Here is a 450096-nt window from a genome sequence, read left to right as displayed (position 1 = left end):
ACAGCGCGCTTCAAATTGCGTAAATTACGTTTAACGCGTAAATCGCGCAATTTAGGATGAAACACCATGCGTGAAGTTCCCACCACAGAATTCACTCGCAACTTCGGCCGCTACCGTGAAATCGTGCAACGCGAGCCTGTCGCTGTCATGAGTCACGGGCGGCCGACCGGTTATTTCGTTTCGGCCGTCGAGTATGAAGATCTGCAGCGCTACAAGAATCTGGCCCAGAAATCATTTGCGACCAAGGATCTCCAACGCGAGGAAATCGAGGCTATCGCCAGTGGCCGCATGTCCTCGGAACACGACCATCTCAATGCCTTGATGGACGCCAAATAAGGCATGCCTCTTCCCGATCCACAGCTCGGCCTTGTGATCTCCTATGCCTATCTGTGGCATCATGAGCATCAAGCCGGACGGGAAGAGGGGCGCAAGGACCGTCCTTGCGTGATCGTGCTCGCCTCCGAACGAGACGCCGACGGTGTGATCGTGACAGTCGTGCCGATCACACATCTGCCGCCGGCGGACCCGTCTCTGGCGATCGAGTTGCCTCCAGCCGTCAAACGCCATCTCGGTCTGGACGGCGAGCGCCCGTGGGTGATGCTTGACGAAGGCAATCGCTTTGCATGGCCGGGCTACGATCTCCGCCCGGTGCCGCATACCGATCGCTACGACTACGGCATGCTACCTCCACGGCTGTTCTCATCGATGGTGGAGCGCTTCAAGATCATTTGGGAAGGCGGGCAAAGCCGTCGGATACCGCGTGACTGAGCAGTTTCGACAGCCAGGCCAGCGCCAGACTAACGCCGCCGGACATACAGAATATCCGGCAGGCCTTCCTCGTTGGTGGTGCCGTCGCCAAACGACTCGGCGCGGAAGCCGTGGCGCTCATAGAAGCGCCGCGCACCGGTGTTGGATTGGAAGCAATGGAGTTTTACGACCGGCAGCGCAGCGATCGCGTCGCTCAACAAGCAGCCGCCGATGCCTTGTCCTGTCCAGGCCGGGTCGAGATAGAGCTGGTCCACCCAATCGCCGCTGACGGCAATGAAGCCGACTATCTCCTTGCCGGTTTCGGCGACCGTCACCTGCTGCCGTGGCAGCACGATGTCGCGGATGAAGGCGAGATCCTCGGCCGGCGTGTGTATGACCGGCATCCAGGCGAACGTGCCAAGTGCTGCCCGCATGAGCTTTGCGATGGCAGCGGCGTCAGAATCGATGGCCGGGCGCATAGTGATTTTGGCGGGATCGCTCATAGACGTTTCTCAACGCAGGCTGGCGCTGCCCCTCATCCCCCCGCCGGCATGCCGGCCCTTCGCTATCGCTCCGGGCGCTCGTCGTCCGCTTCGCGGACCACTTCTCACCCCCGTGAACGGGGAGAAGGAAGAAGCGCCCCGGCCAAAGGCCGAGCCCGCGACTGCGGGCCGCCGGTCGTCCGGCGCCCTCGCGGAGGGCCCGCCGCGGGAGCGGCGATACGGCCCGTGAGCGTAAAAAGAACAGCCGTCAGGCCGCCTTCTTCTTCGGCTGGATCAGGCCGCGCTCGACCAAGAGCTCGGCGATCTGCACGGCGTTCAGCGCCGCGCCCTTGCGCAGATTGTCGGAGACGACCCACATCGACAGGCCGTTGTCGACGGTCGAATCCTCGCGGATGCGCGAGATGAAGGTGGCGTCCTCGCCGGCCGATTCCAGCGGCGTGATGTAGCCACCGTCCTCGCGCTTGTCCAGGACCTGGCAACCGGGAGCGTCACGCAGGATGTCGCGTGCCTCGTCGGCGGTGATCGGCTTCTCGAACTCGATGTTGACCGCTTCCGAATGGCCGATGAACACCGGCACGCGCACGCAGGTCGCCGTCAGCTTGATCTTGGGATCGAGCATCTTCTTGGTCTCGGCGACCATCTTCCACTCTTCCTTGGTGAAGCCGTCGTCGAGGAAGACGTCGATATGCGGAATGACGTTGAAGGCGATGCGCTTGGTGAACTTCTTGACGTCGACCTGGTCGGCGACGAACACCGCGCGGGTCTGCGTGAACAGCTCGTCCATGCCTTCCTTGCCGGCGCCCGATACCGACTGGTAGGTGGCGACGACGACGCGCTTGATGGTGGCGAAATCGTGCAGCGGCTTCAGCGCCACGACCAGCTGCGCCGTCGAGCAGTTCGGGTTGGCGATGATGTTCTTGCGCGTGAACAGCGAGATCGCGTCCGGATTCACTTCCGGCACGATCAGCGGCACGTCCTGGTCGTAGCGGAAGGCCGACGAATTATCGATGACGACGCAGCCCTGCTTGCCGATCTTCGGCGACCATTCCTTGGAGACATTGCCGCCGGCCGACATGATGCAGATGTCGGTGTCGGAAAAATCGTACTGGTCCAGCGTACGGACCTTCAGCGTGCGGTCGCCGAACGACACTTCCGTGCCCTGGCTGCGCCGCGACGCCAGCGCCACCACTTCGCTTACCGGAAAGCCGCGCTCTTCCAGTATGTTGAGCATTTCCCGGCCCACATTGCCCGTGGCGCCGACGACTGCAACCTTGAAACTCATAAAGATCTCCTGTCCCTCTCCGCTTGGTTTGTTGGAGAAAACCCGCCGGCCAATGCGGGTTCCGTCCCCCGGGCCGGACCCGGGAGAGGGTGGTTAGGCCAAGGGAATCACACCGTTTTGGTGGTGGTTTTTTTGGCCATGGTTTTGCTGGAACGAGGGGACGCGCCGACACGCCCGGCCCAATGGTTCGCATTGAGGCTGGGGGCATCGAATGCAAGAAGAGCCATCAAAAGGCCGCGCATCGAAAAACGATCCCGTTCGAAGCGGGCTTTTACGCGGTTTGCGGCAGGAGTCAATTGGCGGCGCGTCGCATGGCCCTCATGGCGCGCCCTGTACAAGAGCAGCGGCAGGAAGTACGAACGGCCAAGATTGTTTGGCTGGCACGGCGCCGGCCCCGGCCCGTGCTCCATGATGAGCGCAGACCCCTGAATTCCGAAAGAGCGAGATGTCCAACTTTGAAGGTATCGTCCCGGCGCTGGCACAGGCGCTGGAAAAACGCGGCTATTCCGAGCTGACGCCGGTGCAGAAGGCGGTGCTGGAACTCGGCCAGGCCGATGCATTGGTCTCGGCGCAGACCGGCTCCGGCAAGACCGTGGCCTTCGGCCTCGCCATGGCGCCGACGCTGCTCGACGGCGCGGAGCGCTTCGGCCAAGCGACAGCGCCGCTGGCGCTGGCGGTGGCGCCGACGCGCGAACTGGCGCTGCAGGTGACGCGCGAGCTGGAATGGCTCTACGAGCCGACCGGCGCCACGGTGGCGTCCTGCGTCGGCGGCATGGACATGCGCACCGAGCGGCGCGCGCTGGAACGCGGCGCCCATATCGTCGTCGGCACGCCCGGCCGCCTGCGCGACCACATCACCCGGAACTCGCTCGACATGACGGCGCTCAGGGCCGTGGTGCTCGACGAGGCCGACGAGATGCTCGATCTCGGTTTTCGCGAGGACCTCGAATTCATCCTCGACGCCGCCCCAGCCGAGCGCCGCACGCTGATGTTCTCGGCCACCGTGCCGCGCTCCATCGCCACGCTCGCCCAGGGCTACCAGCGCGATGCCGTGCGCATTTCCGCCGCCGGCGAGGAAAAGCAGCATCTCGACATCGAATACCGTGCGCTCAACGTCGCCCAGGCCGACCGCGAGAACGCCATCATCAACGTGCTGCGTTTCTATGAGGCGAAGAACGCGCTGGTGTTCTGCAACACGCGCGCCGCCGTCAACCACCTGACCGCGCGCTTCAACAACCGCAATTTCTCGGTCGTCGCCCTTTCGGGCGAGCTCAGCCAGAACGAGCGCAGCCATGCGCTGCAGGCAATGCGCGACGGCCGCGCCAAGGTCTGCATCGCCACCGATGTCGCGGCGCGCGGCATCGACCTGCCCAACCTCGAACTGGTGATCCACGCCGACCTGCCGACCAATCCCGAAACGTTGCTGCACCGCAGCGGCCGCACCGGCCGCGCCGGGCGCAAGGGCGTCAGCGCGCTGATCGTGCCGGGCAGCGCCCGCCGGCGCACCGAGCGGCTGCTGCAGAACGCCGGCCTCAAGGCGACATGGGCAAGCCCGCCCTCGGCCGATGACGTGATCCGCCGTGACGACGAGCGCATCCTGGCCGATCCGGCTTTCGACGAGCCGGTGAAGGATGACGAACGCGCCTTCATCGACGCGCTTCTCAGCCGACATGGCGCCGAACAGGTGGCGGCCGCCTTCGTGCGCCAGTGCCGCGCCAGCCGCTCGGCGCCCGAGGATCTCATGGACGTCGCGCCGTTCACGCCTTCGCGTGAACGGCCGGCGGGCGAAAAGTTCGCGCAGCGCGACGAAGCGCCGAGCCGCCGCGACGATTTCGGCGCCAGCGTCTGGTTCTCGCTGTCGGTCGGACGGAGGCAGAATGCCGAGCCGCGCTGGCTGATCCCGATGCTGTGCCGCACCGGCAGCATCTCGAAGCGCGAGATCGGCGCCATCAAGATGCAGCCGGAGGAGACCTTCGTGCAGATCGCCGAGGACTGGGCCGACCGTTTTCTCGCCGCCATCGGACCCGACCGCAAATTGCAGGGCAACATCGTCGTGAAGCGGCTCGACGGCACGCCGGACCTGTCGCGCGCCGGCTATCAGCCGCCGAGCCCCGACAAGAAGCCGCATCGCGGCAAGGCGCCATTCGACCCGAACGCGCCGAAGCGGAAGTTCGAGAAGCGGCCGCCGGCTTCCGTCGACCAGCGGCCGGCAGCCGCGCATGAGGCAAAGCCGTGGGCAAAAAAGCCGGGCAAGCCGAAATTCGACAATGCCGGCCCGCCGAAGCACAAGAAGCCGAAGAAGCGGCCTTCGTAACCCTTATGGACGCCGGGCAGCGCTGTCCCGCAGTCCGGCCTTGATGACCGCCCAGCTTGTGGCCGCCGGCGTCGGCCGATGGTTTTGGGCGATGCGCTCCGCCAATGAGGAGCGCCAGGCGTGATCCTCCGCCATCCTGCGGATCGCCGCGTACCAGCCGGCCTGGTCTTCGGAATCGATTGCCGGCATCAGCCCGCCGCTCGCCTCGATCAGCGACGGCGCCGTCGACACGATGACCGGAACGCCGAAATCGAGGCATTCCGAGGCGCCGTAGCCCCAGCCCTCTATATGCGAGGGAAAGACGCCGAAGGTGGCGCTGCGATAATATTGGATGAGCTGCTCGTCGCTGACCAGCCCGGTGAAAGTGACCGACTGGAGCAGCTCGGGATGCGCCTTGAGATAGGCGCGCAGCGGCTCGATCATCCAGCCCCAGCGCCCGGCGCAGACCAGCCTTGGCAGCTTGACGCCCTCTTCCCGCGCCTGCTGCCAGATCCGCGCCAGCAATATGTGGTTCTTGCGCACTTCGATGGTCGAGCAGTAGAGCACGAACGGCTCGCCGGCCTCGATGCGCGGGGTAGCGCCCATGCGCGATGCCGTCTCATGCAGGATCGACGGCATCGGAAAGCGGTACACCACCGGCGCGCCGATGCCGGCCTTGCGCATATATTCGCTCAGCGTCGCGCCGACCTCGTCGGAGGCGCAGAATGCCGGCGCACCGGCGCGCACAAGCTGCTCGAGATCGGAGCCGAAACGGCGCTCGCCGGCGCTCGAGCCGAGCAGGTCAGGGCGCAATGCCGGGATGATATCGTGGCACAGGAAGGCAAGCTTGCCGGCGCTGCCCGAAACGGCGGAGCGGTCTTCCTGGGTCAGGATGTGATGGCTGATCAGCACAAGGCCCGGCTCCGTCTCGACCGGCCGGGCCGGGGCATCTTCTCGCAAGCCGAAGCGGATCCGCGCCCGCTGGTACAGGCGATAGGCGCGGATCAACAGCCGCGTCGCCTGCCAGGCGATCCCCATGCCGCCATTGGTCACCGTCCTGGCCAGATGGCGGTCCGCGTCACGCTTGTCCCAGGGCTGTTGCCGCACCGCCTCGAAAGCCCGCGACAGCGCCGCGCGTCTCCCCGGCCACCGCTTGGCACGATGCGGTGAAATCCCGCCCGCCGCGACATGGTCCTGTTCGAAAGGCGCAAGCGGCCGGAACCGGCCTTCCCCGGGCCTGAACGCCACCACCTCCACGTCGGGGTCGGGATCCGCCAAGGCCGCGTTGACGAGAAAGCTCTCCACCCGCGGAATACCCGCCAGGCCCTTGCCGGGCGGCCAGAACATCAGCCCTGTGGCATCGACGGCCACTGCAGGGGCCAGCCTCGGCGGCCATGCGACCTGCCCATCCGCGGTCGCGGCGCTTGCATCGGATTGCTCGACTGTCATGGTCTGCTTTGGCGAAGACGGCTGCACGTGAAGCCTTATGCTCGATTTGCCGCTAAGATGGTAGCCATGTCGCACGGCCTTGCCGGCGGGCTCGGCCCTGTGTCACCTTGGCAGGGACGCGGCGACAAGGGGGGTTGGCGATGCGTGGCGAAGTGCTTCACTATGACGAGGACCAGGGTTTCGGCTTCATCACCGGGGCCGACGGCAACCGCTACACATTCACCCGCGAGAACCTTCGCCGGCAAACCGCGATGACAAAGGGCACGGCGGTCGAGTTCCAGCCGGGCGGCGGCCAGGCGCGTGATGTTTTCGCGATCGCCGCACAGGCGGCAGGCCCGGCTGCCGAAGCCGGCCTAAGCGCCGCACCGGCGCAAGGCAGCCCCGCACCGGCGGCCGGCGCAACGCAGGCGCAGCATTTCGGCAGGGCCGCCGAGCCGGCCGAGCCCACCGACCTCTGGAGCTATTTCTGGCGCGGCGTGACCCAAAACTATTTCAATTTCGCCGGCCGCGCCCGGCGCAAGGAATATTGGGGCTATTGCCTGTTCTGGACGATCGCGTTGCTGGTGATCATCGGCATCGGCGTTTTCGCCGATTTCGAGATAGGCAATTTCGACAGCGCCGAGCTGCCAGCGATGACGGTCGGGCTTTTCGGCCTTTTCCTGCTGGCCACCTTCCTGCCCAGCCTCGGCATGATCGTGCGCCGCCTGCACGACCTCGGCCTGACCGGCTGGCTCTGCCTGCTGATCCTGATTCCGACCTTCGGCAGCCTGATCATCCTGGTCTTCGCGCTGATCCCGACACAGGGCCGCGAAAACCAGTGGGGACCGGTGCCGGCGGGCGTCCGAATTTAAGGATACTCGCTAAAGACCCTAAGAAAACAATGAGTTGTCTACTGGCTGGCTATCCATGCCGTCAGGCGTCGGGTTTCAACACCTTCAGCGCATCGCCCGAAAGCCTGAGAAAAATCTTCTGGGCATGGCGTTCGGCGCCGAGCCGCGCGTAGAAGCGCAGCGCACCCTCGTTCCAGTCCTCGGTGGTCAGGTCGATGCGGCCGATGCCGTGGCTGCGGCAATGATCGGCGAGAAAATCGATCAGCGCCCGGCCGACGCCGGCGCCGCGGACCTTGTCACGCACGAACAGATCCTTGAGGAACAGCAGCCGCTCGAGGTCGATGCCCGGATGCGCGATCGCCACCGACGCCAATCCGCTGACCTCTTCCTCAACGAAGGCGAGCGCGAAATGTGGATAGGCCGGGCTTTCCTCGCCAAGCCATTTCCGAGCGGCGGACAAGGCCCGATCATGGTCGAGCGGTGGCTGCCGGTAATGTGCCGCCATGGCGCACAGCATGACCGCGAGTGCGGGAGCATCCGCGTCCGTTGCCCAGCGGACGTCGACCGGCATGGATCAGGCCAGGAACCTGGCGATGATCGCGTCGCCCATCTCGACCGTGCCGACCTCGGTCATCCCAGGCGAGAAGATGTCCTTGGTGCGCAGGCCCTGGTCGAGCACGGCGGCGATCGCGCCTTCGAGCCTGTCGGCTTCATCGACCATGCCGAAGGAATAGCGCAGGCACATGGCGAAGGAGGCGATCATGGCGATCGGGTTGGCGATGCCCTTGCCGGCAATATCGGGCGCCGAGCCGTGCACCGGCTCGTAGAGCGCCTTGCGCTTCTTGGTCTTGACATCGGGCGCGCCGAGCGAGGCCGACGGCAGCATGCCGATCGAGCCGGTCAGCATGGCGGCGATGTCGGACAGCATGTCGCCGAACAGATTGTCGGTGACGATGACGTCGAACTGCTTGGGCCAGCGCACCAGTTGCATGCCGCCGGCATCGGCCAGCATATGGTCGAGCTTGACGTCGGAATAGCGCGCCTTGTGGGTCTGGGTGACGACCTCGTTCCACAGGACGCCCGACTTCATGACGTTGCGCTTTTCCATGGAGGTGACGTGGTTCTTGCGGGTCCGCGCCAGCTCGAAGGCGACGCCCGAAATGCGCTCGATCTCGAACGTGTCATAGACCTGCGTGTCGATGCCGCGCTTCTGGCCGTTGCCGAGATCGATGATCTGCTTGGGCTCGCCGAAATAGACGCCGCCGGTCAATTCGCGCACGATGAGGATGTCGAGGCCTTCGACCACCTCCTGCTTGAGCGAGGAGGACGCCGCCAGCGCCGGATAGCAGATGGCCGGACGCAGATTGGCGAACAGCTCCATGTCCTTGCGCAGCCGCAGCAGGCCGGCCTCGGGGCGCACCTCATAAGGCACGGCATCCCATTTCGGCCCGCCGACCGCGCCGAACAGCACCGCGTCCGCCGCCATCGCCTTTGCCATGTCGGCATCGGAGATCGCCGCGCCATGCGCGTCGTAGGCGCAACCGCCAACCAGGCCCTCGTCGGTGACGAAACCGCTGGAGAGCTTCTCGTTCATGGCCGATATCAGCTTCTTGACCTCGGCCATGGCCTCGGGGCCGATGCCGTCGCCGGGGAGCAGGAAAAGATGCTTCGTTGCCATGGAAAAACCGTCCCAGAAAAGAATTTGAACCGGCGCTTTGCTAAACGCCAAGCGCTTGCAGCGCAAGCCTGCGGTTCAGGACCACGATCACCGATGTGAGAGAATGTTGACCAGCCGGCCCAGGGGATCGCGCACATAGAAGCGCCGCACGCCCCAGGGTTCGTCGGCCGGTCCGTATTCTATGGCGAAGCCGGCGGCCTTCATGCCTTCCAGCGCCGCCTCGACATCGTCGACCTCGATCGACAGGTCCGGCACCGGCGTGCCGGAGCCGCCTTGCGCCATGAAGGAGACCTGCACCTGCATCTGTTCGTTGGAACCGTAGGTGGCGATCCAGCCTTGATCCATCAGCAGATCGAGGCCAAGCACGTCCTGGTAGAAGCGTTTCGCCGCCGCCGCATCCTGCGTCGCGATATTGGCCACGATGCGCCGGACCTTCATGCTCTCAACGCCCCGGAGCCGAGCGCCGCAGCGCCGTGACTTCGATCTCGATCTTCATTTCCGGCTTGTTGAGCTGGCAGACGATCATCGTCGCCGCCGGCCTGATGTCGCCGAATGTCTCGCCGAGGATCGGGAAGACCACGTCCACGAAGGCCTGGTCGGTGATGTAGTAATGCGCCCGCACCACATCGGCCATCTCGAAGCCGCCGTCGGTCAGCGCCTTGCCGATCGTCGCCAGGCAATTGCGCGTCTGCGCCTCGACCGTCTCCGGCATCGTCATCGTCGCGTAGTCATAGCCGGTTGTCCCGGAGACGAAACACCAGTCGCCCTGCACCACCGCGCGCGAATAGCCGGCAGTCTTTTCGAAGGGCGAGCCGGTGGAGATCAGTTTGCGCATGGCAGGCCTCGTTGGGTTGTCGGCCTGCGTTTAGCAGGCGAGGCCGCGCCGGTCGTGGGCCAAGCCGAGCGGACCATTGTCACGAAGCGAAGCGCGCGGGCGCGGAGAACCCTAATTCCCCGACCCCTGCGCGGCGTCGAGCGCCTTTTTGATATCGTCCGGCCAAGTCTTAAGCGGCGGCCAGGCCGCCGGCTCGCCATTGTCGCCGCGCCGCGAGAAATAGACCGTGTGCTTGGCCGGGTCGACCGCCATGAAGCCGTCATTGCCGCCGCAATCATGCGGCACGCAGCCGGTGGCGTAGAACGCGCCGGACGCCGTCTTTTCCGTGCCGCCGCCGACCAGCAGGCTGGTCGCCATGTCGGGCATGGTGTCGCCGAGCAGCGCCTTGGCCGCCTTGTAGACAGCCTCGTTGTGGAAGGTGTCGATGATGTTGTCGTATTTCGCCGGATCGATGTCCTTCCAGTCGGTGCCGGATTCCGGCGTATAGGCGAGGTTGCCGGAAGTCGTCAGGCCTTCGGTCGGCGACCATTGCAGCGCCGCCTTTGTCTCGCCGGGCAGCAGATAGGGCACGAAATAGATGGCGCTGTCGGAGATCGCCGCCGGCGGCGCGCCGCATTCGTCCTGCTCGACCGTCGTGGTCTTGATCTCGCCGTCCTTCGGCTTCCAGACGATGACCTTGGCCGGGCCGCATTGATTGCCGCCGTCGCCGACATCGACCAGCGCGACATTGACGTCGCCGATCTTGACCACCTTGTCGAAGAACACATCGTAGTTGCTGGCCAGCTGCTTGCCGTCATAGGCAAGCACTTTCTCGCCATCCTGCTCCGGCTGGGTGATGGTCAATTGGCCGCCCTCGAACGCTATCGGCGCCTGCTTGTCATCGTCGGCGGGCGCCGCGTCGCTGGTGCTCGACTCTCCCTGTTCGGTCGCTGGCTGGTCGGCCGGCTTCTGGGCTGCTGCGGGTGTCTGTGTCTGCGCAAAGGCACTGGCTATGGGCACCAGCAACAAGGCCAGCCCGCAAACGCCGGCAAGAAGCGAACGTGCCATGACTGTCCCTCCCTTCAGTCGCCGCCAAACCCGGCCTGAAAGGGCCGGGCCTATATTCGGATGGTGCCGTTCAGGCCCAGGGGCGCTGTTCGGCGTTGCGCTTCTCGAACGAGGCGATGGCGCCGGCCTTTTCCATGGTCAGGCCGATATCGTCGAGGCCGTTGAGCATGCAGTGCCGCTTGAAATCGTCGAGGTCGAACTTGACCACGCCGCCATCGGGGCCACGGATTTCCTTGGCTTCGAGGTCGATCGACAAAGTGGCGTTGGAGCCGCGCGAGGCGTCATCCATCAGCTTCTCGAGGTCCTCGGGGCTGACGGTGATCGGCAGCACGCCATTCTTGAAGCAGTTGTTGTAGAAAATGTCGGCGAACGAGGTCGAGATGACGCAGCGTATGCCGAAATCGAGCAGCGCCCACGGCGCGTGCTCGCGGCTCGAGCCGCAGCCGAAATTGTCGCCGGCGACCAGGATCTGCGCCTTGCGGTAGGCCGGCTTGTTGAGCACGAAATCCGGGTTTTCCGAACCGTCGTCATTGTAGCGCATTTCGGCGAACAGGCCGGTGCCGAGGCCGGTGCGCTTGATCGTCTTGAGATAATCCTTCGGGATGATCATGTCGGTGTCGACATTGACGATCGGCATCGGAGCGGCGACGCCGGTGAGCTTGGTGAATTTTTCCATGGCTTTGGCCCGTGTTTTCGTTGCGGGGGATTTGCTGAAGCTCCGTTTACACAAAGCCGAGGGCAAATAAAAGGCAACTGTTCGTGCGCATTGGCACAACAGCCACCCCACAAAGCGGCTTCGAATTCGCTGGCCGATGGTGCAGTCTGCCGGCATGGCTGAAAATTCCCATGTCCTCTACGCAAGCGAACCCGCGCTCGATGTCGCAGAATTCCGCAAGGTGCTGTTGGAATCCGGCCTCGGCGAGACACGGCCCGTCGATGATCCCGCCAGGCTGCAGGCCATGCTGTCCGGCGCCAATCTGGTGCTGACCGCGCGCCTCGACATCGAAGGCAAGCCGCTGGTCGGCGTGGCCCGTGCGGTCACCGACTTTGCCTGGGTCTGCTACGTCTCCGAGCTCGCCGTGTCCCGATCGGCGCAAGGGCTCGGCATCGGCAAGGGCCTGATGGACGAGGCCCGGCGGCAGCTCGGACCCTCGGTCGCCATCAGCCTGATCTCCATGCCGGACGCCGTCGGCTTTTACGAACGCATCGGCATGAAACGCATGGCCGACGCCTTCTGGTTCTCCCGCAAGGGCTGACTTTTTTCCTCTTGGGGTCGGCATCCGGTCGTCAAAGGCGCGTGACTTGCTGCTTGACATGCAACCAAATGGTTGCATATTAAAGCCATGAGCATGGATGCCGTCTTTCGCGCCCTGGCCGACCCGACACGCCGGCAATTGCTGGACAGTCTCCATGCCCGGAACGGGCAGACGCTGAACGCGCTGTGCGCGGAGATGGACATGACGCGCCAGGCGGTGACCAAGCACCTGGCGATCCTGGAGGAAGCCAACCTCGTCACCACGCTCCGCAAGGGACGCGAAAAGGAGCACTACCTCAACCCGGTTCCGATCAACGAGATCGCCGAGCGCTGGATCGGCAAGTTCGAGCGCCATCGGCTGAATGCCTTGAGTGATCTGAAGAAACGCCTCGAAAGGGAAGACTGATGAGCAACAGCTTCGTTTACGTGACCTACATCCGCACCACGCCCGAAAAGCTCTGGGAGGCGCTGACCGACCCGGAGTTCAACCGGCAGTTCTTCCTCTGCTCCTACCAGGAGAGCGAGTGGAAGGTCGGCTCCAGCTGGAAACTGGTCTTCCCCGACGGCCGCGTCGCCGACTCGGGCGAGATCGTCGAGATCGACCCGCCGCGACGCCTGGTCATCAAATGGCGCAATGAATGGATGCCGGAGATCAGGGAAGACGGCTACACGCGCTGCACCTTCGCCATGGAACAGGACGGCGAGCTGATGAAGCTTGCCGTCACCCACGAGGCCGACGGTCCGCACCGGCTGATCCCCAATGTCAGCAAGGGCTGGCCGCTGGTGCTGGCCAGCCTCAAGAGCCTGCTCGAGACCGGCAAGGGTTTCGAGCGCCCGCCATCAAAGGGATGAAGGATCGTTTCGATATCGAAACAAACTTTGTCCGGAGGCATCCATGATACACTTTCCCAGGGTGCAAAGCATGACCAATGGCGAGACGATCATGGCATCCGCCGAGATCGAAGCGCCCGCTGAGCGCATTTTTCGCGCACTGGTCACGAGCGAGATAGAGCAATGGTGGGGATCCGCCGACACCTACCGCATGGCCGACTGGTCAGCCGATCTTCGTGTCGGCGGCCGTTGGACCGTCACTGTCCGCACAGCTGACGGCAACGACCTGCCGGCCGGCGGCGAATTCCTCGAGATCGAGGCACCGCGCCGGATCGTGCAGACGCGGGCCTATGGCTGGGATCACGCGACGCTTGGCCGGCGGCAAACCACGGTCGCCTGGCTGCTGCAGCCGATCACCGGGGGTACGCGTCTCACTATCTGCCATGGCGGTTTTGCTGGGCTCAGCGATGCGGCGGCTGAACATGCCGAGGGTTGGGGCCGGGTGCTGGCCTGGCTGCAGGCCTATGTCGAGGCTGGGAAGCGGGCGGCGGCTTAGGCGGCGGGTGCCGCCTTGACCCGCACCTCATCTGGTCCACATCCCATGCATGGAAAAGCGGGGATATTTCATAGGCACGGCCGGTTGGGGAATTCCAACCCGATACCAGCAAGATTTCCCGCAGCCCGGCTCACATCTCGAACGCTATGCCCAGCGCTTTCCGATCGTCGAGATCGACACGTCCTTCTACAAGCCGCATCGCCGCGAGACCTATGAACGCTGGGCAGGTTCCGTGCCGGAGCACTTCCGCTTTGCCGTCAAGACGCCCAAGGCAATGACCCATGAGCATCGTCTGGCGGATTGCGATGCGCTGGCCGAAATGTTTCTGCAGCAGGTCGATGGTCTTGGCGAAAAACTGAGCGTGCTTCTGGTGCAGCTGCCGCCGAGCTTGGCCTTCGAGCCGGACGTCGCCGGCGGTTTCTTCGACATGCTGAGCAAGCGGACAGGGGCGAGGCTGGCATGCGAACCGCGCCACCCGAGCTGGTTTGAAGCGGAGGCGGAAACGCTTCTGGCAAGCCGCAGGATCGCGCGCGTTGCCGCCGACCCCGCTCCGGTCCCGGCGGCGGCAGTGCCGGGCGCTTGGGCCGGCCTCGCCTATTTCCGCTGGCACGGCATGCCGCGCGTCTATTACTCGGAGTACGACGCCGAAAGCCTCGCCCGGATCGGCCGGCAGGTGCAAGCAACGGCCGCTTCGGGGGCCGAGGTCTGGGGAATTTTCGACAATACGGCTGCCGGACACGCACTCGGCAACGCGCTCAAGGTCGATGCGGTGATACCCCGAAGCGACGCGGCGCGGACCCTAGAATCCATGCGGCGGCGGCGATGTGTCGCGACGGATCAAAACTGTTAGGACAACGCGCGGGCGTTTCATTCTGCAGCGCTGACGCCCTTCGGCAGCGGTAACGGCATGGATTCCGGGGTCTCCGCGACGGACCTTCGCTCCTGCTCCGCCCTGGAATGACGAAGAAACTGGTAGCGCTTTGCGAATTCTGAGGGCCGTCCCAAACCGCTCAAATCACGTTCAATTCCCGGAACGCCCGTCCCTCGGCCACGCGTTCGTACCCGAACGCCGAGCAATCGATCGTCCGGTACCCGCCATGCACCAGAAGCTCCGCCAGCGCCTTGCCGACCGCCGGCGCCTGCTGCAGGCCATGGCCGGAAAAGCCGTTGGCGAACAGGAAATTGCCGACCTCTGGATGCGGGCCGATCACCGCGTTCTGGTCCAGCGTGTTGTAGTCATAGTGCCCGGCCCAGGCGCGGGTCGCCTTGATGGCCTCGAAAGCCGGGATGCGGGTCGCCAGCACTGGCCAGATCACCTCTTCGAACAGCGGCCAGTCGACGTCGAAATCGGCGGGATCGGCCGGACCGTCGCCCTCTTCCGGCTCGGCGCCGCCGGTGAGGTAGACCGAGCCTTCCGGGCGCACATAAATGCCGGAGGGGTCGACCAGCAGCGGCATGTCGGCATATTTCTCGCGCGCCTCGAAGACGAAGACGTTGCGCTTGCGCGGCTCGACCGGCAGCGCCAGCCCGGCAAGGGCGGCGACCTTGCCGGCATTCGGTCCGGCGGCGTTGACGACGATGCCGGCTTCCAGCGTCTGGCCATTGTCGAGGGAGACGCCGGTGACGCGATTGCCGTCGCGCGCGATGCCGGTGACGGAGGCGGCGATGAAATCGATCTTCTTGTCGCGCAGCGCCTTGCGGAAAAGCGTCAGCATCGCATGCGCGTCGAACCAGCCCTCGCCGCTCCGGCCATAGGCGCCGGCGGAAATGCCCTCGGTCGACAGCCAGGCGAAGCGCCGGGTCAGCTGTTCTGGATCCTCGAGCACGATGTCGGCGCCCTCGGCGACCTGCGCTTCATGGTTGGCCTTGAGAACGGGCAAGCCATTCTCGCCGGCCAGGATGAGATAGCCGCCCTCGCGAAAACCGATATCGGCATCGGTGCCGAATGTCTCCTTCAGCCGCCGGAACAGCTTCAGCGTGAACTGCGACAGGCGGATGTTTTCCGGAATGGAGAATTGCTGGCGGATCGAGGCCATGGACAGCGTCGTTGCCGCATGGGCGAATTGCGGATCGCGCTCGATCAGCGCGATGGAGCCGGAAAAGCCTTCCTCGCGCAGATAGTAGGCAATGGAGGACCCAACGATGGCCCCGCCGATGATGACGATGTCGTAGCGCATTTTTCAGCTCCGGCTTCCAGAGCATGATCCCGAAAAGTGGGTACCGGTTTTTCGGATAAGATCATGCTCAGCTTGATAAAGGCAAAGTGATCTCGAAGCGCGTGCCGCGCTCGGAGTCAACCAGCCGGATCATACCATCATGCGCTTTCAGGAGGGCCAGCACGATGCCGAGGCCCATGCCGGTGCCGCCGGCGGCGCGCCGCGTGGTGAAGAACGGCTCGAAGATGCGCGCCCGGTTGCTCGGCGAAATACCGGCGCCGTCGTCGCTGACCAGCACCGTCGCCTTGCCGCCGGCGCTTGCCGCGGTGATCGAAACCAGCGTCGCGCCGTGCCTGGCGGAATTGTCGATGAGATTGGCAAGCACGATCGCTGCGTTCTCGGCCGAGATGCGCAAGGCGAGATCACCGCCCGCCTCGACGCGGACCGCCAGCCTGGTGTCGACGGGCAGCAGCGCCAGCGAGGCAGCGATCGAGGTGGTTTCACCGCTGGGTGCAAGATTTTCGGCCTTCGCCAGGTCGAGCAGCCTGCACACCAGCAGATTGAGCCGCCCGGCATCGGTGACGATATTATCTGAGAAGCGCCGACGCTCCTCGTCGTCCATCGCGCTACCGGAATCGCGCAGCAATTCGGCTGCGCCCTGGATCGCCGTCAGCGGCGATTTCAGTTCGTGCGAGACATGGGTGGCGAAGGTCTGGATCGAATCCGATCGCGCCTGCAGCTTTTCCGCCATGTCGAGGAAGGCGGCGGACAGCTCGGCCATTTCGTAGGTGCCGTGATGGTCGAGCGGCCGGATCGCGTCGCGATCGCCGGCGGCGATACGCTGGGTGCGGTCGATCAGCGCATAGATCGGCCGGCTGACGGTACGCAGGAAGACGAGGCCGATGAGCAGCGTGCCGCCAAGGATGGCGATCGCTGCCAGGGTCACCTTGCCGCGCTCGCCATAGAGATGCTTGATGATGTTGTTGGGCGTCCGCGAGACATAGACCACGCCGGCGACATGGCCGTCGACGGCCACCGGCAGAGCGACGAAGACCCGCACCTTGGTGCCGCGGCTGACCGAATAGAGCGGCGGCGTCGGCTGGTCGGGGATGCGCAGCCGAAGCGCGCTGGCATAGCGGCCGGCAAGTGCGGTGCGCACCTCATCAACCCCGGCAAGCGACTGCCCGACCTCGTTGCGCCCGGCAATGACGACGCCTTGGGGATCGAGCAGCCGGAAGCCGGCGAGCGTGGTTTTCTGCGTCGCGTCGAGAATGCCTGACAGGTGCGTGCCGATCGCGGCGAAGGCCGGATCGGCGGCGGTAACGGGCATGGCCGCCGGCCGGGTCGGTAGTACATAGTCCGAAGCCAGATCGAGGCGCGGCTCGATCGGCCGGTATGGTCCGTCGGGATTGGCGGCCCGGCTGGCGCTGCCATTGGCCTGCGGCATCGGCGCGCCGAGTTTGTCCGGAGAAATGCCGGCGTCGCGCACCTCCTGTGCATAGATGGCGGCGATGGCCGCCCCTTGCGCGATCAGCTCCGCCTCGGTCTGGCGGATCAGCTGGTTCTCGTAGAGGCGGAAGAAGAAGAGGCCGACCAGCGGCAGCGCCATCACCAGGATCAGGATGGCTACGACGACCGTGGCGAGCCGTGGCCGCCATTTGCGGCCGATCCATTTGCTTGACGTCGTCAGCCGCATCGGCCGAGCCGGAAGCCGACGCCATGCACGGTCTCGATGGCGTCCAGGCAGCCCACCGCCGCCAGCTTGGCGCGGATGTTTCTGATGTGGCTGTCGACGGTGCGGTCGGCGACATGGATCTTGCCGGCATAGGCGTTTGCCATCACCGCGTCGCGGTCGAGCACATGCGCCGGCCGCGCCAGGAAACCTTTCAGGATAGAAAATTCGATCCCCGTCAGGGCAAGCGGCTGGCCGTCGAAGGATGCCCCGTGGCTGGCCGGCGCCAAAGTGAGCTTGCCATGCGAAAACTGCCGGTCGTCGGCCGGTTCGGGCGCCGCCGGGCGGGCGCGGCGCAGGATGACGTTGACGCGGGCGACCAGCTCGCGCGGACTGAACGGCTTCGTCACATAGTCGTCGCCACCCATTTCGAGCCCGAGGATGCGGTCGATCTCCTCGTCGCGCGCGGACAGGAACAGCACCGGCACGTCGGAGGTATGGCGCAGCCGCCGGCAGACCTCCAGCCCGTCCATCTCCGGCATGCCGATGTCGAGCACGACCAGATCCGGCGCCCGGCGTCCGATCTCCTGCAAGGCGGCGGCGCCATCGGCCACACCTAGCGTTTTCATGCCGGCCTTTTCCAGCGCGAAGCAGATCACCTCGCGGATATGCGGGTCATCGTCGGCGACGAGGATGTGATGCGGCATCGGTCAGCGGCCCGGCAAGGAAGGTTGGGAAGGCTGAGGAAGCACGAGCGACCCCTTGCTGTCGAGATAGGCAAGCAGGCGCCAGTCGCGAAAGCTCCAGGCGCGCCAGTTCTGTTGAACGGTGCGGTACCAGTCTTCGTCGCTGGCCCGCAATCCTTCGAGCTTGCGGACGGCGCCGGCGGCAGCCGTCTTGTCCTGATGGTCGAAGAAACGATCGAGCGCTGGAAACGCGCCCGGGCCGAGCGAGCGCAGATACCAGGCGTCGAGGGGGATGCCCTGGCCGGTCATTTCAAGGGAGTGGTCGACATTGTAATTGGCGATCAGCGCGGCGAAATTGATGAAACAGCAGGCATAAAGCGTCAGGGATAACGTCAGAGGATTGGCGGAGGAGAGCCATTCATTGGGTTTTTCGAGCGCGATGCGGGCGATGATCAGCGCCAGCCCTGCCGCCACCAGCCCCATCCAGACGAAAGCCGCGATGCGCCAATAGGTCAGCGCGTAGATGCCGACATAGAGGTCGAGCCGCAGGATCGACGAGATGACCAGCACGATGTTCTGCGCCACCCAGGCATAGACCAGCCGGCGGATGAGCGGATCGCCGGAGGTCTCGCTTCCCGGCCTGAGCGCCGCAAGCACGAAACCGGCGGCAAGCAGCGCGGTGACGATCAGCGGATAGGCGCCGCGATGCGCATAGGCGGCGTAGCTCAAGCCGTCGGGAAGGGCGACCCCGCCCCACAGATAAGTGGCGTCGAGCGCGGTCTGCAGCGCAAACAGCACGTTGAAGACAACAAGCGCGCGCAGGATGGCGGCCTTGCCGAACACGATGTCCTCGATGGCGTGGCGTTGCGGATTGGTCGCCGGTGGGGCTGCGGCAAGGGCATGGTTTGGCCGAGGGATGCGCCGCGAAAAACGCGGCAGGCGTGGCCGCAGGAAGGCCCAGACGCCGGCGAGCACGAACAGCCAGAAGGCGATCCGCGCCAGCTGAATCAGATCGAGCAGTTTTAGAAGATCGATCAGCGACAGCCAGTATTCAATGACCGGATTGGCGGCGCCGAACAGCGCCAGGAACACGGCGCCCAGTGTCAGCGGCATCACCCAGACGGCGACCGCCGCCAGCCGCACGCGCCGCCGGCCAAACCGGCGCGCCGTCCTGCGCCAGCGGATGAAGTCTCGGACAAAGCGGAACGGCGCCGCCAGCCCGAACAACGCGATCTGGCCGGCGATGCGCGCCAGGCTGTGCCGCAGCCGGCCGCTCAGCGACAGCGCGAAGACGACCAGCGCCGCAAGCGCGATCGAGACGGACAGAGGGCTGACATTTTCGGCCAGCGGCAGCAGCGCGACAAGCAAGGCGGCGGGCTTGAGCCAGACCCTGATGTCGCTGAAGGCCGCGGGGTGCACGGCCACGACCGCCGCCGCGATCAGGGTGGCGAACAGGAAGACCGTGATGCCGGCGGGCTGACCGTAGAACAGGAAATCCGCCAGCACGACCAGCAGCACGGCAACACCGAAGCGGCTGCAATAGCCTGGTGCGGCGGTGAAAAACGATGTCATGAGCTGATCTTCCTGATGGCATCTGGCCTGATCGTGCCCGGCCGCCATGGCGGCGGGCTCTTGCGGACAAAGGGAATGAGGATCGCCGCGGGGTTGGCGCGCGGCGGATCGACCAGCCACCAGCCTTCGCTGCGCAGGCGCCGGGGCAGGGACCAACGGGGTTTTGCTCGCTTGTGCATGCCGCCTGTTTGGCAGACCGGCAGGGAGATGGCAGGGCGGATCCGAGGAGCTTTTCGGCAGGTGCGTGCAGTTTTCGTGCAGGCAGCGCGCCATCCTGCGAACGCTGCCGCCGCCCCTCATCTGCCTGCCGGCAATCTTCTCCCCGTGAACAGGGAGAAGGGAGCTGGCCGCAACGCGGGCGCCCTTTCCGCAACGTTGGCGATTGGCGAAACCGGCGATGAGGGCGTCCTTCTCCCCGTCACTATACGGGGAGAAGATGCCGGCAGGCAGATGAGGGGCGGCGCTGATCTTGATGATTAGCCGACCTCACGCAAACTTCTAAAGCTAATACCCCAACGCTTGCCTCGACCCCCCTCACGCGGCATAGATCCAGCATGACAACCGAACCCTACCGCCCGCGCCGCTCGGTGCTCTATGTCCCGGCCTCCAACGACAAGGCGCTGGCCAAGATCGCGCAGCTGTCCTGCGATGCGATCATCATCGACCTCGAGGACGCCGTCGCTCCGGCCGACAAGATCGCCGCCCGCGAAAAGCTGCCCGCGATCTTCGCCAGCCGCCCGGCTGCCAACACTCCTGGCCGCCGCTGCGAGATGGTGGTGCGCGTCAATGCGCTGGCCAGCGAATGGGGCACCGGCGACCTCCTGGCCGTGGCGAGAGTCGAGCCCGACGGCATCCTGTTGTCCAAGGTCGCCACGCCACGCGACATCCTCGAAGTCGGCGACGTGCTGGACGACAATTTTGCCCCCGACAGCGTGAAACTCTGGGCGATGATCGAGACGCCCAAGGCGCTGCTCAACATCGGCGCCATTGCCGAACTGGGCCGCGATCCGGCCTCGCGCCTCAACTGTTTCGTAGCCGGAACGAATGACCTGGCCAAGGACACCGGTGTGCTGGCGACCCCCGACCGGCGCTACCTCGTGCCGTGGCTGATGCAGATGGTGCTGGCCGCGCGCGCCGGCGGCCTCGACATGCTCGATGGCGTCGCCAACGATTTCCGCGACCTCGACGCGTTTGCCCATGAGTGCGCGGAAGCGGCGGCCATGGGCTTCGACGGCAAGACATTGATCCATCCGGCCCAGGTCGACGCGGCGAACCGCGCCTTCGCGCCCTCACCGGAGGCGGTTGCCGAGGCGCTGATGGTGAAAGAGGCCTTTGCCCTTGCCGAGAATGCTGGCAAAGGCGTGATTTCGCTGAAAGGAAGAATGGTCGAGCGGCTGCATCTGGCGCAGGCCGAAAAATTGCTGGCGAAGGCAGCCGCCATCGGCGCATGATATCGGCCCATGCTCGCGGGCTATGGCACTTACGACAGGACTTGAGACAATGAAACTCTACCGCTTTCTGACCGCCCCCGACGACGCCAGCTTCTGCCACAAGGTGACGGCGGCGCTGAACAAGGGCTGGCACCTGTTCGGCTCGCCGACCTATGCCTATGACAAGAAGGCGAAAACCATGCGCTGTGGCCAGGCCGTGGTGAAGGACGTCGATGGCCAGGAATACGGGCCGGATACGAAGCTCAGCGACTGGTAGAGGCTAGCTGCCTTCCTCTCTTCGTCATTCCGCCGCCTCTTCGATCTTCTCCATATCATCGTCCGACAGGCCGAAATGGTGGCCGATCTCGTGGATCAGCACATGGGTGACTATGTCGCCCAGCGTCTCCTCGTTCTCGGCCCAGTAGTCGAGCATGGCGCGGCGGTAGAGCGTGATGCGGTTCGGGCCTTCGCCGGTCTGCGGGTTCCAGCGCTCGGCGATGCCGCGCCCCTCGAACAGGCCGAGCAGGTCGAACGGCGTCTCCAGCGACAGGTCGTCCATGATCTCGTCGGTCGGGAACTCGGCGATCTGGATGACGATCTCGCCGGTCAGCTTGCGAAAGTCCTCCGGCAGATGGGCGTAGGCCTCCAGCGCCAGGAACTCCATCTCCTCCATCGAGGGCGCGAGTTCGCCATGCCAGGTGCGGGTTTTGTAGATGCGGGCCATGCTTTGTCCTTTGACCCGGCATATAGGCTTTCGCACCGGTCGAGGCAAATGAAGCGGCCCATACGCCCATGCCGCACAGGGCCTGCAGGAATAAATTCCTTGTGACTCTGCTTGACTCTTCAGGTTGCCTCTGGAATCTATAGGAACATAACAGGAACAATTGTGAGTGGACACTGACCGTCATGGCGATATCAGCCGTGGCGCGGGAGACTGTTTTTGCCCTGCGCCGCCAGATCGCGAAGATCGAGGGAACGCTGCCAGAGCGCCTGCAGGCGCCGGCCGGCGCGCCGCTTGATGCCGACGCCAGCGCCGATGCCACACCCGGCAGCGCCGATCTCACGATCGTCCGGCGCGGCCTTGCCGCGGCCCTGCCGGATGCCTTCCTGCCGATCGGCATCGAGCGGCTCGATGACGCCTTGAGCGGCGGCCTGCCGAAAGCGGCGCTCAGCGAAATCCATGGCCTGGAAACCCGAGATGCCGGAGCCGTCGCCGGCTTCGCCCTCTCGCTCACCAGCCTGATCCTCAAACAGGCGCAAGGGCTGCCCATCCTATGGATCGGCACCACGGAAATCTTCCGCGAGGCGGGCTTTCCCTATGCAAGGGGACTGCAAGCCTCGTTCGGCATCGAGCCTGAGCAATTGCTGTTTTCCGAGGCGCCAAAGCTCGTCGACGCATTGTGGGTCGCCGAGGAAGCGGCACGGATGACGGCGCTCGCCGCCGTCATCCTGGAAATTCGCGGCAACCCGCAGCGGCTGGACCTGACCGCGACGCGCCGGCTGCATGCGAGGGCGCAAAGTGCCGGCCGCCCGGTATTCCTGCTGCGGCAGGCGGCCGAACCCGAACCGACGGCGGCGCCCGTCCGCCTCATCGTCTCCTCGGCGCCGGCCGTGCCGCGCGCCACGGTTGCCGGGCCGCTCGCCGGATCGATCGGCCGCCCGGCCTTCACCATCACCATCGGCAAGAGCCGCACGGCCCTGCCTGGACAATTCACACTGGAGTGGAACCCCGATGAACGCGTATTCGACGAAAGAAGGGGCCAACGGACAGAGAATCCTGTCCCTGTGGTTTCCCTATCTGGCGGCCGAAAGGATCCTGCGGCAGCGTCTGGGGCGATCCTGGCGTTCCCGGCCGTCGGATCACCCGGCGCCATCGCACCCGCCACTGGTGATCAGCCACCGCCAGGGCAACGCCCAGCGCATCTCAGCCCTCGACGAGCGGGCTGAGGCGCTGCACCTGAAGCGCGACATGGGCATTGCCGATGCGCGCGCCATGCATCCCTCGATCGACATCGTCGAGGCCGATCCGGAGGCCGACCGGCGCCTGCTCGAAGGCCTTGCCGACTGGTGCGACCGCTATACCCCGCTGGTGGCGCTGGACGGGGCGGACGGCCTGTTCCTCGACGTCACCGGCTGCACACATCTGTTCGGCGGCGAACGCGCCATGCTGGACGATATCCTGTGGCGCTTCTTGCACCAGGGGTTCGATGTCCGCGCCGGCCTTGCCCCGACGCCGGGGGCGGCCTGGGCGGCGGCCCGCTTTTGCGGCGACCGCATCGTTGTTTCAGGTGAGGAGGAAGCGCTGATGGCGCCTTTGCCGCTCGCGGCATTGCGCATCGCGCCGGAGACCCGCGCCAGCCTGGAAAGTGTCGGCCTGCGCACGGCGGGCGCCGTCATGGCCGCCCCGCGCGCGCCGCTTGCCCGCCGCTTCGGCGCCACCTTGCTGCTACGCCTCGACCAGGCGCTTGGCCGCCTCGACGAGGCGGTCTCGCCGCGCCTTCCCGTCGCGCCGCTTTCGGTCGAGCGGCATCTCGCCGAGCCCGTTACGCTCACCGAGGACATCGAGCGGCTGGTCGGCCTGCTGGCGACGACCTTGAAGAGCGATCTCGAGCGCCGCGGCGAGGGCGCCCGGACGCTGGCGCTGCTGCTCTTCCGCGTCGACGGCGCCGTCAGCCGCATCGCCTTGGGCACTTCGCGGCCGATGCGCGATCCCCGGCTGATCCAGAAGCTGTTCCATGAAAGGCTGGCGGCACTCGAGCAGGACATCGACGCCGGCTATGGCTTCGACCTGGTGCGGCTTTCGGTGCTGGCGGCCGCCGCCTTCGACATGGCGCAGGCCGATCTGACCGGCGAGGTGACCGATGACGGCGCCGACATCGCGCTGTTCGCCGACCGCATCCGCGCCCGGCTCGGCGAGGGCGCGGTGCTGCAGCCGGTCGCGGTCGAAAGCCATCTGCCGGAGCGCGCCGTCGCCATCGTCCCCTTCAGCGAAGCGCCGCGCCGGACCACGCCGCCGAAGAGACCGGACAGGGTGCAGGCGCCCAAAACCATCTTCCCGCCGGAACGGCCGATCCGCCTGTTTCGCGCCCCCGAGCCCATCGAGGTGCCGGCCACCGAAATGCCGGAGGGACCGCCGCTTAATTTCCGCTGGCGGCGCGCGCTCTACCGCGTCACCCGTGCCGAGGGTCCCGAACGCATCGCCGCCGAATGGTGGCGCGAGGCGCCGAGCGACGCGGCCGCATCGACGCGCGACTATTTCCGCATCGAGGATGCCGAAGGCCGCCGCTACTGGCTCTACCGGCAAGGCCTTTACGGCGGCTCGCAAGCCGCGCCGCGCTGGTTCATGCATGGGGTCTTCGCATGAACGCGCTGACCGTCATCCCCTATGCCGAGTTCGGCATCCAGTCGAATTTCTCCTTCCTGCGCGGTGCGTCCAAGCCGGAGGAGTTGGTGGTCGCGGCCAAGCTCATGGGTTTTTCGGCGATCGGTCTTGCCGACCGCAACACGGTGGCGGGCGTCGTGCGCGCCTGGCAGCAGGCCAAGGTCGAGAAACTTGTCTATCACCCCGGCTGCCGGCTGGTTTTTGCCGACGGCACGCCTGACATTCTCGCCTATCCCAGGGATCGAGCCGGCTGGGGGCATCTGTGCCGCATGCTCACCCAGGCCAATCTGCGCGAGGAGACCGAAAAGGGCGCGACGCTGGTCCAGCGCGGCGACCTGTTCGAATGGGGGGATCTGATGTCGCTGGCGGTCCTGCCCGACCTGGCGGCGGGCGCTGAAGACGGTCTTGCCGGGCTTGCCCAGCTCAAGGACCGCTTCGGCAGGGCCCTGCGGCTTGGCGTCTCACCCTGCTATGCCGGCAATGACCGTTTCCGCATCGAGCAGGCGGCGGCAATGTCCGAAATGACCGGCATCCCGCTGATGGCGACCAACGATGTCCTCTACCACACCGCCGAACGGCGCCCGCTGCAGGACGTGCTGACCGCGATCCGCCTCAACACGCCCGTCGCCGAGGTCGGGCTGGAACTGACCGCCAATGCCGAACGCCATCTGAAGCCGCCGCTGGAAATGGCCCGGCTGTTCCGCAGGCATCCGCGGGCACTGGCCGAGACGTTGCGGTTCGCCGAAGAGCTGACCTTCTCGCTCAGCGACCTCCAGTACAATTATCCCGACGAGCCGACGGAATCGGGTCTCGGGCCGCAGGCCGAGCTGGATAGGCTGGCGCGGGAGGGGGCGGCGCGGCGCTATCCCTCGGGCGTGCCCGCTTCGGTGATCAAGCGCATCGAGGAAGAGCTCGTTCTGATCGAGCGCCTCAACTATGCCCGTTACTTCCTGACCGTCTACGACATCGTCAAATTCGCCCGCAGCCAGGACATTCTCTGCCAGGGTCGTGGTTCGGCTGCCAATTCGGTGGTTTGCTTCTGCATTGGCATCACCGAAGTGGGACCCGAGAAAATCGATTCGCTTTTCGAGCGCTTCATTTCCGAGGAAAGGAACGAACCTCCAGACATCGACGTCGACTTCGAGCACGAAAAGCGCGAAACCGTCATCCAGTACATCTACGAGAAATACAGCTCCAAGCGAACCGCACTCGCCGCCGCCGTCATCAGCTATCGCGGCCGCTCGGCGCTGCGCGAAGTATCGAAGGCCATGGGCCTGTCGGAGGATGTCCGGGCATCGCTGTCCGGCTCGATCTGGGGCTGGTCGACCTCGGAACTCGGCGAGAAGGAAGCCCGCGCCGGCGGTCTCGACCGCACCGACCCGGTGTCGCAGCATGTGATGGAACGCGCCAATGAGATCATGGGCTTTCCCCGCCATCTCTCCCAGCATGTCGGCGGCTTCGTCATCACCAGGGACCGGCTCGACGAGATCGTGCCCATCGTCAAGACGGCGATGGACGAGCGCAAGATGGTCGAATGGGACAAGGACGATCTCGACGCGGTGAAGATCCTGAAAGTCGATGTGCTGGCGCTCGGCATGCTGACCTGCCTGCAGCGCGCCTTCACCTTGCTTACGGACCATTATCCGAGGGCACGGGATGACTATGGCCAACCCTATGTGCTGGCCACCTTGCCGCCGGAAGACAGGCGCGTCTACGACATGATCGGCCGCGCCGACACGCTCGGCGTCTTCCAGATCGAGTCTCGCGCCCAGATGTCGATGCTGCCAAGGCTCAAACCAAAGGATTTCTATGACCTCGTCATAGAGGTGGCGATCGTGCGGCCCGGCCCGATCCAGGGCGACATGGTCCACCCTTATCTGCGCCGCCGGCAAGGCAAGGAAAAGCCCGAATATCAAAAGCCGGAGCTGGAAGCGATCCTGAGCAAGACACTTGGTGTGCCCCTGTTTCAGGAACAGGCTATGAATATCGCTATCGTCGCCGGCGGTTTCAAACCGGGCGAGGCCGATGAACTGCGCCGCGCCATGGCCACCTTCAAGCGCACCGGCACCATCGGCAATTACCGCGACCGTATGATCAACGGCATGGTCGGCAAGGGCTACACCAGGGACTTCGCCGAGCGCTGCTTCAAGCAGATCGAGGGTTTTGGCGAATATGGCTTTCCCGAGAGCCACGCCGCCTCCTTCGCCTTGCTCGTCTATGCCTCCTGCTGGTTCAAGACCTTCTATCCCGACGTGTTCTGCGCCGCGATCCTGAATTCGCAGCCGATGGGGTTCTACCAGCCGGCCCAGCTGGTGCGCGACGCGCGCGATCATGGCGTCGACATCCGCGACGTCGACGTCAATTTCTCCGTCTGGGACTGCACCCTGGAAAAAGCGCCTTTCGATCCGGCCCGCATCCTGCCGCGCCATGCTGAGATGCGCGGCGTCATCGAGACGAGCCATGCGGTGCGGCTCGGCTTCCGGCAGATCAAGGGCCTGTCCGAAGAACGCATGGAGCAATTCGTCGCGCGACGCGGCTCAGGCTACTCGACCGTCCGGGATGTCTGGCTGCGTTCAGGCCTCGATGTCGGCGAGATCGAGCGCCTGGCCCAGGCCGACGCCTTCCGCTCGATCGGCCTCGACCGCCGTGCCGCACTGTGGGAGGTGCGGGCGCTGGGCGCCAGGAGTGCCGCCGAAAAGCTGCCGCTGTTCGACCAGCCGGCGCTGCGCCTGCGCGAACTGGAGCCGGAGACGAAGCTGCCGAAAATGCCGCTCGGCGAGCATGTCATCCACGACTACCGCTCGCTCGGCCTGTCGCTGAAGGCGCATCCGGTCGCCTTCCTGCGCGAACGGCTCGACCGTGCCGGCGTCACGCCCAATGCCAACCTGCCATCGGTGCGCGACGGCAGGCGGGTCTCCGTCGCCGGTCTGGTGCTGGTGCGCCAGCGTCCCGGCAAGGGCAATGCGATCTTCCTGACGCTGGAGGACGACAAGGCCGTCGCCAACGTCATCTTCTGGGAGCGGACCTTTACCCGCTTCCGCCCCATCGTCATGGGCGCGCGCTTCGTCAAGGTCAGCGGCAAATTGCAGTCGGAATCCGGTGTCATCCATATCGTCGCGGAAAAGATCGAGGACCTGACGCCCTGGCTGACCGTGCTTCTGGAGAAGGTCAGCGGGGCCGGGCAGGCGGAGGCCCAGCCGATGGCGAACGCCAGAGAGGCAGGCTCGGATCGCCCCAGCCGGCCCGAGATAGGGAAGGCGCCGGCAAGGCACGACCTCGCAACACTGTCGGAAGAGGCGGAAAGCGTCATGCCCAAGGGCCGCAATTTTCAGTAGGGCTGTCGCGCTTGGCGACCGTCAGCATTTGGCGGCGCGGCAGGGGTATATCGAGATTCAGGTCAGGCCGAGCCGAAAATGCCGAGAACCGGAGCGGAGCGTACTTTTCGTACGTGAGCACAGTTCTACTGGGACGCAGTAGAACGGGGAAGCGCAGGTATCACCCGTTTGCAGGCCGGCCTCACCTGAATATCGACATACCCTAAGGCCCACCCAGCCTCGGCGGCGCCAGCACATCCTCCGCCGACAGTGTCCGCGCCTCGGAAGGCAGCATGATCGGGATGCCGTCGCGCACCGGATAGGCGAGCTTGGCGACCCGCGAGATCAGCTCACCACGCTCCGGATCCCAGGCCAGCGGCCCCTTGGTCAGCGGGCAGGCCAAAAGCTCCAGCAGCTTCGGATCGACATCGATCTTCTTTCCGTCACGCCCATCCGCCGCCATCGTGCCCTCTCATTGAAGACTTGAACCAAAATCCTCATTCTCGCGCGCCAGCGCCATTTCGGTGATGGCGATCAGCGTCTCGGCCCGCGTCTTCAGGTCGGCGGCTTCAAGCAGCGCCTGTTTCTCGGCCGGCCCGTAGGGCGCCATCATCGACAGCGCGTTGACCAGCATGGCATTTTCGGCGCGGCTGACGCTTTCCCAGTCGGCCTCGAGATCATTGGCTTGAAGATAGGCGCGAAACGCCTTGAGCAGCGCCGGCCGGTCGATCTCGTTGGCCGCCGGATCGTCATCGAGATCGGCGAGGAAGGGCGCCGGCTTGGCCTGGCGAAACGGCGTCTTGACCGTCAGTTCATGGGCGATGCGGAAGCGGAACACGCCCTGCAGCGAAATCAGGTAACGGCCGTCGCCGGTCTCGGAGAAGGCAATGATGCGGCCGGCACAGCCGACATTGCAAAGCTCCGGCTCGCCATCCTCGCGCAGCGCGCCGTCGAGACGCGGCTGGATCACGCCGATCAGCCGCGAGCCGGCGACCGCTTCATCCACCATCTGCAGATAGCGCGGCTCGAAGATGTTGAGCGGCATGCGGCCGCCCGGCAGCAAAAGCGCCCCCTCGAGCGGAAAGATCGGGATCGTCGACGGCAGATCCTTGGCCAGCCGGTAATGCGCGTTTCCCGCTTGCACCACATTCCTCCGATCGACTTCTTGCGCCCGCCGCCGGGATCGTCGGCTAGGCCGAAGTCAGCTTCCTAATCTGGCGCGGCCGCCGCCGACCACAAGCCCGTGCGACGAAACAGCCTCCGGCTCAGGAAAACAGCAGCGCCGACAATTTGCGCCGCGCGGCCAGCGTCGCCTCGTCGGTCATGCCCCAGGCCTCGAAGAATTGCAGCAACTGCGCCCTCGCGCCATCCTCGTTCCAGCCGCGATCGGCCTTGATGATGGCCAGCAGATTGTCGGCTGCCGCCGTGCGTTCGCCCCTGGCGTTCTGGATCATGGCCAGGTCGAAACGCGCCTGATGGTCTTTCGGGTTTTCGGCCAGGCGGCGCTCGAACTCGGCCGGATTGCCCAGCTCCGCCGCTTGCGCGGCCAGCGCCATCTTGGCGCGCAAGGCGGCAAGAACTGGCGCGTCCTTCTTGGCCTCGGGTGCTGTTGCCAGCAAGGCCTCGGCGCCTTGCGTGTCGCCGGCCTCGAACAGCAGATCGCCCAGCCCGGCGATCGCCTCGATCGTCTCCGGCGCCTGCGCCAGGATGGCGTCGAAAATGTCGGCGGCGGTCTGCATGTCGCCGGCGTCGCGCGCTTCCGCTGCCGCTGCCAGCGCCTCGGCCACGGCCGCAGCACCATTGCCCTTGCCGCCGACCTTGGTGATGAATTCGTTGATCTGGCTCTCCGGGATGGCGCCCATGAAGCCGTCGACCGGCTGGCCGTCCTTGAAGGCGATGACCGCCGGAATGGACTGGATGCCGAGCTGGCCGGCGATCGAAGGATGATCGTCGATGTTCATCTTGACCAGCTTGACCTTGCCGCCGGCGGCCCGGACCGCCTTTTCCAGCTGCGGCGTCAGCTGCTTGCAGGGGCCGCACCACGGCGCCCAGAAATCCACCAGCACCGGCTGGCGGCGCGATTCCTGGATGACGTCGGCGGCGAAGGCCGCGGTCGTGGTGTCCTTTATGACATCGGCCGGGGGCGCGGCCGGCGCATCGCCAAGCGAGACCTTTGCCGGCGCGGGGGGCGCTGCGCCATACTGAACGGTGGTGGCATACTGGCCGCCGCTGCTGCCGAATGACCCGCCAAACGGCTTGTTGTCGCTCATCTCGTCACCCTTTCGGTCGCGCCGCCGGCCCGCGGGGTCGGCGCCATGTCGTTGGAAGTCGGTTTCGCCATGCATGTGGCGATCAAGCCGAGACTTTCAAGATAGCAGCATCGTGCCCGGTTGCCTCGACGAATCTGATGAGATCGGCAGCGGCGATCGATGTCGTCGCCTCATTGGTCAGCGGATGCGCGTTGATGACGGCATGCGCCATCAAATCCTCGTCGAGCACCAGCTTCACGCGCTTTGCCGTGTCGTTGATGACGCCGAAGACGGTGACGGCGCCCGGCGAGACGCCCAGAAGCTCCATCAGCATCTCCGGCTTGCCGAAGGAAACACGGCCGGCGGCGCCGATCAGCTGGTGGATCTGCTTCAGGTCGACGACCGCGTCCTCGCCGACAGTGACCAGGAAGAAATTGTCCTTCTTGTCCTTCAGGAACAGGTTCTTCGTGTGCCCGCCGGCGATTTCGCCGCGCAGCGCCTGCGAATCGGCCACCGTGTAGAGCGGCGCATGGCGTTTCGTCGAAACGGCGATGCCGAGTTCGGCGAGAAAGGCAAAAAGTTCGGCTTCGGTCTTCGGCATCGATCGTCTTCTTCGTCGTTTTCCCGCCTTGCCGTTTACGGCCAATGCGGTGGCCGACACAAGGCCATCGCGCAACGGCGTGGCGAAATCCGCGCGTTGCGGGCGGTTTGCCAGCATCGTTTGGCATGTTGCAAAAAGCCTGCGATTTCCCTGTTGCAATCGCCGCGCTCTTAAGCCATATAGGCCCGGCTTGCGGCCAAGACGCCGTGTGAGCGGGTGTAGCTCAGGGGTAGAGCACAACCTTGCCAAGGTTGGGGTCGAGCGTTCGAATCGCTTCACCCGCTCCAATTTCCTCCAGGGAAATCAAGCATCGAAAAGCCGCGGTTAGCCGCGGCTTTTTCGCGTTTTAGGGCGGTTGAGATCGCGGTTGCCTGAATGCACGGGCTACCGCGCAGTCCGTTCGTGGCTTCGACGCAGTTTGAAATCGCAGCGTCGAGCCGGTGTGCAGCGCCCTCCATGCAGAGCCGAGCAAGCGCCGGTCTTGTCATCAAAGAGCCAAGGTAAAGCAGTGAACGTTATTTATTTGATGCTTAACGCGATGACGCTATAAGGAATAGATGGCCGTTACCCCCGACGAAACAACACCATCACTGCAACCAATTAACTGGGATGCAATTTTTTCCGAAGTGAATTCCTGGCGTGGTGCTTGTATGCACCATTTTTCAATGGTCGAAGCAGCGGCGACCGAAACACTGCTTGCGTTGAGCGCCACGGCACAGGGCGGGATTGCAGTGCGCCTGCGACATCTGATCGGGCAAAGGTTCGAAGACTTGGCAGCGGCGATCAGCCCCGACGGTCCATTTGGTGAGGCGGGTCAGCGCGCCCTTACCGAACTTTCAAAGTATCGCGAAAAGCATGAGACCTTCCGCACCCTGCTATGTCACGGAATGTTCAAGGTGACGGTTGAGCATAACGGCCAATGGACTTTAATCATTCGATCGCTGTCGATCCGCTCGCGTCAGCCTGACCGCACCATACTGGTGTTAGAGCACTCTGAGGCCGAAGCCAGACTGGCAGCCCTAAAACATGACGGGCAAAAACTCGCGTCGATTCTTGGCCAGCTTCGTAAGGTCACAGCCATAATTTAAGTCTCATCCGGCCTGGAGACGATCGGCCTCATTTCGACCTCACCCCGCCTTGCGCAGCGATGCCTGGTGCACCAGCGATGTCCAGCTGTTGGTCGAGGCGAGGTGGCAGTAGAGCAGGCCGAGCGCGCCGGATTTTCTCAGGTCGAGGAAGGCCTCGTCGCTCAATTTGTTGAAGGCCGGCTCGTCGATCACCTGGAAGTCGGTGAGGTTGAGCACTTCGCCGCCTTCCAGCGTCACCTTGCTCTGGCGCGGCGCGAACAGGCCATGCGCGTCGATCTTGTCGATCATTTCGCGCGTGGCGCGGAAGTCGATCTGGAACTGGTTGCAGAAAGCGAGCGCCTGCTTCGTCGCCTCGGTCGGCTCGGTGCCGCTGAAGAACGGCGCGATCTTGTCTTCGCGCAACGGCGCCATGAGCTGGTCGATGACCCGTTCGCTGGCCCGGTCCACGCACAGCGTCAGCCGGCCTGCCGTGGTCGGATCCTCGGCAAGGATGAAGGGATAGCGGCGGACATAGGCGGGGATGTAATGCGGCGCGGTCCACCTTCCGTCGGCATCGACGAACAGGTTCTCGCCCTGGCGCACGCCGGTGATGATGACAGGTGATTTGGCCGGGCCGATGAAGACGATCGGGTAGGAGCGCATCGCCGCCGGCATTTCCGATGCTACCACCGGGATGGCATGCGCGGCTCGCGCGAAGGCAAAGTCGCCGCGCGCGGTCAGGCCAAGTGACGCGTGCCGCGCCGGGTTGAGCGCTTCGGGCCTGGAATAGAACAGCGGCATGGCATCCGCCTGCGCCGCCTCCGTCTTTGCCGCGATATCAGCCATGGTCCGTCCCTTTCTCCCGCCGGCTGATCGCGCCGGCTGTTCCGCATCAGACCCCAAGACTGGCATCTGCTCTTGTTGCGCTGATCTTGGTTGGGCCAAGACTCCGGCGCGGGAACAAAGTACTACAGTGTCCGTGGCGCGCATAAAAGCACGACGCTTGCGGTATTTTTGCGCTTTGCCCCGGCGAATTGTCTCGTCCAAAGCCCGGGGCTGCCGCCGGCCTATGGACAGCCTGCCGCGAAGCGGCGAGATTGCGCCGGCAAGGCAAGTGGAATGAGGCGGATGGCATGGCGTCGCTAGCGGATTTCGAACAGGGGCAGGAATTCACCGTGGAAGCCGGCGGCCAGTGGGTCTCGTTGGAACTGAGCGCGGTCAAACCTATTCCCGCCAGCCCGCGTCCGGGCGGCGGCTTTTCGCTGATGTTCCTGGGCCCGCGCGAAACGCCGCTGCCGCAGGCGACCTATCGCTTCACCGGCACAAGCGGGGTGCACGACATCTTCATCGTCCCGGTCGCCGCCGACGCGACCGGGCGGCTTTACGAGGCGGTGTTCAATTAGCACACGGTTCTGGGCGACATGCATGGAGGCCCTACCGGATTGTGACTGGGCCGAATGTGACAATCTTTACCGTCGGCGCTGCCCCTCACTGTCCTGCCGGACATCTCTCCCCGTAAACGGGGCGAGAGGATTTAGCTGCGACGCCGGCGCATTCTCGGCAACGCTTGTGATTGGCGAAACCGTTGATGACAGGCAGATGAGGGGCGGCGCCGCCCGTCGATCATGGAGTGCTCGCGCCAGGCGGCGAAGACATCATCAGATCGTAGACACCCTTGTCCTCGACCACCGTGAAGCCGAGCTCGACATAGAGGAGCCTGGCCGGATTGTTCTTCTCGACATGGATCGATGCTGATTTGCCGGCAAACCATGTCTCGTCGATCAGGTCGCGCAGCAGCGCCGAGCCGTATCCCTTGCGGCGATGCTCCGGCAGGAAAGCGATGTCGATGATGCGGTGCTGGCTCGGCCAGCGCTCGATATAGAGGCGGCCAATGTCCTGCCCGGCCCGCTCCACCACCAGCCAGTCGGCCTCGGGATAGTGTTTTCTGTAGTGCGCGTGCTGCGCCTGGAACTGCATGTCGAGGAAAGCGGCCTTCTGCGCCTCGCTCCAGTCCGTCACGGCGAGTTCTTCCAGGCGCGTCGAGGCATAGAGACGCGACAGGAACGGCAGATCCGCATCGGTCGAGGCACGAAAGGCGAGCCCGGCCTCGCGCGACCGGGACCAGACCGGAGAAACCTGTTCCAGGACGGGGTCAGCCATGCTGCCGGCGCGTCAGACTGGCGGCGTCAGGTCGCGCACCACGACGATCTGCTTGAGGTTGTTGTCGGTCAGCGACGTCTGAGCTTTCTGTATCAACTGGCCCTCGGCGGAATCGATGCGCACCACCGTCAGCCGCGACAGTTCGAAGAACGATGCGCCCGCCGGCATGCTCTGGAAGACAGGCGCGGGTCCGGACTGCCGCGGGCCGGCTTCCCTTGCTTTGGGGGCGGCCTTGGGCGCTGGCTTCTTTGCCTTGGAGGTCGATGCTTGTGACGCTGCTTTCTTGGCCATCGTGTCAGTCGCGCCCTGGCTTCAGGTTCTCGGCGGGAAGACGCCTTGCAGCGCAATGCAGAAATAGCAGGTCAGATAGGGCTGCATATTGTTGTGCGGCTGGTCGCCGCCGATCGGCCGCACCGCCTGATCGCTGAGCGGCGTCAAAGTGGCCGTCGCAGAATAGGACGTCCCGGGAGACGTACGCGCGAAGGATCGCGCCGGACCTGGCGCCGCCAGATTCGCGGGATTGATGTTCGCCATCAAGGTGTGCCCGTGCTGCGGCATCTCCGATATCAGCAACTGCACCGTCTCCGAACCACCTGTCTCGCCGAGATCGTGCAGCGAAAGCCCTGGTCCTTGCCCCGGATGCATCGGCGCGCTGCCTTGCAAATCGGGCAAGGCGAAGTTGGACTTGCCGTCGCCGCCGTAGGTGGTGCCCAGCAGCGAGAACAGCGCGGTGTTCTGCGACAGCGGCAACAACTGACCATCGCACCAGGCCCAGCCCTTAGGTGCGAAATTGAACGGAAAGATGCGGATTTCGGCGACGAACGGGTCAGCCATGGCGGTCCTCTTAGGTCGGCGACGGGAAGATCCCGAACAGCGAAATGATGAAATTGACGCAGAGATAGGGCTGGAAGTTCGTGTGCGGCTGGCTGCCGCCAGTTTGCCCGGCGGTTTGCGGGGACATCGGCGAAGCCGCCGGCGCCTCACGATAGATCTGCGACGCGCCGACCTGCCCGCTCATGTTGCCGGTGGGGGTGCTCGACGCGGCATTGTTCTGCGAAGCAAGGAAGGCATGCGTGTGCGAAGGGATCTGCTGGGCTGTAAGCGTGACTTCTTCCACGCCGCCGGTCTCGGCAAGAATGAAATCAGTGCTCTGATGAACCGGAAGGCGACCACGCAGATCAGGCAGCGCGAACGTGCTCTGGCCGTCGCCGCCATAGGTGGTGCCGATCAGGTTGAACAGGGTCTCGTTCTCCGAGATTGGCAGCAGCTGCCCTTCGCAGAACATCCAGCCGGCTATCGCAAAATTGCCGGCAAACATGCGAATTTCGCCAACGTAGGGTTGTGCCATGGTTGCTTTTCCTCAGTTCGGCGACGGGAAAATGCCCTGCAGGGCAATGCAGAAGCTCAGGGTCAGGAATGGCTGCATGTTGATATGCGGCTGGTTGCCGCCGACAAGGGCCAGCGTACTAGGGTCCATCGCCGTAGGATTGGCAGGCGCCGTATAGGTGTTGGCAACGGTTGCCAGCAAATTGCCGGTGGGCGCCGGCACGTCGGCGTTGGCGGTCGTGGCCTGCTCGACATGGCTATGAAACGGCAATTCCCCGATCAAAAGCGTGTGCGCCTGCTCGCCGCCGCGTTCACCCAGCGTGTGGCCACTGCCGACATGGATCGGCACGCGCCCGCGATAGTCGGGGAGCGCGAAATTCACCCGACCATCACCGCCGAAGGTGGTGCCCAGAAGCGAGAACAGCCCCTGGTTTTGGTTGATCGGCAGAAGCTGGCCGTTACACAACGCCCAGCCCTTCGGTGCAAAGACGAAAGACATGATTCTGATTTCGGAAAGAAATGGTTCCGACATCGCCGCCCCCTCATTGTTGGCACATACTAACCCACAATTATAAACTTACGCAACGTTAGAAGGCGCTCAAATAAAAGAATTTTTTTAACTTGGCTTTTATTAAAACTAGCCGGCTTCTGGTTGAAGCCAGCTCGAAAGCTTATGGCGCGACCACCGCCGGCAGTGCCGGCAAGCTGCCAACCAACGTTATCGGACCACTTCCGCCTGTCGTATCCACCACCGGTGAACCATTGTTGTCGTCGGCGATCACACCTTGGGCAGTGCCTGCGCCTGAACCGTTCGTCGAAAGGTTCAGGTGCGTGGCGGCGTTGAAATTGCTCAATGAAACATCGACCGCGTAGAGCGCGTTGTGCGTCAGCGTGTTCTTGCTGCCCGCACCTCCGGTGCCGGTGCCAATGACGACATTTGTCGTGCTCGTGTCGGTCGCGGTTGCGCCATTGTCGACAAGCAGCGCAGCAAACGGAAACGAGCTCGTCGGCGACGATACGGTGTTGCCGTAGATCGAGGCGTTCATCGTCGCGCTGCCATCATTGTTCTGCAGGTGGATACCGACGTTGCCGACACCGGTGATGGTGTTGTTCTGGATCAGGGTCGTCAGTGTCCCGGTGCCTGCCGAGCGAACGAAAATACCGTCGGAATTGGAATTCAGTTTCGAAGGTCCAATCGCGTTGCTGGCGATCGTGCCGGACATGGTGCCGTTGTCCTGGCCCTTGGCGACGAAGATGCCGACCGTGTCGAATGCATTGGCGCCGCCATCCGTCAGAATATTGTGCGAGATGTCAAAGGTCGTATGCGCGGCGGAGGCAAGGCCGCCGGAGCCGCTGCGGATATCGACCGCCGTGCCGCCGCCGGGAACGATCGCCTGGCCATTGTGGAATGTGTTGCTGCGTACGACGGCATCCATCGTCGCATTGTTATTGGCAAGGAACGCGATGAAGTCGGCGCGCGTGCCGGCGAAGGTGCTGTTGGTCAGTGTGTAGTTGGCGGTCGCGCTGTTGTAGACCTGCCCTCGGACATTGTCGTTTCCGGTCGCTCCAATGAGGCCGAATGTGATGTTGTCCATCGTCAGCCGGGTCAGCGTACCGCTGGTGTTGTAAAGGTCGATGTTTTCATCAAAGCCGCCGGAGATGCTGGAGTTGGTGATCGAGCTGGTCCCGAGCAGATTGTCGAAGCGGATCGAGCTTTCCTCACGGTCACCGGCATTGTTGGAGCCGTTGGTGCCGTTGATGGTCGTGCCGGTCATCGTGAAGTTGGTGACCGTGTTGCCGTAGACGGCGAAGTTCGTGAAGTCGTTCAGCTGCATGTTGGCCAGCGACACGTTCGACGTGTTGCGCAGGAAGATACCGGTGCCGTTGGTGCCGGACGCGGTCTGGCCACTGGCATCCGAGCCGGTCAGGATATCGGCGCCGGTCTTGTTCGAGATCGTGCCGCCGGAGCCGGCCGAGCCTGTTCCCGTCACCGTCAATCCGCCGCTCGATCCGGTGTTGTCAAGCACGATGCCGGCATTGCCACTCGAGCCGGTGGCCGAGATGCTCCGGAAGATCAGCCCCGTGGCACCGATCGTCGTGTTTGCGACGTTGAGCGCGGTGCCGGTCGTCGACGCAATGGTGTTGCCGGTGCCCTGCACCGTCACGGTGCCGCCGCCGGTGGCGTTGAAGCCGGTGGCGCTGGTGGTGTTGATCACTAGACCGCCGCCGGTGAAGTTGACCGTCGCGCCGGTGTTGCTCGTCAGGTTGACGGCGGTGTTGGCTCCGGTGGTCAGCGTTTTGCTGGTGCCCGAGAAATTGATCACCGCCGTGCCCGAATTGCCGCTGACATCGATGCCGTTGGCGGCAGCGCCAGTGGCGCTCAGATTGCCGCTGAAAGCAACGGTTCCGGCAGTGCGGCCACTGACCTGGACTATGTTGCCGGCCGTGGTCTTGGTCACCGACGCGGCGATGGTGACGGCGCCCGTGCCGCCATTGATGTCGACGCCGACGCCGGTCGGGTCGTTCGTCGCGCCGATCGAGCCGCCATTGACGTTGACCGCATTGGTGTTGTTGTCGATCCTGATCCCGGCCAGCGTCGTGTTGTCGATCGTCACCGTCGTGAAGGTCACCGCGCCATTGGCGCCGCTGAGCAGGATGCCGTTGCCGGCGGTCGCAGCGATCGTAGCCGACGTAAAGTTGAATGTTGCGCTGGAGCCGTTGATCTCGATGCCATCGCCGCCGCCGGACGTGCCGGCAACGGTGACTGCGCCGCCGTTGAATGTGCCGCCGCTGACATTGGTCAGGTTGATCGGATCGGCGGCGACCGAGGCGGTGGACTGCAGCGTGGCGAAGGTGACGCCGCTGCCGCCGACGGCCACGCCGTTCCAGTTCAGGATCTGACCCGATGACGTCTGGATGGTGTTGCTTGCGCCCGTGACATTGACCGTGCCGCCGCCGGTGGCGTTGAAGCCGGTGGCGGTGGTGGTGTCGATGTTGAGGCCGCCGCCGGTGAAGTTGACCGTCGCGCCCGTGTTGTTGCTCAGGTTGACGGCGGTGGTGGTTCCGGTGTTCAGCGCGCTGTTGGCGCCGGAGAAGGTGATCGTGCCGCCGGTGTTGTTGCTGACGTCGATGCCGTTGGCAGTGCCGACACTCTGGTCCGCGCTCAGGGTTCCGCTGAGCGTGACGATTCCACCGGTACGGCCGCTGATCTGAACGACGTTGTTGGCAACGGTTCCCTTCGACACCGACGCCGCGATGGTGACGTTGCCAGAGCCGCCATTGATGTCGATGCCGATACCCTGGACAGCGCCAAACCCGCCGATCAGACTTGTGTTGTCGCTGATCGTGACCGCGCCGGTGTTGTTGTCGATCCTGATGCCGCCGCCGGTGGCCGTGCCCGTCTGATCCGCGATCGTCACCTTGGCGAAGTTCACCGTTGCGCTGGTGCCGTTGAGGAAGATGCCGTTGGAGTTGGTGCCGCCTGGGACGCTGAGCGTGCCCCCATTGAAGGTGCCGCCGTCGACATTGGTCAAATTGACCGCATCGCCGCCGGTGACTTTGGTGTCCGCTGTCATCGTGTTGAAGGTTGCGCCGCTGGCGCCGACCGTCATGCCGTTCCAGACCAGGAGCTGGCCGCCCAAGGTCGTGTGGATCGTGTTGGTGCCGGTAACGTTGATCGTGCCGCCGCCCGTCGCGCCAAAGCCGAGGCCCGACGTGGTGGTGATTCCCAGACCGCCGGCGAAATTGACAGTGGCGCCGGTGTTGGTCGCCAGATTGACCGCTGTGTTGACGCCTGTGGAAAGCGTCATGGCGCCGTTGAAATTGAAGGTGCCGCCGGTGTTGCCATGGACATAGATGCCGTTGTCGTTGTTGCCCGTGGCGCTGAGCGCGCCCGACAACGTGACCGTGCCGCCGGTGACGCCGGAGATGTCGACGATCTTGCCGGCGGTGGTCTTGGTGACCGAGCCGCCATAGCTGACGGTCGGGGCGCCGCCGTTGAGCAGGAACGCGACGCCCGCTGCACCCGTGAGTGAGCCCGTGCCGAGGCCAACCGTGCCGCTGACGTTCGTCAGGCTGACATTGTTGGTGCCGCCGCCGGAGGATGTCGAGTCCAGCGCGATGGTGGCTGCGACGCCGGAGAGGCTGATCGCCTGACCGAGGGTCGAATTCACCGTCTCGGCGCCGCCAGTTGCGGTGATACCCATCGTGGCGCCGCCCGATCCGCCAATACCGATGCCGGTCGTGGTGTCGATGGTCAGGCCACCGGTGAAGCTGGTCGTGCCACCGTTCTGCGACAGACCGATGCCGCTCGTCGTGTCGATGTTGGCGAGGCCGGTGACGTTGAGCGTGCCGGAGGCGACATGGATGCCGCCACCGGCCGCGGCTGCGTTGTTCACCGTCACCGTGTTGAAATTAAAGGTGCCGGTGTTGGTGTTGATGGCGTCGATGCCGAAGCCCGTCGTGCTGGAAATGCTCGTCGCGCCGGTGACGGTGAAGGTGCCGGCAACGCCGTCGAAGATGATGCCGCTGGCGCCGCCGGTGGCGGTCACGCTGCTGAACGTCATGCCAACGGTCAGCGGATCGAGATACAAGGCCGTGCCGCCCGTGGTGTCGACGACGCCACCGGTGTTGTTCAGCGAGAAGGTCGTGCCGGCACCCTTGGTGTCGACCAGGACGCCCGTGCCGCCATTGTTGGCGACGTTGAGCGTGGTGAAGTTCAGCGTGCCAATCGAATTGACCAGGATCAGGCCTTCGCCCTGAACGCGTGCCCCCGTGGTGCCGACCGTCAGCGTGCCGCCAGCGGCGCCGCTGAAATGGACGTTGTCGAACAGGATGCCGCCGCCGGTGCCACCAAGCACCGTGTTGCCGGCAAACGAATTGACCAGGATGGAGTTCGTGGTCGCGGAGAGGTTTTCGCCATTGAGCGAGACCGCGGCACCGGCGCTGCTGCGCTGGAAAATGTTGCCGTCGATGCCGAGCTGCAGCATGTCGGCCGTGCCGCCCGTCGTGCCGAGGCTGAGTGCCGCGCCGCCGACAGAGGCGATGTCGTTGTCCCGCAGGACGAAACTGGAGGCGCCCGCCGCATTGACGGCAACGCCGGCGCCGCTGCCGAGATTGCGGACGATCAGGTTCTCGATGCCGCCGGTGAAGGTGCCTGTGCCGCTGGTGGCAAAGTTGATCACCGAGGTGGCGTTGTTGCTCTGCAGGATCGGGCGCAGCGTGTCGATGCCGCCCGGCGTCGCGATGATCGGCGAATTCTGCACCGTGGTGAAGTGGAACGCCGCGGATGCGCCGCCGCTGGTGTCGACGCCAAGCGTCGAGACGTCGACGGCCGCGTCGCCGCTCTTGAACGCGAGCAGCACCTGCCCGTCATCGAGGTTGAACGTGGTGCCGCTGAGGTCGATGGTTTCCTGGGCGCCGTTGACGTTCTGGTCGATCAGCACCACGACATTGGCGGTGGACGCCTGTGCTCCCAGATAGCTACCCGGATTGGCGAGGCTGCCATCGCCGGTGCCGCCCGCGGTGACGTAGTAGACGCTGATCGACGCCAGGTTCGCGGTATCGCCGGTGAAATTGACGTCGTTGAAATTGTAGTCGCCGTTGGTCGGCAAAGTGTCGGTGGCGTGGATGACCTGGCCGCCGGTGGTCGCGATCGACGATTCGGCCGGACCCTGGCCGTCGCCGAACACCAGCTTGGCGTTGGTGGCGCTGGAGAACTGCACGCCATAGCCGACATTGGCGATGGTCGAGGTCTGGCCGGCAGGGCCGGGGTTGTTGTTGACGGTGTCGCCGAGCTGGATCGTGCCGGTGCCGGTGGTGCCGGCCATGTCGATGCCGATCGTGCCGGCGAAGCTGCCGCCGTCGACGTCGAAATCGCCCGCCGTGATGTTGCTCGCACCGAGCGCGGCGCCGTTGAGGTCGAGCCCGACGGCGCTCGCGGCATTGAGCCCGATATTGATGCTGGTGAAATTCAGCGTCGAGCCGAGCGTGCCGGAGACATCGACGCCGCGCGAGGTGATGTTCTGCAGGTTGACCGCGCCGAGATTGAGCGTGCCGCCGCTGACATTGTTGAGCGATATGCCGGTCGCCGCGCCATTGCTCGAAATCGTATCGAAATTGATGCCGCCCGCGCCGACCGTGGCGCCGTCGAGCTTGAGCGCCGTGCCCGTGCCGGTGGTGATCGAGTTGCCTGTACCGCTGACGCTGACCGTGCCGGGGCTGAGGGTGCTGGCGGTGAAGCCGGCGCCGCTCGAGGTGGTGATGACGAGGCCGCCATTGGTGAAGTTGAGCGTACCCGTGCCCTGGCCCGCGCCGATGCTGGGGGCCTTGACGATGGCGTCGTTGGTGCCGCTGCTGGTGTTGAATATCTTCGACGTGCCGGAGAAGGTGACCGTTCCCTCGGACGATCCGTCGAACAGCACGCCGACGGCCGTGCCGGTATGATCGATCGTGCTCGAAATATTGTACACGCCCTCGGCGTTGCCGCTGAAGACGAAAGCCGCTGTCCCCGGCAGGGCTACTGCTGTCGTCGAAACGACCGAACCGCTCATGTTCAGATGGGTCCAGTCGCCGCCGCCGGCTTGCAGCACCGTGCCCGTATCGACCTTGATCGAGCCGTTGTAGTTCAGCGTACCGGAAACAAGGTTGTTGCCACCGGACAGGGTTATGGCCGAACCGGTGGTGCTTGTCGTCGCGCCGATGCTGGCGCTGCCGCCATTGCCGCCAACGTTGACGGTCCCGGTCTGGAGGACGGCAAGCGCAATGCCGATCTGGCTGCCATCGATGGTCAAGGTGGATCCGGCGACATTGGCGATGTTTACGGTGCCGACCTGACCGCCGATCTCGAAGCCTTCGTAGCTGACGTCCAGATCGGTCGTGCCGGTGAAATTGACCACGCCCGCGCCGCTCAGGCCGGCCAGCGAGGCACCGATGTAGCCGGTGTCCTTCAACCCGCCAATGTTGACGTCGCCGGCAAGATCGGCAGCCTGCAGCAACACGCCGGCGGCATTGTTGGTCGACGTCGCCGTGATGCTGTCGAAGGTCATGCCGCTGGCGCCGACATTGGTGCCGACAACCACGAGGCCGTCGGCGCCGGAGTTGACCTTGTTGCCGGTCCCGGAGACGGTGATGGTGGCAGGCGGGCCGGGCGGGAAATTGACGACATCCCCGATGGCTTCGAAGCCGGCGCCCGTCGTCGTCGTTATGTCGAGGCCGCCGCCGGTGAAGTTGATCGCGGAGTTCGTATTCGCGCTTGGGGTGCCCAACGGGAAGCCGCCGGGGAAGCCGATGTTGACGCCGTCGGTCGCGCCCGAGCTGATCACCTTGCTCGAGCCCGAGAAGGTGATCGTGGCCGAATCATTGCCGGCGATGAGGATGTTGCCGCCAGCCGTCGCGTTGCTGTCGGCGAGGTTGCCCGACAGCGTCACCGAGCCGCCGGTCATGCTCTGGATCGAAACCGCGGCGCCGGCGCCGTTGGTGGCGATCGTACCACCATAGGAAATCGTCGCGTTGCCGCCGCTGAGCGCGGTCGCCGAGCCGACATTGAACGACGTGCCCAACCCGGTATTGGTCAGCGTGCCGGTGCCGAAGCTCGCCGTGCCGCTGAGTTTCTGCAGGTCGATGCCGTTGCCGGAAGCGAATGTCGCGCTGGTCGAGGCGAAATTGATGCCGGCCGTGATGCGTCAAGCGCCACCGCTTGCGCATTCGTGGCGTTGATCGTGCCGGTCGTGACATTGACCGCGCCGCCGCCTGTTGCAGTGAACGCCGCCGCGCCGTTGGTGGTGATATCGACATCGGCGAAGGTGACGGTGGAGCCGGTGTTGTTGGTGAGCGAGACACCATTGCCGTTGACGGTCACCTTGTCGGTGAAATTGACCAGGCCGCCGGTGCGGCTATCGATGTTGACGCCACCGCCGGTCAGCGTCCCTGCCGTAGCGCTGTTCGGCAGGATGCCGCGCGTCAGCGTTATGTTGCCGGTGCCGGCAGTGACTTTGAGCAGCGTGCCGGCAACGTTGATATTGTTGTTGGCGATCGACAGGTTGGTGTCGAGGCTGGTGACATTGAACGCCAAGCTGCCGCTGGCGACATTGCTGACCGTGACGCCTTCGATGACGATACCACCGGCATTGTTGAAGCCGCCGGCATTCTGGTCGATGGTGAAGACCGAGCCGATGGCGCCGCTGAAATCAAAGGCGGTGTTGCGCACCTGATTGTTGCCGAGCAGATTCAGCAAGCCGCCCGTGCCGGTGACCACGCCCTCATTGCCGGTGACGTTGCCGCCGGTGGCGCCGAGATTGCCCTGGACATTGACCGGCTGGATGGTGCCGGAGACGAGGATGGAGCTGTTGTTGCCGAAGCCGGTGATCGACTGGCCCGAATCGAGCGTGAACGGCGTGCCGCTGAGATCGACGGTGCCGACGAAGGCGAAGGTCTGCGTGCCGGCCAGGGCATCGGCGGCGGCGACCGAGATCGTGTTCACCGACATGCTGAGCCCGTCCGTGCCGGCGGCGATGACGCCACCCGACTGCGAGACGAAGGTGACCACGCCGACCGCCGACGCCAGATTGGCGTTGCCGGTGAAGAACACGTCGTCGAAATCGTAGTTGCCGGATGCCGGATTGAGCCCGACCGTGTTGACGGTGTAGGCGCCAACGGCCGTGGCGCTGATGGTGGACTGCAGCCCGTCGGCCGAATTGCCGTCACCAAAGGTGAAGTTGGCATTGGCCGAGGTCGCGGTGGTGAGATCGTGCGCCAGTTCGACGCCGATGCCGAGATTGGTGATGCTGGAGCCGCGCTGGAAGGTGATGGTCTTGTTGCCCGTCGTCGACGACAGGTCGATGCCGCGCGAAGTGAGAATGCCGGTGCCGGTGATAGTTGTCACGCCGAAACCGGCCGTCGTGGAAGAACCCGTGAAGTCGATGCCGGTCTGGCCGGCGCCGGCGCTCATGGTCACGTTGGTCGCGCCGAAGGTGACATTGGCATTGGTGCCGCTGAAATTGATGCCGGCGGCGTTGGCGGCCGATCCCAGCGTCACGCTGGTCGTCCCGGCGAACGTTACCGAGCCGGCATTGCCTGATATGTCGATGCCGTTGCCGGCGGCACCCGACACGGTCACCGAACCGAAGCCGACGCTGCTGCCGCCGGCGGTGTTCGAGACCGACACGCCTGTCCCGGTCCCGGTCGAATTGACCGCGCCGCTGAAGGCCACCGAGCCGCCGGTGATGCCGTCGACCTTGACCGCCGTGCCCGGTGCGGTCGCCGAACTGGATATGGCCGCCGACACCGTGATCGCTGCGCTGCCGCCGGAGACGACGACGCCGTCGCCCGAGCCGCTGTTGGTGATGGTGCCGCCAATGCCGATCGTGCCGGTGTTGTTGGCCAGGCTGACATCGGCGCCGGCAATATTCGTGGTGACGAGATTGCCGACATTGACGGTCGCGGCGCTGTTCTGAACCAGGAAGCCGGCGCCGCCGCCCACCACGGTGTCGACCTTGGTCGTGCCGTTGAAGCTGTAGGTGCCGCTGACATTGTTGAGGCTGATGGCGACGCCGCTGATGCGATACAGGTCGACGCCGCCAAAGGTGACGTTACCGCCGCTGGTGTTGGAAATGGCGATGCCGGTCGAAACGCCGCCGCCCGAGCCGTCCACGGCAACGCTGGAGAAGTTCACCCCGGCCGCACCGATCGTCATGCCGGCGATCTGGATGCCCTTTTCATCCGGCCCGAGACCGGTCGCCACGGTATTGCTGGAGCCGGTCACCGTCAGCGTGCCGCCACCGACGGCGCTGAAGGCGAAGCCGCCATCGGCCGTCAGGTCGAGACCGCCATTGAAGTTGACCGTGCCGCCGGTGTTGCCGGTCAGGTCGATCGCATTGGCCGCACCGGTGCTGGCGGTGATCTTGCCGCCGAAGGTGGCGGTGCCGCCGGTCATGTTGGAAATTCTCACCGCGCTTGCAGCAGCGGTCTGGCTGATGGTGCCGTTATAGGTGACGTTGGGCGTGGAGTTGGTGATCGAGAAGGCGTTGCTGATCGTACCGGCGATGGAACTCCCGGTCCCGAACGTCATGGTTCCGCTCGAGCCGGCGACGATGCCGACGCCTGTGCCGCCGCCGGTGACGTCAAGATCGTCGAAGCTGGCGGTGCCGTCGAAATTGTTGGCGAACAGCCCGACATTGGTGGCGTTGGCGATCTTCGTGTTGCCGGTGAAATTGACCATCGCGCTCGAACCGACAAGCGCGATGCCGGTCTGGCTCGCATTCTGGACATTGAGACCGCCGACCGTCACCGTGCCGGTCACGCCGTCGAGGACGAGGCCTGTCGCGGCGCTGCTGACCGTCACGCCGTTGATCGTTGCGCCAGCGATGCCCGTTCCATCGATTGCGGTGGCGGAGCTGCTGACGGTGAGGTTGGCGACGAGGTTACCGTTGGCAAGATCGATGGCGTTGCCGGCCGAATTGTTGAGCGTCGCGCCGCCATTGCCGAAAGGATCGGCCTGGAACTGCGTGCCGGTGATGACATTGGTCCCGGTGACATTGGCGGGCGGCGCGCCAAGGCTCACCGAGGCGCCATTGGCGAAGGAAACGATCGACTGGCCATCGGCCAACGTAAAGCCGTCGGCATCCGTGTTGATGTTTCCGGCCCCGTTGTTGACCAGCACGAAGATCGTGTTGGCGGGAGCCGCCAGGGCGTCCGCCGCGGTGGCGTTGATCAGGTCGTTGACGCTGGAGCCGTCACCAGCGTTGGTGCTGGCGGCGCCGACGAAGACGACATTGGCGATGTCGAACAGCTGCGGGCCGTTCAGGACCGTGGTGTTGAAGGCATAGGTACCGCTACCTGGCGACAGGCCGCGCATGTCGAGCGACGCCGCCGTGCCGGTGATGACGGCGCCGCCGGCCGCGCCGAACGAGAATGTCGTGTTGGCGGTGGTGCCGGACGCGCCGTTGGTGCCCATCTGCACGCCGGTCCCGGCGGAAATGACGCCGCTGCCGATAGTCACCGAGCCGCCGCTGGTGCCGGAGAGGTCGATGCCGGTCGAGGTGCCGGTGCCGGCGACATCGAGCGTGGTCGCGGTGACGGTCGATGTTCCCGTGACGCGGAGCCCGCTCCTGCCGCCTACAAGCCCGGTGACGTCGACATCGGCGAAGTGGACCGTGCCGCCGTCTCCGACCCTGATTGCGCTGTTGGAGGCGCCCGGATTTGTGATCGTCGTCGTGCCGTGGAAGCTGATCGTGCCTGTGTTGTTCAACAGGCGGATGCCGTCGCGGGATGGCTGGGTGATGGTGACCGCGCCGCCGAAATCGACGGTGGCGGAGCTGTCTCCTATGAAGATGCCGTCAAAAAGCGTGTTGGAGGCCGTCGTCGTGCCGGTGACGGAGAAATTACCGCTGGTGTGGGACAGGCCGATGGCATTCTGTCCGCCGGTCTGGCTTACCGAGTCCAGCGTGACATCGAGTTCGGTACCGTTGCCAAGCCCGAGACTTTGGATCAGCACGCCCTGGAGGCCGTTGCCCGAAATCGTGCCGCCCGTTATCGTCAGTTTTGCGGCGCCGAGCGAGGTGACAAAGACGCCCTGGGCGCCATTGTCCTTGGCGTCGAGCGTCTCGAATCCATAGGTTCCGGCGCCGCCGACGAGCAGGCCTTGGCCGGTGTTGTTCGAGAGTGTCGTCGTGCCGGTGAAATTGTAGGTGCTGTCGCCACTGTCGATCTCGAGGCCGCTGCCGGTGTTGCCGCTCGAGTTCAGATTGTTGGCGGTGATGCTGTTGGTGCCGTCGAACAGCACGCCGTTCAAAGCCGCGCCCGTGACGTTCAGGCCGGAGATGGTGACCGCGCTGACGCCGCTGCCATGGATGCCGTTGGCGCCGCCGCCTGAAATGTTGAAGTCGAGCAGTGAGGTGTTGTTGGCCAGCGTCACGACATCGCCGGCGCCGGAATTGGTCAGCGTCGCCGCGCCGGCCGGGTCCGAGACGGTCACGCCATGCTGGACATTGTCGCCGGTGATATTGATCGGCACGCCGCCGAGCGAGAAAGAGCGGCCATTGCCGAAAGACGCCAGCGTCTGCCCGCTGCTGAGCGAGAAGCCACCCGAAGCATCGATGGGCGTGCCATCATTGACCAGCACGAAGATGGCGTCGCTGTCGGTGTTGGCGTTGGCCGTGGTGAACGAGGCGAGGTTCGACAGCGAGGAGCCGTCCATCAGGCCGGTCGCCGTCGAGCCGACGAAGATCACGTTCTGCGGGTCGAACAGCTGCGGGCCGCTGAAGCTGGTCGAGCCGAACGCGTAATGGCCGAGCGTCTGGTTGAGGCCGCGCGCGTCGAGCGAAGCGGTGCTGCCGGCGATCGAGCCGCCGCCAAAGCTGAATTCGGCATTGGCCGAATTGGCGAGCGACCCGGATATGCCGAAGCGAACGCCGGTATCGACGCCCGAAATGGAACCGCCATTGGTGATGATGATCGAGGCGCCGCCGGTGGTGCCGGCGAGATCGATGCCGATGGTGCCTGCGGCACCAGGCCCGGTTATGTTGAGCGACTGCGCGGTGAAATTGGTCTGGCTGCCGAAGAAGTCGAGACCCGTGCCGACGCCGAGGCCGGAAATGACGATGTTGCCGGCCACCACCGCCGCGTTGACGCCGGCAAACGACATGCCGTCGGCGCCGGGATTGGTGAGGTTGATGTCGCCGAAGCGGATCGTCGCCGGCGAATCGGAAATGGCGATCGCCGGTCCCGTCGTGTTGGAAATCGTCGTCGCGCCGTTGACGGTGAAGCTGCCCGAAACGTGGTCGAGCACCACGCCCGACGTGCCGCCGGTCTGGCTGATCGAATCCAGCACCACATGCGCGGTGATCGGGTCGATGAAGACGGCCATGCCGCCATTGCCGGAGATGGTGCCGCCGGTGGTGGTGAAGCTGCCGCCGCTCGACGTGCCCTGCACGGTTATGCCGCGATCAGTATTGTTCAGCGCATTGACGGTGGCGAAGGTGTAGGTGCCCTGGCCAGTGATATCCAGACCGTCGTCGAGATTGCCCGACAGCAATGTCGTGCCGGTGAAATTGTAGGTGCCGTTGTCTTCTATATGCAGGCCGTCGAGGCCATTGCCGGTCGCGGTGAAATTGGACGCGCTGACATTGGTCGAATTGCCCTTGAATTCGGCGCCGTTGCCGCCGGCGCCCGTCACCGTGACATTGGTCAGCGTCGTGCCGGCGGCGTTGTTGCCGAAGATGCCGTCGGCGCCGCCGGTGATGGTGATGCCGTTCAGCGTGTTGCCGGTGCCGAGCGTGATGACATTGTTGGCGACATTGGTGCCCTGGATCGTGCCGTCGCTGCCGCCCAGATTCAAGGTGGCGGTGCCGCCGTTGGCCAGTTTCGCGGTGACGCTTTCGCCGCCGCCGATCACGGTCTGGCCGTTGGCCAGCGTCACGCCGGCAGTCGTCAGATTGCCATTGCCGCCGAGCGCGACGACAAAACCGCCGGTGCCGGCCTTGGTGACCGCGTCGTCCAGCGTCGTCGGGTCGGCCTGCGTGCCGGCGCCCGCCAGGCCGCCATCGGCGAAATAGAACTTGCCGAACGCCGCATTGGTGGCGGCGTTGATGGCGACCCGCGTCGTCGTGCCGCCGTTGATCTCCTGCGACTGGATCCTGACGCCGATATCGCCGCGCACGCGTTCGTTGACGCGCTTGCGCAGGCCTTCGCTGACCGGATAGACCGGGTCCGTGCCGATGGCCGCGGTCGTGTCCGAGCCATGGCCGGGGTTGAACGGGATGTTCAGCCGCACGCTGCCGGCGAACTGGGTGTCGTCGCGATTGTCGTTGCGGACCTCGCCGGCAAAGACCAGTTCGGTGCCGCTGCCGAAGACATCGCCGATCGTGTATTCGAAACCGGCCTTGGCGCCGGTCACGCTGCCGTCATCGCCGTGCGGATCCTCGAAATGGTAGCCGCCAATGTCGAGCCGCAGCGAGTGCTTGTCGGGCAGGTTGACCGGAACCTGGGCGCCGATCTCGCCTTCGATACCCCAGGCCGCGTAGTCGCGGTGGTCGAGCACCAATATCTGTTCGATCAGCTGGTTGCTGACCATCGACAGGGTCGAGCTGGTCGAATGATCGGTCGAGTCGCCCTTGATGGGCACAAAGACGTTCACATGCGCGTCGAAATTCGGCGTGATCGCCTCGACGCCCAGCGTGCCGGCGGTGAACTGTGTGCCGCTGTAGTTCTCGAGGTTGATATAGGCGTAGCCGCCGAGCATCAGGTCCGGATTGACGATGCGGCGAATGCCGAGGCCGATGTCCTGGCCCGACGCATCCTTGAAATCGTGCTTGGCCCGGACATCGAGGAACAGCACCGATTCCGCCGTCTGCTTGATCGGTATGAAGCCTTCGAGCGCGGCGTTGCCGCCATTGTTGTCGGCGCCGACAATGGCGCGGATCTGCGGCTGCCAGAGCCCGTCGGGGTCGGCATGGGCAACCACGCCTGAAAGGCCGAGCGCCAGCGTCGTCAGCGCCGTCGTCTTCCACAGCTGTCTTGCAATTCGCAAGCGGCCATAGCCGGCGCGCACGTGGAAAGCCTCCCCACGCGCAACCACCCACCAACCTGCCGAGACGTCTCGGTAGTTCCCATCCCTGGCGAGTCCTTCTGGGACTACACGTCCCGCGTGTTAATTCTTACGTGAATTCTATTGTATAGCGAGCCCGGAATGTTGTGAGTGTTGTTGTCCGACCTCAAAGTTCTGTCCTGTGGCCATATTGCCACAGTAGATTTGCCGGCTTGCTTGGCCAGGGACTCGGCTTTCGGAACCGTCGCCCTTGTTGTATCAAGCCTTTTCCAGGAGAATACCTGCCGGGGCAAGGAAAACTGCGGGGCATGAAGAACATGGCAATTATTTTAGCGAAGTCTAATCTACTTCGCATGGTCGCGGCATCGGCTGCTCTGTGGCTGTTGTCGGCTTCTTCTGGCCCGGCGCTTGCGGAGGACACCCCCAAGGAGGCCCAAGCCAAACAGTCTCAACCCAAGGAGGCCGGACCCAAGCCGGCCGACGCCAATGCATTGGCGGTTAACTGTTCCAGCGACTCTGCGGCCGGCGACCTTCAGTGCCAGGTGTCGCAGAACCTCACCGAGGCCAAGACAGGCCAGCGCGTGTTGACCGTGACCGTGCGCCGCGACAGCGGCAATGGCAGCCTGGCCATGCTGCTCGCCTTGCCGCATGGGCTGTTCCTGCCGTCCGGCGTCAGCTATCAGGTCGACAGCGGCAAGAAAGTCACCGTCGCCATCCAGACCAGCGACCAGAACGGCGCCTATGCCGCGGTGCCGGTGGCGCCGGAACTGGCCAAGGCGATGAAGTCGGGGACGACGATGAACATCGGCATGGAATCGGTGACGCGCAAGCCGGTGACCATCCCGGTTTCCCTCAAAGGCTTCGGCGCCGCGGTGGCCAAGCTGGAATCGATCAAGTAGCGGGTAATGCCGTTCGCTGTCTTGCGACAGCCATAGGGCACACGCGCCCAACAATCCTAACCCGTGGCAGAGGCGGCCGATTGGCGAAGCTCGCGCCGCCCCTTGAAAGAGATGGGGTGGGTATCAAGTCCCACGGGGTCTTCGTGCCAGTCGCCTGCAGCACCAGCCAATGCGCGATCTGCCGGCCGCCGGATCTCCCATTCGGCGCTTGATTGTCCGCGCCCGCAATGCTCCGTTGCCGCCAGGCCATCCGGAGAAACCCATGACAGGCTTTGTCGACCGCCAGCACGCCGCGCAATTGATGGAACGCGCCGGCATTGCCGCGCTGGTGCTTTGCGCGCCGGAAGCCTTCCACTATGCCACCGGCGCATGGATCGGCCCGGCGGGACTGTTCCGGCGCGCCGGCGGCGGCTTTGTCGTCATCCCGGCCAGACAGGACCTGCCGATCGGCGTCGTCGTCGCCGACTTCAACGCGGCGCAGCTGCGGCTCGCCATGCCCGAGGCGGTCGTGCGTTCGCACCCGATCTGGATCGAATCCGCGCCAGTCGAGACAGCGCACGGGCTGCCCCTGGCCGAACGCATCGAGGCCGGCCTTGCCTTGCTTGGCCGCACGCCGGATTTCTCGCGGCCCGCCACCTTCGATCTCGCCGGTTCGCTGCGCCAGCTGCGGGTGCTGCTGGACGACTTCGGACTGGCGCGCGCAACGCTCGGCATCGACCTCGACTTTGTCCCGGCCGCCGATTTCGCTTCCATCCAGGCGCTGCTGCCGGATTGCCCCGTCGTCGACGGCTCGCCCGTGCTGGACAGGCTGCGGGCCATCAAATCACAGCGTGAGATCGACCTCTTGCAGCAAGGCATTTTCCTCTCGGAAGCCGGGCTGGAGCGGCTGCAGGTGGACGCGCTGGCCGGCATGCGCCAGGCCGATCTCATCGCGCTCTACCGCAAGGGCGTCACCGACGCGGCCGCCGGCCTGTCGCATACGGTCCTGACAGCCGAATATGTGACGCTGGGCGCCCGCGCCAAGGGCGCCGATGCCAGGGCCGAGGCCGGCGATCCCCTGAAATGCGACATGGTCTGCACGGTCGGTGGGTATGCCTCCGACATGTCGCGCAACTTCACCTTCGGACCGCCTTCCCCGGACCAGGCCGAGCTGCATGCGATCGCCGAGCGCGCCTTCGAGGACGGGCTGGCGGCATTGATCCCCGGCAACACGCTCGCTCATGTCCACCGTGTCACCGCCGGGAGCCTGGCGCGGCAAGGCCTGCCGTCCTACCGCCGCGGCCATTTTGGCCACAGCGTGGGGCAATCGGTATTCTCAGAGCAATGGCCGTTCATCGCCGCCGACAGCGATGTGGTGATCGAGGCCGGCATGGTGCTGGCCTTCGAAATCCCGCTCTATATCGATGGCCTTGCCAGCTTCAATCTGGAAGACCAGTTCCTGATCACGGCGGACGGGCCGAGGCCGATGAACCGGCTGCCGAGGCGGCTGGAGATGGTTGGGTAAATGGCATCTCGGCACCGAAACTGCGGCGCGCTGTTGGACTACGCGCCATAGGATGTGTTGAGATTCAGGTCAGGCCGCGCCGAAAGCGGTGGTTCCCGAGAACCGGAGCGGAGCGTACTTAAAGTACGTGAGGACCGGAAGCGCAGGGCACCGCCGCTTGCAGGCCGGCATCACCTGAATATCAGCACATCCTAACCACTCACCGCCGGCCGCCTGTCCCTCCACGGCATCTCCTGCTCCAGCTGCGCCGATGCCGCCAGCACGGTCGCCTCGTCGCCATAGCGGCCGACCAGCTGAACGCCGATCGGCACGCCGCCCTTCGACCATCCGAGCGGCAGCGTGATCGCCGGCTGGCCTGATATGTTGAAGGGGAAGGCGAAGACCGCATCCATCCATTTGGCGTTGTAGCGGTCGATGTCCGTCTCCGACATGTCGTAATAGCCGAACGGGCGCGGCAGCTGCGTCAGCGTCGGCGTGATGAAGAGGTCGTAGACGTTGAGATCGCCGACAATGWCGCGGCCGATCTGCCGGAGCTGCTCGACATCGGAGATGTGCCTGACGCCGCTGGTGGCGCGGCCGCGCGCGATGATCGCCCAGGTCACCGCCTCGACGTCGGCAGGCGTCACCGGCCGGCCGATCGCCGTTTCCAGATAGTCGAAGGTCGCCGCCGTCTGCACGCAGGTCATGTTGGTGTAGGTCGCCCACACGCCGTTGGCGTCCAGCGGCATGTCGTGCTCCTCGACATGGTGTCCCAGCCGCTCGAGCGCGGCCACCGTCGCCAGCACAGCCGCCTTCACCTCCGGATCGATGGCCGTGCCGTTGGGCGGCGTGACGGTGAAGCCGATGCGCAGCGTCTTCGGCGCGCGGGCCGACAGGCTGAGCCAGGAGGCATCGGGAACCGGCGGCGTATAGGGATCGCCCGGCAGCGCGCCGGCGACGGCATCGAGATAGGCCGCCGTGTCGCGCACCGTGCGCGAGCAGCAGAGAAAATAGGCGCCGCCATACCAATAGTCGCCGAACGGCGCGAGGCTGACGCGGCCGCGCGACGGTTTCAGGCCGACAATGCCGCAGCAGGAGGCGGGAATGCGGATCGAACCGGCGCCGTCGCTGGCTTCGGCGATCGGCACCATGCGTGAAGCGACGGCCGCCGCCGCGCCGCCGCTGGAGCCGCCCGGCGTGATGCCTTCCTTCCATGGATTCTTGGTCGTGCCGTAGAGTTTCGGCTCGGTCGTGATCGACCAGCCGTTTTCAGGCGCGTTCGACTTGCCGACCAGCACCAGCCCCGCCGCCTTCATGCGGCGAACCACTTCGGTGTCGGAGTCGGCGACGACGTCCTTCAGATAGAACGAAGAATTGGTGTTCGGCGCGCCCGTCCAGGACGAGGCCAGTTCCTTGAGCAGGAACGGCACGCCGGCAAAGGGCGCCGATCTGTCCACCGTCTGCGCCTGCGCGCGCGCCATGTCATAGAGGCGGTGGATCACCGCGTTCAGCGCCGGATTGAGCCGCTCCACCAGCGTGATTGCCGCCTCGACCAGTTCGGCCGGCGAAACCTGGCCGCCGCGCACCAGCGCGGCGAGGTCAAGTGCATCCGACTCGGCATAGGTTTTCAACAGACTGTCGGTGACGGCGGTCATGTATTGCTCCTTCTATGTCTGAGAGACTCACCCTCACCCAGCCTCCGCTTCGCTCGGCTGTCCTCTCCCCGAGGGGGAGAGGAGACTACGAGCGCTAGCGCTTCCCTCTTCTCCCCCACGGGGGTCCGGAGGACGGGCGAGGCCCGTGACTCGCCCCGGCACAGGTGGCCGCGTAGCGGCCGGATGAGGGGGCTGGCGCCAACGTCAGGCCAGCTCGACGGTGCGCCCCAGTTCGATGCTCTGTTCGGCGGCGAGCACGATGCGCAGGCTGTTGACCGCCGCGTCCATCTGCTCGGTCAGGTCGATGTCCTCGCGGATGGCGCGCAGGAAGAAGGCCTGCTCGCGGTCGCACAGCTCCTGGTGGCCGGGCTCGTCCTCCATGCTGACGATCTCGTCGGGTTTCGAAAAATTCTTGTCGCCGTCGACCGCCGCGTAATGGATCTTCAGCGCATCGGTCTTGGTGTGGCGGTCGATGTCGGCCGAGTTGGAAACCTCGGCGTCCGAGGCCGCGCTTGGCGCCTGGCCGGCGACGATCGACACCGCGCCCTTGGGGCCGACCACGTCCTTCACGAAATAGGCCGTCTCGCTCATCATCGGCCCCCAGCCGGCCTCGTACCAGCCGACCGAGCCGTCATCGAAGGTGACGTGCAGATGGCCGTAATTCTGCTTGTCGGCTTCCGCCCAGAGCTTGGCGCCGATGCCGTGCACCCGCACCGGTTTGGCGCCGGTCAGCTGGCACATGACATCGACATAGTGGACGCCGCAATCGACGATCGGGATCAGCGAATCGATCAGGTTCTTGTGCCAGTGCCAGGCGCTGCCGCTGCTCTGCTGGTTGAGGTTGAGCCGCATCACCAGCGGCTTGCCGAGCGTTTTGCCGACTTCGATGAACTTGATCCAGGAGGGGTGGACGCGCAGGATGTAGCCGAGCACCAGCTTACGGTTCTTGGCGCGCGCCGCCGCCACGACTTTCTCGGCGTCCTCGATGTTCGTGGCGAGCGGCTTTTCCATGAACACATGGCAATTGGCCGCGATCGCCTTCAGCGCATATTCGGCGTGCGTGTTCGGCCAGCTGTTGATCGACACCGCGTCCGGCTTCGTCTCCTTCAGCGCCAGGTCGAAATCCTCGTAGAGCGGATAGCCGGCTAGCTCCGCCGGGATCTTCTTGTTGCTCTTGATCGAGCGGCTCATGATGCCGACGATCTCAAACCCCTCGGAGCGGTGATAGGCGCTGGCATGCGACGCCCCCATATTGCCGAGACCCACCACCAGCACTTTTACCTTGTCGGCCACATCAGCCTCCCACATTCTTGATTGGATCTTGGGCGGCGATCGGTTGCCGCTGCCTGTATGTTTATTCGGGCAATCACGTCAGCTCGGCGCTGCCCCTCATTGCCCTGCCGGGCATTTCTCCCCGTATAGAGACGGGGAGAAAGACGCTGACATCGATGATTTCGCCAATTGCCAACGCCGCAGAAGATGCGCCGAGGTAGCGGTCATCTCCCTTCTCCCCGTCACTATACGGGGAGAAGGTGCCGGCAGGCGGATGAGGGGCAGCGCCAACCCCGACGATCGCAGGCCCTACTTCACCGCCGAATCGAACAGATGCGCCTTGATCTTCTCGACATCGAGCGCGGCGAAGCCTTCCGACAGTTTGACGCCGTCGGCATCGGCCTTGACCTTGGCCTTGTCGAAATCGTTGGCCGCCGGGATCAGATCGTTGGTGCAGACATCCTCGGCCTTCACCGGATTGGTGATCTGGCCGATCTTGTGGATCTCGTCGAAGAAGCCCTGCCAGCTCGCCATGTCGTGCGAGCCCCAGCCGCCGCGCTTGTCCATGTCGCCACGGAAGACGTTGATCTGCTGCAGGATCGAGGTGGTGCCGAGCTCCGGCCCGAGATTCTTGGCCAGTGTCGGGAACTGTTCGAACACAGCTTCGACCGCCGCGCGCGGATTCTGGTAGCCGAATTCGAGGCCCATCGCCCAGCCGCGCAGGTATTTTTCCAGGAACGCTTTCTTGTCGGCATCCTCGATATCGGCGGCGCGCACGACAAAGGTGTTGGCCGGCAGCTTGGAGTTCTTCACGCCGAGCCAGTATTCGAAGTCGAGGCCCTTGGCGATCCATTCGGCGCGCAACCCTTCCCATGAAAGGGCGGCATCGCCTTGGCCGCCGGCGAGCGCGGTGCCCCAGGTCGGCCAGCCGGCCTCGACATATTTCACCTTCTTGATGTCGACGCCTTGCGCGGCGAGCAGCGGATCGGTGATCGACTGCCAGGCGGCAGAGCCGAGCAGGATGGTCTTGCCTTCGAGCTTTTTCAGGTCGTTCGAGCCCTCGCCCTTGCGGAAGGCGATGCTGAACGTGTCGCGGGCGCCCATGTGGAACACCGACTTCAGCTTCATGCCGTTCTGGATCGCGAAGGAGAACACGCCGGGCGAGGGGAAGCCCATGTCCGCCTGGCCGACATCGACGAATTTCACCGTCGCCGTGCCGTCCGACGGTCCCGGCTGCATGTCGGTGTCGAGCCCGTCAAAATAGCCGGCCTTCTTCGCCGCCCAATAGGGATAGTCGTCGAGCACTTCGAGCGTGCCGCGCGGCGAGATCCAGGTGAATTTCTCATAGGCCGCCGCCCTGGCCTTGAGGCCGCTGGCGCCGAGCGCGGTTGCCGTCACCAGGCCGGCGCCGGTGACCTGCAGGAAATAGCGGCGGGAGATGCCCGCCTGGCGGATCGAATTGTCTTTGGTCATCGCTTTCCCCTTTTTGTTTGACGTCGGTCTGCCGCCCGCCTCCCGGGCGTCTTGCTTCAAGTCCTTGTTTTCAAGCCTCCCAGCTCGCCCATTTCTTGCCGATGAGGAAGAACAGCACGTAGATCAGGATGCCGAGCGTCGACAGGATCAGCACCACGGCGAAGAATTGCGGCATCTGGATCATCGACGAATAGGTGGTCAGCCGGTTGCCGAGACCGAAGCCGCCGCCGACCATCTCGGCGCCGACGGCGGTGAGCAGGCCGAAAATGGCGCCGATCATCAGCCCGACCAGGATCATCGGCAGCGCCATCGGCGCGCGGATCTTCCAGAAGATCTGCAAGGTGCTGGCGCCGTAGGAGCGGGCCAGCGCGATCTTGGCGCTGTCGACGCGGCGAAAACCGGTGGCGGCGTTGATCATCACCATCGGCCCGGCGGCCAGCGCCACCGCGATGATGCGCGGCGTGTAGCCGAAGCCGAAGCGCAGGATGAGCAACGGCACCAGCGCCAGCATCGGCGTGGTAACCAGCAGCAGGATGTAGGGCGCGACGATCTTCTCGGCGAAGGGGAACTGGGTGATGACGGCGGCCAGCACCAGCCCGACGACTGCGCCGATGGCAAAGCCGGACACCAGCTCGACCAGCGTGTAGCCGAGATGCGGCGCGATCAGCGGGAACTCGTCGAACAGCGCATAGGCGATCGAACTCGGCGGCGGCATGATGTAGAGCGGCACATGGAACAGCCGCAAGGCCAGTTCGATGCCGCCGATGATGACCACGGCCACGGCGATGATGGCCGCCACCTCCTTGCCCGACTTGATGCCGGGGCCGCTGGCGAAGGCCGACAGATTGGTCAGGCTGACCTCCTGGCCGTCGCCCGATTTGGATTTGGAGAATTCCGGGATGGCGTCGCTCACGGCCTGATCCTCACGATCTCGGCGCTGGCGCGCTCCTGTTCCGGCGCCTTCGGCCTGGCGCGCTCGCCGACAATGTCCATCTTGATCCGGTTGGTGAGGTCGAAGACTTCCTTGGTCGCCATGATCTCCAGCGAGCGCGGCCGCGCGAACGGCACGCGATATTCCTTGGCAACGCGGCCCGGCCGGGCGCTCAGCACCACCACGCGGTCCGACAGAAAGATCGCTTCCTCGATCGAGTGGGTGATGAAGACGATGGTGGTCTTGGTGTCGAGCCAGATCTCCTCGACCAGCCGGTTCATCTCCTCGCGGGTAAAGCTATCGAGCGCACCGAACGGCTCGTCCATCAACAGCACCGAGGGTTTCAGCGCCAGCGCCCGCACGATCGCGGCGCGCTGCTGCATGCCGCCTGAAAGCTCGCGCGGGAACTTGCCGCCGAAGCCGTCGAGGCCGACGCGGTTCAGAAGATGCGCGATCCAGGCGCGGTCCGGTTTCTCGCCCTTGATCTCGAAGGGAAAGCGGATGTTGGCGTCGAGATTGCGCCAGGGCAAAAGGTTGGCTTCCTGGAAGACGATGCCGATATCGGGATGCGGACCGGTGATCCCTAGGCCGTCGAGCCGGATTTCGCCGCTGGTCAGGCTGTGCAGACCCGACATCGACCACAGAAGCGTGGTCTTGCCGCAGCCGGACGGGCCGACGATCGAGACGATTTCATTGGCCCGGACATCGAGGCTGCAGCGGTCCAGCGCCAAGAGGTCACCGGACGCCGTGTGATAGATCTTGGTCGCTGCCTGCACGCCAAGCTTCGGCGTTGTTGTCTCGCCCGCGTTCATCCGCCCCTCGGAGATTGCGTGATGATCCGGTAGGTCATCCCTGCCAAAATCAGTCTGTAACTATCCTACTTTGCTGTCAAGCGCTCGACGTGGTAACCGTATCACGAAAATTCCACCTTTCGCTTAATACACTGTTTTTACAGAGTTATATCGACCTTGAAATGCTTGTTGCTTTCCTACATACTCCGAAAAGAAACGCGAGCTTGTCGCCGTGGCACGCAACGGTTGCAGCACGGCGGGGCGCATGGAACGACAGCGTGCAAACATGATAAGAGGTCAGGTCGAAAAGGCAGGGAAGACCGACTTCATGACCGACGCTGACAGCCAGCACGAGCCTGTTGCAACCCACGACACGGAGGGACGCGATGTCAGGCGCATCCCGGACATCATCTCGCTGGTCAAGGATTCCTACGCGGAGTTGAGCCCGGCGGAGCGCCGCGTCGCCGATGTCGTGCTCGACGATGTCAAATATGCCGTCGACGCCTCCAACGCGGCGATTGCCGAGCGCGCCGGCGTCAGCGAGCCGACCGTGACCCGCTTCTGCCGCGCCATCGGCTGCGAGGGCGTGCGCGATTTCAAGCTGAAGCTGGCGCAGAGCCTCGTCGTCGGCGCGCTCTATCTGGCCAAGCCGCCGGCGGTCAGCAACGACAATGGCATGCCGTTCTGGAACGCCGTCTTTGGCGAGGCGCGCCGGGCGTTGCAGGAGGCCGAACGCCAGCTCGATCCGGGTGAGCTGCAGAAGGCCGCCGAACTGATCGCCAAGGCGCGGCAAGTCACCGTCTTCGGCCTTGGCGGCAGTTCCTCGGCACTGGCGCAGGAGACGCAGTACCGGCTGTTTCGCTACGGCATCACGGTCAGCGCCCAGTGCGATCCGTATCTGATGCGCATGACCGCCTCGACGCTGAAGCCGGGCGACCTGGTGATCGCCATTTCGGCGACCGGGCGCACCCGCGAGGTCATCGAGGCCGTCGAACTTGCCAAGCACTACCGCGCCAACGCCATCGCCGTGACCGCGCCCGACACCGATCTGGCGCGGGCCTGCGACGTCAGGCTGACCGTGGCGGTGCCCGAATATCCCGACACGCTGAAGCCGACCGCCTCGCGCTATGCCTTCCTGGCGGCGATCGACCTTCTGGCCGTGGCCTCGGCCTACAAGCTCGACGGCTCGGCCCGCGAAACGGTGCGCCGCATCAAATACAACGCCCAGATCCACCGCACCGGCAAGGAGATGGAGCCGCTCGGGGATTAGTTCACTGCAGGAAGAGGGAAAAGAATGCTCGAAATGGCACCGACGAAACAGGCAACCGCGTGGCTCGACTCCCTGGCGCAGGCGCTCGCCGCCGGCGATGCGAACGCGGCAAGCAATTTGTTCGTCGACGACTGCTACTGGCGCGATCTTTTGACCTTCACCTGGAACGTCACGACCATGGAAGGCCGCGAGGCCATCGCCGAGATGCTCGAGGCAAAGCTGGCGGCGACCAGGCCAACCGCATGGCAGATCACCGGCGACGCAACCTCCGACGAGGGCACGATCGAAGCCTGGTTCACCTTCGAGACGGCGGTGGCGTCAGGCCAGGGCATCATGCGCCTGCGCGACGGCCGCTGCCGGACCTTGTTCACCGCGATGACCGATCTCAAAGGATTCGAAGAGCGCAAGGGTTTGGCGCGGCCGCTCGGCGTGCGCCACAAGGCCGACCCGGAGCGCGAGACCTGGTCGGAAGCGCGGGCGCGCGAGACGCGCGAACTCGGCGCTTCGGAGCAACCCTATTGCCTGGTCATCGGCGGCGGCCAGGGCGGCATCATGCTGGGCGCGCGGCTACGGCAGCTCGGCGTGCCGACCATCGTCATCGAGAAGAATGCGCGGCCCGGCGATTCCTGGCGCAACCGCTACCGCACGCTCGTGCTGCACGACCCGGTCTGGTACGACCATCTGCCCTACATTCCGTTCCCGGAAAACTGGCCTGTCTTCACGCCCAAGGACAAGATGGGCGACTGGCTGGAAATGTACACGCGCGTCATGGAGCTCAACTACTGGGTCGCCACCAAATGCCTCAGCGCTTCCTATGACGAGGCGCGGAAGGAATGGACTGTCGTGGTCGACCGCGTCGGCCGGCAGGTCACGCTGAAGCCGAAGCACGTCGTCTTCGCCACCGGCGCCTACGGCCCGCCGCGAAAGATCGACCTCGCCGGCGCCGGCGAATTCAAGGGCGAATTGCTGCATTCCAGCCAGTATGCGAGCGGCGACAAGTTCCGCGGCAAGAAGGTCGCCGTCATCGGCGCGGCCAGCTCGGGGCATGATGTCTGCGTCGACCTGTGGGAAAGCGGCGCCGACGTCACCATGATCCAGCGCTCGCCCACCACCGTGGTCAAATCGGACACGCTGATGGAGGTCGGCTTCGAGATCTTCTCGGAAAACGCGCTGGCACGCGGCATCACCACCGAGAAGGCCGACATGATCGTCGCCTCGACCCCTTTCGCGCTGGTGCCCAAGGGCCAGCGCGCACTCTACGAGGTGATCAAGGCGCGCGACGCGGCCTTCTATGAACGCTTGCGGGCCTCCGGCTTCGCCATCGATTTCGGCGACGACGAGACCGGGCTCTTGATGAAGGCCTACCGCACCGGCTCCGGCTACTACATCGATGTCGGCGCCTCGGACCTGATCATCGACGGCAAGATCGGCATCCGCAGCGGCGTCGCCATCAAGGCGCTGACGAAAAACGGCATCCTGTTCGAGGACGGCGGCGAGCTCGAAGCCGACGCCATCATCGCCTGCACCGGCTACCAGTCGATGAACGAGAACGTCGCGGCACTCGTCTCGCGCGAAGTGGCCGACAAGGTCGGCCCCTGCTGGGGCCTCGGCTCCGGCGTCAAGGGCGACCCCGGCCCCTGGCAAGGCGAGCTGCGCAACATGTGGAAGCCGACCGCGCAGGAAGCGCTGTGGTTCCACGGCGGCAATCTGGCGCTGTCGCGGTTTTATTCGATATATGTCGCGCTGCAGATCAAGGCGCGGATGGAAGGGATCGCGACGCCGGTTTACGGGAAGCCGAGCAACGCTGGCTGAGGTCGACCCCCACTCCGTCGAGCTTCGCTCGACACCTCTCCCCCGATCGACGGGGGAGAGGAAAGGTGCGAGCCTAACCGAGCTAGGCTCCCTTCCTCTCCCTCCGGAGGGGGGAGAGGTGGCGATGCGAAGCAGCGACGGAGTGGGGGAAGGCGGTTCCAAAATGTGCCGCCGCAAGACAGCTACAACCCCTGCCTACCGGGCATCTCCGCCTCGCCCGATAGACGCCTAATCACTCATGCCGGTGCCCGAAGTGCCGGGCCGCCACCTCGACATGCGTATGGGCGGCATGCGCCTCGAAACGCTCGGTCTCGCTGACATCGTTGACCGCCTCGTTCGGCCACCAGGTGCCGCCGATGACGATGCCTTCCGACACCAGCCGCTGATCGGCGACCAGCGCAGCACCCACCGCGTCGACGAAGGTGAAACGGCCCGGCCGCTGGCGAAGGACAGTGACATCGCCGACGGTGCCGACCGCCAGCGTGCCGAGGTCCGGCCTGGCGATCGCCCGCGCCGGCGCTTGCGTCGCCGCGCGCAGCACCTCGACCAGCGGCATGCCGAGCGCCATCAGCTTCGACATGCAGACCAGTATGTCGAAGGCCGGCCCGTCGACGCAGTAGAGATGCACGTCGCTCGAGATGACATCCGGCGCCAGCCCCTCGGCCAGCATGGCGCGCGCCACGTCGAAGTCGAACGAACCCATGCCATGGCCGAGATCGAAGATGACGCCGCGTTCGCGCGCCAGCCGCATGTCCGGCCGCACCGCGCCCGAGGCGAAGACCGGCGCGTTGGGAAACGGCCGGAAGCAATGGGTGAGGATGTCGCCGCGTCGCAGCCGCGGCAGCACTTCCGAGCGGCCGGGCGGCGGCTCGTCAATATGCGCCATCAGCGGCAGGCCGGCCTTGTCGGCGGCCTCCAGCGCCAGGTCCACCGGCGCGATGCCGCTGGTGCCGCCGGCATGCTTGCCGGAGCGGACCTTCACGCCGACGACGACATCGGCATGTTCGCGCGCGGCGGCGACCACCTCACGCGGCTCGCAAAGCCTGAGATCGCTGCACTCGCCGACCGACACCGACTGCGAGAAGCCGAAGATGCCGGCAAAGGAAATGTTGACATAGGCCAGGATGCGCACCCTGGACCGCTCCATGACGTGGCGGCGGAAGCCGAGGAAATTGCCGGCGCCCGCACTGCCCGCATCGATGAAGGTGGTGGTGCCGCTTTTGGCCGCGAGCCGGTCGGCATCGACGCCGAGCGAGGTGCCGCCCCAATAGACGTGGCTGTGCAGGTCGACCAGCCCGGGCGCGACGATGCAGCCGGTCGCGTCGACGACCTGCGCGGCGCGATCGGCCGGGATGTCGGCATCGATCGCGGCGACCCGGCCATTGGCGATGGCGACATCGCGCGGCGCATCGATGCCGGACGCCGGATCGATCAGCCGTCCGCCCTTCAGCAGGAGGTCGAATTGCATGAGGGGAACCTCCGCTTCGTTGCGCCTGTCAGACCGGCCGATAGGCGACGGCCTCGACCTCGATCTTGATGTCGATCATCAGCCGCGATTCGACCGTGGTGCGCGCCGGCGGATTTTTTGGGAAATGCCTGGCGTAAACCGCGTTGAAGGCGCCGAAATCGCGCGCGTCTTCCAGCCAGACGGTGGTTTTCACCACATCGTCCAGGGTGCAGCCGGCCAAGGCCAGCGCCGCTTTCACATTGGCGAGCACCTGCTCGGTCTGTTCCGTGATGCCGCCCTTGACCACGATGCCGTCGTTGCCGACCGGAACCTGGCCCGAGACATAGACGAAGTCGCCGGCCCGCACGGCGGGCGACAGCGGCACGTGGGATGTTCCAAAAGTCTGCTTGGGCACGGGATCGCCTCCTCTGATTTTGCGACAGGACACCAGGGCGGCATCCGCCTCGCCGCAGATTTAGCGCGATCGGGCCGGTCCCGATAGGGCCCTTGTTGGAAAGCAACATTCTTCGAAATTCATGTTGCTTTATTACAGGAGCGCTTGCATCGTGCGCGCCTGCCGGACGGCTTTCAAGCCGCGACGGACCGATGCCTGTGCGAGACTGGAGAGACCGAGAATGACCTTCGACAAGAACCCGTTTCCGTCAGGCGACGCCGACCGCCACGCGCTTTGGGAGATGCTGGTGCGGCGCGACATCGACGCCTTCATCGGCCAGGACTGGTCCATGGTCGAGAACGATTTCATCGCCGAGAGCTTCTTCGGCATGCATGCGCATTTCCTCGCCAATGCCGACGCCTGGCGGCTGCAATTCCCGAGGCTGGAGATTTATCGCGACGAGTGGCTGCGCCAGGCCAAGGAGACGGCGGCGACCAAATTCGCCGAGCCGCTGCGCGAGGCGCTGTTTCGCGTCACCAACCTGCGCGATATCGACGTCGACGGCGACCGCGCCGTGCTGCACAAGAAGTTCGACGGCACCATTGCCAAGGCGGATGGCAGCGTCGACCGGCTGAAATGGCAGACGCTGTATTTCTGCAGGAAGGTCGGCGGCAGCTGGAAGATCGCCGGCTTCGTCGGCTACATGCCCTATCCGCTGGGAAGCTAGTAGTGCTTGGGTGGGACGGGTTGTTGGTGGCGGAATTCCGTCTCTCGTTCGTCGGTTATCATTGACGTTCGGAATTAGCCGGGACGATCCCGACTTCGAGGAAAGCCGCCGCCAATCCCCCAGACGCTATCGCCCGACCAGCACCGCGGCGCGGCAGGCCGGATTGCCGTACCAGGCCATCCGGTCGAGCTCCGCCGCCCTGACCGGGAGATCGACGACGTCCATCGCCAGTTCGAGCCGGTCGGGCTCGATCCAGGGATCGTTGAGGAAATAGACGCCGTCGCCATGGCCGTGGACGAGCACCCAGTGCGGGCAGGTGTCGCCCATCATCGGCGCATGGTCGATCAGCACCAGCGCCGAGAAGCCGCGGTCGAGCGCCTGGCCGATCTCTTCGACGGCAAAGACGCGTGCCTCGATCGGCAATGACGCGGCTTCGGCCTCGCGCCTGAAGCCGGCCTGGACGAAGCTCATCAGCCCGCGCCTTTCCTGCGAACTGGCGCGGTCGAGGAAGATCGGTTCGGCGCTGCTCATGAAGATTTCGACCCGCAGCCCGCGCCGGTGCGCCGCCAGCGCCAGGCCGTAGGGGTCGCAGCCGCCCGGACCGCTCGGGCCGATGATGGTGGTCGCCTCGCGCCAGAGCTCGACCTCCAGCGCCCGGTCCGGCAGCAAGGCCGGATCGAGCCCGGCCATGGCCATGGCAAGCGCCGACGGCCCGCAGGTAAAACCCGCCGTCTGCGGCCAGGACGGCGGAACCTGCCCCTGCGGGCGGGCGGGCTCGATGCCGATCCAGCGCTGCAGGAAGCCGTCGTGGCGCTCCCACCGGCCGCCGATGCGCAACGCGGTATCCTCGTCGGCGCGCAGGCAGAGCACGTCTTGCGCGAGCGCCTCCATCTCCAGCGCCTCGAGCAGGCGCGCGCCGTCACCCGCGCTGATGTTCGCGGCAGTCCAGAACAGGGCGATGCGCATCATCGCCGCCGCCGGCCGGCGCTGGCCGACCACGATCGCCTCCGGGCGATCCTCGCTGCAATGCGCCACGCCGGTGACCCCGGCGATCTTGCGCAGCCCCGCCAGGCGATCGCCGATCTCGGCCGGCACCGCCGCAATCAGCTCGGCCCAGGCGGCCGCGTGTTCGGTGGTGAAGACCATCACGCGGACCCCTTCGCTTTCAGCCGAGACTGCAGGCTCCTGGAAGTGCGGCATGACCCGCAAATTAGCCCGACAATGGCCGATCAGTACAGCGTGACGAAGGCCGGGAACAGCAGGCCAGTCTCCCGGAAATACTCGATCAGCTCGATGGCCGGGAAGATGGCGAGGAAATAGAGCCCGTCAAAGAAGGTGCGCTTGAGCGCGCGCGTCGAAAACTGCAGCTGGTCGTCGTCGCGGTAGAGCAGCGGGTTCGGCCAGAAGCGAGGCGTCGCCTTGATATAGGCGGTGTAGGTCGGGCCGAACTTGCCAAGCAGATATTCGGCCTCCTTGCGCGCCGTGACACGGAAGATGAGAAAGCTGGCGACGCCAAGCACGGCCGCCGCCACCAGCGAGCCGTAGAGCAGACCGATGCCGACCGCGCCGACCGTCGAGAAGAAATAGAGCGGGTTCTGGCTCATCGAGAACGGTCCCGTCGAAACCAGCTCCTCGTTCTTCTTGCCGCCGACATAGAGGATGCTCCACAGCCGGCCGGCAACGCAAGCAAGCACCAGGCAGAAGCCCAGGAACTCGAGCGTCTCATGCCCGTTCGAGCCTTCGCTGAGCGCCGGCTTGGTGAGAAACAAAAGCAGCACCGCCAGCACTGCCGCCGCCCGCACGAAGATCAGCCGCTTGCGCTGCACGAAGGCCTGTGAAACCGGCTTGAGCGAGGCATAGGTCATTCGTGTTTCCTGGGGCACGGATTTGGGTTCGGAACTGGGGCGCGCCATTGATGGCGGATACAAGGCGGTCACTTCTATCAGCGCAGCGAGCGGCGTTCGTAAAGGCCTTTTGCGCCAATCCCGGTCTTCCTTACGAATTTGTATGCCCCGCGACAGGCTGCAGTGAAGTCGCGTCCTTAATGTCCGAATGCCGGCCCGCCATTTAGGTCGGCTTCAATTACGGCGGCCGGACCACCGGCATAGATAGGGAATGGTTTCATGAGGCGATTTTCACTTGCCATCGCAGCGGGGACCCTCGCTGTCTCGGCAGCGATTTCCACCGCTTACGCGGCACCCACGCCTTGTGAGGAAAGCTTGAAGGCCCTTCGTGCCGCTGAAGCGGCAGCCAAGCTCAATGACGCCGACAAGAACAAGGTCTCGGAGCTGGAGACCAAGGGGATCGAACGCTGCAATGCCGACGACGACAAGCGCGCCGACGACTTCTTCGCCCAGGCGATGAAAGTCATGGGCAAGTAATTCATGCCGTCCAAAGCACCCTCGGGCCTCATCCGAGGGTGTGCAGGGGGCGGATCGCACGATCCCCCTCGCGATGCGCTTTCCTCCCGCCGCAACCATCAACCTCAGGACTTCAGCCATGCTCCCAACCAACAAGCAGCCTGCCGTACAGAGCCTGAACAGGGTTCCGGAGGTTACGCTCGACTTCTGGCTGATCAAGCTGATGGCGGTCACCATGGGCGAGACGGCGGCCGACTATCTCGCCGTCAATCTCGGGCTCGGGCTGACCGTCACCTCGCTGATCATGGCCGGCGTGCTGATCGTCGCCCTTGGCCTGCAGTTCGCGCAGAAGCGCTACGTGCCCTGGGCCTACTGGCTGGCGGTGGTGCTGATCAGCGTCGTCGGCACCTTGATCACCGACAACCTCGTCGACACGTTCGGCGTGCGCCTGCAGACGACGACGATTGCCTTCTCGGTCGCGCTCGTGGCCACCTTCGCGGTCTGGTACGCCAGCGAAAGAACGCTGTCGATCCACACCATCTTCACCACCCGGCGCGAGATCTTCTACTGGCTGGCGATCCTGTTCACCTTCTCGCTCGGCACCGCCGCCGGCGATCTCGTCGCCGAGAGCTTCGAAATGGGCTATCTCACCTCGGGCCTCATGTTCGGCGGCGTCATCGCGCTGATCGCGCTTGCCTATTATCTCATCCACCTCGACGCCATCCTGGCCTTCTGGCTGGCCTACATCCTGACGCGGCCGCTCGGCGCCTCTTTCGGCGATCTTCTGTCGCAGCCGGTCGAATATGGCGGCCTCGGCTTCGGCACCACCTTCACCAGCCTGATCTTCCTGGCCTGCATCGCAGCACTTGTTCTCTACATGACACTGAAGAAAACCGCCGATGATGCCGACGAGATCCTGCTGGGATCGGATTAGGCTTCGTCGGTTGCCGGTCCATGCCATCCTAGGAACGGGGCCATGCCGGTGATAGCCTGTGCCCGATATCGGCAATCAACCGGGACAGCGATGCGGCTTCTTCTCGTCGAGGACGACCACAAGACAGCGGACTATATCGTCAGGGGACTGACCGAGGCCGGCCACGTCTGCGACCTCCTGCGCAACGGCCATGACGCGCTCTTCGCCGCCACCAGCGGCAGCTATGACGTGATCATCGCAGACCGCATGATCCCGGGTCTCGACGGCCTGTCGATGATCAAGGCGGTGCGCGCGGCCGGCGTGCGCACGCCGGCGATCTTCCTCACCTCGATCGGCGGCATCGACGACCGCGTCGAGGGCCTGGAGGCGGGCGGCGACGACTATCTGGTCAAGCCCTTCGCCTTTTCCGAGCTGCTTGCCCGCATCAATGCGCTCGGCCGCCGGCCGGCGGCGCAGGAGCAGAAGACGGTGCTGCGGGTCGCCGACCTCGAGATGGACCTCATCATGCGGCGCGTCACGCGTCACGGCCAGCCGATCGACCTGCAGCCGCGCGAATTCAGCCTGCTCGAGGTGCTGATGCGCGGCGAAGGCCGTGTCATCACCCGCACCATGCTTCTGGAGCGCGTCTGGGACTTTCATTTCGACCCCAAGACCAGCGTGGTCGAGACCCATATCAGCCGGCTGCGGGCCAAGGTCGACAAGCCGTTCGAGGCTCAGCTCATCCACACCATCCGCAACACCGGCTACAGCCTGCACGCGCCGCTTGCGCCATGATCGGCACCTGGTCTCGCCTGCTGCGCAGCACGCCGTTCCGGCTCGCCCTGACATTCGGCTTCCTGTTCATGCTGGCCTTCGTGCTGTCGGGCGCCATCGTCTACCAGATGATGAGCGCCGATCTTGCCGAACGGCTCGACGAGAACATCAAGGAAACCTATTCGGTCGTCGCCGCCACCTATGCCCCGAACGATCTGGAGGACCTTGTCGCCACGATCGAAAGCCATGCAAAGCTCAGCCCGAAGAAAGAACAGCTGTTTTCGCTGACCGACCCGGCCGGAAACCACCTGGCCGGCAATTTCACCGCCGCCGGGCTTCCCGACGGGTTCTCGGCGTTCGACGCCGTGTTGCCAGGCGTGCCTCCGGATACGGAGTATCGCGCCTTTTCCGGTTTGGTCGGCGGCAACAATCTGACGGTCGCCTTCAGTCTCTCCGAAACGGAGGAGTTGGAAACCGTGGCGATGATGAGCTTCGGCTGGGCAACCCTGATCATCACCGGCCTGGCGGTCGCCGGCGGCGCGCTGCTTGCCTCGCGTGTCCAGCGCCGTCTCGACGGCATTGCCGCCACCATGGTCGATGTCTCGCATGGCCGGCTCGATACCCGCATTCCGTTGACCGGCACGGGCGACGACATCGACATCGTCTCCAGCCAGATCAACGCGGCGCTCGATCGCCTGTCGGGCCTGGTTGACGGCATGAAGCAGGTCAGCGCCAACATCGCGCATGATCTGAAGACGCCGCTCAACCGGCTGCAGATGATCCTGGAGGGCGCCGCCGACAAGGCAACGCGGCATCAGGACGTCTCCGATGATCTGGCCGACGCGCGTGCGGAGGGTCACCAGATCAACGAGACCTTCGATGCGCTGTTGCGCATCGCCCAGATCGAGGCCGGCGCCCGCAAGGCGCGCTTCACCGATGTCGATCTCGGCGAAATCCTGCAAACCATCGCCGAGATCTACACCGACGTGGCCGAGGATGACGGCAAGGCGCTGTCGTCGGCCGAGCTTCATCGGGCCGCCGGCCACATCCACGGCGATCCGGAATTGCTGACACAGATGTTCGCCAATCTGGTCGAGAACGCGCTGCGCCATTGCCCGCCGGGCACATCAATCAAACTGTCGGTGGCACGCCAGGGCGACCGCGTGCTTGCCGGCGTCGCCGACAATGGACCGGGCATCCCCGCCGAGGAAGGAGAAAAAGTCTTCCAGCGGCTCTACCGGCTGGACCACAGCCGCTCGACGCCAGGCAGCGGCCTTGGGCTGAGCCTCGTCAGGGCCATCGCCGACTTGCACGGAGCATCGATTGCGTTGGAGGATTGTGAGCCGGGCCTGGCCGTAGTGGTGAGTTTTCCGCTGGCGACGGATTAGACTTATGCTGCGCTGGTCGACCCCCACTCCGTCTCGGCTTCGCCGAGACACCTCTCCCCCGATCGACGGGGTAGAGGAAGGGCGCCAAGCTTTTTGCCGTCAACGCTTTTCCAGCAAAGCTCCCTTCCTTTCCCTCCGGAGGGGGGAAAGGTGGCGCTGCGAAGCAGCGACGGATTGGGGGAACCACGTGGCAATCAAGCCTCGCGCCAATCAGTTACGCCTGTCACACAAGATGTGTGCATAGCGTAGATGGGAGTGGGGGGCGAGGAACTCAGGCCCTGAGACGTTACCGATCGATCCGCGTCGACAGGATGATCGACGAAGAGGTCCGCTCCACTCCGTCCATGGCGCCGATCTGGTCGAGCAGCGCGTCGAGGTCGCGGATCGACGGCGCGTCGACGATGACGATCATGTCGAAATTGCCGCTGACGGAATGCAGCGTCCGCACGGGAGGCAGCGCCTGCAGCGCCCGCACCACCTTGTCGGCGAGTTTGGGCGTGACGGTGAGCAGCACATGCGCCCTGACCAGCCCCTGCTCATAATCGGCGGAGAGCTTGACGCCGTACCCCGATATGATGCCGCGCTGCTCCAGCCGCTCGATCCGGCTCTGCACCGTGGTGCGCGACACGCCGAGCTGGCGCGCCAGTTCGGCCGTCGATGCGCGGGCGTTGGAGCGCAGCAGGGAAAGCAGGGCGTATTCGGCTTCGCTGAGCATTTCGACGAATCCTTTCGGCAGATCGACTAAAGATAAGGTTCATTCTGCAGGATTTCACGCTTCTTTTCGACAGGCAAGCTGCGATGATTCCGCCAATTCAAGAGCGATTCCAGCAAGTGCGGAGCGGTTTCCGTCCGGGAATTGCTTAAAGCAAATCGAAATTGGCAGGGGTATGTGACCATAAACAACATCGTTATCGTCGGCGCCGGCAAGATCGGCTCGACCATCGCCGGAATGCTCGCCGCGACCGGCGACTACCGCGTCACCCTCGTCGACCGCTCGGCGGCACAGCTTGCCGCGGCCGAAGTGCCGGCCGGCGTCGAGGCGCTCGAACTCGACATCGCGGCCGCCGGCGCCCTGGAAGCAGCCCTCGCCGGCAAGTTCGCGGTGCTGAGCGCCGCTCCCTTCCATCTCACCACGCGCATCGCTGAAGCGGCGGCCAGTGCGGGCGTGCATTATCTCGATCTCACCGAGGACGTCGTCTCGACCCGCCGCGTCAAGGAACTGGCGCGTTCGGGCAAGAGCGCCTTCATCCCGCAATGCGGGCTGGCGCCGGGCTTCATCTCGATCGTCGCCAACGACCTCGCCAGCCGTTTCGATTCGCTGGAAAGCGTGCGCATGCGCGTCGGCGCGCTGCCGCAATACCCCTCCAACGCGCTGAACTACAATCTGACCTGGAGCACCGACGGCGTCATCAACGAATATTGCGAGCCTTGCGAGGCGATCGTCGAGGGCGAGTTGATCGAAGTGCCGCCGCTGGAAGAGCGCGAGGAATTCTCGCTCGACGGCGTGACCTACGAGGCGTTCAACACCTCCGGCGGGCTCGGCACTCTGGCCGAGACGCTGAAGGGCAAGGTGCGCACGCTGAACTACCGCACCATCCGCTATCCCGGCCACGCCGCCATCATGAAGGCGCTGCTCAACGACCTCGGCCTGCGCCACCGCCGCGACGTGCTGAAGGACATCTTCGAAAGCGCGCTGCCGGCGACGCTGCAGGACGTGGTCATCGTCTTCGTCACCGTCTCCGGCCGCCGCAACGGCCGCCTGCTGCAGGAAACCTACGCCAACAAGATCTATTCGCAGCGCGTCGGCAACCAGGTCCGCAGCGCCATCCAGATCACAACGGCGTCCGGCATCTGCGCCGTGCTCGACATGCTGGCCGACGGCAGCCTGCCGACCACCGGTTTCGTCAAGCAGGAAGACATCGCTCTGGATGCATTCCTGGCCAATCGTTTTGGACGGGCCTATGCGCAGCACGAGATGGTAAGCCGGCTCGCGAGCTGATCTCTTCACCCTCCCCCTTGTGGGGAGGGTCGGCTCGCAATCGGAGCGAAGCGGAGATTGCGGGACGGGGTGGGGGTGAGCGCCGACGATCGGTCAAGACCCCCACCCCGCTCCGCTTCGCGGATCGACCCTCCCCACAAGGGGGAGGGTAAGCGCTCTAAATATGCAGCGCGTGCCCGAGCGCCTTCAGCGCCGCTTCCTGGAACCCCTCGCCTTGTGTCGGGTGCGCGTGGATGGTGCCGGCGATATCCTCCAGCCGCGCGCCCATCTCGAGCGCCAGGCCAAACGCCGCCGACAGTTCCGACACGCCCTGCCCGACCGCCTGGATGCCGAGCACCAGATGGTTGTCCGCGCGCGCCACGACGCGCACGAACCCGTCCTCGCCGAGCCTGGTCATCGCCCGCCCATTGGCGGCGAACGGGAACAGGCCGATCTTGATCTCGCCCTGAGCCTTGGCTTCCTCCGGCGACAGCCCTGCCGTCACCAGTTCCGGGTCGGTGAAGCAGACGGCGGGGATTGAGCGCTTGTCCCAGCTGCGCTTGTGGCCGGCGACGATTTCCGCGACCATTTCGCCTTGCGCCATGGCGCGATGCGCCAGCATCGGCTCGCCGGTGACGTCGCCGATGGCGAAGATGCCGCGCATCGAGGTGCGGCACTGGTCGTCGATGCGGATGAATTTGCCCGCCCTGTCGAGATCGATCTGCTCGAGACCCCAGCCTTCCGTCACCGGCTTGCGGCCGACCGTCACCAGGATCCTGTCGGCGGTAACCTTGGCATTCTTGCCGTCCGCCGTCTCGACCAGCAGCGCGTCGCCCTTGGTCGACAATCCCTTGGCTTTGGCCCCGGTCATCACTTCGATGCCGAGCGCGGCGAGCCGCTTGACCACCGGCCGGGTCAGCTCGGCGTCATACTGAGCCAGCACGCGCGGCAAGGCCTCGACCACCGTCACGTCAGCGCCCATTTTCGCGAAGGCCATGCCGAGTTCGAGCCCGATATAGCCGCCACCGACAACCGCAAGCTTCTTCGGCACTTCGCTCAACGCCAGCGCGTCCGTGGACGAGATCACAGGCCCGCCAAAGGGCAGGAACGGCAGTTCGACCGGCGCCGAGCCGGTGGCGATGACGATGGTCTCGGCCCGGATCACCTGGCTTCCGGTCTCGGTCTCCACCTCCACGGTCTTGCCGTCGCGGAACGTCGCCCAGCCATGCACGGTCTTTACGCCGGCCTTCTTCAACAGCCCGGCGACGCCGCTGTTGAGCCGGCTGACAATGCCGTCCTTCCAGGCGACGGTCTTGCCGAGGTCGAGCGCGGGTGCGGCGACCGAGATGCCAAGCGGGCTCTTGCCGCCGGACATATGCGACACCTTTTCGAACTCCTCCGCCGCATGGATCAGCGCCTTGGACGGGATGCAGCCGACATTGAGACAGGTGCCACCCGGCTTGCCGGCCTCGACGATGACGGTATCGACGCCGAGCTGGCCGGCACGGATGGCGCAGACATAACCACCCGGACCAGCGCCGATGACGAGCAGCTTGCAGGAGATTTCTTTCATCTTGGCACGCTCATTTTGGTGAAGGCCCCTCATCCGGCCGCTTCGCGGCCACCTTCTCCCCGGTGGGGAGAAGAGACTGGCGCCGGCGTCGACGACCTCCTCTCCCCTCGGGGAGGTCGGATTGCCCCGAATTGCTCTTGGCAAGTCGGTCTTGGCAATCCGGGTGAGGGGGACCTTGCGACCGTTCTCATCGCCTCAATCCACGAAGATCAGCGCCGGCGTTTCCAGCAGCGCCTTGATGCGCTGCACGAACACCGCCGCGTCCCAGCCGTCGATCACCCGGTGGTCGAAGCTCGACGACAGGTTCATCATCTTGCGCGGGATGAACTGGGTGCCGTCCCACACCGGCCGCACCATCATCTTGTTGACGCCGATGATCGCCACTTCCGGATGGTTGATGACCGGCGTGGTCGCAATGCCGCCCATGGCGCCGAGCGAGGTGATGGTGATGGTCGAGCCCGAGAGCTCGTCGCGCGTCGCCGTGCCGGACTTGGCCGCCTCGGCCAGCCTGTTGACCTCGGCGCCGCAATCCCAGATGTCGCGCGCCTCGGCATGCTTGACGACAGGCACCACCAGCCCGGACGGCGTCTGCGCGGCGATGCCGATATGGATGCCGCCATGCTGGTGGATGATGCCGGCCTCGTCGTCGAACAGCGAATTGAGCTGCGGCTGGTCCGCGATCGCCTTGACCATCGCTCGCATCAGGAACGGTAGCAGCGTCAGCTTCGGCCTCTCTCCGCCACCCTTGGCCTGACGCTTCTCCTTGTTGAGCGCTGCGCGCAACTCCTCGAGTGCCGTGACGTCGATCTCCTCGACATAGGTGATGTGCGGGATGCGCGACTTGGCCAGCGTCATCTTCTCGGCGATCTTGCGCCGCAAGCCGACCACCTTGATGTCCTCGACCGCATCGTTGCGGGCAAGACCCGAAGCCTTGGCCACCTGCGGTCCGCGCGCCAGGAACGCTTCGATGTCCTCATGGCCGATGCGCCCGGCCGGACCGCTTCCCGCGACTTGTCTCAGATCGATGCCGGCCTCTTTCGCCCGCAGCCGCACGGCCGGCGACGCCAGCGGCTTTTCACCCTCCGGGCGCGGCGCGCCTGAGATGGACCTCTGACCGGTGCTTTTCGCGACGGCCGGGGCGGGTTTCGCCTCCGGGGCGGCGGCCTTTGGCGGGGTCTTCGCGGTTGGCGCAACGGTCTCGGGCTTCGGTGTCGGGAGTTTCGGCGGCGGCTCGGCGGCGACCGCTTCAGCCTCGCCACTCTGCGGCTTCACATTGCCCTCGCCCGCCACTTTCAGCCGCACGATCGGTGAGCCGATCGCCACCGTGTCGCCGATCTCGGCGCCCAGCCACAGGATCTCGCCATCGACGGGCGACGGGATCTCGACCGTCGCCTTGTCGGTCATCACGGCGGCAAGCACCGTGTCCTCGCGCACAATGTCGCCGACCTTGACGTGCCATTCGACGAGTTCGGCCTCGGCGACGCCTTCGCCGACATCGGGAAGCTTGATGATGTGTTCGCCCATCTTAAGCTCCCATGGTTTCAATCAGCGCGCGGCCGACGCGGGCAGGCCCCGGGAAATAGTCCCATTCCTGCGCGTGCGGATAGGGCGTGTCCCAGCCGGCGACCCGCGCCACCGGCGCCTCCAGATGATAAAAACAGTTTTCCTGCACCAGCGCCGACAGCTCGGCGCCGAAGCCCGAGGTCAGCGTCGCCTCATGCACGACGACGCAGCGCCCGGTCTTCTTGACCGAAGCGACGATTGTGTCGAGGTCGAGCGGCAACAGCGTTCTGAGATCAATGATCTCGGCGTCGATGCCGGTCTCCTCGGCCGCGGCCTGGGCGACATAAACCATGGTGCCGTAGGCGAGCACGGTAACCGCCGCGCCCGCCCTGCGGATCGCCGCCTTGCCGAGCGGCACGGTGTAGTGGCCGTCGGCGACCTCGCCGAGCTCATGCTTCGACCACGGCGTCACCGGCCGGTCGTGATGGCCGTCGAAGGGGCCGTTGTAGAGCCGCTTCGGCTCAAGGAAGATCACCGGATCAGGATCCTCGATCGCCGCGATCAGTAGCCCCTTGGCATCGTGCGGATTGGACGGCACCACGGTCTTCAAGCCGGAGACGTGGGTGAACAACGCTTCCGGGCTCTGGCTGTGCGTTTGGCCGCCGAAAATGCCGCCGCCGGTCGGCATGCGGACCACGATCGGGCAGGTGAAATCGCCGTTCGAACGGTAGCGCAGGCGTGCCGCTTCCTGGGTCAGCTGGTCGTAGGCCGGATACATGTAGTCGGCAAACTGAATTTCCACGCACGGCTTCAGGCCATAGGCCGCCATGCCGATGGCCGAGCCGACAATGCCGGATTCATTGATCGGCGCGTCGAAGCAGCGGCTCTTGCCGTATTTGGCCTGCAGGCCCTGCGTGCAGCGGAAGACGCCGCCGAAGAAACCGACATCCTCGCCGAACACGACGACTTTCTCGTCGCGCCCCATCGACACATCCATGGCGTCGCGGATGGCCTCGATCATGGTCCGTCTTGGCATGGCTCAGACTCCCGCCTGCTGGCGCTGGCGCCTGAGATGCGGCGGCATCTCGGCATAGAGGCCCTCGAACATGTCGCGTGTCGACGGCTTGCCGCCGGCATGCAGCGTGCCGTGGCTTTCCGCCTCTTTCTGCGCCGCGATCACCGTGTCGAGGATTTCCGCCTCGGCCTGTGCGTGCCGCTCATCCGACCAGACGCCGAGCCCGATCAGATGGTTCTTCAGCCGCACGATCGGATCGCCGAGCGGCCAGGCGTCGGATTCGGTCTTCGGCCGGTAGGCGGACGGATCGTCCGAGCTCGAATGCGCACCGGCGCGGTAGGTGACATATTCGACCAGCGTCGGCCCGAGATTCTTCCGCGCCCGCTCGGCCGCCCATTTGGCGACAGCATGGACGGCGAGATAGTCGTTGCCGTCGACGCGCAGCGACGGGATGCCGAAGCCGAGGCCTCGCGCCGCGAAGGTGCCGGAGCCGCCGCGTGCTATGCCTTGGAATGTCGAGATCGCCCACTGGTTGTTGACGACATTGAGCACGACTGGCGCCTTGTAGGTGGAGGCGAACACCAGGGCGGAGTGGAAATCGGATTCCGCCGTGGAGCCGTCGCCGATCCAGGCCGCCGCGATCTTGGAATCGTTCGAGATCGCCGAGGCCATCGCCCAGCCGACCGCCTGGATATATTGCGTCGCCAGATTGCCGGAGATGGAGAAGAAGCCGTGCTCCTTCGACGAATACATGATCGGCAGCTGCCGGCCCTTCAGCGGATCGGCCTCGTTGGAATAGATCTGGTTCATCATCGTGACCATCGGATAGCCGTCGGCGATGAGCAGCCCTGCCTGGCGATAAGTCGGGAAATTCATGTCGCCCGGCGCGAGCGCCTTGCGGAAGGCGCAGCTCACCGCCTCTTCGCCAAGATGCTGCATGTAGAAGGAGGTCTTGCCCTGGCGCTGCGCCATCTGCATGCGCGCATCGAAGGTCCGCAGCGTCATCATGTGGCGCAGGCCTTCCAGCAATTCCTCGCTGGACAGCAGCCCGGCCCAAGGCCCGACGGCCTCGCCATCGCGGTTCAACACACGGATAATGGAGAAGGCCATGTCGCGGATGGTGCGCGGATCGACATCGATGTCGGGGCGCGGCACCGAGCCGGCCGCCGCGAGGGTCACGTTGGAGAAATCAGGCGTGCCGCCCGGCCGCACTTCCGGCTCCGGAACGTGGAAACGCAACATCCCAGCATCGGCCATGACCTTCGTCCTCCAATGTTGCCTGGCCCCAATATCCCTAGCCAAGGATATTTGCACATCCGCGCGTCCAGTGCGAATTCGTCGAAGGTCATCGGACCGGCCGCGCCGGCCGACCCGGCCTCCCGCGCATGAGGATGGAGATATGTCCGCGAAATTTCTTGTCGATGTTGAGGGGAAGCGCGCAATTTGGCGCAAGGTTGCGCTTGGGTTTCCGCCAGATAAGGCGATTCACTTGTCGGGCGCTGGGGTTGATGCTGCCAATCTCCCCACGAGGGGGAGATCGAACTCTGTTCACGCCGCCGCCTTGCCATGCTAACCACCCGCCATGGCACAGAAGAAAGCTTTCGAGGTCGATTCCTGGCTCGCGCGGCCTGACGCGCGCTTCTCCATCGTCCTGCTTTATGGTCCCGATCGCGGCCTCGTCTCCGAGCGTGCGAAGGCCTTTGCCGAAAAGACCGGCCTGCCGCTCGACGATCCCTTTTCCGTGGTCCGATTGGAAGGCTCGGAGGTCGACCGCGACGAGGGCCGGCTGCTCGACGAGGCCCGCACCGTGCCGATGTTTTCCGACCGGCGCCTGCTCTGGGTGCGCAATGCCACCGGCCAGAAGGCGCTGGCCGAGGACGTCAAGGCGCTGACGGCGGAGCCCGCGCGCGATGCCATCATCCTGATCGAGGCCGGCGACCTGAAGAAGGGCGTCGGCCTGCGCGCCGTGGTCGAGGGCGCCGACAGCGCCATGGCGCTGCCTTGCTATGCCGACGAGGCCCGCGACATTGACACCGTGATCGACGATGAGCTGCGCAAGGCCGGCATGTCGATGACGCTGGAGGCGAGGCAAGCGCTGCGCCGCAATCTCGGCGGCGACCGGCTGGCTTCGCGCGGCGAGATCGAAAAGCTCATCCTCTACGCCCACGGCCAGAAGGAGATCGGCCTGGAGGATGTCAGGGCGACGTCAGGCGACGTGTCCGGCGCCTCCTTCGACGATGCCGTCGACGCGCTGCTCGAAGGCAAGGTCGGCGATTTCGACACCGCCTTCACCCGCCATTGCCAGTCCGGCGGCCCGCCCTTCCTGGTGCTGTCCTCGGCGATGCGGCAGTTGCAGCAGATCCAGGTCATGCGCGGCCAGATGGACTCCGCCGGGCGCAATGCCGCATCGGTCGTCGCCGGTGCACGCCCGCCGGTTTTCTTCTCGCGGCGCAAGCTGGTGGAGAAGGCGCTGGAGCGCTGGAGCAGCGAAGCCCTCAGCCGCGCGCTGACCCGGCTGCAGACCGCGGTGCTGCAGACGCGGCGGCGGCCGGACCTTTCGGTCGCGCTGGCGCGTCAGGCGCTGCTCGGCATCGCGGTGGAAAGCGCGAGGCTGGGGCAGCGTTAGAGCGTTTCACCGTTTCCGAGACCTCGCGGTTTCGTCATCCACGGGCGGAGCAAGGAGCGCAGCGACCCGCGCAGACCAACGACTACTCGCCAGACCAGTTGATCGGGGCGTAATGTCCGTTCCGGCCTGAATTGTCCCAGCTCATGCCCTGGTCGCTGAATGTACTGCCTTGCGACCCCATCGCCAAAGCGAGCCAGTCGGGATTGATGGGATGGCCGGTGGCCGCCCACATCTGCCCGTCCTCGCGCATTGTCGGCAGCGGCTCGACCGCCATCCGCATGACGCCCGCAATCGCCGCCGACCGCTTCTTGCCGTCTACCCGGTAGTCTATCGGCACCTTCCTGGCGCCGAGGTTGGTGGCGATCATGGGCGCCAACACCGCCGGCGGCGCCAGTGAAGATGGCGCCCAGCGCCTCTGTCTGCCTGTCATCGGCCCGTTCGTCTATATAGGCGGCAGCCGTCCAATTGCCGTTTGCCATCGGACCCGGCGTGTGAGCGACCATGGCGACACTGAGCCCATCCAGTGGAACGTCGCCGTAATTGCCCTTGTCGATATGAAAGGCCAGACCGACGTCGCAAAAGCCTTTCGTAGGCTTCGATGTCAGCTGTGCCTGGGTGGACAGCAGGCAAGGACAGACGACATCGCAGCTGCAGTTTTCGAAGTAACTTCCGGACAATTGCCAACGGACTGCCATTTGCACCTCCCGCTTTACGTCAGGCGCGTCGGCATATCGCTTTGGCGAGGCGGTGCCATTTCTCGACACGGCAGGAATGGCAAGCAGCCCTCGCCGCGATGGGCCGGCACGCCAGGGCAAATTATTTAAGCCATATCTAATATAGGTTACGCCGTTGGCCGGGAGTGTCAAGCCGCGCTGGCGGCGGTGCATCTTTCCTTCTCCCCTTGTGGGAGAAGGTGGATCGGCGCGCAGCGGCGAGGTCGGATGAGGGGTGTTCCAGCGGAGTGAGGCGTTGGCTTTCCCTGGAACACCCCTCATCCGACCTCGCTTCGCGAGGCCACCTTCTCCCGCAAGGGGAGAAGGGAAGTCGAAGTTCGCCGGCTAACTACCGCTCCTGCTTCAATCTCCGGCACAGCTCGTCCAGCTGCTCCAGCGACCGGTAGGACACCCGCAACTCGCCGCCCTTGCCCTTGTGATCGATGGCCACGATCATGCCGAGCGTATCGGTCATCAGCTTTTCCAGCGCCAGCGTGTCGGTGTCCTTTTCCGGCGCGGCCTGCGGCTGCTTCGGCTTGGCCGGCGTGGGGCCGGCCGGCATCTGCGCCAGCGCTTCGGCCTGGCGCACCGAAAGTCCTTCCTCGACGATGCGCTTGGCAAGGCCGGCCGGATCCTCCGCCGTCACCAGCGTGCGGGCGTGACCGGCCGACAGCGCGCCGTCGACCAGCATGTCGCGGATCACGTCCGGCAGCTTCAAAAGTCGCAGCGTATTGGCGACGTGGCTGCGGCTCTTGCCGATGACATTGCCGAGATCGGCCTGGGTGTAGCCGTGCTCGTCGATCAGTTGCTGATAGCCCAGCGCTTCCTCGACCGCATTGAGATCGGTGCGCTGGACGTTCTCGATGATCGCCAGCTCGAGCGCGGTGCGGTCGTTGACCTCGCGGATGATGACCGGAATCTCGGTCAGCCCGGCGCGCTGCGCCGCCCGCCAGCGCCGTTCGCCGGCAATGATCTCGTAGCGCCCCGCCTGCGTCGGCGACGGCCGCGCCACCACCGGCTGCACCACGCCATGTTCGCGGATCGACTGAGCGAGGTCGGTCAGTTCGGCGTCGCCAAAGTGCCGGCGTGGGTTCTTCGGGTTGGGGCTCACGAACTCGATCGGCACCTTGCCGTCGGCGCTCATGCCGGGCTTTTCCGGTGCCGCCGGGCGGTCGATCTCGCCGATCAGTGCCGCCAGGCCACGCCCGAGTCTTTTCCTCGAAAGGTCTTCGCTCATGTCTGTTCCGAGTCTATTTGGATAATCGTCTTTTGATCGTTTCGGTATCGAATCGGCTGTTAAGCATGCACCCGATTTAATCAAGCGGCGCGCAATTTACGCTCGCGGCGGATCACTTCCGAGGCCAGTTGCAGATAGGCCTGGCTGCCCGAGCATTTCAGATCGTAAAGGATCGCCGGCTTGCCGTAGGATGGCGCCTCCGACACCCGCACATTGCGCGGAATGACGGTTTCGTAGACCTTGTCGCCCATATGCTGGCGCACATCCTGCACCACCTGGTTGGCCAGATTGTTGCGGCCGTCATACATGGTCAGCACGATGCCCTGGATGGTGAGGTCCGGATTGATCGACCGGCGCACCTGCTCGACGGTTTCCAGCAACTGGCTGAGACCTTCCAGCGCGAAGAACTCGCATTGCAGCGGCACCAGCACCGAATCGGCCGCCGCCATCGAATTGAGCGTCAGAAGGTTGAGCGAGGGCGGGCAGTCGATCAGCACATAGCCGAAGGGCGCTCCGCGCTCGGTCGCGGCCCGCAGCGCATTGCGCAGCTTGAGCACGCGGTCCGGCGCCGAGGCTATCTCCATCTCGATGCCGAGCAGATCGAGCGTCGACGGCACGATCGAAAGGCCGGGAACGGCGGTCGGAATGGCCGCGGCTTCCAGCTCCAATTCGCCGGTCAGCACGTCGTAGGACGAGACGGTGCGATCCTTGCGGTCGATGCCGAGGCCGGTGCTGGCATTGCCTTGCGGGTCGAGGTCGACGATCAGCACCTTTTCGCCGATCGCGGCCAAAGCGGTGGCCAGGTTGATGGCGGTGGTGGTCTTGCCGACACCGCCCTTCTGGTTGGCTACGGTGATGATTCGAGGGCCGTTTTTCATCATGGGTCTATGCCAGAAATTCATTTTGGGTCGCCAAATAGCCCGACAGGTCGAAGATCAGACGGGTCGCAGGTTAGACAGTTCCAGGATGACGCCGTAGGGGTCCGTCACACTGGGATGTTCTACCAGATCGAAGGCCCACCGGTTAACGCTTTCTTGCACTTCGGCGCGATAATCCCGGCCTTTGTGGAACAGCCCGCGCGCGCCTGATATCAGCCACGGCGACGACAGATCCAACAGGACCGAAAGCGAGGCCAGGGCCCGCGCCGTGACGATTTGCGGTTGCGAAACAAGCGCATGGCTGTCCTCGATCCGGCGCGCCACGACCCGCGCCGGCAGGTTGAACTGGCCGATCACCGTCTGCAGGAACGAAGCCTTTTTGCGATTGCTTTCCACCAGATCGATGCTGGCGCCGTCGCGCTCGGCAAGCAGGAAAGCCATCACCAGGCCCGGAAATCCGCCGCCCGAACCGATGTCGACCCAATGCGTGGCATTTGGCTCTATGCGCGCCAGCTGTGCGCTGTCGAGAATATGGCGCTGCCAGACATCGCCTGCGGTCGACTGCGCGACGAGATTGATGCTGCGATTCCATTTCTGGAACATGGCTTCGAACGCCACCAGGCGATCGAATGTTTCACGTGAAACCGGGCCGGCGGCGTCCTGCAGGCTCTTCCAGGTGAAAGAGCTCACGCAACAACCCTTTGTACGCTCTGCGGCCTCTGCGCACTCTCATGATGCCGGACATGCGCGACAATGATCGCCAGCGCCGCCGGCGTCATGCCTTCCATCCGCTGGGCGTCAGCAATGGAGCGCGGCCGCCGCGCCTGCATCTTCTGCTTCAATTCATTGGACAGGCCGGGCACGCGGGCGAAATCGACCGTCTCCGGGATCAATCGGCTCTCTTCGTGCCGGATCAGCGCGACATCGCTCTTCTGCCGGTCAAGATAGACCGAATATTTCGCCTCCGTTTCGAGCCGCTCGGCCGTTTTGGCGTCGATCACCGCAAATCTCGGCTCAATTCTCGCCAGCCAGGCGATGTCGACGTCGGGATAGGCCAGCAGCTCATAGGCGGAGCGGCGCACGCCGTCCCGATTGATCTCCAACCCATGCCGCGCCGCCTCGTTCGGGGTCATCGCCACCGATCTGGCCAAATCCCGCGCCGCATCGAGCCGCTGCATGACATCGCCATAGCGCTGCAGGCGCTGCGCCGAAGCAATCCCCAGCCTCCCGGCGAGCGGCGTCAGCCGTTCATCGGCATTGTCGGCGCGCAGTGACAGCCGGAATTCGGCGCGCGAGGTGAACATGCGATAGGGTTCGCTGATGCCACGGCTGGTCAGGTCATCGACCATCACGCCGATATAGGCCTCTGTGCGGCTGAGCACGACCTGCTCACCGCCAGCCGCCAGCCGCGCGGCATTGAGCCCGGCGAGCAGGCCCTGGCCGGCCGCCTCCTCATACCCGGTCGTGCCGTTGATCTGCCCGGCGAGAAAGAGGCCGCCGACCCGCTTCGTCTCCAGCGTCTGGTGCAGCTCGCGCGGATCGACGTGATCATATTCAATGGCATAGCCAGGCTGCAGCATCACTGCCCGCTCCAGCCCCGGAATGGTCTTCAGTATGTCGAGCTGCACATCCTGCGGTAGCGAGGTCGAAATTCCATTGGGATAGACGGTATCGTCGTCGAGCCCTTCCGGCTCCAGAAAGATCTGGTGGCCGTCGCGGTCGCCGAACTTGACGATCTTGTCCTCGATCGACGGGCAATAGCGCGGCCCGACGCCTTCGATCGAACCGGAATACATGGCGGAGCGGCCGAGATTGGCGCGGATCAGCTCGTGCGTCGCCGTTGTCGTGCGGGTAATGCCGCACTCGATCTGCGGTGTCTCGATACGGTCGGTCATCAAGGAGAACGGCACGGGATCCTCATCCGCGGCCTGGCTTTCCAGCGAAACCCAGTCGATGGTCCTTCCGTCCAGCCGCGGCGGCGTGCCGGTCTTCAGCCGGCCGAGCTTGAAGCCGGCGCGGTCCATCGTTGCCGACAGGCCAAGGCTCGCCTGCTCGTTCATACGGCCAGCCACGATCTTTTTCTCGCCAATATGAATGAGCCCGCGCAGGAAGGTGCCTGTCGTCAGCACCACGGCACCGCAGGCCAGCCTGCGGCCGCCGGCCAGGAGAACGGCAGCGATCCGTCCCTCGACGATCTCGAAATCCAGCACCTCGCCTTCGACCACGTCCAGATCGTTCTGCTGCCGAATCGCTTCTTGCATGGCAAGGCGATACAGCTTCCTGTCGGCCTGCGTGCGCGGCCCGCGCACCGCCGGCCCCTTGCGCCGATTGAGCAAACGAAACTGGATGCCAGCGGCATCCGCCACCCGCCCCATCAGCCCGTCCATGGCATCGATCTCACGGACCAGGTGCCCCTTGCCGAGCCCGCCGATCGCCGGATTGCACGACATCACCCCGATCGTGTCGAAGCGCAGCGTCACCAGCGCGGTTTTGGCGCCGGCGCGCGCGGCGGCACTGGCCGCCTCGCATCCTGCATGGCCGCCGCCCACCACAACCACATCATAGTGATCGGTCATTTCAAAACTTCCTGGATTCAAAAGATTGACGGACACATGTCCCCGCGGGGCCAAGCTGTCAAGAAAACTTCGCAGCAAGTTTCACGTGAAACACGGTGAGGCCCCGTTCGGCGGATGTTTCACGTGAGTCATGGCCGCTCCGATTGTTTCACGTGAGTCACGCCACGGAGTGCCGAGGCGTTCATCCACGGGCAGAGCAGCCACGAAGTAGCGCGGCGGATTCCCGAGGATGACCAGGGGTTGACGCCGCCACCAATCATCAACCGAGGACCCAAGCCTCTCCCACTCAAGTCATTGTTTCACGTGAATCATTTCCCGATGCAGAACTGCGAAAAGATCACATCGAGCATATCCTCGGCATCGATCGCACCCACGATCCGGCCCAGGCGATCCGCCGCCAGCCGCAACTCCTCCGCGCGCAGTTCATGGCCCGCAGTGCCATCGTCGGTGGCGCGAGCCAGATGGCGATTCGTCTCGCTGAGCAGTTCGACATGGCGCAGGCGCGACGGCAGGACATCGCCGACATCATCGGCCGCCTCCGCCGCGCGCCGGCCGATTTCTGCCATCAGCGCCTCAACACCGGTCCCGCTTACAACTGAAATGACGAGGTCGTAGCGATCGGCCGACTCCCGGCCCGCCCCTTCGTCCAGCAGGTCAAGCTTGGTGCCGACACGCAGCAGAGGTGCCGTGCTCGGCAACGGCCCGATGTCTCCGGGAGACAACATGTCTTCCAGCAGCAGCAAGAGATCAGCGCGATCAGCCTTGGCACGCGCCTTCTCGATGCCGATCGCCTCGACCTTGCCCGGCGCCTCGCGCAGCCCCGCCGTATCCGTCAGCCTGACGCGCAGGCCGCCGAGATCCAGCGTCACCTCGAGCAGGTCACGGGTCGTGCCCGGTTCATCCGTTACAATAGCTGCATCGCGCCGCGCCAAGGCGTTGAACAGACTCGACTTGCCGGCATTCGGCGCGCCAAGAATCACCACCTCGAAGCCGTCGCGGATGATTTCGGCGGCGTGAAATCCAGCGATGTGACGATCGATCTCGCCGATCATCGCGCCGACATCCGACCAGATCGTATCCGACACGGATCCCGGCACGTCGTCCTCATCGGCGAAGTCGATCTCGGCCTCGATCATTGCCCGCGCATGGATCAGCCGGCGACGCCAACCCATATACAGATCGCTCTGGACGCCCTCGGCATTGCGGATCGCGAAGCGCCGCTGCGCCTCGGTCTCGGCATTGACCAGATCAGCCAGCGCCTCGGTCTCGACCAGGTCGACCTTGCCGTTGAGAAAGGCGCGGCGCGTGAATTCGCCTGCTTCCGCGTGCCTGACGCCTTCAAAACCGGCGATGACCTCCAACATCCTGGCCACGACGGCGCGTCCGCCATGGACATGGAATTCCGCGACATCCTCACCGGTGAAGCTGGCCGGACCGGGAAAGAAGACAACCAGGCCGCTGTCGAGCACGGTTCCATCCGGCGCCCTGAGCTTGCGCAGAACCGCAGCTCGCTCCTTAACCATGCCGCCGGCGATCGTTTCGACGACGAATCGAGTCTGTGGGCCCGAAATACGCAGCACCGCGACACCGGCTGGAAGCCGGCCGCTCGACAGCGCAACGATTGAATCGCCTGAAATCATTTGCCCGCTCTGTTGAACCGCCCTAGCCTCGCGCCTTCAGGACAACCGAGTTGCCATTGTGACATTGCCCGCGCAAAACCTGCTTGCCGACGAAGCCAGCCCCTATCTGCAGCAGCACAGCGGCAATCCCGTCCATTGGCGGGCCTGGTCGCCGGCTTCGCTCGAAGAAGCAAGGACGCTCGATCGCCCGATCCTGCTCTCTGTCGGCTACGCCGCCTGCCACTGGTGCCATGTCATGGCGCATGAAAGCTTCGAGAATGACGGCGTCGCCGCCGTCATGAACCGTCTGTTCGTCAATATCAAGGTCGACCGCGAAGAGCGTCCCGACATCGACCAGATCTATATGGCCGCGCTCTCCTCGATGGGCGAGCAAGGCGGCTGGCCGCTGACCATGTTCCTGACGCCGGACGGCAAGCCATTCTGGGGCGGCACCTATTTTCCGCGTGAGGCGCGCTATGGCCGCCCGGGCTTCATTCAGGTGATGGAAGCGGTCGACAAGGCCTGGCGCGAGAAGCGCGACAGCCTGCACCAGAGCGCCGACGGCCTGACCAGCCATGTCGAGGCGCGTCTTTCCGGCACGCATGCCAAACAAAACCTCGACCGCGGCACGCTCACCGACCTCGCCGGCCGCATCGACGGCATGATCGACCGCGATCTCGGCGGCTTAAGCGGCGCGCCGAAATTCCCCAACGCGCCGTTCATGCTGACGCTGTGGCTGTCCTGGCTGCGCGACGGCAACACTTCCCACCGCGACGATGTGCTCGTCAGCCTTGAACGCATGCTGGGCGGCGGCATCTATGATCATATTGGCGGCGGGCTCAGCCGATACTCCACCGATGCCGAATGGCTGGTGCCGCATTTCGAGAAGATGCTCTACGACAATGCCGAGCTGATCCGCTTCTGCAATTGGGCTTTTGCGGCAAGCGGCAATGATTTGTTCCGGGTACGAATCGAAGAGACCATCGACTGGCTGCTGCGTGAAATGCGCGTCGCCGGCGGTGCCTTCGCCGCCAGCCTCGATGCCGACAGCGATGGCGAGGAGGGGCTGTTCTACACCTGGAGCAGGCAAGAGATCGAAACCGTTCTTGGTGACGATTCGCCATTGTTTTTCAAATACTTCACGCTTTCCAGCCCGCATGGCTGGGAGGGCAAGCCCGTCATCCATCAGACCCGCGCCCAGCAAGCCCAAGGCGTGGCAGATCGCGCGAAGCTCATCCCGCTCAAGGCCAGGCTTCTTGCGGCCCGTGAAGAGCGGGTGAGGCCAGGCCTCGACGCAAAAACCCTCACCGACTGGAACGGCCTGATGATCGCCGCACTCGCCGAGGCCGGCCGCTCGCTCAGCCGACCCGACTGGACCGAGGCCGCGGCGAAAGCCTTTGTCCATATCTCGGGAGCCAGCCGCGACGGCCGCTTGCCGCATTCCATGCTCGGCGCCAGAAAACTGTTCCCCGCTTTGTCGATCGACTATGCCGCCATGGCCAATGCCACGATCTCTTTGTTCGAGGCGTCGGGCGACTGGAGCTATGTCGATCAGGCCAAGCAATTCATCGAGCAGCTCGACCATTGGCACGCCGACGACGCCGGCACAGGCTACTACCTGACCGCCTCGGACAGCACCGACGTGCCGATCCGCATCAGGGGCGATGTCGACGAGGCCATCTCCTCAGCCACCAGCCAGATCATCCAGGCGCTAACGCGGCTTGCCTCCATCACCGGCGATCTCGAATTGCAGGAGAAAGCCTGGAAGATCGCCGAGCACGCGGCAGGCCGGGCGGCGCACCAAGCCTATGGCCAGGCCGGCATCGTCAACGCCTGCGCGCTCGCCATCGAGCCGCTGAAACTGGTCATCGTCGATGACCTGGAGGATCCAAAGCTCGTTCCGGTTGCGAATCGATGCCCCGACCCGCGTCGCGTCGACATTGTCGTCGCAATTGGTTCGGAAACGAATCGACCCTTGCTCCCCGGCGGGATTCTGCCGCCGGCCGACAGATCGGGTGCTTGGCTCTGCACCGGGCAGGTCTGTCTGCCGGTGGTGACGGATGCTGGGGAACTTGAAGGTCTATTGCTTCGTAGGTAGGCAACCAAGCCGACTGTTCCTGCCCCACCTGTCAAACGTTCGCGCTGCCCCTCACCTGCCTGCCGGCATCCTTTCCCCGTATAGTGACGGGGAGAGGGAAGCTGTTATCGAGGGTTTCGCCAATCGCCGGCGTCGTCGAAGAAAGACGCCCGCTCGGATACTGCCTCTTTCTCCCCGTCTTTATACGGGGAGAAATGCCCGGCAGGGCAATGAGGGGCGGCGCCGACTTATGCGATTTGCCGCAAGGGGGCCGCCGACCTAACCCAGGCAAAGAAAACCCCCATCCCGGTTTCCCGGAATGGAGCTCTATACAGATCCGGAAGCTTCGGACCGACCCTTACGTATTCATCGAATCGAAGAAATCCGCATTGGTCTTGGTCTGCTTGAGCTTGTCGATAAGGAACTCGATCGCATCGGTGGTTCCCATCGGCGCGAGAATCCGGCGCAGCACGAAGATCTTCTGCAGGTCCTGACGCGGCACCAGCAGGTCCTCCTTGCGGGTACCGGATTTGAGGATGTCCATGGCCGGATAGATGCGCTTGTCGGCGACCTTGCGGTCGAGCACGATTTCCGAATTGCCGGTGCCCTTGAACTCTTCGAAGATGACTTCGTCCATGCGGCTGCCGGTGTCGATCAGCGCGGTGGCGATGATGGTCAGCGAACCGCCTTCCTCGATGTTACGGGCCGCACCGAAGAAGCGCTTCGGCCGCTGCAGCGCGTTGGCGTCGACACCGCCGGTCAGCACCTTGCCGGATGACGGCACAACGGTGTTGTAGGCGCGGCCGAGGCGGGTGATGGAATCGAGCAGGATGACGACGTCGCGGCCATGTTCGACCAGGCGCTTGGCCTTTTCGATGACCATTTCGGCGACCTGGACGTGCCGCACCGCCGGTTCGTCGAAGGTCGAAGAGACGACTTCGCCCTTCACCGAGCGCTGCATGTCGGTCACTTCTTCCGGCCGCTCGTCGATCAGAAGCACGATCAGATAGCATTCCGGATGGTTGGTGGTGATGGAGTGGGCGATGTTCTGCAAAAGCACCGTCTTGCCGGTGCGCGGCTGCGCGACGATCAAAGCGCGCTGGCCTTTGCCGAGCGGCGCCACCAGGTCGATGACGCGCGGCGAGATGTCCTTGGAGGTCGGAACCTCCATTTCCATCTTCAGCCGCGAGGTCGGGTAAAGCGGCGTCAGATTGTCGAAATGGATCTTGTGGCGGATCTTCTCGGGATCGTCGAAATTGATGGTGTTGACCTTGAGCAGCGCGAAATAGCGCTCGCCCTCTTTAGGGCTGCGGATCGGCCCTTCGACCGTGTCGCCGGTCTTCAGCGAAAAACGCCGGATCTGCGACGGCGAAATATAGATGTCGTCGGGACCTGGCAGGTAATTGGCGTTGGCCGAGCGCAGGAAGCCGAACCCGTCCTGAAGCACTTCGACCACGCCATCGCCGATGATTTCGACGTCCTGGGCGGCCAGTTTCTTCAGGATCGCGAACATCAGCTCCTGCTTGCGCATGACGCTGGCGTTCTCCACCTCGAGCGATTCGGCATAAGCGATCAGCTCTGGCGGTTTCTTGTTCTTGAATTCGGTAAGTTTCATTTCTTGCATAGACGGACTCTGGGTGAGCTTTGGGAAAAAATATCGGCGGGATGCGACAAATGCCGGGCGCGGCCGAAAACAATGAGGGGCGGCGCATGACGGGAAGGAAGACCCGTCTTTTATCGTCGGTCGGGGGAAAGAGCAAGCCGCGTTTTAAAAGGCCTGATCGGCCTCAGAACGGCTTGACGACAACCAGGATCACGATGGCGATCATCAGCAATGTGGGGACCTCGTTGACGATCCGCCAGTGCCTCGCCGGCTTTTCGTTGCCATCTCTAGCGAATTTACGTACCGCGCCGGCCAGATAGCCATGAACGGCGGACATCAGCAGCACCAGGCCGATCTTGGCATGCAGCCAGCCGCCCTGGAATCCGAAGATTTTCCAGGCGAGCCACAGGCCGAACACCCAGGTGACGATCATCGCCGGATTGATGATGCCGCGCAGCAGGCGCCGCTCCATCACCTTGAAGGTCTCCGACTGCACCGAGCCCTTCTCGGCATCGACATGGTAGACGAACAGCCGCGGCAGATAGAGCATGCCGGCCATCCACGAGATGACGGCGAGGATATGGATCGCCTTTGCCCAGGGATAGAAGCTCTCCGGCGCGACGAAAAACAGAAGCGCCGTCGCCACGATCAGCACAACGATGCTGACGACCATGCGCATCATCGCCTGGCCCGTGCTGTTGGTGTTGCCAGTGTCCTTCGTGTTGTTTGACTGAGCCATCAGCGTGTCGCGCTCCTCACCTGCTTCACCATCGCCTCGACATGCGCGATCGGCGTCTCCGGCGTGATGCCATGGCCGAGATTGAAGATCAGCGGTCCGTCTCCCAGCGCTTGCAGGATCGTCTCGACGCCATCCGACAGCGCCTTGCCGCCAGCCACGAGGCGCAAGGGATCGAGATTGCCCTGGACCGCACCTGAGCGCTGCAAGTCCTTCGCCGCCGCCAGAGGCACCGTCCAGTCGATCCCCAGCCCCGTCACGCCGGTCTTCTGGCGATAGGTCCGGTAGCGCGCGCCGGCGCCCTTGGGAAAACCGATGATGGGAACATCGGGATGGACAGCCCTTACCTGCCTGACGATCTCGGCCACCGGCCAGACGCAGAACTGGTCGAACGACGCATCGTCGAGCACGCCGGACCAGGAATCGAAAATCTGCACCACATCCGCGCCGGCTTCTATCTGGCGGATCAGATAGGCCGCCGAATGATCGGCCAGCACTTTCAAGAGATGTTGGAACGCCGCCGGCTCGCGATAAGCGAACAGCCGTGCCGGTGCCTGGTCGGGCGTTCCATGGCCGGCAATCATGTAGGTCGCCACCGTCCACGGCGCGCCGCAGAAGCCGATCAGCGTGGTCTCGTCAGGCAGTTTTGTCCGCAACCGGCGAACCGTCTCGTAGACCGGTTCGAGATTCACGTGAAACACATCGCCTTCCAGAGCCATGATCTCGTCAACCGAGATCGGCGTCAAAAGCGGTCCTCTTCCCTCTTCGAAGCGCACGTCACGGCCAAGCGCATGCGGAACGACAAGGATGTCGGAGAACAGGATCGATGCGTCGAAGCCGAAGCGCTCGATCGGCTGCAGCGTCACTTCCACCGCAAGGTCTGGATCATAGCAGAGGTCGAGGAAGGAACCGGCGCGCCGGCGTGTTTCACGATACTCCGGCAGATAACGTCCAGCCTGGCGCATCATCCAGAGCGGAGGCGGAAAATGAGCCTCGCCCTTCAGGACGTCCAGCATGATCCGGCTTTTGGGCATCGAGCGCTTACCCTCTCCCAGCCTCCCTATAATCAAAGATTCTTATATCTAAGATTCTTCTGATTCTAAGAGTCTGTTGGTTGTGGTGGTTGTCACCTGTCCCGCTTCACCAGTCAAAAAGCCAGCAAGCATATTGTCGCGCGCTTCGTTCTCCCGGCTGCAGGGTTCTGGGGATAGTTTGGAATCCACCATCGGAGTCAACGTCTTAAGGAGCTACGGAAAAAGTCCGCCCTGTGGATGGCCGAAAGGCAAAAGAGACCGTCCCCAGACTTGTCCCCAGCCGGCCGGCGAAGCTGACAGAGGACCGAATTGTGGACAAACTGCCATCTGATACAGTCGCCTCCGACCGGCCGCTCTTTCTGTCCCGGTTTATCCACATCCGCCCACAGCCTGGAGGCATCCCCTGTGAACAAACCCCAGAGCTTCTTTCACCTGCACCTGATTTCCGACGCGACCGGCGAAACGCTGCTCGCCGCCGGCCGGGCGGCTTCGGCGCAATACAAGGACGCGCGGGCGATCGAGCACATCTACCCGCTCATCCGCACCGAAAAGCAGGTGGCCAAGGTGTTCGAGGACATAGAGGAGGAGCCGGGCATCATTCTCTATACGGTCGTCGACCAGAAGCTGGCGCGCGGCATCGACGAGCGCTGCGCGGCCATGGGCCTGCCTTGCGTATCGGTGCTGGAGCCGGTGCTCACCGTCTTCCAGTCGTATCTCGGCACGCCGGCCGGCCGGCGCGTCGGCGCCCAGCACGTTCTCGATGCCGAATATTTCCGCCGCATCGATGCGCTCAACTTCACCATGGACCATGATGACGGCCAGCTGCCGGCCAATATGGACGATGCCGATGTCGTGCTGATCGGCATTTCCAGGACGTCGAAGACGCCGACCAGCATCTACCTCGCCAACCGTGGCATCAAGACCGCCAACATCCCGATCGTGCTCGGCGTGCCGGTGCCGGAAAGCCTGGTCAGCGCCTCGAAGCCGTTGATCGTTGGGCTGATCGCCACCGCCGAGCGCATCTCGCATGTCCGCCAGAACCGCATCCTCGGCAACAGCAGCACCTACGTGCCGACCGACTATGTCGACCGCGCCGCCATCAACGAGGAGCTCGCCTATGCCCGCCAGATCTGCACCCGCCACGGCTGGCCGATGATCGACGTCAGCCGCCGCTCGATCGAGGAAACGGCGGCGGCGATCGTTGCCCTGCGGGGGAAGAACAGATAATTGAACGAGGAGTGCGTTTTCCGAGACTTCTTTGCGGAAACTCGGCGCCGCCCCTCACCTGCCTGCCGGCATCCTCTCCCCGTATAGGGACGGGGAGAGGGGCGCTGTCATAGAAGGTTTCGCCAATCACCAGCGTAGCCGAAAAAAAGCGCCCGCGCCGATGCTGCCCCTTTCTCCCCGTCTCCATACGGGGAGAAATGTCCGGCAGGTGAGGGGCGGCGCCAACGTTGCAGATTGAAACCCATACCGCGCCTGTGTCTGCGCCGAGTGCTAAAATGACCGAAAAAATCATCCTCGCCTCAGGCAGTCCGTTCCGCAAGGCGATGCTTCTCAATGCCGGGCTCGACGTCGAGGCGGTGCCGGCCGATGTCGACGAGCGCGCGCTCGAGGCGCCGTTGCAGGATAGCGGCGTTTCGCCGGAGGATGTCGCCTTGGTGCTGGCCGAGGCCAAGGCCACCGAGGTCAGCGAGCGCCGGCCCGGTGCGCTGGTGCTCGGCTGCGACCAGACGCTGTCGCTCGGCGACGAGGTGTTCCACAAGCCGGCCGACATGGAGGGCGCGCGCCGTCATCTCCTGGCGCTGTCGGGCAAGACCCATCAGCTCAACAGCGCCGCGGTGCTTGTGCGCGACGGCAAGGTGCTGTGGCGCCATGTCGGCATCGCCGGCATGACCATGCGCAAGCTCGACCCCGGCTTCATCGGCCGCCATCTCGCCCGCGTCGGCGCCAAGGCGCTGACCAGTGTCGGCGCCTACCAGATCGAGGGCGAAGGCATCCAGCTGTTCGAGAAGATCGAGGGCGACCATTTCACCATTGTCGGCCTGCCGCTTTTGCCGCTGCTGGCGGAACTGCGCACGCTGGGGGCCATCGATGGCTGAGGCAATGAAAAAGGCCTTCGTCACCGGGCATCCGATCAAGCATTCGCGCTCGCCGAAGATCCATGGCCACTGGCTGGCAAAACATGGCATCGACGGCAGCTACGAAGCGATCGACGTGGCGCAGCAGGATTTTGCCGCATTCATAGCGGCTTTGCCGGCAAACGGGTTTCGCGGCGGCAATGTCACCATCCCGCACAAGGAGGCCGCCTTCGCGCTGGCCCATCGCCGCGACCAGGCGGCCGAGGAGATCGGCGCCGTCAACACGCTTTGGTTTGAGGACGGTGTCCTGTGGGGCGGCAACACCGATGGTCACGGCTTTGCCGCCAATCTCGATGATTGCGCGCCGGGCTGGGCGAACACGGGACCCGCCGTCGTGCTCGGCGCCGGCGGCGCATCCCGCGCGGTCATCCAGGCGCTGAAGCAACGCGGCGTCGGCGATATCAGAATCGTCAACCGAACGCTCGCCCGGGCGCAGGAATTGCGCGATCGTTTCGGCGCCGGCGTCTCCGCGCACGGCACGGCGGCGACCGACGAATTGCTGGCCGACGCCGGCCTGCTGGTCAACACCACCGCGCTCGGCATGGTCGGCAATGAAGGCCTGGCTGCCGATCCGGCCTTGTTGCCGGACCACGCCATCGTCACCGACATCGTCTACGTGCCGCTTGAAACGCCACTGCTTGCCGCCGCGCGCGCCAGGGGGCTGAAGACGGTCGACGGGCTCGGCATGCTGCTCAACCAGGCCGTGCCCGGCTTCGAACACTGGTTCGGCATCAGGCCGCAGGTCACGGCGGAGCTCCGCGCACTCATCGTTGCCGATCTGGTGCCGAAACCATGATCGTGCTCGGTCTCACCGGCTCAATCGGCATGGGCAAGTCGACGACGGCAAAAATGTTCGCCGAGGCAGGCGTACCGGTCCACGATTCCGACGAGGCGGTGCATCGCCTCTATGCGGGCGCGGCGGCGCCTTTGGTCGAGGCCGCCTTTCCCGGCACCACGGTTGGCGGTGTGGTCGACCGGGCAAAGCTCGGCGCCCGCGTGCTTGGCGACGCCGCTGCGCTGAAGCGGCTGGAGGCGATCATCCACCCGCTGGTCCGCGCCGATGCCGACGCCTTCCTGGCCAGGCATCGTAACGCTGGCGAATCGATCGCCGTGCTCGACATTCCGCTGCTGTTCGAAACCGGCGGCCGTGGCCGCGTCGACAAGGTCGTCGTCGTCACAGCGCCCGCCGAAGTGCAGCGCCAGCGCGTGCTGGCGCGGCCCGGCATGAGCGAAGAAAAACTGGCGGCGATCCTGGCCAAGCAGGTGCCGGATGAGGAGAAGCGCCGGCTGGCGGATTTCGTTGTCGATACCAGCCAGGGGATGGACGCGGCGCGTGCCCAGGTCAAAGCCATCGTTGCGGAATTGGTCGGGTAGACAAGCTTGGCCCCGACATCGCTTTGGCGCTCGACTGACCGATCTCGGCAGCTCAAACCTGTGGCGATTGTGCTAGGTAACGCCGTTCCCCATTGCCATTTTGTTCCGCTGTCCCGATTCTGCCCCCTTAGGAGCGACTGATTCGATGCGCGAGATCATCTTCGACACGGAAACCACCGGCCTTGATTCGCGCGACGACCGCGTCATCGAGCTGGGCGGCGTCGAGCTGGTCAACCGGTTCCCGACCGGCAGGACGTTCCACCACTACATCAACCCGCAGGGCCGGGCGATCCATGAGGAGGCGCAGGCGGTGCACGGCATCAGCGCGGCCGACCTCGCGGGCAAGCCGACCTTCGCCGAGATTGCGCAGGAATGGCTCGACTTCACCGACGGCGCCAAGCTGGTCGCGCACAACGCCACGTTCGACATCGGCTTCCTCAATGTCGAATTCGGCCGGCTCGGCCATCCCGTCGTCGATCCCGGCCGCGTCGTCGACACGCTGGCGCTGGCGCGCCGCAAGCATCCGATGGGCCCGAATTCACTCGATGCACTCTGCCGGCGCTACGGCATCGACAACACCAAGCGCACCAAGCACGGCGCGCTGCTCGATTCCGAATTGCTGGCCGAGGTCTATATCGAGCTGATCGGCGGCAAGCAGGCCGCGCTCATCCTCGACAGCGCCACCGCGCCGGCACAGGGCGAGAATATCAGGCACATCGAGATCATCGTTGCCGAGCGCCCGAGGCCGCTGCTGCCGCGCCTGACCGAAGCCGAGCGCGCGGCGCACGCCGCCATGGTCGCCACGCTTGGTGAAAAGGCGCTGTGGCTGAAGGCCAATTCATCCGAAGCAAGCGCTGCGGCATCCTCATAAATACGGCCACTCGCCCTTTCCCAGCACTGCCACCGCAGCAATGATCCGCGCGAACGCCTGGGCGGCAGCGGGCACTGTGGTGCGGGCGCGCAAAAAACTGTGCACGAGACGGGGCTCCTCATGCCACCACGCCTTGCCGCCGGCCGCAACGATGCGGTCGCGGTAGGTTTGGCCATCCGACGACAGCGGGTCGCACTCGGCTGAGATGATCACCGTCGGCGGCAGGCCGGAAAAATCGACGTCGCGCAGCGGTGAGAAGGTCGGGTCGTCGGGCGATTGTCGCTTGGCCGAGCGGACGTCGCGGTAGAAGGCGATGTCGGCGACGGACAGCAGGGGCGCCTCGGCATGTTCGACATAGGAGCCGGCGCCCTCGTCGCCGCCGAGACCGGGATAGATCAGCACCTGGCCGACCGCCGTGCGGGCATGCCGGCGCGTCGCCTGCGCCACGGCCGCGGCAAGATTGCCGCCGGCGCTCTCGCCGCACAGCACCAGCGGCAGGCCCGATGTCACCGCCGCCCACGCGAAAGCGGCCATCGCATCGTCGAAAGCGGCGGGATGGACATGCTCGGGCGCCAGCCGGTAGTCGACCGACACCACGTCGAAGCCGGTGCCGGCGCAGATCTCGGCGCAGATGTCGTCATGGCTGTCGAGGTTACCCAGGATGAAACCGCCGCCGTGGAAATAGACCACCATGGCGCCCGGGGCCTTGCCGGTTAGCTGATAGTGGCGGATCGGAATGCCGTGACCAGACGCCGCGACCAGGCCGTCGCTGGCCCTGACCCCCGGCGGGCGGCCTCGGTGGAAGGCCCGGCACATGCGGTCATAGACTTCGCGCTGCTTGTCGATCGGCAGGCCGATGATTTCGGGCGGGTACCAGGCGTTGACGCTGTCTATATAGGCCCACAGCGCCGGGTCGAGCCGTGTTTCATATTTGCCGCGGCCGCTCATGTCGCTCTGCTGTCATAGATCGGCGTAGAGCGCCGCCGCGTTGTCGAAGGTGAAGCGCAGCGGCACCGAGCCCTCGACCTGCCAGGCGGTGACCGTCTCGCCGGCCAGCAGCCGGCAGGCGCCGTCCGTGTCGGTGACGGCGCCGCCATAGAGCCGGTTGGCGAGGTTGAGGATCCCGGTCTGGTGCATGGCCGCGCTGCCGCTGCCGCAGGCATCCTTGACCAGAAGCACGCGAAATCCCTTTGTCACGGCGTCCTTTACGGTGGCGTCGATACAGGCCTCGGTCCAGACGCCGGCGACGACAAGCCATTCAATGCCGGAGGCCTTCAGCCGATCGGCGGCCGGACCGGTGCGAAAGGCACTGGCCTCGGCCTTGATCAGCAGCGCCTCGCCCTTGGCCGGCGACACTTCATGGCAGATCTCGGTCAGCGGATCGCTCTTGTCGGAAAAGGCCGACTTGCCATCGGCACCGAGCGGATGAAAGGGCCGATCCTGCTTGTCGAGGTCGACGACATAGGCCCAGTGCTGGAGCGGCACATTGTTGGCGCGCGCCGCCGCCTGCAGGCGCTGGACGTTGGCGAGGATGCCGGCAAAGCCCTCGACCAGATAGCGCGGATCCTGCCGATGCTCTTCCTGGAGGTCGATGAAGATTGCGGCCACGGTGCCGCGTTTGATGGAGATGGGGCTTTTCATGCTGCGCCTTCTTCCATCTGCCGGCGGGACAGGGAGGGAACGAGGCGCTCGTTATGAGCGTTGGTTGCCAGCATCAAACCTGCTTCTCCAAAAACTCATCCTCATAGGGAAAGCGCGACAGGAGCTCCGTACCCGTTTCGGTGATCAGGATCTCGTCCTCCAGCTTGACGCCCTCGCGGCCGCCCTTCTCGCCGATATAGCTTTCCACGCTCACCACCATGCCTGGCACGATATGGCCGTCGCGGCCATAGGTCTCGTAATCCATGGCATGGGCGATGAAAGGCGTCTCGCCATGCATGCCGACGCCGTGCATGACCGAAGTGTAGCGCTGGTCGACGAAGCGGTCCGGAATTGTCCAGGCCTTCTCGGCAATCTCGCGAAACGCCATGCCAGGTTTGACGATCGAAATATTGTGCTGAACCTGGTCATGCGCCATGCGGTAGAGCGATTTCTGGTAATCGGTCGGCTTGCCCGGTCCGCAGCGGAAGGTGCGCGAAAAGTCGGAATAGTAGCCGTAGCAGCCGATCGTATCGGTATCGAGCGCCAGCAATTCGCCGGGCCGGATTTTTCGCCCGCTGGCCTCGTTGAACCACGGATTGGTGCGCTGGCCGGAGGTCAGCAGCCGGGTCTCGATGAACTCGCCGCCCTGGCGGATGACCTCGCCATACATGATGGCAAACAGCTCGTTTTCGGAGACGCCGGGCTTGATCGCCTCGCGCACCGCATATACGGCGGCCTCGGCGCCGGCCATCGACACCTGCAGGCATTTGACTTCCTCCGGCGTCTTCACCGCACGCACCGCCAGGATTTCGCCCTGGCAATCCTTGACCTCGCAGCCGCGCTTTTCCAAAGCCAGGGCCTGCAGATGGCTGCAGCGGTCGAGCCCGAGCTTCATCGATCCGCCGCCGTGCTGCTTCAAGAGTTCGGCGATCTCGTCGGCGAAGGGCCCGGCGGTTTCGTCGTCGCGGCCGGAGACCGACGACCAGACCAGCTTGGATGGCCGCGCCTCATCGATCGTGTCGAGCACCATCGAGACATGGTAGCTCTGCGGGTACTCGAACAGCACAATCGGGCCAACGGTCGGAATGAAGAAATAACGGGTCGAGTTGCGCAGGAAATAGCCGAACATGTTGCGCGAGCCGGTGGCGTAGCGCTGATTGTAGGGGTCGAACAAGACGACGCCGCCATAGCCGGCGTCACGCATCCAGGCCCGCAGCTTGGCCAGCCGGCCTTTGCGCAGCGCATCCGCATCGATGAAGGATGGCTCGGTGTCCGACAGCCACATGCCGCCAGCCGGATCAGCCGCCGCGGGGTGTCGCATGCGGTCCTGGAAGTCGACGTCTTCGGTGCTGTCGGGATCGAATACGACGATGCTCATTTGTGCCTGGCCTTGGTGGGTTGGGAGGTCCGACCATGGCGCAGGAGGGGCGGAGGCATTGTGCGGAAAACCGCGTGTGTTGTGCGGGATACCGCTGACGCCTCGGTTAACCGATCAACACATGATCGAAGGCGGTCGGGCCATTCATCGGTATTGTGGCGGCATTCCAACTCAGCGAATATATCCATGCCTATTGGAGCTCAAATCGTGCCAAGAAAAGAACCGGCGATAGACATGAATGCGCTACGGCTCAGCGCTAGGAAAGAAGTGGCGCGGAATTATTCGACTTCGCTCATGTCCAATACAAAATGGCGCACTTTGTTCAAAGCACTGGAAGCCTCTGACGTTGATATCAAGGGAATCGCAGTCAAGTTCGTTGGCGACAGCCATGAATGCTCACCAGTATTCCCTGGTCTATACCCACCCCACGCTTACGTGGATCTATGGCCTTTGAATGTCCACCCATTGGTCGAGATAGAGTGGATTGAATTCCGGCGGATTGTGGTGAAGACAAGACCAAACAATGTGCCCCCGGCGCTTCTTCCGCAAGACGTAGACGCTATTCGCACAGTGATCGAGGCCACCGGCAAACGCTTCCCTATTGAAGTTACCGAACAAGGTTTGCGCATCGTCGGCCACCTGAAGTAGCCACGGCTACTTTCCGCCGATCTTCGCCGTCGGGGGCGAGGCCTAATGTCGTCTCGCCAATTTCGGCGGATGGCCATGCTCTTCGCGAAACGCTCGGGCAAAGCTCGACATCGAGGCAAAGCCGCAGGCCAGCGCCACGTCGCGCACTGCGAGCGTCGAATGTGCCAGCAGGTCGGCGGCGCGCTTCAGCCTGAGCCGCCGGTAGTAGCCGTTGGGCGAGATGGCGAGTTCGGAGCGGAAGGAGCGTTCGAGCTTGTCGGAGGACACGCCGAGCCGCGCGGTCAGTTCCGCCATGCCGAGCCGCTCCTCGACCGCGTCCTCCATGATGGCGATGGCCGACAGCACCAGCTCGTTCTGCACACCGGTGCGCAGCCTGAGCGGCATCAGCTTGCGGTCGACGCTGGAGCGCAGCTGGCTGTGCACGAACCACTCGGCGACGCCGGCGGCAAGCTCGGCACCGTAATCGCGGGTGATGATCTCCAGCATCATGTCGAGGCTGCCGACACCGCCGGCCGATGTAAAACGCTTGCGGTCGATGACATAGAGATCGCGGCGCAGTTCGATCGTGGGAAAGGCCTCGGTGAAGGCAGCCTGGCTGGTCCAGTGCAAGGTGCAGGCATGGCCGTCGAGCAGGCCGGCCCGCGCCAGGAAGAACGCCGCATCCGCCACCGCGCCGATATGCGCGCCATTGCGCAGGCTGCGGCGGATCCAGCTCACGGCGTCCTCGGCGACGAGATGGTCAGCGTCGCCGCCCGAGCAGACGACGATGCGGTCGACCTTCGGCGCGTCCTCGGCATAGAACCCCGGCTGGATGACGACTCCATTCGAGGCCTCGACCGCGCCTTTCGTGCCGCCGACGATGATCCAGCGATAGCATTCCTTCTTCGCCAGGATGTTGGCGGCGCGCAGCGGCTCGATGACCGAGCTGAACGCCATCATCGGAAAGCCGGGGAACACCAGCACCGCGAAGGTCAGGGTCTCGGTGGGTTTTTCGGGTTCGCGCGTGGCCATGGCGGTAGATTTCGGGCGAATGGCGCGCGAGGTCAACCGGGGTGATGCCGATCGATAATCATGAGACGTCAGCGCCGCCCCTCATCCGCCTGCCGGCACCTTCTCCCCGTATAGAGACGGGGAGAAGGGATATTGCGCAACCTCGGCGCCTTTCCTGCAACGTGGGCAGTTGGCGAAATCATCGATGCCAGCATCTTTCTCCCCGTCTCTATACGGGGAGAAATGCCCGGCAGGGCAATGAGGGGCGGCGCTGACCTTTACGATTTGAGGGTCTAGCCCCCCAGCGCCTGCTCCAGATCCGCGATCAGATCATCGCCATCCTCGATCCCCGCCGACAGTCGCACCAGCGAATCCGATATCCCGATTTCTTCCCGCTTCTCCGCCGGGATCGACCCATGCGTCATCAGGGCCGGATGTTCGATCAGGCTCTCAACCCCGCCGAGGCTTTCGGCCAGCGTGAACAATTGCGTGCGTTCAAGGAAGCGTTTTGTCCCGGCAAGGTCGCGGTCGAGCACAACCGTGATCATGCCGCCAAAGGCGTGCATCTGCTGGACGGCGATGGCGTGCTGCGGATGGCTGGCGAGGCCGGGATAGATCACGCGGCGCACATCCCTGCGCGCTTCCAGCCACTGCGCGATCTTCAGCCCGTTGTCGGAATGACGCTCCATCCGGAGCGCCAGCGTCTTCAGGCCGCGCAGCGCCAGGAAACTGTCGAACGGGCCCGATATGGCGCCGATGGCGTTCTGCAGGAATTTCAGCTGGGCGGCCAGCTCCTTGTTGTCGCCGACCACGGCCACGCCGCCGACCATGTCGGAATGGCCGTTGAGATATTTGGTCGTCGAGTGCACGACGATGTCGATGCCGAGCTCCAGCGGCCGCTGGATATACGGACTGCAGAACGTGTTGTCGGCGACCGACAATATGCCCTTGCGCTTGGCCAGCGCGGCGACGCCTTCGAGGTCGACGATGCGCAGCAGCGGGTTGGTCGGCGTCTCGACCCAGAGCAGCTTCGTGTCCGGCCGGATCGCTGCTTCCACCGCGGCAAGGTCGGTGAAGTCGACGAAGGAGACCTGGAGACCCGCCGAGCGCTTGCGCACCCGCTCCATCAGCCGGAAGGAGCCGCCATAGATGTCGTCGGTGGCGACGATATGCGCGCCGGAATCAAGCAGTTCCAGCACCGTCGAGATCGCCGCCAGGCCCGACGCAAAGGCAAAGGCGGCTGTGCCGCTTTCCAGATCGGCGACCGCGCGCTCGAAGGCGAAGCGCGTCGGGTTCTGGCTGCGGGCATATTCGAACCCTTTGTGCACGCCGGGCGACTGCTGGCCGTAGGTCGAGGTGGCATAGATCGGCACCATCACCGCGCCGGTCAGCGGGTCATGGCTCTGGCCGCCATGGATGGTGCGCGTCGAGAAGGCCAGGCGGTTTTTGCCGGCCGGCGGGGTGTGTTTGGTCATCGTGCGCGCCTCAGATGGTTGATCAGGTCGATGCGGGTGATCAGGCCGACGAACTCGTCGCCGTCGAAGATGATGGCGACCTCGTTGCGGTCGAACACCGGCAGCAGTGCGTCCAGCGTCTGGCTGGCCTGCAGCGTGTGCAGATTGGAGGTCATCGCGGTGCGCACCGGGCCGTTGAACCGCTCCCAGCGCCCGTCATAGGGACCGTCGACCTTGGCGAGGATATCGCTCTCGTCGACGATGCCGATGAGTTTGCCATTGTCGAGCACCGGCAGCTGCGAAACATCGGAGCGGCGCATGCGGCCATAGGCGTTGAGCAGGCTTTCGTCCGGGCCGACATAGACCGTGTCGCCGGTGCGGTGCGAGCGCATGACGAGGTCGCGCAGGTCGCCATGCTGCTCGTGCTCGGCCAGCCCTTGCTCGGCCAGCCAGAAATCGTCGAACACCTTCGACAGGTATTTGTTGCCGCTGTCGCAGACGAAGGTGACGACGCGTTTGGCCGTCGTCTGCTCGCGGCAGTAGCGCAAGGCGGCCGACAACAGCGTACCCGAGGACGAGCCGGCCAAAATGCCCTCGCGCGACAGGAGATCGCGCACCGCCAGCATGCTTTGCTTGTCCGTGATGGAATAGGCCTTTTTCACCAGCGACAGATCGGCATTGGGCGGCACGAAATCCTCGCCTATGCCTTCCACCGTCCAGCTGCCGGCCTCTTCCATCTTGCCGGTCTTGATCAGCGGCGCCAGCACCGAGCCGACCGGATCGGCGAGCACCATTTCGGTCTTGGGCGACACTTCGGCGAAGTAGCGGCCAAGCCCGGTCAGCGTGCCGCCGGAGCCGACGCCGACGACCACCGCGTCGACATTGCCGTCGAGCTGCGAAAAGATTTCCGGGCCGGTCGTCGTCTCATGCGCCAGCGGGTTGGCCGGATTGGCGAACTGGTTGGCATAGAACGCGCCGGGCACTTCGGCCGCGATCTTCTCGGCCATGTCCTGGTAATATTCGGGGTGGCCCTTGCCGACATCGGAGCGCGTCATGCGCACCTCGGCGCCCAGTGCGCGCAGATGCTGGATCTTTTCGCGCGACATCTTGTCGGGCACCACCAGCACGATGCGGTAGCCCTTGGGAATGCCGACCTGGGCAAGGCCGAGGCCGGTATTGCCGGCGGTCGCCTCGACGATGGTGCCGCCGCGCTTGAGCTTGCCCTCTCTCTCGGCCGCCGCGATCATCGACAGCGCGATGCGGTCCTTGATCGAGCCGCCCGGATTCTGGCTTTCCAGCTTGATGAACAGCCGGCATTTTCCGGTGTCGAACTTGGTCAGCTCGACCACCGGCGTCTGGCCGATCAGGTCGAGAACCGATTTGTAGGGCGGCCGCAAGCGTGAGGATTGGCCATCCGGGCTGCCTGGCGCAGCTTTTCCGTGCTCGCTCATATCGAAGCTCCCTGATCAAGCAACCGGCTCGGGGGCAGAGCGGCAGCGTAGCCTCTTTTCCAGCCGTTTGTCGCGGGAAAGAAGATAGAACGTGCCAATCAGACGGCCAGACAAGGAATGAAATTCCCGGTTGCGGCCTGGTCGATGGGGCACGCCCCCTCTGGCCTGCCGGCCATCTCTCCACGAGGGGGGAGATGGGCTGCCCTGCGGCTTTCGCCAATAACCGACGTTGGAAGGCGCGCGGGGGTCCGAAGCTGCCGATCTCCCCACCTGTGGAGGAGATGGCTGGCAGGCCAGAGGGGGGCGCCGTAGAGCGCAGCCCGACCATAAATTCACCCCAGCAACTGCTTGCTCAGCCGCGCGCACTGGACGCGGATGTCGAGGATGGCGTCGATCTCGAAGAAGGTGCCGCGCGTCAGCGGGCCGACGGCGAGGATCTTGCGCGAGACCGTGCCGTCGCCGGCGATGATCTCGCAATTGGCCGAGACGTCGAGGCCGATGCGCATAGGGTCGGGCCGCGCGAGCCCGCGGTCGACCAGCGAGCGCACCACGCTGTTCGACGAGGTCGAAATGTCCCGCACGATCCCCGAGCAATCATAGATGCGGGCGACCTCAAAAGTCTCGACAAGCTGGCTGTGGCGCGACTGGACGTCGACGGCAAGTGTCTCGCCGGGTGTGATGCCGACGACGCGGCCGGCGACAAGCCGGATGCGGCCCGACTGCACGGCTTGCGTCACCTCTGCGTAGACTTCCGGCGCCATGCGATGGCGGTGGATGTCCCACCAGGCCTTGGTGTGCTCGACGAAGCGGCGCTTGGCGGAGGCCGGCCAGTTCTGCCAGATCTTCTGGTTGAACGGCCTGAGCCCGTCAACCACGTCGCGCCAGTCGACGCCGGCCTTCTGGTTCTCGCGGATCAGGTCGCGGAACCAGCCGACGAAATAGGACAGCTGGGTGCCGAGCGGAATGTCGGCGACGTCGAGCTTGATCGGATTGCCCTTGCGGTGCGGCGACGGCAGCAGGCCGCGCCGGGAAACGGCGATGATTTGTCCCGTATGGCCGCGCTGTTCCAGCGCCAGGAACGCGTCGACCATGCTGAGCCCGGTGCCCAGCACCAGAACGGGGCTTTCCGGATCGAGCGCGGTGTCGGCCTCCGAGCCCATGCGGATCGCATGGCCTTGCGCCGGCTGTTCGTCATGGCCGGTGGCGAGTATGGCCAGATGGGCGACGACGCTGGTGCCGTTGGCAAGCGCCACCTCGACGCCGGAGGCGGTCGGCGTGATCGACAGGCTCTCTTCGTGGATCAGGCGCAGCCGCCCGCTCGGCTGTTCGCGCGCTTCGAGCTCGTCGAGCAATTCGCCGAGATAGCGGGCATAGAGGCTGCGCGGCGCGTAGAAAGGTGTCTGTGGCGTCTGCTCCGGGTCGACCAGGCCACGCCCCTGCAGCCAGCGCCAGAAATTGCCGGGATCGTCGGCATAGGCGCTCATGCCGGCGGCGCTGACATTCAGCACATGCGCCGACAGCAGCGTCGAATAGGCGATGCCTTGGCCGAAATGCGGGCGCTTTTCGATCAGCGTGACGCGCAGATCCGGATTGGACGATTTCAGGAGATGCGCGGCCATCACGACGCCCGAGGCGCCGCCGCCGACAATGATGATGGAACTTGGGATGATCGAATTGGCACGCCCGCTCATGCGCGCCTCCGCAAAAGGCGAGGCGTCAGGCCTGGACCTTCGCGGCCAGGGGAAGGTCGTCGATCTCCCTCGCGACCGTAAGCTCGTCGAGGCCGATGTCGCGCATCTCGGCGAGGCTGCGCTGGTCGAGCACCTCGGCGATCGCCTGCCGGACCTCGAGCATCAGATGTCGGACTTGGCATGTCGCCTCGTTGCAGTCTTCACAGCGCTGATATTGGGTGCGGCTGGCGCAAGGAATTGGCGCCAGCGGCCCGTCGAGGACGCGCACGACATGGCCGACCTTGATCTCGTCGGCCGGCCGCGCCAGGCGGTAGCCGCCATCCTTGCCCTTGCGGCTCTGGACGAAACCGGCATTGCGCAATTCGCCCAGTATGGCGTCGAGGAATTTCTTCGGGATGTTGTTGCCGGTCGCGATGTCGTTGACGAAAGCCAGCTGCCCGGCCGGCATGTGCGCGAGGTGGACCAGCGCCTTGAGGCCGTACTTGCCTTTTTTGGTGAGCATTGACCGAACGTTTCTCTGTCCTGCGATGGCGTGAAGCCATCCGTTACGAAACGCCTGGCGAGCCTCCCCGCCGCGCCCAAGCATCCATGACACATAAATTCTAGTGACATGATGTACAAGCCGAGAAACGTTGAATTTGCTTCGTTTTCAAGCCGCAATAGCCATTTTGTCAGGCCTTTGTGCCAATAACAGCACAGGAATGCATCGCGACGGCGACAAGGCGACAAACGGTTCCGCGCGGGACAGCCCTGCCTTGCGCCAACTCCCGCGGCGCCGGGAGCCGGCGCATGCCGCGAGCGATCATGGTGGTGGGGTGCCCGCTCATCGTCGTCTCCAATCCCTCATGTCGATAAGGATACTATACTTAACCTCGAACACCCGGAATGGGTTGTCAATTCCGCAGCTGTTCGAGGCATGGATTTTCGTGGTGCTTGGCAAAAGCGAAAATTTTCGTTTCGTAGGGGATGGGCGCGGACGATTGTAGAATTGCCCGAGCCCTTCCCACCTTCGCCCTAGTATGACGAAATCGGGGGCTCGCGGACAGCCATTCCCCGTTCGGTTGTCATCGGGGATGATGACAGCGGTTGCAGCCGCCCTTTGCGCTCTGGTCCTCCGACACCGACAAGTTTTTTTCAACAAACCCGCCTTCGTTGGAAGGATTTAACTCTACAAGAACGATAGAATTAGCGGACTATCATAGGGCAATCCGGTTTTCTCTGTTTTCATGGAGCCTTTTGATGTCCACCATTTCGCGACGCATTCTCCTTCTGTCGTCGGCTGCCCTTGCTGGGGCCGCCTTTCTCAGCCCGGCTTTGGCCGAGGACCTGAAGATCACCATCGGCTACCAGACGGTGGTCGAGCCTTCCAAGGTGCCGCAGGCCGACGGCGTCTATGAAAAGGCGACCAAGGCCACGATCGACTGGCGCAAATTCGATTCCGGCGCCGATGTCATCGCCGCGGTCGCTTCCGGCTCGGTCGATATCGGCTATGTCGGGTCGAGCCCGCTGGCCGCGGCCGCCAGCCGCGAATTGCCGATCCAGACCATCTTCGTCGTCGGCCTGATCGGTCCGTCCGAGGCGCTGGTCGCCCGCAACGGCGCCGGCATCGAGAAGGTCGCCGACCTCGCCGGCAAGAAGGTCGCCGTGCCCTTCGTCTCGACCACGCATTACAGCCTGCTTGCCGCGCTGAAGCACGAGAATGTCGATCCGAAATCGGTGCAGATCCTCAATCTCAGGCCGCCGGAAATCGCCGCCGCCTTCGCGCGCGGCGACATCGATGCGGCTTACGTCTGGGATCCGGCGCTGGGCCAGATCAAGACATCAGGCAAGGTGGTGCTGGATTCCGCGCAGGTTGCCGCCTGGGGCGCGCCGACCTTCGACGCCTGGATCGTGCGCACCGATTTTGCCGAAAAGAACCCGGAAGCGGTGCGCGACTTCGTCAAGGTGACGGGCGCTGCCTATGCCGAGTACCTCGCCAAGCCCGACGCCTGGTCGGTGTCGTCGCCTGAGGCCGGCAAGATCGCCAAGCTTACCGGCGCCAAGCTGGAAGAGGTGCCGGAGCTCTTGAAGGGCTATGTCTTCCCGACGCTTGAAGAGCAGGCCTCCGACAAATTCCTCGGCGGCGGCACGGTCAAGGCGGTCGCTGCGGCCTCCGCCTTCCTCAAGGAGCAGGGCAAGGTCGACGCCGTGCTGCCGGACTATTCGAAATATGTGACATCGAAATACGTCACCGAGGCGCTGGCCTCGAACTGAGCGCCGGGCGTCACCTGAACGCGCGGGGATCTCCTTCCCTGACGCCGCGCGTGCCGCCTGCCCCGGAACCGCTGACGAGGCGCGGTTTCGGGGCGGGCGAGTTCAATGACCTTCCTGAGAGGCCCCATGCCGCATCTCGTGTTCGACAAGATCTCGATCCACTACGACGGCCAGCCGGCCCCCGCCGTCGAGCGCGTGTCGATCGACGTCGCCGGGCATGATTTCGTCGTGCTTGTCGGCCGTTCCGGCTGCGGCAAGACCTCGCTGCTCAACGTCGCCGCCGGCCTGGTCACGCCGGCGCGCGGCAGCGCCACGATCAACGGCCGGCCGATCACGGCACCCGGTTCCGACCGGGCTGTGGTGTTCCAGAACGATGCGCTGTTTCCCTGGCTGACCGCGCGCGAAAACGTTGCCTTCGCGCTGCGCCTGCGCGGTATCAGGCCGGCCGAGCGCGCGCGCCGTGCCGATGAATTGCTGAACCTGGTCAAGCTCGGCGACGCCGGCGACAAGCGCATCTGGGAACTGTCCGGCGGCATGCGCCAGCGCGTCGGCCTTGCCCGCGCGCTCGCCGCCGAGCCGCAATTCCTGCTGCTCGACGAGCCGCTCGGCGCGCTCGATGCGCTGACGCGCGAGCGCATGCAGACGACGCTGCTCGACCTCTGGACGGCAAGCCATGYCGGCGTGCTGATGGTCACGCACGGCATCGAGGAGGCGCTGGTGCTCGCCACCCGCATCGTCGTGCTGGCGCCAGGCCCGGGCCGCGTGGTGCGGACCTTCGAGCCCGGCTTCTCCAGGCGCTACGCCTCGGGCGAGGCCATCCGCGCGATCAAGGCCGACCCGGCCTTTGCCGCGGCGCGCGGCGAACTGACCGACGCCATCTTCGAGGGAGAGGCGGCATGACCATTTCCTCTTACACCGAGCGGCCCGGCTCCAGCACCGAAGAGACCGACGGCCTGTCGGTGCCGTGGTCGCGGCCGAGCCCGAAACGCCGGGGCGTTTCGGCGCGCATGATCAGCGCGGTCACCATACTGGTGGTGCTGGCGGCGTGGGCGCTGTCGGCCCGCCTGCAATTGGTGTCGCCGGTGTTCCTGCCCTCGCCGGTCGCGGTGTGGAACAAGTTCATCGTGGTTATCAGGGACGGCTTCGTCGACGCGACGCTGCTGCAGCACACTGTCGCCAGCCTTGGCCGCGTGTTTGCCGCGCTGGTGGCGGCGCTCCTCATCGGGGTGCCGGTGGGTCTTGCCATCGGCATCAGCACGGTCGGCCGCGGCATCTTCGATCCGCTGCTGGAATTCCTGCGGCCGATTCCGCCGCTCGCCTATCTGCCGCTCGTCGTCATCTGGTTCGGCATCGGCGAGCCGTCGAAGATCCTGGTGATCGCTATTGCCATGCTGGCGCCGGTGGCGCTGTCGACCGCGTCGGGCGTCCGTGGCGTCTCGCAGGAACGCATCAACGCCGCGCGTTCGCTCGGCGCGACCAGGCGCCAGGTGGTCCGCCACGTCATCCTGCCCAGCGCGCTGCCTTCGATCCTGACCGGGCTGCGCATCGCGCTCGGCGCCGGATGGTCGACGCTGGTCGCGGCCGAGCTGGTGGCGGCGACGCGCGGACTTGGCTTCATGATCCAGTCGGCGGCGCAGTTCCTTGTCACCGACGTGGTGATCATGGGCATTCTGGTGATCGCGGCCATCGCCTTCGTGCTCGAATTCACCATCCGCCGGATCGAGCGCGCGCTCGTCCCGTGGGCGGGGCGGGAATGATCAACCGCAAAGCGCAGGAGAATGACGATGACGACCCATTCCACCGCCGTGCTGTTCGCCCATTTCGGCGCCTGGCTGCTCGGCCTTGCATCCGACGACAAGGCGGCGAGGCAGGAGCGCTCGCCGGCGCCGGTGCAATTCCAGGCCGGCCGCGACCGCCTGCCGCCGCGCGACGAAAGCTTTTACTGGGCCTGGCAGTACTGGTCGCAGTGAAGTCAGTTGCGCAGCCGGTAGCCGGTCTTGAAGATCCAGGCGACGATGGCGATGCAGGCGGCCAGGAAGACCAGCGTCATGCCGAGGCTGACGCCGACCGAGACGTCCGCCTTGCCGTAAAAACTCCAGCGGAAGCCGCTGATCAGGTACACGACCGGGTTGAACAGCGTGATCGTCTTCCAGATGCCCGGCAGCATGTGGATCGAATAGAAGCTGCCGCCGAGGAAGGTGAGCGGCGTGACGATCAGGAGCGGCACCAGCTGCAGCTGCTCGAAGCTTTTCGCCCAGATGCCGATGATGAAGCCGAACAGGCTGAAGGTCACCGCCGTCAGCACCAGGAAGCCGACCATCCAGAACGGATGCAGGATGGTGAGCGGCACGAACAAAGAGGCGGTGGCGAGGATAATCAGGCCGAGGATGATCGACTTGGTGGCCGCGCCGCCGACATAGGCGATGACGATCTCGAGATAGGAGACCGGCGCCGACAGGAGCTCGTAGATCGAGCCGACGAATTTCGGAAAATAGATGGCGAAGGAGGCGTTGGAGATCGACTGCGTCAGCAGCGACAGCATGATCAGCCCCGGCACGATGAAGGCGCCGTAGCTGATGCCGTCGATCTCGGTGATGCGCGAGCCGATGGCCGAGCCGAAGACGACGAAGTACAGCGATGTCGAGATGACCGGCGAGACGATGCTCTGCAGCACGGTGCGGAAGGCACGCGCCATCTCCATCCGGTAGATCGCCCAGACTGCGCGCAGGTTCATGCGTCTTTCCTCACCAGATTGACGAAGATCTCCTCGAGCGAGCTGTTTTGCGTGTCGATGTCGCGGAACTGGATGCCTGACGCCTCGAGATCGCGGATCAGCGAGGCGACGCCCGGCCGCTCGGCCTGGTTGTCATAGGTGTAGGTGAGCTGCCCGCCGTCGGGCGACAGCTCCAGCGCATAGCGCGAGAAGGTTTCGGGAATGGCGGTCAGCGGATTGCGCAGCTCCATCACCAGCCGCTTGCGGCCGAGCTTGCGCATCAGCTCGGCCTTGTTCTCGACCAGGATGATTTCGCCGCGGTTGATGACGCCGACGCGGTCGGCCATCGCTTCGGCTTCCTCGATATAGTGGGTGGTGAGGATGATGGTGACGCCATCCTCACGCAGCCGGCGCACCATCTCCCACATGTCCTGGCGCAGCTCGACGTCGACACCCGCCGTCGGCTCGTCGAGGAACAGGATGCGCGGCTCATGCGACAGCGCCTTGGCGATCATCAGGCGCCGCTTCATGCCGCCCGACAGCGTGATCGCCTTGGCGTCCTTCTTGTCCCACAGCGACAGATCGCGCAGCACCTTCTCGACGAAGCCTGGATTGGCCGGATTGCCGAACAGGCCGCGGCTGTAGTTGACCGTCGCCCAGACGCTCTCGAAAGCATCGATGGTCAGTTCCTGCGGCACAAGGCCGATCAGGCTGCGCGCGGCGCGGTAATCCTTGCCGATGTCGTGGCCGTCCACCGTGACGGTGCCGGTCGAACGGTTGACGATGCCGCAGACGATCGAGATCAGCGTCGTCTTGCCGGCGCCGTTGGGCCCGAGCAGCGCGAAGATCTCGCCGCGCTCGATGTCGAGATTGACTTCCTTGAGCGCGGTGAAGCCGGTGGCGTAGGTCTTGGAGACCCCGGAAATGGACAGAATGGAGGGCATGGGCTGAAAACGGCTGCCTGAAAGAGGTCCCCTGATATAGGCCGAATGTCGTCGCATGCAACCGCAAGTCAATGGCGCTGCTGACAGTTCTGGACAGCCAGCGCGGGACGGCCATTGCCTTAGCCCAGCGTGAACACGGTGCGCCTTGTGCTGTCATCCCTGGCCCATGCCTGTTCGACATCCGCCAGCGGAACCGGGGTGGTGTCGATTTGAAGGCCGGCCGGCACCACGGCGCGCAGCAGATCGCCGGTGCAGGCGATGAAGCGGTTGAGGGGACGCTGCCGATGCCGCTGCCCATAAGGGCAATCGCGGATGAGCGCAGAACCGCGCTCGGCAAGGTGATATCGGACCCGCTGACGGCGCCGATCTGGACGAAGCGGATAGGCACGGCGTCGGCACCGGCCTTGGCGGCGGCGATCAGCAGGCGTTGCGCACTGCTGCCCCAGAGATAGTCGACGACGACATCCACGCCCTCCTTGAACTGCCGCTTGAAATTTTCCTCAAGAGCCGCCCTGTCCTCGATGAGCGGGATCATCACATCCGCGCCAAGCGCCGCGACCGCGTCGAGCGCGGCTGCGTTGCGGGCAGTGGCGATGATTTTCCTGGCGCCGAGATGCCGGGCGATCTGGACGGCGAGGCGACCCGCAGTGCCGGTGGCGCCGTTGACCAGCACGGTTTCGCCCGGCTTGAGCTTTGCCCGCTCGGTGAAGGCGGCCCAGGAAGACATGCCCGGATTGGCGATGGCGGCGGCGGTGATGTCGTCCAGCCCGTTCGGCAGCGCCACGCAATGCGCCTCGGGAACGACGGTCCGCTCCGCCATGCTGCCATTGGGCGCCCTGGGCAGCGCGAAATAGACCTTGCTGCCGTCCTTGAGCCGGCCGACGCCATCGATGCCGACGATGAAGGGAAACTGGCCGGCAGAACTGTAATGCGAACCCGAGGCCCGGCTCTTGACGACATGGCTGATGGCGGTGGCGGTCACCGTGACAAGATTTTCACCCGGTGCCGGCACGGGGTCCGGGAAATCGCCGTAGACCGGTGTCTGCCCGGCGCTCGAAACAATCGCGGCTTTCATGATGGTCTGCCTTTCTGCTTTCCGAATTATGTGTATAATGCACATATGAGGAGTCCCGGCATGCCGTCAACAAAAAACGTGCAAAATACACATATCTCCGATCAGCTGCGCCAGGTCCATGGAGCGGTGCTCGATATTGTCGGCCTGATGAACCGGCCGCAGCGCGATGAGCTGCTGATCAAGGCGGCCGGCATTCCGCTCGACCGGGCGCTGTTCCCGCTGCTTGTCGGCATAGAGCGTTTCGGGCCGATCGGCGTCGTCGAGATGGCCGACCGTGTCGGGCGCGACTACACGACCGTCAGCCGCCAGGTCGCCAAGCTCGAGAGCCTGGGCCTGGTGCAGCGCCAGGCCAGTGCCGCCGACCGGCGCGTGCGCGAGGCGGCGATCAGCCCGAAGGGCAAGGCGATGACCGATCTCGTCGACGCAGCGCGCGAGAAGATCGGCCGCGCCATATTCGAGACCTGGGATGCGCATGACATCGAAGAGCTGGTGCGCCTGATGCGCAAATTCGCGGATGCGCTAGGCGCAGTGCCGGAGACTGGCGCCTAAAGGCCGCCGCAACCGGTAAAATTGTCCTGTGGCGTTGAGCCTCGCGGCAGGACGCCGCTTTGACCAACTCGCATTACGGGCATACGCTGCCGCCAGCAAATAGCAGCCGGAGCCCGCCATGGACCCGCTCATACTGTCGCGCATCCAGTTCGGCGCGAATATTTCGTTTCATATTCTGTTTCCGACGATCACCATTGCACTTGGCTGGGTGCTGCTGTTCTTCAAGCTGCGCTACAACGCCACCAACGATTCCGCCTGGATGCGCGCCTATTTCACCTGGGTGAAGGTGTTCGCGCTGTCCTTCGCCATGGGCGTGGTCTCCGGCGTCACCATGAGCTTCCAGTTCGGCACCAACTGGCCGGGCTACATGGAAAAGGTCGGCAACATCGCCGGGCCGCTGCTGGCCTATGAGGTGCTGACCGCCTTCTTCCTCGAAGCGGCCTTCCTCGGCATCATGCTGTTCGGCTTCCGCCGCGTCTCCAACCGCGTCCACACGCTGGCGACGGTGCTGGTCGCCGGCGGCACGACCTTGTCGGCCTTCTGGATCATCGCGCTGAATTCCTGGATGCAGACGCCGGCCGGCTTCGAGATGATTGACGGCAAGGCGCATGCCGTCGACTGGTGGGCCATCGTCTTCAACCCGTCCATGCCTTACCGCCTCGTCCACATGCTGCTCGCCTCGGGTCTCACGGTGTCGTTCCTCGTCGCCGGCCTGTCGGCGCTGCGGTATCTCAACGGCGACCGCTCGGAATCGATGTGGAAGGCGCTGCGCACCGGTGTCTTCACCGCGGCGATCCTGATCCCCATCCAGATCTTTGCCGGCGACCAGCACGGGCTGAACACGCTGGAGCACCAGCCGCAGAAGATCGCCGCCATGGAGGCCAACTGGAACACCGGCCCCAACGTGCCGCTGGTGCTGTTCGCCCTGCCCGACGAGGCGGCCAAGGAGAACAAATTCGAGATCGCCATTCCCGACGGCGCCAGCCTGGTGCTGCGGCACTCGACAAGCGGCGTGGTGCCGGGCCTCGACGCCTATCCCGGCAACCATCCGCCGGTCTTCCCGGTGTTCTGGGGTTTCCGCATCATGGTCGGCACCGGGCTGTTGATGCTCGCCGTCTCCTGGTCGGCCGCCTTCTTCCTCAAGCGCCGGCACAGCCTGCCGAAGCCGCTCGCCATGCTGATGGTGCCGATGGCGCTGTCGGGCTGGCTGGCGACGCTGGCCGGCTGGTACACGACCGAGATCGGCCGCCAGCCCTGGCTGGTCACCGGCGTGCTGAAGACCGCCGACGCCGTCGGCCCGGTGGCCGGCAGCCATGTCGCGCTGACCTTGGCCGTCTATCTCATCCTCTACGTGCTGCTGCTGATCGCCTATCTCGGCGTGCTGGTGCATCTGGCGCTGAAGGCGGCCAAGGATGGTGATTCATCACCGCTGCCGGGGGTGATGAAAGCAGCCATGTCGCAGCCGGCGGCTGGGGAGTAAGAAAAATGAGCTTCGACTGGCCAACCGCTCTCCCCCTGATCTTCGCCGGACTGATGGGGCTCGCCATCCTGATCTATGTCATTCTCGACGGTTTCGACCTCGGCATCGGCATATTGTTCGCCGTGGCCGAGGACACAGAGCAGGACACGATGATCGCGGCCATCGGTCCGTTCTGGGACGCCAACGAGACCTGGCTGGTGCTGGCCGTCGGCCTGCTGCTGGTCGCCTTCCCGATGGCGCATGGCGTCATCCTCACCGCGCTCTACATTCCGGTCTTCGTGCTCCTGGTCGGGCTGATCCTGCGCGGCGTCGCCTTCGATTTCCGCGCCAAGGTGCCGAGCGGCAAGAAGCATCGCTGGAACCGCATCTTCTTCCTCGGCTCCGTCATCGCCTCGCTGGCGCAGGGCTATATGCTGGGCGTCTATGTGCTCGGCCTCGATGTCGGCCTGGGCGGCATGGCCTTCGGCGTGCTGGTGGCGTTCTGCCTGGCCGCCGCCTACGCGGCGATGGGCGCCGCCTGGGTGATCTACAAGACCGAGGGCGAATTGCAGAAGAAGGCCGTGCGCTGGCTGCGCACCGCGCTGGTGCTGACCGCGCTCGGCATGGCGGCGGTGTCGCTGGCGACACCTTTCGCCAGCCCGCGCATCTTCGACAAATGGTTCGTCTGGCCGCAGATGCTCTATCTCTCGCCGCTGCCGATCCTGTCGGCGCTCCTGTTCCTGTGGCTGTGGCGGCAGACCTTCCATCTGCCGAAGCCCGACGACCGCCATGCGCTGACGCCGTTCCTGACGCTGGCCGCCATCTTCGCGCTCGGCTTTGCCGGTCTTGCCTGGTCGTTCTACCCGTTCGTGGTGCCCGATAAATTGACCATCTGGCAGGCGGCATCGGCAACCGAAAGCCTGGCCATCATCCTGGCCGGCACCGTGGTGGTGCTGCCGATCATCATTTTCTACTCGTTCTACGCCTACCGGGTGTTCGGGGGGAAGGCGACGGATCTGACGTACGATTGAGGAGCGTCTTCTCCCCGTCGCTATACGGGGAGAAATGCCCGGCAGGGCAATGAGGGGCAGCGCAACCCTGTCAACCAGGGGACCGTTTGGTCCCATACCTCTCGATGCCGGCGCCGCCCCTCATCCGCCTGCCGGCACCTTCTCCCCGTATAGTGACGGGGAGAAGGCCGCAAACCTCAATTGCTGGCCGACAGCACCAGCACCGGCTTGTCGCTGTACAGCGCCGGGAACAGCTGCTTCAGGTTCGCCACCTTGGGCAGGTCGTTGTAGACGATGTAGGGATAGGTCGGGTTCAGCGTCAGGAAATCCTGGTGGTAGTTCTCGGCCGGATAGAAGGTCTTGCCGGTCTCGATCGTGGTGACGATCGGCGCCGGATAGAGCTTGGCCTTGTCGAGCTGCTCGATGTAGCTCTGCGCGATCTTCTTCTGCGCGTCGTTCTCGGCGAAGATGGTCGAGCGGTACTGGGTGCCGGAATCCGGGCCCTGGAAGTTCAGCTGCGTCGGATTGTGGGCGACCGAGAAATAGACCTGCAGCAGCTGGCCGTAGGTCACCTTCGACGGATCGTAGGTAATTTCCACGGATTCGGCGTGGCCGGTGCGGCCGGTGCCGACTGTCTCGTAGACGGCGTCATCCTTGGCGCCGCCGGTGTAGCCGGAAACGGCCTTGCTGACGCCCTTGACGTGCTGGAACACGCCCTGCACGCCCCAGAAGCAGCCGCCGGCGAAGATCGCCGTCTCGCTGCCCGGGGCGGCCTTTTCGTCCATTGCCGGCGGCGGGATCACCACCGCGTCCTCGGCCGAGCGCGCCGGCGTCTGCCAGAAGGCGGCCGCCGCCACCGCCGCAAAACCGAGCACGGCCATCGCGCCGCGGGTGAAGAACGGCCGTGTCTTTTCGATACCGGTCATGTTCTGATCTCCTGTTGTTGTTGCAATATATACGACGCAGGCCGGGAAGAGGTTCTCAATTTGCCGTGCGGCGGGGACTCCCCCTCATCCGGCCGCTTCGCGGCCACCTTCTCCCCAAGGGGAGAAGAGAAAGCTGGCGCCGGCGCTCGTAGTCTCCTCTCCCCCTTGGGGGTCCGAAGGACGGGCGAGACAAGCGGCTCGCCCCGCAACGGTCAGCCGAGCGAAGCGATGAGGGGCAGCCTACCTGGCTTACTGCGCCGGCTTCATCGCATCCGCGGCAGGCTTCATGGCGTCCGCCGCCGGCTTCATCGCATTGGTGGCCATCGGGTCGGCCGGCTTCATCGCGTCGGTCGCCGGCTTCATGGCATCCGCCGGTTTCATGGCGTCGGTGGCCATCGCATTGGCGGGCTTCATGGCGTTGGTCGCGTCGTCGGCACGGGCGCCGGCGACGAAAACGGCGGCCGAAAGCGCGAAGGCGAGCGCCGGCAAGGTCAGGTACTTGGTCATGATAGTCTCCTTGGGTTTTGGCGCGCGGAAGCGGGCCGGGTGATGCGTTGCCGCTCAAATGCGGCTCCGCGCGAAGGGAAAGAAAAATCAGTTGGTGGCGGCGGCGAGGATTGGTCCGCCGCCTGGCGTTTGCACCAGCACGGCGGTGCTCAAGCCGCCGGGGGCGGCGGGCAGCGCATAGGCGGTGGCGCCGCCGGTCCAGCTGCCGAGTTTTGTCAGCGCGTGCACGACATTGGCATGCGGCAAGGTGCGGCCGGTGTTTTCGCCGCGCGCCACCGGCACCTGCACGACGCCCTTGGTGTAGCGCACCAGCCAGACATCGGCCTTGCCGCCCGGTGCCGCACCGGCGCCGACCGCGACCTTGCCGCCTTCGAGCGACAGCGCGGGGCCGCCGGTCCTGCCGGTCGCGGAAATCAGATGCTCGATCTCGCCCGGTGCGGCGCCGACCACGTCGGCATGGCCGTTGACCACGACTTGCGGCGTGAACGGCCCGTCATGGCCGAGCGTCGGCTCGTAGGAAACCTGGCGCTGGGTGAACTCCTGCTTGCCAAAAGTGTCCTTCCAGCCGAGATAATCCCAGTAGGTGACGTTGAAGGACAGCGCCAGCACGCCGGGCTGATCCTTGACCTTGATGAGATTGGCGTTGGCCGGCGGGCAGGACGAGCAGCCCTGGCTGGTGAACAGCTCGACCACGCTGAGCGGCTGCGCGGCTGCGGCGCCAAGCGAGGCGGTGAGCGCCAGCGCCCCCAGGCTGGACAGGGCAAAGAACTTTCTTGCGGGGGATCTCGGCATAAGCGGGCTCCGTGGGGGACGGCGCTCAGACGCGCCGGTCATTCCCCCACTTCGCCGCCATTTGCCGCTTCGTTACAGCGCTCACCGGTTTGTGATCGTGGCCTACGCGCTTTGCCCGAAACGCCACAGCGAGGTGTAGTGCATGATCGGCCGCTCGAACCTTGCGCCCTCGGCGACAAATCGCTTTCCCGCATCCAGCATCGATTGGAACGTATCGAGTTGCCTGGCGTGCTCCAGCGTGTCCCAGACACTGGTGTTGATCAGCGACGATGTCGCCTCGTCGGCGCCGGCGTAAAAGCTGAGCAGCCCCGGCATGGCCTCGATGCCGGGCCGGAGCGCTGCTTCGGCCTCCAGCATCATCTCTCGCAACAGCGCGAACTTCGCGGCATCGCAGCGCAGAATGGATACGCGTGTCACGGGACCGGACATCGGAATTCTCTCCAGGGGCTGATGACGTTGAAGGCCGCCATGATAGGCGATCTCCCCCCTCGAGGGGGAGATGGCCGGCAGGCCAGAGGGGGTCGGTCCGGCTGGGCGCGGCCTTTTGCGGCATTTGAAGGTTGGCGTCCGGTCGTGCCGACCGCCTCTGTCGCCTTCGGCGACATCTCCCCCCCTCGAGGGGGGAGATTAGCAGCGCCCTACTGCGTCAGCGCCGTCAGCGAGGGCCGCTGGTTGAAGTCGCACTTGCCGGTGACGTTGTAGAAGAAGTCGGCATTGGACGGCGCCGCCGGCACCGTGGTTCCGCCGTCTTCCCAGGCCTGATAGCCCGTCTGCCCGCATGGCACGATGGAGAAGATGTCGACGGTCTGGCCGGTGGCGGTCTCGACCAGGCTGTTGGCGGTTGCTCCGCTGTAGAGCCGGTTGGACGTGTTCGGGTCGTTCGAATAGAGGTTCTGCGGGTTGCCCGACGGCACGTTCATCTGCAGATAGAGACCGCCCATCTGGCTGACGTCGATGGCCGCGCCGGCGCTGTTGGCCGGGTACATCGTATCGACGCAGTAATAGTTCGTGCCGTACGAATCCTGCTTGAGCGCCACTCCGTTGGGCGGGTTGTTGCCGACGGAGCAGACCTGTTTCTGCACCATGGTGGAGACGGTCTGGCCGCTTGAATTGGTGGTGAGGGTGCTGACGATGGTGGTGCCGTAGCCCTTGGGATCCTTGGTGTTGCCATAGGTATAGGCGATCGTCATCAGCGGCTTGGCCACCGTGGCGCCGAATTGCGTCCCGTAGAGCGTCATCGTCTTGCTCCACCAGCCCGAGACGCCGCTGACCTTGAACGTCGCCTGCACCAGGCCCGGCGCCTTGTGGACGCCCGACGTGACGGCGACCGGCACGGTGGCAATCCTGGCGATGGTCATGAAATCGGTCGGCATGGCGTAGCTTGCCGAGGTCTGCGCGGTGACGGTGCCGTCGGCGGCGACGTTGAAGTTCACCAGCGTCGTGGTGCCCTCGCCATTGTTGGCGGTGAAATTGTCCTGCAGCGCCTGCTGGCGGGCGGGCAGCGTCGTGGCAGGCGGCAGCGTGGTGATGGCCAGCGTCGCGGCATCCAGCGCTTCCTGCATGTTGGAGCGGGTCTGGACGGCATCGGTGTAGTCGACCGAGAAGCCCACGACGGTGATCAAGGGCACCAGGCTCAGGAAAAACAGCGGCATCATCGAGCCGCTGCGCGAACGGGCGAACCCGCCTGCAACTTTCAGCATTTTTCTACCCCCAGGGATATTAGTGATCGCGCAGATACCATGCGGCCAGCAAATCAAGGTCTAATGCGATCGATCAAAGTTTAATCATCCACGGCCGCCGGACCGGTATTTGGCGCGGCTCACCGCTTTGTGATCGATGGCGCCGCCCTTGCGCCGCAAGCCTTGCCGCCGCAGGCCACCCCTGCTAAAGCGCGCGGATGAGCACGCCCCTCGACCACATCAGAAATTTCTCCATCGTCGCCCATATCGACCATGGCAAATCCACGCTTGCCGACCGCCTGATCCAGCTGACCGGTGGGCTGGAGTTGCGCGACATGAAGGAACAGGTGCTGGACTCGATGGACATCGAGCGTGAGCGCGGCATCACCATCAAGGCGCAGACGGTGCGGCTGAAATACCGCGCCAACAATGGCGAGGACTATATCCTCAACCTCATCGACACGCCCGGACATGTCGACTTCGCCTATGAAGTGTCGCGCTCGCTGGCCGCATGCGAGGGTTCGCTGCTGGTAGTCGACGCTAGCCAGGGCGTCGAGGCGCAGACGCTCGCCAATGTCTACCAGGCCATCGACAACAACCACGAGATCGTCGTGGTGCTGAACAAGGTCGACCTGCCGGCCGCCGAGCCCGAGCGCATCCGCGAGCAGGTCGAGGAGGTGATCGGCATCGACGCGTCCGGCGCCGTGCTGATCTCGGCCAAGACCGGCCTTGGCATTCCAGACGTGCTGGAAGCCATCGTCCACCAATTGCCGCCGCCGCGCGAGGGCGACGCCACCGCGCCGCTGAAGGCCATGCTGGTCGACAGCTGGTACGACGCCTATCTCGGCGTCATCGTGCTGGTGCGCATCATCGACGGCGTGCTGAAAAAGGGCCAGACCATCCGCATGATGGGCACCGGCGCCAAATACCTGGTCGAGCGCACCGGTGTGTTCACGCCCGCCCGCATCAATGTCGACGAGCTTGGCCCCGGCGAGTTCGGCTTCTTCACCGGCTCGATCAAGGAAGTGGCCGACACCCGCGTCGGCGACACCATCACCGAGGACAAGCGCCCGACCGCGCAGGCCCTGCCCGGCTTCAAGCCGGCGCAGCCCGTGGTGTTCTGCGGCCTGTTCCCGGTCGACGCCGCCGATTTCGAGGATCTGCGCGCCGCCGTCGGCAAGCTGCGCCTCAACGACGCGTCCTTCTCCTATGAAATGGAAACCTCAGCGGCGCTCGGCTTCGGCTATCGCTGCGGCTTCCTCGGCCTGCTGCATCTCGAAATCATCCAGGAGCGGCTGGAGCGCGAGTTCAACCTCGACCTGATCGCCACCGCGCCGAGCGTGGTCTACCGGCTGCTGCTCAATGACGGCTCGGTGAAGGAGCTGCACAACCCGGCCGACATGCCCGACGTGGTGAAGATCTCGGCCATCGAGGAGCCGTGGATCCGCGCCACCATCCTGACCCCCGACGACTATCTCGGCGGCATCCTGAAGCTCTGCCAGGACCGGCGCGGCATCCAGGCCGACCTCTCCTATGTCGGCAAGCGCGCCATGCTGACCTACGACCTGCCGCTCAACGAAGTCGTCTTCGACTTCTATGACCGGCTGAAGTCGATCTCCAAGGGCTACGCCTCGTTCGACTATCACCTGACCGACTACCGCGAGGGCGACCTGGTGAAGATGTCGATCCTGGTCAATGAGGAGCCGGTCGACGCGCTCTCCATGCTGGTGCACCGCACGGCGGCGGAAAAGCGCGGCAGGCAGATGTGCGAGAAGCTGAAGGAGCTGATCCCGCACCACCTGTTCAAGATCCCGATCCAGGCCGCGATCGGCGGCAAGGTCATCGCCCGCGAAACCATCTCGGCGCTCCGCAAGGACGTGACCGCCAAGTGCTACGGCGGCGACGTCTCGCGCAAACGCAAGCTGCTGGACAAGCAGAAAGAAGGCAAGAAGCGGATGCGGCAGTTCGGCAAGGTGGATATCCCGCAGGAGGCGTTTATCCAGGCGCTGAAGATGGGGGATTGAGAAGCCGGTTGGCGCGCTGAGCGCGCTAAGTCATCGATCCGGTGGATCGATGGCAGGCTTCGAAAGCGGGGGAGCTGCCGGAGGCAGCGGGCCCCCCGCCAGCGCGGCGGTGGGGCTGCGCGGTTTGTTCGCCAGAGGTCGCGGCGATCCGTCTTCCGGTGAGCGGCATCAGCCATATTGCGTCAGAAGCAAGCGAGTGACTTGTTGAAAGGTTGTTAAAGATCTGACTGCGGTTGTAGCCGAAAGCCCTTTCGACCACGACACGGTGTCGAAATTCAGCGCTGACAAAACGAAAAAGTGGACTTCGAACAGATAAAAACCGATTCATAAACAATGGCTTACGCCATAAACCATTGATTCAAATAGATTTTCTCTCAATCCCTATTGAAACATACCGGGAACAATGCCATATTGGCGTCAGGCAGCCATGCGCCGGAACACCCCAAAGCAGTCGCGAGATTGCAGGCGAGAAATCGCAATTATGGGCCGGGGGCTGCCGCTTTTATTTCCAGATTTCTAGCATCTTCAGTTGCTGCTGATCCAAATTGCATTGGTCGTGATGCGGGACGATTTTTATTCCGTAGCTGAGATACTTTCTCTTACGGCTGTAAGTTACAGGCTTAAGCGTCTCGGCATAACGCGGTTCACAATTTCCATACCGATCAGGTTCGAAACCAGCGGCCATCGCGGAGGCAATTGCATCGGCAAGCTGAAGGCTCGCGCTCTTGCTATGATCGGCTGCTGTCACGGCATCAATGTCAATCACTGGCCAGTGTATACGAACGTCGCCCGACTTGTCGGCCTTCAAACGTTCAAGGTATTCGCGAAACTCTTCGTACTGCATCCCGCCCCGGCGGGAGAAAGTGATCGCCACTCGCCCATCGCCTTCAGGGGCTAGGGGACGGTGATCCCGACAGAGCCAAGACAAGCGCTCGATTAGATAGCGCGTCATGTAAAAATAAAGCTGGTTCTTTTCCTTATAGACTTCCTTTGGGATAGGCTCTTTCGCCGCCACGACGCTCAAGGCACGGAGAGGTTTGTCGGCTATCGTCTGGACAGTGGCAAGCTTCTGGCCATGATTCAACTTTGCGAAATGCAACGTGCGCGACTGACGCTCTGGCATCTTGTTTGAGATTTCGTCGCGCCATTTTACGGCGTCCAAGCTATGCGTTTTGCGAAACAAGCAAGCTGAAATGACTAACCATTTTGAGGGACCACCAGCGTTGCCGACCTGACGGAAAGGCTTATCGAGGCCGTCATCGCCAGATTCATCAATATATGCAACGTAGGTGTGCGTCATTTCGAAGTGCGCCTAATCCCCTGATCCCTGATTTGAGGGCGGGGTGCAACCGCTAATTCGCTTGGCGCAAAGTAACACAAACTGAACGATTCCTAATGTGCGTTGTGTTGCTTTTCACGAACCTGCTACCTCGACACCAACTCCCGCTTTCGGCTTCACTCCACCGCCCTTGCCCGAAATCCGCAACAGCGCCTCCGGTCTGCTGCCCTGCTGGCCGTTTCGAACTGATAGCGGATTGCCGACGCTACGCGCTTAGCACTGCCTTTCGGAAAAGAGGCCATTCTTTGAGAACAGCCTGCCATGAAGTATCCTCCCCCAGCTTGGGGATCACTCACATGCGCTCCACCTCAGACACCGTCGCCTCTCTCGGCCTCGCCATCGGTGGCGCGTTCGGCCTGGCCGGCACCTTCGTCGCCAGCGCCCCACTGCGCGAAACGCTGTGGACGATCGACGGCGTGGCGCTTGTCGTGGCCGCCGCGCTGCTCACCATGAAATACCAGCGGCTGGGCCATGATTGCGTCGCCGCAGGGTTCCTGACCTTCCTGGCCGGCGAGAGCCTGCTTTTGGCCGGCAATGCGGCGGGGTTGGAGGCCAGCGTGCCCTCCTATGTCGGCGGCATTTCGCTCTGGGCGGCGGGGCTGGTCCTGATCAGCGCGCCCAGCACGTTCGCGCTGTGGATGCGGCTCACCGCGCTGGCGGCCGCCGTGCTGTTTGTCGTGTCGGCCGGCATGATCCTGTGGGGCGCGCCCTTGCTGCCGATTTCGGCGCCGCTGCCGGCGGCGGGCTATCCGTTCCTGGTGCTGACTTTTATTGGGTGGATCTGGACGCTTTTGCGGCCGGCGCGATAACTGGTGCCCACGTCAGCGTCCGTCGAAGTCCGCGACAGGAAGATGAGCGTCAGCGCTGCCCCTCATTGCCCTGCCGGGCATTTCTCCCCGTAAACGGGGCGAAAGGGCTGTTGTCACCGCTTTCGCCAATCCCCAGCGTCGAAAGAAAGGCGCCGGCGTTGCCGCCAGCCCCTCTCGCCCCGTTTACGGGGAGTTGAGGAGTGGTCCGCGCAGCGGACGAAAAGCCAACTGCTTGGCTTTTCGAACGACGAACGCCGGCAGGACAGTGAGGGGCGGCGCTGACGGTGAAGGTGAGGCGGCAGGCTCGGAGTTGCTTGCCTTCTCCCGCAAGGGGAGAAGGCAGAAGCGCCGCGCCTCAGCTTTCAATCCAAACCTTCTCGAAATGCTGCTCCAGCGCCTGGTGCTGCTCGCACCCCTCGACGCCCTTGCGATAGGTCCGATACACCGAGCGCCAGTAGGGTTGGATGATGATGCCGGAATCGCGCAGATTCTTCTCGATGCCGGCCATGATCTCCTTGCGCGCCTTGGCGTCGGGCATGGCCAGCGCCTTGTCGAGGCGGTCGTCGAACTCCTTGCTGGCGTAGGCGCTTTCGTTCCAGGCGGCGCCGGACTTGTAGGCGAGGGCCAGCACCTGGACGCCGAGCGGGCGGCCGAGCCATTCGGTGCAGGAGAAGGGATATTTGCTCCAGTCGTTCCAGAAGGTGGCGGCGGGCAGCACGGTGCGCTTGATCTTGAGGCCGGCCTCGCGCATCTGCGCGGCAATCGCGTCGCCGGTGCTCTTCTGCCATTCGACGTCGACCGAGATCAGCTCATATTCATGGTCCGGTTTGCCGGAGGCGGCGAGCAGCTTCTTCGCCTCCCCGACGTCGCGTTTTGCCGGGCCGATATCGGCATATTCGGGGTGCATGGGACCGACATGGTGGTTGTCGGCGGGCTTGCCCCGGCCGCCGAGGCCGAGCGCCAGCACGGCTGAATTGTCGACGGCGAGCTGGGCGGCGCGGCGTAGCTTGATGTCGTCATAGGGCGCGTTGCCGACATTGAAGCGGGCGACGATGGTCGAGCCTGTGGCGATCTCGGAATTCTTCAGCCCCATCTTGTCGGTCTGCGAGACGGCGTCGGAGGCGGTTTCGTGGTCGGTGTCGATCTCGCCGGATTCGAAGGCCGACAGCATGGCGTTGGGGTCGGAGCCGTAATCGATCCACTGGATGCCATCGAGATAGAATTCGCCCTTCCACCAGGGCTTGTCCTTGCGCTTCACCTCCGCGCCGGTCTCGGCGTCCCATTTCACCAGCTCGCAGGGGCCGGTGGTGATGGCCAGCGCCTTCATGGGGTCGCCGTCGCCCTCATAGGAGCGGTGCATGATCAAAGCGGGATAGTCGGCCATGCCGGCGATCAGCGAAATGTCCGGTTTGGGCAGGTTCAGCTTGACGGTGAAGTCGTCGACCTTCTCGATGCCGCCATCGACCACCTTCTTGGTGTCGGCATTGACCAGCGCGCCCATGCGCGCGGCGACCGAATTGCCGGCGACGCCTGCCTCGCACCAGCGGGCGAGGTTGTGGACGACATCGTCGGCGTTGAAGGCGTCGCCATTCGACCAGGTGACGCCCTTGCGCACATAGAGCGTCAGCGTCCTGGCGTCGTCGCTCATCTCCCATTTTTCGAGCAGCCAGGGCTCGAAGGAAAAATCGGTGTTCCAGCGCACCAGATATTCGTTGCAGTGGCGGGCGACGTTGGACATTTCGACGCCGTCGAAGGTGCGCGGGTCCTTGAAACCCTTGACGTTCATGGCGACGCGGAGGATGCCGCCCTTCTTCGGCTCGGCGGCGCGGGCAGGCGTCGCGCTCAGGCCACCCAAGGCAAACGCCCCGGCGGCGCTTACGCCGAGGCCGGCCATGAAGGCAAAATATTCGCGGCGGTTGATGCCGCCGGTCTTGAAATCCGCGGCGACGGGCTTGGCCCGCGGATGCAGCTTGCGGTCGGTCAGCATGAATCTCATCGTCGTTCCCTCTTGTCGTTGGTGCATGCCGCCCAAAAGTGCGGGGTTTGGGACATGCACGGAATCAGACTCGTCCCGGCGAATCGCCGACGCGGGAGCGGCTGCGACCGCCGGGACGCTTCTGCCTGACGCGGCGATGATAGGGCGGGGTGACGTTGGGAAGTGTTCTGGAATCCGCAGGAGTTGTGCGACGCTCCGCAGAGACGTGGCCTGTGGGGCAATCCATTTCTGGTGGCTGCCGAGGTCCGCCCCCTGGCCTGCGGCTTCGCGTTTCACCAGCGGCTTCCCCCACTCCGTCTCGGCTTTGCCGAGCCACCTCTCCCCCCTCCGGAGGGAGAGGAAAGGCGCCAGGATTGGCGAACTCGCGCCCTTCCTCTCCCCCGTCGATCGGGGGAGAGGTGTCGAGCGAAGCTCGACGGAGTGGGGGTCGACCATGGCTCGACCGTTGTATTTCGATCGACCAGAACCGTTAGGTGGTGCAAATGGGTGCTGTCCCACCGGCGTTGCCAAGGGTCACCAAGGCAACAAAAAACCCGGCTCAAGGCCGGGTTTTTCGAGGCATTCCGTAGATATAGCTCAGCTCACCTGGACCTTCGACGCTGCCTGGTCCTCGGCGATCTTCTGCTGGAACATCTGCGCGAAGTCGATCGGGTCGAGCATCAGCGGCGGGAAGCCGCCATTGCGGGTGGCCTCGGCGATGATCTGGCGGGCAAAGGGGAACAACAGGCGCGGGCATTCGATGAACAGGATCGGCAGCATGTGCTCCTGCGGGAAGCCCGAAATGGCGAAGACGCCGCCATAGACCAGCTCCACATTGAACAGCACTTCCTGGTCGAAGGAGGCCTTGGCGTTCAGCGTCAAATTGACGTCGAACTGCTTGTCGGAGAGCGGGTTGGCGTTGACGTTGACGTTGATGGCGATGCCGGGGGCCTTGTCGCGGCCGCGCAGCGAGTTCGGCGCGCCGGGGCTTTCGAAGGACAGGTCCTTCACATACTGGGCGAGCACGTTGAGCGACGGCTGCGCCGCATTGCCGTTTCCGTTGGCTGCGCCGGTCGGCGCGTCATCATTGCTGGCCATGAGCCTTAAATCCTTTTCCCCTGGGCAGCGTTGCTGACCGAATTGAAATCGGGCGTTCGCTACCATGGTCGGCATGACAAGACAAGGTTTGCCGCCTTGGGGTTCGGGGGCAATCGCTGTGGGCTGTGTCTGCTGCGATTGGGTGTAGAGAAATCATCGTCGAGGTCGGCGCTGCCCCTCATTGCCCTGCCGGGCATTTCTCCCCGTAAACGGGGCGAAAGAAGCTGCCGCAACGTCGGCGCCCTTCCTGCAACGGTCGCGATTGGCGAAATCGGCGATGGCAGCCCCTTCGCCCCGTTTATGGGGAGAAGATGGCGGCAGCCAGATGAGGGGCAGCGCTAACGTTCGCGAACAGGGCAGAACAGCGACCTAATCGTCCTTCAACCGCCGCCACGGCGAATTATGATCCGGGCCGCGCTTGAAATCGTCCTCACGCGAATAGTCGCCGTCGTCGAGGTCGATGACCTTGTCGCGCGACCGGCGAAAACCGCCGGCCGAGAAATCCGTGGCCACCACGATGCGGCCCTTGAACCGGCGCCAGGCCAGGTCGCGCACCGGCGGCAGGAACAGCAGCAGGCCGATAATGTCGGTGATGAAGCCGGGGATGATCAGAAGGATCGCGGCGACCACGATCATGGCGCCGTGGGCGAGATGGCGGCTCGGATCATGGCCGGCGTCCATCTCGGCGCGCACCCGCGCCATGACGCCGAAACCCTGGTGCCGGAGCAACAGCACGCCGGCGATGCTGGAGGCCAGCACCAGGCCGACCGTCGCCAGCGCGCCGACCTCGCGGCCGACGATGACGAAACCGGCGATTTCCAGCAGCGGCAGGGCGAGGAGAAAAAGGGGAAGCAGCGAAATGCGCAAGTCTTGCCAACCTTCCGGTCGTTGGTCGTTTCGATTGTTTTGGCCTTGGCGGCAATCGCCGCTGGCACTGAGGCCGTTAGATAGGTATGCCTGCCTTTAATTTGAATGATTGCACCTTGCGTTCTATATGCTTTGAATGTTGAACGCTATGCGACCGCGGCCTGTTGGCCGGATGGTCCGGCCTAGAGGCAGGGATTGATTGGCGGAAGATATGGGCTTCTTCGACTTCGGCACGATTTTCTTCCTGATCGCGGCGGTGGTGATCTTCTTCCAGCTGCGCAACGTGCTGGGCCGTCGGACCGGTAGCGAGCGGCCGCCCTTCGACCCCTACACGGCGGCGCGCACCGACAAGGACGCCACGCAGAAGCCGGAAAATGTCGTTTCGCTGCCGCGCAAGCGGCAGCCGGGCGAGCCGGCGCCGGCCGACGCCTATACGGCCATCGACGCCTTCGCCAAGCCCGACACCGACCTCAACAAGGGCCTGCGCGCGATCAAGGACAATGACCCGTCCTTCGATCCGAAGGGTTTCATCGACGGCGCCAAGATGGCCTATGAGATGATCGTCATGGCCTATGCCGACGGCGACCGCAAAACGCTGAAGAACCTGTTGTCGCGCGAAGTGTTCGACGGTTTCGTCGCGGCAATCGGCGAGCGCGAGGCGAAGTCGGAAAAGATCCAGTCCTCCTTCGTCGGCATCGACAAGGCCGACATCGTCTCGGCCGAGATGAAGGGCGGCGAGGCGCATGTGACGCTGCGCATCATCAGCGAGCTGATTTCGGCGACGCGCGACAAGGCCGGCGCGGTGATCGACGGCGATCCGGAAACCGTGGCCGAGGTCAAGGATGTCTGGACCTTCGCCCGCGACACGCGCTCGCGCGATCCGAACTGGAAGCTCGTCGCCACCGAAGAAGAAGACTAGTCCCGGCAAACGCGGCGAGGCTCCGGTGTCGCTATCGCCTCTCTTTGTCGAAAAGTCCTTCGAGGATCTCCCCGGCTGGGGCGATGACGACCCCCTGCCGGCCTTCGAGGCGTTCCGCCGCTCCGCTTTCCATGTGCTGACAAAGCCCTATCGCAGCGGCGCGCTCGGCGTCGATTTCGGCGCCTTCGCCGCAGCCTATGCCGAGGCGCGCACCGCAGCACCCGCCAGCCGGGCGGAGGCGCGAACTTTCTTCGAGCGCCATTTTGTGCCGATGCTGGTGCGGCCCGAGAGTGGCGCCGGCCTCGTCACCGGCTTTTACGAGCCACAGGTCGAGGCCTCGCCGGTGCGGACCGGGCGCTTCACCGTGCCGCTCATGTCGCGGCCGGCCGATCTCGTCGATGTCGACGACGCCAACCGGCCGCAGGGCATGGATTCCTATCTCGCCTTCGCGCGCCGGACGGCGGATGGACTGGCCGAGTATTTCGACCGTGGCGCGATCGAGCGCGGCGCGCTGGCCGGCCAGGGGCTGGAGATCGCCTGGCTCGCCGAAAAGGTCGACGCCTTCTTCATCCATGTGCAAGGCGCCGCACGGCTCGCCATGACCGACGGCCGGCTGCGCCGCGTTACCTACGCCGCCAAGTCGGGCCAGCGTTTCACCGGACCCGGCAAAATCCTGAGCGAGCTCGGCGAGATCCCGCTGGCTGAGGTGACGATGCAGTCGATCCGCGCCTGGTTCAAGGCGCACCCCGGGCGCATCGACGAGATCCTGTGGCAGAACCGCTCCTACATCTTCTTCCGCGAGGCTGACGTCGAGGATGCAGCACTTGGCCCGATCGCCGCCGCCAAGGTGCCGCTGACACCGGGCCGCTCGGTGGCGGTCGACCGCCTGCTGCACACTTTCGGCACGCCCTTCTACATCGACGCGCCGACGCTGACCGCTTTCGACGCAAAACCGTTCCGCCGGCTGATGATCGCGCAGGACACCGGCTCGGCCATCACCGGGCCGGCGCGAGGCGACCTGTTCGCCGGCTCCGGCGACGCGGCCGGCGAGATCGCCGGCGTGGTGCGCAATACCGCTGATTTCTACGCGCTGGTGCCGCGCGCGCTGGCCGGAGGCGCAAGATGAGCAAGCGTCCGGACAGGCTGAGCGAGGACGACCGGGTGCTGTGGAACCTGGTGGCGCGCACGGCCAAGCCGCTGAAGGGCAAAACCTCCGTCGAGATTCCCGACATGGCCATCGAGGCCAAGCCGTCCGCGCCGCAGACGGCCCAGCCCGCCGCCAATTCGCCGGGCGCGGCAAAGCCGAAGGCGCAGCATGTCACGCACCGGCTGGAAGAGCCGACGCTGGACAAACTGTCGAAGGGCCGGCTGCCGATCGAGGGCCGCGTCGACCTGCATGGCATGACGCAGGACGAGGCCTATTCGCTGCTGTTCTCGTTCTTGCACCGGGCGCATGCCGGCGGCGTCCGCTATGTGCTTGTGATCACCGGCAAGGGGTCGTCCTCCGGCGGCGACGGTGTTTTGCGGCGCGCGGTTCCGGCCTGGCTGTCGACGCCGGCCTTCCGGCCGCTGGTCTCCAGCCACGACCATGCCGCCCGCAACCACGGCGGCGCGGGCGCGCTCTATATCCGGCTGCGGCGGGCACGCGCATGAGGGCGGGCGCCGTGAGTTCGTGCATATGACGCCGTTCGGCGAGAGGCTGCGGGCGCTCAGGCTCGAGCGCGGCGTCAGCCAGAAAGACATGGCGGCGACGATCGGCGTCAGCGCCGCCTATCTCTCGGCGCTCGAGCATGGCAGGCGCGGCGCGCCGACCTGGACGCTGATCCAGAAGATCATCGGCTATTTCAACGTCATCTGGGACGACGCCGAGGAGCTGGCGCGGCTGGCCGAAGCTTCGCACCCGCGTGTAAAACTCGATACGTCGGGCCTCAATCCCGCCGCCACCGAGCTCGCCAACCTCCTGGCCGAGAACATCGAGAAGCTTGACGAAGCGGAACTGCGCCGCATCACCGCCTCGATCCGCGCTGCACTCGGCCGGCTGAAGTAACAGGTTTTACCCGGATTTCGCGGAGGGTCTGCCGGAGCACAGAACAGTGCCCGCCGGCGAACCGCCAGCGGGCAGCTGTGGCTGGATCAAGGCTTGCCGGCCGTGCTGCCATTGGGGTTGCCGCCCTTGGTGCCCGGGCGGTCATGGTCGTGGCCATTGTTGCCGCCGCCCAGGCAGTCCGACGCGCCGGCGGTGCCGCAACAACGGCCGGCCCAAAGGTCATTGAGGTTGGTGTGCACGCAGCTGACCGTCTGGTCGGCCATCGCGGATCCGCCCAGGGCCGACACGGCGGCGAAGGCGAGAAGGGTGTTGCGCAGAAGAGCAGTCATTTGAAGTCTCCATGGTTGGGTTTCGTCGTTCACGGCTGTGTGTCGCCGGGTGGACGGAAATGGTTCACGGAGAGGTGGAGATTTTTTTGGGAGGGATGCGTGGAGGCCTACGAAAGGGGACTAGCCGGCAACGTCGGCGCCGCCCCTCATCCGCCTGCCGGCACCTTCTCCCCGTATAGAGACGGGGAGAAGGGAACAGCCGCGCCGTCGGCGCTTGTCTTGCGGCGTTGATGATTGGCGAAAGCGGTGATGACAGCATCTTTCTCCCCGTCACTATACGGCGAGAAATGCCCGGCAGGGCAATGAGGGGCAGCGCCAGCCTCGGCAGTTTGCTGAAGAGAACGTCAGAGGGACCGCGAAGGCGGCCCGCCCCTACTCCACCGACCCGACCAGCACCTGCTGGCCGCCGCGGATGGAGACCCAGCGGCCGGTGTTGTCGATCGCCTGGCGCTTGAGGAAGCGGTAACCGGTCTGGTCCCAGGCCTTGACCTTGTCGTTCAGATTGTCGAGCACGTAGTCGCCCTTGTCGGTGCGCACCGTCAGCACGGAATGGCCTTCGCCATCGGGCTTGCGCACCACGGTGATGAGCAGGTCGGAAAGCGATATGCCCATGCGGGACAGCCGGCGGCGCTTCTCCAGCACGTAGTCCTCGCAATCGCCGACGCCCTTGTCGGGATAGGCCCAGACCTCGTCCTTGCCGTAAATGTCCATGTCGCTCATCGGCTTGACGGCGGCGTTGACCCGGGCGGTGACGCCTGCGAGCTTGCTCATCAGGCCGTTGGTCATCCTGGCCGGTGCCAGGTTGCTCGGACGGATCGAGCATTCGCCGGGGTGCTGCTTGCAGAAATCGTAGTGGCCGATCGGCTGCGAGGTGATGCCCCCGGTCGCCATCGCTCCGGCAGCCATTGCCGGCCAGCTTCCCGTGGCTGCCAGACCGGCCGCAGCCACGCACAAACGCAGCCTTCTCGCCATTGTTGAGGAATTCATTGTCCCCGCTCACCCTGTTGTTAACGAAACGTTAAGGGCGATTGACAGTCCGTGTCAATTACGACGACGGACTGATTTGCGGCATGGTTACCCGCGGGCAGGCACAGCGTCTATTGTGCAACAGAATCGGCCGGCGGCCGATTTCTCGGACTTTGTTCCGGAATGGCCTACCGCTTGGCGGTGCGGACCAGTTTCGGCTTCACCGCGACGCGGGTCTGGCGGCCATAGCTGGTGATGAAGTCGACGATGCGAGGCACGATCTCGGAGCGGAAGCGCGAGCCGTTGAAGACGCCGTAATGGCCGACCGCCGGCTGCATGTAATGCGCCTTCTTGTCGGCCGGGATGTTGACGCACAGATCCTGCGCCGCCTTGGTCTGGCCGAGGCCCGATATGTCGTCGTTCTCGCCCTCGACCGTGAACAGGGCGACGTTGCGGATGGCCGATGTATCGATGCGGGTGCCGCGATGCGTCATCTCGCCCTTGGGCAAGGCATGGCGCACGAACACGGTGTCGACGGTCTGCAGGTAGAATTCCGCCGTCAGGTCCATGACCGCCAGATACTCGTCATAGAAGTCGCGGTGTTTTTCGGCATTGTCGCCGTCATGCTTCACAAGGTGCATGAAGAAGTCCTTGTGGGCGATGATGTGGCGGTCGAGATTCATGCTCATGAAGCCCGACAGCTGCAGGAAGCCCGGATAGACCTCGCGGCCGAAGCCCGGCACCGGCCAGGGCGCGCGCATGACGACATTGTCGCGGAACCAGTCGATGCCCTTTTCCTCGGCCAGCAGATTCACCGCGGTCGGGTTCCGGCGTGTGTCGATCGGCCCGCCCATCAGGGTCATGGTCGACGGCACGAAGGGATCGCCCTTAGCCTCCATCAGCGCCACCGCCGCCAGAACCGGCACGGAAGGCTGGCACACCGCCATCACATGGGTGTCGGGCCCGAGCGCATGGAACATCTCGATGATGTAGTCGATATAGTCGTCGAGATCGAAGCTGCCGTCGGCCAGCGGCACCATGCGGGCGTCGACCCAGTCGGTGATGTGGACATCGGCATAGGGCAGCATGGCTTCCACCGTGCCGCGCAGCAGCGTCGCATAGTGGCCCGACATCGGCGCCACGATCAAAAGCTTCGGATCCGCCTTGCGTCCGGCGGGAACGGCGCGCTCGAAGCGCACGAGATTGCAGAACGGCTTCGACCAGACGGTTTTTTCGGTGACCTCGACGCTCTTCCAGTCGACGACGGTCTTGTCGAGGCCGAAGACAGGCTTGCCGTAGCGGCGCGTGGTGCGTTCGAACAGTTCGGCGCCCGCCGCGACCGAACGGCCCCAGGGCGTGTGCGCAATCGGATTGAGCGGGTTGGAATAGAACATCCGCACCGCGTCGGCATAGAGCCGGGCCGGCTGCAGCGCCGCATGGTTCCATTCGTAGAGCTGGTAGAACATCGACAACCCCGCTGCTGCTGCGACCGAAGGGACGACGAGCAGCGCCGAGCCTCAAATGTCTCGTGGCGAAGTTAACAACTAATTGCTGCGATGCAATACGTCACGTGGCGTGACCAATGGTTCTTTCGTCCAAAGCGCCGGAAATCGGGCCTGAACGGCCGAGCCGGCTCAATGTGCAGTGCCGAAATGTGTAGGAAATGTGTCCGGCCCTGCTGCCGGACACCAGACATGATCCCGAAAAGTGGTTGCCGGTTTTTGCTTCGCTGACCTGCGGTTCGGAAGAGATCATGGTCCAGGGAAATGCAATCAGACACGCGCCATGCAGACCGAGGTATGGCCGGAACCGATGAAGCCGAGCTGGCCGGCGGCGCCCTTCGACAGGTCGAGCACGCGCCCCTTGATGAACGGGCCGCGATCGTTGATGCGCACGATGACGCTTTTGCCATTGTTCTTGTTGGTGACGCGCAATTTGGTGCCGAACGGCAGGGTGCGGTGGGCGGCGGTCATCGCCGACGGGTTCATGCGCTCGCCCGATGCGGTGCGCGAATGCAGCGCGTACCAGGAAGCACGGCCGCACTGGCCGGCGGCGGCGGTTGCCGAAGTGGCGGAAGCGCCGACCATCAGGCCAGCAGCGATCGTTACCGCGACAAGCGCGGTCTGATTTAGCGTCTTCATATTTGAGGGATGGCTCCGTTTTTGACAGACCCCAGCCGTTAGGTGCCAAATAAGGCAGGAAATGCGGCAATGATCTGTCAGTTCCGTGGCAAGGTCACACGTTTGGAGTCGGCGGGTAACAGTCTGTCAGGGATTTTCCGGCACGGTTTGATCCAGTTTCGATGATCTTCGGGCCGATTCCGAGAGTCGCTTTGACAAGATATCGGATTAATATCCAAGTAGAATTCGGCGTGATTGAGCCACTTCCTTTGGCTCTTTCATCACGCTCCTCACGCGCGAAACGATCGACTTGAAAAGCGAGATCCGTCAATGAGACTGACCAAAAATCTGCTGGCCTTGATTGTGCTGGCTGTCGGCGCGGTGTGGGCGCTGCAAGGCATCGGCGTGGTCGGCGGCAGCTTCATGACCGGCCAGTCGCAATGGCTCTATATCGGCCTCGTCGCCATGCTTGTCGGCCTGGCCGGGCTGGTATGGGCGAACCGGTAGGGGTGATGAGTGGCGCCAGACTGCGTTGCAGATGCCCGGCAGGGCAGAGGGGGGCGCTGTCCCGCCGACGTCTCGAGGTTCGCGCCGCGCCCCGACAACCCTAACCGAACAGCCGGTCCAGGATCATCCCCTCAAGCCGGGCGAGCTCGGTGGAGCCGCGCCGGCGCGGGCGGGCGACCGGCACTTCCAGGTCGAGCGCGATCCGGCCTTCGCTGATCACCACCACACGGTCGGCGAGCGCGACCGCTTCGGCGACATCATGGGTGACCAGCACGGCGGTGAATTTCTGGGCGAGCCAGATGCGTTCCAGCAATTGCTGCATCTCGATGCGGGTCAGCGCGTCGAGTGCGCCGAGCGGCTCATCGAGCGCCAGGATCTGCGGGTGGCCGACCAAAGCGCGGGCGAGCGCCACGCGCTGCTTCTGGCCGCCTGACAGCACCGAGGGCCATTCGCCGGCGCGATCGGCAAGGCCGACCTCGCCCAGAATGCCGAGCGCGCGTTGCCTTGCATCGGCGCCGGCAGCGATGCCGGTCAGCCCGACCTCGACATTTTTCACGACACTCGCCCCTGGCAGCAGGCGCGGCTCCTGGAACATGAAGCGGGTGCGGCTGTGGCCTTCTTCCTCGGCGCCCAGCGTCAGCGATCCCGATGTCGGCCGGTCGAGCCCAGCCAGCAGCCGGAGCAGCGTGCTCTTGCCGCAGCCGCTCTTGCCGATGACGGCGACGAACTGGCCGGCCGGCACGTCGAGGTCGATGCCGTCGAGCACGATCTTGTCGCCGAAGCGTTTTTCCACGCCCTTGAAGGCGAAGGCGCGGCGGCCTTCGACAGAAATCGCCGGGCGCGCCGGGGCAGGTGCTGCGACGAAGGAGCGGACGGAGGTCAGGCTGGCGGCTGGCATCGGAACCTCATCCGTTCTGGAAGGCGGGATGCCAGCCGAGCGACAGCCGCTCGAGCAGGCGGGCGAGGCTGTCGGCGAGCTTGCCGAGCAGCGCGTAGATCAGGATCGACAGCACGACGACATCGATCAGCAGGAATTCGCGCGCCTGCATGGCCATGTAGCCGAGGCCGGAACTGGCCGAGATGGTCTCGGCAACGATCAGCGTCAGCCACATGATGCCGAGCGCATAGCGCAGGCCGACGAAGATCGCCGGCAGCGCGCCGGGCAGAATGACGCGGAAGAACAGGGCGCGCCGGTCCATGCCGTAGACGCGGCCCATCTCGACCAGCTGCGGATCGACGCTCTGGATGCCGAGCAGCGTGTTGACGTAGATCGGAAAGAACACGCCGAGCGCCACCAGGAACAGTTTTGCTTCCTCGTCGATGCCGAACCACAGGATGACGAGCGGGATCAGCGCCAAGTGCGGGATGTTGCGGATCATCTGCAGCGTGGTGTCGGTCAGGCCGCGGCTGAGCCGCGACAGGCCGTTGGCGAGGCCGAGCGCGAAGCCGATCGAACCGCCCACTGCAAAGCCGGCAAGCGCGCGCGCCGTCGAAACGCCGATGTTGCGGATCAGCTCGCCCGACAGCGTCAGCCGCCAGAAGGCCTCGGCGACGGCACTCGGCGCCGGCAGCACATTGGCCGGCATGACGCCCGCGCGGCTGGCAATCTCCCAGCCGGCGATGACCAGCACCGGCAACACCCAGCCGATGGCGTTTGCGTGGAGGCGCGCCGAAAAGCTCATGAGGAGGCCTGCAGGCGGGTGGCACCATGGAAGCCGACCGAGAATTCGTTGGCGATGTCGCGATGCGCCCCCTGCCGGCTGGTACCGAGCCCGAGGCGCGGGAACAAAAGCTCGGCGACGCGGTAGGCTTCCTCGAGATGCGGATAGCCGGAGCCGATGATGGTGTCGATGCCGATCGCCTGGTATTCGCGGATGCGCCCGACGATCTGCTCCGGCGTGCCGACCAGGGCGGTGCCGGCGCCGCCGCGCACCAGGCCGACGCCGGCCCACAGATTGGGCGAGACGACGAGCCTGTCGCGGCGGCCGCCATGCAGTTCGGCCATGCGGCGCTGGCCGACCGAGTCCATCTGGGTGAGGAAGCGCGCCTGCGCGTTTTCGATCTGGGCGTCGGTGACATGGCTGATCAGCCGGTCGGCGGCGCGCCAGGCTTCGTCCTCGGTCTCGCGCACGATGAAATGCAGCCGGATGCCGAAACGCAGTTTCCGGCCGCGCAGCGCCGCCTTCCTGCGCGCCGAAGCCAGTTTTTCGGCCACCTGCGCCGGTGGTTCGCCCCAGGTCAAATACATGTCGACGAGGTCGGCGGCGAGTTCCTGCCCGGCATCGGACGAGCCGCCGAAATAGAGCGGCGGCCGTTCCTGGCTGGGCAAAAGGTCGAGGCGGCCATTCTCGACGCGATAATACTTGCCGTCGAAATTGACGCGCTCGCCCGACACCAGGCCGCGCCAGATGGTCAGGAATTCATGCGCCTGGGCATAGCGTTCGTCATGCGGCAGGAAGATCCCGTCGCCGGCGAGTTCTGTCGGGTTGCCGCCGACCACGACGTTGAGCAGCAGGCGGCCATTGCTCAGCCGGTCGAGTGCTGCGGTCTGGCGCGCGGCGAAGGTCGGCAGGGTCACGCCCGGCCGCAGCGCCACCAGGAATTTGAGTTTTTCGGTGAGCGTGGCGAGGCCTGTCGCGGTGATCCAGGAATCCTCGCAATTCTGTCCGGTCGGCAAAAGCACGCCGGGAAAGCCTAGCCGGTCGACGGCCTGGGCGATCTCCTTGAAGTAGCCGAATTCCGGCGGCCGCTGCTGTTGCTCCGAACCGAGATAGGAGCCGTCGCCATGCGTCGGGATGAACCAGTAGAAGTCGAGCGGGCTGGCGGGCGGGGTGATGTCTGGCACGAGCGGAACTCCCGGAGATACAGGCACAAACGGCAACGGCGCCGAACGTTTCCGCCCGGCGCCGCATGAGAGAAATCAGTTTCCCGGCGCGGTCCACACGGCGTCGGAGATGCGGACCGCCTTCGGGATCAGGCCGAGCTTGTAGAAACGGTCGGCGGTCACCTGCTGACTGGCGACGATTTCGTCGGTGATCGGAAAGATGCCGAACTTGGTGCGGTTGGCGGCGATGGTCTGGGCGTCGAGCGGCACACCGGTCACCTCGTGCAGCGCCTCGGCCACCTTGTCACGGTTCTGGTCCGCCCATTTCGCCGCTTCGCCGAGCGCTGATATGGCGGTGGTGATGATCTCGGGATGCGCCTTGGCGAAATCCTTGTTGGCGAGGAAATAGGTGTTGACCTTGAGCACCTCGCTGGAGCGGGCCAGCACGCGCGGCTGGTAGCGCGTTTCGGCAATGGCGAAGAACGGATCCCAGACCGCCCAGGCGTCGATCTGGTCGCTGGCGAAGGCGGCGGCGGCATCGGCGGGGCTGAGATAGACAGGCGTGATCTGATCGAAGGCAATGCCGGCCTTTTCCAGCGCGGCGACGAGCAGATTATGCGCGGACGTGCCCTTGCCGACGCCGATGCGCTTGCCCTTGAGGTCGGCGACTGACTGGACCGGCGAGGCCGGCTTGACGAAGATCGCTTCGCCGTCGCCATTGGACGGCAATGCCGCCGCATAGACGATGTTGGCGCCGGCCGACTGACCGAAGATCGGCGGCGCGTCGCCAGTCCAGCCGACGTCGATGGCGCCGACATTGAGGGCCTCGACCAGGGGTGGGCCGGCAGTGAATTCCACCCATTTGACGGCGACGCCCTTGTCGGCGAGCGCCTTCTCGATCACTTGCTGCTGCCGGGCGATCACCGGCAGGCCGGTCTTCCGATAGCCGATGTTGAGCTGCGTCAGCTCCTGCGCGGCGGCGCCGAACGACAGGGCGACGGTAGCGGCGAGCAGGCCGATGCCGAAAACGCGTCTCGTCAGATTGAACATGGTCCCTCTCCTTCGCTGCGGATCGGCGCCGGGAAAACGTCCTCGCCGGTTGGATGAGGGACAAGGCTAGGTAGTTCTATAAATTTAGTAGAGGAATGATTTTGCGAGTTGACGCTGTGGCGCGGAAATATCTTCCATGGCAACCCGGCATTCGTCATCCGCGCGAGGCAAGGAGCGAAGCGGCGCAGTGTAAAAGGTGACGAATAAAGGCTTTGGCCAGGACCGTGCGCCGGGGATTATATCGCTTTCACCAGCCGCAGCAGGCCCAGCATCTCGACATAGGTCCCCTTGCGGAAGGCGATGTAGACCGGCTCTTCCATGCCATGGAAGCGGCGCTTGAAGGCCGCCTGGCCCTGCAGGTTGAACCTGCGGCGGTTAACCCATGGCGAAGCGTAGGCGCGCTGGAAAGTGTCGCGCCAGAAATCGCTTTCGGCAAATCCGCTCGGGGTGATGTCGACCAGCGGCGACAGGCCGAGCGTGACCACCGAGATGCCTTCTTCGCGAAACCGGTCGACGGCGAATTTGGTCAGGCCGATCTCGGCATGCGGCGAGGCATCGATGTGCTTGCGCTTGAAGGCTGTGGTGTAGCCGATGACCTTGCCGTCGGCAAACAACGGATCGAAATCGAGCAGCGCGATCAGCTCGCCATCGGGACTGTGCAGGACGAAGCGGCGCATGTCGGTGCCGAGCTGATCGTAGAACGGCCGGTTGAGAAAGCCCATTTCCCAGCGCTTGACGATGCGGTCGCCGCGCCAGTTCTCCGACAGCCGGGCGATCTCATCGAGGAAGACCGTCCGCCTGTCTTCCTCGAACGAAAAGCCCTTCTTCAAGAGCCAGCGCTCGGAATAGCGCACGGTCTCGTTGCGCTTGCCGGAAAAGTCATGCTCGGGCAGGTCAAGGCGGGTGTCGATGCCCAGCCGGTTGACCTTGTAGCCGAGCCCGGCCAGCACGCGCGCGGTCTGCGCGCTGATCTGCACGAACCACGGGTCGCCGGCGGCCTCGACGAAGCGTCTGATATAGTCAGGCCGCCGCGCGGGTGCCGCCACCGGGTCTCCAAGCGCGAAATGATGTTTCATCTTGGTGCCGAAGGCGATGTAGCCGTCGGCGTCGCCAAAATAGGAAAGCTTGTGCTGCACGGCAGTCGAATAGGCGAGCGAGAAGTCGCCATGGCGACGGACAATTGCCAGGCGTTCGACATGCGTCAACGCCTGGCGCTCGACCTTGGGCGAGGCACCCTCGAGGATTTTGTCGAAGTAGATCCGCAAGGAGGGCATGGTCGAGATTCCGCGTGCCGTCTGTGGCGCGACGTGCCTTTCGGTACGCAGGACGCGCCATGGCGCCTTGATTTTCGCGGGAAGCCGAAATCGCTGCGGTTTCGAATTCCTGCGTCGGTAACGAGATCCGCCAGCCCCCGGAGCTCGAATCAATCACATTGCCGCGACCTGATTATCGCCGATGCCGCTGATATGCCATATAGGGCTGCATGGTTTCGGACAGAAGCGGGGATTCCGCTCCATCTCGTTGTTTTGGCAGCATCCGCGCGATGGAGTTGTTTGCGCCTGAAAGTGCCATGCTCCGGAACGCGACCGCGGCCCCGCGCAAGGCCTCGGCAATCGGCGCCGATCCGCTGTTTGGGTCTGCGCGCGATCAAACGGTTACAGCGTGCTGCGAGCGTGTCGGGATGCCGCAGGGGTGAAAGGGTTTTGAGAGTGAATGGCTGATACGACAACCAGACCGATGGTGGAGCAGGTGGCGGCGGTCGAGCCGGCGATCGTCATTGGCGCCGGCGCCGCCGGGCTGGCTGTCGCGCAGGCCCTGATCAAGGCCGGCGTGCCGGTGGCGATCCTGGAAAAGGAGAGCCGGCTGGCCGAGCCCTGGCATCGGCGCCACCAGCAACTGCATCTCAACACCCATCGCGATCTGTCGGCGCTGCCCGGCCTTTCCTTTCCCGGGGATACGCCGGCCTTTCCGCACCGCAACGTCGTTATCCGCCATATGAATGACTTCCGCCAGGCGAACCAGCTGCCGGTGGAGTTCGGCGTCGCCGTCGAGACCCTCGTGTTCCGGGGCGACCATTGGGCGGTGCGCACCAGCGCCGGCTCGCGCCTGGCGCGTCATGTCATCGTCGCCACCGGCCGCGACAAGGAACCCTTCACGCCGCAGTGGAAGGGCATGGAGGCCTTCGCGGGCCGGATCATCCATTCGGCGGATTTTGGCGACGCCAAGGCCTATGCCGGCAAGAAGGTGCTGGTCGTCGGCGCCGGCAATTCGGGCTTCGACGCCCTCAATCATCTGTCCGGGGTGGATGTGGCTTCTCTCTGGCTGTCGGCCCGCAATGGCCCCGCGCTTCTGCCCAAGCGCATCGGCCAGATCGCCGTGCACCGGCTTTCGCCGCTCATGGCGCGGCTGCCGCTGCGCGTCGCCGATGCGGCGATCGCCGCGACGCAGCGCCTGGTTTTCGGCGATCTCACCAAATTCGGCATGCCGCCCGCGCCGTCGGGCGGCGCCAGCCGCCTGACCTCGGACTACACCGCGATCGCCGCCGATGACGGCGCCGTCGACGCCATCAAATCGGGCAAGATCACCGTGGTGCCGGCGATACGGGAATTCACCCGCGACGGCGTGATCCTGGCCAATGGCAGCCTGATCGACCCCGACATCGTCATTGCCGCGACGGGCTACCGCACCGGGCTGGAGCGCATGGTCGGCAATCTCGGCGTGCTCGACAGCAAGGGCGTCCCGCTCTTCAACGGCGGCGAGGCCGATCCGAAACTGCCGGGCCTGTGGTTCACCGGCATGCGGCCGAGTATTCGCGGCTGCTTCGCCAATGCCGCCATATTGGGCAAGGCGATCGCCAGGCGGATCGCCGGTGCCGGCCGCCAGCAAGCTGGCGCCTCACGCTGATTTGATCGCAGATCCGCGCGAAAAGCATATGACCGCTTTTGACATCACGCCGATTTCGGCTCCAGCCGGCGGAAACCGACGGCGTCCGTCAGCATCTCCTCGTCGACCATGCCGGCATTGTGGAGCGCGAGCAGGTTGAGGGCGATCTCGCGCGCTTCCGGCGAATCGGGCCGTGCCTCGCGCCGCAGGCAGGCTTCGTCAAAGACGCGCTGCAGCCTGGCGATGTCGGCGGGCTTGAGCAGGCCGCGGTCATAGACTGACTTCGACATGGCGATGGTCTCCTGAGAACGACCTAGGGCGCCACCAGTAAATTGCCAATCTTTCCCGAGGCTTGAATGCAAGAAGAAGGGCTTCGCGATCACCGAAGCCCGTCCACGCATAGCCTCGCGGGATATCAGACCGCGATCTTGCCGCCGCCTTGCCTGGTGATGGCGACGACCGATGGCCGCACCGGCATTTCGGGCTTGAAGTCCGGCCAGCGCGTCGACGGATCCTCATAGTAGGACGGGCGGCCGAAACCTTCCCAATCCTCGCCGCCATCGCCCGGATGCTGGACGGCGACGAAAGCGGTTTGGTCGTCGGGCGCAAACAGTGGGCCGCACATTTCCGCGCCGATCGGCACGCGGAAGAACAGCTTTGAGGTCGCTCGCGCGGCCCCCTCCGTGTCGACCGCCCACAGGCCATCGGTGCGGCCCGTGGCCTTCGGACCCTGGCCGTCTGTGGCGACCCACAGGCGCCCGGCCGAATCGACCGCGCAATTGTCGGGCATGCCGAACCAGCCATTGGCCGTCGTCGCCGTCGAGAAGGTGGCGCCGACATCGGCAACCGAGGGATCGCCGCATTTCAAAAGCACCTCCCATTTGCCCTTTGCGGCGGTGAAATCACCGTCGGTCTCGGTGATCTCGATGATGTGACCGAAGGCATTTTCGGCGCGCGGGTTGGCGGCGTCGACCTGGTCGGCCTTGCGCTTCGAATTGTTGGTCAGCATGACATAGACCTTGCCGTTGACCCCGTTGGGCTGGATGTCCTCGGGCCGGTCCATCTTGGTGGCGCCGAGCAGATCGGCGGCGCGCCGCGTCTCGATCAGCACGTCGGCCTGGCTGCCAAAGCCGTTTTCCGCCGTCAGCGGCCCCTGGCCGAAGACGATCGGCAGCCAGTCCACCGTGCCGTCCTCGGCGAATTTGGCGACATGCAGCGTGCCGTCGTCGAGCAGGTCCTTGTTGGCGGCATGGTCGTTGGCGTTGAACGTGCCCTTGGTGACGAATTTGTAGACATAGTCGAAGCGCTCGTCGTCGCCGAGATAGAAGACGACGCGGCCGTCCTTGGCGACGATCGATTCGGCGCCTTCATGCTTGAAGCGGCCCATGGCGGTGCGCTTCCTCGGCGTCGAATTCGGATCGTTGACGTCGACCTCGACGATCCAGCCGAAGCGGTTGGGTTCGTTCGGCTCCTTGGCGAGATTGAACCGGTCGTAATGCGCGCCCCATTCATAGGCGCCTTCCGGAATGCCGAGCCGCTTGTAGTTGGCGGCTTCCTTGTGGCCTTCCGGCAGTTCGCCGGAGAAATAGCCGTGGATGTTCTCCTCGGCCATCACATAGGTGCCCCACGGCGTGACGCCGCCGGCGCAATTGTTGAAAGTGCCGAACACTTTTGTGCCGGACGGGTCGGCATTGGTCTTGACGCGATCATGGCCGGCGACCGGACCAGATAGCGCCATTTCGGTGGTCGAGGTGATGCGGCGGTTGTGCTTGCCGTCGCGCACCACTTGCCATTTGCCACCTTGCTTGCGGATCTCGACGATGGTGCCGCCATGCGCCGCCATCTCGACATCGACCTGCTCCTTCGAGAGCGGGGCGACCTCGGCCTTCTTCTTCCCGTCCTTCTCGACGATCGAAACGATGCCCGGGAACATCAAATGCGGGTTGGTGTATTCGTGGTTGACCACGAGCAGGCCGTGCTCGGCCGAGCCGTCGATCGCGATGTAGCCGACATAGTCATTGTTGTAGCCGAACTGCCTGGCCTGTGCCTCAGCCGACTGTTTCGTCGGATCGAACTCCGGCGAATCGGCAAACAGCGGATCGCCCCAGCGCAACAGCACGTCGGCGTCGTAGCCCGGCGCGACATGATGCCTGTCGTCGATGCCGGCCTGGAGCTCGTCGAATTTGAAGGCCGATCCTTCCGCGGCGCGGGCATCGTCGGCGGCGGTCAAGGCCAGCGGGCCGACGGTCGCGGCGATCGCCGAGACGGCGAGCGATCCCTTCAGGAACCCCCGGCGTGAGAATCGCGCGGCGATGATCTCGCCCATGGTGCGGTTGTCGGTGGGGTTGATGGCCGGACCGTCGTTTTCCTCGAGCAGGCTGGTGCGGAATCGGGTGTCGGAGGAGCGATGTTCGGTCATGAGGGGCCTCTGGCTTTGGAGTGGCTGGAGCTTTTGTCGCCCTTCGACCCCTACAGCCGGCTGATCACATTTTCGTGACATCATACCTGCCCCGACGCTCCGGGCGAGGCGGATGTCACCCGTGATGTCGGACTTTAGTCCAACCTTGCGCTTGCAAAGGTCCTGGAGGACAAACGCAACGGTCGGAGGTCGCTTCCGGCCAATACATCTTTCGGCGATGTTGCGGGTTGCAACGTTGGGGTGGGCGCGCCGGCTCAATCGACGGAGATCATGATGCACGGATCGATCACGGCCCGGTGTGGCCGGCTGACGCTCGTTTCGGCGGCTGCCCTGGCGCTGACCATCATTCCCTATCGAATTGCCCTGCACCACTCCAACCCCGGAATCGACGCCGCGTCGGCACAGGCCGCCAGTGGCGGCAATGGCGGTGGTAACGGTGGCGGCAATGGCGGTGGCAACGGCGGCGGTAACGGCGGTGGCAACGGCGGCGGTAATGGCGGTGGCAACGGCGGTAACAGCGGCGGCGGTAACAGCAGCAGCGGCGGCAACAGCAGCAGCAGTGGCGGTAGCGGCGGTAACAGCAGCGGTGGCAACAGCAGCAGCGGCGGTGGTAGCGGCGGTAACAGCAGCGGCGGCAATGGTGGTAACAGCGGCAACGGGAATGGAAACAGCGGCAATTCCGGAACGGATGGCAAAGGTGACAACTCGGCATCCGGCAAGGGTCAGAGCGACAATGGCGTCAGCCATGTCAACGTCTCGACCGGCGACAAGGTCGAGGTGAGCGGCAACAAGATCACCGTCACGCATCCCGACGGCATCACCGAAAAGATCGAGAACGGCCGTTTCAAGATGAAGGATGCGCTGGGTCGCACGATCATCGACCGCCGAGCCACGCCGGCCGACTTCAGCCGGCTAAAGGCCTTGTGAAACCGGCCAACAGGCAACGGCCGGTTTCACATGTCACCTCCGCCGCCCCCGGCGGAGGTGACATTTCCTTGTCCGGGCCTCGCGCGGTCCCGCAATGGCCTGGCTCTTTGTTTTGACGCAATTCCCCAGGGAAAGCGCTACGCGCTTTTCCCGGAAAAACCGCTTTCCTGGAGTTGCTCTAAGAGCGGCTTCTGTCCCGGTCGCGCAATTCGCGCATCATGAGCGCCGCTTCAGTGCGGTTTCGCACATTGAGTTTCGACAGCACCCCGGTCATGTGGTGCTTGACCGTCTTCTCCTGCAACTCCAGGCGCAAGGCGACCTCCTTGTTGGAGAGCCCTTCCGCCACCAGCCGCAGGATTTCCGTTTGCCGTTCGGTGAGTTGCCGCAACCGGTCCGTCACGCCGTTGGTGGCCTGCGGGGATTGGAGATCGGAAAGCAGCCGCGCCGACAGCGCCGGCGAAAGATAGCTCTCGCCGGCCGCCACATTGCGCAGGATGTCGGCGAGCGCGCGCGATCCGACACCCTTGAGGATATAGCCCTGCACGCCTGCGTTCAGCGCCGTGGTTACATCGGCATTGGTCTCCGAGACAGTCAGCATGACGATCCTCTGGGCGGGATGGTCGGCAAGGATGCTTGCAACCGCGGACAGGCCGCCGCCCGGCATCGAGATATCGAGCAGCAATATGTCAGGGCGCACCGTTGAGGCGATGCGTTCGGCATCTTGCGCTGTCGCGCCTTCGCCGACGATCTCGAAACCTCCGATCTCCGACAAGCTGCGCGTCACGCCTTCGCGAAACAGCGGATGATCGTCGACAATAGCGATACGGATAGCCCCAATCATGCTTGCTCCTCGACCGAAAGACTGATCACCAATCGTGTGCCTTGCGCTCCCGTCAAGGTCTCGAACTGGCCGCCAATGCTTTCGACCCGCTCCCTGAGACCGGCGAGCCCCAACCCGTCGACCCGCGCCGGGTCGAAACCCGGCCCGCCGTCCGACACTTCGACAAAAAGCCTGCCATTCTTCATCCCGGCCCGCACCGTCTGATCCTTGGCCCGCCCGTGGCGATAGGCATTGTTCAGCCCTTCCTGCACGAAACGATAGATGCTGATCTTCTCGGAAGCGCCGAGTTCAGGCAAATGCCTGGGCAGTGTGAGCGTCACCGACGTTCCCGTCCGGCGCTCATGTTCATCGACGGCCAGCCGCAATATGTCCGTTGCCGCGGCCGTTTCTATCTGCGGCAAGACGAGACCGGTGCAGATACCGCGTATTTCGCGCATCGCATCCTCCAGCGTCTTGCGGATCATCGCGACCTCGGTCGCGCGGTTTTCGCCCCAATTGCCGTCGCCGGAGAATACCGGGCTGTCCATGCGCAGCGCGGCCAGGGCCACGAGTTGCGCCGGTCCGTCATGCAGGTCGGCGCCGATCCGGCGCAGGTATCGTTCGTTGAGGGCGGTGGCCCGGCGGGACGCCCGTTGCACACGCTGCCGCAAGGCGCTGTTTTGCGTCACCAGCCCCTGCAACTCGGACACCTGGCGGCGCAGCGCTCCGCGCTGATCGTCGATGGTGCGGCTCGCGCGCAGCACGATGCTCGACAACAGCAGAAAGGCCGTCAAGGTGGTGCCGGCCACGATCAGCCAGCTCGACAGCAGGGCGGAGGCCAGCGTGGCTTTGAAATCGGTGGCGACCTCGAAGAATTCGGTGACGGCCACCACCTCGCCGGACCAGGGTTCGCGCACGGGGTTGTAGATCTCCAGCAACGGCACGCCGACGGTCCGCTCCTTGACTTCGTCTCCATCGAAAACATCGAATTGCGCGGTGACGTTGCCCTGGAAGGCGGACCGGAGACTGTCTGTCAGATCGAAGCGGCGGCCGATCAAGGTCGGGTCCTTGGCATAGAGCACGGTGCCGTCGGGGCGCCAGAGCCTGAACGAGACCAGGCGCTTGCCGAGCGCGCCCTGGCCGAGCGTCTCGTCGAGCGCCTGCTTGGCGGAATCGCTGAGCTCCTCGCTCTTGCGCAGGTCCGGCAGCAGCGGCGCGATCACGCTGTCGACATAGAGCGCCGTCGTGGCGGCCGAATTGCGGATGACGCCGTCCCGGATCTGCGACGTCACCCAGGCGCCCACCACCAGCATGACGGCCAGAAGGCCAAAGCCTCCGGCAACGAGGAATTGCAGGGCAAGGGAAAGCTCGCTCCAGCGCCGCGTCAAGTTATGCAGAATACGAATCATGAGCCCCTGACCGCCCCTCCATCGATCAGCTAGGCGATATCGGCACATTGAGCCTCAGTCTTGCCGTTGCCAAGACCTTCGTTAGAACGAGGTCGCTTGACGTCTCGAAGCGCTTGCGAAACAAGGTCCGCGGCACATGCGGCGGCAGCCGCTTCGAGGGGGATGGGACGTTGAGTTTTTCGGGACTGCTGCAGCTTGGCTTTTCGACGGTGATCTTCCTTCTGGCCGCAACCGCCGCCAAGCAATGGGGACTGGCGCCGAGCCTGGGCAAGATCCTGTTGACGCTGGCGCTCTATTCGCTGGGCAATCTGATCATGCTGCGGCTGATCCGCGAGTTCGGTATGTCGGTGTCGTTCAGCCTTTCGGCAGTCATCCAGCTGGTCTCGGTCAACGTCGTTGCACTGGTGTTCTTCGGCGAGCGCGTCAACGCGCTGCAGGCCACCGGCATCGTGCTGGCGATCGCCGCCGTGGCGCTGATCACGCTCGGACCCTATCTGCAAGGGCGCTGATCCAGATGAGGACTGCGATACCGTTGTGATGAAAGACACCGCAAACACCCTGCTCAACCGCATCGAATTCCCGGTCCTGCTGGCCGGCCTGGTCATCGCCGGCGGCCTGTGGGGCTTCGAGGAGCTGATGGAGGCGGCGCGGGCAACCGCGCCGCACGCCTTCGACACCGAAATCCTGCTTGCCTTCCGCCAGGCGGGCCAGCCCGGCATTCCCTTAGGCCCGCCATGGCTGGAAGGGGCGGTGCGCGACATCACCAGCCTCGGCAGCGCCAGCGTGCTGGTGCTGATCACGGCGGCGATGATCATCTATCTTCTGTTGATCCGCAGGCCGGGGACCGCGCTTCTCATCTTCGTCGCCGTGGCCGGCGGCCAGGTGCTGTCGAGCTTGCTCAAGGTCGGGGTCGACCGGCCGCGGCCCGAGCTCGTTTCGCATCTGGTCAGCGAGACGTCGCTTTCCTTCCCGAGCGGCCACGCCATGCTTTCGGCGGTGACCTACCTCACGCTCGGTTCTCTCGCCGCGCGCTTCCTGCATGGAAGGGCGACGAAGATCTACGTCTTGTCGCTGGCCGTGCTGACCACGGTGCTGGTCGGCGTCAGCCGCGTCTATCTCGGCGTCCACTGGCCGTCGGATGTGCTGGCCGGCTGGTGCGCCGGCTTCGCCTGGGCGATGCTGTGCTGGCTGGTGGCGCGCGCGTTGCAGCGCCGCAAGGTGGTGGGCGACGATGCCGATGGCGCCTGACTGCACTCCAGCCTTGCGCTCAGATCAATCTGTTGATGAGGTGTCCACCACAGCCTGCCAGGGCCAGAACCATCGACAGCAAGCACGCCGATGTCATCAAGGTCTTGAAAACAGTCAACCGCATTACCCCCTGCCCCAGATGGACGACACCCTAGCTCGCAATCCCCGGAAAGTATCGGAAAATGGACAACCGGGCATGAGGGTTACGCCTCAGACATTCATATTGATGCTTGAAACATCATGACGATGGTATTATACCTTACTCCTGCAGACTCAGACATGGGGTCCGACCAATGATCACTGCCGCACAGATGCGTGCCGCAAGGGCCTTGGCCGGCATCGACCAGAAAACGCTCGCTGAGCGCGCAGGCGTTTCGCTTCCAACCATCCAGCGCATGGAAGCGAGCGACGGCGTGGTTCGGGGCGTGGTCGATACGCTGATGAAGGTCATCCAGGCGCTCGACGAGGCCGGGGTGGAGTTGATCGGCGAGAACCAGGCCAGCGAGCGTGGCGGCAGGGGCGTACGCCTCAAACCCGCCGTGCCGCCAGATCCCAGGGCTGAGCCGGCATAAGTCGCGACGGCGACCGCCGACACTCCTGCCGACGATCCCGCCGCCCTCATGTGCGGAAGGCAGTCCATGGATCAGACACGGCAGGCAGCGCGTCAACCGACCCATAAGTCGGTCAACAAATCGACCCATCGGTCGGCCCAAAAGTCGGCAAAGCCGACATTTGCCGAACTGTTCACGCCGAAGCTGGTGACGGTCTGGCGCGAGGGCTACCACCTGCCGCAGTTCAAGGCCGACTTCATGGCCGGGCTGACCGTCGCCATCGTCGCGCTGCCGCTGTCGATGGCGATTGCGATCGCTTCGGGCGTGACGCCGGAGCGCGGCCTGTTCACCGCGATCGTCGGCGGTTTCATCGTCTCGGCGCTCGGCGGCAGCCGCTTCCAGATCGGCGGCCCGGCCGGCGCCTTCATCGTGCTGGTGGCTGCAACGGTGCAGCGCGAAGGTGTCGACGGCCTGCTCCTGGCGACGATTATGGCCGGCGTGTTCCTGCTTGCCATCGGCTATCTCAGGCTTGGCACCTACATCAAATTCATTCCCTACCCGGTGACGGTCGGCTTCACCGCCGGCATTGCCGTCATCATCTTCTCCGGCCAGATCGTCGAGCTGTTCGGGCTGAAGCTTAGCGGTCCGGAGCCCGGGCCGCTGCTTCCGAAACTGATGGCGATCGGGCAGGCGGCCGGCACGGTCAACATCTCGGCGACGCTGGTGGCGGTGCTGACCATTGCCACCATTGTCGCGGTCAAGCGCTGGCGACCGGGCTGGCCGGGCATGCTGATCGCCGTAGGGCTCGCCTCGCTGGTGGTGGCGCTGCTGGCACTGCCGGCGGAAACCATCGGCACGCGCTATGGCGGCATTCCGCGCAGCCTGCAATGGCCGGCGCTGCCGGCGCTCAGCCTGGGCAAGGCGGTCGCGGTGCTGCCGGACGCCATTGCCTTTGCCTTGCTCGGCGCCATCGAATCCTTGCTGTCTGCCGTCGTCGCCGACGGCATGACTGGACGGCGCCATCGTTCCAATTGCGAACTGGTGGCGCAAGGTTTCGCCAACATCGCTTCGGCGCTGTTCGGCGGCATTTGCACCACCGGCACCATAGCCCGCACCGCCACCAATGTGCGGGCCGGCGCGCATGGGCCGGTCTCGGGCATGCTGCATTCGCTGTTCCTGCTGGTCTTCATGCTGGTGGCGGCCCCGCTGGCCAGCTACATCCCGCTTGCCGCCCTTGCCGGCGTGCTGGCGGTGGTCTGCTGGAACATGTTCGAGAAGCAGGCCTTCGCGACGCTGCTGCGCGCATCGCGCGGCGATGCGCTGGTGCTGATGGCGACCTTCCTGATCGTCGTCTTCCGCGACCTGACCGAAGGCATCGTCGTCGGCTTCGCGCTGGGCTCGATCCTGTTCATCGACCGCATGGCCAAGTCCGTCGCGGTCGAGGCGGACCTGGTGCAGGACGACGTCGCCGACACCGTCAACGCCGCCGGCGCCTACGATGCCAGTGAGGCGAGCGACGYCGACACCATCGTCTACCGCATCTCCGGCGCCTTCTTCTTCGGCGCCGCCTCCACTGTCGGCAGCGTGCTCGACCGCATCGCCGACCAGCGCAAGAACTTTATCCTCGATTGTTCCGCCGTGCCGCTCTTCGATTCGACCGCCGCCAATGTCATCGAAAGCGCGGCCCACAAGGCCAGGCGCGCCGGGATCCGCTTCGTCATAGCGGGTGCGGCGCCGCAGATACGACGCATGCTGATCAACCACGGCGTCAAGCGCCCGCTGGTGACCTATGCCGCCTCGATCAGCGATGCGCGGGCGCAACTGGCGGGGACGCCGGCGCGTCCTGTCACGCACTAGGCTGTGTTGCGGCTCTGGTATCAGCCGCCCCGCAATTCTTCAGCGTGTGCCTTCGCCAGGTCCGCCATGCTGTCGAAGCGGAAATCCACGGTCGGCAGGTCGCCGGGGTTCATCGTGGCGCCGAAGCCCCGATCCGCATGCCGCCGATGGATCCAGCACGATGTCAGGCCGATGCGGTTGGCCGTAGCGTGATCGTGGAACATGCTTGCCGCGGTGTGCAGGATCTCTCGCTTCTCTATGCCGATTGTACCGAGCTTTTCGAGCATATAGTCGAAATTCCCCAGGGACGGCTTGTAGGAGCCGATATCTTCCGCCGTATAGATCGCGTCGAAATCCACGCCGAGCTTCCTGTTGCTGAACGAGAAGCTTTTGTTGTCGACGTTGGAAAGGATGATCAGCTTGTAGTGCTTTTTGAGGTACTGCAAGGCATCCGCGGAGTCGGCAAAAGCCGGCCAGTCCTTCACGCTTTCGCCATACGCCACACATTCCCCGGGCGTGACGATGACACCCCACTCCTCCGCAAGTCGCTTGTAAACGATCGCCAGAAGGTCGCGGTAGCGTTTCCCCGGCGTCCATTTCTGCTGGCTGGCTTCGTGCCGGGCGTGCGCCTCCAGAATGTCGTTCCGGCTCAAGCCGCGGGGGGCCCGTTCGGTCAGCGGCTTCAGCCCGTCGATCATGCCGGATTCACAATCGATCAAGGTGCCGTAGCAGTCAAAGGTCAGGGCTTTGAAATCTGTGAGCTTCATGGGTTTGCCTCCTTGATGTCCGTGAGCGAAGCGGCGGCGGCGTGGATCGCCATCAATCATCAGGTCGATTTCGCCTCGGGGATCAGCCGCTCTGCTGCCGGCTGAGCTGAAAGTTCTTCGACGCTGCGCTGCCCGACGAGGTGAACCAGACACCGAACAATGTCACCGCAAGGCCAACCAACATCGACTTTGAAAGCGGCTCGCCGAACATCGACCAGCCCCACAGCATCGTCACCGGTGGGCTGAGATAGATGACGCTGCTGACCTGCGAGGCGGTGTAGAGGCGCAGGCTTGCATAGTAGGCGCTGTAGCAGAAGAAAGTCGAAAACAGCACCAGCCAGGCGATGCCGAATCCGAACCGGGCATCGAGCGGCGGCATCAGCCCGCCATTCCATTTTGCGCAGGCGGCGAAAAGCATCGCTGCCGTCAGGCATTGAATGCACAGGCTCTGATGGATGGGCATATGGATCGTCCCCATCCGCTTCTGCATCAGGATGGCCAGCGCCAGAACCATCATGGAAGCGACCGTCAACAGATATGCCCAGGCCGGGGCCGTCCCGAGGCTCAGGCTGTCCACCGAGACGATGAGAACGCCCGTCACGCCCAGCGCCGTTCCGATCCATTGTCTCCCGGTCAACCGGTGTCCCAGAATCGGCTGCGACAAGGCCGCGATGGCGAGCGGCACAAGATCGGAAATCAGCGCGACAAGGCCGGTCGGCACGCGCTGGCCGATGGCAAGCGCGAATCCGCCGAGATAGAGGAACATCATCGCCACGCCGAAGACCATCTGCTGGACCAGGGCGCGGGCGCTTATGTGCGGTCCGATCAGGAGAGCAAACGGCAAGAGGATCAATCCGGACATCAGTGTCCGCCAGAACAGCACGAGCATGACATCGGCATTCTCGCTGGCGTAGCGGATGCCGACGAAGCCGGAACTCCAGCTGACGACCAGCGCCGTCGCCATCATTGGCCACACGAGGCGATGGGCTGTGGTGTGCGTCATGTCATCTCTTTGGTCAGCCGCCTGTGACCGCAAGCGGATCACGGCCGATTTTGGCGCGGACTATTGACGGCACCCACACGCCTTTGCACATGACAAATTTCGATATGATCATGAAGTTACCCGAAAACCAGCATACCAACTTGCCTAAGAGGCATGAGGGGATCAGAAATTGGCGCATCTGGTTGGTTTCGAGCGAGGATTGTCATGGCCGGAGTGATCAGCCGCCGCCTGGATGTCGACGCCTTGCGCGCACTGGTCGCGATCGAGAAGCATGGCGGTGTGACGCGCGCGGCCGAAGTACTCGGCCTGTCGCAGTCGGCCGTCAGCCATAAGATCAAGCGACTGGAAACGAGCCTCGACTGCGAAATCCTTACCCGGAAGGCCAACGCGCCGATGTTCACCACGGCCGGGCAGGATCTGCTGGGCTATGCCAGGCGCATTCTGGGCATCCATGACGAGGCGGTGCTCAGCCTGTCGAAAAGCACTTTGCAAGGCAAGATCGCGCTGGGAATGACCGAGGATACGACCTGTACGGACCTGTCGCGCATTCTTGGCCGTTTCCGCCGGCTCTACCCAGACGTGAGCGTGCGCACGCAGGTGCGCATGAGCCTCGTCTTGCAGGATCTGGTAAGCCAGGGAGCCCTCGATGCCGCCATCATCCAGGTTTTCCAGCACGAGGTCCGCCCGGCCGACATCCTGCTGTTCCGCGAGACGCTGCATTGGGTGAAATCGCGCGATCTGGTTCTGGCGACCGGCAAGCCGGTCCCGTTTCTGTCCTTCGATGAGAATTGCTTTTACCGGCGCTGGGGCATCGATGTCGGGCAGGATGAGGATACGGTGTTGGAAACCGTGTTCGAATGCTCCAGCGCGGCAGGAATCATTGCCGGCGTGACCGCCGGGCTCGGCGTCGCCCTCTTGAGCCAGCGCCACCTGCAGCCCGACATGGAGATCGTCGACGGCAAATTCCCCAAACCTCCGGACTTGGCCTATGTCATCCGGCGCGCACGCGCGCCCAGGAACCCCGCGCTCGAGACGTTGGTCAGGGAGATCGAGGTCGAGGTAAGGCGTTACGGGACGCTGCAAATCGCGGTCTGAGCGCGTCGCGCTGCGACTGTGGCGGGTCTTTTATTCCCGAAGCGATCTCGGACCGCTGACGAACGGGCTGCCCCTGACATAGAACCGCAGCAGCCGGTCGGCGTCCTTGGTGATGCCGATCCTGATGCTCTGCCCGATCTTGCCTGGTTCAAGATCATCCCTTGCGAGCCACAAAGGCCCTTTCCGGCAGAGATCGAGCCCATCGAGCGAACGATCGATGCGCAGCGCCGTAGCCAGCCGTCCCGGCCCGCGCGCCAGGTCGCGCAAGCGCTCGACGCCGCGATTGCGCCGCATGATTTCGATGCCTTCAAGCGGCTCCAGCGCCCGGATCAGCACCCCGGTTCCAACGCCTTCCGCCTCGCTCGAGACGTTGAGCATCATGGAGGTACCATAGGCGAGATAGACATAGGCGTGGCCGCGCTCGAGGAACAGCGAACGGTTGCGCGGGGTCATCCCCCTGAAACCATGCCCGGCGGCGTCGCCGACGACATAGGCCTCGGTCTCGACGATGCGGCCGCTGACCATGCCCTCGGGCAACGCCCGCACCACCAGCTTGCCGATCAGGAAGCGGGCGAGGGCGACTGTATCGTCGGGCAGCTCCGAGCGACTGAGCGGCATATGATCGTTGCTGTGGCTCACGGTATCCGTTCGACCCATTGCGCCCGCGACGGTCCCGGGTCGAACGGCTCGCTGAAATACTGCGTCTCGCGGGCCACCTTGCCGCCGACGAACTCCATGATGCTGACGGTGAAGGAGGGCCGCCCGTCATAGTTCAGGACATATTCGGTGACCCACAGATTCTCGGCGCCGGTGATCCGCCGCACCGCAAAACGCTTGCGGTTCGGCTGCGCGGCGCGGGACGACTGGATGTTGCGCCGCCCGCGGATGCGCTCGCCCGACTGCGGATAGTCGAGCACCGCATCGTCCCGGTAGATCTCATGCTCGGCCTCGAAGTCGCCGGCATCGGAAGCCGCCCAGTGGCGATCCAGAGCCGCAGGGATTTCCCCATCGTCCATGTCAAACCTCCTTGGATGGACCGTCGTAGCACGGTCCATCCACGGCTGTTAGCGAGGAGTGCGGATCGGCCCCAGGAGCGCTCTCAATCGAGCTTCAGCGCCGCGACCTCGCCTTCGTTCATCAGCGGCACGTAGAGGATCGACTTGCCGTCGGTGCCGATGTCGGCGCTGCCCGGCTTGAAATGCGCTATCGCTTCCGGCGCGCCGCCGGTTTTGTAGCGATAGAGCGTGCCGGTCATGTAGGCGGTGGCGTAGATGGTGTCGCCGATGACGATGACGCCGTCGAGATCGGCGAATGTCTGCGCGCCCGGCAGCGGCGAAATCGCCTTGCTGGCGAGATCGACGGCCAGCAGTCCGCCTGGCTCCGCCGTGCTGAAGTCGGGCTTGATGCCCTTGCCCCAGGAGGCGACGATCAGCCTGTCGCCATCGGCGAAGACGCCGTTGGGCGAGGCAAGCAGTGCGTCCTTGACGAACAGCTCCGGCCGGTCGCCGTCGATGCGGTAGATTGTGTCGGCCAGCATGTCGCTGACATAGACCTTGCCGGTGTGGTCCGAGGTCATGTCGTTGAGGAAGACGGCATTCGGCACCGCGATGCTGGCGATCAGCCTGCCGCTGGCCAGATCGACGACGCGGACCTTGGTGATGTCGGCCACATAGAGCTTGCCGCCCGATATCGCCATGCCCTTGGGCGCGTCCATGCCGTCGGTCCAGTGCTGGGTCACGGTCTTGCCGTCCAGCGACAGCACCGAGAGATAACCGTTGCCGTCGGCGGCGCCGGGATCGCCTGATATGTTGGAGACGATGATGCGATTGTTGGCGGCGTCGAACAGCGCCGATTCCGGCTGTTCGAGGCCCGTGGCGCGCCAGAGCTCGCCGGCCTGGGCGACGGGCGCGGCCGCCATGCTGATGGTGGCGGCGAAGGCTGAGAGGATGAGGCGGTTCATGGCTGTTCTCCTGTAATGACAGGCGAGAGCTAGGGTTTTCGATACTTTTCCGGAAGGCCGATTACCACTAGTATCGAATATCGATACGAAACTGCCGGCAAGAGGTGCATGCCATGAACGGTCTGATCTTCGAGGCGCTGAAGCGGACGCTGAAGGCCAAGGGCGTCACCTATCGCGAACTTGCCGAACGCATGGGCGTTTCCGAGCCGACGGTGAAGCGCATCTTTCACGAGAAGAACTGCAAGCTCGACCGGCTGGTGGAGATCTGCGCGGCCGCCGGCGTCGAACTGGAAAACGTGCTGGGCTCGATGAACCGCGGGCCGGGGCCGGCCAACCACATCGCGCCCGAGATCGAGCGCCGGCTCGCCGGCCGGCCGGCGCTGCTGTTCATCTTCGTCATGCTGTCGGAAAAATTCACGCCGGAAGGCATCATGCGCTCGCAAGGGCTGAGCGAGGCCTCGATGTTCCTCTATCTGCGCGACCTCGAGGAACTCGGCCTGATCGCGCTCGGCCGGGGTCTTTCGGCAAGATTGCTGGTCGAGACGCCGATCCAGTGGAATTTCGAAGGGCCGCTACGGCCGCTGTTCGAGATGACCAACAAGAATTTCATCGGCTGGGCCATCACCCATATCGACAAGGAGGCGACCTTCGTCAGCTTCTCCAGGCGGATGCGGCCGCAGACGGCGGAGATGGTGCGGCGCGAGGCCGAGGAACTGGCCGAGCGCGCCAAGCTGCTGGCCCATCACGACCAGCATACGACGCCCGAGGGCGGGCTCACCGGCTACAAATTCACGTTTGCCTTCGGCGCGACGCCGTTCCCCGCGATCATGCCTATCGGCCCGCACCCGCGCGATGCCGGGGCGACGATGAAGGATCAGCCGCCCCAGGCGAAAAAGCTACCATTGCCGGCTTAGCAATTGGTCAATAGTTCGCGCCGCCGCCGCAATCGCATTCCGCCTCGCTTGCCCTGTCGTTCCAGCCGCTACCGACATAGGAATAGCTCCTTCCGGATCGAAAGTGATGTCCGCCGCGCTCGACATGTTCCCACAGCGTGATGGTGCAGCCGCGTCCGACCTTGAACGACGACACCTTGTCGTTCCAGGAGGGTTCGTAGATGAAGCGATGAATGCCGTCCGAGATGCCGAATTCGGGCGGGTTCACCATCTTCATGTCATCGCGATGCCCCAGCGTCCAATGAGAGCCGCCGTAGTCGCGATCCGAGTAGATCGTGCATGTCCGGTTCGCGGCATTGGCCGCGCTCACCATGAGGCCGACCGTAATACCCGCAATGAGGATTCGCAATTTCGCCTGTTTCATATCCCTCTCCTGCTTGGCGATTTAGGAAGATGCGAGAATTGCCGCACGAAAAAGCCGCCATCGGTAACAAGCCCAGGTCGATCGGCAATTCAGATCAGTATATGACGTTGCAGTGTAAGTGATGCTGTCGAACGATCCGTCCATGCGACTGGACGGTGACAAGATTACAGCAGCTCTGCTTAAGCAACAAACGGGAATTTCATCTTCCGGTCGCCTGGCGCCTGGAATCGGCTGATGGGCGGGTTTCGAGGCAGGCGGCCGCTACTCGGCGGCCTTCGTCTCGGGGGCCTTATCGTCCCAGACCATCTGCCGGTAGTCGAAACCATATTCCAGCGTCGGCTTGACGATGCGGAAGAACGGCGACAGGTCGAAGTCGCGCGGCGTGTAGAGCGAGTGGTGGCGGATGTGCAGGATTTCCTTGCGCATATAGCTCGACTGCGCCGAAGCGCGGCCCGGCGCATGGGTGATCTCGGGCAGGATCGGGTAGTGGATCTGGCCATAGGCCTCGGCGATGAGCGAGGAGCAGATGGCGCGCGTCGGGTCGCCGGAGCCGAAGGCCAGCATGCGGCGGCGCCAGCGCACCGGCACCGGCGGTGTCGGCAGGAAATAGCGCAGCATGTCGAAAATGTTCTTGAGGTCGTATTTCAGGCCAAGCTTGCCGATCATGAAGGCGACGACATGATCGCGGTCCTCCGGGGTCAGCCCGCTCGCCCGGCAGATGCGGGTGTTGTAGGTGCGATAGCGCGACAGGGGCACCGCCACGCAGCCTTCGCCGAGCGTCACCTCGACCAGCCGCCGCCGCTCGGTTCCGTCCTCCGGTTCGGCCAGCGCGTCGCCGACATAGAAGGCCGCATGCGACCAGGTCGACTGGGTGAGGTACTTGATCGCCGCCGAAATCTTCTGGTTGCCCTCGACCAGCAGTATGTCGCCGGGCTCCAGCGTGCGGCGCAGCGTCTCGGCGTCCGACGGCGTGTAGGGCTCATAGCCGGAGGATTCTTCCTGCAGCCGGCCGGCGAGCCAGCGGCCAAGTCGGTCCAGAAGCGTGTCGCCGGGCTCGGTCATGGTGGAGTGTGACTAAAGCAATTCCAGGAAAAGTGTGAGCGTTTTCCGTCCGGAATTGCGTTGAGATAAAGCACGGGCCAGCGGGGAAGGGCCAGCGCGCCGCCGCCTGATCAGCCGGCGGAAGCACTCGCCTCGTCATGCGGCGGGCTGGCCAGGTCGTCGCGCACCTTGCGGGCCAGTTTGCGTGTCGAGCGCTTGGGGCTGTCGCCGAACAGCTCGGCTGCTTCGGCAAGACAGGATCTCCTCAGGCTCTTCTCCGAGCGTTTCAAGAGCTTGCCGAGAAGCTTCGTGTCCTCACGCGGCCCCAGAGGCTCATCGTCGGCCTCGAGCAGCGCGCGCATGACGAACAGGTCGTGCAGTTCGCCAAGCCGCTCGCCCAACTCATCGACGGCCTTGCGCCGCGCCTTGATCGGCGTCGGCCACAGCCTGCCCAGCAGCGACAGGTGCATGCCATGCGTCTTGGCCGCCTTGCGCAGATCGTGGAAATCATTGGCTTCACCGCGCGCGCCGGCCCTGTCGAGCGCCTTTTTGGCGCGCCGCAAGGTGACACGGGCGCCTTCGGCAAGCACGTCGGCCGCCTGTTCCGGCTGGTCGGGCAAGGCAAGGCTTTCGATCCGCTTCATGCCGTCTTCGCAGGCGGCGGTCGCCGCGCCGATCGTCGCTTCGAGGCCGGCGCCCTCATGCAGATCGTGCTGACGCGCGATCAGCCTGTCGCGCACGGCATCCAGCCCGCCATCGGCGCTCTCCTTGGCAAAAGCCGCCGCCAGCCGGTCGACGGTCTCGATCAGCGCCGTCGCCTCGCGCGGTCCGGCAAGCAGCGCCGCCACGTTGCGATAGCATTGGTTCTCTGTCGTACAGAATGTTTCGTCACCGGAATGAACCAGGCGCAGCAAGGCGCGAACGCTCTTCAGTCGCTTGCGGCATTTGTGCAGTCCCTGTTCCGGCCGGCTGCGTGCCGCATCCAGATGCTGCAGCGCCTTGCCGATTTCCTCGGCAAGGATGCGCCGGACCTCGCCGGTCAGCGGCAGGCGCGGGTCGATGCGAAAGCTCATGCGGCGATCTCCGGTATCCCCCCGAGGGCGAGCGACGCGTTGTAGAATTTCTGCTCGCCGGTCACTTCACGGCCGAGCCAGTCAGGCAGCATTTCGTCCGGCACATCTTCCGGAGTCTCGAGTTCGGCCACCACAAGTCCCGCGAGTGCGCCGCCGAAGACATCGACTTCATAGAGATAGCCGCGATGCCTAACATGGTGACGTGTCTTCTCGATGACACGTCCGATGGCGAAGTCCAGCATCTCCCGGGCATCCGCCAGTGGTATCGGATATTCGAACTCGTCGCGCTCGCGCACGCCGCTGCCGAATTTGAGCGTCAGCTTGGCGGAAGCGCCGTCGCTGATGCGGATGCGGACGGTTCGCCCCGGCGCCGTGGCGAGATAGAACTGGAGAATGCGGATATTCGACTCGGCCAGCTCCCGCCATACGGTGCTGGAGACCAGGAACTTGCGCTCGACTTCCTTGCCCATGGCCGCGCACTAAAGCGTCTGGCGCGGGCGATGGCAAGACGACTCCGAACACAAGTTGACTTTAATCAATCGATTGATTAAAGACCTGCCATGACCAGATTGCCCGACGCGAAAAATCCACGCCGCGAGACCTCTCCGGAGCTGACCCGTGCCGCACTCGTGCAGGCGGCGCTGAAACTGTTCGGCCGGCAGGGTTTCGACGGCACCTCGACCCGTGAGATCGCCGCCGAGGCGCAGGCCAATATCGGCTCGATCGCCTATCATTTCGGCGGCAAGGAAGGCCTCCGCGCCGCCGCCGCCGACTATATCGTCGAGACYATCCAGGCGGTTGCCGGTCAAGCACTGGGCGCCGGCAGCCAGGCGCCAGGCAGTGGCCAGGCCGCGCCGGCCAGGGATGCGGAGGCGGCGCGCGCGCAGCTTTTCGCCGCAATAGAGGGAATCGTCGGCTTTGTCGTGGTGCAGCCGCACGCCGGCGAAATCGTGCAGTTCTTGCTGCGCGAACTGCAGCAGCCCACCGCTGCGCTCGACCGCATCTATAACGGTGTGTTCGAGCCGACGCATCGCCGGCTGTGCCATCTCTGGGAGCAGGCGACCGGCGAGCCGGCCGAAAGCGAGCGGACCCGGCTCACCGTGTTCACGCTGGTCGGCCAAGTCGTCTATTTCCGCATCGGCCGCGAGGCGGTGAAGCGCCGCATGGGCTGGCACGACATCGGCGCCGCCGAGGCCGCCAAGGTCGTGGCGGTCACGACGGACAATCTCAGCGCCATCCTGGCCGCCCGAATGGGATCAAAACCCAAAATGGGATCAAAAGAATGAGTTTCCTCTGCTCCTTGCCGCTTGCCGCCCAGATCTTCGGGGCCTGTGCCCCCGCCGCGCCACTCGCCGTCGGCTATGTCGAGGGCGACTATGTGCTGCTGGCGCCCATCGAGGTGGCACAGGTCGATACGGTCACCGTCAAGCGCGGGGATCGCGTCACGCCGGGCACGCCCGTGGTGACGCTGGAAAGCGCCGACGCCAGGATCGCGGTGGCGCAAGCCGAAGCCGGTCTTGCGCAGGCTCAGGCGCAGCTTGCCGACCTGCAGGTCGGCAAGCGGCCGGAAGAGATCGCCGTGCTCAAGGCCGAGGTCGACATGGCGAGAGCCCAGGCGGCCGACGCCAAGCGCAAATACGACCGCGCCGCCGATCTGTTCAAGCGTGGCGCCGGCACGCAGGCCGACTATGACACCGCCTCGGCGACGCTGGAGACCGCCAACGCCCAGGTCGGCCAGGCCGAGGCCAATCTCGCCGTCGGCGGCCTGCCGGCGCGGCCCGAGACGATCAAGGCCGCCGACAATCAGGTCAAGCAGGCTCAGTCGACGCTCGAGCAGGCGCAGTGGCGATTGTCAAAACGGGTGCTTGCGGCACCCTCACCCGGCCGCGTCAACGACGTCATCCGCAATCCAGGCGACACCGCCGGCCCGACCGCGCCGGTCATCTCTATGCTGCCGAACGGCGCGGTGAAGCTCAGCGTCTACATACCGGAAGCCGCCTTCGCCTCGGTCAGGACCGGCAGCCTGCTCAGCGTTCATTGCGACGGCTGCGGCCCGAACGTGAGGGCGCGCGTGAGCTATGTCTCGCCCGATCCCGAATTCACCCCTCCGGTGATCTATTCGCTCGAGAACCGGCAGAAGCTGGTCTATCTCGTCGAGGCACGGCCGGAAGGCGATGCCGGCCCGCTGCAGCCCGGCCAGATCGTCGACGTCGATCTCGCGGAAACGGCAAAATGAACGCCATCGACGTTCATGGCCTGGTCAAGCGCTTCGGCGACAAGACCGTCGTCGACCATGTGACGATGTCGGTCGCCGAGGGCGAGATCGTCGGCTTCCTCGGCCCCAACGGCTCGGGCAAGACCACCACCATCCGCATCATGTGCGGGCTGCTGACGCCGGACGAGGGCGAGGGCACGGTGCTGGGTTTCAACATCCGCACGGAATCGCTCAGGATCAAGCGCGAAGTCGGCTACATGACGCAGAAATTCTCGTTCTACGAGGACCTGACCATCGGCGAGAATCTTCAATTCGTGGCGCGGCTCTACCAGCTGAAGCCGGTCGAAGACTATGTCGCAAAGACGCTGGACGAACTCGGCCTTACGTCGCGCCGCAACCAGCTGGCCGGTACGCTGTCCGGCGGCTGGAAGCAGCGGCTGGCGCTCGCCGCCTGCATCATGCACAAGCCGAAGCTGCTGCTGCTCGACGAGCCGACGGCCGGCGTCGACCCCAAGGCGCGGCGCGAATTCTGGGACGAGATCCATCGCCTCGCCAGCGGCGGGCTGACCGTGCTGGTCTCGACCCACTACATGGACGAGGCCGAGCGCTGCCACCGCATCAGCTACATCTCCTACGGCAAGATGCTGGCCACCGGCACCGTCGACGAGGTGGTCAGGAATGCCGGGCTGACGACCTTCGTGGTCCAGGGGCCGCTGCTGGCCAAGGTGGCGCAAGAGCTGCAGGGCCGCCCTGGCGTCGACCAGGTGGCGCCGTTCGGCGCCACGCTGCATGTCGTGGGGTCCGACAGGAAGAAGCTCGAAGCGGCCCTTGCCGGTGTCGAGAAGGAGCACAAGGGCGTGACGGTGGCGCCGGGCGAAACCAGCCTGGAGGATGTCTTCATCCAGTTCATGTCGGGGTCGAAGGACAACATGGCATGAACGGCGTCTTCTCCTTTGCCCGGCTTGGCGCGCTGCTGATCAAGGAATTCATCCAGATGCGGCGCGACCGCATCACCTTCGCCATGATGCTCGGCGTGCCGCTGCTGCAGCTGGTTCTGTTCGGCTTCGCCATCAACAACRATCCCAAGGGCTTGCCGACGGCGCTGGTGGCGATGAGCAACGACCAGTATACGCGCGCCATGGTCTCGGCGCTGCAGGTGACGGGCTACTATCATTTCGACCATGTCACCGAAAGCGCCGAAGAGGCGGAGTTCCTGATGGCGCGCGGCGACGTTTCCTTCGTCGTCACCATCCCGGCCGACTTCGCCAGGCGCGTCGAGCGCGGCGACAATCCGCAGATCCTGATCGAGGCCGACGCGACCGATCCGTCGGCGGCGAGCGGCGCGATTTCCACGCTGAGCACGGTGGCGAGCCAGGCGCTGCTGCGCGCGCAAGGCATGCAGGCGGCGGCCGCCGAGAATGCCAGGCAGCAGCTGCAGGTGGTGGTGCACCATCGCTACAATCCCGAAGGCATTTCGCAATACAACATCGTGCCCGGCCTGCTCGGCGTCATCCTGCAGATGACCATGGTGATGATGACGGCCATGGCGCTGACCCGCGAAACCGAGCGCGGCACGATGGAGAACCTGCTCGCCATGCCGTCCAGCCCGGCCGAGATCATGCTGGGCAAGGTGCTGCCCTTCCTTGTCGTCGGCGCGGTCCAGGTGGCGGTGGTGCTGGTGGCGGCCAAGCTGTTGTTCGACATCCCGTTCGTCGGCAGCCTGACGCTGCTGTTGTCGTCGGTGCTTGTCTTCGTGCTGTCGCTGGTGCTGCTCGGTTACACCATCTCGACCATGGCCCGCTCGCAGATGCAGGCCATGCAGCTCACCTTCTTTTTCTTCCTGCCGTCGCTGCTCTTGTCCGGCTTCATGTTCCCCTATCGCGGCATGCCGGGCTGGGCCCAGACGCTGGGCGAAATCTTCCCGCTGACGCATTTCCTGCGCATCACGCGCGCGGTCATGCTGAAGGGCGCCGACTTCCACGCCATCGCCACCGAGATCGGCTGGCTGGCCGTGTTCGTGCTGGTGTTCGCGGGAACCGCGCTTTTGCGGTTCAGGCGCACGCTGGACTGACCACGCGCAAGGAGGCTGCTGGTGATGCGACCTTCAGACGCCAGGATTGGGCGGGACAGCGATCAGGCGGCCGCCATGATTTCGGCATAGGTGCCGAAATCGACATTGCCGCCGGACAGCACCACGGCGACGCATTTGCCTGACAGATCGATCTCGCCCGAAGACAGCGCAGCCAGCGCCACGCATCCGCCCGGCTCGACCACCAGCTTGAGATAGGCCATGGCGTCGCGCATCGCCTGCGCCGTCGCCTTGTCGGAGACGGCGATGGCGCCGGCGAGGTTCTTGCGGTTGATCTCGAAGGTGATGGCGCCCGGCTCGGCGGTCAGGATCGCGTCGCAGATCGAACTGTAACCCGGTTCGTTCGAAACCCGGGCGCCGGCGACGAGCGAGCGGCGCGTGTCGTCGAAATGCTCGGGCTCGACCGCCCAGACCGCGGTGTCTGGCGAGGCATCCTTGACCGCGACCGAAATCCCGCTCGACAGGCCGCCGCCCCCGCAGGGTATGACGACAGCGTCGAGGTCGACGCCAAGCGCCCTGGCCTGCCGCATCAGTTCAAGGCCGATCGTGCCTTGCCCGGCAATGATGGCCGGATCGTCGAACGGCGGTACCAGCACCATGCCCTTGTCGGTATAGGGGCGAACCACGGTCATGCGGTCATCGCGAAAGCGGTCGAACGGCACCACCTCCGCGCCCATCTTGCGGACATTGCCGATCTTCATCGCCGGCGCATCCGCCGGCATGGCGATGACCGCCTTGACGCCGAACATGGCGGCGGAAGCGGCGACTCCTTGCGCATGATTGCCCGAGGAGAAGGCGACGACGCCACGGCTGCGCTCTTCCTCGCTCAGCGACGACAGCTTGTTGTAGGCGCCGCGGAACTTGAACGAGCCGGTGCGCTGCAGCGTCTCCGGCTTGAACAGGATGCGCCCGCCGAAGCGCTTGTTCAGCTCCGCCGATTCGAGCAGCGGGGTTTCGACGATCAGGCCGGAGAGGCGAGCCGCGGCGGCGTGGATGTCGGCGATGCCGGGAGGGGTGGTGGCGGTCATGCGAGGTCCAGTGGAAGAGGCATTCTCTTCTCATGATGCCCGCAAAGACACGCGGCGTACCATTGAAAAAATGTGACCGTGACAATGTTGGTGAGTCACTGCCAACGGCAGCGCTGCCCCTCACCTTGCCTGCCGGCATCCTCGCCCCGTATAGCGACGGGAAGAGGAGCGATGTTGTCGGCGGTTTCGCCAGCGAGTGAGCGTGGCAAAAGAGGCGGCGGCGCTGAAACAGCTTCTTTCTCCCCGCTTACGGGGGAGAAATGCCCGGGAGGGCAATGAGAGGCGGCGCTGAGATCGCCAGTTGGCCGCTTCCTGTCCACCAGGCCGTTTAGCCCAGGCCTAGCCAAGCAGCGTCCGCTGCCTCTTCGTCCCGCCAAGCTTGCGCCAATTGTTGAAGCGGTGCGTCGCGGCGGCGAACGAGATCTTCATCTGCTGGGCCACCGAATAGCGCGACTTGCCTTCGTCGAACAGGCGGTAGCAGCACTCGACCCCTTCCTCGGTCAGCTTGCCGTCCGGGGCCTTGTTGTGCGGGTTGGCGGGGTCGAATTTTTCGATCTGCTGCTCGACCAGGCCTTTCAGCCGCTGCAGATCGGCCTCGATGCTGGCGATGAGATCGAGGACGGGTTTCGGATCGAAATGCTGGGGGTGCGGTTTCGTCATGCGGGATCCTCACTCTTGTCTTAGGTTCAGCTATATAGGTTAATCTTCATCAATAATGAAGAGGTGGAGCCGCTTGCACTCTTCAACAATTCTTGAACCCGTGACCCTCAGCGCGATTGACCCGGAGCACGCCAAACCCTAGTTTAGAACAATTCTAAACTAGGGTGATTTTCTCATGCTTTCCCGTGTTTTCGGCTTCGGCCGCCGCCCCTTCGAATCGCTCTCCGAGCAGGAGATCCTGGCGCTGGCCATTTCATCCGAGGAAGATGACGGGCGCATCTACCGCGCCTATGCCGACGGGCTGGCGGAAAGCTTTCCGCAATCGGCAAAGGTGTTCGAGGCGATGGCCGAGGAAGAGGACGGCCATCGCGACTCCCTCATCGAGCTCTTCCGCAAGCGCTTCGGCGAGCGCATTCCGCTGATCCGGCGCGAACATGTGAGGGGCTATTATGAACGCAAGCCCGATTGGCTGGTGAGGCCGCTCGGCATCGAGCATGTCCGCCGCCAGGCCGAGGCGATGGAGCAGCAGGCCTACCGTTTCTATGTCGAAGCGGCCAAGCGCACCACGGATGCCTCGACCCGCAAACTGCTCGGCGACCTGGCGGCGGCCGAGCAGGGGCACGAGAACTCGGCGCACCAACTGGAGCAGAAGCATGTTCCGGGCGACGTCAAGGACGAAGAGGCCACCGCCGAACAGCGCCAGTTCATCCTCACCTATGTCCAGCCGGGCCTTGCCGGATTGATGGACGGTTCGGTGTCGACGCTGGCGCCGATCTTCGCCGCCGCCTTTGCCACGCACGACACCTGGCAGACGCTGCTGGTCGGCCTTGCCGCCTCGATAGGCGCCGGCATTTCAATGGGCTTCACCGAGGTCGCCTCCGACGACGGCAAATTGTCGGGCCGCGGCTCACCGGTCAAGCGCGGCCTGACCGTCGGCATCATGACGACGCTCGGCGGTCTCGGTCACGCGCTGCCCTATCTCATCCCGAGCTTCTGGACGGCGACGGCGGTGGCGGCGGTCGTGGTGTTCTTCGAACTGTGGGCCATCGCCTTCGTCCAGAACCGCTACATGCAAACCCCGTTCCTGCGCGCCGCCTTCCAGGTAGTTCTGGGCGGCGCGCTGGTGTTCGCCGCGGGCGTGCTGATCGGGAATGCCTGAGGGCTGGACTCCCCCTCATCCGGCCGCTTTGCGGCCACCTTCTCCCCTCTGGGGAGAAGAGATTGGCTCCAGCGCCGGTGATCTCCTCTCCCCTCGGGGAGAGGTCAGCCGAGCGAAGCGGAGGCTGGGTGAGGGGGACTGCACGGCCTACCCATTCACCGCCCGGCTGTCCGCCGGCGCCTCGTCCCGTTGCGTCAGCCCRTAATCGCGCACCACATGCGCGATGCGCAGTCGGTAGCCGGCAAAGATACCGCCCCGGCCGGCCTGCTGCGCCTGCCGGTGCTCTTCGGTGTTGCGCCAGGCCCTCACCGCTTCCTCGTCGCGCCAGAACGACAGCGACAGGATGCGTTTGGGGTCGGCCAGGCTCTGGAAGCGTTCGATCGAGATGAAGCCGTCAATGCCGTCGAGCAAGGGACGCAGATTGGCGGCGATGCCGAGATAGGCATCGCGTTTGCCTTCCGCCGGTTCGACCTCGAAGATGACGGCGATCACGGCAGCACCAGCCTGGCGTGTGGCCCGGAGACGTGTTTCAGGAACATGCGGTCCTCCTTGAGGATGAATCGTTCACGCTTGGCAAACTCATAGTTTGCCTTGCCGGCGGGATCGGCGGCAAGCCGGGCGCGATAGGCTTCATAGGCCGCCAGGCTCTCGATGTTGTAGGCGGCGTAAGCGGTCGTCGCCGAGCCTTCATGCGGGGCATAGTAGCCGATCAGATCGGCGCCGCAGCGCGGAATGGCCTGGCCCCAGTTGCGGGCATACTCCTCGAAGGCGGCCTTGCCGAACGGGTCGATCTCATAGCGGATGAAGCAGGTGATGGGCATGGTCGTCTCCTTGAGGGTCGTGGTTTCGCATCGATAGTTCGAGCGGCGTCGAAACGTTGTGCTGTGCGATCTGCTAGGCAATTCCCTTGCAGGTCATGCCTGCCAGAAGGACTTCGCGCATTCGCGGCGCACGTCTTCCGGCGTCAGGCCGATGTCGCGCAGCAGGTGGTCGTCGATCTCCGAGAGGTCGCGACGTTGCAAATGGCGGTCATACCGGCGGGCCGGCAGCCGCGAGCGGACCCAGACGATGAACGGGAACGATCGGCGGCCGGGCAACGGTGCGAGGGTGAAGGTGGTTCTTACGGTCATCGTCGTCTCCTTGATCTGCTCGGAGAATAATGGTTATCTGACGAGAATGCTTCGACAAGGATCGAACTATGCGTGAAGGACCCGACATTGCCCGTATCGCCAGCCTGGTCGGCGACCCGGCGCGCGCCAACATGCTGAACGCCCTGATGGGCGGCACGGCGCTGACGGCGAGCGAACTGGCGCTGGAGGCCGGCGTGTCGCTGCCCACCGCCTCCTCGCATCTGTCGAAACTGATGGAAGGCGGGCTGCTGACTTTGGCCAGCCAGGGTCGCCATCGCTACTACGGCCTCGCCGGCCCGCAAGTCGCGGGCATGATCGAGGCCATAACCGGTGTCGCGGAAGCTGTTGGCCCCAAGCGCGTGCGGCCGGGTCCGCGCGACGGCGCCATGCGCGTGGCCCGCGTCTGCTACGACCACCTCGCCGGCGAGCAGGCCGTGGCCATGCTCGACCGTCTGGTCGAGAAGGAGATATTGCTGCGTGACGACAGGGAGATCAGGCTCGGCCCGTCGGCGGCATCGCATTTTTCCGCCATCGGCATCGACGTCGACGCCAGGCCGCGCCGGCCGGTATGCCGCGCCTGCCTCGACTGGAGCGTGCGCCGCTCGCACCTCGCCGGCACGCTGGGCGCCGCCATCCTCGACAAGATCCTCGCCGAGAAATGGGCGCGCCGCGAGAAGGACAGCCGTGCGGTGGTGTTCTCGCCGCCGGGGAAACAGGCGTTTGAGAGAGTGTTTTTGGCTTGAGCGGGGCAGCTCACCCGCGCTTCAACACCTTCCCCTGCTTGAAAAAATCCTTCCACGGATCGGCTTGCGCCAGCTTCGCCAGCGTCGTCTTGTCACCGATCGGAAAGGCGTTCGGCGCCAGGCCGGCCTCGATCTCGGCCCAGGTCACCGGCATCGACACGGTGGCGCCCTTCTTGGCGCGCGACGAATAGGGCGCGACCGTGGTCGAGCCCCTGCCATTGCGCAGATAGTCGACGAAGATCTTGCCGGTGCGCGCCTTTTTCGACAGCGTCGCCGTGTAGCGATCGGGGGCACCTTGTTCCAACGCCTTGGCGAAATCATGGGCGAAGGTTTTCACCGCCTCCCAATCCGCCGACGGTTTCAGCGGCACCAGCACATGATAGCCCTTGCCGCCCGACGTCTTGACGAAATTCGGCAGGGACAGCTCATCGAGCTTGCCCCTGATATCGAGCGCCGCCTCGCGCACCGCTTTCACATCGACGCCTTCATCGGGATCGAGATCGAAGATGATCTGGTCGGGTTGCTCGAGCTTGTCGATCGTGCAGCCCCAGATGTGGATCTCGACCACGCCGTACTGGACGAGTGCGGCGACCCCATCGAAATCCCGCACGAACAGGATCTCCTCGCCATCGGTCGGGTCCTTCATCCGGGCAATCTTGTCGCTCATCCCGGCCGAGGCATGTTTCTGGAAGAAGCGCGGACCGCCGACGCCGTCCGGCGCACGCACCAGGCTGAGCGGCCGGTTGACCACGAACTGCTCCATGCGCGGCCAAACCTGCGCGTAGTGCTCGAGCAGCCCCTGCTTGGAGATCTTTTCCTCGGGCCACAGCAGCTTGTCGGGATGGGAAAGCTTAACCGTCGTCGTCATCGTCCCGGCGGATGTTCCGGCGCCGCTTGACGCCGGCTTGGCCTTGCCTGTCGCTGCCTTGGGCTTTTCCTGCACAATTTCCTCCGCCGGCTTGTCCTCGCGCAGTCCCTGGAACGAGGCATGGCGTACTATACGGTCCGATGTCCAGCTGCGGAACTCCACTTCGCCGACAAGCTCCGGCTTGACCCAGACCATGCCCTTGCCCTTCGGCACGGCCTTGTCGAAAGGCGATTCCTTGGCCGTCAGCGCATCGAGCTTCTTCTTCAGCTCCGTCGCGCCCTTCGCGGAGAAACCGGTACCGACGCGCCCGGCATACTGCAGTTTGCCGCCCTCGTAATAGCCGACCAGCAGCGAGCGCAGCCCGCGCCCGGTCTTGTCCGAGGGCAGATAGCCGCCAATGACGAATTCCTGCCGCGCCGTGCATTTCGACTTCACCCAGGTCGGGCCGCGCCCGCTGCGATAGGGTGCGTCGGCGCGTTTGGAAACGACGCCTTCCAGCCCCATGCGGCAGGCATGCTCCAGCATGATCTTGCCGGGCTCGGAAAAATGGTCGGAGAAACGCACCGCCGCGTTTTCCGGCTGCTTGCCAAGCAGTTCCTGCAAGGCCTGCTTGCGCTCGACCAGCGGCTCGCCGCGCAAATCCTTGCCGTCGAGGCGCATCAGATCGAACACATAATAGAGGAAGCGGTTCGTCCGCTTCGCCGACAAATCCTGCTGCAGCAGCGCAAAGGACGAGACGCCGCTGTCGGCCAGCACGACGATCTCGCCATCGATGATGGCATCGTTGCATTTCAACGCGGCGAGTTCGGCAACGATCTCGCCGTCGAATTTCTCCGTCCAGTCGAGGCCGGTGCGGGTCAAGAGCCGCACATCGGTACCGGCGATCTGCGCCTGCATGCGATAGCCGTCGAATTTGACCTCGTGCAGCCAGTCCTTGCCGGGCGGTGCGTCCCGTTCGAGCGTCGCAAGCTGCGGTTCGATGAAGTCGAGTTTCCGGGCCGTGGTCTTTGCCTTGCCGGCGGCAGGCTTGTTGGAGTGCCAGACTTCAGGCTTCTCGCCCTTGGCCGCCTTGCCCTCGCCGACCTCCTCGATCGTCAGGCCCGACTTCACCGATTCCGGCTTGTCCTTCAAAATGTCTTCGCCCGGGCGCGCCGCGGCATCGTCCGACTTGATCAGCAGCCAGTTGTCGCGCTTTTCACCCGCCCGCGGCTTCAACCGCACCAGATGCCAAAGCCCATGCAGCTTGTGGCCCTTGAGCTCGAAGCTGATATGGCCCTTCTTCATCGCCTTGGCCGGGTCGGTCTCGGGCAGCCATGTGCCCTCGTCCCAGACGATGACGGAACCGCCGCCATATTCGCCCTTGGGGATCGTGCCCTCGAACGGCGCATAGTCGATCGGGTGGTCCTCGACATGGACGGCCAGCCGCTTCTCATGCGGATCGAGGCTGGGTCCCCGTGTCACCGCCCAGCTCCAAAGCACGCCGCCATGTTCCAGGCGAAGGTCGTAATGCAGCCTGGTCGCCGCGTGCTTGTGGATGACGAAGATACCGCCCGCCTCGCCCTTCCCTGTGCGCGCCACCTTGCCCGCCGGCTCCGACGTCTTCTTGAAATCGCGCTTGGCGTGATATTGTTCGAGGCCGGCCATCGTTCCCTGTCCTCAGGCCGATTTGCGCTTGGGCGCGGCAGCTTTCGGCTTGGCGCGTTTGGGCGCCGGCTTGGCTTTCGCGGATGATGCGTTTGCAGAGCGGGAATCCCCGGAATCCGACGACGACAGGCTCTTCTTCAGCGCGTCGAACAGATTGACGACGTTGGAGGGTTTTGGCGCCGCCTTGGCCTTAGGCGCCTTGTGCCCGGCCTTCTTGGCACGGATCAGTTCGAGCAGCGCGTCCTCATACTTGTCGTCGAATTTCGACGGATCGAATTTCGCTTTCTTCTTGTCGATGATCAGTTCGGCCAGATCGGTCATCTCCTGGTCGGTCTTCACCGCCTTGATCTCGTCGAACACGCTGTCCGGCTGGCGCACCGTATTGTCGTAGCGCAGCGTCGTCAGCACCATGCCCTTGCCCAGCGGCTCAATCACCACGGGGCGTTCTCGGCTGTAGAGCACGATGCGCGCCAGCCCGGCCATCTTCTTGCCTGCCATGGCATCGCGGATGACGGCGAACGCCTCCTCCGACACCTTGTCGGCCGGCGCCACATAGTAGGGCGTGTCGAGATAGATCTGCTGGATCGAGGCCTTGTCGACGAAGCCGTCGAGGCTCATCGTGTGCGAGGATTCGATTTGCACCGCCTCGATCTCGTCCTCCTCGATATGGACGAAATCGCCGTCGTCCAATTCATAGCCCTTGATCTCGTCGCCCTCATCCAGGGGCTTGCCGGTTTCGGCATCGACATAGATGCGCTTCACCGTGTTGCCGGTCTTGCGGTTGAGGATGCGAAACGAGACCCTTTCGGTGTGGGTGACGACATTGGTCAGTTCGACCGCGCAGGTGACCAGCGACAGCTTCAGATAACCCTTCCAGGCAGGTCGCGGCGCCATGGCAATTTCCCTCTAAGCGATCAGATGAAAGTCAGAACGGCCAGAGCCCGCTCCAGTTCCGCCCGCGCGCGACATTACGCATGCCAGGCGCGCCCGAGCCATCGGGGCGGCACGAACGGAAATTTCGCCCGCCGGCCAGAAATTGAAACAGAACCGCGCGCGGGCGACATTCAAACGAAACATATGTGATGCAAAAGTCACACAAGCCGGAATGGCGACAAAAGGCACGGAAACACCCCGAATCAGCCGCATTCCGGCCACGAAGCAACGGGTTTTCGACCAGATATTAACATCGTGTTCACCGACTATTCACGCCTCGATGCTATCCTTCGCGCAATTCGGAAGGGACATCCGAAAATCGGGACAGGGACAGGGTAAATGAACTTCCTCACGCACCTCATCGGCTACGCCGCCGCCATCCGCGAATTCGTCGCGCCGACCTATCGGCCGGAGCGCTATTACATGCGCGGCCCCGGTCCGGCTTGCGCCCGCCGCGGCACCTCGCTGGGCGTGCACTGACCATGACCTTCGAGAGCCGCCACAACAGCCGCATCTGCAGGCCGGGCGCCAACAGCCGCGCCACCACCTATCGTTCCGAGCGCCCGGCTCTGAGCGACGGGCGGCGTGCGACAACGCCACGTCTTTGATCCCGCCTCCGGCTGGCCTAGTGTCTGCGGACACGAGCAGCCGAGGCCCGCGTGACCGACCTTCCCCAGTCAAGTCTGTCCCAATCAATTCCGGCCCAGCCAAATCGGCCAGGCCCGGCCCTCCCGCTGAACCGTCTCTCGATGCAAGCCATCCGCTGATCGTCTTCGACGGCGTCTGCGTGCTGTGCTCCGGCTTCGTGCGCATGGTGGTCAGGCTGGATCGTCAAGGCCGCTTCCGCTTCGCCACCGCGCAATCGCCCTTCGGCGAAGCGCTGTTCAGGAAGCATGGGCTGCGCACGGACTCCTACGAAACCAATCTCGTTCTCATCGATGGCGTCGCGTTCACGAAGCTCGAGAGCTTTGTCGCGGTGATGTCGGCACTCGGCTGGCCGTGGCGCGCGGCAAAGGCGCTGTTGCTGCTGCCGCGCCCGCTGCGTGACTGGCTTTATAGGCGTATCGCCGGGAACCGCTACGCCCTGTTCGGCCGGAAGGACAGCTGCGACATCCCGTCGGTCGAGCTGCGCGGGCTCCTGATCGGCTGAAGGCCAATGCTTGTCTCTCAAAAGCGGCCTCGGTTTTGGGAGGCGACATGCACAAACAGAGAGCCGGAAGCGTCGCATGAATCCGCTTCGATGCGGCGCGCTTTCGGGCGGCAGCGCATGAGCCCAAGCCTTGATCAGCACGGGTGCGGGCTCCGCGCTTGCGCCGCGCCCGATCAGGACCGAAAGTTTTTTCTTGCGCCCTGTCGAAATCGGTCGACGCTGCGCGACATACGTCTTGGCCCCGCAAGGACGCGGCCTTCGAATCACGGGAGAAGACCCATGCGATACATGCTGATGATCAACAATGACGAAGCCACAATGGCGGCCATGCCGGTCGAGAAGGCCCAGCAGATGAGCGCGGCCTACAGCGCCTATACCGACGCGTTGAAACAGTCCGGCGCGTGGCTGGCCGGCGAGCGGCTGCGCCCGACCCAGGCGACCACCTCTGTGCGCATTGCCGACGGCAAGACCAACGTGATCGACGGCCCCTATGCCGACACCAAGGAGCAGCTCGCCGGCTTCTATATGATCGAGGCGGCCGACATCGACACCGCCATCGAATGGGCGGCGCGCTGCCCTGCGGCCAGCACCGGCACGGTCGAACTGCGGCCGATCTGGGAAATGGCCGACTACATGCCCAAGAAATGACGACCTGCCAAGAAATGACCATGTGATGGACAGTCGCCCGGAGATCGCCCGGGCGGCCGCCGAGGCCGCCGCCCGGCAAAGCTATGGCAAGCTGGTCGCCTGGCTCGCGGCGCGCACGCGCGACGTGACCGCGGCCGAGGACGCGCTGGCGGACGCCTTTGCCGCGGCGCTCGAACGCTGGCCGAAATCGGGCGTGCCTGAGAAGCCGGAAGCCTGGCTGCTGGCCGTGGCGCGGCGCCGGCGGGTCGATGCGGTGCGCCGGCGGCTCACCCGGGAAGCTGCCCGCGATCATCTCAAGCTGATTGCCGAGGAGATGGAGGCGCGCATGACCGACGAAGAACTGCCCGACGAACGGCTGCGGCTGATGTTCGCTTGCGCGCATCCGGCGATCGAACCCGGCGTGCGGGCGCCGCTGATCCTGCAGACCGTGCTGGGCTTCGATGCCGCGACGATCGCTTCCGCCTTCCTGGTCTCGCCGGCAACGATGGGCCAGCGCCTCGTGCGCGCCAAGACGCGCATCCGCGAAGCCGGCATTCCGTTCCGTGTGCCGGAGCGGGCCGAACTTGGCGAGCGGCTGGGCGCGGTGCTGGAGGCGATCTACGCCGCCTTCGCCGAAGGCTGGTCCGATCCGGCCGGCACCGAGACGCAGCGCCGCAACCTCGCCACCGAAGGCATCTGGCTCGGCCGCCTCGTGGCGAGGCTGATGCCGCAAGAGCCGGAAGCGCTCGGCCTGCTTGCGCTGATGCTGTTTGCCGAGGCGCGCCGCACGGCCCGGCGCAGTGCCGAAGGCGACTTCGTGCCTCTGGCCGAACAGGACTGCGACCTGTGGGACCGCGCCCTGATCGACGAGGCGGAGGCGCTTCTGTCCCATGCCGCGTCGAGCGGCGTCGTCGGCCGTTACCAGCTCGAGGCGGCCGTCCAGTCCGCCCACGCGGCGCGGCGGCTGACCGGCCGCACCGACTGGCCGGCGATCCGCGCGCTTTACGACGCGCTGTTTTCGATCGCCGGATCGCCGGTGGTGGCGATCAATCGCGCGGTGGCGCTTGCCGAGACGGAGGGTGCCGTGGCGGGGCTGGCGGCGCTTTACGTGCTGGGCGACGACAAGCGGCTCAATGAGTATCAGCCCTATTGGGCGGCGCGCGCCGGTCTCCTGGCCAGGCTTGGCCAGGTGCCGCAGGCAACCGAGGCCTATGACAGGGCAATCGGCCTCGAACGCGACCCGGCGGTGCGCCGGTTCCTGCAGGGTAAGAGGGCGGCGCTGCGAAACTGACCGTCAGCCGGGCCACATCTCATGCGATGTGTTGAGCGTCTTCATCAGGGGATGCTCACGCAGCTTTGCCCATAAACGTTCGATGTTCGGCCAGGCGGTCCGCGCGGTGTCGATGTCGGGATGCCAGGCAATGAGCATGACGAGATAGATGTCGGCCAACGACAGGCCGTCGCCGACCAGCCAGTCACGGCCTTTGAGAGCGACATCGAGAACGGCGAAGCCGCGGTCCATCTCGGCGATGGCCGCCTGCTTGACGGCTTTCGTGCCCTCGGCGTCGGCCGTGTAGCGATGGGCGTAGTAAAACCGCAGCACCGCTGGGTAGAGCACAGACGACATGAACGCCATCCAGCGCAGGAAATCGGCGCGGGCCGGTGCGCCGACCGCCGGCGCCAGGCAGGCCTCCGGATGGCGCTCGGCGATCAGGATGCAGATCGCCGCCGATTCGGTCATCGAGCGTCCGTCCGGCAAGGTCAGCACCGGCACCTGGTTCAGCGGGCTGATGTCGAGGAAGGCCGGACCGGGTCTGTCGGATTTCGGCACGTCGATCTGCTCGAACGGTGCGTTGGCCAGCGCCAGCGCTGCCTCGACGACGAACCCGCCGCTGCCCGGACGGGTATAGAGCTTGTACATGAAATCCTCCCCGGCCCGCGCAAAGCGGGCCGGGGGCGATATGAACCGGAAGCAGGGTTCTGCTCAAGCCGGATTGCGGGCGCCACGGAAGGATTTTCTGCGGGCCAGCCGATTCGTAAAAAAGGCGGTGGCCTACGCCCCCAGCCCTTCGAACAGAATCGTCGATAGATAGCGCTCGGCGAAGGATGGGATGATCACGACCAGCGTCTTGCCCTTGTTCTCCGGCCGCGAGCCGACGACGATCGCCGCCTGCAGGGCCGCACCCGACGAAATGCCGACTGGTACGCCTTCGAGGCGGGCGACGAGGCGCGCATTGGCGACGGAATCCTCGTTCGAGACCTTGACGATCTCGTCATAGATCGTGGTGTCGAGGATCTTTGGCGCGAAGCCGGCGCCGATGCCCTGGATCTTGTGCGGGCCGGGCTGGCCGCCCGACAGCACTGGCGAAGCCTCGGGCTCGACGGCGACGATCTGCACCGAGGGCTTGCGCTTCTTCAGCACCTGGCCGACGCCGGTGATGGTGCCGCCGGTGCCGATGCCGGCAACGAAGATGTCGATCTCGCCCTGCGTGTCGTTCCAGATTTCCTCTGCGGTCGTCGTGCGGTGGATTTCCGGATTGGCGGGGTTTTCGAACTGCTGCGGGATGATGGCGTTGGGGATCGTCGCGGCCAGTTCGTCGGCCTTGGCGATGGCGCCCTTCATGCCTTTCGGACCCTCGGTCAGCACCAGCTCGGCGCCGAGCAACGCCAGCATTTTGCGGCGCTCGACCGACATCGTCTCGGGCATGGTCAGGATCAGCTTGTAGCCCTTGGCGGCTGCGGCGAAGGCAAGGGCGATGCCGGTATTGCCCGAGGTCGGCTCGATCAGCGTGGTCTTGCCGGGCGCAATCTTGCCGGCCGCCTCCAGCGCCTCGATCATCGCCACGCCGATGCGGTCCTTGACCGAGGCGATCGGGTTGAAGAATTCGAGCTTGGCGACCAGATTGGCGACGACGCCCTTCTCCTTGGCGAACTTGTCGAGCCGGACCAGGGGCGTGTCGCCGATCGTGTCGGTGATCGAACTGTAGATGCGGCCGCGGCCGGGGACGCGGGCGGAGGTGGCGGGCTTGTTCATTGGTTTCGCTCCCAGGATTTCAGGCAAGTGGCATTGCAGCCGGCAAGATAGGGCTTTCAGCCGCGCAACATAAGCTGTCGGCCGGAAATATCCGAGTGGGCCTCTTGTCTAAAACGCCCGTGTCCCGGAAAAGCATTTCGCGGCGAAGCCCGCCCCCGGAATGTTTTGGCGGAAAGGGCGTTACTGGCGGGCCGCGATCGCTGCCGCCGCGCCCACCATGAAGCCGGCGGCGGTGCGGTTCAGCACCTTTAGCGCACGCGGCGATTTCAGGAACCAGCGCGCCTTGGCGGCGAGCGCCAGGTAAGGCACCAGCACGACGAACAGGACGGCCACCGTCAGGGCGGCGAGAATGCCGTAGTCGGCCAGCGTAATGGTCTTCAGGTCGACGATAGTCGGTGTGATGGCAAGGTAGAAGATCATCGTCTTCGGATTGCCGAGCGTGACGGTTAGGCCGGCTATGAAGCTCGAAATCAGTCCGCCCTTGCCCTTTTTCGCCTCGACCGTTTCGGGCGTGATGCCCGCGGTCCAGAAGCGCCAGCCCAGAAATGCCAGATAGGCGACGCCGGCCCATTTGATCGCCAGGAACACCATGCCGAAGGTCTGCGCGACGAAGGCGAGGCCGAGCACCACGGCGGTCAGATAGGTGAGGTCGCCCAGCATCAGGCCAAAGGACATGGCCAGCGACGAGCGAAAGCCCGAGCCCAGCGCCCGCGCGACAAGCGCGGTGACGCCAGGGCCGGGAATCGCGGCGGCGATGCCGAGGGCGGCACTGTAGGCGAGGAAGCCGGTGAGGGTCATGGATAGGGTCCCAGATCAGCGGGCTTTATCGCATACATCCAAATAGAATTGAATTTCCTGGGGATTGGATTTGATTGCACCAGACAGCCCGGTCTTCGCCTTGTGAAGCCCCCTCATCCGGCCGCTTCGGGCCACGTGGGGAAGAAGAGGAAAGCGACGGCGCTCGCAGGCTCCTCTCCCCACCGGGGAGAGGTCAAATTACCCCGAATTGCCCCTGCAATTCGGTTTCGGCAATCCGGGTGAGGGGGCCTGCGCTGCCGAGTAATGTCCCTCAGGAACGCCCGCCATCATAGGTCACGCGCCAGATCGTGCCGTTGCCGTCCTCGGTCACGATCAGCGCGCCGTCATGGGCTACGGCCACCCCCACCGGTCGGCCCCAGACCTCGCCGTTGGAAACGACGAAGCCGGTCATGAAGTCCTCGTATTCGCCGGTCGGCTTGCCGTCCTTGAACAGCAGGCGGACGATCTTGTAGCCGGTCCTGTTGCCGCGATTCCACGAACCGTGCAGGGCGACAAACGCATCGCCCCGGTATTCCTTGGGAAAACCGCTGTCGGCGGGCAGGTCCTTGCGGTCGTAGAAGGCGATGTTGAGCGGCGCCGAATGCGCCTGCATCAGCACGTCGGGAATGGTCGCCTTGCCGGCGAGGTCGGGGCGCGCGCCCTTGTGGCGGGGATCCTCGTGGTTGCCGATATAGTACCAGGGCCAGCCATAGTACGCGCCGTCCTTGACCGACGTGGCGTACTCGAACGGCACATTGTCGCCCAGCGCGTCGCGCTCGTTGACAACGCACCACAGCGCCCCCGTCGCCGGCTGGATGGTCATGCCGGAACAATTGCGCAGGCCGGTGGCGACGATGCGGCCGTTCTTGCCGTCCGGATCGAAGGCCTGCACGTCGGCGCGCCCCTCTTCGGAGCCCCAGGCCGCGCCGAGCGGCTTCGACGCCACCCAGGCGTCGAGGCCGCCCTCGGGCGCCTTGCCCATGTCCTCGGCGACATTCGAGCCCGAACCGACCGACAGATAGAGCGTCTTGCCGTCAGGCGAAAAGGCGATGTCGCGGGTCCAGTGATGGTTCGCGGGAATGTTGGCGACGATGATTTCCGGTTCGCCGGATGCCTTCAGTTCGCCCTTCTGATAGGCAAAGCGCACGATGCTGTCGCTGTTGGCGACATAGACCCATTGCGGGTCATCGCCCGGCGGATAGAAGGCGATGCCATAGGGCTGATTGAGATTGCCGGCGAAAATGCCGTCCTCGGCGGGCCTGGCGCTGTCCTTGGCCAGGCGATAGACGCGGACTTGGTTGGCCTCGCTGTCGGCGACGAACAGGTCGCCATTGGGCGCGACGCGCACGGCGCGCGGATTGTCGATGCCGGACGCGATCAGCTCGGCCGAAAAACCCGGCGGCAATTGCGGCTTCGCGCCCGCCGGCATGTCGGCAAGCCCGGCGCTGTTCGAGGCCGACTTGGTGACATAGGGTTTTGGCAGGTCTTCCGGTTTGATCAGGCGGCGCACGCCCGGCCTGTCGGCGCGCCAGTCGCCGAAGGCGGCCGCACCCTTCAGGACGGGCTGATCGGCCTGCTGGGCGAATGCCGCGCTTGTCATGAGATAGAGTGCTGGAAGCACCAGTCCGGCCAATCGGATCACTTTGTCCTCCATCTGGTCGCGAAGGAAACCAACGGCCGATCTGTCCCCGGGTTCCGCCTCACACGACGAGTTGAGGGGAAGCAGGTTCCCTGCCTATGTCCCGGCAGCCAGGAAATCGTCGTCGAGGCGTTTTTCCAGCGCGACGAGATCGGCCGGCAGCGGCAAGCCCATGGCGCGCATTTCCTGCAGCTTCTCGCGCAATTGTTCCTGGATTTCGTGCTGGTCTTCCGGCTGGTTGACCATCTCCTCGAGCAGCAGGCTGATCCGGGCCTTGAGTTCTTCGAGCGCCATTGTTTTTCTCCTTGCTGCCCGTCTCTTGCCGTCCGGGGCGCTACCTTAGCATGCGCGAAATCAGCTGCGCGGTATAATCGACCATCGGCACGATGCGGGCGTAGTTCAACCGGGTCGGGCCGATGACGCCGAGCGCGCCGACGACGCGGGCATCCTTGTCGCGATAGGGCGCGACCACCAGCGACGAGCCCGACAGCGAGAACAGCTTGTTTTCCGAGCCGATGAAGATGCGCACGCCCGATCCCTGCTCGGCGAGGTCAAGCAGCTGGATCAGACCGTCCTGCGTCTCCATGTCCTCGAACAAGTGCCGCAGGAGTTCGATATCGGCCTGGGCGGTGACGTTTTCGAGCAGATTGGCGCGGCCGCGCACGATGAGCCGCGCCGGCAGGCCGCTTTCCGCGCCCGCCCACACCGCCAGCCCTTTCTCGACGAGGTCCTGCGACAGTGTATCCAGCGCCGCTCTCGTCTCTTCCTTGATGCGGGCGATTTCGGTGCGCGCTTCGGCCAGCGTGCGGCCGCGGATATGCGCGTTGAGGAAATTCGAGGCTTCATGCAGTTGCGAGACGGTGATGCCGGCGGGCAGCTCGACGACGCGGTTCTCGACGTCGCCATTCTGCGACACCAGCACGGCAAGCGCCTTGGTCGGCTCCAGCTGGATGAACTCGATATGCTTCAGCGCCACCTCGTTCTTGGCGGCCAGCACCAGGCCGGCGCCGCGCGACATGCCCGACAGCATCTGGCTGGCCTCGGTCAGCATGTGCTCCAGCGTCGCGCCCGAGCCGGAGGCCCGTACCTGCGCCTCGATGGTGCGGCGCTCCTCGTCGGAGAGGTCGCCAAGTTCCATGAAGGCATCGACGAAGAAGCGCAGGCCCGCCTGCGTCGGCAGCCGGCCGGCGGAGATGTGCGGTGCGTAGATCAGCCCGAGATGCTCGAGGTCGCTCATCACATTGCGGATGGTGGCCGGCGACAGCGAGGAAGGCAGGATGCGCGACAGGCTGCGCGAGCCCACGGGCTCGCCATCCCTGAGATAGGAATCGACGATGCGCCGGAAGATGTCACGAGAGCGCATGTCGAGTGATTGAAGTGCAAGCGACTGCGAACCGGGATCGATTGCCTTGGTCATTCGGCCAAAAACCTCCTTGTTCAGGATATAGACTTCGGCGCGGTGGACGCAACCCGGTCTCTCGCGTCGGCTCACCGGGTCCGTTTTCCTTTGCGCGCCGCCCCCCATGCGTCTAAAAGCCGGCCACGATTCCGAAAAATGACTGGAAAGAAGCCTGAATGCGCCCCTCCAAACGCCAATTCGACGAAATGCGCGCCATCTCCTTCGAGCGCGGCGTCTCCAAGCACGCCGAAGGTTCGTGCCTGGTGAAGTTCGGCGACACCCATGTCCTGTGCACCGCCAGCCTCGAGGAAAAGGTGCCGGGCTGGATGCGCAATTCCGGCAAGGGCTGGGTGACGGCCGAATATGGCATGCTGCCGCGCTCGACTGGCGAGCGCATGCGCCGCGAGGCCTCCGCCGGCAAGCAGGGCGGCCGCACGTTGGAAATCCAGCGCCTCATCGGCCGCTCCTTGCGCGCGGTGGTCGATCTGCAGGCGCTGGGCGAACAGCAGATCACCGTCGACTGCGACGTCATCCAGGCCGATGGCGGCACCCGCACCGCCTCGATCACCGGCGGCTGGGTGGCGCTGTACGACTGCCTGCGCTGGATGGAAGCGCGCCAGATGGCCAGCGTCGCCAAGGTGCTGAAAGACCACGTCGCGGCGATTTCCTGCGGCATCCATGACGGCCAGCCGGTCATCGATCTCGATTATCTCGAGGATTCCGCGGCCGGCACCGACGCCAATTTCGTCATGACCGGCAAGGGGGGCATCGTCGAGATCCAGGGCACCGCCGAGGGCGAGCCTTTCTCGGAGGACCAGTTTGCCGAATTGATGGGCCTGGCCAAGAAAGGCATCCAGCGCCTGGTGAGTTTGCAGCAGATGGCGGTGGCTTAGGATTTAGATGCCGAGCGTGAGTGCCCCCCTCTGGCCTGCCGGCCATCTCCCCCACTTTGGGGGAGATCGGCTGTGGTCTCGGATTTCGCCAACCGTCAACGTCGAGGCGCTGTCGGCGAAGCTGCCAATCTCCCCCCAGGTGGGGGAGATGCCCGGCAGGGCAGAGGGGGGCGCCTCGTGATACCCTCTGCAATCCTGGAATCCGCACTCTACGTCACCGACCTCACCGCCGCCGAAGCCTTCTACACGGACATCCTCGGCCTCATCCTCCTCGGCAAGGTCGAAGGCCGCCACCTCTTCTTCCGTTGCGGGCCGGGCGTGCTGCTCATCTTCAACGCCGAAGCGACGAAAATACCTCTGGCGCCGGATGCCCGGCTGCCGGTGCCGCCGCATGGCACGGTCGGCGAGGGTCATCTCTGCTTCGCGGCGACCGCCGACGAGCTCGCCGGCTGGAAAGCCCATCTCGAGGCGAAGAAGATCGCCATCGAAAGCGAATTCGAATGGCCGCAAGGTGGCCGTTCGCTCTATATACGCGACCCCTCGGGCAATTCGATCGAGTTCGCCGAGCCGAGAATCTGGGGCCTTTGATGCATACACTTGATGGCAAGAAGATCGTCGTCGCCAGCCACAATGCCGGCAAGCTGCGCGAATTCGCCGATTTGATGGGGCCGTTCGGTTTCGAGGCGAAGTCGGCCAAGGACTATGGCCTGCCGGAGCCTGACGAGACCGGCACGACTTTCGAGGAAAACGCCTACATCAAGGCGCTGGCCGCCGCGAAGGCGACCGGCCTGCCGGCGCTGTCGGACGATTCTGGGCTCTGCGTCGACGCGCTCGACGGCGCGCCCGGCGTCTACACCGCCAACTGGGCCGAAACCGCTGACGGCAGCAGAGATTTCGCCATGGCCATGCAGCGCACCGAAGTGGCGCTGCAGGAGGTCGGCGCCGCCTCGGCCGAGCAGCGCAAGGGCCGCTTCGTCGCCGTCATTTGTCTCGCCTTTCCCGACGGCGCGGCCGAATATTATCGCGGCGAGGCCGAGGGCACGCTGGTCTGGCCGCCGCGCGGCGAGCTCGGCTTCGGCTACGATCCGGTGTTCTTGCCCAATGGCTTCGACAAGACGTTCGGCGAGATGAGCGCCGAGGAAAAGCATGGCTGGAAACCCGGCCAGCCGACGGCGCTGTCGCATCGCGCCCGCGCCTTCCAGAAATTCGCCCAGGCACGGTTGAATACGCCGGGATCGGGCTCGGCATGATTGGACACGGCATGACCATGCCGCTCGACCGGACGCCCGGCTTCGGCGTCTACATCCACTGGCCGTTCTGCGCGGCCAAATGCCCCTATTGCGACTTCAACAGCCATGTCCGCCACCAGCCGGTCGACCAGGAGCGCTTTGCCGCCGCCTTCGAGGCGGAGCTGGCGACGATGCGCCAGCGCACCGGGCCGCGCGAGGTCACCAGCATCTTTCTCGGCGGCGGCACGCCGTCGCTGATGAGGCCGGAAACCGTGGCCAGGGTCCTGGACGCGGTGGCCAAGAACTGGACGGTGCCTGACGGCATCGAAGTGACGCTGGAGGCCAACCCGTCCTCGGTCGAGGCCGAACGCTTTCGCGGCTATCGCACCGCCGGCGTCAATCGCGTCTCGCTCGGCGTGCAGGCGCTGAACGACAAGGATTTGCGCTTCCTCGGCCGTCTGCACAATGTCGATGAGGCACTGCACGCCATCGGGCTCGCGCGCGAAATCTTCCCGCGCCTGTCCTTCGACCTGATCTACGCCCGGCCCGGCCAGACGCCGGAAGCCTGGGCAGCCGAGCTTGAACAGGCGATCGGCCACGCCGCCGACCATCTCTCGCTCTATCAGCTGACCATCGAGGAAGGCACGCCCTTCCACGCCCTGCATGCGGCGAAGAAATTCATCATTCCCGACAATGACCACGCCGCCGACCTCTATGCGTTGACGCAGGAGATCACCACGGCGCACGGCCTGCCGGCCTACGAGATTTCCAACCACGCCCGGCCGGGCGCCGAGAGCCGGCACAACCTGACCTATTGGCGCTATGGCGAATATGTCGGCGTCGGCCCCGGCGCGCATGGCCGTTTTGTCGAGAACGGCCATCGCACGGTGACGATCGCCGAGCGGATGCCGGAGACCTGGGCCAACCTGGTCGAGGCCAAGGGCCACGGCGTCACCGGCGGCGAGATCCTGACCCGCTCGGAAGAGGCCGACGAGTTCCTGCTGATGGGGCTGAGGCTGGCCGAGGGCATCGACCTGTCGCGCTACGAGGCGTTTTCCGGCCGCGGCCTGTCGAGCGCGCGGCTGTCGGTGCTGCAGGGCGAGGGGCTGGTGGCGCCTATCGGCAATGCGCGGCTCCGCGCCACGCCGGCCGGCATGATCGTGCTCGACGCCGTGGTAGCGGATCTGGCGCGGTAGGCCCAGCGGCGCATGGCCGGACCGTGGTCGACGATTTATCGACTTGAACAAGGATGCTAGAAATTCGGCTTGCTCAGCCGAAGGCGCGTCGCGCGCCGCATCCAAGATAGGTCCTGCGATGAAGTTCCTGATCCATGAGACGTTGCGGACATTGAACACCGATGATGTGTTCGAGTTTGGGCTGGGCGAGATATCGAAACCTTCGGAGGATGAAGATTTCTACGAGGCAGAGGTGATTTTTATCAAGAATGGAAAGGTCCTGACCAAGGGAAAGACGGGCAATCTGAGCAAATTCAGCGTCGTAACCAGCTTTATCACCTTCATAGGAATCAGGCTTAGAGCGGTCGCCAAGGACGATTCGATAGAGTTCGACCTGAATGGACTTACCATGGATCAGTACATCCCCTTGAGCAAAAAGATACGAGAGATATGGGATGAGTAATTGCGTGCGGTTGAGGGTTTCTGGTCGTAGAAATAACCGAATTGAAGATCGAAGCTTTTGAAAAACGTTCTCTTTGTCTGCAGCCAGAACCGCTTGCGAAGCCCGACCGCCGAGCAGGTGTTTTCAACGCGCAGGGATATCGAGGTCGCGTCGGCGGGCACAAACCACGATGCCGACACGCCGCTGACGCATGAGCTGGTCGCCTGGGCCGACATCATCTTCGTCATGGAAAAGGTGCACCGCACCAAACTGCAGAAGAAATTCAAGGCGAGCCTGAGGAAGGCCCGGGTCATCTGCCTCGATATACCTGACAACTACGAATTCATGGATCTGGAGCTGATTGACCTTCTGAAGGCGCGAGTCGCACGGTATCTCCAGTGAACCAGATCCTCGCCATCCTCTGATCCGCGCCGCATCACCCCGCCCAAGATGACGAAGCGCGAGCAGTCACGGAGGTCGCGCTGGTCAGGCGTCGTGCTTGAAACGGCGCTTGCCGCGATCTTTCTCGGCATGCGTTTGTCCGCTCCGCGCCGGTTTGGCGTCGGCCTTTTCGCGGCGAACGCTGTGCTGGTCGTTCATCGGATGCGGCGGCACGCCTTCCCTGGCGGTTTTCGTTTCAAGGCGGGTGATGAAGATATCGAAGCGATTGGGCATCGTACGGTCAGTGCTCCGTCGTGCTGTCTGGTTCGTTGTCGGAAAGCCTGACATTCGTCGGCAAGGCGGTTGCCGCCTGCTTGGTCAGGCTGGTGTCGGTCTTGGCAGGCAGGCGCTTGTCCCTGGGTGCGGCAACGCGCTTGCGGCCGGCATAATAGGGTTCGAAAGCGTCCTGTATCTTCAGGCTGTCCATCCTGTCCTCCCTTTAGGAATCAGGGGCTAAATCTGCCAATTCCGGTTTGGTTCCCCACTGTGGCGAAGGCATGGCGATTGCCTTACATCGGCGTGAGCTTTTGCAAGCCGGCATCAGCCATGCCAAACAAGGGTTTGGCAGGCCAAACAAGATCTGGCAGGCCAAACAGGGCCGAATGGAGACTTGGTCAGTGACCGACGAGACGGGCAGACGCAGCTATGTGGTCGGGCAGACCGAAATTCCCGCCCGTCCGCTCGAGCCGGCGCTCTATCTGGTGGCGACCCCGATCGGCAATCTCGCCGACATCACGCTGCGCGCGCTGGAGACGCTGGCCGCCGCCGACATCGTCGCTTGCGAGGACACCAGGGTGTCGCGCGTGCTGCTCGACCGCTACGGCATCCGCCGCCGCACCACGGCCTATCATGAGCACAATGCCGGCGAGGCCGGGCCGAAACTGATCGCAGCACTTCAGGCCGGACAGAGCGTGGCGCTGATTTCCGATGCCGGCACGCCGCTGGTCTCCGATCCCGGCTACCGGCTGGTCGGCGAGGCGATCGAGCACGGCATTCGCGTCGTGCCGATCCCCGGCCCGTCGGCACCGCTGGCCGCGCTCACCGCGTCCGGCCTGCCGTCCGACGCCTTCCTGTTTGCCGGGTTTCTGCCTGTGAAATCAGGGCAGCGGCTGACGCGGCTGGAAGCCCTGAAGGCCGTGCCGGCGACGCTGATCTTTTTTGAATCGCCGCGCCGGCTGGCCGAATCGCTTGGCGCCATGGTCGAGGCGCTCGGCGGCGAACGCAAGGCCGCCATCGGACGCGAATTGACCAAGACCTTCGAGGAAATGCGCACCGGCACACTGCAGGCGCTGGCCGACCACTATGCGGCGGCCGACACACCGAAGGGCGAGATCGTCGTCTGCGTCGGTCCGGCCGAGGCCAAGGCGGACGAGCCAGCCGATATCGATCGCCTGTTGCTGTCGCTCGCCGCCGAAATGCCGGCCTCCAAGGCGGCGGCGGAAGCGGCAAAGATGACCGGCGGCCAGAAACAGGCGCTCTATCGGCGGCTGCTGGAACTCAAGGATGCCTCCGGAGAGGGCAGTGGCTGAGCGCCCGAGCGCCAGCCGCCAAAAGGCCTATCGGCGCGGCCATCGCGGTGAGTGGCTGGCCGCCGCCGCGCTGATGCTCAAGGGCTACCGCATCCTCGCGCGCCGCCATCGCACCCGCTTCGGCGAGATCGACCTGATCGCGCGGCGCGGCGACCTGGTTCTGTTCGTCGAGGTCAAGGCGCGGCGTTCGCTGATGGAAGCCATGGAAGCGATCGGCCACGAATCGGAACGCCGCATCGAGGCCGCCGCCGACATTTGGCTGTCACGCCAGCCCGACTATGGCAGGCTGTCGATGCGCTTCGACATGGTCGCGGTGCTGCCCTGGCGCTGGCCGGTGCATGTCGAGAATGCGTTTTATGGGCGGAATTGACCAAAAGCTTGTGCGAGGCCGCCCCCTCATCCGGCCGCTGCGCGGCCACCTTCTCCCCGTTGGGGAGAAGAGACTACGCCAGCGCTGACAGGCTCCTCTCCCCTCGGGGAGAGGTCGGATTGTCCCGAATGGCCCTTCGCAATTCGGTTGGCAATCCGGGTGAGGGGGAGCCTACAACGATGCGCGTTCGCTCACCCCCAGATCATCAACGCCACCAACCCGACACCACCCACCACCAGCCGCCACCAGCCGAACAGCGAGTAGCCGTTGCGCGAGACGTAATCGAGCAGGTAGCGCACCACGATGAGCGCGGTAACGAAGGCGGCGACGAAGCCGATGGCGATGATCGGCAGGTCGGCCGATGTCAGCACGTTGCGGTTCTTGAACAGGTCGAAGGCAAAGGCGCCGACCATGGTCGGGATGGCCAGGAAGAAGGAAAACTCAGCCGCCGCGCGCTTGTCGACACCCAAAAGCAGCGCGCCGACAATGGTCGAGCCGGAGCGCGACGTGCCGGGGATCAGCGACAGGCACTGGAAAAGCCCGATCTGCAGGTAAAGCCGGGTGGGGAAGCGCTCGACGTCGCGATAGACCGGATTCAGGTTCATGCGGTCGACCGCCAGCAGGATGACGCCACCGATGATCAGCATGATGCAGATCAGCCGTGGCGATTCGAACAGCACCGTCTTGATGAAATCATGCGCCAGCGCGCCAATGATCGCCGCCGGCAGGAAGGCGATCAGGATGCCGATGACGAAATGCCGCGTCAGCCGGTCATGCGGCAAATCGAGCAGCATCTGCCACAGGCGACGGAAATAGACGCTGAGGATCGCCAGGATGGCGCCGAGCTGGATCAGGATCTCGAAGGCCTTGCCGGTGGAGTTGAAGCCGAGGAAATGGCCGGCGAGCAGGATATGGCCGGTCGAGGACACCGGAATGAACTCGGTCAGCCCCTCCAGCAGGCCGAGCAGCAGGGCTTCGACGATGGTCTGGCTTTCCATGGCTACCTCGGCTTTGCGCGACGGCTAACAGAACGGCTTGCTTGTCATGGCGTTGAACTCCCCCTATAGGTCGCAACACCCCTGACGGCCCGCTAACCGGGCGGCCAAGACTTACCGGTGCGCCCGGCGATTCGCCAGTGCGCTTTATCATCGCGGAACCATGCTGACGCTTTTCCACCATCCGATGTTCGCCACCTGCCGCTTCGTCCGCCTTGCCTTCGGCGAGTATGGCGAGGAACTGGCGCTGATCGAGGAAAAGCCGTGGACGCGGCGCAAGGAGTTTCTGGCGCTGAACCCGGCCGGCACGCTGCCGATCCTGCTCGCCGAAGGCGACGTGCCGATTGTCGGCGCGACGGTGATCTCGGAATATCTCGACGAGACGCGCGGCGTCTTGAAGCGCGACAAGCGGCTGTTCGCCGAGGATCCGATGCAGCGCGCCGAAATCCGCCGGCTGATCGACTGGTACCTCAACAAGGCCGAAAGCGAAGTCACCCGCCATCTGGTGCGTGAACGCGTGCTGAAGCCCGTCATGCCGGAAACGGCGGGCGGCGGGTCGCCCGATTCGGGCGCCATCCGTGCGGCGCGCGCCAACATCCGCCAGCACATGAAATACACCAACTGGCTGGCCGGCACCCGCCATTGGCTGGCCGGCGGCCGGGTCACCTATGCCGACCTCGCCGCTGCGGCGACGCTGTCGGTGCTCGACTATCTCGGCGAGATCGACTGGCGCGAACACCCTGCTGCGCGCGAATGGTACACTAGGGTGAAGTCGCGGCCCTCCTTCCGGCCGCTCTTGACCGACCGCGTGCGCGGCCTGTCGCCGGTGTCGCATTATGCGGACCTCGATTTCTGACGCCGCAAAACTGCGCGCGCTGATCGACGCGGAGGCGCAGCGCGCCGGCTTCGATGCCATTGCCGTCACCTCTCCCGATGCCATCCCGCTGGCGCCGGCGCGCCTGGCCGAATTCGTCGCCGACGGTTTTCACGGCTCGATGGAGTGGATCGCCGAGACGATTGCGCGGCGCAGCGAGCCTTCCACGCTTTGGCCCGACGTGCGCTCGATCGTCGTGCTGGCGATGAATTACGGGCCGGATCATGATCCGCGCGACCTGCAGGCCAGGCACAACCTGGGCGCCATCTCCGTCTACGCGAAGAACCGCGATTATCACGATGTGATCAAAGGCCGGCTGAAGGAAATCGCCGGCAAGATCGTGGCGCGCGCCGGCGGCGACGTGAAGGTGTTCGTCGACACCGCTCCGGTGATGGAAAAGCCGCTGGCGCAAGCCGCCGGCCTCGGCTGGCAGGGAAAACACACCAATCTGGTCAGTCGCGAACACGGCTCCTGGCTGTTCCTCGGCACCATCTTCACCACGGCCGAACTCACACCCGACCGCGCCGAGATCGACCATTGCGGCTCATGCCGCGCCTGCCTCGACGCCTGCCCGACCGATGCTTTCCCGGCGCCCTACCGGCTCGATGCGCGGCGCTGCATTTCCTACCTCACCATCGAGAACAAGGGGCCGATCCCGCATGAATTCCGCGAAAAAATCGGCAACCGCATCTATGGCTGCGACGATTGTCTGGCCGCCTGCCCATGGAACAAGTTCGCGCGGACAGCGTCGGAAGCCAAACTCGCCGCGCGCGACGATTTGCGCGAGCCGGCGCTCGCCGACCTGCTCGAACTGGACGACACGGCCTTCCGCGCCTTCTTCTCCGGCTCGCCGATCAAGCGCATCGGCCGCGACCGTTTCGTGCGCAACGTGCTGATCGCCGCCGGCAATTCCGGCGATGCCGCTCTGGCCGTCCCGGTGCGTGCGCTGCTCGCCGATCCCTCGCCGCTGGTGCGGGGCGCGGCAATATGGGCGCTGGCGCGGCTGGTGGCTGATGCCGAATATGCGGAGCGGGCCGTGACCGGTCTGGAAACCGAGAACGATGCGGCGGTGCGCGAGGAATGGCGCCTGGCGCGGCCAGACAGGGCGCATGCATGAGCCAAAAGCAGATCTTCATCTTCGGCGCCGGCTATTCCGGCAAGGCCTTTGCCCGCGCCAACAAGGATGCCGTTGCCATCCTTGGCACGACGCGGTCCGAGGAAAAATTCGCGTCGCTGCGCCAGGCCGGCATCGCCCCGCTGCAGTTTGACGGCACGCTTACGGACGAAATCGGCGCGGCGCTGGAGAAAACGACGCATCTGGTGATTTCGGTTGCCCCGGAAGAGGCCGGCGACCCCGTCTTGAATGCCGCCCGGGCGGCAATCGCAGGGATGCCGGCACTGGAATGGATCGCATATCTCTCGACCGTCGGCGTCTATGGCGACTACGGCGGCGCCTGGGTCAACGAAAAGACCACGTGCCGGCCGGTGTCGAAGCGCTCCGTCATGCGGGTCGAGGCCGAGCAGGCGTGGCTGAAACTCGGCGAGGAAATCGGCCGGCCGGTGGCGATCTTGCGCCTGTCCGGCATTTACGGCCCGGGCCGCAATGCGCTGGTCAATCTGGAGAGCGGCACCGCGCGGCGGCTGGTCAAGCCCGGCCAGGTGTTCAACCGCATCCATTGCGACGACATCGCAGGCGCGTTGTGGCAGCTTGTCGGAAGCAACAAAGGCGGCATCTTCAACGTCACCGATGACGATCCGGCGCCGCCGCAGGATGTCGTCGCCTATGCCGCATCGCTGATGGGCGTCGAGCCGCCACCGGAAATTCCTTTCGAGACCGCCCAACTTTCGCCCATGGCGCGGTCCTTCTATGGCGAGAACAAGCGTGTCGCCAATGCGGCGATCAAAGCGGCGGGCTATTCCCTGCGCTTTCCGGACTACCGCGCCGCCTTCGACCATATGTGGGCAAGCGGCGACTGGCGCGACGGCGAGGCACGCAGCCCGATGAAGGGCTGATCGGGCGAAAGAGCGGGCGATCGAAGCAGGCCGCGTTGCGTGCTATGATTCGGCCTTGGGATGCGGTGGGGATCCGGTTTCATGAAGACAGCGATGTGGCTGGGCAAGAAATCACTGCTGGCGGCGGTGTTCTGTCTGCTTGGTCTTGCCGCGCAGCCGGCACTGTCCGAGGAACGGGCCAAGGACCTGTTCGGCGCCGAGAAACTGCCGACCGCGACCGCTCCGCAATCCTTCGGCTTCTATTCCAAGGGCTGTTTCGCCGGCGGTGTCGCCATCCCCATGGACGGCCCGACCTGGCAGGTCATGCGGCCCTCGCGCAACCGGCGCTGGGGCCATCCGGCGATGATCGCGCTGATCGAGAAACTGTCGCGCGACGCTGCTGCCGATGGCTGGCCGGGCCTTTTGATCGGCGACATTTCGCAGCCGCGCGGCGGCCCGATGATGACAGGCCATGCCTCGCACCAGATCGGGCTCGACGCCGACGTCTGGCTGACGCCGATGCCGGACCGCACCATGACCAGGGCGCAGCGCGAATCGATGAGCGCCACCTTGATGGTCGACGAGAAGACCCATCTGGTAAAGGACGCGCTGTGGACGCCGCAGCACACCGCGCTCTTGAAGCGGGCGGCGAGCTACGCGCAAGTCGAGCGCATCCTGGTCAATCCCGGGATCAAGAAAAAGCTCTGCGACACCGTCAAGGGCGACCGTGGCTGGTTGCGCAAGATCCGGCCGTTCTGGGGCCACGACTATCATTTCCACATGCGCATCGGCTGCCAGCCCGGCTCGCCCAACTGCAAGGCGCAGGAGGCGACGCCGGATGATGACGGCTGCGGCAAGCCGCTGGCCTGGTGGTTCACGCAAGAACCATGGCGGCCCAACAAGAACCCGGATGCGCCGAAGGCACGCGACGTGATGACCATGGCCAACCTGCCCAAGGAATGCCGCGCCGTGCTCGAAGCGCCGGGGCCAGAGTCAGCCGAGGCGGCGACCTATCATGGCGGCGCCGTGCCGGTCGCGGTCGCCGCACCCGAACCGGAAACGCCGCCGCAGCCTGCCGCCACGGCCAGTGGCGAGGCCGATTTGCCAGGCGCGGCAAATGCTTTCGCGGCGACCCCCAGAATGGGCGCGCCGGTGCCACGGCCACGGCCGCCCGCGAAATGACGGCGCTCTAGCGTCCAATTTGAGCTGGGGAATGGGCAAACCTCCGAAGTCGGCGCCGCCCCTCATTGCCCTGCCGGGCATTTCTCCCCGTAAACGGGGCGAAAGAAGCTGGCCTCGACGCGGGCGCCCTTCTTGCCGCGTCAATGCGGGGCGGCGCCAGCGCTCGAAAACTGACACTCAAGCGGCTTTCCCTTTGCGGGGCCATGCGCTAGTCAACGACGAGGCGGTGAGAGGCTGCCGAGAACGAGGCGGACGAAGAGCATGGCAGGCGAAGACGAAACAGCTTTGCGGTTTCCGATCCTGATCGGCGACATTGGCGGTACCAATGCGCGCTTTTCGATCGTGCTCGACGCCAATTCCGAACCGACCGAGCCGCAGATCGTCCAGACCGCCAATTTCAACACGATCGACGAGGCGATCCAGGCGGCGGTGCTCGACCGCTCGTCGGTCCGCCCCAATTCGGCGGTGCTGGCGGTGGCCGGTCCGGTCGATGGCGACGAGATCGAGCTCACCAACTGCCCCTGGGTCGTCAAGCCCAGGCAGATGTTCGCCAATCTCGGCCTGAGCGACATCGTCGTGCTCAACGATTTCGAGGCGCAGGCGCTGGCCGTCGTGGCGCTCGGCGAAGAACATATGGAAAAGATCGGCGGCGGCACGCCGGAGCCCAATGCCGGCCGCGTCGTGCTCGGCCCCGGAACCGGTCTCGGCGTCGCCGGGCTGGTCCATGCGCTGCGCCACTGGATTCCGGTGCCCGGCGAGGGCGGCCATATGGATATCGGCCCGCGCACGCCGCGCGATTTCGAGGTTTTCCCGCATATAGAGAAGCTCGAGGGCCGCATTTCGGGCGAGCAGATCCTGTGCGGGCGCGGCCTCGTCAACGTCTACCGGGCGGTGGCCAAGGCGGACGGCAAGCCCTCGCCCTTCACCACGCCGGCAGAGATCACCGGCGCGGCCCTGGCCAAGACCGATCCGGTGGCTGAGGAAGCGCTGGAGACCTTCGTTACGTGCCTCGGGCGCACCGCCGGCGATCTTGCCCTGGTGTTCATGAGCCGTGGCGGCGTGTTCTTGACCGGCGGAATCGCGCAGAAGATCGTGCCGGCGCTGAAGGAGGGCAATTTCCGCGCCGCCTTCGAGGACAAGGCGCCGCACAGCGCGCTGATGCGCACCATGCCCGTCTATGTCATCACCCACCCGCTGGCCGCACTTCTCGGCCTTGCCGCCTATGCAAGGAACCCCTCGCTGTTCGGCGTCCAGACGGCGGGCCGGCGCTGGCAGGCCTGACCCCCCGGGCACGAAGCGCCCGGGCCGCCCGCGACGAAGTTAATCAGCCGCGGGCATAGGCAAGCCGGCCGCATGGCGCTAAGAGGAGTGCCGAATTACAGCCCGGTCCCAGGCGGAAAACCCACGAAGCTCCCGATTTGACACTTCAAGCTCCAAACAAGCAGAAAGCCAGCGTTGGCGAGGTCAACGCCGTGCTGCGCCGCATCCTCGCTGAAAACGGCCGCGATCATCGCTGGTCCTATGTCGTCGCCGTCTCCTGCATGCTGCTGGTGTCGGGCACGACCGCCTTCACGGCGTGGATCATGAGCCCGATCGTCAACCAGATCTTCTACGAACGGCGCGGCGACCTGGTGGTGTGGATTTGCGCCGGCATCATGGGCGCCTTCCTGGTGCGTGGTTTCGCCGGCTACGGCCAGGCGGTGGCGCTGGCCACGATCGGCAACAATCTGGTGGCGCGCTACCAGAAGCGCATCTTCGACCATCTGATGAAGCTCGGCGTGGGCTTCTTCAACGACACCCGCTCCGGCCGGCTGGCGGCGCAGGTCAACGAGAATGTCGGCGGCATCCGCGACCTCCTGTCGATCACGCTGACATCCATCACCCGCGACGCGGTGACCCTGGTCGGCCTTGTCGGCATCATGATCTACCAGGATCCGATCCTATCGCTGAGTTCGCTGCTGATCGGACCGCCGCTGATCTGGGCGGTTGTCTACCTGACGCGGCGCGTCCGGCGCATCACGCGGGAATCCGTGCTGATCAATTCCAGGCTGATCGGCGCCGTGCAGGAAGCCACGCAAGGCATCGCCATCGTCAAGGCCTTCACCATGGAGGACCAGCTGGCAAGCCGCATCGGCGCCTTGGCCGACACGGCGGAGCAGCGCTCGAACAAGATCGCCCGCGTCTCGGAGCGGCTGGCGCCGATTTCAGACATGCTGGCCGGCCTCGCCGTCACCTCCGTCATCGCCTATTCCGGCTACCGGGCGCTGGTTCTCGGCCAGCCGCCGGGCGCGGTGTTTTCCTTCATCACCGCGCTGATCCTGGCCTACGACCCCGCGAGGCGCCTGGCGCGCATGCAGGTCGGCATGGAGCGCGCGCTGGTCAACGCCCGCATGATCTACGAACTGCTCGACCTCGAGCCGCAGCAGGGCGACGCGCCGGATGCCGTCGAGGCACACTTCACGTCAGGCGAAGTGCGCTTCAACAATGTCTCCTTCCGCTATGTCGAGGAGATGCCGGTGCTGCAGGAGCTGAGCTTCGTCGCCGCCGCCGGCAAGATGACCGCCATCGTCGGCGCGTCGGGCGCCGGCAAGACGACGCTGGTGGCGCTGCTGCAGCGCTTCTACGATGTCGAGTCCGGCTCCATCGAGGTCGACGGGCAGGACATTTCCAAGGTGACGAAGCAGTCGCTGCGCGGCTCGATCGCTTATGTCTCGCAGTCGCCCTATCTGTTCGAAGGCACGATCCGCGACAACATCCGCTATGGCCGCATGTCTGCCACCGACGCCGAGATCGAGCGCGCGGCGAAACAGGCGGCGGCCGACGAGTTCATCCGCCAGCAGCCGCAAGGCTACGACACGCCGGTCGGCGAAGGCGGCTCGACCCTTTCCGGCGGCCAGCGCCAGCGCGTTTCGATCGCCCGCGCCATCGTGCGCCAGGCGCCGATCCTGCTGCTCGACGAGGCGACCTCGGCGCTCGACAACGAGGCGGAAGCGCGCGTCCAGGAAGCGCTGACCCATGTCATGGAAGGCCGCACGACGATCGTCATTGCCCACCGCCTGTCGACGGTGGTCAATGCCGACCACATCATCGTCATGGAACAGGGCAGGGTGGTCGAGGAAGGCTCCCATGCCGCGCTGATGGCCGACCCGCACAGTGTCTATGCACGGTTCCACCGGGTGCAGGGCAAGAAGGGGCTGGGGCTTGTCGACGACAGCGCACCGATCCAGACTTCGTCCCAGGACTTTGAGACCGAGGCCAGCGCCGGGAGCAAGGCATGAGCGAGACATCGGCAACAGCCGGCAAGCCGGCAGGCGACATGGGCCTTGTGGTGGTGGGCGCGGCCGGCCGCATGGGCCAGACGCTGATCCGCGCCATCCACACCATTCCGGGCGCCCGCGTCATCGGCGCGGTCGAACGCGCGGATTCGCCGCATCTCGGCAAGGATGCCGGTGAGCTGGCGGGCATCGGCATCATCAACGTGCCGATATCAGACGATCCGCTGCCGGTCTTTGCCAAGGCCGACGGCGTGCTCGACTTCACCACGCCGGCCTCGACCGTGGAATTCGCCGGCTACGCGGCGCAGGCGCGCATCGTCCATGTCATCGGCACGACCGGCTGTTCGGTCGACGACAATGCGAAAATCGCGGCGGCCGCGCGCCACGCGACGATCGTCAAGTCGGGCAATATGAGCCTCGGCGTCAATCTGCTGGCGGTTCTGGTCGAGCAGGCGGCGCGCGCGCTCGATGCCGACGATTTCGACATCGAGATCCTGGAGATGCATCACAAGCACAAGGTCGATGCGCCGTCGGGCACCGCACTGCTGCTCGGCGAGGCCGCTGCCGCCGGGCGCGGCATTGCGCTGGCCGGCAACGACGTGCGTTCACGCGACGGCCATACGGGCGTGCGGAAAACCGGCACGATCGGCTTCGCCACGCTGCGCGGCGGCTCTGTGGTCGGCGACCACAGCGTCATCCTGGCCGGCACAGGCGAGCGCATCACGCTGTCCCATCACGCCGAGGACCGCGCCATCTTCGCCCGCGGCGCCGTCAAGGCGGCGCTCTGGGCACGCGGCAAGAAGCCGGGACTCTATTCGATGCGGGACGTGCTCGGCCTGAGCTGAAACGGCCAATCTACCAAATTGCCAATCTGAAGGGAGCAAACATGTCGAGAACCCTCGTGCTCGTGCGCCATGGCCAGAGCGAATGGAATTTGAAAAACCTGTTCACCGGCTGGCGCGACGTCGATCTGACCGAGCAGGGCCACGCCGAGGCCAAGGCCGCCGGGCAAAAACTCAAGGCGCGGGGCCTGATGTTCGACATCGCCTTCACCTCGGCGCTGACCCGGGCGCAGAAGACCTGCCAGCACATTCTCGACGCGGTGGGCCAGAGCGATCTGAAGACCATCCGCGACCAGGCGCTCAACGAACGCGACTATGGCGACCTCTCCGGCCTCAACAAGGACGATGCCCGCAAGAAATGGGGCGAGGAGCAGGTGCATGTCTGGCGCCGCTCCTACGACGTGCCGCCGCCCGGCGGCGAGAGCCTGAAGGACACCGGCGCCCGCGTCTGGCCCTACTACCTCCACGACCTGCAGCCGCACGTGCTGCGCGGCGGCACGGTGCTTGTCGCCGCCCACGGCAATTCGCTGCGCGCACTGATCATGGCGCTGGACGGCAAGTCGGGCGAGGAGATCGTCAAGCTGGAACTCGGCACCGGCGTACCGGTCATCTACCAGCTCAACGCTGATTCGACCGTGGCGTCGAAGGAAGTGTTGGAGGGCTGACGGCGATAAGCCTCGGTCATCAATTGTAAAAGTCGGCGCTGCCCCTCATCCCCCTGCCGGGACCTTCTCCCCGTATAGTGACGGGGAGTAGGGGCTGCTGGCCGAAACGCCGGCGATTGGCGAAATCGGTGATGAGAGCGTCCCTCTCCCCGTCTCTATACGGGGAGAGGATGCCGGCAGGCAGGTGAGGGGCGGCGCCAACGCCCGAAACTGAGCCGGCGAGCATCGGCCCTCAAAAAAGCGCGTTGACAGCCATCGCTTGCCCGCTTACATGAGCCCGCACCAGCCCAGATGGCGGAATTGGTAGACGCGCACGGTTCAGGTCCGTGTTCCGCAAGGAGTGGAGGTTCGAGTCCTCTTCTGGGCACCATTTTTTCCCGACTACCAACGGGACGAGCGAATTCCTTCTCATAAATCTTGCCCACGGACTTGGTCATTTCCGGGCGGATCATCGTCGCGGATCCCCGGGCTGAGGATGACGAAGCGCAGAGGGCAAACCTCCCCTCCTGGCCAGTCCCCGAACAAACCGCTTCAAACCGCGCGGCCTCTTCGCTACGCTCCCGCTCATGTCTCAATCCAGCACCGCAATCTTCGGCGCCCGTCGCGATCAGGCCTTTCCCACGCTGAGCGAGGCTGACATCGACCATATGCGCCGCTTCGGCGAGGCCAGCGCCTATGCCGCCGGCGAGCACATCATCAAGGCCGGCGATGTCGCGCCCGGCCTGATCGTCGTGCTGTCGGGCAAGGTCGATATCACGCAGGATGGGCTCGGCCGGCGCGAGACGATCGTCACCCACGGTCCGGGCAGCTTTGTCGGCGAGCTGGCGCAGCTTTCGGCCCGGCCTTCACTGGTCAATGCCGAGGCCGCCGAACCGGTCGAGGCCTTCGTCATCCCCTCGCGGCGCGTGCGCGACCTGATGGTGCAGGAGGCCAATCTCGGCGAGCGCATCATGCGGGCGCTGATCCTGCGCCGCGTCGGACTGCTGGAAAGCGCCACCAGCGGTCCGATCATCATCGGACCATCAGGCAATGCCGACGTGCTGCGGCTGCAGGGTTTCCTGGCCCGCAGCGGCCAGCCGCACCGCGTGCTCGATTCCGGCAGCGACCCCTGCGCCAAAACCCTGGTCGAGCGCTTCGAGGTCGATCCGCACCATCTGCCGGTGGTGCTGTGCCCGAACGGCAGGCTGCTGATGAATCCGAGCGAGAAGGACCTCGCCCGCTGCATCGGCCTGCTTAGGCCGATCGACGCGGACACGCTTTATGATGTCGCCATTGTCGGCGCCGGGCCCGCGGGGCTGGCCGCGGCCGTCTATGCGGCGTCGGAAGGGCTGTCGACCATCGTGCTCGATTGCCGGGCCTTTGGTGGGCAGGCCGGCGCCTCCTCGCGCATCGAGAATTATCTCGGCTTCCCCACCGGCATCACCGGCATGGCGCTGATGGCGCGCGCCTACAACCAGGCGCAGAAATTCGGCGTCGAAATGGTGATCCCCGACGAGGCGAAGCTTTTGAGCGCGGCGACCGACAATTCAGGCGCCCGTTACCTGCTCGATGTCGGCGATGGCGAGACGGTGCGCACGCGCAGCGTGGTGATCGCCAGCGGCGCGCGCTACCGCCGCCTCGACGTCGCCAACCTGTCGCAGTTCGAGGGCACCTCCGTGCACTATTGGGCCTCGCCCATCGAAGGCCGGCTTTGCGCCAGCCAGGAAGTGGCGCTGGTCGGCGCCGGCAATTCGGCCGGCCAGGCGGCGGTCTACCTCGCCAGCCATGCGCGCAAGGTGGCGCTGCTGGCGCGCGGCGGCAGCCTCGATGCCTCGATGTCGCGCTATCTGGTCGAGCGTATCAAGGCGCAGCCGAACATCGAGGTGCTGACCGAGACCGAAATCGAGGCGCTGGACGGCGAGGACGGCAACCTTGCCACTGTCCGCTGGCGCAACCGCGTCAGCGGCGAGGAGACGACGCGCCCGATCCGCCATCTCTTCCTGTTCATCGGCGCCGACCCGAATACGGACTGGCTGGCGCAATGCAATGTGGCGCTGGATGCCAAGGGCTTCATCCGCACCGGATCGGAGCTCGGACCGGAACATGGCCTGATGGAGACCAGCCGCAGCGGCGTGTTTGCCATCGGCGACGTGCGTTGCGGTTCGGTCAAGCGCGTCGCGGCGGCCGTCGGCGAGGGCGCCCAGGTGGTCGCGGCCTTGCATGCCTATCTCGCGCGGGACGGTGACCACGCCGGCGCAACGCAAAGCATGATCCCGAAAAGTGGGAACCGGTTTTCGGAAAAGATCATGCTTCAACGAAAAGATAGCTAGGAGAGTGTGATGGCGGACGAATGCAAGCATGCGGCCGGGATCAAGGACGTGACGCCGAGCGCGCTCGGCTGCGAGGAATGCCTGAAAAGCGGCTCGTGGTGGGTGCATCTGCGGCTTTGCCGCACCTGCGGCCATGTAGGCTGCTGCGACGACTCGCCCAACCGCCACGCGACAAAGCATTTCCACGCCACCAGCCATCCCGTCATCGAGGGCTACGATCCGCCGGAAGGCTGGGGCTGGTGCTATGTCGACGAGGTCTTTCTCGACCTCGGCGACCGCACGACACCGCAGAACGGCCCGATCCCAAGGTTTTATTAAGCCGGCCGGAAAGCAGAGTTCGAACCGCTCGACGATCAAGAATCCGAAAAGCCCGGTTCGTCCGGGCTTTTTGTCGTTTTCGGGCGCGGCCAACGGGATCGTCGCCGGACAAAGCTTTGACATGATCGCGGCTAGTTTAGAAACATTCAAAACTGGAAGCCTCGCATGCAACCCACCTACACAAGCGCGCAGAAGGCCATTCACTGGGCGGTGTTTCTGCTGGTCATCGGCCTTTATGGCCTGACCTATCTGGAGGAGCTCTTTCCGCGCGGCGATCCCGGCCGCGCGTTCGTCTGGTGGCTGCACATTTCGTTCGGGCTGCTGCTTTTCGCGCTGGTCGTCATCCGTGTCGGCCTGCGCCTGACGCTTGGGACGCCCGGACTGCCTCAGGAAATGTCACCGCTCGAACGATGGGCGGCCAAGGTCGCGCATCTTCTGCTTTACGCGCTGCTGGTGGCCATTCCTGTGCTCGGCATCCTGCTGACCTGGTACAGGGGCGATGCCTTGAGCTTCTTCGGTCTTTTCACCATCCCGGCTCCGGTTTCGCCGGATCGCGACACGGCCCGGTTCATCAGGGAGCTGCACAGCCTCTGCGCCAATTCGATCCTCATCCTTGCCGGCGTGCATGCGGCGGCGGCGCTGTGGCATCATTTCATCCGCAAGGACGACGTGCTCAAGCGCATGCTGCCGCAAAGCACGCCCTGACAGCGATCAGTCCCGCTTTGGCGTCGCCGGCGCGGGCGCCGGATTGTCGACGCTGTTCTCGTTCACCTGGAAGGCTTTGCCTTCGACCGGCTTTTTCTTCAGACGGTCGCCGGTCCGCGGCTGCGGCGGGTGCTCCGGGTTTTCTTCGGTGTTGTCGTTGACGTCGAGGGCTCGGGTCATCACGTCCTCCAGGTTCTGTCCTGGAACACAATGTCCGGCAGCGCGTGGGGTTCCTCGCGTCAGGGAAACGTCATGCCGGCTTGTGCTGTCGCACGATCCGCCATTCGTGCCAGATCAACACCATGACGGCAGCATCGAAGACGGTCAGCACCAGCAGGCCGAATGACTGGGTGTATGAGTAGCGGTAGACCTGGTAGATCATGAACAAGCCCAACGCCGCGAGCGATGCCGGATAAGACCAGAGCTTGCCTCGCAAAAGCCCGATAACCAGGGCAAGCTTTATCAGGCCGTGGCTGAGCAGGTAAAAGGCATAAAACTCCTTGCTGGCGATCGAGAAATGGCTGGCCATCTGCGACAGATGGCCAGCTATGAAATCATTCGGATCCTCGATCAGTTCATCCGCGGTGAGGGCGTTGACCCAGGAGGCGATGGTATCGGTCGTGACGACATAGAGCAGGATCCCGCCGATGGATTCGATCAGGGCGTGCACACCCTTCAGCCATACGCTGACTTCGAAGATCTGATGGATGCGGTGTTCATCGACGGGTTTCAAGAATCCACCTCACAACCAGCCACGGAAACCCACGCCAAATCGATGTAGCTTTAACACACTGGATAAATGCCGCGGCCGGCATCAGCCCGTTTCTCGATGAAACGATGATGGGCGTCTCCCAGATCGGGGTTCCTCTCATGGTGCGGCTGGCTTACTGCGAGAAACTCCCGTCTGGACAATCTGGTGACCAAAATCCCCTAGCCAGGCGCGGGACGCGGCTTCGATCAGCCCACGAAGTAGCGATAGCCCAGCCATCCCGCCAGCGCGACCGAAGCGACCCAGATACAGGCGATGATCACCGCCGCGCCACGGCTCACCGGCCTGTCGACGGCAAGGGCGGCGGCCTCCCGGTGTTCCGCCATGACCTCGGGCGGTATCATCTTGACCACGGCAAGGATGCCCAAGGGGACCAGGATCGCGTCGTCGAGATAGCCAACCAGAGGGATGAAATCGGGAATCAGGTCGATCGGCGACAAGGCGTAACCTGCGACGCACACGGCAAGCGCCTTGGCGTACCACGGCGTTCGGGGATCGCGCGCGGCGAGGTAGAGCGCATGCACGTCGCGCTTGATCGTTCGTGCCCATTCACTCAGTGTCGCGGCCATTGGCGACCTTAGCGCCAAATGATGAGGCGCCGATAGCGCACGCCAACCGCCCGACACACCTTCATGGCGTCCGCCTGTCAAGGCATGACACAAGTTCGGGGCTTCCCGACAGGCGGCTCGGAGCCGCTCCGCCTATCGCACGGACCCGGTGACCGTGCGGTCGACGTCGGGAACGGATTTGCGGTCGTTGCCGGCAAGGGCGGCTATGATCAGCAGGCTGGCGACGACGGGAACGAACAGCACCGCGACGCGGGCCTGTACATGAAGAATGGCGCGCCATTCGCTGCGCTTGTCGGGGCTGTCGCTCATCATACTCACTTTGCCATGGACCCCCCGAGGGGTCACATAGAGGTGAACGGTTAAGCAACTCCTTCCGACTTCGTTAACGGCGGGCTTCAGGCGCGAAATCAGCTGAGCCCGATCCTTCTGGCGCCTTGCCGGAACAGCGCCTCGGCATCGGGGTCGAAGCGGAAGGTGCCGATGAAATCGTCGGCGCGATAATCAGGCAATGTCTTGCGGATGGCGGCGGCAAAGCCGCGCGCCTCGTCGAGGCGGCCGGCCAGCGCCAGGCAGTGCGCGGCGATCGCCAGGATGATGGTGTGCGCATTGGGCCGCGCCGCCGCCTTCAGTGCCCACTCGGCCGCCTCCTCGAACTGGCCGAGCCGGACATGCGACATGGCGCGCGACCCCAGCATGCCGAACAGCAGCGGGTCGAAGGGGCTGAGATGCCGCGAATGGTCCGACGAGCTTATCGCCGCCTGCGGGTCGCCCGACTGCGAATGGACGAAGGACAGCGCGTAATGGCCGAGCGCGAAATTGGGGCTGAGGTCCACCGCCCGCCCCAGTTCGGCGAGCGACCCGTCCCGCTCGCCGCGCAGCCACAGCGCCCGGCCCATCGCCCAGTGTGCGGCCGGATTGTGATCGTCGATCAGCAGGCTGTGGCCGGCGCTCTCATAGGCCAGCGCGCTTTCGCGGTCGCGGTCGCCCCAGCGCTGGAAGGCATTTTGCCAGTGGGTGAAGGACAGACCGGCATAGGCGCGGGCAAAGGTCGGGTCGAGCTGCAAGGCCTTGTCGAAGAAATGCCGCGCCTGCTCGTTCTCGGCCTGGGTGAAGCGGTACATGTGCCAGAGGCCACGATGATAGGCCTCCCAGGCGTTGAGCGAATTGGGCGCCTTCAGCATGGCGCGGTTGCGCTCGACCGTTTCGATCTCGGCCGAGATCGACGACACGATACTGTCGCCGATATCGTCGAGCACGGCGAAGAGGTCGTCGGGCCTGCGCTCGAAGGTCTCCGCCCAGACGATCCTGGCGGTGCGCACCTGGACCAGCTCGACGCTGACGATCAGCCGGCTGGCCGTGCTGCGCACCGTGCCGGTGGCGACATAGTCGACGCCAAGCTTTCTGCCGGCCTCCTCCGGTGCGATGGCTTTCTCGGCCAGCGCGAACACCGACCCGCGCGCGATGACGAAGAAATCCCTGAGCTTGGCAAGCCGGGTGATGATGTCGTGGGTGAAACCGTCGGCCAGCCCGCCGCGCGCGCCGCTTTCGTCGACAAACGGCATCACCGCCAGCGAAGCGTGGCTGGGTTCGACCGGACCGGCATCACCCGTTGGGGCCAATTGCGGTGATGTGGACGGGCCGGCCGGCTGCGCCTTGAGCGAGGTGCCGGACGGTTGGTCGCGGATTGTCTGCCAGGCCGCGCGAAGCGGGGCGAAATCCAGGTCCTCGGACCGAAACAACCGTTCCGCCGAAGCCAGATGCTGCTCGGCCGCGCCAATCTCGCCGCGCTTCGCCAGATTGGACAGCAAGGCCAGATGCGCGCGGGTGTCGAAGGGCGCCAGCTCGACCCATTTGTCGAGATGCGTGGACATTTCAGGCGAGCCGGCCGGATCGGTTGCAGCAAGCTGTTCCAATATGGCGGCGTGGAATGCGTGAAAACGCCGGCGCTGGGCGATCAGCCAGCTGTCGAAGAGCGGGCTTCGCTCGAGCACCAGTCCGTCGAGCAGATCACCGGCGAAGAACTCTGCCAGCGCGCGCAGCCGCTCCGCATCCAGCGTGGCGATTCCTTGCGCGGCGGCGTGGCTAACCTCCAGCGCGTCGACAAGGCAGCCGTCGAGATCGAGCGCGACCGTATCGCCCTGGGTGGTGACCCGGCGCCGGTCCGGCGTGTCGAGGGCGGCGCGCAGCTTGCTCAGGCACCAGCGCAATTCGCCGCGGGGATCGTTGGGCACGTCCCACAGCAGCTCGCACAGGCGGCCGCGACCCACGGCGTGCGGCGCCAGCGCCAGATAGGCCAACAGCGCGCGCAGCTTCCGCGAGGCCGGCAGCGCCACCGGCGCGCCATCACGCAGGATCTCCAGCGCTCCGAGCAGGCGCACGGAAAGCACCGGCCTGTCGCCGTCCAGCCTCGATGGTGCGGATTCCACGTCAGTTTCCACGCCTGCTCCCACGCTGGCCCGTCGGCCCATGCCCTATGACCAAACACGACACGGCGCATCCGGCGGCAAATCGCGCGCCGCATGCGGCTGTTGCCGCATCGCCGGCACGTCAGTCCTAGCGCGGCAAGGTCTCGAAATCTCGCCGCCCAACCCGCCGGTTTGTAACCGGCCTGTGATGACAACGAGCACAGACAAGGAGTTCTTCCATGTTGCAGCAACGGAAAATCAGAACCACCGCCGGGCGCGGCCGCCTGTTCGACAGCATTCTGGACACGGTCGGCGACACGCCGGTGATCCGCATCAACAATCTCGGACCGGCCCATGCGACGATCTACGTCAAGGCCGAGTTCTTCAACCCCGCCGCCTCGGTGAAGGACCGGCTGGCGCTCAACATCATCGAGGAGGGCGAGCGCAGCGGCGCGTTGAAGCCCGGCCAGACGGTGGTCGAGGCGACCAGCGGCAACACCGGCATCGGGCTTGCCATGGTCTGTGCGCAGAAGGGTTATCCGCTGGTCGTCACCATGGCCGACAGTTTTTCGGTCGAGCGCCGCAAGCTGATGCGCATGCTCGGCGCCAAGGTGGTGCTGACGCCGCGCGCCGAAAAGGGTTTTGGCATGTACAAGAAGGCGGTCGAGCTGGCCGAGGCCAATGGCTGGTTCCTCGCCCGCCAGTTCGAGACCGCCGCCAACGCCGCCATCCACGAAGCCACCACGGCACGCGAAATCGTCAATGATTTCACCGGCTCGCGGCTCGACTGCTTCGTCACCGGCTATGGCACCGGCGGCACCGTCGTCGGCGTGGCGCGCGTGTTGCGCCGCGAACGGCCGGACACCCGCATCGTGCTCTCCGAGCCGGCCAATGCCCAGCTTATCGGCAGCGGCAAGGCGCAGCAGCGCGGTGCCCATGGCGCGCCTGCGGCCAGCCATCCGGCCTTCGAGCCGCATCCCATCCAGGGCTGGACGCCGGATTTCATCCCCAATGTCCTGCAGGAAGCGATCGACACCAGCCTCTATGACGAGGTGATGCCGATCGCCGGGCCCGAAGGCATCAAATGGGCCAAGGCCCTGGCGCAGAAGGAAGGCATCTTCACCGGCATTTCCGGCGGCGCCACCTTCGCCGTGGCGCGGCAGGTCGCGGAGAAGGCGCCAGCCGGATCGGTGATCCTGTGCATGCTGCCCGACACCGGCGAGCGCTATATGTCGACGCCGCTGTTCGACGGCATCGAGGCCGAGATGGACGCCGACGAGATGGCGCTGTCGCGCTCGACGCCCGGCTGCCAGTTTCCGGCGGCTTGACGGGAGCCCGGCCATGGACATCGCGCAGGAATCCCTTGGGCTGCTGGCCGAGGAAACGCTCGACCCCGCCGACTGGGCCGCCGTCCAGGCCCTGTCGCACCAGGTCATCGACGATGCCGTCGATTACCTCGGCAATGTCAGGGACCGCCCGGCCTGGCGGGAGATGCCGGCCGAGGTGCGAGAAGCCTTCGCGGCACCCTTGCCTCACTTCCCCGCGCCGCTGGCCGCCGTCTACGGCGAGGTCTCGCGCACCGTGATGTCCTACCCTATGGGCAACATCCATCCGCGCTTCTGGGCGTGGTATATGGGGTCGAGCAACTTCACCGGCGCGCTCGGCGATTTCCTGGCGGCAATCCAGGGCTCCAATCTCGCCGGCGGCAACCACGCCGCCGGGCTGATGGACAGCCAGGTGGTCAACTGGTGCAAAGAGATGCTGGGCTTTCCCGCTTCCGCCTCCGGCACGCTGGTCAGCGGCGGCTCGGTGGCCAACATCATCGGCCTGACCGTGGCGCGCAACACCAGGGCCGGCATCGACGTGCGCGAGCACGGCGTCGCGGCGATCGAAAAGCCGCTGCGCTTCTATGGCTCGGACCAGATTCACTCCTGCCACCGCAAGGCGATGGAAGCGCTGGGCCTCGGCAACAGGGCGCTGCGCCGCATCCCAACCGACGCCGGCCTGCGCATCGACATACCGGCCCTGCGGGCGGCGATCGTTGAAGACCGCGCAGCCGGCTTCAAGCCGGCCTGCGTCATCGGCAATGCCGGCACGGTCAACACCGGCGCGATCGACGATCTGCGGGCGCTCGCCAAGCTCGCGCATGAGGAAGGCCTGTGGTTCCATGTCGATGGCTGCATCGGCGCGCTGATCGCAATTGCGCCGGACAATGCGCACCGCGTTGCCGGCATCGAATGGGCGGATTCGGTAGCGCTCGATCCGCACAAATGGCTGCACGCGCCGTTCGAGGTCGGCTGTGCGTTGGTCAGGGATGCGGTGGCGCATCGTCGGACCTTCGCGGTGACGCCGGAATATCTGGAATCGACGCCGCGCGGTCTTGCTTCCGGCGAGTGGCTGCACGATTACGGCCTGCAGACCTCGCGCGGCTTTCGCGCGCTCAAGGTCTGGATGGCGCTGAAAGAGCATGGCGTCGACAAATTCGGCCGCCTGATCGACCAGAACATTGCGCAGGCCTCCTATCTCGCCGGGAGGATCGAGGCCGAGCCGTCACTGCAGCTGGCCATGTCACCGACCATCAACATCGTCTGCTTCCGCTATCAGCCCGGCGTTGCCGGCGAGGCGCTGAAGACGCTCAACACCGAGATCATGCTGCGGTTGCAGGAACTGGGCATTGCCGTCCTTTCCGATACCACCGTGCATGGCGAACACTGGCTGCGCGTGGCGATCGCCAACCACCGCACAAGGCGCGAGGACCTCGACCTTCTGATCAGTGAAACGGTGCGGCTGGGACGCGAGATCGCGGCGGAAGGTCCTTACGCGAAATAGGTCCAAAAGCGGGCGACAGGCATGGGCGGCCATGCGATTCTGCGGCGGTGATTCGGGGGACCCGACCGTGACGCTGTTTCGTATGGCCGTGCTCGCGGCGCTCGTCTGCTCCAGTGCGGCCCAGGCTGCCGACATGGCCTTCTTCGTCAAGAACCTGCGCAAGGAAGCAGTTGCGGTCGAGCTGTTCAGCCGCGACCGCGAGACGGTCTGGCCGGGCAACGGCAAGGTGTTCCTGATCGACCCGAATTCGCAGAAATCGGTGCCGCTGTCCTGCAATTCCGGAGAGCGCATCTGCTATGGCGCCTGGGTCGACGGCAATGACCGGATATCCGCCGGCGTCGGGCCTGACAACGACCAGCCTTGCGACACCTGCTGCTTCATCTGCGTCGAACACACGACCGAGACCATCGATCTGGTGCCGTGATTGGCGCGCCTCCGCGCAGGAGGTCACGTTAATCCGGAAGACCGGCCTTGCGAAAACCATCGACGAAATGATCGCGCATCGCGTCGTCGCGGAAAGGCTCCGTCCAGACCCAGTGGCTGGTGGTGAAATGCGGGTTGCCGATGAGGAACATTTCGACTTCGGCGCGCGCCTCGTCGAGCCGGCCGAGTTGCGCCAGGCTTGCCGCCAGGAAACGGCGTGAGCTCGTCCGGTAGGTTTCCTCCCGGCGCAGGGTCTCGACGGCTGCTTCGTAATCGCGCGCCGCATATTGCGCCTCGCCGAGCGTCAGATAGTACCAGCTTGCCGGATAGGGATTGAGCCGGAACGCCTTGCGGATGTGCTCGAGGCCTTCCTCGACCTTTCCGGCCAGCACCGCGATGTCGGACAATGTCGCCCAGGCGTCGGCCTCGTTCGGGTCGAGTTCGAACGCCTTGGCGAATTCGGCATCCGACTCTTCGAAGCTGTGCTCGTAGGCCAGCAGATTGCCGAGCACCCAGCGGCAGCCGGCATCGTTGGGATCGATCGCCACGGCCTTGCGCGCCAGTTCCAGCGCGATGCGGCGGTTGGGTTCGACCGGCTCGCCCCAATGCACCCATCCCATCCAGTGGTTCATGGCAAGCCAGCGATGAGCCTCGGCATAGTCTGGATCGAGGGACACCGCGCGCGTCAGCAACAGATGCGCTTCCCGCGCCGTCTGCGGGGATTCGTCGATCAGCTTGCGCGCCCGCACGCACAGATCGTAGGCCTCGAGATTTGTCGGCCGGTTGCGCGGCGGCGCCGCGCGCAGCCGGCCGAGCAGCGCCTCGACGATCTTCGCCGTGGCCTCGTCCTGAACGGCGAAGATATCGTCCAGGCCGCGATCGAAGCGTTCGGCCCACAGATGCTCGCCGCTCTTGGCGTCGACCAGCTGTGCGTTGATGCGCACGCGCCCCGCGGCGCGCCTGGCGCTGCCCTCCAGCAGGTAGCGCACGCCAAGCTCCTCGGCGATCGCCCGCACGTCCATCGCCTTGCCCTTGTAGGCAAAGGTCGAGTTGCGCGCGATGACGAACAGGCCCGGGGCCCTGGACAGGTCGGTGATCAAATCCTCGGTCAGCCCGTCGGCGAAGGCCTCCTGCTCGGGGTCGTTGCTGAGATTGACGAAGGGCAGCACCGCGATCGATGGTTTGTCGGGCAGCGGCAAGGGTTTGCGCTTCGTCCGATCGAGCTGTTCGATGGCGCCGGTGAAGCGGTAGCCGACGCGTGGCACCGTCGATATCCATTCGCCGCCATCGGCGGGCGGCCCAAGCAGCTTGCGCAGCTGCGCGATCTGGACGGTGAGGTTGCCTTCCTCGACCGCTGTCCCCGGCCACGCCGCGTCCATCAGCTCGGCTTTTTCGAGGATTTCGCCGGGCCGTTCGACCAGTGCGGCAAGCAGCTTCAGCCCGCGATAGCCGACGGCAACGGGATCGTCGTTCCGAAGCAGCGTTCCCGCACCCGGATCAAGCACGAACGGACCAAAGGCAAAGCGTGATCCCTGCATACGCGCATCTATAGAGCAATTCCGGGAAATGTGTGAGGCGGTTTGCCGGGAAAAAGCGAACGGCACGTTCTCCGGGAATGATGCCAAAACAAAGAGTTAAGGTCCATTTGGAACTTTTGGGAACTATTTGGGAGGGCTTAATTACGGCGCCCTCCATATCCTGCAGAATTCAACCACTTTCAGAACAAGGGCTGCCCATTCTCAAACCCATGGGCGCCAAACCACATGGAGGTTGCCATGACCAATATTCTTGCATCGGCCCCGCATCAGACAGTGCGGCTGGGAACGTGCGCGGGGCAGGCATCGCGCCGGCGCTATAGCCTCGCGAGCCTGCAAAACGCCATCGCCACATGGCGTCGGCAGACACGCTTTCGCTGGGATCTCAAGCGGATGTTGGAAGTCAATCCGCATCTGATCGACGATATCGGCCTGACCAGACGTGAGGTCGATGAAGAGATCGCCAAGCTGCCTTTCTGGCAACGATAGACGACGAGTGCAATGACACCGGTTGGCCGGTCTGCGCGTGCGATTATATCAGGGATTGTCGTCATCCCTCTTTAGCGCCGGCCCCCGTCATGGCATGATCCCCGATCGGCCGTGGGGGCCGATTCTTCATCGGGGGTTTCCATGTCTTTCATACCAGCGCGCCGGCTTACCGCCGCGTTTTCGTTCGCCGTCCTGTTTGCATCATCAGCCCATGCCGGCGACGTCACCTWTTCCGTCAAGAACAGCCATCCCAACGCCATGCGCCTTGAGCTCTACAGCCAGGACCGCGACTATGTCTGGCCGGGCAACGGCAAGGACTTCTACCTCGACGATGGCGAAACCAAGTCGCTGCCGATCTCCTGCAACGAAGGCGAATCGATCTGCTACGGCGCCTGGGTCGATGGCGACGAGGGCACTTATTGGGGCGTCGGCCCCGGCAACAAGGAAAAATGCGAGGATTGCTGCTACACCTGCAGCGGCGGCGAGACCGAGGAGATCAATCTCGTCCCCTGACCGGTTTGCCAGCTTGACGGTCTCCCCCATGGGAGCGATAGCCTGTGCCGATACCCAAAGCGCGCCGCGTCTGTAGCCGCGACGCGCTCCAGGCAAGAGGAGCACGGCAATGGCAGGCCCGGTCGAGGGTGAGAAGATCGACGTCGGCTTTGCCGGCAAGCGCTGCATCCATTCGCGCAATTGCGTGCTCGGCGACCCGCATGTCTTCGTGCCCAACGCGCCGGGACAATGGATCCATCCCGACGCGGCCAGCGTCGAAAAGATCGTCGCCATCGCCGAAAGCTGCCCATCCGGCGCCATCACCTATGTCAGGAAGGATGGCGGGCCGCAGGAACAGCCGCCGGTGGTCAACACCGCGCGGTTGCGCGAAAACGGCCCGCTCGCCGTGCACGCCGAGATCGTGCTCGACGGCGAAACCTTCTATCGCGCCACGCTCTGCCGCTGCGGCGCGTCGGAAAACAAGCCGTTCTGCGACGGCAGCCACGGCAAATCAGGCTTCACCGCCACCGGCGAACCGGCGCTGAAGGATGCGCCGGCGCTCGACGCGAGGAATGGCCCGCTGAAAGTGACGCCGACCACCAACGGCCCGCTCAAGCTCGAAGGCAATGTCGAGATCGTCACCGGCACCGGCCACACGATCGACCGCACCCAACGCACCTTCCTCTGCCGCTGCGGCCACTCTGCCAACAAGCCGTTTTGTGACGGATCGCATAAGCGGGTGGGGTTTGTGGGGTAGCCAATCGGAGAAGTTGGTGCGAGGCGCCCCTCTCTGCCCTGCCGGGCATCTCCCCCTCAAGGGGGGAGATCAGATGCATCCTAGGGTTTCGCCAATCGCCAACACCGCAGGACGGGCGCCGGCGTCCATACAGCCAATCTCCCCCTTAAGGGGGAGATGTCCGGCAGGACAGAGAGGGGGGCCTCGCGCCGGCATCTCGATAAAACCCTCCATCGCACCACCCTCTCCTTCGGTGGCCCAGCGCTCGCGGCTTTATCGGCCCGCCCGTATCGGCTAATGGGCTGGGGCAGATAAATCGGACCCCCATCAGCCATGACCGCCAAGCCAAAACCCCTCTTCCTCGGCATCGACACCGGCGGCACCTATACTGACGCCGTGCTGTGGTCGGAAACCGAGGGCCCGCAGCAGGGGCCGAACAAGGGCAAGGTGCTGGCCAAGGCCAAGGCGCTGACCACGAGGCATGATCTTGCCGTCGGCATTTCCGGCGCGGTCGACGCGGTGCTCGAAAAGTCCGGCACCGATCCGGCCGCGATCAAGCTGGTCTCCATGTCGACGACGCTTGCCACCAATGCGCTGGTCGAAGGCCAGGGCGGCCGCGTCGCGCTCGTCATGATCGGCTTTTCCGAAGCGGATCTCGCTCGCGACGGGCTGAAGACCGCACTCGGCACCGATCCGGTGGTGTTTTGCCCGGGCGGCCATGATGTCCACGGCAATGCCGCCAAGCTCGATCTGTCCGGGCTGGAAGAGGCCCTGCCGGAACTCGGCGCCTCGGTGTCCGGCTTTGCCGTCTGCGCCTATTTCGCCACCCGCAATCCGGCGCATGAGGTCGCCACCCGCGAGTTGATCCGCGAGAAGACCGGCCTGCCGGTCACCGCGAGCCACGAACTGTCGGCCAAGCTCGGCGGCCCGCGCCGGGCGCTGACCACACTGCTCAACGCCAGGCTGATCTCGATGATCGACCGGCTGGTGGCCGCGACCGAAGGGTTTCTGCAAGCCCGCAACATCGCCGCCCCGCTGATGGTGGTGCGCGGCGACGGCGCGCTGGTCTCGGCGGCGTTCGCCCGCCAGCGGCCGATCGAGACCATTTTGTCCGGCCCGGCCGCCAGCCTCGTCGGCGCCCGTCACATGACCGGGCTCGACAATGCCGTGGTCTCCGACATTGGCGGCACCACCACCGACGTCGCGGTGCTCGACCAGGGCCGGCCGCGGCTTGATCCCGAGGGCGCCACCGTCGGCGGTTTCCGCACCATGGTCGAGGCGGTCGCCATGCGCACTTTCGGCCTTGGCGGCGATTCCGAAGTGGCGCTGGAGGACGGCGCGCTCAATCCGAAAATCCTGCTCGGGCCGCGCCGCCTGGTGCCGTTGGCGCTGGCCGGCATGGCGCATGGCGACGCCGTCCGATCGGAACTCGAACGCCAGCTGCGTTCGCCCAATCCCGGCCGCATGGACGGCCGTTTCGCGGTGCGCACCGGCGTGCCGGACAGGCTCGCCGCGGGGCTCACCGCTCCGGAAGCGCGGCTCTACGAGGCGATCGGCGCGACCCCGCTTGCCCTCGACAGGCTGCTGTCGTCGAACGCCCAGAACGCCACTCTGAACCGGCTGGTCTCGCGCGGCCTGGTGCATATCTGCGGCTTCACCCCGTCGGACGCCGCACATGTACTGGGCAAGCAGGCCAACTGGGATGCCGCCACCGCCCGCCTCGGCGCCGAACTGTTCGCCCGCAGGCGCGATGGCCGCGGCCAGCCGATCGCCGCGTCGCCGGAAGTGATCTCGGAGCGCGTGCTGGTGACGCTGACACGCTGGTCGGCCGAATACATCCTGGAAACCGCCTTCGCCGAGGACGGGCTCGACGGCGCCGCGACCGTGGCACATGCGCTGGTGCAGCGCGCCGTCGACGCCCATCCAGGGATCGCCCGCCTCAGCGTTGCGCTCGACCGCCCGGTCATAGGCCTCGGCGCTTCCGCGCCGCTGCACTATGCCGGCCTGGCGCCGCTGGTTGGCAACGACTGCGTGGTGCCCGAAGACACCGATGTCGCCAACGCGCTCGGCGCCGTCGTCGGTCAGGTCAGGGTTTCGGCCGAAGCGCGGGTCAGCCAGCCCAAGGAAGGGCTGTTCCGTCTCGCATCCGGAGAAACAGTGCGCGATTTCCTCGACGAGGCGGCGGCGATCGCGGCCGCCGAGGCCGATGTGCGGGCGATCGTCGCCGAGCGCGCCCGGGATGCCGGCACCGACAGCGCCGAGATCGACGTCGCGACCGAGTTCAAGGTCTCCACGGTCGAAGCCCAGCGCATGTTCATCGAGGCGCATGTCGTGGCGGTGGCCTCGGGACGGCCGCGAATCGCGGTGTAGCGGCTGATCTCCCCCCTTGAGGGGGAGATGTCGCCGAAGGCGACAGAGGGGGGTTGGTTCGACGGGACGCGACCTTCCCTTTGAACAGAAGAGGCTGGCGCCTTATGTCCGGCGACCCCCTCTGGCCTGCCGGCCATCTCCCCCTCGAGGGGGGAGATTGGCAGCGTCGCCAACTTGCCAAAATGCCCCACCTTCACCCTAAGCTGAATTGACCCTGCAACCTCAACATGCCAAACGCCCCGCAAAGCCTTTCATCTGGAGTAGCCTGATGACCGATCGCATCGAGATCGCCGGATTGCGGATTGCCCGCGCGCTGCATGAGTTCGTGGCTGGAGAGGCCTTGCCCGGTACCGGCATCGCCTCCGATGCGTTCTGGGCCGGCTTCTCCGCCATCGTCCACGACCTCGCTCCGAAGAACCGGGCGCTGCTCGCAAAACGCGACGCCATGCAGGAGAAGCTCGACGGCTGGTATCGCGACAATGGCGCGCCCGTCGACATGGAGGCCTACAAGGACTTCCTCAGGGAGATCGGCTATCTCATCCCTGAAGGGCCGGCCTTCAGCGTGTCGACCGACAACGTCGATCCGGAAATCGCCGTCGTCGCCGGGCCGCAGCTGGTCGTCCCGGTGATGAATGCACGCTATGCGCTCAACGCCGCCAATGCGCGCTGGGGTTCGCTCTACGACGCGCTCTACGGCACCGATGCCATTCCCGAGTCCGGCGGCGCCGAAAAGGGCAAGGGTTTCAATCCGGCGCGCGGCGCCAAGGTCATCGCCTGGGCCAAGGATTTCCTCGACCAGTCGGTGCCGCTCACCTCCGGCAAATGGGCTGGGGTCAACGGCCTGTCGGTGGCGCATGGCGCGCTGAAGCTTGGCGCCGGCGCCGGCGGCACCACGCTGGCCGACCCCAGGCAGTTCGTCGGCTATCGCGGCGATGCCGCCAACCCCGATGCCGTGCTTTTGGTGAAAAACGGCCTGCATATCGAGATCGTCATCGACCGCGCCAACCAGATCGGCCGCACCGATCCGGCGGGGATTGCCGACGTCATCCTGGAATCGGCGCTGACCACCATCCAGGACTGCGAGGATTCGGTCGCGGCGGTGGATGCCGAGGACAAGGTCGTCATCTACCGCAACTGGCTCGGCCTGATGAAGGGCGATCTGGCCGAAGAGATCGTCAAGGGCGGCAAGAGCTTCGTCCGCAAGCTCAATCCCGACCGCGTCTACACCGCGCCCGCCGGCGGCACGCTCACCTTGCCCGGCCGCTCGCTGATGCTGGTCAGGAATGTCGGCCACCTGATGACCAATCCGGCGATCCTGGACCGCGACGGCAACGAGGTGCCGGAAGGCATCATGGACGCCGCGCTGACGGCGCTGATTGCGCTGCACGATGTCGGTGCGAAGGGCCGACGCGCCAATTCCCGCGCCGGCTCGATGTATGTCGTGAAGCCCAAGATGCACGGGCCGGAGGAAGTCGCTTTCGCCGTCGAGATTTTCGACCGCGTCGAGGCGCTGCTCGGCATGGCCAAAAACACCATCAAGATGGGCATCATGGACGAGGAGCGGCGCACCACCGTCAACCTCAAGGAAGCGATCCGCGCCGCGAAGGAGCGCGTCGTGTTCATCAACACCGGCTTCCTCGACCGCACCGGCGACGAGATCCACACCTCGATGGAAGCCGGGCCGATGATCCGCAAGGGCGACATGAAGCAGGCCGCCTGGATTTCCGCCTACGAGGCCTGGAATGTCGACACCGGGCTCGAATGCGGGCTGGCCGGCCACGCCCAGATCGGCAAGGGCATGTGGGCGATGCCGGATCTGATGGCGGCGATGCTGGAACAGAAGATCGCCCATCCCAAGGCCGGCGCCAACACCGCCTGGGTGCCGTCGCCGACAGCGGCGACGCTGCATGCCACGCACTATCACAAGGTCGATGTGCATGCCGTGCAGGCGGCGCTGAAGAGCCGGCCGAAGGCCAAGCTCGACGACATCCTCTCGGTGCCGGTGGCCGTGCGGCCGAACTGGACGCCGGACGAAATCCAGCGCGAACTCGACAACAACGCGCAAGGGATACTGGGCTATGTCGTGCGCTGGATCGACCAGGGCGTCGGCTGCTCCAAGGTGCCCGACATCAACGATGTCGGCCTGATGGAAGACCGCGCCACGCTGCGCATCTCCTCGCAGCACATCGCCAACTGGCTGCGCCACAAGGTCTGCTCGGAAATCCAGGTGCGCGATTCCCTGCAGCGCATGGCGGCCATCGTCGACCGCCAGAATGTCGGCGATCCGCTCTACCGGCCGATGGCGCCGGATTTCGACAATTCCATCGCCTTCCAGGCCGCCTGCGACCTGGTGTTCAAGGGCACCAGCCAGCCCAACGGCTATACGGAGCCGGTGCTGCACGCGCGGAGGCAGGAACTGAAGGCGCAGCAGGGCTAAGCGGATTTGCGTTGAAATGACCTGATGCAGCGGGTCGATTGGGTATCGTCGATCCGCGCTGCCCCTCATTACCCCGCCGGGCGTTCGTCGCTCGAAAAGCCAAGCAATTGACTTTCGTCCGCCTCGCGGACCGCCTCTCAACTCCCCGTATAGTGACGGGGAGAAAGACGCTGCTATCGCCGATTTCGCCAATCACCCACGTCGCAGGAAGAGCGCCGAGGGCGCAGTAGCTCCCTTCTCCCCGTCACTATACAGGGAGAAGGTGCCGGCAGGCGGATGAGGGGCGGCGCTGCGATTGGTTAGACAGCGAACCGGCGTCACGAGATCAAGCCACCGATCACATAAATGCGATGTCGATTGACTGGCGAACCGGTTCTTGGCGCCTTGACGATCAGATGTCTACCTACTAGTTGGTAGACAATCGAAACGAGAGATCCCATCATGCCTGGACAAATGAATGACCAGAGCCGCGCCGCATCATCAAACGCATGGCTCAGAAGCTACTATTATCTGCGGTTTGCCGTATCGGCGGCCTGGGTTGCGGCGGCTTTCACCGTCGCGAAGAGCAGCCCGCCGCTCGCTGCCGCTATGCTGGTTGCCTACCCCGCATGGGACGCGCTCGCGAACTACATCGACGCCAAGCGTAGCGGCGGGCTCGGTCGCAACAAATCGCAGCTGCTCAACTTCGCCGTCAGCATCATCACCGCGATTGCGGTCGCCATCGCGCTTGGTCACAGCATGAACGGGGTGCTCTCGGTCTATGGCGTCTGGGCCGCTTTTTCCGGCATCTTGCAACTCTTGACCGCAGTGCGCCGCTGGAAAACCAACGGCGCGCAATGGGCGATGATACTGAGCGGCGCCCAATCCGCGCTGGCAGGTGTCTTCTTCATCAAGATGGCCGGCGGCACGGAGATCATTGGCATCACCAATGTTGCGCCCTATGCCGCGTTCGGCGCCTTCTACTTCCTCGTGTCCGCTCTATGGCTGTCGGTCAGCGACGTCCTTCGCAAGTCGCCGCGGGTCGCAAGTTAAAGTCCCCTTGCGGAAAGGCAGGTACGTTTATGAGCAAGCCTTCAAACACTGCCGATGAGATCCTAGCCGCAGCGCGAACCTTCATCATCGCCGGCGGATACAATGGCTTCAGCTACGCCGATATCGCCGAAGTGATCGGCATCCGCAAAGCCAGCATCCATCACCATTTCCCCAGCAAGGTCGACCTCGTGCAGACCTTGCTCAAACGTTACCTCGAGGAGGCCGTCACGGGTCTGGGAGGGCTTGAGCGCGACGTCCCCGAGTCGCCTGAGTTGCTGCGAACCTATGCCGGCATCTGGGCCCGGTGCATCGAGGATGCGAGCATGCCGTTCTGCGTCTGCGCGCTGCTTGCCAGCGAGCTGCCGGCCCTTCCGGCGGAGGTTGCCGTGGAAGTGCGGGCGTATTTTCAGTTCCTCTCGGGATGGCTGACCGGCGTCATCGAACGCGGCGCCGAAAAAGGCACGCTGACAATTTCCGCTTCGCCTCGCGTCGAGGCCGAGGCCTTCATGGCAACCGTGCATGGCGCAATGCTTTCCGCGCGCGCTTATGGCGATGTCTTGACCTTCGGCATGATCCTGACGCCGACGCTTCAGAAGTTGATCCCCGCGACCGTTTGATCCGGGCAAAAGAGGATCGGCGCGGAGAAACGGACCGGGCGAAGCTGCCAATGCCCTTCGACTACGCCGCCTGCGCCACGCACTCCGAACTCATGCGATAGGAGATCGCCTCGGCCAGATGGATGCGTCCGACGGTTTCGCTGGCGTCGAGATCGGCCAGAGTGCGCGCCACTTTCAGCACGCGATGGTAGGCCCGCGCCGAGAAGGCGAGCTTCTCGCTGGCGTCCTTGAGCAGCGACAGGCCAGCGGTATCGGGCATGGCGATGTCTTCGATCACGGAAGGCGCGCAATGGGCGTTGGTGGTGGCGCTGGTCACGCCGAGCCGCTCGAAACGCTCGCGCTGCAAGGTGCGGGCACGTGCCACGCGCAGCGCCACATCAGCACTCTTCTCCGCCCGGTCCGGCCTTATCAGGTCGCTGGCCGAGACCGCCGGCACTTCGATCCGCAGGTCAATGCGGTCGAGCAGCGGACCGGAAATGCGCGCTTGATAGTCGGTGCGGCAGCGTTCGCCGCGCAGGCAGCGATAGCCTGGTTCGCCGGCCATGCCGCAGCGGCACGGATTCATCGCCGCCACCAGCTGGATCCGCGCCGGATAGGTGACGCGGTGGTTGGCACGCGCGATCATGCAGTCGCCGGTTTCCAGCGGCTGGCGCAGTGCATCCAGCGTCTGCGGCGTGAATTCGGGGAATTCGTCGAGGAACAGCACGCCGTGATGCGCCAGCGACACCTCGCCCGGCCGCGCGCGCAACCCGCCGCCGACCATCGCCGCCATCGAGGCCGAATGGTGCGGGGCGCGGAAGGGGCGCCGGTCGGTCAGCTTGCCTTCGCCGAGCTCGCCCGCCACCGAGGCGATCATCGAGACCTCGAGCAATTCCTTCGGCGCCAGCGGCGGCAGGATCGACGGCAGCCGCTGCGCCAGCATCGATTTGCCGGAGCCTGGCGGACCGACCATCAGCAGATTGTGGCCACCGGCCGCCGCCACTTCCAGCGCCCGCTTGGCGGTCTCCTGGCCCTTGATGTCGGCAAGGTCGGGCAGGTCGCGCGCCGCGGCATGGATGCCGGCTTCGGGGCGCGACAACACCTGCGTGCCACGGAAATGATTGGCGATGGCGATCAGGCTGCGCGGCGCCAGAATGTCGAAGTCCTTGCCGGCCCAGGCCGCCTCCGGCCCGCAGGCGAACGGGCAGATCAGGCCCTTGCCCTCGGCATTGGCGCCGATCGCCGCCGGCAAGGCGCCGGCGACGGCCGCGATCGTGCCGTCGAGCGAGAGTTCGCCAAGCACGACATAGCCGGCCAGCATGTCGCCCGGAATGGCGCCAAGCGCGGCCATCAGGCCCAGCGCGATCGGCAGATCGTAGTGGCTGCCTTCCTTGGGCAGGTCGGCGGGCGCGAGATTGACCGTCACCTTCTTCGACGGCATCGACAGGCCGGACGCATGCAGCGCCGCCTGCACCCGCTCGCGGCTTTCGGCCACCGCCTTGTCGGGCAGGCCGACGATCTGCATGCCGACCTTGCCCGGCGCGATCATCACCTGCACGTCGACCGGCACGGCCTCGATGCCCTGGAAAGCGACCGTGCGAACCCGCGCCACCATTTCCCCACCCCAAATAAGGGCCGCAACCCCTGCGATTGGCCCGGAACGTGGGCCCCAGTGGAAGACAATCACAGATTGCCGGTCAAATCAAGAACATTACAGGAACAGGCAAACGCAGGGGTTGCGGCGGGATTGAGCCCGGTTGCAAAAGCGGAACATGGTTAATACAAACTGAAAACGGCTTGCTCCACCGTCTCTGTCGGCGCCGCGAAGGGGCGCACGTCACGCACGGTTGGCGGCCTGACGGCTCCGCCGGGAGGGCGTCACCCTTCCATTCGCCGCCTCTGCCGCACCAAGGCGAACGATCGTCAGCAGTCCCTCGCGAACGAGGCGCTGGGCGAGCACCACCTTGTCGGTGTCTGCCAGACAATCCGGCAGGTCGCGGACCGCGAATTTCGGGGTAGCGGCGATGAACTGAAGTGCGGGCTGTATGGCCGCAGGCCCCGAGACCACATTTCCGGGATAGTGGATCGCCGCGGAGCCTCCGCTCGAGGTCACCTTGCACATCATCCCCGCGCGCTGGGCGACAAGGCTGTTCAGGTTCAGCTGCGGCAGTTGCTCCAGCGTGGTGAAATGACCGTCCGGTTGAGGCTGGCCATTGGTCAGAAGCCGCTGCCCCACCCGCCAGATCGAGCTCTCGCAATCGGCCATTTCCGCAAAAACCGACAGAAGAGCCTTGAACGGTTCGCGAAAGTCCCCCGCATCACGATCCAGGAATCCCGGCGGCAGCGCCTGCCGGAAGCGGCTGTCTTTCCGCGTCGCCATCGTCAGCGCTTCCGAAAGCACATCCGCCCAACGAAAGACATGGACACCGATCGTCAGGTGCAGCGAGGCTTCGCCGAGCGTCTGCGCCTCGTGCGCCAGGCCGCGGGGCAGGTAGAGCAGATCGCCTGCGACAAGATCGATGGGGTCCCGTGGTTCTCCTGCTTCGCCTGGCGAGAGGGCCGAGGGAGTATCCGCGAGAGGAAGGACAACGGGCGTACCGTAGATCCGCCATCTCTTGGAGCCTGCCAGCTGCAGCACGAATACATCGTGCGTATCGAAATGCACCGGAAATGCCTGTGCTCCGGGTGGCGTCATGTAGAGATTGGCTGCCACCGGGTAGTGCAGCTTGCTCTCCAGTTCCTTGCAGAGGGCCGAGACCTGCTTCCAGCGCAGATCGAGACGGTCGACGCTCAGCGAATAGCCCTCGTCATGGTAAGACCGATAGATCATGTACATGTTCGGCACGCCATCACCCGTTAGTGGCAGTGCCTTCGAAATGACGCGCCCATCGCGCCACTGGACGAGACGTGCATTGCCTCCGGCCGTGAAGGCCAGAAGCGCGTCGATGTCGGACATCCCAAACAGGGACGCGTAATAGTCTGTATCCCGGCCCGCGACGCGCAACGCATCGGTTTCCCAGTGACCGTCGTAGAAGGATTGCGTGCGAAACGGGGCAAGCAGCCGCGGCAGGTCCCAGGAGCCGTTACGCATGGACAGGTTCCTTCGAGGCGTTCCGCTCCAGGTGGTGAATCAGGCGGCGTCCGAACACATCGGGGAGTTCATCGAACAGCTTGCGCACGGACTTTGCGACGTCGGCAGGCGGTTCGTTGCCCGCGGCGAGGCAATCCGCCAGCATTTCGATGCGCGGGCTTCCGTCGACGGCGAGCGCCAAATACCGATCATCGAGATAGATCACGATGCGCAGGCCGACGAGCTTCTCGACAATACGGTGGAGGGAAGCTTCGGATGCGGCTCGACCGGCTGCGGTCAGCGAGCGGGCGATCGCGGCGAGCGACGCGCCATCCTCGCAAAGATGATAGACCTCGCGATCGAGGCCGGCCAGCACGATCCGCTTCTCGACCGACACGGGCCGACGGTCGGCGATGATGATCTTCTTGCCGTCGTCGAGATAGACCAGCGCGTCGTGGGCATTCAACGCCTTCCAGCGACCGACCGCGTCTCGCAAATCGCTTAGGTAGATTTCGGGCATCTCGCCATCGCGATAGTCGAAGTCGAAAAAGTAGACCAGATTGGTGAGCTCGTTCTGTGCAAACGGATAGATGTAGCGGTAGGCCGCCATCGGGCGGACGCTGCCGACGCCCATTTCCGTCGCGTGCTCGAAGAGCGGGCTGAAGCGGTCGAGCCGAACACAGCCGACATAGATCGGCGGCGTCAGATGGACGATGAGTTCCGTCAGGTCGGCCTGACGACGGTATTCGTCCGGATCTTCGCCGGGAAACCCGCCAAGGATGTTCCAGCTGGGATGCACGAGATACTCCGCGCACAGGCGCAGGAGCCGGATGTTCTGGTAGGCGTGCACGCCCTTGCGCATGAGATTGAGGGTGGCGGTGCTCAGGCTCTCGATGCCAGGCTGGATCTGTGTCACGCCGGATTGCCTCAGCAAGCGAACGTGCGACCGGTTGAGGTTGGCCTTGGTCTCGTAGAACAGCGTCACGCCGAGATCGCTTTTCGCCAGCCTCGGCAGCACGGACTGGAAATATCGCATGTCGATGATGTTATCGACGGATGCGAAATTGCGAATCCCGTAGTGGCCAACCAGATCCGTCAGTTCCCCGAGAAACCGATCCGCGGATTTCGTCCTGAAGGCCATGGTGCCGCCGTTGAGGCCGCAGAAAGTGCAGTGCGCGGTCTCGCCCCACCAGCATCCGCGGGAGGACTCGATTGGAACGGTCAAATCATCCGCCGCTCCGGCCAGCTTGAGACGCGTGTCGAAAAAATCGCGGTAGTCGGGGACGGGCAGCCAGTCCATGTCCTGGACCGGATTGGCAAGCGCCGGCGGAACCAGCGTTTCACCGTCCACGCGGCGGATGATGCCGTTGATGGTGGGGGGTACTTCGCCGGCCGCGAGGCTGGCCGCGAACGTTACGAAGCTCTTGTCGCCTTCGCCTGAGCAGACGATGTCGATGAAGGGAAAAAGACGGTGCATGGCCACACCCATCTTGCCTTCGCAGTTCGCGCCTCCGAGCGCGGTGAGCACGCCGGGGTGTCGGCTCTTGACCAGCCGGGCGAGGCTGAGCGACGGCGTGTTCTGTTGGAAGGTCGATGTGAAGCCGACGATGTCGTACCGCCCCCAATCGAAGGCGTTCAGGCATTCGTCCAGGAAATCGGCGGCCTGTCGGCGAAGGCGTGTCAGGCCGGCGACCATTTCCAGGTCCTCGGTCTGATCGGCCATGAACGCTGCACTTCGGCCGAAGGGCTCGGCCATCGCCGGTCGCAAAACCTCATTGTAGTAGGTCGCGACGTCGGGCAGGCCGGGACCGCACAGAGCCTCGGCGAAAAGCCATTCGCCAAGTTGCGGGGCGCCATTGAACCGGTCGATGTGGCCGTAGTTTTCGACGCCGATATGCCTGGCGAAATCCAGGTTGAGATAGGCGATGTCGCAGGCGATGCCGACACGGGCCAGCCCCGCCTTCAGAAGGCTGATACCGATCGACGGACGGTTGATGTCGGCAAACGGCATTTGAACAAGCAGGACGCGGAACATGGACCTTCCTTTCGGGTAAGCCGAAGGCTTGTCACGCCATGGCAAAACGTCGGGCGCATGCTTCAAGACAGCTCGAAGCCACCTCCGTGGTCTGTGCGGCGACGGCCAGTTCACGCAGCTCCGGGTTGAGAAACTGGACGCCGATACAGCCGTCCTGAAGTTGCTGGCGTGCGAGGAACAACGCGCCCTCGATCAGGGTCGGAGATGGTGGCAGCGGCATCGCCAGCATGGTTTCGATCGCGATGATCAGCTTCGGCAGGTCATAGCGGCGGGCGGCATGGATAATCGCGGCATCGCCCAGGACCTGCGCCAGGAGGGCGGGCTCGAACGAATGCGCCTGCAGGACTTTGCGCCATTGGCGATGCTCCTGCAGCATATTGTCAAGCAGGTCCGAGACGCGCGTGAGCGCTGTCGCGGGGTCTATCGTGCGCCCGGCTATCGCCTCGGCGTCCTGGCCCTCGACCGGCACGCGGGCGAACATCCGTCCCCGCTGCGCGGCATCGGCGCACGCCGCTGCCGCTCCGTTCATCGACACTCGTGGTGCCGTCCAATCGCCGGAGACGCCCGTTGCCTCCGGGGTCAACAGGATCGCACTGAGCAGTCCCGCCACATAGACGGTGTGGTAGACATGACGGAAGGCGTAAGCGGCGGCCTCGTCACCTTGCAGAGCGGCGAACTGGGCCGGATCGAAACTCGGGCTTGGCAGGAACCCGAGTTCTTCAACGACCCCGTTATAAAGATCCCAGGCCAGCCAGACATACGGCGACCACGGCTGCCGCAACAGCGTCGTCGCAATGATGAACTCTATCAGGAGATCGAGGTCGTCATTGACGAGAACCCAGGCAACCGCGGCGTCGATGCGTCCACGCGCCAGGGACACGTCCACGCAGCATGGCGGCGGACGGGACCCGAAATCGGTCGCATACATGAGACCGTGGGTCACGCCGTAGCCTGTCGAACGGCTCATGCTGATCGGATGGACTTCCTTCATCAGAACGTTGCTTGGGAAAGCAGCCTCGAAATCCGGCCGGAACCCGAGATTGAGCAGCGATTCCACCCATTCGACCTCCATGGCGCGATAGGGTATGCGCTCGAGCGTGTCGGCCAGTCCGTCCCTGAAAATGTTTCGCAGAATAGTTTGCGTCTCGGCGTCGCCGCGTCCGCGTTGCGCGAGCACGATCTGCGTCAGGCCCAGGGGCGCGGCCATGTGTGGACAACGCAGCAGCAATTCCTTGGTCCGGTTGTCGGTGCTGCATCCTTCCAGGACGTCGACCAACTGCTCGATCAGACCAGCAATTCGCCCCGTCTGCTCGACGCGCGATGCCAAAAGGACAAGGATCGCCGTTTCGGCCAGGACCTTGTCCCGCATCTGAACGGCGTCCTCATTGGGATCATCCGGCCACAGCCTTGAATATCGGTCGAGACTCGGCAGATGCCTGAGCGAAAACTCGAGGACGTCGGCGAGACGGTTGCCAAGCAGCTCTGGATCAATTGTCGGAACCATCTCGCCGAAACCCCGTAGTCGTCCCATTCGCCCGGCCAATGCATGTCGCCCAAAAGTGACCTCGGTTTTGGGGAGACGACATGCATGAAAACAACGGCCTAAAGCGCGTCGCATGAATCCGTTTCAACGCGACGCGCTTTAGGCGTCGCTTCTGCGGCGCGAGCCGGCGGCAGGGCTACTCACTCGTCTTCTGGGCACTCGAGCCAAGCTGCTGGCGGATGCCCTGGCCAAGAGCCGACACTTCGCCGATGGACGCGACATTGCCCTTGATTACGAGGCCATATCCGTCCCAGGCAACGACCGAGGTCGCGACCTTGCCGCCTGGGTCGAGCTCGTCCAGCGCGGAGGGCTGGAGGACGGACTTCAGAGAGGTGTCGAGATTCACGATCTTTCGGTCGTGAAGTTCATTCAGAAGGTTTGCAACGTCTCTCGCTTTTGGCATGACTTTCCTCCTGGTGACTGGCTGGTTACCCGCGCTCCGAGGTGGCAAGGGTATTCACAATTCTTCAGTCGAGTGGAGTCGAATGCCATCTATCGGCGCACGGTCATTAAATCATTATCCATATTTATTAGGAGCACTATAGATATTTGAGTAATCTCTAATGAAGGTTGCAAAAAAACTAACAGGATAGAGACAAATTCACGTGATATTTGTTTGTATACATGGAAAATTTGGCTATATTTTTATGTTTCCCCCTGGCGAGAGCGGAAATCGCGATCTGGCGAACGGGAGATCGTCGCTGATCTCGGACAATCAGCGGAAAGCGCGCTGAACGACTCGATGGTCGCCAGAACTCATCTGTTGTTGGGCATCGGCCGATACGATTTCGAGGCCGAAGGCTTACGTCCGCTTCCCCTCGACAGCGTCCCAGAACAGGCTGGCAATGTCGGCGCCGCCGAAACGCTGCACTTCGCGCACGCCGGTCGGCGAGGTCACGTTGATCTCGGTCATGTAGTCGCCGATCACGTCGATGCCGACCAGGATGAAGCCGCGCTCTTTCAGCGACGGCCCGATACGGGCGCAGATCTCGCGCTCGCGCTCGGTCAGTTCGGTCTTTTCGGCGCGGCCGCCGACATGCATGTTGGAGCGCGAATCGTGCTCGGCCGGCACGCGGTTGATAGCGCCGACCGGCTCGCCGTCGATCAGGATGATGCGCTTGTCGCCCTTGCGCACGTCCTTGAGGTAACGCTGCACGATATAGGGCTCGCGGAACAGCTGGCCGAACATTTCGAGCAGCGAGGCGAGGTTGCGGTCGGCCTCGTGCAGATGGAAGATGCCGGCGCCGCCATTGCCGTAGAGCGGCTTGACGATGATGTCGCCGAACTCCTTGCGGAAGGCGGCGACTTCCAGCGGATCCTTGGTGATCAGCGTGTCCGGCATCAAATCGGCAAATTCGGTGACGAAGATCTTTTCCGGGCTGTTGCGCACCCAGGCCGGGTCGTTGACGACCAGCGTCTTGGGGTGGATGCGCTCGAGGATATGCGTGGTGGTGATGTAGTTCATGTCGAAGGGCGGATCCTGGCGCAGCAGCACCACGTCCATCTCCGACAGGTCGGTGCGCACCTTTTCGCCCAGCGAATAATGGCTGCCCTTCTCGTCGCGCACCTGCATCTCCTCGATGCGGGCAAACACCTTGCCGTCGCGCAGCGACAGCCGGTCGGGCGTGTAGTGGAACAATTGGTGGCCGCGCCGCTGCGCTTCCAGCGACAGCGCAAACGAGGTGTCACCGGCGATCGACACGGTGGAGATATGGTCCATCTGGACGGCGATTTTCAGCTTCATGGCGGGTCCCCAGCGCAGTCGACGAGAGCGATATAAGGGTCGCCGGGCCTTCTGCCAATCGCGACATCCGAAGATCGGCGACTGCAGGATGCAACCCCGCCTGCCTGATCGCGACAAGGCAAGCGGCCGCGTCATCGTTTTCTTAAGCCTTGCCGTACAAGAATGGGCCTCGAATGCCCCAACGGCAGGCGCCGGATGGGGATCCTCGATGGAACAACGACCATGAACGCGCTCACCGCCATTCGCGCCGCCGCGACCAAACAGCTTGAACTCACCATCCTGATGCCGTGCCTCAACGAGGCCGAGACGCTGGCCGTTTGCATCGGCAAGGCCAGGGCCTTCCTCGACAAAGCCGGAATCCTGGGTGAGGTGCTGATCGCGGACAATGGCAGCACCGATGGTTCGCAGGAGATCGCGGCAGAGGGTGGCGCCCGCGTCGTACCGGTGACGCAGAAGGGCTACGGCGCCGCACTTCTGGGCGGCATCGCCGCCGCCAGGGGGCGTTTCATCATCATGGGCGATGCCGACGACAGCTACGATTTCGGCGCGCTGGATGCTTTCATGGCGCGCCTGCGCGACGGCGCCGACCTGGTCATGGGCAATCGCTTCCAGGGCGGCATCGAAAGCGGCGCCATGCCGCCGCTGCATCGCTATCTCGGCAATCCGGTGCTGAGCTTCGTGGGCCGCCTGTTTTTCCGCATCAAGACCGGCGACTTCCACTGCGGCCTGCGCGGCTTCAACGCCGAGAGCATACGCAAGCTCGACCTGCAGACGACCGGCATGGAATTCGCCAGCGAAATGGTCGTGCGCAGCGCGCTTGCCGGCCTGCGCATCGAGGAAGTACCGACCACGCTCAAGCCCGACGGGCGCAGCCGGCCGCCGCATCTCAGGACCTGGCGCGACGGCTGGCGGCATCTCAAATTCCTGCTCGTCTACAACCCGCGCTGGATGTTCTTCATTCCCGGCGCGGTGCTGTGCGGCCTGGGCACGCTGTTCGCGGCCCTGCTGGTGTTTGGCCCGCTGCGGGTGATCGACAATCTTTCGCTCGACCTCAACACCTTCGTCGCCGCCTGCTTCATGATCATCACCGGCATCCAGCTCATCACCTTCGGCGCCATATCGCGATACTATGCCGAGATCACCGGCATCCTGCCGCGCAGCCGCGGGTCCGACTGGCTGACCAGGACCATCAGCACCGACCGTCTTGCCGCCAATGCCGGCATCTGCTTTGCCGGCGGCGTCTTGTTCTGCGGCTATGCGGTAATGCGCTGGGCGCATCTTGGCTTCGGCCCGCTGAACGATTCCGAAATCCCGCGCATCGTGGTGCTCGGCCTGAGCCTGGTCGTCATTTCGTTCCAGGCCTTCTTTTCGGCATTCCTGCTCGGCGTCCTGGAGATCCCGGTCAAGCGGCTGAAAGCCGGCCAGGCCAGCGGGTCAGCCGAACCCGCCGCGGCCGCCGAAAAATGAGCCGGCTTCTGGAAAAGTTCACCGCGATACGGCTTGTCCGCTTCGCGGTCGTCGGCATCGGCGCGGCGCTGCTGTTCTTCGTGCTGTCATGGGCCCTGGTGTCGGCCGGCCTGCCGCCATTTGTCGGAAGCGTCATCGCCTACATGCTGGCCTTTGTCGTGGCGTATTCGGCACAGCGTGGCTGGACGTTCGAGGGACAGCACGACCATCGCCGTACGCTGCCGCGCTATCTCGTCACGCAACTGGTCTGCGCGGTGTTTGCAGGCCTGTCCGCCCATGTCGCGGTGTCGGTATTTTCCGCCTCGCCGCTGGTCATGTCGGCCATCATCACGCTCGCCGCGGGCGCGGCGAGTTATGCGCTGTCATCGGCCTGGGTGTTTCGCGACGATCAAAGAGCCGCGTGAAGAGCGGTTCGATCGCGGCCGGCGGCTACCGAAGCAATGCGACGAAGTGCAGGCCTCTGTCGAACAGCAGGTTCGCCGGAAAGGGATAGAGCGCCAGGTCTTCGCGCCAGCTTTGGGCTTTAAGACCAATCTGGCCGAAAATCGTGTCCCATTCCTGCCTGGACAGATAGTTGTAGGGCAGCCTGACATCGTGCCCCTTGTTTCCCACCCAGTCCATGAACCGAAGCGTGCTGTAGGCGAAGAGCCCGTCGCGCAAGTGATCCTTGATGACAACGCCCTTGCGGGCGACCCTTGCGGCCTCGGCGACAAGATGGCCGGGATTGTCCGTGTGGTGGAGAACGTCGACGATGGTCACCCAGTCGAACGATCCGGAAGCCGCCGGGATCGTGACGCCGTCGAAAACCTCTACGGGAATGGCCGTACGCGGCCGCACGAAGACATCGATGCCGCGAAAAATCAGCCCCGGTTTCCTGTCCATCACCGCCTTGGCGAGCGAACCATCGCCGCAGCCGAGGTCAAGAACGGTGCCTTCGGCACCCAGCATGGCGCCGACATGTTCGGAGAGGACACGGATGCGGCGTTGAAACACGGCCCGGCCGTGGGCCGCGTTCAGTATCTTTTTCTCGATCGCCACAACGCTCATGCCAAGGCCCCCGATCGAACCGCTGTTCATCGTCTGATCCGGACCATATCGGTGAATGGCAAACAAAGCGTTTCGCGGCATGGGATTGCTTGGCGCAAGGCCGATTTAAGGTTTGCGCAGTGAGTTCGCGATAGTTTCCCTCATCAAGAAAGCGCCCAGAGGCCGTGCCGTGACTCCTGCCGATACCATGATCTCCGTCGAGGCCACGCCACCTGCGTCACGGGGCAACGACCTTGCGTTCGCGTTCGTCGCCACGCTGGTGATGGTTGCCGTCAGCGCTCTCGGCGGATTCCGCGACTTGACCGACGCCGGCGGCGACAATGACAGTCTGCTGCGTCTGGTCGAGGTTCGCGACATGCTGGCCGGCCAGGGCTGGTTCGACCTGCATCAGTACCGGATGGGCGTTGAAGGCGGCTTCGTCATGCACTGGTCTCGGCTGGTCGATGCGCCGCTCGCCGCCATCGTTTTCATGGCCTCGGCGCTGACCGGCAGCGTGGCCATGGCCGAGACCATCGCCGAGGTGCTCTGGCCGGCGTTGCTCTTCTGTCTCGCCTTGCTCTTCATCATCCGCGCGGCGCGCAGTTTCGCCGGCGCCGCCGCCGTGCTGCCGTCCGTCGTCATCGGCGCCGCTGCGTTGCATTTCATCGGCATCTTTTCGCCTGGCTCGCTCGATCATCACAATGTCCAGCTGACGCTGACCGTGGCCTGCCTGAGCCTGCTGCTCGAAGCACCCGTGCGGCGCTGGGCAGCGCTGCTTGCCGGCCTGTGCGCGGCGCTGACGCTGGCCGTCGGCATGGAAACGGCGCCCTATGTCGCCACCATCGGCGCCTGCGTCGCCTTGCTGTTTGTCGCCGACCCCGGCGGTGAGCGGCGGATCGCCAGGGATTTCGGTCTTGGCTTTGCCGGCGTTTCAGGGCTGGTCTTCGTTACCACCATCGCCCCGTCGGCCTGGGGCCAGCCGCAATGCGATGCCTTCTCGACAGTGCAGTTCGTGGTGGCCGCGCTCGCCGGATGCGGCCTCGCCGCCGTGGCTTCGATCGGCGTGGCCAACGCCACGATGGGCCGGCGCCTGACGGCGCTCGGCCTGCTTGCGCTCGCGCTTGCGGCCGTCATGGTGCTGCTGTTCCCGCAATGCCTAGCCGCGCCCTATGCCGAGCTCGATCCGCGCCTCGGGCAGATATGGCTTGGTCATATCCAGGAGGCGCAGTCGATCATCCAGCTTGCCTCGAGCGATCCGGGCATGGTGGTGGCGCGTTTCGCCACGCCGGCGGTGGCGATCATGCTGATGGCGCTTCGCCTCGGCCGTGGCGGCTGGCGGCGGCAGGACAGCCTCGTCGGCGCGCTGCTGGTTGTGGCATTCCTGGTCAGCGCCTGGGAAGTGCGCGGCTCGACCTTCTCGATTGCCCTGGCGGTGATCCCGCTTTGCGCCTGGATCGCCAAGTGGCGGCAGCGGGCGGAGGCCAGCCCATCGCGCAGCGCCGTGCTCCGGATGGCGGCGGCGTGGCTGATCTCGGTCAACGCGATCTGGGCGGGCGCGGCCGGCGCGGCGTCAGGCGCCTTCGAAACCGGCGCGGCGGGCAAAGAGCCCGACACCGATGCGCTCTGCCACGCCAAGCCGTCCTTCGCCGCGCTCGGCCATTTGCCGGCGACCACGGTTCTCAGCATCTCCAATCTTGGCTCGCCAATCCTTGCCTTTACCAGCCATCGCGCGCTGGCCGGGCTCTACCATCGCAACGTCGCCGGGAACCTGCTCGCGTTGGACGCGCTGCTGGGTTCCGCCACGGACGCGAAAACGATCCTCGAAAGCCACCATGTCGGCCTTGTCGCGCTCTGCCGCGGCAATCCCGAAAGCCGGCTCTTCGCGGCCAGGGCGCCGGACGGCTTTCTGGGCGGGCTGATGCGCGGCGACGTGCCGGACTGGCTGGAGCCGGTGGCCGAGACCCATGGCGCGCCGCTCGAGCTCTATCGCGTCAAGTCCAGCGGCTGAAAATCGGCGCCAGAACAAAGGTTTGGCGCCTGGTTTAGCCAGCTCCCCGAAGGCGTCGGGCTTGCTGCCGCGGCAAATCGCCGGTGAAACCTGGCTTGCGTTTTTCCAGATCATGTCCGGGCTTCAAAAAATCGATTTTCGAGATACGTTTCCTAAAGGGTTTGCTGCCAGTCTCGCGCATAAATTCCGACGTCAAAAACAGGGACACCGATGCAAACTTCGTTTGGCACCGGTCAGGCAAACAGGGAGAGCACGGATCTGGCCTTCACAGATCCGTTGACCGGGCTTGGCAACCATCGCCGCTTCTTCGACAAGGTCGATCGCCTGATCAGCGACCGTGCCGACGATCCCGCGCCCTTCACCGTCGGCATTCTCGACCTCGACGGCTTCAAGCCGATCAACGATCTGTTCGGCCACAAGGCCGGCGACGACATCCTGATCCAGGTCGCCATGCGGCTGCGCGCCTCGATGGACGGCCATTCCACGGTCTGCCGCATCGGCGCCGACGAATTCGCCTTCCTCTATCCGCTGGTGTTCTCCGAGGAAGCGGCGGCGGAAAAGTCCCGCATGCTGATCGAAATCCTGTCGGCGCCCTACGATGTCGGCGAGCGCACCGCCAGGCTGTCGGCCTCGGTCGGCTGCTCGCTGTTCTATTCCGGCGACGAGACCACCGAGATCCTCATCAACAAGGCCGAGACGGCGCTCTACCACGCCAAGCGCTCCGGCCGTGGCCGGGTCGTCGTCTACACACGCGAGATGGAAGAGGCGGCCAAGCGCGTCACCCGCATCGAGCAGGCGCTGCGCCGCGCCGTTTCCGCCGGCGAAGTGGAGCCGCATTTCCAGCCGATCGTCGACCTCACCACGCGCCGCACCATCGGCTTCGAGACGCTGGCGCGCTGGACCGATCGTGATCTCGGCGCGGTGCCGCCGACGGTCTTCATCCCCATCGCCGAGGAACGCGGCATCATCGGCCCGCTGTCGCAGCTCGTGCTGCGCAAGGCGACCGAGGCGGCCCGAAGCTGGCCGAGCGACCTGTTCCTGTCCTTCAACCTGTCGCCCTCGCAGCTCGTCGACCAGAACACCGGCCTGCACATATTGGCGATTCTCGACCGCACCGGCTTCGATCCGCGCCGCCTGGAGATCGAGATCACCGAAACCGGCCTGATGAACGATCCGGCCTCGGCCGCGCAGATCGTCGAGGACCTGCGACGCGTCGGCATCCGCGTCTCGCTCGACGATTTCGGCACCGGCCAGTCCTCTCTCGGCCGCCTGCGCGAATTCCATTTCGACAAGCTCAAGATCGACCGGGCCTTCGTCTCCTCCATTCTCGACGACCGCCCGTCGGAACACATCATCCGCGCCATTCTCGCCATGTGCGAAGGGTTGGGCATGGATGTGGTCGCCGAAGGCATCGAAGAGGAAGCGCAGGCCGATCGCCTGGTCCAGTTCGGCTGCGCCGGCGGGCAGGGCTATCTCTTCGGCAAGCCGGTCGATGCCGACGCCACGCTCGGCTATCTCCGCGATTCTTTCCGCGGCGCGCTGCGCGCCAAGGCGATCTGATCGGCGATTTTCTCGCTGTCGGCCATCGCGACCTTGCGGCGAGTGCGGCGCATTGTCGTTTTGTCTGACATAAGCCAGCAAATCCGGCTTTTCGCCCTTGCCCGCGCGACTTGCGTGGCTAGGATGCGCGCCGTTCACGCTCGGAGATAATAAACATGATGCCATCGGCGGATTTTGCCGACCTCAAGGGCGCCTCGGTGCTGATCACCGGCGGCGGTTCCGGGATCGGCGCGGCGCTGACCGAGGGGTTTGTGCGCCAGGGCGCCAATGTCGCCTTCATCGACATCGCCGAGGGTCCGAGCACGCTGCTTGCCGACAGCATCGAGAAGGAATTCGGCCGCCGGCCGCTCTACCTCAAGACCGACCTGCGCGACATCGAGGCGTTGCGCGCCTCGGCGGCCAAGGCGGCGGAGGCGCATGGCGATGTCACCGTGCTGATCAACAACGCCGCCTGGGACGAACGACACGCCGTCGAGGACGTGACGGTGGAGTTCTGGGACAACAACCAGGCGATCAATCTCAGACCACATTTCTTCACCGCGCAGGCGGTGGCGCCGGGCATGAAGCGGGCCGGCGGCGGTTCGATCATAAACTTCACCTCGACATCGTATCTCATCAACCATCCCGACATGCCGGCCTACACCGCCGCCAAGGCGGGCATTCTCGGCCTCACCAAGGGGCTGGCCGGCAAGCTCGGGCCGGACCGCATCCGCGTCAACGCCGTCGCGCCCGGCTGGGTGATCACCGAACGGCAGCAGGAACGCTGGGTGACCGAAGGGGCGCTTGCCGCCCATGTCGCCAAGCAGTGCATCAAGGAGGTCATGCGCCCGGACGACATGGTCGGCACGGTGCTGTTCCTGGCCTCGGATGCCTCGCGCATGCTGACGGCGCAGATGCTGATCGTCGACGGAGGTTTTCTGTGAGCCAGGGGATCGCCAGCAACGCTCCGGCGGTCGCCGCCCTCGATTGGGGCACGACCCGGCTTCGCGCATGGATGATCGACAGCAGCGGCAAGGTGCTTGCCGAGCGCCGCGGCGATGACGGCCTAATCACCGCACGCGAAAAAGGCTTTTCGAACGTTCTGGAAGGCCATCTGGCCGCCCTGGGCGCACTGGATACATTGCCTGTCATCATCTGCGGCATGGCCGGCTCCCGCCAGGGCTGGATCGAGGCGCCCTATGTGAGCGTGCCGACGCCGATCGGCGCCATCCTGCTCGGCGCGGCCCGTATCGAGGGCGAGCGCCGCGACATCCGCATCGTTCCCGGCCTCGCCCAGCGCCTGGTTGATGCGCCCGATGTCATGCGTGGCGAGGAAACGCAATTGGCCGGCGCCGGTTTGCCGGCAAAGGGGCGGCATCTCGCCTGCATGCCCGGCACCCATTCGAAATGGGTGGTGGTCGAGGACGGCGCTGTTGCCGGCTTCGGCACGTGGCCGACCGGCGAGTTGTTTTCGGTACTGGCCGCGCATTCCATTCTCAAGCATTCGCTGGGCGAGCATCCGGCACCCGTCACGGCGGACAGTCCATTCTTCCGGCAATGGTGCGAACGGGCGCTTGGCGAGGGCGGCGACGTCACCTCGAAACTGTTTGCCATCCGCGCCGCCGGGCTGCTGCAGGACCTGAAATCGGAGGATGCGGCGGCCTGCCTGTCCGGGCTTCTGATCGGCGGCGAGATCGCCTCGGCGAAGCGCCGCTATGGCGCCGGCGATGCGCCGGTCGTGCTGATTGCCTCGGGTGCGCTCGCCGTGCTCTACCAGGCTGCGCTCGACCTTGCAGGGCTTGCCGTCCGCACCGTCGACGCGGATGAAGCGGTGCGCGCCGGCCTCATCGAAGCCGCGCGCGAAAACGGCATGATCGCCAGAACCGGAGCCTTGGCATGACCGAGACCGCAGCCTTCCCGAAACTCAAGCGCGGGCTGGTCGCCATCCTGCGCGGCCTGAAACCCACCGAGGCGATTGCCATGGGCCAGGCGTTGTTCGACGCCGGCATCGAGGCGATCGAAGTGCCGCTCAACTCGCCCCAGCCCTTCTCGTCGATCGCCAGGATTGTCCAGGTGCTGCCGAAATCGGCCCTGGTCGGCGCCGGCACGGTGCTGACGGCGGCCGATGTCGATGGCCTGCACCAGGCCGGCGGACGGCTCCTGGTCAGCCCTAATATCGACGCCGAAGTGATGGCGCGCGCCATGCACTATGGCATGGTGACCATGCCCGGCGTGTTCACGCCGACCGAAGCTTTTCAGGCGATCCAACTGGGCGCTTCGGCCTTGAAGTTCTTTCCGGCGAGCGCGCTCGGCGCATCGGGCATTTCAGCCATCCGGGCGGTGCTGCCGGCGCAGACTCTTGTCGGTGCTGTCGGCGGCGTTTCGGAGAAGGACTTTGCCAGCTACAAGGCGGTGGGCGTCACGGTCTTCGGGCTGGGCTCCAGCCTGTTCAAGCCTGGCATGAGCGTCGACGATGTCGCCGCCCGTGCGCACGCCGCCGTTGCGGCCTGGGATGCGGTGTTCGGAGACGCATGATGAGCGAAGTTTCGGTTTTTTCCGATTACATCTGCCAGCTCGGCGAAGGCCCGAGCTACGATCCGGCCACCGATGCGCTGTTCTGGTTCGACATCGTCAACGGCAAGCTTCTGGAAAAGCCGCTCACCGGCGCGCTGAAAATCCATGAGCTTGGCCAGATGGCCAGCGCCATCGCCATCATCGACGAGCAACGCCAGCTGATCGCCACCGAGACCGGGCTTTTTGTCCGCGACGTCGCGACCGGCGCGATGACGCTGCACACGCCCATCGAGGCCGACAATCCGCTCACGCGATCCAACGATTCCCGCGTCCATCCCTGCGGTGCCTTCTGGGTCGGCACGATGGCCAAGGACGAGAGCAAGGGCGCGGGCTCGATCTACTGGTTCTTCAGGGGCGAACTGCGCCGCCTGTTTTCGGACATCACCGTGTCGAACTCAATCTGTTTTTCGCAGGACGGGACGATCGCCTACTACACCGACACGTCGACCGGCCTGTTGATGCGCGTCGCCTGCGATCCGGCGACGGGCCTGCCGGTTGGCGAGTCCAAAGTGTTCGTCGACCACCGCTCGTCGAAGGGCTACATCGACGGCTCCGTCGTCGACCGCGACGGCGTGCTGTGGAATGCCGTCTGGGGCGGCAAGGCGGTGAAGGCCTATTCGCCCGATGGCACATTGTTGCGCGAAATTGCCATGCCGGCGACGCAGGCGTCCTGCCCGGCCTTTGTCGGCGCCAAGGCCGACCGGCTGGCGGTGACCTCGGCCTGGAAGGGCAAGGACGACAAGCAGCGCAAGCTCGACCCGCAGGCGGGCATGACCTTCCTCATCGACATCCCCGTCAACGGCCGGTTCGAACCGCGCGTGCTGATCGCCTGAGCAGGAGCGGCGGCTGATTGTTTTCGCCGGGCGTTGTCACGCAACCGCCCGGCACGGTCGGTTTCGCGAAAGCCGATGGCAGCCGCCGTGCGATGGTAATGCATGTCGTTTCGACGCGACGCGCTCCAAGTCATCGCCCCTGCTGGAATCCCGCTCCATCATGTCAAAGCACAAGCCGAAGCTGATCCTTGTCTACGAGCCGGAAAAGGCCTGCTTCGACCGGCTGCTCGCTGACGGCTTCCCGCCGCAGCGCGCCACCGAGATCTCGTCCTATCTGGCGCAGTCGACGGATATCGCCGCCGACTTCGCGGCACTTGCCGCCGCCTGCTCGGCGCGCGGTCTCGCCTTTGCGCCGGTAGCACTCGACGATGCCGGCGAGGCGCTGGAACGCGCGGATGCTGAGAACACGCTGGTCTGGACGCTCTCCGACGGCATTGCCTATTTCCGTGGCGGCGCCGCGCCGGCGCTCGCTCGGCTCAAAGGATTGCGGACGATCGGCGCCGATGATTCGCTGTTCGCGCTCTGCCAGGACAAGTTCCGCTCCGGCGCCGTGCTCGGCGCGCTCGGCTTGCCGGTACCGCAGGCCGGTCTCGCCCGCGACGGCAAATGGCTGGTCGAGCCGCCGGCCTCCGCCGCCGGCTGGTTCGTCAAGCCCAACCGGCTTGGCGCCAAGATCGGCATCTGGCCGGATTCGCGTGTGGGTGATCTCGGCCACGCGCTGGAGCTTAGCCGGCGGGTCTTCGCCGCCTATCGCGACGATGTCGTCGTCCAGCCCTATGTCGCCGGCCGCAACGTGCGCGCCAGCTTCCTCGGGCTGACGCCGCAAACCGGCACCGAAGCGCTCGGCGTCGCCTTTGTCGATTCAGGCGCGGATTTCCAGACCATGGCGGACAGCATGGCGCTCTACGGCGAAACCGGCGAGGCGGCGAAGGCGGCGGGACTTTATGCCGAACCGCAGCTCGTTGCCGTCGCCGATGTCCAGCCCCTCGCCGACGCCAGGATCAGGGCGATCGCCGGGCGGCTGATCGGCGGGCTCGGCCTGCGTGACGTGTTTTCCGTGGACCTGCGCGTCGAGGCCGACGACACCGTCCACATGATCGAGTTCGAGGTCTGCCCAGGCCTGCCCTGCTTCGACTTCCGCGACTATTGCCGAAAGCAATGGGGCCTCGAGCTGGCGGACGCCATGGCCGCGACGGCGGCGAGCCGGCTGACCAGCCAGCGGCGCTACGGCTAGGCTCAGCCTATATCGGCCGCGCGCCGGCCATGTACCTGTTGTTGTCGAAGGGTTCCGGCTGGTTGTCGGTCAGGCTCCACAGCTGGCGGTCGGTGCCTGGCAAGTCGCCGAGATAGACATGCAGGGCGCCGGAGCGGGCGCTGCCGGTATTGGCGACCGAGTGGATGGTGCTGGCAGACATATGCACCAGCGCGGGCGCCGAAAAATCCTGCCGCTCCGGCTCTTCGACCTTTTCGCCGGCGAGCGGGTAGATGAAATTGGACTCGCCGCCGCAATAGAGGCCGATCAGCGCGTCCATCAGATGATTGTGCGGCGGGTACTGCACCCCTGGCGAAAGCGTGATGTGGTAGATCGTCAGCTGCGGGCTGGCATGCAGCAACAGCTCATCCTCATCCTCCTCATGGACAAGCCCGCCGAGCGCATGGAAGCGGTTGGTATAGTCGCTCAAGACGGCCTTGACCTGATCGAAGGGATTGGCGCCTGCCGCCGCGTTGACGATATCCTTGATCGCGCGGTAGAGAGGGGAGTCGGCGGATAGAGGCATGCCACAGCTCCTGACTGAGATGCTCAGTTAGCACAGCTAAGATGGCCAATGTCAAGGCCGATGCAAAGAGAGAGAAGCATGAAGCCGACAAAAGCCACGCCATCGAAATCGGCCGCGTTCGAAGGCGGGACGCCGGCGCTGTCGACGGCGGATCTGCTGCGCAGCGAACAGGCTTACGAACAGCTGAAGAGCGATATCGTCGCTTGCGTCCTATCGCCCGGTGAAGCCTTGACCGAAAAGCAGATCGAGGCGCGCTACGGCATCAAGAAGGCGACCATCCGCTCCGCCCTTGCCCGCCTCATGCAGGAAGGCCTGGTGAGGAGCGAGCCGCGCCGCGGCTATGTCATCACGACATTGACCTTGCGCGACGTCAACGAGATCTTCGACGTGCGCGGCCTGATCGAGCCGGAAGTGTTCCGGGTTGCCACGTCAGGCATCACCGAGCGCGGACTGGAGGAGATCAGGCTGGCGGCGAGAAAGGTGCTGAAGCCCGAGACGCTGCGCAGCCCTGTCGCGTTCCTTGCGGCAGACCGTGCCTTTCGCCTGGCGATTGCCGAGCTTTCCGAGAATTTGCGGCTGGCACAGCTTCTCAGCCAGATCCTCGACCAGTCGGAACGGGCGCTCCATCTCGGCTTCAAGTCGCGTGATTTCATGCCGCTGATCGTCGAACAGCAGAAGCAGCTGCTTCAGGCATGCGAGAAGAGCGACGTTCCCGGCATCGTGAAACTTGCCCGCGCGCAGTGCCTTGCCCTCAAGCACCAGCTGGTCGGCGCGCTGCTTGGCGGGGCCAAGCTGCGCGACGTGAACCTGCAGGACTTGGTCTGAAGCAATTCCAGGAAAACTGTGTGGCGCTTTCCCAGGGAATTGCTTCAAAAACAAGGAAGCTAACCCTGCTGGACCGGGATAGGCTTCAGGCTCCTTCGACCAGCACGATCTCGCCGTCGGCGACTTTCTGGCGGATGGCGACGGCGCGCTGATATTCCGGCGAGTGGTAGCAGTCATGCGCGATCGCCAGCGATTCGAATTCGATGATCACGTTGCGGGCGCGGCCAGGCCCCTCGGCCAGCTCATGCGCCCCGCCGCGTGCCAGGAATTTCGCGCCAAAACGGTCGAAGGCGAGTTTCGAAGCGGCGATATACTCTTTGTAGCCTTCGGCATCGCGCACATCGACGCGGGCGATCCAATATCCCTTGGGCATTCTTCTCTCCCTTAATTCTATGCAGAGCGCATTTCGTCGAGGATCGCTTGCGCAGCCGCGCGGCGGTCGCTTGCCGCGACGATGGGGCGGCCGACAACCAGATGGCTGGCGCCGTTGCGGATCGCTTGCGCCGGCGTCACCACGCGCTTCTGGTCGCCATGGTCGCTGCCCACCGGTCGGATGCCTGGCGTCACCACGGCCATGTCGGGTCCGACGATGCGGCGCACCGCCTCGGCTTCCGCCGCCGAGCAGACGATGCCGCCCATACCGGCATGCAGGGCCTGTTCCGAGCGCCGCAGCACCAGCGTGTGCGGATCGTATTCATAACCGACATCGATCATGTCCTGCTCGTCCATCGAGGTCAGGACGCTGACGGCGAGCAGGCAAAGCTCGCTGCCCCTGGCCGCCTCCACCGCCGCCCGCATCGCCTTGGGGTAGGCGTGGATGGTCAGCATGGTCATGCCCATCTTGACGATGTTCTCGACGCCCTTGGCCACCGTGTGGTCGATGTCGAGCAGCTTCATGTCGAGGAAGACCTTGGTCCCGCCGCTGGCCAGTTCCCTGGCGAAGTCGAGCCCGCCCGCAAAGGCCAGCTGGTAGCCGATCTTGTAGAAGGAGACGACGCCGTCGAGTTCTCGCACCGCCTGCTCGGCTTCCCGCACGGTCGGCACGTCGAGGCCGACGATCAGTCTTTCCTGCATGGATTTGGCCTGCATGGATTGGGTCTGCATGGTTGCGGCGATCACGCCTCGATCCGGGTCGACAGCATGCGCGAGGTTACGATCAGCGTGCGGCATAAATGCTCCATCGATTTGTACAGTCTTTCGTCACGGAAATTGCCACCTTCGTCGAAGGCATCGCCGCCGTCCGGCACCGAGCATTCCGGCGTCACCACCTCCATCTGGCAGCGCACCAGCACGGCGCGCAGATGGCTTATGCAGCGTATGCCGGCAAAATGGCCGTTGGAGGACGAGCAGAGCCCGGCGACCTTGCCGGCGAGCGGCCTGACCGATCGGCCGCCATCCCGGCGCACCCGGCTCACCCAGTCGATCGTGTTCTTGAGCAGCGGCGGGATCGAGCCGTTATATTCGGGCGTGGCGATCAGCAGCCCGTCATGGGCAATGATCAGGCGGCCGAGTTTGACGGCGTTTTCGGGGACACCTTTTTCCTTCTCCAGATCCTCGTCGAGGATCGGCAAGGGATAATCGGCCAGCGAAATGCGGGTTACCTCGGCGCCTTGCACCGCAAGTTCCTTCTGCGCCACATCGGCCGTCCTGCCGCTATAGGCGCCGCTGCGCACCGAGCCGGCGAAGACGAGGATTTTCGGGATCACTGCCATTGGCCACGAAAGGTAAGGGAGTAGGGGAGTAAGGGAGTACGGCAGTAGGGCATGAACGGTTCGGTTTCCGAAGGCTTCCCTACTCCCATACTGCCTTACTCCCCTATTCCCCTATGTTTCACGCCGGTAGATCCACAGCTGCGTCGGCGGGATATTGCGGAAGATGAAATCGAAATGCTTGACCGTATAGTCGCCGCGGCCGGCCGGGATCGGCGACATCGGGCCATAGGTCAGCTGCACGATCGGGCGGCCCGCCGGGATACGGTCGAGCAGGCTCTCTATGTAGGCGATGCGCTGGGCGACCGGGAAATTGAGCAGCGGCACGCCGGACACGACGGAATCGAAGATCATCCCGCTTCTCTCGCCAAGCGTGGCGTTGAGGTTGAAGGCGTCACCCTCGATGACGTTGACGCCGGGATAGAGCTGGCGCAGATGGCGCACGAAATCCGTGTTGTATTCGACGGCATAGAGGTTTTCGGGCCGTACGCCCTGCGCGAGGATGGCGCGGGTGATGACACCGGTGCCTGGACCGACCTCGAGCACCGGCAGGCCGGACCTGGGATTGACGATCGAGGCCATCTTGCGCGCGGTGATCGAACTGGTCGGCACGATCGAACCGACCGTCTTCGGCTTGTCGATCCAGCCCTTGAAGAATTTGAGTTCGTCGTCGAACTTCTCGGCAAGCGCCTTCCGCAGTCCGTGACCACGTGTCATGCAAGCTCTCCTCAAGGCTCCCCGCAAAGCTACTTAACACCTGGTTGACGCAAGGCAAGGCGTTGCGAGACGCATGTCGTGGATAAGATAGATTTCGTCGCGTCTCAAGACACCGCGCGTTTCACCTGACCCCGCGCCGTTCTCGTCTGTCAGCGCTCGCCGAAGGACTCTAAGAAATCCTTCATGCGGGCGAAAAAGCCGCTCGATTGGGGCGAATTGTCCTGCGAGGAGAGCTGTTCGAACTCCTCCAGCAGCTCGCGCTGGCGGCGCGTCAGGTTCTGCGGCGTCTCGACAGCGGTCTGGATGTAGAGGTCGCCGACATTGGGCTGGCGCAGCACCGGCATGCCCTTGCCCTTGAGGCGGAACTGACGGCCGTTCTGCGTGCCTTCGGGTACTTTCACCTTGGTCTGGGTGCCGTCCAGCGTCGTCACCTCGAAGGAGCCGCCAAGGGCCGCCGTCGTCATCGAGATCGGCACCTTGCAATAGAGATCGGCGCCATCGCGCTGGAAGAATTCATGCGGCTTCACCGCCAGGAATATATAGAGGTCGCCCGAAGGCCCGCCGCGCAGGCCGGCCTCGCCCTCATTGGCCAGCCGGATGCGGGTGCCGTCCTCGATGCCGGCCGGAATGTTGACCGACAGCGAACGCTCCTCGGTAACGCGACCCTGGCCGGCGCATTTCGGGCACGGATCCTTGATCGTCTGGCCGCGACCCTGGCATTGCGGGCAGGTGCGCTCGATCGAGAAGAAGCCTTGCGTGGCGCGCACCTTGCCATGGCCATGGCACATCGAGCAGGTCACCGGCTGGGTGCCGGGCTTGGCGCCGCTGCCAGAGCATTCCGTGCAGGAGATCGAGGCCGGCACGCGGATCTGCGCGGTCTTTCCGGCAAACGCCTCTTCCAGCGAGATTTCCATGTTGTAGCGCAGGTCGGCGCCGCGTTCGCGGCCGCCCGACGAGCGGCGCTGGCGCCCGCCCATCATGTCGCCGAAAATATCCTCGAAGATGTCGGCGAAGCCGCCGGCGCCAAAGCCTTGCGCCCCGCCATTCATGCCGCCCTGTTCGAAGGCGGCGTGGCCGAAACGATCATAGGCCGCGCGCTTCTGCGGGTCCTTCAGCGTCTCATAGGCTTCGTTGATTTCCTTGAACTTGTGCTCGCAGGAATGATCGCCGGGGTTGCGGTCGGGATGGAACTGCATGGCGAGCTTGCGGAAAGCGCTCTTGAGCTCCTTCTCGTCGGCGCCCTTTTGCACGCCCAGCGTTTCGTAGAAATCAGCTTTCATTTTTTCCCGCTGTCCGGATGCCCAACGTCTTGATGCATTGTTGCTTCGTTTGCCGGCACGTCGCCTCGATTTAGGATCGGTGCCGCCCGGATGCCAGTGCTGGTAAGCGCCTGTCCGGGTTTTTCTGTCATTTTTTTGGTGAGGCCGCGCACTTTTTCAAAGATGGTTGCAAAAAAGCCCGGCTTTACGCCGGGCTTTTCGCTTTATCTTGCCGACAGGCGGCTCAGGCCGACTTCTTCTTGTCGTCGTCCTCGTCGATTTCCTCGAAATCGGCATCGACCACGTCGCTATCCTTGGCGGCATCCGCCTTGGCGTCGGCTTCCGCCGCTTCCTTCTGCGAGGCCTCGTACATGGCCTGGCCAAGCTTCATCGAAGCTTCGGCAAGCGTCTGGCTCTTGGCCTCGATGTCGGCCGCGTCGTCGCCTTCGGCGGCGGTCTTCAGTGCCGCGATGGCATCGGAAATCGCCGTGCGCTCGGCTTCCGAGACCTTGTCGCCATATTCCTTCAGCGACTTCTCGGACGAATGCACCAGCGCCTCGGCCTGGTTGCGAGCCTCGACCACGGCGCGCCGCTTCTTGTCGGTCTCGGCATTGGCTTCGGCGTCCTTCACCATCTTCTCGATGTCGGCGTCCGAAAGACCACCCGAGGCCTGGATGCGGATCTGGTGCTCCTTGCCGGTGCCCTTGTCCTTGGCCGAAACGTTGACGATGCCGTTGGCGTCGATGTCGAAGGTGACCTCGATCTGCGGCACGCCGCGCGGGGCCGGCGGGATGCCGACCAGGTCGAACTGACCGAGCGCCTTGTTGTCGGCAGCCATTTCACGCTCGCCCTGGAAGACACGGATGGTCACGGCCGACTGGCTGTCCTCGGCGGTCGAGAACACCTGGCTCTTCTTGGTCGGGATCGTCGTGTTGCGCTCGATCAGCCGGGTGAACACGCCGCCCAGCGTCTCGATGCCGAGCGACAGCGGCGTCACGTCGAGCAGCAGCACGTCCTTGACGTCGCCCTGCAGCACGCCGGCCTGGATGGCAGCGCCGAGTGCGACGACCTCATCCGGGTTGACGCCCTTGTGCGGCTCCTTGCCGAAGAACTGCTTTACGATCTCCTGGATCTTGGGCATGCGGGTCATGCCGCCGACCAGGACCACTTCGTCGATCTCGCCAGCCTTCAGGCCGGCATCCTTGAGCGCCGCCTTGCAGGGGTCGATGGTGCGCTGGACGAGGTCTTCGACCAGGCTTTCGAACTTGGCGCGCGTCAGCTTCAGCGTCAGGTGCTTCGGGCCGGTCGCGTCGGCTGTGATGAAGGGCAGGTTGATTTCGGTCTGCGTGGTCGACGACAGCTCGATCTTGGCCTTTTCAGCCGCCTCCTTGAGGCGCTGCAGGGCGAGCTTGTCGTTCTTCAGGTCGATGCCCTGTTCCTTCTTGAACTCGGCCGCCAGATATTCGACCAGGCGCATGTCGAAATCCTCGCCGCCGAGGAAGGTGTCCCCATTGGTCGACTTCACCTCGAACACGCCGTCGCCGATTTCGAGCACCGAAATGTCGAACGTGCCGCCGCCAAGGTCATAGACGGCAATGGTCTTGCCATCCTTCTTGTCGAGGCCGTAGGCAAGTGCCGCGGCCGTCGGCTCGTTGATGATGCGCAGCACTTCGAGGCCGGCGATCTTGCCGGCGTCCTTGGTCGCCTGGCGCTGGGCGTCGTTGAAGTAGGCCGGAACGGTGATGACCGCCTTCTCGACCTTCTCGCCGAGATAGGCTTCCGCCGTTTCCTTCATCTTCTGCAGGATCATTGCCGAGATCTGGCTGGGCGACTGCTTCTTGCCGCCGGCCTCGACCCAGGCATCGCCATTGTCGCCCTTGACGATCTTGTAGGGGACAAGCTTCTTGTCCTTCTCCGTCACCGGATCGTCATAGCGGCGGCCGATCAGGCGCTTGACCGCGAAGATGGTGTTTTCAGGATTGGTGACCGCCTGGCGTTTGGCCGGCTGGCCGACCAGACGTTCGCCGTCGCCAGAGATGGCGACGATAGAAGGCGTCGTGCGCGCGCCTTCCGCATTCTCGATTACCTTGGGCTCCTTGCCATCCATGATGGCGATGCAGGAATTCGTGGTGCCGAGATCGATACCGATTACTTTTGCCATTTTTCTAGTCTCTCCGCTAAGCAGGCTTTCAGGACCCGTGAAGGCGTTCCGACGAAAGCCCCTGTTCACAAGAAATCCCGTCCGGCAACCGGAGTTCCGGCGCCGCACGGCTTGGCGCGTATATAAGAACAGGCGGCATCGGGCGCAAGCATTCTGCGCAAGGCTTCCGTGAACCTTTCCACCTCCGGCCGCGACTGAGGTCCAGGTGCCGCATGGTGCGGCCCGGAAAGGAAGCCCCCCATGACCAGCAACCCCGAGACTCCTGGGTCTCCGGGAACAACAGGAGCTCGGCGCGACCACCGCCTTCGGGACGGGGTCGATGCGCTGGGCTTCCCGCTGATTCCGTTGACCCTGCGTAAGAGCAGGCGTATCGTGACAATGAGGAAAGCAGACAATTCGAGCAGGGAAGAACGAGCCGGACCGCCGCGCCTTGCCCTGGTTCGCGCGGCCCAACCGGAAGTTCCTCCCGTAGACTTCGGGGGGAGTTCCATGTCTTGCGATCACGGCCTGTTCGTGTCTTCTCGCACCAGCCGTTTACACCGCCTGATCAAGGCAACCGGCGGACTTCTTGCATTTGCCCTGACCGCCGGCATTTGGTTTGGCGGCGCCGCCCAGGCGCAGGACACCCAGATCATCTACCCCGGTTCGATGGCGGTCACCGGATTTTCCGGCACCGTCATCCCGAATTTCGATGAAGGCCTGCCGCCCGGCGTCGATCCGGTCGACGAAACCTTCATCGACACCACACGCGCCACCTTGCGCGTTTTCGACGTTTCGCATCTCGGCGGGCCGGCTTCGGGCCAGCTCGTCTTCACGCCGCCGCCTTTCGAGGTGACGGCGGGCCAGATCGGCCAGGTTTTCGGCGTCACCTATGATGACGGCGTGCGCGACGGCGTTCCGTCGGGCATTCCCAACCTCTACGCCGCCGCCACCTCGCTGCACGGCATCCGCATCGTCACGCCCGATACCGACAGCGACGGCAGGCCGGAGCGGCAGCGCCGCGGCACGGCGGGTGCCACCTTCATGGATGGCCAGTTCGGCACCGAAAACGGTGGCGGGCCGGGCACCATCTGGAAGATCGACGGCATCACCGGCCAGGTCGCCAAATTCGCCGATATCGATACCAACAGCGGTCCCGGCATCGGCAACCTCAACTTCGATCCCAATCACCGCCAGTTCTTCGCCTCGGACCTCGACACCGGCCTGATCCATCGCATCGACGCCAACGGTGGGCTGATCGACACGTTCGATCATGGCGTCGCCGGGCGCCCGGCGCACAGTCTGGCTCCGGTCGCCGACGATGGCGCGGTGATGGACATACATGGCGCCGCCTTCGACACGGAAGACCCCGAGACCTGGGGTTACACCCAGGACGAGCGCCGCGTCTGGGCCGTCTCCTATCATGGCGGCCGGCTCTATTATTCGGTCGGCGAAAAGTCGGAAATCTGGTCGGTGGGTATTGCCCGCGACGGCAGCTTTGCCGGCGACCCGCGCTGGGAGCTGACTGTGAAGGCCGACAAGGACTACGCCGTCACCGACATCGCCTTCGACAACAGCGGCTTCATGTATCTGGCCCAGCGCGGCCCGGTCGAAAACCGCTATGATTACAGCCAGTTCGCCGATTCCGGCAAAGGCGAGGTCATCCGCTATTTCAGAGAAAACCCTGACGATCCGGCAACGGAATCGGTCTGGGTGGAAGTGCCGCAGGAATATGCGGTCGGGTTCCCGCAGGGCAACAGGCAGTCGGCCGGCGGCCTCGACCTGCAATATGGCTATGACGCCGACGGCAATCTCGACACCTCGGTCTGCACGCAGACGCTGGTCAACACCGGCGACAAATTGCGCGACAACCCGACGCTTGCCGACCAGCTCGCCGCCGGCGGGCCGCTCGCCGTGCATGGCGTGCAGATCACGCCCAAGGACCTGGTCAAGCCGGCCAACGTGCCGCCCTTCGGCTCCTGGTTCGTCGATTTCGACGGCTATTTCGAGGATCCCGAGGTGGAAGGCCATGTCGGCGACGTCGCCGTCTGGCACCCCTGCGAGGGCCGCGCCGGCTATTATGAAGAAATCCCGGGCGGCTACCTGCCACCTTTCTACCCGCCGGACTTCCCACCGCCCGGCAATCTGCCTCCCTGTCTCGATGTCGAGGATATCAGGTATTACTGCACGCCTTCGGGCCTCGAGGCCGATCTCTATCTCCATGACCATGCCGGCTTCGGCGGCGATTCGATCAAGGCCCAGTCCAGGACGCCAGGCGTCGGGGTGACCTCACCCATGTCGCATGCGCCCGGCGCGCCTTACACGATCGGCATCACCGGCCACTATCCGGGCGACAGAGTGGATGTTGGACTTTGCTTCTACAGGAAGTCCGACAAGGACAAGGGTGGCTACTACCCTTGCTGCAAGATGACCTTGCCGCTCCGCACCCCAGCCGTCAGCTGCGAACGTTGAGGAGGGGAAGATGAACGATCTCGCACTCTCCCCGCTCGCGCAAAACAACTCAACCGTCATGGAGACGATCATGAAACCCCTGTCATACGCCAGGCGCGGCGCGCGCTGGCTGATGGCGGCCGGTATCGCGGTCGCCATGTTCACCCCTCTCGCAAGCCACGCGGAAGACGCCGCTCCGATCAGCCCGGAACTGAAGCTCGACCTCGACAATTCGCGCGTCGTCAATCCGAGGCCGGACCGGCTCGTGCCTTTCTTCACCAAGACAGGCACTCAACGAGGCTGCGACTACGTCGTCTACTCGCTGAGCTTCGGCTTGCGCGGCGATCCGCAAGGCTTTGCCGACCCAAGCCTCGCGGCCAGGCTGAACAAGCTCAAGCTCGACTTCAAGGACCAGCTTCCGCACGGCCTTGCCATCGTCAACGTCAATGTGTCCGGCGACGGCACGGATGCCTCCGGCGGGCCCCTGCCGGGCGCTTCGATCATCACCTCGGCAAATCCCAACGACACGGCGACGGTTTCCGATTTCCGGCTCTCCGCCGCCGATCTCGACGGCGCCGGTGCTGCGAACGAACGCGTCATCAATTTCCGGATCACCGCCAAGATCGACCACGCGGCGTTTCCCGCGCCGACGATCGTCGACAACCAGGGTGTGATCAAGGCGACGCCGGGCGTCGGCACCGGGGCCATCCTCCCGTCGCAGGATCCGAGCAAGCCCGACGACGGCGACTTCAAGACCGGCGTCAAGACCTCGATCAAGATCGATATCACCAAGTGCAACCCGCCACCGCCACCTCCCGGCAAGGAATGCTTCAAGGTGGAACGCGGCACGGTCGATTGCGTGCCCGGCGGCGGCGCCTTCATCTACCACATGCCTGTCGGCCCCGAGATGGGCGGCAAATGGGTGCAGGTGTCGACCACCACGCCCGGCATCACCATCATCCCCGACACCCAGCTGGTGCCTCCGGGCGGCGGCGTGCTCAACTGGAAGATCGTCGGCGCATCGCCCGGCGACGTCATCCACCTCATCGTCACCGGCATCGAGACCTATGCCGGCCCGAAGGAGGGCTGGGGCCTGTGCTGCACGCAGACCATCGACATCGTCATCCCGCGTGACCAGCGCTGCCCGCCCAAGGACAAGGAGCCGGACCTCAAGGTCGAGAAACGCGCCGATGTCGCGCGCTGCACCATGGCCGGCGGCTGCGACTTCACCATCCGGGTCACCAATGTCGGCACCGCGCCCTACAACGGCAAGATCGTGCTCGACGAGGTGACGTTGCCGGCCGGCTCGACGCTGAGTTCAGGGCCCAATCCGCCCTGGGTCTGCGTCCCCGGCTCCACCCCGATGACTTGCACCCATCCGGTGACCACGCTTAATCCGGGGGCCTTGGTCGACCTCAAGCTCGGCTTCAAGCCGGTCGGGGGCTGGCAAGGCAAGGTGCTGCGCAACTGCGCCACCTACAATTATCCGGCCAGCGGCAAGCCGCTGTTCGGCAGCCAGTCGAACGACCGTGGCTGCGCCTCGATCCCGATCTGCCGCCGTGGCGATCGTGACCGCGACTGCCAGCCGCCGGTCGAGAAGAAGGTCGACCTGATCCTGAAGAAGCGCGCGCGCATCCCGGTCTGCACGCCGGACGGCGTCTGCTACTTCGTGATCGACATCATCAACAACGGCACGTCGACCTATAACGGGCCGTTGACGGTGATCGACAACTATCCTGGCGGCGCGCCGGCCTCCTCGACCTTCGGGCCGAGCCCGCCCTGGACATGCGGTCCGAACGGCCCCGGCCAGTTCCGCTGCGACAATGCCGGCATCTCGCTGCCCGCGGGCGCCTCGACGCCGATCTTCGTCAAGGCGGTCATGCCGGCAGGCTATCAGTCGGACACGGTCGAGAACTGCGCCGCGGTGAAGGCCATTCCCGGTGAGGTCGACCTCACCAACAACAAGGCCTGCGCCAAGGAACGCATCCGCCGTCCCAATGGCGGCAAGCCAGGCCTGCGCATCACCAAGGTGTGCAACGGCTCGCTCGCCGGTGCCGCGGTCGTCTCTTGCCGCATCACCGTCTCCAACGCCGGCACGGCAGCCCCCACCGGTCCGGTGCGGGTCAACGATGCCGCCACGCTGGTGTCGGGCGGCGCGCCCGTCCAGATCCAGACCGTCACCCCCGACGGCGCGGAATGGGCGTGCGGGCCGGTTCCGGCCAACACGCTGTCGTGCCAGATTCCCGGCGCCGTCATGACGCCCGGAACCAGCCGGCACTTCGACGTGACGGTCTCGGCCAATGGCGAGTTCGAGAACTGCGCGCGCGGCTCCTACGGACCGGCGCCAGGCGACGACGTCGTCTATCCGATCGGCCAGGCCTGCGCCAAGGGCGGCGGCTCTTCGACCATCCGTGTCGAAAAGACCGGCGACCGCGAGTGCCGGCTGGGCCAGCCATGCTCGTTCGACATCACCATCACCAATGACGGGACGAGCCCCTTCTCCGGCCCTGTCCGCATCGGCGATGCGATCGGTGTGGAGGGTCTCGGCCGGCTGGACGGCGTTGCGATCACCTCGATCGACCCGCCCTTCGGCTGTTCGCCCGAACCGTCGACCCTGCCTCTGTCCTGCATCGCCAACCTGACGCTCGGCGCCGGCGAAAGCCAGTCGCATCACGTCACCGTGGTCATTCCCGACGACGGGCGTCTCGCCAATCTGCAGGGCAACGTCAATGGCCAGAACTGCGTTGGCGTCCTGTCTCCCGACTCGCGGGTGCAGGGCGGCGGCGACGTGCTGCCCAAGGATGCTGCCAATGCGCAGGGCGATCGCGGCAAGGCCTATGCGTGCCACCCCTTCATCATCACCCATGAGGTGAAGAAGGAGTGCTCGCCAGGCTTCGTCATGAACGATGCCGGCCGCTGCGTCTGCCCGGAAGGCACCACCTTCCGCAACGGCCAGTGCACTGGCGGCGGCACCAACATTCTGCCGACGCCACCGCCGCCGCCGAAGCGCTGCGTGCTGCTCGAAGGCCAGATCCGCACCGAGGACGGGCGCTGCATCTGCCCGCGCGGCACGGCGCTGGAGAACGGGAAGTGCGTCAGGACCGACAGGCCCGAGCAGTGCACCATCCGCGGCCAGATCCATGATGCCAATGGCGATTGYGTCTGCCCGCAAGGGACCGAGGTGCGCAACGGCGCCTGCCGTCCGGTGCGGCCGAAGCCTCARGAGTGCCGCATCCCCGGCCAGATCCGCAATGGCGATGGCGATTGCGTCTGYCCGCRRGGSACCGAGSTGCGCAACGGSGCCTGCCGTCCGGCGAGGCCGAAGCCTGAGCAGTGCGCCATCCGCGGCCAGGTGCACGATGCCAATGGCGATTGCGTCTGCCCGCGTGGGACCGAGGTGATCGACGGCGCATGCCGGCGCAAGCAGCCGCAACTGGAGCAGTGCGACATACGCGGCCAGGTCCACAACAAGCGCGGCGAGTGTGTCTGTCCGCGTGGGACCGAAGTGATCGACGGCGCATGCCGCAGGCCCAGGCCACAGACGGAATGCGCGCCGGGCACGCAGATGATCGATGGCCAGTGCCAGCCGATCTTCAAGCGGCGCTGCCCGGAAGGCACGATCGGACGGTATCCAAACTGCCGCCCGATCCGAGGACAACCATCGCTGGAGATCAACCCGGGACTGCTGCTGCAGCAGGTGCTGCCACGGCGTCAGCCGCAGGTCGATCAGCAGGATCCGGTACCAAACAGAATCCTGAAGCTCCAGCAGCAGTAAGGATCTGCTCGACGCCAGACCAGAAACCCGCCGGAGCGATCCGGCGGGTTTCTTCGTGACGCGGCGCAATCGGGGAGCAAAGACGCGGCAACGCCACCCAAGCCTGTGGAGCCGCCGTGTCTGCACCCTCGACAAGTCACCCGCCGCGCATTAGGCAGTCGGTCCAGAGCGACCGGTATGAAAAGGGCGCCCGGAAAGGCCTCGAGATGAGCAGAAAGACCTTGATCGCACCGTCGGTGCTGGCTTCGGACTTTTCGAAGCTCGGCGACGAGGTCGAAGCCGTCGCCGCCGCGGGCGCCGACTGGATCCATCTCGATGTCATGGATGGCCATTTCGTCCCCAACATCACCTTCGGCCCGCCTGTCATCAAGGCGATACGCAACCGCACCAAGGCCTTCTTCGACTGCCATCTGATGATTGCGCCGGCCGATCCCTATCTCGCCGCCTTCGCCGAAGCCGGCTGTGACGGCATGACGGTGCATGCCGAGGCCGGGCCGCATCTCGACCGCTCGCTGCAGACCATCAGGAATCTCGGCAAGAAGGCGGGCGTGTCGCTCAATCCGGCGACGCCGGAAACGATGATCGAATATGTGCTCGACCGGCTGGACCTGATCCTGATCATGACCGTCAATCCGGGCTTTGGCGGCCAGGCCTTCATTCCCGGGATCGTCGACAAGGTGAGAAGGGTCAAGGCGCTGATCGGTGACCGGCCGATCCGCATCGAGATCGATGGCGGTGTCTCGCCCGAAACAGCTCCCCTGGTCACAGCGGCCGGCGCCGATGTGCTGGTGGCGGGTGCGGCCATCTTCAAGGGCGACAGCGTCGAAGCCTACCGCGCCAACATCGAGGCGATCAGGACAGCGGCCGACAAGGCCGCCGGCTAGCGCATCGCGTTCCCTTCCGGCTCAAAATCCAACGGTCGGCTAAGAGTCCCCATGCGGACATGACCTTTCAGGGTCCGCCGCACCCGAATCACCGCGCACCGGAGGCCGTGATTCGGGAGAACCGGCCTGTCTTTGCGCGCGACAGAAAAGATGCTCGCACAAGCACACAAGAAACAGATAATCCTGCGTGCATACAAAACATGTTAAGTTTCTGCTGGTTGTAGAGATATGCGAATTTCCACGATCGGATGCAGATCGGGATATATTCCTTTGTGCTTAAGTACAATAGCGCCATCTTCTGCTTGAGCCCCTTGACGCAGACACTGTAGGGTACATGTACGGAAGATCCTTCTCGGACTCGCATTGCCCGGAAAACTGGGGACAAGGAGTGAGCCTTGACATACGGAGCTGCCAACCTGAACGACGACGGCACAGGATCCAAGAGCACACTTGCCAGCACGGTCTACCAACAATTGCGGGATGATCTTCTCGGCGGCGCTCTCGAAACCGAAAGCAAACTGCGTGTCGAGTGGGTTGTTTCCAAATATGGCGCCGGCGCTTCCCCGGTTCGTGAAGCCCTCAATCGCCTTGCCTCCGAAGGGCTTCTTGGTCGCCACGACCAGCGTGGCTTTTTCATCATGCCGGTCAGTGCGACGGAGCTCGAGGAGCTGACGCGCACCCGCTGCTGGCTCGAGGAGCGGGCGCTTCGCGAATCCATCGCCCACCGCACCGCTGAATGGGAAGAACAGGTGGTGCTGGCGCTGCATCGCCTGGGCCGCGCCTCACGTATGTCGCCGCAAAATGCCACGTCGCTCGATCCGGACTGGGAGAAATTGCACCGCACCTTCCATCGGGTGCTGATTTCGGCCTGCCGGTCGCACTGGCTGGTGGGCTTCTGCGATCAGCTTTCCGATCACGCCTATCGCTACCGGCAGATGGCCAATGACGGCGAAAGCGCCCAGCGCGACGATTTCGCCGAACACCGGCTGATCGCCGAATGCGCGCTGGACGGCAATGCCGACGGCGCCGTCCAGGCGCTGATCAATCACTACCAACTGACCGCTTCCATATGCATGGAACGCTTCAAGCAAGGCGAAGTCTCAAAGGTCGCCGCCTCGGCCGAACGCGCCCGGCGGTGATTACTCAGCTGGCGAGCCTTCGCGAGTAGCCTTTTAGTTGACGCGGTTGGGCGAACCGCCGCGACGCACTATTGTCCAGGCCAGCGCCGCCCCTCACCTGCCTGCCGGCACCCTCTCCCCGTATAGTGACGGGGAGAGGGGCGCTGTCATCGCCGCTTTCGCCAATTGTCAGCATTGCAGAAAGGGCGCCTGCGTTGCGGCCAGCCTCTTTCTCCCCGTCACTATACGGGGAGAAATGCCCGGCAGGGCAATGAGGGGCAGCGCCGACCTCGGCGATTGGCAGGTTCCGCCACAAGTCGGAAAGCGATTGCCTTTGTGAACCGCCATCTCCAGTCTTGACGGCATCGCGGAGAAACGCGAACGCTTCGCCGCCAACCCATGCAGCTTGCGACGCATGCAAGGCCTGCCGTTCCACCACCCCAGGAAAAGACTTCATGAGCAATCATCTGTTCGATGCGTTCCGGTCCCGGATGCCGGCGCCGGCAAGTCCGTTGATGGAAGCCGATGATGGGCGCTCGCTCAGCTATGGCGACATGCTGGCGCGGTCGGCACAGTTCGCGCATGCGCTTTTGCAGTTGGATGTAAAGCCGGGTGACCGGGTTGCCGTGCAGGTCGAGAAGAGCCCGGAGGCGCTGCTGCTCTATCTCGCCTGCGTGCGCGCCGGTGCCGTCTTCCTGCCGCTCAACACCGCCTACACGCTGACCGAGCTCGGCTATTTCTTCGGGGATGCGGAGCCCCGGCTCGTCGTCTGCGATCCAGCAAAGGCGGCCGATATCGGGCGCATGGTCGAGCCATCGGGTGCCGTCGTGGTCACGCTCGATCGCAACGGCCGGGGATCCCTGACGGACCAGGCCTCGCGTCTGCCGTCGGATTTTCACGACGTGGCGCGCGGGCCTGATGACCTGGCGGCAATCCTCTACACGTCGGGAACGACAGGCCGCTCGAAAGGCGCCATGCTCAGCCACGAGAACCTGGCCTCGAATGCGCGGGTGCTGGTCGAGCAATGGCGCTTCACGCCGGGCGACGTGCTGATCCACGCTTTGCCGATCTTCCACACCCATGGCCTGTTCGTCGCCACCAACGTCGTCCTGATGGCCGGCGCCGCGATGCTGTTCGAGCAGAAATTCGATCCGGCCCGCATTGTCGCGCTGTTGCCGCGCGCCACGGCGCTGATGGGCGTGCCGACCTTCTATACCAGGCTGCTGCAGCAGGACGGCCTGGATCGCGAGGCGGCGAAAAACATCCGCCTGTTCGTGTCCGGCTCGGCGCCGCTGCTGGCCGAAACGCACAAGGCCTGGCGCGAGCGCACCGGCCACGCCATCCTCGAACGCTACGGCATGACCGAAACCAACATGAACACGTCGAACCCCTATGAGGGCGAGCGGCGCGCCGGCACGGTCGGCTTCCCCTTGCCAGGTGTCGCTTTGCGCATCGCCGACCCCGACAGCGGCAAGCCGCTGGCCCAAGGCGAGGTCGGCGTGATCGAGGTCAAGGGTCCGAACGTATTTGGCGGTTACTGGCGCATGCCGGAAAAGACCAAGGCGGAATTCCGCACCGACGGTTTCTTCATCACGGGCGATCTCGGCATGGTCGACACCGATGGCTATGTCCATATTGTCGGCCGCGGCAAGGACCTGATCATTTCGGGTGGCTACAATATCTATCCGAAGGAGCTCGAAAGCGAGATCGACGCGCTTGACGGGGTCATGGAAAGCGCCGTCATCGGCGTCGCCCATCCGGATTTCGGCGAAGGCGTCACCGCGGTCGTCGTGCGGGCGCCGGGGACACAGATCACCGGGGCCGAAATCCTCGCCGCCATTGCCGAACGCGTGGCTAGGTACAAGCACCCGAAGCAGGTGATCTTCGTCGACGAATTGCCGCGCAACACGATGGGCAAGGTGCAAAAGAATCTTCTGCGCGACGCCTACAAGAATCTTTACGTGTCCTGACTACCGCTTCGCCGTCTTGCGCGGCTTTTCGGCCCTCGTGCCGGAGCCCCACAAGGCGCGCTGGAGCAGGCCGCGTTTGCGCTTGCGCGGCACGAGATCGATATCCCCGACCAGTTTCGCGCCGCCCTTGTGCCGCTCCAGCGTGATCTTGCGGGTGTGGAAGGCTTCCAGTTCGGCGCGGTGCGCCACGCTGACGATGGTGACCTCGGGCAATTCGCGGATCACCGTTTGCATCATCTGGTCCTGGCTCTTTTCGTCCAGCGCCGAGGTCGCCTCGTCCAGCACGACGATGTCGGGGCGATGCAGCAGGAGCCGCGCGAAGGCAACCCGCTGTTTTTCGCCGCCCGACAAGGTCTGGTCCCAGGGCGCTTCCTCCTTGATCCGCCCCGTGAGGTGGCCGAGGCCGACCTTGTCGAGGGCGGCCTTGATCTGTTCAAGCTTCCAATTGTCGGCGGCCGCGGGGTAGGCGACCACGCGGCGAAGCGTGCCGGAAGGGATGTAGGGCCGCTGCGGCAGCATGAACAATCGCTTGTCGGGATGGAAATTGACGCCGCCGCTGCCCCAGGGCCACAGGCCGGCGATCGCCCGCACCAGCGTTGATTTGCCCGAGCCGGATTCGCCCGACACCAGCACGCGCTCGCCTGCTTCGACCCCGACTTCGGTTTCCTTGACCACGGACGTGCCGTCATCGAGCGTCACGGAGAGATTGTCGAGGGAGAGCATCGTATCGCCCTTGGTCTCGCCGTGCTGGATGCGCCCGAGCTCGTCGCTCTGCTCGGCACGTTCCAGCCCGTCGAGCGACATCATCAGCGAGGCGATGCGGCGTGCCGAGGCGTTCCAGTCGGCAAGGCGCGGGTAGTTGTCCACCAGCCATCCGAAGGCGCCCTGCACGATGGCGAAGGCGGAGGCCGCCTGCATGACCTGGCCGAGCGACATCGAGCCATCGAGGAACTTCGGCGCGCACAGCAGGACTGGCACGACCGGCGCGAACAGGCTCGAGCCCTGCGAAACCAGCGCCGTGCGCATGTGCTGGCCGGTCAATTGCGCCCAGCGTTTCAACACGCCGGCAAAGGTCTTGTCGATGCCGCTTCGTTCCTCTTCCTCGCCGCCCAGCAAGGCGATGCTCTCGCCGTTTTCGCGCACGCGCGTCAGCACGTAGCGGAATTCGGCTTCCGTCTGGTTCTTCTCTTCGGACAGCCGCACGAAATCGCGGCCGATGATGAACATCGAGGTGGAGGTGATCGCGGCATAGATCACCGCGGTGATGACGAGGAAGCCGGGCACGGTGAAGGTCGAGCCTCCCAGGCTGACGCTCAACGCCCCGCCGATCGTCCACAGCACAACGATGAAGGTCGAGGCCGACAGGGTGGCGACAATGACGCCGGCAACGAAGTCGACGGGCGCTTCGGTGGCCACCCGCAGATCCTCCGAAAGGCGGGCCTCGGGGTTCTGGTGGTCGCCCTGCACGAGATTCAGCTGATAGTAGCGGCCGTTGGCGAGCCAGCGCGCTATCACCGAGGTGGTTAGCCAGGACCGCCAGCGGCGCTGCATGGTCATGCGCAGATAGACCTGTGTGACGACAAGGCTGATGCTGCCGAGCACAAGCGGGATGAACACCGCGCTCAGGAAATAGACGGTGTGGGCGTCGCGCTTCTCGATGGCGTCGAAGATGGCACGGTTCCAGACATTGATCCCGTACTGGAAGCCGACATTGACGCAGATCAGGATCAACAGTCCGATCGTCAGCGGCCAGGCGAGCTTGTCGCCGTGCCGTCCCCAATAGCCGCGCCCGCTGATCCAGAACCGCCTGAGCAGGTATTTCTTGCGCGCCTGTTCGGCTTCCTCGGGCGTCAGCTTGGGATCAGGTTCGACAGCCTCCGGCGGGGGCGCTTCACCAACGATCTCGGAAGCCGCCGCTTCGACGGCCGATGCCTTCTTGTTGCGTGGCTTCTTGTCGCGCGGCTCGTCCTCGCGTGGTTTCTGGCCACGCGGCTTTTGCCGTTGCGGCTTCGGGGTGCCGCGCGGGATGCCGTCGGCCGGTTTCGATCTGGGTTTCGCCTCGGACATACGCCCCGACAACGGCCTCGAAATCGAAAGGTTTCATGACATCAGCCGGAGGCGACAGATTCCCGGTGGCGCTTATAATCGAGTATACAAAAGCTCGACGACATGGTCGGCGATCGCCAGGCTTGCCGTCAGGCCGGGGCTCTCTATGCCGAACAGGTTGACGATCCGCCCGGCGCCATGATCGGCCGGACCCTGGATCATGAAATCGGCCGCCGCCTGGCCCGGGCCGGATAGTTTCGGCCGGACCCCGGCATAGGCCGGCTGCAGGGTGCCGACGGCGAGACCGGGCCAATAGCGCCGGATCGCCTCGTAGAAGACGGCGCTTCGGCCGGGATCGACGGTGTAATCGACATGATCGATCCATTCGACATCGGGCCCGAAGCGCGCGCTGCCGCCGAGGTCGAGCGTCAGATGGACGCCGAGGCCGCCGTCGACCGGAACCGGATAGATCAGCCTCGAAAAGGGCGACCGGCCCGGAAGCGCGAAATAATTTCCACGCGCCAGCCACTGCCTGGGGATGAGCCGCTGTGGGAAACCCTCGATCCGGCCGGCCACGGCCTGCGCATCGAGGCCTGCTGCATTGATGAAGGCGCCGGCCGCCAGGGCGAAGGCCTCGCCATTCGCGTCACGCGTGTCGATCCGGATCCGGTCGGCCCCGATCGTCGCCCCGGCAACGGTGGTCAGGAAGGCGAAGGATGCGCCGGCAGCTTCGGCGTCGCCACGCAGCGACTGCATCAGCGCATGGCTGTCGACAATGCCCGTCGATGGCGACAGCAGTGCGCCGGCGCATGTCAGCGCCGGCTCCAGGCTTTCGGCCTCGCTTTGCGTCAGGAATTGGAGATCGTCGACGCCGCAGCGTCGCGCATTGGCCTCGATCTTCCGCAACCCGTCCGTCTGGCCGTGCTCGCTGGCGACGATGAGCTTGCCGGTGCAGGCATGGGCGATGTCGTGTTCGGCGCAGTAGCCATAGAGACGCCGGCGCCCTTCGACGCAGAGCCGGGCCTTCAGGCTTCCCGGCGCATAATGGAGGCCGGCATGGATAACTTCGGAATTGCGCGAACTGGTGACGGTGCCGATCGCATCGGCCTGCTCGATCACCACCACCTCGCGGCCCGCCAGAGCAAGCGCCCTGGCGACGGCAAGCCCGACGACGCCCGCTCCGGCGACGACACAATCGATTGTCTGCATGGCCTCGCTCTCAGCGTGGAGGGCCGGCCTCGAACACTTTGGCGCCGCCGATCCAGACGCTTCCTATGCCAAGATCGTCCGATAGCGCAACGATGTCGGCCGCCGTGCCGTTGGCCAGGCGGCCAAGCCGGTGCGACTGGCCGATCGCCTGCGCCGGATAGAGCGAGGCCATCCGCAAGGCCTCGGACAGATCGATGCCGACGACATCGTGCATGAAGCGCACGGCCGAGATCATGTCGAGGTCGGCGCCCGCCAGTGTCCCGTCGGCGAGCCGCAGACTTCCGTCCCGGCGGTAGATGGTGCGGCCGTTCAGCGTGAACGAGGTCATGTCGGTGCCGATCGTCGCCATGGCGTCGGAGACCAGCACGATCTTGCCCGGCCCTTTTTTGGCATCGAGCGCCGTTCTGATGCTGGCCGGATGGACATGGATGCCGTCGGCGATCAGCCCGGCGGACAAGGTGCCGATGTCGATGGCCGCGCCGACGAGGCCAGGCTCGCGGTTGCCGATCTGGCTCATGGCGTTGAACAGATGGGTGACCACGCCGGCGCCGGCCTCGGCGAAGGCCTTTGCCGTGGCGTAACACGTGTCGGAATGGCCGAGGCTGACGATGATGCCGGCCTTGGCCAAGGCCGCAACGCGCGCCGGATCGACGGATTCAGGCGCGATCGTGGTGAGCAGCACCGGCAGCTTTTGCCGCGCCGCGATCAGCATCGCCTGGTCGGCATCCGTCATCGGCCGGATCAGCGCCGGATCATGCGCGCCCTTGCGCGCGATCGACAGATGCGGGCCTTCGAGATGCAGGCCGAGGAAGCCTGGCACCTGTTGCAAGGCGGCGGCCTCGCCGGCGGCGATGGCGGACGCGGTGATCTCCGGCGTGTCGGTGATCAGCGTCGGCAGCAGCGCCGTCGTGCCGAACGGCGCATGCGCCCGGCATATGGTTTCGATCGAGGCGACATCGGGGTGGTCGTTGAGCATGACGCCGCCGCCGCCATTGACTTGGATGTCGACGAAGCCCGGCGCCAGCATGCCGCCGCCGGTCTCGACGGTGCGGATATCAGAGCCGATGGCGCCTGTGGGCAAAATAGCCTCGACGAGGCCGTCGCGCACGACCAAAGCGTGGCCATCATGCCAGTCGTCGCCGTCGAAAATGCGGGCGCCAGTCAGGGCAAAACGGTTGCTCATACGGTCTCCGTCACCTTGCGAAGATTGCGCGGCGTGTCCGGATCGAGGCCGCGGTGGCGCGCGAAGGCCTCGACGAACACGTAGAACGACACGATCAGCGTCAGCGGATCGGTCAGCGGATGACCGGTAGCGACATGCGGCAGGCGCGTGGCGCGGTTGGCAAGCGCTGAGGTGACGAACACCGGCGCCCCCTTGGCCGCCAGACCGTCGGCGGCCTCTGCGACCGACGGCTCGGACGCGTCGCGCGCGGCCAATGCCAGCACCGGGAAGTCCGGGCCGATCAGCGCCAGCGGGCCGTGCATGACTTCGGCCGCACTATAGGCCTCGGCGTGCATGCCGCAGGTTTCCTTGAATTTCAGCGCCGCCTCGTTGGCCATCGCCGCCGACGGTCCGCGACCGAGGATGAACAGTGATTTCTGCTTCTCGATGGTTTCGGAGAGCACGCTCATCCAGTCGCAGGCGATCGCCTTGCCGAAATGCTCGGGCAAGCGGCCAAGTGCCGCCAGAAGCGCATCGTCGCCGGTGGAGTGCGCCATCAGCGCGAGGCCGGCGACGGCGGAATTGACGAAGGTCTTGGTGGCCGCGACGCTGCGCTCAGGCCCGGCGAGGATGTCGATCGCATAGTCCGAGGCGCGCGCCAGCGGCGAGTCGGCGATGTTGGTGACGGCGATGGTCAGCGCGCCGCCGGCGCGTGCGGTCTCGGCCATGGCGACGATGTCGGGGCTCTTGCCCGACTGCGAGATCGCCAGGCACGCCGAGCCCTCGAGCCGCAGCTTGCGGCCATAGATCGAGGCAATGGACGGGCCGACAGAGGCGACGGCAAGGCCCGCGGTCAGCTCGACGGCATATTTCATGAAGGTGGCGGCATGGTCGGACGAGCCGCGCGCCACGGTGACGACGAAATGAGGATTGCGCTCCTTGATGCCGCGTCCGGCCTCGGCGAGCACGGCGCCGGAGCCGTCGAGCAGGCGGGCGACGGCTTGCGGGATCTCCTCGATCTCGCGTTGCATATGGGTGGAGATCATGGTCGGCCCTCTTCGCTCGGCCCTGTCAGCCGCAGTTCGGCGACGAAATCATAGGCGTCGCCCCGGTAGATGGAGCGGGTGAATTCGATCACTTTGCCGCTCGCCAGATAGGAAATGCGTTCGATGTGCAGGCCGGCGATACCCGGCGGCACTTCGAGCAGGCGCGCATCGCTGTCGCCAAGATTGGCGGCCGAGATGCGCTGCACCGCCCGCACCGGCCGGTTGCCGGTCAATTCCAGCGCGGCATAGAGCGAGGAGCCGATGCCCGCCGGGTCGGGCAGCACGCTGGCCGACAGCGAGGCGCGTTCGATAGCCAGCGGCGTGTCGTTTGCGATGCGCAGGCGCGCCACGCGCGCCACCAGTTCGCTCGACGACAGGCCAAGCACCATCATCTCGTCGGGCGAGGGGGCGTAGAGCCCACGATCAAGCCAGGCCGAACGCACCGCCATGCCGCGCCGCGCCATGTCCTCGGTGAACGAGGTCAGCCGCGACAGCGATTGCTCGACGCGCTCCATGCGTGGCGCCACGAACGTACCGGAGCCATGGCGCTGGACGAGGATGCCGCCCTTGACCAGATCCTGCACCGCCTTGCGCACGGTGACGCGCGAAATGTCGGCCTTGGTGGCGATGTCGCGCTCGGAGGGCAGCGCGTCGCCGGGGCCGATCAAGCCTCGGTTGACGGCGTCCTCGATGCTCTTGCGCAGCTGCAGATAGAGCGGTGCGCCGCTCTGCGCGGATTGCTTCAGCGTGGCGAAGATCTGGTCGGCGGCGTCGCTCATCGCGCCGCCTCCACGGGTTTGGCGAAAAGCCGCGCCGCCATCTGCACCGCACCGCCCAGCGCGTCGTCGAGCGGCGGCTTGAGCAGCGAGCGGTAGCGCGCCGACAGGCGCGGCGCATAGAGCGGCGCCAGCCCGCCGAGCAGGCAAAGCGGCGCGTCATCCGACAGGCCGAGCGCATCGAGCGAGGCCTCGACATCGCTCACCGCCTTGTCGACGATCCAGTTGGCGACGGCATCGCCCTTTTCGGCATGCTCGAACACCTTGGGCGCGAAGCCGCCGAAATCGCCGGGCTTGGCATTGGTGGTGAATTCCACCACGTCCTCGGGATTGTTGCGGAAGATCGCCATCATGGCGTCGGTCAGCGGTGAGCGCGCGCGCACGCCGTCATGGGCAAGCAGGGTTTGTTCGAGCAGGTCGCGGCCGATGCGGGCGCCGCTGCCCTGGTCGCCGACCTGGAAACCCCAGCCGCCGATCGCGCGCGACTTGCCATTCTTGCGCGCCATATAGGCGGTGCCGGTGCCGAGGATGGCCATGGCGCCGTCACCGGAGCCGACCGCGCCTTCAAGCGCGATCTCCGCGTCGGTCTCGACGCGGCTGATGCTGAACGGCAGGATGGCTTCGAGCTGCTGCCGGTAGGTGCCGACATTGGCGCCGGCAAGGCCGAGAATGGCGGGTGTCTGCGGGATCAGTTCCGGATCCTGCCCGGCGGCGATGAAAGCCTGCCGCGCGGCGTCGACAATGTTCGAGCGCGCCCCGGTGAGGTCGGTGCGGATGTTGGCGGCGCCGCTTTTGGCGCGGCCAATGACGGCGCCGTCCACTGTTGCCAGGGCGGCCCTGCAGCTGGTGCCGCCGCCATCGATACCGAGCACGAATTTCACGCGATTTCTCCTCCAGATGGATAATACCAATAAAATACCAATAGCCAAGGATTAATTTCCGTTTCAAAAAGATTAAGCCGTATTTTATTGAAAACCCTACACATTTCGCCGGCTCATCGATTTCCTGTCCGCGATTTCGTTAATGCATGTGGACAAGTGGTATTTTTTTGGTATTGTTCTGGTATTGGAGGAACACGGATGGCTGAAACGCGCACCGAAGCGCTTCACAGGAATGCCGAGGGGCTGGATATCCAGGCTCCGGAAGCCATCCTCGTTTCGCTGGCCGATGCGCAGATCGAGGCTGCCAAGGCCGTCCGCGACGCCATTCCCGCCATCGCCAAAGCAGCCGAGATCATTGCCGGGCGACTGGTTAGCGGCGGCAAGCTTGCCTATGCCGCTGCCGGCAGTTCCGGCCTGATGGCGCTGGCCGACGCCCTGGAGCTTCCCGGCACTTTCGGCATCCGGCGTGACCGCATCGCCATCCTGATCGCCGGCGGCGACGACGCTTTCCGGACGCTGGCCGGCGGGCCCGAGGATGATACGGAGGAAGCCGCGGAGGCGGTCGTAAAGGCCGGCATCGGTGCCGGCGATTGCCTGATCGCCCTTTCCGCCAGCGGCACCACGCCCTATGCCGTGCGCGCCATCGAAGAGGCGGCCCGCCGGGGTGCGGCCACCATAGGCATCGCCAACAACCGGGACTCGGCCCTGCTGCGCCAGGCCGAAACCGCCATCCTCTTGGAAACACCGCCGGAAGTGATCGCCGGCTCGACGCGCATGGGCGCCGGCACCGCGCAGAAGATCGCGCTCAACATGCTGTCGACCCTGACCGCCGTCCATCTCGGCCATGTCCATGACGGCTATATGGTCAATCTCATGGCCGACAACATCAAGCTGCGCGACCGCGCCGCGCGCATCGTCGCCGCCATCAGCGGGCGCGACAGGGATGAAGCGGCCCTGCTGCTCGAAAAGAGCGGCGGCGCAGTCAAGACCGCCATTCTGCTCGCCGCCGGCGCCGACAGCGCCGATGCGGCGCAGAAGATACTGGAAGAGGCCGGCCAGAAGCTGCGGCCAGCCCTTTCCGCGTTGGAGCATGATCCCGGAAAAGATCATGCTCGAACAAAGAAGTAGGGCCTGTTTCATCCGATTTTCATCGGGGGGTGAAACCGGCTTGCGAGGGGAGCGAGGGGCCAGAAGCCTCTGTTCTCATCAAAACCGAACCTGAAAAAGGTCAACAGGGAGACTGAGCATGACAACGAAACTACTGACGGCACTGCTTCTGGGCACCAGCATTCTCGGCTCGGCCGGGGTTGCTTATGCCGAGGACGTAACGCTCAACATCGAAAGCTGGCGCGGCGACGACCTTGCCATCTGGAAGGACAAGCTGATCCCGGCCTTCGAAGCCAAGAATCCCGGCATCAAGGTGGTGTTCGCGCCATCGGCGCCGACCGAATATGACGCGGCGCTGGGCGCCAAGCTCGCCGCCGGCTCGGCGGGCGACCTGATCACCTGCCGCCCGTTCGACAAGTCGCTTGAACTCTACAAGAAGGGCAACCTCGCCGATCTCTCGGCGCTGCCCGGCATGGAAAACTTCTCGCCGGTGGCCAAGTCCGCCTGGCAGACCGATGACGGCAAGGCGAGCTTCTGCGTGCCGATGGCGTCCGTCATCCACGGCTTCATCTACAACAAGGACGCCTTCGACAAGCTCGGCATCAAGGTGCCGACGACCCGCGACGAGTTCTTCGCCGCGCTCGACAAGATCAAGGCCGACGGCACCTACATCCCGATGGCGATGGGCACCAAGGACCTCTGGGAAGCCGCGACCATGGGCTACCAGAACATCGGCCCCAACTACTGGAAGGGCGAGGACGGCCGCGCCGCGCTGATCAAGGGCGAGCAGAAGCTGACCGACAAGGACTGGGTCGCGCCCTATGAGGAACTGGCCAAGTGGAAGCCGTATCTCGGCGACGGCTTCGAGGCGCAGACCTATCCGGACAGCCAGAACCTGTTCACGCTCGGCCGCGCCGCCATCTACCCGGCCGGCTCGTGGGAAATCGGCCTGTTCAACACCCAGGCGCAGTTCAAGATGGGCGCCTTCCCGCCGCCGGTCGAGAAGGCCGGCGACACCTGCTACATCTCCGACCATACCGATATCGGCATGGGCCTGAATGCAGCCTCCAAGCACGCCGACGCGGCCAAGACCTTCCTGTCCTGGGTCGCTTCGCCTGATTTCGCCACCATCTACGCCAACGCGTTGCCGGGCTTCTTCAGCCTGAACTCGTCGCCGGTGAAGATGGCGGACCCGCTGGCGCAGGAATTCGTCTCCTGGCGCGGCAAGTGCAAGTCGACGATCCGCTCGACCTACCAGATCCTGTCGCGCGGCACGCCGAACCTCGAAAACGAGACCTGGGTTGAATCGGCCAACGTGATCAACGGCACCGACACGCCGGAAGCCGCGGCCAAGAAGCTGCAGACCGGTCTCGACAGCTGGTACAAGCCGGCGAAGTAAGAGCTCAGGCAACGGAGCCGGCCGGGCGCATGCCTGGCCGGTTCCGGATACCCTGGCTCTCAGAACAAATCCGTTCAGATAGCGATTGTCGGCACCGCCTCGCGGCCTTACCCTTGCTCGTCTTGGGGAAGGCTAGCTGATCAGTCGCAGGCCTTGGTTCTTGCCGCACCGGGCAAGGATTTCTGGGCCGTGCATCGAGGCATCATCTAGCATCACTATTCGTCTGGAACCGAGAGACGTCGGGGACCGAACTCATGGCCGCAGATATCAGACCGAAAAGACCGTTTCGCTGGCACATCGGCATTTTCCTGGCGCCGGCCGTGCTCGTCTACACGGCGATCATGATCCTGCCGCTCGCCGGCACGCTGCAGCTGTCGCTGTTCCGCAACATCGAGCAGCACCAGATCTTCGTCGGGCTGGACAATTTCCGCACCCTGTTCGGCGACCCGAACTGGTCGGTGAATTTCTGGAACGCGCTGCGCAACAATGTCTGGTTCTTCATCATCCACATGCTGGTGCAGAACCCGATCGGGGTCATGCTGGCTGCCCTCCTGTCCAGCCCGAGGCTCAGGTTCGCGGCCTTCTACCGCACGGCGATCTTCGTGCCGACCATCCTGTCTTTCGTCATCGTCGGCTTCGCCTGGAAGCTGATCCTGTCGCCGCTCTGGGGGGTCGCACCGCATATGATGGACCTGGTCGGCCTGAAAAGCTTCTTCACACCCTGGCTCGGCAAGGAAGAATACGCGCTGACCGCGCTCAGCCTGATCTCGGTGTGGCAGTTCGTCGGCATTCCGATGATGCTGATCTACGCCGCCCTGCTGTCGATCCCCGAAGAGGTGATCGAGGCCGCCGAATGCGATGGCATCACCGGCCTGTCGCAGTTCTGGAAGATCAAGCTGCCGCTGATCCTGCCCTCGATCGGCATCATCTCCATCCTCACCTTCGTCGGCAATTTCAACGCCTTCGACCTGATCTACACCGCGCAAGGCGCGCTCGCCGGGCCGAACTATTCGACCGACATTCTCGGCACCTTCCTCTACCGCGCCTTCTTCGGCTTCCAGCTGCAGGTCGGCGACCCCAACATGGGCGCGGCGATCGCCACGATGATGTTCCTGATCATCCTCGGCGGCGTCTGCGTCTACCTCTTCCTCGTCCAGACGCGCCTGCGTCGCTACCAGTTCTGAGGGGCAAGAGATGAGCACCGCCACCCGTTCGCTGCCCCGCACCATCGGCGCCCACGCGATCCTTTTGACCTACACGGCGATCGCGCTGTTTCCGGTGATCCTGGTGATCATGAATTCGTTCAAATCCCGCGCCGGCATTTTTGGCGCGCCATTGACGCCGCCGACGCCGAAGACATTCGACCTGATCGGCTACACCACCGTCATCGGCCAGGGCGATTTCATCCACTATTTCCAGAACAGCCTCGTCGTCACCGTCGCCTCGCTGTTCTTCGTGCTGTTGTTCGGCGCCATGGCGGCCTTCGCGCTGTCGGAATACCGCTTTCGCGGCAACACGCTGATGGGGCTTTACCTGGCGCTCGGCATCATGATCCCGATCCGGCTCGGCACTGTCGCCATCCTGCAATTGATGGTGGCGAGCGGGCTGGTCAACACGCTGACCTCGCTGATCCTGGTCTACACAGCGCAAGGCCTGCCGCTCGCCGTCTTCATCCTGTCGGAATTCATGAAGCAGGTGTCCGACGATCTGAAGAATGCCGGCCGCATCGACGGCCTGTCGGAATATACCATCTTCTTCCGCCTGGTGCTGCCGCTGGTGCGGCCCTCGATGGCCACTGTCGCCGTCTTCACCATGATCCCGATCTGGAACGATCTGTGGTTCCCGCTGATCCTGGCGCCTTCGGAAGAGACCAAGACGGTGACGCTCGGCGCCCAGCTCTTCCTCGGCCAGTTCGTCACCAACTGGAACGCCATCCTGGCCGCGCTCTCGCTGGCGATCATGCCGGTGCTGATCCTCTACGTCATCTTCTCGCGGCAGCTGATCCGCGGCATTACTTCCGGAGCCGTCAAGTGAGCGGAGACCAACAAATCTCTGCTGGAGCCTTCACCCTCTCGGAAGGAACAACTGTAATATCTGGAGTCGTTAGGTGAGCTCAAAACCACCCCTTCGCGTCGTCGTTGCCGGGCTCGGCAATATGGGCCGCAGCCATGCGCTGGCCTATCACACCAATCCGGGCTTCGAGATCGCGGCACTGATCAACCGCTCCGACGTGCCGCTGCCCGACGGGCTGTCCGGCTATGGCATCAGGCGCTCCTTCGACGACACGTTGCGCGACGAAAAGCCCGATGTCGCCTGCATCGCCACCTATTCCGACAGCCACGCCGACTACGCGGTGAGGGCCTTCGAGGCCGGCTGCCATGTCTTTGTCGAAAAGCCGCTGGCAACGACGGTCGCGGACGCCAAGCGCGTCGTTGCAGCGGCCAAGGCCAATGGCAAAAAGCTGGTGATCGGCTACATCCTGCGCCATCACCCGTCCTGGATCAGGCTGATCGCCGAGGCGCGCAAGCTCGGCGGCCCCTATGTCTTCCGCATGAACCTCAACCAGCAATCCTCAGGTCCCACCTGGGAGACGCACAAGCAGCTGATGCAGACGACGTCGCCGATCGTCGACTGCGGCGTCCACTATCTCGACGTCATGCTGCAGATCACCGACGCCAAACCGGTCGAGGTGCGCGGCATGGGCGTACGGCTGAGCAACGAGGTCGCGTCCTCGATGTACAATTACGGCCACCTGCAGGTGCTGTTCGATGACGGTTCGGTCGGCTGGTACGAAGCCGGCTGGGGCCCGATGATTTCGGAGACGGCTTTCTTCGTAAAGGACGTCATGTCGCCGAATGGCTGCGTGTCGATCGTCATGAAGGAAGGTGTGAAGTCGGATGACATCGACACCCACACCAAGACCTCGACCATCCGCCTGCACAGCGCTGAAACCGGGCCGGACGGCAAATTCGTCAGGGCGGACGAGATGCTGTCGATGGCGGGCGAGCCCGGCCACCAGGACCTCTGCGACCTCGAGCAGGCCTTCGTGCTGAAGGCGATCCGCGAGGACCTGGACCTCACCCGCCACATGGACGACGCAGTGAAGTCGCTCGCCGTCTGCCTTGCCGCAGACGAGAGCGTGCGCAGCGGCGCAGCCGTCAAACTCTAACGACAGGAACGAAGCCGTGGGCTCGCTGAAGATCGAAAATGTGAAGAAGGCCTTCGGGCCGGTCGAGGTGCTGAAAGGCATCAACCTCGAAGTGACCGATGGCGAATTCGTCGTCTTCGTCGGCCCGTCGGGCTGCGGCAAGTCGACCTTGCTGAGGGTCATTGCCGGGCTGGAGGATTCCACCTCGGGCCGGGTGGTCATCGACGGCGCGGATGTGTCGGCCACGCCGCCGGCCAAGCGCGGCATCGCCATGGTGTTCCAGACCTATGCGCTCTATCCGCATCTGACGGTGAAGAACAATATGGGGCTGGGCCTCAAACAGGCCGGCACGCCGGCTGCCGAGATCGACCGCCGCATCGGCATCGCCTCGTCCATGCTCTCGCTGGAGCCCTATCTCGAAAGGCGGCCGGCCGAACTCTCCGGCGGCCAGCGCCAGCGCGTCGCCATCGGCCGCGCCGTGGTGCGCGAGCCCAAGCTCTTCCTCTTCGACGAGCCTTTGTCCAACCTCGACGCGGCACTGCGCGTCAACACGCGTCTGGAAATCGCGCAGCTGCACCGCCGGCTCAAGGCGACGATGATCTACGTCACCCACGATCAGGTCGAGGCGATGACGCTGGCCGACAAGATCGTCGTGCTCAATGCCGGCCGCATCGAACAGATCGGCGGTCCGATGGAGCTCTACAATTCACCGGCAAACGAGTTCGTCGCCGGCTTTATCGGCTCGCCGAAGATGAACTTCATCGATGGCGCGCGTCTCGGCGAAACGGCCAAGACCATCGGCGTGCGGCCGGAGCATCTGACGGTGGATACGAAGTCGGGTGCCTGGAAGGGCACGGTGGTGCATGCCGAGCATCTCGGCGCCGACACCAACCTCTATCTCGACTGCGAGAAAGCCGGGCTGATCACGGTGCGGATTTTCGGGGTGTACGATGCCGAGCCGGGCGCGACGCTCTATGCGACGCCCGATCCGGCGAAGACCTATCGATTTGGCGCGGACGGGAAAGTGCTGAAGTAGGGCAGCGCAGCTCCCCCTCACCCAGCCTCCGCTTCGCTCGGTTGACCTCTCCCCGAGGGGAGAGGAGACTTGCGGCGCCGCTGCCCTTCTCTTCTCCCCAGCGGGGAGAAGGTGGCCGCGAAGCGGCCGGATGAGGGGGACTCATAGGGCTGCAGCGCCGGAATTCCGTAGTTTACAAATCCGCCTTGAACGTCTGCTTCTGCTGGCCCAGGCCCTCGATGCCCAGTTCCACCACATCGCCGGCCTTCAGGAACACTGGCGGCTTCATGCCGAGGCCAACGCCGGGCGGCGTGCCCGTCGAAATAATGTCGCCGGGGTGCAGCGACATGAACTGGCTGAGATAGGAAACCAGATACTTGACGCCGTAGACCATGGTCTTGGTCGAGCCGTTCTGCATGGTCTTGCCGTTGACGGTCAGCCACATCTTCAGGTTCTGCGGGTCGGCGATCTCATCCTTGGTTACCAGCCAGGGGCCGGTCGGGCCGAACGTGTCGCAGCTCTTGCCCTTGGTCCACTGGCCCTGGCGCTCGGCCTGGAAGGCGCGCTCGGAGACGTCATGGGCGACGGCATAGCCGGCGACATAATCGAGCGCATCGGCTTCGCTGACATATTTTGCCGTCTTGCCGATGATCACCGCGAGCTCGACTTCCCAGTCGGTCTTTTCGGAGCCGCGCGGGATCAGCACGTCGTCATCCGGGCCGACAATGGCAGAGCTCGCCTTCATGAAGATGATCGGTTCCGACGGCACGGTGGCGCCGGTTTCAGCGGCGTGGTCGGAATAGTTGAGGCCGATGCAGATGAACTTGCCGGTACCGGCGACGCAGGCGCCGAGGCGGGGCTTGCCGGGAACCGCCGGCAACGACTTCGCATCGAGCTTGGACAGCATCTCCAGTGACGCGGGATGAAGCACCGTGCCGGCAATGTCGGCGACATGGGCGGAGAGATCGCGGATCGTTCCATCCGCATCGAGCAGGCCGGGACGTTCGCTCCCCACCTCGCCATAGCGCAACAGTTTCATCTAAATTCTTCTCCTCGTTGCGGCCTTGCGGCCCTTTGCAATTCTCCGCCTGGGCGATGGCTCCTCGGGGCCGGGCGGACCGTACCCATCGAACTCGACCCCGGCAAGCGCGGACACCTGTCGAGCGGGCCGGCGCGTGGGATTTTCAGACTACCTGATCCCCGCGATGCGCCGCGATCGTCCCCGATCTGCCAGCGTCCGATGGTCAGATCGACCAGCCGCCGTCGATATTGTAGGCCTGCCCCGACGTATAGGTCGCGCCGGCCAGGTAGACGGCGAGATCGGCGATCTCTTCCGGCGTGCCGAGCCTGCCCATCGGCTGGCGGGCGATGAAGGCGGCGCGGGCGGCCTCATAGTCGCCTTGCGCGTGCATGCGGTCCTGCAGCGACGGGCTTTCGACCGTGCCCGGGCAGATGGCGTTGCAGCGTATGCCCTTGCCGACATAGTCGGCGGCAATTGCCTTGGTCAGGCCGATGACAGCGGCCTTGGTGACGCCATAGGCGAAGCGGTTCGGCACGCCTTTGCCGGCGCCGGCGACGGAAGACATGTTGACGATGGACCCGTCGCCGCGCTCCAGCATGCCGGGCAGCACGGCCCTGATGGTGCGGATCATGGCGCGGACGTTGAGGTTGAAGGCGAAATCGAGATCGCCATCCTTCATCTCCAGGATCGAGCCGGAATGGACGAAACCGGCGCAGTTGAACAGCACGTCGACGCGGCCGATCTCGGCGAATGCGGCGTTGACGGCCTCGTCGTTCAGCACATCCAGCTTGCGGGTCTTGATCCCTGGCGTCTTGGCGAGCTCGGCGAGAAGCGTCTCGTTGATGTCGGTGGCATGGACGGTGGCCCCGGTCCTGGCAAAAGCCAGCGCGCTCGCCTTGCCGATGCCTTGCGCCGCCGCCGTGATGACAACGACCTTGCCTGCCAGATCCGCCATATCTTTTCCTCGCCTGCTTGGGTCAACTGCCTTTATCGGCGGCCGGCGACGGCGTCATGTGCCAGCCAGGCGCTATCGTGCAGCCTGTCCCAGTTCACTGATAAAGATGTTTTTTCTCGTTAAAGAACATATGTCCGGGCGTCAAGCCCGAACACGATCACCAATGCGACAGCTTGGAAATGTCAGTCGCCGTAAGGCACCCAGACGTTCTTCACCTCGACGGCGCGGCGCAGGAAAGCGTCGCCGGCCGCTTCGTCCGACGCCCAGTCGAGGTTGCGGCCATTGCCGCTCCAGACGCGTTTGAGGCTGCCGATGGACTCGGCCTCCGCCTTGGCGCAGGTCTCGGCATCGGCGAACACCCAGAGCCCGTCGACATCGTCATGCTTGGCCAGCACGCCGGCAAGCTCCGCCGTGCGCCCGGTGACGATGTTGATGGCACCGGCCGGAACGTCGGAATACTCGATGACCTGGTAGAGATCGGTGGCGAGCAGCGGATAGCGCTCGGACGGCACAGCGACCACCGTATTGCCCATGGCGAGCGCCGGCGCGACCAGCGAGATCAGGCCGAGCAGCGGCGAAGTATCAGGCGCCACGATGCCGACGACGCCGACCGGCTCATGCAGTGCCAGCGTCACCGCGCGGGCCGGCGGCTGGTGCACGCGCCCCTCGAACTTGTCGGCAAGGCCGGCGTAGAGGAACAGCCGTTCGATCGACTGGTCGACTTCTTCGCGCGCCGCTTTTGCATTGGCGCCGGTCAGTTCGGTCAGACGGGCAGCGAATTCGCCGGCGCGGCCCGAAAGGTTCTCGGCCAGATAATAAAGCACCTGGGAACGGTTGTAGGCAGTCGCCTCCGGCCAGCCCTTGCAGGCGCGGGCAGCCGAAACGGCGTCGCGAATATCCTTGCGGCTGCCAAGCCCGACTTCGCCGGCGAGCTTGCCCTTGGCGGTGGCGACAGCCAGCGAATAATTGCCGTCCGGCCGAATTTGCTTGCCGCCGATGAACAGTTTTGCGGTGCGGTCGATGGCCGCGCCGTCAGCCTGCTCGACGGGCTGCGCCGAAACAACCGCCGGCTTGATGACCGGGCCGAGCGGCAGCTTTGCGGTGAGATATTCGAACATGCCTTCGCGCCCGCCCTCGCGGCCGAAGCCGCTTTCGCGGTAGCCGCCAAAGCCGCAGGCGGCGTCGAACATGTTGGTGCCGTTGACCCAGACCACGCCCGCCTTCAGCAGCGGCGCGACATGGAGCGCAAGGTTGACGTTCTCGCTCCACACGCTCGCCGCGAGGCCGTAGCGCGTGTTGTTGGCAAGCTCGATCGCTTCCTCGGTGTTGCGGAAGGTCATGGTCGCCAGAACGGGGCCAAAGACCTCCTCTTGCGCCAGAATATTAGCCGGCGAAACACCGGTGGCGAGCGTCGGCAGATGATAGTAGCCCGAAGCCGGCAGTGCGGCATCCGGCTGCCAGCAGACGGCGCCCTGTTTGGCGCCCTCGGCCACGAGGCCCTTGACGCGGTCGAGCTGTGTGATGTCGACCAGCGGACCGATATCGGTGTTCTTGTCGAGCGGGCTGCCGACGCGCAGCCGGCTCATCCGCGTCTTGACCTTGGCGATCAGGGCTTCGGCGATGCCTTCCTGCACCAAAAGCCGCGACCCGGCGCAGCAGACCTGGCCCTGGTTGAACCAGATGCCGTCGACCAGGCCCTCGACGGCGCTGTCGAGATCGCCGTCCTCGAAGACGATGAAGGCCGACTTGCCGCCGAGCTCCAGCGACAATTTCTTGCCCGAGCCCGCAGTGGCTTTCCGGATGATCTTGCCGACCTCGGAAGAGCCGGTAAAAGCAATCTTCTGGATGCCGGGATGGTTGACGATGGCAGCACCCGCTTCCGGTCCGCCCTGTACGATGTTGACGACACCCTTCGGCACGCCGGCACGCTCGCAGATCTCGGCAAACAGGATAGCGGTCAGCGGCGTGAACTCGGCCGGCTTCAGCACCACCGTGCAGCCGGCGGCCAGTGCGGGCGCGATCTTCCAGGCCAGCATCAGCAGCGGGAAATTCCATGGGATGATCTGGCCGACGACGCCGACACCCTTGTGCCCGGGAAAATCCTTATCCAGCGCCTGCGCCCAGCCGGCATGATGGATGAAATGGCGGATCGCCAGGGGCACGTCGATGTCGCGGCTTTCGCGGATCGGCTTGCCGTTGTCGATCGATTCAAGCACCGCGAACAGGCGCTGATGCCGCTGCATGGCGCGGCCGATGGCGTAGAGCACTTTTGCTCTGGTGTAGCCTGAACTGGCGCTCCATTTCGGCAGCGCCTTGGTGGCGGCCGCAACCGCCGCGTCGATATCCGCGACGCTGGCGTCGGACACCTTGGCCAGCAGCTTGCCGGAAGACGGCTCGCTGGTGTCGAAGGTCTTGCCGCCGGAAGCGGCTTTCCAGCCGCCGTCGATGAACAGCGCCTTGCCGAAATCGCGCGCGGCAAGCCACGCATCGGCCTCGTTGCGGGCTTCCGGCGCCGGGCCGTATTCCATGGCGTGATAGCGGTCGAGAATATTCATGGGGTGCCTCCTTCACCCTCCCCCTTGTGGGGWGGGTCGATCGGCGAAGCCGATSGGGGTGGGGGTAATAGGGTGCTCAAGCCATCGCGTGGCGGTGATTGGCCGAATAGTGCCCGGTCAGATGATGCTCGAGCTGCCGCTCTATGTCGGTCAAAAGGCTCGACGCGCCGAAGCGGAACAGCTCCGGCTCCAGCCATGGCCGGCCGAGTTCCTCCTTCATCAGCACCAGCCAGTCGAGCGAGGCCTTTGCGGTGGAAATGCCGCCGGCCGGCTTGAAGCCGATGAGATAGCCGGTTTCCTCGAAATAGGCCCTGATGGCACGCACCATGGCGAGGCCAACGGGCAGCGTCGCATTGACGCTTTCCTTGCCGGTCGAGGTCTTGATGAAATCGGCACCCGCCATCATTGCCACCATCGAGGCCAGCATGACGTTGCGCAATGTGGCGAGGTCGCCGGTGCCGAGAATGACCTTCAGATGCGCGTCACCGCAGGCGGCGCGCATCGACACGATCTCGTTGTAGAGCTCCCGCCATTTGGCGCCGAACACCAGCCCGCGCGGAATGACGACGTCGATCTCGTCGGCGCCGTCGCGCACCGAGGCTTCGATCTCCTGCAGGCGGGTCGACAGCGGTGCCAGGCCATGCGGAAAGGCGGTGGAAACGGCGGCGACATGAATGCCGGTGCCGCGCACGGCATCGACCGCCGTCGCGACGAAGGGATGGTAAACGCAGACCGCGGCCGGCCGGATGGTCTCACCCGCAATGCCGAGCCCCTCGACGATGTCGCGGCGGAACGGGTTGATCGCCTTGGCGCACAGCCGGCGCACGCGTTCTTCGGTATCGTTGGAGTTCAGCGTCGTCAGGTCCATGCAGGCGACGGCGCGCAGCAGCCAGGCTGCCTGGTTATCGGCCTTGATCGAACGCCGCTTGGTCAGGCTGGCGACGCGCCGTTCCAGCGCCGAGCGGTTGACGCTGCGCACCGATTCCATGAAGCCGAGGTCGAGCTTCATGCCGGGATTGCGCGCGATGCGATGGTCCAGCGCTGAGGGGGTGTTGGCGGCGGCACGCGCCGGCAGGGGCGTCACCTTGGTGCCAAGATCGGCTTCGCGGATTGTGCTGCTCATCTCCAGCCCTTTCATTCAGCGACTTGCGCTCATGTCTTTGTGCTCGTCGTTTTTTCCGGCACGCACAAAGATAGCCCGTGAAGTCGTGCTTCACGAGTCCTCAAGCGAGGCATAGCTGAAAAAGGCCGCAAAAGCAGCTAGTTTTTGACCGCATGGTCAAAATACGGGTTTGAGGTGCCGGCGTCCGGCTCAGYCGACGAAGGCGCGCTCGACGACGAAAGTCGCGGGATGGCTGAGCGAGCCTTCCTGGAAACCGAGGCTTTCGGCGAGTTCCTTGACGTCCTTGAGCATATGCATCGAACCGCAGATCATGATGCGGTCGGTCTCCGGATTGAGCTTCTCGATGCCGAGGTCGGCGTAGAACTTGCCGGAACCGATCAGCGCGGTGATGCGGCCCATGCGAGCGGATTCTTCACGGGTCGTCGAATTGTAGAGCGTGACGCGCCCTGTGGTCAGTTCGCCGATCAGCGGGTCGTTCTCCAGCGCCGCCACCAATTCCTGGCCGTAGGTCAGCTCGGCATTGTCGCGGCAGGTATGGGTCAGGATCAGCTGGTCGAATTTCTCATAGGTGTCGGGGTCGCGCAGCAGGCTGGCGAAGGGCGCGATGCCGGTGCCGGTCGAGATCATGAACAGCCGCTTGGCCGGGGTCAGCGCGTCGACCACCAGCGTGCCGGTCGACTTCTGGCGCATGATGACGGTGTCGCCGACCTGGATCTTCTGCAGTTCCGAGGTTAGCGGGCCATCCGGCACCTTGATCGAGAAGAATTCCAGCTCCTCGTCCCAGGCTGGGCTTGCTACCGAATAGGCGCGGAACACCGGCTTCTCTGCATTGGGCAGGCCGATCATGACGAACTCGCCGGAGCGGAAGCGCAGCGACTGCGGACGGGTGATGCGGAACGAGAACAGCCGGTCGGTGTAATGCTTCACCGAGACGACGGTTTCGGCATAGACATTGGCCGGTATAGGGAACTGCAGCGGGCGGGCGCTGGCGGTGTTGAAGGCGGATGTGGTGTTCATCAAATCCAACTTTCTGGCCCAACCAAGGACGCGGGCGCGAAACTTTCACCTGCGCGCCCGGACCGTTCAGGTCCCGGCGTGCTGCTCGCACACTCCAAAGCGGTAAGCTCTTGTGTCCGGAATTTATTAGTATACAAACGATATTTGCGTCAAGATACCGTCGCGAAACACCTTTCCAAACTGTGCCATATCCGTAGTCCCAGCATTTCGGGTTTCGACAATGAAAGAGAATTTTTCGGTGCAGCCGCCGGATTCCCTGGGCAGCGTCGTGGCCGGCATCGATGTCGGCGGAACCTTCACCGACCTGCTTCTTATCGACGGCAAGCACGGCGGCAAGGTGCATATCGCCAAGACCCCGACGACGGTCGACAACCAGGCCTTCGGCGTGGTTTCAGCACTTGGCGCTACCGGATTTGCGATCGACGGCATCGACCTCATCGTGCATGGCACGACCACCACCACCAACGCGGTGCTGGAGCGCCGGCTGGCCAAGACCGGCATGATCACCACGCGCGGTTTTCGCGACGTGATCGAGCTTGGCCGGCGCACGCGGCCGCAACCCTATGGAATGACCGGCACTTTCGTTCCCGTCATTCCGCGCAACCTCAGGCTCGAAGTGTCGGAGCGCGTCGAGGCTTCCGGCGCGGTGCGCATCCCGCTCGACGAAGCTGAAATGCGCGAGGCGGTGAAGGCGCTGATCGCGGCCGGCTGCGAATCCCTCGTCATCCATTTCCTGCATTCCTACGCCAACCCTTCCCATGAGCGTCGCGCCGCCGAAATCGCCGCCGAGCTCTGGCCGAACGGCTACATCACCACGGGCCATGCGCTGCTGTCGGAAGCGCGCGAATTCGAGCGCGGCGTGACGGCTTCGGTCAACGCCTCCGTGCAGCCGATCCTCGAGCGCTATGTCGAACGGTTGCGCAAGGAACTGGCGGCCAAGGGCTATGCCCGCGACTTCCTGATCATGAACGGCAATGGCGGCATGATCTCGGCCCGCTTCGTCACACGTGAATCGGCCAAGACCGTTATGTCTGGCCCGGCCTCCGGCGTCATCGCCGCCGCCTATACCGGAAAGCGCGCTGGCTTCGAAAACCTCGTCACCTATGACATGGGCGGCACCTCGACCGACGTCGCGCTGATCCGCAACGCCGAGCCGGCAGTCTCCAACGAGATCGAGATCGAATATGCCATGCCCATCCACGTGCCGATGGTGGCGGTGCACACGGTCGGCGCCGGTGGTGGGTCGATTGCCCGCGTCGATGCCGCCGGCCTGATTCAGATCGGCCCGGAAAGCGCGGGCGCCAATCCCGGCCCGATCTGCTACGGCCGCGGCGGCCTGGAGCCGACCATCACCGACGCCAATCTGGTGCTCGGCCGGCTGGCGCCGAAGAAGCTGCTGGCCGTCGACAACCCGGTCACATCGGAACGTGTCACCGGTATTTTCGAGGACAGGATCGGCAAGGCGACCGGCCTGTCCGGCGTCGAGGCGGCGGGCGCGGTGCTTAGGCTCGGCAACATGAAGATGGCCGGCGCCATCCGCATGGTGTCGGTGTCGCGCGGTCATGACCCGCGCGATTTCGCGCTGTTCGCCTTCGGCGGCGCCGGACCGCTGCATGCCACCGCACTGGCACGCGAACTCGGCCTGCCCCGCGTGCTGGTGCCGGCGCGTCCGGGCATCACCAACGCGCTCGGCTGCGTCGTTGCCGATCTGCGCCATGACTTCGTCAACACCATCAACCAGCCGGTGGCGGTGCTCGATGAAGCCCAGCTTCACAAGGTGTTGGAACGGCACCGAAACGAAGGCGAGGAGCTGATTGGCAAGGAGGCGGTGAAGCCGGAGACGATCCGCGTCACCCATTCCGCCGACATGCAGTTCGTCGGCCAGACCCACATCATCAACGTGCCTCTGCCGTCCTCAACAATCAGTCGCAACGAGCTGCAGGCGCTGTTCGAAAAGGCCTATTTCGCCCGCTTCAAGGTCGAGCTGCCGGAAATCCGCGCCAACCTCGTCAACCTCAACACTTCGGTGACCGGCGTGCGGCCCGCGATCGACCTGTCGCGCCTGATCGATCCGGCGGGACGTGCCAAGACACTCGAAGAAGCGCGGCGCGAGATCCGGCCGGTCTGGTATGCGGGCCGATGGCATGACACGCCGGTATATGCGCGCGAAAAACTGCCGCTCGATGCCGTCATCGAAGGCCCGGCGATCCTTGAACAGATGGACGCCACCACGGTGCTTGAACCCGGCGACCGCGCCCGCTCGGACGCCGACGGCAACATCATCATCGACATTGGCGAGGCCTGAGAATGCCTGACATTGATATGGCAAAGCTCGACGCCATCACGCTTTCGGTCCTCCAGGCCGCGTTGCAGCAGGTCTGCGACGAGATGGACCTGACATTCTCACGTGCCGCTTTCTCGCCGGTCATCGCCGAAGCCAATGACCGCTCCGACGGCATCTATTCGGCCGTCGACGGCTCGCTGATCGCGCAAGGGTCGCAGGGCCTGCCGGTGTTCGTCGGCGTCATGCAGTATTCGACGAAGACGGTGATCGAGATGATCGCCGACGGCCGTTGCCTGCCGCCGGAGCCCGGCGACATCTACATCGTCAACGACCCTTATCTCGGCGGCACGCATCTGATGGATGTGCGCTTCGCCATGCCGGTCTACCGCGACGGCAAGATTTTCTGCTGGCTGTCCAACACCGGCCATTGGCCCGACATTGGCGGTTCGGTGCCCGGCGGCTTTTCCGCGTCCGCGACCGCAGTCGAACAGGAAGGCCTGCGGCTGCCGCCGGTGAAATTGTTCAAGAAGGGCGTGCTCGATCCCGAGATCTACGCCATCATCTGCTCGAACATCCGCGTCGCCGACCAGCGCATCGGCGATATCAGGGCGCAGGCTGCCGCGCTGCTTATCGGCCAGGACCGGCTCAATGGAATCCTGGATCGTTACGGTGACGAAACGGTTGTCGAGGCGATCGCCGAACTGCGCCGCCGCGCCGCCGAGCAGATGCGCGCCAACATCGCGGCCATTCCCGACGGCACCTATCATTCGAAGGCCTTTGTCGATTCCGACGGTGTGGTCAACGAACCGCTGACCATCGCCCTTGCGGTGGGGAAACAGGGCGACACGCTGACCTTCGATTTTTCCGGTTCGTCGAAACCCTGTGCCGGGCCGATGAACAGCGTGCTGGCGACGACCCTGTCCTCGGTCTATCTCGCCATGCGCCACATTTTCCCGGACGTGCCGATCAGCGCCGGGGCCTTCGAGCCCTTGATCGTCAAGCGGCCGGAAGGCACCTTCCTCGACGCGAAGTATCCACGGCCGGTGTCCGGCTGTGCGGCGGAAGTCTCGCAGCGCATCGCCGAGGCGGTATTCGCGGCCATGGTGCAGGCGCTGCCGGACAAGGTGACGGCGGCGCCCGCCGGTTCCAGCGGCAATTTCGCGCTGGGCGGCAACGATCCCGTGCGCGGCCGCGATTACGTCATGTACCAGATCTCCGGCGGCGGCTATGGCGGCAATTCGAGCCATGACGGCCTGACCAACGGCTGCTCGACCATCGGCATCTCCAAATCGCCGCCGGTCGAGATCATGGAGCAGGCCTTTCCCGTGCTCTACCGCCACTATGCCTTGCGCGAAGGCTCGGGCGGCGCCGGCAAGCATCGCGGCGGCTTCGGCCTCGCCTATGAGGTCGAGATCCTGCGCGGCGACGCGCGCGCCTCCTTCGTCATGGATCACGGCCGTTTCGGCCCGCAAGGCGCGCTTGGCGGCAGCGACGGCGAGCCCAACAGCGTGACCGTCTTCCGTGGCGGCGTGGCGCATGTGCCGCCGCATCTGTCCAAGGAGCAGGACATCCCGCTCAAGGCCGGCGACCGGGTGCGCGTCGGCACGCCGGGCGGCGGCGGTTACGGCGATCCGCGCGAGCGGGACGCCGATCAGGTGCAGCGCGATGTGGCGCTGGGGTACTACACCTCGGAGGAAGCCAGCCAAAAATTCGGCGTGGTCCTGTCGGCAGGCGATCTCGCCGTTGACCGGGAGGCGACGGCCAAGCACCGCGCCGGCTAACACACTCGCCATGGCGCTCACAGCGCCGTGATCGCCGCAGCACATGTCGCTTCCGTCTCCGCCGCGCGCATGAAAGCCCGTAGACTTCGCCAGTCAACGGAGATCTGGAACATGCGTCTTTTCGGTCGTTTCGTGCTTGCCGCTTCCGTCGCTCTCACCCTCGCCACCGGCGCCGCCAGCGGCCAGGACAAGCTCAGGATCGGCACCGAGGGCGCCTATCCGCCCTTCAACTATGCCAGTGCCGACGGCACGCTGGGCGGCTTCGACATCGACCTCGGCAAGGCGCTGTGCGCCGAAATGAAGGTCGAGTGTGAATTCACCGTGCAGGATTTCGACGGCTCGATTCCCGCGCTGCAGGCCGGCAAGTTCGATGCCATCATCAACATCACCATCACGCCGGAGCGGGCCGAGAAGGTCGAGTTCACCCACAAATATTACCAGACGCCGCCGGCCATCGCCGTGCCGAAGGATTCGACCATTGCAGGCACCTCGCCGGACGATCTGAAGGGCAAGGCACTCGGCGTGCAGACCGCCACCATCCACCAGAAATTCGCCGAGCAGAAATATGCGGGTTCGACCGTCAAGGCCTATCCCACGGGCGACGACGCCCGCACCGACATGGCCAATGGCCGCCTCGACGCGATGATGGACGGCTCGATCATCCTGACCGAATGGCTGAAGAAACCCGACGGCGCCTGCTGCAAGCTGCTCGGCACGCTGACGGCCGATCCCGCCATTCACGGCCCCGGCGTCGGCATCGCCCTGCAGAAGGGCAACAAGGAACTGGCCGACAAGTTCAATGCCGCCATCGACGCTCTGCGCGCCAGCGGAAAATACAAGGAAATCAACGACAAATATTTTGCCTTCGACGTCTACGGCAACTGAGACTGAAAACAAAGGCCTTCGGCGGTGTCGGTCAGCGCCGCCGTTTTTCGTGATCATGGAGACCTTCTTGGCTGAGCGGCGTTCCCCTTTCTACAGCAGCATCGTCGGATTGGGCGCGACCATGGGTCGGGTCGGCGGCGATTTCATCTCGGCCAAATACTATTCCGGCATCGCCGACGAGCACCTGAACACCCGCGCGAATGTCGGCGTCCAGGATCTCAGCACCATGGGCAAGATGGACATCAAAGGGCCGGAGGCCGAGGCGCTGGTCAACCATGTCATCGTCAACGACGCCGCGGCGATGAAGCCGGGCCAGGTCCGTTATTCCACGGTCTGCCGCGAGGATGGCGGCATCATGGACGACCTCACCGTGTTCCGGCTGGGACCGGAGCATTTCATGCTGGTCACCGGCTCGGTCAACCGGCTGAAGATGCTGCCCTGGCTGCAGCATCATGCCCAGGGCCGCAAGGCCTATGTCACCGACATCACCGCGGCGATCGCCTTCCCGACCATCCAGGGCCCGCGCTCGCGCGAATTGTTGAAGGCGCTGATCTCGGATGCCGATCTCGACGGCCTGAAGCGCTGGGCATTCACGTCAGGCCATGTCAACGGCACGCGCGTCCTGATCTCGCGCACCGGCGTGACGGGCGAACTCGGTTTCGAACTGTTCGTGCCGGCCGACGAAGCCGCCTCCGTCTGGGCGGTACTGATGCGGACAGGGGCGGACTTCGGCCTGAAACCCTATGGCGTGCTGGCGATGTTCACGCTCGGCCTGGAAAAGGCCTATCCGGCGCATGGTATCGACATGGACGAGAGCCGGACGCCGTTCCATGTCGGCCTCGACCGCTGGATCAAGTTCGACAAGGGCGATTTCATCGGCCGAGAAGCGCTGCTCAAGATCCGCGACAAAGGCCTTGATGAGCGCTGGACCGGCCTGATCCTCGACGGCGACAAACCGGCCGCGACGGATGCCAGGGTTTTGGCCGATGGCGAGGATGCCGGCATCGTCACCTACAGCGACCACGGCTATTCGCTAGGCAAGGTGCTGGCGACCGCGCATCTGCGGTTGCCCTTCACGGCTGTCGGCACCGAACTCAGCATCGATATCGACGGCAAGCCGACCCGCGCGGTCGTGGCGCCGATGCCGTTCTTCGACCCGGAAGGGGTTAGGCTGAGAGGCTAGCGCGTCTTACGGAAGATCGTCGCTCATCCATCGGGTATGCCGACGGCAAGCAGGTCTCTACGAAGATCCTCAAGGATCTTTGGGTCACGATAAGGATCGATCAAGATGGCGCTTACGGTCGCATCGGGCCTTGCCGCGAGGCACTGTTCGGCTGCTTGAGCGGCGAGTTGCTCGTCGCCCATTCTCCAATGGCAGACCGCCAGAAACGCATGTGCCCAGAATGCGTAGGAATGGAGGTTCCGGTAGGAGGCTATCGCCTCGGGATAGCGTCCGAGAACCAGGAGAACCTGTCCGCGCAGATCCCAGAACCAATCGTAATTCAGGGGATCACGCGCGATACAGACGTCCAGGTCGAACAAAGCTTCCTCATGCCGACCGAGATAGCTCCAGCACAAGCCCCGTATCGCTCTCGCCCGGGTTTCGTTCGGATTGAGGTTCACACCCTGCTCGAGATGCAGCAACGCCTCCTCCAATTGTCCCATGAAGATAAGCGTGTGACCGACCGCTGTATGGCTCCATGCCTGTTTCGGCTCAAGTTTTAGAGCACGCAGACCGTGGCTAAGAGCGATCTTGAGCGTGTTCCCGCCCCCCTCGAGCAGCCATTTGCTTGTGAGCACAGTCGCCATCATTGCATGGATGGTGGCGACATTCGGGTCGAGTTCGATCGCCCTGGCAAGGTAAGGCTCTGCTTCCAGGGTGGTGTCATAGCGAACCATCAGGACGCGAGCCTGAAGATACAGATCGTAGGCATCGAGCTGGGTGATCGGAAGGCGCCGTATCTTCTCCACACCCGAGGTTCGGATTGTGCCGATGACGGTGATGGCGACACTTCTGGCGATCTCTTCCTGGAGCTCAAAAATATCTGTCAACTCCCGATCGAATCGATCGGCCCAGATTTGATTGCCGGATCTGGCCTCTATGAGTTGCGATGAGATCCTGACCCTGTCGCCGGCACGGCGAATGCTGCCCCGAAGCAGGTAGTCGACGGACAGTTGCTTCGCGATCGTGACGGCATCGACAATCTTTCCCTTGAACACAAAGGAGGAATTGCGGGCTATGAGATGAAGTTCGCCGAATCGCCCCAGTTCGGTGATGATGTCCTCGGTGACGCCATCGCTGAAATACTCCTGGTTGGGGTCGCTGCTCATATTCTCGAATGCAAGAACTGCAACGGCTGGCCCGCGGCTTGAAGCGCCACCGGTCTGCGGTTTGGGCGTCTCGTCCATGCTCCTGCGCAACAGCCGAAGCTCCTCGCCTGGCTCCAGATCCAGTTCGCGCTTCAGCAACAACTTGCAGGTCTCATACTGCTTGATGGCGAGCGCGGCCTGACCCAGGGCGATATGCGCCCGCATCAACGCGACATGCGACGGCTCCCGCAGCGGATCAAGAGCAACCAGCCGTTCGCAAATAGCAACGCGCTCGATGCCGCTCTCCGATTCCGCCAGAAGCTGGAACGCATCGATTGCCCGCAGGGACAGGTCGGCACGGACTTCGCGAAGCCAGTCCTCGAAAGCGTTGTCAAACGTGCTCAACCCATCGAGAAAAGGGCCGGCATATAGGGCGGCGGCCCGCCGCAGTTCAGCGATGTCACGGCTCGCGGATGCAGCCTCGAATTCAGTCACGTCGATGGTGAAGAGCTTCGGATTGAGCGCGACACGATCCCCGACCAGGGCCAAGGCATCCGCTCCCAACCCGGTAAAGTCCTTGCGGATAGCGGCCAGGGCTTGCCGCAGACTGTCCCTTGCCTGCTCCTCACCTCGATCGCTCCATAGAAGAGCAGCCAGCTTGTGACGCGTCGCCTCCTGGTTCGGCGCTACGGCGAGGACGCCCAGAAGCGCCCGGTTCTTCTTGGCGCGCACCTCCAGGGTTTCCCCGTCATGCGATGTCAGGCGAAAACCACCCAGGAGATCGAGCCGCGCCAAGCTCATCGCGATTTACCCTGAATTTCAGCGTTTTCCGCGATTTTCACGAGGCTTTTCACAGCCGTCTCACGCCCCGAATTCGATGCTGCCCCTCGCAACTAAACAACATCTGAGAGGAAACACCAATGTCGGTCGTCACAGAGGTTCTGGGAAAGGCAGGCGGGACTCTTAAGAAGAGGCTGTTGAAGTGGCCGAAATTCCGTCTGGGTCGCTTCTTGTGCAGCATAACCGAGGCATACGCCTCGGCGACCTGGAAGGCCTATAGCGCGGCGACCGGTCTCGATGAGAATAGTCCCGGGCGGCGCTCCGATGAGGGCTGCGACAAGTACTGAACGTCTTCGCCCGAACGCGGCGACGCAGGAGTCACGTCCGTTGGCTTGTACGTCACCCCCGTCGATCCAGCCGCGCGACCAGACGGTCCCCCGCCCACTGGATGCCGCAGACCAGGATGATCAGCACGATGACGACGGCGATCATCACCGACGTCTCGAAGCGCTGGTAGCCATAACGGATGGCGAGGTCGCCGAGGCCGCCGGCGCCGATGGCGCCGGCCATGGCCGAGGCGCCGATCAGTGTCACCAGCGTTACCGTGAAACCGGCGACGATGCCGGGGAGCGCCTCGGGCACAAGTACTTCGCGGATGATCGTCCAGCGGTTGCCGCCCATGGCGCGTGCCGCTTCGATCAGGCCGTGGTCGACCTCGCGCAGCGACACTTCGGCGATGCGCGCATAATAGGGCGTGGCGGCGATCGACAGCGGCACGATGGCAGCCCAGGTGCCGATCGAGGTGCCGACGATCAGCCGCGTCAGCGGGATCAGCGCCACCAGCAGGATGATGAACGGCACCGATCGGAAGCCGTTGATGACGGCGCCGAGCACGCGGTTCACCCACAGGCTCTCGGCGATGCCGCCGCGTTCGGTGGCGATCAGAGCGAGACCAAGCGGCAGGCCGAAGACCAGCGAGATCAGGCCGGAGGCGGCCGTCATCAGCACCGTCTCCCAGATCGACCGCAGCAGAAGCTCAAACAGGATTGGCGACATGGCCAAGCACCTCCACCCGCGCCTGGCGGGCCTTCAGGAATGTAATCACTTCGGCGAGATGGCTTGCATCGCTGCCGGGAACGGACAGAAACAGCGTGCCGACGGGCTGCTGCTGGATATGGTCGATGCCGCCATGGACGAGGCGGAAGGCGCCCGGAACGGCAATCGCCAGATCGGACAGCAGCGGGCCGGTTGCCGCTTCGCCCGCCACGTCCACGCGCAGGATCGTCTCCGCGCCGGAAGCCGGCAGCAGCCGCGCCGCCAGTTCGGTCGGCAGCTGCGGCCGGATGGCGCCGAGCAGGCTTTTGGTGATGTCCGACTGCGGATCGGCGAACACCGACCAGACCGGCCCTTGCTCGACGATGCGCCCGGCATCGATCACCGCCACGCGGTCGGCGATCGAGCGGATCACCTCCATCTCATGCGTGATCAAAAGGATGGTCAGGCCAAGCTGCCGGTTGATATCCCTGAGCAGCGTCAGAATGGAGCGTGTCGTCTCCGGGTCGAGCGCCGAGGTCGCTTCGTCCGACAACAGCAGCGCCGGTCGCGCGGCCAGCGCACGGGCGATGCCGACGCGTTGCTTCTGGCCACCGGATAGCGATGCCGGATAGGCCTTGGCCTTTTCCGACAGGCCGACCAGCTCGAGCAGTTCGGCCGCCCGCGCCAGCCGTTCGGCCTTCGGCCTGCCCTCGATCTTCAGCGGCAGCGCCACATTGTCCTCGACGGTCTTGGCCGACAGCAGGTTGAAGTGCTGGAAGATCATGCCGATGCGCCGCCGCAACGGCTGCAGGTCGCGCTCGCCGAGCCGGCTGATCTCGCGGCCCTCGATGAACACCTCGCCGGAATCCGGCCGCTCGAGCCCGTTCAGGCAGCGGATCAGCGTCGATTTGCCGGCGCCGCTGCGGCCGATAATGCCGAGGATCTCGCCCTTGCGCACCGTCAGCGAGATGCCGTCGATCGCCGGCGTGGCGCCAAAGCGGCGCTTCAAATCGACAAGGCGCACCACGTCCTGTGGTGGTGCGCCGGCCTTGTCGGCGGCCTCGGCGGCTACGGTGAAATGCTGGTTCATACGCGGATCCCGAAATGCGATTGCGGCCCGCGCATTGCGCGGACCGCCTTCCCGATCAAAGCAGGCATATCAATGCCGGATGGTCTCAATAGGCGCTGAGGCCGGTGCCCTTATAGACCTTGTCGAATTCGGCCTTGACCGCGTCGTTCTGGTAGGACGCGACCAGCGTCTTCACCCAGCCTTCGTTCTCATTGCCGACCTTGACCGCGATGAAGTTGCGGTACGGATTGTCTGCTATCGGCTCCTGCGCGATGCGGTTTTCCGGTGTCAGGCCGCTTTTCAGCGCCCAGTCGGTGTTGACCACGGCGGCGTCGAGATCCTCGACCGAGCGGCCGACGATGCCGGCGTCAAGCTCCTTGATCTCGACCTTCTTGGGGTTTTCGGCGATGTCGGCGGTGGTGGCCAGGATGCCGGTGCCATCCCTGAGCTTGATCACGCCCTCATTCTGCAGCACGCGCAGCGCCCGGCCTTCATTGGACGGGTCGTTGGGGACGCCGATGACCGCGCCTTCCGGCAGGTCGGCGACCTTCTTGAACTTCTTGGAGTAGAGGCCGATCGGCCAGACGCCGGTATAGCCGACGCGCACGATGTGATAGCCCTGCGTCTTGATCTGGTTGTCGAGGTAGGGCTGGTGCTGGAAGGCGTTGGCGTCGATCTCGCCGCGCTCGAGCGCCTCGTTGGGCTGGGTGTAATCGTTGAACACCACGGTCTCGATGGTCAGGCCCTTTTCGGCGGCCTGGGCGACGACGACGCGCCAGACATCCTCGTCCTCGCCGCTGATGATGCCGACCTTGATCGCCTTCTTGTCCTCGGCGAAGGACGCATGCGGCGCCATCAGGCTGCCGACCGCGACGGCCGATGCGAACAGCAGAGCAAGGCCGCCGCGCGGGTTGATGGTTGACCAAAGGGAAGAGGACAAAGTGTTCGACATGGTTGATCTCTGCGGTTGTGAAGTCATGGCAGCAAGGCGGATTGCCTAGGCTTGACCACATCGTCAGAAATTCTATCGATTTTATCAAAGAACGCCTTTCGCCATTCTCGTTAAAGCCGGGAATATTCTCTCAAAAATTTCAGGAGCGGGAGCACAAGACGGCGCCGGATCGACCACGGCGGCGCCGCGCTGCGATCCCATACACCTTGGACGGCAAGATCAGTTTCGGCGCGATCCCGATACCGCCACGGTCCTCAAAGCGCGATCCAGGCCGTCTTGAGCTCGAGGTATTTCTCCAGCGCGTGCAGTGACTTGTCGCGGCCGAAGCCGGATTGCTTGACGCCGCCGAGCGGCACGGTGATGTCGGCGCCGCCATAGGCGTTGACGTGGACGACGCCGGCATGGATGGCGCGCACCATGCGGTGCGCCGTGGACAGGTTTGATGTCCACACCGCCGAGGCCAGCCCGTAGACGGTCGAATTGGCGAGCCGCACGGCCTCTTCCTCGGTGTCGAAGCGCATGACGCCGAGCACCGGCCCGAACACCTCTTCGCGGGCAAGCTGCATGTCCTGCGTGACATTCTCGAAGATCGTCGGCGCCATGTAGCTGCCGCCGGTCTCGGCCAGAATCCGCTCGCCGCCGGTGACCAATCTGGCGCCTTCTTCCCCGGCCCTGGCGACGAAACCGAGATTCTTGTTCAGCTGTTCCGCGCTCGACACCGCGCCGATGTCGCTGGTGAGATCGAGCGGATCGCCGACCTTCAGCCGCGTCGTGGCCGAGAGCAGTTCGTCCATGAAACGGTCATAGACCGAGGATTGCACAAGCAGGCGCGAGCCGGCGACGCAAACCTGGCCGGAATTGCGGAAAATGCCGTTGGCCGAGACGACCGCTGCCTGCTTCAAATCAGGCGCGTCGGCAAAGACGATGTTGGGCGACTTGCCGCCGAGTTCGAGGAACACGCGCTTCAGATTGGAGCGGGCGGAATAGTCGAGCAGCCGTCGGCCGACCGGCCCCGAACCGGTGAAGGCGATGGCGTCGACATCCATATGCAGGCCGAGCGCTTCCCCGGTGACGGCGCCCCGGCCGGTCACGACATTGAGCACGCCTGCGGGAAGCCCGGCCTCGGCCGCCAGTTCGGCCAGCCGCAGCAGCGTCAGCGAGGCGATCTCCGGCGGCTTGACCACCACGCAATTGCCGGCGGCAAGGGCGGGCGCGATCTTCCAGGCGCCGATCATCAGCGGGAAATTCCACGGTACGATGACGCCGACGACGCCGAGCGGCTCCTTGTGGATCAGGCCCAGCACGTTCTCGGCGGTGGGCGCGATCTCGCCATAGACCTTGTCGATCGCCTCGGCGTAGTAGCGGATGGTGCCGGCGGCCGACAGCGGCTCGGCCTTGTAGGCCATGCCGATCTCGGTGCCGTTGTCGCGCACGCCAAGCACCGCCAGTTCGTCGACATGCTTCTCGATCAGCTCGGCGAGTTTTGTCAGCACCTTCTTGCGGAAGGCGGGCGCGGCGCGCGACCACGAACCCTTGTCGAACGCCTTGCGTGCCGATGTCACCGCGCGGTCGACATCACTGGCATTGCCGTCGGCGATGCTGGCGAAGGTCCGGCCGTCGATCGGCGAAATGACGGGCAGCGTCGCGCCGGTTGTTCCCGCCGACTGCGCGCCATCGATGAACAGGCCGCGCGCGCCGATTTCTATGTTGCGCAGGGTGTTGATGGCATTCTGGCTGATCATAATTGTCTCGCCTGAGGTAAATGGATTGCAGGGCAGCGTGTTGCGCCGCCCTGCGTCGGTCTCGATACGATGTTTCGCTCAATCCTTCAGCGGCAGGCCGAGGCTCTCGAAAGCGACCGGGTCGCGGCCGCGCAAGGCGCCGGCCAGCAGCAGGCCGACCACCGCGGCGATCAGCACCAGCCCCGGCAGGAGCACGCCGAGGAAGCCGCCGGCCCCCGACAGGCTGCCGAAATTGATGACGATCAGGTAGATGATGACGACGAAGGCGATGAAGGTCAGCCCGGGCAGGATGGTGGTCTTCACCGCGTTCTCCTGCGCCGACGGGTTGGCACGGAAGTACATCACCACGGCGAGCGAGGCGACCGCCATCATGACGATGACGCCGAGCGTCGCGACATTGGTCAGCCAGGAAAACAGCGCCAGCACCGGGTCTAGGCCGAGCACGGCGAACAGGCCGACGACAACCGCCGCCAGAACGCTCTGGATGACCGAGGCGACATGCGGGCTCTGGTGCGCCGAATGCGTCACGCCGATCGACTGCGGCAACAGCTTCTCGCGGCCCGAGACATAGATGTAGCGGGCAACCGCATTGTGGAAGGCAAGCACGCCGGCGAACAGACTCGACACGAACAGGATGCTCATGGCGTGGGTCAGCAACGTTCCGGCGTAGCGGTCGGACAGGCCGAACAGGAAGGTCGTCGGATCCTGCAGGCCCTGCAGCGCCGGCAGCAATTTGTCGACGCCGGCGCCCACCGCCATCAGCCACGCGGTGACCATGTAGAAGACGCCGATCAAAAGCACCGAGAAATAGGTGGCGCGCGGAATGGTGACCTTCGGGTCGCGGGCCTCCTCGGCATAGATCGTCGTCGCCTCGAAGCCGATGAAGGCGGCAAAGCAGAACAGGATGGCGATGGCTGGCGCGCCCGAGGTGATCTGGCTCCAGCTGAACGGCGCGGCCGACAGGCCGCTGTCACCGCCGGTCTTGAGGATGGTCAGATCGAGGATCAGCACCACGGCGTATTCGCAGAGAACCAGAACCGTCAGGATCTTCGCCGAGAGGTCGACCTGGCGGTAACCGAGCACGGCGACGATGGCGATGGCGATGAAGCTCCACACCCACCAGGGCAGGTTGATGCCCCAGCCGGCGAAAAGCCCGGAGGTCGCGGCACCGAGCAGGCCCATGACGCCGATCTGCATGGCATTGTAGGAAAGGATGGCGATCAGCGCCGTGGCGCCGCCGGCGAGACCGCCGAGGCCGCGCGCGGCATAGGCATAGAAGGCGCCGGCATTGCCGACATGGCGCGACATGGCGACATAGCCGACCGCGAAGAGGAGCAGCAGCACCGTCACGATCAGGTAGGTACCGGCAAAGCCCGCGCCATTGCCCATCAGCATGCCGAGCGGCGTGCCGCCGGCTACCGCCGTGAGGGGTGCGGCCGCCGAGATCACCATGAAGGTGATGGCGCCGACACCAAGACTGTTCTTGCGCAGCCTGTTGGCCGGCGCCTGTTCCGAAACTGCTGTCATTGGTCCCTCCTGTTTCGCGAACACCGTTGTCCGCCGGCCGCTTGGCCTGTCCCATACGCTCTGGATGCCGGTTCATTATGTGAACCCTTATTTTGAATATAGACTTGCAAACAAAGCGGCTTCCTGTCAAGTTAATTCACACGTTAATTGATTGGCCCGTGCTTGGAGGCAAATGTGGGTACGGTCGGCAAGGCGATTTCACTTCTGGAGCTTTTCACCGTGGCTGAGCCCGAACTCGGGCTGACCGATCTGGCGCGCCGGTCGAGCTTCGACAAGGCGACGACGCGGCGGCTGCTGGTGGCGCTGACCAACCATGGCTTCGTCGAGCAGGACGCCGCCACGCGGCACTATCGGCTCGGCGCCGGCCTGTCGCGGCTGGCGCGCATCCGCGAGGCCCGCTTCCCTTTCCTGCAGACCGCGGTGCCGCTGGTGCGGGATCTTGCAAGTGCCACGTCCGAGACCGTGCATCTGTCGGAATTCGGCATCGACAGGCTGGTCACCGTCCATGTCGAACATCCCAGCTGGGCGAATCGCGTCAACATCGACATCGGCCAGCTCCTGCCCCTGCATTCGACCGCGTCGGGCATCGCCTATCTGGCTTTCGCCAGGGAAGAAGCCATCAAGGCCTGCCTTGCGGCACCGCTCGAAGCTTTCACGGCGCATACGCTGATCGAGCCGGCGGCCATCTCCCGTTCCATGGCCGAGGCGCGCGAGCGCGGCTACTCGATCTGCGATCAGGGCCTGGAAGAGGGCGTTGTTTCCGTTGCGTCTGCAATCCTGGCGGCGGACGGCTTCGCGCTCGGCACCATCGCGGTGGCGGCGCCCAAGGCGAGGACGACAAACGCCGACATCACGCAACGGGGACTTGCGGTCATGGCAGCGGCACGGGAGATTTCGATGCGCCTCAACGGCGACAATCTGCAAACCTTGAGGAGGCAGGCCTGATGCCCGCACAGATCGCGCCCCGCATCCTGGTCATCGGCACTGGCGACACCAAGGCCGACGAACTGCTGTTCATGAAAGCCTGCATCGAGGCGTCAGGCGGCAGCGCCGTGATGATGGATGTCAGCGTTCTCGGCAATCCGCCCTACAGCCCCGATCACGACAAACATGCCGTGGCCCGCGCCGTCGACGTCACCATCGAAGAGATCGTCGCCAGCGGTGACGAAAACACCGCCATGACGCTGATGGCGGGCGGCGCCGTGCAACTGGTGCGCCGGCTGCACCGGAATGGCGAGATCGACGCCTTCATCGCCATAGGCGGCTCGATGGGCACCGATCTGGCGCTCGATGTGGCGCTTTCCCTGCCGCTCGGCGTGCCGAAATTCGTCGTCTCCACCATCGCCTATTCGCACCTGATCCCGCCCGAGCGGGTGGCGCCCGACCTGATGATGATCCTCTGGGCCGGCGGGCTCTACGGCCTCAACTCGATCTGCAAGCTGGTCCTGTCGCAGGCCTGCGGCGCGGTCGTCGGCGCCGCCAGGATCGTGCTGGAGAGCCGCGCCTCGGCCCCGGCGATCGGCCCGACCATCGGCATGACCTCGCTCGGCAGCTCCTGCCTGCGCTACATGAAGACGCTGAAGCCGGCGCTGGAACGGCGCGGCTATGATGTCGCCGTCTTCCACACCACCGGCATGGGCGGCCGCGCCTTCGAATCGATCGCCGGCCAGGACCATTTCTGCGCCGTCTTTGACTTCAGCCTGCAGGAGATCACCAATCATCTCGCCGGCTCCGTCGTCTCTTCCGGCAGCGACCGGCTGGAAAATGCCGGCGCCCGCGGCATTCCGCAGATCGCAGCCCCCGGCGCGGTGGACATGGTCGATCTGCCAACCTGGCAGGATTTGCCGGCTAAATTTTCCGAGCGCCCGTTCCACGCCCATAACAGGCTGATCGCCTCGATCACCGTCGATGCCGACGATCGGCGTGAGGTCGCCAGGACCATCGCCGGCAAGCTCGCCGCATCGAAAGGCCGCTCCGCCTTCATCCTGCCGGCGGGCGGCATCCAGGAATGGGACATGCAGGGTGAGCCGCTCTACGAGCCGGAAGCGCTTGCCGCCTTCGTCGATGAAATGCGCAAAACCATTCCCGCCGGCGTCGAATTCCACGAGATCGACGCGCATATCAACAGCGACGGCTTCGTCACCAAGGCTCTCGAAATCTTCGACCGCTGGGTCGAGGAAGGCATCATTCCGCGCGGCATGCCGGCCAATGGGGTGGCCGCGTGAGCGCTATTGCCGCCCAGGCGCTCGTCCTCGATTTCGGCGGCGTCGTCACCCGCACGCTGTTCGAGACCCATGCCCTGACCGAACAGGCGCTCGGCCTGAAGCCCGGAACGCTGCAATGGCGCGGACCGTTCGATCCGGACAGCGACCCGCTGTGGCGCGCCATGCAGGCCGACGAGATCAGCGAGCGCGACTATTGGCGCACCCGGACCAGCGAGGTCGGTCGGCTCGTCGGCGAGGACTGGCAGGCGATGGAAACCTTCGTCCAGCGCGCGCGCGGCGCCGAGCCGGAAAAGGTGGTGCGGCCCGAAGCCGACCATGCCATCCGCGCCGTCCATGCCGCCGGGTTCCGTCTGGCGATCCTGTCCAACGAACTTGACCTGTTCTATGGCGCCGACTTCCGCCGGCGGTTGCCGCTGCTTGGCCTGTTCGACGTGATCGTCGACGCCACCTATACCGGCATCTTGAAACCTGACCCGCGCGCCTATCAATTCGTCACCGAAGCGCTCGGCCTGCCCGCCGAAGCCTGCGTCTTCGTCGACGACCAGCAGCGCAATGTCGATGGTGGCCGTGCCGCCGGCATGCGCACGGTGCATTTCGACGTTGCCCGGCCAGCGCTTTCCTATGCCGAAGCCCTTGCCCATTTCGACCTCGTCCCCTGAGACATCTGCGGAGCCTTCCGATGCGCGACATCAATTTCCTCACCGAGACCAATGCCAAGCCGATCTGGCATCCGATGGCGCATCCGGCCGAGATGCGGGCCAATCCGCCCAAAGTGATCATGAAGGGCGAGGGCGTCAGCGTCACCGACATCGATGGCAAGAGCGTGCTCGACGCCGTCGGCGGCCTGTGGAACGTCAATCTCGGCTACAGCTGCGACCCGATCAAGAAGGCGATCGCCGACCAGCTCGGCGCGCTGCCCTACTATTCCGGCTTCCGCGGCACCTCGACCGGGCCGTCGATCGAGCTCGCCTACGAACTCGCCGAATGGTTCGCGCCGGAAGGCATGGTGCGGACCTTCTTCACCTCGGGCGGCTCGGATTCGGTCGAGACCGCCCTGCGGCTGGCGAGGCAATACTGGAAGATCCGCGGCCAGGGCGACCGCACCAAATTCCTGGCGCTGAAGAAAGGCTACCACGGCACGCATTTCGGCGGCGCGTCGGTCAATGGTAACGCCAATTTCCGCCGCAACTACGAGCCGCTATTGCCTGGGGTCTTCCACATCCCGGCGCCCTGGACCTTCCGCAACCCGTTCGACGAGACGGATCCGGCGCGGTTGGCCAAACTCTGCGCCAAGGCGCTGGAAGACGAGATCGCCTTCCAGGGTGGCGACACCATCGCCGCTTTCATCATGGAGCCGGTGCTGGGCGCCGGCGGCGTCATCGTTCCGCATGAAAGCTTCATGCCGCTGGTGCGCGAGATCTGCGACCGCCACGAAATCCTGCTGATCGCCGACGAGGTCGTCACCGGTTTCGGCCGCACCGGCGCCTGGTCCGGCTCGAGACTAACGAACGTGAAGCCGGATTTCATGACCATCGCCAAGGCGATCACCTCGGGTTATTTCCCCCTCGGCGCGACCTTGATCGGCGCCAAGGTCGCCGATGTCTTCGAGGCCGACAAGACCAGCTTTGGGTCCATCGGCCATGGCTACACCTATTCCGGCCACCCGGTCGGTTGCGCCGCGGGGCTGGCAGCACTTGCCGAGACCAAACGGCTTCGCCTGAACGAGAACGCCGCCGCGCGCGGCGTCGAGCTAGCGGCGGTGCTGGAAGGGCTGAAGGCCAGGCACGCCATCGTTGGCGATGTCAGGTACAAGGGCCTGATGGCGGCGCTGGAGCTGGTCTCGGACCGCGCCACCAAGAAGCCGACCGACAAGAAGACCATGGCCGTGGTCTCGGAGGCGGCCTATGAAGCCGGCGTCATGCTGCGCGTCTCCGGCAACAACATCATCCTGTCGCCGCCGCTCATCATAAGCGCCGCCGACGTGGCGAAGATCGGCGAAGCGCTGGATGCCGGCCTGTCGAAGGTCTGACGGGTCGACCGACGCAACGGAGTTTCGATACAGACATGCCACATCCGCAGAAGAATCCGCCGCATGGAACGCAGGCCGAGGAGACGCTGATCAGCCGGCGAGGCCGCCTGCTCGGCGCGAAATCGCAATTGTTCTATGACGAGCCCGTGCATCTGGTGCGCGGCGAAGGCGTCTGGCTCCACGATGCCGACGGCCGCCAGTATCTCGACGCCTACAACAATGTCGCCCATGTCGGTCATTGTCATCCGCATGTGGTCGAGGCGCTGTGCCGGCAGGCGAGCCTGCTCAACACCCACACGCGCTACCTCCACACCGCCATCCTCGATTATGTCGAGCGGCTGACCGCGACTTTCGATCCCAGCCTCTCCACCGCCATCCTCACCTGCACCGGCAGCGAGGCCAACGACATCGCGCTGCGCATGGCGCAGGCGACATCAGGCCAGATGGGCATCATCGCCACCGACGCCACCTATCACGGCAACACCACGGCGGTCTCGCAGCTCTCGACGCGCATGCCACCCGTCGGCGGCCGTGCGCCCTATGTCCGGCTGGTGCCGGCGCCCGACAGTTTTCGCCATCCCGACGCGATGGCCGACGGCAAGGCGTTTGGCGACGCCGTGCGCCAAGCCATTGCTTCGCTGGCAAAGGACGGCATCGGCCTGTCCGGCATGATCCTCTGTCCGCTGCTTGCCAATGAAGGCTTTCCGACGCTGCCCAGAGGCTTTTTCGACGACGCCGTGGGGGCCGTGCGCGAGGCGGGCGGTCTCGTTATCGCCGACGAGGTACAGCCCGGTTTCGGCCGCACCGGCAGCCATTTCTGGGGCCACCAGCGCGCCGGCTTCACCCCCGACATCGTCACCATGGGCAAGCCGATGGGCAATGGCCACCCGGTCGCCGCTGTCGTCACCACCTCGGAAATCCTGGCGACATTCCGCAATGCCTTCCGCTACTTCAACACCTTCGGCGGCAATCCGGTCTCCTGTGCGGTCGCCAATGCCGTCCTCGATGTTCTGGAAGACGAAAATCTCGTCGCCAATGCGCGCGATGTCGGCGCCTATGCGCTCGGCCTGCTGCGGCCGCTGGCTGACCGGCATGGCTGTATCGGCGAGGTCAGGGGCGCCGGCCTGTTCTTCGGCGCCGAGCTGGTCCATGACCGCGAGACGCGCGCGCCCGCGCCCGAGATTGCCGGGCGCGTCATCAACGCGATGCGTGACCGAGGCGTGCTGATGGGCAAGACCGGCATCCACGGCAATGTGCTGAAGATCCGTCCGCCCATGCCGTTCTCCCGCGCCAATGCCGAGCTTTTGATCGGCACGCTCGACGAGGTGCTCGGAGAAATCGGCGGAGTGCCGGCGTGAAGGCGGTTTCCGCACGATCCGAGCCCGAGAAGGAGGCGGATGTTACCGCACTTGCCCGGCACGCGCTCGAACATTGGGGCGTCCACGACTGTGAGCCTGAGCTGCTGAAATACCGCGAGAATGCGGTCTTCCGCGTCCGCCTGGGCGATGGTCGGCCAGCGGCCATGCGCATCCATCGGCTTGGCTACCACACCGACGTTGCGCTGCGCTCGGAGCTGCAATGGATGGGTTTTCTGCAATCCGCCGGTATCGCCACGCCGTCTCCGGTGCCTACACCCGCCGGCGATCTGTTCGTGCTTGTCGGCACGGCCGCCTCAGGGCCGCCACGCCAGGCCGATTGTCTAAGCTGGCTAGATGGCCGCGCCGTCGGCGCGCGGGGAGTACCCCTGACCTACACGCCGGAACAGACGAGGCAGGTCTTCACGGCGATCGGCCGAACCATCGCGAAGATGCACAATATCAGCGCCGGTTGGACCCCGCCCGCCGGCTTTGCCCGCCATGCCTGGGATTTCGAAGGCTTCTTCGGCGCGAACCCGACCTGGGGCCGTTTCGAGACCTCTCCCTTTCTCGATGGCCCGCGCCGCGAGCTCGTTCTGCGGGCACGTGACAAGGCCGTGAAGGCGCTCTCGGCGCATGAACGCAGCACCCGCAATTTCGGCATCATCCATGCCGATCTGGTGCGCGAGAACGTGCTCATCCATGACGGCGCGGTGCGCATCATCGACTTCGACGATTGCGGCTTCGGCTGGCACATGTACGACCTCGCCGTTGCTCTGTACCAGAATCGCGAGGAGGCGATCTATCCAATGATCGAAGCCGCCCTGCTCGACGGCTACCGGCAGGAGCGGGAGTTGACCGAGCAGGATGTCGCCGCGCTGCCGCTGTTCGCCGCATTGCGCGCCTTCGCCTTCCTCGGCTGGGTGCAGAGCCGCGTCGAGGGCGACATCACCAGGGAGGTCGGCCAGCGCATGTCCAACATCGCCGCCGATGTGGTGATTGCCTATTCGCGCAGCTCATAGGGCGCCGACAAGGGCTGTCGGCAGAGCCGTCAGCCCTTGGCGAAATGAATGCTGACCGTTCCCGAACTGCCGAAATCGGCGACGATCGTATCGCCGGGCCGCGCTTCGACCGGGCGCACGAACGAGCCCGACAGCACCACTTCGCCGGCGGCGATCGACATGCCGTAACGCGCGAGCCGGTCGGCCAGCCAGACAATGCCCATCGCCGGATGGTTGAGCACGCCGGCGCCGAGCCCGGTCTCCTCGACTTCGGCATTGCGCGAGACGATGGCGCCGATCCAGCGCATGTCGGCTTCGTCGGGCCGCTGCGGGCGGCCGCCGATGACGATGCCGGCATTGGCGGCATTGTCCGAAATCGTGTCGAAGAAGCTGCGCGCCTTCTTCGTCTCGGCATTGACGCGCTCGATGCGCGTGTCGAGGATTTCCAGCGCCGGCGTGATGTAGTCCGTGGCATTGAGCACGTCGAAGAGGGTCACGCCTGGACCCTTGAGCGGCGCCTTCATGACGAAGGCGATTTCGGCCTCGACGCGCGGCTGGATGAAGCGTCCGGCCGGAACCGTCGCGCCGTCGTTGAAGAACATGTCGTCGAACAGCACGCCGGAATCCGGCGTGTCGATGGCCAGCGCATATTGCATCGCCTTGGAGGTCAGCCCGATCTTCCAGCCCTTCGGCTTCAGCCCGGCATCGGTCTTGCGGTTCACCAGCGCCGCCTGGACGCGATAGGCATCCTCCATGGTCGCTTGCGGGTAATCGAGGCTGAGCAGCCGGATCTGGCGGCGCGAGCGCTCGGCCTCGAACAGCCGGTTGGCGGCATCCTCCACTTGCTCGGGGGTCATGAAGCTGCCTCGTCGACGACGCCGTTCCTGAGCACGCCGATGCCGTCGGCCTCTACCTCGATCACATCGCCCGGCTTCAGCCAGACCGGTGGGTCGAAGCGGGCGCCGGCGCCGGTCGGCGTGCCGGTGACGACGATATCGCCTGGCACCAGCGTGGTGAAGGTCGAGACATAGTTGATGATCTTGCGGAAGGAAAAGATCATCCGGCTGGTGCGGTCCTGCTGGCGTAGCTCGCCATTGACGCGGGTGGAGAGAGCGATGTCGGCGATCTGCGCCTCGTCCATGAAGGGCACCAGCCATGGGCCGATCGAGCCGGTACGGTCGAAATTCTTGCCTTGCGTGACGTTGAACTTGGCATGCCGCACCCAGTCGCGGATGGTGCCCTCATTGCACAGCGATAGCGCGGCGATATGGCCGAGCGCTTCGGTCTCGGCGATGCGCCGACCACCCTTGCCGATGACGATGACGATCTCACCCTCATAGTCGAGCTGCGGCGATTCCGGCGGACGCACCAGCGGCACGTTATGGCCAACGAAGGAGCGGGGGAAGCGGATGAACAGCGACGGATTTGAAGGCGCGGCCTGCCCGTCCTTGTACTCCTCGTTGCGGTCCGGGTAGTTGACGCCGACGCAGATGATCTTTTCCGGCGACGGGACGGGAATGTCGTAGACGATGCCATCGAGCGGGAAATCGGCGGCAAAGGCCTCGGCCTCTTCCGCCAGCCGCCGCAAGGCGCCGGCCTCGATCACTTCGCGCAATGTCGGCCACTGGCTGTGGCGGGCCGACAGGTCGATGACACCCTTGTCGCTGACCGCGCCATAGCGGGACTTGCCTTTGATGGTGAAGGTGGCGATCCGGTTCATGGTGCTGCTCACGGCGCCACAATTGGCGACGCCGTCATGTCCGGTTGCCGCGCGGTCGCGCCCGCAAAGCTGCTGCCCTCCTCGAACCAGCTTTTCGGCGCCGGCGCGCCCCACAGCGTCTGCCGCTGCGGGTCCTTGAGGTCCCATTTGATCGGCTCGAGGTCGGGATCGACTGTCTGGTAGTCCGAACAATAGATCTCGATGCGGTGGTTGTCCGGGTCTCTGATATAGAGGAAGAAAGCGTTGGAAATGCCGTGCCGGCCGGGGCCGCGCTCGATGTTCGGCAGATAGCCGGTCGTTGCCATCAGGTCGAGCAGGTCGATGATGTTGAGCGGTGTCGGCACCCAGAAGGCGACGTGGTGCAGGCGCGGGCCGATGCCGTTGGTGAAGGCGATGTCGTGGACCCCGCCCTTGCGGTGCGTCCAGGCCGCCCACAGCTTTCCGCTCGAGGCATCCTCGGTGTATTCGGTCACCCGGAAGCCGAGCTCGTTGTAGAAGGCGACAGACTCGTCGACATTGGGCGAGAAGCAGTTGAAGTGGTCGATGCGCAGCGGCTTCACGCCCCTGTAGAGCGCGTATTTCTGGTGGATCGGCGGCAGCCTTTCCATCTGCGCATAGAATTCGAGCGGAATGCCGTGCGGGTCGCGCGTGCGGAAGGTGCGCGACTGATAGGGTCGCTCGACCCAGTCCACTGGCAGGCCCTTGCCCTTGAAGAAGTGCGCGGCCTTGTCGAGGTCCTCGTCCGAAAACACCTTGAAGCCGAGGTCGCGCGCTTCCGGTGTCGATGCCTTGCGCAGCACGATGCAATGATGGCCACGTTCCTCCATGGCCCTGAGGTAGATGGCGCCTGACGTCTCGTCGGTGACCTGCAGGCCGAGCGTGTCGACATAGAAGGCGCGCGACCTGGCAAGGTCGGTCACCGCCAGCTCGACATGGCTGAGGCGCACGATGTTGAAGGCCGGATAGAGGTTGGGCTTGGGCAAGGGCATTCTGATCTCCTCCGGTCAGCCGCCGAGTTTCTGGATCGCGTGCGCTGTCGTCGCGAAGGCGATGTTCTTCGTCTCCATGTAGAAGTCGAAGGAATGGTCGCCGCCGTCCCGGCCGATACCGGAATTCTTGACGCCGCCGAACGGCGTCGGCAGATGCCGCACATTCTCGGAGTTGACCCAGATCATGCCGGCATCGAGCGCATCGGTGAAGCGGAAGGCCCGGGTCACGTCGGATGTCCAGAGATAGCCGGTCAGGCCATATTGCGTGTCGTTGGCGAGCGCCAGCGCTTCCGCCTCGTCCTTGAAGGCGATTGCCGTCAGCACAGGCCCGAAAATCTCTTCCTGGGCTATGCGCATCCGGTTAGTGGCGCCGGTGAACAGCGTCGGGCTGACATAGCAGCCGCCACCCGGGCCCGCGAACTTGCCGCCGCCGGCGGCAACCACCGCGCCCTCCGATCTGCCGATCTCGATATAGGACAGCACCTTTTCCTCATGCACCGGATGGATCAGCGGCCCGACCACGGTTTTCGGGTCGAGCGGATGGCCTATTGTGATGCGCTTTGCCTTCTCCGCCACCAGATCGGTGAACTGGTCGTAGACCGAGGCTTCGACGAGAAGCCGCGACGACGACGTGCAGCGTTCGCCATTCAGCGAGTAGATCATGAACACCGCCGCATCCGCGGCGCGTTCGAGGTCGGCATCGGCGAAGACGATCACCGGGTTCTTGCCGCCGAGCTCGAAATGCACGCGCTTCAGCGTGTCGGCGCCCTGTTTCATGATCATCGAACCCGTGCGGCTCTCGCCGACAAAGCCGATCGCCTTGATGTCGGGGTGCTCGGTCAGCGCCTTGCCGGCGTGCTCGCCGAGCCCGTTGACCAGGTTCCACACGCCTTTCGGCAGGCCGGCCTCCTCGGCGATCTCGACCAGCAGGCGCGCCGTCAGCGGCGAGAATTCAGCCGGCTTATGAACCACCGTACAGCCTGCAGCCAGCGCCGGCGCGATCTTCCAGGTCGACAGCATGAACGGCGTGTTCCAGGGCGTGATGATGCCGACCGGGCCGATCGGCACCCGCGTGGTCATATTGATCTGGCCTGTCGTCCGCAGCGTCTCGCCGTCACGCGCTTCCGGCGCGCGGTCGGCGAAGAAACGGAAATTCTCCGCACCGCGCAATGCCGCCTTGGCCATGAATTTCAGCGCCTGGCCGGTGTCCATGCATTCGACGAAGGCGATCTCCTCGGCGCGCGCTTCGATCGCGTCGGCGATTTTGTGCAGCAGCTTCTTGCGCGCTTCGCCAGGCATCGCGGCCCAGGCCGGGAATGCCGCCTTCGCCGCCTTGGCGGCGCGGTCGATGTCGGCGGCGCTGCCGCGCGCGACCCTGGCCAGCGGCTTCAAGTCGGTAGGCGACAGCGTCTCGAAGGTCGAGCCGTCGGCGGCCGGCACCGCCTGGCCGCCGATCTGGTTCAGCACGCCGTCTTTCTTGAAACGGGTGAGATACGCCTCGGCCTTTTTTAGATTGCTTTCGAGATCGGACATGTCAGTCTTCCGTCACTTGCCACGCAGCCGCGGGTGGATTGCATTCTTCTTCCAGCTCAGCACCGGATCGATTTCCCTGATCTCCAGCGACAAGGCGAAATGCGGGGTCTCGAACAGCGTGGCCAGATATTTGCTCACCGCCGCGAAGATGGCCTCGCCGGTTCGCTTCTTGTCCTCGACACTGCGGCCCGTCCCAATGCGAAAGGACATGTCGAGAAAGGCATTTTCCGGCAGATTGTCGGCAATGGCGTAGGCCTCGGCACGAAAGGCCCGCACCCGCACCGCGCCGATCTCGAACAGCCCGGTGTCGAGCACGGTGCGCGCCACCAGCGCGCACAATTCGCCCATGTCGACCTTGGCATCGAGATTGGCTGAATACTCGATGGAGAAGTGAGGCACCGCGTCTCGTTCCCTGGAACATTGCTTTGTTGTAATTAACGCGTTAATTACATGCGATATCGCCGAAGTCAAGCCTTGCATCCGGCCTGAGGCGACGATACGGGATGACGGTGACCGGCTTTAGGGCAAGCGCTTGGCAAAGCCCTCGCCGCCGGCCGCAAGCCTGCGCTGGAGAAAAATTCACTTGCTGCCCGAGAACACCCGCCGCTCCTTGCCAATGGCGCTGCTTCATGCCCGCGAAGTGGTGATGGCGCGGTTTCGCCCGATGCTCGCCGCGCATGACGTGACCGAACAGCAATGGCGCGTGTTGCGCGTGCTGAGCGAAGCCGGCCCCGTCGAGGCGACCGAGCTTGCCGATCGCGCCTCGGTGCTGCCGCCCAGCCTGACCCGCATCATCAAGGCGCTCGAGGGCCGAAGATTCATCACCCGCAACAAGGCGGAAGGCGACGGCCGCCGCGTCGTGCTGACCATCGCGCCGGCCGGCTCCGCCCTGATCGACGCCTTGTCCCCCGAGCGCCGCGTCATCTACGACGACATCGAGCGCCGCTTCGGCCATGAGCGGCTGGAGCAGCTGCTCGATCTGCTGGAGACGCTGATCGACGGCGAAAGCTGAGGCTTCACCCACCAAAGCTCCCCAGCCGTGTCGGCTGCGTATAGTTGCGGTCGACATAGAGCAGCGCCGAGCCGCCGCTGCCGTGCCGGACATCGATGACGCGGCCGATCATGACATTGTGCGTGCCGACGATATGCACGTCCTCGATCTCGCAGTCGAAATTGACGATCGCGTCCGACAGTGCCGGCGTGCCCGAGGTCAGCGTCTGCCAGCGCGCCGCCGAATAGCGGGCCTCCATGTCCCTGGTCGCGCCGGCAAACTTTCCCGCCAGATGCATATGGTCATGCGTCAGCACATTGACGCAGAAGCGCCGGTTGGCGAGGAACATGGCGGCCTGCGTCGAGCGGCCGTTCATGCACACCAGGAGCGTCGGCGGCTCGTCGGAAACGCTGCACATGGCGGTGGCGGTGAAGCCGCCGCGCCCCGCCGGGCCGTCGGTCGTGACAATGTTGACCGGTGCGCAGACCCTTGCCATGGCGTCGCGGAAATCGGCCTTCGAAATCTGCGTGGCCATGAGAGGTCACCCCGCCGTCGAGGTCAGCGGCGGCAGCCAGGTGTCGCCTGTCCAGCCATTCTCGTCATAATCGGCCATGCAGGTGTCGACCAGTTCCTCCATCGCCTTCAGCCGGCCGCCGCGTTCGGCGCCCTTCAATACTTGCAGCCGCACTTCTTCCGGCGCGCCGGCATAGTTCAGTTCATAGAGCGCGTGGCGGCCGCCGAACTCGGTGCCGGTCGCGTCCCACAAAAGCTTCATGATCTTGATGCGCTCGATGTGGCCCATATCGTTGGAGCCGCGCACATATTGCGCGAGATACTTGTCGATCTCGGGATTGTTGAAGTCGCGCACCGAGGACGGCAGGTAGATCAGCCCCGAGGCGATCACCCGGCGCACCGTGTCGATGACGCGCGGATAGGCTTCCGACATGAAGGTGCGGTAGGCGAGTGCGGCGTCGAGATTGGGCAGCACCGCGCCATTCGCCCACGGGATCGGATTGTAGGCCATGGCATTGGAAAAGCTCCAGAACATGTGCCTGAGCGCGATCACCTCGCCAAGTGCGGCCTGGTTGCCGCGGAAGGCGTCGCCGCCGGTGGCCCTGAGCGCCTTGGCCAGCAGACCGGCAAGGAAGTCGAGCTTGACGGCAAACCGCGTGCAACCCTGGAAGCAATAGCCGTGCATGAAGCCCGACGCCGGATGGAACGACAGGATCTTTTGCGCGTCGCGCAGCACCAGCACGTCCTCCCAGGGGATGAAGACATTGTCGAGCACCAGGATCGCGTCGTTCTCGTCGAAGCGCGACGACAAGGGATAGTCGAAGGGCGCCGCAACCGTGTTGGCCGTCTGCTCGTAGGAGACGCGGCAGAACATCTTTATCCCCGGCGCGTTCATCGGCACGATGAACATCACCGACAGCGACGGATCCTCGGTGACCGTCGCCGAGCCCTGCGCCAGGAAATTGTAGTGCGTCAGCGCCGACGACGTCGCCACCACCTTGGCGCCTGAGACATAGATGCCGGCATCCGTTTCCTTGGTGATGTGGACGAACACGTCCTTCACCTGTTCGGCCGGCTTGTGGCGGTCGATCGGCGGGTTGACGATGGCATGGTTCATGAACAGCACGGCTTCCTGCGCTCTGCTGTGCCAGGCAAGCGCATTGTCCTTGAATGGTCCGTACCACTGCGCATTGGCGCCGAGCGTGTTCATCAGCGCCGCCTTGTAGTCGGGCGTGCGCCCCATCCAGCCATAGGACATGCGCGACCATTCGGCGATCGCCGTCTGCTGCGCGGCGAGTTCGCCCGAGGATCTGGCGACGCGGAAATATTTGTGGGTGTAGCCGCCCGAACCGGTGTCGGTGGCCGAGGTCAGCGCGTCGCGCCGCTTCGGATCATGCAGCGCATCGTAGAGCCGCGCCAGCGACCGCACGGAATTGCGCATTGCCGGGTGCGTGGTGACGTCAACGACGCGTTCGCCGTTGATATAGACCTCGCGGCCGTCGCGCAGGCTCTCCAGATATTCGGCCCCGGTGAACGGGCGCGCTTTGTCGGCACGAAAATCTTCTGACCGCATGTTGTTCCTCCACTGATGACACCGATCCTAGCGCCGCGCCTGAGGATCGGTTATGGACGGAACGGCAAAACAGATTGGACTTTTTCCGGCGCCATGAGCCAGAACGCGATTCCCGATTTCTTCGTCTATGGCGAGCCGGTGCGGCCGCTTGATGTCGGCTTCCTGCATGTCGAGACAGTGCTCGCGCGCAGCAATATCCACCTCGGCCAGGTCGCGGCGCACAAGCATCCGCAGATGGGCCAGATCACCTACTGGACCAGGGGCTCCGGCACCTACCGCATCGAGGACCGGTCCTGGGACTTTTCGGCGCCGGCCGTCAGCTTCGTGCCGAGCAATGTCGTGCACGGCTTCTCGATCGGCCCCGGCACCGACGCCATCGTCGTCTCGGTCGCCGATGATGCGCTGGCCGCGATTGCCGGCCACAGCCTGCTGCCCCTGGACCGCCCGGTCTTCACCGACGGCCTTCCCGACCGGGCCGCGTGGAAGCGGTTGGCGACGGTGCTGGACATGATCGCCGCCGAATACGTCGAGGCACGGGCCGGCAACGACAAGATCTTGCCGTCGCTGATCGCCGTCGCACTCTCCCACATCGCACGTCTTGCGCCGGCGACGGTCGCCGCGGCGCCGTCTTCCGATGCGTCACTGGCGATCGGCTTGCGCCGCCTCGTCGATGCGCATTTCCGCGACAACTGGCCGGTCGACCACTATGTCGAGATGCTGGCCACCACGCCGCATCTCCTCGACAAGGCCAGCCGCGCGGTGCTGGGCAGCGGCGTCAAGCGCGTCGTCAGCGAGCGGCGGCTGCTGGAAGCCAAGCGGCTCTTGCTGTTCACCGTGCGCACCGTCGAGGACATCGCCTACGAAATCGGCTTCGACGACCCCGCCTATTTTTCACGCTTCTTTCGCGAACGGACAGGCGAGGCACCCGCCGCCTGGCGTCGCAAGCAGTTGCGGCTGGGCTGAGGCGAGCCCCACGCACTTTCCCGCTTGACTGACCAGCCGGACCGAATACGCTAAGGCCAAATACCGGCTCTGATCGCCGGGCGGCAAATATGCCTCGTATGCCTCGCCCTTGCGGCGCTGGCTGCGGGGCTTTTTCATTTCTGGGGTCCTGTTTGAAACGGCGCATCGAGATCGGCATCCTCTATTCCCGCTCGGGGAGCTATCAGCTCGTCTCCGATGCGTGCCGCATCGGCGCCATGCGCGCCATCGCCGACATCAATGCCGACCGCGGCTCAGGCATCGAGCTGGTGCCGGTCGAGCGGGATCCGCAGAGCAATGCCGACCGCTACGCGACGCTTTGCGAGGACATCTTCAAGACCAGCAGCGCGCGCCATGTTGTCGGCTGCGTCACCTCCTGGAGCCGCAAGGAAACGATCCCCGTTCTGGAAAAGGCTGGCGGCATGCTCTGGTATGCCTGCCCCTATGAGGGGTTCGAGGCCAACGAGCATGTCGTCTACATGCACGCCTGCCCCAACCAGCATCTGGTGCCGCTGATGGCGCATGTCGTGCCGCGCTTCGGTGCCAACGGCTTCCTGCTCGGCTCGAATTACATCTGGGGCTGGGAGATGAACCGCGTGGCGCGCGACCTGATCGCGGACGCCGGCGGCAAGGTGTTGGGCGAACGTTATCTGCGCATCGGCGAGACCGATGTGTCGCGCCTGATCGGGGAAATCCGGGCGACGCGGCCGAGCTTCATCCTCAACAACCTGATCGGCACCTCGTCCTACGCCTTCCTCGCCGCCTATCGCGATCTGGGCGATGAAGATGCGGCCTTCCATCCGCAAAACTGCCCCGTCATTTCCTGCAATCTCACCGAGGGTGAGCTGCCGGCGATCGGCGAAACCGGCAAGGGGCATCTGTCCGTCGGCCCGTATTTCGCGCCGCGGCCGGCCGCTTTCGCCTCATCCTTCGAGGCCTCCGCCTATGCCTCGGTGCAAGTGATGGCCGACGTGCTGGCGCGCGATCCCGAGGCCGGTCCGGCGGAATTCTCGAAGATTTTCGCCGAACGGCGCTTTTCCACCCGGCTCGGGCCGATCGCCATCGACGCTCATACCCAGCACGCGACGCTGCCGGTCATCATCGGCCGGATCGCCGACGGCTTCTTCGAGGTTGTCAGCCGCGAGGATGAGGTGGCGCCGGACCCCTATCTGTCGCGCTACGATCCTGCCAGGACGTTCGGCCGTCCGCGCCTGCGGGTGGTGTCGTGACGAGAACGCCGCGCATCCCCAATCTCGGCGGCGCCAGGGCCTTCATCCTGCATCGCCCGCATCCCACGGTGCAGGCCATAACCAGGCAATTGTCGGCGATCGGCCTGATTGCGCTCGACTGCTGGCCGGAATTGCCGCCGGAGGCGCTGGCCGCCGATTTCGTCTTCTTCGACGCCGATCTCGGTTTCGACGAGCAATTCCCGTGGAAGCCGGGCGAGGCGCCGATGCCGCTGGTAGCGCTGATCGGTTCCGAAGCGCCGGGCCGCATCGAATGGGCGCTGTCGCACAAGGCCGACGCGCAACTCCTGAAGCCGGTCGGCACTGCCGGCGTCTACTCCGCATTGCTGATCGCCAGGCAGAGTTTCGAGGCGCGTAAACATCTAGCCGGCGAAATCGCCGCGCTGCGCCAGCGTGTCGCCGAACGGCAGACCATCGTGCGCGCGGTGGCCGCACTGTCGAAAGGCACGGACGACGAGCGCGCCTATGCGCAGCTTCGCTCGCTGGCGATGAGCTGGCAGATCAGCGTCGAAGATGCCGCGCGCCGGATCGTGGCGATGACGGATGAGGAAGGCGGCGATGACCAGTCCCATCGCGCCTGATCTTGCAGCACCTGCGCGCATGCCGGCCAAGCCGCGCGCCGGGGTCTGGCGCCGGCTGGTCAAACGCCGCCTGGCGCTGCTCGGCCTGGTGATCGTCGCCATCGTCGTCGCCGGCGCCGTGCTGGCGCCATGGCTGACCGGCTATGATCCCAACGAGCAGATGTTCGACGGCCTGACCATCGAGGGCTCGCCGTTGCCGCCGGATGCCAAATTCTGGCTCGGCACCGACCTGCTCGGCCGCGACCTTCTGACCCGCATCCTCTATGGCGCCCGCACCTCGCTGATCATCGGCATCGTCGCCAATGGCGTGGCGCTGTTCATCGGCACTTTGGTGGGTGTCACCGCCGGCTATTTCCGCGGCTGGATCGGCAGCGCGCTGATGCGTTTCACCGATCTGATGATGGCGTTTCCGGCGCTGCTGCTCGCCATCTGCCTGGCGGCGGTTTTCCAGCCCAGCCTGTGGATCGTCGCCATGGTCATCGCCCTGGTCAACTGGGTGCAGACCGCGCGCGTCATCTACACGGAGACCTCCTCGCTCGCCGAACGCGAGTTCATCGATGCCGAACGCACCATTGGGGCGAGCGCGCCGCGCATCCTGTTTCGCCACATCCTGCCGCATCTCCTGCCGACCATCATCGTCTGGGGCACGCTCGGTATCTCCACCACGGTGCTGCTCGAGGCGACGCTCTCCTTCCTCGGCATCGGCGTGCAGCCGCCGACAGCGTCCTGGGGCAACATCATTTTCGAGAACCAGACCTATTTCCAGGCCGCACCCTGGCTGGTGTTCTTCCCCGGCGCCGCGATCCTGGCGCTGGCGCTGGCCTTCAACCTCATCGGCGACGCGCTGCGCGACATCCTCGATCCGACGCAAAGGGGTCGGGAATAATGGGGGGCCGGTCATGATCGCCTATCTCGGCCGCCGGCTGATCCAGTCGCTGCTCATCCTGCTCGGCGTCTCGCTGATCACCTTCGCGCTGCTCTATCTCCTGCCCGCCGACCCGGTGCGCCAGATCGCCGGCCGCAGCGCCACGCCGCAGACGGTCGAGAACATCCGCCAGCAGCTCGGCCTCGACCAGCCCTTCGTCGTCCAGTACTGGCACTATCTGACCAGGCTCGTCAGCGGCGATCTCGGCCGCTCCTACATCCAGCGCTCCGAAGTCACCGAGCTGATCGTCTCACGGCTGCCGGCGAGCCTGCTTTTGATGGTCGGCGCCATCCTGTGCGAACTGCTGATCGGGCTCTCCATGGGCCTGATCGCCGCCGTCAAGCGCGGCACCGCGACCGACCAGACCTTGATGGTCGCCTCCTTCGTCAGCGTTTCGGCGCCGCAATTCGTCGTCGGGCTTCTACTGCTCTACGTGTTCGCGGTCAGGCTGAGCTGGTTTCCGATCGGCGGCTACGGCACTTGGCGCCATCTGGTGCTGCCGTCGCTCACCATGGGCATCCTCGGCGCCGGCTGGTACGCCCGCATGATGCGCTCGTCGATGATCGACGTGCTGCGCCAGGATTATGTGCGCACCGCGCGTGCGAAAGGCCTGGCGCGGGGCGCCATCATTTTCCGCCATGCGCTGCCCAACGCCATCCTGCCAGTCATCGCCATGATCGGCATCGACATCGGCATCTTCATGGGCGGCATCGTCGTCGTCGAAAGCGTGTTCGGCTGGCCCGGCATCGGCCAGCTCGCCTGGCAGGCGATCCAGCGTGTCGACATCCCCATCATCATGGGCGTCACGCTGGTCTCGGCCTTCGCCATCGTGCTCGGCAATCTCCTGGCCGACATCATCGCGCCGTTCATCGATCCCCGCATCAAGCTCAGATGAAATCAAGAAGACAACCAGAGAAAGGGAACACGAAATGAAAAGACTTCTGGCCACCACCGTGGCGGCATCGGCGCTGGCGCTGATGCTCGGCATGGCAAGCGCCCGCGCCGAGGACACGATCGACCCGAATGCCAAGCAGGGCGGCGCCATCACCATCACCTACAAGGACGACGTCGCGACGCTGGATCCGGCAATCGGCTATGACTGGCAGAACTGGTCGATGATCAAGAGCCTGTTCGACGGCCTGATGGACTACGAGCCGGGCACCACCAACCTCAAGCCCGACCTTGCCGAAAGCTACGAGATTTCGCCTGACGGCAAGACCTTCACCTTCAAGCTGCGCCACGGCGTCAAATTCCACAATGGCCGCGAGATGACCGCCGACGACGTGAAATATTCGCTCGACCGTGTCACCAATCCGAAGACGCAGAGCCCGGGCGCCGGCTTCTTCGGCTCGATCAAGGGCTATGACGATGTCGCCGCCGGCAAGGCTGACAGCCTGTCGGGCGTCACCGTCGTCGATCCCTACACGGTCAAGTTCGAACTGACCCGTCCCGACGCCACCTTCCTGCATGTCATGGCCATCAACTTCTCGCATGTCGTGCCGAAGGAAGAGGTCGAGAAATACGGCGCCGATTTCGGCAAGCATCCGGTCGGCACCGGCGCCTTCAAGCTCGCCGAATGGACGCTCGGCCAGCGCATCGTCTTCGAGCGCAATGCGGATTATTGGCACAAGGGCCTGCCGCATCTCGACAAGATCACCTTCGAGATCGGCCAGGAGCCGATCGTGGCGCTGCTGCGCCTGCAGAAGGGCGAGATCGACGTGCCCGGCGACGGCATTCCGCCGGCGAAATTCCAGGAGGTGATGGCCGATCCCGAGCAGAAGGCGCGCGTCGTCGAGGGCGGCCAGCTGCACACCGGCTATGTCACCATGAACACCACCATGGCGCCGTTCGACAATGTGAAGGTGCGCCAGGCCGTCAACATGGCGATCAACAAGGCGCGCATCATCCAGATCATCAACGGCCGCGCCGTGCCGGCCAACCAGCCGCTGCCGCCGTCGATGCCGGGCTACGACAAGGAGTACAAGGGTTACCCCTACGACGTCGCCAAGGCCAAGGCGCTGCTGGCCGAGGCCGGCCATCCCGATGGCTTCGACACGCAATTGTTCGCCATGAACACCGATCCCAACCCGCGCATCGCCCAGGCGATCCAGCAGGATCTGGCGGCAATCGGCATCAAGGCCAGCATCCAGTCGCTCGCCCAGGCCAACGTCATTGCCGCCGGCGGCGACAAGGCCGGCGCGCCGATGATCTGGTCGGGCGGCATGGCGTGGATCGCCGATTTCCCCGATCCGTCGAACTTCTACGGCCCGATCCTCGGCTGCGCCGGCGCGGTGCCGGGCGGCTGGAACTGGTCGTGGTATTGCAACAAGGATCTCGACGCCAAGGCGGCCGAGGCCGACTCCGTGGTCGACCCGGCCAAGGCCGTGGAGCGCGACAAGATGTGGAGCGCCATCTACGACAAGGTGATGGAAGACGCCCCCTGGGCGCCGGTCTTCAACGAGCAGCGCTTCACCATGAAATCGGCCCGCATGGGCGGCGCCGACAACCTCTATGTCGACCCGGTCCATATCCCGATCAACTATGACAATGTGTACGTAAAAGATGTGCAGTAACTGCGACTACACCATCCACGGGCGCCATCATCATTTCGGCTGGGACAATTCTTTTGCCCCGGCCGAACGGGTGGCGCCCGGCTCGACCATCGAGTTCCAGTGCCTGGATTCCTCCGGCGGCCAGCTGAAGGCCGACAGCACGGTCGCCGACATCGCCAAGCTCGATTTCGCCGGGATCAACCCGGTGACCGGGCCGATCTTCGTCGAGGGCGCCGAGCCGGGTGACGCCTTGAAGGTGACGATCGAGCTGTTCAAACCGTCCGGCTTCGGCTGGACGGGGAACATTCCGGGCTTCGGCCTGCTCGCCGACGACTTCAAGGAGCCGGCGCTCAACATCTGGAAATACGACGCCGCCTCGTTGGAGCCGGCGCTGTTCAGCAAGAATGCACGTGTGCCGCTGAAGCCTTTCGCCGGCACCATCGGCAATGCGCCGGCCGAGATGGGTCTCCACTCGGTGGTGCCGCCGCGGCGCGTCGGCGGCAATCTCGACATTCGCGATCTCGCCGCCGGCACCACGCTGTATTTGCCGGTGGAAGTGGCGGGGGCGCTGTTCTCGGTCGGCGACACTCATGCCGCGCAGGGCGACGGCGAGGTCTGCGGCACTGCGATCGAAAGCCCGATGGATGTCGTGCTCAAGCTCGACCTGGTCAAGGACGCCAGGCTGAAGACGCCGCGCTTCACCACCCCCGGCCCGGTCACGCGTCACCTCGACGCCAAAGGCTATGAGGTGACGACCGGTATCGGCCCCGACCTGATGGCGGGCGCGAAGGAGGCGGTTGCCCAGATGGTCGACCTGCTCTCCGGCCGCTACAAGATCGACCCGGTCGAGGCCTATATGCTGGCCTCGGTGTGCGGCGATCTCCGTATCAGCGAGATCGTCGACATGCCGAACTGGGTGGTGTCGTTCTACTTTCCGCGCTGCGTGTTTGAATGAAGGCCGGCGCAGGCAAGAACCGAACCGGGGCAACCGCCCCGGTGAGGGCCGGAGCGGTGCTCGACATCGCCAACCTCTCCGTCAGCGTGCGCGGCGAGGATGGCGAGCGCGAGGTCGTGTCCAACCTGTCGCTGGCGCTGGCGCGCGGCGAGACACTTTGCATTGCCGGCGAATCCGGTTCCGGCAAATCGATGACGGCGCTGGCGATCATGCAATTGCTGCCGCAGCCTGCCGCCCGCATATCGTCAGGCACGATCCATCTCGGCAATACCGATCTGGTTACTCTCGACGAGCGCCGGATGCGCCGCATTCGCGGCGACCGCATCGCCATGATCTTCCAGGAGCCGATGACATCGCTCAATCCGGTGCTGTCGATCGGCCGGCAACTTACCGAATCCATCGAGGCGCATACCAGCCTGTCGCCGGCCGCCGCCCGCCAGCGCGCCATCGAGGCGCTGAAGGCGGTGCGCATCTCGGAGGCCGAAAGCCGGCTAAGGCAGTTCCCGCACGAACTCTCCGGCGGCATGCGCCAGCGGGTGATGATCGCCATGGCGCTGGCGCTCGAGCCCGACGTGCTGATCGCCGACGAACCGACGACGGCGCTCGACGTCACCGTGCAGGGCGAGGTGCTGGAACTGCTGCGCGACCTGCAGCGCCAGCATGGCACCAGCGTCATCCTCATCACCCACGACATGGGCGTGGTCGCCGAAATGGCCGATCGCGTCATCATCATGCGGCATGGCCGCATGGTCGAAGAAGGCGAGACTGCCGATATATTTGCCCGGCCGCAAGCCGACTACACACGCGAACTGCTGGCCGCCGTGCCGCGCATCGGCAGCGGCGTCGGCCGCCAGAAATCCAGGGATGCAGCGGAAGGTTCGATGCCGGCAAATGTCGCCGACATCCGCGATCTGCATGTCCGCTTCGATCTACATGGCGGCTTCTTCGGCCGGGTCAATCGCCGTGTTCATGCGGTCGAGGGCGTCAGTTTTTCCATTGCGCCCAACGAGACGCTGGCGCTGGTCGGCGAATCCGGTTGCGGCAAATCGACCACCGCCAAGGCGTTGGCGGGCCTTGTGCCTTACAGCGGCGACATCATCGTTGGCGGGCGCAATCTGTCGGGCCTCGGCCGCGACGAACGCAAGGCGGTGCGCCGCGACGTGCAGATGATCTTCCAGGATCCCTTCGCCTCGCTCGACCCGCGCATGCGCGTCGGCGATCTCGTCGCCGAGCCGCTGGTGATTCATGGCATCGCCTCCAGGGAAGAACGCAGCCAGCGTGTTGCGACGCTGTTCGAACGCGTCGGCCTGTCGGCGGACCAGATGGAGCTTTATCCGCACGAATTCTCCGGCGGCCAGCGCCAGCGTGTCTGCATTGCCCGTGCTCTCGCCTTGCGGCCGAAGCTGATCATCGCCGACGAAAGCGTTTCGGCGCTCGATGTCTCGGTGCAGGCGCGCGTGCTCGATTTGTTGAAGGAATTGCAGCGCGAGTTTGGCGTCGCCTATCTCTTCATCTCGCATGACATGGCGGTGGTCGAGAATATCTCCGACCGCGTCGCCGTCATGTATCTCGGCCAGATCGTCGAAATGGGCACGCGCGACCAGGTGTTTTCCAACCCGCGCCACCCCTACACCAGGCGGTTGATCGAAGCCGTGCCGGTGCCCGACCCGGCGCGGCGCAGAAGCCGCTTCGCCCGCCTCGATCAGGAAATCCCGAGCGCCACGCGTAGGATCGGCGAGGCGCCGCTGAAACTGGCCTTGCAGGATGTCGGCAACGGCCACCTCGTCGCCGCGAGCTAGAGCGTTTCATCGTTTCATGGAAACGGCGAACCGCTCTAACTCTTTGTCTTGACGCAATTCCGGACGGAAAACCGCTCACACTTTCCCTTGGGGAATCTAACCAGCCGAGCCGGATTGGATCTGCTCAACAACTCACGCGGCGGGGGACGTACTCTCCGGCGGTTTCGTGGCGAACTCGCCCAATCTGTCGAGCGAATACAGGCTTTCCATCTCATCGGCCGGACGTCCGGGAAAAAGCTGGTCCCACAGCTGTGCGACATGTTCGGCCATTTTCAGCTTGATGGCTAAATCCGTTTCATAGGTGTGCAACACATGCCTGTGGACTATCTGCCGCGTGCGCAGCGGTGCCTCCGGATTGGAGGYCGTGATGACGCTTGTGACGCTGTCCCCGTGCCGGCGGTGATGGTTGAGCAAGGCAGCCTCATAGGCGACGCAGCCGTTACGGATTGCCTCGAGGATGAAATACCAATCGCCCCCGGTCGGCAGCGACAAGACGCGCGCGGCGAAATCGGGCGTGATGTCGAACTTGCGGAAAATCGCCGCGCTGATGTTGATGACGGTGTTCTTGACGCCGAGCCCCTCGTTGATCTCCTGTTCCGCCGAGACCTGGTAGCTTCGCTTCCATTTGAAATTGGAAAGATCGGTGAGATACGGGCTGGCCAGATAGTCGCCGACGATCTCGCCTCGATCATTGACGATCTTCGACGCGCAGAAGGCAAGTTTCACGCTGGGATCGCGGAACAACGGCACGAGGGTTTCGAGGAAAGCAGGGTCGGAAACATCGTCGGCCTCGGCGATCCAGATCAGATCGGCCCTCGCGAGCTCCATGCCCTTGAACCATTGAGGATAGGGCGCCCCGGAATTGCTTTCATTGACGACCACACGGGTGCCATGGATGCCAGCGTAGTAGTCGAGGATCGATCGGCTATCGTCGGTCGAGGCATCATCCAGGATGATGAGCTCGAAATCCTGAAAGGACTGCCCCAGTATACTGTCCATGCGCTCACGCAGATAGCGGGCGTAATTGTAGTTCGGCACGATGATCGAGACCGCGGGCGGCTGGCCTGCGACATTTCGCATGGACGACAGCAGGCGCGGAAAGACCCGATCGGTGGAAAAATGCCGCCGCGCCTTGGCGCCCGCCTGCCTGCCGAGTTGCATCCGCAACGGCGGGTTCCGGATCAGTTTCAGCGTCGCATCGGCCATGGCGGCGGGATCGGCCCGGTCGACGATGATACCGGCATCGTCCTCGACGAAATCCGGCGCCCCGCCGCTGCCTGCGAAGCAGATCACCGGCAACTCGGCGAATGCCGCCTCCAGCATGACGCGGCCGAACGGCTCTTCGCGGGATGTCAGAAGAAACAGGTCGGCAGCCCGAAGATAGCCGCGCACATCCTCGACATCGCCCAGAAATGTCACCTTTTCGTCCATCCCGTCCGCACGCATCCTGTCGAGCTGCTGCGACCAGGTGCCGAGAACCTCATCGCGCTCGAACTCCGGAAACGAGCCAAGCCAGAAGAAATGATAGTCCTCGACCCCGCGGGCCCGAAGAATTCGGGCTGCCTCGATAAACAGGTCGGCACCCTTGCGGAAGGGCATTCCGAGGCCGGATCCCAGGACGATGGTCTTGTCCACGGGCCAGCCCGCCAGCCGGCGACGATCAAGACGCTGGATTTCGGTCTGACCGAGATCGGCGTTGGGTCGCGGAACCGCGCTTGGAACGACGTCTATGGCGTTCGTTTCGACCTTGTGTTCGGCCATCAGATAGTCCCGGACACTTGGCGAACACGCTACGAACCTCCGCGTGTGGGAAACGACATCCTCTACGTCGTGCTTGGCGTATCGGGCGACGCTCATTGCCAATTCCCTGGCATGCGTCAGGATAGGAATGCCCAGTCCGCCAAGCAGCGCATGCGCACGGCCGGTGGCCAGGCTGTTGCAATAGATGAGGTCGGGCCTGCCCCCGTACCAATCGGTGATGCGGGCCAGCTTCGTGGCGGTCGTCTCGGTCGGCGAAACCAGATCGTCCAGAAGGGCGGTATCGACGATGCGTCGAAACTGTTCGAGCCGTTCACCGCCCGCCAGGCACAGGACCTTGATCTCCAGATCCGTGTGCGATTGCAGCCACTGGACGATGTCGATCAACGAAGCCTGCGCTCCACCGAGAGCTGCATCGTGCGAAACGAACAAAACGCGCCAGGACGCAGCCCTGGGCAGTTTGCCGGCCGCTGACGGAGCCGACAGCGCGTCCCGCGTCTCCTGCAGATAGGCGTAGCCATAGCGGGCGTCGGGCTCGAGACAGGCTCCCTCCGCCCACTCGTTCCACGCATTGACGAAGATCAGCCGGCTGTCGAAATCGGCGAAACGATCGCATGTATCGGCGACCGCGTTGGTGAGCCATTCTCCGTAGCGGGACGGCGATGCGTTCATCAGAATGTAGGCTGCGTCCATTCTCCGTGCGGTGTTGTCCCAGGAAGGGCAAAGTCCGCGAAACAGCGTGTAGGGAACCTGCGGGTAGGCGCGGCTGCGGTTGAGCAGCTCTGTCCAGTCGAAGATCTTTCCTCTGAAGCCGCTCTTGAGCGTTGGAATTCTGTCGCTGATCTCGCGAAGTTTTCCAAGATTCGGTGGAAACTCGACGGCGGCGTCGAATCCGAAGTCGGCGGGATCGACCGTGTCGAACGACTGCGGATAAGCCAGAAAAATCTCGCCGATGCCGGCTTCCCGGCAATAGGCCCTCCAGCGTTGTGCTGTTTCAACGGCTGACGGAAACAATCCGGGCCGGTAGATCATGAGCAGTGGCTTGCCGCCGATGCGGATGTATCGCCGGTCGCGAAAATAGCCGGAGACATATTCGATGAAGGCCAGGTMGTCCTCGGGCGAGTGCGATTGCGCAATCAGCACCTCCTGGTCGCGCCCATCCCAGCGGCGGCTCCAGGGCTCGTTCGCCCAATTGATGCAGAAGCCCAGTTCGTGCTCATCGTTTTCGACGAATTGCGTGATCGGCATCTCGAGGACGCGCTTGCCGTTGAACCAGTAGAAGTGAAAACAGAACCCCGAGACACCGTGCTGAAGGGCAATCGCGATCTGTTCCCTCTGGATGTCCTTCACCCTCAGGTCGTAGAAGCCGAGATCCGCCGGCAGTCTGGGCTGATAATGACCGTCGAACTGCGGCGCTGCGCGTGTAACATTCGTCCATTCCGTGAAACCCTTTCCCCAAAAGGCGTCATTTTCGGGAATCGGGTGGAACTGTGGTAGGTAGAAGGCAATGAGGCGCGCCTTCAACGCGGCGGGTCGCCTCTCGCTGGATCGCGGCACGTAGGTGGAGGGTCTCTGAATGGAGCCCGCATTTGTGCCAGGAGCACGTCGGGGGTTGCGCCCCTCAATCTTGCCGAAACGAATGTAGTGATCCAATGGATTCATCGACGCGGCAGCCACGTCGGGATTTTTCGCCAGATAGTATTCGTTGTCGAAGTTCGGACTTGGGTTTCGGGCCTCCGAGACACCGTACTTGATGTAATGCAGGATCGGATCTGTCCCGCTCTGGGCGACATCCGGATTCTGAACCAGATACCACGACACATCGAACAGGCCGCTGGCGCGAATTCGTTGCCAGAGTCGAAATCTCTTCCATCGGCTTCTGCTGGTGAGCGATCGTGCAAAGATCAAAAAATCGGATCTATCCAATCGAGTCCGCCTCGCGGGATTCCGTTGTCATATCACCATCCGAAGCAACGCCGATCTTTGTGCAGATCATTCCGAGAACACGTTCGAGGGCATGCTGCAATGTGCCGTCTTGTTGGCTTGTCTCTTCGGGAAAGACTGCCAAAGGCAGATCGAGCCGTCGAAGCGGTTCCAGCGCGCCGCGTCGAACCCAGAACATCGTCCCGGCAAAGAAATCAAGGCGAGAGCTGGAGGACATCCCCATTGTCTCCAGCAAATTGAGGACCATCGGCCTGTTCTCGCCCCACGCAGCCTTCTCACCCTTCCATTCATTGGGCAGCCGAAAGCGCCTGGAYCCAATCATCTGGGTGCCGGGCGAACGCTCGAAATTGGCGATGATGCGGTCGACCACGTCGCGGGATCCGATCAGGTCGAACGCACTCGCCTGGCGCCAGATCTCACCGAGAACCATGCGCGGCCCGCTCGATCCCGACTTCTTGCCATGCAGCTTGCAGATGAGATCGAAGGGATCGAACTTGCCTTCGCGAAGCAATTGGATGAAGGGGCCCACGTCGCGGCCACGATTTTCGTAAACCGCAATCTCGGCACCCGGAAATCTTGCCAGAACGCGTTGCGTGAGTGCCGCGTCAGGCCGGGTCAGCGTGAGAAAAAGCTGGAATTGACGATCGGTCGCCTCGAGCAACGCCTCGAACTCGGGCCAGAGATCGGGGTAATGCAGGTGAAGCGCCACGGCAATCTTCGGCTCGACTGTGGGCCGGCGTTTGGGGGCCTCGGCTGGCGGGCCATCAAAATGCCGCGACAAGGTCGTCTGCAGATTGTCGCTCGCAGTGCCAAAGCCCCAACCGGCAAGACTGCCGAGGGCGCGCGCCAATTCACGCCCTTGCGGTCCGCAGATGTGCAAAAGAGGCTGCAAGACGATGCCTCCGCCAAGCGGCAGCTGAAATCGCTTGTGACGACGGCGCCGGGTCAGCAGCGCGCCAATATCGCTGATGCTTAAAGGCCGAACACTCGCCGCAACGACGTCGTCTCTATCAAATTGCAGCACCAGGCCGCCTTCGCTGCTTTTGAGCAGATAGGATGTCCGCGTGGTGACCGGCGCATAGATGGTCCTGTCCGCATGTCCTGGGCGGCGAACAGCGAGCCGGAGAAACGGCATCCGCCTCTGTGTCGGCGAAAGCTCGACGATATAGCGTCCCGGCGCGCGGATATGGATTTCGCTCACGGTACCGCTTGAGTAGACGCCGCCTTTCCGCGGCTCGTGAGGCAGGACATCAGGCAAGGCAACTGTCGTGTCGGCAGCGTCAGGCGACATAGCCGCTGTTCCGATTCGCGCGCGATCGGTCAAGGATACTGTCGAATATGCCAATCAGTCGGCCCAGGGAATTGATCAATCTGTTCGGATTTAGCGTCAGGCAATAGAAGCCTATTTTCGTCGAATAACGGAGTATGTCGACAAACGGGCTATAGGCGATGCCGTATTTCTTGCGCAAGTGGATCTCCGATCGCATCTTCGAGCGATACCGGAAGATACGCGAGCGGGTTGATTGCGCAACCGACGTGCCAATGTCGTGGACGGCATGCGCGCCACTGACAAGGATCATGGGCTCGTCACGCTGCAGCAGACGATATGAGAGGTCGTCATCTTCGAAATACAGAAAAATATCTTCATCAAACCCGCCGGTATCGAGGAAGAGCGTTCGTTTGATCATGAACACGCCGCCATTGACGAAGCGAACGCAACAATCTCCCCAGACCTGCCGGATGCGCGTGGGCAGCGACACGCCGGAAAGGCGATCGATCTCGCTCTCCTCGCGGAACCAAAGCCGGCCATCCACAGTATTGGTGAGGGGCACGAAGACGCCGCAATTTGGATACCGTTCAGCCGCCTGCATGAGCGCATCGACGGCGTCCGTCCCAAGACGCACGTCGGGGTTGATGAACAGCAGATACTCTCCCGTCGCCGCCGCCGCCCCGATGTTGCAAGCGCGCCCGAAGCCGAGGTTTACAGGATTATCGATACGATGAACGGCAAGGCCGGACAGCGCGGTGGAAAGATCGTCGGTGCTTGCATTGTCGACGCATACGATCTCCACCCCTGGAGGCAGGCGAGCGAGCGCGCCCCGCACGGTATGCGCGCTGTTATGCGTCACGGTAATGGCGGTTATCGACCTGTTCATTGCCAAAGCCATCCTGATCTCTCAGTTGGCTTCCCCCGTGGAAGGCTAGTGATCCGTACGCAATCTAGGCGTTGCGACTCCGGTGGTCGAGTCAATACTCCTGGAACTATCGGTTTAGGAGGGATGACCGGCGCCGCCATCCCGACTGGTCGGGCCAGCACGGTAAGGCAAATCCGGCCGGAAGGCCCGCTCCGGATCGAACGGCCGCGGTCGCTCGCCGCTCGCCGCCAGCGTCGGCAGGAGGGGCCGGCTACGGGCTTTGCTGGACACGTTTTTCGAGTTCGGCGGTGCGTGCGCTCAAATCGTCCAGTTCAAACCCTTGAGATGTGAAGAGGGCGGCTTCTCCGTTGTCGGGATCGGCGGCAAGACGGTGCGTTTCCCGCAGATGATGCTTCAGCCAGGTGCGCTGCTCGCGCTGCAACCGGGCACGTTGAGGGCCATGTTCGCGATGCAAAAGCGTATTATAAGCCGCGTTCAGCCTGGCATCGAACTTGTCGATCTCGGTCTTCCCGCAATCCAGCATTTTCCAGGTGTAGCCGCCGGACTGGTCGACGCACGCTTTCATTTCGGCATCGCTCTGCGCCATTGCGCGATGAGCCGTTGTCATGGCCAGAATTCCAAGGAGGCAGGCATATCGCAGCATGGAGGCGGTTCCTTGATACCAAAGGCTGGATGGACATATCCGTTTCGGCACGCCCCTCTCGGGTCGGCAACAAGGGCGGGCCAACGATATGTTGGGCAGGGCGCGAGCGCGTCAAGGTTTGGCCCGCCTTGCCTCCATCACCCGTAACAGCCGCGCTCCACCGCCAGCCGCCGCACCAGCGCCAGCACCGCGTCGATGGTCGGCGTCGGCTTGTCCACCAGCCGGCCAAGCTCATGCACCGCGCTCACCAGCGCGTCGATTTCCATCGGCCGGCCGCGTTCCAGGTCCTGCAGCATCGAGGTCTTGTGCTCGCCGACATCGCCGGCGCCCTTGATGCGGCGGTCGACCGCAATGGGAAAGCGCACGCCGAGGCTTTCGCCGATCGCTTGCGCCTCGAGCATCATGGTGCGGGCAAGCGCGCGGGTGCCGTCGTCGGCGACGATTGCCGCAAGCGTCGAGCCGGTCAGCGCCGAGATCGGGTTGAAGGAAAGGTTGCCCCACAGCTTCACCCAGATTTCGCTGCGGATGTCGTCGCGCACCGGCGCCTGCAGGCCGGCCTTGACCATTTCCTCGGCCAGTCGCGTCACCCGTTCGCTGCGCTCGCCCGAGGGTTCGCCGAGCGAGAAGCGCTTGCCCTCGACATGGCGGATGAGGCCGGGCGCATCGACCTCGACGGCGGGATAGACGACCGAGCCGATGACGCGCTGCGGCCCGATCCGCTGCCAGATCGCGCCGCCGGGATCGACCGTGCTCAACCTGGTGCCTTCGAGCGGCCCGCCCACGCCATGGAAATACCACCAGGGCACGCCGTTCTGCATGGTCACGACGGAAGTGTGGTCGCCGAGCAACGGCGCGATCTGGTCCAGCGCCGGGGTCAGCGAATGGGCCTTCAGCGCCAGGACCACGTGGTCCTGCACGCCAAGCTCCTCCGCCTTGGCGGCGGCTCTCACCGGCGCCACCGATTCCTGGTCGTCCTCGATCAGGCGCAGGCCGTTGGCCTGGATCGCTTCCAGATGCGCGCCGCGCGCGACGATCGACAGGTCGGTGCGGCCGGCGATCGCCAGCTTGGCGGCGAGATAGCCGCCGATCGCGCCGGCGCCGAAAATGGTGATCTTCATCGTCAAAGCCCGAGTTTGGCGGCGAGCCCGATGCGCTGCAGCTTGCCCGTAGCACCCTTGGGGATTTCGTCCAGGATCAGGACCTTGCGCGGCACCTTGAAGTCGGCGAGCCGCGTCGCGGCGTGAGCGCGTATGTCGCTTTCGGTGGCGCTCATACCTTCGCGCAGCACCACGGCCGCCGCCACCTCCTCGCCGAGCTTGTCATGCGGCATCGCGAAGGTGACGACCTGCGCCACCGCCGGATGGTCCATCAGCACGTCGTCGACCTCGAGCGGCGAGATCTTTTCGCCACCGCGGTTGATGATCTCCTTGAGCCGGCCGGTGACGCGCAGATAGCCGTCCTCGTCGAGCACGCCCTGGTCGCCGGTGTGGAACCAGCCATGCGCGAAGGCCGTGGCGTTGGCGTCCGGGTTCTTCTCATAGCCCGCCGTGACATTGGGTCCGCGAATGACGATCTCGCCCGTCTCGCCGGCTTCCATCAGCCGCCCGTCGGGCGCCATCACCGCTAGCTCCGGTCCGGCGCCGGCGCCGACGCTGCCCGGCTTGCGCAGGCCCGGCGGCAGCCGGTTCGACGCCATCTGGTGGGCGGCCTCGGTCATCCCATAGGATTCGATCACCGGACAGCCGAAGGTCGCTTCGAGTTCCGCCATCACTTGCGCCGGCAGCGATGCCGAGGACGAGCGGATGAAGCGCAGGCGCGCCGCCGCCAGCACTTCGGCATTGCGCGCCGCCCGTGGCAGGATCGCCTGGTGCATGGTCGGCACCGCCGTGTACCAGCTCGGCCTGGCGTCGCCCAGCCACTGGAAGAAGCGCAGCGCGTTGAAGCCCGGCGTGCAGTAGATGCTGCCGCCCGCAGCCAGCGACGACAGGACCGCCGCGATCAGCCCGTGAATGTGGAACAGCGGCATGATGTTCAGGCAGCGGTCATCAGCGCTCAGGCCGAGCGTCGCGCCGATATGGCGGGCGGAGGCGGCGATGTTGGCATGGCTGAGCGGCACCAGCTTTGGCCGCGATGTCGTGCCCGACGTGTGCAGCAAAAGCGCGATGTCGCCATCCCCTGCCATGTCGGGCRCCGCCTGCGGACCGATCGCCGCGCCCTCGATGGTGAAGCTGCCTGCAGGCGTATCCGGCTGCACGATGAGCCTCAACACGCCGATGTCGAGCCGCTCGGCCACCGCAACCGCCGGACCGGTCTCATTCTCAGCGACAAGGATGGCCTTGGCGCCGATGTCGGTGAGGTAGAAATCGAGCTCGTCGGCGCGGTAGGCGGGATTGAGCGGCGCCGTCGAAGCGGCGGCCGCTACAGCGACGAAGGCGGTGGCCATTTCCGGCCCGTTCGGCAGCACGATCGCCACCCGGTCGCCCCGGCCGATGCCGAGCGCATGCAGTCGCTCGGCCGTGGCCTTGATCAGGCCGCGCAGCCCGCCATGGGTCAGTGTTGCCCTGTCGGGCGCCAGGATCGCCGGCGCGTCGTCGGCGCCGGCGGCGAGACGATGGGAGAGGTCTTTTGAATTCGTGCTCATGGTCACCGACTATGTTTCAAACGACTGCTTCTAGAAAGCCTAGGGATGGATCCGACCCTGGACAATTACCGACGTCGGCGCCGCCCCTCATTGCCCTGCCGGGCATTTCTCCCCGTGTAGTGACGGGGAGAAAGGGCTGATCGCTACGTCGGCACTTTCTTTGCAACGCTGGCGATTGGCGAAATCATTCGCGACAGCGTCCCTCTCCCCGTCACTATACGGGGATAGGATGCCGGCAGGCAGGTGAGGGGCGGCGCCCACGTTCGTAAGGCAGTCGCGGCCATTCTCGGTTCGTCTTGGCCATCAATACCCCAGCGCCATCCCATCCTTGCGTGGATCGGAGGCGCCGGTCAGCGTGCCTTTTTCCCAGTCGATCAGCACCACTTGCCCGCCACCAAGCGGATGCTGCGGTTCGACGACGCGATGGCCGCGCTTGCGCAAGCCTTCGATAGCATCAGCGGGAACGCTGCGTTCGGCCTCTACCGTATCGTCATTGTAGAACACACGCGGCGCATCCAGCGCCTGCTGTGGATCCATGCCGAAATCGATCATGTTGGTCAAAAGATGGACATGGCCGAAAGGCTGGTAACCGCCGCCCATGACGCCGAACGGCATCACCACGCGGCCGTTTTTCGTCGCCATGCCGGGCATGATCGTGTGCATCGGCCGCTTGCCGGGCGCGATCGCGTTGGGGTGCGCCGGGTCGAGGCGGAAACTCGAGCCACGGTTCTGCAAGACGATCCCGGTCTTCGGGCCGACGACGCCGCTGCCGAAGGAATAATAGGTCGAGTTGATGAAGGAGACCGCGTTGCGATCGCGGTCGACGATCGAGATGTAGACCGTGTCGCTGCCGGGCAGGTCGAGGCGCGGCAGATGCGTCATGGCGCGGTCGCGGCGGATCTCGGCGCGCAGCCGGTCGGCATAGGCGCCGGACAGAAGCTCCTTTGTCGGCACATGAACCTCGTCCTGGTCGCCGACATAGCGGTCGCGATCCTGATAGGCCAGGCGTCCGGCCTCAATCTCCAGATGCAGGCGCTCGGCGCCGTTGGGGTCGAGCCCGCCGAGCTTGAAGCCGGACAGCACGTTCAACATCAAAAGCGCCGTCAGCCCCTGATTGTTCGGCGGCATCTGGTGGATGTCATAGCCGCCATAGGTGGTGCTGACCGGCGCCACATAGTCGCCCTTGGTCGCGGCGAAATCCTCATGCGAATGCAGCCCGCCCAGTTCATTGAGCCGGCGCACCATGTCGTCGGCAACGGCGCCCTCGTAGAAGCCGGCGCGGCCCTGCTTGGCAATGATCCGCAAGGTGGCGGCGAGTTCCGGCTGGCGGTGGATGTCGCCGGCCTTCGGCGCCTGGCCGCCCGGCAGGAAGATGCGCGCGGCATGCTCGTCGGCCGACAGGTCGGTCTCCGGTTCGGCCCAGTCGAAGGCGACGCGGTCATGCACGACATAGCCGTTCTCGGCATAGTGGATGGCAGGCGCCAGCACCTCGGCCAGGCTCTTGCGGCCATGATCCTCCAGGAGCCGGCTCCAGGCATCGACGGCTCCGGGCACGGTCACCGCATGCGGCCCCTGTTTGGGAAGCTCGTTGAAACCCTTGTCCAGGTACCAGTTGACATCAGCCTTGGCGGGCGCGCGGCCCGAACCGTTGAAGGCCAGCACGTCGCCCTGTCCGCCGGGAGAATAGAGGACAAAGCAATCGCCGCCGATGCCGGTCGACTGCGGCTCGACGACGCCTTGCACGGCGGCGGCGCAGACCGCGGCGTCCATGGCATTGCCGCCCGCGCGCAGCATGTCGATCGCGGCAAGGGTCGCGAGCGGGTGCGAGGTCGCCGCAATCGCTTGCGTGGCACGAACCGGCGAGCGGCCGGGAAACTGGAAATCACGCATTCTGTCTGGATATCCCATGGTCTGATGAAATCAATGCCGCCGCCCGAAGATCTGCGCCACCGACAGGAGCAGGATGGACAGCACGATCAGGCAGGTCGAGATGGCGGCGATGGTCGGGTCGATCTGGTCGCGCAGTGCGTTGAACATGCGCCGCGTCAAGGTCGTGGTCTCGCCGCCCGAGATGAACAGCGAAACCACCACCTCGTCGAAGGATGTGATGAAGGCGAACAGCCCGCCCGAGACGATGGAGAAGCGGATCTGCGGCATCGTCACCTGCCAGAAGGCGGCGATGCGCCCGGCACCCAGGCTGCGCGCCACGCGCTCCTGGTTCATGTCGTAGGAGCGCAGGCCCGACAGCACGGTCAGCACCACCAGCGGCAATGCCTGCACCGTATGCGCGATGACCAAGCCGGTCAGCGTGTTGTTGAGGCCGATGCGGGCGTAGAGGAAGAAGGTGCCGATTCCGATCAGGATCACCGGGATTATCAGCGACGCCGTCAGCAGACCGTTGATGGTGCCGTTGAAGCGCAGCGTGCCGCGGTTGATGGCGTAGGCGGCGGCGGTGCCGAGCGGCGTCGCCACCAGCACGGTCATGACAGCCACCTTGACCGAGACGATGGTTGCGTCGCGCCATTCCACCGACTGGAAATAGGTTTCGTACCAGCGCAGCGACCATTGCTGCGGCGGGAATTGCAGCAGCGTCGAATCCGAAAACGACATGATGACGATGATGACCGACGGCGCGATCAGGAACAGCAGGACCAGGCCGCCCAGTGCGTAAAGCCACAGGCGTTGCCGGTGTGCGATAGGCAGGCCAATATCTGCGCTCATCGCGAACTCCACACGCCGGTGGCGCGCGCGCCGAGCAGCCATTGGAAGAGACCAAGAAGCGCCAGCGTGACCACCAGCAGCACCACGCCGAGCGCCGCGCCCGCGCCCCAGTTGGAATAGAGGCTGGTGGTCTGTTCCATGCGCATCGCCCACATGATCACCTTGCCGCCGCCCATCAGTGCGGGCGTCACGAAGAAGCCGAGGCAGAGCACGAAGACGATGACCACGCCCGAGGCGAGGCCGGGCAGMGACAGCGGAAAGAAGATCTGCCGGAAAGTGGCGACCGGCCCGGCGCCGAGGTTCATCCCGGCGCGCAGGCAGTCGGTGTCGATGGTCTTCATCGAGGCATAGAGCGGCAGCACCAGGAACGGCAAAAGTATGTGCGTCATGCCGATGACGACGCCGGACAGATTGTTGGCGAGCGACAGCGGCTGGCTGATCACGCCGAGGTCGATCAGCCAGCCGTTGATCAGGCCCTTGCGCTGCAGGATCACCAGCCAGGCATAGGTGCGCACCAGCACCGAAGTCCAGAACGGCAGGATGACGAAGATCAGGCAGATCGACGCCGCCCGGCGCGGCAGCTGCGACAGCATGTAGGCGAGGGGATAGCCCAACAGCACGCACGCGCCGGTGACGATGAAGGCGACCTTGAAAGTGGTGACGAAGGTCTTGATGTAGGAGGCCTGCTCGAAAAAGCGCGCATAGTTGGAGGCGCTCAAGACGCCCGCCTCGTCGTACAGCGAGAGCCAGAACAGCCAGCCGATCGGCACGATGATGATGGCGAAGACGAGGAAGAGGCTCGGCGACAAAAGTGCCAGCAGCCGCAGCGACTCGCGCCGCGCGTCGGCGCGCAGCGCCTGCGCGTTGAGGTCCCGGTCCGCGCCGGCTGATTCTCTCAGGAGGGCGGATTGCGCGCTCATCCCTCTGCCGCCACCAGGATGGTATCCTGCGCATCGAGGCCGAGGCTGACCGGCTGGCCGGGCTGCGGCAGTCGCGCCAGCACATCGCTGCGGCAATAATCGCGCAGCGTCAGCTGGCGGCCGTCGCGCAGTGAGACGTAGCAGACGAAGCTGTCACCCTGGTAGATGATGTCGCCGACCGTGGCGTTGAGCACATTGACACCGCTCGACGGTTCGGCCGCCGTGACCAGCCGCAGCTTTTCCGGCCGCACCACCATCAGATGCTGGCCGGGGACCGGCGGCGCCCCTGCCGTCTGGATCCGCCTGTCCTCGTACCAGACCGAACCGTTGCGGCACTCGACGGGAATGAAATTCGATTCGCCGATGAAGCCGGCGACGAATTGCGTCTTCGGCGCGGCGTACAGCGTCTCGGGCTTGTCGAGCTGCTCGATGCGTCCGGCATTCATCACCGCGATGCGGTCCGACATGGTGATGGCTTCGCGCTGGTCGTGCGTGACATAGACCGTCGTCATGCCAAGCCGCCGGTGCAGGGCGCGCAGCTCTATCTGCATATGCTCGCGCAGGCCCTTGTCGAGCGCCGAAAGCGGCTCGTCCATCAGCACGATGCGCGGCTCGAAGACGATGGCGCGCGCCAGCGCCACGCGCTGACGCTGGCCACCGGAAAGCTGGTCGACACGCCGTTCGCCGAGGCCCTTGAGCTTCACCAGCTCCAGCGCCTTTTCGACACGCTCGGCCGTCTCGGCGGCCGCGACGCCGCGCTGCTTCAGCGGAAAGGCGATGTTGTGAAAAACGTTCATATGCGGAAACAGCGCGTAGTTCTGGAACACCATGCCGATGTTGCGCCTGTGCGGCGGCGTGGTGATGATCTCGTCGTCGCCGACCTTGATCGACCCTCCATTGGCCCGCACGAAACCGGCCAGGATCATCAGCAGCGTCGTCTTTCCGGAGCCGGAAGGCCCGAGCAGCGTCAGGAACTCGCCGGCCTCGACATCGAGGTTCAGGTCGCGCAGCACCGATACGCTGCCAAATCGTTTCTCGATCCGGCGCATGCTGATCGGCAGCGCGGATGACGCAATGGACAAGATTCTTCTCTCCTCAAAGCAATTCCAGGAAAAGTGTGGAGCGGTTTTCCGTTCGGAATTGCGTAAAAACAAAGAGACAGAGTGGTTTGACGTTCTAGAGAAACGCTGAACCGCTCTGGCCGGCAACGAGTAACGGGGCGAAGCTGCCTTTGCGGCTTGCGCCGCCCCGCCGTGAAGTGTCTGCCAGGCAGCTATTGCTGGATCAGATTGTTGAACTTCTCGGTCGCCTCGACCAGGTTGTCACGCCAGAACTCGGCATCCTGCAGTACCTGCTTCTTGACGTTTTCGGGCGCCGAATTGATGTCCTTGATCCGTTCCGGCGGGATCTTGCCGGTCTCGAAGGCCTTTTCGTTGACCGGGCCGTTGTCGACATAGAGCGGCAGATTGGCCTGCAATTGCGGGCTGACGAACATCGCCAGCGCCTTCATCGCAGCTTCCTTGTTCTTGGCGCCCTTGGGGATGACCATGCAATCGGCGGTCAGCACGCCCTGGTCGAAGGAGAAGCTGACCGGCGCGCCTTCCTTCTTCAATGTGCCGGCGCGGCCGTTCCAGATGCTCGCCATGTCGACTTCGCCATCCTTAACCAGCTGCATGGCCTGGGCGCCGGAGGTCCACCAGGCATCGACATGGCCGCGGATCTTGTCGACGGATTTCAAGGCGCCGTCGACGTCGACCGGATAGACCTTTTCGATCGGCAGGCCGGAGGCGAGAGCGGCGACGCTCAGCGTCTCGGTCGCCTGGCTGCTGGAGAGCGCGCGCCGTCCCGGAAACTTTTTGACGTCCCAGAAGTCGGCCCAGGTCTTGGGCCCTTTGTCGCCGAACACATCGGTGCGGTAGATGAGCACGACGGAAGTGTAGGAGATGCCGACCCAGTCGTCATGGACCAGCTTCGGGTTGATGCCGCTCTTGTCGATGATGCCGTAATCGAGCTTCTCGAACAGCCCTTCCTTCGAGCCGCGCGCGCATTCGTCGGCGCCAAGCTCGGTGATGTCCCACTTCACCGCATTGCCGGTCACCTGCAGCCGCACGTCGTCAAGGCCGTTGGTGGTGTCCTGCTTGATGGTGATGCCGAGTGCTTTGGCGGTCGGATCGAAGAACGCCTTGGTCTGCGCCTCCTGATAGGTGCCGCCCCACGACGCGACGGTGATCGTATCGGCGGCAAAAGCGGGCGTCGCTGCCGCTGCCATGAGGCCCGCGACCGCGGCAATCCCAAGGCTATTGATGGTTTTCATGTCGGTTCTCCAGCCGGTGTTCCCATTTGTTTTGATTTGGCATGCGATTTTGTATACAATTTTGAGTGTAGCCTAGGGATCGGCGATGTCAACACCGTCCGAAGCAGGCTGACAGGCACGAGGCAGACCGGCGCGGGCAGCGCCGCCAAGGCGTGGCAAATCGCGCCGACTGCGAATAGAGATAGGCAAATCGATTGCCGGTGGGGACGGATCTTTGAGCAAGCAAACCAAGAACACGCTGCGCGACTCGGTCTACACCTCGCTGAAGGCGATGATCGTGACAGGACAGATTCCGCCCGGCTCGCGCGTCACCGAGAACGACATTGCCGCAAAACTCAATGTCAGCCGCACGCCGGTGCGTGAGGCCTTCAACCGCCTCGAGCGCGACGGCTTGGTCACCGGCCGGCCGCGCCAGGGCTATGTCGTCACCGAGTTCGACATCAACATGTTTCGCGAGGCCTTCGACATCCGCGAACTGCTCGACGGTCATGCGACCGAACTGGCCGCGGCCGCCGCGACCGACAAGGACAAGGCGCGGCTGCGCGCCATGCTGGCCGAATGCGAACGGCTGGCCGCCATTCCCGACCGCACGACAAAGGAAAAATTCCAGGAGCTGGAGGTCGGCATCGACCTGCACCGCGTCATCGCCGAGATCAGCGGCAATGCCATGCTGCATGGCATGCTGTGCGGCATCCTCGACAAGTGCCAGCACTATGTCTGGACCGAACTCTTGTGGCTCGACGAATGGAAGATCGCCCGCGACGAGCATGCCGAGATCGTCGAGGCGATCTGCGCCGGCGATGCCGCCCGGGCAGGCGCCCTGGCCCGCGCCCACGTGCGGGGATCGCGCGAAAACGTGCTGCGCCTGCTGCAGGCAAAGTCGGACTACCAGAGTTTTCTGGCGAAGGCGTCGTGAGGAGACCCAAAGCGCGTCGCCCGGACCCCGGCGGCGGGCCGTCTCGAGGAATGCAAATCACTCAGGTGCCAATCGACTGAGCGCGACATTCATGCGCGTCCCCCAAAAACCAATTGCGATACAGGATCAGTCGATCTAGCCTATAACCGATTGCATAACGCAATCAGGATCGCGCGTGCCGGGTGAGGAGGAAGAGGTATGGCCAAGCTCGTGTTCGGAATGAACCAGTCCCTGGACGGCTATGTCGACCATACGTCATTTGCGCCGGGACCGACGCTCTTCCGCCACTTCATCGCGGAGGCTCAGGCGCAGGCGGGCAGTGTCTATGGGCGCCAGATGTATGAAATCATGCGGTACTGGGATGACGATCATCCCGAATGGAATGCCGACGAACGCGCCTTCGCGGCGGCGTGGCGGAACCAGCCGAAATGGGTCGTCTCGCGCTCGTTGAAGGCGGTTGGCCCCAACGCCAGCCTTGTTCAGGGTGATCTTGAGGGCGCGATCCGGGCGTTGAAGGCCGAGCGCGAGGGGGAGATCGAGATTGCCGGCCCGAACCTGGCTCAAAGCCTCACCGAACTTGGCCTGATCGACGAGTACCGGATCTACCTCCACCCCGTCGTGCTTGGTCACGGCAAGCCGTATTTCGCCGGCCCCCGGCCACGGCTGCGCCTCATGACCAACGATCGGATGGGCGAGGATGTGCTCCGGTTGACATACGTTCCCGCATAATCTCGCGACTCGGCCGGAAATCGCCGCTGAAGTCTGGACAGGGCCAAAGCGATGGTGATGCTTCGCTTTGGCGGCGAACCCGGACGATATCGCGCATGGCGGCGCTGGGCTGCCGCGAGCCCGATCGCTCGCTGCTGAAAAGCAGCAGCCCTTTCCATGACATTTGCCGGAGATGTTCTAGTTGAGGTTGCGGCCGGTAGGTGATCCTATTGCGGCAGTTGAGTCTCCCCGCCCTCGATTCCACTCAGAGCTCAAGCGCACCCATGTCGATTTCAGATGCGATCTACCGTCCATTCGAGAATCTGATCCGGCCGCTGGACATTCCCTACCGGCCGCTGCCCGCCAAGGGGCCCGTAGCCGTCCTTTTGCACTTCATTTCGATGTTTCGCGGCGTGCTGATTGCGCTGGCGCTTTCCTCCATGGCGATGGAAGCCATCAATCTGACGATCGTCTGGGGGCTTTCGGTCATCGTCGATGGCGTCACCCAACAGGGCGCCTCCAACTTCCTGCGCAACGAATGGCCGCTTTTGACTTTCCTCGGGCTGCTGATCTTTCCGGCCATGCCGGTCGTCTCGTTCCTGCTCAACACGCTGACCTCGCATACGCTTGGCGTCGGCATGCCGGCCGCCATCCAGTGGCAGGGCCACAAGGCGGTGGAGCGGCAGGATCTCGCCTTTTTCCATGATCTCTATGCCGGTCAGGTCGCCTCGCGCCTGCAGCAGGTGGCCTCCGCCGTCCAGCAGCAGATCATTGCCGCCTTCCAGTCCATTCCGCGCTTCCTGCTGCAGCTGGTCGGCTCGGTGATCCTGCTCAGCGCGCTATCCTGGCAGCTTGCCTTGCCGGTCGTCGTCTGGATCGCGCTCAATGTGGCATTCACCGTCAGGGTCGTTCCCACCTTTGCCGAACGCGCACGCCGCACCGCCAAGCAGCGCAGCATGGTAGCCGGCGCCATCACCGATCTCTACGCCAACATGCAGATGATCAAGCAGTTCGCCGCCGAGGACAGCGAGGCGGGCTCCATCCGTCGCGTGATCCAGAAGGCCGTGCAGACGCAACACAGCGAACAGCGCATCTATCGCAGCTCGGAACTGACCGTCGTCGTCCTCAATATGGTGCTGTGGCTGACCATGCTTTCGATCGGATTTTCCGGTCTCGTCAATGGGTTTCTCTCCATTGGCCAGTTTGTCGGCGCCGTCTACATCCTCCAGCGCCTGTCGACACAGATATTCACGTTCCTGCAGATGGGCCAGCAGATCTTCCAGGCGATCGGCACGATCAAGGACGCCATGCCAGTCATGACGACCCCGCCCACCATCACCGACCGGCCGGATGCGACCGATCTCAAGGTCGAGGCCGGAGAGATCCGTTTCGAAAACGTGCGCTTCGCCTACAAGGCCGGAAAGCCGGTCATCGAGGATCTGTCGCTGAGGGTGCGCCCCGGCGAGAAGATCGGCCTCGTCGGCCTCTCGGGTGCGGGCAAGACCACGCTCGCGAACCTGCTCATGCGTTTCTACGATATCAGGGAGGGCGCGATCCTGATCGACGGGCAGGATATCCGCGCCGTCAGCCAGGCAAGCCTTCGGCACGCCATCGGTGTGATCGCGCAGGATGTCGCGCTGCTGCATCGTTCGGTCGGCGACAACATCCGCTATGGCCGGCCGGAGGCGGGCGAACGGGAGATCGAAGAGGTGGCGAGGATGGCCGCCGCCGATACCTTCATCGCCGATCTGTCGGATGCCGAAGGCCGCAAGGGCTATGAAGCCTTCGTCGGTGACCGCGGCATCAAGCTGTCGGGCGGCCAGCGCCAGCGCGTCGCCATCGCCCGCGTGTTGTTGAAGAACGCGCCGATCCTGTTGCTCGACGAGGCAACCTCGGCGCTCGACAGCGAGTCCGAGGCCGCCATCCAGGAGCGGCTTAACCTGGTGATGGAGGGAAAGACGGTGATCGCCATCGCACATCGCCTCTCGACGATCGCCAAGATGGACCGGATCGTCGTGCTCGGGCAGGGCCGTATCGTCGAAGAAGGCAAGCCCGACGAACTGGTCAAGCAGGACGGCCTGTTTGCACGGCTGTGGAGGCGCCATACAGGTGGCTTTCTCCCCGAAGAGATCAGCTAGCCTGGAAACGCCCCGATTTTCCGCGTGCGCTGGCCTCGAAGGCAGTGCCGATCTCGGCAATCGCAATATCCGCCATTGCCGAGGGCCGCCCTGGACGCACCGTCCTGCGCCTGCACTCTGCGGCCGGCCGGGCCGGGTGAACCTTAAGCGCGGTCAAGTTGTGTTAAGCTGGGTAAAATTGCGCCGCCCGCGCGCGTTGTGCCTTATGGGTGGCCGGCATGAATGACGGACGGAGTGCGATGAACAAGGTCCTCCTCATCGACGACGATGTCGAGTTGACGACGCTGCTGCAGGAATACCTGGTCGAAGAAGGCTACGACGTGGCGACAGGCACGGACGGTGGCACGGCGATTGCCGCCGCCGCGCGCAGCGCGGCGGACCTGATCGTGCTCGATATCATGATGCCCCGAATGAACGGGATCGAGATCCTGCAACGGATCAGGAAGCTAAGCCAGGTTCCCGTGCTGATGCTGACGGCGAGGGGCGATGACATCGACCGGATATCCGGCTTGAACCTCGGCGCCGACGATTATGTGACGAAACCCTGTTCGCCGGGAGAACTCGCCGCCAGGGTGCGCGCCATCCTTCGTCGTGCGAGCCAGCCTGCGGTCGGCGCGGTCCCCGAAACGCTGAGAGCCGGGCGGCTGGTGGTTCATCCAGGCAACAGAACCGCCGAATGGAACGGACGGCCGCTCGAACTGACCGGCACGGAGTTCAGCCTGCTCGAAGTTCTCGCCCGCAATGCCGGCCAGCTGGTATCGAAGCAAGACATCTCGAAACGGGCTTTTGGAAAGCCGCTGACCCCGTTCGATCGCCGCATCGACGTCCATATCAGCAGCGTGCGTCAGAAGCTCGGCCTCAGGGAAGATGGACAGTCGCGGATAAAGTCTGTCCGCGGCCAGGGCTATCAACTTCTTTTGGACTGACATGCCCCGACTGTTCAGGAAGTTCTTCGTGATAACCTGGCTGACGCTTGCCGGGTCCGTCGCGATCATACTCGCGACGCTCAACGTCTTCGAGACGCTTCCTTCCGCTTCGAAACTGGAACGTCAGAAACGGGAAGTCGTCCTCGACCTGACTGCAAACCTCCTCGTTAAGGAGGGCGAAGATGCCGCCCGGCGCCTTGCCCGGGCGAGCGAGGACACGGTGCCGATCGGCCTCACGATCTCTGAGATCGCGGGGTCCGGCTCATGCGCCGATAGGAGCATGGCGGGGACGAGAACCGTCCTGAAGGACGGAATTTGCTACCGGCTCTCAGCGCCTCGGCAAGGCAATGTCATTCTCGACAAGCTTGGCCCGTTCGTACCGGGGTTCGGTATTCTGATTTCGAGCGCGATATCGGCGGCCGTGCTCGCCCGCTATCTCATCCGTCCTGTCGTGCACCTTCGCGACGGCCTGAGCGCGCTCGCCCACGGCCGTTTCGACGTCCGCATCGGGCACAAGATGGCAGGCCGGAAGGATGAGGTCTCCGCACTCGCGCACGATTTCGATGCCAGCGCCGCGCGGTTGCAGGATCTGCAGGATGCGCAGCAGCGACTTTTCCACGACGTGTCCCACGAACTGCGCTCCCCGCTGTCGCGTCTGCAGGCCGTTGGCGGTGTCCTTCGGCAGAGTCCGGGCAAACTCGATATCATGCTGAACCGTATGGATCGGGAGGTCGAGCGGCTCGATGCGCTGGTCGGTGAGGTGCTCACTCTCGCCAGGCTGACCGCCGGTTCCCGTTTCCCGCTGAAGACACAGACGCTGGACGTCATTGATCTCCTGAACGAAATCCTGGGCGACGCAGCGTTCGAAGCCCAGGCCCGCGAGGTCTCGATCACCACCAATGTCGACGACAGCTTCCTTGCCGAGGTCGAAGGCGAACTGATCTACCGGGCGCTGGAAAACGTCATTCGCAATGCCGTCAAATACACGGCCGAACATTCGCAAGTCACCGTGCGGTGCGAGACGACAGGCGATCTCCTCAAGGTGCGCGTCGCGGATCAGGGGCCGGGTGTCAGGCGAGACGAACTCGAACGAATCTTTCAGCCATTCTCCCGCGGCGACGACGCGGCGCCGAGAGGCGGGTACGGTCTTGGCCTTGCGATCGCCAGACAGGCCATCGAGTGCCATGGCGGGCGGGTATACGCGTCGCTGCCGGGCGCCGGCGGCTTGGCCATCATGCTGGAGATCCCCCGAAGGCCGGTGACGAACAGTGCGGCGAACGATCGAGGCTGATCGCAAGTTTTACCCAACTTTACACTGCCTTTACGGCCATTAACGCCGGCATCGCTAAAGCTGAACCGTGATCCCGGTTCTTGAAACGCGAGAGAGTGACCAATGTCGGTGACCACGGCGGTGTTCCAGCAGGGCAAGAGGATGCGGTTCCTCTGGCTGGCCGTCCCATTGCTGTTGACGCCAATCCTGTTGTCGCAGAGCGCTTGGCCGCCGGAGGCCCGTCCTCGCCAGGCGATAGAATTCATGGGGTCCGCTTTTATCATCCTATGCATCGCCGGGCGGTGCTGGGCATCGTTGTATATAGGCGGACACAAGAATCGAGACCTCATCACGGACGGCCCTTACAAATACACCCGCAATCCGTTGTACTTTTTTTCTTCCCTCGGGCTTGCCGGCATCGGCCTGACGTTTGGGTCGCTCGCGATCGCGGCTCTCTACTTTTCGTTTGGGTATTTGGTCTTCGCCTATGTCTCGGCCCGCGAATCGACTGCTCTGGACGGGCTTTTCGGCGATTCCTACCGGGAATATTGCCGCGAGGTTCCCGCCTTCTTCCCTCGCCTGAGACGAAGCGCCGGCGACGCCGCACAGCAGTCGCCCATGACGTTCAACCCGGCCGCGCTGAAGCGTACTGCCATCGACAGTTCCTGCTTTCTCCTGGCAATCCCCGGGTCCGAACTGATCGAGACATTGCGACTTGCAGGGTTCCTTAAGCCGATATTGCACCTTTTTTGACAGCTTCTGCCTGCCGCCCGTTGAAGCCGTTTCGTCGCGCCTGCCTGCGCAAGCACACCAGGCCGACAGGGCCTCAGCCCTTGAGTTCCTGGAGGCTGTTGCCGCCATCGACGACCAAAAGGGAGCCGTTGACATAGCTGGCGCCGGCCGAGGCCAGGAACACCACCGCCGCTGCCACTTCGTCGGGCCGGCCAGCCCGCCCCGGCGGCGTGTGCAGGGCGGCTGTCAGCTCCATCTCGCTCGACGAGCCCGTTTCGATCCAGCCGGGCGCCACGGCATTGACCGTCACGCCGTTGCTGGCAACTTCGAGCGCCAGCGTGCGCGTCAGGCCGACCATGCCGGCCTTGGCGGCGGAATAGGCTGATGTGCCGACGAAGGACACCAGCGGACCGGTGACCGACGCCACATTGATAATGCGCCCATAGCCAGCTTCGATCATTGCCGGCAGGAATGCATGGGTGACCAGAAACGCCGTCTTCAGGCTGACCTCGATGCCTCGGTCCCAATCGGCCTCGGTCATGGCGAGAAACGCCTTGTCGACCGAGGGTGATGCCAGCGAGCCCATGCCGCCATTGTTGACCAGTATGTCGACCGCGCCGAACTCGGCCCGCAGCCGCGCGACATCGGCGGCCTTGGTGAGATCGGCGACCACGGCGCTGGCATCGATGCCTTCGGCACGAAGCGCGGCGGCGCGGTCAAGCACACGCGCGCTGGCGCCGGTGAGGAACACCGCATGGCCGGCCTGGCCAAGCTGGCGGGCAATGGCGAAGCCGATGCCGTCGGCGGCTCCGGCGCCTGTGATCAGCGCACGCTTGATGGGGGTGGAGGTCATGGTCAATCAACTCCGCTGGTTCCGCCCGTCGCGCAAAGTCGGACAGCGCAATCACCGAACCATATAGGAGTGAAATGGCGCGCCCGAAGAGATTCGAACTCCTGACCCCCAGATTCGTAGTCTGGTGCTCTATCCAGCTGAGCTACGGGCGCGCATCAGGCCGTGTTTTCAACGGCCCCGCGATCCGATCCCAAGGACCGGCCGCGAATGTGTGCAGTTCCCTAACGACTGAATTTGCGAAAAGCAAGCCGATCCGGCAAAAGTTTTGTCGCAGGCGTGTGATCCGGTGATGACGGCCCTAATCCCAAGGCTTTGAAGCTGTCGGGGAGGCGGTCTGATTTCAGGCCGAGTGGGGAAAATCTCAGCGAACGTCGCCGAACGCGTCAGATCGCAGGGCAAGGGCGCCTTGAGAAAACAGCGCCGAGGCCGTCACGCCGGGCGGCGCAGGCTGCCACGGGCCTGGTCGAGCCGCACCGGCTGGTCGGGGATGGTGACGGCGAAAGTGGTGCGCCCGCCGATCGATTCGACCAGTTCCACCGAGCCGCCATGCGCGCGGATCAGTTCATGCGCGATGGCCAGGCCAAGGCCGGTGCCGCCGCTGCGCGCCGAGCCGCGGAACGCGGCGAACAGGTTTTCGCGCGCCTTCGGCGGCAGGCCGGGGCCGGTGTCGGTGACGGCGATGCGGCTGACGCTGCCCATGCGCTCGGCCGAGACCGCCAGACGCCGCACCACGGCGCTCTCGGTGTCGGCCGCCATCGCCTGCACCGAGTTGCGGCACAGATTGGTGAGCACCCGGAACAACTGGTCGGAATCGGCGTCCACTTCGAAAGCCGTCTCGACGGCATTGATGAACTCAATGCCTTCCTCGATGTCGAGCAGCCCGTGCACGTCCTCGACCAGCTGGCGCAGCCGCACCCGGCGGCGAGAAGGCGGCGGCTCCTGCGTGCGGCCATAGTGAAGCACGCCTTCCGAATAGGAGACGGCACGGTCGAGCGCGCGCAACAGCTTGGGAGCGAAGGCCTGCACGGTCGGGTCCCTGACCTGGCGCAAACGGTCCGACATCAGCTGCGCCGAAGCCAGGATGTTGCGCATGTCATGGTTGATCTTCGAGACCGCCAGGCCGAGATCGGCAAGGTGTTTCTGCTCCGAAAGCATCTTTTGCAGCCGCTCCTGCATCTGCGACAGTTCGCGTTCGGCAACACCGATCTCGTCGGACCGGGCGGCGGGATGGATGATGCGCCCAGGGTCGTCGGGCGCTTCGGAGAAGGACAGCATCGAGCGCGTCATGGTGCGGATCGGCCCGATCATGATCAGGTCGATCGCGGCATAGACCAGCATGGCGGTGAACAGCGAGATCAGCAGCGAGACGAAGGCAACGTTGCGCGAATAGATGAGCATGGCCTTGCGCAGCGAGTAGTCCGGCATGATCAGCTCGAACTCCTTGTCGCTGTCGCCGACCGGTCCGAAAACGCGCAGCATCCGGTCGCCGCCGAAGAACAGCGTGTCGAGCGCGCCGGTCATGCCCTTGATCATACCGACGCTGGCAAGGTCGATATGCTCGTCGACTTGCGGCGGCATGTCCGCCACCACCAGAAGCCGGGAGACGCCGCCATCGCGCACCGCGATCGCCTTGGCGCCGATCGCCATCAGCACGTCGTTCTGGGCCGTGCGCGACAGCGAGGTCGGCTCGCCCTGCACCAGCACGATCGACACGGCCGCGGCCGTGCTCAGCCGCTCCTTGAGCCAGCTCAGCCGGTAGCTGGCGATCCAGGGCAGGAAGATGAGCACTTCGGCCAGAAGCACGAAAACGATGGTGAGCAGCAGCAATTTCGTCGACAGGCCGCGCGACAAGGGTACCGTGCGGACGGCGGCTGGCGCCGGTCCGATCCCTTCCCCCGCTTGGCTGGCTTCGCTCATGCGACCCTGTCTTCACAATCACTTGATCAGCCAAGATTAGGCGATTACGGCATTTTTGCCAATTTCATCCTTTGGCCGGAACATTAAATTACCGTCATAAAACCTGCGTCCGCGGCGCGACGACCCCGGATTGACTTCCAAAACCCTTCTTTCTATAAGCCCGCTCACGCTCGGGCCATTCGTCCCGGCGCGGTTTCGATCGCGCCAAAGCCGGCCCGGCAAAGCTCCTGTTACAAAGTGACAGAATCAAGAAGGGCCGCACCCCGCGGTATTAAAACAAATGAAGCGTACCTACCAACCGTCCAAACTCGTCCGCAAACGCCGGCACGGTTTCCGTGCCCGCATGGCCACCAAGGGTGGTCGTGGCGTCGTCGCAGCTCGCCGCAACCGCGGCCGCAAGCGGCTCAGCGCCTAAGCGAGACGATATCGTTGCCCGCAACCGGCAAGCCAGTGGGGCAAAATCCCAAGCGGCTTCTGAAACGCGCGGAATTCCTGGCCGTCCGTCGTGGTGAAAAGCGACGCGGACGGTTTTTCCTCGTCGAGGTCCTCGACCGCGGCGATGGCGGGGTGCCGCGTGTCGGCTACACCGTCACCAAGAAGGTCGGCAACGCTGTTGTGCGCAACCGCGTCAGGCGGCGGCTGAAAGAAGCCGTCCGCGTCCATGCCGCAGATGACATGGTGCCCGGCAATGACTATGTCATCGTCGGGCGCGATGATGCGCTGCGCGCCCCCTTCGGCCAGTTGAAGGCCGAACTCTCCCGCCGACTTCGCGGAACACGATAGGCCAAGGGCACTCGATGGAAAACAACCGGAACTTCTTCATCACCATCGCGCTGTCGGTGCTGATCCTGACTTTGTGGCAGGTTTTCTACATGAACCCGCGCGTCGAGCAGCAGCGCGAGGCCGCCAAGATCGAGCAGCAGCGGGTGGAAGAGCAGAAGAAGGCGGCAGAGGCCGCCAATCCGGGAGCTGGGACACCCGCTCCGGCGCCGGGCACCATCCCCAACGCGCCTGGCGGCGACACCGTCACCGCGGCCAGCCGCGACCAGGCGCTTGCCGCTTCCAAGCGCGTCAAGATCGACACGCCGAGCCTCGAGGGCTCGATCAACCTGACCGGCGCGCGTCTCGACGACCTCAAGCTCAAGCACTACACCGAGACCGTCGACAAGAACTCGCCCGAGATCGAACTGCTCAACCCGCAGTCCTTGCCCACCGGCTATTTCGCCGAGATCGGCTTCGTCGGCAACGACAAGACCGGCACGGTGCCTGGTGCCGAAACGGTCTGGAATGTCGAGGGCAACCCGACGCTGAGCCCGTCGACGCCGGTGACGCTCACCTACACCAACGACAAGGGCCTGACCTTCAAGCGCGTCTTCTCCGTCGACGCCAACTACATGTTCACGGTCACGGACACGGTGCAGAATGCCGGTTCCAGCGCGGTTTCGCTGTTCAACTACGGCCGCGTCACGCGCTACGACAAGCCGGCCGTCGCCAGCACCTACGTGCTGCATGAGGGCCTGATCGGCGTTACCGGCACCGAGGGCCTGGCCGAATACAAATACGCCAAGATCGAATCTGAAAAGCAGGTCACGCCGGGCAAGTCGACCGATGGCTGGCTTGGCATCACCGACAAATACTGGGCCGTCACGCTCGTGCCGACCGAGAAGCAGCCTTTCCAGCCGCGCTACGCCTTCTTCGAGGATGGCCGACACCGCTACCAGTCGGACTTCCTCACCGATGCGATCAATGTCGAGGCCGGCCAGTCCGCGACGGTCGAGACAGAGATCTTCGCCGGCGCCAAGGAAGTCGCCAAGATCAACGCCTACGAGGCGGACCGTCATATTCGCCAGTTCAACCTGGTGATCGACTGGGGGTATTTCTATTTCATCACCAAGCCGATGTTCTGGCTGATCGACACGCTCTACAAATTCTTCGGCAATTTCGGCCTGGCGATCCTCGCCACCACAGTGATCGTCAAGGCCATCTTCTTCCCGCTCGCCAACAAGTCCTACGCGTCGATGGCGAACATGAAGAAGGTGCAGCCCAAGATGCTCGAAATCCGCGAGAAATACGCGGACGACAAGATGAAGCAGCAGCAGGCGATGATGGAGCTGTACAAGACCGAGAAGATCAATCCGCTCGCCGGCTGCTGGCCGGTGGCGCTGCAGATCCCGGTCTTCTTCTCGCTCTACAAGGTGCTCTACATCACCATCGAGATGCGCCACGCGCCGTTCTTCGGCTGGATCCAGGATCTGGCCGCGCCCGATCCGACCTCGATCTTCAACCTGTTCGGCCTGGTTCCGATCACGCTGCCGCACATGCTGATGATTGGCGTGTGGCCGCTGATCATGGGCGTCACCATGTTCCTGCAGATGCGCATGAACCCGACGCCGCCGGATCCGACGCAGGCCGCGATCTTCACCTGGATGCCCATCATCTTCACCTTCATGATGGCGGGTTTCCCGGCCGGCCTGGTCATCTACTGGGCCTGGAACAACACGCTGTCGATCCTCCAGCAGGGCGTGATCATGAAGCGCCAGGGCGCCAAGATCGAGCTGTGGGATAATCTGATGGCCCTGTTCAAGAAGAAACCATCGCCGGCGGAATAAACGCTCTCTCTCGCGAAAAGCCCGGCTCGTCCGGGCTTTTTCTTTGGGCGGAATGTCGTTCACGTTCCCGTGATCAGCGAAACTAGCGCGCCGTCGGCGGCGTGACTGCTTGTGCATTTCCAAAGGCTATCAATTCCGATCAGCCCTCACCCGGAGGAAGACCACATGCGCTTGCCGTCATTCAGGACCATCGCCATTTCCGCCCTCGTCGCCGGCGTGGCGATTGCCGCCCCTGCCTATGCCAAGAACCCCAATGTCGGCGGCGCGCCGATGTACACCACCAAGAACATCGTCGAGAACGCCGTCAATTCGAAGGATCACACGACGCTGGTCGCCGCCGTCAAGGCCGCCGGCCTGGTCGACACGCTGCAGGGCGCCGGTCCGTTCACCGTTTTCGCGCCGACAAACGAGGCCTTCGCGGCACTGCCGGCCGGCACCGTCGACACGCTGCTCAAGCCCGAGAACAAGGACAAGCTCACCAAGGTGCTGACCGCGCATGTCGTGGCCGGCAAGATTTCAGGCGCCGAGATGATGAAGAAGGCCAAGGCTATGGGCGGCAAATACGAGATGAAGACCGTCTCTGGCGACACGCTCACCGCCGAGGTCAAGAAGGGCAAGCTCTACGTCATGGACGAGGCCGGCGGCGAGGCGAAGGTGACCATCGCCGACGTCAACCAGTCGAACGGCGTCATCCATGTCGTCAACAAGGTGCTGTTGCCGAAGTAACGACTTCCGGCGAAAGGGGGCAGTGGCAGCCGGTTGGGGCTTTCTCGGTCTGCCATCCCCGCCTCATGACGAGGTGCCATATTTCTTGGGGAAGTCGTTTTCGGCGAGGCCGGGGTCCTGTAAGTCCCTCACAGGGCCCCGGTTTCATTTTGCGTATCGTAAAGGCGGCTGGGGTTCAGCAGTCCAACCTCGACCGTTTCCGGCCTTCATTCCATCACGGCGCTGTGGTCGACCTTGGCCGGCGTGCCTGGCTTGCGCAGCAGAAGCACCAGCGGGATGGCGGCCAGCGACAGGATCATCATCAGCTTGAAATCGTCCATGTAGCTGATGACAGTCGCCTGCAGCGTCACCACGCCATCAAGTGCCGCGCGGCCGGCCGCGGTGTAGGGGTTCATCGCCTGCGCGATCGCCGGGTTGCCGAACGCCTGGTTGAAGGGCGTCACATAGGCGGCGATGTTGGCATGGTTGATCTGCACATTCTGCGTCAGGAGCGCGGTGACCACCGAGATGCCGACGCTGGAGCCGATGTTGCGCGACAGATTGTAGAGACCGGTGCCCTCCGCGCGCCGCTCGGGCGCCAGCGTGGCGAAGGTGATGGTCGTCAGCGGCACGAACAGGAAGCCCAAGCCGGCGCCCTGGATGAAGCCGGTGCTGATGATGGTCCATTGCGAGACGTCGGGGGTCCAGCCGGTCATGTCGTACATCGCCCACGCGGTGATCGCGAGGCCGATCAACAGCAGCCATCGCGTATCCACCTTGCCGATCAGCCTGCCGACCAGGAACATGCACGCCATCGTGCCGAGGCCGCGCGGGCCCATGACGATGCCGGCCGTCACCACCGGATAGCCCATCAGCGTCTGCAGATAGGGCGTCATCAGCGCCAGCGAGGCGAGATAGGTGATGCCGATGATGAAGATGAAGATCATGCCGACGGCGAAATTCCGGTCCAGGAACAGCCGCGGATTCACGAAGGTGTTCTTGGCTGTGAAGATGTGGACGAGGAAGATGTAGAAGGCCGACGCGCAGATCAGCGCCTCGACGATGATCTCGGATGACGAGAACCAGTTGAGCTGCTCGCCGCGGTCGAGAAACATCTGCAGCGCCGCGATGGTGATGCTGAGCATGCCGAAGCCCAGCCAGTCCAGCCTTGCCTTGATGTCGAGCTTGGTTTCCAGGACGAACAGCGACACGCCGGCGAAAGCCAGCGCGCCGATCGGTACGTTGATGTAGAACACCCAGCGCCAGGAGACATTCTCGGTCAGCCAGCCGCCGATGACCGGACCGAGCACCGGCCCGACCATCACCGAAACGCCGAACAGCGCCATTGCCGAGCCGCGCTCTTCCACGCTGTAGATGTCGAGCAGGATCGACTGCGACAGCGGCACCAGCGCCGCGCCGAACAGGCCCTGCAGCAGGCGGAAGCCGACGATCTGCGGCAGCGACTGCGCGAAGCCGCACAGCACCGAGGCGACGACGAAACCGGTGATCGAGGTCAACAGGATACGCTTGCGGCCGAAACGGTTGGCAAGATAGCCCGAGGGCGGCGTCATCACCGCCGCCGCGACGATGTAGGAGGTCAGCACCCAGTTGATCTGGTCGGCGCTGGCCGAAACGCTGCCCTGTATGTAGGGCAGCGCCACATTGGCGATCGTCGTGTCCAACGCCTGCATGATGACGGCCAGGATCACGCAGGCCGTGATGGCGCCGCGATTGGCGACCACCGGTGTGGCACCTGCCGCGGCCGCGCTGGTCATGATTTTTGTCCGAACCGGTCGATGAGGTTGGTGACGAAGTCCGGCAGGCCGCGCGTATGGCCGGTCTCGACGTCGACCACGACGCTCATGCCGCCGCGCAGCGGCGGCATGCCCTTGGCATCGTCGACCGTCACGCGCATCGGGATGCGCTGCACGACCTTGACCCAGTTGCCGGTGGTGTTCTGCGCCGGCAGCAGCGAGAAGCTCGACGAGGAGGCCGGGCTGATCGAGGCAACCGTGCCGTGCCAGACGGCGCCCGGATAGGTGTCGACGCTGATCGTCGCCGTCTGTCCCGGCCGCACATAGGTCAGCTCGGTTTCCTTCGGTTCCGCCTCGATCCACAGGTCGGTCGACGACACCAGGCTGAAGGCCGGCTGCGAAGCCGGCAGATATTTGCCGACCTGAAGCGCGTCGACATTGGTGACGACGCCGTCGAACGGCGCCTTGACCACGGAATCGGCAAGGTTGCGCTGCGCGTCGTCGACGCCCGACCGGGCCTGCAGGTAGAACGGGTTCTTCTCCACGGGCTGGTCGGCGTCGCCGCCCAGCTGGGCAAGCGTGGCCTGCGCCTGCGCCTTGGCGACGTCCACTTTCTGGCGCGCCGCGACGAGGTCGTGCTGGGCGCTGTCGAAAGATGCCTTGGAGGCGGTGGAGGTCTTGAGCAGGTCCTGCTGCCGCTGGAAGGCGGCCTCGTAATAGGGAATGTCGGCCTCGGCCTGTTCGATCTGCGCCAGCGACTGCTGGTAGCTCGCCTGCAGGGTCAGCACCTGGTTGCGCACGGTCCCGAGCTGAGCCTGAGCGGCGGCGAGAGCGGTTTCGAAGGAGGCCGGCCGCAGGCGGAACAGCACGTCGCCCTTCTTTACCGCCTGGTTCTCGTGCACGTCGATCTCCTGCACGGTGCCGGAGACGTCGGTGGACACGCCCAGCGACTGCGCCTGGATGTAGGCATTGTCGGTCGTCATCACCTGCCCGCCGGTGACGTAGTAGTAGCCGCCGACGGCCAGCGCGATGGGAAGCAGCGCAAACAGCACCGGCCGTTTGAGGCTGCGCCTCGGCTTGACCGGGGCAGGAGCGGGAGGGGCAACGGCGATAGGGGCCGGCTGCGGCTCCTTGGCCGGCGCCTCGAGTGCCACGGGCTGCGGCGCGACCGGGGCTTCCAACTCGCCAGTGTCGATGGCGGCATTGGCGCGCCTCTGTTCGCGCTCGCTGTCCAGCCGGATGATCTGGTCGCCGGCGCGACCCGTGGCAGGGCCGTCTTCGGCGGGTTTCTTGGGGGATGCTGAATCAGCCATGGACTTTCTCCCGGTCGACGGCCGGCTGTGTGCAGGCCGCGAGCAGATTGGATTTGATCAAGGTTTGCAGCGGATGCCGCCGTGTTCCGGGCGAAAGGCCGGTTAAGGTCTCGTCGCGTGTTTTCCAGCCGTTGCCGCGCATGATCTCGAGCAGCCGTTGAGGCTGTTGGGTCAGGTCAGGCAGCCAGGCCACTAGCTGAGATTGGGCGCGGGTCGTCCGCGAGCGCTGCTCGAAACCCTTGCAAAACAGGCGCGTGACGTCGTGCAGCACGAAGCTGATAGGGGGCGAGGAGGACATGGGAGCAGGTCAGGGATCTACGGATAAGTTTTCGTGAGCATGCTTATTATCATCATGCACATAATCCTGCTGGACGACGCGTGCAAGACGGACTAAGCCGCGCAGACCAAAAATCGCATGGGCCACGACACGGAAGAGGCGCCCCGGCGGCGCGAATTTTCCGGCAAGGATTTCGACGATGAACTGGATCAGGATCGCAGCCGTGACGGCTCTCGCCGGGTGGCCAGGCATCGCGGTGGCAAAGCAAGCGGTGAGCTGCGGCGGTGCGGCCATGCTGGGGGGCGCGCAGCTTAACTGCAGCCACGTCGAACCTGCGGCACCGCCGCAATTCTGCACGTTTAGCTGGGCTCTCCACACGATGGCGGGCGATCAGAAAGTCGTCGAAGGCACGTTCCTGTTGCCGCCCGGCGCCTCGAATGTCACCGTCTACCAGGGCAGCGGTTTCGACAGCGCGCTGTCCAATCCGATCGTGATCTGCCGCGGCAACTAATGAGCCTGTTCGTCACGCAAGACTCGCTCCCCGGCCGATTGGTGCTATAGGGCGGATCACGTTATTTTGACCAGGCGCCTCCGGTAGCGGATGCGCCTGTCTGCCAATTTCCTGGACGAACCGACATGGACGGACCCAACCCCGATATCAAGCACCCGATCCCGATGCACACCCGCGTCGGATTCCTCAAGCCTCTGGTGACGGAGCCGAACATCGAGATCGGCGACTTCACCTATTATGACGACCCGGACGGCCCGGACAAATTCGCGCAGAAATGCGTGCTGCACCACTATCCCTTCATCGGCGACAAGCTCATCATCGGCAAGTTCTGCGCCATCGCCGAAGGCGCGCGCTTCATCATGAACGGCGCCAACCACGCAATGTCCGGGTTTTCCACCTATCCGTTCAACATTTTCGGCCATGGCTGGGAAAAGGGGTTCGACCCGGCGACATGGTCGAAGGAAGTGCGCGGCGACACGGTGGTCGGCAGTGATGTCTGGATCGGCATGGAAGCGGTTATCCTGCCCGGCGTGGAAATCGGCCATGGCGCCATCGTCGCCGCCAAATCCGTGGTGACGCACGATGTCCCGCCCTATGCCATTGTCGCCGGCAACGCGGCCAAGGTGGTGAAGATGCGTTTCGACGACAGGACGATCAGGCGGCTGCTGGCACTGGCATGGTGGCATTGGCCGGTGGACAAGATCGGCCGCAACCTCGATGCCATCAGGGGCGCCAATATCTCTCTTCTGGAGGCAGCAGCTTGAACGCTCTGAACAGCACTGTGATCACCACCGACCTGTTCACGCGCGGGTGGATCTTCATCCGCGGCGTGCCGGCCATGAAGTTCCTGCCGCCGGAAGGGCCGCCGGAAATCGCCTTTGCCGGCCGCTCCAATGTCGGCAAGTCGTCGCTGATCAACGCGCTGGTCAACCAGAAGGGCCTGGCGCGCACCTCCAACACGCCGGGGCGCACGCAGGAACTCAACTATTTCGTGCCGGGCGGATTTTCGGGCGAGGGCGCCGACCTGCCGCCGATGGCGCTCGTCGACATGCCGGGCTACGGCTACGCCACCGCGCCCAAGGAGAAGGTCGACGAGTGGACCAAACTTGTCTTCGACTATCTCAAGGGCCGGGTGACGCTGAAGCGGGTCTATGTGCTGATCGACGCCCGCCACGGCATCAAGGCCAAGGACGAGGAGGTGCTGTCGCTGCTCGACAAGGCGGCGGTGTCCTACCAGATCGTGCTGACCAAGACCGACAAGATCAAGGTCGCCGGAGTGCCTCGGCTGATCGAGGAGACGCTGCAAAAGATCAAGAAGCGGCCGGCGGCGTTTCCGTTCGTCCTGGCGACGTCGTCGGAAAAGGGCGAGGGGTTGGAGGAGTTGCAGGCCGCGATCGTGCTTGCAGCCAATGGCGGCTAAAGCAATTCCAGGAAAAAGCGCGTAGCGTTTTCCGTTGGGAATTGCGTCAAAACAAAGAGATAGAACGGTTCGCCGTTTCCACGAAACGGTGAAACGCCCTAGGCCTTTGCCTCCAGCGCAATCATCTGGTGGCGTTCTTCCTCCGCCAGCCTTTCGGTGCCGTAAGCCTTCAGGAAGATGTCGACGCCCGACCTGACGATGTGGTCGATCTCTTCCTGGCTCGGAGCCTTGGTGCGGTAGGCGAAGATGCACTGCCGGAAGAGGCCGGCCAGGCACAGTTCGGTGAACTGGTAGGCGGCAAGATCGACATCGTCGATCTTGAGCACGCCGCGTTCGATGGCGGCATTGAGGAACTCCACCACCTTGTCATGGCCGCGTTTGGGGCCGCGTTCGTAAAACCGCGCGCCCATATCGGGGATCCTGTCGGACGCGCCGATCACCGTGCGCTGCGCCTGGATCACCCTGGCCGAGGTGATCTTCATGGACAGCACCTTGCCGAACTTCACCAGCGTCTGGCGCAGATCGTCGGCGCGGTCCAGCATGTCGTACATGTTCTTGAAGATGGTGCCGCGCTCTTCCTCGATCAGCGCTTCGAACAGCTCTTCCTTGTTGGCGAAGTAGACATAGATGGTGCCTTTCGACACGCCGGCTTCGCGCGTGATGTCGTTCATCGAAGCGGCCTCGAAGCCCTTGTCTATGAAGACACGGCGGGCGCCTTCGATGATCTGGCTGCGCTTGACCGGATCCTGTCCTGCCGCCGGCCGCCCGCGGCGCAGGCTTTCCAGCAAGTCGTTGCAGTTGTCGGTTTCGACGTCAGGCGTTGTCTCGGCCATTAAAGTCACACCTCGAAAATAATTCGAACCAACCGGTTCGATTGCCTCTTGATATGGTCCTCTTTTCACGCTATGTCAACGGCCAGATCGAACCGAACGGTTCAGTATTATTACTTTAGAGAGATGTCATGTCCTCGAACGCGCCCACCACTGCCGAAGTCCGCCCCTTCCCCAACGCCAAGGTCGCTCCGGCGACGGAAGCACCCGAAATTCCCGTCCACCCCGTCGCACCGCCGCCGGCGGCTGAAGCTCCGGCCAAGAAGAAGCGTTCGGTGCGCTCCTTCCTGCTGCCGATCATCGGCCTTGCCCTTCTGAGCGGCGGCGCCTGGTATGGCTACGACTACTGGACCACGGGCCGTTTCATGATCTCGACGGACGATGCCTATGTCCAGGCCGACATGGCGTTCGTTTCGCCGAAGATCTCCGGCTATGTCGACCAGGTCAAGGTCAGCGAGAACCAGCACGTCAAGGCCGGCGATCCGCTGCTGACGATCGACGATGGCGACTACAAGATCGCCGTTGCCCAGGCCGAGGCGCAGATCGCCACATTGTCCAAGACGCTCGACCGCATCGATGCGCAGACCAAGGCCGCGCAGGCTTCCCTGCAGCAGGCCCAGGCGCAGAAGGTCGCCGACCAGGCGGCTGCCGACAATGCCGCCCGTGCCCAGCAGCGTGCCGCGCAGCTGGTCAAGACGCATGTGGGCACGCAGGCGCAACTGGACGACGCGCAGACCGCGCTCGACCAGGCCAATGCAGCGCTGGTTGGCGCCGATGCGCAGATCGCCGCCGCACAGGCCAATATCGGCGTGTTCGAGGCGCAGCGCGCCGAGTCGGCGAGCACGCTTGCTTCGCTGCAGCTCGGCCGCGACAAGGCCGCGCGCGACCTTTCCTTTACCGTGCTCAAGGCGCCTTATGACGGCGTCGTCGGCAACCGCTCGGTCGAACAGGGCGACCTTGTCAGCCCCGGCCAGAAGCTCGCCGTCGTCGTGCCGTTGGACAAGCTCTACATCGTCGCCAACTTCAAGGAGACGCAGCTTGCCCGGCTGGTTCCCGGCGAAAAGGTCAACATCTCGGTCGACGCCATCGACGGCCACCCCATCCAGGGCACCGTCTCGTCGCTCGCTCCGGCGTCAGGCGCGGTCTTCTCGTTGTTGCCGCCTGAAAATGCCACCGGCAACTTCACCAAGGTTGTGCAGCGCGTCCCGGTCCGCATCGACGTCCCGGCCGATGCCCTGAAGACCGGCAAGCTGCGTGCTGGTCTGAGCGTTGTCGTCAACGTCGACAGCCGCACCGCGCCTGCCGCCACCACCAACTAAGCGCTTTCGGAGGGTGGCTCGGCGGCTGATGAAGCGCCGGGCCGCCCGGCCGGCCTCAAGGAGGCCCGTGAAATGGCAACCGCAACCATCACCGCAGGATCGCCGCCGGCAAGACCGGCGGTCCCTGACACCATTTCCACACGCCGCGTCATCGCTTTCCTGGCGATGGTGTTCGGCATGTTCATGGCGATCCTGGACATTCAGATCGTGTCGGCCTCGCTCGCCGAGATCCAGGCGGGCCTCAGCGCCAGCTCCGATGAAATTCCGTGGGTGCAGACGGCCTATCTGATCGCCGAGGTGGTCATGATCCCGCTGTCGGGCTTCCTCAGCCGCATGCTGTCGACGCGCGTCCTGTTCACCATCGCCGCCGCCGGCTTCACCGCGGCCAGCGCCCTTGCCGCGACCGCCACCAACATCGACCAGATGATCGTCTACCGCGCCGTGCAGGGCTTCATCGGCGGCGGCATGATCCCCAGCGTCTTTGCCGCGGCCTTCACCATCTTCCCGCCCTCCAAGCGCGCCATCGTCTCGCCGATGATCGGCCTGGTGGCGACGCTGGCGCCGACCATCGGCCCGACCGTCGGCGGCTATATCAGCCACGCCTTTTCATGGCACTGGCTGTTCCTGGTCAATGTCGTGCCGGGCATACTGGTGGCGACCGCCGCCTGGTCGCTGATCGATTTCGACAAGCCCAATCTCAAGCTGTTCAACAAGTTCGACTGGTGGGGCCTCGCCGGCATGGCGGCCTTCCTCGGCTGCATGGAATATGTGCTGGAGGAAGGTCCGAACAATGACTGGCTGCAGGACCAGGGCGTGTTCATCTGCGCCATCGTTATGAGCATCGGCGCGGTGATCTTCTTCTGGCGCGTCTTCACCGCCGAGGAGCCGATCGTCGATCTCAGGGCCTTCAGCAATGTCAACTTCGCCTTCGGCTCGCTGTTTTCCTTCGTCATCGGCATCGGTCTCTACGGCCTGACCTATCTCTATCCGGTCTTCCTCGGCCGCATCCGTGGCTACGATTCGATGATGATCGGCGAGGCGCTGTTCGTCAGCGGCCTGGCGATGTTCGTCACCGCGCCGATCTCCGGCATCCTGTCGAGCAAGATGGATTTGCGGCTGATGATGATGATCGGCTTCTTCGGCTTCGCCACCGGCACCTGGTGGATGACGCATCTGACCGCGGACTGGGATTTCTACGAACTGCTCATCCCGCAGATCCTGCGCGGCTGTTCGATGATGCTGTGCATGGTGCCGATCAACAACATTGCGCTCGGCACCTTGCCGCCCGACCGGCTGAAGAATGCGTCCGGCCTGTTCAACCTCACCCGCAACCTCGGCGGCGCGGTCGGCCTTGCCCTCATCAACACCGTGCTGATCGACCGCAACGCCTTCCACTACGCCAGGCTCGCCGAGCATGTGCAGTGGGGCAGTGCCGCCGCGCAGACCAAGCTGCAGAACATGACGCTCAATTTCGAGCAGGTCACGGGTCTCGATGCCACCAGTGCGGCGGTCTCCAAGCTGTCGGGCATGGTCCAGCAGCAGGCGGCGCTGCTGTCCTTCATGGACGTGTTCTACATGCTGACGGTGCTGTTCGCGACGCTCGGCCTGTTCACCATGCTGATCAACAAGCCGGCCGCGCCCGGTGGTGGTGGAGGCGGCGGGCACTAAGCAATTCCAGGAAAAGTGTGAATTGGTTTTCCGTCCGGAGTTGCCTCAAAGCAAAAAAACACCAGACGTGGCAGCGGTTTCGGGAAGCTCCTCCAGTCCACGCCCGAAAAGCTCTGGCCGCGCAAAAAACTCCGGGCCGCAAAGCCCGGAGTTTTTCGTTGTGCGGAGCAAAGCCGTCAGGCCGTGGCGGGCTTGAAGGTCAGCGCCACGCCGTTGATGCAGTGGCGCAGGCCGGTCGGCGCCGGACCGTCGTCGAAGACATGGCCGAGATGGCCGCCGCAGCGGCGGCAATGCACCTCGGTGCGGGTCATGCCGAGCGAGCGGTCCTCGGTCTTGCCGATGCCGTTGGCGATCTCCTGCCAGAAGCTCGGCCAGCCGGTGCCGGAATCGAATTTCGTCTCCGAGGGATAGACCGGCAGATCACAGCCGGCGCAGGCGAAGGTGCCCTTGCGGTGCTCGTTGAGCAGCGGGCTGGTGCCGGGATACTCCGTGCCTTGCTTGCGCAGCACGTCGAAGGCGGCCGGTGACAGGATGGCTTTCCATTCGTCGTCCGTCTTGGTGATCTCGAATTTCTCGGCGGCCAGCGCGGGCTGCGGACCGCCCATGCGCAGCAGGGTCGCCGCGGCCCCGATGACGCCGATAGCGGCGGCGCCGCTCAAGAGAAAGTCGCGACGGTTCATGACCAGTTCCTCCGGTTGTTCCTTTTGCCAAACTATACCGCCACGCAGAAATCAAAAGCCGGTGACGGTTGCCCTCAAACGACACTCCGCGCCGGTCCACGGTTGACCGTGGGCGGCGCGGAGCACGCGTGTCGTCTGCAGGTCACGGGAGCGGGACGATGCAATCGACGGAGGGCTCTTGCTGCAGGTTCGGCGCTGCAAGCCCTTTGTTACATTCCAGGGCCGATCACATCTTCGGGAGCAGAACCTTGTCGATGACGTGGATGACGCCGTTGGACTGCTCGACATCGGCGATCGTCACATTGGCGACATTGCCGTTCTCGTCGGTGACGGTGACCTTGCCGCCCTCGGCCTTGAGCGACAGCTCGCAGCCGCCTACGGTCTTGACCTTGTGCGTGCCGCCGTCGGCTTTGGCCATCGAGGCCACGTCCGCCGCCATCGCCTTGGCGCCGATGACATGGCAGGTCAGGACCTTGGTCAGCTTGTCCTTGTTCTCAGGCTTGAGCAGCGTGTCGACCGTGCCGGCCGGCAGTGCCGCGAAGGCCTCGTTGGTCGGCGCGAAGACGGTGAACGGGCCGGCGCCCTGCAGCGTGTCGACCAGGCCGGCCGCCTTGACCGCGGCGACGAGCGTCGTGTGGTCCTTCGAATTGACGGCGTTCTCGACGATGTTCTTCTGGGCATACATGGCGGCGCCGCCGACCATCGGGTTTTCGGCATAGGCAGCGGTGGCAAGCGCGGAAACGGCGATCGTACCGGCAAGCAAAAGGGTGGCGTATCTACGCATGATGTTCAAACTCCTCGGGTTTCTCTTCCCATTTTTGGGGACGCGAGGAGATACGGAACACAAATGCACAAGTTTCAGACTATTTTGGATTTTTGAAGTTTTCGCTCTGGCAAAGAGATTTGCCCGGCATAATGGCTTGCCGGCCCGCGTTTCATTTTAGACATACGAAACGCAAGATAGATTGGAATTATTCTGGCAACGAAAGAGACGCAGGTCAGATGCCCTTGAGGTCGCCAGCGGCAACCACCGGTCCGGTCGGCTGCCCGGTCGGCGAACCGCCTGAAGGCTCCAGGCTGACGGCCAGCACCGCGCCCTGGGCGAGCTTCTGCTGCGTGGCGGGCGAGACCCCGATATGCACGGTCGGGCCGGCCGGGATGACGCCCATCGAGACCGGAGCGTTCTTGCCCTCGATCATCCAAAGTTCGAAGTCCTTGCCGGAAGCGAGCGTGCCGGAAACGTGCGAAAGGCTGACGTCATGCCGCTCGGAATCATAGACGGCGAGATATTTTACATCGCTGCCGTCGGCGGCCAGCGAGGCGACAAGCCGCGCCTGCGGCTGTTCAGCCGGCCGATTGACATAAGGCACGACGACATAGAGAGCCAGGGCAGCGACAGCCGCGACGGCGAGGCCGCGCCAGAAGGCGAGGCTGGACCAAATTCCGCCGCTTGGTGCGGCAGAGGTTTGAGCGGTGCTCGAGAACAGCCGGCGATCGACAGCCGCCTTCACCGAGGCCGGCGGCTCGACCTCCGCATAGCCGGCGGCCAGCGGCGAGAGGTGAACCTCCCAGCCATCGACGAGCCGCGCGAAATCGGTCTCGGTGTCAATGCGCCTGGATGCGATCTGCCGCTCTTCCACCGGCAGAACGCCGAGAACGTATTCGGCGGCGAACAGGTCGTCGCCTCCACGTTCCGGTCCATTGTCCTCTGCCAGTGTCATCTTTCCAGACATTCTCTAAGTTTCATCAGGCTGCGGCGCAGCCAGGTACGCATCGTGTTCAGCGGCACGCCGTGGCGCTCCGCCAGCTCGGCATAGCTTTCGCCCTTGAGATAAGCGCCCCGAACGGCCGCCGCCCGGTCCTTCTCCAGCTCCTCTAGACAATGGTGGATGCGCTCGGATTCGTCGCCCGCCACCACCATCGCTTCAGGTCCCGGTGCCGGATCGGCCACGTCGAGCGCGGCATCGATATCGGCGGCAGGCTTGCGCCGCGCCCTGACGCGATCGATCGCGTGGTTGCGGGCGATTGCCGCCAGCCAGGAGATCGGGCTGAGATCGGATACGGCGAAACGATCTGCCTTCGTCCATATCTTGACGAAGACTTCCTGCAGCGCTTCTTCAGCATCTCCCCGGTCGTTCAATACACGAAGGCATACGCCGAAAAGTTTCGCGCTGGTCTGCCGGTAGAGCAGATCGAACGCGGCCCGATCCTTCATCGAAGTCCGGACGATCAGCTTGGTGATGTCCTGCGGCGTCATGCGCGCCAAGTTAGGCGATTGCGTTGTATTTGCAACGGCGGAAATATTCCGTCCACCTAAAGTCCCGGTGTCCTGGCGCAGGCTTCGATTGCCAAGGGATCAGCCGCTGGCTAGCTTGGCGGCAATGGGGAAGCGCCGATGTCGGTCGAACGGATCCTGTGGGAAGAAGACGCGACCGGCCTCGCCGGCCTGGTGCGCAAGGGCGAACTTTCGGCGATCGAGCTGACCGACGCGGCGATCGCGCGCGCCGAGGCCACAAGGCCCGAAATCAATGCCACGGCCGAGCCGCTCTACGACGCCGCGCGGGCGCGGGCAAAAGCCATGGACCGCGCGCTGCCGCTGGCCGGTGTGCCCTTCGCCATCAAGGATCTCGGCATCGCCATCAAGGGCGTGCCCTCGCATGGCGGCAGCCGCATTCCGGCCTCGGTGCCCGACGTCAATTCGGTGATGACCGAACGCTATCTCGCCGCCGGGCTGATCCCGATCGTCACCTCGACATCGCCGGAACACGGCCTGCGGCTGATGACCGAATCCAAGGCCTTCGGCATCACCCGCAATCCCTGGAACACCGGCCACACCAGCGGCGGCTCGTCGGGTGGTGCGGCGGCCCTGGTCGCCGCCGGCGTGGTGCCGGTGGCGCACGCCTCCGATGGCGGCGGCTCGATCCGCGTGCCTTCCGCATGCACGGGCCTGGTCGGCCTCAAGACCTCGCGCGGTCGCGTCCCGCTGACGCCGCTGGTCAGCGAAAGCTGGTACGGCATGGTGGTCGACCATGCCGTCACCCGCTCGGTGCGCGATAGCGCGTTGCTGCTCGATCTCACCCACGGTCCCGATCCGCTGTCGCCCTATGCCGCACGTGAGCCGAAGGGCACGTTCGCCGCCGCCGCCGCGCGCGATCCCGGCAAGCTCAGGCTCGCCGTCTACCGCAAGTCGCCGCTTGGCCTGCCGATCTCGGCCGAGACGATGAAGGCGCTGGACACCGCGGTGGCGCTGGCGCGCGAGGGCGGCCATACGGTCGAGGAGATCGACCTGCCCTTCATCGGCCGCGATTTCCTCGCGGATTTCTGCAGGACGGTTGCTTCGGCCGTCGCCGGCATGCTACGGGCCGAAACGCTGCGCGTCGGCCGTCCCGTGACCGGCGACGTCGAGCGCACCACGCGGATCCTCGGCCGGTTGGGCGAAATGGTCTCGGCCGGCGAGATCTATGCCGCCCTGCAGCGGCTGCACGCCGCCTCGCGCCGGATGATCGAGGAAACGGCGCAGTATGACGCCGTGCTGATGCCTGTCATCGCGCACCCGCCGCTCGCCTGCGGCGCCATGGATCCGAAAGGCGCCGACGAGCTGATCGAAAACCTGCTCGACAAGCTTCACCTCACGCCTTTGCTTAAGCTGAAACCGCTGTTCGGCCAGCTGATGGACAAGAGCCTTCTGTTCACCCATTGGCCGGCGATCCACAATGTCAGCGGCCAGCCGTCGATCGCGCTGCCCGTCCATGTCACCGATGCCGGCCTGCCGCTCGGCATCCAGGCCGCCGGCCGCCCGGGCGACGAGGAGACGCTTTTGTCCTTCGCCGCGCAGATGGAGAAGCTTTCGGGTTGGCTTGGCCGCAGGGCGCCGCTGATGGTGCCTTCGCGATGACGACGTCGTGAGACGGTCGAATATGACAGCAATGCCATTTGCCCCCCGCGCCAATTCCCGCTAAGACGCCGCCGTCTTTACCTGATGCATGCCGCCCAAAAGTGCCCAGCGGTTTTGGGGCAACGACATGCATAAACTAAAAAGCCAGGGAACCGCCCGATGACGGACATCGCCGCCACCGCCGAAATGCAGGCCGCCCTGCTGTCACGCGCATTGCCCTACATGCAGCGCTACGAGCACAAGACCGTGGTGGTGAAATATGGCGGCCATGCCATGGGCGACATCGAGCTCGGCAAGGCCTTCGCCCGCGACATCGCGCTGCTGAAGCAGTCTGGCGTCAATCCGATCGTCGTTCATGGCGGCGGGCCGCAGATCGGCGCCATGCTGACCAAGATGGGCATTGAATCCAAGTTCGAGGGCGGGCTGCGCGTCACCGACCAGAAGACGGTCGAGATCGTCGAGATGGTGCTGGCCGGCTCGATCAACAAGGAGATCGTCGCGCTCATCAACGCCGAAGGCGAATGGGCGATCGGCCTGTGCGGCAAGGACGGCAACATGGTGTTCGCCGAAAAGGCGCGCAAGACCATGATCGACCCCGATTCCAACATCGAGCGGGTGCTCGATCTCGGCTTCGTCGGCGAGCCGGTCGAGGTCGACCGTACGCTGCTCGACCTGCTGGCGCGTTCCGAAATGATCCCGGTGCTGGCGCCTGTCGCGCCTGGCCGCGATGGCCACACCTACAACATCAACGCCGACACGTTTGCAGGTGCTATTGCTGGCGCTTGCAAGGCCTCGCGCTTGCTGTTCCTGACCGACGTTCCGGGCGTGCTCGACAAGAACAAGAAGCTGATCGACGAGCTGACCGTCGCCGAGGCCAGGGCGCTGATCAAGGACGGTACGGTCTCGGGCGGCATGATCCCCAAGGTCGAGACCTGCATCGAGGCGATCGAGCGCGGCGTCGAAGGCGTCGTCATCCTCAACGGCAAGACGCCGCATTCGGTGCTGCTCGAACTCTTCACCGAACACGGCGCCGGCACGCTGATCGTGCCCTGAGGCGACTCCTGCGTCGCCCGCCACCGGCCGATCAGGCGGGCTGGGGGATGCGTGCTATGACCTTTATCTCGAAGTCGAAGCCGGCCAGCCAGTTGACGCCCACCGCGGTCCAGTTCGTATAGGGCGGTTCGCCGAACACTTTCAGGCGGACGGCGTCGATCGCCTGCCACTGCGCGGCGGGATCGGTGTGGAACGTGGTGACGTCGACAATGTCGTCGAACGTGCAGCCGGCGGCCTTCAGCACGGCCGCGAGATTGTCGAAGGCAAGCTGGACCTGCTTTTCGAAGACGGGCTCGGGTGAGCCGTCCTCGCGGCTGCCGACCTGGCCGGAGACGAACAGAAGGTCCCCCGAGCGGATCGCCGCCGAATAGCGGTTGATGTCGTAGAGAGCCTGCCGGCCGGCGGGGAAGATTGCGTCGCGTTTGGTCATTTTCACTCCATTCAAACAAAGGCAGGCCCGATCTCTCGACGATCGCGGCCTGCCCAATTTACATACGCCCCGTATGCCGGATGTGGGTGCATACGCGGCGTATGTCAATATGCATACGCCGCGTATTTTTGTGAGATGATGAGAGCCGGTCAGGCGCCCGGCGAAATCGCGACTGCGGCTTCGGCCGGCTTGCGCGGCGGACGTGCGACGGTCATCGATTCCTCTTCCGCGTCCTGCGGCACGCCCCAGAACTCGGCGAGCGTCGGCCCGTCCTTCACCCTGCCGTCGCGGGCCAGAAAGCCCCAGACCTCGCGGAACCAGACGCGGCGGCCCATTTTCGTGTACCAGCGCATCGAGTGCCGCTGCTCGGGGTCGGGGTGGAACAGGATGCGCGCCAACGCTTTCGGCCGCGACTGCACGGCAAGTTCGATGAGCTTGACGCTGAAGAACAGCATCCACGGTTTCAGCCGCGTCATCTGCAGCACCTGGTGCTTGTAATCCCACAGCCGGGCATCTTTCTGGATCACCTTGCGGTCGCGCGCGATGCGGAAGAACGGCGTCCAGCGATGCGGCGTCACATAGAGCGCCTGGATCTGGTCGGGATCATAGGCGATGAGCTGGCGAAAGCCGCGCCATAGGTCGCGAAATCCCTCATCCTCGAAGCCGGCCACCCAGGTTGCCATCGACAAAATGCCGTGCTTGCGCAGCAGCCTTATCGCCTCGCGGTCGGACGAGGTGCTGCCGCCCTTGCGGATCAATTGAAGCGTCTGCTCATCGGTGTTTTCCATGCCGAGCAACCAGCGGATGACGCCGGCCTTGCGGCAGAGATGCAGGATGTCGGCATCGCGCACGATGTCGTCGGCACGGGTGGAGCCGACGATCAGCACCGGGACGTTCTCGGCGATCAGCGCGTCGAGAAAGGCGCGCCACGCCTTCTTCGAAACCGTCGGGTTTTCGTCTGCGAGATTGATCAGTTCGACGCCGTGCTCGCGGTGCAGCCAGGCGATCTCCTGCGCGAATCTTTTGGGATCGCGATGCCGCCAGCGGGTCCAGAAGCCGCGCTGGCCGCAATAGTTGCACAGATGCGGACAGCCGCGCGAGAACTGCATGACCACGGCGCGCTTGCCGCCCCAATAGCTGTAACGGCTGTGGTCGATCAGCTCCCAGCCGACACGGTAGGCGTCGAGTTCGGCGATGGTCATGGCCGCCTGCGTGGCGAAGGGGCGGCGCAGATCGTCGCGAAAGGCGATGCCGGCGACGCTTGCCGGCGGCTGGTGCATTTCCAGCGCCTCGACCAGCGCCACCACGGTCGCCTCGCCCTCGCCGCGCACGATGAAGTCGAAGACGTCCGTTCCCGCCAATATGTCGCGCCAGTGATAGGTCGGAAAGACGCCGCCATAGATGATGATGGTCGCCGGCTCGCGCTGCTTGACCATCCCGGCGATCAGCAAGGCGGTCGGGTGCGCCGAGGTCGAGCCGGAATGGCCGATCAGGACGAAGTCCGGAACGTCATGCAGAGCGTCGCGCACCACATTGTCGAGCGGTATCGGCCCGAACTCGGCATCGACGAGCCGCACCTCATGACCGGCATCGATCAGTGGCCCGCCGATCGCCAGCAGGCCGAGCGGCGGCAAATGATTGTCCGGCACGYGGCTGCCGATGGCGGTGTGCGGCGGATTGATCAGGACGATTTTCATGGCGGACCTCCGAGCGAGTTGGTCCGCATATGCTGGCCAGCGATGTGGACGCCCGATTGGCCCACTTCAGCAGTTTGCGTGCAGCTTTTCCGCAGAAGTGCTGGAGATGCCGCTACTTCCTAAGATGCGCCAGCGGCACGTGGCCGGGGCCTTTGATGTTCTGCAGCACGAGCTGCGTGTGGACGTCGCGCACGCCGTCGAGCCGCATCAGCCGGTGCATGACGAAGGCGTTGAGCTCGTCGACCGACGGCACCATCACATGCAGCAGGAAGTCGTGGTCACCGGTCATCGTCCAGCACGACGACACCTCATCCATGCGCTGCACCGCGGCGATGAACTTCTCCGGCGAGCCGTCGCTGTGGCTGACCAGGCGCACCTGGATGAACACCTCGACCATCAGGCCGACCGCGCGGCGGCTGATGACCGCGGCAAAGCCCTTGATGATGCCGGCATCCTGCAGTGCTTCGAAGCGCCGCGCACAGGGCGTCGTAGACAGGCCGATCTCTTGCGCCAGCTCGGAGACGGGCTTGCGCCCGTCGCGTTGCAAGACATCGAGCATCTTGATCTCGAAATCGTCGAATTGAGGCATTTTCACTCCTCTGAGGCACAATTTGAGTGAATATTATCCCGATTATCGCAGGCGAGCCATGATCAAAACCAAATTGCCTCGCCAGATCCGGTTAGCCTCCGGGGCACGTCTACCATTGCCGATTTGCGAGGAGAAAAACCATGACGACGATGAGCGTTGCCGAATATGCCCGCGACTGCGCGGCACAGGGGTTGCGCGGCGACTATTCGGTCTGCCGTGCCGATTTTACCGTGGCTCAGGGCTATGACTACAGCGCCGAGGAGCAGGCGGTGTGGGGCACTTTGTGCGACCGCCAGACCATGTTGACGCGCAAGCTCGCCCATCATTCCTATCTCGACGGCGTCGAAAAACTCGGCCTCATCGACCGCATTCCCGATTTCGACGAGGTCAGCGCCAAGCTCCGCAAGCTGACCGGCTGGGAGATCGTCGCCGTGCCGGGCCTCATTCCCGCCGCCCCCTTCTTCGACCATCTCGCCAACCGCCGCTTCCCGGTCACCAACTGGCTGCGCACCAGGCAGGAGCTCGACTACATCGTCGAGCCGGACATGTTCCACGATTTCTTCGGCCACGTGCCGGTGCTGTCGCAGCCGGTGTTCGCCGACTTCATGCAGATGTATGGCAAGAAGGCCGGCGACATCATCGCTCTCGGCGGTGACGAGATGATCACACGGCTCTACTGGTACACGGCCGAATACGGCCTGATGCAGGAGGCCGGCCAGCCGCTGAAGGCCTTTGGCGCCGGCCTGATGTCATCCTTCACCGAACTGCAATTCGCCGTCGAGAGCAAGGACGCCCACCATGTGCCTTTCGACTTGGAAATGGTGATGCGCACTGGCTACGAGATCGACAAGTTCCAGCGCGCCTATTTCGTGCTGCCGTCCTTCGACGCCTTGCGCGACGCGTTCCAGACCGCCGATTTCGCGGCGATCGTCGCGCGCCGCAAGGGCCAGCCGGCGCTCGATCCGGCGACGGTCTAAACAATTCCAGGAAGCGCGTCGCATGAAACCTTGTCAACGCGACGCGCTTTGGATGGGCTACTGCATGGCGGCGGGGTTCATCCACAGGAACTCCCAGACGTTGCCGTCCGGATCCTCGATGTGGCGGTTGAACATGAAGCCGAGGTCCTGCGCGGGGTTGGGATCGGCACGGCCGCCTGCCGCCACGCCCTTTTCGATCGTGGCATTGACCTCGTCCTTGCTGCCGGCGGTGAGTGCGATCAGCATCTGGCTGTCGCGCCTGGCGTTGCCGATCTGGCGTGCCGTGAACTGGCCGTAATGCTGGTGCGTCAGCAACATCACTCCGATCGCATCGGAGAACATGATAGAGCTGGCCTGGTCGTTCGAGAACTGCGGGTTCAGCGTGCCCCCGATCGCGAGATAGAAATTGGTCGCTGCCTGCAGATCGCGCACCGGCAGATTTATGAAGATCATCTTGGTCATCGGTCTAAGCCTTGCCTTCGTTGACGGGTACTAGTCAGTCTAGTACTGTGGTCGTGACTATCATGCGGGAACGGTACCGTCTAGTACTGGACAGGGGGATTCCATGGAAATCGACGGTGAGACCAGATCGGCACGCAAGGATCGTGAAATCATCCAGGCGGCCACGTCGGCGTTCATCAGCAAGGGTTATGACGGGACCAGCATGGAGGAAATCGCCACCAAGGCGGGGGCTTCCAAGCAGACCGTCTACAAGCATTTCACCGACAAGGAGACCCTGTTCGGCGAAGTCGTTCTGTCGACCGCCACCCAGGTCAACGACATCATCGAGTCCGTGACGACGCTGCTTTCCGAGGCGAAGTTCATGGAAGGCGGCTTGCAGCAGCTAGCCCGGCGTCTGATAGCCGTTCTCATGGATGAGGAGTTGTTGAAGCTGCGGCGCCTGATCATCGCCAATGCGGATCGAATGCCGCAGCTTGGCCGCAGTTGGTACGAAAAGGGCTTTGAGCGCATGCTCGACTCGGCAGCGTCCTGCTTTCAGAAACTCACCAATCGGGGACTGATAAAAACCAGTGACCCCCATCTGGCGGCCAGCCATCTTTTTGGAATGCTTCTCTGGATCCCGATGAATGAAGCCATGTTCACGGGAAGCAACCGGCGCTCCAAGGCCGAGCTGGAACGGCATGCGGATGCCTCGGTGGAGGCGTTTCTTGCCGCCTATGGAGTCCAGCCGAAATAGTCCCGTTTCCTGCCGACATGCGCAGCAGCGCCGCCAACACACCCGACGCAGCTATCGCTCGGGGGTGGCCGATCCCTCCGCCTTCAGCCGCGTAAGCTGGGCGCGCTGCAGGTCGAGCGCGGCGTTGACGAAGCGTGATATGGTCGCGAGCTCAGCGTCGCTGAAGGTGGCGATCACCTTCTCGCCCTCCTTGGCGATGGCGCCGTAATAGCGCGCCGACAGTTCCCGCGTCGCCTCGGTCGCTTCGATCACCACCTTGCGCCTGTCCTCGAGACTGCGCGTGCGCGTCAGCAGGCCGCGCGCCTCCAGCCGGTCGATCAGCGCCGTCACCGCGGCCGGCGTCAGCCCGGTTGCGGTCGCGATCGCGCCGGCCGATTGCGGGCCGCCATAGAGCAGCCCGATGCAATGTCGCTCGGCCATGTTCAGCCCGAGCCGCGTCCCCACCGCTTCGTCATAGGCCTGCGTCGCGTCCTGCCATTGCATCACGGCAAGGCCGATCGCGGCCGTCATTTCGTCGCGATATCCGCTTGACGAATTTATCTCGATCATCTAACTATCAATCCGTCGAACATTTAGACTATCGCAGCAATATGCGGCCGCAGCGCCGACAAGGCAAGGGCCTGGCCGCCGACAAGGAGTGAAAAAATGAGCTTGATTCAACAACGTACCCCTCTCTCCCACGAGGATGAATTCAAATACGCCAAGCTGGCGATGGAATGGTATGGCTGGGGTTCTCCCATCGGCCTCGGCATCCTGCTCGTGGCGCTGGCCGCGGCCGCCGTGCTCGTGCGTATCGCCATCTACGGCCTGTGAAGATGGCCGTCACCACCCCCTCGGCATTGTCGGTCGCCATCATTGGCGCCGGCGTTGCCGGGCTGGCCCTTGCCGTCATGCTTCGCCGGCAAGGGATTGGCGTCTGCCTGTTCGAGGCACGGTCGCGCGAAGATTTGAGCGAAGGCGTCTTCCTCACCTTGGCGCCCAACGGCATCAATGCCTTGCGCGCGCTCGGGCTCGCCGAACGCGTAAGCGCGCTGGGCATTCGCACCCTTGGCTTCGAGATCATGAACGCCGCCGGGCACCGGCTCATCCATCTCGACGAGCGGCAGGCAATGCGCGAAGCGGGCGCCGAAAGCATCACGCTGCGGCGCTCGGACCTGCTCGGCGCGCTGCTGGATGAAGCCCTGGCGCTTGGCGCCGATATCCGTTTTGGCCATGCGGTCACCGAGATCGAAGACCAGCCTGATTGCGTGCGCCTTGCCTTCGGCAATGGCGTTGCGGTCGATGCCGCATGGCTGGCAGGTTGCGATGGTGTCTGGTCGCGCGTCCGCCGCGTCTGTTTTCCGGCCTCTCCCGATCCTGTCTATACCGGACTGACCGGCGTCGGCGGTGTGGTGGAACTGCCCTTTGTCGAACCGACCGGCGGCCTGATGCGTATGGTGTTCGGCAAGAAAGCCTTCTTCGGCTACATGAAACCGGAAGACGGGCCGGTATTATGGTTCTCGTCCTTCCCGCTGGACGAGGATGCCGCCCTGGCGAGACCCGATCCCTTGCATCTGGCGGCAACAGTTCGCCAGCTGCATGCCGGCGATCCCCGGACGATCCGTCAGATCGTCGAGACCGTCACGCAAATCCCGCGCACCTACCCCGTGTTCGACATGCTGCATCTGCCAAAATGGCACACCAGGCGGGTGATTCTTCTGGGCGATGCGGCGCACGCCGTCTCGCCGCATTCGGGGCAGGGCGCATCGATGGCCGTCGAGGACGCCGTCGTGCTGGCCGCGTGCCTGGATGCGACGCCGCTGCCGGCCCAGGCCTTCGCCGCCTTCCAGGCGCTGCGCCAGGACCGCGTCGAGCATATCGTCAAGGTCAGCCGGCGGATCGGCTCGCAAAAGCAGGTGAAAGGCCGCGTCGCTTTGTTCCTGCGCGACCTGATGCTGCCGTTCTTCATCCGCTTCGGTTCGCGCACGACCCGCGCCATGACGCGCTACCGCGCCGACCTGGCGCCGCTCGAAAAACCATCGACCTGACGAGCATCCGCGCCCGTCGCGGGCGCGGATGTTCCAGGCTGCTCAGACAGCGACCACCTTGCTCAGATGGTCGCCCAGCCGGCAGGCCAGCGCGGTGATCGTCGTCGTCGGGTTGGCTTGACCGGACGTGCAGAACACCGAGGAGCCGCCGACATAGAGATTGTCCATGCCGTGCACCTTGCAGTTGGCGTCCACCACGCTCGTGGTGACGTCGGTGCCCATGCGCGTGCCGCCCATGTGATGGTGTCCGGCGGTCTCCTCGTTGGTCGGATAGTCTTCGCCATTGGCGATCCAGTCCATGAGACGGACGCGGCCGAGATCCTTCTCGATCAGCGTCGTGCCGAATAGCTTCAGGCCTTCGACGAGCGTGCGCCGCTCGAGTTCCGATTTCTTCCAGTGCAGCTCGATGCGCGGTACGCCGGCATGGTCGACATCGGTCTTCGACAGCTCGATCTGGTTGGAGGCCAGCGGCGCCTGTTCCCAGGCGACATAGAGCTGCGCCGCGCAGCGCAGGTTCTGGCTGAGCTGATAGGCGACCCATTCGGCCATGTCGGGCGCCGTGCAGGCGAGGTCGGCAATGACATGCTTGACGCCGGCATAGGGTGTCTCGATCAGCCTGATGCCGAAATTCATGATTTGCAGACGCTCCATCGCGGCCAGCGTCGGCGAGAAGAAGGCCTCGTTCACGGCATCGACCTCGAACTCGCCGTAGTCGGCCAGGATGGCATTGCCGCCCTCGAAGGTCGGATGCTCCATCCAGTAGCGGCCAAGTGCCGTGGCGTTCGGCACCACGCCGCCGTTGGAGCGCTGGTTCGACCACAGAAGCAGCCGCGAATTCTCCAGTCCGCCGGTGCAGACGATGAAATAGTCGGCGCTGAAGGCGCCGGCGTCCTGGCCGTTGGACCATAGTTTGGCGCCGGTAACCCGTTTGCCGTCGCCGGCAAGCTCGGTGGCATAGGTGTTGAGCACGACGGCGATGTTGCGGCTCTTGTCGAGCTCGTCGGCGAATTTCTCGCCGAAGCGCACCGCCGGGCTCTTGATCAGCTGCACCCAGCGTATGTCGTCCGAGATCGGCACATCGGGCCGGAAGTCGGGAAGTTCGAGGATATCGTGCACCTCCGGCAGATAGGGCTCGATGTCGGCGCGGCGGATCGGCCAGCCGGTGTCGGGCGCCCAGGCCTTCGGCTCGAAATCCTGCTTGTCGAGGACGCGGCACCAGCCGGCCCAGTGGTTGGAGCTGCCGCCCATATAGCGCAGCCGCGTGATGTCGAGGTCGAAATAGAAATCGCCGACCGTGGTGCCGCGGTAGAAGTCCTGCGACTCGTCGCTGAACTCCCGCGAGCCGGCCTCCAGCACCACGACCGGGATGCCGGCGGCGCCCAGCTTGCGGGCAATGGTGGTGCCGGCCGGGCCGGAGCCAAGGATGCATACCCTAGGTTTGAAGTTGGCGGCGCGATACGCCTCATAGCTGTCGAAGATCATGCCAGGTCGCTCCGCTTCAGGATCCAGCCATTGACCTCGACGATTTCATTCGGGTCGGCCCGCGATTGACCAGCATTGGCCGCGTCGGCCTCGGGCAGCTTGCGGAACAGGGACAGGGCAGGCAGGGCGATCAGCGCCTGCACGAGTGTGCGGCGCGACATTTTCTTGAAGAAACTCATGACAGGTCTCTCGGATAGGGGCTTCGATGCGCGCATGACATTCCCCGAACGGCACACGCGCCGTCACAGAGGCCAGTATCGTGCCAAGCCAGGCCTCGAAGCAGTGAAAAGGCCGCCAGGCGGTACAACCGAATGCAAACAGGGTTAGAAATTCCTTAACAGGCCGGGTGTGCCGGGCTGGCCGCTCAGGCGGCCGCGGAAATGTCGGTATCGAGGATCGTCAGGTTGCGGCCGCGATGCTTGGCCTGGTAGAGGCGCCGGTCCGCCGCGCGCATCAGGTCAGATACGTTGACGTCCTCGCCGCAGACTGTGCCGCCGATGCTGACGGTCAGCGGAATGGTCCGTTCATCGACCGGCCTGAAGCGGATCAGCTCGACCTCGCGGCGAATGCGCTCGGCGACACGCTTGGCTTCCTGCTCGGTGGCCCCGACCAGAAACGCGCCGAACTCCTCGCCGCCGATGCGGCCAAGCACATCGCCGCTGCGCACGCCGCGCTCGATGGCGCTGGCAATCAGCAGCAGCGCGTCGTCCCCGGTCAGGTGGCCGAAACTGTCGTTGATCTTCTTGAAATGATCGGCGTCGATGATCAGCAGCGCGCCGCGGTCGGACTTGCGCCGGGAGCCGTCCAGGGCGGCAAAGAAGCTTTCTCGGTTGAGCATTCCGGTCATGTCGTCGCGGCTGGCCTTCTCCGACAGGCGGCGGTGTGCGGCGGCGAGCTGGGCGTGCGCCCGGGCCAGTTCGCGGTGCGCGTTCTTCAATCTGTCGCTCTGCCAGAAGGTGCTGGCGCAGGCCACCCATGCAAGCACCAGCGGACACAGCGTCGAGGTCAGCCAGATCGTTCGGTTGACCGGGAATCCGAGCGCCGGAACGATGATCAGCGTCAGAAGAAGAGAGGCGGCTACGGAAGCGAAAGCGATAGCGGCGGATTTCAGAATGATGCTGTTCATCGCAGGCTCCCCACAGGACTGTCTCTGTGCCAGCAAGCCCTGAAGGCCACCTTTCCCGGTTGCTTAAAATTTGAATCGTGCGGCCATTTATGCCACTAAAAGCGCGTGGAAGTTGTGGATAAAGTCTCTTTCAGAATCCGCGTTTCATGCCATAAGGAGCGCATGACCACGCAGCCTGATCCCGCCCGCTTCGCCCATGTCACCGACTGGGTGTTCGACCTCGACAACACGCTCTATCCGCATCATTCGAATCTGTTCTCGCAGATCGACGTCAAGATGACGGCCTATGTCGGGGAGTTGCTGTCGCTGCCGCGTGAGGAGGCGCGCAAGCTGCAGAAGGAGCTTTATCTCGAATATGGCACGACGCTGAACGGGCTGATGACGCGCCATGGCATCGATCCCGACGATTTCCTCGAGAAGGTGCATGACATCGACTATTCATGGCTGGTGCCCGACCCTGTCCTGGGCACCGCCATTCGCCAGCTTCCAGGCCGCAAGTTCATCTTCACCAATGGCGATTGCAAGCACGCCGAGCGCACCGCGCGCCAGCTCGGCATCCTCGACCATTTCGACGACATCTTCGACATCGTCGCCGCCGGCCTCAACCCCAAGCCGGCGCGCCAGACCTACGAGAAGTTCGCCGCGCTGCACGCCGTCACCGGCCACAATGCGGTGATGTTCGAGGATCTTGCCCGCAACCTGGAGGTGCCGAAGGCGCTGGGCATGACCACCGTGCTGGTGGTGCCGCGCAATTTCGAGCCGACCTTTGCCGAGATCTGGGAACGCGACCCCGCGCAGGAAGACGACGTCGATTTTGTCACCGACGATCTGGCGGGGTTTTTGACGGGGATAGTCGCAGGGCAGTAGGGCAGTAGGGCAGTAGGGCAGTAGGGCAGTAGGAATGCGTTCTCGTGCTCTGCTTTCCAGATCGATTTCCCCTACTGCCTTACTGCCCTACTCCCTTACTCCCCTAACTTGTAGAACCGGCTGACAATCCCCCAGGCCTCGTCGGCGGTGTCGACGAAATCGATGATGTCCTGGTCGCCGGGGCTGATCGTGCCTTGCTCGGCGAGGAAATCGAGGTTGATGGCCCGTTTCCAGAAGGATTTGCCGAACAGGATCACCGGCACGCGTTCCATGCGTCCGGTCTGGATCAGCGTCAGCGTCTCGAAGAACTCGTCCATCGTGCCGAAGCCGCCGGGAAACACCGCCACCGCCTTGGCGCGCATGACGAAATGCATCTTGCGGATGGCGAAATAGTGGAAGTTGAAGCACAGCTCCGGCGTCACATAGGCGTTCGGCGCCTGCTCATGCGGCAGCACGATGTTGAGCCCGATCGACGGCGCGCCGACATCGTCGGCGCCGCGGTTTCCCGCTTCCATCACGCCGGGGCCGCCGCCGGTCACCACGACATATTCGCGGTAGTATGAGGCGGCTGACTGCTGCGAGCACAGGCGGGCGAATTTGCGCGCCTCCTCGTAATATTTGCTGTTTTCCTCGAGGTTCTTCTTCTGCGTCTCGTTCTTGGCCGCCCAGGCCTCACCGCCGGGTTCGGGCAGGCGCGCGCCGCCGAACAGGATCACCGTCGAACGGATACCGCGTTCGGCCAGGATCATTTCCGGCTTCAGGAGTTCGAGCTGCAGCCGCACCGCGCGCAATTCGCGCCGCGTCATGAAGTCGGGATCGTTCCAGGCAAGCCGGTAGGTCTCGGCCCGCGTCTGCGGCGTGTCCGGAACGCTTTTCGACCGCTCCAGATCCTCGTCCGAATGCGGCAGCGGCGTCCACCCCGCCTTTTCCATAGGTGTCATCAAATTACCCGTCCAAATTTCCTTGACTGCGCCGTCCCATGACGCAGGTGCGATTGACCCCCATGGAGCCTTAACATAAGCAGGTTCCGCAGAAGTATCCGGCGGTTTTGCCACAAGAACCTGCTTATGCAAGGACCCAAGCAGGCGAAGCATGCCTGGGGTCCGCGCGACTTTCAAAACAGGTTAAGGCGCAGCCCCTTAACAGCTTGGTAATGGAGCGAATTCATGTCGAAGCCCGATCTGGCGAGCCTCGAAAAGACCATCGAGAAGGCCTTCGAGGAGCGCGACACGATTTCGACCGCGACCCGCGGCGAGACGCGCGACGCCATCCAGTCGGCACTCGACCTGCTCGACCGCGGCGCCGCCCGCGTCGCCGAACGTCAGCCCGACGGCAAGTGGCACGTCAACCAGTGGCTGAAGAAGGCCGTGCTGCTCTCCTTCCGGCTCAACCCGATGGAGATCATCAAGGGTGGCCCGGGCGAGGCCGTCTGGTGGGACAAGGTGCCGTCGAAGTTCGACGGCTGGGGCGCCGTCGATTTCGAGAAGGCGGGTTTTCGCGCCGTGCCGTCGTCGATCGTGCGCCGTTCCGCCTATGTCGCCCCGGGCGCCGTGCTGATGCCGTCCTTCGTCAATGTCGGCGCCTATGTCGACACGGGCACCATGGTCGACACCTGGGCCTCGGTTGGTTCCTGCGCCCAGATCGGCAAGAACGTGCATCTGTCGGGCGGCGTCGGCATTGGCGGCGTGCTGGAGCCGATGCAGGCCGGCCCCACCATCATCGAGGACAATTGCTTCATCGGCGCGCGTTCGGAAGTTGTCGAGGGCTGCATCGTGCGTGAGGGCTCGGTGCTTGGCATGGGCGTCTTCATCGGCCAGTCGACCAAGATCGTCGATCGCGCCACCGGCGAGGTCTTCTATGGCGAAGTGCCGCCCAATTCGGTCGTCGTCGCGGGCTCGATGCCCGGCAAGCAGTTTCCAAACAACGAGCCCGGCCCCAGCCTCTACTGCGCCGTCATCGTCAAGCGCGTCGACGCCAAGACCCGCTCGAAGACCTCGATCAACGAATTGCTGCGCGATTGATCTTTCCGCCGGGCGGGCGCACCTTCCGCCGGCGCGACAATCCGTCGCGCTGGTTCAACATGGAGGGGTGACATGGACTGGAAATATCTGCTGACCAGCTATGAGGGTCGCATCAACCGCGCCAAATTCTGGGCTTGCGTGGGCGTCATTTTCGTCGGCGCGGTGATCGCGATGATCCTTGACAACATACTGGGCACGACATTCAACCGAATGCCGTACGGCTTTATCTATGTAATCTACTCGCTCGCCATGCTCTATTCGGTCTTCGCCGTCTACGCCAAGCGCTGGCACGATCGGGGCAAGTCCGGTTGGTGGAGCCTGATCATCCTGGTGCCCTTTATCGGCGCGATCTGGTTTTTGGTGGAATGCGGCATTCTCGAAGGCTCCAGGGGCGCCAATCAATACGGACCGGACCCGCTTGCCTGACAGTTCAAATCTCACCTGGCTTTTCTTCAAGACATCGGGCCGCGTCAGTCGCGCGGCCTATTTTCTTGGTGGCCTGCTCGTCGCCATCATCCAGGCGTTCCCGCTCTACCGCTTCACGCTGGTGCCGGAAGGCTCGGCCGAGAGCAACATGTGGTCGTTCATCTTCTTCATCGCCTTCATTGCCTCGCTGTGGTCGAACATCGCGCTGGCGGTGAAGCGGCTGCACGACCTCGACAAGCCGGGCATTGCCGCGCTGATCCTGTTCGTACCGGTCGTCTCGATCATCGCCTTTCTTGTGTTGTGCCTGTTTCCAGGGCAGCCTGGGCCCAACCGCTATGGCCGGCGCACCAACGAGCCGGCACAACCCTAGAGCCGGATGATCTCAGGTCGAATCGACCTGAGATATGAATCCGGCTCTAAATCAAAGAGATAGAGCATGATGTCGTCCGAAAATCGCTTCACACTTTTCGGCATCATGCTCTGAGGGCCGATCGGACATGCGCTACCGCACGCTTGATCCGAAACTGATCATCGACACCGCCGAACGGCTCGAGGAGCGCGTTGCCGAGCGCTTTCCCAATGCCGGGCTGCGCGGCGTCGCCGCCGAACTGGTGTCGCTGTCGCGCGACCTGGCCAAGGCGGCAAAGGCGCTCGAGGAGCCAATCTGGTGGCTGCGCGGCCTGATCATCGCCGCTGTCCTCGCCGGCGCGCTGATCTTCCTGTTCGTCGGCACCATCCTGCCGCTCATCCACATCTCCCAGGCCGACGATGCGGTGCAGTCGGTGCAAGGCATCGAAGCCACGATCAACATGATCATCCTTGCCGTGCTCGGCCTGCTGGCGCTGGTCCGCACCGAGGAGCGAATCAAGCGCAAGCGGGTGTTTCGCCAACTGCACGGCCTGCGCTCGCTGATCCATGTCATCGACATGCACCAGCTGACCAAGGATCCGGCGGCACTCTCGGCCAATTTCAAGCCGACGGCGCATTCTCCGGCCCGCATCACCAATGCCGCCGATCTGGCGCGCTACCTCGACTATTGCTCCGAAATGCTGTCGATCACCGGCAAGATCGCCGCCCTGTTCGCGCAGTCGGTCAATGACGACGTCGTCATCGACGGCGTCAACGACATCGAGAACCTAGCGTCCAATCTGTCGCGCAAGATCTGGCAGAAGATCACGCTGATCGAGAACCATCCGGCGGCACAACCTGTTCCGGCGCCAGGCCCGGCGGGCCAAGCCGCGCCGCTTCCGCGGCGCGCACCAAAGCGGTAACGCTTTTCAGGAGCGGCGCCGGCGTCCCCGTTCTTTCGGCGAGGCCCAGCACAGCGCCTTGCAGTTCGCCGATTTCCGTCGGCCGGCCGCGCTGCAGATCGTCCCACATCGACGAGCGCGCCTGCGGGTCGATCGCCAGCATGCGCCGCGCGAGCCGTTTGAACAGCCAGTCCGGGAGCCGCAGCACCTTCGGCAGCAGCGCCGGCCGCAGCCCGGCGATCCGCGCCGGCACAATGCCAGAGGCCTTCATCGCCCGCAGGGCCTCGTCGATCTGGCCGGCCAGGATCAGCCGCCAGCGGCGGTCGGCGAGTTCGCGCGCCAGCGGCAGGTCCGACAGCGCCACCAGCGCGTTGTTGAGGTTCATCAGAAGCTTGCCCCAGAGCACGGCCTTCATGTCGCCATGCGTCTCGACCCCCAGCCCTTCGACATTGAGAAAACTGGCGACATCGAGAAGACCGGCAAGGCCACCGTCCTCGATCATAACCTTGCCGTCGCTGGCGCGGTGGACGCGCAGCGGCAATTCGCCATCGGGCGATTGCACCAAGTTGAACGGCACCATGCCGGCCAGCACGATTCGTGGGCCACACCCGGCGCGCAGCCTGTCGGCATTGTCGACGCCGTTCTGCAGGCTGACCACCACCGCATCGGGACGGGCATGGGTCTCGATCAGCGCCGCCATCTCCTGCGTCGCGCCGCTCTTGACGGTCACCAGGATCACATCCGCCTGCGGCAGTGCGACGGCGGGATCGGCGGTGATCCCGAACCCGTCCGGCTTGACCAGGCGATCGCGGCCCTCGAGGTCGCTGATGCGCAATCCGCTTTGCCTCATCGCGGCCTCGATGCGCGGCCGGGCCAACATTACAACCCGCCGCCCGGCGAGCGCCAGGCAGCCGCCGACATAGCAGCCGATGCTGCCGGCACCGGCGATGACGATCCGTTTTTCCCCGTCTGCCATCTCTTGCTCCGCACCGGCCCGACTATACGACATGAAAACCATAATGTCGGCGGCATCGTCTGCCATTGGGCTGGCCCCTATGTCTGCCCGTGACAGGCCCACCGCTTTCGATTATCGCTTTTGCCATGACGCTGCCGACCGACCCCGCCGCAAACCTCGCCGCCCTTATCCGTTGCGCCTCGGTGACACCAGCCGAAGGCGGCGCGCTGAGCGCGCTGGAAGCGATGCTGAAACCGCTCGGCTTCCTGGTCGACCGGCCGGTCTTTTCGGAAGACGGCACGCCCGATATCGAGAACCTCTATGCAAGGCGGTCCGGCAACGGCCCGCATCTGATGTTCGCCGGCCATACCGATGTCGTGCCGGTCGGCGATGAAGCTGCCTGGACGCATCCGCCTTTCGCCGCCGAGATCGCCAATGGCGAGATGTATGGCCGTGGCGCCGTCGACATGAAGGGCGGCATTGCCTGCTTCATTGCGGCGATAGCGCGCCATGTCGAGAGCAATGGCGGTCCTAAGGGCTCGGTGTCGCTGCTGATCACCGGTGACGAGGAAGGCCCGGCCATCAACGGCACCGTCAAGCTGCTCGAATGGGCCGCTTCCCGGGGCGAGAAATGGGATGCCTCGATCGTCGGCGAGCCGACCAATCCGGATGCGCTCGGTGACATGATCAAGATCGGCCGGCGCGGCTCGCTCTCCGGTTCGATCACGGTCAATGGCCGCCAGGGCCATGCCGCCTATCCGCAGCTTGCCGACAATCCGGTGCGCGGGCTGATCGGCCTGGTCGATGCCTTGCTGCATCCAGTCTTCGACAAGGGGACCAGGGATTTCCAGCCGACCAATCTAGAGGTCACCTCCATCGATGTCGGCAATCCGGCCACCAATGTCATCCCCGCGAAGGCGACCGCGACCTTCAACATCCGCTTCAACGACACCTGGACGGCCGAGACCGTCCAGGCCGAAATCCACAACCGGCTCGACCAGGCGGCGAAGCGCAAGAAGTACCGGCCGGGCAAGAAGACGCCGGTCGACTACGACCTTGTCTGGCGCGACCGGCCAAGCCATGTTTTCCTGACCCGCGACGACAAGCTGGTCGACACGCTTGCCGGCTCGATCAAGGCGGCGGTCGGCAAGCAACCGGCGCTGTCCACGTCGGGCGGCACGTCGGATGCGCGCTTCATCAAGGATTACTGCCCGGTGGTCGAATTCGGCCTGGTCGGCAAGACGATGCATATGGTCGACGAGCGCGTCTCCCTTGCAGATCTCGAAACGCTGACGCGGATCTATCAGCGTTTCATCGAAGACTGGTTCGGGCAGGGCTGAGCAGCATGCTTTCGGCGGATGAAACCCAAGCTTCGCTGACCGGTGCCTGGCGACTGATGCTCGGCAAGGTCGACGGCCTGCGCCTGCTCGACCTGTCGGCGGACGGCTTTTGGAATTCCTTCTTCGCCATTGTCGTTGCCGCGCCGGCGCTGATCGTCGGCTGGGTCGGCATCGCCAACGACATCGGCGATCCCAACGCTTTCGTGGGCCGTTTCGGCATGCTGTTGCGCCTGGCAACGGTCGATATCGGCTCCTGGGTGCTGCCGCTGGTCGTGTTCGCGGTGGTCGCGCCGCGCGCCGGCATCGGTGGCCGCTTCGTCCACTATGTCGTGGCCAGCAACTGGGCCTCCGCCATCACCGCCTGGCTGATGCTGCCCTCGGCGCTGATCAGGCTTTTCATGACGTCGGCAAGCCAGGTCTCGAGCCTTGTGTCGCTGCTCTTGTTTGCCCTGTCGATGGCGCTGACCTGGCGCATGACCAACGCCACGATCGGCAAGGGCGTGGCGGTCGGCACCGCCGTTTTCGTCGGCATGTTCATCGCTTCGCTGCTGGTGCTGTTCGGGCTGCAGATGCTGCTTGGCATCACCGTGCCGGACGATATCGGGGCCCAGAGCCTTTCTGGGCCATTCCCGGGGTAGAGCCTCCGGACTCTATTCAGGGATAATCGACGCCAATGAGGAAAAGCCCGTCGGGCGGCGCGACCTGGCCGCAGGCGGCGCGGTCGCGCGCTTCGAGCGCCGCCTTGAGATCGGCTTCGGTCCAGCCGCCATCGCCGACGCGCTTGAGCGAGCCGACCATGGAGCGTACCTGGTTGTGCAGGAAGGAACGGGCCGAAGCCCTCACCTCGATCATGTCGCCCGCCCGGCTCACATCGAGCCGTTCCAGCGTGCGAACCGGGCTGTTGGCCTGGCACTGGGTCGAACGGAAGGTGGTGAAATCATGCCGGCCGAGAAGAAGTTTCGCGGCCTCGTGCATGGCGCCGGCGTCAAGCCGCTTCGGCACCCACCACACCTTGCCCTTTTCCAGCGCCGCGGGCGCGCGGCGGTTGAGGATGCGGTAGAGATAGTGGCGGCCGGTGGCCGAGAAGCGCGCGTCGAACTCATCCGGGACGATCGCCGCCTTCAGGATAGCGACATGCGCGCCGGCTGCCTGCAGATGGGCGTTGACGGCATCGCGCACCTTGTCGCCAGGCCATGCCTTGACGAGGTCGGCATGCGCCACCTGGGCGGTCGCATGCACGCCGGCATCGGTGCGGCCGGCGGCGCGCAACCGCACCGCCTCGCCGCAGAATTTCTCGATCGCCTGCTCGATCGCCTGCTGCACCGAAGGCTGGTCGGCCTGGTGCTGCCAGCCGGCAAACAGGCTGCCGTCATATTCGATGTCGAGACGAAAACGCGGCATGCCGGCAGCTTACGTTCTCGCCTAGGCGGCGAGAGCGGTGAAGGCGGAAGCGTAGACCAGCTTCCCGGCCTCCGGAGCGTCGCCCCAGGCCAGCGCCTGCAGCGCTTCGCCCTGGTATTCGCTCTCGAACTTCTCGGCCCGCGCGTGGCTATAGCCGAAACGGCCGTAATAGGCCGGGTCGCCCAGCACCACGGCCAGCGTCTCGCCGGCATCCTTGAGGCGGATATGCGCCTCGCGGATCAGCGCGCCGCCAATGCCTGAGCCATGGAACGAAGGTTCCACCGCCAGCGGCGCCAGCGCCACGGCCGCCAGGCTCTTGCCGCCATTCTGGACGAACAGCCGCGAAAACAGGATATGGCCGACCACCTGGCCGTCTTCTTCCGCCACCAGTTCGACGACGGCGTCGCCGCCGGTGACCAGCGCGTCGACCAGCCCGGCCTCCGCCTGTTGGCCGAAGGCATGTTCTTCCACGAGGCGAATGGCCTCGCGATCCCGCGGCGTCGCCGCGCGTATCGACATCATGCTCATGAGAACTTCATTCCTTTTACGATCTTGGCTCCGCGCAGGAATTCCGACGCGGCGGCGGGCTTTCCGCCCGCACGTTGAACTTCGACCAGTCTGAGCGCGCCTGTCCCGCAGGCGACCGTCAGCCGGTCATCGAGAATTCCTCCCGACTCGCTCAAATCGTCCGAAGGCGACAGGCCTTCGGACAGCGTCGAGCGAAGCAGTTTCAGCCGTTCCATGCGGCCGCCAATGTCAATTTCGGACCAGGCGCCGGGGAAGGGCGACAGGCCACGAAGGTGGTTGTGGACCTCGGCCGCGGGCCGCGTCCAGTCCACGCGCGTCTCGGATTTATCGATTTTTCTGGCGTAAGTCACCCCTTCCGCCGCTTGCGCGGTAAATGTCAGGGTGTTCTCTTCCAGCCGCGCCAGCGCTTCCACCATCAGGGCAGCACCGACGCGCATCAACCGATCATGCAGATCGCCGGCTGTCATATCGGGCTCGATGGCACATTTTTCAAGCAATCCCACCGGTCCGGTGTCGAGACCCTCTTCCATGCGCATCACCATCATGCCGCTTTCCGGGTCACCCGCCATGATGGCGCGCTGGATAGGGGCGGCGCCGCGCCAGCGCGGCAAAAGCGACGCATGGCCATTGATGCAGCCGAGCCGGGGCGCGTCGAGAATTGCCTTCGGCAGCAGCAACCCATACGCGACGACCACGGCGATATCGGCCCGCAGGGCGCTGAAAGCGGCCTGCTCGGCCTCGCCCTTGAGGGATGTCGGCGTCCGCACCTCGATGCCCAGCCGCTCGGCCTCGCGCTGCACAGGCGACGGCGTCAGCTCCAGCCCGCGCCGTCCGCCGGCGCGTGGAGGCTGCGTGTAGACGGCTGGTATCTCATGTCCGGCCTCGGCGATCGCGCGCAGCGTCGGCACCGAAAACTCCGGCGTGCCCATGAAGATGACGCGAAGGGGCATTTCCCCCTATCCCACCAGCTTGCCCGGCGCCTTGTCCTTGGCGAGCTTCTTGAATTTCTTCACCACCATGTCGCGCTTCAGCTTCGAGATGTGGTCGATGAACAACACGCCGTTGAGATGGTCGATCTCGTGCTGCAGGCAGGTCGCCATCAGCCCTTCGGCCTCCATCTCCTGCAGCTTGCCGTCGCGGTCGAGATACTTCACCCGCACCGAAGCCGGGCGCTCGACCTCGGCGTAATAGTCGGGGATCGACAGGCAGCCTTCCTCGTAGACCGACCGCGCCTCCGCGCTTTCCAGGATCTCGGGGTTGATGAAGACATGCGGCGCCGGCGTTTCGTCTTCCTTGGCTAGGTCGATCACCAGCATGCGCAGCGGCTCGCCGATCTGGATGGCCGCCAGTCCGATGCCGGGCGCGTCATACATGGTCGCCAGCATGTCGTCGGCCAGTTTGCGCAAAGGCGCGTCGACGCGCTCCACCGGCTTGGAAAGCTGGCGCAGGATGGGATCGGGAAGGATGATGAGCGGCTTGATCGGCATGGCGTCCCACGTAAGACCTCCAGCGAAAAGCGTCAACCGGGGCATCTAGGCCATGTTCTTGTTTTGATCTGTGCGGTCACGCCGAATCGGCTATGCTGTCCACATGAATGATCTGAGCACCATCCTTTCGCAGCCCGTCGCACGGCTTGGCGCCTCGACAATCACGCTCGGCCACGCCCTGGCCTTCGGCGCCTTGCTGTTCCTCGGCCTGTTCGTGGCGCTGGTCGTCGCGCTGTGGCGGTCGGCCAAGGCGCGCGCGGTTGCAGCGGCGGAAGCCGCCGACCATGCCCGTGATGCCGAGGCGCGGATGGCCGGCATCTTGCAAAGCCAGGCCGAGATGCAGGGCCGCATGGGCGCGATCGCCGAAGTGTTCGGCGCGCGCCAGGCGGAGCTGACCCAGTCGATCGGCCAGCGCCTCGACGCCATGACCGGCCGCCTCGGCCAGACCATGACCGAACAGACAAAGTCCACGCATGAAAGCCTGGCCAAACTGCAGGAGCGGCTGGCGATCATCGATACCGCGCAAGGCAACATCCAGTCGCTTGCCGGCCAGGTCGTGCAGCTGCAGGCGATCCTCTCCAACAAGCAGACGCGCGGTGCCTTCGGCCAGTCGCGCATGGAGGCGATCGTCGCCGACGGCCTGCCGATGGGCGCATACGAATTCCAGGCGACGCTGTCGAACGGCAGCCGGCCCGATTGCCTGGTGAAGATGCCCAACGGCGCGCCCTCGCTGGCCATCGACGCCAAGTTCCCGCTGGAAGCCTGGAACGCCATCCGGGCCGCCGACGGCGCCGACCTGCAGAAGGTCGCGTCGCAGGCTTTCCGCCGCGACATCGAGATCCATGTCCGCGATATCTCGGAAAAATACCTGATCCAGGGCGAAACGCAGGACACCGCCTTCATGTTCGTGCCGTCGGAATCGGTGTTCGCCGAAATCCACGAGAATTTCGAGGCGATCGTCCACAAGGCGCACCGCGCCCGCGTCGTCATCGTCTCGCCGTCGCTGCTGATGCTGTCGATCCAGGTCATCCAGGCCATCCTCAAGGACGCCCGCATGCGCGAACAGGCGCATCTGATCCAGGGCGAGGTGATCCGGCTGATGGAGGATGTCGCGCGCGTCGACGAGCGCGTGCGCAAGCTGCAGGTGCATTTCGGCCAGTCGGCCAAGGACATCGACGATATCCTCGTCTCGACGTCGAAGGTGACCAAGCGCGGCCAGAAGATCGAGGCGCTCGAGTTCGGCGCGCAGGCCGATGGCGATGCCGGCCAGGACGCACCGTCGCGGGCACCCGCGGCGAAACTCGAGCCCGGCCCGCGCGTTGCCGATTCAAAGACCGGCCAGCTCAGGCTGCGCGTCGTCGAAGGCGACGACTAGGCCACAGCCACGATGACGTGTGCCTGGATTTTGGCGGCAACCGCGCCGTTGCCATGCCTGGCCGCAATCGCGGCTGCGGCATAGTCTGTTGCAGCGTCGAGTTTGCCCGGATCCCGAGCCTCGATTTCGGTGCGGAGCACGGTTCCCTGGCAATAGGCAACGGCCGGAATGCGCGGTGAGGGCGCACGGCTCTGTTCGGCCCTCGTCTCGATCGCCGCATCGGAGAAGCCGGCCTCTTCGAGGTCCCCTCGGATCAGCGCCATATCGTGGTAGCCATGCGGCGTGCGGGCCAGAAAGCGCGGCGGATCGTCCGGGAAAATCCTTGCCAGCGCATTCGTCACGTCATCGGCAAACACATTCTCCTCGATGCGGTCCCAGACGTTGAACAGAAAATGTCCGCCGGGCTTCAGCACACGCCTGGCCTCGCGGTAGGCGGATGGGCGGCTGGGAAAGAACATCGCGCCGAACTGGCAGCAAACGAGATCGAAGGCCGCGTCTTCGAACGGCAGCGCCATGGCATCGGCCTGGCGCCACTGGATGCGAGCGTCGGGCGCTTGTCGCGAAGCGGCATAGTCGAGCATCGGCTGGTTGAGGTCGGTCACGACATAGATTGCGTCAGGCGACAGTTTTGGCGCCAGGGCACGGGTGACGACCCCGGTGCCCGCGGCGACTTCCAGCACGGCTTTGGGCGAGAAGGCCGCTGCCCGCCGCGCAAGGTCCGCGGCGAATGGCTCGAAAATCAACGGCACCATATAGCGGTCGTAGTTTTCCGGGATCGAGCCGGCAAACAGTTTGTCCGTTTCCAACATCGCTGTCACCCGCCCTTTGATGGTGAGCGAGGCTAGCACATAATTGCTTGTCCTGGGGCGGCTTTCGACCGGGAGGCCGGGGCTACTGCTCCTCCACGATCCTGGTGCCCTCGAATTCCGGCAGCCAGTGCAGCGCCGACCGATGCCAGTACTGCGTCTTGGGAACGAGTTCGTCGCGCTGCCGCGCCGTGCCGACGCGGATGCCGTAAACCTTTGGCCCGTCACCGACAGACGTCGCATAGAGATGCGAACCGCATTCTCCGCAAAAGCCCTGGGCGCGCTTGGCACCGCTGGCCCCGGTCTTGATGTAGACTTTCGGCGTGCCCCTGGTGATGTGGTAGTCCTCCTCCGGCACCCGCACCGAGACGCGAAACGCCGTGCCGGTCAACTGCTGGCAGTCCGTGCAGTGGCAGATCGAGGTCTTTTCTGGGTCGACCTCAGCTTCGTAATTGATGGCGCCGCAATGGCACCCGCCGTCGATCTTCATGGTCGTTCCTCCGAAATGCTTCGCCCGATCTTAGCAAGGCAAGGCGACGGGGCAACGGTGCAGTGCTGGTCCAGGACTAGCAATTCCAGGAAAAGTGCGAGCGGTTTTCCCCGGGCAAAGCGCACAGCGCTTTGCCCTTGGGAATTACGCAAAAAAAGAGTTAGGAGGCGGCATCGATCAGCTTGCGCCGCTGCTCCCAGGTACCCGTGGTCTGGGGCTTGACGAACAGCCGCGTGATCTCCGGCATCTCCTTCTTCRGGCGGCCCTCGATGCGCTCGACACAGGCCTCGATTTCCGGTGCCGCCAGATGGTCCTCGAACTCGATGCTAAGCCCGGCGACGATCTCTTGCGGCCCCATGTGGACTGTCAGGACGCCGTTCGCCCGCTGCACCGCCGGATCCTGCTGGGCGATCGCCAGCACCTTTTTCTGCACCTCGAGCGAGGCCGGCTCGCCGATGAGCAGGCCCTTGCTTTCACGGGCGAGGAAAATCGCGGTCGCGCCGAGGATGAGCGCGATGCCGATCGAGGCGGCGCCATCGAGCTCCGGCATCTCCAGAAGTTGCGCCGCCAATATGCCGGCAAAAGCGACGATCAAGCCGAGAAGGGCGGCACTGTCCTCGAACAGCACGGTATAGACGCTGGGGTCCTTGCTCGATTGCACGGCCTGCAGCCAGCCTTGCGTGCCCTTCTCCCGGCGGAATTCCTTCAGCGCCACCATCCAGGAGCCGCCTTCGAACAGGAAGGAGAGGCCCAGAACGGCATAGTTCACCGTGACGTTGGCGACCGGCTCCGGCGCCATGATGTGGATGATGCCTTCGTAGAACGACACGCCGGCGCCCAGCGCGAAAACCAGCAGCGCAACGATGAAGCTCCAGAAATAGAGTTCGCGGCCATGTCCAAGCGGATGCGTGCGGTCGGCTGGGCGCGCGGCCCTGTGCATGCCATAGARCAGCAGGCCGCCATTGCCGGTATCGACCAGCGAATGCACGCCTTCCGACAGCATGGCCGAGCTGCCGGTGAAGAAAGCGGCGGCGAACTTGGTCAGCGCGATGGCCAGATTGCCGGCGAGCGCCGCATAGATGACCGTTTTGGAGCCGCCATGCCCGGCCATGCGGTTGGTCTCCGTTCAACACACCCAGTCTAACGGCCGGACGGCCGAAGCTCCACCACAACGCGCCAACGGCCAGGTCGTTCAAGATGCGATTTGCCTGCGACCGAGGGACGGTGCCTATTCGACGATCTCGTCGGTCCACACCTTGAAGCCAGCGAGCGTACCCGGGCCGAAAATATGGGTCAGCGGCACATCCGCCGCGTCGCGGCCGGAAGCGATCAGGATGCGGCCGATGCGCGGCGCATTGTTGCGCGGGTCGAAGACGTGCCAGCGGCCGCCGAGATAGACTTCCATCCAGGCGGCGAAATCCATGCTCGACCACGGCTTCGGCATGCCGATATCGCTGATGTAGCCGGTGCAGTAGCGAGTCGGGATGTTGAGCGCCCGGCAGAAGGTGACGGCAAGATGCGCGTAGTCGCGGCATACGCCGCTCTGCTCGCGATAGGCTTCCGCCGCCGTGCGCGTCGGCCGTGCGTTGCCGTAGTTGAAGACGATGTGGTTGTGAACGAAATCGCACACCGCCTGCACGCGCGGGATGCCGAGCGGCGTATGGCCGAACAGCCGCCAGGCTTCGCTGGCCAAAAGGTCGCTCTCGCAGAACCGGCTGGGCAGGAGGAACAGCAGCGTCTCCGCCGGCAGGTCGCGCACCTCGTGCTGCCAGGCCATCAGTTCGGCCATTTCGAAGGTGCCGGGATCGCGGATCACCGCATCCGTGCCGAAAGTGAACCGCCCGGGTGGCGCCACGAAGCGGTTGCACCAATTGCCGAAACTGTCGCGATAACCCTGAATTGGAACTGGCGGGCTGGAAGTCAGGAAATCCGGGCGCTCGAGGTCGGAGGCGCGCGAATAGTGGACATTGAGCATCGCGATGAGCGGCGTCTCCTGCGGGAAGTCGAAACTCATCTCGCAGCCGATGTGGATCCGCATTGTCGTCCTGACCGGCCTGCCTGGCGATCACCCGGCGAAAGCGCGGGTCGATGCTGCAGTGCGAAGATGAGAATGGCACGGACAGCCGTCGTTTACGARCAAATTAGAAATTGGTTGAAAGCTGCCGACCGGCAGGTCGCGGCAAGCGCTGCCCTCTTGCAGCAACGCGTTTCTCTTGTTTCACTTCATTCCCCGCAACTGGAGGAACGAATCATGGCTAAAGGTGCGATGAAGGCAGGCAAGGAAGCCCGCAAGCCGAAGAAGGATGCCAAGAAGCCGGCGCCCGCTCCCGCCCTGAAGGCGCCGCCGGTCAAGGCGATGCGCATCAAGGAAAAGTAGGCTTCAGGCGCCGCAACCCACCGGCGGCGTCGAACAATGACGCCGGGTTGATCGGACGTTTTGGGCAACCTATATCGATGGCGCGGGGACGACCCCGCGCCTCCCCAACAATTCGGTCGGGACGACCCGCCTTAACAATCGGCATCTGAGGATCGGATCCTGTCTCCGGCCCGATGCTGGATGGAGCGTTCCGATGTCATGGATTCTTCTGTTTTTCGCCGGCCTGTTTGAAATCGGCTGGGCGATCGGCCTCAAATACACCGACGGATTTACCAGGCTGGTTCCGACCGCGCTGACGGTCGCCTCGATGATCGTCAGCCTCACCTTGCTCGGCCTGGCGCTGAAGGCGCTTCCCGTCGGCACCGCCTATGCGGTGTGGACCGGAATCGGCACGGTCGGCACGGCCCTGCTCGGCATCTGGCTGCTCGGCGAGCCCGCCACCGCGATCCGGCTCGGCTGCATCGCGCTGATCGTCTGCGGCATTATGGGGCTGAAGTTCGCGGTCTGAGCGGAAGTCCTCCAAAAAGCCGCGCTTCCGCACAAACACTTTCAGGGCCGCTGTGAGGCGACCCTGATTCAATCTTCGAACTTGGCTGCGCCGAAGCTGTTAGCGGGCGGAGAAGCCCGGAGGAGCGCGGCCGGTCCGAGCCTTGCGCGCCGCATAACGGGCGTCGCGCTTGGCCTTGCGCTCGGCCTCGTCTGCAAGCAGGCGGGCAATGCGCTCGGTCTCTTCGGCTTCCCGAATTTTGGCTTCGGCCTGGGCTGCCTCTTCGGCGGCGATACGTGCCGCTTCGGCTGCTGCCTCGCGCTCGGCCTTCTCAGCCGCTTCGCGTGCCAGCTTTTCCTGCTTCAGCCTTGCCTTCTCGGCTTCGCGGATCTCACGAGCCTGGAGGATCGCCTTGCGTTCGGCCTGTCGCGCCAGCACCGCAGGATCATCTGCCGCCGGCTTTGACTTGAAGCGCTCCAGAAGCGCCTTCTTTGCCTCGTTCGCGGCATTGCGCCGCTCGAAAATGTCTTTTTCCCTGTAGATAGCCAAGTCCACTTCCCTGAAGTCAATTCGCGAGGCTTACATACGCGCGAATGCTGAGAGTTCAAGCGCCAAATCGGTATGCCAGCCATGAAATTCCGCGATGTTGCAGCCGGGAGACGCCTTTTCCTGCCCAAACCGACATGCACTGTTCACCACTAGCCCCTCTGGCGGCGAGGCAGGCCGGTGGCTACCTCTAGCCTCAAAACCCAACACCAGGATGACATCACATGGAACTCGGTCTCTACACCTTTGCCGACGTCAGCCCGCAGCCCGGCCCAGGCGCCATCGGGCCGTATGAGCGGCTGCGCAACCTCATCGAGGAGGTCGAGCTGGCCGACCAGGTCGGTCTCGACGTCTTTGGTCTGGGCGAGCATCACCGCCCCGACTATGCGGCCTCCGCGCMGGTCGTGGCGCTGGCCGCCGCCGCCGAGCGCTCGAAGCGCATCAAGCTGACCAGTGCGGTCACGGTGCTCTCCTCGGACGATCCGGTGCGCGTCTTCCAGCAATTCGCCACGCTCGATCTTCTCTCGGGCGGCCGTGCCGAGATCATGGCCGGGCGCGGCTCGTTCATCGAATCCTTCCCGCTGTTCGGCTACAATCTCGAGGACTATGACGAGCTCTTCGCCGAAAAGCTCGACCTGCTGCTCGCCATCCGCGATCAGGTGAAGGTCACCTGGTCCGGCAATCTGCGCGCGCCGATCAACGATCGCGGCGTCTATCCCCGGCCCTTTCAGGACAGGCTGCCGGTCTGGATCGCCATTGGCGGCACGCCGCAATCCGCCGCCCGCGCGGGTGCGCTCGGCCTGCCGCTGGCGCTTGCCATCATCGGCGGCGAGCCGGCGCGCTTCGCGCCGCTGTTCGACCTCTACCGCGAGGCCGCCAAGCGCGCCGGCAGCGACCCGGCGGGCCTCGCCACCAGCATCAACGTGCATGGCTTCATCGCCGACACGACTGAACAGGCGGCCGACGATTTCTACGGTCCGCAGGCTGAGGTGATGAACCGCATCGGCCGCGAGCGCGGCTGGGGCCCGACGTCGCGGGCGCATTTCGACCAGTCGCGTGGCCCCAACGGCGCCCTGTTCGTCGGCAGTCCCGAGCGGGTGGCCGAAAAGATCGTTGCCCAGCACAGGATCTTCAAAAATGACCGATTCCTGCTGCAGATGGCGATTGGCACCATGCCGCACGCCAAGATCATGAAGGCGATCGAACTCTACGGCACCAAAGTGGCGCCGATCGTGCGCAAGGAAACGGCGAAGTCCGCGCCGGCGGTGGCGGCGCCGGTGGCATAAGCCGCCGCGGCCTTGCCGGCCAAAGGAACCTTGCCGACGCGCCGGCGTTTCCCGTCAACGGACTGTGCCAGTTGCGGCGCACCGCTGAGGGTCCATGATGAAAGCCGAACCCGCCGCCACCGGCGCAGGCGTTGCTGAAAGCCCGGATCCGCGCGTCGAGGCCCGGGCGGACACGCATCTGATGCGCTCGCTGCTGGTCGGCATCTTCATTTTCATGAGCGTCTATGCGCTCTATTTCGGCCGCGCCTTTTTCATGCCGGTGATGCTGGCTTTCCTGTTGGCGCTGACATTGACGCCGATCGTGCGGCTGCTGCGCAAGCGCGGCATTCCCGAAGTGGTTTCGGCGACGCTCCTGGTTATTTTGTCCATCTGCGTTTTCGCCATCGCCGGCTATCTGCTCTCAGGTCCTGTCATCGATCTCCTCAACAACACCTCGTCGATCGGCCAGCAACTGACCGAGCGGCTGGCGCAGTTGCGGCGTCCGCTGGAAAGGATCATGCAGATTTCGCATCAGGTCGAACAGATGACCGAGACCTCGCAAGAGCCGGGTATCCAGAAAGTCGCGGTCGCCCAGTCCGGCATCCTGTCGTCGGCCGCCAGCAACATCCTGTCGGCCGGAACAAGCCTCACTATCATCTTCGTGCTGTCGCTGTTCCTGCTCTCCTCCGGCACCATGTTCTACGAGAAGATCATCCAGTCCTTCGCCAGCCTCAGCGAAAAGAAGCGGGCGCTGCGCGTCGTCTATGACGTGGAGCGCGAGATCTCGCACTATCTGCTCACCGTCACCATCATCAATGCCGGTCTCGGCGCGGTCATAGGCCTCGGCCTGTGGGCGCTCGGCATGCCCAACCCGCTGGTCTGGGGTGTGGCCGCGGCATTGTTCAACTTCCTGCCCTATGTCGGCGCGCTGTTGACCATCGTGCTGGTCGCCGTGATGGCGCTGATCAGCTTCGACACCATTTCCTATGCGCTTCTGGCGCCGGCCTTCGTGCTGTTGTGCGACGTCGTCGAAGGCCAGTTCGTGACGCCGATGGTGGTCGGCAGGCGTCTGGAGATCAACGCGGTGGCGATCTTCATCGCCATTGCCTTCTGGTCGTGGCTGTGGGGTTTCGTCGGCGCGCTGATGGCGGTGCCGCTGCTGGTCGTCATAAAAGTGTTCTGCGACCATTTCGAGGGACTTGGCCATGTCGGCAATTTCCTCGCCGCGCAGCAAACCGCCGTGGTCGAGGACGAACCCGTCGAGGAGAACGGCAAGGCGGCGGTATAGAAGGCTCGCCGTGTTTGCGGCTTGCGCATCGGATGCCTATATCCGGCCGGTCAACGCCCGGTGCCTTCCTTATGAGCGACGCCCCTCCCTTCGACCTCGACGCCTATCTCGCTCGAATCGGTTACGCCGGTCCGCGGGATGCATCGCTGGATACGCTGAAGACGCTGCATTTCTTGCACCCGCAGGCGATCCCGTTCGAAAACATCGATCCGTTTCTCGGCCAGCCCGTTCGGCTCGACCTTGCCGCGCTGCAGGACAAGATCGTCCTTGGCGGGCGTGGCGGCTATTGCTTCGAGCACAACCTCCTCTTCATGCATGCGCTGCGGGCGCTTGGTTTCGAGGTGGTCGGTCTGGCCGCGCGCGTGCTCTGGGGCCAGAGCGAGGACGCCATCACCGCGCGCAGCCACATGCTATTGCGCGTCGAGTTCGATGGCCGGACCTATATCGCCGATGTCGGCTTCGGCGGCCTGACCCTGACCGCGCCGCTGCTGCTCGAGCCGGGCCGCGAACAGGCGACCCCGCACGAGACATTCCGCATCGTCGAGGCCGGCGATCATTTCCGCCTGCAGGCCGCCATCGGCGGCGACTGGCGCTCGCTCTACCGCTTCGACCTGCAGCCGCAATACGAGGTCGACTATTCCGTCACCAACTATTTCCTGTCGACCAGCCCGACATCGCATTTCCTCAGCACTGTCATAGCGGCGCGCGCCGCACCGGACCGGCGCTACGCGTTGCGCGGCAACCGCCTGTCGATCCATCACCTTGGCGGCCGCACCGAGCAGACAGAGATCGCCACCGCCGCCGAACTCGCCGACACGCTGGAAGGCCGGCTCGGCATCATCATTCCCGACCGCACGGCTTTCGAGGCCAGGGTGCGTGAGAATAAGATCGTGGAGATCAACGCATGACCGAATTGTCTGTTCTCGACCTGTCGCCGATCGTCGAAGGCAGCAATGCCTCGCAGTCGCTGGCCAATTCGCTCGATCTCGCCCGCCATGCCGAGCGGCTGGGCTACAAGCGTTACTGGCTGGCCGAGCACCACAACATGCCGGGCATTGCCAGCGCCGCCACATCGGTGGTCATCGCCCATGTCGCCGGCGGCACCAAAACCATTCGCGTCGGCGCCGGCGGTATCATGCTGCCCAACCATGCGCCGCTGGTCATCGCCGAGCAGTTCGGCACGCTGGCCGCCCTGTTTCCCGGCCGCATCGATCTCGGCCTCGGCCGGGCCCCCGGCACCGACATGAACACCGCGCGCGCCTTGCGCCGCAACCTCGAGGCCGGCGCCGACAGTTTCCCGCAGGATGTCGTCGAGCTGATGGGCTATTTCCTCCCCGCCGAGGAAGGCCAGCGCTTGCGCGCCGTGCCGGGCGAGGGCCAGACCGTGCCGATCTGGATTCTCGGCTCCAGCCTCTACGGCGCGCAGCTCGCCGCCATGCTCGGCCTGCCCTATGCCTTCGCCTCGCATTTCGCGCCGGCCGAGCTCGACCATGCGCTGGACATCTATCGCTCGCGCTTCCAGCCGTCGGAACAGCTCGACAGGCCGCATGTCATGCTCGGCCTCAACGTCTTTGCCGCACCCACCGATGCCGAGGCGCGGCTGCTGTTCACCTCGCTGCAGCAGGCCTTCGTCAATTTGCGCACCGGCCGTCCCGGACGGTTGCCGCCGCCGGTCGAGAACTATGACAGGGATCTCGACCCGATGGCCAAGACCATGCTCGGCCAGGCGCTGTCTTGCGCCGTCGTCGGCTCTCCCGAAACGGTGCGCCAGGGCATCGATGCCTTCGTGCGCCGCACCGGCGCGGACGAGCTGATGGTCACCGCGCAGATCTTCGATCACGCGGCGCGGGTGCGGTCGTTCGAGATCCTGGCTGATGCTCACAAATCGCTGTCACAGGCGGCCTGACATTTATCCGCCAGGTGCTTTTGCCTGCAGCGATGCTCTGCTAAGTGCGGCGCGTCCCCCGCAACAGCGAGCTTTCCCGTGACCCATGATCTTGACGCCCGCACGCAGTTCGCCATCGATCTGGCGCGCCGTGCAGGCGAACTCGGGCTCGAATATTTCCGCGATCTGGAAAGCCTGACCATCGAGAGCAAGGGCCATCAGGACCTGGTCTCGCAAGCCGACCGCGAGGTCGAGCTGTTCATCCGTGCGGCGATCGCCAGGGATTATCCGCAGGACGGCATCGTCGGCGAGGAACATGCCTCCGTCGCCAGTTCGACCGGCCATGTCTGGGTCATCGACCCGATCGACGGCACCGCCAATTTCGTGCGCGGCATCCCGGCCTGGTGCGTGGTGATCGCTTGCGCAAAGGACAGGGAGACGGTCGTCGGCGTCATTCACGAACCGTCGACCGGCGAGACGTTCCACGGCAGGCTCGGCGGCGGCGCCTTCATCAACGGCAGGCCGATCAAGGCAAGTGCGGCGACCAGCCTGGAAGAAGGCTCGGTGGGGACCGGATTCTCGAACCGCGCCGAAGCCGGGAACATCGCTGTGCTGATCCAGAAGCTCCTTGCCGAAGGCGGCGTCTTCTTCCGCAATGCGTCTGGCGCCCTGATGCTGGCCTATGTGGCCTCGGGCCGCTTACTTGGCTATGTCGAGGAACACATGAACGCCTGGGACTGCGTGGCCGGCATGCTGTTGATCGAGGAAGCCGGCGGCACCGTGCTGAAGGCTGATCGCAAAACGGTGCTGCAGAGCGGGACGCAGGTCATCACCGGCGGCAAGGGCGTCTTTTCGAAGCTGCAGGCGCTTTGTTCCGGGGTGTTCAAGCCCTGACCCGGCGCCCGTCGTTCAGGCATTCACGCTCTGCGCGATTGCCCCCAATGGCCGGCACGAATTGCGGATCATCAGCCGGCCCTTGAGCACAAGCTTGCGCGGCGGCGCGTCCCGGTTGCCGGCGAGGCGGTCAAGCAGCAGATTGGCCGCCTGTTCGCCGATTGCCTGCACCGGCTGCGCCACGGTGGTCAGCTGCGGCTGGAACACGTCGGACCACGGAAAATCGTCGAAACAGGCGACCGAAATATCCTCCGGGCAGGACAGGCCGATGTCGCGGATCGCCTTCATGGTGCCGATCACCATCGGGTTGTTGGCCGAGAAGATCGCGCTCGGCCGGTCATGCAGCGACAGCAGCTGCATGGTTGCGTTGTAGCCGTCGATCTCATGGAAGTTGCCGGAGCGGACGAGCTCCTCGGCCACCGGCAGGCCGGCGGCGTGCAACGCCTCGCGATAGCCCGTCATGCGGTCATGCATCGGCGAAATGTCGGATGTGCCGGTGATGTAGCCGATGCGCCGGTGGCCGAGATTGATCAGATAGGTGATGGCATCGAACACCGCGCGCTGGTTGTCGAGCACCACCGCATCGGTGTCGACACCCTCGCAGACGCGGTCGAGCAACACGACCGGCACGTTGGCGGCATCGACGATCCCTTTGAGGATCGCACCATCGCCGACGCGGGCCACGATCAGCCCGTCGACCATGCGGTCGAGCAGCAGCCGGATCTGGTCGTCCTGCGTGTTCAGATCCTCGTCGGTGCAGCACAGCATGACGGCATAGCCGGCACGGTCGAAGGCCTGTTGGATGACCGAGACGACATCGGTGAAGAACGGGTTGGTGATGTGCGGCACGGTCAGGCCTATGGTGCGCGTCGTGCCCATCTTCAGGCTGCGGGCGATGGCATTGCGCTTGTAGCCGATATCGCGGATCGCCTGTTCGATGCGCTGGCTGAGCTCAGGGCTGACGGTCGCCGTGCCGTTGATCAGCGCCGAAACGGTGGCGACCGAGACACGCGCCGCCTCGGCCACATGCAGCATGGTCGGCGCCGTCGATTTCCGCTGTCTCGTCCGCTTGTTTGCTGTCATTTTCGAAACGTTTCGCCCGTGCCCGTTCGCTATACCTACGGAATATCAAGGTTTTTCGCAAGAATTGAAAAGGGACAATCCTCCGCTTTCAGATAGCGGCTTGACAGTATCGAAACGTTTAGAATAGCGTTTAGGCGAGATTGACGACGACGGAAGGGAGGCCGCCATTGTCATGGAGCACAGGGTTTCCATCGCCCATGGGCATGCCGCGGCGACGGACCGTTCCGATGTCGTCCTGAGCGCCGAGCGCATTTCCAAGAGCTTCGGCGGCATCGCCGCCCTGGTCGATGTCGGCTTCGAATTGCGGCGTGGCGAGGTCCATGCCCTGATGGGCGAGAATGGCGCCGGCAAGTCGACGCTGATGAAGATCCTGTCGGGCGTCTATACCGGCTATGAAGGTACGGTCAGCGTCGATGGAAGGCCGGCCAGCTTCGCCGGCGTGCGCGAGGCCGAGGATGCCGGCATCGCCATCATCCACCAGGAGCTCAACCTGGTGCCGGAACTCAGCGTCGCCGACAATATCTTCCTTGGACGCGAGAAACTGATCGCCGGGCTGATCGTCGACCGCAAGGCGAGCAGCCGTGCCGCGGGCGCCCTTCTGCAGCGGCTCGGCATCGAACTCGACCCCGAAGCGCGCGTCGGCGCCCTGCGCGTCGGCGAACAGCAGCTGGTCGAGATCGCCAAGGCGCTGTCGATGTCGGCGCGCATCCTGATCATGGACGAGCCGACCTCGGCGCTGTCGCCGGCCGAATGCCAGCGGCTGTTTCGCATCATCCGCCAGCTTGCCGACAGCGGCGTCGCCATCGTCTACATCTCGCACCGCATCGACGAGGTCATGCATCTGGCCGGCCGTGTCACCGTCTTCCGCGACGGGCGCCATGTGCTGACGCGGCCGATGGCCGAACTCGACGAGAATGCCATCATTTCGGCGATGGTCGGACGGGACCTGCTCGCATCCTCCCAGCACGAGCGGGATCCCGGCGGCAGGACCGTGCTTTCGGTCAGCAATCTGTCGCTGTCGAAGCCCGACCGCCAGGGTTGGCGGCAGGTGATCGACGGCGTCAGCTTCGATCTGGCAGCCGGAGAAATCCTCGGCATAGGCGGCCTTTTGGGTTCGGGCCGCACCGAGATCATGGAAGCGATCTTCGGCTCCAGCGACGGCCGGACCGGCGGCGAGATCCGGCTCGACGGCCTGCCCGTGGACATCCGCTCGCCGCGCGATGCCAGGCGCCTGGGCATTGCGCTGGTCACCGAGGACCGCAAGACGCAAGGCCTGCACCTGCAGGCCTCGATCACKGACAATGTCGCGCTGCCGCTGGTCGGATCGCTGGCGCGCTTCGGCATCCGCTCGCTGGCCGGCGAACAGGGGCTGGCGCGACAGGCGGTCAAGGCGCTCGGCATACGCTGCCAGGACATCGACCAGTCCGCCAGCACGCTGTCGGGCGGCAACCAGCAGAAGGTCGTCATCGCCAAATGGCTGGCGACGAGGCCGCGCGTGCTGTTGCTGGACGAGCCGACGCGCGGCATCGATGTCGGCGCCAAGCGCGAGATCTACGACCTCATCTTCCAGTTGGCGCGCGATGGCCTCGCGATCGCCGTCATCAGCTCCGAACTGCCGGAATTGCTGCATCTATCGGATCGCATCCTGGTGATGGCCGATGGCCGCCAGACCGGCATTCTGTCCCGCGATGCGGCCAGCGAAGAGGCGATCATGCGCCTCGCCGCCCCGCGCCGCACCCTGTCGAGACCTGCCGCATGACTGCCCTGAAACTCCTGTCCCGGACCAAGCTCTATTGGGGCCTGATCGCCATCTTCCTGATCGGCGTGCTGGGCTCGCCGGTGAGTTCCAAGGGCAACAACATCTTCCTGTCCTACGGCAATCTGCTCGACGTGCTGCGTCAGGTGTCGACCACCGGGCTGATCGCCACCGGCATGACGGCAGTGATCATCACCGGCGGCATCGACCTTTCCGTCGGCTCCCTGATGGCCATCTGCTCGGTGGTCTGTGCCATGCTGCTGACGGTGCCGGGCGTGACGCCGGGTGTCGTTCTGGGCGTGCCGACCGTTGCCCTGGTGGCGCTTTGCCTCGGCTTCGTCGTCACCCGCTTCATCTTCCTCAATCTGCAAAAATCCCGCGCCGGTCCCGATGCCGCCGCGCGTGATATCAGGCTGGACAATGTTCGCGGCCTGGTCACGCCGGCTATCGTCGGCGTGGTCCTGTGCTGCCTTTCGCTGTGGTACCTGCTGCCGCAGATCGAACCCAAATTCGGCGTGCTCGGCGTGTTGCTGGTGGCGCCCTGCGTTGGCCTGTTGTTCGGCGCCATCAACGGCTTCATCATCGTTGCCGGACGGCTGCAACCCTTCATCGTCACGCTGGCGATGATGGTGACGGCGCTCGGCATCGCCCGGCTCACCGCCGGCCAGAACAATGCGGTGCTGCCCGTCTATACCGGCTCGAACGCCACCGCCGATTTCGAGATGCTGCGCTCGCTGGTGTTCGGCGTTATCCCGATGCCCGGCCTGTTCTTCCTCGGCGCCATCCTGATCTATGGCGCCGTGCTGCGCTTCACGCCGTTCGGCCGCTACGTCTATGCCATCGGCGGCAACGAGGAGGCTGCACGGCTTTCCGGCATCGCCGCCGGCCGCGTCAAGATCGCCACCTATGCCATCTCCGGCCTGCTCGCCGGCATCGCCGCCGTGCTCTATGTGGCGCAGTACCGGCAAGGCAAGCCCGATGCCGGCGCCGGGCTGGAGCTCGACGCCATCGCCGCCGTGGTCATCGGCGGTACCAGCCTGATGGGCGGGCGCGGCAGCCTCATAGGCACGTTCTGCGGCGTGCTGATCTTCGGGCTGCTCTCCAACATATTGCAGCTCCACAACATCAATTCGAACCTTCAGCTGGTGCTGAAGGGGATGATCATCATCGGCACCGTGCTCGTGCAGGAGCGCAACGCCGGTGATCTCCTGGCCTATCTGCGCCTGCCCGGCGGGCAAGCGGCGCGCAAGGAAACGGCCGCAGCCAAGCGGCCGTCGCAAGAGACCCCGTCTCTCAATCTCGGAGGAAACAAGAAATGAAACGACGTGACATGCTGAAGCTTGCCGCTGTCGGCGCGGCACTTTTGACCACCACCGCGCTGCTCTCGACCAATGCCTTCGCCCAGGACAAGAAGTGGAAGATCGGCTTTTCGCAGGTGACCACGATCGAGCCCTGGCGCGCCCAGTTCAACAAGGACATCATTGCCGAAGCCGCCAAGCATCCCGAGGTCGAGCTGATCATCACCGACGGCGAGGACAAGACCGAGAAGCAGGTCGCCGATGTCGAGAACCTGATCCGCCAGGAAGTCGACGCGCTTCTGGTGTCGCCGAAGGAATCCGCCGGCCTGACCGGCGTCGTGCAGCAGGCCATCGACGCCAAGATCCCGGTCTTCGTGCTCGACCGCAATGTCGACACCAAGGACTTCACGCAGTTCGTCGGCGGCGACAACAAGCTGATCGGCCGCGCGGCCGGCGAATATGCCGTCGAACTGCTCGGCGGCAAGGGCAAGGCGGCGGGCAATGTCGTCGAGATCTGGGGCGGCATGGGCACCCAGCCGGCGCATGACCGCCATGACGGCTTCCATGAATTCACCGACAAGGAACCGGGCATCAAATATCTGCTCGACCAGCAGTCTGGCGACTGGAAGCAGGACCAGGCCTACAATCTGATGGCCAACGCGCTGAAAACCAACGAGAAGATCGATCTCGTTTACGGCCACAACGACCCGATGGCCTACGGCGCCTACCTCGCCGCCAAGGACGTCGGCCGCGAGAAGGACATCAAGTTCATCGGCATTGACGGCCTGCCCAATGAAGGCGTGCAAATGGTGAACAAGGGCGAACTGACGGCAACCTTCACCTATGTCACCCCCGGTGCCGAAGGCCTGCGTCAGGCGATCAAGTTCCTCAACGGCGAAAAGGTCGAAAAGACCATCACATTGCCGACCGAGAAGATCACCAAGGAAAACGCCGCCAAGGTGCTGAAGGACAACGGGTTGTGAGATTGTGAGCCTTGGAGGCGGCGGTTGGCGCCGCCCCTCCTCCGCCTGCCGGCCCCTTCTCCCCGTATAGTGACGGGGGAGAAGGGGACTGGCCGCACCGGCGGCACCCCTTTTTGCAACGCAGACGATTGGCGAAATCGTTGACGACAGGGTCTTTCTCCCCGTCACTATACGGGGAGAAATGTCCGGCAGGACAATGAGGGGCGGCGCCGGCGTTGATAGTGCAAGTGCTCCAACTGCCTTGCCCTCCCTCGAAGAGCCGCAAGGCAACACTACGCCAGCTTGGCCAGCAGCTTCATGAAGGTGGCGATCTCCTTGGCCGAGAGTGGCGCCAGCGTTTCCCTGGTGATTTCGCGCGCCAGCGGGATCAGGCGTTCGATGGCGTCGCGGCCTTCGGCGGTCAGATTGACCAGCAGCCGCCTTTTGTCGACCTCGTGCTTGGAGAGCTCGACCAGGCCGCGCGCCTTCAGCCGATCGATGACGCCCTTCACGGTCGCGGCATCCATGGCGATCAGCGTGCCGAGCTGGTTCTGCGAGGTCTCGCCGACATCGCGCAGCTTGGCCAGTGCTGCGAATTGCGGCGGCGTCAGGTCGCCGATATGCGCGGCGAAGATCGAGACATGGCGCTGGTGCGCCTTGCGCAGGATGAAGCCGACCTGCTCCTGCAGGAGGTAATCCTGCTCCTCGGGCTCTTCGGCCTCGACCAGCTTGAGCAGATTGTCGCCGCCGCTCACCGCAGCCCGTCCCAGGCCTTGATGCCGTCGGCGGCGAGGCCGCCCATGCGGTTGTGGATGCGCGGGCCGCAAGTCATGGCCAGGCAAAAAAGAATCTCGTCGGGGCGCGGCCCGTCGCTGATGCCAATTTCCATGGCGTCGAAATGGCTGCGCACATAGGCGGCGTTGATATGGCCGAGCGGCACGTCGAGCTTCGAGCCGAAGGCGCCGACCTTCTTGGCCGACGGCACGATCGCCTTGGCGTCGCCGAGCCGCTCGCGCATGGCGTAGCCGCCCGGCACATGCCAGAGCGCGCCGTGCTCCAGTTCGCCCGCCGTGCCGACGATGGCACCCTTGCCGTAGCCGTCGATCTGCTTGACGTCGCCGCCCAGTGCGGCGATCAGCCGGTCGGAGAGCAGAAGGCCAAGCGGCTTCAGATCGTCCATGGCGCTCTGCAGATCCTCGACATAGCGCCCGGCGAACGGGTTCTTGACGACGGCCATGGCCGCCGCGCGGCGGCGCGGCACGTCCGCGACCGGCCCGCCCTCATGAAAGATCTCTTCGCTCAGCACCGCGATCTTGCGGATCGGAAACTCAGGCATGGGCAACTTCCTCCGTCGGATTTTTGTTGGGCGCGGCAAGCGCCACGGAACCACTGATGCGGGCCTCACCGCCCAGAAACAGCGCCGATCCGGCAATCAGGCCGCGCCGGCGAAAATCTTCGGCGACGGCAAGGCCGTTGTCCAGCGCCCGCGTCACCTCGCCAGGCGCAAGCGCGCCGACGCCTTGCGTCACCAGCCGCGCGCCAAGGTCGCTGTCGGGCGCAAGGTCCTGTGCGGGAATGCGTTTGATGGCGGGATTGCCGGGCAGGTCGACCGCATTGGCAATCAGCGTCGCCGCCGCGTCGGCCTCGGCGCCGGTCCGGGCGAGCACGGTGACGGCGTCGGCAATGCCGAGTGAGAAGGAGCGCCCGCGCCAGCCGCTGGTGGCGACGCCGCGAACGCCATCTTCCGCGCGGATCGTGATCCGGTCGGCCATGCCATTGCCGGTGCCGGCGACCGCCAGACCGATCGATCGGCCGCTGCCGATGTGGAGGGCGCTGTCGCCGCCATTGTTGACATAGGCGCGCTCGAGCCGGCGGCCGGCGACCAGAGCGGCAAGCATTTCGTCGGCTACCGATCCCGCAACGGCGGCCATCGGTGTTATAAAACATTCCGCCAGCGGCATGACGGCCGCTTCCATGCGGCGCGCCGTCGGGCCGCTGAACGAGCGGGGGGCCAGGAAAAACGCCGGGAGCCGCAATTCGGGAAGCTCGCTCACCAGCTCGATCAGGATCGTCTGGAACCGCGCGATGGCTTGCTCATAGGCCAGGCGGCATTCCCGCGCTTCGCCAAAGGCCTCGACGATGAGGTCGATCGGCCCATGGTTGAGATGCAGCCGCTTGCCGTCCTGCAGCCAATGCGCTTGCGGGCCGTCCATCATCCGGTCCCGTCGTTCCACGCGGCGCGCCGCAATTGCGCCAGCGGCGGCCAGGGATTGTCGGACGGCGCGCCGGTGCCGCGGCGCGGATTGAGATACTCGCCGCCTTTGGCGACGATATCCTCGACGCTGCGGATCTCAGCCTCGTAGCCGCCAAGCCTGACATAGTCGTCGCGGCGCAAGGTGAACTCGATCGGCGCCACCAGCGCCGGTGTCGGCACGTAGCCGAAGGCGCCTTCCGGTACGCGCGTGACATCGACCATCAGCGTGATGCCGCCGCCGGGCCAGACATAGACCGGTGCGCCGCCGACCGTCACATACGTTTTCAGGCCTTGCACCGAACGGGTGAGATTGACCGGGTTTTCGGTGACGCCGGCGCGCAGCGAGCCACCGGCGCCGCCGATAAAAAGCACGGTGCACAGCGCCGGTTCGCAATTGTCCTCGATCAGATTGACCGACTTCTGCAGCCGCTCGGGAAATGGCTTCTCCACCGGCTTCAGCTCGTCGTCGAGCTCGTAATAGGCGAACTGCTCGCCGGTGGTCGAAACCATCAGGAGCGACAGGCCCGGCCGTGCGCCCTTCTTGGCGTTCCACTCGCCGAGAATCGACAACGGATCGGAAATCGAGGTACCGCCCCAGCCGAGGCCAGGCTCGGAGACCTTGAAATAGCGGCCCGGCGTCGAGCGGCGGCCGATGATCTTTATGCCCGTATCCTGCCAGCCCAGCACCTTGCCGGCCTGATGCTCGGAGACGACGCCGGTGATGTGGTCGTCGACCACCACCACCTCGTCGACCAGCCCGCGCCATTGCGTGGCGAACATGCCGATCGTGGCCGAGCCGCAGCCGACGCGCATGCGGTGTTCCTGCTTGCCGTCGATAACGGGTGGTTTGCCGGCTTCGACGATGATTGTGGCGCCACCGTCGATGGTCAGGTCCACCGGCTTGCGGTTGCACAGATTGAGCAGCGCGTCGCAAGTGGCGCGGCCTTCCGCCTTGGAGCCGCCGGTCAAATGATGCACGCCGCCCAGCGACAGCATCTGCGAACCGTATTCGGCCGTCGTGACATGGCCGATGGCCTCGCCTTGCGAGCGCACGATTGCCGTTTCGGCTCCGAGATGACGGTCGGTGTCGATCTTCACCTTGACGCCGCAATACGAAAAAATGCCTTCGGTGACGACGGTGACCAGATCGACGCCCTCCACCTCCTGGCTGACGATGAACGGCGCCGGCTTGTAGTCGGGATAGGTGGTGCCGGCACCGATTGCCGTGACGAAGCGGCGCCCGGTGTTGACCAGTTCGCCGTCCCAAGCCTCGCCCTCGGCGACGAAGGGCACGATTGCCGCGCCAGTCTCGGCCGCATGGTCCAGGATGGTCAGCGGGTCCATGCGCACGATCCGGCCGCCGGCATTGCCGTAGCGGTCGCAGGCGCCGGTGCGGCCATCGGCGATGTAGCACATGACCGGGCAGGCATCGCAGCGGATCTTCTCCGCCACCAGCTTCTCGCCGGGATCATGGGTCTCGAAGCGCTCGGCAAGCTCGCTCATGCGCGTGCCTCCTTTTCGCGGATGCCAGCGCGGATGCGCGTCGGCGTCGCCGGAACCTTGGTGACGAGTACGCCAGTGGCGTGGCGGATGGCGTTGAGGATCGCCGGCGCCGTCGGGATCAGCACATGCTCGCCCAGCCCCTTGGCGCCGAACGGCCCCTCGGGATCGGGAACCTCGACCAGAATGGTCTCGATCGGCGGCACGTCGCCGATGGTCGGGATGAGATAGTCGTGCAGGTTTTCGGTGCGGCCGGGAATGTACTCTTCCATCAGCGCCATGCCGATGCCTTGCGCGATGCCGCCTTCGATCTGGCCCTCGACCAGCAGCGGGTTGATCGCCTTGCCGACATCATGCGCGGCGGTGATCTTGATCAGCTTCACCGTGCCGAGCTTGAGATCGACCTCGAGTTCGGCGATCTGCGCGCCGTAACCGTAGACGGCATAGGGCTTGCCCTGGCCTTTTGCATCGAGCGGCAGCGTCGGCGGGTCATAGGTCTCCTCGGCGCGGAAGACGAAGCCGTCGGCATCCAAATCGAGCGAGGCGAGGTCGATGCGGCGCGTGGCCTCGCCCTCGCGGATGACGATCGCCGCGCCGTCCAGTTGCAGGGATGCCTTTTCGGAGACATTGGCGAAGCGCAGGATCTTGTCGCGCAAGGCCCGCCCGGCCTTTTCGGCGGCCTTGCCGGTCACGAAAGTCTGGCGCGATGCGGACGTCTTGCCGGCATCGGGGCTGATCGCCGTGTCGGCGCTCTTCAGCCGGAATTTCTCCAGCGGCAGGCCAAGTGCGTCGGCGCAGATCTGGGTGATGACGGTGTTCGAGCCCTGGCCGATGTCGACGGCGCCCTGGTGCAGGATGACCGTGCCGTCAGCCGCAATGCCGACCCGGATGGTCGATGGATTGGGCAGCGAGGTGTTGCCGCAGCCATACCAGCAGGACGCGACGCCGACGCCGCGCTTCTTATCGCGGCTGGCAATGTTGAAAGCATCCGCATCAGCCACCGCCCGCGCCCAATGCGGCAGCAAGGCCTCCAGACATTCGGCAATGCCGACGCCCGACTCCAGCCTCTGACCGGTAACCGTTTCGGAGCCGTTCCGAAGGCAGTTTCTCAAGCGAAAATCGAGGCGGTCGATGCCGAGCTTGCCGGCCAGCTCGTCATAGAGCGTCTCCTGCATGATCGTCGCCTGCGGCACGCCGAAGCCACGGAAGGCGCCGGAGATCGGCCCGTGCGTGTGGATGGCACGGCCCTCGGCGCGGTAGTTCGGCGTCGCATAGGGGCCGGAAGCATGCACCGGCACGCGGTTGGCGACCGTCGGTCCCCAACTGGCATAGGCACCGGTGTTGAAATCGCCGGCAAAGATCATGCCGGTGACATGGCCGTCGGCATCGGCGCCGATCGTCGCTTTCATCTCGGCCGGATGGCGCTTGGTCGTCGACATCATCGATTCGTTGCGGGTGTAGGCGAGTGCCGCCGCCCGGCCGGTCTTCAGCGCCACGAGGCCGATCAGCGGCTGCAGCGAAACGTCGAGTTTTGAGCCGAAGCCGCCGCCGGTGGCGGTCGGCACGATGCGCACCTTTTCGATGGGCAGGCCGAGCACCTTCGCCGTGTCGTCGCGGTCCATGTAGGGCGCCTGCGTGCAGGCGACGACGACCAGCGTGTCGCCATCGAGGTAAGCATAGCCAGCTTCCGGCTCGATATAGGCATGCTCGACATAGGAGGTGTCGATCGCGCCCGTCACGGTAACGGCCGCATTGGCAAGCGCTGTCTCGGGCTCGCCGCGCTCGACGAAGCCGGAGGTCAGCAGGTTCGAAGGGCGGTTGCGATGGATCAGCGCCGCACCCTTGGCCTGCGCCTCGCCGGGCTGCAGGACATGCGGCAGTTCGGTCCAGCGGACCGGGAAATCCGACAGATCGAGATCGAGCATCGCCTCGCGCTCGCCGGCGATCAGCGCCACCGCCTCGCCGCGAAGACGTGCAAACCCTTCGGCCAGGGCCGGCTGATCGGCGAACGGGCCGATGACGCCGAAACAGTTTCTGCCCGGAATGTCGGCCGCCGTGAACACACCAACGACGCCATGATGCGCCTTCACCCAGCCGTCGAGATCGCCGAAGGCGAAGCCGGCGTGATAATGCGGCGAACGGACCACCAGCACGGCAAGCGCATTGGCCGGGAAGGAATCGCCGCCGAATTTCTCAGCCCCGGTGACCTTCGGCACGCCGTCGAGCCTGACCGGTGACGCGCCGATCGCATGGCCGGATTGAGGCAGACGGAAATCAAGGTTTGCCGTTTGCTGGGAGGCGTCCACCACCGCCGCGATGATTTTCCGGTAGCCGGTGCAGCGGCACAGAATGCCGCCCAGCGCATCCTGCACCTCGATCTCGGTTGGTATGGGCGTCGTGTCCAGCAGCGCCGTCGCCGCCACCAGCAGCGCCGGCGTGCAGATGCCGCATTGCGCCGCGCCATGCGCGAGGAAAGAGGCTTGCAGCGCAGAAAGCCGGCCATTGGCCAGCCCCTCGACTGTCGTCACCGATGTGCCGGCCGCAGAGGCTGCCGGCATCAGGCAGGCGCAGACGGGATCGCCGTCGACCAGCACCGTGCAGGCGCCGCAATCGCCGGCGTCGCAGCCGACCTTGGTGCCGGTAAGCCGCAATTCGTCACGCAGCACCTGGGACAGCCGGCGCAACGGCGGCACATTGACCGAGACGGCGGCGCCATTGACCGCGAAAGTAATGTCGGCGCGTTCAAGGCCGGACAGCATCCCATCCAGGTCAGGCAGCGCTTCACTGACTTCAGGCAGAACCTGGTTCATGTCAGGCTGAGCTTGTCTCATGCCGCCGCCACCATATGATCGTTCGTCGCTCCGGCGGCCGTCAGCACGGCCCGGGCGACGATCTCGCGCACCGCGTCGAGCCGGTATTCGGCGCTGCCGCGCACATCGGCGATCGGCGACAGTTCCGTCATCGGCGCGGATTGGATCGCGCCGGCAAGCCCGCCATCGGCCGGCAATCCGAGCAACGCCGCCTCGACGCTGGCAAGGCGCCTGGCGACAGCCGAGCAGGACCCGACGGCGATGGTCGCTCCGGCAATCGTGCCGTTGTCGGCGACAAGGCGTGCCGCCACCATGGCGATGGAAATGACGAGATAGCGCCGCGCACCGAGCTTGACGAAAGCCGACGCACCGGCGGCGGCAAGCTTCGGCACACGGATGGCCGTCACCATTTCGCCCGCCTGCAAGGCGGTGCGGCGGTTGCCGAGAATGAACTCCTGCAGGGGCAGATGGCGCGTGGCGGCCGCCGAACGCAATTCGACCTCGGCATCGAGCACGAGCAGGCCGGGCACACCATCGGCGGCCGGCGAGGCGTTGCAGAGATTGCCGGCGACCGAGGCGACATTCTGGATCTGCGGCGAACCGACCTCGCGCGCGGCCTGTTTCAGCGCATCGAAAGCCGGCGGCAAGGGGTGGCGGATGAGGTCGGTCCAGGTCGTGCGCGCGCCGATGAAAAAATGGTCATCGGTCTCGGCGATGCCGCGCAGCGCGGCGAGACCGTTGATGTCGAGAACATTGTCGCGGAATGGCTTGGCACCCTGCGCCGGATAGAAATCCGTGCCGCCGGCAAGGATGCGCCAGACGCCTTCGCCAAGCAAAGCGAGCGCTTCATCGACCGTGGTGGGTTTCGCGTAACGGATCACGCTTTGCCTTCCCAGAGAGTGGGCCTTCCCCGAAATGGCCCTCCCGGGGCGTTTACCCCGGGCATGATCTTGCCGGTCCGCAAACCGGAAATTCATTCGTATGCAAATGATATCAAGCCGGTGGAAATTGTCAAAGCCAGAGTTTGGGCTGTCGTGCTTGCCAGGGTTCATGCAACGAGATTGTTACGCCTTCGGAGGTTGACGCGGCCGGCCTTCTGGTCAAGTTTCTGCCTCTGGTCGCGTTCGCGGCATCTTTCTACTGGAGCCTGAGCCCAAAGCAGAGAAGAAGGAGGCCCAATGGCCGACCAAGCGCTTGTTGTGATCGACCTGCAGAACGACTTTTGCCCTGGTGGCGCATTGGCCGTGACCGGCGGCGACGAGATCGTGCCGCTGGTCAACGACATGATCCGGCATGCCGACCATGTCGTGCTGACGCAGGACTGGCATCCCGCCGGCCATTCGAGCTTTGCCTCAAGCCATCCGGGCGCGCAGCCCTTCACCATGATCGAGATGCCCTATGGCCAGCAGACGCTTTGGCCGGATCATTGCATCCAGGGCAGCCTCGGCTCGGACTTCCATTCCGGCCTTGCCTGGACCAAGGCCGAACTCGTCATCCGCAAGGGATTTCGCCCTGCCATAGACAGCTATTCGGCCTTCTTCGAGAATGACCACACGACGCCGACCGGCCTTGCGGGCTACCTCAGGGAGCGCGGCATTGACGCCGTCACCCTGGTCGGCCTGGCGACCGATTTCTGCGTCGGCTTTTCGGCACTGGACGCCGTCAGCCAGGGTTTCAAGACCACCGTCCGGCTCGACGCCTGCCGCGGCATCGATCTCAACGGCTCGCTCGATGCCATGCTGCGGCGTATGCGCGATGCCGGCGTGACGCTTGAAGACCATTTGTCGGACTGAACGGACGGTGGGGCGGCAAGGGGGCTTTCAGGGGACTATCGCAGGCGTCACGGCGGGCGCTGCCATCGCCGTCGTAACGCTGTTCCCGGAAATAGCCTTCGCGGCCGAGGACCACGCTCTGCCCGGCGCCTCGATGTCGCTGTGGTGGGCGCTGCCTTTCGCCGGCCTGCTGCTGTCGATCGCCACCGGTCCGCTGCTGTTCCACCATGTCTGGGAACATCACTACGGCAAGATCGCGGCCCTGTGGGCCGGGCTTGTGGTCGTGCCGCTGGCGCTCGCCTTTGGCATTCCGTCGGCGACCGAGGCGGTGCTGCACGCGCTGCTCACCGAATACATGTCCTTCATCATCCTGCTGTTTGCGCTGTTCACCATTTCGGGCGGCATGCTGGTCGCCGGCAACATCCACGGCACGCCGCTGGTCAATGCCGCGCTGCTGCTGGTCGGCGCATTGCTCGCCTCGGTCATCGGCACGACGGGCGCCTCGATGATCCTGATCCGGCCGATCATCCGCGCCAACGACGCCAGGCCGTTCAACGCCCATGTCGTCGTCTTCTTCATTTTCCTGGTCTCCAACATCGGCGGCTCGCTGACGCCGCTCGGCGACCCGCCGCTGTTCGTCGGCTTCCTGCGCGGCGTCGATTTCTTCTGGACGACCGCGAACCTCTACCGTGAGACACTGTTCGTCGGCGGTGTGGTGCTGGCGGTGTTCCTGGCGATCGACGTCATCCTGCACCGGCGCGAAGCCGGCGCGCCGAAGATCAAGGACCCGACGCCGGATTCGAAGGTTCGCATCCGCGGCCTGCCCAACATTCCGCTGCTGGCCGGCGTCATCGGTGCCATCCTGCTGTCGGCAACGTGGAAGCCCGACGTCACCTTCTCCATCCAAGGCGTGACGCTGGAACTGCAGAACCTGGTGCGCGACGCCATCATCCTGGCGCTCGCCTTCGTGTCGCTGGCGGTTTCGCGCAAGGAATACCGCGCGGCGAACGGCTTCAACTGGGGTCCGATCACCGAAGTGGCGAAATTGTTTGCCGGCATCTTCATCTGCATCGTGCCGGTCATCGCCATCTTGAGAGCCGGTCACGAGGGCGCATTGGCGCCGCTGGTCGCGCTGGTCACCTCGGCGCAAGGCACGCCCAATGATCTCGCCTATTTCTGGCTGACTGGAGCACTGTCGTCCTTCCTCGACAATGCGCCGACCTATCTGGTGTTCTTCGAACTGGCCGGTGGCGACCCACGCCACCTGATGACCGAGTTCGCCTCGACGCTCGCCGCGATCTCGGCGGGTGCGGTGTTCATGGGCGCCAACACCTATATCGGCAATGCGCCCAACTTCATGGTCTACGCCATCGCCCGGCAGCGTGACGTGAAGATGCCCGGCTTCTTCGGCTACATGCTGTGGTCCGGCCTGGTGCTGATCCCGACCTTTTTGATCGCGGGCTTTGTGTTTTTCGGCTGATCAGCCAACGCCGACATAGCGCCTGACCGCCGATGGGTCGGCGCGCAATTCCTCGACATCCACCGTCTCGCGGTTGCGGCCGTTCTCGATGAACGAGACGCGGTCGGCGACCGACAGCACCGCGTCGACCCGCTGCTCCACCAAAATGGTCGAGACGCCCATGTCGCGCAGCTTAGCCACCGTCTCGCGGATCTTGGCGATCATCGACGGCATCAGCCCTTCCGTAGGCTCGTCGAGCAAGAGCACCTGCGGTTCGAGGCAGAGCGCACGCGCCATGGCCAGCATCTGCTGCTCGCCGCCCGACAGTGTGCCCGAGCGCTGGCGTAGCCGCTGGCGCAGCAGCGGGAAGAGGTCGAGGACGTTTTCCCGCGTCGCCTTGCCCTTGCCGCGCGCCATCAGCCCGATCTCGATGTTTTCCGCCACCGTCATCTCGGCGAACAGCCGCCTGCCTTGCGGCACATAGGCGACGCCGGCCTTCGGCACCTCATGCGCCGGCAGGCCGGTCAATTCTTGGCCGGCGAGCTTGATCGAGCCGGCGCTTGAAGGAACCAGACCCATGATCGCCTTCAACGTCGTCGTCTTGCCGGCGCCGTTGCGGCCGAACAGGCACAGCACCTCGCCCTTGTTCAGCACGAGGTCGAGCCCATAGAGCACCTGGACCTCGCCGTAGAAACAATCCAGCCCCGCGATCCGCAACGCTTCCGCCTTGGCCGCCTCGGCCTTGTTCGTCTCACTCATGGGGCGGTCCCCAGATAGGCTTCCTGCACCGCCGCGTTTTCGCGGATGGCTTCCGGCGTGCCTTCGGCCAGGATCTTGCCGGCGTTGAAGACGGTGATGCGGTCGGCGAGCTGCATGACGACGGGCATGTTGTGTTCGATCAGTAGCACCGTGGCGCTCTTGGCGATGTCGCGCACCAGCACGATGAAATTGTCGATCTCGCTGTCTGCCAGCCCTTGCGTCGGTTCGTCGAGGATCAGCAGGCGCGGCTTCAACGCCAGGCCCATCGCCACTTCCAGCAGGCGCTGGTGGCCGTAGGACAATTGCCCGGCCGGCATATGGGCGCGGTCGGCCAGCCCGGTGCGTTCAAGCGCCGTCATGACGCCGGCCTTCACTGCACCCTTGGAGCGGCCATCGCTCAGTGTGCGCTGCACCGGCAGGGCGACATTGTCGTAGGCGCTGAGGTTGGCGAAGACGCTGGTGATCTGGAACGTGTAGGCGATGCCCTGGCGCACCCTGACATAGGCCGGCTGACCGGTGATGTCGGCGCCGTCGAAGACGATCGCTCCGGAAGACGGCTGGATGCGGCCGCTGACCAGGCTGACGAAGGTGGTTTTCCCCGCCCCATTGGGGCCGATGACGGCGCGGATTTCGCCCGGCATCAAGGTGAAATCGACACTGTCGACGGCGCGCAGGCCGCCGAAATGGCGCGACAGGCCCTTGGTGGTCAAGAGCGGCGTCATGGCAGCCACCCGAGCCAGCGTTGGCGGATGGTGCCGAGAATGCCCTTGGGGAAAAACAGCACCAGCAGGATGAGCGCGATGCCGACGATCAGCAGATAGGCCGATGTGTAGCCGCTGGTGACGTCGATGACATAGTACATGAAGACCGTGCCGATCAGCGGCCCAAGCGTCGTGGCGGCGCCACCGAGCAGCACCCAGAGCAGCGGCAGGATCGAATATTGCACCGAGGCGAAGCTCGATCCGACATAGCCGAACAGCAGCGCATAGGCGGCACCCGCCGCCGCGCAGATCGTGCCGGAGATGACGACGGCTATCAGCTTGTTGGAGAAGGTGTCGTAGCCCAGCATCTTGGTGCGTTCTTCGTTCTCGCGGATGGCGACCAGCACGCGGCCATAGCGGGAGCGGACGATCGCCAGCGTGATCAGAAGCACGAGCGAGAACAGCGCCAGCGCGCTCATGTAGCGCACGGTCGGGTTGGTGAGGTCGAGCGAGGTCGCGCCGAGAGTCAGCACGCGCGCCGGCTGCGGCACGACCTGGCCCTGATCGCCGCCGGTCCATGTCGCGAAGTAGAGGATCAAGAGATAAAACACCTGGGCGAACATCATGGTGACGATCATGAAGGCGACACCCGTGGTGCGCAGGGCCAGCAGGCCGATCACCAGCGCCAGCATCGCTCCGCAAGCGATCCCGGCGGCAAAGGCCATGGGTACGCCCCAGCCGAGCTGGATGATGGCAAGGCCGGCGCCGTAAAGCCCGGCCCCGAAGAACATGGCGTGGCCGAGGCTGAGCAGGCCGACATAGCCGAACAGCATGTTGTAGCCCATGGCGAACACCGCCAGCACCATGATGCGGGCAAGCAGGCCATGATAGTACTCGGGCAAAACGAAGCTCAGCACGAAGAGCAGGGCGATGACGCCGAGATGCAGGGAATAGGCCTTTGCCGGCGAAGCTTCGCTCATCGCGATGCCGTCCCGAACAGGCCTTGTGGCCGGAACACCAGCACCATGGCGACCAGCAGCGTGGCGATGATCTTGGCCAGGGTCGGCGAGAAGAACATCGAGATGATGCCGTCGGAGAGGCCGATCAGCACGGCGGCGACGACGGTGCCGCGCAGCGAACCGAGGCCGCCGATGATGACGACGATGAAGGACAAAAGCAGCGGGTCCTGCCCCATCAGGTAGTGCGCCTGGCTGATCGGCACGATCAGCACCGCGGCAACCGCCGCCAGCATGGCCCCAAGCGCGAAGACGCCGCCATAGACGCGGTCGACCGGAATGCCGAAGGCCTGCGCCGTCTCGCTGTCATACTGTGTGGCGCGCATGATCAGGCCGATCCTGGTGCGCGTCAGCACCAGCCACGTGGCGAGCAAGAGAAGTGCCGACGCGGCGATGATCGACAGCTTGTAGCCGGAATAGCCGAACCACGGCAAAAGGATGCGGTAGCTGAAAGGCGGCTCGACCGGCCGCGCCTCCGGGCCATAGAAGCTCAGCGCCAGCTGCTGGATGATGTAGAGCATGCCGATGGTGGCAACGATGGTGGCTTCCGGATTGTAGTTGAGCCGGCGTAGCACCAGCCGTTCGGCGACCAGCGCAATAGCGCCGACGATCAGCGGCGCGATCACCAGCGCCGCCAGGAAGCCAAGCGCCGGATGGCCCGATATCGCCGTCGAGATCGCCCAGGCGAGCACCGCGCCCAGCATGAAGAACTCGCCATGCGCGACATTGACCACCCGCATGACGCCGAACACCAGCGACAGCCCGAGTGCGGTCAGCGCCAGCACGGCTGATGTGACGAGGCCTTCAAGGGCTGCGAGGAGGAGGTGCGGTCCGAAGTGCATTCAGGGGCGCCTTACCCTCCCCCACGTGGGGAGGGTGACCGCAAAGCGGTCGGGTGGGAGGTGGGGCACGGGCCATTGCAGCCCCCACCCCGTTTCACAGGCTTTGCAAAATGCGAAGCCCGTTCGCCGACCCTCCCCACAAGGGGGAGGGTGAGGCTCACAGCGCCTGCGTCGTATAATCCCCTTCGGCCTCGTAGAGCCCGTCCTCGATCTTGGTCTTATGCACCACCTTCAGCTTGCCGCCTTCGACCTTGGAGATGTTCTGGATGCCGAAGCACTGGTGGATCTTGCCGTTGAAGGTTTTCGCGCCCTGCGGATGTTCGGGGCCTTCGGCGAAGGCAGTCAGCGCCTCGGTTGCCTCGACCAGCTTGGCGCGGTCTTCCGGTCCCTTGTAGCCGGCGTCTTCCATCGCCTTCTTGACGACGTAGAGCGTTTCCCAGCAGCCGAACATGTGCGCGGCGGTGGAGACGTCCTTGGGGTCGCCGACGGCCGCACCATTGTCGTCGATGCCGACAGCGGCGCGATAGGCTTTCTGCGCCTCGCTGTCATCGGCCTGGGCATAGCGCGGCGAGCCTTCCCAGAAATGGCTGCCGTCGAGGAATTCCAGGCCGGGGCTGTTGATGTCGGTGGCCTCGAGCGAATCGATGAAGCCGAACAGCTGCGGCCGATTGGAGCCGTAGAATTCGCCGAGTTCCTTGACGAAGGTGAGCACCGCCGGACCGACCATGACGTGGTAGATCACCTCGGTCTCCGGCGGGATCTGCGGGAAATACTTGGTGAAGGACGATTCCGTCGGCGGGATGGCGATCTGCGCGATAACGTCGGCGCCCTGCGCCTTCAGCGCCGGCGGCAGGTAGTCGCGGTGGTCGTAGCCGAAGGCGAAATCGGGGAAGATCTGCGTCACCTTCTTGCCGGCATTGGCCGCGATCCACGGCGCCATCGACTGGATCTGGCTCTTCACATCGGTGATGCCGGGCTGGAAGACATAGCGGTTGAGCTTGGTCGAGGCGACGTGGTGGCCTTCGCTGACGACGAAATAGGGCATCTTGTTTTCGCCTGCGGCGGGCGCCGAGCCGATGACGACATGCGAGAACAGCGTGCCGAAGACGATGTCGGTCTTGTGCTGGGTGGCGAACTTGCCGACCACTTCGGCGCCACGGCCGGGATCGGTGCCGTCATCCTCGATGATGACCTCGACCTGGCGGCCATTGATGCCGCCGGCGGCGTTGATCGCCTTGACCGCGGCAGCCGTGGTCTTCTCGTACCAGCGGCCATAGGCGGCGCCGATGCCGGTGCGGTGCGACTGGAAGCCGATCTTGATCGGCGCCGAGCTTTGCGCCTGGGAATAGCGGACGAAGCCGGGCGCCACGGCGAGGCCGGCGCCCGCGGCCAGGCCCTTCAGCGCGGTGCGGCGGGTAAAGGTCGTCTTGGAGAGGTCGAAAAATCCGTTCTTGTCAGCCATGTTCGTTCCCCTGTTTTTTTGAAGTCTTGACCAACGATAAGGCGGCTTCGGCCTCCTCGCTCGGAGGAGGCGAAAATTGCATGTGTACAAACTAAATCACCAAAGCCCCGATGTGGCAAGCGAGCTTTCCCCAACGACATCGGGGTGCCCTTTTCTCATCCGGCGGTCGGCGTGGCAAGCAGCCAGAGGCCGAAGACCGTGTAGGCGATCATCAGGAGGGTGAGCGGAAACTGGCTGAGCGCGGCGCGGGCAGGCTGAGGATGCAGGCGCCAGGCAAAGCCGTGCGCGACAAGCACGGCGAGCACATGGCCAAGGATGATGGCGCCGGCCTGGATGTTCCACAGCCACCAGGCCGATTCCGCGCCGGCGACGATGCCGGCCTCGACCTGGATGTCGGCGGTGCCGAACAGGTTCCAGCCCAGCCCGATCGGGTCGGACAGGGAGGCAAGCGCATACTGGCCGTCGACCAGCAGCGCCGTCAGGTAGTGCGCGACATGGTAGGCAAGCGCGATCGGCACGATCGACCACACCAGCAGGCCGGTCGCTTCGCCGACGGGCGGACCGCTGCCGGCCAGGCGCTGGCCGAGGATGACGGCGAAAAGGAACACCGCCGACAGCAGGACGAACGTTAGGACGAGCCCGAGGCTGCCGCTGCCGATCAGTGCCGTGCGGCCCGGGAATTCGAGCGGATTGACGCCGAACAGGCCGAGCCAGAAGAAGGTCTTCGACAGGCCGTCGAAGGAGACCGAGGACAGGGCCAGCAGCAGGAAGGCGACGCCACTGGGCGGCAAAGGCTCCGCCGTCAGCAGCTTGGCGCCCGGCCAGCACAGTGCAAGCCGGCCGTCTGCGTCGCGCTCGACCGGCGCGAAGCGCGCCACCATCGAGTAGAAGATCGTCAGGAACTCGCCGCCACGGCTCCACTGGGGATAGCCGAACACCACCATGGCGAGGAAAGAGAACAGCCAGTAGAGCCAGGCGGCCCATGCGAGCCGCGCCGGATCGTCAGGCGCTGGATCGATGAGTTCGAACCAGGCAAAGGCGAAGAACAGGATGACGGCAGGCCAGCAGCCGAACCATCCGGGAAGACGCCATGGTCCGTTATCGCCTGTGCCGAGCAGGCGCGAGACGAGACGCCACGGTCCATACCAAGGGTTCAGCCATGACCAGAGGTCGCCGAAAACGCCTTGCAGCAGCGTTAGGCCGGCCCACAGCAGCGTCCAGATCACCAGCGGCAGCGGGTTGGAGAGCGGGTCGCGGCTGCCGAAAAGGCCGGCGGCAATGAGGATTGCAAAGCCGGCAAAGGAGATCAGGCTGATGGCGGTGCGGGCGCTGTCGCCGAGAGTGAACAGCGGCAGGCGCCGGCGCCAGAATTTATCGAGGCAAGCCGCAGGCAGCAGCGCCAACACGAGGAAGCTGACAGCAACCGCGAATGCGCCGCCGATCAGGTAGTAGCCGGTCGGAAGGAGGAGGACGTGGCCCCGGTCGGAGGCGTGCGCGAAGGCTGGGGTGGGTGCAATAAGCAGCGCGACAAGCAATAAAGCCAACGACAGACGACAGCGCTCTACGGCGCCCCCCTCTGTCCTGCCTGACATCTCCCCCACAAGGGGGGAGATTGCGATGTTATCCTCGGAAGGGAGCCTCTGCCGCTGAGGACTGGCGTCTGGTTGGACAGCCTGGCGCCCTTCCTCTCCCCCGTCGATCGGGGGAGAGGTGTCGAGCGCAGCTCGACGGAGTGGGGGTCGACCCTGGCGCGGGTCAAGACGATGCTTGCGCGTGGTCCTCTTTCCTATGTCCGTTGCGGCAACTGCCAAGTGGTTCCCCCACTCCGTCGCCGCTTCGCGGCGCCACCTCTCCCCCTCCGGAGGGAGAGGAAAGGAGCCTCACACCTTGACCAGTTGCTCCACGCGGTCCTTCTCGCCAAAAATCCTGAGATACCGCTGGATCTCTTTCTCATCTCCCGTCGCCTTGGCGGGATTGTCGGAGAGCTTCACCGCCGGCCTGCCATTGGCCTCGGTGACCTTGCAGACCAGCGATATGGCGTCGAGGCTGTTGGTTTCGATCGGCGCGCAGCCTTCGAAATCGTTGGTGAGATTGGTGCCCCAGCCGAAGGACATGCGCACCTTGCCCTTGAAGTGGCGGTAGGTCTCCTCGATCGTTTCGACCTCGAGCCCGTCGGAGAAGATCAGCAGCTTCTGCTTGGGATCCTTGCCCTTCTCGCGCCACCAGGACAGGATCTTTTCGCCGCCCTCGATGGGCGGTGCGCTGTCGGGGCGGAAGCCCGTCCAGTCGGCGACCCAGTCCGGCGCATCGCGCAGGAACGAGGCTGTGCCGAACGCATCGGGCAGCACGATCAAGAGGTTGCCGCCATAATAGCGCTGCCAGTCCTGCAACACCTTGTAGGGAGCCTGTTTCAGCTCCTTCTCCGAATTGGCCAGGGCCGCAAACACCATCGGCAGTTCATGCGCATTGGTGCCGAGTGCTTCGAGGTCATTGTCCATGGCCAGCAGCACGTTGGAGGTGCCGGTGAAGGCCTCGCCTATGCCTTCCTTCAGCGCCTCGACGCACCAGCGCTGCCACAGGAAGGAATGGCGCCGGCGTGTGCCGAAATCGGAAATGCGGATGCCCGGCAGCGCCTTCAGCCGCTCGGTCTTTGCCCACATCTTGGCCTTGGCGCGGGCATAGAGCACATCGAGCGCGAAGGGGCCGAAGGCCCGCATGGCGGCGCGGGATCTGAGTTCGTTGATGATGGCGAGCGCCGGGATTTCCCACAGCGTGGTGTACATCCACGGGCCGCTGAAGGAGAGCTCATACTGGCCGTCGCGCTTCGACAGTTCGTAGTCGGGCAGCCGGAAGCCTTCCAGCCAGGCGAGGAATTCCGGCTCGAAGATCTGCTTGCGGCCATAGAAATTGTTGCCGCCGAGCCAGATCATCTCCTTCTTGGAGAAGCGCAAGGTGCGGGCATGGTCGAGCTGCTCGCGCAGTTCGCCTTCATCGATCTCTTCGGCAAGCCGCACCGAAGTGGTGCGGTTGATCAGCGAAAAGGTGGCGTCGACCTTGGGGTACATGCCCCAGATCATCTGCAGCATCAAAAGCTTGTAGAAATCCGTGTCGAGCAGGCTGCGCACGATCGGATCGAGCTTCCAGGTGTGGTTGTAGACACGCCGAGCAATATCGGTCTTAGCCATGTTTCAACACCGCCTTCGCTGCCTGCTGTCCACAATCGCGACAGGCCTCATAGCATCGAATTGGCCGGAACGCTGCCCGCTTTCAGGCTGGCCCGACAAAAAGAACGGCCTGCGCACGGCCAGGGGTGGCCAGCCTCAGCCCGCGGTCTTCGCGCCAATGACCTTGAGTTGCGGGCGCTTGCGGCGGCTGATGATGCGGCCGGCGACCGGCGCGTCGGCGCGTCCGTCATCCCCGGCCTTCTCCGCGAACAGCCAGTCGATGAACACCTGCACGATCGGCGTCGTGCGCATTTCATTGCGGCAGACGACGTAGAAATCGTCGACCGCCGGCACCGAAAGGCTGAACGGCGCGACCAGCATGCCCCTGGCCAGCAGCGCGCTTGCCGTTACGGAATCGCCGAGCGCCACGCCATGGCCGTGCACCGCGGCCTCCGTCGCCATGCGCGCGTCACCCAGATGATGGCGGCGGCCGCGCTCGAGGTCCAGCGCATCGGCCGCCGCCAGCCAGGTATGCCATTCGCGACCATCGTCGCCATGCAGGAAGACATGGTCGGCAAGGTCCCTGACGCTGCGGATTGGCCGATTGTTGATCAAGGTCGGGCTGACCACGGGAAAAAGCTCCAGCCCCGACCATTTGCGCATCCAGCAATCGGCCCAGCTGCCATCGCCATAGTGCACGCAGACGTCGATATGCGGCGCGCGGATATCCTTGGGGTCGTTGGAGGGGATGAGCGTCAGCTGGATATCGGGATATTGCGCGGTGAAGCTGCCGAGCCTCGGCGTCATCCACAAAAGCAGCAGCGCCGGCACACAGGACACCGACAGCGCGCCGCTGCTGGCCGGCCGGGTCAGCCGCTGGGTAGCGGCGGCGATGCCGTCGAAGGCGGTCGATACCGCAGGCAACAGCTCCGCGCCATGCGGCGTCAGCCTGACCCGCTGGCCGACGCGCTCGAACAGCTTGACCCCGAGCGACTGCTCCAGCGCCTTGATCTGGTGGCTGACGGCGCCATGCGTGACATTCAGCTCACTCGCCGCCTTGGTCAGCGAGCCATGGCGCGCCGTTGCCTCGAAGGCGCGCAGCGGGTTCAGGGGTGGCAGGCGCTTGACCATGGATGCCCGGCTTCGTTGTGAGATTTTCTCACAGGAAACACCCTAACAATATCAATTGATTTTTCAATGCGGCTGCCGGACACTTCGGTAGAAAATAGCATCAAGACTTGAAATCTGCAGGCAGCCAGCGGGACCGCGACCCGGCCGGATGACGGTCGGTTCGCCAAACGTCAACGGTGGGCTGGCGGCATCAATCGAGGAGGACGGATATGGGTTACGATCGCGGCAAGCTCGACGCGTTGCGTCGCAAATATGGCGAGAGCCATGGCGGCGAGATGTTCGACCCGAAATTCCGCAAGGTCGCCGACAAGATCTTTTCCAAGAGCGGCACCAGGCTTGCGCCCTATTCCGGCATCCCCACCTTCCTCGCCGCGCCGTACCGCGAAATCGCGGCCGAAAATCCGGATTTCGGCGATTTGCAGGTGGCGATCATCGGCGTGCCGATGGACCTGGGCGTCACCAACCGGCCGGGCTCGCGCTTCGGGCCGAGGGCGCTGCGCGCCATCGAGCGCATCGGCCCCTACAATCACGTGCTGGAATGCGCGCCGACGCATGAGCTTCGCGTCGCCGATATCGGCGACACGCCGTTCCGCAGCCGCTACCGGCTGGAGACCAGCCATGAGGACATCGAGCGCCGCACCAACCAGATCGTCGATGCAGGCGTGCTTCCGCTGTCTGTCGGCGGCGACCATTCGATCAGCCATCCGATCCTGAAGGCCGTCGGCAAGAAGGCGCCGGTCGGCCTCATCCACATCGACGCCCATTGCGACACCAGCGGCCTGTTCGACATGACCAAGTTCCACCACGGCGGACCGTTCCGCAACGCGGTGCTGGACGGCGTGCTCGACCCGACGCGCACCATCCAGATCGGCATTCGCGGCTCGGCCGAATACCTCTGGGAGTTCACCTACGAGTCCGGGATGACCGTGGTCCACGCCGAGGAGGTGACCGGTCTCGGCATCCCGGCCATCATCGAGAAGGCGCGCAAGATCGTCGGCGACGGCCCGACCTACGTCTCCTTCGACATAGACAGCGTCGATCCGGCCTTCGCGCCGGGCACCGGCACGCCGGAAGTCGGCGGGCTGACGACGCGCGAAGTGCTTGAGCTGCTGCGCGGCCTCAAGGGCCTCAACATCGTCGGCGGCGACGTCGTCGAGGTGGCGCCGCAGTATGACGCCACCACCAACACGGCGCATGCCGGCGCGCAGGTGCTGTTCGAAATCCTGAGCCTGATGGTGTTCAGCCCGGCCATCACGGGCAAGGGCGCCTGACAGCTGAAACGAAAGGCGGCCGCCGCGCTGGAGCCGGCAGCCGCCTCAAACAATCAAAAGCTTCCAGAAAGGGGAATAAAAATGACAATCCATTCGACTCTGAAATCATCCTTCGCTGCCGTCCTGGTGCTCGGCGCCGCCGGCTTCGGCATCGCCACCCAGGCGGCCAATGCCGACGCGCTGGCCGACATCACCAAGGCCGGCACCATCAATGTCGGCGTCTTCGCCGACTTCCCGCCCTTCTCCTCGGCCAGCGCCGATATGAGCCTCAAGGGCTATGACATGGATGTCGCGCAATACATCGCCGACACGCTCAAAGTGAAGCTCAATCCGGTCGCCGTGACCGGCCAGAACCGCATCCCCTATCTCAACGACCATCGCGTCGACATTCTGATGAGCGTCGGCTACTCGAAGGAGCGCGAGCAGGTCATCGACTTCGCCGCCGCCTACGCGCCCTACTACATCGCGGTGATCGGGCCGGCAGCGATGTCGGTCAAAGGCAAGGAAGACCTTGCCGACAAGTCGATCGCCGTCAACCGCGGCACGCTCGAGGACACCTCGCTGACCGAGGCGGCGCCTGCCTCGGCCGACATCAAGCGCTTCGACAACTACAATTCGGTCATCCAGGCCTTCATCTCCGGCCAGACCCAGCTGATGGTCGTCGGCAACGATGTCGGCGCCCAGGTGCTGGCCAAGCAGGATGCGCTGAAGCCGGAGCAGAAATTCCAGCTGCTGACCTCGCCCTCGCATATCGGCCTCAACAAGAACGAGGACGGCTTGAAGAAGGCGGTCAACGACGCGATCGCCAAGATGCTGGCCGACGGCAAGCTGGACGAAAGCTCGAAGGCCTGGCTGAAGACGCCGCTCAATCCCGACAACCTCAAGGATTGAGTTCCCGTGGCCTTTGCCTGGCTCCCGGGTGCCTTGGGCGACATCGCGCACGGCGCGGCCACGACGATCCTGCTGATCGTCGTGACCACGCTGGCCGGCACGCTGCTCAGCATCCTGGGCGCCGCGGGACGGCGCAACGGCCCCGTGCCGCTGCGCCATGCCATCGGCTGGTATGTCGAGGTGATGCGCAACACGCCGTTCCTGGTGCAGCTGTTCTTCATCTTCTTCGGCCTGCCCAGCCTCGGCATCCGGCTCGACCCGATCCTGGCCGCCATGCTGGCCATGACGCTCAACATGGCGGCCTACACGATCGAGATCGTCGGCGCCGGGCTTGACGCCGTGCCGGGCGGCCAGACGGAAGCCGCCCTGGCGCTGGGCTTGAGGCCCCGCCAGGTATTCGTCAAGATCGTGCTGCCGCAGGCGCTCAAGATCATCTACCCGGCGCTCACCAGCCAGATCGTCATCATGATGCTGGAATCGGCCGTGGTCTCGCAGATCGCGGTGCGCGAGCTGACCTATGAGGCCGACATGCTCCAGGCGCGCACCTTCCGCTCCTTCGAGACCTATTTCGTCGTGACGCTGGTCTATCTCGCACTGTCGATGGCCTTGCGCCGGCTTCTGGTCACTGGCGGGCGCCGCGCGCTTGGGGCTGGCGTGTCATGATCGAGTTCACCTTCTGGGACATCGTGCGCAACCTCTTGCTGGCCACGCGCTGGACGGTGCTGTTGTCGCTGGCGGCTTTTGTCGGCGGCGCGCTGGTCGGCATGGCGGTGCTGTTCTTCCGGATCTCCAAGCACAAATGGAGCCGTCGCCTTGCCTCCGGCTACATCGCCCTGTTCCAGGGAACGCCGCTGCTGATGCAGCTGTTCCTGATGTTCTTCGGCCTGCCGATGCTCGGGCTCCGCATCGAGCCCTGGACCGCGGCGGTGCTCGGCCTCACCTTCTTCGCCAGTGCCTATCTCGCCGAGATCTGGCGCTCCGGCGTCGATGCCTTGCCGCGCGGCCAATGGGACGCCGGCGCCAGCCTCGGCCTGCACTATCTGCAGGAGCTCAGGCTGATCATCCTGCCACAGGCCTTCTCGATCACCCGCGCGCCGACGGTCGGCTTCCTGGTGCAGCTGATCAAGTCGACGGCGTTGACCTCGATCATCGGCTTCGAGGAACTGGTGCGAACCTCCAACGCCATCAACAACGCCACCTTCGAACCGTTCAAGGTCTACGGGCTGGTGGCGCTGATCTTCTTCCTCATGTGCTTCCCGCTGACGCAATATGCCCGTTCGCTCGAAAAGCGCGCGGCGGCCCGCTAGCCGAGATGGAGTAGACAACCGGCCGGTCCGTTCCCGCGGTCGGAAGGGACAAGCCGTATCCCAAGCGCTATTTCAGGGGCAGGAAGAGCTCAACGACCACTTCGTGTACCGGCCCGTCCGCAACGAGGGACAGGTGTCGTTGGCAATAGACCGGAAAGTCGCGCACTTCCTCGCCGCTGGCCGGAAGCCATTCACGATAAAGGTAGAGCGCGGCGGGCTCGAGATTGTTGGTGTTGCCGGGGTAACGCAGCACCGCGCAGCGTCCGCCTGGAATCACGCCGGCCTTCATCTGCCCGTCACTTTCATCGACCGGCTGATCGGTCCCGGCACAAATGTCCATGCTGTAGTCGGCAGGGATCGCGGGCTCCCGTTCGGAACGGAAGACATTGAAGGTCGGGCTTGTCTCGGGCGACAGGCCCGCCGCCTTGCGCCAGGCGATGAACCGCTGGATGGTGTCCTGAAGTGTCGCCCGGTCACCGCGATGCTCCATGATCGCCACCGGTGTGGGCGGCACATCGCGGATCGTCACGTCGTCGTGTTCGAAGATTATCTGCATGAGCGTGTTCCTTGCTTTTTCGAAAGGCCCGAAGGCCATGAGCCACGCCCCCCAGTCGGGAGATTTCCGAAACGACGAAGGCGACTGTCCGAACCGTTGCCGAAAGGCGCGGGCGAAGGCATCCGGTGCGTCGTAACCGGCATCCATCGCTATATCGGTGACGCTTTGGGCGTCGCTCGCGGCAAGCTTGTACGAAGCGCGCTTCAATCGGGCGAGCTGGACATAGCGATGCACGGAAACCCCGAAGGTTGACGTGAACTGCCGGTGGAAATGGAATTTCGAGAACGCCGCGACGCCGCTCAATGACTCCAGATCGAGATCGCCATCAAGATGCTGGTCTATGTGGTCCAGCACCCGGCGCATCCGGGCATGGTAGTTTTCAAGCGCCGCCTTCAACGTCTCTTCCTCCGTGGCACCACCAGATAGGCGCTCCCAGACATGTCGCGCTCGACCGATCTTGCGCTTTGGCCTGGCCGTCCCTTCGCCACGCAACCGTGATTTGCGGTAAGCCGGCCTGAGCCTCACTGTGAGCATAACGGCTTTTCGGCAGGGAGGGCGCTTTGGCGATACAGGCGAAACATTGTGCCGCTCTCGCGGGCCTGTTCGCCCTTTGGCTGGCACAGCCGGCCGCGGCCGCCGACCAGGCCCCCGATCTCATCCGCATTCCGGCTGACGGCAAGAATGAGCCGGCGACACTGGATGCAATGCTGTTCAGGCCGCAGGCGCAGGGGCCGTTTCCGGCAATCGTGGCCATGCATGGCTGCAGCGGCCTGTGGAGCAGCAAGAACAAGACGGAACTCAGCCCGCGCCATGCCGATTGGGGCCAGCGCCTGGCCGCTCTCGGCTATGTCGTGATCTTTCCGGACAGTTTCGGCTCGCGCGGTCTAGGCCCGCAATGCAAGAACGGCGACCGGGACGTCGAACCCTATCGCGAGCGCGTGGAGGACGCCAACGCCGCCCGCCGCTATCTGCAGACGCTGCCCTATGTGAAGCCCGACGCCATCGCTGTGCTCGGCTGGTCGAACGGCGGCTCGACGGTCCTCTACACGGTTCGGCCGAAGGACAAGCCGAAGGCCGGTACGCCGGACTTCCGCGCGGCGGTCGCTTTCTACCCGGGCTGCACGGCTCCGGCCGAAAAAGGCGATTGGGCGACCCGTGTGCCGCTGCTGATTGTAATGGGCGACGCGGATGACTGGACACCGGCCAAGCCGTGCAAGGCGCTGGCGGACGCCAACCCCGACAGCGTGAAGCTCATCCTCTATCCCGGCGCCTATCATGACTTCGACAATGAGGCGCAGACGCTGCACGAGCTGCATGGACTGGCCTACACGGCCAATGGCGACGGCGTCGCCCATGCCGGATTGAACCCGGCAGCCCGTGCGGCAGCGCTCAAGGACGTCCCCGATTTCCTCGTTGTGCTGAAGCAGTAGCCGCGTTGTCAGACCGGATTTTAGGCAGCGGCGGGCGCGCGGTTCAATGGCGGCGCCAGCCTCCGCGCTCAATGCGACCTTCGAGCCGTTCAAGGTCTATTGGGCTGGTGGCGCGGATCTTCGTCGCCATGTGCCTCCGCTGACGCAATACGCCCGCCGGCTCGAACGGCGCGCCGCCTGCCGAGCCGCGCATATGCCGCACTGACCAGCTCGACGCGACTTAAACTGGAAATCATCGGCCAGGATCCAGTCGGCAGCAGCAACGCAACGGCCGGGGTAGGCATAGAGCTTTCCTGCTAGGAATAGGGCTTGACATATCGTCGTGCGAATTGTCCATTCGCTGCTCGACCGGGCCGGACGGGGTTAACCTGCGCGTGGATAGACAGTCGAGCCGAGTGCTGTTGAAGACGGTTGGGCTGACAAAGGCCTTTAGAGGGCTGGTTGCCCTGCGAGATCATTCCCTCGAGCTCCACAAAGGTGAAATCGTCGGCGTCATCGGCCCGAATGGCTCGGGCAAGAGCACGCTTTTCAACCTGATCACCGGCTTCTCTCAGCCGAATTCCGGTAGCATCGAGATGAAGGGCCGCTCGATCGTCGGCTTGCGCACGTCGCAGATCGTCGCGATGGGCATCGCCCGCACCTTCCAGGGTTCTCGCCTGTTCGGCAGCCTCAGTGTCGCACAGAACGTGCTGACGGCGGCGCAGCTGCGCCATCCTGTCGGCTTCGCCGATACCGTGCTGCGCGGCCGGCGCTATCGCGAGCGGGTGGCCGCGACGCGGCAGAAGTCCGACGAACTCCTCGACCTGATGGGCCTGACGGAGCAGGCCGGCAGGATTGCCGCGGATCTTCCTTACGGCGATCAGCGGCGGCTGGAGATTGCGCGTGCGCTGGCGACCGGCCCGCAGCTGTTGCTGCTCGACGAGCCCGCAGCCGGGCTTGATTCCAACGAGACCAAGCTGTTGGCGGCGCTGATCCGGACGATCCGAGACCGCTACGACGTAACTGTGGTCGTTGTCGAGCACGACATGGACCTGATCATGACGCTGTGTGAACGCATCCAGGTGCTGGCGACTGGCGAGGTGATCTGCGTCGGAACGCCGGAGCAGGTACGCGAACACCCGAAAGTGCGGGAGGCGTATCTTGGCCACGCCTAACCCTGTCCTGCTCAGCGTAGAGAACCTCGAGGTCAATTTCGGCGCGGTGCGCGCGCTGAAGGGCATTTCGCTCGACGTCCGTGCCGGCGAGGTGGTGGCACTGGTGGGAGCCAACGGCGCCGGCAAGAGCACGACCTTGCGCACCATTTCCGGTCTGTCGCGGCCGCGTGGCGGCAAGATCATCTTCGATGGCAAGTCGATTGGAGGTATCGCTCCGTCGCAGATCGTATCTCTGGGCATCGCGCAGAGTCCGGAGGGCAGGCGCCTCTTCGGCGGACTGACGGTGGCCGACAATCTGCGGCTTGGCGCCTGCACCCGCACCGACAAGGAGGCCATCGCCAGAGACAGCGAGCGCATGTTCATGCTGTTCCCGATTCTCAAGCAAAGGCTGAAGCAGCTGGCCGGCACGCTGTCGGGCGGCGAACAGCAGCAGCTTGCTCTGGCGCGTGCGCTGATGGCGGCGCCGCGCCTGCTGCTGCTCGATGAGCCTTCGCTCGGCGTTGCGCCGCTGCTGGTGCGCCACATCTTCAGCGCGCTTGCCGAACTCAAGCGCCAGGGCATGACGATGCTATTGGTGGAACAGAACATCACGCTCGCCCTGGACCTCGCCGACCGCGCCTATGTGCTGCGCACCGGTCAGGTGGCGCTGTCGGGCCCGTCCGCGGAACTGCGCGACAGCGAGCGCGTGGCGCAGGCATATCTTGGGGCGGCAACATGACCCAGCTGGACTATATCCTTCAGCAGATCGTCAACGCGGTGAGCCTCGGCAGCCTCTACGCACTCGTGGCGGTCGGTCTGTCGATCGTCTTCGGCGTCCTCAAGCTGACCAATTTCGCGCATGGCGACGTGATGATGGTGGGCGCATTCGGGGTAGCGCTGCTGGCGGGAATCGGCGTTCCGTTCCCGGTCGCCGTGATCTGCGGCATCGCGGCGGCCGCCGTCACGGGCTTCCTCATCGAACGTATCGCCTATCGTCCGATCCGCGACGCACCCGACGTCGCGCGACTGCTGACAAGCCTCGCCGTCACCTACATCATCGAGAACGTCGGCATCCTGGTGTTCACCTCCTCGCCGCGCAATTTTCCACTCCCCGATATTCTCAACACCTCCTGGGAAGTGTCGAACGGCGCCATCACCTTCACAAGCATCAATCTCCTGACCATCGCGCTGACCTTCGTGTCGCTGCTGCTCCTCGGCTGGTTCATCACGCGCACCACGACTGGGCTCGGCATGCGCGCCGCGGCGGAGGACATGTCGGCGGCACAACTTGTCGGACTGAACGTCAACCGGCTGATCGTCGTCGCCTTCATCGTCGCATCCGCCTATGCGGGCCTCGCCGGCATTCTGTGGGCGGCTCAGGCCGGCGTGGTGCAGCCGCAGATGGGCTTCACACCGCTCCTGAAGGCTTTCGTGGCGGCGATCATCGGCGGCTTCGGGTCGATCGCGGGCGCCCTGGTCGGCGGTTACATATTGGGCGCGCTGGAGATCTTCATAGTCGCATTCCTGCCGAGCGCCGTCTCGTCCTATCGCGATGCAATCGTTTTCGCCGTGCTGATCGCCTTTCTACTGGTTCGCCCGGGCGGACTGCTCCAGCCAAACCGGGAGATCAAGCTGTGAGCCGGGAAGCGCGGATTACACTCCTCGTCCTCGTCGCCCTGGTGGCGGGTGCGGCCGTCGCTTTCGGTGCGCCGCATGTGCTGAGCGACTATTTCGTCCGGATTATCCTGCTGATCGCGCTGAATGCGATCCTGGTGCTGGCACTGTCGCTGAGCAACGGTTTTACGGGCGTGTTTTCGCTCGGCCATGTCGGATTCATTGGCGCCGGCGCGTATATTTCCGGGATCCTGTCGATCCCGGTGCAGCAAAAAATGGCGTTGCTGCCGCATCTGCCTGCGTTTCTGCATGCCTTCAGCCTTCCCTTCCTGCCGGCGACGCTGGTGGCGGGTCTTTTGACGGCGCTGCTTGCGGTGGTCGTCGGTTATCCCTTGATGCGTCTGTCAGGCTATTTCGTTTCGGTGGCGACGATGGGATTCCTGATCATCGTCAACGTGGTGCTGATCAATGCGTCGGATTTCACCCGAGGCGCCCGCACGTTCACCGGTGTGCCGCTGGAGACGACGCTGCCCTGGGTGATGGGCTGGCTCGCCATCACGCTGTTCGTGCTGGCGCGCCTGGTTTACTCGCCTTTTGGGCGCGCCATGAAGGCGGTGCGCGACGACACCATCGCAGCCAGCGCTGTCGGAATCGGCGTGCTGCGGACCAGACTGATTGCCTTCGTCACCGGCGCGTTCTTCTCAGGGGTCGGCGGGTCGCTCTACGCGCATTATCTCGGCTCGTTTTCGCCAAACACCTTTTACTTCGCGCTGACGATGAGCCTGATCACCATGTTGGTGCTGGGCGGCATGGGCTCGCTGACCGGCGCTGTGGTTGGCGTCGTCTGCGTTTCGCTGTTGTCGGAGGTCCTGCGCACGGTCGAACGCGGCTTCACGATCGGCGATTTCGCGGTGCCGGCCCTGTTTGGCGCCAGCCAGATCGTACTCGGCTTCATCTTCATTCTAGTGATGATCTTCCGGCCGAAGGGGATCATGGGGGACCGGGAGTTCACGTTCGGGTTAACCCAAGGATCGGCAACGGTGAACCAGACAGAGGAACGAAAACGATGATCAAACTCACTCGACGCGGCACCATCGGCCTGGGACTGGGCGCATTCTTCGCGCTCGCCTCGGCCAGCACGGCACTTGCTGCCGACACGATCAAGATCGGCTATCCGGCAAACCTGACCGGCATCCAGGCCTCACTCGATGGTCCCATGCTGAACGGCGCCAAACTGGCAGCGAGCGAAATCAACGCCTCCGGCGGCGTGCTCGGCCAGCAGATAGAACTGGTGATCTACGACTCCAAGAGCGATTCGACGACGATCTCGACCGTCGCCAGCCAGTTGATCGACAGCGACAAGGTCGTCGGCATCATCGGCTTCGCCGATTCCGACTCGGTGCTGGCCATCGGACCGCAGGTCCAGAAGGCGCAGATACCATTCATCACGCCCGGCGCGACCTCTCCGAAATTGCCGGGCCAGCTCGGCAACGAAATCTTCCTCGCCGCTTTCGGCGACAATGTTCAGGCCGCGGTCGGCGCGGAGTTTGCGCTGAACAAGCTGAACGGCAAGACCGCCTACCTACTGACCGACATCGGCACCGAGTACACAACGCTGCTGTCGGACTATTTCGTCGCCGCCTACGAGCATGGCGGGGGTAGGATTTTGGAGCGCGACACCTACAAGATCGGCGACAAGACTTTTACCGCCCAGATTGCCAAGCTGAAGGCGCTGTCGCCTCAGCCTGACTTCGTCTATGCCTCGTCGAATGCCGAGGAAATCGGCCTGATCCTGAAGCAGATGCGCCAGGCCGGCATCAATCTGCCGGTGGTCGGCGGCGACGGCTACGACACGCCGTTGCTGATCCAGGTCGGCGGCGACGCGGCCAAGGATACCTACTTCACAACCCACGCCTATATCGGTGAGGGCGCCGCCCCGAAAGTGCAGGCCTTCATCGACGCCTACACCAAGTCGGTCGGCAATGCCCCGGAGAACGCCTTCGCGGCGCTCGGCTACGACTCGGTCAAGCTGATGGCCGATGCGATCAAGCGCGCCGGCGCGCCGGATCCGGCCAAGATCCGCGACGCGCTTGCCGCCACGTCCGGGCTCGATGGCGTGACCGGCACGATCACCTACCGTCCGGGCATTTCGGTGCCGGACAAGTCGGTATCGGTCATTGGTGTCAAGGACGGCAAGCTTGTCTTGGCAAGCGAAGCGGCGCCGACCTTCGTCGCGGAGCCGTGATCTTGTCGATTCCGGGTTCGCTTTGGGACATCTACCGGTCGCGGCTGTCAGCCGCGACCTTCACCGACCTGACACATGGCTTTCGTCCGGGCCAGCCGCATTTCCCGGCCTTTCCGGATGAGCAGCGCAGCGCCTTGCTCGATTATTCGAAGGGCGACGCCTTCCAGGTCCACCACTACGCCTTCGTCGGGCAATGGGGCACGCATGTCGACCCGCCGGTGCACTTTATCGACGGCGGCCGCTCGATCGACCAACTGCCGGTGTCGGAGATGCTTCTGCCGCTGGTCATCCTCGACATCAGCGACAGGGTCGCCGCCGATCCCGACGCGACGCCGACGCTGGACGATATTTCCGCCTGGGAGGCCAGGAACGGCCGGATCCCCGAAAAGTGTTTTGTCGCGCTTCGCACCGGGTGGTGGCCGCGCTGGCCGGACCCCGTGAAGTTTCAGAACAAGTCGGCCGACGGTATCTCGCATGCGCCGGGCTGGTCGAAGCCGGTGCTGGAGGAACTTTTGGAACGCCGCGGTGTCACCGCCATCGGGCACGAGGGCATGGACACCGACCCCGGCCTCGCCACGTCGGCAGGCGATGCAAGCCTGGAGTATTATGTGCTGTCCCGCGACTGCTGGCAGATCGAGCTCTTGGCCAATCTCGACAAGGTGCCAGAGGCCGGCGCGTTGATAATGGCAACCTGGCCGAAGCCGACGGCCGGATCCGGCTTCCCGGCTCGCGCCGTCGCCATCCACGAAGCGGCCGGCTGAACGCCTGAACCGCGGCTGGCGGCGGCCTTGGGACCGCCGCGCAACGATCATCAGGACACGGAAATTCAGACATGGATATAAACACAGTCCGCGATGCTTTTCCGGCGATGGCGAGCGATGCCGCACCGACGAAGCGGATTTTCTTCGACAATCCCGCGGGGACCCAGATGGCGGGCCGATCGATAGAACGTATGACGCGTGCCATGATCGAGAACAACGCCAATCTTGGCGGCTATTTCGAAACCTCGCTCGCGGCCCAGGCCATGGTCGACGACGCGCATCAGGCGATGGCCGACTTCTTCAACGCCGCCGACCGGCGTGAGGTGGTGTTCGGCCAAAATATGACGACTCTGACTTTCGCCGTGTCGCGCGCCATCGGCCGCGATCTGAACGCCGGCGACGCCATCGTTTTGACGCGCATGGATCATGACGCCAACGTCGCGCCCTGGCTGATGCTTGCGCAGGACCGCGGGCTTGAAGTGCGCTGGATCGATCTTGACCCAAAAACCTTCGAACTCGACTTGTCGTCGCTGGAGGCGACTGTCGACGAGAAGGTCAGGCTCGTCGCCGTCGGCTATGCCAGCAACGTTACCGGCACGATCAACGACGTGAAGCGGATCGCGCAGCGCGCACGCGCGGTCGGGGCGCTAAGCTATGTCGATGCGGTGCAGTTCGCGCCGCATGGGGTGATCGACGTCCAGGCGATTGGCTGTGATTTCCTGGTTTGCTCGGCCTACAAATTTTTTGGACCGCACCACGGCGTGTTATGGGGCCGGTTCGATCTGCTGCAGGCGCTGACCGCCTATAAGGTGCGTGCGGCTTCGAACACGCCTCCTGGGAAATTCGAGACGGGGACGACAAGCCGCGAGGCGCTTGCCGGGGTGCTTGGCGCGGTCGAGCACTATGCCTGGCTCGGACAGTCCTTTGGCAATATCCACCCGCAGGCGACGCGGCGTGAGCGGATCGTCGCCGGCATTGAAGTCGCCGATCGTTATGAGCGCGTCCTGACGGCGCGGCTGATTGCCGGACTGTCCAGAATCGATGGCGTCGTCATTCAGGGTATAACCGATGTGGCGGCGCAGGCGCGCCGGGTGCCGACCGTGTCGATCACCGTCGAAGGGACCGACCCCGCCGACATCGCAAAGGCGATGGCAAAGGAAGGCATCTATCTTTGGCACGGCCATAATTACGGTTTGGAGCCGATCAGGCGCCTGGGGCTCGCGGACCGGAACGGCGTCGTGCGCATCGGGCTCGCCCACTATAACACCGAGGCGGAAGTCGATTTCCTGTTGGCGAAGCTGGCGGACTGGATAAAGATGCGGACTTGACATGCGCGACCGAAACGAAACCCCGAGGATCGGCGTCAAGCTGCGCCACGCCAGACAGGTGCTTGGCCTCAGTCTGGAGGAACTCGGCGCCCGCATCGGCCTGACGGAAGGTTATCTGTCGAAGATTGAGAACGACCTGGCGACGCCCTCGATGGCGGCCCTGCACCGGCTTGTGCAGGCGCTGGGCATCAACATGAACGCGATGTTCGGCACGCTGCAGCACAATGCCTCGGAAGTGTTCGTGTTGCGGAAAAACGAGCGTCCGCACATGGAGACGGGACATCGGCGTTCGGGCAACCATGTCGTGCTCGAGCAACTGGTACCATCCGGTCCGGAATATCTGCTGCAGATCAACGTCCATGTGATCGAGGCCGGTGGCGGCAGCCCCGAGTTGATCAGCCATAAGGGACAGGAATTCGGCTACATGCTCGAAGGTTCCGTCGAGTTGCTGGTCGAGTCGAACGTGGTGGCGCTCGAGGCGGGCGACGCGTTCTATTTCAACTCCGAACTCGGCCATGGCTACCGCAATGTCGGTTCGATCACCGCCCGTATCCTCTGGGTCAACACGCCGCCGACATTCTGACCGCATCCATCGCGGCGCAAAGGCATTTCGGGGGAGCGTTGGCCGCCAGCCGCCTTGGCACCCGTCCGGTTCAATGTCCGAACGCGCCTGACGGCACGATCCGGTCGCGGCGCAGCCAGCGCGTCAGGAGCAGCGCCGCCACCACGGCCAGCCCCGTCGACAGGCCGATCCAGATGCCGACGCCGTGGAAGCCGAAATGGAAGGCGAGCAGCACGCCGAGTGGCAGGCCGACGCCCCAATAGCCGATCGCGGCATAGATCATCGGCACCTTGGTGTCGTGCAGGCCGCGCAGCATGCCGGCGGCGACCGCCTGCGCGCCGTCGAAGACCTGGAAAAGGGCTGCAAACACCAGGAACGAGACGGCAAGCGCGATCACCCGGGCATTGGCCGGGTTGGCGAGATCGATGAAGGCGCTGATCAGCAGATGCGGCCACAGCACCATCACCAGCCCCATCAACGCCATGAACGAGACGCCGATGACGAAGGCGGTCCAGCCGGCGCGCGACACGCCTTCCGGATTGCCGGCGCCATGGGCGAGCCCGACGCGCACCGTCACCGCCTGGTTGAGGCCGAGCGGCACCATGAAGGAGATCGAGGCGATCTGGATGGCGATGGCATGCGCGGCCAGCGAATCCGCGTCGATCAGGCCCATCAGCAGCGCTGCCGCGTTGAAGATCGTCACTTCGAAAGCGAGGATGCCGGCGATCGGCAGGCCGAGCCGCAGCAGCCCCTTGAAGCGCGGCCAGTCGGACCGCCAGAAGCGGCCAAACAGGCGGTAGCGCCGGAACATCTTCTCCAGCATCACCACGACAGCCATGCCGATGAACATCAGCGTGCTGGACAGCGAGGTGGCGAGGCCCGAGCCGGCAATGCCCATGGCCGGAAAGCCGAGATTGCCGAACATGAATACCCAGTTGAAGACGGCGTTGCAGGCGACGGCGACGAAGACGATGATCAGTGCCCAGCCCGGCCGCTCCAGCGCCGAGATGAACGAGCGCAGCACGATATAGCCGTAGAAGGGCAGCACCGCCCATTCCAGCCAGCGCAGGTAGATGCCGGCCTGGTGTGCCAGCGCGGGCTCCTGGCCCATGGCCAGCAGAATCGCCTCGCCGTGCCAAAGCACGATCCAGATCGGGATCGAGATGAGGATCGCCAGCCACAGGCCCTGGCGCACGGTGCGACGCAGATCGCGCACCGAATGGCGGCGGCGGCCAAGCTCGGTCGCGATCATCGGCGAGGTCGCCAGCATCAGGCCGAGGCCGAAGATCAGCGGCATGAAATAGAGGTTGGCACCAAGCGCGCCGCTGGCCAGCGTGTCCGGCCCGAGCCTGCCCATCATCATCACGTCGGTGGCCGTCATCGCGGTCTGGCCGAGATTGGTCAGCACCATCGGCCAGGCCAGCGCCAGCGTCGCCCTGATTTCCTGACGCCAAAGATTTTCCGGCGCGCGAGCGCCGGCTTCGATCGCAGACATTGTTCCGCTCTTTCCAGGCGCGGCACGTCGGCAAAAAAAGCCGGAAGCCGCATGACAAACGGCAAAACCTTCGGTTTCGCGGCGTTTGCGCCGTCTATTGAACGAAATGCGACATGAAGGCAAGGGAGGAGGAGCGGGCAGCGATTGAGCCAGCGCCGTTCCGGGGTCGCCGTTGCCTCGTTCCCTTGCAGGCTGCTGGCTGTTACGGATTGCCTTGGAGGACCGGCAGCCAGCGAACCCGCCGGGAGGAATGGATGGCGTTCAGACAGCGAAAAAACACGGCCGCGATTCCGCGCACGGCGCCGGCCTTCGAACATATCGTCACCGAGGCCAGCGACAGCTTCCTGTGGCGGCTGGACGACTATCCCTGGGAGCGCAATGTCTGGAACTTCCATCCGGAATACGAGATCCATCTGCTGCGGAAATCCTCCGGCGTGGTTCTGGTCGGCGATCACATCGGCGAATTCGGGCCGGGCTACCTGACCATCGTCGGCGGCGGCCTGCCGCATGACTGGGTGACCGCGGTGCAGCCGGGCGAGCTGATCGAAGGCCGCGACATCGTTCTGCAATTCGATGCGCAGAGGCTGCGTGGCTCGGCGGGCCTGTTGCCGGAACTGCGCGAACTGGAGCCGTTCCTCGAGCGGTCGCTGCGCGGCATGGTCTTTCACGGCCGCACCGCACTGGAGGGCGCCGCACTGATGGAGCGGATGGGAAGCGTGCACGGGCTCGCCCGCCTCTGCCTGTTCCTCGAACTGGTCGACCTCCTGGCCAGGACCGACGAATACGAACTCTTGTCGTCGCCTGACTTTTCGCCGGTCCTCGACGCCGCCTCGCTCGACATCATCCAGCGAACCCTGACCTATCTGTTCCAGCATTTCGCCGAGGATCTGAAGCTGCCCGACGTTGCCGAACGCGCCGGAATGAGCGAGAGCACATTCTCGCGCTTCTTCCAGAAGAACACCGGCAACTCGTTCAGCGACCATGTTGCCAAGCTCCGGCTCTGGCAGGCCTGCAAGCTGCTCGCCGACACCGATATCGCGATCACCGATATCTGTTTCCAGGTCGGCTACATGAACATCTCAAACTTCAACCGCGCCTTCCTGCGCAAGCACAAGATGACGCCATCCTCCTATCGCAAGCTGTCGCGGCAGCGGCTGACGATGCGCGCATAAGTACGCCCTGAATCGACAGTTCGGCTGAGATCGATACTCGTGTGACGGACTTCGTTGCAGGGTGCTGAGTTTTGCGCTGCACAATGCATAAAAGTACAGGTTTGCTGCAACGGGGCTTCTAGCAAGCCCCGATTGAACGCCGCATTTTGGCGATGGGTGGCATGTCGCTCGGGCGATGGTGAGGATCGCAGAACCCGAGGACTTCCGCTTCCTGCGAGTGTTCCTGGAGGAGAAAATCAATGAAACCAATTCGGCTCGCTGCGAGCTTGGGCGCAGCTTTCATGCTTTCCACTACCGTATCAACCATCGCGCTGGCGCAGGCGCCGGTCTGTTCGGCCCCGGTCAAGGTGCTGGCGCAGCCGCGCGACGGCCTGACGCTTCTGGAGGACTCAAAGGCCGAGTTCGAGAAGCTCGCCGGCGCCGGCTTCCAGATCGATTATCTCAACGAGAACGACCGCCGGGCAAAATCGCGCGCCGATGCGTCCACCGTCGGCAATTACAACGTCTACTATGTCGACGAAGCCAATGTCGCTCTGTTCGCCTCGTCGAAATGGATCGTGCCGCTGACCGATTATTATCCGGCTGACTATGACTATGCCGACTTCGACCCCGGCCGCCAGAAGGTCGCCACCTTTGATGGCAAGGTCTGGTTCGCGCCGCTGACCGGCGGCGGCGACCTGATGGTCTACCGCAAGGACGTGCTCGAGGCCGCCGGCATCCAGCCGCCCAAGACGCTGGACGAGCTGATCGCCGACGTGCCGAAGCTGACCAATCCGGACAAGGGCATGTATGGCATCGCGCTGCGCGGAGCACGCGGCTCCGGCGCCAATGTCTGGCGCTGGATGCCTTTCTTCAAGGCCTATGGCGGCCAGTGGTTCGACGGCGACAAGCCGGTCTTCAACTCGGACGCCGCCGTCAAGGCGACCGAGACGTACCTCAAGCTGTTCAAGGATTCGGCACCTGGCACGCAGACCGGCAGCTGGGATGAATCGACCGGCGCCTTCCTGTCGGGCCAGGTCGCGATCCTCGTCGAATCGACGCCGCTGTCCGGCATGGCGGTCGACCCGAAGACCTCGCAAGTGGTCGGCAAGATCGGCTTCCTGCCGCCGCCCTCGCCGCTGCCCGGCGGCGGCTACGGCCATGGCCTTGCCATCGCGGCAAAGGCCAATGCCGACGACGCCTCGAAGAAATGCGCCGGCCTGTTCATCGCCTGGGCGACATCGAAGGAAAACGAGAAGCGCCGGCTCGACGCCCACCAGTTCGGCGAACTGAACCGCACCAGCATCCTGTCCAGCAAGGAGTTCGCCGACATCTACGGCGCCGATCTCGGCCAGGCGCTGGCAGAGACCGGCAAGGTCACGGCGGTCAACTTCTGGCAGGATCCGCGCTGGCCCGATCTCGGCGACCGCTGGGGCATCATCCTCGAGGAACTGGTCACCGGCACCCGCACCGACGTCAAGGGCGGCCTCAACGAGCTCGAGGCCTATGCCAACGAGCTGGCGAAGAAGAAATAGGGCCATCCTCCCGCCCGTGGCGCGCGGTCCGCGGCATTGTCCGCAATGCCGGGACCTGCGCGCCGCGGGACTTTTGACCAACGAGGAAATCATGCCGACACGATCGAGACGCAAGCGAGGATAGATGCCAATGGCCCGACGCACGTCGCTCCCTGTCACCTTCGTCGTTCCGACCATCGCCATCCTTCTGGTGCTGTCGATGGTGCCGACGCTCTACGCCATTGTCATCGCCTTGCAGAATCGCGAGCTGAGCACTTCAGATTATTCCTGGGTCTGGCTGTCGAACTTCGTCGACCTGTTCCTCGACCGCCGCTTCCTCAACGCGGTCTGGGTGTCGGTGAAATGGGAGATCGTCACTGTTGTCGCGACCATGGTGGTGGCGATCGGGCTCGGCGTGCTGATGTTCGAGGTCGCCAGCCCACGCCTGCGCAATCTCTACTGCCTGCTGTTCATCATCCCGGTGCTGTTGCCGCGTGTCTCGGCCGCCTTCGTCTGGAAGTTCGCCTATCACCCGCTCTACGGCATCGCCACCTACCCGTACCGGTTGCTGACCGGCGGGCTGATCTTCGACCCGCTGTCCAAGCCGGGGACGGCCTTGTTCGCTGTCGCTTCGGTCGATGTCTGGCAATGGGGGCTGTTCTTCGCCGTCATCGTGCTGAAGCTGCTTGAAACCTTGCCGCCGCAACCGATCGAGGCGGCGCGCCTCGACCATGCCCGGCGATGGCAGATCCACGCTTATGTCACCTTGCCGATGCTGAAGGCGCCATTGATCAGCCTGATGTTCGTCAAGATGATCGAATCGCTGCGTTCCTTCGACCTGATCTATGTGATGACCCGCGGCGGACCGGGCGTGGCCACCGAAACGCTCGACATGTACGCCTTCTCGCAAGGCTTCATCGAGTCCGGCAAGGTGTCCTACGCCTCGGCCATGGCCGTGCTGATGATGATCGCCACCGTCATCACCTTCACCATGCTGTGGAAGCGGGTGCAGGCATGAGACCGGGTCGCCTGATCGGCAGGATCGTACTGGCTTTTGCCGGCTTCATCGCCGTGTTCCCGCTGCTGTGGACGGCGCTCAATGCGCTGAAGAACAATGTCGACATCATCACCCGCGTGCCGCGCCTGGTGTTCACGCCGACATGGGCCAACATCGGCTATATCCTCGGCCGCGACAGCGTGCTCACCGGGCTCTACAACTCGGTCGTCGCCTGCGGCTCGGCCGTGCTGATCGGCATCGTGCTCGGCTTGCCGGCGGCCTACGCGGTGGCGCGCTATCCCAACCGCTGGGCCGGCGACATCCAGTTCTTCGTGCTGTCGCTGCGCTTCCTGCCGCCGGTGGCGGTGGCCATTCCGCTGATGGTGATCTGGCTGCAGGTCGGCCTCTACGACACTTTGCCGGCACTGATCATCACCTATTCGCTGCTCACCATCTCGGTGATCATGTGGCTGGCCATCCCTGCCTTCCAAGGCGTGCCGAAGGAGATCGAGGAAGCCGCCTTCGTCGACGGCTACGGCGCCTATTCGGTATTCTGGCGCATCGCGTTGCCTGTCGCGGCGCGCTCTTTGGCAGGAGCGGTCGCCTTCAGCTTCGTGCTGGTCTGGAACGAATTCCTGATCGCGCTGATGCTGTCGAGCTCCAACGCCAAGACCTTGCCGATCGTCGCCTCCGAACTCTCCCAGCAAGGCATGAACGTGCCCTGGGGCATTCTCAACGCCTCGGTCGTGCTCCTGTCCCTACCGCCGCTGCTGTTCCTCGGCGTGCTCAGCGGCTTCCTGAATTCCGTTTTCCGGCAAAAAAAGAGTTGATGTGAGGATTTCCCGATGCGGGCACTGGTGCTTGAGAAAAAAGGCGAACTGTCGCTGCGCGAGGTCGCGCTGCCGCTCGATGTCGGGCCGGACGACGTCAAGATAGCCATCCATACGGTCGGCGTCTGCGGCAGCGACGTGCACTATTACACCCATGGCGCCATCGGCAGCTATGTCGTGCGCGCACCCATGGTACTCGGCCACGAAGCCGCGGGGACGGTCGTCGAGACCGGCGCCAATGTCGGAACGTTCAAGGTCGGCGACCGCGTCTGCATGGAGCCGGGCGTGCCGAACCTGTCGTCGCGCGCGACCAAGCTCGGCATCTACAATGTCGACCCCGACGTCCGTTTCTGGGCGACGCCGCCGGTGCATGGCGTGCTGGCGCCCTATGCGGTGCACCCAGCCGCCTTCACCTACAAACTGGCCGACAATGTCTCCTTCGCCGAGGGCGCGATGGTCGAGCCCTTCGCCATCGGCATGCAGGCGGCAAGCCGTGCCCGCATCGTCCCCGGCGATGTCGCCGTCGTCGTCGGCTGCGGCCCGATCGGCATCATGATCGCGCTTGCCGCCCTGGCCGGTGGCTGCTCGAAAGTGCTGATTTCCGATTTCTCCGCGCCCAAGCTCAAGATCGCCGCGCAATATGCCGGCATCGTGCCGGTCAATCTCGGCGAGCAGTCGCTGGTCGATGCGGTCGCCGCCGCGACCGACAATTGGGGCGCCGACATCGTCTGCGAGGCCAGCGGCAGCCCGAAAGCCTTCGCCGATCTGTTCGATGTCGTGCGGCCGGGCGGCGCGGTGGTCCTGGTCGGGCTGCCGGTGGAGCCGGTGGTGCTCAACGTGCCGGCGGCGATCTCGAAGGAGGTGCGCATCGAGACAGTGTTCCGCTACGCCAACATCTTCGACCGCGCCTTGCAGCTGATCGCCTCCGGCAAGGTCGACCTCAAGCCGCTGATCACCGGCACCTATGATTTCGCCGACAGCATCGAGGCCTTCGAGCGGGCTGCCCAAGGCAATCCGGAAGACGTCAAGCTGCAGATCCTGCTCACCGGCGAGAAGGGATGATCATGTCCGCGATCGTTTGCTCCCATGTCGACAAGGCCTATGGCGCCACCACGGTCATCCGCGACCTCAACCTCTCGATAGAGGAACACGAATTCGTCGTCTTCCTCGGCCCGTCCGGCTGCGGCAAGTCGACCTTGCTGCGCATGCTGGCGGGGCTGGAGGACATCAGCGGCGGCGAGGTCTCGATCGGCGGCAAGGTGGTCAACGACCTCGATCCGGGCGACCGCGGCATTGCCATGGTGTTCCAGAACTACGCGCTTTACCCGCATATGACGATCTTCGACAACATCGCCTTCGGGCTGCGGCGCCAGAAAGTGCCCGTGGCCGAGATCCGCAAGCGGGTCGAAGCGGTGTCGAGGACGCTCGGGCTGGAGCCCTATCTCGGCCGCAAGCCGGCCGAGCTTTCCGGCGGCCAGCAGCAGCGCGTGGCAATCGCGCGGGCGATGATCAAGACACCAAAGGTGTTCCTGTTCGACGAACCGCTTTCCAATCTCGATGCCAAGCTGCGCAACCATATGCGCGTCGAGATCGCGCGGCTGCACCAGTCGCTGAAGACGACCACCGTCTACGTCACCCATGACCAGTTGGAGGCGATGACGCTGGCCGACCGCATCGTGCTGCTCAAAGAGGGTGTCATCGAGCAGGTCGGCGCGCCGGCGGAAATCTACCTGCGGCCCGCCAACATGTTCGTGGCCGGTTTCATAGGCACGCCGAACATGAATTTTGTCGAGGTGGCGATTGGCCGGAAAGGGGATGGCTGGACGCTGACCGGTGCCGGTGCGGTTCTTTCGATCGAAGGCCGCGATTTCCACCTGCAGCATGGCGACCGCGCCGTGCTCGGCATCCGGCCGCCGGACCTGAAGACGGCCAATGCCGGGGCCGCCGCCATACTGCAAGGCACGGCCGATCTCATAGAATTCCACGGCAATGATGCGCTGGTGACATTCGGTTCCGGCGGCAAGGAGATCAGTGCGCTGGTTCCGGCACGCGAATGCCCGGTGCTGAATGCGCCTGTCCGCTACACATTCGAGGAAGAGGCCATCCATTTGTTCGACGCAACGTCAGGCGCGTCGCTACGCAGGCAGTAGGCAACAGCTTAGCGGATCGCGTCGAGCGCCTGCCGCTGCCGGTGCATTTCCAGGAAAATCCGGTAGTCGCGATCGAAGCGGGCGCCGGCGGCCTTGTTGGCGGCGCGCCTCTTGCCACCCTGCTGCATGGCAAGGCAGGCGGCGTTGAGGTCGGGGAAAAGCCCGGCGGCGGTCGCGGCGACCATGCCGGTGCCGAGCAGCACAGCCTCGTCGGCCAGCGGCTCGACCACCGTGCAGCCGGTGGCGTCGGCGTAGAGCTCCATCAGCAGCGGGTTCTTGGTGTGGCCTCCGGTGACATGCAGCGTGTCGATCAGGTAGCCGTTCTCGTTCAGCGCCTCCAGCACATGGCGCACGCCGAGCGCGATGCCGACGGCGGTACGCCAATAGAGCTTACACAAGCTGTCGAACGAGGAATCCAGTGTCAGCCCGCTGACGACGCCGACGGCATGCGGATCGGCGAGCGGCGAACGGTTGCCGTGAAAGTCCGGTAGCACATGCAGCCGTGCAGCGAGGTTCTCGCCCTCGACGGCGCGCAGTTCGGCGACGCGCCGGGCGATCCTGGCATGCATGGCTGCGTCCGGCTCGCCGCCGGCGCCGTGCCAGCGGATGATGTGGTCGAGCAGCGCGCCCGTGGCCGACTGGCCGCCTTCCGACAGCCACAGCTTCGGCAGCGCCGCGCCATAGTACGGCCCCCAGACGCCGGCGAAAGGCTGCGGGTCGGGCGACATCGCCATGACGCAGGAGGACGTGCCGGCAATCAGCGCCAGATGCCGGCCGATATCCTGCTCGTCGCCGGCAAAGCCGCCAAGCACGCCGAGCGCGCCGGCATAGGCGTCGATGACCCCGGCGCCGACCCGGCAGTTCTCCGTCAGGCCGAGCTCGGCCGCGGCTTGCGCTGTCAGCGGACCAATGTCGGCGCCGACCGGACTGGCCCGCTCCGGCAGATTGCCGTGCTCGAAGAGATCGTCGAGGCCGACGATTTCGAAGAAATCGCGCTGCCATGCGGTGTCTTCATGCGCCAGGTAAGTCCACTTCGCCGTCAGCGTGCATTGCGAGCGGGCCAGCGAGCCGGTCGCCTGCCAGGTCAGGAAATCCGCCAGGTCGAATAGATAGCCGGCTTCATTCCAGCTCTTGGCCAAGTTGCGCTTCAGCCACATCAGCTTCGGCGTCGCCATCTCCGGCGACATCACGCCGCCAATATAGTTGAGCACCTCGTGGCCGCTCGCCGTGCATTCGTCGGCTTCGGCAATGGCACGGTGATCGAGCCACACGATAGTGTCCCAGCGCTTGTCGCCGGTGGTCGAAACGCTGAGCTGTTCGCCCTGCCGGTCGCGCACCACCAGGGAACAGGTCGCGTCAAACGAGATGCCGACAACATCCTGCGCCGCGACGCCGGCCTTTTCGCGCGCCGCGCGCACGGCGGCGCAGACGGCCGCCCAGATATCGCGCGAATCATGCTCGGCGTGATCGGGCTTTGGCTGGTTCATCGCGATCGGCCTATCGGCACGGCCAAGCAAGGTACCACTGGCGTCGAGAATGCCCGCGCGAGCGCTCCCGGTGCCGACATCGACCGCGCAAACAAACTGTTTCGTCAAGATGCTCTAACTCTCGCTCCCAGGCCTGCAATCAGATCGGGCAATTGCAGCATGTCAGCGAATATAAAGTCCGGTTCACTCGACGCAAGCCGCGCTTTCAGTGCGGGGTTGCCGGCATGCGCGCCGCCGGTGAAGGCAAACACCCGCATGCCAGCCGCGCGTGCCGCCGCGATGCCGGCCGGACTGTCCTCGATGACGAGGCATTTGCGCGGATGCGCCCGCATGCTGGCGGCGGCATGCAGGAAAAGGTCGGGCGCCGGCTTTCCCTTGGCCACCATGGCGGCGCTGAACAGATGCGGCTCCATCAGCCCGAGCAGTCCGGTGACGTCGAGCGCATAGCGGATGCGCTCCAGCGTGCCCGACGAGGCGACGCAGAATGGCAGGCCGAGCTTCGGCAGCATCTCCTTGACGCCGGGGATCGGTTTCAGCTCCTCACGGAACTTGCGCATGAGGTCGACGCGCATGGCGGTCAGATGCTGGTCGCTGATCTCCAGGCCGAAGTCGCGGCCAAGGATCTCGCGCACGCTTTTCATGCTCTTGCCAAGGAAATGCTCGTAGGCGGCATCCTCGCTGACGCTGCCGCCGGCAAGTTCGATCATGCCGAGCAGCGCCGAAACGGAGAGCGCCTCGCTGTCGACCAGCACGCCATCGCAGTCGAAGATGACCAGTTCAGGCGTCATGATGGCTGATGGCTCTCAGAGCTTGCCGGCGATGTAGCGCGTCAGCGTGGCGCGCGCGCCATTAGCCCACAGCACGTTGAGCGCGTGGCCGAAGGCCTCGACGAAGGCCGTGGCGCGGCCGACATCGCCATAGATGTCCTCCATGGCGAGCCAGGCGGCGGGCGCGTCCTTTGCCGCCTTTGCCGTTGCCTGCAGCCGGTCCCAGCTCGGGTCGTTGGGTTCGATGACTGCGCCGCTGTCCGATGTGCCGAAGCAATAGCGGCACCAAAGTGCTGATTCCAGCGCCAGCCCGGCGACACCCTTTCCCGCCTTCAGGCGGTCGGCGATGGTCGGGATGATGAATTTCGGCTGGCGGTTGGAGCCGTCGAGGCAGAGCCGCCGGATCGTGTCGCCGATCTTGGGATTGGAGAAGCGCTTCTCGATGAGCTGGTAATAGTCCTCCAGCACCGTGTCCGGCACCGGCGGCACGGTCGGGATGATCTCGTCATGCTCGAGCTTGTCGAGAAAGCCGCGTACCAGCGGCTCCTGCATCGCCTCATGGACGAAATGGATGTCCATCAGCCCGGCCGGATAGGCAAGGGTGGCATGGCCGCCATTGAGGATGCGGATCTTCATCAACTCGTAGGGCGCGACATCCCTAACGAACTGCACGCCGACCTTTTCCAGCGGCGGCCGGCCGTCGGTGAAACGGTCTTCCAGCACCCATTGCCGGAACGGTTCGCAGAACACCGGCCAGGCGTCCTCGACGCCGAAATCCTTGGCCAGGATGCCGCGTTCGCGGTCGGTGGTGGCTGGCGTGATGCGGTCCACCATGCCGTTGGGAAAGGCGACGTTGCCGCTGACCCAGTTGGCCAGATCCTCGTCGATCAGCCGCGCCAGGCCGATGACGCCGTCCGAGGTGACATGGCCATTGTGGGGGATGTTGTCGCAGGACATCACGGTGAACGGCACGGTGCCTTCGTCGCGCCGGCGCAGCAGTCCGGCGAGGATGAGGCCGAACACGGTCTTCGGCGTCGCGCCGGGCTGGGCGTCGGCGACGATATCGGGATGGGCGGGGTTGAATTTGCCCGACGCCGGGTCGATGAAATAGCCGCCTTCGGTGATGGTCAGCGACACGATCTTGATCGCCGGATCGGCAAGCCGTTCGATGATGCCGGCCGCATCACCGGGCATCAGGAAGTCGATCATCGCGCCGGTCACGCGGGCACTCATATGGCCTTCATCCTGCTCGACCACCGTGGTCAGCCAGTCCTGCTCTTCGAGCTTGCCGCGGCCGATCTTCTCACCCTCGAAGACGCCGGCGCCAACGAGCGCCCAGTCATGGCCGATCCCGGCATTGAACAGATCGTCGAGATAGACCGCCTGGTGCGAGCGATGGAAATTGCCGACGCCGAAATGCACGATGCCGGCCTTGAGCTTCGAGCGGTCATATTTCGGACCGGCGACCTCGGCGGGAAGGTTGGCGAGATTGGCGGAAGAGAGTTTCACGGTCATCTGTTTTACCCTTTGGCCGGGCTTCGGCCTCGTTACTCCGCCTCTCCCCGTCCTGCCGGGAAAGGGACGACACACGTCTTGCGAGGCCGATGCGCCCTGCAATATGGACCTCTGCTCCTCGCGGAGGGACGAGAAGCAGAGGCCGCCCCCCTCAACTCATCCACTGGCCGCCATCGACATTGTAAGTCTGGGCGACGATGTACTCGGCTTCATCGCTGGCCAGGAAGACAGCCATGCCGGCGAGGTCCTCCGGCTTGCCCATGCGGCCGTAAGGCACTCCTTCGCCGACAAGCCTCTTCTTCTCGCCCTTCGGCCGGTTCTCGTATTTGGCGAACAGGGCATCGACTTGATCCCACATGTCGCTGTCCACGACCCCGGGCGCGATGCCGTTGACGTTGATGCGGTGCTTGATCAGGTCGAGCCCCGCCGACTGGGTCAGCGAGATGACGGCGGCCTTGGTGGCGCAGTAGACGCCGACCAGCGGCTCGCCGCGCCGGCCTGCCTGGCTTGCCATGTTGATGATCCTGCCGCCCTTGCCCCGCGCGATCATCGAGCGGGCCGCCGCCTGCAGCATGAACAGCGTGCCGGCGACATTGACCGAGAACAGTTTCTCATAGCTCGCCCGCGAGATCTCGACGATCGGCGCCAGGTCGAACAGCGCGGCGTTGTTGATCAATATATCGAGGCCGCCGGTCCTGGTCTCGACCGTCTTCACCGCGGCGTCGATGGAGGCCTGGTCCGTGACGTCGAGTCTGACGGCATACGCCTTGTCGCCGATTTCGGCCGCCGTCTTTTGCGCGGCCTCGAGATTGATATCGGCAATGGCAACGGTAGCGCCCTCTCGCGCATAGGCTTCGGCGAAGGCCTTGCCGATGCCACGCGCCGATCCCGTAATCAGCGCCGATTTGCCGGTCAGGCGGCGCATGCTTACATTGCCTTTCCGTCGGCGCCGAAGCGGTGCAGCTTGGCCTTGTCGGGCGTCAGGTAGATGGTGTCGCCGTGGTGGACTGCGAGTTCGCCATCGGCACGCACCGTCAGCGGACCGACCCCGTCGGCCTGGACGTGCAGGAACGTGTCGGAGCCCAGATGTTCGGCGACGCCGACTGTGGCCTTCCATTCTCCAGCGGTGGTCGAAATCTGCATATGCTCGGGGCGGATGCCGATGGTCTTGGCGCCATGTTTGGCCGCCGGCGCGCCCTCGACCAGGTTCATCTTCGGCGAGCCGATGAAGCCGGCGACGAACAGGTTGCGCGGCGTCTTGTAGAGCTCCATCGGCGAGCCGACCTGCTCGATATTGCCGGCATTCAGCACGACGATCTTGTCGGCCATGGTCATCGCCTCGACCTGGTCGTGGGTGACATAGATCATGGTTGTCTTGAGCTGATGGTGCAGCTCGCTGATCTCGAGCCGCATCGTGCCGCGCAGGGCGGCATCGAGGTTGGACAGCGGCTCGTCGAACAGGAAGGCCGAGGGCTGGCGCACGATGGCGCGGCCGATGGCGACGCGCTGGCGCTGGCCGCCGGAGAGCTGGCCGGGCCGGCGTTCGAGATAGTTGGTGAGGTTCAAGACGCGCGCCGCGTCCTTGACCTTCTTGTCGATGGTCGCCTGGTCCTCGCCCGCCATCTTCAGCGGGAAGGCGATGTTCTTGGCCACCGTCATATGCGGGTAGAGCGCGTAGGACTGGAACACCATGGCAAGCTTGCGCTTGGCCGGCGCCTCGCCGGTGACGTCGCGGCCGTCGATGTTGATGGTGCCGCCGCTGGTGTCCTCCAGCCCGGCGATCAGCCGCAGCAGCGTGGACTTGCCGCAACCGGATGGGCCGACGAAGACGACGAACTCGCCGTTCTCGATCACCAGGTCAATGCCCGGAATGATGACCGTCGACCCGAAGGATTTGGAGACGTTCTTGAGCGTGATGTTTCCCATGGTTTCCTCCCCGAGGGGTTATAGTCCGACGTTCTTGAGCGTCACGTTACGGCACGGCTTGCTTACTTCACGGCGCCAAAGGTCAGGCCACGCACCAGCTGCTTCTGGCTGAACCAGCCCATGATCAGGATCGGCGCGATCGCCAGCGTCGAGGCGGCCGAAAGCTTGGCCCAGAACAGGCCTTGCGGGCTGGAGAAAGAGCTGATGAAGGCGGTCAGCGGCGCGGCTTCCGTGGTGGTCAGCCGGATCGTCCAGAACGCCTCGTTCCAGGCGAGGATGATGTTCAGGAGCATGGTCGAGGCAATGCCGGGCACCGCCATCGGGGTCAGCACATAGATGATCTCGTTCCACAGCGAGGCGCCGTCCATGCGCGCCGCTTCCAGGATCTCGCCGGGAATTTCGCGAAAATAGGTGTAGAGCATCCACACCACGATCGGCAGGTTGATCAGCATCAGCATGACCATCAGGCCGATGCGGCTGTCGAGCAGGCCGGTGTCGCGGAAGATCAGGTAGATCGGGAACAGCACCGCGACCGCCGGCATCATCTTGGTGGACAGCATCCACATCAGGATGTCCTTGGTCCGCTTGGTCGGCGAGAACGCCATCGACCATGCCGCCGGAATGGCGACCAGCAGGGCCAGTATGGTCGAGCCGACCGAGAGCAGCACCGAATTGAAGAAGAACTTGAAATAGCCGCTCTGCGCCTGAACCTCGGTATAACTCTCAAACGTTCCCGAAGGGATCAGCGCGAAGCCCTGGATCGCCTCCTGTTCCGACTTGAACGAGGTGATGATCGTGTAGAGGATCGGGAAGAAGATCAGCAGGGCGACGATCCAGGCGGCGCCTGTCGCAATGACCTTGTGTTGGGTGGTGACTGCACGTGCCATCTTGTCCTCCCTTACTTGTCGAGGTTCTTGCCGACCGCGCGCATGGCGAAGAAGGCGACGATGTTGGCGAGAATGACGGCGATCACACCGCCCGCGGATGCCTGGCCGATTTTGAACTCCAGCAACGCCTTCTGGTAGACGAGGAAGGGCAGGTTGGTGGAGGCGTAGCCGGGGCCGCCATTGGTGGTGACCAGGATCTCGGCATAGACAGAGAGCAGGAAGATGGTCTGGATCAGGATGACGACGGTAATGGCGCGCGACATGTGCGGCAGCGTCAGATAGATGAAGCGGCTGATGAAGCCGGCGCCGTCCATTTCGGCGGCCTCCTTCTGCTCGCCGTCGAGCGATTGCAGTGCGGTCAACAGGATCAGCGTCGCGAAAGGCAGCCACTGCCAGGCGACGATGATGATGATCGCCGTCATCGGATGTTGCCCGAACCAGTCGATCGGTTGCGCCCCGAAGAAGCGCGCTATGTCGGCGAACACCCCGTATTGCGGGTGCATGATCATGTTCTTCCACACCAGTGCGGCCACCGGCGGCATGACGAAGAACGGTGAGATGACGAGGATGCGCACGATGCCTTGTCCCCACATCGGCTGGTCGATCAACAGCGCCAGCGCGATGCCGCCGATCACCGTGATCAACAGCACGCTGATCACCAGGACCAGGGTGTTGAGGATCGACTGCAGGAAGGCGGGATTGGAATAGAACAGCGCGTAGTTGGAGAAGCCGACGAAGCCGTCGCGGATCGGATTGAGCGGATTGTACTGCTGGAAGGAGAACCAGAGTGTGATGACCAGCGGCACGATCATCCAGACGAACAGCAGCACGACGGATGGCGCCATCATGAAACGGGCAAGCGAACGGGTCTGCTGAGTAGCCATGACGGTCACCCTTCAATGGTCAGACTGAATTTTCAGAGGCGTTGAAGGCGGCCGCCCGAGCTGGGAACTCGGGCGGCCGTTGCCGGTCGAGGAGGCAACCGGCATTCGGCACCGGGAGGAGCCTTACTTGATATACCCGCCTTCGGTCATTGCCGCGGTGGCAGCGTCCTGGGCCTGCTTCAGCGCATCGTCGACGCTCGACTGGCCGGCAAGAGCCGCCGAGAAGAGCTGGCCGACTGTCGTGCCAAGGCCCTGGAATTCAGGGATGGCGACGAACTGGACACCGACATAGGGCACCGGCTTGACGGTCGGATGCGTCGGGTCGGCGGCGTTGATGGAGTCCAGCGTCATCTTGGCGAACGGAGCCGCCTTCTGGTACTCGGCATTGGCGTAGAGCGAGGAGCGCGTGCCCGGAGGAACGTTGGCCCAGCCTTCCTTCGAAGCGACGAGTTCGGCATAGTGCTTGCTGGTCGCCCACGAGACGAACTTCTCGGCCGCGTCAGCCTTCTTGGTGCCGGCCGGGATGGCTAGCGACCATGCCCACAGCCAGTTGCCGCGCTTGCCGAGCCCATTGTCGGGTGCCAGCGCATAGCCGACCTTGTCGGCGACCTGGGATGCCTTGGGATCGGAGACGAAGGACGCCGCGACCGTGGCGTCGATCCACATGCCGCACTTGCCCTGCTGGAACAGCGCCAGGTTTTCGTTGAAGCCGTTCGAGGACGCGCCCTCGGGGCCGTCGGCCTTCATCAGGTCGACATAGAACTGCAGCGTGTTCTTCCATTCCGGCTGGTCGAACTGCGGCTTCCAGTTCTCGTCGAACCAGCGGGCGCCGAAGGAGTTCGACATGGCGGTCAGGAAGGCCATGTTCTCGCCCCAGCCGGCCTTGCCGCGCAGGCACACGCCGTTCACGCCATTGGCGCGGTCGGTCATCTTGTCGGCGGCCTGCTTGATGAAGTCCCAGGTCGGCGCGTCGGGCATCTTCAGCCCGGCTTTCTCCATCAGGTCCTTGCGGTACATGACGAAGGAGCTTTCGCCGTAGAAGGGCGCGGCATAGAGCTTGCCGTCGACCGAAAGGCCACCGGCAATGGCCGGGATGATGTCCTTGGCGTCATAGTCGTCGCCGAGCTTGTCGAGCGGCAGCAGCCAGCTCTGCTTGGCCCAGATCGGAACCTCGTAGGTGCCGATGGTCATCACGTCATACTGGCCGCCCTTGGTGGCGATGTCGGTAGTGACGCGCTCGCGCAGCACGTTCTCTTCAAGAGTGACCCAGTTGAGCTGGATGTCGGGGTTGGCCTTGGTGAAGTCGTCGGTCAGCTTCTGCATGCGGACCATATCGCCGTTGTTGACGGTGGCGATGGTGATGGATTCGGCATGTGCGGCGAAAGCGAGAGCGCTGGCCGACAACAAGCCCAGGGTGAGCGTGCGCAGTTTCATCAAATTCCTCCCATGAACCAAGATGAGCATTTGCCTTGGCTGTGAGCAATTACTCACTTACCGTGAATTATGTCAAGCCGGATTCGATGCTGCAGCGCAGCACCGGACCCGCCGATGGATGGATGACGAGAGGCGTGCCCGCGCCCGATATCAGGCGGCGCGACAGGAAGGTCTGGAGGTTGGATCGAGGCAAAAGCGCCTGTCAGCAGGCGATCTCGGCCAGCAGCCAGTCGCGGAAGGCGCGGATCTTCGGCACGTTTCGGCGCGCTTCGGGATAGACCAGCCAGTAGGCGTGGCCGTCATCGCCGACCAGGTCGAAGGGCTGGATCAGGCGCCCGTCGGCAAGTTCCGCTTTGAACAGTGCCCGGGTAAGGATCGCCACGCCATGTCCCGCGATCGCCGCATTGGCTTCATAGGCCTGCGCGCCCATGCTGCTGCCGGGCCGCTTGGCAAGATCATGCGCATGCACGCCGGCCGTCTCGAACCATTGGCTCCACCAGACGTCGCCCGGATCGAGGATCGGCAGTCGCAACAGGTCGGCCGGCTCCTTGACGCCGCCGATGCTTGCGGCGAGTTTCGGGCTCAGCATCGGCGTGAAATCGGCATCGAGCAGCTTGTGGGCCTCCAGCCCCGGCCATTTGCCGCCGCCCGAGCGGATGGCCAGATCGACATCCTCGCGGGCGAAATCCGTCAGCCGGCTCGATGTCTCAAGCCGTACGGCAAGCGCGGGATGAGCCATCTGGAACGAGCCCAGATGATGCGCCAGCCAGTTCGAGGCAAAGGTCAGTACCGTGGTGACGCACAACAGCCCGTCCGCGCCACCCCGCGCGGCGGCATAGGCCTGGCTCAGAATGGCAAAGGCCTCGGTGACCGCCGGCGCCATGCGCTGGCCGGCTTCGGTCAACTCGATCTGCCGTGGCCGGCGCAGGAACAGCGGTGCACCGACGCGCTCTTCCAGCACCTTGATCTGATAGCTGACGGCGGCCTGGGTCATGGCGAGTTCCACGGCGGCCTTGGTGAAGGAAAGATGCCGCGCCACCGCTTCGAACACCCGGATCGCCTGCAGCGGCGGCAGTTGCGAAACCTGCGGCGAGCTGAGGTCAGGCATAAAGGCTCCTTATGGGTCCTTATCGACGTTCGATTGGCAAAGCCGGCCGGCAAGACCGACATTCCTGTCAGCCCGTCATTCGGGTCCAGGATAGCGAAGGTTGACGATCATGACCATGGCGCAGCAAAAATGCACTCCCGTTCCGGATCATCGCTGGATTTCGTGGCTTGCGGACGGATTCGGCTGGTTCGCGATCAGAAAAAAGGCGCATCTCGACATCAGGGACCTGTCGCCGCATCTGCAGCGCGACCTTGGTCTCCTCGATGGCAACGACCCTCTCGGGCGGCATAAATAGACTTGTTGGCTTTATCACAAGGCCGTCGCCGCGGCCGGCAGCTGGAGGCGCTTTCCGGTCAGACGCTGGCCAGCAAAGCGGTCGCCGTCCGCTCGTCGGTGATGAGCCCGTTGACCAGCCTGCGGTTCACGGCCGCCAGGATCCCAGGCAGCTTGCGCTCACCCATGGCGAGCGCAATGACCAGTGATTTTTCGCGCGACGGCAGCGATGCCGACGAAACACGGTCGTTGGTGATGCCTTCGATCATGCGGCCTTCCCGGTCGAAAACCCAGCCGACGATCTCGGCGATGCCGCCGGCCTTCTGCAGGGCCTTCAACTCGCTTTCGGAAATAAAGCCGTCCTCATAGAGCGGCGCCTTGGGACCGAGGTCGCCGATGCCGATGAAGGTGACGTCGGCTTCCGCCGCAAGTGCCAGCGTCGGCTGGATCATCGGCTGGTTAAGCAGCATCTCGCGCTCTTGTGGCGAGGAGGCGATGACCGGCAGCGGCATCGGGAAGGAGCGCGCCTTGACCCGGTCGGCCATGGTGAAGATGACGTTGTAGAAGGCGGCCGAACCGTCAGGCGAGATGTTGCCGGTCAAGGACACCACCTTGTGCTGCGGGCATTCCATGGGCGGCAATTGCTCGATCGCCGCCTTCAGCGTGCGTCCGGTGCCGATCCCCATGACGATCGGTGTCGGCGAGCGCAGCCGACGCTCGATCTCGGCGGCCGCCGCCTCGGCAATGCCGATCGTGGTGGAGGATGAATTCGGGTCGCTCGGCACCACCTCGACCAGGTCGAGCGCGAAGCGGGATCTCAGCCGTGCGGCGAGGTCCAGGCAGTTGGCGATCGGATGATCGACACGGACCTTGATCAGGCCTTCCGATACCGCCAGCGACACCAGCCGCTGCGCCGTCTGCCGCGAGATGCCGAGCGTGGCGGCGATCTGGTCCTGTGTGTTGCCGGCGACATAGTAAAGCCATCCGGCGCGCGCCGCGTCGTCCAGCCTGTTGCTGCCGCCATCCTGCCGGGTATTCACGTCCTGCCTCCCGAAACCGCTGCTCACAGGAGCGGTCCGCTCCCAGTTTCGCAGGGAACCGCTTCCTGCGCAATTGTCAATCTCAAGGGCAATTGCTTGGCCTCGCACGGCCGGGATTTTCCCGCCGGCGATGTTGCGATGCGGAAAGCAGGGTGGCGTCGGGTCTGGTCGAGGCCAGCTTCTGTGATCCTGAAGGTTTATCTCCCGGCGCAAACCCTTTAAGGGGATCGCAAAAGGAGCTCTGCATGACACCGAAGGCGGTTTTCTGGGACATGGATGGTACGCTGGTCGACAGCGAGCCGTTGCACGAGGCGGCTCTTGTGGCGGCGATGCGCAATGTCGGCCTCACGCCGCCCGGCGATCTGCATGAGCGTGTGCTCGGCGTCGCTGCCTGGCCGGTCTACGAAATGATGCGCGACGAGTTCGGCCTGGACCTGGCCTTCGACGACTGGATCATGCGCAAATATGAGCACTATCTGCCGCTGGTGGAGGGGCTGAAACCGCGCCCCGGCGCAATCGAAGTCTTCAATGAATTGCGCGCGCTTGGCGTACAGCAGGCGGTGGTCTCCAATTCGGACCGGATGATCGTTGACGCCAATCTGCGCATGGTCGGCCTCTTCTATCCCGGCATGAAGACGGTCAGCCGCAACGATGTGCGCGAAGGCAAGCCGCATGCCGAACCCTTCCTGCGCGCGGCCTATCTGGCCGATGTCGATCCCGCTCACGCGGTCGCGGTCGACGACAGCTGGCCGGGCGCCATGGCGGGGCTGGCGGCGGGCATGAAGACGATCTTCTGGCCGGAAAAGCCGATGGAAGGACCGCCCGGCGCCATCGTCATCAACAGCGCCGAGGAATTGCGGACTCAGCTCGGTCTCTAATTCCGGTAAACCGGCTCTTCCTCGTCGAGGATCGCCTTCAACTCGCTGAGATGGCGCTCGGCCTGGCCGGGATAGTCGTCCATTTCGCTCGCCGCCTTCTCGGCAATGGCGTCCGACAGCGTGCGCAGCGGCCGGCCGGTCCACAGCGCCTTGATGTAGGTCTCGGCGGCGCGCTCGAAATAGAACATGCGGTTGAAGGCATCGGCGACCGTGTCGCCGATCACCAGCACGCCGTGATTGCCCATCACCATGACCTTGACCTTGGGGTCGGTGAGAAGCTGCGAGCAGCGCTCGCCTTCTTCCTCGAAAGCCAGCCCGCCATAATGCGCGTCGACGACATGGCGGTTGAAGAACATCGCCGAATTCTGGTCGATCGGCGGCAATGTCGAGTCGGCGAGCGAAGCCAGCACCGTGGCATGGATCGAATGGACATGCATGACGCAGCGCGCATGCGGTACGTTGCGATGGATGGCGCCGTGCAGGCCCCAGGCCGTTGGGTCGGGCGCGTTGGGGCCTGACAGCGTGCCCGGATCGTTGGCGTCGATCATCAGCAGGTCGCTCGCCTTGATGCGCGAGAAATGCACCTGGTTGGGGTTCATCAGGAACTGCGTACCGTCCTCGTTGACCGCGAGCGAGAAATGGTTGGCCACCGCCTCATGCATGTTGAGCCGCGCCGTCCAGCGGAAGGCACAGGCAAGATCGACGCGCTCCTCATAGAAGGGCAGGTTGGTCAGCGGCTCTTTCTGCAGGCGGGCAATGCTCATCGAAAATCCTCCGGTTTTGGCGAGAATGCCGCGACCGACGGCTGCCCGCAACGGGTTTTGGTTGGCACAGCGCGAAGCTGCTGCGTCAAGCCGCCGTGCTGGTGGCGGTGCCAACCCGCAGCCCGCCATGCTCGACGATGAAGTCGATGACCTCCCGCAAGCCCTTGCCGCGTGACAGGTCGGTGAAGCCGAACGGACGCTTGCCGCGCATGCGGCCGGCGTCGCTCTCCATCACGTCGAGATTTACGTTCACATAGGGCGCCAGATCGCTCTTGTTGATGATCAGGAAATCCGAGCGGGTGATCGCCGGCCCGCCCTTGCGCGGGATCTCCTCGCCCTGGCAGACCGAGATGACATAGAGCGTCAGATCCGCAAGGTCCGGCGAGAAGGTGGCGGCAAGGTTGTCGCCGCCGGACTCGATGAAGATGATGTCGAGATCGGGGAATTTCCGGTTGAGCTCGGCGATCGCCTGCAGATTGATCGAAGCGTCCTCGCGAATGGCGGTGTGCGGGCAGCCGCCGGTCTCGACGCCGACGATGCGGTCCTCCGGCAGGGCCTGCAGTCGGGCCAGCATCATGGCGTCTTCCCTTGTGTAGATGTCATTGGTGACGACGGCGATGGAGAACTCGTCGCGCAGCGCCTTGCAGAGTTTTTCGGTGAGCGTCGTCTTGCCGGAGCCGACGGGACCGCCAATGCCGATGCGAAGGGGACCGTTAGGCTGGGTCATGTCGGGAACTCCATGATGGCAAGGATTGCGAAGCCGAGCCCGATCAGCAGGCACAGCGGCGAATAATAGCGGACATCGAGCCGGGCGAAAGGCTGCTCGGGCGCCAGGCGCCGCCACCACGGCGTGAAGCCGGCAATGCCGCGCCCCAGGAACACCAGCCCGATGAGCAGCGAGGTGGCGGCAAGGCCCTCCCTCGGGAAGGGCGAGGCAAAGAAGCCGATGAGCGCCAGCGGCCAGAGTGTCGCCAGGCCAAGACAGGCGGCAACGGCGAAACTGGCGAAAGGCGTCGGCATCTCGTCGACGCCGCGAAAGCCGACGACCGCGCGGGCGCAGGACGCCGCATCCCTGCCCGGCCAGATGCCGCCAATGCCCCAATAGACATGCAGCGCCGTGATCAGCAGCAGGACGAATGAGAGGACAAAGGCGAGGGCGATCATGAGCGGAACAATCGCGAATACTGGGTTTCGTGCTTCATCGCCATGACGTCGGAGACGAAGGCGCAACCGCCGAGATCGTCCAACGTCGAACGGGACGCACGGGCGGCGGTCGAAATCGCCAGCGGCTCGAAGCCGGCCAGCAGCGCGGTGGCCTCGCTCTGGCCGACGACACCGAGCCTGATCGCCGCCTGGACGAGGTTGGAGAAGAAGGCTTGCAGGAAAGCGGACAGCGCGTCCTGCAGTGCAATGCCATTGCCGCCGGCGATGGCGCCGACGGCGACGCAGTAGGCGCATTCGGCCGGCAAGCGCTCCAGCGCGGGATTGGGCCAGGCGGCGGCCGCTTTCAGGAAGGCGGCACCTTGCAGCATGGTCTCGGTATGGCGTTCCCGCGATCCGGCGAGCGCCTCGGCCAGGGCCGCCACCTCGTCGAGATCGCCGGCGTTGCGGGCGCGGCGCCAGCTCTCGGAAAACAGCACGGCATCGTTCCAGCCCGAGCCCATCTCGACCAGCGTTCCCAGCCAGTTGGCCAGGCTCCCGGCATCGGCGACCAGCCCGTCATGCACCGCCCGTTCGAGACCGTGGCTGTAGGCAAAGCCGCCGACCGGAAAGGCCGGCGAGAGCCACGCCATCAGCCGCAGCAGGGCGATGTTCGAGGGCTGGTCAGTCATGATCGTGGTGATGGTCGGTATGGCTGTGCGAATGGGAATGCGATTCGCTATGCGAGTGGGAGTGTGCCTCACCGTGGCTATGGGCATGCGCCTCGGCATGGCTGTGATCGTGGCCGTGATCATGACCATGTCCGCCGCCATGGCCGGAATAGGCGCCGCGCACCGGCTTGAACGGCTCGGAGACCTCGCGCACCGTGGCGCCGAGCCCCTCCAGCATCGCCTTGATGACGTGGTCGCGCAGGATGACGATGCGATCCGCCTCGATGCCCGCGGCGAGATGGCGGTTGCCGATATGCCAGGCCAGTTCGGTCAGATGCACCCCGTCGCGGGCTCGGATGTCGTAGACCTCTTCGGGCGCCGCGACGATCTCGACATGACGGCCATCCTCCAGAACCAGCCGGTCGCCATCATTCAGGGCTACGGGTTCGGGCAGGTCGACCAGCACCTTGCTGCCGTCTGACAGTTCGATGGCCCGGCGGCGCAGATGCCGCTCGTCATGGGCAAGAACGGCCTTGGCAAACGCGGGCGCCGCACCCTCCGCGCCGGCGGGCAGCACCGAGACGGCGCGCGGGAATTTGGTGAAGTCGGTGTTGAGGTTGAGCTTCATTTCATGGCTCCGCCATTGGCTTGTGCCCGCGCGCGGGCAGGGCGCGAAAGCACCCTGTCGAAATAGGCGTTGACGCGGTCGGACTCGATCGGAAATTTGCCGGCGCGTGCCCAGCTGCCCATGTCGCCGAGCAGCACGTCGACGGCGGAAAACCGGTCGCCGAGCGCAAACGGCCTGTCGCCCAGCCGGCGGTCCAGCGCCTTGGCCTCCGAGGCGAAATCATAGGCGGCGGCAGGGCCGACATCGACGCGAATTTCTTTCGGCAGCAGGAAGCGGTGGCGCAATTTGTTCCACAGCGGCGCCTCGAATTCGCTCTGGGCAAAATGCATCCAGGAATCCATCTCGGCACGGCCGGCGACTCCTGGGGTGGCGCCCATGCCTTTGTCCGAGTGCTTGTCGGCCAGGTAGACGCAGATCGCCGCCGAATCCGTCACCGTCAGTTCGCCGTCGATGAGGACCGGCACCTTGCCCGACGGATTGAGCGCATAGGCTTCCGGCGAGCGCAGTTTGACCTCGACGAACTCGTAGGGCTGCCCGAGTTCCTCGAGCATCCACAGAACCCGGCTGACCCGGGATCCCCGTGATCCGACGGCTTTGTACATGGTTGAACCCTGCCTTTCCCCAGACTCTAGACCATCCGCCATAGTCATACGATCGTGTCGAAGAGCCGCAGGATGAACGATACCTGGTAGATCAGGGCAGCCGCCACGAAGGCGATGTGGAAGCGGCGGTCGCGCACCAGGATCGCGGCAATGCAAAGCGCCACGAAGACCGGCGTGCGGAACAGATATTCGTTGCCGAAGCGGGCGAAATGCTCAGGCCCTTTCAACAGCGTATCGACCACATCGAGTAGATAGGTCGCCGCCAGCAGGCCGAAGAACCAGCCGCGGCGCGAATAGAAGAAGTCCTCGTAGCTGGTGTAGTCCAGCATCGAATCCGGAAACAGCAGAGCGCACAGCAGGAACAGCGTGATCGCGTAGAAGATGATGAACAGATATTTGCCGAAGGTCCATGTCTCGATGGCGTAGAGGCCGAACTCCCACCACCAGAAATGCACCAGCATCAAAAGCACCGAGGCGACCCAGGCCAGATGCACGGGATAGAGCCGGTACTGGCCGGGATGCTGGACGATGCGCGCCACCCCCGACAACAGGCGGGCGACACCAAGCCCGATCACCATGCCCATGACGATGCGGATATGCGGGAAAATGTCGTGGGGAGAGGCGAGTTCGGTGGCCATGGGCCTCAACAAGCTAGGTGGTGACGGCGCGCTGGGGTTCTGGGTTAGTCTCGCAGGAACTCGTCCATTGAAAGCGGGCTTCCCGGCCAAAACCGGCCATCGAGCGCCTGCTTGGCCGTAAAGGAAGGTTCGCTCGGGAAATGGGACTTCCTCAGACCCGTCTCCCTTACCGCGACGGGCAAAGCGTCCTTATACGCCCCGTCGAAAATCTGCGCGGGATAGCGTCGGAGGCTCGGGCTGTCCTTGATGATATTACCGATCCAAATGCGCTGTTCGGTGATGGAAGCTTGCCAGCTATGGCATCTGTGGCCTGGCTGAAGCTCCCATTTCAGCAGATGTGCGATCAACACTTCCATCCGGCTGCGGATCTCCCGCCTGTCGCTCCTCCCCAGGCTCTCGATCTCCTCGGCCACGTTCTCCCGATCAAGCTCCTCAAGACGCCCCTCACGCAATAGCGCGCTCTGTTCGGCGCTCCACTGCGCGAAGTCCGTTTCGTAGGGCGTCAGCGCCCTAAGGCGATCAATCCTGTTCATGGGGGCATAATGCCCTAAAGCGCGTCACGTTTAAACGGGGATGGGTGCGGGTGACGTTCAAAACAGAAAATACCGCTGCGCCATCGGCAGCACGGTTGCCGGCTCGCATGTCAGCAATTCGCCGTCGGCGCGCACCTCGTAGGTTTCGGGATCGACCTCGACATGCGGCGTGGCGTCGTTGAGCACCATCGAATGCTTGCCGATGCCGCCGCGGGTGTTTTCCACGGCGACGAACTGCTTTTCGACGCCGAGCCGTCCATGCAGCCCTGACTCGAGCGCGGCCTTCGAAACGAAGGTCACCGACGAATTGGTCCTGGCCTTGCCATAGGCGCCGAACATCGGCCGGTAGTGCATCGGCTGCGGCGTCGGGATCGAGGCGTTGGGGTCGCCCATCGGGGCGGCGGCGATCATGCCGCCGATCAGCACCATGTCCGGCTTCACGCCGAAGAAGGCCGGGTTCCACAGCACCAGGTCGGCGCGCTTGCCGACGGCGATCGAGCCGATGTCTTTCGACAACCCATGCGCGATGGCCGGGTTGATCGTGTATTTGGCGATGTAGCGGCGGACGCGGAAATTGTCGTTGTCGCCGGTCTCCTGCGGCAGCGCGCCGCGCTGGCGCTTCATCTTGTCGGCGGTCTGCCATGTCCGGATCGCCACTTCGCCGACGCGGCCCATCGCCTGGCTGTCCGACGAGATGATCGAGAAGGCGCCGATGTCGTGCAGGATGTCTTCGGCGGCGATCGTCTCCTTGCGGATGCGGCTTTCGGCAAAGGCGATGTCCTCGGGGATCGACGGCGACAGATGATGGCAGACCATCAGCATGTCGAGATGCTCGGCCAGCGTGTTGACGGTGTAGGGCCGCGTCGGATTGGTCGATGACGGGATGACGTTGGGCAGGCCGCAGACCTTGATGATATCAGGCGCATGGCCGCCGCCGGCGCCTTCGGTGTGGAAGGCGTGGATGGTGCGGCCCTTGATCGCCGCCACGGTGTTTTCGACAAAGCCGGACTCGTTCAGCGTGTCGGTGTGGATCATCACCTGCACGTCGTAGTCGTCGGCCACCGACAGGCAGCAGTCGATCGCCGCCGGCGTCGTGCCCCAATCCTCATGCAGCTTCAGCGAGCAGGCACCGCCCAGCACCATTTCCTCCAGCGCCGCCGGCAGCGACGCATTGCCCTTGCCCGACAGGCCGATATTCATCGGAAAGGCGTCGAAGGACTGGATCATGCGCGCCATGTGCCACGGCCCCGGCGTGCAGGTGGTGGCCAGCGTGCCATGTGCCGGGCCGGTGCCGCCGCCGAGCATGGTGGTGATGCCTGACATCAGCGCTTCCTCGATCTGCTGCGGGCAGATGAAGTGGATATGCGCGTCGAAGCCGCCGGCGGTCAGGATCTTGCCCTCGCCGGCGATGATCTCGGTGCCCGGGCCGATGATGATGGTGACACCGTCCTGCATGTCCGGATTGCCGGCCTTGCCGATCGCCGCGATGCGGCCGTCCCTGAGGCCGATATCGGCCTTGAAGATGCCGGCGCTGGCGTCGATCACCAGGGCATTGGTTATGACGGTGTCGACCGCGCCCTGGGCGCGGGACACCTGGCTCTGGCCCATGCCGTCGCGGATGACCTTGCCGCCGCCGAATTTTACTTCCTCACCGTGAATGGTGAGGTCCTTTTCCACCTCGATGAAAAGCTCGGTGTCGGCCAGCCTGACCTTGTCGCCGACAGTCGGCCCATACATCTGGGCGTAGGCGGCACGCGAGATTCTGGCCATCAGCGATTGCTCCCGAAATGCGGTGTGGTTGAGGTTGGGGCGCACATTGCCGCCATCCAATGGTCACGCAATGACCCGCTGGGCGACACCTTCTGATCCCATTTGGCGGTTGAGGTGACGAGGTCACCCCAAAACGACCGTTTGCCAAATCGATGGAAGGAAAATCCATGCGCAAAACGACAATTCTTGCAGCCGCGGCCAGCCTGATGCTGGCCGGTGCCGCCAGTGCCCAGCAGCAGCCGGCTCCGGCCGCGCCTGCCCCCGCTCCGGCCGCGCCCGCTCCCGGCGGTCAGCAGGCCGCGCCGGCGATCCAGAGCGTCAACATTGTCGACATCACCGAGTTGCCGAAGGACACCCAGACGCAGGTCAATCAGGTGATCGCCCAGCGCGGTGACGCCGGCCTGCAGAAACTGCGCAGCTCGATCGACGCCACTCCCAAGGTGAAGTCCGCCCTCCAGGCCAAGGGAATGACCTCGGCGCAGGTGGTCGCGGCGAGCATGGAGCCCAACGGCGCGCTGACCTTGATCACCAAGAAGGCCAGCTGACGGCCCGGCGCGGCGGGCCGTCATCCGGTCCGCCGGCCGCATCATGAGGGGAACCATGGCAGGGCTGGAGTCGTTTCGTTCCTTGAGCGTTGGAACAAACTGCGAAAGCGAACGATGACCTCCACCTTGCCCGACGCCAGATGGCTGCATGCCATTGCGGCGGCCGCGTTTCTGGCAGCGAGCCTTCCGCAAGCCGCGCTGAATGCGCAGGGCCTTGAAAGTCCGGAGACCGTCGACCGGATCGTCGGCTCGCAAGTCAACGAGGAAGAGACCAAGACGACAGCTGAAATCGGCAAAGTCAGTTCGGCGATCGATCGCACGCGCGACAACATCAGCACGGTGCGCAAGACCTCCAAGCTCGACAGGGTCGACATCGTGTTCCTGACCGACTCGGCGCGCAGCGAAGGCGGTCCGCCCCCGGTCATCGAGAACAAGGTTCGCCAGCACAAGGACGATGTCGCGGAACTGCGCAAGGAGATCGAGGCCAACGCCCTGCTGTTCAATGCCATCGATTCGCGGCGCGTGGCTGCGCAGGACGTTCTCGCCGTCGAGTTCGACGATCCCGGAAAGATCGTCATCTATGCGGCCGCCAAACCGTCGAACTGAGCCGAAAGCACTGCCTGCTTTCATGCTTGCTGTTCTTGCGCGGCGCGCATGAGACGCCACAGAACTCACAGCTTGCCCATCACCTTCTGCTGGAACCCGTAGACCTCGCGTTTGCCGCCGAGCGGCACCAGCGTCACGTCGCGTTCCTGCCCCGGTTCGAAGCGCATGGCGGTGCCGGCGGCGATGTCGAGGCGCATGCCGCGGGCCTGTTCGCGGTCGAATTTCAGCCCCTCGTTGGTTTCGAAGAAATGGTAGTGGCTGCCGACCTGGATCGGCCGGTCGCCGCTGTTGGCGACTTTCAGGGTGACGGTCGGCAGGCCCTTATTGAGCTCGATGTCGCCTTGGACAGGGATGATTTCGCCGGGGATCATCTGCTATCACACGACGCCGAAGGCCAAACCAAGGCCGATCGCCGCGCAGGCAGCCCCCGCGACACGGGCCAGACCACGGAACCTCGTGCCAAGGCCAAGCGCGGCGGCAATGCCGACGGCATGAAGCAGCGCGGTGGCGACGGCAAAGCCGGCCATATATTCGAGCCCTCCGGCATTTTCGGGCACTTCGGTGCCATGCGCATGGCCGTGGAACAGCGCGAACAGGCCGAGAATGGCGACGCCCGCCGAGACGGGCAGATCGACCGCCAGCGCCACCAGCAGGCCAAGCGCCACGACGGAGGCCAGTATGCCCGGTTCGACGAAAGGCACCGGCACATGCGCCATGCCAAGGGCCGCGCCGGCAAGCATGACGCCGACAAAGGCCGCCGGCCACGCCCAGATCGCCCTGCCGCCCTTGAGGGCCGCCCACAGGCCGACGGCGATCATCACTGTCATATGATCGAGGCCGGACAAGGGATGCATGAAGCCGGCCGTGAAGGAGGAGGTGGTGCCGATGCCGACATGGGCATAGGCCGGCATGGCGGCGGCCATGAGCAGGATCGCCGCGAGGCCCAGGCGTTTGGCAGGGATCATTCTACTTGCCTTTCGTTTGCGATGGAGCAGTCACGCGGCCTTGCGCGGGCCGCAGCCCTCGGCCTTGAGGACGCGCTTGGTCGAAGCCGGATATTTCTTCAGCATCGCGGCTGGGCGGATCGGCCTGGCCGAAAAATTGCCGCCGCAATTGGGGCAGGCGCCGTCCAGCACGTTTTCCACGCAATCGGCGCAGAAGGTGCATTCGAAGGTGCAGATCAGTGCATCCGTCGCTTCCGGCGGCAGGTCCTTGTCGCAGCACTCGCAATTCGGGCGCAGCTCGAGCATTTCGGTCTCCTCACCTGATGGGCTCGTGCACGGTCACCAGCTTGGTGCCGTCGGGGAAGGTCGCTTCCACCTGCACGTCATGGATCATCTCGGCGATGCCTTCCATCACCTGCGCGCGGGTGACGACATGGGCGCCGGCCTCCATCAGTTCGGCGACCGGGCGGCCGTCGCGGGCGCCTTCGACGACGAAATCGGTGATCAGCGCGATCGCTTCCGGATGGTTCAGCTTGACGCCACGCTCCAGCCGCTTGCGTGCCACGATCGCCGCCATGGCGATCAGCAGCTTGTCTTTTTCCCTCGGCGTCAGGTTCATGCGGTTTCCAGAATCACAGTGACCATAATTTGGGCAGCCCCGCCCTTCCGTTGAGCAGTCCGACGAGCGGAACCAGCCGCTGGCGCAGTTGGTAGCCGTCCTCGGCGTAAAGCCTCGCAAGAAGCTTGCCAGATGCCTTCACGCTCCAGGCGCTGGCGCCGCCCCGGTCGCCGACTATCTCGCGGACCGGATCGAGAAATGCCTCGGCCCGCGGCGACACCAGCAGCAGCGTTGCCACGGCGATCGCGCCGCTGGTGGCCGCCGGGCGTGCAAGGGCGGCAGTGATATCAGGTCCGATGCGGAAATCCTCGGCATGGATGAGGAACCCATCCTGGCGAACACGCCAGCGGTCGCGGAAAGTGCCGAACGCGGCGCGTTCGCCCATGGCCAGGCGGCCGAAGACGGTGGCCTCCAGCACCAGCGCCTCGGCCCCCGCGGCAAGTTCGACGTCCAATGTGCGGGCAAAGGCGGCGCGGTCGAAGACGATCGTCTCCTGCGGCAGCCAGGCGATGCGGCCGTTCTCGCCGACCGTCAGCCTGACCCGCACCTCGGCCTGGTCGGATGCGGCGCGATAGACCTTCTCGCAGGCCTGGGTCGTTACCGACGCCGAGGCCTTTGCGCCGACATCCACGTCCCAGCCGATGCGGTCGCCGCCGGTCAGTCCGCCGGCGGTGTTGATCAGCACTGCCTCCAGCGGGTCGGCCGAAACGGCCGGCAGCCTTATCTTGGCGGAACCGTCCTGATAGAGGCGCCGCAGCCGCGTGCGGCCGCCCGCGCTGGCGCAGCCCAGCTGCGCCAGACCCGCGGCGCGCTGGGCCAAAGGGGCCGAAAACTTGGTATATTCGATCGTATCCACCCCGTCAGGTTAAGCACTGTGGCGGTTTTGTCGATATATAGCTTGTTGCTTGATGGCGTTTCCGTTTCTATAGAGGGAGCCACCTCGGTGCGGTCAGGCGATGCTTGGCGGGGGTAGAAGGCGATGATCGCGGCCTGATATCGAGGACAGAAGGCGCTGTTCAGTTGGCGTCGGGAAACGACAAAGTGGGGAAGAGACCGAATGGCTGACCAGCTGGCAACGGACATCATCGAAAAGATCAAGGCCCATGCCGAGCCGGGCGGTGAAGAAATCACCACCAGCACCGAATT

435 protein-coding genes, 3 tRNA genes and 2 pseudogenes (1 of these 440 only partly in view) are annotated in these 450096 nt (G+C 64.5%); 206 read left to right on the top strand and 234 right to left on the bottom strand.

Going from position 1 to position 450096, the window contains the following annotated elements:
* Window positions 1–66 precede the first annotated feature (66 nt).
* Together AC1DPX_RS05300 and AC1DPX_RS05295 are read left to right on the top strand one after the other, a co-directional pair.
* A complete protein-coding gene (locus tag AC1DPX_RS05300; RefSeq protein WP_202357143.1) occupies window positions 67–336 on the top strand; it encodes a type II toxin-antitoxin system Phd/YefM family antitoxin in 270 nt (89 codons plus the stop codon).
* Window positions 337–339: 3 nt separating this feature from the next.
* Window positions 340–768, top strand: a complete 429-nt coding sequence (locus AC1DPX_RS05295; protein WP_477235080.1) for a type II toxin-antitoxin system PemK/MazF family toxin — start codon at window positions 340–342, stop codon at window positions 766–768.
* A gap of 29 nt (window positions 769–797) precedes the next feature.
* On the opposite strand, the gene AC1DPX_RS05290 is transcribed toward AC1DPX_RS05295, so the two are convergent.
* From AC1DPX_RS05290 to AC1DPX_RS05280, 3 genes are all read right to left on the bottom strand, one after another.
* Complete coding sequence (locus AC1DPX_RS05290; protein ID WP_477235078.1) at window positions 798–1250, bottom strand: N-acetyltransferase family protein; 453 nt, start codon at window positions 1248–1250, stop codon at window positions 798–800.
* A 247-nt stretch (window positions 1251–1497) separates the two neighbouring features.
* Window positions 1498–2532, bottom strand: a complete 1035-nt coding sequence (locus AC1DPX_RS05285) for an aspartate-semialdehyde dehydrogenase (RefSeq protein WP_056574440.1) — start codon at window positions 2530–2532, stop codon at window positions 1498–1500.
* Window positions 2533–2639: 107 nt separating this feature from the next.
* The gene (locus AC1DPX_RS05280; protein ID WP_477235076.1) at window positions 2640–2942 is read right to left on the bottom strand and encodes a hypothetical protein; all 303 of its coding nucleotides are present in this window, start codon (window positions 2940–2942) and stop codon (window positions 2640–2642) included.
* A gap of 35 nt (window positions 2943–2977) precedes the next feature.
* Between AC1DPX_RS05280 and AC1DPX_RS05275 the strand changes: the two genes are divergently transcribed.
* Window positions 2978–4846, top strand: coding sequence for a DEAD/DEAH box helicase (locus AC1DPX_RS05275; RefSeq protein WP_477235074.1), 1869 nt, complete (start codon window positions 2978–2980; stop codon window positions 4844–4846).
* Window positions 4847–4849: 3 nt separating this feature from the next.
* Here the strand turns inward: AC1DPX_RS05275 and AC1DPX_RS05270 are convergent, their stop codons facing one another.
* The gene (locus tag AC1DPX_RS05270; protein WP_477235072.1) at window positions 4850–6274 is read right to left on the bottom strand and encodes a glycosyltransferase; all 1425 of its coding nucleotides are present in this window, start codon (window positions 6272–6274) and stop codon (window positions 4850–4852) included.
* Window positions 6275–6414: 140 nt separating this feature from the next.
* Between AC1DPX_RS05270 and AC1DPX_RS05265 the strand changes: the two genes are divergently transcribed.
* The gene (locus AC1DPX_RS05265) at window positions 6415–7125 is read left to right on the top strand and encodes a DUF805 domain-containing protein (RefSeq protein ID WP_477235070.1); all 711 of its coding nucleotides are present in this window, start codon (window positions 6415–6417) and stop codon (window positions 7123–7125) included.
* 61 nt (window positions 7126–7186) lie between these two features.
* Here the strand turns inward: AC1DPX_RS05265 and AC1DPX_RS05260 are convergent, their stop codons facing one another.
* From AC1DPX_RS05260 to leuD, 6 genes are all read right to left on the bottom strand, one after another.
* The gene (locus AC1DPX_RS05260) at window positions 7187–7675 is read right to left on the bottom strand and encodes a GNAT family N-acetyltransferase (RefSeq protein WP_202357137.1); all 489 of its coding nucleotides are present in this window, start codon (window positions 7673–7675) and stop codon (window positions 7187–7189) included.
* A gap of 3 nt (window positions 7676–7678) precedes the next feature.
* Window positions 7679–8782 (bottom strand): 3-isopropylmalate dehydrogenase, encoded by a 1104-nt coding sequence (gene leuB, locus AC1DPX_RS05255; protein ID WP_477235068.1) that lies wholly within the window; start codon window positions 8780–8782, stop codon window positions 7679–7681.
* Between the two features lie 87 nt (window positions 8783–8869).
* Window positions 8870–9220: a VOC family protein gene (locus tag AC1DPX_RS05250; protein ID WP_477235066.1), complete on the bottom strand. Its 351-nt coding sequence runs from the start codon at window positions 9218–9220 to the stop codon at window positions 8870–8872.
* Window positions 9221–9224: 4 nt separating this feature from the next.
* Complete coding sequence (locus tag AC1DPX_RS05245; RefSeq protein ID WP_202357134.1) at window positions 9225–9617, bottom strand: RidA family protein; 393 nt, start codon at window positions 9615–9617, stop codon at window positions 9225–9227.
* Window positions 9618–9728: 111 nt separating this feature from the next.
* Complete coding sequence (locus tag AC1DPX_RS05240; protein ID WP_477235064.1) at window positions 9729–10664, bottom strand: hypothetical protein; 936 nt, start codon at window positions 10662–10664, stop codon at window positions 9729–9731.
* Window positions 10665–10734: 70 nt separating this feature from the next.
* Window positions 10735–11340 (bottom strand): 3-isopropylmalate dehydratase small subunit, encoded by a 606-nt coding sequence (gene leuD, locus AC1DPX_RS05235; RefSeq protein WP_096451815.1) that lies wholly within the window; start codon window positions 11338–11340, stop codon window positions 10735–10737.
* 154 nt (window positions 11341–11494) lie between these two features.
* Between leuD and AC1DPX_RS05230 the strand changes: the two genes are divergently transcribed.
* From AC1DPX_RS05230 to AC1DPX_RS05210, 5 genes are all read left to right on the top strand, one after another.
* Window positions 11495–11920: a GNAT family N-acetyltransferase gene (locus tag AC1DPX_RS05230; RefSeq protein ID WP_202357132.1), complete on the top strand. Its 426-nt coding sequence runs from the start codon at window positions 11495–11497 to the stop codon at window positions 11918–11920.
* A gap of 93 nt (window positions 11921–12013) precedes the next feature.
* Window positions 12014–12325 (top strand): ArsR/SmtB family transcription factor, encoded by a 312-nt coding sequence (locus tag AC1DPX_RS05225; RefSeq protein ID WP_202359260.1) that lies wholly within the window; start codon window positions 12014–12016, stop codon window positions 12323–12325.
* Entirely contained in the window at window positions 12325–12771 is a 447-nt protein-coding gene (locus AC1DPX_RS05220) for an SRPBCC family protein (protein WP_477235063.1), read from the top strand. Before AC1DPX_RS05225 ends, AC1DPX_RS05220 begins: the two co-directional genes overlap by 1 nt.
* Window positions 12772–12814: 43 nt before the next feature.
* A complete protein-coding gene (locus tag AC1DPX_RS05215; RefSeq protein ID WP_477235061.1) occupies window positions 12815–13306 on the top strand; it encodes an SRPBCC family protein in 492 nt (163 codons plus the stop codon).
* 49 nt (window positions 13307–13355) lie between these two features.
* Entirely contained in the window at window positions 13356–14156 is an 801-nt protein-coding gene (locus AC1DPX_RS05210; protein WP_477235059.1) for a DUF72 domain-containing protein, read from the top strand.
* Window positions 14157–14316: 160 nt separating this feature from the next.
* Here the strand turns inward: AC1DPX_RS05210 and AC1DPX_RS05205 are convergent, their stop codons facing one another.
* The 4 genes from AC1DPX_RS05205 to AC1DPX_RS05190 form a co-directional block, all read right to left on the bottom strand.
* The gene (locus AC1DPX_RS05205; protein WP_477235057.1) at window positions 14317–15483 is read right to left on the bottom strand and encodes an NAD(P)/FAD-dependent oxidoreductase; all 1167 of its coding nucleotides are present in this window, start codon (window positions 15481–15483) and stop codon (window positions 14317–14319) included.
* A gap of 67 nt (window positions 15484–15550) precedes the next feature.
* On the bottom strand, window positions 15551–17158 hold the full coding sequence (locus tag AC1DPX_RS05200) for an ATP-binding protein (RefSeq protein WP_477235055.1): 1608 nt from the start codon (window positions 17156–17158) through the stop codon (window positions 15551–15553).
* Entirely contained in the window at window positions 17149–17841 is a 693-nt protein-coding gene (locus AC1DPX_RS05195; RefSeq protein ID WP_477235053.1) for a response regulator, read from the bottom strand. Before AC1DPX_RS05195 ends, AC1DPX_RS05200 begins: the two co-directional genes overlap by 10 nt.
* Before the next feature lie 3 nt (window positions 17842–17844).
* Window positions 17845–19392 carry a DUF4153 domain-containing protein gene (locus tag AC1DPX_RS05190; protein ID WP_477235052.1) on the bottom strand — a complete coding sequence of 516 codons (1548 nt, stop codon included), beginning with the start codon at window positions 19390–19392 and terminating at the stop codon, window positions 17845–17847.
* A 554-nt stretch (window positions 19393–19946) separates the two neighbouring features.
* Between AC1DPX_RS05190 and AC1DPX_RS05185 the strand changes: the two genes are divergently transcribed.
* Window positions 19947–20843, top strand: a complete 897-nt coding sequence (locus AC1DPX_RS05185; RefSeq protein WP_477235051.1) for an HpcH/HpaI aldolase/citrate lyase family protein — start codon at window positions 19947–19949, stop codon at window positions 20841–20843.
* 49 nt (window positions 20844–20892) lie between these two features.
* The gene (locus AC1DPX_RS05180; RefSeq protein ID WP_027145959.1) at window positions 20893–21099 is read left to right on the top strand and encodes a DUF1737 domain-containing protein; all 207 of its coding nucleotides are present in this window, start codon (window positions 20893–20895) and stop codon (window positions 21097–21099) included.
* Between the two features lie 24 nt (window positions 21100–21123).
* On the opposite strand, the gene AC1DPX_RS05175 is transcribed toward AC1DPX_RS05180, so the two are convergent.
* A complete protein-coding gene (locus AC1DPX_RS05175; RefSeq protein ID WP_032932314.1) occupies window positions 21124–21546 on the bottom strand; it encodes a metallopeptidase family protein in 423 nt (140 codons plus the stop codon).
* A gap of 182 nt (window positions 21547–21728) precedes the next feature.
* Between AC1DPX_RS05175 and AC1DPX_RS05170 the strand changes: the two genes are divergently transcribed.
* From AC1DPX_RS05170 to AC1DPX_RS05160, 3 genes are read left to right on the top strand one after another with little or no spacing between them, the layout of a single operon-like run.
* Window positions 21729–22769 (top strand): ImuA family protein, encoded by a 1041-nt coding sequence (locus tag AC1DPX_RS05170; RefSeq protein ID WP_477235049.1) that lies wholly within the window; start codon window positions 21729–21731, stop codon window positions 22767–22769.
* Window positions 22711–24186, top strand: a complete 1476-nt coding sequence (locus tag AC1DPX_RS05165) for a DUF6504 family protein (RefSeq protein ID WP_244730669.1) — start codon at window positions 22711–22713, stop codon at window positions 24184–24186. The genes AC1DPX_RS05170 and AC1DPX_RS05165 overlap by 59 nt, the downstream gene beginning before the upstream one ends.
* Complete coding sequence (locus AC1DPX_RS05160) at window positions 24183–27539, top strand: error-prone DNA polymerase (protein ID WP_477235047.1); 3357 nt, start codon at window positions 24183–24185, stop codon at window positions 27537–27539. The genes AC1DPX_RS05165 and AC1DPX_RS05160 overlap by 4 nt, the downstream gene beginning before the upstream one ends.
* Window positions 27540–27741: 202 nt before the next feature.
* On the opposite strand, the gene AC1DPX_RS05155 is transcribed toward AC1DPX_RS05160, so the two are convergent.
* From AC1DPX_RS05155 to AC1DPX_RS05140, 4 genes are all read right to left on the bottom strand, one after another.
* Window positions 27742–27981 carry a Trm112 family protein gene (locus tag AC1DPX_RS05155; RefSeq protein ID WP_202357121.1) on the bottom strand — a complete coding sequence of 80 codons (240 nt, stop codon included), beginning with the start codon at window positions 27979–27981 and terminating at the stop codon, window positions 27742–27744.
* A gap of 9 nt (window positions 27982–27990) precedes the next feature.
* On the bottom strand, window positions 27991–28662 hold the full coding sequence (locus AC1DPX_RS05150) for an LON peptidase substrate-binding domain-containing protein (RefSeq protein WP_027047556.1): 672 nt from the start codon (window positions 28660–28662) through the stop codon (window positions 27991–27993).
* Between the two features lie 121 nt (window positions 28663–28783).
* The gene (gene trxA / locus AC1DPX_RS05145) at window positions 28784–29788 is read right to left on the bottom strand and encodes a thioredoxin (protein ID WP_202357120.1); all 1005 of its coding nucleotides are present in this window, start codon (window positions 29786–29788) and stop codon (window positions 28784–28786) included.
* Window positions 29789–29870: 82 nt separating this feature from the next.
* Window positions 29871–30368 (bottom strand): prolyl-tRNA synthetase associated domain-containing protein, encoded by a 498-nt coding sequence (locus tag AC1DPX_RS05140; protein ID WP_202357119.1) that lies wholly within the window; start codon window positions 30366–30368, stop codon window positions 29871–29873.
* 212 nt (window positions 30369–30580) lie between these two features.
* Here AC1DPX_RS05140 and AC1DPX_RS05135 point away from each other — a divergent pair.
* Together AC1DPX_RS05135 and AC1DPX_RS05130 are read left to right on the top strand one after the other, a co-directional pair.
* Window positions 30581–30655 (top strand) — tRNA-Gly (locus AC1DPX_RS05135).
* A gap of 270 nt (window positions 30656–30925) precedes the next feature.
* Window positions 30926–31456, top strand: a complete 531-nt coding sequence (locus tag AC1DPX_RS05130; RefSeq protein WP_202352176.1) for a hypothetical protein — start codon at window positions 30926–30928, stop codon at window positions 31454–31456.
* 39 nt (window positions 31457–31495) lie between these two features.
* On the opposite strand, the gene AC1DPX_RS05125 is transcribed toward AC1DPX_RS05130, so the two are convergent.
* On the bottom strand, window positions 31496–32281 hold the full coding sequence (locus tag AC1DPX_RS05125; RefSeq protein ID WP_477235045.1) for a SapC family protein: 786 nt from the start codon (window positions 32279–32281) through the stop codon (window positions 31496–31498).
* A gap of 287 nt (window positions 32282–32568) precedes the next feature.
* Here AC1DPX_RS05125 and AC1DPX_RS05120 point away from each other — a divergent pair, with 287 nt between their 5' ends.
* Complete coding sequence (locus tag AC1DPX_RS05120) at window positions 32569–32838, top strand: DUF6916 family protein (RefSeq protein WP_477235043.1); 270 nt, start codon at window positions 32569–32571, stop codon at window positions 32836–32838.
* A 220-nt stretch (window positions 32839–33058) separates the two neighbouring features.
* Here AC1DPX_RS05120 and AC1DPX_RS05115 read toward each other — a convergent pair whose 3' ends face one another.
* The 7 genes from AC1DPX_RS05115 to AC1DPX_RS05085 form a co-directional block, all read right to left on the bottom strand.
* Complete coding sequence (locus AC1DPX_RS05115) at window positions 33059–33595, bottom strand: GNAT family N-acetyltransferase (protein WP_477235041.1); 537 nt, start codon at window positions 33593–33595, stop codon at window positions 33059–33061.
* 12 nt (window positions 33596–33607) lie between these two features.
* Complete coding sequence (locus AC1DPX_RS05110) at window positions 33608–33886, bottom strand: hypothetical protein (protein WP_477235039.1); 279 nt, start codon at window positions 33884–33886, stop codon at window positions 33608–33610.
* A 21-nt stretch (window positions 33887–33907) separates the two neighbouring features.
* Window positions 33908–34429 carry a phage tail protein gene (locus AC1DPX_RS05105; protein WP_477235037.1) on the bottom strand — a complete coding sequence of 174 codons (522 nt, stop codon included), beginning with the start codon at window positions 34427–34429 and terminating at the stop codon, window positions 33908–33910.
* Between the two features lie 10 nt (window positions 34430–34439).
* On the bottom strand, window positions 34440–34943 hold the full coding sequence (locus AC1DPX_RS05100) for a phage tail protein (protein WP_477235035.1): 504 nt from the start codon (window positions 34941–34943) through the stop codon (window positions 34440–34442).
* Between the two features lie 12 nt (window positions 34944–34955).
* On the bottom strand, window positions 34956–35453 hold the full coding sequence (locus tag AC1DPX_RS05095; protein WP_477235033.1) for a phage tail protein: 498 nt from the start codon (window positions 35451–35453) through the stop codon (window positions 34956–34958).
* A gap of 139 nt (window positions 35454–35592) precedes the next feature.
* Window positions 35593–42480: a hypothetical protein gene (locus AC1DPX_RS05090; RefSeq protein ID WP_477235031.1), complete on the bottom strand. Its 6888-nt coding sequence runs from the start codon at window positions 42478–42480 to the stop codon at window positions 35593–35595.
* Between the two features lie 11 nt (window positions 42481–42491).
* A complete protein-coding gene (locus AC1DPX_RS05085) occupies window positions 42492–49466 on the bottom strand; it encodes a hypothetical protein (protein ID WP_477235029.1) in 6975 nt (2324 codons plus the stop codon).
* 305 nt (window positions 49467–49771) lie between these two features.
* On the opposite strand from AC1DPX_RS05085, the gene AC1DPX_RS05080 reads away from it, so the two are divergent.
* Both AC1DPX_RS05080 and AC1DPX_RS05075 read left to right on the top strand, forming a co-directional pair.
* On the top strand, window positions 49772–50362 hold the full coding sequence (locus AC1DPX_RS05080; RefSeq protein WP_477235027.1) for an invasion associated locus B family protein: 591 nt from the start codon (window positions 49772–49774) through the stop codon (window positions 50360–50362).
* A gap of 262 nt (window positions 50363–50624) precedes the next feature.
* On the top strand, window positions 50625–51866 hold the full coding sequence (locus AC1DPX_RS05075) for a M24 family metallopeptidase (RefSeq protein WP_477235025.1): 1242 nt from the start codon (window positions 50625–50627) through the stop codon (window positions 51864–51866).
* Between the two features lie 191 nt (window positions 51867–52057).
* Here AC1DPX_RS05075 and AC1DPX_RS05070 read toward each other — a convergent pair whose 3' ends face one another.
* The 5 genes from AC1DPX_RS05070 to AC1DPX_RS05050 all read right to left on the bottom strand — a co-directional run bounded on the left by AC1DPX_RS05070 (window position 52058) and on the right by AC1DPX_RS05050 (window position 57988).
* Window positions 52058–53500, bottom strand: coding sequence for an amidase (locus AC1DPX_RS05070; protein ID WP_477235023.1), 1443 nt, complete (start codon window positions 53498–53500; stop codon window positions 52058–52060).
* Window positions 53501–53704: 204 nt separating this feature from the next.
* Window positions 53705–54793, bottom strand: a complete 1089-nt coding sequence (locus AC1DPX_RS05065; protein WP_477235021.1) for a Gfo/Idh/MocA family protein — start codon at window positions 54791–54793, stop codon at window positions 53705–53707.
* A 288-nt stretch (window positions 54794–55081) separates the two neighbouring features.
* Window positions 55082–56245: an ABC transporter substrate-binding protein gene (locus AC1DPX_RS05060; RefSeq protein ID WP_477235019.1), complete on the bottom strand. Its 1164-nt coding sequence runs from the start codon at window positions 56243–56245 to the stop codon at window positions 55082–55084.
* A 70-nt stretch (window positions 56246–56315) separates the two neighbouring features.
* Window positions 56316–57158 (bottom strand): ABC transporter permease, encoded by an 843-nt coding sequence (locus AC1DPX_RS05055; RefSeq protein ID WP_038650727.1) that lies wholly within the window; start codon window positions 57156–57158, stop codon window positions 56316–56318.
* Window positions 57155–57988 carry an ABC transporter ATP-binding protein gene (locus AC1DPX_RS05050; protein ID WP_477235017.1) on the bottom strand — a complete coding sequence of 278 codons (834 nt, stop codon included), beginning with the start codon at window positions 57986–57988 and terminating at the stop codon, window positions 57155–57157. Before AC1DPX_RS05050 ends, AC1DPX_RS05055 begins: the two co-directional genes overlap by 4 nt.
* Before the next feature lie 307 nt (window positions 57989–58295).
* Between AC1DPX_RS05050 and AC1DPX_RS05045 the strand changes: the two genes are divergently transcribed.
* Window positions 58296–59237, top strand: a complete 942-nt coding sequence (locus AC1DPX_RS05045) for a MurR/RpiR family transcriptional regulator (protein ID WP_477235015.1) — start codon at window positions 58296–58298, stop codon at window positions 59235–59237.
* A 24-nt stretch (window positions 59238–59261) separates the two neighbouring features.
* Window positions 59262–61049, top strand: a complete 1788-nt coding sequence (locus tag AC1DPX_RS05040; RefSeq protein WP_477235013.1) for a flavin-containing monooxygenase — start codon at window positions 59262–59264, stop codon at window positions 61047–61049.
* Between the two features lie 232 nt (window positions 61050–61281).
* Here the strand turns inward: AC1DPX_RS05040 and AC1DPX_RS05035 are convergent, their stop codons facing one another.
* Window positions 61282–62517: an amidohydrolase/deacetylase family metallohydrolase gene (locus tag AC1DPX_RS05035; protein WP_477235011.1), complete on the bottom strand. Its 1236-nt coding sequence runs from the start codon at window positions 62515–62517 to the stop codon at window positions 61282–61284.
* A gap of 28 nt (window positions 62518–62545) precedes the next feature.
* Window positions 62546–62911: a RidA family protein gene (locus AC1DPX_RS05030; RefSeq protein ID WP_477235009.1), complete on the bottom strand. Its 366-nt coding sequence runs from the start codon at window positions 62909–62911 to the stop codon at window positions 62546–62548.
* Window positions 62912–63131: 220 nt separating this feature from the next.
* Here AC1DPX_RS05030 and AC1DPX_RS05025 point away from each other — a divergent pair, with 220 nt between their 5' ends.
* Window positions 63132–63617, top strand: a complete 486-nt coding sequence (locus AC1DPX_RS05025; RefSeq protein WP_477235007.1) for a hypothetical protein — start codon at window positions 63132–63134, stop codon at window positions 63615–63617.
* 126 nt (window positions 63618–63743) lie between these two features.
* On the opposite strand, the gene AC1DPX_RS05020 is transcribed toward AC1DPX_RS05025, so the two are convergent.
* Window positions 63744–64763, bottom strand: coding sequence for a peptidase C39 family protein (locus AC1DPX_RS05020; RefSeq protein WP_477235005.1), 1020 nt, complete (start codon window positions 64761–64763; stop codon window positions 63744–63746).
* A gap of 83 nt (window positions 64764–64846) precedes the next feature.
* Entirely contained in the window at window positions 64847–65482 is a 636-nt protein-coding gene (locus AC1DPX_RS05015; RefSeq protein WP_477235003.1) for a methyltransferase family protein, read from the bottom strand.
* 354 nt (window positions 65483–65836) lie between these two features.
* Here AC1DPX_RS05015 and AC1DPX_RS05010 point away from each other — a divergent pair, with 354 nt between their 5' ends.
* From AC1DPX_RS05010 to AC1DPX_RS04995, 4 genes are all read left to right on the top strand, one after another.
* Window positions 65837–65998: a hypothetical protein gene (locus AC1DPX_RS05010; protein ID WP_342216531.1), complete on the top strand. Its 162-nt coding sequence runs from the start codon at window positions 65837–65839 to the stop codon at window positions 65996–65998.
* 118 nt (window positions 65999–66116) lie between these two features.
* On the top strand, window positions 66117–66911 hold the full coding sequence (locus tag AC1DPX_RS05005; RefSeq protein ID WP_477235001.1) for a COG4705 family protein: 795 nt from the start codon (window positions 66117–66119) through the stop codon (window positions 66909–66911).
* A 90-nt stretch (window positions 66912–67001) separates the two neighbouring features.
* Complete coding sequence (locus AC1DPX_RS05000; RefSeq protein WP_202357096.1) at window positions 67002–67685, top strand: winged helix-turn-helix domain-containing protein; 684 nt, start codon at window positions 67002–67004, stop codon at window positions 67683–67685.
* Window positions 67682–69052 carry a sensor histidine kinase gene (locus AC1DPX_RS04995; RefSeq protein WP_477234999.1) on the top strand — a complete coding sequence of 457 codons (1371 nt, stop codon included), beginning with the start codon at window positions 67682–67684 and terminating at the stop codon, window positions 69050–69052. Before AC1DPX_RS05000 ends, AC1DPX_RS04995 begins: the two co-directional genes overlap by 4 nt.
* 286 nt (window positions 69053–69338) lie before the next feature.
* Here AC1DPX_RS04995 and AC1DPX_RS04990 read toward each other — a convergent pair whose 3' ends face one another.
* A complete protein-coding gene (locus AC1DPX_RS04990; RefSeq protein WP_477234997.1) occupies window positions 69339–69767 on the bottom strand; it encodes an Lrp/AsnC family transcriptional regulator in 429 nt (142 codons plus the stop codon).
* 180 nt (window positions 69768–69947) lie between these two features.
* On the opposite strand from AC1DPX_RS04990, the gene AC1DPX_RS04985 reads away from it, so the two are divergent.
* Complete coding sequence (locus AC1DPX_RS04985) at window positions 69948–71051, top strand: saccharopine dehydrogenase family protein (RefSeq protein ID WP_477235755.1); 1104 nt, start codon at window positions 69948–69950, stop codon at window positions 71049–71051.
* 157 nt (window positions 71052–71208) lie between these two features.
* Here AC1DPX_RS04985 and lpdA read toward each other — a convergent pair whose 3' ends face one another.
* The 4 genes from lpdA to AC1DPX_RS04965 all read right to left on the bottom strand — a co-directional run bounded on the left by lpdA (window position 71209) and on the right by AC1DPX_RS04965 (window position 76378).
* Window positions 71209–72603, bottom strand: a complete 1395-nt coding sequence (gene lpdA, locus AC1DPX_RS04980) for a dihydrolipoyl dehydrogenase (RefSeq protein ID WP_477234995.1) — start codon at window positions 72601–72603, stop codon at window positions 71209–71211.
* A 195-nt stretch (window positions 72604–72798) separates the two neighbouring features.
* Window positions 72799–74127 (bottom strand): dihydrolipoamide acetyltransferase family protein, encoded by a 1329-nt coding sequence (locus AC1DPX_RS04975; RefSeq protein ID WP_477234993.1) that lies wholly within the window; start codon window positions 74125–74127, stop codon window positions 72799–72801.
* Between the two features lies 1 nt (window position 74128).
* Window positions 74129–75142: an alpha-ketoacid dehydrogenase subunit beta gene (locus AC1DPX_RS04970; protein WP_202357086.1), complete on the bottom strand. Its 1014-nt coding sequence runs from the start codon at window positions 75140–75142 to the stop codon at window positions 74129–74131.
* Between the two features lie 3 nt (window positions 75143–75145).
* A complete protein-coding gene (locus tag AC1DPX_RS04965; protein WP_202352136.1) occupies window positions 75146–76378 on the bottom strand; it encodes a 3-methyl-2-oxobutanoate dehydrogenase (2-methylpropanoyl-transferring) subunit alpha in 1233 nt (410 codons plus the stop codon).
* A gap of 325 nt (window positions 76379–76703) precedes the next feature.
* Here AC1DPX_RS04965 and holA point away from each other — a divergent pair, with 325 nt between their 5' ends.
* Window positions 76704–77747 (top strand): DNA polymerase III subunit delta, encoded by a 1044-nt coding sequence (gene holA, locus AC1DPX_RS04960; protein ID WP_477234991.1) that lies wholly within the window; start codon window positions 76704–76706, stop codon window positions 77745–77747.
* 82 nt (window positions 77748–77829) lie between these two features.
* Here the strand turns inward: holA and AC1DPX_RS04955 are convergent.
* From AC1DPX_RS04955 to mnmE, 6 genes and pseudogenes are all read right to left on the bottom strand, one after another.
* Window positions 77830–78442: pseudogene (locus AC1DPX_RS04955) on the bottom strand (DUF1326 domain-containing protein).
* A 367-nt stretch (window positions 78443–78809) separates the two neighbouring features.
* Window positions 78810–79697, bottom strand: coding sequence for a ParB/RepB/Spo0J family partition protein (locus AC1DPX_RS04950; RefSeq protein ID WP_069090575.1), 888 nt, complete (start codon window positions 79695–79697; stop codon window positions 78810–78812).
* Window positions 79698–79777: 80 nt separating this feature from the next.
* Window positions 79778–80578 carry a ParA family protein gene (locus AC1DPX_RS04945; RefSeq protein WP_202357082.1) on the bottom strand — a complete coding sequence of 267 codons (801 nt, stop codon included), beginning with the start codon at window positions 80576–80578 and terminating at the stop codon, window positions 79778–79780.
* 54 nt (window positions 80579–80632) lie between these two features.
* The gene (gene rsmG / locus AC1DPX_RS04940) at window positions 80633–81265 is read right to left on the bottom strand and encodes a 16S rRNA (guanine(527)-N(7))-methyltransferase RsmG (protein ID WP_477234989.1); all 633 of its coding nucleotides are present in this window, start codon (window positions 81263–81265) and stop codon (window positions 80633–80635) included.
* Complete coding sequence (gene mnmG / locus AC1DPX_RS04935; RefSeq protein WP_477234987.1) at window positions 81262–83151, bottom strand: tRNA uridine-5-carboxymethylaminomethyl(34) synthesis enzyme MnmG; 1890 nt, start codon at window positions 83149–83151, stop codon at window positions 81262–81264. The genes rsmG and mnmG overlap by 4 nt, the downstream gene beginning before the upstream one ends.
* Window positions 83152–83459: 308 nt before the next feature.
* Window positions 83460–84791 (bottom strand): tRNA uridine-5-carboxymethylaminomethyl(34) synthesis GTPase MnmE, encoded by a 1332-nt coding sequence (mnmE, locus tag AC1DPX_RS04930; protein ID WP_477234985.1) that lies wholly within the window; start codon window positions 84789–84791, stop codon window positions 83460–83462.
* A gap of 58 nt (window positions 84792–84849) precedes the next feature.
* Here mnmE and AC1DPX_RS04925 point away from each other — a divergent pair, with 58 nt between their 5' ends.
* Entirely contained in the window at window positions 84850–86868 is a 2019-nt protein-coding gene (locus tag AC1DPX_RS04925; protein WP_477234983.1) for a thioredoxin domain-containing protein, read from the top strand.
* A 337-nt stretch (window positions 86869–87205) separates the two neighbouring features.
* Here the strand turns inward: AC1DPX_RS04925 and rho are convergent, their stop codons facing one another.
* The 3 genes from rho to hemE all read right to left on the bottom strand — a co-directional run bounded on the left by rho (window position 87206) and on the right by hemE (window position 90220).
* On the bottom strand, window positions 87206–88471 hold the full coding sequence (gene rho / locus AC1DPX_RS04920) for a transcription termination factor Rho (protein ID WP_019862177.1): 1266 nt from the start codon (window positions 88469–88471) through the stop codon (window positions 87206–87208).
* A gap of 163 nt (window positions 88472–88634) precedes the next feature.
* Window positions 88635–89189, bottom strand: a complete 555-nt coding sequence (hemJ, locus tag AC1DPX_RS04915) for a protoporphyrinogen oxidase HemJ (RefSeq protein WP_477234981.1) — start codon at window positions 89187–89189, stop codon at window positions 88635–88637.
* Complete coding sequence (hemE, locus tag AC1DPX_RS04910; RefSeq protein WP_202357076.1) at window positions 89189–90220, bottom strand: uroporphyrinogen decarboxylase; 1032 nt, start codon at window positions 90218–90220, stop codon at window positions 89189–89191. The genes hemJ and hemE overlap by 1 nt, the downstream gene beginning before the upstream one ends.
* 405 nt (window positions 90221–90625) lie before the next feature.
* On the opposite strand from hemE, the gene AC1DPX_RS04905 reads away from it, so the two are divergent.
* From AC1DPX_RS04905 to dnaQ, 5 genes are all read left to right on the top strand, one after another.
* The gene (locus AC1DPX_RS04905; RefSeq protein ID WP_477234979.1) at window positions 90626–91447 is read left to right on the top strand and encodes a pyruvate, water dikinase regulatory protein; all 822 of its coding nucleotides are present in this window, start codon (window positions 90626–90628) and stop codon (window positions 91445–91447) included.
* 275 nt (window positions 91448–91722) lie between these two features.
* Window positions 91723–92322, top strand: a complete 600-nt coding sequence (locus AC1DPX_RS04900; protein WP_477234977.1) for a Maf-like protein — start codon at window positions 91723–91725, stop codon at window positions 92320–92322.
* Complete coding sequence (locus AC1DPX_RS04895) at window positions 92315–93157, top strand: shikimate dehydrogenase (protein ID WP_477234975.1); 843 nt, start codon at window positions 92315–92317, stop codon at window positions 93155–93157. Before AC1DPX_RS04900 ends, AC1DPX_RS04895 begins: the two co-directional genes overlap by 8 nt.
* The gene (gene coaE, locus AC1DPX_RS04890) at window positions 93154–93735 is read left to right on the top strand and encodes a dephospho-CoA kinase (RefSeq protein ID WP_477234973.1); all 582 of its coding nucleotides are present in this window, start codon (window positions 93154–93156) and stop codon (window positions 93733–93735) included. Before AC1DPX_RS04895 ends, coaE begins: the two co-directional genes overlap by 4 nt.
* Before the next feature lie 145 nt (window positions 93736–93880).
* Window positions 93881–94606 carry a DNA polymerase III subunit epsilon gene (gene dnaQ / locus AC1DPX_RS04885; protein ID WP_477234971.1) on the top strand — a complete coding sequence of 242 codons (726 nt, stop codon included), beginning with the start codon at window positions 93881–93883 and terminating at the stop codon, window positions 94604–94606.
* Here the strand turns inward: dnaQ and AC1DPX_RS04880 are convergent.
* The 3 genes from AC1DPX_RS04880 to AC1DPX_RS04870 all read right to left on the bottom strand — a co-directional run bounded on the left by AC1DPX_RS04880 (window position 94601) and on the right by AC1DPX_RS04870 (window position 97625).
* Window positions 94601–95554, bottom strand: a complete 954-nt coding sequence (locus AC1DPX_RS04880) for an alpha/beta hydrolase (RefSeq protein WP_477234969.1) — start codon at window positions 95552–95554, stop codon at window positions 94601–94603. The two genes, dnaQ and AC1DPX_RS04880, sit on opposite strands and share 6 nt — an antisense overlap.
* Before the next feature lie 12 nt (window positions 95555–95566).
* Window positions 95567–96247, bottom strand: coding sequence for an isochorismatase family protein (locus AC1DPX_RS04875; RefSeq protein WP_477234968.1), 681 nt, complete (start codon window positions 96245–96247; stop codon window positions 95567–95569).
* Window positions 96248–96320: 73 nt separating this feature from the next.
* Complete coding sequence (locus AC1DPX_RS04870) at window positions 96321–97625, bottom strand: M24 family metallopeptidase (RefSeq protein WP_477234966.1); 1305 nt, start codon at window positions 97623–97625, stop codon at window positions 96321–96323.
* A gap of 207 nt (window positions 97626–97832) precedes the next feature.
* Here AC1DPX_RS04870 and AC1DPX_RS04865 point away from each other — a divergent pair, with 207 nt between their 5' ends.
* On the top strand, window positions 97833–98273 hold the full coding sequence (locus tag AC1DPX_RS04865) for a DUF6678 family protein (RefSeq protein ID WP_477234964.1): 441 nt from the start codon (window positions 97833–97835) through the stop codon (window positions 98271–98273).
* Window positions 98274–98315: 42 nt separating this feature from the next.
* Here the strand turns inward: AC1DPX_RS04865 and AC1DPX_RS04860 are convergent, their stop codons facing one another.
* The 5 genes from AC1DPX_RS04860 to AC1DPX_RS04840 all read right to left on the bottom strand — a co-directional run bounded on the left by AC1DPX_RS04860 (window position 98316) and on the right by AC1DPX_RS04840 (window position 104361).
* Window positions 98316–99284, bottom strand: a complete 969-nt coding sequence (locus tag AC1DPX_RS04860) for a GlxA family transcriptional regulator (protein ID WP_477234962.1) — start codon at window positions 99282–99284, stop codon at window positions 98316–98318.
* A gap of 272 nt (window positions 99285–99556) precedes the next feature.
* Entirely contained in the window at window positions 99557–100738 is a 1182-nt protein-coding gene (locus tag AC1DPX_RS04855; protein WP_202357066.1) for a trans-sulfuration enzyme family protein, read from the bottom strand.
* The gene (locus AC1DPX_RS04850) at window positions 100735–102168 is read right to left on the bottom strand and encodes a pyridoxal-phosphate dependent enzyme (RefSeq protein WP_477234960.1); all 1434 of its coding nucleotides are present in this window, start codon (window positions 102166–102168) and stop codon (window positions 100735–100737) included. Before AC1DPX_RS04850 ends, AC1DPX_RS04855 begins: the two co-directional genes overlap by 4 nt.
* 332 nt (window positions 102169–102500) lie before the next feature.
* A complete protein-coding gene (locus AC1DPX_RS04845; RefSeq protein ID WP_477234958.1) occupies window positions 102501–103859 on the bottom strand; it encodes an FAD/NAD(P)-binding protein in 1359 nt (452 codons plus the stop codon).
* 25 nt (window positions 103860–103884) lie between these two features.
* Window positions 103885–104361, bottom strand: coding sequence for an RrF2 family transcriptional regulator (locus AC1DPX_RS04840; protein ID WP_477234956.1), 477 nt, complete (start codon window positions 104359–104361; stop codon window positions 103885–103887).
* A gap of 737 nt (window positions 104362–105098) precedes the next feature.
* Here AC1DPX_RS04840 and tauA point away from each other — a divergent pair.
* From tauA to AC1DPX_RS04820, 4 genes are all read left to right on the top strand, one after another.
* Window positions 105099–106112 (top strand): taurine ABC transporter substrate-binding protein, encoded by a 1014-nt coding sequence (tauA, locus tag AC1DPX_RS04835; RefSeq protein WP_477234954.1) that lies wholly within the window; start codon window positions 105099–105101, stop codon window positions 106110–106112.
* A 126-nt stretch (window positions 106113–106238) separates the two neighbouring features.
* On the top strand, window positions 106239–107012 hold the full coding sequence (locus AC1DPX_RS04830) for a taurine ABC transporter ATP-binding protein (RefSeq protein WP_477235753.1): 774 nt from the start codon (window positions 106239–106241) through the stop codon (window positions 107010–107012).
* Window positions 107009–107869 (top strand): ABC transporter permease subunit, encoded by an 861-nt coding sequence (locus AC1DPX_RS04825; RefSeq protein ID WP_477234952.1) that lies wholly within the window; start codon window positions 107009–107011, stop codon window positions 107867–107869. Before AC1DPX_RS04830 ends, AC1DPX_RS04825 begins: the two co-directional genes overlap by 4 nt.
* A gap of 27 nt (window positions 107870–107896) precedes the next feature.
* Complete coding sequence (locus tag AC1DPX_RS04820) at window positions 107897–108082, top strand: hypothetical protein (protein ID WP_477234951.1); 186 nt, start codon at window positions 107897–107899, stop codon at window positions 108080–108082.
* A 2-nt stretch (window positions 108083–108084) separates the two neighbouring features.
* Here the strand turns inward: AC1DPX_RS04820 and AC1DPX_RS04815 are convergent, their stop codons facing one another.
* Together AC1DPX_RS04815 and AC1DPX_RS04810 are read right to left on the bottom strand one after the other, a co-directional pair.
* On the bottom strand, window positions 108085–108846 hold the full coding sequence (locus AC1DPX_RS04815; RefSeq protein ID WP_202357061.1) for an ABC transporter permease: 762 nt from the start codon (window positions 108844–108846) through the stop codon (window positions 108085–108087).
* The gene (locus AC1DPX_RS04810; RefSeq protein ID WP_477234949.1) at window positions 108843–109769 is read right to left on the bottom strand and encodes an ABC transporter ATP-binding protein; all 927 of its coding nucleotides are present in this window, start codon (window positions 109767–109769) and stop codon (window positions 108843–108845) included. The genes AC1DPX_RS04815 and AC1DPX_RS04810 overlap by 4 nt, the downstream gene beginning before the upstream one ends.
* A gap of 71 nt (window positions 109770–109840) precedes the next feature.
* Here AC1DPX_RS04810 and AC1DPX_RS04805 point away from each other — a divergent pair, with 71 nt between their 5' ends.
* The gene (locus tag AC1DPX_RS04805) at window positions 109841–110221 is read left to right on the top strand and encodes a hypothetical protein (protein WP_477234947.1); all 381 of its coding nucleotides are present in this window, start codon (window positions 109841–109843) and stop codon (window positions 110219–110221) included.
* Here AC1DPX_RS04805 and AC1DPX_RS04800 read toward each other — a convergent pair.
* Window positions 110107–110364 (bottom strand): annotated as a pseudogene (locus AC1DPX_RS04800) (quinone oxidoreductase family protein); the annotation flags it as partial. The gene AC1DPX_RS04805 and the pseudogene AC1DPX_RS04800 sit on opposite strands and share 115 nt — an antisense overlap.
* Here AC1DPX_RS04800 and AC1DPX_RS04795 point away from each other — a divergent pair.
* The 4 genes from AC1DPX_RS04795 to AC1DPX_RS04780 all read left to right on the top strand — a co-directional run bounded on the left by AC1DPX_RS04795 (window position 110291) and on the right by AC1DPX_RS04780 (window position 113883).
* Window positions 110291–110623, top strand: coding sequence for a hypothetical protein (locus tag AC1DPX_RS04795; RefSeq protein ID WP_477234945.1), 333 nt, complete (start codon window positions 110291–110293; stop codon window positions 110621–110623). The pseudogene AC1DPX_RS04800 and the gene AC1DPX_RS04795 overlap by 74 nt on opposite strands.
* Before the next feature lie 281 nt (window positions 110624–110904).
* Window positions 110905–111393 (top strand): MarR family winged helix-turn-helix transcriptional regulator, encoded by a 489-nt coding sequence (locus AC1DPX_RS04790; protein WP_202357058.1) that lies wholly within the window; start codon window positions 110905–110907, stop codon window positions 111391–111393.
* A gap of 118 nt (window positions 111394–111511) precedes the next feature.
* Window positions 111512–112873: a cytochrome ubiquinol oxidase subunit I gene (locus AC1DPX_RS04785; protein WP_477234943.1), complete on the top strand. Its 1362-nt coding sequence runs from the start codon at window positions 111512–111514 to the stop codon at window positions 112871–112873.
* A 5-nt stretch (window positions 112874–112878) separates the two neighbouring features.
* Window positions 112879–113883, top strand: coding sequence for a cytochrome d ubiquinol oxidase subunit II (locus AC1DPX_RS04780; RefSeq protein WP_477234941.1), 1005 nt, complete (start codon window positions 112879–112881; stop codon window positions 113881–113883).
* 176 nt (window positions 113884–114059) lie between these two features.
* Here AC1DPX_RS04780 and msrA read toward each other — a convergent pair whose 3' ends face one another.
* From msrA to AC1DPX_RS04755, 5 genes are all read right to left on the bottom strand, one after another.
* Window positions 114060–114788, bottom strand: coding sequence for a peptide-methionine (S)-S-oxide reductase MsrA (gene msrA, locus AC1DPX_RS04775; RefSeq protein WP_477234939.1), 729 nt, complete (start codon window positions 114786–114788; stop codon window positions 114060–114062).
* Between the two features lie 249 nt (window positions 114789–115037).
* Window positions 115038–115295, bottom strand: a complete 258-nt coding sequence (locus tag AC1DPX_RS04770) for a hypothetical protein (protein ID WP_477234937.1) — start codon at window positions 115293–115295, stop codon at window positions 115038–115040.
* Between the two features lie 87 nt (window positions 115296–115382).
* Window positions 115383–116087 (bottom strand): DUF1223 domain-containing protein, encoded by a 705-nt coding sequence (locus tag AC1DPX_RS04765; protein ID WP_477234936.1) that lies wholly within the window; start codon window positions 116085–116087, stop codon window positions 115383–115385.
* Window positions 116088–116189: 102 nt separating this feature from the next.
* Window positions 116190–116516, bottom strand: coding sequence for a hypothetical protein (locus AC1DPX_RS04760; RefSeq protein WP_477234934.1), 327 nt, complete (start codon window positions 116514–116516; stop codon window positions 116190–116192).
* 209 nt (window positions 116517–116725) lie between these two features.
* A complete protein-coding gene (locus tag AC1DPX_RS04755) occupies window positions 116726–117787 on the bottom strand; it encodes a TadE/TadG family type IV pilus assembly protein (RefSeq protein ID WP_477234932.1) in 1062 nt (353 codons plus the stop codon).
* Between the two features lie 197 nt (window positions 117788–117984).
* On the opposite strand from AC1DPX_RS04755, the gene lepA reads away from it, so the two are divergent.
* Complete coding sequence (gene lepA, locus AC1DPX_RS04750) at window positions 117985–119790, top strand: translation elongation factor 4 (protein ID WP_202357050.1); 1806 nt, start codon at window positions 117985–117987, stop codon at window positions 119788–119790.
* A gap of 502 nt (window positions 119791–120292) precedes the next feature.
* On the opposite strand, the gene AC1DPX_RS04745 is transcribed toward lepA, so the two are convergent.
* A complete protein-coding gene (locus AC1DPX_RS04745; protein ID WP_477234930.1) occupies window positions 120293–121090 on the bottom strand; it encodes a DUF3800 domain-containing protein in 798 nt (265 codons plus the stop codon).
* Window positions 121091–121425: 335 nt separating this feature from the next.
* On the opposite strand from AC1DPX_RS04745, the gene AC1DPX_RS04740 reads away from it, so the two are divergent.
* Complete coding sequence (locus tag AC1DPX_RS04740) at window positions 121426–121938, top strand: hypothetical protein (RefSeq protein WP_477234928.1); 513 nt, start codon at window positions 121426–121428, stop codon at window positions 121936–121938.
* 355 nt (window positions 121939–122293) lie between these two features.
* Here the strand turns inward: AC1DPX_RS04740 and AC1DPX_RS04735 are convergent, their stop codons facing one another.
* The 3 genes from AC1DPX_RS04735 to AC1DPX_RS04725 form a co-directional block, all read right to left on the bottom strand.
* Window positions 122294–123934: an ABC transporter substrate-binding protein gene (locus AC1DPX_RS04735; protein WP_477234926.1), complete on the bottom strand. Its 1641-nt coding sequence runs from the start codon at window positions 123932–123934 to the stop codon at window positions 122294–122296.
* A gap of 576 nt (window positions 123935–124510) precedes the next feature.
* Window positions 124511–125011: a protein-export chaperone SecB gene (gene secB / locus AC1DPX_RS04730; RefSeq protein ID WP_019862223.1), complete on the bottom strand. Its 501-nt coding sequence runs from the start codon at window positions 125009–125011 to the stop codon at window positions 124511–124513.
* A gap of 369 nt (window positions 125012–125380) precedes the next feature.
* Window positions 125381–125878 carry an FxsA family protein gene (locus tag AC1DPX_RS04725; RefSeq protein WP_032932371.1) on the bottom strand — a complete coding sequence of 166 codons (498 nt, stop codon included), beginning with the start codon at window positions 125876–125878 and terminating at the stop codon, window positions 125381–125383.
* Window positions 125879–126089: 211 nt separating this feature from the next.
* Between AC1DPX_RS04725 and AC1DPX_RS04720 the strand changes: the two genes are divergently transcribed.
* The 4 genes from AC1DPX_RS04720 to AC1DPX_RS04705 are packed head-to-tail and all read left to right on the top strand — an operon-like array spanning window position 126090 to window position 128844.
* The gene (locus AC1DPX_RS04720; RefSeq protein ID WP_477235750.1) at window positions 126090–126797 is read left to right on the top strand and encodes a Tim44/TimA family putative adaptor protein; all 708 of its coding nucleotides are present in this window, start codon (window positions 126090–126092) and stop codon (window positions 126795–126797) included.
* A 25-nt stretch (window positions 126798–126822) separates the two neighbouring features.
* On the top strand, window positions 126823–127923 hold the full coding sequence (gene mltA, locus AC1DPX_RS04715; RefSeq protein ID WP_477234924.1) for a murein transglycosylase A: 1101 nt from the start codon (window positions 126823–126825) through the stop codon (window positions 127921–127923).
* Window positions 127920–128450 (top strand): Smr/MutS family protein, encoded by a 531-nt coding sequence (locus AC1DPX_RS04710; protein ID WP_477234922.1) that lies wholly within the window; start codon window positions 127920–127922, stop codon window positions 128448–128450. Before mltA ends, AC1DPX_RS04710 begins: the two co-directional genes overlap by 4 nt.
* 25 nt (window positions 128451–128475) lie before the next feature.
* Entirely contained in the window at window positions 128476–128844 is a 369-nt protein-coding gene (locus tag AC1DPX_RS04705; protein WP_477234920.1) for a helix-turn-helix domain-containing protein, read from the top strand.
* A gap of 86 nt (window positions 128845–128930) precedes the next feature.
* Here the strand turns inward: AC1DPX_RS04705 and AC1DPX_RS04700 are convergent, their stop codons facing one another.
* From AC1DPX_RS04700 to AC1DPX_RS04685, 4 genes are all read right to left on the bottom strand, one after another.
* Entirely contained in the window at window positions 128931–129173 is a 243-nt protein-coding gene (locus AC1DPX_RS04700) for a hypothetical protein (protein WP_202357041.1), read from the bottom strand.
* Between the two features lie 372 nt (window positions 129174–129545).
* On the bottom strand, window positions 129546–130160 hold the full coding sequence (locus AC1DPX_RS04695; protein ID WP_202357040.1) for a transglutaminase-like cysteine peptidase: 615 nt from the start codon (window positions 130158–130160) through the stop codon (window positions 129546–129548).
* Between the two features lie 167 nt (window positions 130161–130327).
* The gene (locus AC1DPX_RS04690; protein WP_477234918.1) at window positions 130328–131605 is read right to left on the bottom strand and encodes a polyhydroxyalkanoate depolymerase; all 1278 of its coding nucleotides are present in this window, start codon (window positions 131603–131605) and stop codon (window positions 130328–130330) included.
* Between the two features lie 306 nt (window positions 131606–131911).
* A complete protein-coding gene (locus AC1DPX_RS04685) occupies window positions 131912–132280 on the bottom strand; it encodes a septal ring lytic transglycosylase RlpA family protein (protein WP_202357038.1) in 369 nt (122 codons plus the stop codon).
* Between the two features lie 309 nt (window positions 132281–132589).
* Here AC1DPX_RS04685 and AC1DPX_RS04680 point away from each other — a divergent pair, with 309 nt between their 5' ends.
* Window positions 132590–132766 (top strand): hypothetical protein, encoded by a 177-nt coding sequence (locus AC1DPX_RS04680; RefSeq protein WP_477234916.1) that lies wholly within the window; start codon window positions 132590–132592, stop codon window positions 132764–132766.
* 100 nt (window positions 132767–132866) lie between these two features.
* Here AC1DPX_RS04680 and AC1DPX_RS04675 read toward each other — a convergent pair whose 3' ends face one another.
* The 5 genes from AC1DPX_RS04675 to AC1DPX_RS04655 form a co-directional block, all read right to left on the bottom strand.
* A complete protein-coding gene (locus tag AC1DPX_RS04675) occupies window positions 132867–133664 on the bottom strand; it encodes an ATP-binding cassette domain-containing protein (RefSeq protein ID WP_477234914.1) in 798 nt (265 codons plus the stop codon).
* Window positions 133665–133671: 7 nt separating this feature from the next.
* Window positions 133672–134448, bottom strand: a complete 777-nt coding sequence (locus tag AC1DPX_RS04670; RefSeq protein ID WP_475436973.1) for an ABC transporter permease subunit — start codon at window positions 134446–134448, stop codon at window positions 133672–133674.
* Window positions 134445–135602: an FMNH2-dependent alkanesulfonate monooxygenase gene (gene ssuD, locus AC1DPX_RS04665; protein WP_477235748.1), complete on the bottom strand. Its 1158-nt coding sequence runs from the start codon at window positions 135600–135602 to the stop codon at window positions 134445–134447. The genes AC1DPX_RS04670 and ssuD overlap by 4 nt, the downstream gene beginning before the upstream one ends.
* 84 nt (window positions 135603–135686) lie before the next feature.
* On the bottom strand, window positions 135687–136640 hold the full coding sequence (locus AC1DPX_RS04660) for a sulfonate ABC transporter substrate-binding protein (protein WP_477234912.1): 954 nt from the start codon (window positions 136638–136640) through the stop codon (window positions 135687–135689).
* A 236-nt stretch (window positions 136641–136876) separates the two neighbouring features.
* Complete coding sequence (locus AC1DPX_RS04655; RefSeq protein ID WP_477234910.1) at window positions 136877–137914, bottom strand: phosphatidylglycerol lysyltransferase domain-containing protein; 1038 nt, start codon at window positions 137912–137914, stop codon at window positions 136877–136879.
* A 439-nt stretch (window positions 137915–138353) separates the two neighbouring features.
* Here AC1DPX_RS04655 and AC1DPX_RS04650 point away from each other — a divergent pair, with 439 nt between their 5' ends.
* Window positions 138354–139544, top strand: coding sequence for a flavin-containing monooxygenase (locus tag AC1DPX_RS04650; protein ID WP_477234908.1), 1191 nt, complete (start codon window positions 138354–138356; stop codon window positions 139542–139544).
* A gap of 44 nt (window positions 139545–139588) precedes the next feature.
* Here AC1DPX_RS04650 and AC1DPX_RS04645 read toward each other — a convergent pair whose 3' ends face one another.
* Together AC1DPX_RS04645 and AC1DPX_RS04640 are read right to left on the bottom strand one after the other, a co-directional pair.
* Entirely contained in the window at window positions 139589–139813 is a 225-nt protein-coding gene (locus AC1DPX_RS04645; RefSeq protein WP_202357030.1) for a hypothetical protein, read from the bottom strand.
* A 125-nt stretch (window positions 139814–139938) separates the two neighbouring features.
* Window positions 139939–141942, bottom strand: a complete 2004-nt coding sequence (locus AC1DPX_RS04640) for a PhoX family protein (RefSeq protein WP_477234906.1) — start codon at window positions 141940–141942, stop codon at window positions 139939–139941.
* 273 nt (window positions 141943–142215) lie between these two features.
* Between AC1DPX_RS04640 and AC1DPX_RS04635 the strand changes: the two genes are divergently transcribed.
* Complete coding sequence (locus AC1DPX_RS04635; RefSeq protein ID WP_477234904.1) at window positions 142216–142869, top strand: hypothetical protein; 654 nt, start codon at window positions 142216–142218, stop codon at window positions 142867–142869.
* A 178-nt stretch (window positions 142870–143047) separates the two neighbouring features.
* On the opposite strand, the gene AC1DPX_RS04630 is transcribed toward AC1DPX_RS04635, so the two are convergent.
* Both AC1DPX_RS04630 and AC1DPX_RS04625 read right to left on the bottom strand, forming a co-directional pair.
* Window positions 143048–143710 carry a response regulator gene (locus tag AC1DPX_RS04630; protein ID WP_202357027.1) on the bottom strand — a complete coding sequence of 221 codons (663 nt, stop codon included), beginning with the start codon at window positions 143708–143710 and terminating at the stop codon, window positions 143048–143050.
* Entirely contained in the window at window positions 143707–145098 is a 1392-nt protein-coding gene (locus AC1DPX_RS04625; RefSeq protein WP_477234902.1) for a sensor histidine kinase, read from the bottom strand. The genes AC1DPX_RS04630 and AC1DPX_RS04625 overlap by 4 nt, the downstream gene beginning before the upstream one ends.
* A 170-nt stretch (window positions 145099–145268) precedes the next feature.
* Here AC1DPX_RS04625 and AC1DPX_RS04620 point away from each other — a divergent pair, with 170 nt between their 5' ends.
* The 4 genes from AC1DPX_RS04620 (at window position 145269) to AC1DPX_RS04605 (ending at window position 148754) form a co-directional block, all read left to right on the top strand.
* Complete coding sequence (locus AC1DPX_RS04620) at window positions 145269–145607, top strand: hypothetical protein (RefSeq protein WP_019862242.1); 339 nt, start codon at window positions 145269–145271, stop codon at window positions 145605–145607.
* A 28-nt stretch (window positions 145608–145635) separates the two neighbouring features.
* A complete protein-coding gene (locus tag AC1DPX_RS04615; RefSeq protein WP_477234900.1) occupies window positions 145636–146346 on the top strand; it encodes a phosphatase PAP2 family protein in 711 nt (236 codons plus the stop codon).
* Between the two features lie 293 nt (window positions 146347–146639).
* Window positions 146640–146918 (top strand): helix-turn-helix domain-containing protein, encoded by a 279-nt coding sequence (locus AC1DPX_RS04610; RefSeq protein ID WP_010912541.1) that lies wholly within the window; start codon window positions 146640–146642, stop codon window positions 146916–146918.
* Between the two features lie 66 nt (window positions 146919–146984).
* Window positions 146985–148754: a SulP family inorganic anion transporter gene (locus AC1DPX_RS04605; protein ID WP_477234898.1), complete on the top strand. Its 1770-nt coding sequence runs from the start codon at window positions 146985–146987 to the stop codon at window positions 148752–148754.
* 20 nt (window positions 148755–148774) lie between these two features.
* Here the strand turns inward: AC1DPX_RS04605 and AC1DPX_RS04600 are convergent, their stop codons facing one another.
* The gene (locus AC1DPX_RS04600; RefSeq protein WP_477234896.1) at window positions 148775–149500 is read right to left on the bottom strand and encodes a haloacid dehalogenase type II; all 726 of its coding nucleotides are present in this window, start codon (window positions 149498–149500) and stop codon (window positions 148775–148777) included.
* An 82-nt stretch (window positions 149501–149582) separates the two neighbouring features.
* Window positions 149583–150503: a DMT family transporter gene (locus AC1DPX_RS04595; protein ID WP_477234894.1), complete on the bottom strand. Its 921-nt coding sequence runs from the start codon at window positions 150501–150503 to the stop codon at window positions 149583–149585.
* A gap of 204 nt (window positions 150504–150707) precedes the next feature.
* Here AC1DPX_RS04595 and AC1DPX_RS04590 point away from each other — a divergent pair, with 204 nt between their 5' ends.
* Window positions 150708–151598 (top strand): LysR family transcriptional regulator, encoded by an 891-nt coding sequence (locus AC1DPX_RS04590; protein ID WP_477234892.1) that lies wholly within the window; start codon window positions 150708–150710, stop codon window positions 151596–151598.
* Between the two features lie 30 nt (window positions 151599–151628).
* On the opposite strand, the gene AC1DPX_RS04585 is transcribed toward AC1DPX_RS04590, so the two are convergent.
* From AC1DPX_RS04585 to AC1DPX_RS04575, 3 genes are all read right to left on the bottom strand, one after another.
* On the bottom strand, window positions 151629–152255 hold the full coding sequence (locus AC1DPX_RS04585; protein WP_477234891.1) for a DNA-3-methyladenine glycosylase: 627 nt from the start codon (window positions 152253–152255) through the stop codon (window positions 151629–151631).
* On the bottom strand, window positions 152234–152614 hold the full coding sequence (locus AC1DPX_RS04580; protein WP_477234889.1) for a nuclear transport factor 2 family protein: 381 nt from the start codon (window positions 152612–152614) through the stop codon (window positions 152234–152236). The genes AC1DPX_RS04585 and AC1DPX_RS04580 overlap by 22 nt, the downstream gene beginning before the upstream one ends.
* An 83-nt stretch (window positions 152615–152697) precedes the next feature.
* Window positions 152698–153558 carry an SMP-30/gluconolactonase/LRE family protein gene (locus AC1DPX_RS04575; RefSeq protein WP_477234887.1) on the bottom strand — a complete coding sequence of 287 codons (861 nt, stop codon included), beginning with the start codon at window positions 153556–153558 and terminating at the stop codon, window positions 152698–152700.
* A gap of 113 nt (window positions 153559–153671) precedes the next feature.
* On the opposite strand from AC1DPX_RS04575, the gene AC1DPX_RS04570 reads away from it, so the two are divergent.
* A complete protein-coding gene (locus AC1DPX_RS04570; protein WP_477234885.1) occupies window positions 153672–154472 on the top strand; it encodes a helix-turn-helix domain-containing protein in 801 nt (266 codons plus the stop codon).
* Window positions 154473–154479: 7 nt separating this feature from the next.
* On the opposite strand, the gene AC1DPX_RS04565 is transcribed toward AC1DPX_RS04570, so the two are convergent.
* From AC1DPX_RS04565 to AC1DPX_RS04550, 4 genes are all read right to left on the bottom strand, one after another.
* On the bottom strand, window positions 154480–154875 hold the full coding sequence (locus AC1DPX_RS04565; protein ID WP_244730664.1) for a peptidase inhibitor family I36 protein: 396 nt from the start codon (window positions 154873–154875) through the stop codon (window positions 154480–154482).
* A 261-nt stretch (window positions 154876–155136) separates the two neighbouring features.
* Complete coding sequence (locus tag AC1DPX_RS04560; protein ID WP_477234883.1) at window positions 155137–155937, bottom strand: C40 family peptidase; 801 nt, start codon at window positions 155935–155937, stop codon at window positions 155137–155139.
* Window positions 155938–156047: 110 nt separating this feature from the next.
* The gene (locus AC1DPX_RS04555; RefSeq protein WP_477234882.1) at window positions 156048–156989 is read right to left on the bottom strand and encodes a CHAD domain-containing protein; all 942 of its coding nucleotides are present in this window, start codon (window positions 156987–156989) and stop codon (window positions 156048–156050) included.
* On the bottom strand, window positions 156986–157459 hold the full coding sequence (locus tag AC1DPX_RS04550; RefSeq protein ID WP_202357015.1) for a CYTH domain-containing protein: 474 nt from the start codon (window positions 157457–157459) through the stop codon (window positions 156986–156988). Before AC1DPX_RS04550 ends, AC1DPX_RS04555 begins: the two co-directional genes overlap by 4 nt.
* Window positions 157460–157549: 90 nt before the next feature.
* Between AC1DPX_RS04550 and AC1DPX_RS04545 the strand changes: the two genes are divergently transcribed.
* From AC1DPX_RS04545 to AC1DPX_RS04530, 4 genes are read left to right on the top strand one after another with little or no spacing between them, the layout of a single operon-like run.
* Window positions 157550–158275, top strand: coding sequence for a DUF1956 domain-containing protein (locus AC1DPX_RS04545; RefSeq protein ID WP_477234880.1), 726 nt, complete (start codon window positions 157550–157552; stop codon window positions 158273–158275).
* The gene (locus tag AC1DPX_RS04540; protein WP_477234878.1) at window positions 158272–159225 is read left to right on the top strand and encodes an HlyD family secretion protein; all 954 of its coding nucleotides are present in this window, start codon (window positions 158272–158274) and stop codon (window positions 159223–159225) included. Before AC1DPX_RS04545 ends, AC1DPX_RS04540 begins: the two co-directional genes overlap by 4 nt.
* Complete coding sequence (locus AC1DPX_RS04535) at window positions 159222–160142, top strand: ABC transporter ATP-binding protein (RefSeq protein ID WP_477234876.1); 921 nt, start codon at window positions 159222–159224, stop codon at window positions 160140–160142. The genes AC1DPX_RS04540 and AC1DPX_RS04535 overlap by 4 nt, the downstream gene beginning before the upstream one ends.
* Window positions 160139–161275, top strand: a complete 1137-nt coding sequence (locus tag AC1DPX_RS04530; protein ID WP_477234874.1) for an ABC transporter permease — start codon at window positions 160139–160141, stop codon at window positions 161273–161275. Before AC1DPX_RS04535 ends, AC1DPX_RS04530 begins: the two co-directional genes overlap by 4 nt.
* A 62-nt stretch (window positions 161276–161337) precedes the next feature.
* Here the strand turns inward: AC1DPX_RS04530 and AC1DPX_RS04525 are convergent, their stop codons facing one another.
* Window positions 161338–162321, bottom strand: a complete 984-nt coding sequence (locus tag AC1DPX_RS04525; protein ID WP_477234872.1) for a threonine/serine dehydratase — start codon at window positions 162319–162321, stop codon at window positions 161338–161340.
* Between the two features lie 339 nt (window positions 162322–162660).
* Window positions 162661–162981: a hypothetical protein gene (locus AC1DPX_RS04520; protein WP_202357009.1), complete on the bottom strand. Its 321-nt coding sequence runs from the start codon at window positions 162979–162981 to the stop codon at window positions 162661–162663.
* A gap of 175 nt (window positions 162982–163156) precedes the next feature.
* Between AC1DPX_RS04520 and mbfA the strand changes: the two genes are divergently transcribed.
* Window positions 163157–164140, top strand: coding sequence for an iron exporter MbfA (gene mbfA / locus AC1DPX_RS04515; RefSeq protein WP_202357008.1), 984 nt, complete (start codon window positions 163157–163159; stop codon window positions 164138–164140).
* A gap of 147 nt (window positions 164141–164287) precedes the next feature.
* On the opposite strand, the gene AC1DPX_RS04510 is transcribed toward mbfA, so the two are convergent.
* From AC1DPX_RS04510 to AC1DPX_RS04500, 3 genes are all read right to left on the bottom strand, one after another.
* A complete protein-coding gene (locus tag AC1DPX_RS04510) occupies window positions 164288–164632 on the bottom strand; it encodes an antibiotic biosynthesis monooxygenase family protein (protein ID WP_477234870.1) in 345 nt (114 codons plus the stop codon).
* Window positions 164629–164961, bottom strand: a complete 333-nt coding sequence (locus tag AC1DPX_RS04505) for an NIPSNAP family protein (protein ID WP_477234869.1) — start codon at window positions 164959–164961, stop codon at window positions 164629–164631. Before AC1DPX_RS04505 ends, AC1DPX_RS04510 begins: the two co-directional genes overlap by 4 nt.
* Window positions 164962–165054: 93 nt before the next feature.
* Window positions 165055–165270: a DUF1127 domain-containing protein gene (locus AC1DPX_RS04500; protein WP_477234867.1), complete on the bottom strand. Its 216-nt coding sequence runs from the start codon at window positions 165268–165270 to the stop codon at window positions 165055–165057.
* A 68-nt stretch (window positions 165271–165338) separates the two neighbouring features.
* Between AC1DPX_RS04500 and AC1DPX_RS04495 the strand changes: the two genes are divergently transcribed.
* Window positions 165339–166013, top strand: coding sequence for an ArsR/SmtB family transcription factor (locus tag AC1DPX_RS04495; RefSeq protein ID WP_477234865.1), 675 nt, complete (start codon window positions 165339–165341; stop codon window positions 166011–166013).
* Window positions 166014–166023: 10 nt separating this feature from the next.
* Here AC1DPX_RS04495 and ligD read toward each other — a convergent pair whose 3' ends face one another.
* Both ligD and ku read right to left on the bottom strand, forming a co-directional pair.
* Window positions 166024–168525: a DNA ligase D gene (gene ligD, locus AC1DPX_RS04490; RefSeq protein WP_477234863.1), complete on the bottom strand. Its 2502-nt coding sequence runs from the start codon at window positions 168523–168525 to the stop codon at window positions 166024–166026.
* Window positions 168526–168537: 12 nt separating this feature from the next.
* On the bottom strand, window positions 168538–169419 hold the full coding sequence (gene ku / locus AC1DPX_RS04485) for a non-homologous end joining protein Ku (RefSeq protein WP_477234861.1): 882 nt from the start codon (window positions 169417–169419) through the stop codon (window positions 168538–168540).
* Between the two features lie 378 nt (window positions 169420–169797).
* Here ku and AC1DPX_RS04480 point away from each other — a divergent pair, with 378 nt between their 5' ends.
* The 4 genes from AC1DPX_RS04480 to AC1DPX_RS04465 all read left to right on the top strand — a co-directional run bounded on the left by AC1DPX_RS04480 (window position 169798) and on the right by AC1DPX_RS04465 (window position 172526).
* Complete coding sequence (locus AC1DPX_RS04480; protein ID WP_202357002.1) at window positions 169798–169938, top strand: hypothetical protein; 141 nt, start codon at window positions 169798–169800, stop codon at window positions 169936–169938.
* 148 nt (window positions 169939–170086) lie between these two features.
* Complete coding sequence (locus AC1DPX_RS04475; protein ID WP_477234859.1) at window positions 170087–170608, top strand: thiol-disulfide oxidoreductase DCC family protein; 522 nt, start codon at window positions 170087–170089, stop codon at window positions 170606–170608.
* Between the two features lie 279 nt (window positions 170609–170887).
* Window positions 170888–171256, top strand: a complete 369-nt coding sequence (locus AC1DPX_RS04470; RefSeq protein WP_202357001.1) for a YciI family protein — start codon at window positions 170888–170890, stop codon at window positions 171254–171256.
* A 25-nt stretch (window positions 171257–171281) separates the two neighbouring features.
* A complete protein-coding gene (locus tag AC1DPX_RS04465) occupies window positions 171282–172526 on the top strand; it encodes an RNA polymerase sigma factor (protein ID WP_477234857.1) in 1245 nt (414 codons plus the stop codon).
* A gap of 3 nt (window positions 172527–172529) precedes the next feature.
* On the opposite strand, the gene AC1DPX_RS04460 is transcribed toward AC1DPX_RS04465, so the two are convergent.
* From AC1DPX_RS04460 to hrcA, 6 genes are all read right to left on the bottom strand, one after another.
* Window positions 172530–173156, bottom strand: coding sequence for a glutathione S-transferase family protein (locus tag AC1DPX_RS04460; protein ID WP_477234855.1), 627 nt, complete (start codon window positions 173154–173156; stop codon window positions 172530–172532).
* 132 nt (window positions 173157–173288) lie between these two features.
* Entirely contained in the window at window positions 173289–174269 is a 981-nt protein-coding gene (gene cysK, locus AC1DPX_RS04455) for a cysteine synthase A (RefSeq protein WP_477234853.1), read from the bottom strand.
* Between the two features lie 180 nt (window positions 174270–174449).
* On the bottom strand, window positions 174450–175067 hold the full coding sequence (locus AC1DPX_RS04450; RefSeq protein WP_477234851.1) for a LysE family translocator: 618 nt from the start codon (window positions 175065–175067) through the stop codon (window positions 174450–174452).
* Window positions 175068–175338: 271 nt separating this feature from the next.
* On the bottom strand, window positions 175339–176721 hold the full coding sequence (locus AC1DPX_RS04445; protein WP_477234849.1) for a PQQ-dependent sugar dehydrogenase: 1383 nt from the start codon (window positions 176719–176721) through the stop codon (window positions 175339–175341).
* 81 nt (window positions 176722–176802) lie between these two features.
* Complete coding sequence (locus AC1DPX_RS04440; RefSeq protein ID WP_095202875.1) at window positions 176803–177000, bottom strand: hypothetical protein; 198 nt, start codon at window positions 176998–177000, stop codon at window positions 176803–176805.
* Window positions 177001–177040: 40 nt separating this feature from the next.
* Window positions 177041–178123: a heat-inducible transcriptional repressor HrcA gene (gene hrcA / locus AC1DPX_RS04435; RefSeq protein WP_041164512.1), complete on the bottom strand. Its 1083-nt coding sequence runs from the start codon at window positions 178121–178123 to the stop codon at window positions 177041–177043.
* Between the two features lie 158 nt (window positions 178124–178281).
* On the opposite strand from hrcA, the gene rph reads away from it, so the two are divergent.
* The 6 genes from rph to AC1DPX_RS04405 all read left to right on the top strand — a co-directional run bounded on the left by rph (window position 178282) and on the right by AC1DPX_RS04405 (window position 182246).
* Complete coding sequence (rph, locus tag AC1DPX_RS04430; protein ID WP_032932415.1) at window positions 178282–178998, top strand: ribonuclease PH; 717 nt, start codon at window positions 178282–178284, stop codon at window positions 178996–178998.
* A 177-nt stretch (window positions 178999–179175) separates the two neighbouring features.
* Window positions 179176–179586 (top strand): VOC family protein, encoded by a 411-nt coding sequence (locus AC1DPX_RS04425; RefSeq protein WP_477234847.1) that lies wholly within the window; start codon window positions 179176–179178, stop codon window positions 179584–179586.
* Window positions 179586–180248, top strand: coding sequence for an RdgB/HAM1 family non-canonical purine NTP pyrophosphatase (gene rdgB, locus AC1DPX_RS04420; protein WP_477234845.1), 663 nt, complete (start codon window positions 179586–179588; stop codon window positions 180246–180248). Before AC1DPX_RS04425 ends, rdgB begins: the two co-directional genes overlap by 1 nt.
* An 11-nt stretch (window positions 180249–180259) precedes the next feature.
* The gene (gene hemW / locus AC1DPX_RS04415; protein WP_477234843.1) at window positions 180260–181423 is read left to right on the top strand and encodes a radical SAM family heme chaperone HemW; all 1164 of its coding nucleotides are present in this window, start codon (window positions 180260–180262) and stop codon (window positions 181421–181423) included.
* 43 nt (window positions 181424–181466) lie between these two features.
* Window positions 181467–181865 (top strand): hypothetical protein, encoded by a 399-nt coding sequence (locus AC1DPX_RS04410; RefSeq protein WP_477234841.1) that lies wholly within the window; start codon window positions 181467–181469, stop codon window positions 181863–181865.
* A 57-nt stretch (window positions 181866–181922) separates the two neighbouring features.
* Window positions 181923–182246, top strand: a complete 324-nt coding sequence (locus AC1DPX_RS04405; RefSeq protein WP_202356992.1) for a low molecular weight protein tyrosine phosphatase family protein — start codon at window positions 181923–181925, stop codon at window positions 182244–182246.
* Window positions 182247–182330: 84 nt separating this feature from the next.
* On the opposite strand, the gene AC1DPX_RS04400 is transcribed toward AC1DPX_RS04405, so the two are convergent.
* Together AC1DPX_RS04400 and AC1DPX_RS04395 are read right to left on the bottom strand one after the other, a co-directional pair.
* Window positions 182331–182519: a hypothetical protein gene (locus tag AC1DPX_RS04400; protein ID WP_477234839.1), complete on the bottom strand. Its 189-nt coding sequence runs from the start codon at window positions 182517–182519 to the stop codon at window positions 182331–182333.
* A gap of 7 nt (window positions 182520–182526) precedes the next feature.
* Window positions 182527–182712 carry a hypothetical protein gene (locus AC1DPX_RS04395; protein ID WP_477234837.1) on the bottom strand — a complete coding sequence of 62 codons (186 nt, stop codon included), beginning with the start codon at window positions 182710–182712 and terminating at the stop codon, window positions 182527–182529.
* Window positions 182713–182887: 175 nt separating this feature from the next.
* Here AC1DPX_RS04395 and rsmI point away from each other — a divergent pair, with 175 nt between their 5' ends.
* Both rsmI and AC1DPX_RS04385 read left to right on the top strand, forming a co-directional pair.
* Window positions 182888–183814, top strand: coding sequence for a 16S rRNA (cytidine(1402)-2'-O)-methyltransferase (rsmI, locus tag AC1DPX_RS04390; protein WP_477234835.1), 927 nt, complete (start codon window positions 182888–182890; stop codon window positions 183812–183814).
* A complete protein-coding gene (locus AC1DPX_RS04385) occupies window positions 183807–184184 on the top strand; it encodes a YraN family protein (RefSeq protein ID WP_202356988.1) in 378 nt (125 codons plus the stop codon). The genes rsmI and AC1DPX_RS04385 overlap by 8 nt, the downstream gene beginning before the upstream one ends.
* A gap of 191 nt (window positions 184185–184375) precedes the next feature.
* Here the strand turns inward: AC1DPX_RS04385 and AC1DPX_RS04380 are convergent, their stop codons facing one another.
* Window positions 184376–185182, bottom strand: a complete 807-nt coding sequence (locus AC1DPX_RS04380; RefSeq protein ID WP_477234833.1) for an undecaprenyl-diphosphate phosphatase — start codon at window positions 185180–185182, stop codon at window positions 184376–184378.
* 160 nt (window positions 185183–185342) lie between these two features.
* On the opposite strand from AC1DPX_RS04380, the gene AC1DPX_RS04375 reads away from it, so the two are divergent.
* The 12 genes from AC1DPX_RS04375 to AC1DPX_RS04320 all read left to right on the top strand — a co-directional run bounded on the left by AC1DPX_RS04375 (window position 185343) and on the right by AC1DPX_RS04320 (window position 197341).
* Window positions 185343–186035 carry a glutathione S-transferase family protein gene (locus tag AC1DPX_RS04375; protein WP_202356986.1) on the top strand — a complete coding sequence of 231 codons (693 nt, stop codon included), beginning with the start codon at window positions 185343–185345 and terminating at the stop codon, window positions 186033–186035.
* A complete protein-coding gene (gene queG, locus AC1DPX_RS04370; RefSeq protein ID WP_477234831.1) occupies window positions 186016–187170 on the top strand; it encodes a tRNA epoxyqueuosine(34) reductase QueG in 1155 nt (384 codons plus the stop codon). Before AC1DPX_RS04375 ends, queG begins: the two co-directional genes overlap by 20 nt.
* Entirely contained in the window at window positions 187167–188066 is a 900-nt protein-coding gene (locus tag AC1DPX_RS04365; protein WP_477234829.1) for an SDR family oxidoreductase, read from the top strand. Before queG ends, AC1DPX_RS04365 begins: the two co-directional genes overlap by 4 nt.
* Before the next feature lie 81 nt (window positions 188067–188147).
* Window positions 188148–189227 (top strand): penicillin-insensitive murein endopeptidase, encoded by a 1080-nt coding sequence (gene mepA, locus AC1DPX_RS04360; protein WP_477234827.1) that lies wholly within the window; start codon window positions 188148–188150, stop codon window positions 189225–189227.
* A gap of 261 nt (window positions 189228–189488) precedes the next feature.
* Window positions 189489–190508 carry a glucokinase gene (locus tag AC1DPX_RS04355; RefSeq protein ID WP_477234825.1) on the top strand — a complete coding sequence of 340 codons (1020 nt, stop codon included), beginning with the start codon at window positions 189489–189491 and terminating at the stop codon, window positions 190506–190508.
* A 137-nt stretch (window positions 190509–190645) separates the two neighbouring features.
* Window positions 190646–192505, top strand: a complete 1860-nt coding sequence (locus AC1DPX_RS04350) for an ABC transporter ATP-binding protein (protein ID WP_202356981.1) — start codon at window positions 190646–190648, stop codon at window positions 192503–192505.
* Window positions 192502–193347 carry a 4-hydroxy-tetrahydrodipicolinate reductase gene (gene dapB, locus AC1DPX_RS04345; protein WP_477234823.1) on the top strand — a complete coding sequence of 282 codons (846 nt, stop codon included), beginning with the start codon at window positions 192502–192504 and terminating at the stop codon, window positions 193345–193347. The genes AC1DPX_RS04350 and dapB overlap by 4 nt, the downstream gene beginning before the upstream one ends.
* A 41-nt stretch (window positions 193348–193388) precedes the next feature.
* Window positions 193389–194009 (top strand): 2,3-bisphosphoglycerate-dependent phosphoglycerate mutase, encoded by a 621-nt coding sequence (locus tag AC1DPX_RS04340; RefSeq protein ID WP_477234821.1) that lies wholly within the window; start codon window positions 193389–193391, stop codon window positions 194007–194009.
* A 285-nt stretch (window positions 194010–194294) separates the two neighbouring features.
* Window positions 194295–194379: transfer RNA gene (locus AC1DPX_RS04335), tRNA-Leu, on the top strand.
* A gap of 196 nt (window positions 194380–194575) precedes the next feature.
* Window positions 194576–196318: an FAD-dependent oxidoreductase gene (locus AC1DPX_RS04330; RefSeq protein ID WP_477234818.1), complete on the top strand. Its 1743-nt coding sequence runs from the start codon at window positions 194576–194578 to the stop codon at window positions 196316–196318.
* A 9-nt stretch (window positions 196319–196327) separates the two neighbouring features.
* Window positions 196328–196636, top strand: coding sequence for a UBP-type zinc finger domain-containing protein (locus AC1DPX_RS04325; protein WP_015314705.1), 309 nt, complete (start codon window positions 196328–196330; stop codon window positions 196634–196636).
* A 165-nt stretch (window positions 196637–196801) separates the two neighbouring features.
* Window positions 196802–197341, top strand: coding sequence for a cytochrome b (locus tag AC1DPX_RS04320; RefSeq protein WP_477234816.1), 540 nt, complete (start codon window positions 196802–196804; stop codon window positions 197339–197341).
* 6 nt (window positions 197342–197347) lie between these two features.
* On the opposite strand, the gene AC1DPX_RS04315 is transcribed toward AC1DPX_RS04320, so the two are convergent.
* The 5 genes from AC1DPX_RS04315 to AC1DPX_RS04295 all read right to left on the bottom strand — a co-directional run bounded on the left by AC1DPX_RS04315 (window position 197348) and on the right by AC1DPX_RS04295 (window position 201147).
* Complete coding sequence (locus AC1DPX_RS04315) at window positions 197348–197521, bottom strand: hypothetical protein (RefSeq protein WP_202356978.1); 174 nt, start codon at window positions 197519–197521, stop codon at window positions 197348–197350.
* Between the two features lie 70 nt (window positions 197522–197591).
* Window positions 197592–198074: a DUF2127 domain-containing protein gene (locus AC1DPX_RS04310; protein ID WP_477234815.1), complete on the bottom strand. Its 483-nt coding sequence runs from the start codon at window positions 198072–198074 to the stop codon at window positions 197592–197594.
* A gap of 224 nt (window positions 198075–198298) precedes the next feature.
* A complete protein-coding gene (locus tag AC1DPX_RS04305) occupies window positions 198299–198679 on the bottom strand; it encodes a YkvA family protein (RefSeq protein WP_202356976.1) in 381 nt (126 codons plus the stop codon).
* A 132-nt stretch (window positions 198680–198811) separates the two neighbouring features.
* On the bottom strand, window positions 198812–198988 hold the full coding sequence (locus tag AC1DPX_RS04300; RefSeq protein ID WP_167334885.1) for a hypothetical protein: 177 nt from the start codon (window positions 198986–198988) through the stop codon (window positions 198812–198814).
* A 98-nt stretch (window positions 198989–199086) separates the two neighbouring features.
* A complete protein-coding gene (locus AC1DPX_RS04295) occupies window positions 199087–201147 on the bottom strand; it encodes a transcriptional regulator (RefSeq protein ID WP_477234813.1) in 2061 nt (686 codons plus the stop codon).
* Between the two features lie 176 nt (window positions 201148–201323).
* Here AC1DPX_RS04295 and AC1DPX_RS04290 point away from each other — a divergent pair, with 176 nt between their 5' ends.
* The 3 genes from AC1DPX_RS04290 (at window position 201324) to AC1DPX_RS04280 (ending at window position 204337) form a co-directional block, all read left to right on the top strand.
* The gene (locus AC1DPX_RS04290) at window positions 201324–202412 is read left to right on the top strand and encodes a PLP-dependent cysteine synthase family protein (RefSeq protein WP_477234811.1); all 1089 of its coding nucleotides are present in this window, start codon (window positions 201324–201326) and stop codon (window positions 202410–202412) included.
* A 13-nt stretch (window positions 202413–202425) separates the two neighbouring features.
* The gene (locus AC1DPX_RS04285) at window positions 202426–203913 is read left to right on the top strand and encodes a pyridoxal phosphate-dependent decarboxylase family protein (protein WP_477234809.1); all 1488 of its coding nucleotides are present in this window, start codon (window positions 202426–202428) and stop codon (window positions 203911–203913) included.
* A gap of 67 nt (window positions 203914–203980) precedes the next feature.
* A complete protein-coding gene (locus AC1DPX_RS04280) occupies window positions 203981–204337 on the top strand; it encodes a hypothetical protein (RefSeq protein WP_202356972.1) in 357 nt (118 codons plus the stop codon).
* 28 nt (window positions 204338–204365) lie between these two features.
* On the opposite strand, the gene AC1DPX_RS04275 is transcribed toward AC1DPX_RS04280, so the two are convergent.
* On the bottom strand, window positions 204366–205874 hold the full coding sequence (locus AC1DPX_RS04275; RefSeq protein WP_202356971.1) for a winged helix-turn-helix domain-containing tetratricopeptide repeat protein: 1509 nt from the start codon (window positions 205872–205874) through the stop codon (window positions 204366–204368).
* Between the two features lie 237 nt (window positions 205875–206111).
* On the opposite strand from AC1DPX_RS04275, the gene AC1DPX_RS04270 reads away from it, so the two are divergent.
* From AC1DPX_RS04270 to AC1DPX_RS04240, 7 genes are all read left to right on the top strand, one after another.
* On the top strand, window positions 206112–206360 hold the full coding sequence (locus AC1DPX_RS04270) for a DUF1127 domain-containing protein (protein ID WP_477234807.1): 249 nt from the start codon (window positions 206112–206114) through the stop codon (window positions 206358–206360).
* Window positions 206361–206501: 141 nt separating this feature from the next.
* Complete coding sequence (locus AC1DPX_RS04265; RefSeq protein WP_477234805.1) at window positions 206502–206873, top strand: hypothetical protein; 372 nt, start codon at window positions 206502–206504, stop codon at window positions 206871–206873.
* A 109-nt stretch (window positions 206874–206982) separates the two neighbouring features.
* Entirely contained in the window at window positions 206983–207609 is a 627-nt protein-coding gene (locus AC1DPX_RS04260; protein ID WP_477234803.1) for a CDGSH iron-sulfur domain-containing protein, read from the top strand.
* Between the two features lie 312 nt (window positions 207610–207921).
* Window positions 207922–209958, top strand: coding sequence for a hydantoinase/oxoprolinase N-terminal domain-containing protein (locus AC1DPX_RS04255; protein ID WP_477234801.1), 2037 nt, complete (start codon window positions 207922–207924; stop codon window positions 209956–209958).
* A gap of 268 nt (window positions 209959–210226) precedes the next feature.
* Entirely contained in the window at window positions 210227–212395 is a 2169-nt protein-coding gene (locus tag AC1DPX_RS04250) for a malate synthase G (protein WP_477234800.1), read from the top strand.
* A 441-nt stretch (window positions 212396–212836) separates the two neighbouring features.
* Window positions 212837–213427, top strand: coding sequence for a DUF308 domain-containing protein (locus AC1DPX_RS04245; RefSeq protein WP_477234798.1), 591 nt, complete (start codon window positions 212837–212839; stop codon window positions 213425–213427).
* Window positions 213428–213456: 29 nt separating this feature from the next.
* The gene (locus AC1DPX_RS04240) at window positions 213457–214044 is read left to right on the top strand and encodes a TetR/AcrR family transcriptional regulator (protein WP_477234796.1); all 588 of its coding nucleotides are present in this window, start codon (window positions 213457–213459) and stop codon (window positions 214042–214044) included.
* A gap of 61 nt (window positions 214045–214105) precedes the next feature.
* On the opposite strand, the gene AC1DPX_RS04235 is transcribed toward AC1DPX_RS04240, so the two are convergent.
* From AC1DPX_RS04235 to gshB, 6 genes are all read right to left on the bottom strand, one after another.
* A complete protein-coding gene (locus AC1DPX_RS04235) occupies window positions 214106–215638 on the bottom strand; it encodes a YifB family Mg chelatase-like AAA ATPase (protein ID WP_477234794.1) in 1533 nt (510 codons plus the stop codon).
* 222 nt (window positions 215639–215860) lie between these two features.
* Window positions 215861–217114, bottom strand: a complete 1254-nt coding sequence (locus tag AC1DPX_RS04230; protein WP_477234792.1) for a cupin domain-containing protein — start codon at window positions 217112–217114, stop codon at window positions 215861–215863.
* Window positions 217107–219128, bottom strand: coding sequence for a RiPP maturation radical SAM C-methyltransferase (locus tag AC1DPX_RS04225; protein WP_477234790.1), 2022 nt, complete (start codon window positions 219126–219128; stop codon window positions 217107–217109). Before AC1DPX_RS04225 ends, AC1DPX_RS04230 begins: the two co-directional genes overlap by 8 nt.
* Window positions 219129–219159: 31 nt before the next feature.
* Window positions 219160–220632, bottom strand: a complete 1473-nt coding sequence (locus AC1DPX_RS04220; RefSeq protein ID WP_477234788.1) for a DUF6895 family protein — start codon at window positions 220630–220632, stop codon at window positions 219160–219162.
* A 175-nt stretch (window positions 220633–220807) separates the two neighbouring features.
* Window positions 220808–221074 (bottom strand): hypothetical protein, encoded by a 267-nt coding sequence (locus tag AC1DPX_RS04215; protein WP_202356959.1) that lies wholly within the window; start codon window positions 221072–221074, stop codon window positions 220808–220810.
* Window positions 221075–221473: 399 nt separating this feature from the next.
* Window positions 221474–222415, bottom strand: coding sequence for a glutathione synthase (gene gshB / locus AC1DPX_RS04210; protein ID WP_477234786.1), 942 nt, complete (start codon window positions 222413–222415; stop codon window positions 221474–221476).
* Window positions 222416–222637: 222 nt separating this feature from the next.
* Here gshB and AC1DPX_RS04205 point away from each other — a divergent pair, with 222 nt between their 5' ends.
* On the top strand, window positions 222638–223882 hold the full coding sequence (locus AC1DPX_RS04205) for a glycosyltransferase family 2 protein (RefSeq protein ID WP_477234784.1): 1245 nt from the start codon (window positions 222638–222640) through the stop codon (window positions 223880–223882).
* A complete protein-coding gene (locus AC1DPX_RS04200; protein ID WP_477234782.1) occupies window positions 223879–224286 on the top strand; it encodes a GtrA family protein in 408 nt (135 codons plus the stop codon). The genes AC1DPX_RS04205 and AC1DPX_RS04200 overlap by 4 nt, the downstream gene beginning before the upstream one ends.
* Before the next feature lie 25 nt (window positions 224287–224311).
* Here AC1DPX_RS04200 and AC1DPX_RS04195 read toward each other — a convergent pair whose 3' ends face one another.
* Complete coding sequence (locus AC1DPX_RS04195; protein WP_477234780.1) at window positions 224312–224959, bottom strand: class I SAM-dependent methyltransferase; 648 nt, start codon at window positions 224957–224959, stop codon at window positions 224312–224314.
* Window positions 224960–225098: 139 nt separating this feature from the next.
* On the opposite strand from AC1DPX_RS04195, the gene AC1DPX_RS04190 reads away from it, so the two are divergent.
* From AC1DPX_RS04190 to AC1DPX_RS04160, 7 genes are all read left to right on the top strand, one after another.
* On the top strand, window positions 225099–226916 hold the full coding sequence (locus tag AC1DPX_RS04190) for a GtrA family protein (protein WP_477234778.1): 1818 nt from the start codon (window positions 225099–225101) through the stop codon (window positions 226914–226916).
* A gap of 210 nt (window positions 226917–227126) precedes the next feature.
* A complete protein-coding gene (locus AC1DPX_RS04185; protein ID WP_095202923.1) occupies window positions 227127–228476 on the top strand; it encodes a putative bifunctional diguanylate cyclase/phosphodiesterase in 1350 nt (449 codons plus the stop codon).
* 155 nt (window positions 228477–228631) lie between these two features.
* A complete protein-coding gene (locus AC1DPX_RS04180; RefSeq protein WP_477234776.1) occupies window positions 228632–229399 on the top strand; it encodes an SDR family NAD(P)-dependent oxidoreductase in 768 nt (255 codons plus the stop codon).
* Window positions 229396–230355: a 2-dehydro-3-deoxygalactonokinase gene (locus AC1DPX_RS04175; protein ID WP_477234774.1), complete on the top strand. Its 960-nt coding sequence runs from the start codon at window positions 229396–229398 to the stop codon at window positions 230353–230355. Before AC1DPX_RS04180 ends, AC1DPX_RS04175 begins: the two co-directional genes overlap by 4 nt.
* Complete coding sequence (locus AC1DPX_RS04170) at window positions 230352–230990, top strand: 2-dehydro-3-deoxy-6-phosphogalactonate aldolase (RefSeq protein ID WP_477234772.1); 639 nt, start codon at window positions 230352–230354, stop codon at window positions 230988–230990. The genes AC1DPX_RS04175 and AC1DPX_RS04170 overlap by 4 nt, the downstream gene beginning before the upstream one ends.
* Window positions 230990–231862: an SMP-30/gluconolactonase/LRE family protein gene (locus AC1DPX_RS04165; RefSeq protein ID WP_477234770.1), complete on the top strand. Its 873-nt coding sequence runs from the start codon at window positions 230990–230992 to the stop codon at window positions 231860–231862. The genes AC1DPX_RS04170 and AC1DPX_RS04165 overlap by 1 nt, the downstream gene beginning before the upstream one ends.
* A gap of 160 nt (window positions 231863–232022) precedes the next feature.
* On the top strand, window positions 232023–233096 hold the full coding sequence (locus AC1DPX_RS04160) for a D-alanine--D-alanine ligase family protein (protein WP_477234768.1): 1074 nt from the start codon (window positions 232023–232025) through the stop codon (window positions 233094–233096).
* A 7-nt stretch (window positions 233097–233103) separates the two neighbouring features.
* Here AC1DPX_RS04160 and AC1DPX_RS04155 read toward each other — a convergent pair whose 3' ends face one another.
* A complete protein-coding gene (locus tag AC1DPX_RS04155; protein WP_477234766.1) occupies window positions 233104–233640 on the bottom strand; it encodes an autotransporter in 537 nt (178 codons plus the stop codon).
* Window positions 233641–233718: 78 nt separating this feature from the next.
* Between AC1DPX_RS04155 and AC1DPX_RS04150 the strand changes: the two genes are divergently transcribed.
* Entirely contained in the window at window positions 233719–234465 is a 747-nt protein-coding gene (locus AC1DPX_RS04150) for a GntR family transcriptional regulator (RefSeq protein ID WP_477234764.1), read from the top strand.
* Between the two features lie 85 nt (window positions 234466–234550).
* Here the strand turns inward: AC1DPX_RS04150 and AC1DPX_RS04145 are convergent, their stop codons facing one another.
* From AC1DPX_RS04145 to dnaK, 6 genes are all read right to left on the bottom strand, one after another.
* A complete protein-coding gene (locus AC1DPX_RS04145) occupies window positions 234551–234838 on the bottom strand; it encodes a DUF1330 domain-containing protein (RefSeq protein WP_019862362.1) in 288 nt (95 codons plus the stop codon).
* A 17-nt stretch (window positions 234839–234855) separates the two neighbouring features.
* On the bottom strand, window positions 234856–235569 hold the full coding sequence (gene pyrF / locus AC1DPX_RS04140) for an orotidine-5'-phosphate decarboxylase (protein ID WP_202359252.1): 714 nt from the start codon (window positions 235567–235569) through the stop codon (window positions 234856–234858).
* 11 nt (window positions 235570–235580) lie between these two features.
* On the bottom strand, window positions 235581–236177 hold the full coding sequence (locus AC1DPX_RS04135) for an NADPH-dependent FMN reductase (protein WP_477234762.1): 597 nt from the start codon (window positions 236175–236177) through the stop codon (window positions 235581–235583).
* A 111-nt stretch (window positions 236178–236288) separates the two neighbouring features.
* The gene (gene pmtA / locus AC1DPX_RS04130; protein ID WP_202356945.1) at window positions 236289–236891 is read right to left on the bottom strand and encodes a phospholipid N-methyltransferase PmtA; all 603 of its coding nucleotides are present in this window, start codon (window positions 236889–236891) and stop codon (window positions 236289–236291) included.
* Window positions 236892–237040: 149 nt separating this feature from the next.
* Window positions 237041–238171 (bottom strand): molecular chaperone DnaJ, encoded by a 1131-nt coding sequence (gene dnaJ, locus AC1DPX_RS04125; protein ID WP_477234760.1) that lies wholly within the window; start codon window positions 238169–238171, stop codon window positions 237041–237043.
* 223 nt (window positions 238172–238394) lie between these two features.
* Window positions 238395–240311 (bottom strand): molecular chaperone DnaK, encoded by a 1917-nt coding sequence (dnaK, locus tag AC1DPX_RS04120; protein WP_477234758.1) that lies wholly within the window; start codon window positions 240309–240311, stop codon window positions 238395–238397.
* 489 nt (window positions 240312–240800) lie between these two features.
* Between dnaK and AC1DPX_RS04115 the strand changes: the two genes are divergently transcribed.
* The 5 genes from AC1DPX_RS04115 to AC1DPX_RS04095 all read left to right on the top strand — a co-directional run bounded on the left by AC1DPX_RS04115 (window position 240801) and on the right by AC1DPX_RS04095 (window position 250488).
* On the top strand, window positions 240801–242762 hold the full coding sequence (locus AC1DPX_RS04115; RefSeq protein ID WP_477234756.1) for a hypothetical protein: 1962 nt from the start codon (window positions 240801–240803) through the stop codon (window positions 242760–242762).
* Between the two features lie 10 nt (window positions 242763–242772).
* Entirely contained in the window at window positions 242773–246516 is a 3744-nt protein-coding gene (locus AC1DPX_RS04110) for a DUF7929 domain-containing protein (RefSeq protein WP_477234755.1), read from the top strand.
* Window positions 246517–246722: 206 nt separating this feature from the next.
* Complete coding sequence (gene rpe, locus AC1DPX_RS04105) at window positions 246723–247400, top strand: ribulose-phosphate 3-epimerase (RefSeq protein ID WP_284276587.1); 678 nt, start codon at window positions 246723–246725, stop codon at window positions 247398–247400.
* 395 nt (window positions 247401–247795) lie between these two features.
* A complete protein-coding gene (locus AC1DPX_RS04100) occupies window positions 247796–248539 on the top strand; it encodes a GntR family transcriptional regulator (RefSeq protein WP_477234753.1) in 744 nt (247 codons plus the stop codon).
* Between the two features lie 434 nt (window positions 248540–248973).
* Complete coding sequence (locus AC1DPX_RS04095; protein WP_477234751.1) at window positions 248974–250488, top strand: malonate--CoA ligase; 1515 nt, start codon at window positions 248974–248976, stop codon at window positions 250486–250488.
* Here the strand turns inward: AC1DPX_RS04095 and AC1DPX_RS04090 are convergent, their stop codons facing one another.
* The 6 genes from AC1DPX_RS04090 to AC1DPX_RS04065 all read right to left on the bottom strand — a co-directional run bounded on the left by AC1DPX_RS04090 (window position 250489) and on the right by AC1DPX_RS04065 (window position 257608).
* A complete protein-coding gene (locus tag AC1DPX_RS04090) occupies window positions 250489–252555 on the bottom strand; it encodes an ABC transporter ATP-binding protein/permease (RefSeq protein WP_477234749.1) in 2067 nt (688 codons plus the stop codon).
* A gap of 72 nt (window positions 252556–252627) precedes the next feature.
* Complete coding sequence (locus AC1DPX_RS04085) at window positions 252628–253743, bottom strand: NAD(P)/FAD-dependent oxidoreductase (RefSeq protein ID WP_477234747.1); 1116 nt, start codon at window positions 253741–253743, stop codon at window positions 252628–252630.
* A gap of 10 nt (window positions 253744–253753) precedes the next feature.
* Window positions 253754–254926 carry an N-acetylglucosamine-6-phosphate deacetylase gene (gene nagA, locus AC1DPX_RS04080; protein ID WP_477234745.1) on the bottom strand — a complete coding sequence of 391 codons (1173 nt, stop codon included), beginning with the start codon at window positions 254924–254926 and terminating at the stop codon, window positions 253754–253756.
* A complete protein-coding gene (locus tag AC1DPX_RS04075; RefSeq protein WP_477234743.1) occupies window positions 254923–255951 on the bottom strand; it encodes an SIS domain-containing protein in 1029 nt (342 codons plus the stop codon). Before AC1DPX_RS04075 ends, nagA begins: the two co-directional genes overlap by 4 nt.
* Window positions 255948–256730: a GntR family transcriptional regulator gene (locus AC1DPX_RS04070; RefSeq protein ID WP_095202943.1), complete on the bottom strand. Its 783-nt coding sequence runs from the start codon at window positions 256728–256730 to the stop codon at window positions 255948–255950. The genes AC1DPX_RS04075 and AC1DPX_RS04070 overlap by 4 nt, the downstream gene beginning before the upstream one ends.
* Window positions 256727–257608: a glucosamine kinase nucleotide-binding domain-containing protein gene (locus AC1DPX_RS04065; protein WP_477234741.1), complete on the bottom strand. Its 882-nt coding sequence runs from the start codon at window positions 257606–257608 to the stop codon at window positions 256727–256729. The genes AC1DPX_RS04070 and AC1DPX_RS04065 overlap by 4 nt, the downstream gene beginning before the upstream one ends.
* Window positions 257609–257806: 198 nt before the next feature.
* On the opposite strand from AC1DPX_RS04065, the gene AC1DPX_RS04060 reads away from it, so the two are divergent.
* From AC1DPX_RS04060 to AC1DPX_RS04035, 6 genes are all read left to right on the top strand, one after another.
* Window positions 257807–258736, top strand: coding sequence for an N-acetylmuramic acid 6-phosphate etherase (locus AC1DPX_RS04060; RefSeq protein WP_477234739.1), 930 nt, complete (start codon window positions 257807–257809; stop codon window positions 258734–258736).
* Window positions 258737–258854: 118 nt separating this feature from the next.
* Window positions 258855–260114, top strand: a complete 1260-nt coding sequence (locus AC1DPX_RS04055; protein ID WP_202356932.1) for an ABC transporter substrate-binding protein — start codon at window positions 258855–258857, stop codon at window positions 260112–260114.
* A 254-nt stretch (window positions 260115–260368) separates the two neighbouring features.
* A complete protein-coding gene (locus AC1DPX_RS04050; protein ID WP_202356931.1) occupies window positions 260369–261298 on the top strand; it encodes a carbohydrate ABC transporter permease in 930 nt (309 codons plus the stop codon).
* A 10-nt stretch (window positions 261299–261308) separates the two neighbouring features.
* Entirely contained in the window at window positions 261309–262148 is an 840-nt protein-coding gene (locus AC1DPX_RS04045; RefSeq protein WP_096452266.1) for a carbohydrate ABC transporter permease, read from the top strand.
* A gap of 73 nt (window positions 262149–262221) precedes the next feature.
* Window positions 262222–263283 carry a Gfo/Idh/MocA family protein gene (locus AC1DPX_RS04040; RefSeq protein ID WP_477234737.1) on the top strand — a complete coding sequence of 354 codons (1062 nt, stop codon included), beginning with the start codon at window positions 262222–262224 and terminating at the stop codon, window positions 263281–263283.
* 16 nt (window positions 263284–263299) lie between these two features.
* The gene (locus AC1DPX_RS04035) at window positions 263300–264298 is read left to right on the top strand and encodes an ABC transporter ATP-binding protein (RefSeq protein ID WP_140890099.1); all 999 of its coding nucleotides are present in this window, start codon (window positions 263300–263302) and stop codon (window positions 264296–264298) included.
* Between the two features lie 172 nt (window positions 264299–264470).
* On the opposite strand, the gene AC1DPX_RS04030 is transcribed toward AC1DPX_RS04035, so the two are convergent.
* The 5 genes from AC1DPX_RS04030 to AC1DPX_RS04010 all read right to left on the bottom strand — a co-directional run bounded on the left by AC1DPX_RS04030 (window position 264471) and on the right by AC1DPX_RS04010 (window position 270948).
* The gene (locus tag AC1DPX_RS04030) at window positions 264471–265316 is read right to left on the bottom strand and encodes a fumarylacetoacetate hydrolase family protein (protein WP_477234735.1); all 846 of its coding nucleotides are present in this window, start codon (window positions 265314–265316) and stop codon (window positions 264471–264473) included.
* A gap of 205 nt (window positions 265317–265521) precedes the next feature.
* Window positions 265522–266253 (bottom strand): SDR family oxidoreductase, encoded by a 732-nt coding sequence (locus AC1DPX_RS04025; RefSeq protein WP_477234733.1) that lies wholly within the window; start codon window positions 266251–266253, stop codon window positions 265522–265524.
* Between the two features lie 182 nt (window positions 266254–266435).
* Window positions 266436–268808, bottom strand: a complete 2373-nt coding sequence (locus tag AC1DPX_RS04020) for an aldehyde dehydrogenase family protein (RefSeq protein ID WP_477234731.1) — start codon at window positions 268806–268808, stop codon at window positions 266436–266438.
* Between the two features lie 76 nt (window positions 268809–268884).
* Window positions 268885–269931, bottom strand: coding sequence for a deoxyribose-phosphate aldolase (gene deoC / locus AC1DPX_RS04015; protein ID WP_477234729.1), 1047 nt, complete (start codon window positions 269929–269931; stop codon window positions 268885–268887).
* 189 nt (window positions 269932–270120) lie between these two features.
* Complete coding sequence (locus tag AC1DPX_RS04010; RefSeq protein WP_477234727.1) at window positions 270121–270948, bottom strand: ferredoxin--NADP reductase; 828 nt, start codon at window positions 270946–270948, stop codon at window positions 270121–270123.
* Window positions 270949–271168: 220 nt separating this feature from the next.
* Here AC1DPX_RS04010 and AC1DPX_RS04005 point away from each other — a divergent pair, with 220 nt between their 5' ends.
* The 4 genes from AC1DPX_RS04005 to AC1DPX_RS03990 all read left to right on the top strand — a co-directional run bounded on the left by AC1DPX_RS04005 (window position 271169) and on the right by AC1DPX_RS03990 (window position 277081).
* Complete coding sequence (locus AC1DPX_RS04005) at window positions 271169–273253, top strand: hydantoinase/oxoprolinase family protein (protein WP_477234725.1); 2085 nt, start codon at window positions 271169–271171, stop codon at window positions 273251–273253.
* Between the two features lie 17 nt (window positions 273254–273270).
* Complete coding sequence (locus AC1DPX_RS04000; protein WP_477235746.1) at window positions 273271–275013, top strand: hydantoinase B/oxoprolinase family protein; 1743 nt, start codon at window positions 273271–273273, stop codon at window positions 275011–275013.
* Window positions 275014–275124: 111 nt separating this feature from the next.
* The gene (locus AC1DPX_RS03995; protein ID WP_202356923.1) at window positions 275125–275898 is read left to right on the top strand and encodes an ABC transporter substrate-binding protein; all 774 of its coding nucleotides are present in this window, start codon (window positions 275125–275127) and stop codon (window positions 275896–275898) included.
* A gap of 67 nt (window positions 275899–275965) precedes the next feature.
* Window positions 275966–277081 (top strand): aminomethyl transferase family protein, encoded by a 1116-nt coding sequence (locus AC1DPX_RS03990; RefSeq protein WP_477234723.1) that lies wholly within the window; start codon window positions 275966–275968, stop codon window positions 277079–277081.
* Window positions 277082–277104: 23 nt separating this feature from the next.
* On the opposite strand, the gene AC1DPX_RS03985 is transcribed toward AC1DPX_RS03990, so the two are convergent.
* Window positions 277105–279009, bottom strand: coding sequence for a BTAD domain-containing putative transcriptional regulator (locus tag AC1DPX_RS03985; RefSeq protein WP_477234721.1), 1905 nt, complete (start codon window positions 279007–279009; stop codon window positions 277105–277107).
* 119 nt (window positions 279010–279128) lie between these two features.
* On the opposite strand from AC1DPX_RS03985, the gene AC1DPX_RS03980 reads away from it, so the two are divergent.
* A complete protein-coding gene (locus AC1DPX_RS03980; RefSeq protein WP_202356920.1) occupies window positions 279129–279335 on the top strand; it encodes a hypothetical protein in 207 nt (68 codons plus the stop codon).
* A 52-nt stretch (window positions 279336–279387) separates the two neighbouring features.
* On the opposite strand, the gene AC1DPX_RS03975 is transcribed toward AC1DPX_RS03980, so the two are convergent.
* The 5 genes from AC1DPX_RS03975 to AC1DPX_RS03955 all read right to left on the bottom strand — a co-directional run bounded on the left by AC1DPX_RS03975 (window position 279388) and on the right by AC1DPX_RS03955 (window position 285313).
* Window positions 279388–280044 (bottom strand): methionine ABC transporter permease, encoded by a 657-nt coding sequence (locus tag AC1DPX_RS03975; protein ID WP_202325122.1) that lies wholly within the window; start codon window positions 280042–280044, stop codon window positions 279388–279390.
* A complete protein-coding gene (locus AC1DPX_RS03970) occupies window positions 280025–281113 on the bottom strand; it encodes a methionine ABC transporter ATP-binding protein (protein WP_477234719.1) in 1089 nt (362 codons plus the stop codon). The genes AC1DPX_RS03975 and AC1DPX_RS03970 overlap by 20 nt, the downstream gene beginning before the upstream one ends.
* Window positions 281114–281198: 85 nt before the next feature.
* The gene (locus tag AC1DPX_RS03965; RefSeq protein ID WP_477234717.1) at window positions 281199–282044 is read right to left on the bottom strand and encodes a MetQ/NlpA family lipoprotein; all 846 of its coding nucleotides are present in this window, start codon (window positions 282042–282044) and stop codon (window positions 281199–281201) included.
* Between the two features lie 254 nt (window positions 282045–282298).
* Window positions 282299–283786, bottom strand: a complete 1488-nt coding sequence (locus tag AC1DPX_RS03960; RefSeq protein ID WP_477234715.1) for an aldehyde dehydrogenase — start codon at window positions 283784–283786, stop codon at window positions 282299–282301.
* A 78-nt stretch (window positions 283787–283864) separates the two neighbouring features.
* Window positions 283865–285313, bottom strand: coding sequence for an APC family permease (locus tag AC1DPX_RS03955; protein ID WP_477234713.1), 1449 nt, complete (start codon window positions 285311–285313; stop codon window positions 283865–283867).
* A 174-nt stretch (window positions 285314–285487) separates the two neighbouring features.
* Between AC1DPX_RS03955 and AC1DPX_RS03950 the strand changes: the two genes are divergently transcribed.
* The 6 genes from AC1DPX_RS03950 to AC1DPX_RS03925 are packed head-to-tail and all read left to right on the top strand — an operon-like array spanning window position 285488 to window position 291944.
* The gene (locus AC1DPX_RS03950) at window positions 285488–286258 is read left to right on the top strand and encodes an IclR family transcriptional regulator (protein WP_202356914.1); all 771 of its coding nucleotides are present in this window, start codon (window positions 285488–285490) and stop codon (window positions 286256–286258) included.
* Window positions 286258–287538, top strand: a complete 1281-nt coding sequence (locus AC1DPX_RS03945) for a Tm-1-like ATP-binding domain-containing protein (protein ID WP_477234711.1) — start codon at window positions 286258–286260, stop codon at window positions 287536–287538. The genes AC1DPX_RS03950 and AC1DPX_RS03945 overlap by 1 nt, the downstream gene beginning before the upstream one ends.
* A complete protein-coding gene (locus AC1DPX_RS03940; RefSeq protein ID WP_202356912.1) occupies window positions 287535–288197 on the top strand; it encodes an HAD family hydrolase in 663 nt (220 codons plus the stop codon). Before AC1DPX_RS03945 ends, AC1DPX_RS03940 begins: the two co-directional genes overlap by 4 nt.
* A 20-nt stretch (window positions 288198–288217) precedes the next feature.
* Complete coding sequence (locus AC1DPX_RS03935; protein WP_477234709.1) at window positions 288218–289567, top strand: aminotransferase class III-fold pyridoxal phosphate-dependent enzyme; 1350 nt, start codon at window positions 288218–288220, stop codon at window positions 289565–289567.
* Window positions 289568–289602: 35 nt separating this feature from the next.
* Window positions 289603–290925, top strand: a complete 1323-nt coding sequence (locus AC1DPX_RS03930; RefSeq protein WP_477234707.1) for an aminotransferase class III-fold pyridoxal phosphate-dependent enzyme — start codon at window positions 289603–289605, stop codon at window positions 290923–290925.
* Window positions 290922–291944 carry a phosphotransferase enzyme family protein gene (locus tag AC1DPX_RS03925; protein ID WP_477234705.1) on the top strand — a complete coding sequence of 341 codons (1023 nt, stop codon included), beginning with the start codon at window positions 290922–290924 and terminating at the stop codon, window positions 291942–291944. The genes AC1DPX_RS03930 and AC1DPX_RS03925 overlap by 4 nt, the downstream gene beginning before the upstream one ends.
* A gap of 29 nt (window positions 291945–291973) precedes the next feature.
* Here the strand turns inward: AC1DPX_RS03925 and hpaH are convergent, their stop codons facing one another.
* From hpaH to AC1DPX_RS03900, 5 genes are read right to left on the bottom strand one after another with little or no spacing between them, the layout of a single operon-like run.
* Window positions 291974–292780 carry a 2-oxo-hept-4-ene-1,7-dioate hydratase gene (hpaH, locus tag AC1DPX_RS03920; protein WP_477234703.1) on the bottom strand — a complete coding sequence of 269 codons (807 nt, stop codon included), beginning with the start codon at window positions 292778–292780 and terminating at the stop codon, window positions 291974–291976.
* Entirely contained in the window at window positions 292777–293643 is an 867-nt protein-coding gene (locus AC1DPX_RS03915; RefSeq protein ID WP_477234701.1) for a fumarylacetoacetate hydrolase family protein, read from the bottom strand. Before AC1DPX_RS03915 ends, hpaH begins: the two co-directional genes overlap by 4 nt.
* 8 nt (window positions 293644–293651) lie before the next feature.
* Window positions 293652–294632 (bottom strand): 3,4-dihydroxyphenylacetate 2,3-dioxygenase, encoded by a 981-nt coding sequence (hpaD, locus tag AC1DPX_RS03910; RefSeq protein ID WP_477234699.1) that lies wholly within the window; start codon window positions 294630–294632, stop codon window positions 293652–293654.
* Window positions 294633–294647: 15 nt separating this feature from the next.
* Entirely contained in the window at window positions 294648–296165 is a 1518-nt protein-coding gene (gene hpaE / locus AC1DPX_RS03905; protein ID WP_477234697.1) for a 5-carboxymethyl-2-hydroxymuconate semialdehyde dehydrogenase, read from the bottom strand.
* Between the two features lie 12 nt (window positions 296166–296177).
* Complete coding sequence (locus AC1DPX_RS03900) at window positions 296178–296564, bottom strand: 5-carboxymethyl-2-hydroxymuconate isomerase (RefSeq protein ID WP_477234695.1); 387 nt, start codon at window positions 296562–296564, stop codon at window positions 296178–296180.
* A 184-nt stretch (window positions 296565–296748) separates the two neighbouring features.
* On the opposite strand from AC1DPX_RS03900, the gene hpaR reads away from it, so the two are divergent.
* Window positions 296749–297177, top strand: a complete 429-nt coding sequence (gene hpaR / locus AC1DPX_RS03895; RefSeq protein WP_446721158.1) for a homoprotocatechuate degradation operon regulator HpaR — start codon at window positions 296749–296751, stop codon at window positions 297175–297177.
* 4 nt (window positions 297178–297181) lie between these two features.
* On the opposite strand, the gene AC1DPX_RS03890 is transcribed toward hpaR, so the two are convergent.
* Both AC1DPX_RS03890 and AC1DPX_RS03885 read right to left on the bottom strand, forming a co-directional pair.
* The gene (locus tag AC1DPX_RS03890; protein ID WP_023667825.1) at window positions 297182–297691 is read right to left on the bottom strand and encodes a flavin reductase; all 510 of its coding nucleotides are present in this window, start codon (window positions 297689–297691) and stop codon (window positions 297182–297184) included.
* 6 nt (window positions 297692–297697) lie between these two features.
* The gene (locus AC1DPX_RS03885; RefSeq protein ID WP_477234693.1) at window positions 297698–299242 is read right to left on the bottom strand and encodes a 4-hydroxyphenylacetate 3-hydroxylase N-terminal domain-containing protein; all 1545 of its coding nucleotides are present in this window, start codon (window positions 299240–299242) and stop codon (window positions 297698–297700) included.
* Between the two features lie 93 nt (window positions 299243–299335).
* Between AC1DPX_RS03885 and AC1DPX_RS03880 the strand changes: the two genes are divergently transcribed.
* The 8 genes from AC1DPX_RS03880 (at window position 299336) to AC1DPX_RS03845 (ending at window position 308282) form a co-directional block, all read left to right on the top strand.
* On the top strand, window positions 299336–300205 hold the full coding sequence (locus AC1DPX_RS03880) for a helix-turn-helix domain-containing protein (RefSeq protein ID WP_477234691.1): 870 nt from the start codon (window positions 299336–299338) through the stop codon (window positions 300203–300205).
* A gap of 152 nt (window positions 300206–300357) precedes the next feature.
* Window positions 300358–301452, top strand: coding sequence for a transporter substrate-binding protein (locus AC1DPX_RS03875; RefSeq protein ID WP_477234689.1), 1095 nt, complete (start codon window positions 300358–300360; stop codon window positions 301450–301452).
* Window positions 301449–302051 (top strand): ANTAR domain-containing response regulator, encoded by a 603-nt coding sequence (locus AC1DPX_RS03870; protein WP_202356899.1) that lies wholly within the window; start codon window positions 301449–301451, stop codon window positions 302049–302051. Before AC1DPX_RS03875 ends, AC1DPX_RS03870 begins: the two co-directional genes overlap by 4 nt.
* Window positions 302029–302937, top strand: a complete 909-nt coding sequence (locus tag AC1DPX_RS03865) for an ABC transporter permease (RefSeq protein ID WP_477234687.1) — start codon at window positions 302029–302031, stop codon at window positions 302935–302937. The genes AC1DPX_RS03870 and AC1DPX_RS03865 overlap by 23 nt, the downstream gene beginning before the upstream one ends.
* Window positions 302938–302950: 13 nt before the next feature.
* Window positions 302951–303871 (top strand): ABC transporter permease, encoded by a 921-nt coding sequence (locus tag AC1DPX_RS03860; protein WP_477234685.1) that lies wholly within the window; start codon window positions 302951–302953, stop codon window positions 303869–303871.
* A 34-nt stretch (window positions 303872–303905) separates the two neighbouring features.
* Window positions 303906–305549 (top strand): ABC transporter substrate-binding protein, encoded by a 1644-nt coding sequence (locus AC1DPX_RS03855; protein WP_477234683.1) that lies wholly within the window; start codon window positions 303906–303908, stop codon window positions 305547–305549.
* Window positions 305539–306483, top strand: a complete 945-nt coding sequence (locus AC1DPX_RS03850) for an acetamidase/formamidase family protein (RefSeq protein WP_477234681.1) — start codon at window positions 305539–305541, stop codon at window positions 306481–306483. Before AC1DPX_RS03855 ends, AC1DPX_RS03850 begins: the two co-directional genes overlap by 11 nt.
* Window positions 306480–308282, top strand: a complete 1803-nt coding sequence (locus AC1DPX_RS03845) for an ABC transporter ATP-binding protein (protein ID WP_477234679.1) — start codon at window positions 306480–306482, stop codon at window positions 308280–308282. Before AC1DPX_RS03850 ends, AC1DPX_RS03845 begins: the two co-directional genes overlap by 4 nt.
* 132 nt (window positions 308283–308414) lie before the next feature.
* Here the strand turns inward: AC1DPX_RS03845 and AC1DPX_RS03840 are convergent, their stop codons facing one another.
* The 11 genes from AC1DPX_RS03840 to AC1DPX_RS03790 form a co-directional block, all read right to left on the bottom strand.
* Window positions 308415–311564 (bottom strand): glycoside hydrolase family 99-like domain-containing protein, encoded by a 3150-nt coding sequence (locus AC1DPX_RS03840; protein ID WP_477234677.1) that lies wholly within the window; start codon window positions 311562–311564, stop codon window positions 308415–308417.
* Window positions 311565–311958: 394 nt separating this feature from the next.
* Window positions 311959–313275 carry a rhamnan synthesis F family protein gene (locus AC1DPX_RS03835; RefSeq protein ID WP_477234675.1) on the bottom strand — a complete coding sequence of 439 codons (1317 nt, stop codon included), beginning with the start codon at window positions 313273–313275 and terminating at the stop codon, window positions 311959–311961.
* Complete coding sequence (locus tag AC1DPX_RS03830; protein WP_202356892.1) at window positions 313265–314152, bottom strand: glycosyltransferase family 2 protein; 888 nt, start codon at window positions 314150–314152, stop codon at window positions 313265–313267. Before AC1DPX_RS03830 ends, AC1DPX_RS03835 begins: the two co-directional genes overlap by 11 nt.
* Before the next feature lie 238 nt (window positions 314153–314390).
* On the bottom strand, window positions 314391–314783 hold the full coding sequence (locus AC1DPX_RS03825; protein WP_202356891.1) for a lysozyme inhibitor LprI family protein: 393 nt from the start codon (window positions 314781–314783) through the stop codon (window positions 314391–314393).
* A gap of 137 nt (window positions 314784–314920) precedes the next feature.
* Window positions 314921–315901 (bottom strand): 2-dehydropantoate 2-reductase, encoded by a 981-nt coding sequence (locus AC1DPX_RS03820; protein WP_477234673.1) that lies wholly within the window; start codon window positions 315899–315901, stop codon window positions 314921–314923.
* Window positions 315902–315903: 2 nt separating this feature from the next.
* A complete protein-coding gene (locus tag AC1DPX_RS03815; protein WP_477234671.1) occupies window positions 315904–317424 on the bottom strand; it encodes an acyl--CoA ligase in 1521 nt (506 codons plus the stop codon).
* Window positions 317425–317727: 303 nt separating this feature from the next.
* Complete coding sequence (gene ggt / locus AC1DPX_RS03810) at window positions 317728–319314, bottom strand: gamma-glutamyltransferase (protein ID WP_477234669.1); 1587 nt, start codon at window positions 319312–319314, stop codon at window positions 317728–317730.
* A gap of 30 nt (window positions 319315–319344) precedes the next feature.
* Window positions 319345–320145 carry an ABC transporter permease gene (locus AC1DPX_RS03805; protein ID WP_477234667.1) on the bottom strand — a complete coding sequence of 267 codons (801 nt, stop codon included), beginning with the start codon at window positions 320143–320145 and terminating at the stop codon, window positions 319345–319347.
* A complete protein-coding gene (locus AC1DPX_RS03800) occupies window positions 320142–321065 on the bottom strand; it encodes an ABC transporter permease (protein ID WP_477234665.1) in 924 nt (307 codons plus the stop codon). The genes AC1DPX_RS03805 and AC1DPX_RS03800 overlap by 4 nt, the downstream gene beginning before the upstream one ends.
* Window positions 321062–322147, bottom strand: a complete 1086-nt coding sequence (locus AC1DPX_RS03795; RefSeq protein ID WP_477234663.1) for an ABC transporter ATP-binding protein — start codon at window positions 322145–322147, stop codon at window positions 321062–321064. Before AC1DPX_RS03795 ends, AC1DPX_RS03800 begins: the two co-directional genes overlap by 4 nt.
* A gap of 191 nt (window positions 322148–322338) precedes the next feature.
* The gene (locus tag AC1DPX_RS03790; RefSeq protein ID WP_477234661.1) at window positions 322339–323379 is read right to left on the bottom strand and encodes an ABC transporter substrate-binding protein; all 1041 of its coding nucleotides are present in this window, start codon (window positions 323377–323379) and stop codon (window positions 322339–322341) included.
* Window positions 323380–323593: 214 nt separating this feature from the next.
* Between AC1DPX_RS03790 and AC1DPX_RS03785 the strand changes: the two genes are divergently transcribed.
* From AC1DPX_RS03785 to AC1DPX_RS03760, 6 genes are all read left to right on the top strand, one after another.
* The gene (locus AC1DPX_RS03785) at window positions 323594–324295 is read left to right on the top strand and encodes a GntR family transcriptional regulator (RefSeq protein WP_477234659.1); all 702 of its coding nucleotides are present in this window, start codon (window positions 323594–323596) and stop codon (window positions 324293–324295) included.
* Window positions 324296–324493: 198 nt separating this feature from the next.
* Window positions 324494–325024, top strand: a complete 531-nt coding sequence (locus AC1DPX_RS03780) for a dihydrofolate reductase family protein (protein WP_477234657.1) — start codon at window positions 324494–324496, stop codon at window positions 325022–325024.
* A gap of 263 nt (window positions 325025–325287) precedes the next feature.
* A complete protein-coding gene (locus tag AC1DPX_RS03775; protein WP_477234655.1) occupies window positions 325288–327141 on the top strand; it encodes an ABC transporter ATP-binding protein in 1854 nt (617 codons plus the stop codon).
* A 239-nt stretch (window positions 327142–327380) separates the two neighbouring features.
* Window positions 327381–328067, top strand: a complete 687-nt coding sequence (locus AC1DPX_RS03770; RefSeq protein ID WP_202356881.1) for a response regulator — start codon at window positions 327381–327383, stop codon at window positions 328065–328067.
* Window position 328068: 1 nt separating this feature from the next.
* Window positions 328069–329358: a HAMP domain-containing sensor histidine kinase gene (locus AC1DPX_RS03765; protein WP_477234653.1), complete on the top strand. Its 1290-nt coding sequence runs from the start codon at window positions 328069–328071 to the stop codon at window positions 329356–329358.
* A 102-nt stretch (window positions 329359–329460) separates the two neighbouring features.
* Window positions 329461–330090 (top strand): methyltransferase family protein, encoded by a 630-nt coding sequence (locus AC1DPX_RS03760; RefSeq protein ID WP_477234651.1) that lies wholly within the window; start codon window positions 329461–329463, stop codon window positions 330088–330090.
* Window positions 330091–330163: 73 nt separating this feature from the next.
* Here AC1DPX_RS03760 and AC1DPX_RS03755 read toward each other — a convergent pair whose 3' ends face one another.
* The 3 genes from AC1DPX_RS03755 to AC1DPX_RS03745 all read right to left on the bottom strand — a co-directional run bounded on the left by AC1DPX_RS03755 (window position 330164) and on the right by AC1DPX_RS03745 (window position 332839).
* Window positions 330164–330922, bottom strand: a complete 759-nt coding sequence (locus AC1DPX_RS03755; RefSeq protein ID WP_477234649.1) for an SDR family NAD(P)-dependent oxidoreductase — start codon at window positions 330920–330922, stop codon at window positions 330164–330166.
* 75 nt (window positions 330923–330997) lie between these two features.
* Window positions 330998–331074, bottom strand: a tRNA-Arg gene (locus AC1DPX_RS03750).
* A 277-nt stretch (window positions 331075–331351) separates the two neighbouring features.
* A complete protein-coding gene (locus tag AC1DPX_RS03745; RefSeq protein WP_202356877.1) occupies window positions 331352–332839 on the bottom strand; it encodes an ATP-binding protein in 1488 nt (495 codons plus the stop codon).
* Between the two features lie 280 nt (window positions 332840–333119).
* On the opposite strand from AC1DPX_RS03745, the gene rpmH reads away from it, so the two are divergent.
* The 4 genes from rpmH to AC1DPX_RS03725 all read left to right on the top strand — a co-directional run bounded on the left by rpmH (window position 333120) and on the right by AC1DPX_RS03725 (window position 336174).
* A complete protein-coding gene (gene rpmH / locus AC1DPX_RS03740; protein ID WP_008833937.1) occupies window positions 333120–333254 on the top strand; it encodes a 50S ribosomal protein L34 in 135 nt (44 codons plus the stop codon).
* 14 nt (window positions 333255–333268) lie between these two features.
* Entirely contained in the window at window positions 333269–333622 is a 354-nt protein-coding gene (gene rnpA, locus AC1DPX_RS03735; protein WP_027040889.1) for a ribonuclease P protein component, read from the top strand.
* A 14-nt stretch (window positions 333623–333636) separates the two neighbouring features.
* Complete coding sequence (gene yidC / locus AC1DPX_RS03730) at window positions 333637–335448, top strand: membrane protein insertase YidC (protein ID WP_477234647.1); 1812 nt, start codon at window positions 333637–333639, stop codon at window positions 335446–335448.
* 165 nt (window positions 335449–335613) lie between these two features.
* Window positions 335614–336174: a fasciclin domain-containing protein gene (locus AC1DPX_RS03725; protein WP_202351978.1), complete on the top strand. Its 561-nt coding sequence runs from the start codon at window positions 335614–335616 to the stop codon at window positions 336172–336174.
* 206 nt (window positions 336175–336380) lie between these two features.
* Here AC1DPX_RS03725 and AC1DPX_RS03720 read toward each other — a convergent pair whose 3' ends face one another.
* The 3 genes from AC1DPX_RS03720 to AC1DPX_RS03710 are packed head-to-tail and all read right to left on the bottom strand — an operon-like array spanning window position 336381 to window position 339518.
* Window positions 336381–337928, bottom strand: coding sequence for a DHA2 family efflux MFS transporter permease subunit (locus AC1DPX_RS03720; protein WP_477234645.1), 1548 nt, complete (start codon window positions 337926–337928; stop codon window positions 336381–336383).
* A complete protein-coding gene (locus AC1DPX_RS03715; protein WP_477234643.1) occupies window positions 337925–339220 on the bottom strand; it encodes an HlyD family secretion protein in 1296 nt (431 codons plus the stop codon). The genes AC1DPX_RS03720 and AC1DPX_RS03715 overlap by 4 nt, the downstream gene beginning before the upstream one ends.
* Complete coding sequence (locus AC1DPX_RS03710) at window positions 339213–339518, bottom strand: hypothetical protein (RefSeq protein ID WP_477234641.1); 306 nt, start codon at window positions 339516–339518, stop codon at window positions 339213–339215. The genes AC1DPX_RS03715 and AC1DPX_RS03710 overlap by 8 nt, the downstream gene beginning before the upstream one ends.
* A 178-nt stretch (window positions 339519–339696) precedes the next feature.
* On the opposite strand from AC1DPX_RS03710, the gene AC1DPX_RS03705 reads away from it, so the two are divergent.
* The 3 genes from AC1DPX_RS03705 to yihA all read left to right on the top strand — a co-directional run bounded on the left by AC1DPX_RS03705 (window position 339697) and on the right by yihA (window position 341428).
* Window positions 339697–340008, top strand: coding sequence for a hypothetical protein (locus AC1DPX_RS03705; protein WP_477234639.1), 312 nt, complete (start codon window positions 339697–339699; stop codon window positions 340006–340008).
* Window positions 340009–340133: 125 nt separating this feature from the next.
* Entirely contained in the window at window positions 340134–340772 is a 639-nt protein-coding gene (locus AC1DPX_RS03700; RefSeq protein WP_477234637.1) for a CatB-related O-acetyltransferase, read from the top strand.
* Window positions 340769–341428, top strand: a complete 660-nt coding sequence (yihA, locus tag AC1DPX_RS03695) for a ribosome biogenesis GTP-binding protein YihA/YsxC (protein ID WP_477234635.1) — start codon at window positions 340769–340771, stop codon at window positions 341426–341428. Before AC1DPX_RS03700 ends, yihA begins: the two co-directional genes overlap by 4 nt.
* A gap of 98 nt (window positions 341429–341526) precedes the next feature.
* Here yihA and AC1DPX_RS03690 read toward each other — a convergent pair whose 3' ends face one another.
* The gene (locus AC1DPX_RS03690; RefSeq protein WP_477234633.1) at window positions 341527–342261 is read right to left on the bottom strand and encodes a TetR/AcrR family transcriptional regulator; all 735 of its coding nucleotides are present in this window, start codon (window positions 342259–342261) and stop codon (window positions 341527–341529) included.
* A gap of 128 nt (window positions 342262–342389) precedes the next feature.
* On the opposite strand from AC1DPX_RS03690, the gene AC1DPX_RS03685 reads away from it, so the two are divergent.
* Window positions 342390–343577 carry an HlyD family secretion protein gene (locus AC1DPX_RS03685; RefSeq protein ID WP_202356867.1) on the top strand — a complete coding sequence of 396 codons (1188 nt, stop codon included), beginning with the start codon at window positions 342390–342392 and terminating at the stop codon, window positions 343575–343577.
* 72 nt (window positions 343578–343649) lie between these two features.
* Window positions 343650–345245 carry a DHA2 family efflux MFS transporter permease subunit gene (locus AC1DPX_RS03680; RefSeq protein WP_477234631.1) on the top strand — a complete coding sequence of 532 codons (1596 nt, stop codon included), beginning with the start codon at window positions 343650–343652 and terminating at the stop codon, window positions 345243–345245.
* A gap of 176 nt (window positions 345246–345421) precedes the next feature.
* Here AC1DPX_RS03680 and msrB read toward each other — a convergent pair whose 3' ends face one another.
* From msrB to AC1DPX_RS03660, 4 genes are all read right to left on the bottom strand, one after another.
* A complete protein-coding gene (msrB, locus tag AC1DPX_RS03675) occupies window positions 345422–345925 on the bottom strand; it encodes a peptide-methionine (R)-S-oxide reductase MsrB (RefSeq protein WP_202356865.1) in 504 nt (167 codons plus the stop codon).
* Between the two features lie 226 nt (window positions 345926–346151).
* A complete protein-coding gene (locus tag AC1DPX_RS03670; RefSeq protein ID WP_202361127.1) occupies window positions 346152–346709 on the bottom strand; it encodes a fasciclin domain-containing protein in 558 nt (185 codons plus the stop codon).
* 214 nt (window positions 346710–346923) lie between these two features.
* Window positions 346924–347646, bottom strand: a complete 723-nt coding sequence (locus tag AC1DPX_RS03665; RefSeq protein ID WP_477235745.1) for an anti-sigma factor — start codon at window positions 347644–347646, stop codon at window positions 346924–346926.
* Complete coding sequence (locus AC1DPX_RS03660; protein WP_202356863.1) at window positions 347643–348182, bottom strand: sigma-70 family RNA polymerase sigma factor; 540 nt, start codon at window positions 348180–348182, stop codon at window positions 347643–347645. The genes AC1DPX_RS03665 and AC1DPX_RS03660 overlap by 4 nt, the downstream gene beginning before the upstream one ends.
* A 138-nt stretch (window positions 348183–348320) precedes the next feature.
* On the opposite strand from AC1DPX_RS03660, the gene AC1DPX_RS03655 reads away from it, so the two are divergent.
* Together AC1DPX_RS03655 and argB are read left to right on the top strand one after the other, a co-directional pair.
* Window positions 348321–349820 (top strand): amidase, encoded by a 1500-nt coding sequence (locus AC1DPX_RS03655; RefSeq protein WP_477234629.1) that lies wholly within the window; start codon window positions 348321–348323, stop codon window positions 349818–349820.
* Window positions 349821–349979: 159 nt separating this feature from the next.
* Window positions 349980–350873 carry an acetylglutamate kinase gene (gene argB / locus AC1DPX_RS03650; RefSeq protein ID WP_056573602.1) on the top strand — a complete coding sequence of 298 codons (894 nt, stop codon included), beginning with the start codon at window positions 349980–349982 and terminating at the stop codon, window positions 350871–350873.
* 31 nt (window positions 350874–350904) lie between these two features.
* Here argB and AC1DPX_RS03645 read toward each other — a convergent pair whose 3' ends face one another.
* The 3 genes from AC1DPX_RS03645 to AC1DPX_RS03635 all read right to left on the bottom strand — a co-directional run bounded on the left by AC1DPX_RS03645 (window position 350905) and on the right by AC1DPX_RS03635 (window position 353589).
* Window positions 350905–351303, bottom strand: coding sequence for a RidA family protein (locus AC1DPX_RS03645; protein ID WP_477234627.1), 399 nt, complete (start codon window positions 351301–351303; stop codon window positions 350905–350907).
* A gap of 149 nt (window positions 351304–351452) precedes the next feature.
* Window positions 351453–353000: a magnesium-protoporphyrin IX monomethyl ester anaerobic oxidative cyclase gene (gene bchE / locus AC1DPX_RS03640; RefSeq protein ID WP_477234625.1), complete on the bottom strand. Its 1548-nt coding sequence runs from the start codon at window positions 352998–353000 to the stop codon at window positions 351453–351455.
* Between the two features lie 112 nt (window positions 353001–353112).
* The gene (locus AC1DPX_RS03635; RefSeq protein ID WP_095788497.1) at window positions 353113–353589 is read right to left on the bottom strand and encodes an Lrp/AsnC family transcriptional regulator; all 477 of its coding nucleotides are present in this window, start codon (window positions 353587–353589) and stop codon (window positions 353113–353115) included.
* Window positions 353590–353729: 140 nt separating this feature from the next.
* On the opposite strand from AC1DPX_RS03635, the gene phhA reads away from it, so the two are divergent.
* A complete protein-coding gene (phhA, locus tag AC1DPX_RS03630) occupies window positions 353730–354566 on the top strand; it encodes a phenylalanine 4-monooxygenase (RefSeq protein WP_477234623.1) in 837 nt (278 codons plus the stop codon).
* A 57-nt stretch (window positions 354567–354623) separates the two neighbouring features.
* Here phhA and AC1DPX_RS03625 read toward each other — a convergent pair whose 3' ends face one another.
* A complete protein-coding gene (locus AC1DPX_RS03625) occupies window positions 354624–355028 on the bottom strand; it encodes a VOC family protein (RefSeq protein ID WP_477234621.1) in 405 nt (134 codons plus the stop codon).
* Window positions 355029–355131: 103 nt separating this feature from the next.
* Here AC1DPX_RS03625 and AC1DPX_RS03620 point away from each other — a divergent pair, with 103 nt between their 5' ends.
* On the top strand, window positions 355132–355764 hold the full coding sequence (locus tag AC1DPX_RS03620; protein ID WP_477234619.1) for a TetR/AcrR family transcriptional regulator: 633 nt from the start codon (window positions 355132–355134) through the stop codon (window positions 355762–355764).
* 51 nt (window positions 355765–355815) lie between these two features.
* Here the strand turns inward: AC1DPX_RS03620 and AC1DPX_RS03615 are convergent, their stop codons facing one another.
* A complete protein-coding gene (locus AC1DPX_RS03615; RefSeq protein ID WP_477234617.1) occupies window positions 355816–356313 on the bottom strand; it encodes a MarR family winged helix-turn-helix transcriptional regulator in 498 nt (165 codons plus the stop codon).
* A gap of 96 nt (window positions 356314–356409) precedes the next feature.
* Here AC1DPX_RS03615 and AC1DPX_RS03610 point away from each other — a divergent pair, with 96 nt between their 5' ends.
* Window positions 356410–356577, top strand: coding sequence for a hypothetical protein (locus AC1DPX_RS03610; RefSeq protein WP_010912744.1), 168 nt, complete (start codon window positions 356410–356412; stop codon window positions 356575–356577).
* A gap of 2 nt (window positions 356578–356579) precedes the next feature.
* A complete protein-coding gene (locus AC1DPX_RS03605) occupies window positions 356580–357791 on the top strand; it encodes an FAD-dependent oxidoreductase (RefSeq protein WP_202356854.1) in 1212 nt (403 codons plus the stop codon).
* A 42-nt stretch (window positions 357792–357833) separates the two neighbouring features.
* Here AC1DPX_RS03605 and AC1DPX_RS03600 read toward each other — a convergent pair whose 3' ends face one another.
* The 3 genes from AC1DPX_RS03600 to AC1DPX_RS03590 form a co-directional block, all read right to left on the bottom strand.
* The gene (locus AC1DPX_RS03600; protein ID WP_477234615.1) at window positions 357834–359273 is read right to left on the bottom strand and encodes a GMC oxidoreductase; all 1440 of its coding nucleotides are present in this window, start codon (window positions 359271–359273) and stop codon (window positions 357834–357836) included.
* The gene (locus tag AC1DPX_RS03595) at window positions 359270–359452 is read right to left on the bottom strand and encodes a hypothetical protein (protein WP_477235743.1); all 183 of its coding nucleotides are present in this window, start codon (window positions 359450–359452) and stop codon (window positions 359270–359272) included. Before AC1DPX_RS03595 ends, AC1DPX_RS03600 begins: the two co-directional genes overlap by 4 nt.
* A 185-nt stretch (window positions 359453–359637) precedes the next feature.
* Complete coding sequence (locus AC1DPX_RS03590) at window positions 359638–360399, bottom strand: GGDEF domain-containing protein (RefSeq protein WP_202356851.1); 762 nt, start codon at window positions 360397–360399, stop codon at window positions 359638–359640.
* A 162-nt stretch (window positions 360400–360561) separates the two neighbouring features.
* Here AC1DPX_RS03590 and AC1DPX_RS03585 point away from each other — a divergent pair, with 162 nt between their 5' ends.
* Complete coding sequence (locus AC1DPX_RS03585; protein WP_477234613.1) at window positions 360562–361266, top strand: pyrimidine 5'-nucleotidase; 705 nt, start codon at window positions 360562–360564, stop codon at window positions 361264–361266.
* Between the two features lie 95 nt (window positions 361267–361361).
* Here the strand turns inward: AC1DPX_RS03585 and AC1DPX_RS03580 are convergent, their stop codons facing one another.
* Window positions 361362–362207: an LOG family protein gene (locus AC1DPX_RS03580; protein ID WP_081296171.1), complete on the bottom strand. Its 846-nt coding sequence runs from the start codon at window positions 362205–362207 to the stop codon at window positions 361362–361364.
* Between the two features lie 225 nt (window positions 362208–362432).
* On the opposite strand from AC1DPX_RS03580, the gene dapD reads away from it, so the two are divergent.
* From dapD to AC1DPX_RS03560, 4 genes are all read left to right on the top strand, one after another.
* Window positions 362433–363287 (top strand): 2,3,4,5-tetrahydropyridine-2,6-dicarboxylate N-succinyltransferase, encoded by an 855-nt coding sequence (gene dapD, locus AC1DPX_RS03575; RefSeq protein WP_202356849.1) that lies wholly within the window; start codon window positions 362433–362435, stop codon window positions 363285–363287.
* Window positions 363288–363359: 72 nt separating this feature from the next.
* Complete coding sequence (locus AC1DPX_RS03570) at window positions 363360–363713, top strand: DUF805 domain-containing protein (protein WP_477234611.1); 354 nt, start codon at window positions 363360–363362, stop codon at window positions 363711–363713.
* The gene (locus tag AC1DPX_RS03565; protein WP_202356847.1) at window positions 363706–364083 is read left to right on the top strand and encodes a DUF805 domain-containing protein; all 378 of its coding nucleotides are present in this window, start codon (window positions 363706–363708) and stop codon (window positions 364081–364083) included. The genes AC1DPX_RS03570 and AC1DPX_RS03565 overlap by 8 nt, the downstream gene beginning before the upstream one ends.
* A 127-nt stretch (window positions 364084–364210) precedes the next feature.
* Entirely contained in the window at window positions 364211–364984 is a 774-nt protein-coding gene (locus tag AC1DPX_RS03560) for a hypothetical protein (protein ID WP_202356846.1), read from the top strand.
* On the opposite strand, the gene AC1DPX_RS03555 is transcribed toward AC1DPX_RS03560, so the two are convergent.
* Window positions 364887–365939 (bottom strand): 2-dehydropantoate 2-reductase, encoded by a 1053-nt coding sequence (locus AC1DPX_RS03555; RefSeq protein WP_477234609.1) that lies wholly within the window; start codon window positions 365937–365939, stop codon window positions 364887–364889. The genes AC1DPX_RS03560 and AC1DPX_RS03555 overlap by 98 nt on opposite strands.
* Before the next feature lie 125 nt (window positions 365940–366064).
* Between AC1DPX_RS03555 and dapE the strand changes: the two genes are divergently transcribed.
* Together dapE and AC1DPX_RS03545 are read left to right on the top strand one after the other, a co-directional pair.
* Window positions 366065–367258, top strand: a complete 1194-nt coding sequence (gene dapE, locus AC1DPX_RS03550; RefSeq protein ID WP_477234607.1) for a succinyl-diaminopimelate desuccinylase — start codon at window positions 366065–366067, stop codon at window positions 367256–367258.
* Window positions 367259–367263: 5 nt separating this feature from the next.
* Window positions 367264–367896 carry a transporter gene (locus AC1DPX_RS03545; protein ID WP_477234605.1) on the top strand — a complete coding sequence of 211 codons (633 nt, stop codon included), beginning with the start codon at window positions 367264–367266 and terminating at the stop codon, window positions 367894–367896.
* A 16-nt stretch (window positions 367897–367912) separates the two neighbouring features.
* On the opposite strand, the gene truA is transcribed toward AC1DPX_RS03545, so the two are convergent.
* Genes truA through def form a run of 4 tightly spaced genes read right to left on the bottom strand, consistent with a single transcriptional unit; the run spans window position 367913 to window position 370674 of the window.
* Window positions 367913–368659: a tRNA pseudouridine(38-40) synthase TruA gene (gene truA / locus AC1DPX_RS03540; protein WP_477234603.1), complete on the bottom strand. Its 747-nt coding sequence runs from the start codon at window positions 368657–368659 to the stop codon at window positions 367913–367915.
* Between the two features lie 21 nt (window positions 368660–368680).
* Window positions 368681–369187 (bottom strand): GNAT family N-acetyltransferase, encoded by a 507-nt coding sequence (locus AC1DPX_RS03535; protein ID WP_202351958.1) that lies wholly within the window; start codon window positions 369185–369187, stop codon window positions 368681–368683.
* Entirely contained in the window at window positions 369184–370137 is a 954-nt protein-coding gene (gene fmt / locus AC1DPX_RS03530; RefSeq protein ID WP_477234601.1) for a methionyl-tRNA formyltransferase, read from the bottom strand. The genes AC1DPX_RS03535 and fmt overlap by 4 nt, the downstream gene beginning before the upstream one ends.
* Window positions 370138–370143: 6 nt before the next feature.
* On the bottom strand, window positions 370144–370674 hold the full coding sequence (def, locus tag AC1DPX_RS03525; protein WP_115141492.1) for a peptide deformylase: 531 nt from the start codon (window positions 370672–370674) through the stop codon (window positions 370144–370146).
* A gap of 103 nt (window positions 370675–370777) precedes the next feature.
* Here def and AC1DPX_RS03520 point away from each other — a divergent pair, with 103 nt between their 5' ends.
* On the top strand, window positions 370778–372049 hold the full coding sequence (locus AC1DPX_RS03520) for a DNA recombination protein RmuC (RefSeq protein ID WP_477234599.1): 1272 nt from the start codon (window positions 370778–370780) through the stop codon (window positions 372047–372049).
* On the opposite strand, the gene AC1DPX_RS03515 is transcribed toward AC1DPX_RS03520, so the two are convergent.
* The 4 genes from AC1DPX_RS03515 to AC1DPX_RS03500 form a co-directional block, all read right to left on the bottom strand.
* Window positions 372046–372858 carry a class I SAM-dependent methyltransferase gene (locus tag AC1DPX_RS03515; RefSeq protein ID WP_202356837.1) on the bottom strand — a complete coding sequence of 271 codons (813 nt, stop codon included), beginning with the start codon at window positions 372856–372858 and terminating at the stop codon, window positions 372046–372048. The genes AC1DPX_RS03520 and AC1DPX_RS03515 overlap by 4 nt on opposite strands.
* Window positions 372859–372940: 82 nt before the next feature.
* Window positions 372941–373345 carry a GFA family protein gene (locus AC1DPX_RS03510; RefSeq protein ID WP_477234597.1) on the bottom strand — a complete coding sequence of 135 codons (405 nt, stop codon included), beginning with the start codon at window positions 373343–373345 and terminating at the stop codon, window positions 372941–372943.
* A 160-nt stretch (window positions 373346–373505) separates the two neighbouring features.
* Window positions 373506–374456, bottom strand: coding sequence for a cation diffusion facilitator family transporter (locus AC1DPX_RS03505; protein ID WP_477234595.1), 951 nt, complete (start codon window positions 374454–374456; stop codon window positions 373506–373508).
* Between the two features lie 117 nt (window positions 374457–374573).
* The gene (locus tag AC1DPX_RS03500; RefSeq protein WP_202356834.1) at window positions 374574–375383 is read right to left on the bottom strand and encodes a transglutaminase-like domain-containing protein; all 810 of its coding nucleotides are present in this window, start codon (window positions 375381–375383) and stop codon (window positions 374574–374576) included.
* 114 nt (window positions 375384–375497) lie between these two features.
* Here AC1DPX_RS03500 and AC1DPX_RS03495 point away from each other — a divergent pair, with 114 nt between their 5' ends.
* Window positions 375498–375722, top strand: a complete 225-nt coding sequence (locus AC1DPX_RS03495) for a hypothetical protein (RefSeq protein ID WP_477235783.1) — start codon at window positions 375498–375500, stop codon at window positions 375720–375722.
* Window positions 375723–375915: 193 nt separating this feature from the next.
* Window positions 375916–376230, top strand: a complete 315-nt coding sequence (gene sugE / locus AC1DPX_RS03490) for a quaternary ammonium compound efflux SMR transporter SugE (protein ID WP_477234593.1) — start codon at window positions 375916–375918, stop codon at window positions 376228–376230.
* Window positions 376231–376329: 99 nt separating this feature from the next.
* Here the strand turns inward: sugE and AC1DPX_RS03485 are convergent, their stop codons facing one another.
* Window positions 376330–376758 (bottom strand): DUF6481 family protein, encoded by a 429-nt coding sequence (locus AC1DPX_RS03485; protein WP_027047610.1) that lies wholly within the window; start codon window positions 376756–376758, stop codon window positions 376330–376332.
* Between the two features lie 221 nt (window positions 376759–376979).
* Between AC1DPX_RS03485 and AC1DPX_RS03480 the strand changes: the two genes are divergently transcribed.
* From AC1DPX_RS03480 to AC1DPX_RS03460, 5 genes are all read left to right on the top strand, one after another.
* Entirely contained in the window at window positions 376980–378041 is a 1062-nt protein-coding gene (locus AC1DPX_RS03480; RefSeq protein ID WP_477234591.1) for an LLM class flavin-dependent oxidoreductase, read from the top strand.
* A gap of 97 nt (window positions 378042–378138) precedes the next feature.
* Window positions 378139–379308: an AI-2E family transporter gene (locus tag AC1DPX_RS03475; protein ID WP_477235741.1), complete on the top strand. Its 1170-nt coding sequence runs from the start codon at window positions 378139–378141 to the stop codon at window positions 379306–379308.
* A 71-nt stretch (window positions 379309–379379) separates the two neighbouring features.
* Window positions 379380–380216 (top strand): arylamine N-acetyltransferase family protein, encoded by an 837-nt coding sequence (locus AC1DPX_RS03470; RefSeq protein WP_477234589.1) that lies wholly within the window; start codon window positions 379380–379382, stop codon window positions 380214–380216.
* Complete coding sequence (locus AC1DPX_RS03465) at window positions 380213–381214, top strand: LLM class flavin-dependent oxidoreductase (RefSeq protein ID WP_202356829.1); 1002 nt, start codon at window positions 380213–380215, stop codon at window positions 381212–381214. Before AC1DPX_RS03470 ends, AC1DPX_RS03465 begins: the two co-directional genes overlap by 4 nt.
* Before the next feature lie 78 nt (window positions 381215–381292).
* The gene (locus AC1DPX_RS03460; RefSeq protein ID WP_477234587.1) at window positions 381293–382087 is read left to right on the top strand and encodes an inositol monophosphatase family protein; all 795 of its coding nucleotides are present in this window, start codon (window positions 381293–381295) and stop codon (window positions 382085–382087) included.
* A gap of 15 nt (window positions 382088–382102) precedes the next feature.
* Here AC1DPX_RS03460 and AC1DPX_RS03455 read toward each other — a convergent pair whose 3' ends face one another.
* Window positions 382103–383122, bottom strand: a complete 1020-nt coding sequence (locus AC1DPX_RS03455) for a LacI family DNA-binding transcriptional regulator (protein WP_477235739.1) — start codon at window positions 383120–383122, stop codon at window positions 382103–382105.
* A 220-nt stretch (window positions 383123–383342) separates the two neighbouring features.
* Between AC1DPX_RS03455 and AC1DPX_RS03450 the strand changes: the two genes are divergently transcribed.
* Genes AC1DPX_RS03450 through AC1DPX_RS03440 form a run of 3 tightly spaced genes read left to right on the top strand, consistent with a single transcriptional unit; the run spans window position 383343 to window position 387207 of the window.
* Window positions 383343–384929 (top strand): sugar ABC transporter ATP-binding protein, encoded by a 1587-nt coding sequence (locus tag AC1DPX_RS03450; protein WP_477234585.1) that lies wholly within the window; start codon window positions 383343–383345, stop codon window positions 384927–384929.
* Window positions 384926–386245 (top strand): ABC transporter permease, encoded by a 1320-nt coding sequence (locus tag AC1DPX_RS03445; RefSeq protein ID WP_202356826.1) that lies wholly within the window; start codon window positions 384926–384928, stop codon window positions 386243–386245. Before AC1DPX_RS03450 ends, AC1DPX_RS03445 begins: the two co-directional genes overlap by 4 nt.
* Complete coding sequence (locus AC1DPX_RS03440) at window positions 386242–387207, top strand: substrate-binding domain-containing protein (RefSeq protein WP_202356825.1); 966 nt, start codon at window positions 386242–386244, stop codon at window positions 387205–387207. The genes AC1DPX_RS03445 and AC1DPX_RS03440 overlap by 4 nt, the downstream gene beginning before the upstream one ends.
* A gap of 272 nt (window positions 387208–387479) precedes the next feature.
* Here the strand turns inward: AC1DPX_RS03440 and AC1DPX_RS03435 are convergent, their stop codons facing one another.
* The 6 genes from AC1DPX_RS03435 to AC1DPX_RS03410 form a co-directional block, all read right to left on the bottom strand.
* On the bottom strand, window positions 387480–387941 hold the full coding sequence (locus AC1DPX_RS03435) for a MarR family winged helix-turn-helix transcriptional regulator (RefSeq protein ID WP_477234583.1): 462 nt from the start codon (window positions 387939–387941) through the stop codon (window positions 387480–387482).
* Window positions 387938–388522, bottom strand: a complete 585-nt coding sequence (locus AC1DPX_RS03430; RefSeq protein WP_140889906.1) for an amino acid synthesis family protein — start codon at window positions 388520–388522, stop codon at window positions 387938–387940. The genes AC1DPX_RS03435 and AC1DPX_RS03430 overlap by 4 nt, the downstream gene beginning before the upstream one ends.
* Window positions 388515–389399 carry a UPF0280 family protein gene (locus AC1DPX_RS03425; protein WP_477234581.1) on the bottom strand — a complete coding sequence of 295 codons (885 nt, stop codon included), beginning with the start codon at window positions 389397–389399 and terminating at the stop codon, window positions 388515–388517. Before AC1DPX_RS03425 ends, AC1DPX_RS03430 begins: the two co-directional genes overlap by 8 nt.
* Entirely contained in the window at window positions 389399–390943 is a 1545-nt protein-coding gene (locus AC1DPX_RS03420; RefSeq protein ID WP_477234579.1) for a 6-hydroxynicotinate reductase, read from the bottom strand. The genes AC1DPX_RS03425 and AC1DPX_RS03420 overlap by 1 nt, the downstream gene beginning before the upstream one ends.
* Window positions 390940–393699 carry a molybdopterin-dependent oxidoreductase gene (locus tag AC1DPX_RS03415; RefSeq protein WP_477235737.1) on the bottom strand — a complete coding sequence of 920 codons (2760 nt, stop codon included), beginning with the start codon at window positions 393697–393699 and terminating at the stop codon, window positions 390940–390942. Before AC1DPX_RS03415 ends, AC1DPX_RS03420 begins: the two co-directional genes overlap by 4 nt.
* A 68-nt stretch (window positions 393700–393767) precedes the next feature.
* Complete coding sequence (locus AC1DPX_RS03410) at window positions 393768–394631, bottom strand: FAD binding domain-containing protein (protein ID WP_477234577.1); 864 nt, start codon at window positions 394629–394631, stop codon at window positions 393768–393770.
* A gap of 297 nt (window positions 394632–394928) precedes the next feature.
* On the opposite strand from AC1DPX_RS03410, the gene pncA reads away from it, so the two are divergent.
* On the top strand, window positions 394929–395543 hold the full coding sequence (gene pncA, locus AC1DPX_RS03405; protein WP_477234575.1) for a bifunctional nicotinamidase/pyrazinamidase: 615 nt from the start codon (window positions 394929–394931) through the stop codon (window positions 395541–395543).
* A gap of 7 nt (window positions 395544–395550) precedes the next feature.
* Window positions 395551–397002, top strand: coding sequence for a sodium:proton antiporter (locus AC1DPX_RS03400; protein ID WP_477234573.1), 1452 nt, complete (start codon window positions 395551–395553; stop codon window positions 397000–397002).
* Here AC1DPX_RS03400 and AC1DPX_RS03395 read toward each other — a convergent pair whose 3' ends face one another.
* From AC1DPX_RS03395 to gcvA (AC1DPX_RS03360), 8 genes are all read right to left on the bottom strand, one after another.
* Window positions 397003–397740, bottom strand: a complete 738-nt coding sequence (locus AC1DPX_RS03395) for an ABC transporter ATP-binding protein (protein WP_477234571.1) — start codon at window positions 397738–397740, stop codon at window positions 397003–397005.
* Window positions 397737–398462 carry an ABC transporter ATP-binding protein gene (locus tag AC1DPX_RS03390; RefSeq protein WP_202356818.1) on the bottom strand — a complete coding sequence of 242 codons (726 nt, stop codon included), beginning with the start codon at window positions 398460–398462 and terminating at the stop codon, window positions 397737–397739. Before AC1DPX_RS03390 ends, AC1DPX_RS03395 begins: the two co-directional genes overlap by 4 nt.
* Complete coding sequence (locus AC1DPX_RS03385) at window positions 398459–399421, bottom strand: branched-chain amino acid ABC transporter permease (RefSeq protein ID WP_477234569.1); 963 nt, start codon at window positions 399419–399421, stop codon at window positions 398459–398461. The genes AC1DPX_RS03390 and AC1DPX_RS03385 overlap by 4 nt, the downstream gene beginning before the upstream one ends.
* Complete coding sequence (locus AC1DPX_RS03380; RefSeq protein ID WP_202356816.1) at window positions 399418–400299, bottom strand: branched-chain amino acid ABC transporter permease; 882 nt, start codon at window positions 400297–400299, stop codon at window positions 399418–399420. Before AC1DPX_RS03380 ends, AC1DPX_RS03385 begins: the two co-directional genes overlap by 4 nt.
* A 157-nt stretch (window positions 400300–400456) precedes the next feature.
* A complete protein-coding gene (locus AC1DPX_RS03375; RefSeq protein WP_202356815.1) occupies window positions 400457–401761 on the bottom strand; it encodes an ABC transporter substrate-binding protein in 1305 nt (434 codons plus the stop codon).
* Between the two features lie 155 nt (window positions 401762–401916).
* Entirely contained in the window at window positions 401917–403353 is a 1437-nt protein-coding gene (locus tag AC1DPX_RS03370) for a hypothetical protein (protein ID WP_477234567.1), read from the bottom strand.
* Between the two features lie 288 nt (window positions 403354–403641).
* The gene (pncB, locus tag AC1DPX_RS03365; protein ID WP_477234565.1) at window positions 403642–404946 is read right to left on the bottom strand and encodes a nicotinate phosphoribosyltransferase; all 1305 of its coding nucleotides are present in this window, start codon (window positions 404944–404946) and stop codon (window positions 403642–403644) included.
* A 135-nt stretch (window positions 404947–405081) separates the two neighbouring features.
* Entirely contained in the window at window positions 405082–406056 is a 975-nt protein-coding gene (gene gcvA, locus AC1DPX_RS03360; protein ID WP_202351944.1) for a transcriptional regulator GcvA, read from the bottom strand.
* A gap of 209 nt (window positions 406057–406265) precedes the next feature.
* Between gcvA (AC1DPX_RS03360) and speB the strand changes: the two genes are divergently transcribed.
* The 4 genes from speB (at window position 406266) to AC1DPX_RS03340 (ending at window position 409525) form a co-directional block, all read left to right on the top strand.
* Window positions 406266–407327 (top strand): agmatinase, encoded by a 1062-nt coding sequence (gene speB / locus AC1DPX_RS03355; protein ID WP_140889893.1) that lies wholly within the window; start codon window positions 406266–406268, stop codon window positions 407325–407327.
* A gap of 81 nt (window positions 407328–407408) precedes the next feature.
* Window positions 407409–408218: a transporter substrate-binding domain-containing protein gene (locus AC1DPX_RS03350; RefSeq protein WP_477234564.1), complete on the top strand. Its 810-nt coding sequence runs from the start codon at window positions 407409–407411 to the stop codon at window positions 408216–408218.
* Between the two features lie 6 nt (window positions 408219–408224).
* Window positions 408225–408881: an amino acid ABC transporter permease gene (locus AC1DPX_RS03345; RefSeq protein ID WP_202356811.1), complete on the top strand. Its 657-nt coding sequence runs from the start codon at window positions 408225–408227 to the stop codon at window positions 408879–408881.
* Window positions 408878–409525, top strand: coding sequence for an amino acid ABC transporter permease (locus tag AC1DPX_RS03340; RefSeq protein WP_038651269.1), 648 nt, complete (start codon window positions 408878–408880; stop codon window positions 409523–409525). The genes AC1DPX_RS03345 and AC1DPX_RS03340 overlap by 4 nt, the downstream gene beginning before the upstream one ends.
* 67 nt (window positions 409526–409592) lie before the next feature.
* Here AC1DPX_RS03340 and AC1DPX_RS03335 read toward each other — a convergent pair whose 3' ends face one another.
* Window positions 409593–410477 carry an AraC family transcriptional regulator gene (locus AC1DPX_RS03335; RefSeq protein ID WP_477234562.1) on the bottom strand — a complete coding sequence of 295 codons (885 nt, stop codon included), beginning with the start codon at window positions 410475–410477 and terminating at the stop codon, window positions 409593–409595.
* 164 nt (window positions 410478–410641) lie between these two features.
* On the opposite strand from AC1DPX_RS03335, the gene AC1DPX_RS03330 reads away from it, so the two are divergent.
* The 10 genes from AC1DPX_RS03330 to AC1DPX_RS03285 all read left to right on the top strand — a co-directional run bounded on the left by AC1DPX_RS03330 (window position 410642) and on the right by AC1DPX_RS03285 (window position 419175).
* Window positions 410642–411511, top strand: coding sequence for a dienelactone hydrolase family protein (locus AC1DPX_RS03330; protein WP_477234560.1), 870 nt, complete (start codon window positions 410642–410644; stop codon window positions 411509–411511).
* A gap of 46 nt (window positions 411512–411557) precedes the next feature.
* Window positions 411558–411716, top strand: coding sequence for a hypothetical protein (locus AC1DPX_RS03325; RefSeq protein WP_202359566.1), 159 nt, complete (start codon window positions 411558–411560; stop codon window positions 411714–411716).
* A 169-nt stretch (window positions 411717–411885) separates the two neighbouring features.
* Window positions 411886–412665 carry an ABC transporter ATP-binding protein gene (locus AC1DPX_RS03320; protein WP_477234558.1) on the top strand — a complete coding sequence of 260 codons (780 nt, stop codon included), beginning with the start codon at window positions 411886–411888 and terminating at the stop codon, window positions 412663–412665.
* On the top strand, window positions 412652–413383 hold the full coding sequence (locus tag AC1DPX_RS03315) for an ABC transporter ATP-binding protein (RefSeq protein ID WP_244730654.1): 732 nt from the start codon (window positions 412652–412654) through the stop codon (window positions 413381–413383). The genes AC1DPX_RS03320 and AC1DPX_RS03315 overlap by 14 nt, the downstream gene beginning before the upstream one ends.
* Entirely contained in the window at window positions 413380–414282 is a 903-nt protein-coding gene (locus tag AC1DPX_RS03310; RefSeq protein ID WP_477234556.1) for a branched-chain amino acid ABC transporter permease, read from the top strand. The genes AC1DPX_RS03315 and AC1DPX_RS03310 overlap by 4 nt, the downstream gene beginning before the upstream one ends.
* Window positions 414279–415328 (top strand): branched-chain amino acid ABC transporter permease, encoded by a 1050-nt coding sequence (locus tag AC1DPX_RS03305; protein WP_477234554.1) that lies wholly within the window; start codon window positions 414279–414281, stop codon window positions 415326–415328. Before AC1DPX_RS03310 ends, AC1DPX_RS03305 begins: the two co-directional genes overlap by 4 nt.
* On the top strand, window positions 415325–416503 hold the full coding sequence (locus AC1DPX_RS03300) for an ABC transporter substrate-binding protein (protein ID WP_477234552.1): 1179 nt from the start codon (window positions 415325–415327) through the stop codon (window positions 416501–416503). Before AC1DPX_RS03305 ends, AC1DPX_RS03300 begins: the two co-directional genes overlap by 4 nt.
* Window positions 416504–416505: 2 nt before the next feature.
* Window positions 416506–417264 (top strand): cyclase family protein, encoded by a 759-nt coding sequence (locus AC1DPX_RS03295; RefSeq protein WP_477234550.1) that lies wholly within the window; start codon window positions 416506–416508, stop codon window positions 417262–417264.
* A gap of 71 nt (window positions 417265–417335) precedes the next feature.
* Window positions 417336–418592 (top strand): cysteine desulfurase-like protein, encoded by a 1257-nt coding sequence (locus AC1DPX_RS03290; RefSeq protein WP_477234548.1) that lies wholly within the window; start codon window positions 417336–417338, stop codon window positions 418590–418592.
* Window position 418593: 1 nt separating this feature from the next.
* Window positions 418594–419175, top strand: a complete 582-nt coding sequence (locus AC1DPX_RS03285; protein ID WP_202356804.1) for a cupin domain-containing protein — start codon at window positions 418594–418596, stop codon at window positions 419173–419175.
* Between the two features lie 70 nt (window positions 419176–419245).
* On the opposite strand, the gene AC1DPX_RS03280 is transcribed toward AC1DPX_RS03285, so the two are convergent.
* Window positions 419246–420649: an MATE family efflux transporter gene (locus AC1DPX_RS03280; protein ID WP_477234546.1), complete on the bottom strand. Its 1404-nt coding sequence runs from the start codon at window positions 420647–420649 to the stop codon at window positions 419246–419248.
* Window positions 420650–420903: 254 nt separating this feature from the next.
* Between AC1DPX_RS03280 and AC1DPX_RS03275 the strand changes: the two genes are divergently transcribed.
* From AC1DPX_RS03275 to AC1DPX_RS03250, 6 genes are all read left to right on the top strand, one after another.
* On the top strand, window positions 420904–421821 hold the full coding sequence (locus tag AC1DPX_RS03275) for an AraC family transcriptional regulator (protein WP_477234544.1): 918 nt from the start codon (window positions 420904–420906) through the stop codon (window positions 421819–421821).
* Between the two features lie 239 nt (window positions 421822–422060).
* Window positions 422061–423335 carry an ABC transporter substrate-binding protein gene (locus tag AC1DPX_RS03270; protein WP_477234542.1) on the top strand — a complete coding sequence of 425 codons (1275 nt, stop codon included), beginning with the start codon at window positions 422061–422063 and terminating at the stop codon, window positions 423333–423335.
* Between the two features lie 130 nt (window positions 423336–423465).
* Window positions 423466–424332, top strand: a complete 867-nt coding sequence (locus AC1DPX_RS03265; RefSeq protein ID WP_477234540.1) for a carbohydrate ABC transporter permease — start codon at window positions 423466–423468, stop codon at window positions 424330–424332.
* Window positions 424329–425141: a carbohydrate ABC transporter permease gene (locus tag AC1DPX_RS03260; RefSeq protein ID WP_477234538.1), complete on the top strand. Its 813-nt coding sequence runs from the start codon at window positions 424329–424331 to the stop codon at window positions 425139–425141. The genes AC1DPX_RS03265 and AC1DPX_RS03260 overlap by 4 nt, the downstream gene beginning before the upstream one ends.
* Before the next feature lie 15 nt (window positions 425142–425156).
* Window positions 425157–426203 carry an NAD(P)-dependent alcohol dehydrogenase gene (locus AC1DPX_RS03255; RefSeq protein ID WP_477234536.1) on the top strand — a complete coding sequence of 349 codons (1047 nt, stop codon included), beginning with the start codon at window positions 425157–425159 and terminating at the stop codon, window positions 426201–426203.
* Between the two features lie 2 nt (window positions 426204–426205).
* Window positions 426206–427291: an ABC transporter ATP-binding protein gene (locus AC1DPX_RS03250; RefSeq protein WP_477234534.1), complete on the top strand. Its 1086-nt coding sequence runs from the start codon at window positions 426206–426208 to the stop codon at window positions 427289–427291.
* Window positions 427292–427299: 8 nt separating this feature from the next.
* Here AC1DPX_RS03250 and AC1DPX_RS03245 read toward each other — a convergent pair whose 3' ends face one another.
* The 9 genes from AC1DPX_RS03245 to gcvA (AC1DPX_RS03205) form a co-directional block, all read right to left on the bottom strand.
* Window positions 427300–428886, bottom strand: coding sequence for an FGGY-family carbohydrate kinase (locus AC1DPX_RS03245; protein ID WP_477234532.1), 1587 nt, complete (start codon window positions 428884–428886; stop codon window positions 427300–427302).
* Window positions 428883–429566 (bottom strand): HAD family hydrolase, encoded by a 684-nt coding sequence (locus AC1DPX_RS03240; protein ID WP_477234530.1) that lies wholly within the window; start codon window positions 429564–429566, stop codon window positions 428883–428885. Before AC1DPX_RS03240 ends, AC1DPX_RS03245 begins: the two co-directional genes overlap by 4 nt.
* Window positions 429567–429581: 15 nt before the next feature.
* Window positions 429582–431060: a mannitol dehydrogenase family protein gene (locus AC1DPX_RS03235; RefSeq protein ID WP_477234528.1), complete on the bottom strand. Its 1479-nt coding sequence runs from the start codon at window positions 431058–431060 to the stop codon at window positions 429582–429584.
* 151 nt (window positions 431061–431211) lie between these two features.
* Window positions 431212–431985, bottom strand: coding sequence for an L-iditol 2-dehydrogenase (locus tag AC1DPX_RS03230; RefSeq protein ID WP_477234526.1), 774 nt, complete (start codon window positions 431983–431985; stop codon window positions 431212–431214).
* A 2-nt stretch (window positions 431986–431987) separates the two neighbouring features.
* Complete coding sequence (locus tag AC1DPX_RS03225) at window positions 431988–432986, bottom strand: ABC transporter ATP-binding protein (protein ID WP_202356792.1); 999 nt, start codon at window positions 432984–432986, stop codon at window positions 431988–431990.
* A 62-nt stretch (window positions 432987–433048) separates the two neighbouring features.
* Window positions 433049–433873, bottom strand: a complete 825-nt coding sequence (locus tag AC1DPX_RS03220; RefSeq protein ID WP_115141447.1) for a carbohydrate ABC transporter permease — start codon at window positions 433871–433873, stop codon at window positions 433049–433051.
* Window positions 433874–433884: 11 nt separating this feature from the next.
* Window positions 433885–434757, bottom strand: coding sequence for a carbohydrate ABC transporter permease (locus tag AC1DPX_RS03215; protein ID WP_202356791.1), 873 nt, complete (start codon window positions 434755–434757; stop codon window positions 433885–433887).
* 123 nt (window positions 434758–434880) lie between these two features.
* Entirely contained in the window at window positions 434881–436191 is a 1311-nt protein-coding gene (locus tag AC1DPX_RS03210) for an ABC transporter substrate-binding protein (RefSeq protein WP_202356790.1), read from the bottom strand.
* Between the two features lie 202 nt (window positions 436192–436393).
* Window positions 436394–437299 (bottom strand): transcriptional regulator GcvA, encoded by a 906-nt coding sequence (gcvA, locus tag AC1DPX_RS03205; protein ID WP_202356789.1) that lies wholly within the window; start codon window positions 437297–437299, stop codon window positions 436394–436396.
* 109 nt (window positions 437300–437408) lie between these two features.
* Between gcvA (AC1DPX_RS03205) and AC1DPX_RS03200 the strand changes: the two genes are divergently transcribed.
* The gene (locus AC1DPX_RS03200) at window positions 437409–437594 is read left to right on the top strand and encodes a hypothetical protein (RefSeq protein ID WP_477235735.1); all 186 of its coding nucleotides are present in this window, start codon (window positions 437409–437411) and stop codon (window positions 437592–437594) included.
* A gap of 58 nt (window positions 437595–437652) precedes the next feature.
* Here AC1DPX_RS03200 and AC1DPX_RS03195 read toward each other — a convergent pair whose 3' ends face one another.
* Window positions 437653–438612, bottom strand: a complete 960-nt coding sequence (locus AC1DPX_RS03195; protein ID WP_477234524.1) for a sugar-binding transcriptional regulator — start codon at window positions 438610–438612, stop codon at window positions 437653–437655.
* 245 nt (window positions 438613–438857) lie between these two features.
* On the opposite strand from AC1DPX_RS03195, the gene AC1DPX_RS03190 reads away from it, so the two are divergent.
* Window positions 438858–439490: an HAD family hydrolase gene (locus AC1DPX_RS03190; protein ID WP_477234522.1), complete on the top strand. Its 633-nt coding sequence runs from the start codon at window positions 438858–438860 to the stop codon at window positions 439488–439490.
* Here AC1DPX_RS03190 and AC1DPX_RS03185 read toward each other — a convergent pair.
* The 9 genes from AC1DPX_RS03185 to ureC form a co-directional block, all read right to left on the bottom strand.
* A complete protein-coding gene (locus AC1DPX_RS03185; RefSeq protein WP_202356786.1) occupies window positions 439487–440254 on the bottom strand; it encodes a class II aldolase and adducin N-terminal domain-containing protein in 768 nt (255 codons plus the stop codon). The two genes, AC1DPX_RS03190 and AC1DPX_RS03185, sit on opposite strands and share 4 nt — an antisense overlap.
* An 85-nt stretch (window positions 440255–440339) precedes the next feature.
* Entirely contained in the window at window positions 440340–440981 is a 642-nt protein-coding gene (ureG, locus tag AC1DPX_RS03180) for an urease accessory protein UreG (protein ID WP_202356785.1), read from the bottom strand.
* Complete coding sequence (locus tag AC1DPX_RS03175; RefSeq protein ID WP_202356784.1) at window positions 440978–441418, bottom strand: DUF3995 domain-containing protein; 441 nt, start codon at window positions 441416–441418, stop codon at window positions 440978–440980. The genes ureG and AC1DPX_RS03175 overlap by 4 nt, the downstream gene beginning before the upstream one ends.
* Complete coding sequence (locus AC1DPX_RS03170) at window positions 441415–442086, bottom strand: urease accessory protein UreF (RefSeq protein ID WP_202356783.1); 672 nt, start codon at window positions 442084–442086, stop codon at window positions 441415–441417. Before AC1DPX_RS03170 ends, AC1DPX_RS03175 begins: the two co-directional genes overlap by 4 nt.
* On the bottom strand, window positions 442079–442693 hold the full coding sequence (locus AC1DPX_RS03165; RefSeq protein WP_477234520.1) for an urease accessory protein UreE: 615 nt from the start codon (window positions 442691–442693) through the stop codon (window positions 442079–442081). Before AC1DPX_RS03165 ends, AC1DPX_RS03170 begins: the two co-directional genes overlap by 8 nt.
* The gene (locus AC1DPX_RS03160) at window positions 442690–443295 is read right to left on the bottom strand and encodes a glutathione S-transferase family protein (RefSeq protein WP_477234518.1); all 606 of its coding nucleotides are present in this window, start codon (window positions 443293–443295) and stop codon (window positions 442690–442692) included. Before AC1DPX_RS03160 ends, AC1DPX_RS03165 begins: the two co-directional genes overlap by 4 nt.
* A 44-nt stretch (window positions 443296–443339) precedes the next feature.
* Window positions 443340–443933, bottom strand: a complete 594-nt coding sequence (locus tag AC1DPX_RS03155; RefSeq protein WP_477234516.1) for a hypothetical protein — start codon at window positions 443931–443933, stop codon at window positions 443340–443342.
* 44 nt (window positions 443934–443977) lie between these two features.
* Entirely contained in the window at window positions 443978–444466 is a 489-nt protein-coding gene (locus AC1DPX_RS03150; protein WP_477234514.1) for a DUF29 domain-containing protein, read from the bottom strand.
* Between the two features lie 57 nt (window positions 444467–444523).
* Window positions 444524–446236, bottom strand: a complete 1713-nt coding sequence (gene ureC, locus AC1DPX_RS03145) for an urease subunit alpha (protein WP_477234512.1) — start codon at window positions 446234–446236, stop codon at window positions 444524–444526.
* A gap of 167 nt (window positions 446237–446403) precedes the next feature.
* On the opposite strand from ureC, the gene AC1DPX_RS03140 reads away from it, so the two are divergent.
* Complete coding sequence (locus tag AC1DPX_RS03140) at window positions 446404–446781, top strand: hypothetical protein (protein ID WP_477234510.1); 378 nt, start codon at window positions 446404–446406, stop codon at window positions 446779–446781.
* Between the two features lie 114 nt (window positions 446782–446895).
* Window positions 446896–447387 (top strand): hypothetical protein, encoded by a 492-nt coding sequence (locus AC1DPX_RS03135; RefSeq protein ID WP_477234508.1) that lies wholly within the window; start codon window positions 446896–446898, stop codon window positions 447385–447387.
* A gap of 65 nt (window positions 447388–447452) precedes the next feature.
* On the opposite strand, the gene AC1DPX_RS03130 is transcribed toward AC1DPX_RS03135, so the two are convergent.
* From AC1DPX_RS03130 to AC1DPX_RS03110, 5 genes are read right to left on the bottom strand one after another with little or no spacing between them, the layout of a single operon-like run.
* A complete protein-coding gene (locus AC1DPX_RS03130; protein ID WP_115141435.1) occupies window positions 447453–447758 on the bottom strand; it encodes an urease subunit beta in 306 nt (101 codons plus the stop codon).
* Window positions 447759–447764: 6 nt separating this feature from the next.
* Window positions 447765–448352, bottom strand: coding sequence for a HupE/UreJ family protein (locus tag AC1DPX_RS03125; protein WP_202356776.1), 588 nt, complete (start codon window positions 448350–448352; stop codon window positions 447765–447767).
* 30 nt (window positions 448353–448382) lie between these two features.
* Window positions 448383–448637 carry a DUF1272 domain-containing protein gene (locus tag AC1DPX_RS03120; protein ID WP_477234506.1) on the bottom strand — a complete coding sequence of 85 codons (255 nt, stop codon included), beginning with the start codon at window positions 448635–448637 and terminating at the stop codon, window positions 448383–448385.
* 10 nt (window positions 448638–448647) lie between these two features.
* Complete coding sequence (locus AC1DPX_RS03115; protein ID WP_023693076.1) at window positions 448648–448950, bottom strand: urease subunit gamma; 303 nt, start codon at window positions 448948–448950, stop codon at window positions 448648–448650.
* Between the two features lie 13 nt (window positions 448951–448963).
* Window positions 448964–449806, bottom strand: a complete 843-nt coding sequence (locus tag AC1DPX_RS03110; protein ID WP_477234504.1) for an urease accessory protein UreD — start codon at window positions 449804–449806, stop codon at window positions 448964–448966.
* Window positions 449807–450007: 201 nt separating this feature from the next.
* On the opposite strand from AC1DPX_RS03110, the gene AC1DPX_RS03105 reads away from it, so the two are divergent.
* A protein-coding gene (locus AC1DPX_RS03105; protein WP_010912831.1) for an acyl carrier protein crosses the window boundary here: on the top strand, window positions 450008–450096 show its 5' portion. Its footprint extends 166 nt past the window's final position; only the first 89 of its 255 coding nucleotides appear in the window; its start codon is at window positions 450008–450010; the stop codon falls past the right edge of the window.

Source organism: Mesorhizobium sp. 01N446, assembly GCF_056399285.1.
The sequence above is the reverse complement of the archived record's forward strand: the minus strand, read 5'-3'. Positions and strand labels throughout refer to the sequence as shown.

Coding starts and splice junctions, on each gene's coding strand:
- AC1DPX_RS04860 (WP_477234962.1), bottom strand. CDS start 99,284: ATGGCCACGCGCGAACCCGAAAAACCCACCGAGACCCTGACCTTCGCG.
- AC1DPX_RS05290 (WP_477235078.1), bottom strand. CDS start 1,250: ATGAGCGATCCCGCCAAAATCACTATGCGCCCGGCCATCGATTCTGAC.
- hemE (WP_202357076.1), bottom strand. CDS start 90,220: ATGCCCAAAAGCCGGATCATGCTGGACGTCCTGAAGGGCGAGGCTCAT.
- AC1DPX_RS04465 (WP_477234857.1), top strand. CDS start 171,282: ATGGACAGTCGCCCGGAGATCGCCCGGGCGGCCGCCGAGGCCGCCGCC.
- dapD (WP_202356849.1), top strand. CDS start 362,433: ATGTCGAAGCCCGATCTGGCGAGCCTCGAAAAGACCATCGAGAAGGCC.
- AC1DPX_RS03585 (WP_477234613.1), top strand. CDS start 360,562: ATGACCACGCAGCCTGATCCCGCCCGCTTCGCCCATGTCACCGACTGG.
- AC1DPX_RS04230 (WP_477234792.1), bottom strand. CDS start 217,114: ATGCGTAACGGCTCCTGGGACCTGCCGCGGCTGCTTGCCCCGTTTCGC.
- AC1DPX_RS03390 (WP_202356818.1), bottom strand. CDS start 398,462: ATGACGCCGCTCTTGACCACCAAGGGCCTGTCGCGCCATTTCGGCGGC.
- AC1DPX_RS03280 (WP_477234546.1), bottom strand. CDS start 420,649: ATGTCTGCGATCGAAGCCGGCGCTCGCGCGCCGGAAAATCTTTGGCGT.
- AC1DPX_RS03965 (WP_477234717.1), bottom strand. CDS start 282,044: ATGTCGAACACTTTGTCCTCTTCCCTTTGGTCAACCATCAACCCGCGC.
- lpdA (WP_477234995.1), bottom strand. CDS start 72,603: ATGAAAGAAATCTCCTGCAAGCTGCTCGTCATCGGCGCTGGTCCGGGT.
- AC1DPX_RS04030 (WP_477234735.1), bottom strand. CDS start 265,316: ATGAAACTGTTGCGCTATGGCGAGGTGGGGAGCGAACGTCCCGGCCTG.
- AC1DPX_RS03755 (WP_477234649.1), bottom strand. CDS start 330,922: ATGACCTCCACCCCCATCAAGCGTGCGCTGATCACAGGCGCCGGAGCC.
- AC1DPX_RS03690 (WP_477234633.1), bottom strand. CDS start 342,261: ATGGCCGAGACAACGCCTGACGTCGAAACCGACAACTGCAACGACTTG.
- AC1DPX_RS03625 (WP_477234621.1), bottom strand. CDS start 355,028: ATGACCAAGATGATCTTCATAAATCTGCCGGTGCGCGATCTGCAGGCA.
- pncB (WP_477234565.1), bottom strand. CDS start 404,946: ATGGCTAAGACCGATATTGCTCGGCGTGTCTACAACCACACCTGGAAG.
- AC1DPX_RS03230 (WP_477234526.1), bottom strand. CDS start 431,985: ATGCGCCGCCTGACCGGCAAATCGGCGCTGATTACGGGATCGGCGCGT.
- AC1DPX_RS03680 (WP_477234631.1), top strand. CDS start 343,650: ATGGCAACCGCAACCATCACCGCAGGATCGCCGCCGGCAAGACCGGCG.
- AC1DPX_RS04505 (WP_477234869.1), bottom strand. CDS start 164,961: ATGCCCATCACCTGCTTCATCCGCTATGAGATCGACCCGTTCGGCAAG.
- AC1DPX_RS05180 (WP_027145959.1), top strand. CDS start 20,893: ATGAAACTCTACCGCTTTCTGACCGCCCCCGACGACGCCAGCTTCTGC.
- AC1DPX_RS03930 (WP_477234707.1), top strand. CDS start 289,603: ATGCCACATCCGCAGAAGAATCCGCCGCATGGAACGCAGGCCGAGGAG.
- AC1DPX_RS03720 (WP_477234645.1), bottom strand. CDS start 337,928: ATGACCAGCGCGGCCGCGGCAGGTGCCACACCGGTGGTCGCCAATCGC.
- AC1DPX_RS03590 (WP_202356851.1), bottom strand. CDS start 360,399: ATGAACAGCATCATTCTGAAATCCGCCGCTATCGCTTTCGCTTCCGTA.
- AC1DPX_RS04745 (WP_477234930.1), bottom strand. CDS start 121,090: ATGACGCACACCTACGTTGCATATATTGATGAATCTGGCGATGACGGC.
- AC1DPX_RS03260 (WP_477234538.1), top strand. CDS start 424,329: ATGAGACCGGGTCGCCTGATCGGCAGGATCGTACTGGCTTTTGCCGGC.
- AC1DPX_RS04000 (WP_477235746.1), top strand. CDS start 273,271: ATGGCAAAGCTCGACGCCATCACGCTTTCGGTCCTCCAGGCCGCGTTG.
- AC1DPX_RS03165 (WP_477234520.1), bottom strand. CDS start 442,693: ATGAAGCTCAACCTCAACACCGACTTCACCAAATTCCCGCGCGCCGTC.
- AC1DPX_RS05000 (WP_202357096.1), top strand. CDS start 67,002: ATGCGGCTTCTTCTCGTCGAGGACGACCACAAGACAGCGGACTATATC.
- fmt (WP_477234601.1), bottom strand. CDS start 370,137: ATGCCCCTTCGCGTCATCTTCATGGGCACGCCGGAGTTTTCGGTGCCG.
- AC1DPX_RS03200 (WP_477235735.1), top strand. CDS start 437,409: ATGACCATGGCGCAGCAAAAATGCACTCCCGTTCCGGATCATCGCTGG.
- gcvA (WP_202356789.1), bottom strand. CDS start 437,299: ATGCCTGACCTCAGCTCGCCGCAGGTTTCGCAACTGCCGCCGCTGCAG.
- AC1DPX_RS04770 (WP_477234937.1), bottom strand. CDS start 115,295: ATGACCAAGTACCTGACCTTGCCGGCGCTCGCCTTCGCGCTTTCGGCC.
- AC1DPX_RS03615 (WP_477234617.1), bottom strand. CDS start 356,313: ATGATCGAGATAAATTCGTCAAGCGGATATCGCGACGAAATGACGGCC.
- AC1DPX_RS04060 (WP_477234739.1), top strand. CDS start 257,807: ATGGCTGAAACGCGCACCGAAGCGCTTCACAGGAATGCCGAGGGGCTG.
- dnaQ (WP_477234971.1), top strand. CDS start 93,881: ATGCGCGAGATCATCTTCGACACGGAAACCACCGGCCTTGATTCGCGC.
- gshB (WP_477234786.1), bottom strand. CDS start 222,415: ATGAAGCTGAAAATCGCCGTCCAGATGGACCATATCTCCACCGTGTCG.
- AC1DPX_RS04535 (WP_477234876.1), top strand. CDS start 159,222: ATGAACGCCATCGACGTTCATGGCCTGGTCAAGCGCTTCGGCGACAAG.
- AC1DPX_RS05245 (WP_202357134.1), bottom strand. CDS start 9,617: ATGCGCAAACTGATCTCCACCGGCTCGCCCTTCGAAAAGACTGCCGGC.
- AC1DPX_RS03970 (WP_477234719.1), bottom strand. CDS start 281,113: ATGAACCAGCATTTCACCGTAGCCGCCGAGGCCGCCGACAAGGCCGGC.
- AC1DPX_RS03560 (WP_202356846.1), top strand. CDS start 364,211: ATGCGCTACCGCACGCTTGATCCGAAACTGATCATCGACACCGCCGAA.
- AC1DPX_RS05125 (WP_477235045.1), bottom strand. CDS start 32,281: ATGGCTGATATCGCGGCAAAGACGGAGGCGGCGCAGGCGGATGCCATG.
- sugE (WP_477234593.1), top strand. CDS start 375,916: ATGTCATGGATTCTTCTGTTTTTCGCCGGCCTGTTTGAAATCGGCTGG.
- rph (WP_032932415.1), top strand. CDS start 178,282: ATGCGCCCCTCCAAACGCCAATTCGACGAAATGCGCGCCATCTCCTTC.
- hpaD (WP_477234699.1), bottom strand. CDS start 294,632: ATGCCCTTGCCCAAGCCCAACCTCTATCCGGCCTTCAACATCGTGCGC.
- AC1DPX_RS03510 (WP_477234597.1), bottom strand. CDS start 373,345: ATGAAGATCGACGGCGGGTGCCATTGCGGCGCCATCAATTACGAAGCT.
- AC1DPX_RS03300 (WP_477234552.1), top strand. CDS start 415,325: ATGATCAAACTCACTCGACGCGGCACCATCGGCCTGGGACTGGGCGCA.
- AC1DPX_RS04185 (WP_095202923.1), top strand. CDS start 227,127: ATGCAAACTTCGTTTGGCACCGGTCAGGCAAACAGGGAGAGCACGGAT.
- AC1DPX_RS03945 (WP_477234711.1), top strand. CDS start 286,258: ATGCCCGCACAGATCGCGCCCCGCATCCTGGTCATCGGCACTGGCGAC.
- AC1DPX_RS05240 (WP_477235064.1), bottom strand. CDS start 10,664: ATGGCACGTTCGCTTCTTGCCGGCGTTTGCGGGCTGGCCTTGTTGCTG.
- AC1DPX_RS03975 (WP_202325122.1), bottom strand. CDS start 280,044: ATGTCGCCAATCCTGTTTGAGCTTCTGCTGCGGTCGATCTGGGAGACG.
- AC1DPX_RS04445 (WP_477234849.1), bottom strand. CDS start 176,721: ATGGAGGACAAAGTGATCCGATTGGCCGGACTGGTGCTTCCAGCACTC.
- AC1DPX_RS05215 (WP_477235061.1), top strand. CDS start 12,815: ATGATACACTTTCCCAGGGTGCAAAGCATGACCAATGGCGAGACGATC.
- secB (WP_019862223.1), bottom strand. CDS start 125,011: ATGGCCAGCAATGATGACGCGCCGACCGGCGCAGCCAACGGAAACGGC.
- AC1DPX_RS05060 (WP_477235019.1), bottom strand. CDS start 56,245: ATGACCAAAGACAATTCGATCCGCCAGGCGGGCATCTCCCGCCGCTAT.
- AC1DPX_RS05230 (WP_202357132.1), top strand. CDS start 11,495: ATGGCTGAAAATTCCCATGTCCTCTACGCAAGCGAACCCGCGCTCGAT.
- AC1DPX_RS03155 (WP_477234516.1), bottom strand. CDS start 443,933: ATGGCCACCGAACTCGCCTCTCCCCACGACATTTTCCCGCATATCCGC.
- AC1DPX_RS05155 (WP_202357121.1), bottom strand. CDS start 27,981: ATGGCGGCGGATGGGCGTGACGGAAAGAAGATCGATGTCGATCCGAAG.
- AC1DPX_RS04840 (WP_477234956.1), bottom strand. CDS start 104,361: ATGCTCACCAAAAAAGGCAAGTACGGCCTCAAGGCGCTGGTCCACCTC.
- AC1DPX_RS03140 (WP_477234510.1), top strand. CDS start 446,404: ATGCGCAAAACGACAATTCTTGCAGCCGCGGCCAGCCTGATGCTGGCC.
- AC1DPX_RS04240 (WP_477234796.1), top strand. CDS start 213,457: ATGAGCAAGCCTTCAAACACTGCCGATGAGATCCTAGCCGCAGCGCGA.
- AC1DPX_RS04670 (WP_475436973.1), bottom strand. CDS start 134,448: ATGAGCTTTTCGGCGCGCCTCCACGCAAACGCCATCGGCTGGGTGTTG.
- hpaE (WP_477234697.1), bottom strand. CDS start 296,165: ATGTCCGATCTCGAAAGCAATCTAAAAAAGGCCGAGGCGTATCTCACC.
- AC1DPX_RS04790 (WP_202357058.1), top strand. CDS start 110,905: ATGCCGTCAACAAAAAACGTGCAAAATACACATATCTCCGATCAGCTG.
- AC1DPX_RS04650 (WP_477234908.1), top strand. CDS start 138,354: ATGGCTGATACGACAACCAGACCGATGGTGGAGCAGGTGGCGGCGGTC.
- AC1DPX_RS04565 (WP_244730664.1), bottom strand. CDS start 154,875: ATGAAACAGGCGAAATTGCGAATCCTCATTGCGGGTATTACGGTCGGC.
- AC1DPX_RS03980 (WP_202356920.1), top strand. CDS start 279,129: ATGTCGGTCGTCACAGAGGTTCTGGGAAAGGCAGGCGGGACTCTTAAG.
- pncA (WP_477234575.1), top strand. CDS start 394,929: ATGGCCGACCAAGCGCTTGTTGTGATCGACCTGCAGAACGACTTTTGC.
- AC1DPX_RS03425 (WP_477234581.1), bottom strand. CDS start 389,399: ATGGACGGCCCGCAAGCGCATTGGCTGCAGGACGGCAAGCGGCTGCAT.
- AC1DPX_RS04320 (WP_477234816.1), top strand. CDS start 196,802: ATGCAACCCACCTACACAAGCGCGCAGAAGGCCATTCACTGGGCGGTG.
- AC1DPX_RS04540 (WP_477234878.1), top strand. CDS start 158,272: ATGAGTTTCCTCTGCTCCTTGCCGCTTGCCGCCCAGATCTTCGGGGCC.
- AC1DPX_RS04780 (WP_477234941.1), top strand. CDS start 112,879: ATGAGCTTCGACTGGCCAACCGCTCTCCCCCTGATCTTCGCCGGACTG.
- AC1DPX_RS04055 (WP_202356932.1), top strand. CDS start 258,855: ATGACAACGAAACTACTGACGGCACTGCTTCTGGGCACCAGCATTCTC.
- AC1DPX_RS05220 (WP_477235063.1), top strand. CDS start 12,325: ATGAGCAACAGCTTCGTTTACGTGACCTACATCCGCACCACGCCCGAA.
- dnaK (WP_477234758.1), bottom strand. CDS start 240,311: ATGGCAAAAGTAATCGGTATCGATCTCGGCACCACGAATTCCTGCATC.
- rsmI (WP_477234835.1), top strand. CDS start 182,888: ATGGAGACTTGGTCAGTGACCGACGAGACGGGCAGACGCAGCTATGTG.
- AC1DPX_RS05265 (WP_477235070.1), top strand. CDS start 6,415: ATGCGTGGCGAAGTGCTTCACTATGACGAGGACCAGGGTTTCGGCTTC.
- AC1DPX_RS04870 (WP_477234966.1), bottom strand. CDS start 97,625: ATGAGCATCGTCGTATTCGATCCCGACAGCACCGAAGACGTCGACTTC.
- AC1DPX_RS03855 (WP_477234683.1), top strand. CDS start 303,906: ATGAAAAGACTTCTGGCCACCACCGTGGCGGCATCGGCGCTGGCGCTG.
- AC1DPX_RS05130 (WP_202352176.1), top strand. CDS start 30,926: ATGGCCGTTACCCCCGACGAAACAACACCATCACTGCAACCAATTAAC.
- AC1DPX_RS04810 (WP_477234949.1), bottom strand. CDS start 109,769: ATGCCCTCCATTCTGTCCATTTCCGGGGTCTCCAAGACCTACGCCACC.
- AC1DPX_RS04220 (WP_477234788.1), bottom strand. CDS start 220,632: ATGGTTCCGACAATTGATCCAGAGCTGCTTGGCAACCGTCTCGCCGAC.
- AC1DPX_RS05045 (WP_477235015.1), top strand. CDS start 58,296: ATGACCGACGCTGACAGCCAGCACGAGCCTGTTGCAACCCACGACACG.
- AC1DPX_RS04850 (WP_477234960.1), bottom strand. CDS start 102,168: ATGAGCGAGCACGGAAAAGCTGCGCCAGGCAGCCCGGATGGCCAATCC.
- AC1DPX_RS05225 (WP_202359260.1), top strand. CDS start 12,014: ATGGATGCCGTCTTTCGCGCCCTGGCCGACCCGACACGCCGGCAATTG.
- AC1DPX_RS05100 (WP_477235035.1), bottom strand. CDS start 34,943: ATGGCACAACCCTACGTTGGCGAAATTCGCATGTTTGCCGGCAATTTT.
- dnaJ (WP_477234760.1), bottom strand. CDS start 238,171: ATGAAAGCTGATTTCTACGAAACGCTGGGCGTGCAAAAGGGCGCCGAC.
- AC1DPX_RS03445 (WP_202356826.1), top strand. CDS start 384,926: ATGACTGCCCTGAAACTCCTGTCCCGGACCAAGCTCTATTGGGGCCTG.
- AC1DPX_RS05095 (WP_477235033.1), bottom strand. CDS start 35,453: ATGTCGGAACCATTTCTTTCCGAAATCAGAATCATGTCTTTCGTCTTT.
- gcvA (WP_202351944.1), bottom strand. CDS start 406,056: ATGGTCAAGCGCCTGCCACCCCTGAACCCGCTGCGCGCCTTCGAGGCA.
- AC1DPX_RS03850 (WP_477234681.1), top strand. CDS start 305,539: ATGTGCAGTAACTGCGACTACACCATCCACGGGCGCCATCATCATTTC.
- AC1DPX_RS05210 (WP_477235059.1), top strand. CDS start 13,356: ATGGAAAAGCGGGGATATTTCATAGGCACGGCCGGTTGGGGAATTCCA.
- AC1DPX_RS04645 (WP_202357030.1), bottom strand. CDS start 139,813: ATGTCGAAGTCAGTCTATGACCGCGGCCTGCTCAAGCCCGCCGACATC.
- AC1DPX_RS03120 (WP_477234506.1), bottom strand. CDS start 448,637: ATGCTCGAGCTGCGCCCGAATTGCGAGTGCTGCGACAAGGACCTGCCG.
- nagA (WP_477234745.1), bottom strand. CDS start 254,926: ATGAGCAACCGTTTTGCCCTGACTGGCGCCCGCATTTTCGACGGCGAC.
- AC1DPX_RS04165 (WP_477234770.1), top strand. CDS start 230,990: ATGAGCGAAGTTTCGGTTTTTTCCGATTACATCTGCCAGCTCGGCGAA.
- dapB (WP_477234823.1), top strand. CDS start 192,502: ATGAGCGAGACATCGGCAACAGCCGGCAAGCCGGCAGGCGACATGGGC.
- AC1DPX_RS05120 (WP_477235043.1), top strand. CDS start 32,569: ATGGCGTCGCTAGCGGATTTCGAACAGGGGCAGGAATTCACCGTGGAA.
- AC1DPX_RS04075 (WP_477234743.1), bottom strand. CDS start 255,951: ATGATCTCCACCCATATGCAACGCGAGATCGAGGAGATCCCGCAAGCC.
- rpmH (WP_008833937.1), top strand. CDS start 333,120: ATGAAGCGTACCTACCAACCGTCCAAACTCGTCCGCAAACGCCGGCAC.
- AC1DPX_RS03185 (WP_202356786.1), bottom strand. CDS start 440,254: ATGAGCATTGCCCGCCTGCAGAAAGAGCCGCTGACCAACCTGCCCTTC.
- AC1DPX_RS03955 (WP_477234713.1), bottom strand. CDS start 285,313: ATGACAGCAGTTTCGGAACAGGCGCCGGCCAACAGGCTGCGCAAGAAC.
- pyrF (WP_202359252.1), bottom strand. CDS start 235,569: ATGCAGACCCAATCCATGCAGGCCAAATCCATGCAGGAAAGACTGATC.
- AC1DPX_RS04655 (WP_477234910.1), bottom strand. CDS start 137,914: ATGCCCTCCTTGCGGATCTACTTCGACAAAATCCTCGAGGGTGCCTCG.
- mepA (WP_477234827.1), top strand. CDS start 188,148: ATGAAGACAGCGATGTGGCTGGGCAAGAAATCACTGCTGGCGGCGGTG.
- AC1DPX_RS03520 (WP_477234599.1), top strand. CDS start 370,778: ATGAATGATCTGAGCACCATCCTTTCGCAGCCCGTCGCACGGCTTGGC.
- AC1DPX_RS04990 (WP_477234997.1), bottom strand. CDS start 69,767: ATGCTCAGCGAAGCCGAATACGCCCTGCTTTCCCTGCTGCGCTCCAAC.
- AC1DPX_RS03580 (WP_081296171.1), bottom strand. CDS start 362,207: ATGACACCTATGGAAAAGGCGGGGTGGACGCCGCTGCCGCATTCGGAC.
- AC1DPX_RS04305 (WP_202356976.1), bottom strand. CDS start 198,679: ATGGCCGCGACACTGAGTGAATGGGCACGAACGATCAAGCGCGACGTG.
- AC1DPX_RS03660 (WP_202356863.1), bottom strand. CDS start 348,182: ATGACGCCGCAGGACATCACCAAGCTGATCGTCCGGACTTCGATGAAG.
- AC1DPX_RS03340 (WP_038651269.1), top strand. CDS start 408,878: ATGATCGAGTTCACCTTCTGGGACATCGTGCGCAACCTCTTGCTGGCC.
- AC1DPX_RS03760 (WP_477234651.1), top strand. CDS start 329,461: ATGTCGGTGACCACGGCGGTGTTCCAGCAGGGCAAGAGGATGCGGTTC.
- mnmG (WP_477234987.1), bottom strand. CDS start 83,151: ATGACCGATCACTATGATGTGGTTGTGGTGGGCGGCGGCCATGCAGGA.
- AC1DPX_RS04395 (WP_477234837.1), bottom strand. CDS start 182,712: ATGGACAGCCTGAAGATACAGGACGCTTTCGAACCCTATTATGCCGGC.
- AC1DPX_RS04260 (WP_477234803.1), top strand. CDS start 206,983: ATGGCAGGCCCGGTCGAGGGTGAGAAGATCGACGTCGGCTTTGCCGGC.
- AC1DPX_RS03665 (WP_477235745.1), bottom strand. CDS start 347,646: ATGACACTGGCAGAGGACAATGGACCGGAACGTGGAGGCGACGACCTG.
- AC1DPX_RS05260 (WP_202357137.1), bottom strand. CDS start 7,675: ATGCCGGTCGACGTCCGCTGGGCAACGGACGCGGATGCTCCCGCACTC.
- pmtA (WP_202356945.1), bottom strand. CDS start 236,891: ATGACACGTGGTCACGGACTGCGGAAGGCGCTTGCCGAGAAGTTCGAC.
- AC1DPX_RS04340 (WP_477234821.1), top strand. CDS start 193,389: ATGTCGAGAACCCTCGTGCTCGTGCGCCATGGCCAGAGCGAATGGAAT.
- AC1DPX_RS04255 (WP_477234801.1), top strand. CDS start 207,922: ATGACCGCCAAGCCAAAACCCCTCTTCCTCGGCATCGACACCGGCGGC.
- AC1DPX_RS04590 (WP_477234892.1), top strand. CDS start 150,708: ATGGCCGGAGTGATCAGCCGCCGCCTGGATGTCGACGCCTTGCGCGCA.
- ligD (WP_477234863.1), bottom strand. CDS start 168,525: ATGGCCGGCCTCGAACAATATCACGCCAAGCGCGATTTCAAGAAGACG.
- AC1DPX_RS03515 (WP_202356837.1), bottom strand. CDS start 372,858: ATGTTGGAAACGGACAAACTGTTTGCCGGCTCGATCCCGGAAAACTAC.
- AC1DPX_RS03935 (WP_477234709.1), top strand. CDS start 288,218: ATGCGCGACATCAATTTCCTCACCGAGACCAATGCCAAGCCGATCTGG.
- AC1DPX_RS03225 (WP_202356792.1), bottom strand. CDS start 432,986: ATGGGAAACATCACGCTCAAGAACGTCTCCAAATCCTTCGGGTCGACG.
- AC1DPX_RS04595 (WP_477234894.1), bottom strand. CDS start 150,503: ATGACGCACACCACAGCCCATCGCCTCGTGTGGCCAATGATGGCGACG.
- AC1DPX_RS04880 (WP_477234969.1), bottom strand. CDS start 95,554: ATGAGCGGCCGCGGCAAATATGAAACACGGCTCGACCCGGCGCTGTGG.
- AC1DPX_RS04045 (WP_096452266.1), top strand. CDS start 261,309: ATGAGCACCGCCACCCGTTCGCTGCCCCGCACCATCGGCGCCCACGCG.
- AC1DPX_RS05280 (WP_477235076.1), bottom strand. CDS start 2,942: ATGGAGCACGGGCCGGGGCCGGCGCCGTGCCAGCCAAACAATCTTGGC.
- AC1DPX_RS05205 (WP_477235057.1), bottom strand. CDS start 15,483: ATGCGCTACGACATCGTCATCATCGGCGGGGCCATCGTTGGGTCCTCC.
- AC1DPX_RS05110 (WP_477235039.1), bottom strand. CDS start 33,886: ATGGCCAAGAAAGCAGCGTCACAAGCATCGACCTCCAAGGCAAAGAAG.
- AC1DPX_RS03705 (WP_477234639.1), top strand. CDS start 339,697: ATGAACTGGATCAGGATCGCAGCCGTGACGGCTCTCGCCGGGTGGCCA.
- AC1DPX_RS03865 (WP_477234687.1), top strand. CDS start 302,029: ATGACCAGTCCCATCGCGCCTGATCTTGCAGCACCTGCGCGCATGCCG.
- AC1DPX_RS03415 (WP_477235737.1), bottom strand. CDS start 393,699: ATGCTGTCCGGCCTTGAACGCGCCGACATTACTTTCGCGGTCAATGGC.
- AC1DPX_RS03745 (WP_202356877.1), bottom strand. CDS start 332,839: ATGAGCGAAGCCAGCCAAGCGGGGGAAGGGATCGGACCGGCGCCAGCC.
- AC1DPX_RS04480 (WP_202357002.1), top strand. CDS start 169,798: ATGAACTTCCTCACGCACCTCATCGGCTACGCCGCCGCCATCCGCGAA.
- AC1DPX_RS04690 (WP_477234918.1), bottom strand. CDS start 131,605: ATGTTCTACCAGCTCTACGAATGGAACCATGCGGCGCTGCAGCCGGCC.
- AC1DPX_RS03380 (WP_202356816.1), bottom strand. CDS start 400,299: ATGCACTTCGGACCGCACCTCCTCCTCGCAGCCCTTGAAGGCCTCGTC.
- AC1DPX_RS04270 (WP_477234807.1), top strand. CDS start 206,112: ATGACCAATATTCTTGCATCGGCCCCGCATCAGACAGTGCGGCTGGGA.
- AC1DPX_RS04660 (WP_477234912.1), bottom strand. CDS start 136,640: ATGTTCAATCTGACGAGACGCGTTTTCGGCATCGGCCTGCTCGCCGCT.
- AC1DPX_RS03710 (WP_477234641.1), bottom strand. CDS start 339,518: ATGTCCTCCTCGCCCCCTATCAGCTTCGTGCTGCACGACGTCACGCGC.
- AC1DPX_RS03725 (WP_202351978.1), top strand. CDS start 335,614: ATGCGCTTGCCGTCATTCAGGACCATCGCCATTTCCGCCCTCGTCGCC.
- AC1DPX_RS04855 (WP_202357066.1), bottom strand. CDS start 100,738: ATGACCAAACACACCCCGCCGGCCGGCAAAAACCGCCTGGCCTTCTCG.
- AC1DPX_RS04300 (WP_167334885.1), bottom strand. CDS start 198,988: ATGAGCGACAGCCCCGACAAGCGCAGCGAATGGCGCGCCATTCTTCAT.
- AC1DPX_RS04295 (WP_477234813.1), bottom strand. CDS start 201,147: ATGGGCCGACGGGCCAGCGTGGGAGCAGGCGTGGAAACTGACGTGGAA.
- AC1DPX_RS03430 (WP_140889906.1), bottom strand. CDS start 388,522: ATGCCTGAGTTTCCGATCCGCAAGATCGCGGTGCTGAGCGAAGAGATC.
- AC1DPX_RS04970 (WP_202357086.1), bottom strand. CDS start 75,142: ATGCCAAGACGGACCATGATCGAGGCCATCCGCGACGCCATGGATGTG.
- AC1DPX_RS04150 (WP_477234764.1), top strand. CDS start 233,719: ATGAAGCCGACAAAAGCCACGCCATCGAAATCGGCCGCGTTCGAAGGC.
- AC1DPX_RS05185 (WP_477235051.1), top strand. CDS start 19,947: ATGACAACCGAACCCTACCGCCCGCGCCGCTCGGTGCTCTATGTCCCG.
- AC1DPX_RS03385 (WP_477234569.1), bottom strand. CDS start 399,421: ATGAGCGAAGCTTCGCCGGCAAAGGCCTATTCCCTGCATCTCGGCGTC.
- AC1DPX_RS03620 (WP_477234619.1), top strand. CDS start 355,132: ATGGAAATCGACGGTGAGACCAGATCGGCACGCAAGGATCGTGAAATC.
- AC1DPX_RS03570 (WP_477234611.1), top strand. CDS start 363,360: ATGGACTGGAAATATCTGCTGACCAGCTATGAGGGTCGCATCAACCGC.
- AC1DPX_RS03715 (WP_477234643.1), bottom strand. CDS start 339,220: ATGGCTGATTCAGCATCCCCCAAGAAACCCGCCGAAGACGGCCCTGCC.
- AC1DPX_RS03115 (WP_023693076.1), bottom strand. CDS start 448,950: ATGAACCTGACGCCGAGGGAAAAAGACAAGCTGCTGATCGCCATGGCG.
- dapE (WP_477234607.1), top strand. CDS start 366,065: ATGACGCTGCCGACCGACCCCGCCGCAAACCTCGCCGCCCTTATCCGT.
- AC1DPX_RS04355 (WP_477234825.1), top strand. CDS start 189,489: ATGGCAGGCGAAGACGAAACAGCTTTGCGGTTTCCGATCCTGATCGGC.
- AC1DPX_RS05050 (WP_477235017.1), bottom strand. CDS start 57,988: ATGAACGCGGGCGAGACAACAACGCCGAAGCTTGGCGTGCAGGCAGCG.
- AC1DPX_RS03645 (WP_477234627.1), bottom strand. CDS start 351,303: ATGACCAAACGCGACGCAATCTTCCCCGCCGGCCGGCAGGCTCTCTAC.
- AC1DPX_RS03135 (WP_477234508.1), top strand. CDS start 446,896: ATGACCTCCACCTTGCCCGACGCCAGATGGCTGCATGCCATTGCGGCG.
- argB (WP_056573602.1), top strand. CDS start 349,980: ATGACGGACATCGCCGCCACCGCCGAAATGCAGGCCGCCCTGCTGTCA.
- AC1DPX_RS04250 (WP_477234800.1), top strand. CDS start 210,227: ATGACCGATCGCATCGAGATCGCCGGATTGCGGATTGCCCGCGCGCTG.
- AC1DPX_RS04945 (WP_202357082.1), bottom strand. CDS start 80,578: ATGATGAAAAACGGCCCTCGAATCATCACCGTAGCCAACCAGAAGGGC.
- AC1DPX_RS05285 (WP_056574440.1), bottom strand. CDS start 2,532: ATGAGTTTCAAGGTTGCAGTCGTCGGCGCCACGGGCAATGTGGGCCGG.
- AC1DPX_RS04145 (WP_019862362.1), bottom strand. CDS start 234,838: ATGCCCAAGGGATATTGGATCGCCCGCGTCGATGTGCGCGATGCCGAA.
- deoC (WP_477234729.1), bottom strand. CDS start 269,931: ATGAGCAGCACAATCCGCGAAGCCGATCTTGGCACCAAGGTGACGCCC.
- AC1DPX_RS04580 (WP_477234889.1), bottom strand. CDS start 152,614: ATGGACGATGGGGAAATCCCTGCGGCTCTGGATCGCCACTGGGCGGCT.
- AC1DPX_RS05190 (WP_477235052.1), bottom strand. CDS start 19,392: ATGACATCGTTTTTCACCGCCGCACCAGGCTATTGCAGCCGCTTCGGT.
- AC1DPX_RS04160 (WP_477234768.1), top strand. CDS start 232,023: ATGTCAAAGCACAAGCCGAAGCTGATCCTTGTCTACGAGCCGGAAAAG.
- hemJ (WP_477234981.1), bottom strand. CDS start 89,189: ATGGCTCAGTCAAACAACACGAAGGACACTGGCAACACCAACAGCACG.
- AC1DPX_RS03890 (WP_023667825.1), bottom strand. CDS start 297,691: ATGGCCACGCAGATTTCGAAGGCCGATTTCCGCGACGCCATGGCAAGG.
- AC1DPX_RS04950 (WP_069090575.1), bottom strand. CDS start 79,697: ATGAGCGAAGACCTTTCGAGGAAAAGACTCGGGCGTGGCCTGGCGGCA.
- AC1DPX_RS04965 (WP_202352136.1), bottom strand. CDS start 76,378: ATGGCCGATGCTGGGATGTTGCGTTTCCACGTTCCGGAGCCGGAAGTG.
- AC1DPX_RS05115 (WP_477235041.1), bottom strand. CDS start 33,595: ATGGCTGACCCCGTCCTGGAACAGGTTTCTCCGGTCTGGTCCCGGTCG.
- AC1DPX_RS03220 (WP_115141447.1), bottom strand. CDS start 433,873: ATGGCACGTGCAGTCACCACCCAACACAAGGTCATTGCGACAGGCGCC.
- AC1DPX_RS04795 (WP_477234945.1), top strand. CDS start 110,291: ATGAGCGGGATCATCACATCCGCGCCAAGCGCCGCGACCGCGTCGAGC.
- AC1DPX_RS04760 (WP_477234934.1), bottom strand. CDS start 116,516: ATGTCCGGTCCCGTGACACGCGTATCCATTCTGCGCTGCGATGCCGCG.
- AC1DPX_RS04285 (WP_477234809.1), top strand. CDS start 202,426: ATGGACATCGCGCAGGAATCCCTTGGGCTGCTGGCCGAGGAAACGCTC.
- AC1DPX_RS03915 (WP_477234701.1), bottom strand. CDS start 293,643: ATGAACCGGATCGCCACCTTCACCATCAAAGGCAAGTCCCGCTATGGC.
- AC1DPX_RS04400 (WP_477234839.1), bottom strand. CDS start 182,519: ATGCCCAATCGCTTCGATATCTTCATCACCCGCCTTGAAACGAAAACC.
- AC1DPX_RS03860 (WP_477234685.1), top strand. CDS start 302,951: ATGATCGCCTATCTCGGCCGCCGGCTGATCCAGTCGCTGCTCATCCTG.
- AC1DPX_RS04755 (WP_477234932.1), bottom strand. CDS start 117,787: ATGCTGAAAGTTGCAGGCGGGTTCGCCCGTTCGCGCAGCGGCTCGATG.
- trxA (WP_202357120.1), bottom strand. CDS start 29,788: ATGAGCGACAACAAGCCGTTTGGCGGGTCATTCGGCAGCAGCGGCGGC.
- cysK (WP_477234853.1), bottom strand. CDS start 174,269: ATGAACAAGCCCGCCACCTCCGCCCGCGTCCCCGGCCGCGGCCGCATC.
- AC1DPX_RS04070 (WP_095202943.1), bottom strand. CDS start 256,730: ATGAGCGACGCCGCCGACCAGATCTTCGCCACGCTGAAGCAATCCGCG.
- AC1DPX_RS03250 (WP_477234534.1), top strand. CDS start 426,206: ATGTCCGCGATCGTTTGCTCCCATGTCGACAAGGCCTATGGCGCCACC.
- rho (WP_019862177.1), bottom strand. CDS start 88,471: ATGCAAGAAATGAAACTTACCGAATTCAAGAACAAGAAACCGCCAGAG.
- ku (WP_477234861.1), bottom strand. CDS start 169,419: ATGGCGCCGCGACCTGCCTGGAAGGGTTATCTGAAGCTGTCGCTGGTC.
- AC1DPX_RS03455 (WP_477235739.1), bottom strand. CDS start 383,122: ATGCTGCATGTGGCCGAGGCGGCGCGTGTCTCGGTCGCCACCGTTTCG.
- AC1DPX_RS03595 (WP_477235743.1), bottom strand. CDS start 359,452: ATGAGTTTCTTCAAGAAAATGTCGCGCCGCACACTCGTGCAGGCGCTG.
- AC1DPX_RS04875 (WP_477234968.1), bottom strand. CDS start 96,247: ATGAAAAGCCCCATCTCCATCAAACGCGGCACCGTGGCCGCAATCTTC.
- AC1DPX_RS03885 (WP_477234693.1), bottom strand. CDS start 299,242: ATGCGGTCAGAAGATTTTCGTGCCGACAAAGCGCGCCCGTTCACCGGG.
- AC1DPX_RS03670 (WP_202361127.1), bottom strand. CDS start 346,709: ATGCGTAGATACGCCACCCTTTTGCTTGCCGGTACGATCGCCGTTTCC.
- AC1DPX_RS05300 (WP_202357143.1), top strand. CDS start 67: ATGCGTGAAGTTCCCACCACAGAATTCACTCGCAACTTCGGCCGCTAC.
- AC1DPX_RS04825 (WP_477234952.1), top strand. CDS start 107,009: ATGACCATTTCCTCTTACACCGAGCGGCCCGGCTCCAGCACCGAAGAG.
- AC1DPX_RS04170 (WP_477234772.1), top strand. CDS start 230,352: ATGACCGAGACCGCAGCCTTCCCGAAACTCAAGCGCGGGCTGGTCGCC.
- AC1DPX_RS04025 (WP_477234733.1), bottom strand. CDS start 266,253: ATGGCGGATCTGGCAGGCAAGGTCGTTGTCATCACGGCGGCGGCGCAA.
- AC1DPX_RS04235 (WP_477234794.1), bottom strand. CDS start 215,638: ATGGTGGCGCGGGTTCGCACGGTCGCTTTCCAGGGCATCGAGGCCGTG.
- AC1DPX_RS03535 (WP_202351958.1), bottom strand. CDS start 369,187: ATGAGCATGATGTCGATACGCGCGGCGACGCCGCGGGATCGCGAGGCC.
- AC1DPX_RS05250 (WP_477235066.1), bottom strand. CDS start 9,220: ATGAAGGTCCGGCGCATCGTGGCCAATATCGCGACGCAGGATGCGGCG.
- AC1DPX_RS05175 (WP_032932314.1), bottom strand. CDS start 21,546: ATGGCCCGCATCTACAAAACCCGCACCTGGCATGGCGAACTCGCGCCC.
- AC1DPX_RS03215 (WP_202356791.1), bottom strand. CDS start 434,757: ATGGCTACTCAGCAGACCCGTTCGCTTGCCCGTTTCATGATGGCGCCA.
- AC1DPX_RS03350 (WP_477234564.1), top strand. CDS start 407,409: ATGACAATCCATTCGACTCTGAAATCATCCTTCGCTGCCGTCCTGGTG.
- AC1DPX_RS05035 (WP_477235011.1), bottom strand. CDS start 62,517: ATGCAATTCGACCTCCTGCTGAAGGGCGGACGGCTGATCGATCCGGCG.
- AC1DPX_RS03290 (WP_477234548.1), top strand. CDS start 417,336: ATGGATATAAACACAGTCCGCGATGCTTTTCCGGCGATGGCGAGCGAT.
- AC1DPX_RS03775 (WP_477234655.1), top strand. CDS start 325,288: ATGTCGATTTCAGATGCGATCTACCGTCCATTCGAGAATCTGATCCGG.
- AC1DPX_RS04115 (WP_477234756.1), top strand. CDS start 240,801: ATGTCTTGCGATCACGGCCTGTTCGTGTCTTCTCGCACCAGCCGTTTA.
- AC1DPX_RS05040 (WP_477235013.1), top strand. CDS start 59,262: ATGCTCGAAATGGCACCGACGAAACAGGCAACCGCGTGGCTCGACTCC.
- AC1DPX_RS03770 (WP_202356881.1), top strand. CDS start 327,381: ATGAACAAGGTCCTCCTCATCGACGACGATGTCGAGTTGACGACGCTG.
- AC1DPX_RS03545 (WP_477234605.1), top strand. CDS start 367,264: ATGCTTTCGGCGGATGAAACCCAAGCTTCGCTGACCGGTGCCTGGCGA.
- AC1DPX_RS03130 (WP_115141435.1), bottom strand. CDS start 447,758: ATGATCCCCGGCGAAATCATCCCTGTCCAAGGCGACATCGAGCTCAAT.
- hrcA (WP_041164512.1), bottom strand. CDS start 178,123: ATGACCAAGGCAATCGATCCCGGTTCGCAGTCGCTTGCACTTCAATCA.
- AC1DPX_RS03985 (WP_477234721.1), bottom strand. CDS start 279,009: ATGAGCTTGGCGCGGCTCGATCTCCTGGGTGGTTTTCGCCTGACATCG.
- AC1DPX_RS03175 (WP_202356784.1), bottom strand. CDS start 441,418: ATGATCGCCCTCGCCTTTGTCCTCTCATTCGTCCTGCTGCTGATCACG.
- AC1DPX_RS04895 (WP_477234975.1), top strand. CDS start 92,315: ATGGCTGAGGCAATGAAAAAGGCCTTCGTCACCGGGCATCCGATCAAG.
- AC1DPX_RS05140 (WP_202357119.1), bottom strand. CDS start 30,368: ATGCCGAAGACCGAAGCCGAACTTTTTGCCTTTCTCGCCGAACTCGGC.
- AC1DPX_RS04500 (WP_477234867.1), bottom strand. CDS start 165,270: ATGACCGTAAGAACCACCTTCACCCTCGCACCGTTGCCCGGCCGCCGA.
- AC1DPX_RS04440 (WP_095202875.1), bottom strand. CDS start 177,000: ATGGCGCTCGAAGAACTCAAGGCCCGGATCAGCCTGCTGCTCGAGGAG.
- AC1DPX_RS04195 (WP_477234780.1), bottom strand. CDS start 224,959: ATGAACAGCGGTTCGATCGGGGGCCTTGGCATGAGCGTTGTGGCGATC.
- AC1DPX_RS03600 (WP_477234615.1), bottom strand. CDS start 359,273: ATGATCTTCGACAGCTATGAGGCGTATCGCGCCGCCAACTTCAAACCT.
- AC1DPX_RS03210 (WP_202356790.1), bottom strand. CDS start 436,191: ATGAAACTGCGCACGCTCACCCTGGGCTTGTTGTCGGCCAGCGCTCTC.
- AC1DPX_RS04225 (WP_477234790.1), bottom strand. CDS start 219,128: ATGTTCCGCGTCCTGCTTGTTCAAATGCCGTTTGCCGACATCAACCGT.
- AC1DPX_RS04585 (WP_477234891.1), bottom strand. CDS start 152,255: ATGGGTCGAACGGATACCGTGAGCCACAGCAACGATCATATGCCGCTC.
- AC1DPX_RS04900 (WP_477234977.1), top strand. CDS start 91,723: ATGACCGAAAAAATCATCCTCGCCTCAGGCAGTCCGTTCCGCAAGGCG.
- AC1DPX_RS04625 (WP_477234902.1), bottom strand. CDS start 145,098: ATGATTCGTATTCTGCATAACTTGACGCGGCGCTGGAGCGAGCTTTCC.
- holA (WP_477234991.1), top strand. CDS start 76,704: ATGGCACAGAAGAAAGCTTTCGAGGTCGATTCCTGGCTCGCGCGGCCT.
- AC1DPX_RS04550 (WP_202357015.1), bottom strand. CDS start 157,459: ATGGGCAAGGAAGTCGAGCGCAAGTTCCTGGTCTCCAGCACCGTATGG.
- AC1DPX_RS04200 (WP_477234782.1), top strand. CDS start 223,879: ATGAGCCGGCTTCTGGAAAAGTTCACCGCGATACGGCTTGTCCGCTTC.
- tauA (WP_477234954.1), top strand. CDS start 105,099: ATGTCCACCATTTCGCGACGCATTCTCCTTCTGTCGTCGGCTGCCCTT.
- AC1DPX_RS05105 (WP_477235037.1), bottom strand. CDS start 34,429: ATGGCTGACCCGTTCGTCGCCGAAATCCGCATCTTTCCGTTCAATTTC.
- AC1DPX_RS05270 (WP_477235072.1), bottom strand. CDS start 6,274: ATGACAGTCGAGCAATCCGATGCAAGCGCCGCGACCGCGGATGGGCAG.
- AC1DPX_RS04365 (WP_477234829.1), top strand. CDS start 187,167: ATGAGCCAAAAGCAGATCTTCATCTTCGGCGCCGGCTATTCCGGCAAG.
- AC1DPX_RS03830 (WP_202356892.1), bottom strand. CDS start 314,152: ATGGCTTTGGCAATGAACAGGTCGATAACCGCCATTACCGTGACGCAT.
- AC1DPX_RS03440 (WP_202356825.1), top strand. CDS start 386,242: ATGAAACGACGTGACATGCTGAAGCTTGCCGCTGTCGGCGCGGCACTT.
- AC1DPX_RS04740 (WP_477234928.1), top strand. CDS start 121,426: ATGCGCTCCACCTCAGACACCGTCGCCTCTCTCGGCCTCGCCATCGGT.
- AC1DPX_RS04205 (WP_477234784.1), top strand. CDS start 222,638: ATGAACGCGCTCACCGCCATTCGCGCCGCCGCGACCAAACAGCTTGAA.
- AC1DPX_RS04815 (WP_202357061.1), bottom strand. CDS start 108,846: ATGAACCTGCGCGCAGTCTGGGCGATCTACCGGATGGAGATGGCGCGT.
- ureG (WP_202356785.1), bottom strand. CDS start 440,981: ATGACCCAGCCTAACGGTCCCCTTCGCATCGGCATTGGCGGTCCCGTC.
- speB (WP_140889893.1), top strand. CDS start 406,266: ATGGGTTACGATCGCGGCAAGCTCGACGCGTTGCGTCGCAAATATGGC.
- AC1DPX_RS03395 (WP_477234571.1), bottom strand. CDS start 397,740: ATGAGTGAGACGAACAAGGCCGAGGCGGCCAAGGCGGAAGCGTTGCGG.
- AC1DPX_RS03465 (WP_202356829.1), top strand. CDS start 380,213: ATGACCGAATTGTCTGTTCTCGACCTGTCGCCGATCGTCGAAGGCAGC.
- AC1DPX_RS03275 (WP_477234544.1), top strand. CDS start 420,904: ATGGCGTTCAGACAGCGAAAAAACACGGCCGCGATTCCGCGCACGGCG.
- AC1DPX_RS05160 (WP_477235047.1), top strand. CDS start 24,183: ATGAACGCGCTGACCGTCATCCCCTATGCCGAGTTCGGCATCCAGTCG.
- AC1DPX_RS04245 (WP_477234798.1), top strand. CDS start 212,837: ATGCCTGGACAAATGAATGACCAGAGCCGCGCCGCATCATCAAACGCA.
- AC1DPX_RS04615 (WP_477234900.1), top strand. CDS start 145,636: ATGAAAGACACCGCAAACACCCTGCTCAACCGCATCGAATTCCCGGTC.
- AC1DPX_RS03845 (WP_477234679.1), top strand. CDS start 306,480: ATGAAGGCCGGCGCAGGCAAGAACCGAACCGGGGCAACCGCCCCGGTG.
- lepA (WP_202357050.1), top strand. CDS start 117,985: ATGAGCACGCCCCTCGACCACATCAGAAATTTCTCCATCGTCGCCCAT.
- AC1DPX_RS05005 (WP_477235001.1), top strand. CDS start 66,117: ATGCTCCCAACCAACAAGCAGCCTGCCGTACAGAGCCTGAACAGGGTT.
- AC1DPX_RS03190 (WP_477234522.1), top strand. CDS start 438,858: ATGACACCGAAGGCGGTTTTCTGGGACATGGATGGTACGCTGGTCGAC.
- AC1DPX_RS03310 (WP_477234556.1), top strand. CDS start 413,380: ATGACCCAGCTGGACTATATCCTTCAGCAGATCGTCAACGCGGTGAGC.
- AC1DPX_RS04720 (WP_477235750.1), top strand. CDS start 126,090: ATGGGCTTCTTCGACTTCGGCACGATTTTCTTCCTGATCGCGGCGGTG.
- AC1DPX_RS04095 (WP_477234751.1), top strand. CDS start 248,974: ATGAGCAATCATCTGTTCGATGCGTTCCGGTCCCGGATGCCGGCGCCG.
- AC1DPX_RS03655 (WP_477234629.1), top strand. CDS start 348,321: ATGTCGGTCGAACGGATCCTGTGGGAAGAAGACGCGACCGGCCTCGCC.
- AC1DPX_RS03820 (WP_477234673.1), bottom strand. CDS start 315,901: ATGAAGATCACCATTTTCGGCGCCGGCGCGATCGGCGGCTATCTCGCC.
- AC1DPX_RS03420 (WP_477234579.1), bottom strand. CDS start 390,943: ATGAGCGAGCTTGCCGAGCGCTTCGAGACCCATGATCCCGGCGAGAAG.
- AC1DPX_RS03270 (WP_477234542.1), top strand. CDS start 422,061: ATGAAACCAATTCGGCTCGCTGCGAGCTTGGGCGCAGCTTTCATGCTT.
- AC1DPX_RS04470 (WP_202357001.1), top strand. CDS start 170,888: ATGCGATACATGCTGATGATCAACAATGACGAAGCCACAATGGCGGCC.
- AC1DPX_RS04735 (WP_477234926.1), bottom strand. CDS start 123,934: ATGAGATTCATGCTGACCGACCGCAAGCTGCATCCGCGGGCCAAGCCC.
- AC1DPX_RS03555 (WP_477234609.1), bottom strand. CDS start 365,939: ATGGCAGACGGGGAAAAACGGATCGTCATCGCCGGTGCCGGCAGCATC.
- AC1DPX_RS04275 (WP_202356971.1), bottom strand. CDS start 205,874: ATGCAGGGATCACGCTTTGCCTTTGGTCCGTTCGTGCTTGATCCGGGT.
- AC1DPX_RS03470 (WP_477234589.1), top strand. CDS start 379,380: ATGAGCGACGCCCCTCCCTTCGACCTCGACGCCTATCTCGCTCGAATC.
- AC1DPX_RS04450 (WP_477234851.1), bottom strand. CDS start 175,067: ATGACCCTCACCGGCTTCCTCGCCTACAGTGCCGCCCTCGGCATCGCC.
- AC1DPX_RS04695 (WP_202357040.1), bottom strand. CDS start 130,160: ATGAATTCCTCAACAATGGCGAGAAGGCTGCGTTTGTGCGTGGCTGCG.
- AC1DPX_RS04995 (WP_477234999.1), top strand. CDS start 67,682: ATGATCGGCACCTGGTCTCGCCTGCTGCGCAGCACGCCGTTCCGGCTC.
- mbfA (WP_202357008.1), top strand. CDS start 163,157: ATGCTTTCCCGTGTTTTCGGCTTCGGCCGCCGCCCCTTCGAATCGCTC.
- AC1DPX_RS05295 (WP_477235080.1), top strand. CDS start 340: ATGCCTCTTCCCGATCCACAGCTCGGCCTTGTGATCTCCTATGCCTAT.
- AC1DPX_RS03500 (WP_202356834.1), bottom strand. CDS start 375,383: ATGCGGATCCACATCGGCTGCGAGATGAGTTTCGACTTCCCGCAGGAG.
- phhA (WP_477234623.1), top strand. CDS start 353,730: ATGACGACGATGAGCGTTGCCGAATATGCCCGCGACTGCGCGGCACAG.
- AC1DPX_RS05195 (WP_477235053.1), bottom strand. CDS start 17,841: ATGCCGCATCACATCCTCGTCGCCGACGATGACCCGCATATCCGCGAG.
- AC1DPX_RS03610 (WP_010912744.1), top strand. CDS start 356,410: ATGAGCTTGATTCAACAACGTACCCCTCTCTCCCACGAGGATGAATTC.
- AC1DPX_RS04635 (WP_477234904.1), top strand. CDS start 142,216: ATGCACGGATCGATCACGGCCCGGTGTGGCCGGCTGACGCTCGTTTCG.
- AC1DPX_RS03995 (WP_202356923.1), top strand. CDS start 275,125: ATGCGTCTTTTCGGTCGTTTCGTGCTTGCCGCTTCCGTCGCTCTCACC.
- AC1DPX_RS03880 (WP_477234691.1), top strand. CDS start 299,336: ATGAGCCAGAACGCGATTCCCGATTTCTTCGTCTATGGCGAGCCGGTG.
- AC1DPX_RS03170 (WP_202356783.1), bottom strand. CDS start 442,086: ATGACTGACCAGCCCTCGAACATCGCCCTGCTGCGGCTGATGGCGTGG.
- AC1DPX_RS04135 (WP_477234762.1), bottom strand. CDS start 236,177: ATGGCAGTGATCCCGAAAATCCTCGTCTTCGCCGGCTCGGTGCGCAGC.
- AC1DPX_RS03805 (WP_477234667.1), bottom strand. CDS start 320,145: ATGAGCGCAGATATTGGCCTGCCTATCGCACACCGGCAACGCCTGTGG.
- AC1DPX_RS04005 (WP_477234725.1), top strand. CDS start 271,169: ATGAAAGAGAATTTTTCGGTGCAGCCGCCGGATTCCCTGGGCAGCGTC.
- AC1DPX_RS03255 (WP_477234536.1), top strand. CDS start 425,157: ATGCGGGCACTGGTGCTTGAGAAAAAAGGCGAACTGTCGCTGCGCGAG.
- AC1DPX_RS04020 (WP_477234731.1), bottom strand. CDS start 268,808: ATGAATATTCTCGACCGCTATCACGCCATGGAATACGGCCCGGCGCCG.
- AC1DPX_RS03790 (WP_477234661.1), bottom strand. CDS start 323,379: ATGAAAACCATCAATAGCCTTGGGATTGCCGCGGTCGCGGGCCTCATG.
- AC1DPX_RS04215 (WP_202356959.1), bottom strand. CDS start 221,074: ATGCCAAAAGCGAGAGACGTTGCAAACCTTCTGAATGAACTTCACGAC.
- AC1DPX_RS03265 (WP_477234540.1), top strand. CDS start 423,466: ATGGCCCGACGCACGTCGCTCCCTGTCACCTTCGTCGTTCCGACCATC.
- AC1DPX_RS04640 (WP_477234906.1), bottom strand. CDS start 141,942: ATGACCGAACATCGCTCCTCCGACACCCGATTCCGCACCAGCCTGCTC.
- yidC (WP_477234647.1), top strand. CDS start 333,637: ATGGAAAACAACCGGAACTTCTTCATCACCATCGCGCTGTCGGTGCTG.
- AC1DPX_RS04630 (WP_202357027.1), bottom strand. CDS start 143,710: ATGATTGGGGCTATCCGTATCGCTATTGTCGACGATCATCCGCTGTTT.
- AC1DPX_RS04785 (WP_477234943.1), top strand. CDS start 111,512: ATGGACCCGCTCATACTGTCGCGCATCCAGTTCGGCGCGAATATTTCG.
- AC1DPX_RS04380 (WP_477234833.1), bottom strand. CDS start 185,182: ATGGAAAGCCAGACCATCGTCGAAGCCCTGCTGCTCGGCCTGCTGGAG.
- AC1DPX_RS03285 (WP_202356804.1), top strand. CDS start 418,594: ATGCGCGACCGAAACGAAACCCCGAGGATCGGCGTCAAGCTGCGCCAC.
- AC1DPX_RS03780 (WP_477234657.1), top strand. CDS start 324,494: ATGGCCAAGCTCGTGTTCGGAATGAACCAGTCCCTGGACGGCTATGTC.
- AC1DPX_RS04180 (WP_477234776.1), top strand. CDS start 228,632: ATGATGCCATCGGCGGATTTTGCCGACCTCAAGGGCGCCTCGGTGCTG.
- AC1DPX_RS05275 (WP_477235074.1), top strand. CDS start 2,978: ATGTCCAACTTTGAAGGTATCGTCCCGGCGCTGGCACAGGCGCTGGAA.
- AC1DPX_RS04805 (WP_477234947.1), top strand. CDS start 109,841: ATGGCGCTGCTGACAGTTCTGGACAGCCAGCGCGGGACGGCCATTGCC.
- ureC (WP_477234512.1), bottom strand. CDS start 446,236: ATGGCCAGAATCTCGCGTGCCGCCTACGCCCAGATGTATGGGCCGACT.
- AC1DPX_RS04090 (WP_477234749.1), bottom strand. CDS start 252,555: ATGTCCGAGGCGAAACCCAGATCGAAACCGGCCGACGGCATCCCGCGC.
- AC1DPX_RS03825 (WP_202356891.1), bottom strand. CDS start 314,783: ATGCTGCGATATGCCTGCCTCCTTGGAATTCTGGCCATGACAACGGCT.
- AC1DPX_RS04710 (WP_477234922.1), top strand. CDS start 127,920: ATGAGCAAGCGTCCGGACAGGCTGAGCGAGGACGACCGGGTGCTGTGG.
- AC1DPX_RS04555 (WP_477234882.1), bottom strand. CDS start 156,989: ATGAGCTTTCGCATCGACCCGCGCCTGCCGCTGACCGGCGAGGTCCGG.
- AC1DPX_RS05015 (WP_477235003.1), bottom strand. CDS start 65,482: ATGACCTATGCCTCGCTCAAGCCGGTTTCACAGGCCTTCGTGCAGCGC.
- AC1DPX_RS04290 (WP_477234811.1), top strand. CDS start 201,324: ATGTTGCAGCAACGGAAAATCAGAACCACCGCCGGGCGCGGCCGCCTG.
- AC1DPX_RS05080 (WP_477235027.1), top strand. CDS start 49,772: ATGAAGAACATGGCAATTATTTTAGCGAAGTCTAATCTACTTCGCATG.
- AC1DPX_RS05170 (WP_477235049.1), top strand. CDS start 21,729: ATGGCGATATCAGCCGTGGCGCGGGAGACTGTTTTTGCCCTGCGCCGC.
- AC1DPX_RS05020 (WP_477235005.1), bottom strand. CDS start 64,763: ATGGTCTTCACCACCGAACACGCGGCCGCCTGGGCCGAGCTGATTGCG.
- AC1DPX_RS03235 (WP_477234528.1), bottom strand. CDS start 431,060: ATGACCGTGAAACTCTCTTCCGCCAATCTCGCCAACCTTCCCGCCGAG.
- AC1DPX_RS03765 (WP_477234653.1), top strand. CDS start 328,069: ATGCCCCGACTGTTCAGGAAGTTCTTCGTGATAACCTGGCTGACGCTT.
- AC1DPX_RS04155 (WP_477234766.1), bottom strand. CDS start 233,640: ATGCCTCTATCCGCCGACTCCCCTCTCTACCGCGCGATCAAGGATATC.
- AC1DPX_RS05075 (WP_477235025.1), top strand. CDS start 50,625: ATGACAGGCTTTGTCGACCGCCAGCACGCCGCGCAATTGATGGAACGC.
- AC1DPX_RS04375 (WP_202356986.1), top strand. CDS start 185,343: ATGCTGACGCTTTTCCACCATCCGATGTTCGCCACCTGCCGCTTCGTC.
- AC1DPX_RS03125 (WP_202356776.1), bottom strand. CDS start 448,352: ATGATCCCTGCCAAACGCCTGGGCCTCGCGGCGATCCTGCTCATGGCC.
- AC1DPX_RS05025 (WP_477235007.1), top strand. CDS start 63,132: ATGACCTTCGACAAGAACCCGTTTCCGTCAGGCGACGCCGACCGCCAC.
- AC1DPX_RS03635 (WP_095788497.1), bottom strand. CDS start 353,589: ATGCCTCAATTCGACGATTTCGAGATCAAGATGCTCGATGTCTTGCAA.
- AC1DPX_RS03700 (WP_477234637.1), top strand. CDS start 340,134: ATGGACGGACCCAACCCCGATATCAAGCACCCGATCCCGATGCACACC.
- AC1DPX_RS04570 (WP_477234885.1), top strand. CDS start 153,672: ATGAACGGTCTGATCTTCGAGGCGCTGAAGCGGACGCTGAAGGCCAAG.
- AC1DPX_RS03150 (WP_477234514.1), bottom strand. CDS start 444,466: ATGAACAGGATTGATCGCCTTAGGGCGCTGACGCCCTACGAAACGGAC.
- AC1DPX_RS04525 (WP_477234872.1), bottom strand. CDS start 162,321: ATGACCGCCACCACCCCTCCCGGCATCGCCGACATCCACGCCGCCGCG.
- AC1DPX_RS04610 (WP_010912541.1), top strand. CDS start 146,640: ATGATCACTGCCGCACAGATGCGTGCCGCAAGGGCCTTGGCCGGCATC.
- msrB (WP_202356865.1), bottom strand. CDS start 345,925: ATGAACCGTCGCGACTTTCTCTTGAGCGGCGCCGCCGCTATCGGCGTC.
- AC1DPX_RS04575 (WP_477234887.1), bottom strand. CDS start 153,558: ATGAACCGCCTCATCCTCTCAGCCTTCGCCGCCACCATCAGCATGGCG.
- AC1DPX_RS04765 (WP_477234936.1), bottom strand. CDS start 116,087: ATGCCGAGATCCCCCGCAAGAAAGTTCTTTGCCCTGTCCAGCCTGGGG.
- AC1DPX_RS04560 (WP_477234883.1), bottom strand. CDS start 155,937: ATGACCGAGCCCGGCGACACGCTTCTGGACCGACTTGGCCGCTGGCTC.
- AC1DPX_RS03685 (WP_202356867.1), top strand. CDS start 342,390: ATGTCCTCGAACGCGCCCACCACTGCCGAAGTCCGCCCCTTCCCCAAC.
- AC1DPX_RS03475 (WP_477235741.1), top strand. CDS start 378,139: ATGAAAGCCGAACCCGCCGCCACCGGCGCAGGCGTTGCTGAAAGCCCG.
- queG (WP_477234831.1), top strand. CDS start 186,016: ATGCGGACCTCGATTTCTGACGCCGCAAAACTGCGCGCGCTGATCGAC.
- truA (WP_477234603.1), bottom strand. CDS start 368,659: ATGCCGCGTTTTCGTCTCGACATCGAATATGACGGCAGCCTGTTTGCC.
- AC1DPX_RS03375 (WP_202356815.1), bottom strand. CDS start 401,761: ATGGCTGACAAGAACGGATTTTTCGACCTCTCCAAGACGACCTTTACC.
- AC1DPX_RS03960 (WP_477234715.1), bottom strand. CDS start 283,786: ATGATCAGCCAGAATGCCATCAACACCCTGCGCAACATAGAAATCGGC.
- AC1DPX_RS05200 (WP_477235055.1), bottom strand. CDS start 17,158: ATGCGGCTGACGACGTCAAGCAAATGGATCGGCCGCAAATGGCGGCCA.
- AC1DPX_RS04820 (WP_477234951.1), top strand. CDS start 107,897: ATGACGACCCATTCCACCGCCGTGCTGTTCGCCCATTTCGGCGCCTGG.
- AC1DPX_RS04050 (WP_202356931.1), top strand. CDS start 260,369: ATGGCCGCAGATATCAGACCGAAAAGACCGTTTCGCTGGCACATCGGC.
- AC1DPX_RS04495 (WP_477234865.1), top strand. CDS start 165,339: ATGCGTGAAGGACCCGACATTGCCCGTATCGCCAGCCTGGTCGGCGAC.
- AC1DPX_RS04975 (WP_477234993.1), bottom strand. CDS start 74,127: ATGGGCGAACACATCATCAAGCTTCCCGATGTCGGCGAAGGCGTCGCC.
- AC1DPX_RS03160 (WP_477234518.1), bottom strand. CDS start 443,295: ATGTACAAAGCCGTCGGATCACGGGGATCCCGGGTCAGCCGGGTTCTG.
- AC1DPX_RS04330 (WP_477234818.1), top strand. CDS start 194,576: ATGTCTCAATCCAGCACCGCAATCTTCGGCGCCCGTCGCGATCAGGCC.
- AC1DPX_RS03605 (WP_202356854.1), top strand. CDS start 356,580: ATGGCCGTCACCACCCCCTCGGCATTGTCGGTCGCCATCATTGGCGCC.
- leuD (WP_096451815.1), bottom strand. CDS start 11,340: ATGGAAAAATTCACCAAGCTCACCGGCGTCGCCGCTCCGATGCCGATC.
- AC1DPX_RS03325 (WP_202359566.1), top strand. CDS start 411,558: ATGGCGGCGCCAGCCTCCGCGCTCAATGCGACCTTCGAGCCGTTCAAG.
- AC1DPX_RS04845 (WP_477234958.1), bottom strand. CDS start 103,859: ATGAGCGGGCGTGCCAATTCGATCATCCCAAGTTCCATCATCATTGTC.
- AC1DPX_RS04600 (WP_477234896.1), bottom strand. CDS start 149,500: ATGAAGCTCACAGATTTCAAAGCCCTGACCTTTGACTGCTACGGCACC.
- AC1DPX_RS04700 (WP_202357041.1), bottom strand. CDS start 129,173: ATGACTGCTCTTCTGCGCAACACCCTTCTCGCCTTCGCCGCCGTGTCG.
- mnmE (WP_477234985.1), bottom strand. CDS start 84,791: ATGATTTCAGGCGATTCAATCGTTGCGCTGTCGAGCGGCCGGCTTCCA.
- AC1DPX_RS03240 (WP_477234530.1), bottom strand. CDS start 429,566: ATGACGCCTGAACTGGTCATCTTCGACTGCGATGGCGTGCTGGTCGAC.
- rdgB (WP_477234845.1), top strand. CDS start 179,586: ATGCATACACTTGATGGCAAGAAGATCGTCGTCGCCAGCCACAATGCC.
- AC1DPX_RS04675 (WP_477234914.1), bottom strand. CDS start 133,664: ATGCCAGCCGCCAGCCTGACCTCCGTCCGCTCCTTCGTCGCAGCACCT.
- AC1DPX_RS03370 (WP_477234567.1), bottom strand. CDS start 403,353: ATGTCAGGCAGGACAGAGGGGGGCGCCGTAGAGCGCTGTCGTCTGTCG.
- hpaH (WP_477234703.1), bottom strand. CDS start 292,780: ATGACCCCCGAGCAAGTGGAGGATGCCGCCAACCGGCTGTTCGAGGCC.
- hemW (WP_477234843.1), top strand. CDS start 180,260: ATGACCATGCCGCTCGACCGGACGCCCGGCTTCGGCGTCTACATCCAC.
- AC1DPX_RS04705 (WP_477234920.1), top strand. CDS start 128,476: ATGACGCCGTTCGGCGAGAGGCTGCGGGCGCTCAGGCTCGAGCGCGGC.
- leuB (WP_477235068.1), bottom strand. CDS start 8,782: ATGGCAACGAAGCATCTTTTCCTGCTCCCCGGCGACGGCATCGGCCCC.
- coaE (WP_477234973.1), top strand. CDS start 93,154: ATGATCGTGCTCGGTCTCACCGGCTCAATCGGCATGGGCAAGTCGACG.
- rpe (WP_284276587.1), top strand. CDS start 246,723: ATGAGCAGAAAGACCTTGATCGCACCGTCGGTGCTGGCTTCGGACTTT.
- AC1DPX_RS04685 (WP_202357038.1), bottom strand. CDS start 132,280: ATGAAGACGCTAAATCAGACCGCGCTTGTCGCGGTAACGATCGCTGCT.
- msrA (WP_477234939.1), bottom strand. CDS start 114,788: ATGACCGGTATCGAAAAGACACGGCCGTTCTTCACCCGCGGCGCGATG.
- AC1DPX_RS04325 (WP_015314705.1), top strand. CDS start 196,328: ATGGCGGACGAATGCAAGCATGCGGCCGGGATCAAGGACGTGACGCCG.
- AC1DPX_RS04315 (WP_202356978.1), bottom strand. CDS start 197,521: ATGACCCGAGCCCTCGACGTCAACGACAACACCGAAGAAAACCCGGAG.
- ggt (WP_477234669.1), bottom strand. CDS start 319,314: ATGCGTGATTTCCAGTTTCCCGGCCGCTCGCCGGTTCGTGCCACGCAA.
- def (WP_115141492.1), bottom strand. CDS start 370,674: ATGCCGATCAAGCCGCTCATCATCCTTCCCGATCCCATCCTGCGCCAG.
- AC1DPX_RS04520 (WP_202357009.1), bottom strand. CDS start 162,981: ATGACGAAACCGCACCCCCAGCATTTCGATCCGAAACCCGTCCTCGAT.
- AC1DPX_RS04085 (WP_477234747.1), bottom strand. CDS start 253,743: ATGCAGACAATCGATTGTGTCGTCGCCGGAGCGGGCGTCGTCGGGCTT.
- AC1DPX_RS04460 (WP_477234855.1), bottom strand. CDS start 173,156: ATGTACAAGCTCTATACCCGTCCGGGCAGCGGCGGGTTCGTCGTCGAG.
- AC1DPX_RS04680 (WP_477234916.1), top strand. CDS start 132,590: ATGAGACTGACCAAAAATCTGCTGGCCTTGATTGTGCTGGCTGTCGGC.